Genomic DNA, 461,373 nt, shown 5'->3' with positions numbered 1-461,373 from the left:
GGCAACGGTTTCCGCCGCCTGGGCGACACGCTGCGTTACCTGCAAGCGATTGAGAAGCGGCTGGAGAAACTGGCTGTCGATCCGCACCGCGATCGCGCGCAGATGCTGAAAGTGGAGCAGGTACAGCAAGCGTGGCAGCAGTGGTTAAATAAACTGCCGCCGTCGCGCCGGGAAGATGAGGATGTTAAAGCGATCCGCTGGATGATCGAAGAGCTGCGCGTCAGCTACTTTGCGCAGCAGCTGGGTACACCGTATCCCATCTCCGATAAGCGCATTTTGCAGGCGATGGAGCAGATTAGCGCCTGATGAGCGCTGCTTGCCCGGTAATGCGACGCTTACCGGGCAAACACTATCACTGCAATTCCTTGCCGGATAAGCGAGTTTGCCATCCGGCAAGAACCTGCACCAGCGACCTCACGCATTCACCCACGCCAGCGTAAAGCCATCCCAGCCTTTAACGCCGACCGTTTGCACGGCGGTGGCCGTCAGGCGCGGATCGGCACCTGTCATCTCAATAAATTTCCGCACACCCTGCACGCTGGCATCGGTGGTCGTCGGGTTCGTCACTTCACCCTCGCGCACTACATTGTCGCCAATAATCAGTGTGCCAGGCCGGGCATAGTGCATTGCCCATTTCAGGTAGTTCGGGTTATTGGGTTTGTCGGCATCGATAAAAATCAGATCGAAGGGCGGGCGGTCGCCCAGGTTTTCCAGCGTCTGCAGCGCCGGGCCTTCGGCGACGGTGACCTGATGCGCCACCCCGGCAAATTGCAGATTTTCACGCGCTATCGCCGCGTGTAGCGGATCGGCTTCCAGCGTCAGCAGTTCGCCGCCGGTGGGCAGTTCGCGCGCCATCCACACCGTGCTGTAACCACCGAGCGTACCGATTTCAAGAATGCGCTTCGCCCGCACCATGCGCACAAACAGCGCCAGTAATTGACCCTGAGCGGGCGAAACATCAATGGCCGGAAGCCCCGCGCGCTGGTTATTTGCCAGCACCTGCGTCAGGATTTCATCTTCCGGAATCAGCTGTTTTACTAAGTATTCGTCAACCGCGGACCACTTCTGCTGCATAGCATTACTCCTGGTTTATCAGAAACTTAATCCAGCCCGTACCAGCCACCTCCCAGTGCGCGATAGAGATCCACCTGCGCCAGTAACAGATTGTTTTTGACCTGCACCGCGCTGAGCTGAGCGGAAAACAGCGTGCGCTGGGCGTCCAGCACGTCCAGATAAGAGGAATAACCGTTGTGATAACGGTTTTGCGCAATGCGTAACGTCTCCTGTGCCACATCGACTTGCCCGGCCAGTTCAGCGAGCTGCTCGCCCAGACGAGTGATGGCATCGAGGCTATCGTTCACCTCTTTGAACGCGTTGCGCACGGTTTTTTCATAGGTGTAAAGCGCCTGATTACGCTGGGACATGGAGACATCGACCTGCGCATTCAGTGCCTGACGGTTGAGCAACGGGGCGAGAATGCTGCCGCCAATGCTCCATAACCGCAGCGGATTATCCAGCAAGCCGGGCAGCGTATTGTCCTGCATGCTGCCGGTTGCCGTCAGGTTAATCGACGGCAGTAATTTCGCCTGTGATGCGGCGAGTGTCGCATCGGCGGCAACCAGCTGGCGCTGCGCCTGGACAATGTCCGGCCGCCGGTTAAGCAAACTCGACGGTAACTGCGAGGGCACTTTCAGCGGCGTTAACGTTGCAAATTCACCACGATTAACCGCGCCCGGATTATTACCCAGCAGCACACTCAACGCATTTTCCTGCTGGCTTATCTGATGTTGCAGCACCGGGATCTGCGCGCGCGTGCTGCGCAACTCGGAATCGGACTGCATCAACTCCAGTCGTGAAGTATAGCCGGTCTCATACTGGCGACGGGCAAGTTTGAGAGCATCTTCCCGCGCTGCCAGCGTGGATTGCGTGACCTGTAACTGTGCATCCAGCGACAGCAGCGTGAGATAACCGGAAGCGACATTCGTCGCCACCGTCAAATCGGCCGCCGCCGCTGCGGCTTTCTGCGCCTCCAGCGAGGCGTCCGCCGCACGAGACGCGCTGCGGCTGGCGCCCCAGATATCGACGTTATAACTGGCCGTCAGATTGCCCTTGTACAAGGTGCTGTAAATGGGTAAACCCGTCGCGGCCGATTGGGAACGCGCGCGGGTGCCGGAAATCCCCGCGTCCAGCTCCGGGAACAGGGCGCTGTCGGCGGCGTAAACCCGCGCCTGATATTCATTGACTCTTTCGCGGGCAATCAGCACGTCGCTGTTGTGACGTAACGCCTGATCGACATAGCGGTTTAACTGGCTGTCGTGAAAGTTGCGCCACCAGACGCTATCCGTTTTGCTGGCCGGACCCGCCTCGCTGCGCCAGGCCGCCGGGATCTGCAGCGACGGTTGGGCTTGCCGGACATCGGCGGACTGGCAGCCGGCGAGAAGAAGACTCACGGTGATAACCGCAGGGCGCAGCCTCATTGCTCCGCCTCCCGCGTATCAATATGTACCTGCACCGACATTCCCGGCCGCAGCCTTGCCAGCTCATCGGGTTTCGCCTCCACCTGGATGCGCACCGGAATGCGCTGGGCGATTTTGACAAAGTTACCGGTGGCGTTATCCGGGCTGATGGCGCTAAATTCCACGCCAGTGGCCGGAGAGATACTCTCCACGCGCCCGTGGTAGCTGCGCCCGTCGAGAGCATCGACGGTAAAGCGCACTGGCTGCCCAACCACCACGTTTGCCAGTTGCGTCTCTTTCAGGTTGGCGATCACCCAGCGTTGCGATGGCACCAGCGAGGTCAGGTGCGTTCCGGCGGTGACATACGCGCCAAGGCGTACGCTGATTTGCCCCAGTTGCCCGTCGCGAGGGGCGACGATACGCGTGTTTTGCAGATCAATTTGTGCCAGTTCAAGCGCGGCTTTGGCATTTTCCACATCCGCCTGTAACGACCCGCGATTAACGATGGTGGTTTGCAGATCCTGGCGCGACATCTCAAGCGTCGCTTGCGCCTGGGCAATACTGGCGGTGTTTTGCGCGGCGGTGGCAAGTGCGGCGTCGCGTTCACGAATGGAGAGCGAGCCGTCTGCGGTCAGCGCTTTAACGCGTTTTAAATCCGCCTGGGATTTCAGATCCTGCGCTTTCGCGCTGGCGAGCGCGGCTTCATTGCGGGCAATGACGGCCTGCGCGCTTTTTCGCTGCTGGAGGTTGTTATCCAGCGCTGCCAGCTTCATCGCCAGTGTGGCTTTTGCCTGATCGACGCGCTGTCGGTAGATTCGGTCATCGATCTGCATAATCAGATCGCCTTTTTTCACGACCGCGAAATCCTGTACCGGCACGTCAGTGATATAGCCATTCACCTGTGGGCTGATAAATGTTGTCTGCCCGCGCACATAGGCGTTATCGGTAAACTGGGTATGGCGCGTAAACGGCGGCAACTGCCAGGCGTAAAGGATCACCAGTACGCCCACCAGGCCAATCGCGGCGGCGGAAAAAAGAGAAACCACGCGTAAATTGCTGCGGGTATTGGCCCGCTCTTTGGCGGCATCCTGCTGGCTCATAGACACTCCAGTAACATTATTATTTGCTCCCAGTGGCCCGCTTCAACACAAGGCGGGCAGTAATGCGCAGGCGCAACAAGCGCCATAAAATCCAAATCAGCGTGGCGGCGGCAATGCTGGCCGTCAGCAGGTAAGTATCGTTGTAAGCCAGAATAGTGGCTTCCAGCGTCGACACCGTTTGCAACTGCGTCGCCGCTTGCGTACTGAGCAGCGCACTGTCGCCAACCATGCTTTGATACATCTGGCTGTAATACTGCAAACGCTCATTAACCAGCGGGTTTAAGGTGGTGAGCTGGTCCGCCAGCAGGCTGGAGTGGTATTTCTCCCGCCAGGTCTGAAACGTGCCAAGAATAGCTGAGCCGAGCAGCCCGCCAATATTCTGGCTCATGCCAAACAGCACCGAGAAACTGACCAGGTTGCGCGGCTCCGCCACCACGCCGCCAATTCCCGCCAGCATCGCCGGTGCGATAAAAAACGCACTGGCAAAACCGAGTAAAAACTGGCTTAACATCAATTGGTTGGGCCGCGTCAAACTGGTGGACTGGCTATCAAGCAGTGAGGCAATAATCATCAGTGCCAGCGAGGCGACTATCGGCCATGCCAGCCGCTGGGGTTTAATCGTCAGACAACTGGCGGTAATACCGCAGACAATGCCCGCCAGGATCGACCATGCCAGGCTGGTCATTTGCTCGTTTTGCAGGCCGACATATTGCAGCCAGCCAAACACCCCGGTGTTCTGCTCGGCGAGCACAATGCGGATCAGCAGCATAATCAGCCCAAGACGCACAATGCTCCCGCTGGAGAGCCAGCGGGTGTTGAGCAACGGGTTACTGCGGTTGTGTTCAAAGGCGATAGCCGAGACGATCAGCACCACGGCGCCTGCCAGCGACCAGCCGATCCACGGCGCTTCGAACCACCAGTCCAGCCGACCCAGCGACAGCACCGCGCACAGCAGCGCCATACCTGGCGCGAGCAGAAAGAAGGTGATGAAATCCTTCTTTTCAAAGACTTTTTTGCGATCGCCCGGCGGCAATTTTAAGGCGATCACGCAGCCAAGCGAGAGCAGCGCCAGCCCCAGCTCAAACAGATACAGGCCGCGCCACTCATCCAGTTGCAGCAGTTCGGTAGAAAAAAGGCGGGCAATGGGAATGGCGAGCGTCGAACCGGTAATACCAATGGTCAGCGCTTTTAAGCGATGTTTCGCCGGCCAGGCCTGGATTTGATAATAAATCCCGAGCGAACTGAGTGCCGCCGCCACCATGCCGTGCGCGGCGCGGACAAACAGGGCAGAACTGAGATCGTTGATAAACAGATGGAAGAAGGTCACCAGTACATACAGCACCAGAAACCCTTCGGTAAACGCACGCAGACCATATTGCTGGCGAAACTTTACCAGCAGCAGATTAATCGACACATTGGTCATCACATACACAGCGGGCAGCCAGGCGATTTCCGTCGACCAGGCGGCAAACGTGCCTTGCAGATTTTGCAGATTCGCTGTCACCATCGCGTTGCCCAGAGCGCCAGTCATGCAAACCAGCAGGCCAACGACACCATAGGCGATACGGCGCGGGGTACTGTGATAGGGGGTGGAAGGCGAACCCAGCAGCATCGGTTTTTCATGCGGCTGCCATTCGCGTGGGCTATAGGGGTCGCTTTTCGGCAAACGCATTACATTTTCCTGACCGGGGCTAATGGTGATCGTTCGCGACGGTATGTTGTGCGCGCATGAAGATGTCGGGAACAGCAGTTATCCATATAAAAACAAAGGTTGTTAATGTAAATGGTTAGCGGGCTAACGATTCTACTTGTGCCGTCAAAGGCAATGCAAGCGCATAAGAAAAATATAGGTTACTGAAGTTAAGTGATCTGCTTTATTGATAAAAATAACCAACCAAAGGTGACAACGTCACAATGTGTGCGATAACCATCACGCTTACCCCGGCAACCGATCCTGCGTGCCTGCAACTTCAGGACGCGCTTTCTGATTACCTGCAACAGCTAACAGGCAGCAGCGGCAGAGCGTCGTTTGCTGCTTCAACCTTAGGTGAGCGGGGCTTCTTTTTGCTGGCACGCGAAAACGCGCAGGCGGTGGGCTGTGTCGCGGTGCGTGAATTGTCCGCCGGGATCGGCGAGATCAAACGCATGTATGCATGCCCCGGCACGCGCGGTGTAGGCGCTCAGTTGCTCTGCGCGCTGGAACAACATGCACGGGAGCGGGGTTTTCAGGCGCTGTGGCTGGAGACGCGCAAAATCAATCAGCGTGCTGTTGATTTCTATCAGCGCAACGGCTTCAAGATCCGTGAAAACTACGGCACCTATATTGGCAGGCCGGAAGCGGTATGTTTCGAGAAAGCGTTGTGACCTGTATGTGGTCAGGATGCGCAGTTTCGTTGGGGCTGGGACAATGAATGTGCGGCACATAAAACGTGTGCCGTTTTGCCCACTCAATGCCACAGGCGCTGTTTTCAGTGAGTGCAGATACCGCGGCGACCTGTACAGCGCGGGTGATTGCGCGTATTTCAAAAAAAGTTACAGAAACATACCTGAACCGCTGTGAACAGGATTCGGAGTGATCCCCTGTTCTGCGGGCGCTGACGCGGTAGGCTGTAAGTTAAAGCGAAGGAGGTTCTATGCTGATGACGACTTTTCCCACCGTAGCGGAGCGCACGCTGGCGGCGGCAAATACGCTGGGCGCATGGCTGGCGCAAAATGATTTTGTCGGTAAACCCACGCCTGTGCGGGCTGATGTGGTCATTCTTGCGGGTAATGCTGTCATTCCAACCATTGATGCCGCCTGCGCGCTGGCGGCGGCACAGCAAACGCCGCTTCTGATAAGCGGAGGCGTCGGGCACTCCACCACGTTTCTTTATTCGGCTATCGCCCGGCATCCACGCTATAACGTCGTGCGTACCACCGGGCGCGGCGAAGCCGCGATTCTGGCCGATATTGCGCGCCAGTTCTGGCAGATAGAGGCGAAACAGATCCTTATTGAGGACAAATCCACCAACTGCGGCGAGAACGCCAGATTCAGCATCGACATGCTGATGTCGCAGGGGGTAAAACCGAAAACCGTGATGGTGGTGCAGGATCCCACCATGCAGCGCCGTACGATGGCGACGTTTGCCCGCATCAGCCAGCAGTGCCACGACGCGCCCCACTGGCTGAGTTGGCCCGGCTTTACGCCACAGTTAGCGAATACGGCTGAGGGGCTGGCCTTCCAGCCGCAGCAGCGCGGTTTATGGTCGGTTGAGCGTTATTTGTCATTGCTGCTGGGGGAAGTGCCGCGCCTGCGCGATGACGCTAATGGTTACGGGCCAAACGGCCGTGATTTTATTGTTCACGTTGATTTTCCACAGGAAGTCGAAGCCGCATGGCAGGTTTTGAGTGCTGATTCCACCCTTACTGCTGCGCTCGGTAGCCGCGCATTGTAACCTCAGTGCCCGTTTGCGCAGACATTGCCGCAAACGGGCATTTCCTCCGCTGAACCTGCCATTGTTTTGTTGCTTTTTCGCTCCTCTTTTATGCGTTCTCTCACAAAAGCTGCCCGTGTCGATGGGAAAAATGCCGCGCACCGATAGATTTTTAACAATGAATTCACTTGTTAAAAACAATGTTATTACAGGAGCGAGGCATGACAGCACCGGTACAGCACCCTATGTTTATCGATGGTCAATTCGTGAGCTGGCAAGGCGATTCGTGGTTGGATGTCATCAACCCGGCGACCGAAGCGATCCTGGCGCGTATTCCTGATGGCACAGCCGAAGATGCGCGAAAGGCCATTGACGCCGCCGAACGTGCGCAGCCTGGCTGGGAAGCACTTCCCGCCATCGAACGCGCTGGCTGGTTACGCAAAATCGCGGCGGGTATTCGTGAAAAAGCCCATGAAATTAGCGCGCTGATTGTCGCCGAAGGGGGAAAAATCCAGCAACTGGCGGAGGTGGAAGTCTCTTTTACCGCCGATTACATCGACTATATGGCCGAGTGGGCGCGGCGCTATGAGGGCGAAATTCTGCAAAGCGACCGTCCGGGCGAGAATATCTTCGTGTTTAAACGTGCGCTGGGGGTGACCACCGGCATTTTGCCGTGGAATTTCCCGTTCTTCCTGATAGCCCGCAAAATGGCGCCTGCGCTGATTACCGGCAATACCATTGTTATCAAACCGAGCGAATTCACGCCGAACAACGCGATTGCCTTCGCAAAAATTGTCCATGATATCGGCTTGCCAAAAGGGGTCTTTAACCTCGTGCTCGGACGCGGGGAAACCGTCGGACAGGAGCTGGCGGGGAATCCGAAAGTGGCGATGGTCAGCATGACCGGCAGCGTTGGCGCGGGTGAGAAAATCATGGCGGCAGCCGCGAAAAACATCACCAAAGTGTGCCTTGAACTGGGCGGTAAAGCGCCGGCAATTGTCTTTGATGATGCTGATCTTGAGCTGGCCGTGAAAGCGATTGTCGACTCCCGCGTTATCAACACCGGGCAGGTGTGTAACTGCGCCGAACGCGTGTATGTGCAAAAAGGGATTTATGACCGGTTTGTCAATCGACTTGGCGAAGCCATGAAAGCGGTACAGTTTGGCGATCCGGCGCAGCGCAACGATATTGCGATGGGGCCGCTTATTAATGCCGCAGCACTGCAACGCGTTGAAGAGAAGGTCGAACGCGCCGTGTCAGAAGGCGCACGCGTGGTGCTGGGTGGCAAAGCGGTCACTGGCAGGGGCTATTTTTACCCGCCGACACTGCTGCTCGATGTGCGCCAGGAGATGGCCATCATGCATGAAGAGACGTTTGGTCCGGTGCTGCCGGTGGTTGCATTCGACACGCTGGAAGAGGCGCTGGCGATGGCGAACGACAGCGATTATGGCCTGACCTCGTCGGTATATACCCGCGATCTGGCGACAGCGTTTAAAGCTGTGCGGGGGCTGAAGTTTGGCGAAACCTATATTAACCGCGAGAACTTCGAAGCGATGCAGGGGTTTCATGCGGGCTGGCGTAAATCGGGTATCGGTGGGGCGGATGGACGCCACGGCCTGAACGAGTACCTGCAAACGCAAATGGTCTATCTGCAGTCCTGATATGTGGCCCCCGCGTTTGGTGGGGGCTCGTTTCAGACTTTGGTTGCTATCCACGCCATCATCAGCTCCGGCCAGATTGCCGCCGGTAAGCCCAGCGCATCGCGAATGCCAAAACCGTGTTTCCCCTGTTCAAACAGATGCATCTCAACCGGCACGCCAAGGCGTCGCAGGGCGTTGAACATGACCACGCTGTTTTCCACTTTCACTGCCGGGTCATCGACCGCATGCAACAGAAAAGTCGGCGGCGTGTTTTCATCGGCCATCTGTTCTGCGGAGTAGCGGCGGATCTGGTCGTCGCCTGGCGTATCGCCAATCAGCTGCTGGCGCGACATCGGGTGGTCAATCTCCTGGTGCATGGTAATCACCGGATAGACCAGCGCCATAAACGCCGGGCGAGCGCTTTGGTTATCCATCTCATCAACAGGGCGATAAACGTTTTCGTTGTAGCGCGTGCCAAGGCTGGCCGCGGCGTGACCGCCGGCGGAAAACCCCATAATGCCAATACGTTCAGGATCGAGGCGCCACTCCTGCGCTCGGGCGCGAATCACGCGGATCGCACGTTGCACATCGGCCAGCGGCGCGTCCGCACCTTCCTCATGCCCATCACCCGGCAGGCGGTAGGTCATGACAAACAGCGTGTAACCTTTGGCGTTAAAGCAGGGCGCCAGCGCGCTGCCTTCTTTATCCAGCACGACACGGCGGTAAGAGCCGCCAGGTGTGACCAGAATGCCGACCCCGTTCGGGTTTTGTGGCGCGTAAACGGTAATGTGCGGGGCACGCACACCGGTGACGGATCGGTCAAAACGCGAGGGGCCGGTATGGTGCTCTTCAAGCTGAAACTGCACCGGGCTTACCGCAGCGCCAGGGGCTTCGCCGGTTGGCCAGACGGAGAACGTAGTGGCGTGTTGCACCGCCACGTTCATCAGGGTGAGTAAATCTTCCGGGCTGATATTTCTCATGTGTTGCCTGGTTTGAATACGCCGGGTCATTCCCCGGCGTGGATGGTGAGATTACAGTGCGCGATATTTTTCGAGCACGCGAACCAGCTGCGTAACAAAACCGTATTCGTTGTCGTACCACGAGACGGTTTTGACCAGTTGCAGATCGCCGGCTTCGGTGATCTCGGTTTGGGTGGCGTCAAAAACGGAACCGAAATGGCTGCCGATAACATCAGAAGAGACGATCTCTTCATCGGTATAACCGAAAGATTCGTTGTTCTCCGTGGCTTTTTTCAGCGCCTGATGGATCTCATCGACCGTCACTCTCTTCTCTAATATGGATACCAGTTCAGTAACGGAGCCGGTTTTCACCGGTACGCGCTGCGCGTGGCCTTTCAGCTTACCGCTCAATGCCGGGATCACCAGACCAATGGCTTTCGCCGCACCCGTGGTGTGCGGAATGATGTTTTCCGCAGCGGCACGGGAGGCGCGCAGATCTTTACCGCGCGGGCCATCGACCAGCGCCTGGGTACCGGTGTAGGCGTGGATGGTGGTCATGGTGCCGACTTTAATGCCGAAATTATCCTGCAAGGCTTTGGCCATCGGCGCGAGGCAGTTGGTGGTGCAGGACGCCACCGAAATAATGGTGTCCTGCGCATTAATCGTGTCGTCGTTAACGTTGTAGACGATGGTTTTCATCTCGCCTGCCGGGGCGGAAATAAGCACTTTTTTGGCCCCGGCATCAATGTGTGCCTGTGATTTTTCGCTCGAGGTATAAAAACCGGTACACTCAACGATGATCTCCGCACCGGCGCTGCGCCACGGAATATTTTTTGCCTCTTTTTCCGCATATACCGTAATGGTTTTGCCATTAACGATCAGCGCGTCTTCGGTAAAATCCACGCTCCAGCCAAACGGGCCGTAGTTGGAATCATGCTTTAACAAATAGGCCAGCACTTTGGGTGAGGTCAGATCGTTAATAGCCACCACCTCCGCGCCGCTGTTGGTTTCCAGCAGGCGACGTAATACCAGGCGCCCAATGCGCCCAAATCCATTAATGCCAATTTTGCTCATGATCATCTCCATCAGAATGTAATGAATCACCGTTTTGTACTTATTTAGTGATAACCTGGCGGGCGTTATTGGGCAAATAAATCACCTTCAGACTGTGGTAAGTAACTGAAAAGTGATAAGGAAAAGTTAATGAATTTTTAAGGAAAGCCAGGTATGTTGAACGCCGGTTCGTTCGTTTTGGGGGTTCCTTATGCGTAGCAAATATTCGGGATTACAGATCGCCATTCACTGGCTGGTGTTCCTGCTGGTTGTTGGCGCTTATTGCGCCATGGAACTACGCGGATTCTTCCCGCGCAGCTATCGTCCTTATTTCAATCTCGTACACGTTTCATGCGGCATTTCGATTCTGGTGCTGATGCTGGCGCGTCTGCTGGTGCGGCTGAAAAGCCCAACGCCGCCGATTGTGCCGAAACCGTCAGCGATGATGACCGGGCTGGCGCACCTTGGGCATCTGGTCATTTACCTGCTGTTTATTGCCTTGCCAATTCTTGGCTTGCTGATGATGTATAACCGCGGTGGTCCATGGATTGCTTTTGGTATTTCGATGCCGTACGCCGCAGAGGCGAATTATGATTTAGTGGATACGCTCAAAGAGTTCCACGAGCTGTTGGCAAACGCCGGCTATTTTGTCATTGCGTTGCATGCCGGTGCGGCGCTGGCGCATCATTACTATTTTAAAGACAACACGCTGCTGCGTATGATGCCGAAAAAACGCGGCTAATTGCTCTTCGTTGCCTGGCCCCGCATCCTGCGGGGCTTTTTCATTTCTGCGCGTCTAAAATGTGATCCTGTCGGGTTTTCCACATTGAAAAGCAGGGCGGAAATCACATTTTACGCCATCCGTGCTGTGCGCAATTCGTACAAGCAGTGTAGATAGTATATCTATTATAGAAACACTATCGGGCGGAGGGGATATGACACAGCCAGTACAGGAGTCTCTTGATCGGATGGCAACACAAGAACACACTGCCGGATCGCGCAAATTACGCAAAGTGCTGCTCGCCACCGGCATTGGCCACTTTGTCGAATGGTTTGACTTTGGCCTGTATGGCACGCTCGCTGCCATTATCGGCCTGCAGTTTTTTCAGGCGGGTGATCCCAGCGTCGCACTGCTTTCGTCATTCGCGGTCTTTGGCGCGGGTTTTATTATGCGCCCCCTTGGTGGGCTGTTTTTCGGTTCGCTGGGCGACAGAAAAGGGCGACAGAAAGTGCTGGCAACGGTGATCCTGCTCACCTCCGGCGCCACCTTCGTGATGGGCCTGCTGCCGACTTATCATCAGATTGGTATTACCGCGACGGTGCTGCTGGTGATAACGCGCCTGATTCAGGGTTTTGCCGCTGGGGGCGAAAGCTCGGGCGCGACAACCTATCTGGCGGAATATGCCCCCACGGAGCGCCGCGGCTACTTCACCTGCTGGATCGATAACTTTGGTTTTATGGCTTTTGTCGTGGGATCCGGGCTGGTGTTTCTGCTGACAGCAACGCTCGGTGAAAGCACCATGAGCGACTGGGGCTGGCGCATCCCCTTTTTGATTGCCGGGCCATTGGGCTGGGTTGGGTTGTACTTACGAAAACATCTGGAAGATTCGCCAGAATTTCTCGACGCCATGAAGAACGGGCAAACCGAATCCGCGCCGCTGCGTAAAGCGGTTACCACGGCGTGGGGCGCGTTGCTGTTCTGTGTCGGTTTTGTGGTGATCAAAGCGGTCGGGCACTGGACGCTGCAAACCTTTATGCCGAGCTATCTCTCCACCGAGTTGCACTTCTCAAAACTTAACGCGTACGCCATCACCACGATTGGTCTCTTTTCCGTGGCGGTGCTGGTACCGTTTATGGGCTATCTGTCGGATAAATATGGCCGTAAGCCGTTAATGCTGACCGGGTGCGCCGGGTTTATTCTGCTGAGTTACCCGGCCATGATGGTGATGGCGAATGGCGATGTGCTCTCTGCGGTGCTGGCAATGGTGATGCTGGGGGCGTTTATCGCCGCGTTTGATGGCGCGTGTACCGCCGCAATGGCGGAACTTTTCCCTACCAGTGTGCGCTATGGCGGGTTGTCTATCGCCTATAACTTTGCCGTCGCCTTCTTTGGCGGCATCACGCCGTGGTTCTCCGCCTGGCTCATTACCAGCACCGGCGATAAATTCTCGCCTGCCTTCTATGTGATGGGCGCGGCGCTAATTACCTTCCTGACAGTGCTGCGCGCCCGCGAAACCGCAGGGCAGCCGCTAAAACGCTGACGTTTTGCCCGGAGGAACCCTCCGGGCTATTAGGTAAATCTGAAACAGGATATTGCGCGTATCCGTTACGGTACAAGGCCCGCCTGCGGTGCGCAATTGCGGATAACTTTTCTTTCAGTGTTCACCCGCGAAGGTGATTAATTATCTGCCCAGCCAGGAAATAAATATCAACGTGATATTAACCTAGGAAATCATTTTTATTCCATAGGGACAAAGTTCGAATAAACAAGTCTGCTGCTTTTCACAATTCCGCAATGAAACGTTATCATTACTAGGGCAATGACAACTATTTTTTAAAGTCTGCCAGATAGCAGGGAAAAAAGGCATGGTATGAATAACGCGAAAATCCTGAGGTTTTCCATCAATGAATACACGTGCGCCATCAGTGCGTAAGTAATTGTTTGGCCGCAAAAAATAGTTGCCGCGATACCAGATAATGACCGATCGTTTTTCACTATTCCTGGCGACGGCAAATGCTGTGCCGGTCGTTGGGGAAAGTAACATGTCCGTAATATCCCAGCGCATAAGTTCTCCTTGCTAATATCACAATGTTCTACTAAGAAAAATCTTATCAAATAATTAGCGCCAGGCCTAAGTTAAATTTTATATTTAATATTACGCTGATTAACCTACGATATATTTAATTAATTTTACTTAGGGTTTTGATGTGAAACAAAAATGGTGAGGTTTTGTGCAATATATTTTAACGATATTTATCCTTTTCGACAGAATACATTATGTTTTCACTCTGCTAGAGTCATCACGTCACGTCATTCTTGCCTTGCCAGGAGGTTTCACGTGCTGTTGTCCAGTCTGATTGCGATTGCTGCCGTGCTGATGATGGGGGTAATGAGCCCAGGTCCGAGTTTCATCTATGTTGCACGTCATTCCCTGGCGCACTCACGTGTGCATGGTTTAGTCACTTCGCTGGGAATGGGGGTGGGGGCGGCGACGTTTGCGCTGATGGCGATGCTGGGATTGCAAAGGGTGCTGAATGTGGTGCCGGAACTCTATATGGCGCTGAAGATAGCAGGGGGCGCGTATCTTATCTGGATGGCAGTGAAGATTTTTCGCAGTGCATCGCAGCCATTGACGCTCGCTTTGAGCCATAACGACGCACCCAAAGGGCTGTGGAAGACGTTTCGCGATGGATTGTTTATTCAGTTAAGCAACCCGAAAACGGCCATCGTATTCGCGTCTATTTTCACCGCGCTGCTGCCAGCGAATATTCCGACCATCTTCTATTATGTGATCCCGCTGATGAGCTTTGTGATTGATGCGGGCTGGTATTCGCTGGTGGCGCTGCTGCTCTCAGCCGAGAAACCGCGCCGCGTCTATTTGCGCATCAAAACGGCGGTGGACAGAACATCGGCCACGGTGCTGAGTATTTTGGGGATCAAGCTGATATATTCATCGCTGGTGAAGTAATACCGATGCTGAGCACAAAGGGCTCACTTTAGACAGTTCGCAGCAATCATTGTTTAAGCGCGTTTAGATGATGCGTGAATTGTGTGTTGGTTGTGGTTAATACGTAATAAAAAAGTAGATCGTTCTGCTGAATACTAATAACCAAACGCCGTCGGTTTCCAGCCGCGCGCCCTGCGCATTGCCGACGGCGTTTTATTAAGCTTAAAAATTGAGAGAGAAATTGGTAAATATGCTAAATGTTTGAGGTTGAAAATTGTTACTCTGAGATAGAAATAAGATTCATCGAAAATAAGGTGGAAAAAAGGTTGTTAAAGAAAATCTCATAGGTTGAATCATTCCCAATAAAGCCAGAGAACTTTTGCTCGCTATTAGAAATGATATCTTTATTTAAGTAATTTTTTACCTTAACCCCACCATTCCCATATATGTGGAAGGATAAGATAATTTCTGATGATTTTGTATATTCATCCATATTTAAAATATCAATTGCGCGAACAGGTCCTCGAACAGTGAAAATAAATTTTTCTTTAATGTAAACAATAAGTCCGACAGGAGTTAAATCCAAGTTAAAAACACCGTCTTTATAAAAAACGTTATAAAGTAACGGTTTTTTGTCTTTGTAAGCTGTTTCGTGTGAGTCAATTATTTCCTTCATGAATAAATGTCTTTGACCCATAACGGTCGGGCCAAATTGATCTGCGGCGAAACGTAAGAATTCAAATTTTTTTTGATTCATTATTTACTCCGTGTGTTTTATTTGTTTGGAAAAATAACAAATTACTACTTATCTAATGATTTGTCTAAAATACATAATTATTCGTCACGAATATATATTATAATAATTGTATTCATGTCTATTATTGGTTTTTCCAACGTGAGAATTGGTACTTCATGCGCGTAAAAATCGATGGCGTTACTTATGTGCCTACATGCAACCCAGCACCAGCTCGTACTGGTATTGCCATTTCCACATATAAACGATCTGGCGCATTGAGTCAGGCAGAGCAAATAACGGAGTAAATAATTGACCTGCCCCCAGGATTAGATACCACGTTCAGTTAGTAATGCAGGTTGTGTGACCATGACCCCGAATATGCATATAACAGCAGTGTCTTATTTTTTGAGTACTGATATTTATTTGGTTCCAAATGCAGACTTGAAAGCTTTAATTTTAGGGGCAAATTTGGGGGCAAAATCGCTGTTGGGGGCATGTTTAGGGGCGCTGAAAAGTCTCTATATGGCTTGTAGTGTCTTTATGATGAAAATGATAACCACCTGATGTCCATACAAAACCTAACGTTTACATCATACTAAAATTAAAGTTACCATACCCCCCTATAGTATCAAGGAGGTTACATGCCCCATTCACCAGAAGACAAAAAACGCGTGCTTACGCGGGTACGTCGCATTCGTGGCCAGGTTGACGCATTGGAGCGTGCACTGGAAAGCGGCGAGCCCTGTATCGCCATTTTGCAGCAAATCGCCGCCGTGCGCGGCGCGGCCAATGGCTTGATGGGCGAAATGGTTGAAATCCACCTCAAAGATGAGCTGGTCACCGGCGAAACCACTGCCGACCAACGCGCGGTGCGCATGGCGGAAGTCGGTCATCTTCTGCGCTCTTATCTAAAATAAGCATAAAGCCATACACAAAAAGGAAGCGACTTATGAAATCACGTGCAGCTGTAGCCTTTGGGCCGGGTCAACCGCTCAAAATCGTCGAAATAGATGTAGCGCCGCCAAAAAAGGGTGAGGTCCTGGTGCGTATCACGCACACCGGCGTTTGTCACACCGATGCCTTTACGCTTTCGGGTGACGATCCGGAAGGCGTGTTCCCGGCGGTGCTTGGTCATGAAGGCGGCGGCATCGTTGTAGAAGTTGGCGAAGGCGTTACCAGCCTGAAACCAGGCGACCACGTTATTCCGCTCTACACGGCAGAGTGTGGCGAGTGTAAGTTCTGTAAATCGGGGAAAACCAACCTCTGTCAGGCCGTTCGCGCTACGCAGGGCAAGGGGCTGATGCCGGACGGCACCACCCGTTTCTCCTACAACGGCGAACCGATTTATCACTACATGGGCACCAGCACGTTCAGCGAATACACCGTTTGCGCGGAAATCTCACTGGCGAAAGTTAACGAACAGGCACCGCTGGATAAAGTCTGCTTGCTGGGCTGCGGTGTGACTACCGGCATTGGCGCGGTACATAACACGGCGAAAGTCAAAGAGGGTGATACGGTCGCGATCTTTGGCCTCGGTGGTATCGGTCTGGCGGCAATCCAGGGTGCCGTTCAGGCGAAGGCGGGACGCATTCTGGCGATCGATACCAATCCGGACAAATTCCCCCTCGCCAAAGAGATGGGCGCAACCGATTTTATCAACCCGAACGATCACGACCGCCCGATCCAGGATGTGATTGTCGAAATGACAGATGGCGGCGTGGACTTCAGTTTTGAGTGCATCGGCAATGTGAACGTCATGCGCGCCGCGCTTGAGTGCTGCCACAAAGGCTGGGGCGAGAGCGTCATCATCGGCGTGGCGGGCGCGGGGCAGGAGATCAGCACCCGTCCTTTCCAGCTGGTGACCGGTCGTGTATGGCGCGGTTCCGCCTTCGGCGGTGTTAAAGGTCGTACACAGCTGCCAGGCATGGTAGAAGACGCGATGGCGGGCAAGATTCGCCTCGATCCCTTCATTACCCATCGTATGCCACTGGAGCAGATCAACGACGCATTTGAACTGATGCATCAGGGCAAATCCATCCGTACCGTTATCCATTTCGGCGAAAAGTAAGCCTTCCTCACGCCAGCGGTGTCACCGCTGGCGCAACCAAACTCCAAATCTGTGACCGTTGACGCGCTTTTCGCCATAAGAATAATCCAATTATTGCCGATGCCTATATATCATTCCTGTTGTACGTATCAGACAAATATGAGAGTCGATAGCCATGGATAAAAAAGCAGCGATGCAAAGAACACAAGGCATTGGATTTATGCACAATATTCGATTGGTTCCCCTGTTTTCTTCCATTCTCGGCGGCATCTTAGTGCTATTTGCATTAAGTTCCGGTCTGGCGGGTTACTTCCTGATGCAAGCGGATCGCGATCAGCAGGATGTCACACAGGAAATCCAGGTGCGCATGGGATTATCCAACAGTTCAAACAACTTACGCATAGCACGTATCAGCCTGATCCACGCCGGCGCGGCCAGTCGCATCGCCGAAATGGAAGATATGAAAAACAACGTGGCTGAAGCAGAAAAACGCATGAAGCAGTCACAGGACGGTTTTAATCAATATATGGAACGCCCTGTGAAAACCCCGGCGGATCTCGCCCTGGACGCCGATCTCACTACCCGCTTTAATGCCTACATCGCGGGCATGCAACCGATGCTGAAATATGCCAAAAACGGCATGTTTGAAGCGATCATTAACCACGAAAGTGAGCAGGCGCGCCAGCTTGATGCGTCTTATAACGAAATTCTGTTAAAAGCCATTGAGATCCGTACCGCACGTGCGCAGCACCTGACCGAAGAGGCACACAGCCGTACCCAGCTTGGGCTGATGTTTATGGCTGCCGCCTTTGCTCTGGCGCTGGTGCTGACGGTTATCACCTTTACCGTATTGCGCAGCGTAGTGATTAACCCACTGCAACGTGCGGCCCAGCGTATTTCTCGCATCGCCACCGGGGATCTAACGGTAGCCGATGAGCCTGCCGGGCGTAGCGAAATTGGTCGTCTGAGTAGCGATCTGCAGGCAATGCAACATTCGCTGGTCACGACGGTGGCGACCGTTCGCCAGGGCGCGGAAGAGATCTATCGCGGTACCAGCGAAATCTCCGCCGGTAATACCGACCTCTCTTCCCGCACGGAACAACAGGCGGCTGCCATTGAACAAACGGCTGCCAGCATGGAGCAATTAACCGCGACCGTGAAGCAGAACGCCGACAACGCGCACCACGCCAGCGGGCTGGCGCGCGATGCCTCCGGCAAAGCGACCAAAGGTGGACAGATTGTTTCTGGCGTCGTGCAAACGATGGGCAATATCACCACCAGTTCGCGCAAAATTTCCGAAATCACTGCGGTTATCAACAGCATCGCGTTCCAGACCAATATCCTGGCGCTTAACGCGGCGGTAGAAGCGGCGCGCGCTGGCGAACAGGGGCGTGGTTTTGCGGTGGTGGCAAGCGAAGTACGTACGCTGGCAAGTCGCAGTGCGCAGGCGGCAAAAGAGATTGAGGCGCTGATCAGCGAATCCGTGAGCTTAATTGAGCAAGGTTCCGGAGAAGTCGTTTCCGCCGGGGAAACCATGGGCGAGATCGTTACAGCCGTTAAACGCGTGACCGATATCATGCTGGAGATTGCCGCCGCGTCTGATGAGCAGAGCAAAGGAATCACCCAGGTGAGCCAGGCGATCACGGAAATGGATAACGTCACCCAGCAAAACGCCTCGCTGGTAGAAGAAGCCTCTGCGGCAGCCGCCTCGCTGGAAGAGCAGGCGGCACGCCTGACAGAAGCCGTGGGCGCGTTCCGTTTAACTGGCGCGGCACCGCAGCGTCAGAATAATGCGGCATCGCCAACCAGCAAAACCTTCAAGCCACAGCGCCCGGCGCTGGCGCAGGGTGATAACTGGGAAACGTTCTGAGTATGCAGAAAACGAAAAAGAGGCCGGATGGCCTCTTTTTTTATGCGCAAAATCTTAACACTGGTTGGTGTTTAAGGCGCTGACCATATTGTTGTAGTTCTGCAGCAGGGATTGGGCGTCCTGCGTCTGCTGGGGTTGCATCAGCTGAAACTGTTTTGGCTGTTTGGCCTCTTTTTCGTACTCGCCATTTTCAGTGCGCTCAATAATGTCACGGCCGATAGAGAGATAGTCGTTAGCTTTAGACAGGAGACTCGAACAGCCCGTTTTATTGTTTTCGCGTACTTTGGCATCGTAAGCGGTAGCCATACTGTTGAACTGATCGAGCGCATCCTTAAATGCCGCCTTCTTATCGCCCAGCCCTTTGCCATCCAGCACGCCACCGGCGGCATCCAGGCTCTCTTTCAGGTAGTAGACCATTCCCATTTGCGCGTGCTCAAGCGTGCCTTTTTGCGTACGTTCAAATTCTGCTTTGATGCGCGCACGATCTTTTGCCTCGATACCCTCAAAGAAATTCGCCTGCGCAACCACCAGCATTTGCATACTGCTCAACAACGCGGGCTGGATCTCGCGACCGTGAGCGCCATTATCGCTTTTGTACGTTTTCGCGCTGATGTAGTTGTACATGTCGCGACTTACCGGTTCGGCTTTTGCCAGCGCTTCGCTGTAAAGACGCGCCGGTTCGTCCAGTTCTGGCATATCCGGCTTCATGCTGTGCGCTTTATCCAGATGCTCTTTAATACGCCCCATGGAAAGCGGTTCAGTAAAAAACAGATCATCCATTTTCTTTTTGCCATCGAAAGCGGGCTGCGTGTACTTCTGGTATTCAGCGAGTTGCTTACCGAAGTTGGCCGAGGTCATGTTGGCCGCGGCAATATATTCGTTGTACTTCAGCACTTCGGCCTGCTCGGCTGACGGCTGCGCTGCTTGCGTTTTGGTGGTTTTGTCGTCACAGGCTGACAGTGCCAGCAGGCAGGCGGCAACCGCCAGCGTACGTGCGACAGGTTTGGCGATGAACATCCCATTCTCCTTGTCCGAAAAAAGAAAAAAACGACTCATTATTGCTGAGCGCCGCACAGGTTAGCATCAATGCCCGACGGGCAAGGGGCATGCCACCTGAATTGGTAGGTTTTGAAAAAAGGAGAAATTGCCCGGCAGACAGCGCCACCGGGCCGGGTTCAGGAGAGCGCAGCGTTAAATAAAGCTGTCGTCATCGTTGCTGTAATCAGTGTCATCGAAATCATCGTTCTGGTAAGTATCATTACCGAACGAATCGTTCTGATCGAGAAAACGGGTGTCGGAGGCATCAGTAAAGTTGTCGTTCTGTGCGTTTTCAAACGCCGAATTACCCGCCGCCGGTTCTTCAATAATATTGACGATCTCTTCCGGGCGAGACTGATGGAACATACTGGTCAGCATTTCGGCCAATACCACACCACCTGCAACGCCTGCCGCAGTTTGCAAGGCACCGGCCATAAAACCGCTTCCGCGTGGCGCGGGCGCCGCCGCACGCGAATAGTCCTGCTGTGGCTGCTGGGTAGCGTTCCAGTTATTTTCCGGTTGCGGACTCTGGCTTCTCCCGCCGCCAAACAGGCCACCGAGGAAACTGCCCCCGCCGGTTTGTGGTTTGCTTTTTTGCGCGGCCAGTTCACTTTCCAGTTGCTGAACTTTGCTCTGGAGCTGTTTTAACGCCGCTTCCTGAATCAGGATCGATTGCGCCATATAGTACGGCGCGGCAGGTTGCTGACGTACAAATTCTGCTATCTGACGCTCAGCCTCGGCGTCGCGCTGGCCATTCTGTTGCTCGGTCTGTTTCAGGCGCTGGAAAAGGCCGTTGATAAGCTGCTGTTCTTCATATTGCATGGCAATAACCTTCCGATCGCTGTGATAGATACTGTTGAGTTTATCAGTGCCATGAATACGTGTCCGATGAGTGAAATGTTTGTTTAACATTGGTTGCAGCTGGGCAAAAAATTGCTGTGAAGGAGGGATGTTCAGGCGATTCTCGTTGCCTCTTCAAAAGGTAACACATATGGATTACCATATTTGTTGTTTGACATCATTAAGGTAAGCGCATGCTGCAACCCGTTCAGCTTTTTAAAATCCTCTCCGATGAAACGCGGTTAACCATCGTGCTGTTGCTCAGAGAAGCCGGTGAACTTTGCGTGTGTGATATATGCGCCGCAGCGGGGGAGTCACAACCCAAAATTTCGCGGCATATTGCGATGTTACGTGAATATGGTCTGGTTATTGATCGGCGCGCGGGGAAGTGGATCCATTATCGTCTGTCACCTCATATGCCCGCCTGGGCAGCGGCAACCATCGACACAGCATGGGATTGCTTGCGTGAAGAGACGCGAGCCAAACTGAAATCGGTGCCTTTGGGTTCGTGTTGATAACAAAACATATTCATCAATTCATATGTCATGGAGTCTGAAATGTTACTGGCTGGAAGCATCTTTATTTTTACTCTCGTGCTGGTTATCTGGCAGCCCAAAGGGTTGAGTATTGGCTGGAGCGCAACGCTTGGCGCGGTGCTGGCGCTGGTCTGCGGTGTGATTCATATGAACGATATTCCGGCGGTGTGGAATATCGTCTGGAACGCGACGGCGACTTTTATTGCCGTCATTATCATCAGCTTGCTGCTGGATGAGTCGGGTTTTTTCGAATGGGCGGCGCTGCATGTTGCACGCTGGGGCAACGGGCGCGGGCGTTTGTTGTTCACGTATATTGTGTTGTTGGGGGCGGCAGTCGCCGCCCTGTTTGCCAACGACGGGGCAGCACTGATCCTGACACCGATTGTCATTGCCATGCTGCTGGCGCTCGGTTTCAGCCCGCGAGCCACACTGGCGTTCGTGATGGCCGCAGGCTTTATTGCTGATACCGCAAGTCTGCCGCTGATTGTCTCGAATCTGGTGAATATCGTATCGGCCGACTTTTTCCATCTCGGATTTACCACCTACGCTTCGATCATGGTGCCGGTGGACATCGCGGCAATCGCGGCGACGCTTACCATGCTGCACCTCTTTTTTCGCCGTGAAATTCCGCAAACTTATGCCGTGGATAAACTGCCAGCGCCTGGCCGCGCAATTAAAGATCCGGCGACATTTCGCACCGGCTGGGTCGTGCTGATCCTGCTGCTGGCGGGCTTTTTTGTGCTCGAACCGTTGGGTATTCCGGTGAGTGCCATTGCGGCTGTTGGTGCGCTGATCCTCTTTGCCGTCGCCAAAAAAGGGGCGGCGATTGATACAGGTAAAGTGCTGCGTGGCGCGCCGTGGCAAATCGTTATCTTTTCGCTGGGCATGTACCTGGTCGTGTATGGGCTGCGAAACGCAGGACTCACCGAATACCTTTCCCAGGTTCTGAATCTGCTGGCCAATAAGGGCTTGTGGGCGACCACCATCGGCACCGGTTTTATTACTGCGTTCCTCTCGTCGGTCATGAATAATATGCCGACGGTGCTGATTGGCGCGTTGTCGATTGAGGGCAGCGGCGCAACGGGCGTGATTAAAGAGGCGATGATTTTTGCCAATGTGATTGGCTGCGATCTGGGGCCGAAAATAACGCCGATTGGCAGCCTGGCGACACTGCTCTGGTTGCATGTGCTGGCGCAGAAGAAGATTGCGGTGAGCTGGGGGTATTACTTCCGAACCGGTATCGTGATGACGCTGCCGGTTCTTTTTGTCACGCTGGTGGCGCTGGCACTGCGCCTCTCTTTTCCTTTGTCCTGAGAGTATTTATGAGCAACGTTACGATTTATCACAATCCGGACTGCGGCACGTCACGCAACACGCTGGCGCTGATTCGCAACAGCGGGGTAGAACCGCAGGTGATTCTGTATCTGGAAAACCCGCCTTCGCGCGAGGAATTAACGACACTGATTGGCGCAATGGGCATCAGCGTGCGCGAATTATTGCGTAAAAACGTGGAGCCTTACGAACAACTGGGGCTGGCGGAAGCGCGATTCAGCGATGAACAACTCATTACGTTTATGCTGGAACACCCTATTTTGATTAACCGCCCGATTGTGGTGACGCCGCGCGGCACCCGTCTGTGCCGCCCTTCGGAAGTGGTGCTGGATATTCTGCCGGACGCCCAACAAGGCGCGTTCAGCAAAGAGGATGGCGAACAGGTCATCGATGAAAACGGGCAACGGGTGAAACCGTAGTCGGTTTACCACGTCACGAAAAGGCCCGCATCTGCGGGCCTTGTGTTATCTCAACCAGGGCGCGGCTTATCCTGGCAGGCAAATCATCCCATTATTTGCGCGTGCTCGCAGAACGCGGGCGTGGTGATCAAGCGATACGCTGGTTTTCGCGGACGTGTGCCGCAGTAATCATCACTGGGATCGATTTGGACGTTGGCGTACCGGTGCCGTCGCCAAAGCGCGTCAGCGGAACCAATGGATTGGTTTCCGGATAATAGGCCGCCAGGTTGCCGCGCGGGATGTCATAAGCGACAAGGCGAAAAGCCTCAACGCGGCGCCGCACACCATCTGTTGACTGGGTTTCAATATCCACCCGGTCGCCATCATTTAAACCAAGAGCGCGAATATCTTCCGGGTGCATAAACAGCACGTCGCGCTGCCCATAAACCCCACGGTAACGATCATCAAGCCCGTAAATGGTGGTGTTGTACTGGTCATGTGAGCGTAATGTCTGCAACACAAACGGCGCTTGCGTTTCCGGACAGGCCGACAGCGGCAGGGCGGCGGCGCTGAATTCCGCTTTGCCGGAAGGCGTATTAAACCGTAAATCTGCGGCGGCATTCCCCAGCCAGAACCCGCCCGGTTCTTCGCAGCGGACATTAAAGTTCTGGAATCCAGGAATAGTGGCGGCGATATGATCGCGGATCAGGTTGTAATCACCCGCCATCGCCAGCCAGTCGACTTTTTCACTGCCCAGCGTGGCATGCGCGATGCCAGCCACAATCGCCGTTTCCGAACGCTGCGTGGCGGCCAGCGGTTTACCGATACCTTCAGAGGCATGCACCATGCTGAAAGAGTCTTCCACGGTGATGAACTGGCGCCCGCTTGCCTGCATATCTTCTTCGGTACGGCCAAGCGTCGGCAGGATCAGCGACTGTTTACCCGGCATCAAATGGCTGCGGTTCAGTTTGGTGCTGATGTAGACCGTCAGCCCGCAACGGCGCAGCGCTTCGCAGGTGCGTGGCGTATCCGGCGCGGCGGCGGCCAGATTGCCACCGAGGGCAAGCAGCACTTTCACTTCATCACGCAGCATTGCCGAAATGGCTTCCACCGTATGATGCCCGTGCTCGCGCGGTGGTTCGAAGTTGAAATGACGGGCAAGGCTGTCGAGCAGGGCGACCGGCGGTTTTTCATCGATCCCCATCGTGCGGTTGCCCTGCACATTGCTGTGTCCGCGCACCGGGCACAGCCCCGCGCCCGGTTTGCCCAGGTGGCCGCCAAGCAGTTGCAGGTTAGTGATTTCCCGTACCGTGTTCAGCGAGTGTTTGTGCTGGGTAATGCCCATTGCCCAGGTACAAATCACACGTTTTGCGTTCTGCCAGATGGCTGCCGCCTCGCGTAATTGCTGCTGTTTCAGGCCGGATTGCTGTTCAATGGTCTGCCAGTCGGTGGCATCGATTTGCGCAAACCAGTCCTCAATGCCGTGGGTGTGCTGCGCAATAAAGGCATCGTCAAAAATACTCGCCTCGCCGTTAGCCAGCCGCTGGCGCTGTGTTTCCAGCAACGCTTTCGCCATCCCGCGTACCGCCGCCATATCACCGCCGAGATTGGGCTGATAATAAGCGGAGCTAATTGTGCCCGCCATCGGCGTGACCACCTCCAGCGGTTTTTGCGGATCGGCAAACCGCTCAAGGCCGCGTTCGCGCAGGGTATTAAATGTGACAATACGCGCCCCGCGATCGGCGGCGTGACGCAGGCTGTGCAGCATACGCGGGTGGTTGGTGCCGGGGTTTTGCCCGAAGACAAAAATGGCGTCTGCTTTCTCAAAATCGGCCAGGTGAATAGTGCCTTTTCCCACGCCGATGCTGCGTTTCAGCCCGGCACCGCTCGCTTCGTGGCACATGTTGGAACAATCCGGGAAGTTATTGGTGCCGACCATGCGGCCAAACAGCTGATAAAGCCACGACGACTCATTGCTTGCCCGGCCGGACGTGTACAGTTCAAGCTGATTGGGGTTATCCATCGCCTTAATATGCTCGCCAATCATCGCCAGCGCATCGTCCCAGGAAACCGGTTCGTAGTGATCGGTTTGCGGGTTGTAGCGCAGCGGCTCGGTCAGCCGGCCCTGGTATTCGAGAAAATAGTCGCTCTGGCGGTTAAGCGCCGTCACGCTGTGTTGCGCAAAAAAGGTGGCGTCAATCTGGCGGCGTGTGGCTTCCCAGGTCACGGCTTTTGCGCCGTTTTCACAGAAACTGAAGGTGCTTTTGTTGTCGTCACCCCATGCGCAACCGGGGCAGTCGAAGCCGCGCGCTTTGTTCATGCGCAACAGGTTGCGCATATTTTTCAGCGCGTTTTTACTGTCAATAACGAAGCGCGTAGTCGCTTCCAGCGAGCCCAGACCACCGGCAGCGGCGTGGTAGGGTTTGATAGCGGTTTTGAATTTCATCTCTTCTTCCGGCTGCGGATTGTTACAACGCCAGTGTAAATTGCGCAACAACAACTCTTATTCAACAACCTATTTTTATCACACAATTAACGCGTTGTTTACCTGTTGCGCAACCGGAAGAGAAGATAAGCGCGCCGGGATCAACCCGGCATCGTTTTGCGGATCGCCGCAATCAGGGAGTGAGCGGCAGGGGGCAGGTGACTATCCACGCGGGTGATGATGCCAATCGGATCGCCGATACCGGGCGGCGCAATGGGCAGCGCGACCAGAGAGCCCAGCCGCAAATCATCTTTTACCGCGCCGGAAGGGACAAACCACACGTAGTCATATTCAACAGTAAGCTGGCGCGACAGCGACGCGGAAAGCGTCTCCAGGCAACCAGACGGCAGCGTGCAGTTCTGGCTGGCGAGCAGATCCTCGGTGTTTTGCCGTGGCACGGTGCCCTCCGGCAAGACCACCACCGGCCATTCCAGCACTTTGCTTAGCGTGACCGTGGTTTGCAGCAACGGATGTCGCGGGCGTACCACCAGTTTTAGCGACTCGAGAAACAGCAGTTCATAACTCAGGCCGCTCATCAAATCCGGGTCGGACATGCGACCAATGCCCAGATCCAGTTCACCGGATTTCAGCCCGGCGAGGATCATCGGATTATTGGCGGTAGCAACCTGAATGGTGATATCCGGCTGCTGTTTGTGCAGCTGGCCAATGACCGCCGGCAAGATCCCCAGAGCCGCGGTTGGCAGCGCGCCGATGCGGATCAGGTCGTTTTTGAGTTCGGTTTTGTGGCTCAGCGACTGCCCGGCAATGTTGACCGCATCCAGAACGCGAACCGCATGAGTCAGAAATTGTTCGCCAACCAGCGTCAGTTGCGCGCCCATGCGGCCACGTTCAAACAGGCGCTTACCGGTAAGTTGTTCGAGTTCGTTGAGGGTTTTTGACAGCGCAGGCTGACTTAAGTTAAGGGTTTCAGCCGCGCGCCCCAAAGTTCCTTGTTGAGCGACGGCAACGAATGTATGCAAATGGCGCAGACGAATGCGCTGTGAAAACAGACCGTTTTTTTCCATAAGATGATGTTAAAAACCGTGCAGAACCGCTGGCAAGTTAAGTTGTTTAATTTTGATAACCAGATAGCAAAATATTATTAACATTTAATCTCTTTGAGTTACAAACGGATTCTGCCCGCAATGTGACGTAACCTGCATGTCACCAGGGGTTTTCTGCGTTGCTGTTCCATAATCTTTCGTTATGTTCGTTACCGCGCTGTGCACGCGCGTTTTCTGCCACGATCACACTTTGTAAATTTCCCATCACGCACGCAAAGAGGCTTCTCTACACTCCAGAGAGAACACACTGGAGGGATTACACTATGGCGTACAGCATCACGGCTGATGAGATTCGGGAACACTTTTCACAGGCGATGTCGGCCATGTACCAGCAGGAAGTTCCGCAATACGGCACGCTGCTGGAGCTGGTCGCGGATGTGAATCTGGCGGTACTGGAAAACAACCCGCGTCTGCATGAACAACTGGCCAACGCCGATGAATTAGCGCGGCTCAATGTCGAGCGCCATGGCGCTATCAGGGTAGGGACGGCTGAGGAGCTTTCTACTTTGCGGCGCATGTTTGCCATTATGGGGATGTTCCCGGTTAGCTATTACGATCTCTCGCAGGCGGGCGTTCCGGTGCACTCCACCGCCTTTCGCCCGATCGAAGACGCGGCGCTGGCGCGTAACCCGTTTCGTATTTTTACCTCGCTGTTGCGTCTGGAACTTATCGAAAACGAAACCCTGCGCAACAAAGCCGCCGCCATCCTGGCGAAGCGCGACATTTTCACCCCAGCTTGCCGCCAGCTGATTGAGCTGCATGAACTGAATGGCGGTTTCACCCCGCAGCAGGCCAGCGCCTTTGTTGAGGAAGCGCTGGAAACCTTCCGCTGGCATCGCCATGCCACGGTGGATGCGCAAGCCTATCAGGCGTTGCATGATGAGCACCGCCTGATTGCCGATGTGGTCTGTTTCCCTGGCTGCCATATCAATCACTTAACGCCACGCACGCTGGATATTGACCGCGTTCAGGCGCTAATGCCGGAGTACGGCATTGAACCGAAAATCCTGATTGAAGGGCCGCCGCGTCGCGATGTGCCGATTTTGCTGCGCCAGACCAGTTTTAAAGCACTCGATGAACCCGTGCTGTTTAACGGCGAGCACCAGGGCACCCATACCGCGCGTTTTGGCGAAATCGAACAGCGCGGCGTCGCGTTAACGCAGAAGGGGCGCGCGCTCTATGATCAACTGCTGACCAGCGCCGGAACCGGCAAAGATAACCTGACGCACCAGTTGCACTTACAGGAGGTGTTTAAAGCCTTCCCGGACAGCGAAATGCTGCTGCGCAAGCAAGGGCTGGCGTGGTTCCGCTATCGCCTGACGCCAACAGGCGAAGCACACCGCCAGGCGATTCGCCCGGGCGACGATCCGCAGCCGCTGATCGAACGCGGCTGGGTGGTGGCGCAACCTATCACCTATGAGGATTTTCTGCCGGTCAGCGCGGCGGGGATTTTCCAGTCGAACCTTGGCAACGAAACCCAGGCCCGCAGCCACGGCAACGCCAGCCAGGCGCAGTTTGAGGCTGCGCTGGGTTGCCCGGTGTTCGATGAGTTCACACTCTATGCGGAAGCCGAAGCGCGCAGCAAACGGCGTTGCGGTCTGCTGTAAAACAGGTAATCTGCCAGAAATCAGTTATTTCTGGATGTTGTTATGGAAAATCCATTAACGCCGCTGGCACACACCCGCCAGGGGAGTGTGCTGGGATGCAGTGAGGACGACTTTCATGTCTGGCGCGGTATTCCGTTTGCCGCGCCGCCCACCGGCGCACTGCGCTGGCGCGCGCCCCAGCCACCGCAGCCCTGGCAGGGCGTGCGCATGGCCGACACGTTTTCCGCCGCCAGTTGGCAAAACAGTGATTACTGCCTGCAGATCGGCGGCGGAGATCCGGGGCGTTTCTCCGAAGATTGTCTCTATTTGAATATCTGGTCACCGGCTTCGCGGACAACACCGCTGCCGGTGATGGTCTGGCTGCACGGCGGCGGGTTCACTATCGGCTCCGGCGGGTTGCCACCGTATGACGGAAAAGCGCTTGCGGCGCGCGGTGTGGTGCTGGTGACGGTCAATTATCGCCTTGGTCATCTGGGCTTTTTCGCCCATCCGGCGCTGGAGCAGGAGCGCGATGAGCGCGTCTACAACTTCGGCTTGCTTGATCAGATAGCCGCCTTGCACTGGGTGCAGGAAAATATCGCCGCGTTTGGCGGTGACGCTGACAACGTTACGCTGTTTGGCGAATCGGCCGGGGCGCGCAGCGTGATGGCGCTGATGGCTTCGCCGCTGGCAGAAGGGCTGTTTCACAAAGCCATTATTCAGAGCAGTTATACCTTACCGGATACACCGCGCGAGGCCGCGCTGGCAAAAGGTGAAGCGATTGCCGCGCATTTTGGGCTGGAAAATGCCAGTGCCGAACAGTTGCGCGCGCTGCCGGCAGAGGCGTTCTGGCCGCTGGAAGCGCCGTTGAAAATTGCGCCTGCGCCCATCGCAGGTGATTGTGTGTTACCGGAACCGATGCTCGATACCTTTTTCGCCGGTCGGCAACATCCGATGCCGGTCATTATCGGTTCGAACAGTGATGAAGCCAGCGTGATGGCAGAGTTTGGCGTCGATCTCGCCGGGCAAATCGAAAAGATGCGCCGCGAACAGCGGCTCGGACTGGGGCTGATCCGGCTGCTTTATCCGGGAGTGAAAGGGGATGCGGAACTGGGTCGCCAGGTCTGCCGTGATATGGCCTTTACCACGCTAGGTCTGGTGGTGATGCAGGCCCAGCAGCGTGTCGGGCAACCCTGCTGGCGTTACTGGTTTGATTATGTTGCCGAAGCGGCGCACGACACCTATATCAACGGCGCGTGGCACGGTAATGAAGTGCCGTATGTATTCGACAATCTTATGCTTTCGGAGCCGTCCTGCCACTATGTTAACCCGCGCGATCTCGCCTTTGCCGCGCATATTGCCGATTACTGGGTGCGGTTTGCCGCCCACGCTGAACGCCGAACTGAAGCACTGCCCGGCGTGGTAACCTGGCGGGCCTGCGTACGTGGTCGCGATCGCCTTTTACGGATGGGATTGAATAAACATGCAGGATTTCGCATGGTTAACCGCTTTATGCGTGCGCGACTGAGCTTCTTTCGCCGGGTTATGCGCCACCACGTGAAGCTTGATTAGCCTCCAGTAACCCCTCTCTGAACGCCGCCAGCCCGGCGGCTTTATTCTCCGTTTCCCGCAGTACCAGGCGGTAACTGGCACCGGTTCTGACACGCTGCGAAAACGGGCGCAGCAAGCGTCCGGCCTGAATATCTTCCGCAACCAGCGTCTCATCGGCGATGGCCATCCCCAGCCCCTGAATGGCCGCGGTAATGGCGAGATCCATGGTGTCGAAGTGTTGATTTTTGCTCATGGCGGGCTGAAACGCGCTTTGTCTTGCCAGCCACAGCGACCAGTCGGTTTTATCCCGCGTTGGGTGCAATAATGTAGCGGCTTCCAGCGCAGTGCGCTGCGCCAGGGCGTGGCTTATGACCGGCGTTAACGCTTCCTCAAACAACAGATCCCCGGCGCTTAATTGAGTACCAAACACAATCGCCGCGTCATAAGGTTCTGTTTTGAAGTTAATGGTGTGATCGGTGGTGGTGGTCAATGCCACCTGTAATTCCGGGTAACGTTGTTCCAGATTCACCAGTCGCGGCACCAGCCAGCGTATCGCACAGGTTGGCGCTTTCAGACGCACCACCGTTTGTTGCGAACGCGCCTGGTCTGCGACCATCAGCAGTTGCTCGAACGCGCCGCGCAGCTCCGGTAGCAGGGCGCTGCCTTGCGGGGAAAGGTGCAAGCCGCGCGCATGGCGCTCAAACAGCGGAAAGCCGAACCAGTTTTCCAGCGCGGCGATTTTGCGGCTGACCGCGCCCTGCGTCAGGCACAACTCTTTTGCCGCATGCGTCAGATTCAGGTGGCGGGCGGTGACCAGAAAAGCGTCGATGGCATTGAGCGGCAACGATCGGGGTGACATGACAACTCCAGCTATGCAATTTATTCATGGCTATTATGACAACAATTCGGTTGTCGGCTCAACAGGGTTTAGTTTGAATGGTTATGCACTTTTTATGTGAAAGGATCAGGCATGACTCTGCGTACCCCGGTGAAAACTCGCTCCAAATTACCCGATGTTGGCACCACCATTTTTACCGTTATCGGCCAGCTTTCCGCCGAACATAATGCGATTAACCTTTCTCAGGGCGCGCCCAACTTTCCCTGCGATCCGCAGCTGATTGCCGGGGTGACGCGTGCCATGCAAGCCAATCATAACCAGTACGCGTCCATGACCGGTCTGCGCCCGTTAAAGGAGCGGATTGCGCAGAAAATCAGCGAGCTGTACCGCACGGATTACGACGTTGACAGTGAAATTCTCATTACCGCCAGCGCCAGCGAAGGGTTGTACTCCGCCATCAGCGGGCTGGTGCATCCGGGCGATGAAGTGATTTACTTTGAGCCCTCGTTCGACAGCTATGCGCCAATCGTCCGTTTACAGGGCGCAACGCCCGTTGCCATCAAACTGACCGTGCCGGATTTCGCGGTGAACTGGGACGAAGTGCGCGCGGCAATCACACCGCGCACGCGCATGATCATCATTAATACGCCGCACAACCCCAGCGGGCAGGTTTTTTCAAGCGCTGATCTTGAGCAACTGGCAGCGATCACCCGTCACACCGATATTGTGATCCTCTCCGATGAAGTCTACGAACATGTGGTGTTTGACGGCGAGCCGCATCACGGCATGGCAACCCATCCGCAACTGGCCGAGCGCAGCGTGATTATCTCGTCGTTTGGCAAGACCTACCATGTGACCGGCTGGCGTGTGGGATACTGCGTTGCGCCTGCTGAACTGATGGACGAGATCTGCAAAGTCCACCAGTTTTTGATGTTTTCTGCCGATACCCCCATGCAGCATGCCTTTGCTGATTACATGGGTGACCCGCAGGGTTGGCTGTCGCTGGCGGCGTTTTACCAGCGTAAGCGCGACCTGCTGCAAACATTGCTCGCTGAGTCGCCGTTTCGCTTATTACCCAGCGCCGGATCGTTTTTCCTGCTGGCGGATTACAGCCACTTTAGCGATGAAAGTGACAGCGAGATGGTTAAAAGGCTGATTACTGATTGCGGTGTTGCCACTATTCCGTTGTCGGCGTTTTATACCGATGGTACAGATAACAAGTTGATCCGCCTCTCTTTTGCGAAAGACGAGGCCACATTAAGAGCAGGCGCGCAGGCCCTGTGTCGTGTTAAGCCACGCTAAGGAGCGTTAATGATGAAATATAAAGCACTCTGTCTGGGCATGGGTTTGCTCTGCTCATTCTCCTCGTTTGCCGAAAACGCCCTGCGTTACGGTGTGGAAGCGGAATATCCGCCGTTTGAAAGCCGCAACGCGTCAGGAGAACTGGAAGGTTTTGACATCGAACTGGGTAACGCTGTCTGCAAAGCGGCGCAGCTGAAATGCAGTTGGGTGGAGACCTCGTTTGATGCGTTGATCCCGGGGCTTACAGCCAAAAAATTCGACGCCATTAACTCGGCGATGAACATTACCGAACAGCGGCGCAAAAGCATTGATTTCACCCAGCCGATTTATCGCATTCCTTCGCAACTGGTCGGCAAAAGTGGCGACGGCATGGAAGCGACCGCTGAGGGGCTGAAAGGCAAAACCATTGGCGTGTTACAGGGATCGATTCAGGAAACCTACGCCAAAGAGCACTGGGAAAAGCACGGTGTCACGGTGGTGTCGTATAAAGATCAGAATATGGCGTGGGGAGATTTGCTGAACGGTCGCATCGACGCCTCACTGGTGATGTCAGCGGCGGGGCAGGCAGGTTTCCTCAGCAAGCCGCAGGGTAAAGGGTTTGGCTTTATTGGCAAACCGGTATCGGACGATACGATCCTCGGCAGTGGTATCGGTTTCGGGCTGCGCAAAGGTGACGAGGCCACCAAAAAGCAACTTGATGCCGCCATCGATAAAATCCGCGCTGACGGCACCATCAAAACGCTGGCGGAAAAGTACTTCCCCGGCATTGATGTTAGTGTCAGCGCACAATAAAGCATGACCACTCTGGCGCCTGCCGTCTGATGTCCGGCAGGCGCTTTTTTATTTCCGCCGCAAACCTCCGCTGTTATACAGATCTTTACGCCGCTTTCGGGCTGCTCTTATCGACAGAAAATATTTCATGTTTCGTTCATATATTCGGCAGCCAACAATTGGATTCTCAATGAATTTTGTCTAGAGTGATGCGTTCATTAATGAACGCTTTCGCCGCTATTTCGCGTCATCGCGAAATGCCATTTGACGACCAGAAGGACGTGTTACCAGGCATGAACCGCAGACGATTTATCCAAGCATCCATGGCCCTTGCCGCAACTTACGGCACCACCGGTGTTGCATCGCTCTTTTCCCGCGCGGCGTTTGCGGCGGAAACGGACATTGCCGATGGCCAGAGCCGCCGTTTTGATTTCTCCGTGCTGCAGTCCATGGCGCACGATCTGGCGCAACAGCAGTGGGGCGGCGCACCGAAAGCGCTCCCCAACACGCTGGCGAACCTGACGCCGCAGGCTTATAACAGCATTCAGTATGATGCCCAGCACTCGCTGTGGAACAACGTTGATGGCCGCCAGCTGGACGTGCAGTTTTTCCACGTCGGCATGGGGTTTCGCCGCCGCGTTCGCATGTTCTCCCTCGACCAGAACACGCACCAGGCGCGTGAAATTCACTTCCGCCCGGAGCTGTTTAACTACCACGACGCGGGCGTCGATACGAAACAGCTGGAAGGGCAAAGCGATCTGGGTTTCGCCGGGTTCCGCGCCTTTAAAGCGCCTGAACTGGCGCGCCGCGATATTGTCTCGTTCCTCGGTGCCAGCTATTTCCGCGCGGTAGACAGCACCTTCCAGTACGGCCTTTCCGCACGCGGCGTGGCGATTGATACCTTTACCGATACGCCGGAAGAGTTCCCGGATTTCACCGCCTTCTGGTTTGAGACGGCAAAAGCGTCCGATACCACCTTTACCGTTTATGCGCTGCTCGACAGCCCGAGCATTACCGGCGCGTACAAGTTCGTGATCCATTGCGAAGAGAGCCAGGTGATCATGGATGTCGATAACCGCCTGTATGCGCGCAAAGACATCAAGCAACTGGGTATCGCGCCGATGACCAGTATGTTCAGCTGCGGTAATAATGAACGCCGCGTCTGCGATACCATTCATCCGCAAATTCACGACTCCGATCGGCTGGCGATGTGGCGCGGCAACGGCGAGTGGATCTGCCGCCCGCTGAACAACCCGCAAAAATTGCAGTTCAACGCTTATCAGGATGAAAACCCGAAAGGGTTTGGCCTGCTGCAACTCGATCGTGATTTCTCCCACTACCAGGATGTGATGGGCTGGTACAACAAACGTCCGAGTCTGTGGGTGGAGCCGCGTAACAAGTGGGGCAAAGGGGCGGTCAGCCTGATGGAGATCCCCACCACCGGCGAAACGCTGGATAACATTGTCTGCTTCTGGCAGCCGGAAAAACCGGTCAAAGCGGGGGATGATTTTGCCTTCCAGTATCGTCTTTACTGGAGCGCGATGCCGCCGGTACGCTCGCCGCTGGCGCGCGTTTACGCGACACGCACCGGCATGGGCGGTTTCCCGGAAGGCTGGGCGCCGGGTGAACACTATCCGGACAAATGGGCGCGTCGTTTCGCCATTGATTTTGTTGGCGGCGATCTGAAAGCGGCCGCGCCGAAAGGCATAGAACCGGTCATCACGCTGTCAAACGGTGAAGCGAAACAGGTTGAGATCCTCTATGTCGAACCATTTGACGGTTATCGCATTCTGTTCGACTGGTATCCGACCAATGATTCCACCGATCCGGTAGACATGCGCCTGTTCCTGCGCTGCCAGGGCGACGCCATCAGCGAAACCTGGCTTTATCAATACTTCCCGCCTGCGCCGGACAAACGTAACTACGTTGATGACCGCATCATGCGCTAATCTCACTTCGCCCCCGTCAGGGGGCGAATGCTTTATGGAGCCGTAATGGACGATACCGTTATTCCGGTGAATGACCATCTCACGCTGCATGCCGTCGACGAGCGGTTTGTGCACGATCTTCACCAGTTAATTGTCAAAAACCGCGACTGGCTACAGCAGTTTCTCAACTGGCCGCACTCAGTCACATCCATTGATGACACCCGCAAAACCGCGCAGAGCAACATGCTGTTGCACCAGCGCGGTTACGCCAAAATGTTCATGATGGTGCGCGACGAGGTACTGGTGGGCGTGCTGGCGTTTAACGCCATTGAGCCGTTAAACAAAACGGCCTATATCGGTTACTGGCTGGACGAAGCCTGCCAGCGGCAGGGAATGGTGTCTCAGGCGATGCAGGCGATGATCGATTTTTACGCCCGCCGCGGCGATATCCGCCGCTTTGTCATCAAATGCCGGGTGGCGAATCAGGCCAGTAATCAGGTGGCCTTGCGCAACGGCTTTACGCTTGAAGGCTGCCTTAAACAGGCCGAGTTTCTCAACGGTTGCTTCGACGATCAGAATATCTGGGCGAAGATCGTCGACAGGGCCTAACTGGTGGCCTGCGATACCGCTTTTCGCAGGCCGTTTACCGCCGGTGAGTTCATCGGCGTTACCAGCGCGTAGTTGTAGTGATCATCACTCCAGTACTGCGCCATCACATCGTCTGATTCGCGCTCCCCGTGGGGAAGTTTTACCGGGCTTAACGGGCGGATATACCAGCCGACCCGCGTACCGTTCCTGTCCTGATACATAATCAGCGCCGCCGGGCCTTGCGCGGTGGCGATAAGCCGCGCGCCGGATAAGGTGAAACCATACTGTTCAAGATTTGGCGGCTGGTTTCCATTAATGAAATACCGGGCGACCCAGCGGGTGAGTTCGGTTTGCTGGCTTGCCACCACATCCATTGGCGTGACGGCGGCGTTGTCAAAAAGTTTATAGGCCTGAACCGCGTCCTCCATCGGCTGATGCGTCATTAACATTTGCGACTCTTTTAGTTGCCAGCCGGTGTAACCGCCAACACTTAACGCCACTACCAGCGCGAAGGCGGTGGCCAGTTTCCATTGCCGCTGCTGACGGGCCTGGCGGCGTAAATAATGCGGCTCCGGTTTTTCCAGCGCGATGTGTTGCTGGCTCATGGCCTGGCGGAGTTGCTGTGCGTCGCGTCGCCAGCCGGCAACCTGCGCGGCGGCATCCGGGTTTTCTGCCAGATAGCGCTCGACACGCGCTGAGGTCGCCTCATCGGTTTCGCCATCCATCCAGGCATGCAGATCGTGTTCATCCGGTGGCAACGTCATTTCAGTCTCCTCAGCGGCAGCGGTGCTGCCGTACCGTCTAATTTCTCATGTAGCAATTTACGCGCGCGTGACAGGCGCGACATCACGGTGCCGGTCGGGATATCGAGCGTTTGGGCGACTTCTTTATAACTCAGCCCTTCAATGCTCACCAGCAACAGAATGGCACGATAATCGGTCGGCAGCGTGGCGAACACCGCCAGCGTATCATCCGCCATTGCCAGTGATTCGGTCGACGCGCTGATGGCCTCCTCGCCGGTGAAAAAGGCGAGGATTTTCATGTACCGCCGCTTGCGCCGCTCGCCGTCAATAAACTGACGGTAAAGAATGGCAAACAGCCAGGCGCGCAGGCTCCGTTCGCCATCACTATTTGGGCTATGCGTCAGCGCTTTCATCAGGCAACTTTGCACCAAATCTTCCGCGCTGTGCGGGTTACGGGTCAGCCACAGCGCAAAGCGTTGCAAATGTGGCATCACCTGACGAATCTCATCATCAGTCAGTTGCATAGCTTGCCTTCATCGCTTGCGGGTTCCCGACATGCTTTCAAAAACGCCATCGCGCAGCACGAGGGCATGAAACAGTGCGGCGGCTAAATGCAGCATCACCGTTGCGAACAGCGCCAGCGCCACCAGAGAATGCAGTGGCCGCAGCAGCGCGTAAGTATCATTATTCACCGGCAGGATAGGTGGCAACAGCCAACCGCCGACCGTAACCGGATAGCCCGCCGCCGAGAGCATCCCCCAGCCAATCAGCGGTTGCGCAATCATCATCGCATAGAGCGCCCAGTGTGAAAGATGCGCCATAGCACGTTGCCAGACGGCGAGGGTCGCCGGTAACGCGGGCGTGGCAGTATAAAACCGTAACCACAAGCGAACCAGCACCAGCACCAAAATCATTAAACCCAGCGGTTTATGGATTGACACCAGCAGGCTGTGCAGAGATGAGACGGTAGAAACCATCACGACGCCAATAAACAGCATTGCGATGATCGCCGCCGCCATTAACCAGTGCAGCACGCGCAGCGCCGGGTGGAAATAAGCAACCTGTTTCATAAATGAGCTCCGGCCTGGGTGGATTGTTCACGGGTGCGCGCGTTGTAGGATTTAGCATAGGCCGCAGAACGCGCATTGAGTAACGGATCGTCGGAGGCGGCAATGCCATCCGGCAGGATCAGCGGGTCATAATTGATGTCGTTGCACGGCCCGTTTTCCTGTTCGGTTGCGCGAGTCAGTACCAGCGTTCCGGCGTTGATGGTTTGCCTGTCTGCAGGCCAGACTTTCGAAGCATTGCTGCCATCGTCACCCGGCTGCGCGACGGTTATCAGCAAATCCCACTTCAGTGGCCCCTGCGCCAGTCGCTGTTTGATATCCGTTTGCAGGAAGTTTTTATCACTCTTTTCTTCGGCGCTGATGGGCTGATAACCGGTGTGCGGCACCATGCTCCAGCGCACCAGATGCGCCATATCTGCTTTATCTATAAACCGGAATGCGTTCAGGCTGTTAAACCGATCGCTGGCCCAGCTCGACGAAGGGACATTCTGTTTTGCCCATGCCAGAAACGGTGCGACTTCGGGGTTCTTTTGCACGAAGGCTTTGAATTTCTCCGCGTTCGGTTTGCCGGTTGCCGCATCGGGCAGCGAGGCAACCTGTAATTCATAGAATTGCTCGACGGTGGAGACCGGGAAGAAGGGCATTGCGTTCATGCCGGTGCGCCACTGTTCACCGTTCGCCAGCTGAAACGCCAGCGCCAGACTGCGCACGGGAACAGCATAATCCGGCGCGGCAGGGTTTCCACCGGCGATGGCAAAACGACCGATGACCGGCGTTTCACCTGCGGCAAATACCGGGGCGCGTGACAACGTACTGGCATTGCCGTTAGAGATAAAACTGCCGGTGACGCATAGCCCTTTGGCGTGATTTCGCCGATAACCCGGATGCTCGCCGCCCGCCTGTTGTAAGACATTAACCAGTTTATCTGCGCTGAGGCGCTGGGGGGGTAACCAGCCTCCGCCCCACAGAAACAGCACAATCAACACCAGAGGAACACATGCGATCGCTGCAAGACGTGCAAGGATCTGGCCGGTCGTAAAAGGAGTGTTTGTCATAGTCGCTCACCTGCTAATCATGAGCGGATAAGACGAAGCAACGGCGGGTTTATTCCACGCAGAAGAAAAAATATTTTCGTCAAAAAAGCCTGCAACAGAATATCTGCTGCAGGCCCGGTGTTATCAGGGGTTTATCGCCGCAAAAAGTGTCGCGAAGGTGCCCTCTTTTTCAGCCCAGCGCCGGGGTTTATCACGCGCCAGCACCAGTTCGCCCGCAGGATGATCGCCGCGCTCAATCATGGCGATCACTTCACTGATATAAGCCGGTAATGGCATCGCGCGCGGATCGGTTGCCTGCTCTGCGCCTGTGAGGGTGGTTTGCACATAAGGCGGCGAAAGTTCAAGTACCTCAACAGGCGTATGGCGAAGCTGATGGCGCAGACAAACCAGCCACGTATGCAAGAACGCCTTGCTGGCGCAATAAGTCGGGAAGTCTGCCCTTGGCACAAACGCCAGCGCCGAACTGGTTGCCAGCAGCGTGGCGTCGGGTTGGTGGCGAATCAGCGGCAGAAATGCGGTCACCGTACGGATGACGCCAAGGATATTGGTGGTGACGATCGCCTGCGCCATATCTGCGTTCCCGTTACCTTCGGTAAAATCCTCTGCGCCAGAAATACCGGCGTTAGCGATCAGTACATTCAGTCGGGGAAACTGCGATTTGACACGTCTGGCGAGCGCTTCTGGCATGCCGCCATCATCGACATCCAACTGAAATCCCGCCATACCTGGGTTGTTACGAATGACCTCATCCAGCAGCGCCTGACGGCGCCCGGTAATGATAACCTGATTACCCCGCGCAGAAAGCGCTTCAGCCATCGCGCGGCCAATGCCGCTGGTTGCGCCGGTGATAAGAATAGTATTGCCGCTAATGTTCATAAAAAAACCTCTCCAGTGATCGGGAATGGAAAGGCGACGACACAAGCCCGCAGCCGAAAAGATGGCGGGGAGTGTGGATCAGAGGTGAGTGCCGCGCCTGCATTAGGAACCCTGTTTTCTCTGCTGAGACCCTCAGGAACCTGGGCGCGTTGGATGACGGTAACGCCTACGGCATGGTGGAAAATGCCGGGTGATTATATTTTCATCGCCAGTAACAGACAAGTGACTTATAAAGCGCCAACCAGCGGCGTTCGGGTAATGTGCTGCCTGTCGTTAATGACTTTTGGCCCGCGTAACAGAATACTTTCGCCTTCCTGCGCGTCGACGACCACATCGCCGCCTATTTCAATCTGATGCTCGATCAGCACATTGCCGTGAATGCGCGCATTGCCCTGAATCACTACTTTTTCATCCAGTTGCAATGGTCCGCCGCGTAACCAGGCGTGACCGCCCACCAGCACGTGATGTTTTAAAATACAGTTGCCTTCAACGACCGCGTTTTCGGCCACCTGCGAGCTGTAGCGCAGGGTGGGGATCTCATCGTCATGCGTCCCGGCGACCACACGCGCATGACCATATACTTTGGCGCAGTCGCACACCCAGACATCATTAAGCTCGTTGCCTTCGAGCAGGGCGAAATCAAAGACCTCGGCGCGGTGTTCAATAAAGGCGTAATTGACGATGGCGTCGCCATAAATTTGCGCCTGATGCACCACGCGCGAATGGCTGACGGTGGCGCTGTCGTAAATTTGCAAAATCTGTTCGTTATCCAGCGTTAAACCCTGAGCGGCAACGATATCGCAGCCATTCAGAATACGGGCATCGCCGCGTAGATGGCATAAACCGCGCACCGTTGACGCCTGAACGGTGACGTTGTCACTTAATTGCGCGCCGTGGCTTATTTCACAGCCGTCAACCCAGGCGTTGTCCTTGATAACGACATCGTGGCAAATGACGCACGGCTGGGTGATCCGCGCATTGTCACGTACCAGGCTGCCAAGAAAAACCATGCTGTTTTCATCATAAATCCAGCAATTTCCCTGCTGATCCAGCACGTTCTCACTATCAACCCAGCCACCGGCGCTGCCCGCTACAACATCGTTAAAATCGCGCAGGGCGATAATCTGGCGCAGCACGACGGATCGTTTCTCACCGCCAATCTGGTAATGCATGGTCCTTTGCTCATCGCTGAGCCGATACTTGTTCATGCTACATTTCCCCCATCTGCCTGAGTTAAACGTAGCAAATTTTACGCCGCTGGCTATCCGCCAGCGAAACCAATAAAATGCGCGCAAAATGCAACTTATCAATTCGCGACGTATTGAGGAACAGCATGAGCACCCGTACTGATAACTACTTTACTGAAAAATACAGCATGACCCCGACCCATTCGGAAGTGCTTAACGCCATGAATTATGTCCAGCCGGGTAAAGCGCTGGATCTCGGCTGCGGTAATGGACGCAACAGCCTGTTTCTCGCCAACCGGGGTTTTGATGTCACCGCGTGGGATAAAAATCCGAACAGCCTGAGCAACTTACAAAATATCCGTGACGCGGAAGGGCTGGAAAACTTACATATCGAGGCGGTTGATCTCAACCATCTCAGTTTTGACGGCGAGTACGATTTTATTCTCTCGACCGTGGTGCTGATGTTTCTGGAAGCGAAAACCATCCCGGGGCTGATTGCCAATATGCAGCGCTGCACCAAACCGGGCGGCTATAACTTGATTGTCGCGGCAATGGACACGGCAGATTTCCCGTGTACGGTCGGCTTCCCGTTTGCCTTTAAAGAGGGTGAGTTACGCAATTATTACGCGGGTTGGGAACTGCTGAAATACAACGAAGAGGTGGGTGAACTTCACCGCACCGATGCCAACGGTAACCGCATCAAGTTGCGCTTTGCCACCATGCTGGCACGCAAATCCGCGTAAGTTTCGCGCTGCGGGCAGGATTGCCCGCTTCCCCCATTTCCAGTTTTCGTCATCAAACAGGCTTTTCTGCTTTATTTTCCATGTTGCAGCGATTTCGCCAGAGGAGACGTAACGTGGTAAGTAATATGACAACGCGGGTCTGGCTACAGGCGCCGGACATCAATGTCGAAATGAACCTGGCGTAGTTCACCGGAATTTTTACCCCACACTCCCTTTTTCACTCTCACTTAATAACGCAATGTGGCTGTGCCACAGATAGCCAGTAGCCCCCGCAAACTCCCCGCAGAACTGCATCATCAGTCCGCTTGTAAAAAAGCAAATTTATCACCCCCTCCAGGCCTGGTGGGGGTGAGCTACTATGTAATCACCGTACCTCAGGTAAGCCCCCCGATCGCTGTAGCGATTTTCTTGCGGATAGACATGGCAAAAAAATCTTCAGGAGATATTCATGAGCACACATCTGTTCAGTAAAACCCCCTCTGTTGCAATCCTGAGTAATCTAGGTCTGACAGTACGTGATATTAGTTATTGTCGTCATCCCGATACGCCAGACGTGATGGATGAGCGTATCACCCGTCATTATTACGATCCGCGCGGTTTTTTAGCCCGCAGCGCTGATCCGCGGCTGTACAACAACGGACAAGTGAATTTCACCTATTTGACGGATCTCGTCGGCAACGTTTTGCGTACTTGCAGTGCCGATGCCGGCACAACTGTGGCACTCAACGATGCCGGCGCCAGGCCCTTTAAGGCAATCAGCAATATTGGCGATGCTGCTGAGGATAAAGAGGATCGCAGCCAGTCGGTAACACGTACCTTCCACTACGAAAATGCGGATTTGCCAGGCCGCTTGCTGATGGTCGAAGAGCAGGTTGCTGGTGTGGAAGCCCATATTATCGAACGTTACATTTATGCCGGAAACACCATTGAAGAACAGTCGCTTAACCTCTGCGGAAAGTGTGTCAGTTTTTACGATACTGCAGGTCTACTCCAGACTGACAGCGTGGCTCTGAACGGTGTACCGCTCTGCGTTACCCGTCGCTTTGTGCAAGCAGCAGACAACCCGGATACTGTTGTTGACTGGCGGGGACAGGATGTGTCTGCATGGAATGACTTGCTGGCCGCTGAGGCCTTCATCTCCACAACCTACACCGACTCCACCGGTGTAGTGCTGCGTACCACCGATGCAAAAGGTAATGAGCAGCGCGTTGCTTATGATGTAGCGGGCTTGCTGGCAGGCAGTTGGCTGACGGTGAAAGGCAGTGTTGAGCAGGTGATAATCAAATCGCTGTCATACTCAGCGGCAGGGCTGAAGCTGAGCGAAGAGCATGGTAACGGCGTAATAATCTCCTACATCTATGACGGGCAGACGCAACGCCTGATTGCAGTGAAAACCGAACGTCCGTCCGGACACCTTTCAGGCGCGAAAATCCTGCAGGATCTGCGCTATGAATATGATCCCGTCGGCAACGTGCTCAACATCCGCAATGATGCTGAAGAGACGCGTTTCTGGCGCAATCAGAAAATTGTGCCTGAAAATACTTATACTTACGACAGCCTGTACCAGTTGGTCAGCGCCACCGGGAGAGAGATGGCAAATGCTGGTCAGCAGCAAAATAACGCTCCCCCAGCGACAGTACCGCTTCCTGTCGACAATGCGGCCTATACCGGCTATATCCGCAACTACCGCTACGACAATGCCGGTAACCTGATACAAATACGACACAGTGCGCCCGCCACAAACAACAGTTATACAACAGACATCACTATCAGCAATCGCAGCAACCGGGGCGTGTTGAGTTCACTGACGGTAAATCCTGCAGATGTCGATCCGCTGTTTACGCCGGGCGGATTACAGCGGCAGCTTCAACCGGGGCAGATGTTGAACTGGACACCCCGGAATACGCTACGCAATGTTACACCTGTTATTCGCGATGGTGACGTTGATGACCGGGAAAGCTACTGCTATGACGGCAGTGGCTTGCGGGTACTGAAGATTAATGTGCAAAAGATGGGTAACACGACACAGACAGGTAAGGTGGTATATCTACCGGGGCTTGAGCTAAGAACGTTAAATAATGACACCACCGAAATTGAAAATCTGCATGTTATTAGCGTACATAACGGGCAGGCTCAGGTGCGCCTGTTGCATTGGGAAAGTGGTAAGCCGGACGTTATTAATAACGATCAATTACGCTGGACCTATAACAGCTATATGGGTGGCAGCCAGCTGGAACTGGATGTTAACGGAAATATTATCAGTATGGAGGAGTTCTATCCGTACGGTGGCACCGCTGTTATAACAGCGCGAAGTTCCGTGGAAGTGAGCTACAAAACGATCCGATATTCCGGTAACGAAAGAGATGCAACAGGGTTGTATTACTATAGTTACCGCTACTATCAACCCTGGGCAGGGCGCTGGCTCTCTGCCGATCCGGCTGGAACGTCGGACGGGCTAAATTTGTACCGGATGGTGCATAATAATCCGCTGTCGTTTTTCGACCCTGATGGAAAAGCGCCGGTTTCTTTAATCTATGGTTTTGAGCCTTTCAGGCAAGAGTATATTCGTCAGCAGCCGGGACAACAGCGTGCCATGGTCAGAATTGATGAGCTAAATAGCTCTCTTGACTTGCAAGAAAGATTGCAAACCGATTTCTCGGGCACAGTGAATGCAATTAGACGATTTTCATCAAATCTGAATACATCGCAACGGAATTATTACCTTGCGGAGGCCGCCGATCTTCAAAAAAGGACAGGACTAGAAAATGTTGAACAAGCTTTCTCATTAATTATCGACTGGCGAAGCTTTTTGGCGAAACATGCCAATGAACTGACGTTTTCTGCGCTGGTTAAAAAAGATAAAATGACAAATTCAATGAAAAGTGACCCGGAGGGCGGAGCGGCAACGACCATGCTCTATGGCTTTCTTAATAAGAATCTCCCCGGAAAATTGTTATCGAGAAAGATTGAACATCAGTCGGTAGTGAAGCTTTCGATGTTAATTAATGAGGATGCACCCGACACAAAAATAGCGCAGGCCATGAAAGAGGACGCCAATATCAGAGTTGCGACAATGAATGCTTTTTTCCGCAAAACATCAAAGCTTGGCCTTGCGTGGGCAAGTCAACGTGAGGATATAGATATTACTTTTATTGAGGGCGCGTTTAACGAAACGGTAGTGAATGATCCACATTTATCCAGCGAAAAAAATAACTGGAGGGAACTGGGGAAGACGGATATTCAACAGATGTCTGCAAAATCTTATAAAGTTAAAAAAAGAGTCGTCTCCTACTTACCGATCACTTACTCAGAAATGAAATATGTCAGGAAACATAACATTGGCGTTAACTCCGTCAGTATTGCGACGCTCAGATAATAGTTGAGGGTTTTAAATTACACTGATTATTTTCAAATCGAACAATATTATTAATAGCCTTTATGTCATGGAGACATAAAGGCTTTTTTATCCCTGCATGAACACCACCTCCTGTGGAGGTGGTCAGCAAGAGGTTTTGGCTTTGCCTTATTGTCCCTGGATTTAAATCGTTCAGAACAGGCAGAGACTAATTGTAGGGCTTTTAGTACGCCCCTCTGGGGCGAAGTCAATGCCACCTGCTAAGCAGGTGGTTTTTTACTGCAGACGGGATCCGCGAACTTGATTGTCGGTTTCTGCGCCACTTTTAGTCCAGTGATTTCATGGCGATATAAGCGCCTCCGGAGGAAGTAGAGGCGCAGCAGCGTGGATGGCGAACAGTTGCTCCTCAATATCCTGCACGATAAAGCCGAATCACGGGCGGAAAAACCGATCTGCCGGCTTAGCGCGCCGCCAGCAGGCAAAGCTGCAGTGCCACGTTATAAGAGGCTTCGAAAGCGCGTAGCGGCAAGAACTCAAAACGCGAGTGGAAGTTATGCGCGCCGGTGAAGAAATTCGGCGTCAGCAACCCCTTAGCAGAAAGTGCCGCACCGTCGGTGCCGCCGCGCATCGGCGTCGGTTTTGGCGTAATACCCAGTGATTCCATCGCTTCAAACAGTAAATCAATCGCCCGGCGATCGTCGCCAATCGCGTTGCTGATATTGCTGTAAGTATCGCTGATGCTGTAGTCCACTTTCGCCGTCGGATATTGCGCGGCGATTTTCGCCGCGACATCGGCAATTTGTCGTTTGCGTTTAGCAAAACTCTCGCTGTCGAAATCACGAATGCTGGCGTTCAGCGTCGCGTAGCTCTGCACGGCATTGAGACCGTTAAACCAGATATAACCTTCGCGTCCTGCGGTGTGCTCCGGCGTTTGCTGACGATCGAAGTGGCTGATGTAATCCATCGCCATCAACAGCGGGTTAACCAGCACGCCTTTCGCCGACATCGGGTGCGCCGTCACGCCGGTAAACTGGATTTGCGCGCTGGCGGCGTTAAAGTTCTCATAAACAATTTCGCCCAGTTCGCAGCAGTCGATTGTCCAGGCGAAATCAACATCAAAACGCTGTAAATCCAGCGCTTTCGCGCCGCGCAGACCCACTTCTTCATCCGGCACGAAGGCCACCACGATATCACCGTGACGCTGTTCTGGTGTCAGGTTTTCCAGCAGCGTCATCACCACGGTAACGGCCGCTTTGTTATCCGCGCCGAGGACGCTGGTGCCATCGCTGAAAATAATCTCTTCATTGGGATACGCGAGAATTTCCGGATGCTCATCCACGCGCAGCCAGATATCCTGCGCGCTGTTCAGACAGAGATCTTGTCCCTCAAAGCGCAGGATCTGCGGATGAATATGCGGCGATAAACCGACATCCACGGTGTCGATATGGGTGATAAAACCAAGGCGTGGCGCGCCGGGAACCGTGCCTTTTTTGACCGCAGTGACGGTCGCGTGATCGTCGATGACAATCTCTTCAAGACCAAGTGTTTTCAACTCATTAGCCAGTTCACGCGCCATGTCAAACTGCCCGACGGTGGTGGGTAAAGTAGTGGCAGTGGCATCGCTTTGGCTGGTGATGCTGAGATAGCGAAAGAAGCGATGCGTTAATTGACTGGTGAGCGACGACGTCATAGTGATTCCTTCTTTATTCGAATTATCAGGTGTTTGCAAATTCACTTTAATGTTATTTATGAGAGGGCAAACAACAAGCCTTTACAATAAAACAACAGGAAAAACTATGATTAGCAAACCGACAACACTTGCTCTGGCGTTGGCCGCGATGATAGTGAGTTCTTCTGTGGCGGCGAAAACGCTGGTCTATTGCTCGGAAGGCTCGCCGGAAAACTTCAACCCGCAACTCTATACCTCGGGCACCAGCGTTGATGCCAGCGCGGTGCCGGTCTATAACCGGCTGGTGGATTTCAAAGTGGGCACCACGCAACTGCAACCCAGCCTCGCGGAACGCTGGGATGTCAGCGAAGACGGCAAGGTTTACACCTTCCATCTGCGCAAAGGGGTGAAGTTCCAGAGCAACAAATACTTCACGCCAACGCGCGACTTTAACGCCGATGACGTGATCTTCTCATTTATGCGGCAAAAAGACGCAAACAACCCCTATCACAATGTCTCTAACGGTACTTACTCGAACTTTGAAAGCCTGGAGTTCGGTTCGCTGATCACCGCGATTGATAAACTCGACGACCATACCGTGCGCTTTACGCTGGCGCACCCGGAAGCCCCGTTTGTCGCCGATCTTGGCTGGTATTTTGCGTCGATCCTCTCAGCGGAGTACGCCGATGCGATGTTAAAGGCAGGAACTCCGGAACGTGTCGATATGGATCCGATTGGCACCGGTCCGTTCCGGCTGGCGCAGTACCAGAAAGATTCACGCATCCTGTTTACCGCGTTCGACGGCTACTGGCAGGGCAAAGCCAAAATTGATCGTCTGGTCTTCAGCATCACGCCGGATGCGTCCGTGCGGGTGGCAAAACTCGAGAAAAACGAGTGCCAGGTCATGCCGTTCCCCAATCCGGCCGATTTGCCACGCCTGAAAGAGAACAAAGACATCACGCTGATGAGCAAAGCCGGGTTGAACACCGGGTTCCTGTCGTTCAATACGCAAAAAGCGCCGCTGGATAATGTCAAAGTGCGCCAGGCGCTGGCAATGGCGATCAACAAACCGGCGATCATCCAGGCCGTGTTCCAGGGAACGGGTACCGCCGCGAAAAACCTGCTGCCGCCGGGTGTCTGGAGCGCGGACAGCGAACTGAAGGATTACGACTACGATCCGGAAAAAGCCAAAGCGCTGCTGAAAGAGGCCGGATTTGCGCCGGGAACAACCATCGATTTGTGGGCAATGCCGGTGCAACGCCCCTATAACCCGAACGCCAAACGGATGGCCGAGATGATCCAGGCCGACTGGGCGAAAGTGGGCGTGCAGACCAAAATCGTCACCTATGAGTGGGGCGAATACCTGAAACGGGTGAAAGGCGGCGAGCATCAGGCGGCGCTGATGGGCTGGACTACCGCGACCGGCGATCCGGATAACTTCTTTGGTCCGCTGTTTACCTGTACCTCTGCCAATGGCGGATCTAACTCGGCGAAGTGGTGTTACGCGCCTTTTGACAAAATTATCGCCGAAGCGAAAGCCACGACCGATCATGACAAACGCGTCGCGCTGTATAAAGAGGCGCAGCAGATGATGCATGATCAAATGCCGGCGGTGATGATTGCCCACTCAACGATTTTCGAACCGGTACGCAAAGAGGTGCAGGGCTACGAAATCGACCCGTTTGGCAAACATATTTTCTGGCAAGTTGATCTGAAGAAATAACCCTGAACAGGCGAGCAAACACTTTCCGTCAGCGGTTTGCTCGCACCTTTCACTGCGCGTTAATGGTGATGGAATACGTGTTGTCAAAACTGCTGCCTGCAAAGCTGTTTTCCCCCCACAAAATGCCGCTGCGTTTGCTATACCTTAAGAGCAATTCCGCACTCACAGGGACATCCTCATGCGTACTCATGCATTGGTTAGCGTTGCCGTCTTTTCCGGCCTGCTGGCGTTATCAGGCTGCGCGTCAAAAGTGACACAACCGGAAAAATATTCCGGGTTTCTAAACGATTATTCCGGGCTGCAGGAAACCACATCCGCCACCGGTAAACCGGTGCTTCGCTGGGTGGCGCCGGGTTTTGACCCGGCGAAATACGACAGTATCGTCTACCACCCGGTGGTCTATTATCCGGTGGCGAAACCGACCAGCCAGGTGAATCAACAGGTGCTGGATGGCGTCCTCGACTACACCAACAGCAAGCTGAAAGCCGCTGCCGCCGCGCGTAAACCACTGGTGACATCGCCAGGCCAGCACAGCCTGATTTTCCGCGGGGCGATAACCGGTGTGGACGCCAGCAAACAGGGGTTGCAGTTCTATGAAGTGGTGCCGGTCGCCATGGTCGTGGCGGGCACGCAGATGGCAACCGGCCATCGCACGATGAACACACACCTCTATTTTGAAGGCGAGTTAATTGACGCGCAGACCAATGCGCCGGTGTTGAAAGTGGTGCGCCAGGGGCAAGGGAAAGATGTCAATAACGAAAATGCGCCGGTCACCGTCGACTCGCTGAAACAAGTCATTGACGATATGGCGACCGACGCGACGATGTTTGATATCAGCAAGCGTTAGCTTTTCGCCGTGTTCCGCGCCCGCCCAGCCATGTTTCCGGGCGGGCAAACATCACCAGATTACCGGTAAGGATCAGCAGTAACCCGGCAACGCCATTGAAATGCCAGATATAGCCCTCGAAGAACGTCGAAACCGTCAGCGCGACCAGCGGAAACAGCAGGGTGCTGTAAGCCGCTTTACTGGGGCCAATGCGACCGACCAGCGTAAAATACGCGCCAAAGCCGATCACCGAGCCGAACAACGCCAGATAAACCAGCGCGCCAAGATAACTGGCAGTCCATTGCGGGGTGAAATCGTCACCGCGCAGCAGGCCAATCGCGCCCATAATTAACGTTCCGTAAAGCATCGCCCAGCTATTGGTAGTGATGGTTTCCAGCCCCTTGCGCTGATGGCGCAGGCTTATCATATTGCCAAACGAGAAACCCAGCGTGCCCAGCGCCGACAGGCCAATTCCCAGCAGTAACGTTATGCTCCAGCCGCTGTTGACCAGATCCTGCCAGAAGAGCGTCACAATCCCCGTCAGGCCGAGGATCGCCGCGACAAAAAAGCGCGCCGGTGGCTTTTGCCCGAAAAAGAGATAACTGTTTACCGCGTTAAATAAGACCGCCATCGAGAAGATCACCGACTCCAGCCCGGTGCTGATCCACGCCGCCGCGGTATAGAAGCACCAGAAGTTAAAACCAAACACACAGCAGCCCTGGAGCAGGCAAAACAGATGATCGCGCAGCGGCAGGGCGCGCAACTTGCGCTGCGCCAGCAGTACCAGCATCATTGCCACCGTGGCCAGGGCGAAGCGCCAGAAGATTGACACCGGCGCGGCGACCGGACCTTGTTGTAGAAAAATTGCAATCCAGGTAGTCCCCCAGATAACCACCACCAAACCGTACAGCAATGCGTTCATGTTGAGTTCCAGTGCGTAAAACGAATGCTGAGTGTGGCAAAACACCACCATGCACGATTGCACCGCTTTGCGCCGGACTTGCATATTCTTGCGCTTTTCTTTACACAACGCTGGTATCCGGCTTCAGCTATTCATAGACTGGGGTTCTGGTGAATTTATGATAATTTCCGTGAATGTCTGAGCACTACGAAGCCTTTGAAAACCTCAGTAAACACAACGCCGTGTTGCACAACTCGGTGGCGCTGCACTCTGGCATTCAACTGGCGGCCTGGTCGAACAAACGCGACAACATCACTCAGTATTGCAATCACCATACCCTGAGTTTGTACGTTGCCGACGGCTACGAGAGCTACCACAAAACCGCTTACGGCTGGAAAAACGGTGGCGGGCCGGATCGCTTTTGCCTGATGCCAAAAGAGAGCGAATCGGTGTGGGATATTCGCGATACGTTGTCCTTTGTGCACCTTTACTGCACCGATGAACATCTGCGCGAAGTGGGTGAGCAGGTGTGGGATCGCAGCCCGGCATCGTTCACGCTGGATGAGAAAACATTTTCCCAGGATGCGCGGATTACTGCGCTTTATCGCCAGTTTTTGCTCGGTTGCGACTGGCAGCAAAACGCCAACCAGTTAACGCTGAGTACCGCCTCGACGCTGTTACTGACGCACTTAGTCCAGCACTACAGCAACGTACAGTGGCAACTGCCGACGGTAACGGGCGGTTTGGCGCCAGTGGTGCTTCGCACGGTGCTGGAGTATATCGATGCGCATCTGGCAGAACCGCTGCTGCTGGCGGATCTGGCCGCCCAGGCCGCGCTGAGCGAATACCACTTTGCCCGCATGTTCCGCCAGTCAATGGGCGTTGCGCCGCACCAGTTCGTGATGCAACGGCGCATGGCGCGGGCGAAAGATCTGTTACTTCACAGCGATCAGCCGCTGACCACCATTGCGCTGGCCTGCGGTTTTAACTCTGCCAGCCACTTCAGCAACCGCTTCAAAGCGGCGAAAGGCATCACTCCCTCGCAGCTACGCGCCTCGCGTTAAACGCAGTGCGCCGTAGCAGATCCCGCCGATGGCTAAGCCCCAGAAGGCAGAACCAATCCCCAACAGCGTGACGCCGCTGGCGGTAACCAGAAAGGTGACAATCGCGGCATCGCGATCGCGCTCGGTGCTCAGCGCCTGGTGCAGGCTGCCACTCATCGTGCCCAGCAGCGCCAGCCCCGCCAGCGCCTGGATCCAGCTTAATGGCAAAGCGGTAAGCAGCGACGTTATCGAGCCGCCAAACAGACCGGCTAACAGGTAAAACACCCCGGCTGCTACCGCGGCCAGCCAGCGTTTTTCTGGTTGCGGGTGAGCATCCGGGCTCTGGCAAATCGCCGCCGTGATGGCGGCAATACAAATTGAAAAGACGCCAAACGGTGAGAACAGCAGCGCCAGCGCACCGGTAAAAATGATCAGCGGTGAAACCGGAATGTGGTATCCCGCCGCCTGCATGGTGGCAAAACCGGGCGCATTCTGCGAGGCCATCGTCGCCAGAAAGAAGGGAATGCCGATGCTCACCAGCGACGACCAGTGAAATTCCGGGGCGGTATAAGTCGGTAAAACGACCGCGATAGTGATGTTTTGCGTGACAACGTCACCACTTAGCCACGCAACCAGCCCTCCGACCAGTAGCGTGGCGACAATGGCATAGCGCGGTGCCAGCGCTTTGCAGATAAGCCAGGCCAGCAGCATGCTGCCACACAGGGCGAAATGCGACTGAATATTACTGAAAGCCTGCAAACCGAAGCGCAGCAAAATACCCGCCAGCATGGCCGCTGCCAGCGTATGGGGAATGACTTTCATCAGCCTGGCGAACAGCCCGGTGATGCCGCACAGGACAATTAATGCATTGGCAAAGATAAATACACCAACCACTTCATTCAGTGAAACGCCTTGTAAGCTGGTGGCCAGCAGCGCCGCGCCCGGTGTTGACCATGCCGTAAGCACCGGCATGCGATACCAGACGCTCAGCGCCAGCGTGCTGATGCCCATGCCCAGACCCAGCGCGGTCATCCAGCCGGCAATTTGCGCCGCACTTGCGCCCGCCGCCGAGGCCGCTTGCCAGATAATGGCGGCGGAGCTGGCATAACCGACCAGCACCGCGACAAAGCCAGCCAGCAGGCTGGAAAAAGGCAGGACAGAAGCCCGAGAAAAGGTGGTATGTGACATGAAATAATCCTTGTGCGTTATAGCATCCGCATAAAATATCACTGGACGCTATAACGCACAACATGGCTGTGCATTAAGGTATTTAGCACGGTTATAGTTTCGCTCTCTAAAACAGAAACGCTGCGCTATACTGCCCCGGATTTTTCTTCCCGGAGGCGTAATGAACATCGCAGACTACCTGGCAAGCACCTTAAAACTTCTCCGTCAGGGCCGTGGCTGGAGCCTTTCCAGGCTGGCAGAAGAGACGGGCGTCTCGAAAGCGATGCTCGGGCAAATTGAGCGTAATGAATCAAGCCCGACGGTGGCCACACTGTGGAAAATCGCCACCGGCCTGAATGTGCCGTTTTCAACCTTTATTGCGCCGCCGGAGAGTGAGACACCGCTCGCCTATGATCCTCAGCAGCAGGCGATGGTGGTCACGCCCATTTTTCCGTGGGATGAAAAACTGCACTTTGATCTCTTCTCCATCACGCTGGCGCCGGGGGCGATAAGTGAATCGACGCCGCACGAAAGCGGGGTGATTGAGCATGTGATTGTCATTAATGGCGCGCTGGATATGTGCCTGAACGGGCAGTGGAAAACGCTCACCAGCGGGATGGGCGTGCGCTTTGCGGGCGATGAAGCGCATGCGTATCGCAACAGTTCCGCACACACCGTGCATTTCCACTCGCTGATTCATTATCCAAAAGAAAAAGCCGCAAGCACGCCTGCGGCCAAAAACGACGACGATTAATAACATGACAACGTTGACCCGCGATACTCCGGGCTGCAGGAAAGTCAGCCCCACCTGCAACCGGCAGTACGGTGGATAAAACGTGACGAGGAATGTCCGAGCCACCACTCTATCGCCGCACGAAACGCAGCGGAAATAGCAATTTCAACATTGCATTGCCGACAGACGCAAATTCCCCCTGCGGCCGGTGGTGAAACGCCCCGGTTGTGACTACAATAGCCGCCATTTTGCACATAATGGATAACGACGATTGTATGCGCCTGCACCCCCATCATCTTGAACTGTTAAGCCCGGCTCGCGACGCCGCCATTGCCCGTGAAGCGATCCTTCATGGCGCTGACGCGGTCTACATTGGCGGCCCTGGTTTCGGCGCGCGGCATAACGCCGGTAACAGCCTGCGCGATATCGCCGAACTGGTGCCTTTCGCGCATCGCTACGGCGCGAAAGTGTTTATCACCCTGAACACCATTCTTCATGATGACGAGCTGGAACCGGCGCAGAGTCTGATCCACGATCTCTACCAGGCCGGTGTCGATGCGCTGATCGTGCAGGATATGGGCGTACTTGAGCTGGATATCCCGCCGATTGAGCTGCACGCCAGTACGCAGTGCGACATTCGCAGCGTGGAAAAAGCGAAATTCCTCTCCGATGTCGGTTTTAGCCAGATTGTGCTGGCGCGTGAGCTGAACCTGGAGCAGATCCGCGCCATTCATAGCGCGACCGACGCCACCATTGAGTTCTTTATCCACGGCGCATTGTGTGTGGCCTATTCCGGGCAGTGCAATATCTCCCATGCGCAGACCGGACGAAGTGCCAACCGTGGCGACTGCTCCCAGGCGTGCCGCTTGCCCTATACGCTGAAAGACGATCAGGGCCGCGTCGTGGCATATGAAAAACACCTGCTGTCTATGAAAGATAACGATCAGACCGCCAACCTCGCGGCGCTGATCGATGCCGGTGTGCGCTCCTTCAAAATTGAAGGGCGCTACAAAGATATGAGCTACGTGAAGAACATCACCGCGCACTATCGCCAGATGCTGGACGCCATTATCGAAGATCGCGGCGACCTGGCGCGCGCGTCTGCCGGGCGTACTGAACACTTTTTTATTCCCTCGACAGACAAAACCTTCCATCGCGGCAGCACCGATTATTTTGTCAATGCGCGCAAAATTGATATTGGCGCGTTTGATTCACCGAAATTTATCGGCCTGCCGGTCGGTGAAGTGTTGAAAGTAGCGAAAGATCACCTCGACGTAGAAGTGACGGAACCGCTGGCCAACGGTGATGGCCTGAACGTGCTGGTAAAGCGTGAAGTGGTGGGTTTTCGCGTCAACGTCGCCGAGAAAACGGGCGAGAACCGTTACCGCGTATTCCCGAACGAAATGCCGGACGCGCTGCGAACGCTGCGCCCGCACCATGCGCTGAACCGTAACCTTGATCATAACTGGCAGCAGGCGTTACTGAAAACCTCCAGTGAGCGTCGCATTGGTGTGGATATCGAGCTTGGCGGCTGGCAGGAGCAACTGGTGCTGACGCTGACCAGCGAAGATGGCGTCAGCGTGACGCACACGCTGGAGGGGCAGTTTGACGAAGCCAATAATGCGCAAAAAGCGCTGGAAAGCCTGAAAGACGGGCTGGCGAAACTGGGACAAACCCGTTATTACGCGCAGGCGATCACCGTTAATCTGCCGGGGGCGCTGTTTGTGCCTAACAGCCTGCTCAACCAGCTGCGCCGCGAAGCGGTAGAGATGCTGGAAGAGGCGCGGCTGGCGAATTACCAGCGCGGCAGCCGCAAACCGGTGGCGACCCCCGCGCCGATTTACCCGGAAACACATTTGTCATTCCTGGCTAATGTCTATAACCATAAAGCGCGTGAATTTTATCACCGCTACGGTGTGCAACTGATCGATGCCGCCTTCGAAGCCCATGAAGAGAAAGGCGATGTGCCGGTGATGATCACCAAACACTGCTTGCGCTTCGCCTTCAACCTGTGCCCGAAACAGGCGAAAGGCAATATCAAAAGCTGGCGCGCGACGCCAATGCAGCTGGTGCATGGCGACGAAGTGCTGACACTGAAATTTGACTGCCGTCCGTGTGAAATGCATGTGATTGGCAAAATTAAGAACCATATTCTGAAAATGCCCCTGCCGGGCAGCGTCGTGGCGTCGATGAGCGCCGATGACTTATTAAAAACGTTGCCAAAACGCAAATAAACCAAGGGTGGCACTATGCCACCCTGTTTTTTTTGCTGCCCCCAAAACAATTCTTCTGAATAGCCATAAATTATCCCGTCGCGGGAATAACCCCCATGCGTTAATAACCATAATGCGTTAATCTGACCGTGCGAAAATAATAAGAAATGGCTTATTGATGATATTCATGGAGAGGAAATGCATAAATTTACGTTAAGCGCCTTGCTTGTTGCTGGCGCATTTTTGTTGTCTGCCTGTACGCCGGGCCCGCTCGGAACGCAGCGTTATCAGGCTTATACCGGTAGCGATGCAACCGTGGTCTACACGCAGGCTAATAAAGCTCATCAGGGGCTGTTTTATTTCCAGCGTTATAACAAAGAGGGCGACTGCTTTAATTCCGCCGAGATGATTTACATCAGCAATAATATGCTGGAAGGCGTTGTTGACCGGCTTTTTACCAGCCGACTTAAAGGCGATCAATACTGGACGTTAATTGTCCAGGATAATTCCAGCGGCAGGATGTGGATCCATGAGACCGCATTTTTCCTTGAAAAAGGGAAACACTATGTGGCAATCAGCTCCCGTGGGGCGGTTGAAATTCCGGCGGACTTGAATATCACCAGCCAGGACGATCTGGATAAAGTGTATGACCGCTATCAGGATAAACCGGCGAAACCGTGGAATTTGCGCCGTGGTATCTGCAAGTCGTGGTTATCCAAAGCGATGGGATCGTAACTGCCTGAGCAGGCGGCGTTAAAACCGTATCTGCCAGATAAAAAACAGGCCTTTCCCTTGATGGTGAAAGGCCTGTTTGCATTGCAGGCTGGATTAGCGGTCGTCACCCGGACGGCTTTCTTCCGGCAGTGGCGGTTTCTTACCGTTGTGCTTATCGTGGTGTTTGTCATCGTGGCGCGGCGGCTTATCCTGCTTATGTTTCGGCGGCGCGTCGTGCGACGGTTTTTTATCATTGTTATGATGCTGGCCGTTTGGGTACTGTTCCGGCGGTAGCGGCGGACGTTCGTCAGCAAACACCATCGAAGAGAAGCTCACCGCCAGAATGGCAGACACCAGTGCAATTTTTTTCATCTTTTACATCCTTACTCGTTTTATTGCGTGGCGACGATTTGACGATAAAAAAGTGAAGGGAAAATGGAGCGCTACGCCTTCGGGATTATTCCTGGCGGCGCTGCGGAAGATAGCGCCAGTAGGGCGGTGAACCGAAACTTGCCAGTAAAAAGTCGATCACCGTGCGGGTGTTAAGCGACGGGTATTTCCCGCCAGGGTAGAGCAACCAGAGCGACTGCGCCGTTGGCGAATAACTGGCGGTAAAATCGGGCATGAGCGCCACAAGCTCATTGCGGTTTAGCATTTCACCCACTTGCCAGTCCGGGAAAAGCAAGATTCCCGCATCATTCAGGGCGGCCTGTAACAGCAATTCCGCGTTATCGGAAACGATGTTGGCCTGCGGCAAAAACTGGCAGGATTTCTCCCCGCGCTGAAAACGCCAGCGCTGTAAACCACTTTTCCCGCGATATGCCAGTAAGCGGTGCGACTGCAACGCCTCCGGCGTGTTTGGTTGACCATAACGACGCACATAGGCGGGTGTTGCCACTAAATGGCAGTTCTGATGCCCAATTAGCCGACCATGCAGCTCAGAATCCTGCAGCGCGGCGATACGCAGCAGCAGATCGGTGCCGTCGGCAAACGGGTCGATATAGTCATCGTTCAGGTTCAGTTCGATATGCAGACGCGGATAGCGTTCGCTCAATTCGCTGATTCTGGGGCCAATATGGCGCAGGCCAAATGAGATTGGCGCATTGATACGAATGCGCCCGCCAGGTTCATCGCGACGCTCATCCACCTGGGTTTGCGCGTCCGCAAGCTGCTGCAACATGGCGCGAAACGTGTCGGCATAGATATGACCGGCCTCAGTGGCAATCACCGCGCGCGTGTTGCGATATAACAACTGGGTTTCCAGCGCCTGCTCCAGTTGCTGAACCACGCGTGATAAAGACGAGGCCGCCAGACCTTCGTTGCGAGCGACTTCGGATAAGTTGCCCTCGCGAACAATGGCGAGAAACAGCTGCATTGAGCGGGCGCTAATTTGACTGAGCTTATTCATCTGTGCGTAATCCGCAAAGGTCCATGGCGCATTGTAGTGTTTTTACGAACAGGTTTCATCGTTAAGCTACGCGAACACTCAACACCGGAGAAAAGTCATGAGTACCAGCGTTAAAGCCTTCGATGAAACCGTCCGCCAGCGTTTTTCCGCCCGCGCATTTTTACCTGCACCGTTAACGGACGAACAAATTCAGGACGTGTTGCAGGATGCGCAATATTCCCCGTCTAACTGCAACACGCAGCCGTGGCACGTGCATGTGGTTTCCGGTGAAACCAAAAACCGTCTTGCGAAAAGGATGACGGAAAACGATCTTGCAGGGCGCCAGACACCGGATTTCACCTTTTCTTATGATGATTTTCATGGCGACTATTTCGAGCGCGCTCATGAGCAAGCGCGGATTTATTACGAGGCGATAGGCGTGGCGCGTGAAGATAAAGCGCGGCGTAAAGAGGCTTATCTGCGAAATTATCAGTTTTTTAATGCGCCACACGCTGCTTTTCTGTTTATGCCGTCCTTTGGTGACAACATCCGCGTTGCCTCCGACATTGGCATGTATGCGCAGAGTTTTTTGTTGTCACTGACCGCACGCGGTTTTGCCGGTATTCCGCAGACGTTGCTCGGATTTCACGCCGATATGATCCGCGAAGAACTCGGCGTTTCCACTGATTACCGCCTGCTGTTCGGCATCTCGTTTGGTTATGCGGATATGTCGGCGCCGTCGGCGAAAACACGCATGCCGCGTATTGCCGTTAAGCAAAGTGTGGTGATGCACGGGTAATGTCGCGGGTGACCAGAGACGCTAATCGCCAGCGGCTCTGGTCGGCGTTATGCGGCACACAGCGCGCGGGCGCTCTGTTTCCATTGATCAACTTGCGTGGGATGCAGAAAAGAGAAGTAGACGGTGATGTTGTCGGGCAGCATGTTATGCAGTGCTGGCAGGCAGCTGGCTTCACAAGGCCGCAGTTCGATGTAAGCGCTGGTGATTGGCAGGACGGCGCTCGTGCTATCGACCCGTTCAATACGCCGGATTGCGGCAACCAGCGCGGTCATTTCCCCGTGCAGTTTCACCCAGTTGTGCGCGTAGATATTCGGCGGCATTTCGACCTGCATCTGGCTGTTGCCAAACGCATAGCGGGAATTCCCGCGTAGTGTGTATTCAATGGTGGCGCAGCACGATTCCGGGCCAAAACCCTCATGCTTGACCAGTTTCTTTTTGTCTTCCAGCGTGCGACGAACAATCGGATAGCCCGAATTGAGATCGTAAGGCGTCTGAACGAGGTTAATCATCATCTCTCCCTAAATCCATGAAAAATCGCAGCTCTAACGTAAATTGGACAACAAAAAGCGTAGTGAACGATCCCGGAAATTACTAGCCGGGATCGTCCGTTGTACCTGAACAATTAGTGCGATTTAAACCCCGCCGCCGACATCAGCAGACGGAACACCATACTGACCGCAAATAGTGCCAGCACGCTGCCGCCCCAGATTAACAGCATCCACATCAGGCGGTTAAAAAAGGAGTGTTTCATCAATGATACCCCGCGCCATGTTGCACCTTGCCGCGAAACACGTAGTAGCTCCACAAGGTATAAACCAGAATAATCGGAATAATCAGCAGGGCGCCGACCAGCATAAAGCCCTGGCTTTGCGCTGGCGCAGCGGCCTGCCACAGCGTGATATCCGGTGGAATAATATGCGGCCAGATACTGATGCCAAGGCCGCTAAACCCGAGGAAAATCAGCCCCAGCGTCTGCACAAACGGCAGCGTGTGGGAGTCCGGATTGCCGAGACTGCGCCACAGCCAGACACTCAGTACCACGACTAACAGCGGCACCGGCGAGAAGAAATAGAGGTTCGGCAGGCTGAACCAGCGCTCGGCAATCGCGGCATGTGTCAGCGGCGTCCACAGGCTAATCACGGCAATCACCACTAACATCGCCAGCAACAGTTTCCTCGCGGCCTTGCGCATTTTCCCCTGCAACGGCTCTTCGCTTTTCATCACCAGCCAGCTCGCGCCGAGCAGGGCATAAGCGATGACCAGCCCGACGCCGCAAAACAGGTTAAACGGCGTCAGCCAGTCGAGCGCACCGCCGCTAAATGTGCGGCCGGTCACCTGAAAACCGTTAAGCACCGCGCCCACCACGACACCCTGGGTAAAGGTGGCAAGCAGCGAACCGGAGAGAAACGCTTTGTCCCAGAACGGCCGGTGCGCGGGAGTGGCTTTGAAACGAAACTCAAAGGCCACGCCGCGAAAGATAAGACCGATCAGCATTAAGGTCAGCGGAATGGTCAGCGCATCGACAATCACCGCATAAGCCAGCGGAAACGCGCCGAACAACCCCGCGCCGCCGAGCACCAGCCAGGTCTCGTTGCCATCCCATACCGGCGCGACGCTGTTGACCATCACGTCGCGATCGTGCGCGTCACGCGTGACGGGAAACAGAATGCCGATACCAAGGTCAAAACCGTCCATCACGATATACATCAGGGTGGCGAAGACGATAATGACAAACCAGATTAACGAAAGATCGATGCCCATTATTTATCCTCATCCGCGTCGAGATGGTCACCCACCGCTGAAAGGGGGCGCGCCGGTGTGCCTTGTGTCGCATGCTCATCACGCTCGTCGGGTCCTTTGGTGATAAGCCGCACCATGTAGCTGTAACCCACGCCAAAAACGGAACAGTAGACAACAAAGAACGCCAGCAAACTGAGGCTCATTTGCAAGTCGCCATGCGCGGAAACCGCATCGGCCGTGCGCAGCAAGCCATACACCACCCACGGCTGGCGACCCACTTCCGTCGTGACCCAACCGGCGAGAATGGCGATCAAACCCGCCGGCCCCATCCATAGCGCAAAGTGTAAAAACGGCCGCGACTGATACAGCCTGTCTTTGAAACGCAGCCACAGCGCCGCCACACCCAGACCAATCATCAGCACGCCAAGCCCGACCATAATGCGAAACGACCAGAACACAATCGGTGAATAGGGACGTTCATCTTTCGGGAAAGATTTCAGCGCCGGGACTTGCTTATCCAGGCTGTGTGTCAGGATCAGGCTGCCGAGCGCCGGGATTTCCACGGCATAACGCGTGCGCTCCTGCTCCATATCCGGCATACCGAACAGGATAAGCGGTGTCGCTTCACCAGGCGGGTTCTCCCAGTGGCCCTCAATGGCGGCGATTTTTGCCGGTTGATGTTCAAGCGTATTCAGCCCGTGCATATCACCGACCATCGCCTGAATCGGCGCAACAATCAGCGCCATCCACATCGCCATAGAAAACATTTTGCGAATAGCGGGCGTGTTATTCCCGCGTAACAGATGCCAGGCGGCAGACGCGCCGACAAACAGCGCACTGCTTAAGAATGCCGCAATGGTCATGTGCATCAGCCGGTACGGGAAGGAGGGATTAAAGATAACCTTCAACCAGTCGACCGGCACCACCTGGCCATTTTCGACGATAAAGCCCTGCGGCGTATGCATCCAGCTATTGGACGCGAGGATCCAGAAGGTGGACATAATGGTGCCCAGCGCGACCATACAGGTGGCGAAAAAGTGCAGGCCAGGCCCGACTTTGTTCCAGCCAAACAGCATCACGCCGAGAAAACCCGCTTCCAGGAAGAAAGCGGTCAGCACTTCATAGGTCAGTAATGGCCCGGTAATGCTGCCGGCAAACTGGGAAAACCCGCTCCAGTTGGTGCCGAACTGATACGCCATCACCAGCCCGGACACCACCCCCATACCGAAGTTAACGGCGAAGATCTTCGACCAGAAATGGTACAGCGTGCGCCAGTCCGGGTTGCGGGTTTTAAGCCACAGTCCTTCAAGTACCGCCAGATAGCTGGCAAGGCCGATGGTAATAGCCGGGAAAATGATATGAAACGAAACGGTGAAGGCGAACTGTATTCTCGCCAGGTAAAACGCGTCTAAACCGAACATGCACAACCCCAATGTCAATGTTGTGGCGTCAATGTTAATGAGCACAAGCGTGAACTTGCAGAAACAGATAAAAAGAATTTTCGTATAACAGTTCCTTACAAAGGGTACGGCAGGTTGCAGATTAGTCCAGACGAAGCGGCAACCAATAACCATAACAGTGCGCATAATGGGCTGTTTTGCGCAAACTGATATAGCAAGATGACGCACCGCGTGCCATGATGTAGGTGTTTTGTTAACACGTGAAAAATCATGAAAAAATACCAGCGCCTGGCGCAGCAAATCGCAGAACAAATCGAGCTTGGGGTCTGGCGACCGGGAGAGAAGCTGCCGTCGCTGCGTGAGCAGGTGACCAGCAGCGGGCTGAGTTTTATGACCGTCGGTCATGCTTATCAGTTGCTGGAAAGCCAGGGGCGGGTAATTGCCAGGCCGCAGTCCGGCTATTTTGTCGCGCCAGCGCCCGGCTTACCGCGCACACCGGCGGCCAGGATCACGCGTGATGAAGCGGTGGACATCAATACCTATATTTTTGATGTGTTACAGGCCAGCTGCGATGCCTCGGTGCTGCCGTTTGGTTCCGCCTTTCCCGACCCCAAACTGTTCCCGATGCCGCAGCTCAACCGGTCGCTGGCAAAGGTGAGTAAAAGCGCCACCGCCATGAGCGTGATGGAAAACCTGCCGCCGGGGAACAGCCAGTTGCGCCACGCCATTGCCAAGCGCTATGCCCGCCAGGGGATGAACATATCGCCGGATGAGATTGTTATCACCGCGGGCGCGCTGGAAGCCCTGAATCTCAGCCTGCAGGCGGTGACAGAGCCGGGTGACTGGGTGATTATTGAAAGCCCCTGTTTTTACGGCGCGTTGCAGGCGCTGGAGCGACTGAAGTTAAAAGCACTGTCGGTGCCGACCGATGTTAAAGAGGGTATCGATCTTGATGCACTGGCGCAGGCATTAGCCGACTATCCGGTCAAAGCCTGCTGGCTGATGACCAACGCGCAGAACCCGCTCGGGTTTACCTTAAGTGCGGAGAAAAAGGCGCAGCTGGTCGCGCTGCTGGCTGAGCACAACGTCACGCTGATTGAAGACGATGTTTACAGTGAGCTTTACTACGGGCGCGAACAGCCGTTACCGGCGAAAGCCTGGGATACGCGCGACATGACGTTGCACTGTTCCTCATTTTCAAAATGCCTGGTCGCCGGGTTTCGCGTCGGCTGGGTCGCCGCCGGACGCCACGCCAGGCGCATTCAGCAATTGCAATTAATGAGCACATTATCCACCAGTTCGCCACTGCAACTGGCGCTGGTCGATTACTTATCAACGCATCACTACGACGCCCATTTGCGCCGCCTGCGCAGACAGCTTGCCGAGCGCAAACATCTGGCCTGGCAGGCGCTGCTGCGCCATCTGCCGCCGGACGTGAAAATCTATCGTAATGAGAGCGGCTATTTCTTATGGCTGGAGCTGCCCGCCGGATTGGATGCCGGTGAACTGAGCCAGCGGGCGCTGGCGCACCATATCAGTATTGCGCCTGGGAAAATGTTTTCGACATCCGACAACTGGCGTTCGTTTTTCCGCTTTAATTGCGCTTGGGCCTGGGGCGATAAAGAGGAGCGGGCGGTAATGCAACTGGGCGAATTAATTCGCCAGATGATGAATTAACCGCACCCGTCTTTCTTATTTCCTGAATAACTTATTCTCTTGTTAAAAATAATGGCGGCGTAAATTTGACGTGCGCCGTCATTATTTTCTGCGCTCGCGATGTTGGTATTCATAGGAAACGTGAATAGCAACACAGATTAACGGGCGTTTGCTAACTCCTTGTCTATACTCCAAAAGCGCGCGCAGTAGCATTTTCATTGTTAACGCAATGCGTCATCTGTCACATCCTTGCGAAAATTCCGACGGGCCACATTCATGCCGTCAGCGCGCCGTCTATTTTTATTAAGGGAGATATATTTACGGCAAGGCTGCCGCACTTTTTCATTGCGACAGGAGTAGAAAATAATGAGCAAGAAATTTGCCCGCAGCAGCCTGTGTGCGCTGGGTCTGACGGTGATGACCGCACACGCCGCAGAACCAACCGAAGTGGGAAAGGGAGAAGGTCGGCTGGATATTATCGCCTGGCCTGGGTATATCGAGCGCGGCCAGACCGATAAGCAATATGACTGGGTGACCGCCTTTGAAAAAGAGACCGGCTGCGCGGTGAATGTGAAAACCGCCGCCACCTCCGATGAGATGGTGAGCCTGATGGCCAAAGGCGGCTACGACCTGGTGACCGCCTCCGGCGATGCCTCTTTACGTCTGATCATGGGTAAACGCGTCCAGCCGATAAACACCGCGCTTATCCCCAACTGGAAAACGCTTGATCCGAAGCTGGTGAAAGGCGAATGGTTCAACGTTGCAGGGAAAACTTACGGCACGCCGTATCAGTGGGGGCCTAACCTTTTGATGTATAACACCAAAACCTTCCCGACACCGCCGGATAGCTGGGCGGTGGTATTTATGCAGCAAAACCTGCCGGACGGCAAAAGCAACAAAGGGCGCGTGCAGGCCTACGATGGCCCGATTTATATCGCCGATGCCGCGCTGTACCTGAAAGCTACGCAACCGCAACTGGGTATTGACGATCCGTACCAGCTTACCGAAGCACAGTATCAGGCGGTGCTGAAAACCCTGCGCGATCAGCATTTGCTGATTCACCGCTACTGGCACGACACCACAGTACAAATGAGCGACTTCAAAAACGAAGGGGTGGTGGCCTCCAGCGCCTGGCCTTATCAGGCCAATGCCCTGAAAGGGGAAAATCAGCCCATCGCCACGGTTTTCCCGAAAGAGGGGGTAACCGGCTGGGCTGACACCACTATGCTCCATGCCGAGGCGAAACACCCGAATTGTGCCTACAAGTGGATGAACTGGTCGCTGACGCCGAAAGTGCAGGGCGATGTGGCGGCCTGGTTTGGTTCGCTGCCAGTGGTGCCAGAAGGGTGCAAGGCCAGTACGTTGCTGGGTGAAAAGGGCTGCGAAACCAACGGTTACAGCTTCTTTGACAAAATCGCCTTCTGGAAAACGCCAGTAGCGCAAGGCGGCAAATATGTGCCTTACAGCCGCTGGACGCAGGATTACATCGCCATTATGGGCGGCCGTTAACCTGCCAGGAGTGCGCTATGACCTATGCGGTAGAATTCCTGGATGTCGCCAGAGTCTATGGCGATGTCCGGGCGGTTGACGGCGTATCGTTCGCCGTCAATGACGGGGAGTTTTTCTCCATGCTGGGGCCGTCCGGCTCCGGCAAAACCACCTGCCTGCGGCTGATTGCCGGGTTTGAACAGCTCAGCGGCGGTGCCATTCGTATTTTTGGCCGCGAAGCCAGCGAGCTGCCGCCCTGGGAGCGGGACGTGAACACTGTCTTTCAGGATTACGCGCTGTTTCCGCACATGTCTGTGCTCGATAACGTCGCCTACGGGTTGATGGTGAAAGGCATGAATAAAAAACAGCGCCATGCCCGCGCCCGTGACGCGCTGGAAAAAGTGGCGCTCGGCTTTGTCCATGCCCGTAAACCTTCCCAGCTTTCCGGCGGTCAGCGGCAGCGGGTCGCCATTGCTCGCGCGTTGGTAAATGAGCCCAGAGTATTGTTGCTTGATGAACCGCTGGGCGCGCTGGATCTGAAGCTGCGTGAGCAGATGCAACTGGAGCTGAAAAAGCTGCAACAGGATCTCGGCATCACTTTTATTTTTGTCACCCACGATCAGGGCGAAGCCTTGTCGATGTCTGATCGCGTAGCGGTGTTCAACAATGGCCGTATTGAGCAAATCGATACCCCACGCGAGCTTTACCTGCGCCCGCGCACGCCGTTTGTCGCCGGATTTGTCGGCACGTCGAATGTGTTTGATGTGGAGCTTGCGGCAAAACTCTGCGGCATGAATGGGGTTTACTCGCTACGCCCGGAACATATTCGCCTGAATACGCCAGGGGAAATCGAAGCCAGCGCCGTGGTGCAGGCCGTGCAATATCAGGGCGCCTCCACCCGTTTTGAACTGGCGCTGGCGCAGGGGGAAAAGTTACTGGTCAGCCAGGCGAACCTCTCCGATGCGTTATTGCCAGAAACGCTGGCGCCGGGCCAGCAGGTGCGGGTTTCCTGGTCGCGCGAGGCAATGGTGCCGTTACAGGGCGCGGGGTGAAAGGGGGATGAGCATTGCACAACATTCACCGCGCCGCGTAACGCTTAGCGCGTTTTTCTGGCGTAAACCGGTTTATGGCTTGCTCCTGCTGCTGGCAGGCCCGCTGATGTGGTTTGGCATTGTCTATTTAGGTTCACTGCTCACGTTGTTGTGGCAGGGGTTTTACACCTTCGATGATTTCACCATGTCGGTCACCCCGGATTTAACGTTCGCCAACCTGCTGGCGCTGTTTAACCCGGCAAATTACGACATCATTCTTCGTACACTGATAATGGCGATAAGTGTCACGGTCGCGAGCGCCATTCTCGCTTTTCCGATGGCGTGGTATATGGCGCGTTATGCGCAGGGCAAATGGAAAGCCTTCTTTTATATCGCGGTGATGTTGCCGATGTGGGCGAGTTACATCGTTAAAGCCTACGCCTGGACACTGCTGCTGGCGAAAGATGGCGTGGCGCAGTGGTTTTTAAGCCATCTGGGGCTGGAGCCGTTACTTACCGCTTTTCTGACGCTGCCCGCCGTGGGCGGGAATACGCTTTCCACCTCCGGGTTCGGACGTTTTCTGGTGTTCGTCTATATCTGGCTGCCATTTATGATCCTGCCGATTCAGGCGGCGCTTGAGCGCTTACCACCGTCACTGCTGCAAGCCTCAGCGGATTTAGGCGCGCATCCGCGTCAGACCTTTCGTTATGTGGTGTTACCGCTGGCGGTACCGGGCGTGGCGGCAGGTTCGATATTTACCTTTTCGCTGACGCTCGGCGATTTCATCGTGCCGCAGCTCGTCGGGCCGCCAGGTTACTTCATTGGCAATATGGTTTATTCGCAGCAAGGGGCGATTGGTAATATGCCAATGGCCGCTGCGTTTACCCTTGTGCCGATGGTGTTGATAGCCCTTTATCTGGCGTTTGTGAAACGCCTGGGAGCGTTTGATGCACTCTGAACGCGCACCGTTTTTGCTCAACGTCGCCACCTGGGGCGGTGTCATCTTTCTGCACTTTCCGCTTTTGATCATCGCCATCTATGCTTTCAATACCGAGGACGCCGCATTCAGTTTTCCGCCGCAGGGCTTTACGCTGCGCTGGTTCAGCGTGGCGGCCGCAAGGGGCGATATTCTCGATGCGGTGACACTGTCACTGCAAATCGCGGCGCTGGCGACGGCAATCGCCCTGGTTCTTGGCACACTTGCTGCAATGGCCTTATGGCGCAGCGAGTTTTTCGGTAAAAGCGCCATTTCCTTACTGCTGCTGTTGCCGATTGCCTTACCGGGAATTATCACCGGGCTTGCGCTGTTGACCGCGTTTAAAACGGTCAATCTGGAACCGGGCTATTTCACCATCGTGGTAGGACATGCCACGTTTTGTGTGGTGGTGGTGTTTAACAACGTGATTGCCAGGTTCCGGCGAACGTCCTGGAGTCTGGTCGAAGCATCAATGGATTTGGGCGCGAACGGCTGGCAAACCTTCCGTTATGTGGTGCTCCCCAATCTGGGGTCAGCGCTGCTGGCGGGGGGCATGCTGGCGTTTGCGCTGTCATTTGACGAAATCATTGTCACCACGTTTACCGCAGGCCATGAGCGTACGCTGCCGCTGTGGTTGCTCAACCAGTTGGGTCGCCCGCGCGATGTGCCCGTCACCAATGTTGTGGCGTTGCTGGTGATGCTGGTGACGATGATTCCTATTCTGGGGGCCTGGTGGCTGACCCGTGATACCGACACGATTGCCGGAACCGGCAAATAACTGACCACGCTAAAAGGACTGAACTATGCAACATCAACTGTTTATCAATGGCGTACTGGTTAACGGCGAAGGCGAGAAGCAGCCCGTTTATAACCCGGCTACCGGCGACGTGTTGCTGGAGATCGCTGAAGCTTCCGCCGCGCAAGTCGACGCCGCCGTGCAGGCGGCCGTTCGCGCCTTTGCCAGTTGGGGGCAAACGACGCCGAAGGCGCGCGCCGAATGCCTGCTGCAACTGGCGCAGGTGATTGAGGATAATGCGGAAACTTTCGCCCGGCTGGAATCCCTGAACTGCGGCAAGCCTCTGCACTGTGTCCTGAATGACGAAATTCCGGCGGTCGTGGATGTGTTTCGCTTCTTCGCCGGTGCTGCGCGTTGCCTGAACGGGCTGGCGGCAGGTGAATATCTGGAAGGGCACACCTCGATGATCCGCCGCGATCCGCTGGGTGTCGTCGCTTCGATTGCGCCGTGGAACTACCCGCTGATGATGGCGGCCTGGAAGCTTGCCCCGGCGCTGGCGGCGGGCAACTGTGTGGTGATCAAGCCTTCGGAAATTACCCCCCTCACCGCGTTAAAGCTGGCGGAGCTGGCAAAAGATATCTTCCCGGCGGGGGTGCTGAATGTGTTGTTCGGGCGCGGCAGCACCGTGGGCGATCCGCTGACCAGCCATGAAAAAGTGCGCATGGTTTCCTTAACCGGCTCGATTGCCACAGGCGAGCACATTATTGGCCATACCGCCTCGTCGATTAAGCGCACCCATATGGAACTCGGCGGCAAAGCGCCGGTGATCGTGTTTGATGATGCGGATCTTGATGCGGTGGTGGAAGGGGTTCGTACCTTCGGTTATTACAATGCCGGGCAGGATTGTACCGCCGCATGCCGTATCTACGCGCAAAAAGGTATTTACGACGCGCTGGTGGAGAAACTGGGTGCGGCGGTGGCGAGCCTGAAAATGGGCGCGCCGGACGATACATCAACAGAGCTTGGGCCGCTCAGTTCCGCCGCCCATCTGGCGCGGGTTAGCAAGGCGGTCGATGAGGCCAAAGCGCTCAGCCATATTCGCGTGGTGACCGGCGGTAAAAAGCATGAAGGCGCGGGCTATTATTACCCGCCAACGCTGCTGGCAGGGGCAAAACAGGAGGACGCCATTGTTCAGCGCGAGGTGTTTGGCCCGGTGGTGAGCGTCACGGTGTTTGATGATGAGGAGCAGGTGCTGGGCTGGGCCAACGATTCGCAATATGGGCTGGCGTCATCGGTATGGACCAAAGATGTGGGGCGCGCGCATCGCCTGAGCGCGCGTCTGCAATATGGCTGCACCTGGGTAAATACGCATTTTATGCTGGTGAGCGAAATGCCGCACGGCGGGCAGAAGCTCTCAGGCTACGGCAAAGATATGTCGCTCTACGGGCTGGAAGATTACACCGTAGTACGCCATGTGATGATCAAACATTAATCCATTAATAAACGCCACGGACGGTGTTTATCGCGTTTATTTCCTTATGAAACATGAGGTAAATCGCATAGTAAATTAAGTGTGTTGTTATTAATGAAAAACTGGTTTAATAATAGCCAGCCATCAGCGGAGTGGCGAAATAAAAACATTTAAATAAAACCGCCCACAGACATTGCCCCGATTGGTTGTCATATGAATGTCATTAATGCGAAAAATGGCAGTCATCGCCCTGGGCAACAATGTCTGGCTTTTAAAAACATCAGGCAAGGAAAATAGAGTAATGAGTAAAATCGTAGTCGTGCTCGTACCAGGGGGCGCGTCTCAATTTTTGACCGTTGAAGATGGCGAAACCTCGGTGCAATGGGTTATTGAGGGGCTTGATGGCGGGGCAGCAAGTGCCCGCATGCCTATCGAAACCTACTATTGCGAAGGCGAAGAGTTTTATTTTGCCCGCGTTGAAAGTCTCGCAGGTAATGAAACAACTCCCGCCATGCTGAATTAAAAAAATTAAAAAATAAGGGCTCATCTGAGCCCTTATTTATTTAACAATGCAATTAATTTGCAGGATTACCTTTTCAGGAACACCTCATTTTCACGCGGCGCCCAATCTTTCTCTGAAAAATCATAGGTTGAGAAGGGCTCATCTTTTACACCCTGCGAACGCAGAACGGCGCGGACTTCCGCCGGTAGATTTTCATCGCGGAATAATTCCGCCAGCACAAACATGGCGTCAATAAACGAGAGTTGTTTTACTTCAAAGGGTTTCCAGCCGGTGCGTTTAAATATTAAATGATAAAGCGCCTCTTCACCGGCAAGCGGAACGAAACTGCTGGCGTACTTTTCCCGGTGGCGGGAGAGCAATACTTCAAGGACGAATATCTGCGCGATGCGCTGCCGGGCCGCATTGCCCCGGGCGGTATCAGTGGTCATATCGACGTGCGTTATGTCATTGTTTTCACGCACCCGAACTTCTATGGCTTGCCACAGATCGTCATATTTCTGCATAACCTTACCTTGTTTCCTCTGATGTCTGCCTTGCCGGTAGACAATATCAGAGATAATCCCGGCTCGCCAAACTTCCCGACGTGATTATCGGCAGCAATAACATATCAGTTAATCCTTAAATTAAATTAATGGATATATCGTTTCATTACGCGCGGAGTTTGTGTTTAATCATTTTTAACCCGCCACAAAATAATGATCAACCTGACCTGGATTTGTCGGAAAATAAGCATGAAAAATATATTGCTGTTGTGGGCTGCGCTCGCCGCCACAGGTTTATGCACGACATCTGAAAGTTATGCCAAAACGCAGCGCCTGTCGGATGCACAGGTGAAACAAGCGATCATTGCTGAATCTATTGCTAATTACCCCGGCCCGTGTGCCTGCCCCTACAATCATGCCAGGAACGGCAGTGCATGTGGGAAACGCAGTGCGTGGAGTCGCGCGGGGGGGTATTCGCCCTTTTGCTACGCCGAAGACGTCACAAAAGAGGATATTGCGCAGTGGCGTGAAACACATCGGTAAGAAACAACCCGACCGCAGAAAAAAGAAAGCGGTTGCGGCTTTTGTAGGTCTATCAGCTGGTTAAATCAAAGCCGGCGGCTACGCCTTTCGTAGTAATCCCTATTTAACTTGATATATATCAATAAAAAGAGCATATTGCGTTCGTTTTGTTATTTCTGGGTTAATGTTTGTTATGTCGTTATACCAAAAAATGTTGGTTTTCTACTTTGTGATGGCGCTGATTTGCGCGCTGATTACCTGGTTTCTTTCTCACGATCGTAAACGTATTCGTCTGCTGAGCGCCTTTTTAGTGGGATCGACATGGCCGATGAGCTTCCCGGTTGCGCTGTTATTTTCCATATTCTAAATTTTGCCAGCAAAGCGTGACGGCGAAAGCGATAACGCCTTGAAAATTAGTGCAACATGTTAGGCGGATGTTTTACCTAAGGACAGGAGACAGACGTTGGAACTGTACACCAAACTGCTTATTTTCTATGTTGTCATGGCGGTGTTATGCGCCGTGGCAACCTGGTTTCTCGCCAAAGATAGCCGCAAAATCCGCCTGCTGAGCGCTTTGTTAGTCGGCGCGACCTGGCCTATCAGTTTTCCCGTCGCGTTACTTTTTTCTCTCTTTTAATCGTGTCCTTGCCATCATGCTGTGATACTGTATATAAAAACAGTATTACAGCAGAGAGGGCATTTATGGACAGTCTCTATTCACTCCATGCGCAGGGGCAGGTGCGCTGGCATGCGTTACCAGGCAAAGGCGATCCGGTCGTTTTTATTCACGGCCTGGGCTGCGCGTCTTCGTACGAATACCCGCGCATCGTCGCCGATCCGGCGTTTGCTGGCAGGTGCGCCATTCTTATCGATTTGCCGGGCTACGGTTACAGTGAGCGTCCGGCGAGCTTCTCTTATCGCACCAGCGATCAAGCGCAAGTGGTGATTGAACTGCTGGATCATCTTGGGCTCGATGCTTTCTGGTTATACGGCCACAGTATGGGCGGCAGTATCGCAATTGAAGTCGCTTCGCGTATCCCGCAGCGTGTCAACGCGCTGGCGGTATCTGAACCTAATTTTTTCGCCGGTGGCGGGACATTTAGCCGCGTTATCGCGGCTCAGGATGAGGCCGATTTTGTCACCTGCGGCTACGCGGCAATGCTGGCGCAGGAAAAAACCGCCTGGGCCGGAAGCCTGCAAAGCAGCGCTCCCTGGGCGGTGTGGCGCGGCGCGAAAAGCCTGGTCGATGGTATTGAGCCGTCGTGGATGTCGTTATTTGCCCGGTTCCCGCGCCCCAAAACGCTGATTTTTGGCGAGCTGTCGTTGCCGGATAAAGATGCCGACAGTGTGCTACAACAAGGGATTGAGTTGCGCATCATTCCGCGTGCCGGTCATTCCATGTCTGACGAACAGCCAGCCTTGCTGGCGCAGAAGCTAGCGGCATTTATTGCGGAACATGAGTAAAAAGAAACCCGGCACATTTGCATGGCCGGGTGATTTTCAGGGCAGCAGGGATTTGAGTTTCTTGCGTGCCGCCGGGCTGATATCCAGCGGGTGGCTGTAACCAATGTTTTCGATAGCCCGGTGGTATAACGCGACCAGCCAGTCATAAACATAGCGGGTGGCGGCGTGTACCGGCTGCTCGCTCAGACGGGTTAACCGCGCCTGGGTGACACCATCCGTACCGCTGGAAAAAATGGTACTGCCTTTGTTTACCCGGCTTTCCGGGCGATCTGCCTGTGCTATCTCCGCATAACCCAGCCAGGCGACAAAGTTACCAATCGCGGCGTACAGTTGCGCGGCGCAGGCGGTATCGCGCTGCATAATTTTTTGCAACTGATCGGGTAAATTCAGCCGGTAGCTGCTGACAATCACTATTTCCGCCATCTGGCGCAGCGCGGCAGGGCTGAGCCCCAAACGCGCGGCGTTATCATCGTTGCGGCTCCACTGGCGTACATGGTTGACCCACAAGGCATGCGCCTGCTGTCCGATATCTTTCGACACCGCCTGCGGCTCGCTGCTTTCTGCGGATTCAGCAAACAGATCGATAGATTCATTAAACAAGCCGCTGACTTTCTCTTCGCGCGGCTGCTGAACTTTCCATAGCGTATCGAACTGCTGCATATCCGGCTGTAAACCTTCCAGCAATTCACCGTGGCGTGAAGCCTGGCCTTGCAGTTCACGCACCACGGACTCCGCGCTCGCGCGTTGCGCCGCCGCGTCTTTCACGGCGGTGGCAAGCCAGGGTTGCAGCAGATCGCGAAGGGCGCGCTGATGGCGCTCCGTCAGCGCTTTCAAACGTTGCTGACGCAGGCCAGGCGCCGTCGCCTGCACCAGCCACTCCAACAGACGCTGCAGACTGCTGGCATCCAGCGCCTGCAACGTGCCCCAGTGCTGACCCGGCTTGCCAATGAGCTGCTGCACGGCTTCGTCAAGATTTTGCGCCAGCGTAAAGCGCGCATCCTGCGGTGTAATCGCCCACACCAGCCCTGGCAGCGCCGTTTCCTGACCGGATTGCGTCTCTTTAACCCAGTTTAATAAGGCGCGCGCGGTGGCTGCAGTGGCTGAACGCTCCAGCGTCGCATTACAGATCATCAATACATCCGGTTGCAGACGCTGGCGGTAGCTTTCCAGCAACCAGCGGCATTTGCTGCGCCACAAGGGCTGTCCATCTTGTGGGCCCGGAGCCGGAATGTCGAGAATATCAACGCCCGTTAACACTGCGTTTTCCACTGGCAACACCAGCTCGCGGGTAATTAATGCAAGGGTGGCCAGCGGAATGCTCACCGCGTTGTGCAACTGCTCGTTTGACCACGGATGCACCACCACTTCGTCATGGATCTCACCGCTACCGGGTTCCGACGGCGTTAAAAAACCGTCGGTTGGCAGGGCAAAGGTATCCACCAGAATACTGAGCGGTGCCGCCAGTTCCTGCGCGTTACCGGTCTGGTGTAGGGTGTGCGCCAGTGACAACCACTGCTGCGTGAGTTCCTGCTGCTCGCCCCATAACAGCGACCAGGCGCTGGCGCGGGCGCTGAGATCCAGGGAAGGTAACAGGCAAGCAAACTGATACCACAGCGCATCATCCATCTGCTGCTGCGACGACGGCACCGCCGCGCGCCAGAAACGGGCAATCGCGCCGATATCTTCCGCCGTGATCCCCGGCACCGCATTCGGCTGGCGCAGCGAGCGCCATTTCGCGACGCGATCTTCGATCACCGATTTATCAACGGCGCGTAATTCCGGCTGCTGTATGGCATGCGCAATAAAAATTTGTACCAGTTCGGCTTCGCTGATAATGCGCAGGCATAGCGGGAACCCTTCATCCATCGGCGCGAGATACTGGCTAAAACGCAGCGCCATGCTGGTCAGGGCATGGCCGGGATTGATATGGGTGAAGTAATCCAGTGTTTTTTCGCCGGGACGCACATTAAGCCGCCCGTTGCCGCTGCCGCACAGGGCGGTCAGCAGATGCGCTTTGGCCGCTTGTGAATGACCATACAACCCAACGGTGCAGGGCGCGTCAACCGCATCACGCAGCGCGCTTTCCTCGGCGGCGGCAGTCGTCAGACGCGACAGCAGCGCGTCGGCATCATCATCCAGTAAAGGTGCGTGCTGGCGGTTTTCGTTGATCCATGTCGCCAGTGCCTGGGTGGTTTTTACGCTCGCACTCATTTCAGATACACACTCCCGCTGTCGATCCAGTAATGGCTGCCGCTATGGCGGCGATCGGCCAGCGTATTCAGTTTAAAAGTTAACGCGTCTGCGGCGACCGGCGTACCATCCTGGAGCCAGGCTTCACTTAAAGTGAACGATTCCGGCCCGTGCTGTTTATTGCCGCCGCTGAACTGCAAACGGACATTCAACACGCCGTCGCCCGCGATGGTTTTCGCCAGTTCCTGCGAGTTGATACTCAACGTGTAGAGCGGCGTAGCAGGCCAGCGGGCGTTCGCGAGCTGGCGGAAACCGAGCGTAACATTACCGCGCAGCGGGAAGTGTAAACGCGCATCCAGTTTCGCACCGGGTTTATCAAGGTCGATATCGTGATACCAGATATTCTCATCGCGCAAGGTATTGACGACGTTATCCAGCACACCGAGGTAGCGCACGGTGGAATAGGCACCGATATCCGCCGCTTTAAAGTTAAAACGCGGCAGACGCAAATCGAGCGCCAGGCTGCACAGCATCGCGCCCACGGCGGCTGTGGATTTCGGGTTACCGATCTTACCCTGCTGGCTGAACGGATACCACTCGTGTACGCGGTATTTATCAAGCCAGATCATGCGGTTAACCGGCACAGGTTGCAGGTGGCGAATCAGCGCCTGCACGCCGGGTAAGCAGCCAGGACGGCCGGTAATCAGCAGCACATCGCAGCAGTAGTGGCTGATGGCTTCGCAAACCGCATGCAGCGGGGCGGTCAGGGTGAATTGCCCGGCCAGCATCGCATCCTGCAACTCACGGAAATTAACCTGCAACGGGACAGCCAGCACATCGAACTCTGCCGAACCGGACGGCAGCGCATGATCGATCGCTTGCCTCAAATAGTTCATGACATTGCGCGTCGGCAGTTGCGTGAGCAGTTCGCCGAAGGTGGCATGCAAACCGGCGAGCGGATCGTTAATGTCGCTCTCTTCCCACGCGGCAAGAATGGCGTGACCAATCGGCATAAACAGTTGCAGCGTCGTCTGCTGACGCAGCACGGCCTGAGTATCAATACGCCCGGAATCACCAAACAGTGTTGCCATGATCGCGGCGGCATCGGTGATGCCGGCTTTTTGCATCTGTGTTTGCAACGCCGGCAGCACACAGCGCTGGATCACATCCAGCAAAACATCATCCCCGGCGACTTTAAACCCTTCGCGGAACAGCAGCTGCGGGGTGATTTTGACGTTGCTGCCGGTGCCATCGTCCAGTTGATAATGGGTGATCGCCATGTCAGTGGTGCCGCCGCCGATGTCAACGGAGGCCACGCGCAGCGAACGACCTTTTACCGCGCCCGGTGCTTCTTCGCGATCCGGGCGGGCAAGCGAGGCGAAAAACGTTTCGGTTTGCCCGGCAAAACGGGAGATCGCTTCGTTGTACAGCCACACCAGCTGACCACAACTGGCTTCGTCCCACTCCATCTGAATGTGCGGCACGGGTACCACGCTTTTTTCCTGCTGCTTGCGGTTAGCAAAGTCTTCATCTTGCGGATGCCAGCCCATCGCTTTCCACACCAGCGCGATGGCCTCAAACATGCGGCGACGGAAAATTTCACGCTCCTGCTTCGGCATTGCCGAGGGCAGGGTAAGAATAATGGTACGTAGCTGGCGCGGAGACGCCGGAAAGCCCAGGCGCAGACGTGTGGCGACACTGTTGATCTGTCCGAGCGCCTGCGACAGCAATTCGCACAGCATATGGGTCATCAGCGTACTGCGGCTGTACTGCGGGGAGAAAACCGGTAAACGCTCATCCAGCGGCAGGCTATACAGCGGCTGGCCTTCGTCATTCATCAGGTTCATCAGCGGGAAGGCGGTTGCCAGCGGCTCGCGCTGGGTTTTGCTGTTCATCTGGCTAAAGCGCCAGTCCTGCAAGACCGGCGTTTCGTCCCACAGATAGCGGCGCGGGCTCGAAATGCCGCTATTACCTTCGGTGCCGAGACGCTGCGTGGCCAGTTTGCGGGCTTCGTCACCCACGCGGACGATCGATGGCCAAATAAAGGCGTCTTCGCGACCACTCTCAACCGAGAAGTGCTGTTTGCCGAAGCGCGCTTCAGAAAACTCAAGACGGCTGGTAAACAGCGGCTCATTCAGGAACTGCGGCTCACTGAGCGAACGCACCTGTAATTCCGCCGTCTGGCGCAACCCATCGTTGGCATCACCGTGATCTTCTATGATCACGCCGCAGGTGTGGGTGTTGCCGACATCCAGAATCAGATCGACCGGGATCGCCGGAGTACTTAACGTATGCGTGACGATTTTGACTTCCGGCACCTGTAACTGCATGCCGAGCAGGCTCATCAGATTCAGCCAGTGCGCCTGGTACTCAAAACCGCGCAAGGCCTGGTTAATTTCGCGCTCGCTGCGGGTTTCATGTTGGGTAATAAATTGCAAAAACGCTTCGCGCAGCCAGCCATCAACCCAGGTTTGATCGAGAAAATCCGCCACTTCGTCATCGCGCCAGGCCAGCGAGAACCGCGTGCCATTGAGAATATCGTTTTCCTGCGGAGCGAGTGACGCCGGCGAATTGCCGTTAATCTGGCTGTCGAGCGCCAGCGCCACGCGGTGGGTATTTCCGGCGCTGTCCGGTTCGCTGAGCTTGCGGATTTGTACGCGCGCCCAGTTATCCGGGCCTTCAACGAAGGTGCGGGGCGGGTTAAAGCGCAGAAAAGGGATCGGCAGCCAGACGCCATCGAGGATCGATAACGAATATTGCAGCGAATGGGTGCTTTCAGGTTTCACCACTTCCGGCTGACCGCCGTCGCGGTTTGGCAGCGTATAACGTTCGTTGACCAGATCGAAATCAAGACGCAGCAGCGGGCCGTTGGCGGTTTTCCGCACAAATCGACCGCTGTTGGCGGAATCCTGCGGTGTCAGGCCGAAATCAAGAAACTGCACGCCGCTATTGGCAATCAGCGTCACGCTCTGTTTGTAGTCGCAAAGATTAACCAGCATAAACTCAGTCACCTGTTTTTCTGAACGTCACCGGAACGGTGGTGTGGGCGTCAAAACGCGCGCTGCATTCCGCGACGTCGTTGCTGCTTGCTTTACAGGAAATGTCCGGCATCGGGTAACGCGTCCCGTCGCTGCAACGGGCGTTGCTGCGGCTCTTAATCAGCAGTTCACCGGTTTCATGCAGACCGGAGAACAGATCGGCGCGGCAGGTTACATTTTTACCCATCACAATACGCGCCGTCCCTTTGTTGTTCTGGATCTGGTAGCGCACGGCAGGGGCTTTGCCGGTGACCGGATCTTTCACATCCATCGCCACTCGCCAGTTACCGTTAAGGAATTTGGTGGAGCCAATTTTGACTTCTAACGCATCCATCACCAGCACATCTTTCGGGATGGCGGCGATAACAACCGGTCCTTTCTCTTCCGGTTTGACTTCCGGTGCTTTGGCGGCAGGCGCCACAATTTCAGCCTGATGCAGCGGCAGATTCACCGCCAGCTCAGGCAGCGGCTCGGCTTGCATCGGTGGCGGCGCAATAGCGACCGGTTCGGCTTTTGCTACGACCGGGGCTGGCGCAGGTGCTTGTTGTTGCTGATTGAGCACCAGCGGCACGGCAATGGCAGCCGCGACAGCCGCAGCAACGGGCAATGCCCACAGACCGTAGCGGCGGTTTTTTTTCACTTCTGGCACAGGCTCCGGCTGAGGAGCGGGTTCCGGTGCAACCACCGGCGCGGCTTCCTGCACGGGCGGGGCAGCCACAGGTTGCGGTTTGATTTCCGCTTGCGGCGTTAACAGCGGCGCATCCGCCTGGCTGAATGTGACCTCGACAGCAGGCTCTTCTTCCGGCTCTGGCTCCGGTTCGATAACAATTTCAGGGATTTCTGGCTCCGGCTCTTGCAGGCACTCGAGCACATTTTCGCGGGCGCTTTCATTGAGATTCACAAAGCCCCAGAAGGTGATGACCGGTTTGCCATCAACAAGGAAAACATGGTTTTCGCCAGGGAATTGCAGCGCTTTTTCCAGCAGCGAGCCAAACAGTTGCTGCGCGGTTTTCGGTGATTGCAGGCATTTGCGGCTCAGCGCGGCGGCGCTGTCCAGCGTGCTCTCAAGGTAACGCAGCGCGCGGGCGCGCGCCTCTGGATCCGCCGCTTTCCAGGCCAGGGCGCGGCCATCGATGGGTGAATACCAGTCGACCCGATCGCCTTCATCATTGACCTGGGGTATTGCCAGGCAATCTACCAGCGCCTGCTGCTTTCGCAGACGCAGTGCTTCACGAATTTGCAATGCCGAATCGAATACGGCCTGACCGCCGCCGCCAACGGCCTGGAAATCATCCAAATCGCCGCTACGCAAGAGAGTTTTTGCCACGTTTTCATCCCATAGACTTCTTCACGCGTCTACTATACGCAAACTTCTTACCAGTAAAAGGCAGAAGAAAGCGCAAAACCATTGAATTCTCGACGCATTGAGCGCGTCGAACCCGCTTGACGGCACTAAATGTATTTAACACAAATTTATTTATTAATAATGGTGGATATTTCAGCAAAAACAAATGCTTTAGCATAACCTGATGCGGAATCATTATTTGCCACATCTCATCTGCTGTGCTGAGATTAATGCTCCATATAAAAAAAGAAGGCTCCTGATAATGTCCACGGGAAAAACGCTGCTCGCCCTTGCGCTGAGCACACTGTTACCGGCAAGTGCCGCATGGGCGGCGTCCAACGATACAATTATTTACTGCTCCGAAGCGTCACCGGAATCCTTTAACCCGCAAATTGCCAGCTCCGGGCCGACATTTGTTGCCAGCTCGCAGGTGCTTTATAACCGCCTGGTCACCTTTGATCCGGTGAAAAATACGCCAATCCCTTCGCTGGCGACCGACTGGAAAGTCTCTGACGACGGTAAAACCTGGACTTTTACGCTGCGCCAGGGCGTGAAATTCAACAGCAATAAATATTTCAAACCGACGCGCGACTTTAACGCCGATGACGTCGTCTTCTCTGTGATGCGCCAGATGGATCCGAAACATCCTTATCATAATGTTTCGCAAGGTAATTACGAATACTTCACCGATGTCGGCCTTGATAAGCTGATCAAAGAAGTGAAAAAAATCGATGATAACCATGTTCAGTTTGTACTGAACGAGCCGAATGCCGCATTTCTTGCCGACTGGGGGATGGATTTCGCGTCCATTCTCTCTGCGGAATACGCGGATGCGATGCTGAAAAAAGGCACGCCGGAAAATGTTGATAACTGGCCAATCGGCACCGGTCCGTACGCCTTGCAACAATACAAAACCGACGCGCAGATCCGTTATATTGCCAACCCCAATTATTGGGATGGCGAAGTGCCGACTAAACATCTGATCTTCTCTATTACCCCGGATGTGCAAACGCGTCTGGCGAAGCTGCAAACCAATGAGTGCCAGATTATTCCCGCGCCCGCGCCGGTGCAGTTCGAACAGATCAAAAACAACAAAGACTTAACGCTGCATACCATTGATGCGCTGAATGTTGGCTACCTCGCGTTTAACACCGAGAAAAAGCCGTTTGATAACGTGCTGGTGCGTCAGGCGCTGAACTATGCGACTGACAAACAAGCCATTGTCAATGCGGTGTTCCTCGGTTCCGGTACGGTGGCAAAATCACCGCTGCCGCCGAATATGCTCGGGTTTAATAAAGATCTGAAGGATTACAGCTACGATCCTGAAAAAGCCAAAGCACTGCTCAAGCAGGCCGGGCTGGAAAAGGGCTTTGAAGCGACGCTGTGGTCGATGCCGGTGCAGCGTCCCTATAACCCGAACTCACGCCGCATTGCCGAAATGATCCAGGCGGACTGGGCGAAAGTCGGCGTCAAGGCGAAGATTGTCTCCTATGAATGGGGTGAATATCTGGCCGGTATGCGCAAAGGCGAACACGATACCGCACTGTTCGGCTGGATGTCGGATAACGGCGACCCGGATAACTTTGCCGATGTGCTGCTCGGTTGCAACAGCATCAAAACTGGCTCCAACGCCGCCCGCTGGTGCGATAAGAGTTATGATGCACTGGTGCAGAAAGCCAAAGTCACTGCCGCTCCTGCCGAGCGCGCCAAACTTTACAGCCAGGCGCAGGAGATTTTCTACCAGCAGGCACCGTGGATCGCGCTGGCGAACGGTAAAACGTTTTACGCCACCCGCAGTAACGTCAGCGGTTATACCGTTAGCCTGATGGGCAGTGATTTTTCTAAAGCGAAGCTGAATTAAAGGAGAGGCTATGTCACACCTGGATGAGGTTATCGCCCGCGTTGATGCGGCTATCGAACAGGGCGCTATCATCGGCATGAATGAGCTACTGGTTGAGCTTAGCGATGATGCGGCGCTGAGCCGGGACGAACGCTACACCCAGCAACAGCGCCTGCGTCAGGCGATTGCGCACCATGGTCGGCAGCACAAAGAAGATATGGAAGCGCGACGCGAGCAGCTCACCAAAGGTGGCGAGATCCTGTAATTAAAACTGGCGTCTGGCGACAAGCCAGGCGCCAATCACCAGCAACACCGCGCCGCACACCGGACCAATCAGCGCTTTCAGCGCCACGCCCTGGCTTCTTACCACATCCATCACCAGCCCGCCGATAAGCTGGCTTGCGACCAGCACCGCAATGGTGGTTGCCGCACCGACATACTGATAGCCGCTGATACTGGCAAAGACAAAAAACGACCCCAGCAAACCGGGAATGAGCGTCCACCATTTCACACTGGCGTACAACTCCTGAAACCCGCCGACACCGTGTTTGATCAGCAAAATAGAGACAAACAGCACAATGCCGACCAGCGAATTCAGCAGCATGGCGATAAGAATGGTCGACGCCGACTGGGTAATGCGCACCATTAAGGTGTTTTGCACCACCAGGCCAATACCGGCGGCAATCAAAAAGGTGAGGGTGAGCGACTGATTCATGAAATGGCGTCCGGTTCGGTGCGGTCATCAAGTTGCAGTTGCATAAACGTCAGATCCAGCCAGCGGCCAAACTTCGTGCCGACCTGCGGCATTTGCCCGGTGATCACAAACCCAAGTTTGCTGTGCAAATGAATCGAGCCGTGATTCTGCGCTTCGATACCCGCGACCATCACATGTTTTCCGATGCGTCTGGCTTCTTCAATTAAGCGCTCCATCAGCGCCAGGCCGATACCTTTGCCTTGATGTTCCGGGTGGACATAAACCGAGTGCTCAACCGTATGGCGAAAGCCATCAAAAGCGCGCCAGTCGCCAAACGAGGCATAACCGGTGATAACGCCGTTTTCTTCGCTAACCAGTACCGGGTAGCCCAGCGAGGCGCGCGCTTCAAACCAGGCGATACGGTTTTCGACATCCACCGTCTGGTCATTCCAGATTGCTGCGGTATTGACCACTGCATGGTTGTAAATGACGGCGATTGCCGCGCAATCTCCTTTCCCGGCGTAACGAATATTCATGGTTGAACCTCAAATTTGTACACTATAGTATTACGTTATGAATACTATCTCAGACAATATAAATCAACGGATCAGTGCGCGAATTCGCGTTGAACGTGAATCACGCGGCTGGTCGCTGAGCGAACTGGCGGAGCGTGCCGGTGTGTCGCGGGCGATGATCCACAAAATTGAACGCGGCGAAAGTAGCCCGACGGCGGCGCTGCTGGCGCGGCTTTCCGGCGCGTTTGGTATCAGTATGTCAACGCTGATTGCGCGCGCGGAAATGCAGGAAGGTAAATTGCTGCGCCACGCCGATCAGCCCGTCTGGCGCGATCCGCAGAGTCATTACTTGCGCCGTCACGTCTCGCCGCGCAGTGATTTGCCTATTGACCTGGTGCAAATCGAGTTGCCCGCCGGGAGCGATATTCCCATGCCTGCCTCCGCCTATGCGCTGGCGCGCCAGCTTATCTGGTTGCAGGAGGGGGAACTGGTGTTCGTTGAAGGCGACACGCGCCATGAGATGCACGCCGGCGATTGTCTGGAACTCGGCCCGCCGAATGATTGCCGCTTTATCAATGAAAGCCACGCGCCTTGCCGTTATCTGGTGGTGCGACTAAATCCTTCCAGCTCGTAATGTAAACGCGCTCCTGGCCGTCAGGGACTAGTATCAATAGTTAGTCTGACACGTACAGGAGCGAACAATGAAACAAGATCCACACCGCAACCGCCGCTGGGTGCTGGCTTCCCGCCCGCATGGCGCGCCCGTCGCCGATAATTTCCGCCTTGAAGAAGATGATATCGCCACGCCGGGCGAAGGGCAGGTGTTGCTACGCACCGTTTTCCTCTCGTTAGATCCCTACATGCGTGGGCGAATGAGCGATGCGCCGTCCTATTCGCCGCCGGTAAAAATAGGTGAAGTGATGTGCGGCGGCACCGTGAGCCGCGTGGTTAAATCTCAACACCCGGATTTCGCGGAAGGTGACTGGGTGCTGGGCTACAGCGGCTGGCAGGATTACGACATTTCCGGCGGCGAAGGCCTGGTGAAACTGGGCGACAATCCGCCGCACCCGTCGTGGTCGCTCGGTATTCTTGGTATGCCAGGGTTTACCGCGTATATGGGATTGCTGGATATCGGCCAGCCGAAAGCCGGTGAAACGTTAGTTGTTGCTGCCGCAACCGGTCCGGTCGGGGCCACGGTGGGGCAAATCGGCAAAATCAAGGGGTGCCGCGTGGTGGGCGTGGCCGGCGGTAGCGAGAAATGCCGCCATGCGGTTGAGGTGCTGGGGTTCGATCACTGCATTGATCATCACGCAGAGGATTTTGCCGAACAACTGGCTGCGGCCTGCCCGCAGGGTATCGATATCTATTTTGAAAATGTCGGCGGAAAAGTATTTGATGCGGTGCTGCCGTTATTAAATACCTCCGCGCGAATTCCACTTTGTGGGTTAGTCAGCGGCTATAACGCCACGGATCTTCCTGCCGGTCCGGATCGTATTCCGTTATTAATGGCAACATTGCTGAAAAAACGAATTCGTTTGCAAGGTTTTATTATTGGCCAGGATTACGGTCACCGTATTCATGAATTCCAGCAGGAGATGGAAAAATGGATTCGCGAGGAAATAATTCACTACCGTGAGCAATTGATCGAGGGGCTGGAAAATGCGCCAGATGCTTTTATCGGCCTGCTCGAAGGGAAAAATTTCGGTAAAGTCGTAGTGCAAATCGGGCCTCTCAGCTAAAAGAATGATGGCGGTGAAAAACCGCCATCAGAAATCGTGCAAATTTTTGAGAAACGTCTTTAATTAGATAAGCATAAGGAACTGACGACCTTGTGAAGGCGGTTCCTGGTAGTTGTGCATAATAAATACAAATTGTTTTAACTTTTACGCGACCATCCAATACCAGGCATGTGTATATAATATATTCATTGACACAAATTACGGACACGCTACCAGGCTGAGAATAAATAAGAAATTATACGGGATACAAACATGCTTGATTTGGAAAAAGCGCAGCGAACCAGCCTCACCATGCAAGTTGAGGCGAGTCTTAAAAGTGCGCTTATTATTGGCGCGCTTAAACCGGGCGCGCGGCTCATCACAAAGGAAATAGCCGATCAATTAGGCACCAGTATTACACCGGTGCGGGAAGCGTTACTGCGGTTGGTCTCCGCAGGCGCGCTGCATGCCACTCCGGCGCAGGCTTTTCTGGTTCCGGAAGTCAGCCTTGATCGCTATAACGAAATTAACCAGATTCGTAAAAATCTTGAGGGTATGGCGGCACGCGCTGCCAGCCAGCATATGACAAAGGAGAAAATTCGCGAGTTGCGTATCCTGGCGGCGAATTTTCATGAGGCAATGAAAAGCGGTAACACCGAGCAGGGCCTGCAGGCTAACCGCGTGTTTCGCTTTAGTGTTTACAGCCACGCCGGGATGCCGACGTTAACGGCTTTGATTGAGCAGTTATGGGTTCGTATTGGGCCTTGTTACAATTATCTTTATCCACATTCTGAGGATCTGACGCGCGTCGAAAATTACAGTGATTTGTTGGCGGCGTTAGAAGAGGGAGACGCTTTCGCTAGCGAACGCGCGTTATGGCGTGCGATTGATGAGGGCGCAAACATCGTTCACAAACAATTCTATCGCTGAGTTATATTTCAACGACATAATCCTTTCTCTTCCTATATTGATGCTCCCCGGCGAAATTTGCGAATGGGGCGCATCAATATCACGTTTTTCACTGATAAGACCAGCTTACACCTGAAATCCCTGGTTTCTTTGCCGATAACGATGTGTGCGTGCAGTTGTTGGGCGCTAACATTTGGGTTTAGCAAGGAGTCCGGAATGTCATTTAGCCAGCGGTTAAGCAACATAAAAATTAGTAGAAAGCTGTCAGTCGGTTTTGGGTTAGTTCTCTTTCTGGTTGCTATTGCCACCGTCCTGAGCGTATTGCGCTTTAAAGAAATACGCGACGTCTACGAAAAAACCAACCTTATGTACAACATCAACATTGAAGTATTTCAGGCCAAAATTAACCGTCTGAAATACTTCTATGGCGATGATAAATCAGGGCAGGTGATGTCCAACTATGTGCGTCACGCTTCCGAGCTGACCGCCAGCGCCGACAATATGTCCTGGTCTGCAAACGAGAAACAAATTATCAGCGATGTCGCCAGCCATCTGGAACAATTCCAGGGTGCGATTGGTGAGATGCAAAAAGCCACCGGTGACATCAAAAGCGTGCGCGATGCGCTCGACAAACTGGCCGCACAGGATCTCTCTGCGCGCTATACCACACTGGTGCGCACGCCGGTGGCCGACCCTGCGCTGATGGCGCAAATTTATGAGCAGTTGTTTGCGATCAGCACGGTGCGCGACGCCGTGCTGGTGGTGCGTTACAGCCCGGGTAAAGAGGCGAAAGAGGCGCTGGATGCCCGTTTTGGCGCAACGCAAAAGAGCGTTCAGGCGCTGGTGAGCCAGTTACCGGGAGAGCTGCAATCACCGCTGCAATCCCTGTGGGATGACACGGTGAAATACCGCGATTTGAGCCTCAACTACCTCACCGCTTTCCAGGCATTAAAAGCAGCAGAAGATAAAGTGAAAGTGGGCGGGGACGAGAGCAGCGCCTCGCTCAAACAGATCATTGCGCTGGTGAAAGCGCACAACGATGAACTGGCGTACACCTCAAGCACCATTGCGTCGATTATTGGCGTAATCGCTATCCTGCTGGGCGTGATTGTCTCGTGGTGGGTTATTCGCCAGATTACGCGTCCTATCGATCGCAACCTGGCGCTGGCAGAACGTATCGCCAGTGGCGATCTCAGTTCACAAATTCGTGCGCAGAGCACGGATGAACTGGGGCAATTAACCGGTGCAATGGGGCGGATGAACGATACGTTGCGCGACATGATTTTCGAAGTGCGCAACAGCGTGAGCCAGGTTTCGCGTGCAGCGACGGAGATTGCCGAAGGCAATACCGATCTCTCTTCCCGTACCGAGCAACAGGCCGCAGCGGTAGTTGAAACTGCGGCCAGCATGGAAGAGTTGACCGCCACGGTGAAAAACAACGCCGATAACGCCCGCAATGCCAGCAGCCTGGCCGCTCAGGCGTCGAAAACCGCCAGCGAAGGTGGAACGGTGATGCGCGAAGTGGTGAATACCATGGGCGATATTCATAACAGTTCGAACAAAATTGCCGATATTACTGCTGTGATTAACAGCATCGCCTTCCAGACCAACATTCTGGCACTGAACGCCGCCGTCGAAGCGGCACGCGCCGGTGAACAGGGGCGTGGCTTTGCGGTCGTCGCCAGTGAAGTGCGCAGCCTGTCGCAACGCAGCTCGCAGGCGGCAAAAGATATCGAACAGCTGATTAGCGAATCCGTTTCGCGCATTAATGTGGGTAGCGAACTGGTCGCCAAAGCCGGTGAAACCATGGATCAGGTGGTGCAGTCTGTCACCCGTGTTAACGATATCATGGGCGAAATCTCGTCTGCTTCCGAAGAGCAGAGCCGTGGCATTGAGCAAATCGCGCGTGCGGTGGGTGAACTGGATAGCACCACGCAGCAGAACGCCTCGCTGGTGAGCGAATCCTCATCGGCGGCGGGTTCGCTGGAAGAACAGGCGCGTTTGCTGGAAGAGCTGGTCGCCACGTTCCGTCTTGAGCAGAATGGCGCAAAACCGGTCACCAAAACAGGCAAACCGACAGCCAAACCGGCTGTGAAGCAGAACGTCGAACCGCGTGAAACCGCCACGAGCGATGAGGGCTGGACCACGTTTTAACCTTTGATACGCGCATCAGTAACAGCCCGGAAGCGCGATGCGACCGGGCTTTTTTATGGGAAATGGCGGCATGAAATACCCTCTGGTAAAACAACTCAAACAGCACGACACATTGCGCCAAAGCTTTATTGATTTAGCCGTCGATACCTTCGATTTATCCTTCGAGGCATGGTATCAGGCGGGATTCTGGACGGAAAACTACATTCCCTACGCGTTGGTCGATGAAAACCAGGTGATAGCGAATGCCTCGGTTAACGTTATCGACACGCGCTGGATGGGCGCCGAAAAACGCTATATCCAGATAGGCACGGTAATGACCGATAAACGCTATCGCCATAACGGACTTGCCCGTTACCTGCTGACGGAAATTATCCATGACTGGCAATACCGGGCCGATGCGATCTATTTATACGCAAACGCCAGCGTGCGGGATTTCTATCCGAAATTTGGCTTTGAGAAAGCGCGGGAATATCAATACACCCTGCGTGCCACGCCGGTGGCGAGTGACTTTCGTCGGCTGGATATGGACGACGACGCCGACAGGCAGCAGTTGCTGCACTATTACGCGAAATCCAACCCTTTTTCGGCGCTGCCAATGAATAACAATGTGGGGTTGTTGATGTTTTACTGTGCGTCGTATTTAAAAGCGTGCGTCTATTTTTCAGAAAAACATCAGGCTATCGCCATTGCCACGCAAAACAGAGGCACGCTTCTGTGTTTCGATATTTTTGCCGAATCGGGCTCGTCTTTAACGCAAATTGTTAATGCATTAGCGAATCAGCAAACCCAGCGTGTGGTGCTAGGTTTTACGCCCAAAGAAACCCGCGAATGCGAATGTACGCTGATTGACGACGAGGACACACTGTTTCTGTTCAGCGCGAAAGAGAATGTGTTTCGCGACCATCAGGTAATGTTCCCGTTGTTGTCTCACGCCTAGTCGTTATCGCTAAAAAAAAGCCCCTGTCATCAGGGGCTTTCATATTATTCAAACTGATACGCGACCGATAAGCCGACGCCATAATTACGCCCCGGTGCCGGTTCGTAGTAACGGTTATTGCCTTCGTTAACGATAACCGAACCAACATAGTGGCGATCAAACAGGTTATCGACCCGGCCAAACACGTCCATCATCCAGTTGCCATAGCTGAATTTATACCCGGTATTTAACCCGGTGACAGTATAAGAGGGCGCTTTGGCGCTGTTTTCATCATTGGCCATAATATCGCTCATATAGCGCACATCGGCGCCCGCGTACCAGCCCTGGTCCGGGAGCCAGCCCAGCGAGGCAAAGCCCATATTGCGCGCGATACCCGGAATGCGATTGCCATTACAGCCACCGTCGCATACCTCACTGCGATAGGTGGCATCAAGATACGTCCACGCCAGTTTTGCCCGCCAGTTTCCGGCGAATTGCTGATCGAGGGATAATTCCGCGCCCTGACGACGGGTTTTTCCGGCGTTTTTATAGGTGGTGCGTCCACCGCTGCTGGTATCGGTGACGATCTCGTTATCGGTATCCGTGCGGAACAACGCGGCCGTCAGCAGACCATTACCGATACGCGTTTTGCTGCCGATCTCCACGGTGTCGTTAGTCGACGGTTTCAGCGCGAAGTTGAGACCGGTTTTGCCATCCGCACGGTAGGAAAGCTCATTAATGGTAGGCGTTTCAAAACCACGACCGGCGGCGGCATACACATTCCACGCCTCGGTCATGGCATATTTCAGCGACGCGGCAGGCAGCCATTTGTGATAACTGGCTTCGCCGCTGTCATCACCATTTCGCGCCGTAATGTAATGATCGTTGGAATCAAACCAGACGGAGCTGTAACGCACGCCCGCATCCATCGACAGCTTATCGGTCAGTTGCCAGGCGGTTTGCAGATACGGATCGACGTTCCACATCAGGTTGCGTTCGTTACGGCGCAGATTGCCTTTTTCGCCGTACACCGGCGTGGTGCCATCCATCACAAAGTTTTCGTAACCCTTGCGCTCCTCGCTCATGTTTTCGTAGTTCAGACCACCGGTAAAGGTCACCGGTACGCCCAGCTCACCACGGTGCGTCCAGCGGGTATCAATGCCCTGATAGTGGCGCGTTAAATCAATCACGCCGCCCGCGTGGGTTGGGTTGAGCTGCGGGGCGCGCGGGATCGATTGATATTGCGTGGTTTCACGCTCACCAGCGTACATCATCACGCTGAAATCATCCTGGCTGCTCATCTGGCGCTCATAGCGCAAGCCCGCCTGGGTTTGCTTAATGGTTTTGCGCGTATCGTATTGCTGCGCACGCTGTGACTGGCGCGGGTTATCGTGCCATTCAGACTCGGTTAATCCACCGGCGTCGTTCGCTTTAATATCGACGCTGTTAAAAATCAGGCTCAGTTTGCTGGCGTCATCAATACGCACGCCGAGTTTGGCGTTGGCGAGATTTTTCCGCGCGCCGCTGCGATCGCGATAACCGTGGGTGACAAAACGGGTGCTGGACACGGTGTAATCGACATCGCCCGCGTGCGTTCCGTCGCCCATCGCGCCTGTGGCTTTCAGGCCGTAGCGCCAGCTCCCAAAGCTGCCGTAATAGCTGCTGGCTTCGATGGTTGCCGGTTCACGCCCGGTCTGCGTGGTGACATTCATGACGCCGCCAGACGCGTTGCCATACAGCGCCGAGAAAGGGCCGCGCAACACATCAACGCTCTCCACACTGTTTAAATCGATATTCGAGGTTTGCCCCTGGCCATCCGGCATGGTCGCGGGAATGCCATCCACATACAGACGAATGCCGCGTACGCCGTAGGTGGAACGCGAACCAAAGCCGCGAATCGACAGTTGCAGATCCTGGGCGTAATTTTGCCGGTTTTGCACTTGTAAACCGGGAACGCTGTTGAGCGATTCCGAGAGATTCACGCGCGGCGCGGCCTGACGGATATCATCGCCCTGAACGACGCTCACGGCGGCGGGGCTGTCCAGTTCGGAAACGGTCTGCGGCGTGGCGCTGACAATCATCGTTTGTTCGTTGTCGGCCGCGTAAGCGGAAGTGGAGAGCGCAGCCGGTAGCAATAACACCGGCAGGGTGAGCTTTGTGGCGGAAATGATATTCATGACGGAACCAAGTTAAAAGACGAACCAAAAAAGAGGAAATACACCAATATGTTAAAGCGTATGTAAATTATTTGAAAACTTTAAACGCACATTACGTTAACGATGAGTGTAACGGAGGAAACGGGATCCTGCGTCATGAAGATTTAACGCTCCACTTTCTTGTTATTAATGATTACTATTCTCAACTACAACAATAAGCGAAACTGCCGTTTCGTGCACTGGACGCATGTGAAAACGTAACCATTAAGCTGAACAAAGGAAGTCGTCATGTCTTTACGTCAATTATGCTCACCGCGCTTGCGCCGCACTGTGGTTCTGGGATCGTTACTGCTGGCGGGTTCATTTAGCACCCACGCTGCAGAGGAGATGTTGCGCAAAGCCGTCGGCAAAGGCGCCTATGAAATGGCCATCAGCCAGCAGGAAAACGCGCTGTGGCTGGCGACCGCGCAGAGCCGCAAAACGGATAAAGGTGGGGTGATTTACCGTCTGGACCCGGCCACGCTTGCCATTACGCAGGCCATTCACAGCGATGTAAAACCCTTCGGCGCAACCCTCAATAGCCGTACGCAGACACTGTGGTTCGGCAACACCACCGACGGTTCCGTCACGGCGGTAGACGCCAGAACCGGTGTTATTAAAGGCCGCGTAGTGCTGGATGCGCGTAAACGTTCGGAAACGGTGCGCCCGCTCAGCCCGCGCGAGCTGGTCGTGGATGAAGAAACCAACACGGTTTACATCACCGGCGTCGGTAAAGAGAGTGCAGTATGGGTGGTAGACGGCGCGGCGCTGAAGCTGAAAACGACCATTACCAATACGGGTACATACAGCACTGGCCTTGCCATCGATAGCGCGGCAAAACGTCTCTATACCACCAATGCTGACGGCGAGCTCATTACCATCGATACCCGCAACCACCGCATTCTTGAACGTAAAAAATTGCAGCAGGACGGCAAAGAGCACTTCTATCTCAACCTGAGTCTCGATAGCGCCGGTCATCGTGCGTTTATCACCGACTCAAAAGCGCCGGAAGTATTGGTTGTGGATACCCGTAACGGCAAGGTACTGGAGAAAATCGCCGCGCCGGAATCGCTGGCTGTGCTGTTTAACCCGACGCGCAATGAAGCCTACGTGACACACCGCGAAGCGGGAAAGGTGAGCGTTATCGACGCCAAAACCTATAGCGTAGTGAAAACCTTCGCCACGCCAACCCATCCGAACAGTCTGGCGCTTTCAGCGGACGGCAACGCGCTGTACGTCAGTGTGAAACAGGCCTCGACGCGCGAAAAAGAAGCGACAGAGCCGGATGATGTCATACGTATTGCGCTGTAAACGATTGATAGCCAAAGCTCCCTGCGGGGAGCTTTTCTTTCACAGCAGGGCATCACCATGCGCAGTAGAGGGATTGCGCCGCTTAGCAGCGCAGGTCTGGCATCCGTTTCTCTGGTAATAAAAAAGCCGCAACGTTTCCGCTGCGGCTTTTAGCGTTTATAACGCGTTACGAACGCGTGTTCTGCGCGGCGTCCGGGTGAACCGGCGCGGTACTGTGGATTTCGTTAACGCGCTTACGCACGCCAAACCAGCCCGCAACCAACAACACCGCGATCAGCGGAATAGAACCGATGGTGTATGTGCCGTTCGGGTAATCGAACGCCATCAGCACCAGCACGCTGAGCAGGAACAGCAGCGTCAGCCAGGAGGTCACCGGCGCGCCCGGCATTTTGAAACTGACATCCGCCACTTTACCTTCGTGGATAGCTTTGCGCAGACGCATCTGGCACACCACGATAAAGCCCCAGGAAGCAATGATCCCCAGCGAAGCAACGTTAAGCACAATTTCAAAGACCTGCGATGGCACCAGATAGTTCAGGAACACGCCAACGATATAGACGCAAATGGTCGCCAGAATGCCCGCGTAAGGTACGTGGTGACGGCTCATTTTCGACATAAATTTGGGTGCGGAACCGCCCATCGACATTGAGCGCAGAATACGCCCTGTGCTGTAAAGCCCGGAGTTCAGGCTGGAGAGGGCGGCGGTCAGCACCACCATATTCATAATGTCGCCAATATAGGGCACGCCCAGCTTGGAGAAGAAGGTGACAAACGGGCTTTGGCCTGCCTGATAAGCATTCCACGGCAGCAGCAGAACCAGCAGCACCACGGAGCCGACATAGAACAAACCGATACGCCAGATAACGCTGTTAATGGCTTTCGGCACCATGGTCTGCGGATCTTTACATTCGCCCGCCGCCGTACCCACCAGTTCAATAGAGGCGAACGCGAACACAACGCCCTGAACCAGCACCAGCGCCGGTAACAGGCCGTGCGGGAAGAAACCGCCGTTATCGGTGATCAAATGGAAGCCGGTCGCGCCGCCATCGAGCGGTTTACCGCTGCCGAGGAAAATCGTCCCGACAACCAGAAACACCACAATCGCCAGCACCTTAACCAGCGCAAACCAGAACTCCATCTCTGCGAACCACTTCACACCGATCATGTTCATGGTGCCGACAATGGCCAGCGCCCCAAGGGCAAACACCCATTGCGGGACATCGCCGAACGCGCCCCAGTAATGCATATAAAGCGCAACGGCGGTGATATCCACGATCCCGGTCATCGCCCAGTTGATGAAATACATCCAACCGGCAACATACGCGGCTTTTTCGCCAAGGAATTCACGCGCATAAGAGACGAAGCTGCCGCTGGAAGGGCGGTGTAATACCAGTTCGCCCAGCGCGCGCAGAATAAAGAAGGAGAAAATACCACACACCAGATAAACGATAGCCAGCGACGGCCCCGCCATCTGCAGTCGGGCGCCTGCGCCCAAAAATAAACCAGTACCGATTGCGCCGCCGATAGCAATCATTTGCACCTGGCGGTTACCCATCGCGCGGTTGTAGCCCTCTTCGTGAGAATTGAGCCAGCGTCGTTTCGCGGCGTGATGATCCGTGACGTTGTTGTCTGTTTTCATTGCGTTACCTGTTTACCTGTCTGAACCTTGCGGAATTCCTCTACCCGGCAGGCAGAAAACCAATCGATTGCCTGGCGCGGGAAAATGTTTTGTCTTTCCAGTGTTTCTTCGTATGGATAAGACCAAACATGGCGCAGCATCGTAACCGCAATCGATATACGACGCAAAACATACCAGTGCCATAGCAGCCGACTATTAGCGGAAATTGTGAGGTTGACAGGGGCAAGCAGTGCAAATGATTCAACTCGCTGAAAAATGCAACAGAAAAAACCACCATCAGTAAAACGAATATGTAACAAATTTGCAAACATAGTGCCGACTGATCATTCCGACTCAAGGTAACCAGAACGCTGGTTGGCCGCTTCTTTGCGAATTTTTTGCTTATTTAATGTAAATTAATTGTTTCACAGCATGCACGCGTCGCCCTATTAATGGGGCTATCTCCTCTAACGCGAGTCTATTGCATGTCTTATCGCCTGAGTTTGCTGGATAAAAGCCCCATCGCGGAGCATGAAACCGCACAGGATGCCCTGGCCCGCACGCTGCAACTGGCGCAGCAGGCGGAAAACTGGGGGTATCACCGCTTCTGGATTGCCGAACATCACAACACCACCCAGTTGGCCAGCCCGTCGCCGGAGCTGGTTATCGCCTGGATACTCGGCCAGACGCGGCGAATTCGCGTCGGTTCCGGCGGGGTAATGCTGCAACATTACAGCCCATTCAAAGTGGCGGAAAATTTCAATCTGCTGGCAACCCTGGCGCCGGGTCGCGTTGATCTTGGCGTCGGTAAAGCCCCCGGCGGTTTGCCGCTCGCCACGCGCGCATTGCAGCAGGGAATAAACAGCGCAGGGAAGGGCAGTTTTGCCGATCAACTGGCGCAACTGGATAACTGGTTGTCCCTGTCAAAAGATGACCACGCGGAAGAAACCGTCCTGGCTACGCCATTACCCCCGCAGCGTGCGGAAGGTTTTCTGCTTGGCGCAAGCCTCGAAAGTGCGGCGCTGGCGGCAAAACTGGACTGGAATTTCGTCTTCGCCGCCCATCTCAACGGGGACAAAACCCTGCTGCGTGACGTTGTCACGCAGTGGCAGCAACAGAGCCAGCGCGACACGCTGGTCGCCGTGCAGGTGATTGTTGCCGACACCGAAGAGCAGGCGTATGCGCTGGCGCAACAGGTTGAAGTCTGGGGCGTCGAGCTGGCAAACGGTCAGCGCGTGAGCGTCGCCAGCGAGGCGCAAGGCCATGCGTTTGCTCGCCAGGCAGGTAGCCCGGCAGTGCGTATCGCGAAACGCGAACCCTCCCTGATCGCCGGAACGGCAGAGCAGGTTCTGGCGGGGCTGGATCAACTGCATCAGCAATTCGCCATTGATGAATTTATTATCGACACGCCGATCAGCGAAGGCAGCGCGCGGCTGACCTCTGTCTTGCGTCTGGCGCAGGCCCACGCAAACACGAAAGCAACGCAGGAGGTGGCGGGATGAGTTTTGCTGAACAACTGATCGACTGGCGACGCGAGTTACACCAGCACCCGGAGTTATCGCTGCAAGAGTTTGAAACCACCCGGCGCATTCGCCACTGGCTGGAGAGCGCCGGGCTGAGACTGCTGCCGTTGAGCCTGCCGACAGGCGTGGTCGCGGAAGTGGGCAGCGGCGAGAAAGTGATCGCCTTGCGCGCAGATATCGATGCGTTACCGATTGAAGAAGCGGTCGACGTGCCGTTTGCCTCGCGCAATCCCGGCGTGATGCACGCCTGCGGCCACGATATTCACTCCAGCGTCATGCTCGGTGCGGCGCTGCTGCTTAAACAAAAAGAGCCGCAACTGACCGGCAGAGTGCGCATTCTGTTCCAGCCCGCAGAAGAGAATTTTGGCGGTGCGAAGCGGTTAATCGACGCCGGGGCACTGGACAACGTGAGCGCCATCTTTGGCATGCATAACGAACCCGGGTTACCGGTCGGATCGTTTGCCACCCGTAGCGGCGCGTTTTATGCCAATGTGGATCGCTTTTCGCTGACCGTCACCGGCAAAGGTGCCCACGCCGCTCGCCCGCACGAAGGTAACGACGCCATTTTGCTCGCCAGCCAACTGGTGGTCGCGCTGCAAAGCATTGCCAGCCGTAACGTCAATACGCTGGAGTCGGTGGTGCTGAGCGTCACCCGCATTCAGGGTGGCAACACATGGAATGTGCTGCCGGAGCACGTTGAACTGGAAGGCACGCTGCGTACACACCAGGCGGAGGTACGCGAAAAAGTTAAACGCCGCGTCGATGATATTGCCGCCGGGCTGGCACAGGCGTTTGATGCCAATATCAACGTGCGCTGGTTTGCAGGGCCTGCCGCGCTGGTCAATCACGATCGCTGGGCCACTTTCGCCCGCGATGTCGCTGACTGGCACGGTTACCAGACGCAGGAGGCGGATCTGCACATGGGGGGCGAGGATTTTGCCGTCTATTTGCAGCATATTCCCGGCGCGTTTGTCAGTATCGGCAGCGACAGCGACTACGGCCTGCACCACCCGGCGTTTAACCCCGATGAAGCGTTAATCGAAGAGGCGGCGCGTTATTTCGCGCTGCTGTCAGAAAAAGCACTGCTGCAATCCTGATGTGAAATTTGTCTGCCTGGGGCTTACGCTCCGGGCCACCTGTTGCCTGAATATGAGGATCGATTATGTCTACAGCACGACAACTGCGGCTTGGCACCATATTACATGGCGCGTCGGGAAATATGTCCGCGTGGCGACATCCGGCGGCGCTCGCCGATGCCAGCATTAATTTTGCCTTCGTGCAGGACACCGCGCGCCTTGCCGAGCAGGGAAAACTGGATTTTCTTTTTGTCGCCGACGGCTTATATATCAACGAAAAATCGATCCCGCATTTTTTAAACCGTTTTGAACCCATTACAGTTTTATCCGCGCTTGCCAGCGTGACCTCGCACCTGGGCCTGGTGGGCACGCTGTCCACCTCCTACAGCGAGCCATTTACCGTCGCGCGCCAGTTCGCAAGCCTTGACCATCTGAGCAACGGTCGCGCGGGCTGGAACGTGGTGACCTCGCCGCTGGAAGGCTCGGCGAAAAACTTCTCCCGCGCACAGCACCCGGATCACGCCTTACGCTACCGCATTGCCGATGAATATCTCGACGTAGTGAAAGGTTTATGGAACTCCTGGGAAGAGGATGCGTTTGTACGCAATAAAGCGACCGGCCAATTCTTTGACGCCAGCAAATTACATCCGCTTAATCACCACGGTGATTTTTTCCAGGTTGCCGGGCCGCTGAATATTGGCCGCACGCCGCAGGGACGACCGATTATTTTTCAGGCCGGAGCCTCAGACGATGGTAAACAACTGGCTGCCCGTCATGCCGACGCCATTTTTACGCATCAGGAGACGCTTGATGAAGCCAAAGCGTTTTATCGTGATGTGAAAAATCAACTGGAAAAATATGGCCGCCGCCACGATGAGCTGCATATCTTCCAGGGTGTCACTGTGATTGTCGGCGACAGTGAAGAAGACGCCGAGCAGCAGTACCAGACCACCGCCGCGCTGGTTTCTATTAGCGATGCGCTGAACTACCTCGGGCGCTATTTCGAACACCATGACTTCAGCCAGTACCCGCTCGACGAGCCGTTCCCGGATATCGGCGATTTGGGGCAGAACAGTTTTCGCAGCACCACCGATGAGATCAAACGTAATGCGCGCGAGCGCCAGTTAACGCTGCGCCAGGTCGCGCTGGAAAGCGCCTCGCCGCGCCCGCGTTTTTCCGGCACACCGGAGCAGGTCGCTGATGGCTTACAGCAGTGGTTCGAAAGCTACGCCGCAGACGGCTTTATCATCCAGGGCGGTACGCCGGACACCTTCCCGCGCTTTGTCGAAAAAGTGGTGCCGCTGCTGCAGGCTCGCGGCCTGTTCCGTACGGAATACCCCGGCACGACGCTGCGTGAAAGCTTAGGGCTGCCGCTGCCTGCTCATCCTTCCTCACAACAATAAAAGAAGAAAACGCTATGCAGAAAACATCGCTATTGCTGGCAGCAACGCTGGCGCTGACGCCGCTGGCCTGGGCACAGGACGTCAACATCAACGGAACGGGCGTAAGCCTCGAAGCCAACAAAACGCCGATCACCACGGCAAAAAACGCTCAAGCCATTGCGCAGTTACCGAAGGATTACCACTTTGTGGTGCCGGGCAAGCTGACCGTGGCTGTGGCGGCGCTCAACTCGCCGCCGCTGACGGTCTTTGCCGATGACAATAAAACCCTGCTCGGTAGCGAAGTGGACATTGCCCGCCTGGTGGCCAGCAGCTTAGGCCTGGAGCTGAACGTGGTGCCGACATCGTGGGAGGACTGGCCGCTCGGTGTCACCTCCGGCAAATATGACGCTGCGATCAGCAATATTACCGTGACCAAAGAGCGCAAAGCGAAGTTCGACTTCGCCACTTATCGCAAGGATTCCCTCGGCTTTTATGTCAAATCCACCAGTCCGCTGAAATCCATTGCGCAAGCCGAAGACATTGCCGGGCTGCGTATTATTGTCGGCTCCGGCACGAACCAGGAGGCGATCCTGTTGGCGTGGAACGCGGAAAACGTGAAAAAGGGGCTGAAACCTTTTACGCCGGTCTACACCAAAGATGACGCCGCACAAACGCTGGCGCTGCAATCCGGTCGCGCTGACGCTTACTTCGGCCCGAACGTAATTGGCGCGTGGAAAGCGGCACTGACCGGCAAAACCAAACTGGTCGGTAGCGTGGACGGCGGCTGGCCAAAAGCGGCGCATATCGCCGTCACGTTACGTAAAGGCAGCGGGCTGGTTGAACCGGTGCAAACCGCGCTCAATGGGGCTATCAAAACCGGTGACTACGACAAGGTGCTCAATCGCTGGGGCGAGGGCGTAGAACGTATTCCGGCGTCGGAGGTTAATCCGGCGGGGCTTGGCGATTAAGGAGGTTGTGATGAGCGAACGTTTCCGCGATGTCTCGCCAGACGCACCGGAATTGCAGCCGATCTTAACCGGGTTGTTTGGCGAGTACGCCGCCCGCTATGGCGACTATTTTTCCCGCAGCGCTGAAGTGGAACTCACCGAATGGTATTTAGCGCCGCAGGGGCTGTTTATTGTGCTGGAACGCGACGGAGAGATCATCGCGACCGGTGCCTACAAACCGTTCGATGCCCATACGGCAGAGATCAAACGCATCTGGACGAAACATGAACTGCGCCAGCAAGGGCTGGCGGCCACCATTGTGCAGGAGCTGGAGCGGCGAGCGTTACTGGCCGGTTACAGCCATATCTACCTGACCACCGGCTTTCGCCAGCCGGAAGCGGTGCGGCTTTATCTGAGCCAGGGCTATCAGCCGCAGTTTGACATCCATCGCGATCCGGAAGAGTACAGCCAGCCGCCGTTCGATGGTCGGTTGCGCTTTACCAAAGCGTTATCGGTTGAGCGTTTAAGCAAAACCGCCTGAGGAGCGACCATGAAAAATACAGAAACCATCAAAGTGGTGCCCGCGCGCTACCCACTGCGTACGGTCGGCGCACTTGTCGCCCTGTTTGTACTGGCGGCGATCGTTCAGTCCGTGGCTTTTAACCCGCGCTGGGAATGGACAGTGTTCGCCCGTTGGTTTTTCGACCCGGTGATCCTCGAAGGGTTAGGACAGACGCTATTACTGACGTTGCTCGGTACAGCGTTGAGCGTGATTTTCGGCGGCTTACTGGCGTTAGCCAGACTCTCCTCTTCGTGGCTGCTGAGCAGTCTTGCCTGGAGTTACATCTGGCTGTTTCGCTCGTTGCCACTGATTGTGGTGCTGATCATTCTTTATAACTTCTCCTACCTGTACGACACCTTGTCGCTCGGCATTCCGTTTACCGGCATCCAGTGGGCGAGCTATCAAACCATTAACGTGCTTGGGCAGTTTTCCACCGCGGTCGTCGGGTTGACGCTGGTGCAAAGCGCCTATACCGCCGAGATTATTCGCGGCGGCTTTCTTGGGGTCGATCACGGGCAGTACGAAGCGGCGGCCGCGCTGGGGTTACCCGCCTGGCGGCGCACGTTGCGCATTATTCTGCCGCAGGCGCTGCGCACGATTTTACCGTCCGGTTTCAATGAGATAATCAGCCTCGCCAAAGGCACGGCGATGGTTTATGTGCTGGCGATGCCGGAGCTGTTTTACACCATTCAGATGATTTACAACCGCACGCAGGAGGTGATCCCGCTGCTGATGGTTGGCGCGGTGTGGTATCTGGTGATCACCAGTGTGCTGTCCGCTATCCAGTATCTGGTTGAACGCTGGCTGGCACGCAGCGAACGCCGTTCAGCGATTTCACCCACGCGGGTTCGTTCATCCGCCACCGCACGCGTGGCGCAACCGCAGGAGCCTGTTCATGCCAACGTCTCTTAATGGTCATATTTCGATTACCGGCGTCAGCAAATATTTTGGTCGCCATAAAGCGCTGGATGACGTGTCGCTGGAGATCCCGCCCGGTTCGGTCACGGTGATCCTGGGGCCATCCGGCTCCGGGAAATCAACGCTGCTGCGCACCATTAATCATCTTGAGCGGGTGGATGAAGGGTTCATACGCATTGATGGTGATTACATCGGTTATCGCCTGCACGGCGACAAGTTGTATGAGCTGAAAGAGAAGGAGATTTTGCGCCAGCGCGTCAACGTCGGGTATGTGTTTCAGAATTTCAATTTGTTCCCGCACCTGACGGTACTGGAAAACCTGATTGAGGCACCGATTGCTCACAAAAAACTGAGCCGCAAAGAAGCCATTGAGCAGGCCTACGATCTGCTGGATGTGGTGGGCCTGCGTAATAAAGCTGATGCCTGGTCGCGCCATCTTTCCGGCGGCCAGCAGCAGCGCATCGCTATTGCCCGCGCGCTTTCGCTGCGCCCGCGCGTGATGTTGTTCGATGAACCGACATCGGCGCTGGATCCGGAACTGGTGGGCGAAGTGCTGGATGTGATCAAAAAGCTGGCACGCGCCGGTTCCACGCTGGTCGTGGTAACCCATGAAATCGGCTTTGCCCGCGAAGTCGCCGATCAGGTGGTGTTTATGGTTGATGGCAAAATTGTCGAACAGGGAAGCAGCGACGAGGTGCTGAACCATCCGCAGCATCCGCGCACACGCCAGTTTTTATCGAAGGTCTTATAAGGAGCCACCATGAAACGATTACTGGCGCTGCTGCTGGTCAGCGCGGGCAGTTTCGCCGCCGGGCAACTGGATTTAAAAGCCAATGAACAGCCGATTACCGTGCAGCGTAACGCGGCGGCGATCGCGAAAATCCCGGCGGATTATCGCTTTGTCGAACCGGGAACATTAACGGTGGCGATCTCGGCGCTTAACTCCCCGCCGCTGGCGCTGGTTGCCAGCGATAACCGCACGCGCATCGGCAGCGATCCGGATATCGCTCGTTTACTGGCGCAGAGCCTTGGCTTAAAGCTCAAACTGGTGCCCACCGCATGGGAGGACTGGCCGCTGGGCATTACTTCCGGGCGTTATGATGTCGCGCTGGTGAATATTGCCGTTACCGAAGCGCGCAAACAGAAGTTTGACTTCGCCACCTACCGCGCGGATTCACTGGCGTTTTCGGTGAAATCCTCCAGCGCCATCCAGGCGATCCGCTCCGCAGAAGATCTCGCCGGGCGCAAAGTGATTGTCGGTTCCGGCACCAACCAGGAGCGCATTCTGCTGCGCTGGAACGAAGAGAACCAGGCCGCCGGTCGCCCTGTCGCGCAGCCGATTTATCTGACAGATGACGCCTCCGGGAATTTGTATATTCAGTCGGGGCGAGCCGATGTGGTGTTTGGCCCGCAATCTGTTGCCGCCTATAAAGCGGCGCTTAACGGCAGCACGAAAGTCGTCGGTCTGGGGCCGAAAAAGGCCTGGGTCGCCACGACCACCAAAAAAGGAAACGGTCTGGTGTATGCCTTGCAGGCGGCGCTGGATGGCGCAATCGCACGCGGAGAGTATCAGCAGGTGCTGGCGCGCTGGGGAGAGCAGGGGGAAGCGGTTGAACATTCGCAGGTCAACCCGCCGGGAATCACCTACGAGTAAATAAAAAAACGCTGTTCCGCCGGGAGTACAACGCGCGGAACAGCGTGGCGCACCTGAGTCGCCAGTTTCAGGCTGTGGTCGGCGAAAGCGTAATGCGCTCCAGCGAACTGACAATAAACAGATAAGAGAAGAGGCCAATCAGCCCCATTGAGCCGACATAGAGGATCGCGTAATCAAATGAGTGGGTATTGGCAAGGATCACGCCAATCACCAGTGGCGTAACGATGCTCGCCAGGTTGCCGCACATATTGAACACGCCTCCGGCTATTCCCAGCACCTCTTTTGGCGACGTATCGCTGAGCACGCACCAGCCGAGGTTGCCAAACCCTTTGGCGAAGAACGCCACACTCATGGCGGCAATCACCACCACGTCTGAATCAGTGTAATTAGCCAGCACAATCACGCAGGAGAGCAGCATGCCGCAGATAACGGGGAATTTACGCGCGGTAGTCAGGCTGTATCCGCGCGTCAGCAGCCAGTCGGAGACCACGCCGCCGAGCAGGCCGCCGATAAATCCGGCAATAGCCGGAATACTGGCGACAAAGCCCACTTTTAAAATCGACATCCCTTTGGCCTGATAAAGATAGGTGGGAAACCAGGTAAGAAAAAACCAGGTAATTGAGGTCACGCAAAACTGGCCGATATAAACGCCGATCATCATGCGATTAACGCAGACACTTTTTATTTGCGCGAAACTGATTTTCGCCGGCCCTTTTTTGCTGCCTAATTCCGGCTCGCCACCGCCATCACGAATATAATCAATCTCCTGCTGGTTAATTGCTTTATGGGATAATGGATTGCGAACTTTTATCAGCCAGAATATCCCCAGCGCTACGCCAATCGCACCAATATAATAGAAAACATAATGCCAGCTAAGAGTGTGCAAAATAATCGTCATTAGCGGCGTGATAATGCCTAAAGAAATATATTGCGCAGCCTGGTAAACCGCTGTGACAAAACCGCGCTCCTTATTAGGAAACCACTGCACGCTAAGACGGCTGTTGGCCGGGAAGGCAGGGGCTTCAATGGCGCCCATCAGCAGACGCAGCACCACCAGCACGATAAGCGGGCTGGCATAGAGATAAATCGTCCCCTGAAACATGGTGACGATCGACCAGCCAATCAACGCCACACCATAAACTAACCGCGAGCCATATTTATCCAGCAGCCAGCCGCCGGGAATTTGCATTACCACATACGAGATGCCAAATACGGAAAATGCGAGGCCTAATGCTTCGGGATTAAAACCTAACTCTTTACTCATAATAGGCGCGACAACGGAAAGTGTCGCGCGGTCGGCATAATTAAATACCGTGGCAAGAAATAAAAATAACAGAATGCTGTAACGCACATGGGTGCGTTTAATTATTGTATTCATCACAACTCCTTTAACAGGGTTGAATGTCGGTGTAGGGAACAAAAAAGACGGAAGGAGCCTCCCGTCCGGAATGTATTATTATGGGCGTTTGCCAAATTCGCAGCTTTGCTGGGTCCAGGCGCGCGCCTGTTCGCTCAGGGTGAAACCCAGGCCGTGGCGGTCGGAGACATACATCCGGCCATCGCGCAGCTCAAGCTGTTCGTTAAACAGCGGATTGAGCCATTCGAAGTGCTCCAGCCACGGCTCCAGCGGGTAGGCGGCAGAAAGGTGCAAGTGTACTTCCATAGCAAAATGCGGTGCCAGTTTACGGTTGTGTTTGGCAGCCAGATCCATAATTTTCAGAAACGGCGAGATCCCGCCAACGCGCGGGGCGTCTGGTTGCACAAAATCACTGGCGTTGCCGAGGATCAGTTGTTCATGTTCGCGAAAACTGGTGAGCATCTCGCCGGTGGCGATCGGTGTATCCAGCGCGGCAGCAAGCTGGGCGTGGCCTTCTACATCGTAGGCATCGAGCGGCTCTTCAATCCAGATAAGGTTAAATTTCTCCATCTGGCGCCCCATCCGAATCGCCGTTTCGCGATCCCACTGCTGGTTGGCATCCACCATCAGCGGGAAGTCATCGCCCAGCGCTTCACGCACGGCGGTGAGACGGCGAATATCCTCTTTGGTGTCCGGCTGGCCGACTTTGATTTTGATACCGCCGATGCCGTTTTCACGCGAGATAATGACGTTTTTTAATACCTGATCCAGCGGTGTATGCAGGAAACCGCCTGAAGTGTTGTAACACTGCACCGAATCGCGGTGCGCGCCAAGCAGCTTCGCCAGCGGCAAACCGGCGCGTTTGGCTTTCATATCCCACAGCGCAATATCGATAGGGGAGATAGCCTGCACCGCCATCCCGCTGCGCCCAACGGAGGCTCCCGCCCACAATAGTTTGGTGTAAATCTTGTCGATATCGTTGGGATCTTCGCCGAGCAGGTTATCGGCAATCTCTTTGGCATGGGCGTAAATCCCCTGGCCGCCGGCGCGTTTGGAGTAGCTAAAGCCGACACCTTCGAAACCGTCGCGACTGCGTATTTCGGCAATAATAATCGCCACTTCGGTCAGCGGTTTTTGCCGCCCGGTCAGCACTTTCGCATCGCTGACCGGGGTGGCCAGCGGTAAAAAGGCGAGGGAGAGTTTTACCCACTCGATGCGGTCGCCGGTTTCAGCCGCGGTTTTGACACCGGTCGCGCGGGCGTAGGTTACAGCATCGGAATTCGCACTTACGGTCATGATTTTGCTCCTGTGAACAACAATAATGTTTGCGCTAACATTTGTAGATCGACAGAAAATTAATCGCCAGTAAAAGGAGGGGATTTTGTACAATCGATCACAAACCCGGCGCTTAAAAGAGTATTTATTGCCACGTTAATCACATTTTTATAGGTATAAGGGCATTTCACCCTCAATTATGATAGCGATAACATTAGTCAGGAAATATGCGAGTTAACTCGCTGATTTATGAGGACTGACAGGCAATGAAAGGAGAAAACGGTATAATACAAAAACGCAAACTAATCATCGCCAATGACCGTCTGGTTCTCTGTGAGTGAACATGTCGAAAACCGCCCGTCCTGTGCCACCGCGCGCGCCCACGCTGGAAGATGTTGCCCGTTCTGCGGGGCTTTCCTCAATGACCGTAAGTCGGGCGCTTAACACGCCGCAACTGGTGCGCCCGAAAACGGTGGAAAAGGTGCTCGCCGCCGTTAAAGCAACAGGCTATATCCCGAACGCGCTGGCCGGTGGCCTGGCGTCGCGGCGCAGCAAATTGATTGCTGTGGTCGTACCGCAGATTAACAACAATATGTTTGTCGATACGATTCAGGCCATCAGTGATGAACTGGCCGTGCGCGGTTACCACATGCTGCTGTGCGTCGCCGGTTATACCCAGCAAACCGAAGCGGAGCTGGTCGCTGCGCTGTTATCGCGCCGCCCGGATGGCATTGTGCTGACCGGTATTCACCACTCAACCGATTTGAAAAAAGTGATCCTCAATGCCAGTGTGCCGGTAGTGGAAATCTGGGATTTAACGCCCACCCCGCTGGATATGCTGGTCGGTTTTTCGCATGAAAAAGTAGGCCAGGCTACCGCAGAATACCTGCTGCGCAAAGGCTATCGCCGTCCCGGATTGTTGTGGACAGTGGATAAACGCGCCATGCAGCGCAAAGCCGGGCTGTGTGAAGTGCTGGGGCGTCATGGCATTACCGACCCGCTCAGCGTGGATGTGGCACTGCCGGCACGGTTTACCTCAGGGCGCGAAGGGTTGTCGCAGCTGCTGGCGCTGGGTGAGTCCGACGTGATTGTTTGCAGCTCCGACACGCTGGCGCAGGGGGCCATTGTTGAAGCGCAGGCGCGTGGCCTGCGCGTACCGCAGGATGTGGCGGTCATTGGTTTTGGCGATCTCGATTTCGCCGCCGGGAATAATCCCGCCATCACGACGGTGAGCGTCGACAGGCAAATTATTGGCCAGCGCGCGGCAACCCTGCTGATGGAGCGAATCGAAGGAACACGTTCCGGGGAGGAGATCGTGGATATTGGTTTTCACTTTATTGAACGGGAATCTGCGTGATCTCATGAGAATTAACGTTATCGGCACCAGCGGCAGCGGAAAATCGACGCTGGCGAAACGTCTGGCCAGCCAGCTCAATGTGCCTTATATCGAAATGGATCTGCTTTACTGGCGTCCCAACTGGCAGGGGACGCCGGATGAAGAGTTGTACTCGCGCCTGGAGAAATTGCTCGAACAACCCGGCTGGGTGCTTGATGGCAACTATAACCGCAGCCGCGACATTAAATGGCGGCATGTGGATCTGGTGGTGTGGGTCGATTTCGGATTCTGGCGCACATTGCGCCAGGTGACGCTTCGCGCCATCACACGCGCCAGAAGCAAACAGGAGTTATGGCCGGGAACCGGCAATCGCGAAAGCCTGCGTCGAGTTTTTTTAAGCCGCGAGTCGATCATTCTCTGGTCGTTAAAGACCTGGCGCAAAAACCGCGAACGTTATGCGCGGGATATGGCCGATCCGCGTTATCAGCATTTGCGCTTTGTCCGCCTTACCACGCCGCAACAAGTCGACGAATTTCTCGCCAGTCTGACCTAAGCTTAAGGCTCATCCTGAACATACGGAGCCCTTATGATTACGGTTTATGGTGTTCCCGGCTGGGGTTCGGCCATCAGCGAAGTGATGTTGACGCTGGCGGAGATCCCTTATCACTTCGTCAATGTTGATGGCTTCGACAAACCTGGCCCCCAGCAAGATACCCTGCGAAAGTTAAACCCGCTGTGCCAGGTGCCAACCCTGCAACTGGACGATGGCAGCGTGATGACGGAATCCGCCGCCGTGGCATTGATGATCCTCGACCAGCGTCCGGATTTAGCGCCAGCCGCAGGCACCGCGCAACGCCAGCAGTTCTGGCGGTTGCTGGTGTGGCTTGTCGCGAATGTCTATCCCACTTTTACTTACGCCGATTACCCGGAACGCTGGGCGGCGGATGCGCCGGAGCAACTGGTGGAAAATTGCCAGAAGTATCGTAAATCGCTCTATCTGTGGCTCGATACGCAATTGCAGGCGACACCTTACGCGTTTGGCCAACAACTGACGCTATTGGATATTTATCTTTGCGTCATGCGCACATGGGGGCCGCGTCATGCATGGTTTGCCGATAATACGCCAAATATTACCGCCATCGCGGATGCGGTATGCCAGTTACCGCAATTACAAACCGTGCTGCGAAATAATGAAATTATCCGTTAAGCGGTTATTTCGGATTATTTTAATATTCTTAGTATCTCGCATAAGTTGAAACGCTATATAAATCTGGGGCGAGAAAAATAATTTGAAATCGCCCCGTTTATATGAGACAACATTTGGCGCATTTTCGTCGTTGACGCAATATCGCAGTTATACAGCAAAATCGGACGAGTAATTTAACAGGGTGAAAATGATGGAATATATTCATTCGTATTTGAAAGGTGGTTCCTGGTTTACGCTTGGCGACAGCATAACAGAACGAGGATGGTATCAACCCATCGTCGCAGAGAATTTAGGGCTGGCGAGATGGACAAACTACGGTATTGGTGGAACCTGTATCGCACAAAAAAATGAGCACGATAATTCAGCCATCTGTTTACGATATAAAACCATGGGTGAAAATCCTGATCTTATTACTATCTGGGGCGGTGGTAATGATTTCGGTTTTAACTTCGGCTCGGAGGGCGGCACCGAAATAGGGAATAGACAAGATAAAACGTCCTTGACCTTTTATGGTGCGATGGATCTGCTGCTTACCGGCGTCACGAAAAAATATCCATTGGCAAGAGTAGGGTTTGTTGTTACGACGCCTGTTTCACATGCGCGCGGTCACGGGCAAAAAAATGCCAAAGGATATTACCTGACCGATTATTGTGACGTTAGCAGAGAAAAATGTGAGGAATATTCCATCCCTTATCTCGACCTGCAAAAGAACTCCGGCTTTAACGAACTCAATATGGACATTATGACCAGTAATACAACGGGCGTAATTTCCGATGGTTTGCATCCTTCAAAATTAGGCATGGAAAGGCTGGCGACGAAGATTACACATTTTATCTTATCGCTGTAGGAGAGGTGGCCATGAGAATTGCAACCATCGACCTCCTGAAGATACTCGCGATCTTTCTTGTCATCCTGGCTCACGTGACGTTGTTTTTTTTGAATCGCGACGAAAGCGATGTCGTGTTGTGCTTTTTCAGACAGGCGGGGTTATCGGGTGTTGCCCTGTTTTTTATCTGTAGCGGTTATTTTTTATTAAATAACAAACATGAAAATCAAGCGAACTATGTTTTCGCCAAGATTAAAAGCATCGTTGGTGTACTGATTTTCTGGTTACTCTTTTATTACGCCTATGATACCTGGTGGATAAGTCGATTTACCGACGTGCCGGAAATAAATCTTCTTAATTACCTGAATGTCAGCAAAGCCACCACAGAAGCAACGCCATTATGGTTTATATTTGCCATTATTCCGCTGTACATATTCACGCCTTTAATGCGGCATGCTTTTAAGAAAGAGCGCACGGGTGAAATTCTGCAAGTTATTATGCTAATGGTGATCATCGCCAACCTGACATTAATCAATGCATGGACCGAAGCCAGTTTTAATTTTTCGCTATTTGCATTTAACTTGCTCATTCCTTTTCAACCTGAAGGACTGATCTGTTTTTTAATTGGCGGTTACCTCGGGCTGGTTAAACCTACGCTCAGGGCATTCTCCGTTGCGCATATTATGACGTTAATACTGGCAATTAGCGCATTGTTAATATTGGCGTACATCTCGTCCAGCGCGGGGATCGCCATCTTTTATGGCAAGTTTTATAACTTGCTATTACTTATCACCTCGGTCGGTTTGTTTTTATTTGTGGTTAACCTGAATATTAACGCCTTGCCACGCTGGGTGAGCAATGTGAGTGACAGTGTGTTAGGGATCTACCTTGTACACAACATCTTTGTTGTGGAAATACACAGCGTGTTTATTCATGAAAAGCTGTTGGGAATTATCCCGGGGGTGAATAGCTATCTTTATATCATTGCTTACTCCCTGGTGGCTTTTATCCTTGCTTACGGCCTCTGTGCGCTGCTGAAAAGATCAAAGATAACGGCCAGAATTGTCACACTTTGATAACCTGAATGCGGCGCAAAGCGCAGTAACTTGTGCTACTGTCACTCTCTTTATAAAACAAGGAGTTTGCTATGCCGCACGTTGATATCAAATGTTTTCCCCGCGATCTGACCGAGGAGCAAAAAACCGCGCTGGCGAGCGATATCGCCGAAGTCATTATTCGCCATTTGAACAGCAAAGATAGCGCGGTCAGCGTCGCGCTTAATGAAGTCACGCCGGACGACTGGAAAGCGCAGGTGTGGGACACCGACATTGCGCCGCATATCGATACGCTTATCAAGAAGCCTGGCTATTCACTGTAGATTTCCTGTCGCCTGCGTCTGTTGCGCAGGCTTTTTTTTATCAAAATATACAACAAAAGATACTCATGTTGTTTCGAACAACCGCCCGGAATATATAATACGCGGCAAGCTAATTCTCATTGTAAGCGTATCAGTTCTTTCATTATTTTCCCTTTCGGAAAATTCATATTTGCGCGATGTTAAATACAACTCTAGAGTTTTTATTATCTCGCTCGGGTTAAAAATCAGAGCAATATCATTATCACGGAAAGCGCTGGTTCGATTAATTTCAGCAGCAACGAATTAAACAAGGAACGTCATTCATGAAGCCATCTCGTTCTTTCATCTTATTATTGCCCCTGTTTGCAGCACTGCCGTTGCAAGCCACAGAACCCGCAGCGGAATCACAAAACTGGTATCCCTCAATTTATGGTGCGAATGACGAAATAGGCGCAGCAAACTTGCTCACACCCGAGGTGGTTTTACAGGCAGTTCACCTTGTAAAACAAGGCGTTGTCGTATCGCTGGCGGTGCCGGTTGATAAGAATTTCCCGGCATTTCGCCACCGAAGTTTTCATCTCTATAATATTCAGCCCGGCCAGCAGGATGGGAAAACGCTTGGCCCGAATAAATTCACCTTTAATGACGAACTGGTTAATGCATGGACCGGTGTGGGCACGCAGTTAAACGGTATCGGCCATATCGGCATTAATAATATCTATTACAACGGTAATAAAGCGGCAGATTTTGTCACTATTGATGGTGTTAAAAAGTTAGGCATTGAAAAAGTCCCGCCGATGGTAACGCGCGGCGTGGTGTTAGATATGACCGCTTTTTATAAACAAAAGATTGTTCCCGGCGGCACCGAATTTAGCGTCGAGGATATTCAGTCGGTATTAAAAAACCAGGGACTAACCTTAAAGAAAGGCGATATCGTTTTATTCAATACCGGATGGCTGGAACTTGTTGGTAAAGACAATAAACAGTTTCTGGAAAAGGAGCCTGGCATTGGCATGGAAGCCGCAAAATGGCTGGCGGACCAGCAGATCGTCGCGTTTGGCGGTGACACCTGGGCGTCTGAAGTGTATCCAAACCCTGCAACTAAGGAGGAATTCCCAATCAATCAATATCTGTTAGCGAAAAGGGGGATCTACAACCTGGAGTTGATCGATACACGTCCACTGGTAGGCAAACAAGTTTGGGAATTCTTGTTCGTCCTTGGCCAACCGCTGTACACCGGTTCAACGCAGGTCAACATCAACCCTGTGGCGATTTATTAGTTGTTTGTTGTTAGCGCTACCCTGAAGTGTTTTTCATTTTTAGTAAAACATTGTTCTGTGGAGCGGCTCGAATTTCATTAAGCGGGTTAATGTTACATAAGCCTCTTTGACATGGAGATGATTATGTTCCGGAAACTCAGTTCACTGACATTCGCGCTGCTCCTTTTTTCGCAGCCTTTATTTGCCGCACCAGAGCGTTTTCCCATCTGGCCGCAGGGCGATGCGCCAGGCGCTAAAAGTAGCCCGGTCAATTTCCAGTTAACCGAACGCAGTAAAGATCCTGCGCTTCCCGACCGCGCTGTGTCTGGTGTTCGTGCGCCGCAAATCACCGTTTACCCACCGCAAAAACCCAACGGAACCGCCATTCTGGTCATTCCGGGTGGTTCCTATAAACGCGTGGTGCTGGATAAAGAGGGCAGTGATTTAGCGGCGCCATTTAATGCGCGCGGTTACACCTTGTTTGTCATGACTTATCGCATGCCGGAAGATGGCCATGCCGAAGGGGCAGACGCCCCGCTGGCAGATGCACAGCGTGCTTTGCGCACCTTGCGCGCGCAGGCAGAATTACGCCATCTCAACCCGAAAAAAATAGGGGTAATGGGTTTCTCTGCGGGCGGGCACGTGGCGGCAAGTCTGGAAACGCGTTACGACGAAAAGGTTTACACGCCAGTGGACAACATTGATAACCAGCACGCACGGCCAGATTTTGTGGTGCTGGGTTACCCGGTGATATCAATGGATCAGGCGATTGCCCACGCCGGTTCGCGAAAAGCGCTGATTGGTGAAACGCCAACTGCGGAGCAGATCAAACACTACTCGCCAGAACAGAATATTACCGCGCAAACCCCACCGACTTTTCTGCTGCATGCCGTGGATGATCCCTCGGTACCGGTTGCCAACTCGCTGGTGATGTTCAACGCGCTGCACGCGCATCATGTGCTCACTGAATTGCATCTGTTCAGCCACGGGCTGCATGGGTTTGGCGTGCGCGGTGTGAAACACCTACCGGCAGCGGTGTGGCCAGAACTGGCGATGAACTGGATCGAGGCGCTGCCTGAGTAAATGCGTCGTTATTCGCCAGCGGTAATGCGCTTGCCGCTGGTGACGAACGTGCCGCCGCCAAGGTGGTGAATGGTGTTCAGTTTATCGTCATCAAAGTGCCAGCGTCCGTTGATAAACGCACGTTCATCGGCGGCGGCGGAAACCACTTCGCCAAACAGCGTGTCATACTTTTCCTGTGCCGCGGTCGGCGGAAGCAAACGGCACTCCATCCACGCCAGGCACTTCTCTTCGATCACCGGCAGGCCGAGCACCGGCCCGGCGAAAGCGGGAATGCCATAGCAATTAAACTTATCTTCATCGCGCCCGGTGACGCTGCCGACCGCGTAACTCCAGTTGGTTGCCGCAACACCCGGCACCACAATGCCAAACATACCACTGTGTTCAATCAACTCCCGCGACCAGGTGCTTTTATCCACCACTATTGCAATTCGCGGCGGAGAGAATTCAACCGGCATCGACCACGCGGCCGCCATCACATTGCGTCGGTCGATCTGCTCATCGCGGCTGGTAATCAGAATGGTCGGACCGTGGTTTAGCAAGCGGCAGGCATGTTCTAACGCCACCGGACGGAAATAGCTCATAGCGGTTCCTCTGTGTAAATGTTTCTGCCATTAAATGGCCGAACTGTCGGCAAAATTAAGGCGTGGCGCATTATCCGGCACTCCTGGCCACCACAATCTGACCGCGGCCTTGTTCTTTCGCCAGGTAGAGCGCAAGGTCAGCCGCCCGCACCAGATTATCCGCGCGCGCGTGGCGCGGCCAGGTCGCCAGCCCAATGGAAACCGACACCGGGCCAATATCCTGTGATTCATACAGCATGTGATGATTCAGGACATTATGCAGCAACGTCTCGGCCACTTTTTTCGCCTGCAACTCATCCGCGCCGGGCAAAACAAGCAGGAACTCTTCGCCGCCATAACGGAACGCCACACTGTTTTCATCCAGCGTTTCGGTGATCAACCGTGACAGCTCGCGCAGCACTTTGTCACCCGCGTCGTGGCCGTACTGGTCATTGAGCTTTTTAAAATAATCCACGTCGACCATCAGACAGCTCAGCGTCGTGCCTTCCACCATCGCCTGGTCGAGCATGTTGCGCAGCGTCTCATCCAGGCTGTGGCGGTTGAGCAGGCCGGTCAACGAATCGTGCATGGCGCGCTCCGTGAGGGTATCGCGCAGGATCTGGTTTGCCAGCGCCAGCGCCAGCGTTTCCGCCAGCAGTTCCAGGTAGATATAGGGCGGCTCTTTGCCCGGCGTGTAATTATCGAAGGTGAGCAAACCAATGCTTTTATTCTGCGCATTCAACGGCACACAAATCGCGCGTGAAGCGAGCTCAGGCTTGATATGTTCGCAGGGCATATCAACGCCACCTTTGGCGGGGCTATGCAACTGCCCGCGTTTCAGTGCCCAGCAATGTTCGGCCGGGAAGGGGGCGTCTTCGCCCGGTGGTAAACCCCAGCGCGCCACACACTTCATGCGCTTTGTCCGGGCATTGAGTACAAACAATCGGCCGCCCATATCCGGGATAATTTGTGGCGCAAAGCGGCTGACCACACGAAAAATCGCGCTATGGGAATCACACCCCTGAAGCCGCTGCGTCATTCGCGCCAGCAAGGTACGCGTGGCCCACTCCGCGTCGCGCTCCTGCTCCAGCCGCTGCCGGGTCAGGCCGTTTTCACGAAAAATGCGAATGGCCTGCGCCATATCGCCAATTTCATCTACCTGCGCCAGCACCGGCGCTTCCACATTGTAATCCTGGGTCGCCAGGCGGTTGACCACATCACTTAACGTCACCACCGGGCGCAAAATGCGGTGTTTGATAATAAAACCAAGCACAAACAGGAACAGCAGCGCCGTCAGCCCGACCATGATTTCTGACAAGGTACGCAAGCGTAAAGAGCGGTCGGTGGCGTCACTTATCGCGCGCTGAACACGCTGATCCGCCAGGCTGCGGAAGTGGGCGAAACGGTACTCTGTTTCGGAAAGCCGCTCTTCATAGCTTGCGCTGTACAAAAGAGTCATCGCCTCATCCGTTTTCCCGGCTTCAATATCGGCGATAGCGATGCGCTGCTCATCTTCGAGCTGATCCAGTGTCGACAGCCCATCACGCAGGATCAGTAACTCTTCATCGGACGCGCCCCGGTCACGCAGGGCAACCAGATGATTTTCCAGAGCGATATCCTGCTGCTGGCGGGTTTTCCAGCTTTGGATCACTTCCGGCTGCTTTTTGATAACCGCTTCCCGCGCCAGCTCAGTTAACGCGTATGCCTCTCTTTCCAGATCATCTATCAACTCATCGAAAACGCGGTTTTGCGCCACGGCGTCACGCTCGGCACGTTCCGCATTCGACGCCATAAACAGCGCCACGCCGGAGGTCAGCGTTAATACCACGGTCGCGATATAAGCAAAATTGGTGATCGTAGCGATGCGCACGGGGATCCTTTTAGACTTGAGTACGGGAATATGCTTCTCAGTTTAGACATTCAGTTAAAAATCAATGCGCAATATTGACGTCATTTCTTCGTCATATTCGCTGCCTATAGTCAGCCGCAATCAAATCCCAAAGAGGATAACAACATGTTTGCTCCCCTGACTTTTGTGCAGGTGGATGCGCCCCGTCGGATGAAGACCACGGGTCAATCACGGCTTTCTGTTACGGGAGGGCGTGCATGAACGCATTCACCGCTATCCGCTTACAAGGCGTTTCCTACGCCTTTGGCGCACACACCGTTCTTAATCACATCGATTTACATATTCAACCTGGCAGCATTGTCGCGCTGCTCGGGCCGTCTGGCTGCGGCAAAAGCACGCTGCTGCGCTTGCTGGCAGGTCTGAGTGAACCGGCGGAAGGTGAGATCTGGTTTGGCGATCGCCTGGTGGCGAAAGCAGGCTGGGCGCTGCCACCGGAAGCACGCGACATCGGCATGGTATTTCAGGATTACGCGCTGTGGCCGCATATGAGCGTCGCGCAAAACGTCGCTTTCCCGCTGAAAATGCGCAATGTGCCGCGCGCAGAGCGCGAACAGCGGGTATTGCAGGCGCTGGAAAGGGTTGGGCTGGCTGACTTTGCCGGACGTAAACCCGCAGGGCTTTCCGGCGGGCAGCAACAGCGCGTCGCACTGGCACGCGCCATCGTCGCAGAGCCTGGCGTCTTGTTGTTCGACGAGCCGCTCTCCAATCTCGACACCGCGCTGCGCGAATCCTTATGCCTTGAGATGGCGCGTCTGCTGCGCCAGCTCGGCACCACCGCCGTGTATGTCACTCATGACCACCGCGAAGCACAGTTGCTTGCCGATCGCATAGTGCATTTAGCGTCCGGGACCGTTGAATCTGTACGAACCGTTACTTCATCCTCAGGGGAAATTGCATGAAAGCCTTACTGTCCGTGAAAAAAGGAGTCGCTTTAGCCATGGTGCTGTCATCCATGATGATCTCCAGCGCGCACGCGCTGACTGTTTACACCTCAGGCCCTGGCTCGCTGGCAAAAAGCCTGGCCAGCGGCTTTGAGCAAAAAACCGGCGTTAAAGTCAATATCTTCCAGGCGACTACCGGCAAAGTGATGGCGCGTCTGGAAGCAGAACAAGCCAATCCGCAGGCCGATATTCTGATTTCGGCCTCGTGGGATACCGCCGAAGATCTGCATCATCGCGGCTGGCTACTGCCGTTTACCAGCGCCAATGCCGAAAATGTCCCGCAGACATTGAAAAGCGCCGACTATGTGGCGCAGGGCATCTCCGCGCTGGGGATTGTCTGGAACACCAAGAGCGGCACCCCGGAGCCGAAAGAGTGGAACGATCTGACCTCTCCGGACTTTAAAGACAAAGTGACCACGCCGGATCCGTCACTTTCCGGCGCCTCGCTTGATCTGCTGATCGGTCTGCAAAATGGCATGGGCGACCGCGCCTGGCAGTTGTTTGATGCGCTGAAAAAGAACGGCATGGTGGTGAGCGGCCCGAACGCCCAGGCGGTAACGCCGGTGATGCAAGGGGCGAAAGCGGCGGTGTTTGGCGCGGTCGACTATGTGACGTATGGCAATATTGCGCAGGGCGAATCGCTGAAAGTGATCTTCCCGGCCAGCGGCACCGTTATCGCGCCGCGTCCAATGATGATCCTCAAAACCACCCAACATGCCGACGACGCCAAAGCGTTTATCGACTACGTGCTGTCGCCGGAAGGGCAGAAAATGGTCGCCGACGCCTGGCTGATGCCTGCCCGAACAGATGTGGAAGCGAAACGTCCCCTGTTTACCGAGCTGAAAGTGCTGCCGACCCAGAGCAGCGGCACCAGCGAACGCGGTGACGTGCTGAAGCGCTTTAACGCGCTCTTTGCCCAGTAATCCTTTCGATCTTTGCGGGGGCGACCCCGCTTTCAGGATACCCGTTGTGAACCAAAGACTAATGGCGCAAGCCACGCTGGCGCTGCTGCTGATTCTGGTCGCGCTGCCACTTCTGTTTATTCTCTTACAGGCGGTGTTCCCGCATTTTAGTTCGGGCGAGTTTGGCGGCGCATTTTCCGCTATCCCCACCTTGCTGGCCGAGCCGCAACTGCCCACCATGTTCGGCGGCACACTGCAAATCGCCTGCGGGGTGGCGCTTTGCAGCGCGCTGATTGGCTTGCCGCTCGGCGTCGCGCGCGGGTTATTTGATTTACCGTGCCCGAAACTGTGGGATCTGCTGTTTTTGATTCCGTTCTTAACCCCGCCCTATATTGCCGCGCTGTCGTGGATGCTGGTGTTGCAAACCCAGGGCTACCTTATGCAGCTTACCGGGCTGGATCTTAATAATCTGCTGTTCAGCAAGAGCGGCATCATTCTGGTGATGACGCTGAATATCTTCCCGGTGGTTTACTTTGCCGTATCGCGCAGTCTGCTCGCCAGCGGACAGCGTCTGGCGCAGGTGGCACGCGTGCATGGCGCCACGCCGTGGCGGGCGTTTTGTCACATCACGTTGCCGTTACTTTCCCCGGCGCTGGCGGCAGGTATGTTGCTGGCGTTTACGCTGGCGGTGGAAGAGTATGGCGTGCCCGCCGCCCTGGGAACCCGTTCCGGTGTGGTGATGCTGACTGTCGGCATCGAAGAGAAACTGTCTGACTGGCCGATCGATTTGCCAGGCGCGGCGCTACTGTCGGTGGCGCTGATCGCCATTGTGCTGTGCGGATGGTGGCTGCAGCGCAAACTGACCGGCGATAAAGATGTCACCAGCATCTCCGGGAAACCGACAGAACATGTCGGGGCGAAACTCGGTTTTGCTACCTTACCGGTGCTACTGGTGATGGCGGCGGTCGGTTTTCTCGCCGTGGTGCTACCGGGGTTGTCGATGGCGCTCACCGGCTTTAGCTCTACGCTTTCCGGCGGCGTATCGCTGGATAATCTTACGGTGAAACATTTTGCCGCGCTGTTCGAACAGCGCGGTGACGCGCTGCCCGCGCTGGGCACCAGTTTGTCGCTGGCATTCGGCGCAGCGCTGATCACCGGCGCGCTGGGTTTGTGCGCCGCCTGGCTGGTGGTGATGCAAAAGATAAAAGGGCGCACGGTAATTGATGCGCTATCGCTGATGCCTGCCGCGCTACCCGGCGTGGTAGTAGGCGTGGGGTTGATTTTGCTGTGGAACCGCAGTTTCTGGCCGGTTTCACCCTACAATACCTGGGCGATTTTGCTCCTCTCTTACTGCTGCCTGCTGTTGCCGTGGCCGGTGCGTTATATCGCTAGCGCCATGCGCCAGCTCGGCGGAAACCTGGAGCCTGCCGCGCGGGTTCACGGTGCCAGCGCGTTTCAGGCGCTGCGGCTGATTGTGCTGCCGCTGATTTTCCCGGCGATGCTCGCCTCCATGTTAATGGTGTTCGCCATTGCCTCGCGCGAGCTGGTCACCTCGCTGTTGCTGGCACCGGCGGGTACACAAACTGTGGCGGTATTTATCTGGCGGCAATTCGAGCAAGGCTCGGTAGGTCAGGGGATGGCGATGGCCACACTGACGCTGCTCACCGGGCTGGCGTTGATGCTCACCGCGCTCGGGATTATGCAACGCCGCACAAAGGGATAAATCGGGGGCACAAAATCGACGGTGAAGCGAAAAAAATGCGCTATAACAACGGGACACCATTCGCAAGGAGCCTGTATGACCCCTTTTCTGACCGCTTATCTGGCCCGTATTGGCTGGGAGCAAACGCCCGATGTCTCACTGGAAACGCTGCGGGCGCTGCATTTGCATCACAATGGCGCCATCCCTTTTGAAAACCTCGATGTCGTGCTGCCGCGTGAGATTGAACTCAGCGATGAGGCGATTTTCCATAAACTGGTCGTCGCCCGTCGCGGTGGTTACTGCTTTGAACAGAACGGGCTGTTTGAGCGCGTACTAAAAGAGGTGGGTTTTACGGTGCGCAGCCTGTTAGGGCGGGTGGTGATTGCTAATCCACACCAGATGCCACCGCGCACGCACCGTATTTTGCTGGTGCAGGTGGCGGGCGAGCCGTGGATCGCCGATGTCGGTTTTGGCGGGCAAACGCTGACCGCGCCAATTCGCTTGCAGCAGGATCTTGAGCAGGCCACGCCGCATGGCCTCTACCGCTTGCAGCGCAAGGGGGAAGACTGGGTGCTCCAGTTCCGTCACCACGAACGCTGGCAGTCGATGTATCAGTTTGAGATGGGCGAGCAGTATCAGGCCGATTTTGTGATGGGCAATTTTCACTCCGCGCACTGGCCGGCCTCCCATTTCCGCCATCATTTATTGATGTGCCGCCATCTGCCGGACGGCGGCAAACTGACGTTAACTAACTTCCATTTTACCCACTGGAAAAACGGCCAGGTGCTGGAAGAGGTGACCTTTGCGGATGTTCCGGCGCTGTATGACGCGCTGCAACAGCGCTTTGGACTTGGCGTGAGCGACGCACAGTACGGCTTTAGCCTGCAACAGCTGGAAACGGTAATGGCCGGTTTCGATTTGCACGGCGAAAAAGTTTAACCGAGCTCGTTGTCGATCATCACAGCCAGATGGCGATTGAAAGCAGCGTCATCGACATCTGGCATGCCCAGCATGCAAATCCCGTCCAGGCCGCAGACCAGCGCAATCAGTCGCCAGGCAATGTTTGCCGCCGTATCGTTATTAGTAAATTCACCCGCCACGCGGCCTTGCTCAATCAGTTGCACCACTTTGGCGTGCCACATCTCGATGGTCAGCAGGTATGCGCCTCTGATTTCCGGCTCTTTACTCGCCAGCAGTAACGCTTCACGCCACAAATGCACATAGGGTTCGAGACCGCCTTCGTCACTGCCCAACATGGCGTGCAACTGCTCGCGACAAGGCGCGGTCTCAGGCACCACTTCCACCTCCAGCAGTTCCGCAATCAGGCGGATAAACGCCTCGGCTTTTAGTGCATTTCCCGACGTGAAATGGTGGTGAACCTGCCCGGTAGCCACACCTGCAACATTTGCGATCCGCCGGACAGTCATGGCGGAAAAACCTTCCGCAAGCGCCACGTGCATCGCGGCTTTGAGGATCACTTCGCGGCGATCATCCTTGTTCAGATAGCGCATATAACCTCGGTTAAATAAGGAGTAAACGGAGTGTAACAAAAAGCTGGACATGCGTTCAACTTCCCGTAGGATCGCCGTTCTGGACATCTGTCCAGGAATGAAAAACGATGGAGAGAAGTATGTTTCGTCAGTGGTTAACGCTGGTCATCATTGTGCTGGTTTATATTCCGGTCGCTATCGATGCGACGGTGCTGCATGTCGCCGCGCCCACACTGAGCGCGGTGTTAAATGCCAGCGGAAATGAGCTGTTATGGATAATTGATATCTACTCGCTGGTGATGGCCGGAATGGTGCTGCCGATGGGCGCGCTGGGCGACAAAATCGGTTTTAAGCGGTTGCTGCTTGTCGGCAGCGGCCTGTTTGGCGCGGCCTCGTTACTGGCGGCGTTTGCTTCGAGCGCCAGTTGGCTTATTGCCACGCGCGCACTGCTGGCGGTAGGCGCGGCGATGATCGTGCCGGCAACGCTTGCCGGGATCCGTAATACCTTCTCGCAGGCGCAGCAGCGTAATACGGCACTCGGTGTCTGGGCGGCGATTGGTTCCGGCGGGGCGGCATTCGGCCCATTAATTGGCGGTATGCTGCTGGAACACTTCTACTGGGGTTCCGTGTTCCTGATTAACGTGCCGATTGTCATTGCCGTGATGGCGCTGACCGCGCGTTTCGTACCGCGTCAGCAAGGCCGCGCCGATCAGCCGTTACACCTGAACCAGGCGTTGAGTTTAATCGTCGCCATTTTGCTGCTGGTGTGGAGCGCAAAAACGGCAATGAAGGGCACACTGCCGCTGTGGATCGTGGCGAGTGCGTTACTGGTTGGCGCCATCTTGCTGACCGGGTTTGTCCGCATTCAGTTGGCTGCCGCCACGCCGATGATCGATATGCGTCTGTTTACGCATCGCGTGATTTTAAGCGGTGTGCTGATGGCGATCACCGCGATGGTCACGCTGGTCGGTTTTGAGCTGCTGATGGCGCAGGAGCTGCAATTTGTTCACGGTTTCACGCCCTTTGCCGCCGGGGTGTTTATGCTGCCGGTGATGCTGGCGAGCGGGTTTAGCGGGCCGATTGCCGGGGTTCTGGTATCAAAACTGGGGTTGCGCCGCGTCGCCGCAGGCGGGATGGCGCTCAGCGCGGTAAGTTTTCTGGGGCTTTCCGCGACCAACTTCGCCACTCAACCGTGGCAGGCCGGACTATTAATGGCGCTGCTGGGCTTCAGTGCGGCAAGCGCATTACTGGCTTCAACGGCGGCGATCATGGCTGCTGCGCCAAAAGAGAAAGCCGCCGCCGCCGGGGCGATAGAAGCGATGTCCTACGAACTGGGCGCCGGTCTCGGCATTGCCGTGTTTGGGCTGATTTTAAGCCGCAGTTTCTCCGCCTCGATCCAGCTTCCGCAGGGGCTAAGCCGCGAGGCTGCCGCGCAGGCGTCATCCTCCATTGGCGAAGCATTTCGCCTGGCGCAGGAAGCACCGCCCGCACTTGCAGATGGAATCATCGCGGCGGCGAAAACGGCGTTTACCGGTTCGCACAGCATTGCACTGAGCACCGCCGGCGCACTGTTAATGATGCTGGCGGTGGGGATCTGGTTTAGCCTGGCGCGAGTGGAAAAAGCGTAGCGTACCGCCGCATCACGCGCGCTGGCGGGTTGACCACCAGCAGAGCAGCGATCCGGCGCACACCATCAGCGCGCCCTGCCAGAAGGAAAAAGAGAGCGGGGCGCTTAGCACCAGCGCCGCCAGCGCGGAAGAGAGCACCGGCGTGAAATAGGACGCCGCCGCCAGCACCGTGACGTTACCGTGCAAAATACCGATATTCCACGACGCATAACCAAAACCGAGCGCAATGCCGGTCATCAATAATTTCACCACCACCGGCAGCGTAAAGACCATTTCCGGTTGCGGGGTGAGCGCGAATTTCACCCACAGCGTTGCGGCTGTCAGCAAGACAAATAGCGTAATGCCGTTTGCGCCGTTGGCGTATTTGGTCGTGACGGTGCAGTAAATCGCCCAAATAAACGCCCCGGCAAACGCCAGCGCATAACTTAGCGGGCTGGAGATAATATTGTGCTGGATTTCAGTGATATTAAGACCGCTCTCGCCGCCGAGCACCCAGCTCACACCCAATATCGCCAGCAATAAACCGGGAATAACCCATAAGCTGGCTTTTTGACCGTTGAATAATATTGCGCAAAGGATCGTCAGACTCGGCCATAAATAGTTGACCATGCCCACTTCGATCGCTTGTTGTCGCGTCGCGGCAAAGCCCAGCGAGAGCGCCAGACAAAGTTCATAACTGACAAACAGCACGCTGCCAGCAATCAGGTAACGTACTGAAAAACGGCGTAAATCCGGAATGCCGACGATGACCGCCAGCAGCAACCCGCTAAGCGTATAGATCATTGCCGCGCCGCCAACCGGGCCAAGACCTTCACTGACGGCGCGGATAAAACCGACCATCGTGCTCCAGAGTAATACCGCCAGTAAACCAATTAACGTTGCGCGTTTTTTATTCATTACTGCACTTAATCGCCGGAAATAAACGCACAAGTTATAACACGGCTGAATGATTAAGAAAAATTCACCGCGCCGCGCCTACTCCTTTTGAGTGACAAAAATTCGACGCGCGAAACTATTAGGTATCAAGCCCCCGTCGTTATTGATTTACCGCAATTAATTCACCCTGTGAAATGTTTAGTTTTCCGGCCGCAGTTAACGACAATAATTGAGGAAAGCAATGGACGTCAGCCGCAGACAATTTTTTAAAATCTGCGCGGGCGGCATGGCAGGAACAACAGCGGCCGCATTGGGATTTGCCCCCAAAATGGCGCTGGCGCAGGCGCGAAATTATAAATTACTGCGCGCCAAAGAGACGCGAAATTCCTGTACATACTGTTCCGTGGGTTGCGGGTTATTAATGTATAGCCTGGGGGATGGCGCGAAAAACGCGAAAGAGGCCATCTATCATATCGAAGGCGATCCGGATCATCCGGTCAGCCGCGGCGCGCTGTGCCCGAAAGGGGCCGGTCTGCTGGATTACGTACACAGTGAAAACCGCCTGCGCTACCCGGAGTATCGCGCGCCAGGCGCTGACAAATGGCAGCGCATCAGTTGGGAAGAAGCCTTTAGCCGCATCGCCCGCCTGATGAAAAACGACCGTGATGCCAACTTCGTCGAAAACAACGCCGCAGGCGTAAAAGTCAACCGCTGGCTCTCCACCGGTATGTTGTGCGCCTCGGCGGCGAGTAATGAAACCGGCATGCTGACGCAAAAATTCGTGCGTTCGCTTGGCATGCTGGCGGTGGATAACCAGGCACGCGTCTGACACGGACCAACGGTAGCAAGTCTTGCTCCAACATTTGGTCGCGGTGCGATGACCAACCACTGGGTTGATATCAAAAACGCCAACGTGGTGATGGTGATGGGCGGTAACGCCGCTGAAGCCCACCCGGTCGGTTTCCGCTGGGCGATGGAAGCCAAAAACAACAATGATGCCACGCTGATTGTGGTCGATCCGCGCTTTACGCGCACGGCTTCAGTTGCCGATATTTATGCGCCAATACGTTCCGGGACGGATATCACTTTCCTCTCCGGCGTGCTGCGCTACCTGATCGAAAACAACAAAATCAATGCTGAATACGTCAAACACTACACCAACGCCGCGTTGCTGGTGCGGGACGATTTTGCCTTCGAAGATGGCTTGTTCAGCGGCTACGACGCGCAAAAACGCCAGTACGACAAAACGTCGTGGAACTATCAGTTTGATGAAAACGGCTACGCCAGACGCGATGACACGCTGAGCGATCCGCGCTGCGTCTGGAACTTGCTGAAACAGCACGTTGCCCGCTATACGCCGGAAACGGTAGAGAACATCTGCGGCACGCCAAAAGCGGACTTCCTGAAAGTGTGCGAGGTGCTGGCCTCGACCAGCGCGGCGGACAGAACCACTACGTTCCTGTACGCACTGGGCTGGACGCAACACACCGTCGGCGCGCAGAACATCCGCACCATGGCGATGATCCAACTGCTGCTTGGCAACATGGGGATGGCCGGTGGCGGGGTAAACGCCCTGCGCGGGCACTCCAACATTCAGGGGCTGACGGATCTGGGGCTGCTCTCGACCAGCCTGCCGGGTTACCTGACGCTGCCATCGGAGAAACAGACCGATTTGCAACAGTACCTGGCGGCGAATACGCCAAAAGCGCTGTTGCCGGACCAGGTTAACTACTGGAGCAACTATCCCAAATTCTTTGTCAGCCTGATGAAGTCGTTCTACGGCGACGCGGCGCAGAAAGAGAATAACTGGGGCTTTGACTGGCTGCCGAAATGGGACCAGGCCTGGGATGTGATCAAGTACTTCGACAAGATGTCGAAAGGGGAAGTCAACGGCTATATCTGCCAGGGCTTTAACCCGGTGGCGTCGTTCCCGGACAAAAACAAAGTTGTCAGTGCGCTGAGCAAGCTGAAGTACATGGTGGTTATCGATCCGCTGGTGACGGAAACCTCCACCTTCTGGCAGAACCACGGCGAAATGAACGATGTCGATCCGTCGGCTATCGCCACCGAAGTGTTCCGTCTGCCGTCGACTTGCTTTGCGGAAGAAGATGGCTCGATTGCCAACTCCGGTCGCTGGTTGCAGTGGCACTGGAAAGGCCAGGACGCGCCGGGCGAAGCGCTGAACGATGGCGAAATCCTCGCCGGGATTTACCACCGCTTGCGCGAGATGTACCGCACCGAAGGCGGCAAAGGCGCGGAGCCGCTGCTGAAGATGTCCTGGAACTACCGCCAGCCGCACAACCCGCACTCGGAAGAAGTAGCAAAAGAGAACAACGGCTACGCGCTGGCGGATCTCTATGACGCCAATGGGCAATTGCTGGCGAAAAAAGGCCAACTGCTCAATAGCTTTGCGCTGCTGCGTGATGACGGCACCACCGCCTCATCTTGCTGGATCTACAGCGGTAGCTGGACGGAGCAGGGCAACCAGATGGCGAACCGCGATAATGCCGATCCTTCCGGGCTGGGCAATACGCTCGGTTGGGCATGGGCGTGGCCGCTCAACCGCCGGGTGCTCTACAACCGCGCGTCGGCGGATGTGCAGGGCAAACCGTGGGATGCGAAACGGATGCTTATCCAGTGGAACGGAGCGAAGTGGGTCGGCAACGATATCCCGGACTTTAACACCGCGCCGCCGGGCAGCAATACCGGGCCGTTCATCATGCAGCAGGAAGGGCTGGGGCGGTTGTTCGCCCTCGACAAGCTGGCGGAAGGGCCATTCCCGGAACACTACGAGCCAATGGAAACTCCGCTTGGCACCAACCCGCTACACCCGAACGTGATCTCCAGCCCGGTCGTGCGTCTGTTTGCAGATGATGCCAAACGGATGGGGAAAAAAGATCAGTTCCCGTATGTCGGCACAACGTACCGCCTGACGGAGCATTTCCACACCTGGACCAAGCATGCGCGCCTCAACGCCATCGCCCAGCCGCAGCAGTTTGTCGAAATCAGCGAAACGCTGGCGGCGGCAAAAGGCATTGCCAATGGTGACAGTGTCACGGTGAGCAGCAAGCGCGGCTTTATTCGCGCGGTCGCGGTGGTGACGCGTCGTCTGCGTACCTTGCAGGTACACGGTCAGCCTGTGGAAACCATCGGTATTCCGCTGCACTGGGGCTTTGAAGGGGTGGCGCAGAAAGGCTATATCGCCAATACACTGACGCCGAACGTTGGCGATGCGAACTCGCAAACGCCGGAATACAAAGCGTTTTTGGTCAATATCGAGAAGGCGTAAAGGAGCGAAATAATGGCTATGGAAACGCAGGACATTCTAAAACGCTCCGCCACCAACCCGGTCACGCCGCCGCCGCGGGCGCGTGATTACAAAGCGGAAGTCGCCAAACTTATCGACGTTTCCACCTGTGTAGGCTGCAAAGCCTGCCAGGTGGCCTGTTCGGAGTGGAACGATATCCGTGATGAGGTCGGGCATTGCGTCGGGGTTTACGATAACCCGGCCGATCTGAGCGCCAAATCCTGGACGGTGATGCGCTTTAGCGAAACTGAGCAGAACGGCAAACTGGAGTGGCTGATCCGCAAAGATGGCTGTATGCACTGTGCGGAACCCGGCTGCCTGAAGGCCTGCCCGTCAGCGGGGGCGATTATTCAGTACGCCAACGGCATTGTCGATTTTCAGCAAGAGAACTGCATTGGCTGCGGCTACTGCATCGCCGGTTGTCCGTTTAACGTGCCGCGCCTCAACAAAGAGGATAACCGGGTCTACAAATGCACGCTCTGCGTCGATCGCGTCAGCGTCGGCCAGGAACCGGCCTGTGTGAAAACCTGCCCGACCGGGGCGATCCATTTCGGCACCAAAGCCGAAATGCTCGAACTGGCGGAGCAGCGCGTGGCGAAGCTGAAAGCACGCGGTTATGCCAGTGCGGGCATTTACAACCCGCAGGGCGTGGGGGGCACACATGTGATGTATGTGCTGCACCATGCCGACCAGCCAGGCCTGTATCACAACTTGCCGAAAGATCCGCAGATCGATACCTCGGTCAATCTGTGGAAAGGGGTACTGAAACCGTTGTCGGCGGCGGGATTCCTCGCCACCTTCGCCGGGCTGATTTACCACTACATCGGCATCGGGCCGAACAAAGAAGTGGACGACGATGAAGAGGAGCATCATGAGTAAGTCAAAAATGATTGTGCGCACGAAATTTATCGACCGCGCCTGTCACTGGACGGTGGTGATCTGCTTTTTCCTGGTCGCGCTCTCTGGCATTTCGTTTTTCTTCCCGACGCTGCAATGGCTGACGGAAACCTTCGGCACGCCGCAGATGGGGCGCATTTTACACCCGTTCTTTGGCGTGGTTGTCTTCCTGGCGCTGATGGTGATGTTTGTGCGTTTTGTGCATCACAACATCCCGGATAAGCAGGATCTGCCGTGGCTGAAAAACATTGTCGAAGTGCTGAAAGGCAATGAGCACAAGGTGGCGAAAGTCGGGAAATACAATGCCGGACAAAAGATGATGTTCTGGTCAATCATGAGCATGATTTTTGTGTTGCTGGTGACCGGCGTGATTATCTGGCGTCCCTATTTTGCGCACTACTTCCCGATTCAGGTGATCCGCTACAGCCTGCTGCTGCACGCCACCTCGGCGATCATTTTGCTGCACGCGATCCTGATCCATATGTATATGGCGTTCTGGGTAAAAGGTTCCATCAAAGGCATGATTGAAGGGAAAGTGAGCCGCCGCTGGGCGCAGAAGCACCACCCGCGCTGGTATCGCGAGGTGGAGCGTCTGGAAGCGAAAAAAGAGAGCACCGAAGGCATTAAATAACCCCTGGCCGCTCCGGATAACCGTTCGGAGCGGTCTTTTTTTCCTCACGCCCGCGTTTCTCACCTTTTGCGCTTTATTCATTAATCTGCCCGAATGCATGGATTTATATGCCAGCCCGGCCATTTCAACTGGTCGCTGTGGTATGAATAGTCAATAATGCCTGTCGCAAACTTTTAACAAGTGGTTAGTGGTATGAAAAAAACCGTTTTTTCGTTGGCACTTGCGACCTTTGGTCTGGGCATGGCGGAGTTTGGCATTATGGGCGTGTTGACCGAACTCGCGAACAATGTCGGCATTTCGATTCCTTCGGCGGGGCATATGATCTCCGCTTACGCCTTTGGCGTGGTGATTGGCGCGCCGATTATGGCGCTGGTTTCCAATCGATTCTCCCTTAAAAACACGCTGCTGTTCCTGGTGGCGCTGTGCCTCGTGGGTAACGCCATTTTTACCGTCTCCAGTTCCTACACCATGCTGATTATCGCGCGCCTGATTTCCGGCTTTCCGCACGGGGCGATTTTTGGCGTCGGGGCGATAATCCTCTCTAAAATCGCACCGCCGGGAAAAGTGACGATGGCGGTGGCCGGGATGATCGCCGGGATGACCGTCGCTAATCTGGTTGGTATTCCGCTCGGCACATGGATCGGTCACGCATTCAGCTGGCGCTACACTTTCTTGCTGATCTCGGTCTTTTTCGCGCTGGTGATCGTCTCGGTGATTGTCTGGGTGCCGTCGCTGTTTGATACCAGTGAAAGCCGCCTGAGCGAACAGTTTCACTTCCTGAAAAAACCGGAGCCGTGGCTGATTTTCGCCGCCACCATGTTTGGCAACGCGGGCGTATTCGCCTGGTTTAGCTATGTGAAGCCGTTTATGGTCAATGTCTCTGGTTTCACCGAAAGCGCGATGACACTGATCATGATGCTGATGGGGCTCGGCATGGTGCTGGGCAATATGTTCAGCGGGCGGCTTTCGGTGAAATTCAGCCCGCTGCGTATCGCGGCGGTGACGGAATTACTGATTATGCTGGCGATGCTGGCGCTGTTTGTCGCCGGTGAAAGCAAAGTGGGGGCGTTGTCGCTTGGTTTTGTCTGCTGCGCCGGGCTGTTCGCGCTCTCCGCGCCGCTACAAATCATGCTGCTGCAAAATGCGAAGGGCGGTGAAATGCTCGGCGCGGCCGGCGGGCAGATGGCGTTTAACCTGGGCAACGCTGTCGGTGCCTGGTTTGGCGGGCTGATTATCGCGTTTGGTTTTACCTACAGCTACCTGACGTTACCGGCAGCGGTACTGACGTTTGCCGCCATGACCTCGCTTCTGATCTATGGTCACAGAAAAACAAAGCATCAGCCGGAACAGGTCGTTCAGCACTAAGGCGCAACCCGGTGAACATCCGCCGGGTTAAATGCGAAAAAAGCATATCGGCGTCTTTCTCTGGGTTCATCCGGTACGCGTGAAACACTCAGCAAAGCGAACAACCGGGGCATGCCCCGGTAAACACGCCTGTTAACGCAGCCAGGGGGTTATGGTCAACCCAACCAGTACCCCTTCAGGCGCAAGCAGGCGCGTGACGCTCTGACCCCAGGGTTCCAGACGGTTGGCAACCAGCAGTTGATACCCTTTGTTGACCAGCACATCGGTGGCGATAGCCAAATCCTGCACTTCAAATTCAACCCAGCTTTGCGGAACGGGGTGGGAATCCGGCCATTTCTCTGCGCCAAAGCACGACACAGCAGCGTGATGCAGCGGCCACAGGGCGAAGTGTTTTGCGCCGTCCAGCGCATCGTGGTCGGCGACGAGGTAATCACTCGCGCCCTCCATCGGTTTCAACGGCAGCCCAAGAGTGTGCTGGTAAAACGCCTGGCTGTCGGCAACGTTTTGCGGAACAGGGCCAAAACCGGCGATAAACAGCACGTCAATACCGGGAATTGCGGTGGTCATAAGCACCTCTGTGTCATAAAAAAAGGGGCGTTAATGCCCCCGTGATTATAGGCAATGCCTGGTGATTAATGGCGGAGATCGATCACCATACGGCCGCGAATCTGGCCTTGTTCCATCTCTTTAAAGATGGCGTTGATATCTTCCAGCGGGCGCAGCGCCACTTTCGGCACCACTTTGCCTTCGGCGGCGAACTGGAAGGCTTCGGTCAGATCCTGACGCGTACCGACCAGCGAGCCAACAACCTGAATGCCATCCAGCACCAGGCGCGGAATATCGAGGCTCATCGCTTCTGGCGGCAGACCTACGGCCACCACGCGTCCACCGGCACGCACGGCATCGACGGCGGAATTAAAGGCCGCTTTCGCCACCGCGGTGACCACGGCGGCGTGGGCGCCGCCAGTTTTTTCGTGCACCACTTTCGCTGCGTCTTCGCTGCGCGAGTTGATGGTCAGATCCGCACCCATGCTGGCTGCGAGTTTCAGTTGTTCATCATTCACGTCGATGGCGATCACTTTGGCGTTAAAGACATTCTTTGCGTATTGCAGCGCCAGATTGCCCAGCCCGCCAAGGCCGTAGATAGCAATCCACTGGCCCGGTTTGATCTGCGAGACTTTCACCGCTTTGTAGGTGGTCACACCTGCGCAGGTAATGCTGCTGGCCGCGGCAGAATCGAGCCCGTCCGGTACTTTCACCGCGTAATCCGCGATCACGATGCACGCTTCCGCCATGCCGCCATCCGCCGTGTAACCGGCGTTTACCACCTCGCGACACAAGGTTTCATTACCGCTGTTACAGTATTCGCAGTGGCCGCAGCCCTGAAAAAACCACGCCACAGACGCGCGATCGCCCACTTTCAGCGAGGTCACGCCGTCAGCCACCTGGGTGACAATGCCAATGCCTTCGTGACCGAGGATCACACCGGTTTTGTCGCCGAAATCCCCATTTTTTACGTGCAAATCTGTATGGCAAACGCCACAGCACTCCATTTTCAGCAACGCTTCGCCATGTTTCAGCGGGCGTAAGGTTTTTTGGGTCACTTCTACCTGATGATCTTTTGTAACAACAGCAGCCTTCATGGTGTTTCTCCTGTTATGAGGCATGGAACTGAGATCCGGGTGTGGCGTCTGGCTTCATCCGTCATTTACGGCTTTAGAATTAATGGTTTAGACGTGACATTCAAGAGCAGGGCAACATGCTGTAATACTTTCTTCGCCTTTCCCCTGGTTTAGGTAGGGTAAATATTCAGTAACTACATTGTTAATAAGGTTATAAGCTGCGAGGGATGAATGTCATGCTATTGTCATCATCTGCCGCCAAATTGTTGCTTTCTATAACAAAAGAGAGATTAACAATGCATCTGGTGAAAAAACTATTGGCCGTCAGCGTTCTCTTATCCGCCTCGGTTCAGGCAGACAATATTCTTGAGTTTCCGCAGCCGGAAAATAACCCGGAAGAGTTCTACGCGGTAACGGAAATCCCGGCGGGCGGCATCATAAAGTATGAAACGGACGCCCAAACCGGTTTTATCGTGGCTGACCGCTTCCAGTCTATGCCGGTGGCTTACCCGGCAAACTACGGCTCGCTGACGCAGTCGCTGGCGGGGGATGGCGATCCGCTGGATGTGATTTTCTACACTCGCGCGCCGCTGGCACCGGGAACGCTGATCAAACTACGCCCGATTGGCGTGCTAAAAATGATTGATGGTGGCGAAACGGATGACAAAATTGTTGCTGTACCGGCCAGCAAAATTGACCCGACCTATGACGACATTAAAAACATCACCGATTTGCCTGCAATCGAGCAGCAACGGCTGGAGGCGTTCTTCCGCGTTTACAAGCAGTTGCCGGATGGACGTAAAAAAGTGGAGCTGAACGGTTTTAACGACGCCGCAACCGCGAAGCAGGAAATCAAACAGGCATGGGATGCCTGGAAAGCGAAAAAAACGCAGCAGTAAAACCGCCTGCACATGTTGATGGCGTTGATTGCGCTTCTGCGGGGCGTATTCACTAAAAAGTCACCGTCGACTCTGCACGAAGTCAATCTCAAGACAATAAGCCCCCGCCTGTTGCTGACTTTCTTCACCGGCGGCGAGGTTACTAAATATCCTCCGGCATAGCCGGGGGTTTTTCAGATGCCCCTGTTACCCGCCGCGCCCTGACAGGCGCATACGATCTGACATTTTCATCGAACGCTGTTAATTACGGCCCGTTTATAGACAAAAAAACAGGCGCCTTGCGGCGCCTGTTTACTGTGGTACTACAACCTCTGTTGAAGGCGTGCAATCTCCTCGCGCCACTGTGCCTGAAGCTGCGGTTTCTGGTGTTTCGCTTTACGCGCCAGGTCTTCTGCCAGTTGGGTTTCAAGCTTAATTAACCGCTCCAGAAGGGCATCAATATCCTCTGGCTCAGCCGCGGCATTAAGCGCAACTGGCGCTGCCTGCTCGTGACGGACACTTTCGCGCAGGCGTTCAAACACCGCCTCCGCATCATGCCATTCGCTCAGTTCACCGTTTTCCACCAGCCAGAAGCGATTACAGCTACTGCTGATAAGCGCTCTGTCGTGGCTGACCAGCAACACGCCGCCGCTGAACTGCTGCAGCGTTTGCGCCAACGCCTCTTTGCCTGCCATATCCAGATGGTTGGTTGGCTCATCCAGCATCAGCAGATTAAAGCGCGCCAGCGACAGGCCGACAAACAGCAGCCGTGAACGCTCGCCGCCGCTCAGTGTCGCCACGCGCTGCCCGTGACGCGCCCAGGCAAAACCGGCGCTGATGAGCGCCATTTTGCGATCCTGCGGCGTGGGGGCAAACAGCTCCAGCGCGTCAAACAGCGTGGCGTCATCCGGCAACTGATGCAGCGTCTGGTCGTAGTAACCCGCGTTCAGACGGGGATGCAGACGCAACCCGGATACGCTTTCCTGCTGGTAAGCCCGCCAGATAAGACGCAGCAGCGAGGATTTCCCGCAGCCGTTACGCCCGACAATGGCGACGCGATCGCCACTTTTCAGCCGCGCAACCGGCACCTGAAACAGCTCCGGTAACCCTGGCGCAGGCGGAACCGCCAGCTGTTCCATCTCCAGCAGACGGTCGGCCCTGAGTTCCTCGCCATGCAGCGCCAGCCGCCACTGGCTGCCCTCGGTCAGCTCGGTCTGGCTCTCTTTCAGACGCTCGACCTGGCGCTCCATCTGTTTTGCTTTGCGCGCCAGATCTTCGTTGTCGTAGACGCGCCCCCAGGTGGCCAGCCGTTTGGCGCTGGCAGTAACGCGGTCGATCTCCTTTTGCTCCGCTTTGTGACGCAGGGCATCGCTCTCATCCCGCGCTTCCAGCGCCTGACGCGCCGCGCTACAGGGGAGCGCGAAGCTGTGCAGCGTGTGGTCACGCAGGATCCAACTGCCATTGGTCACCGCATCCAGTAACGCCGCGTCGTGCGACACCATCACGAAACTGCCGGACCAGCTTTGCAGAAACTGTTCCAGCCACAGCAAGGTGGGCAGATCGAGGTGGTTACCGGGCTCGTCGAGCAGCAGCAGATCCGGTTCGCGGATCAGCGCCCGCGCCAGCAGCAAGCGGGTATGTTGCCCGCCGCTCAGCGTGGCGGCCGTTAAAGCGATTTCCTGTGGACTCAGCCCCATGCTGGCCAATAATGATTCGCCGCGCCAGCGCTGACTGTCACGCTCAAGTGCCGGAAGCTGCGCCAGCACCGCATCAAGCAGCGTCATGGATAACAGGGCATCGGGCAGATGTTGCTCAACGCGCGCCAGCAGGCACTGGTTCGCCACCGTCACATTGCCGGAAAGCGGGGAGAGTGAACCGTCCAGCACTTTTAGCAGCGTACTTTTACCGCAGCCATTGTCGCCAATAAGCCCAAGGCGATCGCCTTTTTTCAGGGTGAAGGTGAGATCGGAGAATAACGGACCAAACGCCGTTTCAACACGCAGAGATTGTGCAGATAATAATGTGCTCATTGCTTACTCAAGAGTTACAGGCACGCGTGTGCCTCGTCAAACATCGCTGACGATAACCTGGTAAGCCCAAGGGAAGGGATTGTTGTCTTCGCTCAAGCCGAAGTTATCGCAGCACGATACCGATAACGCTTGAGCTGGCGCGATCGCCAAATGCATGTGAATAGTCAAACAATTCACAATACAGCATAAGTAGCCTCCTTTTTTATATTCAGTAAGTTAATGGGTGAAAAGGAGTTTAGCGGGGAAGTGAATGTTTTACCAGCGGGAAAAAAAACCGGCGCCGCAGCGCCGGATAAGCAGGTTAGATAGACGTACGGCGGTAGCTGCGGTACTTCGGCTCCCAGAAGTTGTCGTCAATGGATTGCTTGAGCGCTTCGGCAGAGGTTTTCGCCGCCAGGCCTTGCTGTTGCGCCATTTTGCCGACGGCGAAAGCAATGGCGCGTGAGACGTGCTGAATGTCTTTCAGCTCCGGCAGCACCAGCCCTTCACCGTTGAGCAGCAGCGGGGAGTATTCCGCCAGCGTTTCGCTCGCCGCCATCAGCATGTCGTCGGTAATGCGCGACGCGCCACTGGAGATAACGCCCAGGCCAATGCCGGGGAAGATGTAGGCGTTGTTGCACTGGGCAATCGGGTAGGTTTTCTCTTTCCACTGCACCGGTGAGAACGGGCTGCCGGTTGCAACCAGCGCCATCCCATCAGTCCAGCTGATAATATCCTGCGGTGTCGCTTCAACACGGGACGTCGGGTTTGACAGCGGCATGATAATCGGTCGCGGGCAGTGTTTATGCATTTCGCGGATGATCTCTTCCGTGAACAGCCCGGTCTGTCCGGAGACGCCGATCAGAATATCCGGCCGTACGTTACGTACCACATCCAGCAGGGAGAGGGCTTCGTTCTGCGCGCCGGTGTCCCAGTTTTGCAGGTTTTCGCGTTTTTGCACCAGCTTGCTCTGGAACGGCAGCAAATTCGGCATTTCGTCTGTCAGCAGACCAAAACGGTCAACCATATAGACCTTCTGGCGGGCGTCCGCTTCGCTCAGCCCTTCACGCTGGGTCTGCGCAATGATTTGTTCGGCGATACCACAGCCGGCGGATCCCGCGCCAAGGAAGACGATTTTCTGCTGGCTGAGCTGGCTGCCCGCCGCGCGGCTCGCCGCAATCAGCGTACCGACAGTGACTGCCGCCGTGCCCTGGATGTCATCGTTAAAGCAGCAGATTTCATCGCGATAGCGGTTCAGCAGCGGCATGGCATTTTTCTGCGCGAAGTCTTCAAATTGCAGCAGCGCGTCCGGCCAGCGCTGTTTCACCGCCTGGATAAATTCATCAACAAAAGCGTAATACTCATCCCCGGTGATACGCGGGTGACGCGACCCCATATAGAGCGGATCGTTAATCAACTGCTGGTTGTTGGTGCCCACATCCAGCACCACAGGCAGGGTGTAAGCCGGGCTGATACCACCGCAGGAGGTGTAAAGCGACAGTTTGCCGATCGGAATCCCCATGCCGCCAATCCCCTGGTCTCCAAGACCAAGAATGCGTTCCCCGTCGGTCACGACGATCACTTTGATGTTGTGGTTCGGCACGTTTTGCAGGATATCGTCCATACTGGCGCGGTTCTGCCAGGAGATGAACACTCCGCGTGCGCGGCGGTAAATATCAGAAAAACGTTCACACGCCCAGCCAACAGTTGGGGTGTAGATCACCGGCATCATCTCTTCGAGATGATTTTCCACCAGCCGGTAGAAGAGGGTTTCATTGGTGTCCTGAATGTTACGCAGATAGATGTGCTTATCGATGTCGGTTTTAAAGCCCTGATACTGCAACCAGGCGCGTTCGGCTTGTTCTTCAATGGTTTCAACCACTTCTGGCAGCAGGCCAAGCAGGTTGAAGTTGCTGCGCTCTTCCATGCTGAAGGCGCTGCCTTTGTTCAGCAACGGAAATTCCAGCAACACGGGTCCAGCGTAAGGGATATATAACGATCGGTTTTTATTATGCTTTGCATTCATCTTACAGCTCCTTGATCAACTTTCTCCCGTGGGGGTGAGTCACGGACCGGTACAGCGGCGGGCGCAAGTATAAAGCATCGCTTCAGCAAATACTTCCCGATCGCAGTATTCGTTGATTGAATTTTTATCATTATCAAGGAGAAGATGAGGGCAAAAGCCACCCCGAACGGGGTGGCAGGGATGGAATCATTAGCCAGCGCGGCGATGACGCCCGGAACGGTGAGCGACCACCGTCTCTTCCTGGTTGTCTTTGGTGACAACTTTGCGGGTGTTCGACACTTTGTAATCCAGTCCCATTAGATGACGTGCCTGACGGTTCGATTTCATGCTTACTCCTTAATCCAGTTCAATGTTTCAAGGACAAGCCCGGCGACTGACCGGGCGAAATTCAATCTCATCATTGCGCGGTACAAAAAACGTACCGAATGATTATCCTCGGACATCCCGGCACAAAGTGCAATAAGAAAAGTTACCTTTAGGCTTTATCGTGATAAATAAAGCCGCCATGCAGGCAGGGTTATTCCTGTTCGCACCCAGAGTTTATGAGCAAATACAGCGAACACACTCAGTCGTAGTAGATAAGTCTTCTCTTATAGCGCGGCAATGCCATTATTTATTTGCGACGTACAGTTTAGCCACCTGCAAACACTGAAATTATGTTTCTCTTTTTGTGTGATGAAAGGTTAAAAAAACAGGGCAATCTTCAATATTGCGATGTTCGCCACTTTTATCTTCGATATTAATATGCTTTCTTAATGCCAATGGAATAATTAAAAACATTTCCGCAATGAGAAAGAGGCAATTCCATGAACAATCGAAATGGAGTGATTTTTATTTCTTTTGATGCTGTTGCATTTTCAGGCATAACTGTTGAAGCGTTCAAAACAGCACAAGGATTGGTACACAAGGGAATTAAACCTTATCTTGATCTTGGTTACGACATCAAGATAGACAAGGGAAAGTTCAATAAACCATATGAATGGGAGAATGCTATATACAAAGGCGGCTTTACGCTAGTGCGAATAAATGATATTGCCAGCATACCGGATTACAACCCTCAATTTATTGAATATTCACATAATGTATTGATTAGCCAAAAAATATCGGTTTCATCAGCGGAACGTGAAAGAATTCTCTCTGTCATTGATAAAACGGCGTGCCAACTGGCAAAGAAAATCGTGCGTCAATGGGAGCAACTCAATATCGGCACTGTTTTTGTTGAAAACGGTACGCTTCCGGAAAATATTATTTATACGAAAGCCCTATACATTGCTATCGATACATATGGAAATCGTTATGATTTAGAGCAATTCGTCACCTGGCGCGACCATGATTTAATGTGGAACAGCGAAAAAACGGTGATGAAATATGGAACCTACCCATACCCCTATGCCATCAAACCCATAAAATCTCGTTATATCACGTACGTGACGCTCAACGAGGATTTGAAAGAGAAGCTTGAAAGATGGTGCAACTATGCCGTTGAAGTTAAAGTAAAAAAGAACGCCTACAACTTTACTGACGCGCGAAGTCATAGTGATATGCGACGCAGCCTTGGTATTGGCTGTGATGATATATTGATTGCCCGAACCACGCGCCTGATCCCACAAAAACGGCTTGACCGGGATATTTACCTGGTATCACGGCTTAATCAGTTATTTCAACAACACGGTCACGATGCGCGCGTATTTCTTGTCATCGCAGGCGATCCCCATGAGGCGCCAGAGTGTTATCAGTCGCTGGTTGATTTATCCAGAAAATTACAGCTTGAACCATTCATACATTTTATTGGTTGGTTGCAACATGGTTATATGCCCCCCGGCATGAACACTTATACCATTGAAGATTTATATTACTCGTGCGATCTCGTTTCTTTCCTGACATCGTGGGATTACGACAGTTATGGCAATCCAATTGGTGAGGCGATCAGTCATCGGCGCTGTTACATTTCGACACGTTACGAATATTATGACGAAGTTTATGGGCAATATGGATTCTTTGCGCCAGTTATGGATATTTCGGCTGATAAAGATGATTTACCTGACGATGAGTTTATTCTCAGTGTTTATAAACTCATCACCAACAAACCGTTAATGTCAGAAATGGCTTATCAAAACTTTCTTATTGGTAAGAAAATACTTAGCAGCAAGAGCGTTGAGTCTTAATTAATACTCAGGGAGTGGTAAATATGCGTAACAATGTTTATGTTTCTATTGTTTTGCCAGTTTATAACGAGAGCGACAGAATTAATTCTGTGCTTATGTCGCTACTTAATCAAAGAACGCGTAATAACATGCTGACGCATGATAACTGGGAACTGATCGTGGTGGATAATAATTCCACCGATGATTCAGTCGCGCAAATAGAGGATTTTCATCGACTCAATCCGGCAATGGATATTCATATCATCAAGGAAACTACGCAGGGTGTCTCCTCCGCGCGAAAATGCGGAATGGACTACGCATCGCTGCGTGCAAAAGCCCGGGATAAGCGCCTTGGCGTCGACCGAAAGCACTATATCGTTTCGGCCGATGCGGACTGTACCGTGGACAGCTGGTGGCTGCACACGCTGATTGAAAAAATGGTCGAAGAAGCGGGGGATTTAGGCACCTGTAATTACTATTACAACGAAAACGACTTCCGGCATCGCCCGAATCTGTTTGCGGAGATCCAGAAAACGCTGCGCTGCCGCGATGTCTCATTTTCGCTGTTTGGTGGCTTCCCGGATGGCAAGGGTTTTGCCGTGGAACGCACGATGTACGATAAGGTTGGCGGCATTGAAATCTTTTACCAGCTCAGTAACGGCCGGTTTGTCGAGCATCTTTCCGATGACTGGGATTTCGGTATTCGCGTGATCGCCGCTGGCGGGAAACCTGTCTACGCGCGCGATTCTCACGTTGAAATCAACAGCCGCCGCGTAGACACCATTCTGCAGGAAGTGATAACCGGTGTCGCTTATGGGCACGATGGCATCATCATCATGAAAGATGTCCGCCCGGAAGGGGGACAGCAAACCACACTTCGCGACACGACACCGGCGCAATCATTGCAGGCCTGGCACTACTCCATCAAAGATTACGTGCCGAAAAACATTGTGCTGCCGGTGCTGCTCAACCCGAATCTGCTGTTGGACAGCGACGCTGTGCGAGACTTCTTCGGTCCGGTGGTGGCCGATCGTCTGTTCCGGCGCATTGAGGCCATTAAACACGAAACGCGGATTATCGATTTCACCCCCATCCACGCCTATAAAACGCCCGCTTACCGGCTCTATTTCGAGTTTCGCGACGAGATTTTCAGCGCCATGCGCCGCGCAATGGGCGAAGACATTGGTTTTCCACCGCCGCTGCCAGCCTGTTTTGACGAAGTTAAAGAGAGCGATTTCCAGCGTTTCGTCTGGTATTTCTGTGAGGATCGCGAATCCGGCATGGCGCATAACTACTTTGCCAACGGAGGCGTATTCTGATGGACAGTGCACTTCTGGATTCGTTAAACGATCTCGACCCTGACTACCCGGTGCCTCGCGTGTACGATTTCCTGGCGGCGCCAGAAAACCGCACTTTACTGGAGTATGTCTACCGGGATCCTTTTGGCTGCCACGTGTTTCCGGGCGACATCACGGCGTATTCGCAGGATGCCTTTTTCCGCGACATGGAACACGACATCAAGCAGGCGGCACAGATCCATCTCTGGGCATCGATTCCAACGTGCCGCTACCGCTGCCATTTCTGCCAGTTCCCGACCATTATCATTAACCCGCAGAGCGCGCCCTCGCGCGCCGTTTTTCAGCGGATCGTGGATCAGAACATTCAGGAGGCAACGTTGTGGCTGCAAAATGTGCCCGCGCTTGCCGACGCTGAAGTGGGCGAATTTAACGTTTTCGGCGGCACGCCGTCGTTGCTGCCGGAAGCGGAACTTCGGCGTCTGATTGCGTTTTACCGGCAACACTTCAATTTTTCTGCCGCCACGCTGCGCTTTGAAGGGGAACCGGCAACGCTGACAAAAGCCTATCTGCAGCTGCTCAAAACACTCGGTTTCAGCAAAATCAGTTTTGGCGTCCAGTCGTTCAATAACCAGCTTATCGAGGCCTGCGGGCGTAAACACAGCGCGGAAACCTGCGAACAGACGATTGCGAACGCGCGCGACGTTGGTTTCGACTGGATAAGTATGGATCTGATCTACGGCCTGCCCGGGCAACGCGTCGATGACGTGAAACTGGATATGGAGAAGTGCCGCGAACTGGCGCTTTCCCATGTCGTCTGCACAAAGCTGCATCTGGCGGAATTTATGAAGCAGCGCACTGGTGTATCGGGGCAGCGCCAGAGCTTATGGCAGAAAAAAGGGGCGACCCGCGTTTTTCCGGGGCTGGGCAAGCAGTATCAGATGCGTGAGCTAATCGAACACTACTTCGCCGACGATTACATTGAGCATCCCACCATGTATTTCCATCGGCGCACACAGCCAGCGGAGAAGTGGAAAGGACTGATCACTGATCTTGATAAACAGTATCCGGAAGTGGCGATTGGCCTTGGCGGCAGTTCGAAATGCACGCAGTCGGAGGCTATCAACATCACCGATTACAAATGTTACTCCCAGGCGCTGGAAGAAGGGCGCTTACCCGTTGAGTCGCAGCGGGGTTTTTCACCGCTCCAGCGCGAAGTGAATGCCTTCAAAATGGCGCTCTCCACCCTGCGTCCGGTCAGCGATCGCGAATTCCGCCAGCGCTTCGATGGTCGCAGTTTTTTCAATAACCCGGTTATTCAGCGCGCGTTAACGAGGTTAACGCAAAAAGCACTCATCACCGTGACTGGCGACAACGTCACGCTCACGCCAAATGGCGTCACGCTGGTGGAAGCGATCATTAATACCCAGTTCAACATGGAGGTCGGGCATGAAACAGACTGAGGCATCAACACCGGTTTTTAGCCTTTATTACATCGCCATTGACACCGAAGCCGGGGTCACTAATGAGCAATTTGAGCAGTTTGTTCGCGAGAAAGGGTGCCAGATCCCCTGTTACCCCGGCTGGCGCTGGACGCTACTGCGCGGTCTGCGGGGAGAGCGAGCAGGGCAATTTCTGATGCTGTATGAGATCGAAAACGCCGGCATACGCGATCGTTACCAGCGCGCGGACGGCAATCTCACCGCGCTGGCGCGCAAGTTCTGGCGCGATCGCCCGCATGCGCAGCAATTACTGCGCGAATGGCAGCAACTGGGAACATTCAGTGCGCTACCGACGATCTACACCGATTATCGGTTGCTGGCGGAGAACAAAAAAAGCACCGTGCAGGATGGCCCTCGCTATCGCGAACGGCCGGGAGAGGAACCTGAAGCCCGGGTCATAGGCATTCATAACCTGGCGCTGCGCCCGGATGTCAAGGCCGTGACCTTCGAGACTTTTATCGCTGAAAATTACCAACGCATTGAAGATTACCCGGACTGGAAATTCCGCTTGCTGAAAGGTGAGCGCGGCAACCGGCTGGATCAATATGTGGTGATGATGGAGATAGCGAGCCTTGCGGCACTCGATGTTTTCTATCCTGAACCGGATATCGCCACCGATCAGGCAGCGATTTTCGTCAGCGCGCATCGGGACACCAAACAGATGTATGAGGAGTGGAAACAGCTCGCGTCTTTCTCAGGTTCACCGCAAATCTACACCGATTATCTGGCCGTGGCTGAAAGCCAGTGCTGCGGGGATGACAAAGGAGTGTAGCCCATGACAAATCCCCACCCGGCACCCAATACGCGGGCCCAGCATGCGACGCGGGCGATCTTTTTTATCGCCGGGCTGGCCGTTTCCGCGTGGGCACCGCTGATCCCGCTGGTGAAAGCCGCGCTGCACGTTGATGAGGGCGCACTGGGTTTGCTGCTGTTTTGTATTGCCGCAGGGTCAATGCTGGTGATGCCGTTCAGCGGCAGCGTAATCAGCCGGTTTGGCTGGCGGGCCGTGATCCTCTGCTGCGCCCTGGTGTTGTGTCTCGATCTGCCCTTTATGTTGTTTATTGATTCCCCCGTCGTGATGGGCGGGGTTCTGCTCATTTTCGGTGCGGCAAATGGCCTGCTCGATGTGTCGATGAACAGCCAGGCGGTGGTGGTTGAGCGTGAATCCGGGCAACCAAGAATGGCCGGGTTTCATAGCTTTTATAGCCTGGGTTGCATCACGGGGGCGGGAAGCGTCAGCCTGTTGTTGTCGGCAAGCGTTGCGCCGCGACACGCCATTTTACTGATTGCGCTGCTGATTCTGGCTATCGCGCTGGCCGCATCCAGCCATTTATTAGCCAGACGCCCGCCGCAAACCGGCGCGAAAGGAAGCCTGCTGCGAACGCTGGCGCATCCGCAGGTGCTTTTCATCGCCATCGTCTGTTTTTTTATCTTTCTGATCGAAGGCGCAATGCTGGACTGGTCCGCCGTTTTTCTGCACAGCGAACGGCAGATGCCCGCGCAGCAGGCGGGTCTGGGTTTTACGCTCTATTCCATTGCCGTCGCGCTGGGGCGGGTCTACGGCGATCGCTTTATCAACTCATATGGCAACGTGCGCGTGCTGATCTTCGGCGGGGTATGTGCCGCAGCGGGGCTGCTGGTGATGGTTTCACTGCATAGCGCCATGCTGTCTCTTAGCGGGTTTGTGCTGGCTGGCGCGGGGCTGGCGAACATTGTGCCGGTGCTCTTCTCTGGCGCGGGGAATCAGCCCGGCGTGCCGTCGCACTTCGCGCTTCCCGCCGTCACCTTATTCGGCTATGCGGGGCTGTTGAGCGGTCCGGCGCTGATTGGTGTCATGGCGCAACACTACAGCCTGAGCGCGGTTTTCAGCCCCGGCATTGTGCTTCTGCTGCTGGTTAGCCTGCTGGCGCGCAAAATCATCCATTAATTCACGGTCGTGTCCGTGGTACGAAGAAAGGAGTCTTTATGAATAGCCCATCTCATGCCGTTTTTAGCGTGCATTACATTGGCCTTAACCTGAAAAAAGGGGTAACAGCGAGCGATTTTGAGCAATTCGCCCGCGAGCGCGGTGTGCGGCTCCCGGCCTACCCGGGCTGGCGCTGGACGTTGCTCAAAGGTTTGCGCGGCGAGCGAGAAAACGAATATCTGATGCTGTACGAAGCGCCGGATGCGCAGCAGTACGCCCGCTATGTGACAACCAGTGGCGAACAGACCGCCGAAGCACAGCGTTTCTGGCAGCAACACCCGCAGGCACAGGCGCTGATTGCGGAATGGAAAACCTTCGCGACGTTCGCCGAACTGCCGACCATTTTCACAACCTATTCACTGGTAGCGGAAAATACACATAGCTCATTGCCGGAAGGGCCGAATTACCAGGCCAACGCCGGGCAGGAAACGGTGTCGCGCGTTGTCGGCTTCCACAACCTCGCGTTGCGCGCGGGCGTATTACCGCAGACCTTCGAAAAATTCATTACGGACAATATTCACCGCGTTGAGGATTACCCCGGCTGGAAATTCCACATGCTGAAAGGTGAGGGCGGTAATCGTCTCGATCAGTATGCGGTGATGCTGGAAATCGAAAGTCTGGCGTCGCTGAACGCCTTTCATCCAGGACTGGATGTCTCCACGGAAAAATCACTGGCCTTTGTCGCCGCACATCAGGACACGGAACGGATGTATGACGAGTGGCGCACGCTCGCGTCGTTTTCCGGTGCGCCGCAGCTCTATACGGACTATCTGGCGATAGCCGGAAACGCCGGTTAACCTCACTTACTCCTGTCGGGCGGTGGTGGTCAGCAGATGGCTGAGATCACCGCCCAGACGGGTGTTTTGCAGCGGGCGCAGGTGCGCTATACGCTGGCGCAGCGCATCATCACACGAATAAAGCTGGCACCAGCCTTCAAGCCAGGCCAGATTAGTCGGGTGTTGTAAAAACGACACATCCTGCGTAACGCCCGTTTTTTGCGCAAACGGCTGCGCATCGGTGAACCCATCAATCACCTGGTCACCCAGACGCCGCAGCGCGTCGTGATTTTCTGCCTTTGGATCCACACCGTTCGCACGGGCAAACAGCGCAATCATCACCAGCGGCTGGATAGCGTAATTGTGATAAGAGAACGCCCGCTGACGACGGCGCAGCTCGTTGGGTAAAAAACCGTCTTGATCAATTTGCTGCATCGCCGTGCGGTAAATATCCAGCGCGTCGGTAAAGAGATCGCGCCGCTGTGTGACGACCGCCGTAGCCATAATCGCCCAGGCCGCCCAGTAGCTGTGGTTATTGACTTTACTGCGCGGTAAATCATGCCATTCGCTAACGGTTAAATCGCCAAGTGTACTGAGCCAGCGCTCAATATTTTCCTGCTCGGCCGGATACGCGCGCAGCGGATGCTGAGGTGAATCTTGCAGCTGCAGCCAGGCCGAAGAGAAGGTGGCCAGCGCCCATTTACGCATTGATCTGCCGGTATGGTTCTTCGCATCGCCGGTTAATGCGCCCGCGCTGGCCCAGCCCGCCAGTGCGTTAACCACACAGGTGACATTCGACGGGTTTCCACTTTGCGCCCAGGCGGTAACCTGGCGGCTGACAAAGCGTTCCATATCGGTGATCGGTTTGGTTTGCTGGCGAAAAGTGGCGTCGGCTTCAGGGTTGAGTGTGGCGCGCGCGCTGTCGGAGCCTGCATATTTACTTTGAAAATCCAGCACGCCAGTAAACGGGGCCGGTGCTGCGGGGCAGTTCACCGCTTTTGCTGCGCGGTGTTCCGGCGGTTGCATAAACCCGGCGGGAGGAGAAAGGCGTTCGGCGCCATGGGCGGCTGCCGAAAGGATGAAGATCAGTGCTGCTCTGAGAAACACCATGCTATGTCCTGTTTTCCGCGACCGGGGAGCAGCACTATAGCATGGTGTGCCGGGCTATCAGCTACCGCCGAAAACATGCACCGCGCGATGCAGACGGGCGGCGCGTTCAGAGAGATCTTCCGCCGCGCTGGTAACATGCTCAACCATGCCGGTGTTGTTGTGCGTCATGGTGCCAATACGCGAAACGGACTGGTTAATCAGCTCAAGCGCCTGCGTCTGTTCGTGAGTAGCGATACCGATCTCTTTGATCATCGCCGACATATTGATCACGCTGTCGATCATCGCCGTCAGGTGCGTTTCGGTGTTCTCGACCATCTCAACACCGCTTTTCACGTTAGCCACGTTATGCTCGATAAGGGTCTGAATTTCACGCGCGGCCGATGCGGAGTGTTGCGCAAGATTACGCACTTCCGCGGCAACCACGGCAAACCCGCGCCCGGATTCACCGGCTCGCGCCGCTTCCACCGCCGCATTCAGCGCCAGAATATTGGTCTGGAAAGCGATACTGTCAATAACGCCAATGATGTCGACGATTTTATTATTGTCCGCCGAAACAGACTGCATCATGGCAATGGTCTTTTTCATGACATCGCCGCTTTCCATCGCGCTGGCGCTGGTCTCATCCGCACGCGTCATCGCTTCTGTTGCGGTTTCCGCCGTTTGCCTCACCGCGCTGGCGATCTCTTCAACTGCCGCCGCTGTCTGGTGCAGATCGCCGGAGGTCTCTTCCGTACGTTGACGCAGAGAGTCGCCCTCGCTGGAGATACGCCCGCTAATGACGCGAATGCCCTTAATTTGCGCGGAAACATCGCCAACCAGCGAATTAAGGTTCAACCCGGACTGATTTACCAGCCGCATCAGCAAACCGATTTCATCCACGCGGTTAAAATGACGAAAGTCGGCTTTTCGCCCGGAGACCACTTTTTGCATTTGTGACAATACTATTTTCAGTGGGCGAGATATTTGGTTCTGCAAAAAAGCGGAAAGTAATCCTAATGCAATAACCGTTACACCGGCTTTTTCAGCAGCATTAAAGGGCAGGAATTGCAATACCACTAAGAGGGCAGCAGTAATAATGGCCCCGATATTAATCCGTTTTGAAACACTAATCCGCTGAAAAATGGACAGGAAAGAAAATAACCCACGACGAACCACTAAACCTTTATAAAAACGGAAACCACGAAGTTTGTTTTCATTCACGCGATCATAAAGCGCGGCGCTGGCGTCAATTTCCGCGCGTTGTGGAATATTCCGCACCGAGATATAACCCGTCAATTCTCCTTGCTGATAAACAGGCGTTACGTTAGCGCGCACCCAGTAATGATCGCCGTTCTGTCGGCGGTTTTTCACCATTCCGGTCCAGCTATCACCTTGCTGGATGGTAAACCACATATCAGCAAAAGCGGCAGGTGGCATATCCGGGTGGCGAATAATATTGTGCGCTTCGCCCATCAACTGATCTTCACTAAATCCGCTGGCCTCAATAAATGCCGTATTAGCATAAGTAATATGGCTGTGCGTATTTGTGGTCGACAACAACGTCGCGCCATCGTTAAGCAAATACTCTTTCTGTGTAACAGGAGTGTTACGCTTCATGAAAAACCCCGTAATGTACCGCGTTCAATAAATTGCTGACGCGGTAATCGGCTTTTTTATATTTTACCGGCCAGTGAGTTTTTGTTATTACCTGTGCATTTTCCACAAAGTTATCGGCAACGGAAAGTAGCTGCGTTAAATATTTTTTTAGTCATACTTACGACTCAATTGATAAATATTGTTATGATTTTGCGAAAGAAAAATGACGACAAAAAAACAAACCAGCAATAAGTACATTCTTAAGTCAAATTAATAGCCGGTGATGCAACAAAGGCGAATAAATAGACGATCAAAAATAGAAACATTAACATCGCAGGCTAACATTTTTTACTTTTAGATAAAGTCGCAGGTATAAGAAAAGGACAATACCATTATTTAATTTATGGTTTTTATTGATGCGGCAGAATATTCATTGCGGTGGTAATGCGGCGGAAACCCGCCGCATGATGACTAATGGCTGAGGATCTGATCGAGGAACTGGCGGGTACGCGGATGCGCAGGCTGGGTGAAAAACGTTTCCGGCGGCGCGGATTCCACAATGCGCCCGTCGGCCATCAAAATCACATTATCCGCTACGGTACGGGCAAAGCCCATTTCATGCGTGACCACAATCATCGTCATGCCGCTGTCCGCCAGATCCAGCATCACATCCAGCACCTCTTTGATCATTTCCGGGTCCAGCGCCGAGGTGGGCTCGTCAAACAGCATGATCTCCGGTTGCATACAGAGTGCGCGGGCAATCGCCACGCGCTGCTGCTGACCGCCGGAGAGTTGCAACGGGAATTTATGCGCCTGGTTGGCGATCTGCACTTTTTCCAGATAGTGCATCGCCAGCTCCGTTGCCTGCGGGCGGCTCATCTTGCGCACCAGCGTGGGGCCGATAATCAGGTTATCCAGCACGCTTAAATGCGGGAACAGATTAAACTGCTGAAACAACATCCCGATACTCAAACGAATGCGGCTAATGTTGCGCACATTGTCATTCATTTCGATACCGTTCACCAGAATCTGGCCTTTCTGGTGCTCTTCCAGCCGGTTAATGCAGCGAATAAGCGTCGATTTGCCGGAGCCGGATGGCCCGCAAATCACCACGCGTTCACCTTTTTTTACGCTTAGCGAGACATCATCCAGCACCTGGAATTTCCCGTACCATTTGCTGACGGAGGTCATTTGAATGATCGCATCGTGCGGGGGCGTTGTAGTTTGCATCAGGAAACTCCTTCAGGGTTGCGGCGTTCGTCGATACGTCCTTCGACCCACACCGCGTAACGGGAAAGCGAAAAGCCAAACAGTAAATAGAGACCGGCGATAAAGACATAGGTTTCAATGTAGTAACGACGCCAGACCGGGTCCTGCATCACGGCGGTGGTGGCGGTCAGCACATCGAACAGGCCGATAATGATCACGAAGGATGAGTTCTTCATCGCCGCAATAATATGGTTGGTGACCGCCGGCAGGCAGATGCGCAGCGCCTGCGGCAGCACAATTTTGGTGGTGGTGTGCCAGTAGCCCAGATTCAGCACCGCTGCCGCTTCATACTGGCCTCGCGGCACAGCCTGCAAACCGCCACGGATCACTTCAGCCTGGTAGCAGGCAAAGAACAGGGCGATACCAATAATGACCCGCAGCAGCTTATTCACTTCCATCCCGGCCGGTAAAAACAGCGGAAAGACATTCACGGCGACAAATAAAATCGTGATCAACGGGACGCCGCGTAACCCTTCAATAAACACCACCGACAAACCGCGCAAAAAGGGCAGCGGGGAGCGGCGGCCCAGCGCCAGCACTACTGATACCGGCATGCCAATAATCACCGTCCCGGAAAAAAGCAGCAGCGTCAGCGGCAGACCGCCCCAGTCCGCAGAAGAGACAGCCGGCAGGCCGAACACGCCGCCGCTCATCAGTACCGACATCACGGCGAGTGAAATGATCCACAGCGGCCACAGCAGACGCGAGTGCCAGCACATCGGCGACAATGAAAGCCCGACGGTGACAAACCACACCAGCACCGCCAGGGCGGCCCGCCACTGCTCATCATAGGGATAGAGCCCGAACAGGATCGGGCGATATTTCTCACCGATCACCGCCCAGCAAGCACCTGCCGCCGCCCGGCACTGCTCAGCCGTCCCGTTAAAGCCGACCGCATCCAGTACGCCCCAGCGCAGCAGTGTTGATCCCACCAGCGCCAGCACAGTTAACAACAGCAGCGTCAACACGCTTTGCGCAATACTGCTGAACAAGTGACGGCGCAGCCAGAAAACCACAGAGTTTTGCATAACGGTTCCTTAGCGCTCTTTAATGGCGACGTAGCGGTTAAAGAGGTTCATCAACAGCGACGTGGTGCCGCTAATGACCAGATAGACCACCATCATAATGGCGATAGCTTCCAGCGCCTGGCCGGTCTGGCTCATCATGGTGTTGCTGATATTCGCCAGTTCCGGGTAACCAATCACCACGGCTATCGAACTGTTTTTCGCCAGGCTCACATACTTGCTCGCCAGCGGCGGCACCATCACCCGCATCGCCTGCGGAATAACGACGTGACGCATGACATGCCACGATGAAAACGACAGCGCGCGCGCCGCTTCAAGCTGCCCTTTTGGCACGGACTGGATCCCCGCGCGAACAATTTCGGCGATATAGGCAGACGAGTAGAGTGAGATCCCCAGCAGCAAGGCGGTAAATTCCGGGCTGATGGTAAACCCGCCGCGAAAGTTAAACCCGCGCAGTTCCGGGGTGTTCAGCGCATGCGGCGCACCGGATAACCCCCACACCAGCAGCGGCAGGGCGATAATCAACGCGAGGTGAATGCGTGCTGTTGGCAGCACTTTGCTGCGCCGCTCGCGCCAGTAACGCGCAAGCAGCGAAACCAGCAGGCTTAACACGCAGCCAGCCAGCAGCGCCAGCAATGTCCACTGCCAGCCACTGTGCGCCGCCGGTACGCTGAAGGTTAAGCCCCGGTTGGTAAGAAAACCGCCCGGCAGTTCTATCGCCTGACGCGGCGCGGGCAGGTTGCGGATCACCATCGACCAGAAGATCACATGCAGGATCACCGGGACATTACGCAGCAGCTCCACGTAAGTGACGCACACTTTCATCAATAACCAGTTTCTGGACACCCGGCCAATGCCGACCAAAAAACCGAGCAGTGTCGCCAGCACAATGCCGCAAAGTGTCACATAGAGGGTATTGAGAAACCCAACCACCAGCGCGCGGGTGTAGGTGTCGTTCGCGGTGTAGGGAATTAATGTTTCCCCAATGGCGAACTGCGCAGGCTGGTGCAGAAAACCGAAACCAGTCGAAATGCGTTGCGCATGCAGGTTTTCTACGACGTTGCTGTAGAGCCAGTAGCTAAAACCCACCAGTAGCGCCGCCAGCAGCAACTGGTAGCAGGCGCTGCGCACGGACTTACTGCCAAAAAAGGTGAAAAGGCGAAACGCGGTGGCTTCACGCGTCGCTTCCGACGCCAGAACACCGGAGTTGTCAGACTGTTTCATCATTAAAATTACGACTATGGCAGGAGTGGAGAAGGGCCGCCCCGCAAGACGGAGGCGGCCCGGCGATTAACGGATCGGCAGACCGTAAAGCAGGCCACCTTTGTTCCACTGATTATTCAAATCACGATCCAGCGGTTCAGCGCTTTTCGGGCCAAAGTGGCGGTTGTAAATATCGCCATAGTTGCCCACCTGTTTAACAATGTTGTACACCCACTTGTCATCCAGCCCCAGTTTCTGACCGAAGCCGCCGGTAACACCCAGCAGACCCTGGACATCCGGATCGGTGGACTTCAGTTTTTCATCGACATTGCTCTGGTTAACATCCATCTCTTCGGCATCGAAGGTGGCGTAAACCACCCATTTCACAATGTCATACCACTGGTTGTCGCCTTTGCGCACCGCCATCGCCAGTGGCTCTTTGGAGTACATACCCGGCAGGATCACATGATCCTGCGGTTTGTCGGTATCAAATGCCAGGATGCCAGGCAGCGCCACTTTGTCGCGGGCGATAACATCACAGCGACCCGCGAGGTAGGCAGCGACATACTCTTTGTTGTTTTCAATAACCACGGGCGTGTAGTGAATGTTGCGCGAGCCAAAAATCTGCGCGACGTTACGTTCGGTGCTGCTTGGCGTGACACAAACGGTTGCGCCGTCGAGATCTTCAAGTTTTTTCACGCCGCTGTTGGCGCGCACCATAAAGCCGGTGCCGGTGTAGAAGTTAGGCGGCGCAAAACTGATGCCGAGGGACACGTCGTTGGTGAGTGTCGCGGTGGTATTGCGTGACAGCACATCCACTTCGCCGGACTGCAGCGCCATAAAGCGTTGTGCGGTAGAGAGGGGTGTGAAGCGCACTTTCGACGCGTCGCCCAGCACCGCAGTTGCCAGCGCACGGCAGAAATCCACATCAAGACCTTCCCACTGGCCTTTGCTGTTTATCGCGGCAAAACCGTGACGGGCAGGATGAACGCCGCACACCAGTTCGCCACGCGCTTTGATTTTTTTCACGGTATCGCCATTAACCGCAGGCGCATTTTCCGCCTGGGCAGGCGCCAGGAAGCTGCCGAGCGCCAGCAGCAAGGCTGAGGCCGCAAGGTGAGATTTTTTGAGCATGACCGATCCTTTTTAAAAGTTGCTATCCGATTAATTAACTGTATTTATTACCGATTTCACTAACAGTTCCGTTTGTATACATATGTTCCTCATCCATGACCTCTTTAGCAAAGAACGAATTCAGTAAAGCATATCCAGAAACCGACGAAGCAATTATTGCAGCCATCCCCGCACACCCTGCCACAGCAACTGCGCGCTGAGCAGGATCATGGTAATGCGAAACAGTATACGGAACAGCCGCTCCGGTACATTATCCAGCACCCGCGTTCCCAGCCAGGTGCCCAGCGCGCCGCTGATAATCATGGCCGCCAGCACCGGTAACCAGCTGGCCCAGGCAAAGCCCATCAGCCCGAAGGCGAGGATCTTTAACCCGTGTTGCAACACCATACAGGTTGCATGCGTGGCAATCAGCGGCTGACGTTTTAGCCCCTGCGAACTGATAAGCCCGGCGACCATCGGCCCGGTTGCGCCAACAATCATCGTCCCAAGACTACTCACGGCGCCACCAATAATAAACAACGGTCGGCTCAGCGGCTTCTGTTCCCCGCGTTTACGCAGCACCGACCAGAGAATAAACAACCCCAGCGCGATGCGGGCGATACTGTCCGGGATCACCGCCGCAACCGGTGCGCCAACGGCGATGCCAACGGCGCTGCCCAGTAAAAACCACAGCACCAGCGGCCAAACAACATGGACACGCTGTATCAGCGTCCGGCTAAAGTTGGAACCAAGCTGCACCATGCCGTGTACCGGCATCAGGCTGCTCACCGGCATCCCCAGCCCCATGATCGCCAGCAGCGCCGTGCCGCCGCCGAGGCCCATGGCGGCCGTCAGCGCCGAGGTCAAAAAACTGCAAAAAACCATCACCCCGGCAAATAACGGGGAGATCTCCGGCGGAATCAACGTCAGTGTCATACTCACATCCGTTTAACGAAAATCATCCTGCAGCAGGCGATGATACAGCGCCTGAGCCTCTGCCGCTGGCAGCACGCGGCGGGCGCAATCGAGAAATTTCTGTTCGATCAAATTGTCCGGCAGCGGGATTGCCGGGCTGGAACCCCGCGCCCCGGCGACCCGCAGGGTAAACTGCCGCCCGTCGACGGTGGTCAGCGTGACGAAGGCGCTGTGTGTAATCTCTTCGTCATGACGCTCCAGCGTCACTTTCCGCATTAACGTCTGTGTCGCCGGGTCCTGAAAACGCGCGTCGTCGATAAAATCATCCAGCGTCAGGGTGCCGGTGACAAACGCACGCGCCACGCAATAATGCAGGCTGAATTTACCCGCCAGCGGATTTTCCGGCTGCGGAATGTTGATATGCGGGAAGCGGATCGGGTGAACTTTCACCTCGATATGTTCAATCTCATGCGGCTGCAACCCGGTTTCCTCACGCAGCGCCAGCACACCATCCAGCGGCGACAAAATAGCGTAACAGCATGGGAAGTATTTGTAATTGTTACTCTTCACGGTATCGAGAATAAACGGCGTCGCATCCCAGTTTTCGGTTAACGGTAGCGGGTCGACATTCGCCTGACCGTTATAGACATGGAAATAACCCTGATGATGCTCAAACGCGGTGGGGCCTGCGCTGAAATCCGCTTTTGCCAGTTTGCAGGCCATCACTGCGCTACGCGCCGCCTGGCCGACCGCCAGTGCTTTGGTTTCTGTGCCGAAATTCGATTTAATACCGCTGGCGAGTGAAGCGGTCATCGCCAGCGCCGTTGCGGTTTGTTCTTCATTAAGATTGAGTGCCACCGCGCAGGCCGCCACACCGGCGAACACGCCGACCGTGGTGGTCGGATGCCAGCCATGGCGATACTGAAACGGGCTTACTGCTTTACCCATGCGCACGGCGGTTTCATAGCCGGTAATGTAAGCGCGCAGCACCGCGTCACCATTGATGTCCAGCTCATCCGCCAGCGCCAGCAGCGCGGGCAACACGGCGACAGAAATATGGCCGTGCAGCCAGGAGTTGGAATCATCAAAATCAAGCAGGTGCGAAGAGACGCCATTTAACAGGGCGGCATCCAGCGCGTTCAGCTTCAGGTCGGTGCCGAATACGCGGCTGTTGCCGGTCGCGGCAGAAGGGACAATCACCGCACGCAGTTTGTGCGCACCATCCTGCACACCGCCGGCCAGCGTCACGCCTAACGTATCAATTATCGCGGTACGCGCCTGGGCGTATGCGGCCTGCGGGAAAGCCTGCCGGGAGAACGCCAGTAAATTACCGGCAAGTTGTCGGGCAATGGTCATGAACAGATTTCCTGTACAAAAAAAGAATTAGTGGTCGCCGGCAAGTAATCCGGTGATGCGCGCCAGTGAACCCGGGCGCTCAAAGTGCAGGGCGGCGTCATATAATTGTGCGCTTCGCGCCGCGCCGAGGACGGGAACGGTGAGGGCGTCAAATTTCGCGCGCAACTCGTCATCGCTCAGAGGATTTTGCGCGTGGCCGCGATAGACATCCGTATGCGCATGCAACACGCTGCCATCATCCAGCCAGACATCAATAAAGGCGGAACTGGCAGACTGCCCGTCAACCGCTTCCACATCCAGCAGCGGCAGCAGCGCGCGTGGGCGCGGATCGTCAACCGTCGCCTGCGTGAAATCGGTATCTGTCAGAGCGTAGCCGCTTAATGCAAGGGCGATACAGTGAGGAATGCTGAATTTACTCTCCAGCGGCGTACGCGGATGCATAATTCCGGCGTTAACCATGCCCATCGGATGCACTTTTGCCGAAATTCGGGTGATAGTGCGCCCCTGCAATTGTGGATAAAGTTTACGTGCGGTTTCAATGGAAGCGTGCGTACCGCGGCAACTGGCATACAGCTTGTAGCCGTTGGTGAGCAGTTCCCAGCTCTCGCCGAAATCAAGGGGGGGAATTTCCGCGCTGCCGTCCTGGATAAAGATTTTTACCCAGCCGTCAGCTTCATAAAAATGGTGGGCACCGACAAAATTTTCCGCTGCCAGCTCGGCCGCCAGAATTCCGTCCAGTGCCGCTTTCCCGGCGTGGAACGGTTTGCCGTGGGTGCCGGAAGATTTCTGCAAACCGCCCATCATGGTTGCCGCCGCGCCTAACGCGTTGCGAACTTGTTCTTCGGAAAGCTGCAAAATCGCCGCCGCAACGGCCGCCGCGCCGGCGCGACCGACAACAGAAGTAGGGTGAAAACCACGGCGTTGCAGGTTACGTCCAACGCCCGGCACCCAGCCGCCGCCCAGTTTCGCCATCACTTCGAAACCGGTGATGAAGGCCCGCAGGATCTGTTCCTCATCAACCGGATGCGCCTGCGCCATTGCCAGCGCCGTTGACCAGCACGGGCCGCCGGGGTGGCCTGCGCCTGCGGGATGGGTATCGTCGTAATCTGCCGCGTGCGCCATAGTGGCGTTAACTAATGCGGCAAGTGCAGGGGTGGTGGTCGTAGAAAGGAAAATTTGCGCCTCACCGCCGGCGTTCCATTTTTTCGCCACCTGACGAACCGCGTTAACGGCATCGTCATTAACGGCACCGAGCGCCACGCCGAGAAAATCAATTAATGCGCGTTTGGCCTCGTGCCGCACGGCAGGCGGCACAACGAGTTGATTAGCATGGCTGATGAAATGGCTTAGCTGTTCTCCACGGGTTAATGCAGTTTCTGCTTTCGTTGTCATGGTAAAACACAGTTTCCCTGGTGTTGACTTGCAAATACGGTGTTGGCTTACAAAATAAAAAGCAAATATTCGTTTTGTGTATAGTTGAATTCATTTGTATACAATGAATTTAAAATAAACATAGCAGCGATTTCGTAAACGTCAAAAGATGTTTTTTAAATATGCAAAGAATAAAAAATGCAAAAGCGTCCCCGTTACTGTGGCAAGATGAGCGACGGCAGGGTGCAGACTTTGCAAAGCCATCATCAGTACATACGAAAGGAGCTAAAACGTGAAATCGACGGGTCGCGATGCGGGCTTAACGCCTTTTGAAATTCTTATTTCCGCCATTGAAGCGGGAGAGTTGCAGCCGGGAGAGCGTTTACAGGAGACGCGGCTGGCAGAGCAGTTTGGCCTTAGCCGAACGCCGATACGTGAAGCGCTTCACCGCCTGGAAACGCTCGGGCTTGCCGAACCGGGGCCGCAACGCGGGCTGATCATCGCCCATATCAGTTACGAGCGTCTGCGTCAGTTGTTCGATGTGCGCGAGGGGCTTGAGCGACTGGCGATGGCACTGGCAGTGAATGCCGCCTCTGACGCCGAGATCGCCCTGCTACAGGAGATGGTTCACGCCGAAGCCTCACTTACCGACAGTAAAGCACTTCACGACCACAACCGCATGTTCCACCGCCAAATCTATCGCGCCACACATAATCCCTATCTCAATGAAATGCTGGATAATTTACGCATCCATTTGTCGTTATTGCGCAGCACCACCTATGAACTGAAAGAGCGTACCGAAGAGTCCAAACGCGAACACCAGGCTATTGTTGACGCGCTGGCGCGACGTGACAGTGCCGCAGCGCAGGAGATCGCCTGTGAGCATATTCGCCATGGCTATCGCGCACGTCTGACAATTTTAAGCCAACGAGAACGCTAACAGATTGCCCTTTATTTGACGGACGGAAATTCTCAACCGCTGATAGACTCCGGAATGGCGTAATTTTATTCGGGCTTTCTGTGGGCATTCTGAGGGTAGCATTTCGTGTTAGCGACTTTGATTTACCGTAGCCGACTGAATCGAACATTAGATCCCTCACAACTGGCAGGCCTTGTCGAGCGAGCAAGCCTGCGCAACGCGCAATTGCATGTAACGGGAATTTTACTGTTCGACGGCGATCATTTTTTACAGGTCCTTGAGGGACCGCAGGCATCGGTTAACGCGGTGTATGAGCGGATCGGCAAAGATCCCCGTCACGGTAATGTGGTCGAGTTGCTGCGTGATTTCGCGCCGCGCCGCCGCTTTGTTGACAGAGGAATGGTGTTGTTCGACTTGCGGGTGATGAAACCCCACGTCGTGCTACGCGCGATCCTCCGCTTTGGTACGCTGAAATATAAGCTGGCCAGCAATGATCGGGTCTACAAATTTATCCGTACTTTTATCGCCTCGCCCAGCACCAACGGCGGGGTGCGTAACACCTCGCCCGAACAGTGGCGTTTCGCCATAAAAACATCGCCTTTCGCCAGCGATGCCCCGTTATTTCACGAGCAGCCATGCCAGTTTGCCTTCCAGCCCATTATCGAACCGTTACGCGGCAATATTTCATCACTGGAAGCCCTGATCCGTGGGCCGAACGGTGGCAGCCCGCAGGAGTATTTCTCAACGATTGCGCCAAACAAGCTGCACGAAGCGGATCTGGCATCGAAAGGCTGGGCGCTGGCAATGGCGCGCCGCCTCGGCATTGGTAACCACAAAGTAGCCATTAATTTGCTGCCAATGTCGCTGGTCAAAATCCCCGGCGCGGTGGACATTCTGCTTAATCACATCACCCGTAACCAGCTTAACCCGGGGCAGATCATTGTCGAAGTGACAGAAGATGAAGTGATTTCCGGTTACGAAGAGTTTACCTGGGCCATCCGCCAGCTGCGTGCCGCCGGCATTGGTCTGGCGATTGACGATTTTGGCTCCGGTTTTGCCGGGTTGTCTCTGCTGGCGAAATTCCAGCCCGACAAGCTCAAAATCGACCGCACCATCGTCACCGATATTCATCTGCATGGCCCGAAACAGGCGATTGTGAAAGCGATTATCGATTGCTGCGCTGAACTGCAAATTACCGTCGTCGCCGAAGGGGTGGAGAAGGTGGAAGAGTGGTGCTGGCTGGAAGCCGTTGGTATTCAGCGTTTCCAGGGGTTCTTGTTTGCCCGCCCGGTGCTTAATGGCGTCTCGGCAATTAACTGGCCACAGCGGATCCTTCACAAAATCTAATCGTTTCCGGCAAATTCCCCTGATAAGGAGGAGCCACACGGTATTCTCCTTTTTCATATCTGCGCCATGCGCATTACGCGGGAAATAGCGCAAACTCCTGCGTTATTTGGCTTATAAATCATCGTTCTTCTATGCTTAACTGAATAACAGTGGATGTGGTTGCGGGGGAATGATGAAATTCAAAAGACGTATTGCGCGCGCGCTGGCGCTCCATTCCTCCCTCGGGCGCAGTATCACTTTTTTTATGGTTGGTCTGTTACTGGCTGGCAGCGCGACCAGCGCATGGACGTTATCGCGGGCATGGGAACGTGTCGTCGAAGACAGCGAACGGGATGCGATTAACCTTTCCGTTTCGCAGGCGCGCCAGGCGGAAGATACCTTTTTGCAAACGGAACTGGTGTTGCGGGACATTCGCCGCAACCTGCCAACAGACAGCCTCGAAGGCCTTGATGTCCACCAGTTCGGCATCTATCTCGCCGAGCTGGCAGAGCGGTTACCGCAGTTGCATGGGCTGATGGTTTACGACACCCAGGGCAATATGAAAGCCACCTCGTTTGGCAAAATTCCGGTGATGTCGAATAACAGCGATCGCGAATATTTTAATTACCACCGTCGTAACGGCCACGGCAGTATTCACATCGGGCATGTTATTCGCAGCCGTTCTACCGGCGATCTGGTGATCCCGGTGTCGCTGCGCATCAGCGACAGTTCCGGCGGTTTTGCCGGTGTGCTGCTGGCGACGGTAAAAATCGACTATTTCCGCCATTTCTACGGCTATTTCGAGCTGCAAAGCCGCGACATGCTGGCGCTGGTAAACACCGACGGCACTGCCGTCTATGTGCGCCCCTATGGCGATGAAATTATCAACCGCAATCTCTCTGCCAGCCCGTTATTTACCCGCGAACTGGCGAAAAAAGACCGGGGGAACGGCACCTGGGTTTCCGCGCTGGATCACATTGAGCGTATTTATGGGTTTGCCCGGCTGGAGCGCTATCCGCTGGTGGTGGCTGCGGGGTATGACAAACCCGCGTTGTGGAAAAGCTGGCTTAAAGATAGCCTGCCGGATCTGGTGCTTAACGGCTTGCTGCTGCTGGGTACGTTGCTGATGGGGGCGATTATCTTCCGCCAGGTCAGGCTTAATGTGCGCAACCAGACGGAACTTGCCGTTCTGCGGGATGAATTAACCAGTATCAATCACACCCTGCAACTGATGGCGCTGGCCGACGGATTGACCGGGCTTGCCAACCGTCGCCAGTTCGATCTGTTTCTGGCAAAAAGCCTGAAAGCCTCTGCGGTGACGCAAAAACCCGTCTCGCTTATCATGCTCGATATCGACTTTTTCAAGCGTTATAACGATTTTTACGGTCACGTTGCCGGTGATAACTGCCTGCGAATGGTCGGCGAAATTCTGGCGAAACTGAAAGTACGCAGTCACGATTTGATTGCCCGTTACGGCGGGGAAGAGTTTGCCATTATCCTGCCCGATACCGGCCAGGAAGGCGCGCTGTTTGTCGCACGCCAGGCGGTCGCGATGGTGCGCAACGCCAAAATTCCGCACACCAAAACCAGTGGACAAAATAATGTTGTCACCATCAGCGCCGGGTGTTACAGCCTGATCGCCGATGCGAATTTTGATGATGCCATCCGGCTGAAAGAGGGCGCGGATAAAGCGCTTTACCAGGCCAAAGTAGAAGGGCGCGATCGCGCGGTTGCCGCAACAGAAGCGTTGTTACGGCAAGCGGATTGAATGTCAGAACAAGGATTTCGTTAGATAGTGGCGCTGCATGCCGGTGTGCGGATAATCCGGCAGCGACATGTGCACTGCATAACCGAGTTTTTGATAGAACGGCAGCGCCTGGAAACTGAAGGTATCCACCAGCGCATGACGGCAACCCAGCATCCCTGCTTCCTGCTCTGCACGCTGCATCAGCTCTTTGCCCAGCCCGCTACCACGCCGATCCTCATGCACCCATAAATAGTGGATATTCAGCCATCCCCCTTCCTGGCGGGCAATCAAACCGCCCTGCATGACACCCTGCTCGTCACGAAAATAGACGCCCAGATGCGCCCATTCGCTCAGATTAACAAACTGCTGGTTGTAGCGGCGCAAACCGGTAAAGAGTTCCTGCTGATCCTGTTCGGTCACCTCGTGTTTCACTATCAGCGCCATTTTTCTCTTCTCCTCGTTGTATTTATCAGAATGATAACAGGTCGGTCAGCGGCGAGCGTCGTCTACCCTTAAAGACTGTTACCAATTCGCAAGGAGAAAGTACAGTGAGCATGAAAACCAGTGATTTCTTTGTTCAGCGTCTGAAAGAATGGGGCGTGACTCGCATTTACGGTTATCCAGGCGATGGCATCAACGGTGTGCTGGGCGCCATCCAGCGCGCGAATAAAGCGGGCGACGGGATTGAATTTATCCAGGTTCGCCATGAAGAGATGGCCGCTTTTATGGCGGTCGGCCATGCGAAGTTCACCGGTGAACTGGGGGTCTGCTTATCGACAGGCGGCCCTGGCGCCACGCACCTGCTCACCGGCTTGTATGACGCAAAAATGGATCACGCGCCGGTACTGGCGATCGCCGGGCAAGCGGAAACCACCGCGCGCGGTGCCAGCTATCAGCAGGAGATGAACCTGGATCGCGTTTTCGCCGATGTCGCCAACTTCGTACAGGAAGCGGCTTCGCCCGCGCAAGTCCGGCATCTGGTCGATCGCGGCGTTCGTGTGGCCATGGCGCAAAACGGTGTCGGCGTGGTGATCATCCCCAAAGATGTGCAGGATGAAACCTGGCAACCGCCCCAGCACGCGCACGGATTTACCCATTCGGGATCGGGGTATCAGCGCCCGCGCGTCATCCCGCACGACGCCGATCTGCAACGAGCAGCAGCAGTGCTCAACGCCGGGAAAAAGGTGGCGATATTGATTGGCGCGGGGGCCCGCAATGCGGCGGTGGAAGTTGTACAAACGGCAAATTTACTCGGCGCAGGCGTGGCGAAAGCCCTGCTCGGCAAAGATGTGCTGCCTGATGATGCGCCATTCGTCACCGGCTCCATTGGCCTGCTGGGCACGGAACCGTCGTGGAAGCTGATGCAGGAGTGCGACACGTTATTGATGATCGGGAGCGGTTTTCCGTGGACGGAATTCCTGCCGCCGGAGGGTAAAGCGCGCGCGGTACAAATCGATATCGACCCGGCGATGCTTGGCCTGCGCTACCCCTGCGACGTCAATTTACACGGTGACGCGGCCGAAACCCTGCGCGCACTGCTGCCGTTGCTGACGCATAAAAGCGACCGTAGCTGGCAGGAGGAGATTGCCCGCCAGGTGCGTGACTGGTGGCAACTGATGGAGCAGCGCGCGATGGCACCCGCCAAACCGGTCAATCCACAGCGCGTGGTGTGGGAGATGTCTCCGCTGCTGCCGGACAACGCGATTGTCACCTCTGATTCCGGTTCCTGCGCGAACTGGTTCGCGCGCGACTATCGCGTAAAACAGGGGCAGCGCGCCTCGCTTTCCGGCGGGCTGGCCTGTATGGGCGCGGCGGTGCCGTACGCCATTGCCGCGAAATTTGCCGCGCCGGAAAAACCGGTGGTGGCGCTGGTGGGCGACGGCGCGATGCAGATGAACAACATGGCCGAACTGATCACCATTCAGAAATACTGGCAACAGTGGCAGGATCCCCGCTTAATCATCTGCGTGTTCAATAACCAGGATTTAAATCAGGTCACCTGGGAGCAGCGGGTGATGGAGGGCGATCCGCGCTTTGACGCGACGCAGCAACTGCCGGACGTGAGGTATGCTGAGTTTGCCAAATCGCTGGGGTTACAGGGCATTTTTGTTGATACGCCAGAAGCGCTCTCTGGTGCATGGCAGCAAGCCCTGCAGGCCGATCGTCCGGTCGTGCTGGAGGTGAAAACCGACCCGGAAGTCGCGCCGCTGCCGCCGCATATTACCTTTAAACAGGCGAAAGCGTTTATGGCGTCAATGGTGAAGGGGGATCGCGGCGCGGTTCAGGTGCTGAGCGATACCGCCAGCCAGTTGTTCCATAAGAAGTGATAAAAAAGCCCGGTGCGCATGGCGTACCGGGCTTTTGCAAAGCAGGGCGGATTACAGTTTGTTCAGGAACGCCAGCAGATCGTCATTTAACTGATCCTGATGGGTAACCGCAAAGCCATGCGGGCCGTTTTCGTACACTTTCAGCTCCGCGCCTTTAATCAGTTCAGCCGATAATTTACCGGTCGCTTCAAATGGCACGACCTGGTCGTTACTGCCGTGAATCACCAGCGTCGGGACATCTACTTTCGCCACATCCGGGCGGAAATCTGTTTCCGCAAACGCGGTAACGCAATCAAGCGTACCTTTCAGCGACGCCAGCAGGGCGATATTCAGCGTTTGCGTCAGCACGCCGTCAGAGACTTTCTGCCCGGCGTTCAGGCCATAAAACGGCGTGGCGAAATCGCTGATAAACTGCGCGCGATCTTTCAGCAGACCCGCTTTAATGCCGTCGAACACGCTTTTATCAACACCCTGCGGATGATCGTCGGTTTTGCCAAAAATCGGCGTCACCGCGCCGAGCAGTACCAGACCGGCGACGCGCGCGCTGCCGTAGCGGCCGATATAACGGGTGACGTCGCCGCCGCCCATCGAGAAGCCAACCAGCGTCACATCATGCAGATCCAGCGCGGTGATGAGATCGTTAATATCGGACGCAAAGGTATCGTAGTTGTAGCCATTCCACGGTTGATCGGAGCGACCAAAACCGCGGCGGTCAAACGCAATCACACGGTAGCCGCGCTCAGCAAGAAAATTCAGTTGGCTGTCCCACATATCGCCATCTAACGGCCAGCCATGGCTGAAGAGAACCGGCTTACCCGCGCCCCAGTCTTTGTAATAGATCTGCGTACCGTCCTGTGTCTTGATTGTGCTCATCAGTCTTACCTCATTGTTGTGTTGTGGTTTTTAACTGCATAACGCTTATCGTTGCGCGGGCGCGACCAGATGCCGGACAACCGGCGGTTCATCACCCTGATGAAAGGCCAGCACGCGCTCCCGAATCAGTTTGTCATTAACCGTGTGACGTTCATGCTGGCGCAAATGCTCGATCCACGATCCCATCACCCAGGTTTCAACAAACACGCCCGGATGATGTGCGTCTTCATACACCGCCCAGCCCATCGCGCCTGTACGCCTGCGCACGCGGCGCATTTCCTGCATCGCACAGACAAAATCATGCGCATCTTGCGGTGAAACCCGATATTCGCAGCTGACCATTACCGGCCCGCGCTCATGGGGAATAGCGGTTTCGGTAGCGAAACCCGCCGGGTCAATCATGTCGAGATCCAGCGCGGCGTCTTTTTCCAGCCGCCAACGTAAAACTGTAGCAGTTCCCAGCACCATCCCCAGCGTGGCGGCACAAAGTGCCCACGTCACGCCAAATTCCGACGCCAGCTTGCCCCAGATGGCGCTACCGACCGTCATTGAGCCGAAGAACACCGTCAGGTAGACCGCCAGCGCTCGCGCTTTCACCCAGCGGGCCGCACTGCGCTGCGCGCCGACGTTAAGCGTCGAAAGCACGGCAATCCACGCGAAGCCGGTAAAAAACTCAAACGCGTTAAGCAGCCAGACATGGCGAATAAACGCCAGCGCCACCATGGTGACGGCAAACAGCAAGCTGGCGGCGACCATCATCTGGTCGGCATTCAGCCGCTTACGCAATTTAGGCAGCAGCATCGCGCCACAAATCGCGCCGAAGCCGATACAGGCCAGCATGATGCCGTAACCGCCGGGGCCGAGGCCCAGCTCGCGTCGCGCCACCAGCGGCAACATCGCCCAGCCGGCGCTGCCAAACAGGAAAAACGCCACCGTACGCGCCAGCACGTTGCGCAGCACCGGCGCGGCGTGAACATAGCGCAGACCACCGCGAATGGCGGTAAAGAAATGCTCCGGCGGCAGACGCTGAATGGTCACCTGTGGCTGCCAGCGATAGAGCACAAACGCCACGCCCAGCACCGACAGGGCGTTCAGCAAGAACACCATCCACGGCCCGGCGAAAGAGAGCAGCAGCCCGCCCAGCGCCGGACCAATCGCGCGACTGATATTGATGCCCAGCGAATTGAGGGCAATTGCCGGACTCAGTTCGCGCTTTTCAACCAGATCCGGCACCACCGCCTGGAAAGCAGGGGAGCTAAGTGCCGCGCCGGTGCTGAGTAAAAACGTCGCCGCCAGCAGCACTTCCGGCGTGACATTCCCGGTAAACGATAACAGCGCCAGACCGGCTGCCGCGCAGAACGTCCAGGCTTGCGAAAAGAGCAGGATTTTGCGCCGTTCAACGATATCCGCCAGTACCCCCGCAGGCAGTACAAACAGGAACATCGGCAGGCTGCTGGCCGCCTGTACCAGCGCGACCGCCAGCGGATCGGCGCTCAGCGAGAGCATAGTCCAGTTCACGCCGATGTCGCTCATCCATGAGCCGACATTGGACACCACCGTCGCTATCCATAGCATGCGGAAAACGCGCTGGCGCAGCGGCTGCCAGGCAGAAGCGGCTGGAGCAGCATCAATATCAGGTGACACTGTCACCGCTGCGTGCAGTTCGTTTTGTTGCGTCATGCCAGGGCTCCTTTCGCCGCCGCGCGCAGCCGCCAGCTTCCCGGCCCGGTTAACAGCAAGGTGGTAAAGATAATCAGCAACAGCCAGCCGAATTGCCCCTCGGCCAGCGACCAGTCCGCATGCACCACCAGCATCGCGACCAGCAGCACCACGATAATCGGGAGACAGGCCAGCCGTGTGGCGACCCCGGCGATGATCAGCAGCGGGCAAACCACTTCGGCGAAAATCGCCGGTAGCAGACTCATCCACGGCCCGAGGCCGAACGGATCTTCGATATGCGCCAGTTCGTTACTGAAATGCAGCACCTTCGGCAGGCCATGCACATACAGCAACAGCAGGCTGCCGGTCAGGCGCAGGAAGAACAGCCCCGCATCAACGCGGGGCGCAACAGTTGAGAAAGTGGATGTTTTCATGATGTCAGAACGCAAAGCAGCTGCAACCGAGCGCGCCCCAGAAGGCGTTCTCATCGGAAACCGGCATGGCGGCACCGCGTGCAACATCGTGCTGATGAATATGCACACCACACGGCCCTGAGCAGTGGTGTACCCCTGATGCCTGGCCAACTCGAGCGGCGTGCGGCGGCGCGCTGCGGTAATGCCCCGGCACTTTCACTACCGGCGACCACTCCGGCAATACCGGGATTGCCGGCGGTGCCAGCGGGCCAAAGGTGCCAGCGGCATAAACAATCTCGCCGCCCACCACCGTCAGTACCGACTCAATCCCTTTGATCTCCTCTTCCGGCACACGGAAGTAGTCCTTGCTGAGGATGGCGAGATCGGCCAGTTGACCCACTTTGATTTGGCCTTTTTTCCCCTGTTCGCTGGAGAACCAGGCGCTGCCTTGCGTCCAGAGCAGCAGGGCGGTATCGCGATCGAGGCGCGCGCTGTGGTCGTACATTTGCATGCCGCCAACCGTTCGCCCGGAAACCAGCCAGTAAAGCGCCGTCCACGGATTGTAGCTGGCAACGCGCGTGGCGTCGGTGCCCAGACCAACCGGCAAACCGGCTTCCAGCATTTTCGCCACCGGCGGTGTCTGTCTGGTGGCCTGCTGGCCATAGCGCTCGGCGAAATATTCGCCCTGGAAGGCCATGCGGTGCTGAACCGCAATCCCGCCGCCAAGCGCTTTTACGCGCTCAATATTGGCTTCGGTGATGGTTTCCGCGTGATCGAAGAACCAGTGCAGACCGTTAAACGGAATATCGCGGTTCACTTTTTCGAACACATCCAGCATGCGGCTGATCGATTCGTTATAGGTGGCGTGCAGGCGGAACGGCCAGCGGTGCTCAACCAGATGGCGCACCACGCGCTCCAGTTCCTCTTCCATACCGGGTGCCAGATCCGGGCGCGGCTCAAGGAAATCTTCGAAGTCGGCAGCGGAAAAGACCAGCATTTCACCGGCACCGTTGTGGCGGAAAAAGTCGCTGCCCTGGCCCGGCGTTAACATATCGGTCCATTTTTCGAAATCTTCCAGCTCATGCCCCGGACGCTGCGTGAACAGGTTATAGGCGATGCGAATGGTCATCTGCTGTTTGCTGTGCAGTTCGGCGATCACGTCGTAATCTTCCGGGTAGTTCTGGAAACCACCGCCCGCGTCAATAGCGCTGGTCAGCCCCAGACGGTTGAGTTCGCGCATAAACTGGCGCGTGGAGTTGACCTGCTGCTCCAGCGGTAGTTTTGGCCCTTTCGCCAGCGTCGCGTAGAGGATCATCGCGTTTGGCCGCGCAATCAGCATCCCGGTCGGGTTGCCGTTGCTGTCGCGCTGAATTTCGCCGCCCGGCGGGTTAGGCGTCTCTTTGGTGTAGCCGACCACTTTCAGCGCCGCGCGGTTGAGCAGGGCGCGATCGTACAGATGCAGGATAAACACCGGCGTGTCCGGCGCGGCCTCGTTAATTTCGTCCAGCGTCGGCATACGCCGTTCGGCGAACTGGAACTCTGTCCAGCCGCCGACCACGCGCACCCACTGCGGAGACGGCGTGCGCAGCGCCTGTTCTTTCAGCATTCGCAGGGCATCCGCCAGCGACGGCACACCTTCCCAGCGCAGCTCCAGGTTGTAATTAAGGCCCCCACGGATCAGGTGCAGGTGCGAGTCATTCAGCCCCGGGATCGCCGTATGGCCTTTCAGATCGACCACCTTTGTGCGTTCACCACGGTACGCCATCACCTCGGCTTCGGTCCCCACCTGGACAAATTTTCCGTCGCGGATAGCCACCGCATCGGCGAACGGGTTTTCCCGATCAACCGTATGAAACTGACCATTAAGCAATATCAGTTCTGCATGTACGAGCGAATCCATACTTCCTCCAGTCTGGCGGCCTCATGGGCCGGATAAGCATCTGGGCGGATTATGCTAAGCGTTGGGAAAGAATGAACAGTTATACGAACGTATAGGTATACGAAAGGATAGTTATACCTTCAGATAATAGTTATGCCGGGGAGGGATACCTAACATACAGCCCACGATAGCGATGGCGCGTGAGTTGCTGTCTGAACGTAACCCTCCCACTTTAACCTCTAAGGATGCTTGTATGACTACCGCGAAGCTTGAAGTTCTGACCCCGGCGAACTGTCAGTTAATCTTTATCGATCACCAGCCGCAGATGGCGTTTGGCGTGCAGTCTATTGACCGCCAGGTGCTGAAAAACAACACCGTCGCGCTGGCGAAAGCCGCCAAGGTGTTCAATATTCCGACCATCTTCACCACCGTCGAGACCGAAAGTTTCTCCGGCAACACCTATCCTGAGCTGCTGGATGTGTTCCCGGAGAAAGATATTCTGGAACGTACTTCGATGAACTCCTGGGATGACCAGAAAGTGCGTGATGCGCTGGCGGCCAACGGCAAACGTAAAGTCGTGGTTTCTGGCCTCTGGACCGAGGTGTGCAACAACACTTTCGCGCTTTGCGCCATGCTGGAAGGCGACTACGAAATCTATATGGTGGCAGACGCCTCCGGCGGCACCTCGAAAGAGGCGCATGATTACGCCATGCAGCGCATGATCCAGGCGGGTGTGATCCCGGTGACCTGGCAGCAGGTGATGCTGGAGTGGCAGCGTGACTGGGCGCATCGCGAAACGTATGACGCGGTGATGAATATTGTCAAAGAGCATTCCGGTGCATACGGCATGGGCGTTGATTATGCCTACACCATGGTGCACAAAGCGCCTTCACGCGCGAAAGCGGGCCATCGCACGCTGGCACCGGTTCCGGCGAAATAAGCCTCCTGCTGGCCGGTTAACGCCGGTCAGCTTGTCTCTTTCACGGCAGGAGAATGCCATGAGCATCGGACTTATCTCTTTCGCCGCAGGCGCGTTGATTGGCGTGATGTACGCCTTGCTGAAGGTGCGATCGCCTGCGCCACCGGCGATTGCGCTGGTGGGGCTACTTGGCATGTTGATGGGCGAACAGCTCGTCTGCGCACTGATCACACAAGCTTTCGCGGGGTGAGCCTATGAAATCCTGGATCCTTTCCCTCCTGGTCGGTCTGCTGGCAGGGGGGATTTATGCTTTACTGGGGACACGTTCTCCCGCACCGCCGGTGATGGCCTTGCTGGGGTTATTCGGCATGCTGGTGGGAGAGCAACTGGTTCCGATTACCCGTCGGTTACTTGCCCGGCAACCGTTAACCATGGCATGGTTTCGCCATGAGTGTGTGCCAAAGATTAGCGGTACGCCGCAACCTGAACCGCCGGACGCACCGCCGCGCCGGGATTAATGCCCCGAGGATTACCATGACGCACACCCTGCGTATTGCCATTGTTGATGATGAACCGTCCGTGCGTAGCGGGTTAAGCAATTTGCTGCAATCGGCGGGATACGCCACGCTGACCTTCGCGTCCGCCGAGGCCTTCCTGAACGATGGTTCCGCGCAGCGGCAAACCGCACTGGTGATTGCGGACATTAAACTGAAAGGCATGAGCGGGGCGGCACTGTACGAGAAACTGCAATGTAGCCCGTGCCCGCCGCCGCTGATATTTATTTCCGGTCATGACGATGAAACCTGGCAACGGTTCGCGGGGCAACCCGGTGCCGTTGCTTTTTTGCATAAACCGATCGATATCGACATGCTGCTTGATCATATTTCGCGCGTGCTGGCGGGAGGTGAAGAGACGCCATGACCGGAAACGCAACCTCACCGCCGTGGCCGCAGAGGGTGGCCGAAAACCAACCGTTTACGCTGCAGGATGATGCTATCTATACGCCGCTGGCGCAGGAGGGCTGCATTGTCTGGATGAATGCGCACTATCCGTGGGCGAGCGATGCCTTTATTCTCGCCACCGCGGTAAGCGACGACGCCGAGCCGCGCGCCAGCCAGTTGCTGAATAACGAATTAGCGCTGCGCCTGCAACTTGATAGCCGCTGGGCGGTAAAACCCGTTGCCAGCACGCAGTATCACGGCCGCATCGCGCTGGTTTACCCCACTTTCGCCTTTAAACCGCTCACCCGTCTAACCGGCCAGCCGATGGCGTGTATCGCCAGCTGGCTTGAACTGACCCTGCGCATCTGCACGCCGCTGCGCCAGATGCACCAGAGCAACCTGATCCATGGCGATATTAAACCTGGCAATATTTTTCTCACCGATGAAGGCTGCCGCTTAGGCGGCTTTGGCCTGACGACCAGTACCGTCGTGGAACCGGCGCAGAACTGGCAACCGTTCTCCGGCGGTACGCTGGCTTACATGTCACCGGAACACACCACGCGCACCCACCATGCCGTGGACAACCGCAGCGATCTCTACAGCCTGGGCATTGTCTTTTATGAGTTATTGACCGGCACGTTGCCATTCGATCTCAGCGAAGGCGGGCAGGCGGAATGGGTGTTGCACCACATTGCGTCTGAACCTTCGCCGCCGCATAGCCTGCGGGACGGCGTACCGGAGATGCTGTCAACTATTGTGCTGAAGCTGCTGACAAAGTCGCCGGAAAAACGTTACCAGACGGTCGATGGCCTGATGGCGGATCTACGCCGCTGCCAGGCGACGTTAACGGCCGATGGCGAGATCGCCCACTTTACGCCAGGTCTGCAGGATCGTTCGCCATCGCTGCATTTTGCTAACACGTTGTATCGCGCCCATCCGCAGGCCAAATCGCTGGCGGACGCGCTGGATGCGGTTGTACAAAGGGGTACGCAAACGCTGGTCACCATCAGCGGCCCTGTCGGGATGGGCAAATCGTCGCTGATGGCTTCATCGTTAAAGGCTTTTCAGAGCCGCCCGTCGCTGATTGCGCTAGGAAAGGTGGAACAGAACTCCTCGATTCTGCCGCTGGGTGTGCTGACGGCAGCGTTCCGCTCGCTGGCGCTGCATTTACTGGGATTGCCCGCCGAGGAAGTAGCGCGCTGGAAGGCGCGGCTCAGCAGTGCGCTCACAGGCTATGAAGCGCTGGCGGTAAGCCTCGCGCCGGAGCTGGGGTTGCTGATTAACAGCAAACCGGTGCTGTTTGTCGACACCTTGTCACTCGATTCACGCGCGCGCTTCAACCACATGGTGCTGCGGCTGGTAAATGTCTTTGCCACACCGGGTTGCCCGCTGATTATCCTTATCGATAACTTGCACTGGATCGATGACGCCAGCCTGCATTTACTGGAATACCTGTTGCAGCACAGCCATGCATTGCCGCTGCTGATGGTGGTTTCACACCGCGACTTAGCCTCGTTAGACGATCCGGCTTTTGCCACCGCGCTGGCCCGCTTGCGTAGCGCCGCCAGCCGCGTGATTGAGTGTGTGCCGCAGCCGCGCTCGGCGAAAGCCATCTCCCGCTGGCTGGCGACCGTTTTTCAGACGCGCCCGGCATCCACCCTTGAGCTGGCGAAACTGATCCATGAAAAAACCGGCGGCAACCCGCTGTTCGTCCATGAGTTCTTTAAACGCATTACCGAAGACGGCCTGGTGAACCATAACAGCTACCAGGGAAAATGGCAGTATGACCTGGCGGCGATCAGTGCCCGCTACCACCGCGAAAGCGTGCCCGATTTGCAACTCCGGCAACTGGCGCAAATGCCGCCTGAAACCCGCAGCCTGCTCGGGAGTATGGCCTGTCTTGGCAGCGCGGGGGATATCTCGTTGATAAGCCGTGTGCTGAACCTTTCCGCCGGCGAAGTACATTATCGCCTGCATTCTGCGCTCTCGGCACAACTGGTCACGCTTAACGCTGCCGAGTACACGTTTACCCATGAACGAATCCACGAGGCGGCCTGCGCACTGCTGGAGCCTGCACATTGCCGTCAGTTGCATCTGGTCACGGCCACGCTTCTGGCGCAAACAGCGGTCGAAGCCCCGGGTAATGAGCTGCTGTTTCGCGCGATTCATCACATTAATGCCGCTGCCGACGACATTTTGCCGCCGCAACGCCAGCGCTTCAGTGAACTCAGCCTGCTTGCCGCCAGGCGGGCAAAACACACCGGCGACTACACGTCGGCCTTGAGCTATTTACATCTCGCACAGCGGCTTCGTACTGAGACAGGGCATGATTTTGCGCTGTCGCTGGAGGAGACCGCCTGTGAGTTTTTGCTCGGTAATCTCTCAACCGCGCGCGGGCTGTGCGAACGGTTACTGGCCTCGCCCGGCGGGCTCACGGAAAAGGCGCAGGCCGCGACGCTGCTGGCAGAAGTGCATATTCGCCAGTCCGGTTATCAGCTTGCGCTGGAGACAACGCTTTGCTGGTTGACCGTGTTTGGTATTCATCTGCGCCGTTATCCTGACGATGCGGCCTGTGATCACGCATGGCAGGAGATGCACGCGCGTGTTGGCGACAATCCTGCGCAACTGTTCACCGCGCTGCCGCGTATGAACCATCAGGAAACCGACGCGCTGATGAACCTGCTGGCGAGCGCCAGTTTGTATGCCAGCTTTAATTGCCCGCGCCTGCATTTCCTGTTGCTGTGCCAGATGCTGCAACTGACGCTCGAACGCGGGCTGACCGGGGCATCCACCTCCGCACTGGCGTGGTTTGGTGTGCTGCTCGGCGAACGCTACGAAGAGTATGAACTGGGCTACCGTTACAGCGTCCTGGCGCAGGAGCTGGTGACGCGCCACGGTTTACATGAGTTTGCCGCGAAAGCGCTGGTGCCGCTGGGACGTAGCTGTGTCTGGACACAACCGCTATCGCGCAGCGTGGAGTGCGCTAATGCCTGTTTTACCGCAGCCGTTGCGCATGGCGATCTGACCATTGCCTGTTTTGCTGCGTTTCGTCAGGTGATCAACGCCATGAGTCGCGGCGATCACCTCGACACGGTATTAAGTCATATCGATCGCGGTCTGGCTTTTATTCGTGAAACCCAGTATTCGGATATGGATCATCTGCTTCTGTTACAGCGTCACTTTGTCGAGTATCTGCGACAGCCGGATGGCATGCTAAGCGGCAAATCAATCCTGCCCCGATCGCTGCTGCCGCCGACACCGCCTGCGACCATGCTGTTCTGGTTCTGGCTCTATCGCGGGATGGCGCACTTTTTCACCGGGGCTTATTCCCGCGCGGAATCCTGTCTGAAAGAGGCGGGCGAACATGCCTGGTCTGCGCCCGGGCATATCAGTCTGCTGGATTACCATCTCTACAGCGCGCTCGCATTATCGATGCAGCTTACGCCAGAGACCTTTTCTGCCGGGCATCGTCTGCGGCTGAACCAGCACTACAACAAAATCGCCCGCTGGGCACGCGTTAATCCGGGAACCTTCAGCGATAAAGAAGCGCTGGTGTATGCGGAAATCGTGCGCCTCGATGGAATGAACAGCATCGCGCTCGGACAGTATGAGAAGGCGATTACGCTTTCGCGCGAAGCCGGTTTTAACCCCAGCAATGCGCTGGCGCACGAACTGGCCGGGCGTTTTGCGCTCTCCTGTGGATACCAGACCGCAGCCGACGCTTATTTTCGCGGCGCGATGGCCGCCTGGGGACGTGCGGGAGCGCAGGCTAAAGTCCGTCATTTGCAGCAGGAGCATCCCCATCTTTTCACGCCCGTGGAAAGCACCCCCTATGACACCATCTCTTTTGCGCAGAACGATGAAATCCGCGATCTGCAAAGCATTATCAAAGCCTCCCGCGCCTTATCAGAGGAGATCAATCTTGAACGGCTGATTCAGATCCTGATGACCATGCTGCTGGAGCGTGCCGGTGCGCAGCGCGGTTTACTGATTCGCGTGCTTGACGACAACATTCCGGAAATCGAAGCCAGCGCGCACACCAGTAAAGAGGGCGTGCTGGTGCGGGTGATAAAAGAGATGCCGCTGGCGACAGATATGCCTTTATCGGTGCTGGCGGCCGTGATACGCACCGGACAGGAGATCCGCACTGGCCGACCGGAAGAGTACAGCCCGTTTAGCCAGGATCCCTATCTTGTCTCTTCCGGGGCAGCGGTGATGTGTGTGCCGATGTTCAAACAGGCGCGGCTGGTGGGGGTGTTATATCTGGAAAACCGCCTGATGCCGGAGATGTTTACCGCCGGCCAGTCGCGCGTCGTGAACCTGCTTGGCGCCCATGCGGCGGTGTCGCTGGAAACCGCGCGGCTGTACGCCAAGCTGGTGGAAGAGAACATGCAGCGTCGGCGCGTCGAAAAAGAGCTGCGCGCCAGCCAGACCTCGCTGATGCTGGGCGAACAAATCAGCCACACCGGAACCTGGCGCTGGGAACTGGAGCAGGATTTGATGCATATGTCGGATGAGTATGCGCGCATCCTCGGGCTGGACGAGAAGCGCAAACTGATCTCGATGGCTGAGTTTTTAACCTTTGTTCACCCGGACGATCATCCGCATATCAGTGCGCTGGTCACCCGCAGCGTCGCGCAGGGGCTCACCATGCAGGCGGAGTTTCGTATTATCCGCACCGATGGCGAGTGCCGTTATATCCTCGGCATCGGCGATCCGGTCTCTTCCGGTGATGAGGTGCATGAATATTTTGGCACCATCACCGATATCACCGCCCAGCGGCAGAGCGAAGATGCGGCGCGCGTCGCCCAGGCCGAGCTGGCGCGGGTGTCGCGCGCCACGACTGTCGGGCAGCTAACCTCGTCGATTGCCCATGAAATTAACCAGCCGCTGATGTCGATTGTCTCCAATGCAGGCGCCAGTCTGCGCTGGCTTAATCGCTCTCCGATCCCGGTCGATAATGTGCGCGTCGGGCTGGAGGAGATTATCAGCGAAGGGCAGCGTGCCGGAGAGGTGATCCGTAGCCTGCAATCGCTGACGCGCAGGCAGGAGCCGGTGTTCGAGCGCATCGATCTGCATTTCTTGCTGCGCCATATCATGACGCTTTCCCGCAGCGAGCTGGCGCGGCGGCAGATAGCCGTTGACTATGCACTGGAGGCGCACAACAGCTTTATTTATGGCGATAGCGTGCAGATCCAGCAGGTGCTGCTTAACCTGGTGATGAATGCCGTTGAAGCGATGGCGGATATCGACTCGCGCCCGCGCGTGTTAACGCTCGCAACGCTGACCCAAAATCCGCACGAGGTGATTTGCCAGATTGCCGATACCGGTAGCGGAATGAGTGCCGATGTACAGGCGAGGCTGTTTGAGTCGTTCTATACCACCAAAGCGCAGGGCATGGGGATGGGATTGACCATCAGTTATGCCATTATCGAGCGGCATAAAGGCAAGCTAACGGCGAAATCCAGGCAGCCATTCGGCAGCGTGTTTGCCTTTACCTTGCCGGTGGCAGCGGATTAGCGGCTGCGGGATTTGGCGATATGCAGGTGGCTTGCGGCATGCACCAGATCCGCCAGCGAGCGGGCCTGCATTTTTTCCATCACCCGGCGGCGGTGGACTTTTACGGTGATTTCGCTGACGCCCAGTTCCGCCGCAATCTGCTTGTTGAGCAATCCACTGATGGCTAACTCAAAAACTTCCTGCTCACGCGGCGTCAGGGATAAGTGGCGTTGCCTGAGCGCAAAGTTTTCCTGCTGTTGCTCGAAATCCTGCGCCGCAACCGTCAGCGCGTCCGCCACCGCCGACAACAGGCGTTCGGACTCGACAGGCTTCGTTAAAAACTCACACGCCCCGGCTTTCATGGCCCGCACGGTCAGCGGAATGGTGCCGTAGCCGGTCAGAAAGATAATCGGCAATTCGCGTCCACGATCTTTTAACGCACTGGCGACATCGAAACCGTCCGCGACGGGCATATTCAGATCCAGAATCAAACAAGCGGGAACGGAAACCAGCGGGTGAGTGAGAAAAGATTCCGCAGAAGCGAAATCAATGGCGCGGTAACCTTCTGCTGCCAGTAGCCGGACGATTGATCGTCTGACGGCATCATCATCATCGACAACATATACGAGAGGTTCCATTATCTTTCAGCCTCGGTAGGGGCGCATGCCAGAAAGCAGGCCGTAAGCTATGCAGGCAGATACTGATAACATAAAAATTAACTGGATGAAATGACTGATCTTTTCCTTATATCCAGTAGGCTTTTTGTGCCAGTGTCTGAAGAATATACACCCACTAAAACGGGGAACTGTTGCCGCATAACTTTCGAATGAAATTTGTGATAAATCACTGAATGTTGCACGTATTTTAACCGCTTGTTAATTTACATATCGCACCGTTAACTCTCAACAACAGCGGTTCGTTGACGGTGCCTGAGAGCAAAAATAAGAATAATCTTAGGTAAAATATTGGCATTAATGGGAGGCAAAATGACGATCAGACGGGCACGCCCTGACGAAGCTGAAGTGATTTGGCAGATTCGTAATCAGGCTATTCGCCACGGTTGCAAAGGCGTTTATGAGGACAAGGTTATCGCGGCCTGGACGCCGGATAACATGCCGGAAAGCCAGCGCGTGATGATTGCCAACAATCCGTTTTATGTTGCAACCACGGCAAATGACCAGCCGGTTGCCACGGGTTTTCTCGATGTAACACATGCCAGCGTGGAGGCCATTTTCACCTTGCCGACGTGGGAAGGAAAGGGGCTGGCGACGCAGATAATTGATGCCATTAAACAGGAAGCGGCAAAACGCGGTATGCGGCGGATCACGCTGGCATCCACACCTAACGCCTGTACGTTTTATCAAAAACAGGGGTTTGTCATATTGCGGGAAAGTGTTTATCCCTCTGCGCTGGCGCGCGCGGATTTACGCTGTATTGAAATGGAATATAATTTCGCTGTTGATAAATAAAGAGCGCTTATTCACCGCATGGATTAATGAGAAGAAAATTCCTATTAAAATAAACAGGTTAGTTAACATTTCGTCATAAAACATCCTCCTATAATAATAACGCTGCGCTATCGCGTGGCTTTATTTTATTCTTCAACACAGAAAGGAACTTTTTATGAAAATCCGTGCCTTACTTTCCATTTTATTATTTGGTTTATCAATGAATGTCTTTGCCGCCAGCCAGACTGAGTGTGAAGTGAATGGCGAAATAGACTGGAACTGCATGTGCCAGATCCTGTGCCAGATAGGCGAGGGCGGCTCAGCCTGTAATTGCGATGGCGTGCCATAAGCCGACGTCGCCAGGGGGATGTTAATTTTAATATCCCCTGTCTTTCACGCCGATTCCTCTGAAACCTATTCCCGCGCCAAATAGATTCACCCGTTTAATCGCTTCACATGTTACGCTTCACGCCTGAGACCAAACCGGGAGAGCTGTGATGTCAGCGATTAAAACGCTTGCCACCACCGAAGTGTACCGCAATAAGTGGATGCGTCTGCGTGAAGACAAAATCCTGCGGGCAGATGGTAACGAAGGTATTTACTCCGTTGTTGAGAAAGCCGATTTTGTTGTGGTTATCGCCCGGGAAGGCGACAGCCTGTATGTCGTCGAGCAGTTTCGCTATCCGCTGGGTAAGCGCACCATTGAGTTGCCGCAAGGGGCATGGGAATGTGCACCGCAGGCGGATCCACTGCGTGTGGCGGCCGGTGAACTGCGTGAGGAAACCGGGCTGGTGGCGGGCAAAATACGCCATGTGGGGTATCAAAAACTGGCACAAGGCTACTCCAGCCAGGGTTACCATATTTTCCTCGCTGAAGAGTTGGTACATCAGCAACAGGAACTCGATCCTGAAGAGTTTGGTCTGACGACGCGCAAAATTACCCTGCGCGAATTCGAAACGTTGATATGTGAAGGAAAGATCAGCGATGCGACCTCAGTCACCGCCTATTTGCTGGCAAAGCTCAAAGGCATGCTGGAATAGCACTGGTATTTTATTTTGCCTCTCAGCCTCTCATCAGAGCCCTATGCGCCGAATCTCTGGATTAACGCGAGATAAACATGAACGACGCCGCACAACATATTCTTGCGATCTATCAACGCCACGCTCAAACCTTTGCTGAGCAGCGCTCGCAGACACTCGTTGAACAACGCTGGCTGGAAAAATTCGCCAGCCTGCTTCCTGATGCCGGCAACATTGTTGATGTCGGGTGCGGAAACGGGCAGCCAATTGCGGGCTGGTTTATCCGCCAGGGGTTTCAAGTTACCGGTGTTGATGGCGCAAGCGCAATGCTGGATCGCGCGCGCCAGCAGTTTCCCGCTCAGCGCTGGATCCAGCAGGATATGCGCAAGCTGTCGCTCGGCGAAACCTTCGATGGGCTTCTAGCCTGGGACAGCTTTTTTCACCTGACGCATGAGGATCAACGCAGTATGTTCGATCGCTTTGCCGAACATAGCCATGCGGGTAGCGCGTTAATGTTCACCAGCGGAACCGATCACGGGATCGCGATGGGGCAGTTCGCCGGTGAACCGTTGTTTCATGCCAGCCTCGCCCCCGACGAGTATCGCGCGTTATTAGCAACTCACGGTTTCGCGGTTATCGACATGGTCCAGGAAGACCCACACTGTGCCGGGCATACCGTATGGCTGGCGCAACGCGTTCGCTAAAGCGGCGGTGAAGATATTTGCCGGATGCGGCTCAGGCTAAAGAGGATCGCAAGCAGCGTCGCTCCAGCGGCCAGCCCTAAACCAAGCCGGACCGCATAAGCCTCCTGCTCTACATTGCCGGAAGGGGCATAGAGCGAAAGTATCCCACCCAGCAGTGCCGCGCCAAGACACTGGCCGAACGTGCGCATAATCGCCAGTACGCCGGACGCGTAACCACTGTGCTCCCTTGAAGCATTCGCCATCATCTCTTTGTTGTTCGGGCTCTGAAAACAACCGAAGCCAATACCGCAGATCAGGCTGCGCAGGCTTATATCCCACACCGGCGGATCATGCGGTAATCGCGCCAGCAACATTAATCCCACGGCGAAAAGAGACAAACCGATAGTGGCAATCAACGACGGTGCGTAGCGGTCAGCAAGCCGCCCGGCATGGGGCGCAACCAGCATGATACCAACAGGCCAGGCGGTAAACAGCAGCGCCGATGTCAACACGCTGTAGCCATACACGCTCTGAAACAGAAACGGCAGCGCGACAAATGTCATCCCCTGGCTGATAAACGAGGCCAGCGATGTCAGTGCTGCCAGCGAAAAGCGCGGCGAGGCAAAAAGCGTCAGCGGCATCAGCGGCTGCAATGCCTGGCGCTGGCGAAAAACAAACAATACCCCGGCAGCAAGCCCAACAAGACCATAACTCAGCGCGGTTAGCCCTGATCCGGAACGGGAAATGGCGCTTGATGCCATTACCATCGCGCCCAGCATGAGCGCAGAAAGCAGCGCCCCCGGCGTATCAAATGGCCCGCGCAGCGCAGTGGTTGCAGCAGGGATCACCCGTAAAGTGAAGAGCAGGGCAAGGATACCCAGCGGAAGGTTAATGGCGAATAACCATTGCCAGCTTAGCGTTGCCAGCAGCGTTCCGCCCAGTAGCGGTGCAATAGCGGTACTGGAGGCGATTAACAACGCGTTCATTCCGAGGATGCGCCCCAGCAACCGATTCGGAAAGACAGAACGCAAAATCGCCGGTGCAATGCTGAGTGTTGCCGCCCCGCCAATTCCCTGCAGGATACGCATCGCGACCAGCGTCTCCAGCGATTGCGCCAGCGCACAGCCCAGTGACGTCAGCGTAAAGAGACCCAGCCCGGCAGCGAATAACCGGCGAAAGCCAACATGCGCTGCTAACGCAGCGAAGATTGCCAGCGTCATGGCGGCGGAGAGCAGATATCCATTTGCCACCCAAACCGCTTGTGCGGCGGTGACATCTAATGCCTGCGCAATTTGCGGCAAGGCGATATTCACCATCGAGCCATCAAACACCGCCATTGTGGTGGTTGTCATCACCGCAACCATAGCCAACAGCCGCTCGCGCCCAGGCAATCCTTCATCACCGGGTTTGTCCAAAAAAAGTGTCATAAACAACCTCTGCTGATTTTGTGCTTGCGGTAACTATAATTTCGCGGGATATATGGCGGAAGGCGCAGCATTTGCATTAATAGGTTGCAGCAAACGCCATATCTGATCCTTCTGTTACGGATGCCAACCGATGAGTGAACCCGATCTGAATTTGTTAATTGCTCTGGATGTGCTGATCGCCGAGCGCAGTGTGGCGGCGGCGGCACGGCGGCTTGGTTTGAGTGCCTCGGCGATGAGTCGAACACTTAGTCGTTTGCGGGAAACCACCGGCGACCCGCTATTAGTGCGCGCCGGACGAAATATGGTGCTGACGCCTTATGCAGAAACGCTTCAGGCACGCACGCAGAACGCCGTTTTCGAGGCGCGGGCGTTGCTGCGACCCGCGCAGCCCGAGCTCAATATTGCCTCGCTGGAGCAGATATTTACCCTGCGTGCCAACGATGGTTTTGTTGAAGCATTCGGCCCAATGCTGATTGCAGAAATGGCGGCTGTCGCGCCAGGCGTGATGCTACGGTTTATGCCAAAGCCGGAGAAAAGCGCCAGTGCCTTGCGGGAAGGACGAGTTGATCTGGAAATTGGCGTGCTGAGCGAGATGGGACCAGAAATCCGCGTACAGGCGTTGTTCAGAGACCGCTTTGTGGGCGTCGTCAGAGATACGCATCCGCTGGCGCAACGTAATGAAGTGACGGTCAATGAGTATGTCGCCTGGAAGCATGTCGTGGCGTCGCGTCGTGGGTTAACAAGTGGTCCGGTTGATGAAGGGCTGGCAGAGCAGGGCGTGAGCAGGAAAATTGCCGCCGTGGTGCCAGGTTTCCCTGCGGCGTTAGCCGTGGCGCGGGCGTCCGATCTTATCGCGCTTATCCCGGCTTCTTTTCTTCTTAATCCTGCGGCCAGGCAGGGAGTGGCAATGTTCGAGTTGCCGGTAAAAACGCGCACCATTACCGTTTCTCAACTGTGGCATCCGCGTTCAGAAGTCGATCCCGCTCATCGCTGGCTGCGTCAGTTTATGCTGGGAGTGTGTCAGCGTTTAGTGCCGGATGAGAAGGGGAAGTGAAAGCTTTTCCCCAGGAAGATATTCTTAGCGTTTGAGCATTTGCGCTTGCCGCGCCTCTATTTTTAACTGTTTTCGCCAGACTCGGTTATGTAAGGACAGCGCGATTGACCGATAAAACAACGAGGAATTTATCCATTTAACATTCAGTAAAAAGAAGATTAACCCGAGGACTGATGTTATCTGCGGCGTGTAATTATCCGCCGCGCCAAATAATAGTGAGAAAAAGGCTGAGACAAAATACAAAATGGCTCCTGCGCCCGTCAGTCCAATGATAAACAAGTGCGCTTTTAATTCCGCAAGTGAGCCACGTGCGGTAAGTAACATGGTGGTCATAATCAGCACACAATAAACAGCCGCCGCAAAGAAAACGCCGAGCAGCACTTTATATTCAGGTATGGATAACCAGTTAAAAATAATCATCCACAGAGAAACTTGCGCCATGGCGTAGCAGAAAATAGCAAGTATCGTACTGATACCTAAAGGAATACCGGTCATATGCATTCCGACAGGCACGCCGAGGCGGCTTTTTAGGCTATCCTTAATCAACTCAAGCTGTTGTGGATCATTAGTGGCTATTTTTTTTGCGATACCGCGACTGAGCGCGAGGCTTCTTGTTATATATTTCATCATTGCCGGGTCAATTACTTCCTGTAAATGAAAAAGACTGAATTAAACCAAAAATATATTTACCGGATTGCGTTATATTCTGTGGGTTTCGAATGGTGCCAGCAATCGCACTGCCGATAAATGCAGAAGAGTTTGTCAGACTTTCTCAATTGTGAATATTCTTATATCGTTAAAATTTTAAGAGTAAAAGGCACAACTTTGTAAGCAATTAAGAATAATCTGAATAAAATTTGTACATAGCGATGGATTAAAAAATGTGTGATGCAAACAAGCCGGAAGGAAGACAATGAACAAAGAAGATGAGTTACTGGTGATGTTGGTGACATATGAACAGCAGCTTCATCATCCTGAAATTCGCTGCCAGCCCGAAATTGTCGAGAGACTTTTACATCATGATTTTTTTGAGATTGGGCGATCCGGCAGACGATACAGCAGAGAACAAGTCATTACTGCGCTGGCAAATGAGCCCACTGAAACGATCGCGTCAGATGATTTTGCATTGTCGATGCACAACAACGGTTATGCGCTGCTGACGTATCGAAGTTTTATCCTCGACGAACACGGCCAGATGATAAAGCAAACATTGCGGTCATCGTTGTGGGAGGCGTCAAAAACAACGCCAGGTCGATGGCAGATGCGTTTTCATCAGGGAACACCCATGGCGGAATGATGGTGTAACGGCTGTAAGCATTAAGGCAGCGGAGATAAATGACCACGGCAATGATGGCAAACCGCTGTTACGACTGACATAACAGGATTTAAGAAATATTCTCTGTTCGTTTGATTCGCTATGTGGGAAATATGTCTGTGATAAACAGTACATAAAGAACTGTCAGAGGCGTATCCACTCTGAGCCAAATCTTGCCAATTTGCCAGATACTCTCTTTTCTCTGTAGAAGTCAGCCTGTCAAAATCTGGTGAAAGTTCGATGCTTAACGATCCCTTTCGCTCACCTGCAAATACAACAGGACCTAATAATTTTGCATAAATTTTACTCCCCTTCGTCTTAACTCCCTGCGATGATTATGGTTTTGGAGATTTAACTTAAAGAAGGATGGATGATGAATATACGTTATCCGGTACGGAAAGCCGACGGACAGGACTATAAGAACTATGACGAGCTGCTGACAGACATCCGCAAAAATGCCCACGGTTGGTGGTTACTTGGCGTAAATCGTTACTGGCACGGGGGGACTCACGTCGGGATGTCATCGTCTCCGGCCTCGGTGATGGATCCGGATTCGCCTGAAAAATCGGTGCCGCTCCAGTTCATGATGGACGGCGAGGTGGTGGCATGGCGGGTAAACAGGGATTACGCAAATATCGAGTGTTACCAGGAACATCCCCTGCGCCAATCAGGCACCTTTGTGCTGGTCAGGTCAGTGTACAAGCCCGACGAGCAGGATGAATCGTCCTGGCTGACGCTGTACCAGCTTTTCATGCACATCGCGCCATTGTCAGAATTTCCCAAACGCCCGCTTTACCGGGTCACGCAGAAAGGCCACGGCGTGCGGATGCGTAAACATTCCCGCCATGATGACAGCCGCGAAATCGCGCCAGACGTGCTGGCAAATAAACACGGCCACGCCAGAACGTTGACGCAGGGTGACACGCTTGCCGTACTGCAACAGAAATCGTTTTTACTGAAACAACGACCGGAGCCGTTCGCCCTGGTGCAGCGTCTTCAGGACGGTAAGCCCGCCGGAGAACTGTTCTGGGTCTCGATGCGCCCGGAATACCTGGAGCCTGACGGAGAATGTTACGTGTGCCTGCCTGACTGGATGCACAGCGCTCTGAATCACGGCGTGTTTGATGATGTGGTAGTGCCTCCCGCGCCGCTGAACGTGACGGTGAAAGCAGGGGATGCGGTCGGGTTCCTCGGCGCTCAGGATCTGGCTGACGAAGATAACCATCCGCAGATTATCACCACGGACTATAAAGCCCATATCGAGCTGCTGAGCCTCGATGAGCATGTGCCTGATTTTGTGGCAAACACGAAGGGCATCAAAACGGGCAAACAGTTCATTAAGCTGAAGCTGAAACGGCCGCTATACCTGCGAAACGGGGAGGGTGCGGAAAGTACCTTTGAGTCGATGAGCGCCATTACCCGTGCCGATGCCGGAAAAATTATTCCACGTGATGCCACGTACCCGTTTACGGATAAAACCGGGGTCACATACTTTCAGATCCGCCCGCATACGTGGATGCACCAGGACGACGTGGAGCAGCTCAGTCAGCACGATTTAGCAGCGCTAAACTTTCACTGTATTGAAGCTGAACACACAACGGATTTTACCCGCACGCTGGATGAACGCTGGCTCATTGATGCCCTTAAAAGCATCAGCTCGCACTTTGACGGTGAAAAAGGACCGCAGTTCGCGCAGACAAAAATGTTTTATGACAGCCTGATCCACAACGCTGAAAACAAAAAAACGCCTGGCCCGTATCCCGATAAATCACAGGAACAGTATTTGTTTGGTGCGCTGCATACCAATCAGATGAACATCCCGGAATATGCGCGGCGTCTGATAGTGAAACACGACAGCGACTGGCACAGTACCCGCGATGATACACGCTGGTCATCGGTATTTAAGGTCAGGGATGAAAGTCCTGTTGTGAAGATGGCCAACGGGGGATTTCTGGATGCGACGCGCTGGATGGATAAGGTTCCGCCGTTCGCCAGTCAGCGGTCAGTATGGCATTTTCATCCGATTGAATTCTTGGAAGTGATTAATCCAAAAGGAAACTGTGCATGTGGCCGGGATATCACGTTAGATGAATTGTGTGAAAGTCATCGACTCAAGTAAGTATTAACGAGAGCGTTGCATATCCATTCCAACCGCAGCCACAACATAACAAATAACCCCCCTTATGGGATGCGCATATGTAGTACGCATTATAATAAGCAGGCCGCAGCGAAGCGGCCTGCTAACACAGAACGTTATAGTGCAACCCCCAAGCAGGCTCAGCTATGAAACATAGTACAAATGAGGGAAGAGAAAATGGCACGTCCGATAGGTTAGCTGTATCTGCGCTTGAAAAAGAGCTTTCAGAGGCTATCAGCGACCAGAACAAGGATGACCATAAAACTCCGGATTCTGTCTGATTCTATGCTGGTGCGCATAATGTATATTATGTTAAATAAGATGCATATGATTATTCCCGTCAAGCCTTGGCCTGCCTGAACTATCTTTCCAGCGCCCAGGCCGCTCGCCTCTTTTTACAGCGCACTTTCGATTCACAGCCATTGCTCATGCACAGTCTGGTTTTGCCCGCCACTCAGTCGTAATCCGTTTGTGGTTTGAAAACGACATAGTTGCCAGCAGCGGCATCCCCTTGCACAGAGTTGCTGCGCTTGCACGCGGTTTCTCGCCGCGTGCAGATGCGATTAGCGGTTTGACGTTTTTGGTTCCACCGACTGCCAGATTTCAAGATCCCAGTTGCCATCACGACCATCGCAGAGGTAGTTTTCGAAACAAACGCCGCGTGCAAGTTCGTAATCGCTGTTTTCTATCGCAGCGTACAAATCGCTCCATGCTTTTGCGTAAGCGCCGTCCCGCACAAGCGTGTGCCATACCGCATATAGCCCTCCAGGCACTTTTTCTTCTCTGAATACTGTACCGGTAATGTTCACTGACGTTTGCGCATCAACCGTTAGCGCGACATCGGCACGCAAGTCGGCAACATCTGTTTGCGCGGGATCATCCCAGTAAAACACCAGCGCTTCCCGGTAAGCCACGCCCTGCTCCTGCGCCCAGCCAATAATTTGTTGAAAGCCCACCGGCACCGTCTCATTCCATGGACCACCCACGCGCACACAAACGATGTTCCGGGGAAGCGCATTTTCAAACCGTAAACTCATAAATCCTCCGCACAATAGTTAAGAAAACGTTTATAAACGCAGCAGCCCGCCATCAACCACGTACTGGCTGCCCGTGACATAACTGGCATCATCAGAGAGCAAAAATAACGCGACGGCGGCCGCTTCCTCCGGCGTTCCTGGCCGCTTCATCGGCACAATAGAGCGGATCTGCGCCTCATATTGACCACGAAATGGTATCGGGATCGCCTCAAGCAAACCAGTTTCTATCGCGCCTGGTACCAGTGCATTCACCCGGATCCCTTGTGCTGCAAAAGCCGTTGCCCAGCAGCGAACCAGCGCCAGCTGCGCCCCTTTACTGGCAGCATAAATCGAAGCAAGTGGTGTCCCTTCATATGCGGCAGTCGATGCGGTCAGCACCACAGACGCGCCCGCTTTTAAAAAGCGGGCAAGACAGGATATTTGCAGTACTGCAGCACGAACATTGTTCTTCATCATGCTATCGAACAGCGCGGCACTACCCTTTTCGGCAGGTGCAAAAGCCAGCTGCCCGGCATTCAGCCATAAGCCATCCAGCATGCCGAAGGAGGCTACCGCGTCAGCCAGCGCTTGTGCCGCTGCCGGATCGGCACCATCGTTTTGCAGCAATCGGGCGTCAGGTGGCAGCGCCTGGTGAAGGCGCGCCAGTTTGTACGCATCACGCCCGGTGATCATCACTTCCCCCTCTTCCGCAATAATGCGTTTTGCCCCAACCAGACCAATACCACTGCTGGCTCCCGTAATGACAATTTTCTTACCAGTGAATCGGGCCATTCTGCCTCCCTGAAGCCGTTTATCTGCCAAAGCACATTTTTACCCTCGGCGATATTTAAAATAAAACAATAAAAACTTATTGTAAAACGATAAACACCAGGCTAGCCTGCACCCAATTCAACCACCTATGCCAGGAGAGGCATCGAATGAAAAGAAGTGTGCAACAGGGTGTTTTGTTCTCAGGATTACTTATCTGTGCGTCGACACACAGCGCTGAGTTGTCCGGTTTTGCCGGGCTGGGCGTCGGCGTTCGCCCCATTTACTCCGGTTCGAACCACACGGCAGTGGTCCCACTGCTAAAAGCGGGCGTGGATCTTCATAGCGAAAACTGGGGGCTGTTCGGTCTGTCTACCGACGGGCTGATCTGGGGACTGACACCGGACTCGCCCTTCAGCGTGAGCCTGCTGTTAACGCAGGATGAGGCGCGAAAAGAGGTGTTTAATTATCCATTTTCCGGCAGAAAAAACCGCGATCTACAAGGGATGGGTAACCTGTCTGCAGCGCTGATGGCGGGTACAGATCTGCGCTACCAACAAGAAAGCTGGACGTTGTGGCTGCGCCTGTTAACTGCCACTGAAAAGCAGCGATATGGCGGCGAAGCACCGGGCAGAAGCCTGATCGTCACGAGCGGCGCGCAAGCCGAACTCTGGCGCTGGCATCATGCTGCCATTTCGGTCGGCGGCGACATAAGCTGGGCGAACAGTGGTTACCAGCAGCGCCACTACGGCGTGACGGCTCAGCAGGCACACCGCACCGACTTTGCAATTTATTCCCCTTCATCAGGCTTCCAGCAAGGTGGTTTGTATGCCGAACTGATGTGGCATTTCGATAAAAATCTGGCGGCAGGATTGACCAGCCGCGCGCAGTACCTGTTCGATGAAGCGGGGAGCAGCCCGCTGGTCAACAGCCGGATGCAGTACAGCCTGTCGTCACTGATCCAGTACACATTCTGAGGTGGTGCCATGAGCAAATGTCACTTTCGCAGCCGCGCACGGCTGCTCGCTGCGGGCACGGTATTTATCGCACTGATTGCCGCAGGTATTTACCTGCAACCCGGTTTCAGCACCCCCTCTCCTCGCCAGACGGGAGATGCCGGTATGGTGTCATTTTTAACGCCATTATTGAAAGGATCGCGAGGCAGCGTCGCCGCCGCGCTCATCACACCGCGCGGTGTGCAATATGCACTCTGGGACAGTGATTACAACCGACAATATGAAATCGCCAGCCTGACCAAAACCATGACCAGCAGTTTGCTGATGGAGGCATTTCGCCGGGGTGAAGCAACAGCGCAAACCCGCGTTGGCGATCTCATTCCGGAAATCAGCGGCCCGGCGCAAGACATAACCCTTGAACAATTAGCATCGCATCGCTCTGGCCTGCCGCCGCTGGCCTCATCGCTGCGCCAGAAGATCCGGATGATCAGCCAGATAATCCTGCGTGAAAACTTCTGGGAGTATGACGAAAAATCAGTCATCGAAATGGTGAACAATACCCGCTTAGCCGCGCCCGCCAGCTTTGATTACTCCAATACCGGCTACGCCTTGCTGGGCCTGGCACTGTCGCGAGCAGCACATCAGCCTTTTAATGCGTTATTGCAAACGCGGGTTTTTGCGCAGGCGAAAATGGCAAACACCGTTGTTGCCGAAGCATTAACCCCTGACACGCCCAAGTTTCACCACGGTTGGGCGGTGTCCGGGTTTGCCGAAGCGCCCTGGATACAACGCGCGTTCACGCCGGCTGCCGGTGTGCGTTCGACCATCGTCGATATGGCGCATTATGCGCAGGCCTTACTGGCGGGCAATCTTGCCGGTAGCGCGGCAATGCCGCCACACTTTGCCACTGACGATGCGGATTCACGCGTGGGTTACGCCTGGTTTACCACCCGTATTCGCGGGCGGGACATCACTTGGCACGACGGGGAATCTTCCGGTTTTGCCTCCGCCATTGCGTTCGATCCCCAGCAACAATCCGCCGTGGTGATCCTCTCAGATACGGCATGGCCCGTTATTGGCCCGGCCATACGCCTGTTGTTAACGCAGACATCAGCTAAAACGGAAACTCATCATGAACTGGATTGATATGTTGTGGGCCATATTAACCTTTATTTCGGTCATGCTGTTTATTTGCGGCTCCTGGTTCGCGCATTACAAAATACGGTTGTTGAATTACATCATGCTGGCGTTGATGATCATTTATTGTGCCGAAATGATGCAGACCATCACGCATCTGACCAAGATCGGTTATCTGTTCAGAATGCTGACATGGACCGTTCAGGCTTCGTTTATTGCCATCAGCGTTTATCGCGCGTGGCCAGCGCCCTGGTTAACGCGCAGCCCGCCTGTGCTGGCGGCTGGCAAGATTGCCATTGCGCTGATGCTTATGTCATGCTTGAGCGTGCTGGTTTTAAAATAAAATCCTTAATTCAGGAAGGTACAAAGTGAAAGGTGTACGAAATAAACTCAGTCTGGTGTTTATCTCAGGGATATTACCGCTCTTTTTCATCCTCGCCTTAATTACACCCCTGTGGTTATATTTTTCCGGTGAGTCTTTTTTTATTTCGAGCATGCTTAAATTTGCCGACATGCAAGCGGAAAGCCAGCCAGTGACTGCCGTACCGCCGTTTCACCAGTTGCTGTTACTGGTGCTCCTCTATTTACCCGTTGGGTTATTTGCTTTCGCTATCTGGCAGGGAATGCACGTGATGCGGCTGGTCGGTAAACGGCAAATTCTCAACCTGGCGCTGGCACGTTGTGTACGCAATATTGCCTTGATGATGCTAAGCCTTGGCATCGTATTGCCGGTGTGCCGCTTTTTAATACCGCTTGTCGTCTGGTGGCCGGAAAAATATTACCAGGTCAGCGTGCTGATTGGCGATGTGATCCTGTTGCTCACCGGCGGCTTGTTATTTGTCACGTTTCACGCCATGCTCGCGGGGATCAAAGCGGACGAAGAAACCAGGGAGTTTATCTGACTATGGCTGTGGTGGTTCATCTGGACAAACTGTTGGTAGAGAAAAAAATGACGTCCAGAGCGCTGGCGGCCTTTATCGGTATCACCGAGCAAAACCTGTCACTGCTCAAGTCCGGCAAAGTAAAGGGTATTCGATTCGATACGCTGGCGAAAATTTGCGAAGCCATGGAGTGTCAGCCCGGTGACATTATCTCCTGGGAGCCCGACCCCGCTGCGCCAGACGAAGAGTGACGCCCAGACAGGCGTTTCGTAGACAATAAAAAAGCCGACAACATCGCTGCTGCCGGCTTTTTTTTATTAACGACGTGAATCAGGCGTTCTGTAACTGCTGACCACAGGCCACCACGCTCGCCAGCAGAACTTTAACGTCCTCCAGGCAAACGGTCGGGTTCAGCAGCGTCAACTTCAGGCATGTCACCCCGTCAGCTTCTGTTACGCCTACGTTGGCGCTCCCGGAGGCCAGCAGCGCATCGCCGATACGCTGGTTCAGCAGCGCAACACCTGCGGTATCGCCGTTTTCCGGGCGGAAACGGAACAACACGCTGGCCAGTTGCGGCTGCATCACCAGTTCCAGCTGTGGCTGTTCGGCAACAAATTGCGCCACCTGCTGCGCCAGCGTCACGCCATTATCAATAATTTCGGCGTACTGCTTTTTACCCAGCGCTTCAAGCCCCATCCACAGCTTCAGCGCATCGAAACGGCGCGTCGTCTGCAATGATTTCGACACCAGGTTTGGTACGCCCTGCTCTTCGTCGAAGTCAGAGTTCAGGTAGGCCGCCTGGTAACGCATCAACTGATAATGGCGCGCATCTTTCAACAGGAACGCGCCACAGCTGATGGTCTGGAAGAATTGCTTATGGAAATCCAGCGTTACGGAATCCGCCAGCTCAAGGCCATTCAGGAAATGACGATACTTCTCAGAAAGCAGCAACGCACCGCCCCAGGCCGCATCAACGTGAACCCAAATCTGCTGTTCAGCAGCCAGCGCGGCGATTTCCGCTAACGGATCAATAGCACCCGCATCGGTGGTGCCGGCGGTAGCAACAATGGCCATCACCTGCTCACCGTTGGCTTTCGCCTCGGCCAGTTTCTGCGCCAGATCGTTGAGATCCATGCGCGAGAATTCATCCGTTTTCACCAGCGTCACGGACTGGTAACCCAGTCCCATTAGCGCCATGTTCTTCTGCACCGAAAAGTGTGCATTTTCAGAACATAACACTTTAATTTTGCTGAGATTACCGGTTAAGCCGTGCAGCTGAACAGAGTGGCCCTGACGCGCGAAAAACGCGTCACGCGCCAGCATCAGCCCCATCAGGTTACTCTGCGTACCACCGCTGGTGAACACGCCAGCGTCACCGGCCGGATACCCCACCTGCGCGCGCAGCCATTCGATGAGTTTCATCTCAATGATGGTCGCCGACGGGCTCTGATCCCACGAATCCATACTCTGGTTCGTGGCGTTGATCAGCACTTCCGCCGCCTGGCTAATCACCAGGCTCGGACAGTGCAGATGCGCCACACACTGCGGATGATGCACGGACAGGCTGTCTTTAAGGAAATACTCAACGGCGCGCTCAATGGCGGCCTGGTTACCCAGGCCCTGAGACGTGAATTCTAAATTGATGCGCTCACGTAATTCCGCGACAGTTTTGCCCTGATACATTTCAGGTTGCTTGAGCCACTGTACAACGGCTTGCGTGCTCTGCTCGATCGCTTCCTGATAGGCCGCAATACTCTGCGCGGAACCCGAGAGAATCGGATTTAAATCAGACATTCGCTCACTTACTCCGATTAAACAGGCTTCACGCCAGCGCTCAGCAGCGCGTTTTCAAATTTATCGAGGAAAATTTCCAGCTCTGCATTGCTGATAAGCAGCGACGGCAGCAGACGCAATACGCAACCGCCACGGCCGCCGCGCTCCAGGATCAGACCCGATTCGAAGCATTTTTTCTGCAACAGCGCAGAAAGTTCGCCGTCCGCCGGGTAGCACCCCATGTGATCCTGCGCTTCCTGCGGCTTAACGATCTCAATACCGATCATCAGGCCCAGGCCGCGTACATGGCCAATCACCGGGAAACGTTTTTGCATTTCAGCCAGCTTGCCTTTCAGCCATTCACCCTGCTCTGCCACTTTATCGGCGATGCGATCTTCTTTGAGGATCTTCAGTGTAGTGAGGCCGGTTGCCATCGCCAGCTGGTTGCCACGGAAAGTACCGGTATGGTGGCCCGGCGCCCAGGCGTCGAACTGTTTTTTGATACCGAGCACCGCCAGCGGTAAACCGCCACCGACCGCTTTGGACATCACAATGATGTCCGGCTCAATACCGGCGTGTTCGAAGGCGAACAGTTTGCCAGTACGCGCGAAACCAGCCTGCACTTCGTCGAGGATCAGCAGAATGCCGTGTTCCTGGGTCACTTTACGGATGCGCTGCAGCCACTCGATCGGCGCCGGGTTCACGCCGCCTTCACCCTGCACCGCTTCCAGAATCACGGCAGCCGGTTTACGTACGCCGCTTTCAACGTCGTTGATCAGGTTTTCAAAGTAGTAGGTCAGCGCTTTGACACCGGCTTCGCCACCGATGCCCAGCGGGCAACGGTACTGGTGCGGATAAGGCATAAACTGCACTTCCGGCATCATGCCGTTTACCGCTTCTTTCGGCGACAGGTTGCCCGTCACGGAAAGCGCGCCGTGCGTCATGCCATGGTAACCGCCAGAGAAACTGATAATACCGGAACGACCGGTCACTTTTTTCGCCAGCTTCAGCGCCGCTTCTACGGCGTCTGCGCCGGAAGGCCCGGTGAATTGCAGGCAATATTCTTTGCCCTGACCCGGCAGCAAAGAGAGCAGATATTCTGAAAACTCATCTTTTAACGGCGTGGTCAGGTCGAGCGTATGTAACGGTAAGCCACTGGTAATGACACTTTGGATGCTCTGAATCACATCAGGATGATTATGGCCCAGCGCCAGAGTACCGGCGCCTGCAAGGCAGTCAAGGTATTGATTATTCTCAACATCGGTGATCCAGACGCCCTGCGCTTTGGCAATCGCTAACGGCAATTTACGCGGATAGCTTCTGACATTGGATTCAAACTCAGCCTGTCTTGCTAAAAAGGTCTCATTGCTTTGCGGGAATGAATTAGCACTCAAAGAATCAATACGGACTTTATCCGTCATCATATCTCTCCTACAACCTGGGTTGGTTTAACACCGGGTTGAATAAGGGTTTAAGGGGGCTTGTAAAAAACGCGGCTAATATATGTGTTTTCAGCAACGGACTCAATCTTTTATTTTGTCAGGCTATTTATGTCATTTTCTTTAAAAATCAATGACAAAAAATATTTATGCGTGGGGATTGTTCAGCGTGAATTGTAACCAATTCTGTTACAAGAATATTCCAGCAAGCATTGCGAACAACGCCATGATAAGACTCGCTTTTTAATATTTGTGCTCTTTTTATGTTATTAGAACGTTATTTAAGCCAAACTCCGCCAGCAACCACTGAATAAATCATGAGATTTTCCATTGGGTTATTGCAAATGTTGAGGAAATTATCGATTCAGCGAGTTAAATCACTTACTATGCCCGCGATAAAAATTCCCAGGCCAAAAAAAGGAAGCATCTATTTAACCATTAATGCGCATCACACCCGGTAACTCGTGAGAGGCAATACAGGTTATCGACAACGGGAGCAGAATCCTGGGTTGTAAAAAGAGATGTTCGCGGGCGGACATTTCGTAAGGCGAAGCACGCTTCCCTTATGCCGAGAATGAAAATTTTCATGCCATTAAAATTATGGCGCCCTGATATGAGATTATTATGACTCGCATTTATCCACACACCATCGTTGCCAAATTTGGCGGAACCAGTGTCGCCGATTTTGACGCGATGAGCCGCAGCGCCACCATTGTCCTTGCTGATAAAGATGTTCGTCTGGTTGTTTTGTCTGCCTCCGCTGGCGTCACCAACCTGTTAGTTGAACTCTCTGGCGGTCTGGAAAGCAGCGTTCGACAAGACAAGATCGATACCCTGCGCACCCTGCAATACAACATTATTTCTCGCCTGAAACAGCCAGAAGCCATCGGCCAAGAGATCGACCGCCTGCTCGATAATATCAGCCATCTTGCGGCCATGGCCGTTGATTCCCGGTCAGACGCGCTGTGCGATGAACTGGTGAGCCACGGGGAGTTGATGTCTTCCCTGCTGTTTGTGGAGGTTCTGCGCGAACGCGACGTGGAAACGCAGTGGTTTGACGCGCGCAAAGTGATCCGCACGAACGACACGTTCGGCTGCGCGGTACCCGTTATAAGCGAGATTGCAGAACGGGTGGAAAAGCATTTACGCCCGCGCATTGCGCAGTCGCTGGTGGTCACACAAGGCTTTATTGGCAGCGACGCGGCGGGACAAACAACCACGCTTGGCCGTGGCGGTAGCGATTACACCGCCTCATTGCTGGCTGAAGCGCTGCAAGCTGCGCGAGTGGATATCTGGACCGATGTCGCCGGGATTTATACCACCGATCCCCGAATCGTCACCCAGGCAAAACGCATCGATACACTCTCATTCTCTGAAGCCAGTGAAATGGCGACCTTTGGCGCGAAAGTGCTGCATCCGGCAACCCTGCTACCGGCGATGCGTAAAAATATCCCGGTCTTTGTCGGTTCAAGCGCCCAGCCGCGCGCGGGCGGAACGCTGGTCTGTCGCGACACGCACGAACCACCGCGTTACCGTGCACTGGCCGTTCGTCGCCAGCAAACGCTGTTAAAGTTATCCAGCGTCGATACGCAGCCGGCACACCGCTTTTTGGCCCAAATGTTTGGTATTTTGTCGCGTCATGACGTCGCCATGGATCTGGTGACCACCTCGGAAACCAGCATCGCGATCATTCTTAACTCCACCGGTTCTACGTCCGGTGAAGCGGACACGCTCACTACCGCGCTGCTTACCGAACTGTCGTCGCACTGCCATGTCGAAATCGAAACCGGGCTGGCATTAGTGTCGCTGATTGGTAACACGCTCTCGCAGGCTCCGGCAGTGTGCAAAGAGGTTTTCGCCGAACTGGAAAACCAATCCGTGCGGATGATTTGCCACGGCGCGTCCAGCCATAATCTTTGCTTCCTGCTCCCTGCGGAATGCGCGGACAGCGCCGTTAAAACGTTACACCGTAACCTGTTAGAATAACGGCGGTAACGTGCCCTGTACGCGGGCACGAGTTAGTGCTGGCAGCACGTTTGCCAGCACTTAACCCTTGAGCCATCGCCCACCGCTTCCTCTCTTTACCCCTGGCTGAACGTCCGCTTTGCTGAAGGTGGCCGCCACCGCCGCGATCCGAGAACTTCGCCCTTGCCTGTGTGGACTGTAACGTTCAGCGGCGCAAAGCCCGTGACGCTCAGCGGGCTTTCTTGTAACCTTCCGCGAAACTTTTCCCGAAAACCGGATTTCACATGGCCGCTCATATTTCAAAAGATCCTTTGCACGGCGTGACGCTAGAAATGCAAGTTAACGCGCTGGTCGACCGCTACGGTTGGTCCGAACTCGGCAAGCGCATCAATATCAATTGCTTTAAAAACGATCCAAGCGTTAAATCCAGTTTGAAATTTTTACGACGCACGCCCTGGGCGCGCGCGGAAGTTGAGGCGCTGTATCTTGAATCGCTGGAAGAGCGCGCCCCGACCAAATCAGACGAACCTGCGTTTAACCCGTGGACAAGCGGTCGAACGCCTAAGAGCTAATTTTCAGATGTCACTACAAAAGTCAGGCGTGCTTATTGCCACTGCGCTTTTACTCGCCAGTTGCGCCTCAAAAGCGCCGAAATCACTCGTCACGCCGTTGCCGCCGGTGGCAAAACAACCGCTCGCAACGACGCCTGCAAAAAATACACAACCGGTGCGCGGTATCTGGCTGGCGACCGTGTCGCGTCTCGACTGGCCGCCGGTAAATTCGGTCAACATGAGTGCTTCGTTGCGCGTCAGCCAGCAACAAGCGGCGCTGAGAAACAAGCTGGATAAGCTAAAAAGCCTCGGCATTAACACCGTCTTTTTCCAGGTCAAACCCGACGGCACCGCGCTATGGCCGTCAAAGATTTTACCCTGGTCAGATATGCTGACCGGCACCATTGGGCAGGATCCCGGTTACGATCCGCTGCAGTTTATTCTTGATGAAGCGCACAAACGCGGCATGAAAGTGCATGCGTGGTTTAACCCCTACCGCGTTTCAGTTAATACCAAACCGTCAACCACGGCGGATCTCAACCGCACCTTATCCCTGCACCCGGCGAGCATTTTTGTGCTGCATCGTGACTGGATCCGCACCGCGGGCGACCGTTTTGTGCTCGATCCCGGCATTCCGGAAGTGCGCGACTGGATAACCAGCATCGTTGCGGAAGTGGTGGCACGCTACCCGGTCGATGGTGTGCAATTTGACGACTATTTCTACGCTGAAACCCCAGGTTCTGCGCTGAATGACAACCAGACCTATCGGCAATATGGCCAGGCGTTCAGTTCAAAAGCGGACTGGCGGCGCAACAATACGCAGCAATTGATTGAACAGGTTTCGCGCACCATCCGGCAACTCAACCCCAATGTAGAGTTTGGCGTGAGCCCGGCGGGAGTCTGGCGTAACCGTTCATTTGATGCCGCCGGGTCCGACACGCGCGGTGCCGCGGCGTATGACGAATCGTTCGCCGACACACGCCGCTGGGTGCAACAAGGGCTACTGGATTACATTGCCCCGCAAATCTACTGGCCATTCGCCCGCGATGCGGCGCGTTACGATGTGCTGGCAAAATGGTGGGCGAATGTCGTGAAACCGACTAAAACGCGGCTCTACATCGGCGTGGCGCTGTATAAGGTGGGGGAATATTCGAAGAATGAGCCCGACTGGACCGTCAACGGTGGCGTGCCCGAACTGAAAAAACAGCTCGATTTAAACGAATCGCTACCGCAAATTAACGGCACGATTTTGTTCCGCGAAAGTTATCTGGAACAGCCGCAAACTCAGCAGGCGGTGAATTATTTGAAAAGCCGCTGGGGTGGTTAAGCAGGAATCATCCAGGGCATGCATCATGGCGCATGCCCTGCCATTGATAATGAATAAAAAAGGAATGGAGCTGTGAAATCAAAATTAGCGCATCTTGACAATATTGTTTTTTATACGCTTTGTACTGCACCGCTACTGATTATTATCATTCTGGGCTTTAAACTGCTTGCTTTGGTTTATAACTATTCAAGCCCGGACTTTGGCTCATGGCCAGATTGGTTAAGCTGGATAACAAATCTGTTCATTGCTTTTATTACGATTGTTGTTGCTAAAAATGCAAAAGATTTCTTTAGCGAAAAAATCCATGCCGAAGGGTTTAATCGCGCATCCATTCTGATGGATGACGTTGATAATGCGTATAAAAGTTATAATTCACTTTCATGGAAAGTTTTTTTAGATGTACGAAGATTTGATGTTTCTACACAATCGGACGATCCCAATCGCGTGCATTATCAAAAAGTAATTGATAGCGCAGAAAGTTCTCTTGAGGAAATCACTTCGTTATACGCGGATATAGCCAATATAAAAACAAGCATGGAACTACTGAGCCGCTGGTCTCTGACATGCAATCAAGAAGAAACTTTCACTTCTTTTATTAACTCAGTTGCCGAAAGTTTGGGGCTCATGTATGAAGTTGCGTATTATATTTCTTATATTAACTACCCTGATGACATCATTAGCGCGCAAGAATATAGAGATCGAATAGAGCGCCATCCGCGTCTTAAAGATGAGTTAGACATTCTTTATCGCCATTTTGCCACCACACCATTGAATAAGCTGTTTAGTATTTCGGAAAAAAGAGAGTAAAAACGGGTGGTTTCCGTCCGTCAGAACCTCAAGTCTCGTCCATTAGCGCATCATAAACACTGCGCAGCCTGCTGCGCAGATAGAGCACCGCCTTGTGCTTACGGGACAACAGCGCCTGCATGCTGACACCCGTCTCCTCCACCAGCGCCTTATAACTCAAACCTTCAAGCTCGGTCTTTTCGAACACCTCGCGCTGGGCGGGCGGAAGTTCCGCCAGCGCGCTTTCCAGCTCTTGCCATAACAGCTCGCGCAGATACGCCTCTTCCGGCGTTTGCGGCACGCCAAACAGCGTTTCGGCCAACTCATCTTCCGCAAAATCGCTTTCATCGTCACCACCGTTGAAAAAACCGGACAACGGCAGTTCACGTTTTTTACGCGCGCGATCCGTCATTTCATTGCGCGCGGCGCGGAACAACCAGGCGGCAACATTCTCCACCGGTTGTTCCACATTCATCAGCTGATAAGTCACTTCCTGCAAAATGTCGTCGGCATCATCGCGCACTGCCGTGCGCCCACGAATAAACGCTTTCAGGCGTGAGCGACAGGCATTCAGCGCGTTGACCAGCAAAGACTCGCCGTCCATGGTTTTCACCGTGCTCACTCAGCGTCCGGTTTTTTTGCGCTGCTATCGTCAGGCTGATGACGGTCATCCGCCCTTTCATCCCAGCGCCCACGCCAGCCGCAGCGATCGCGGCGACCAAAACCTTCGCGACGCTGCTGGATAAAAGCTTCACGCTGCTCTGGCGTCATTTGCATCCAGCGTTCGTGCATACGCCGACGCGCCAGACCAAACATTCCCCCGTGGAACCCCAGCCCGCCAAAGAGAATGCGGCTCAGCACTAACAGCCCCAGCGCCTGCCAGAACCCAATGCTTTTCACGCCAAGAATGGCCGGTAGCAGCGCATTCCATAAAGACATCACCAGCAGCCCTAACGCGATAAATACCACCACGCCAATGATCAACGGTTTCATCATCCGGTGCCGACCAAAGCCGTGACCGTGTTTGTGCCCATGCATATCAAAATCTCTCATCTTTTTTCTACTCCATCAGCTTAATGAATAATTGCTTGTGATGAAGTAGACGGATGAGCGGTAAAAATATTGCCAGCAAAATGCAAAAAAATGCCTTCAGGAATAAAATAAAATATAACTCATTGAAATTAAATATTTAATTTATCTCAACCGCAACCCAATGGGGATTCCTGAAGTCATGTCCTCAATTTTAGCCTCTATAGGTCTGCCAGGCAGAAACGCCGATGGAATGGCAAATGCCACTTGTCTACAAGCAGGAGTGCCGCAGCACTCCTGCTAGCGATGCGCTGGTATATTTACGCTGCGCACCACTTAATTTAGTAAAAAAGACACGTTAATTTAAAACCTAACTATTATGATATTCGATATATTCAGACCAGTCGCTTTCGAAAATAAAAAAACTCCCGTATGGGGAGGCTTTATTATTTTATTTCTTCTTGTAAACATCGGCCGTGGCGTGAATTTTTTTCCTGGTTTGATCGGAGGTTACGACATACACATCACCACCCTTTTCATCCGCCAGTTTGCTCAGCGCATGGCGGGCGTCCATGGGTGACATCTCATCGGATGTGGCAATTTCGCCAACCTTTTCATATTGCGAAGAAACTTTATCAAATTCTGCTTTTTCCATTAATTTGGCGGCCCAGGCATTACTCGCCAGTAATGTTAACGCGCTAATAATCACTAAACTTTTTTTGTTCATCAGGCATTCTCCGGATTGATTTGAGATGGCTGTAAATAACAGAAAAGCACAGTCGATCATTTACGCTTTAACGGTAGACCAAGGTAAAAATAATTCAATACCGTTAATTAATCGGTTATTTAATCAACAGATTAAGCTGAATAAAAAGTGAAACCTGCATATGAAATGTCATATATAATGGCGCGCGTCTTACTTCAGGGTTTACACATTTCAGGAGTTTGGTGATGAAAGCGTCCCACCTCAATCTTCCGGCCGGTTACTTTGGCATTGTGCTTGGTATTATCGGGCTCGGCTTTTCCTGGCGTTTCGCCGCCACTATCTGGCCGGTTACCCTGCTGCCCGCGAATAGCTTAATCATTCTGGCGATGGTCATCTGGGCGCTGTTGATGCTGGCCTTTATTAGCCGCATGTTCCGCCACGGCGCAAGCGTGCTGGAAGAGATCACCCATCCGCTGAAAAGCAGTTTTGTCAGCCTGGCACCAGCAACCTCGATGCTGGTCGCCATTGGCCTTGCGCCGTGGTTGCACACGCTGGCGCTGGGGCTTTTTCTGGTTGCTGTCGTTATTCAGCTCACCTATTCCGCCTGGCAAACCGCCGGGCTGTGGCGCGGTCAGCACCCGAAAGAAGCGACGACGCCGGGTCTTTATCTGCCCACGGTTGCCAATAACTTTATCAGCGCCATGGCCTGCGGCGCGTTCGGTTTTAACGATGTCGGGATGTTGTTTCTCGGCGCCGGGCTCTTCTCCTGGCTGAGCCTTGAGCCCGCGATCCTCAGCCGGATGCGCAATCTTGATGAAATGTCACCCGCTGTGCGCACCTCGCTTGGCATTCAGATGGCACCTGCATTCGTCGCCTGTAGCGCCTGGCTGAGCATCAATGGCGGGCAGGCCGATGTGTTCGCCAAACTGTTATTCGGTTATGGCCTGTTGCAGATGCTGTTTATGATAAGGCTGATCCCCTGGTACAGTTCACAGCCGTTCAACCCGTCGTTCTGGAGCTTTTCATTCGGCGTGGCATCGCTGGCGACCACCTCGATTCGTCTGGGACACGGCACGCCGGGCGGCGCACTGTACTGGATGTCATTCCCGCTATTTATCGCGGCTAATCTGGTGATCGCGCTGTTGATGGTAAAAACCTTCGCGCTGTTACTGCGGGGCAAATTACTGATTCGTACATAATCGAGAATGCGCCAGGCATGTTACCTGGCGCATCGCTTGCTGTTTACGGGCGACGGAACAGTACGATACTGCGCCCTTCGAGTTCGAAATCCTTCTCCTTGGTGATCACAATCCCGCGTTTCGCGCTATCCGTCGTGGTCAACTCCAGCACCCAGCCACCTTCGCCGAACTGCGGAATACGAAACGGCACCGTCCCTTCAAACGGGTTAAACAACATCAGCACGTCATGCCAGACGCCCTCTTCTTCCTGCAAATCCGGGCGGCCGATATAAACGCCGATCGTCGAGCCTTCATCCCACTGTTCCGGCAACTGCTCGCCGCCACCCGCGTTGTACCAGCGGATCTCCATGCCATCGCGCCAGTTTTCACGCCGCAGGATCGGCTGTTGGGCACGCAGCGCAATGACGTGACGGGTAAATTCCCGCAGCGCTTCACCATTGCCGCTTTGCAGCGCGTCCCAGTTGATCCACGAGATTTCACTGTCCTGGCAGTAGCCATTGTTATTGCCCTGCTGGGTACGGCCAAACTCGTCCCCGGCCAGCAGCATTGGCGTGCCATGAGAGAAGAACAGTGTGGCGAGGAAGTTGCGTTTTTGCCGTTCGCGCACGGCATTGATGCCTTCATCCTCAGTCACGCCTTCCGCGCCGTAGTTATAGGAGCGGTTGTCGTTGTGACCGTCGTTATTGTCCTCGCCGTTGGCTTCATTATGTTTTTCGTTGTACGAGACCAGGTCGTTCAACGTAAAACCGTCGTGGGCAGTAATAAAATTGACGCTTGCCCACGGGCGACGCCCGCGCTGATCGTAGAGATCGCCGGAGCCCAGCAAGCGGGCGGCAAAGTCCGTCGAGACGTTATCACCCTTCCAGTATTCACGCAGCGTGTCGCGGTATTTGTCGTTCCACTCCGCCCAGCCCGGCGGGAAACCGCCCACCTGATAACCGCCGGGACCGATGTCCCACGGTTCGCCGACCAGTTTCAGCCTGGACAGGAGCGGGTCCTGCGTCATGGCGTCAAAAAAGCCGCCGCGCTGGTCGAATCCTTCCGGCTCGCGCCCGAGAATGGTGCCCAGATCGAAGCGAAAACCGTCGATATGCATCGCTTCTGCCCAGTAACGCAGCGAATCCATCACCATCTGCAATACGCGCGGGTGTGAAGTGTTCACCGTATTGCCGGTGCCGGTGTCATTGATGTAGTAGCGGTGCTGATCCGGTAACGTGCGGTAATAGGAGAAGTTGTCGATGCCTTTAAACGACAGCGTTGGCCCCAGTTCGTTGCCTTCTGCCGTGTGGTTATAAACCACATCAAGGATCACTTCGATACCGGCATCGTGAAACGCCCGCACCATATCGCGAAAGCCCTGGATGCCGCGCGGCCCGTAATAGCGCGACGCCGGAGCGAAGAAACCAAGCGTGTTGTAACCCCAGAAATTGCGCAGGCCTTTATCGAGCAAATGTTGATCGTCCGGGAACCAGTGTACCGGTAGCAGTTCGACAGAGGTGATACCGAGGCTTTTGATGTACTCGACCGACGCCTTATGTCCCATCCCTTCAAACGTGCCACGCAGTTCCGGCGGCAGCGCCGGATTAAGCTGAGTGAAGCCTTTGACATGGGTTTCGTAGAAAACCGTACGCGGCCAGGGAATGTTCGGCCTGGCGTGATCCTGCCAGTCGAACGCCTGCGGATCGATAACCCGGCATTTCGGCGTATACGGCGCGCTATCCTGGGTATCAAACGTCAGGTCTTTATCTTCGTGCTCTAAATCGTAAGCGTAATGGGCCGCGTTCCACTCGATATCACCGGCCAGTTCGCGGGCATACGGATCAATTAAGAGTTTATTGGGGTTAAACCGGTGGCCGTTTTCCGGCTCAAACGGACCATGCACCCGGTAGCCATACAGCGCGCCGGGTTGCAGGCCTGGCACATACCCGTGCCAGATCTCGTGGGTGTTTTCCGGCAGATCAAACCGGGCGATCTCCTGCTTGCCATCGGGGGCGTATAAACAGAGCTCCACACGATGCGCATGCGCTGAAAAAAGGGCAAAGTTAACGCCCTCACCGTCGTAATTCGCACCGAGTTGCTGGCCGTGCCCCGCCGTAATGTAAAACTGTTTTCCGTCAGACATTGCTTCCCCTTGATCGCCTGTAAAGTCTCACCAGACATCACGATTGATGAACCGCACCCTTTTTTTTGCAATCACGCACTGACCAGTACCGCAAAGGTGAAACCGCCTATCGAGCGCAGGTTCACTTTGTCGGTGAGAAAAACCTCCTCTGAACTGAGTATGTCCCGGTAACGCCGATTCGCCAGTTCCGGCGGCAAGGCAATATTGGCGCCCGCCAGGCTGCCGTCGATGGCATCGAACAGCAGACGCGGGGCGAGCACAATTAACGCATCCTGTTTTTCCACACGCGCAAAGGCGATCAGATGCTCTGCCTCTTCACCCGCAACGGTCAAGGGCAGATAGGCCCCCCGGCGGAACAACGACGGCATCTGCTGGCGTAAATGCAGCAGCCGGTAGATGAAAAATTGCTTTAATTGCCCGCTCGACCAGCTCTCCTGCGAATGCGGATCGGCCTGCTCTTCGTCGACCAGCAAGCGTTCCAGCTCGGCGTAATCCGGCTCCAGCCGGTTATCCGGATCGACCAGACTAAAATTGAGCGCTTCGCTGCCCTGATAAATATCCGGCACGCCGGGTGCCGTCAGTTTGATCACTGTTTGCGTCAGGCTATTGACCAGTCCGGCGCGGATAAACGGCTGCAGCGAGGCGGTAAAATCGGTTAAGAACACGTGGTTGTCCGGCGACAACAAATGCCGCACGTAATCGAGCACCGCCTGTTCATAGGCATCGTTAGTCTCGATCCAGTCGGTGCGCTGCTTCGCTTCGCGCAGCGCTTTTTCGACAAACGCCACAAACCGCTCTTCCAGCGCGCGCAAACCGTCCACGTCATCGGCCTGTAAGTTGACCGGCCAGACACCCGCCAGCGCCTGGTAAATCATCCACGCCACCATCGGTCGCGGCGCGTGACCATCGTCCAGCAGTTGCACTTTGCTATGGTTCATCTGCCGCCAGCGCGCCACGCAATCGGCCCAGCGCTCGGGCGCTTCCGTCAGGGTGTAGAGCCGCGCTCTGGCATCTTCCCCGCGTTTGGTGTCATGGGTCGAAGTGCCGGAAAGCGCGTCCGGCTGGCGCTCAAGCCGGGTTTGCATCTCCGCGTGGAAACGATCGAGCGAAAAGGTACGCGGTAGTGGCTCGGCGCCGACTTCGTTAAGCGCCAGATCAACATGCTGGCGGAAAAAGAGCGTATCTTCGACGGATTTCGCCATCAGCGGCCCGGTGAGCTGCTGAAAACGGGTGCGAAAACGTGCCGCCGCGCTGAGCGCGCTTTTCGCCACATCGCCCACTAAAATGCGGCGCACAAAATCGAGCGCGGCAGCGTCCGGCGCATACGGACTGCGCTGAACGCTCTCCACCACCTTGTTTAACAGCGCGGCGTCAGCCGCCGGTAGCCCCTGTTCCGTGCCATAAGTGCGATAAACCGGGAAAGCGATCAGCAGTTCGCGCAACGCCTGGCGCACCGCGTCCTCCTGTGGCACCGGGATTTCCGCGTGACCAATGGTGAGCGCCAGCGACACCAGCACGTTGAATTCGCCGTTAAAGTTACGATCGACCATCAACAGTTTGGCGGCACGCAACTCCTCGCGCATATCCACGCGCCGCCCGGCAACGCTGTCGTAGGCTTTGCGCAGGTTGTTGAGCTGAGCGTCATCCACCAGCACATCCGACAGCGCGGCGATAAATTCATATCCGGTGGTACCGGAAACTGGCCAGTCTGCCGGAAGATGCTCGCCTTTGCCGAGGATCTTCTCCACCGTGAGGTAACACTCAGCGCCCACTTTCTGACGCAAGCGCGTCAGATACCCCTGCGGATCGGCCAGCCCGTCAATATGATCGATACGTAAACCGTCCACCGCGCCGCTGTGTACCAGTTCCAGGATCAGCCGGTGCGCGTCATCAAACACCGCCTCATCTTCCACGCGCACGCCAACCAGGCCGGTGATTTCAAAAAAACGCCGGTACGAGAGATCATTCGCCGCATCGCGCCAGCTCATCAAACGCCAGGGCTGCTGCGCATGCAGTTCGGCTATCAACGTGCGATCGGTCTCGCCAATGAGCGCCTGCTCACGCCCTTGCCAGCTTTCTGCCACCAGCGGATAAAAATTATCGTAATAGGCCAGCGCCGGTTCGCCGGTCAGCGGATCGGCTTTGATCGCCAGCTCGCCGTTCGCCAGCACAATGTCAAAATCATCGCCGAGAAAAGGCAGCGTCAGCCGCCGCGACCAGTCGATGTCGAAATGGTGGGCATACGGACTTTTTTCGCCTTTGGCTATCACATCGCGCCACCAGGCGTTTTCCAGCGAGGCGGCCATATGGTTTGGCACAATATCCAGAATCAACCCCAGCCCGGCATTTTTTAACGCCCTCACCAGCCGGTCAAAGCCGTCGCGCCCGCCAAGCGTGGGATCGATCTCATTCGCGTTGGTGACGTCATAACCATGGGTTGAACCGCTGGCGGCGGTAAAAATGGGCGAAGCGTAAAGGTGGCTGATGCCAAGGTGTTTAAGGTACGGAACCAGCGCCGCAGCGCGATCAAACGTCATTCCGTTACGAAACTGCAAGCGATAAGTCGCGGTTGGCGTATTCACATTCCCTCTCCCAAAGCCAGACGAACAATGAACGCATTCGGCGGCAAATCATCCTGTCCGCGCGGCCACGCCGCCAGCGTTTTACCGGGTAGATCCGGCAACGGTTGCGACGTCTCGCCAATATTGAGCGCCAGCGATAATGTCCCTTGCGCGAAGCGCCAGCGCACCGCGATAAACCCCGGCGCGGTGGCGATCACGTCGCCATTTTGCCGCTGCGCATGAGCCAGTAGCGGCACAACATATTTCTGGCGCAGCGTCAGCCAGTCGCGGGTTTGCGTCAGCCAGCGCTGACCGCTCTCCCGCTGCGTTTTCGCCCAGTCAAGTTGCGAACGGGTAAAGGTGTCAGGCGCGTTCGGATCGGGAACGGCTTCCCCTTCATGTCCGGCATGGCCCTGGAACTCCCGCGCACGCCCTTCACGCACCGCGCGCGCCAGATCGCCATGAAAATCGGTAAAGAAGAGAAAAGGATGGGTTTCGCCATACTCTTCGCCCATAAACAGCAGCGGAATATGCGGGGAAAAGAGCAGCGCGCCGAGCAGCACGCGCGTTCTCTCCTCGCCCGCCAGCGTGATGAGCCGCTCGCCCTGCGCACGGTTGCCGGTCTGATCGTGGTTCTGGATAAAATCGACAAACGCCACCGGCGGCTGATTGCGGCTGTCCACGCCGCGGGTTTCACCCGTTGAGGGCGCAACTTCCCCCTGAAACGCGAACCCTTCCGTTAACGCGCGCGCCAGCCACACTTCGGGCTTATCCGCAAAATCCTGGTAATAGGCATGGGTTTCGCCGGTGGCAAACACATGCGCAGCATTGTGCAGATCGTCGTTCCACTCGGCGGTAAACAGCGGCACACGACCGTCCGGCTCGCGCGGATGCAGCGCGATAATGTTGCGGCAATCTTCGGTGGTCAGATGTACCGGCCTGTCGGTGATCTCCGCGCGAATACGTTCGGCAATCTCTACCAGCACGTGCGGCGTCGAACTGTCTTCAATCTGGTCGATGGCATCAAACCGCAGTCCGTCCAGGTTGTATTCGTTGAGCCAGTAGAGCGGTGCTTCAACGATATAACGCCGCACCGCGTCAACGTCATAAGCGATGCCAGGCCCCCACGGCGTCTGGCGTTCGGCGTGGAAAAAATCCGGCGACAGCGCGGGCAAGTAGTTGCCTTCCGGGCCAAAGTGGTTGAGCACAATATCCAGCACCACGGAAAGACCGTAGCCATGAGCCGCGTCGATAAACGCTTTAAAATCATCCGGCGTACCGTACGCCGAGTGTGGCGCATAGAGCAGCACGCCGTCATAGCCCCAGCCGCGATTGCCGCCAAACTGGGAGACGGGCATCACTTCTATCATCGTGATGCCGAGTTGCGCGAGGTACGGCAATTTTTCCATCGCCGCGCGAAACGTCCCCTGCGGGGTAAATGTCCCGATGTGCAGTTCATAGACCACCGATTCTTCCCACGGGCGGCCCTGCCACTGCGGGTGCTGCCAGACGTAATGATCCGGATCGATGACCAGCGAAGGGCCGTTCACGTCGGCGACCTGCGCGCGCGAGGCAGGATCGGGAACCGCCATACCATTATTCAGGACAAACTGGTACGCCGTACCCACGGCGATATTTTCGACGGTCAGTTCAAACCAGCCGTCATCAAGGCGTTGCATTGGCAGTTCGCCAGCCGGTAAACGCAGTGAAACGTGCTGCTGCCCGGTGGCCCATAACCGAAAACGCACGCGACCATTCGCGAGGTATTCGGCTCCCCAGCTTTTACAAAACGATTTCGACGCCATGCAATTACCTCTCCACGATGTCACGAAGAACAATCATAGTCGATAATCTGCAAAGCCATTGGCGGGCCGCCCGACGATGCTCACGCATACCGGGCGGTAAGTGGGTTATTGCTGATGTTTCTCTGACACCACGCTGGCGTTAAGTCATCACGCCGCGACCAAAGCGCACAAACGGTCTGGTCGTGACATAAATGCGCCAGACAGGCGATCGTCACCATGCCCGGCGCGCGGGTAATTTGGGGCAGAAAGTTATTTAACTCATATTAGCGGCAGAGGTATTTCCTCTGCCTTTTTCATTATTTGGTCGCACTGAATATGGCTTTACCGATACGGGCGATGGCGTCATTACTTTGCGCCATTGTCGCTTTAGTATCCGTTATATAAATAGATACGATACGAGGCGCGCCTTTTTTCGGCCAGACAATACTGATAATCGAGCGCGAACCATAGCCGCCTGCTCCGGTTTTATCGCCAATCATCCAGCCTTTTGGCAATGTGGAACGCAGCAGCGCACCGGCAACTTTATCCTCTTTCATCCACTGCACCAGCTGTGCGCGCGAAGCGGGAGTCAGCGCACTGCCCAGCGCCAGTTTTTGCAGCGTGTGGCTGACGGCAAGCGGCGTGGTGGTATCACGCACATCGCCCGGCACGGCGCTGTTGAGTTCAGGTTCGGCGCGATCGAGTCGCGTGACACTGTCACCTGAATCAGCGAAGAAACGCGTCACCGCTGCCGGTCCGCCCAGCTTTTTCGCCAGCAGATTTGCCGCCGTGTTGTCACTTTCAGTGATTGCCGCGCTGCACAGTTGCTGCCAGCTCATCGAGGCAGGCGCAACAAACTTGCTGGTCACTGGCGACCAGGTCACCAGCTCGCTTTGGGCAAACTGGGTAGTCTCATTTAACGCCAGTTCGCCTTTATCGACCTTGCTCAGCAACGCGCCGCACAGCAGCGCTTTGTGGGTGCTGTTAAGCGGAAAACGCTCATCGCCGCGATAGCTCACCGTCTCACCGCTGGCGGTATCGATCACCGCAATGCCGATGCGGGCACCCAGGCGTTCTTCCTGCAGGCGGGCCACCGCCGTCAAAGTGGCGTTATCAATGTTGGCGGCGCTGGCGGCAAACGCGCTCAACAACAGTAAAGAACAGATTGATTTTACTGGGAAAAACATAGGTATAATCCTTGTTCAAACAGAGCAACATCACAAGTGGACATCATGTATAACACCGCGTTAGTGTACAGAAATTTCGGCGAACCGCAGACTGTTCTGCACGCTGAAACCAGCGTCCTGGCACCGCTTCCGGCAGGACTGGTTCGCGTCAGGATGCGCCTTGCGCCGGTGAATGCCTCGGATTTGATCCCGGTAACCGGTGCCTACCGCCACCGTATCACCCTGCCCACTATCGCAGGTTATGAAGGCGTTGGCGTGGTCACAGAAACGACGGAATCAGACGCGCATCTGCTGGGAAAACGCGTCTTGCCGCTGCGCGGTCAGGGAACCTGGCAGCAGTATGTTGATTGCCCGGCGGAGCTGGCTGTGCCGGTGCCGGATGACATAGACGATACGCTCGCCGCCCGCGCCTACATCAACCCGCTGGCCGCACAGATGATGCTGGAACATTACCCGGCTCACGGCCAGCATGTGCTGGTCACCGCGGCGGGTTCTGACTGCGCCGCTTACCTGGCGCAGTGGGCCAGGCTTCAGGGGGCGAAAAGCGTGACCGGCATTTATCGTTCCGCCATTCACGCCCGTCGTCTGGCGGCCAGCGGCGTGATCCCGCTGGCCGATACGGACAGCGCCGCCATCACACAGGCGGCGGGCAAAGCGGGTGTTATTTATGACGCGACCGGCGGCACACTGGCAGACATGTTGCTGCAATCGATGCCTGAAACGGGGCAATTGATCAGCTACGGTTTGCTATCCGGGCAGCCGTTCAGCATCCGGCGGCGCTTACCCGCTGTTCACTGGTTCCATGTGCGTAACTATCTCGATGCGATGACGGCAGAGGAGTGGCAGCAGGTGTTTTGTACGCTCTGGGAGAGGCTGTGCGCCACGCCCGTGAGCGAGGTGACATTGATGGATTTTCAGCAGTGGCGGCAGGCTATCACGCTGTACCAGACACCAGGCCGGATAGCCAAACCGCTGCTGGCGTTTTAATCCCTGTCGGCGGAATACGCTACCTCACGCTGGCGTTCGATTTCCGCTAATCGGGCACGGAGCGAGGCCACCAGGTGCTCCCAGGCAAGGCTGCCCAGCGGCACTCTGAACGGTGGCGTGGGTGCGTCTGCCGCCGCGATAATCGCATCAACTGTGCGTTGGGCGTCGCCTTTTATATCAAAACTGCCGTTGGCAATTCCCCGGCGCACCTCGCCCGCAGGCGTATTGTCATAGACGGCGAGCGGCGTGGCGTGATCGAGCCCGGCACCGAAACCGGTTTGCGTCGGGCCAGGTTCGGCAATCACAATATCGACACCAAACGGTTTCACCTCCTGCGCCACCGATTCCAGATAGCCTTCAATCCCCCATTTGCTGGCATGGTAAAGGCTGAAATTGGGATAGGCTACCTGACCGCCCTCAGAAGAGACCTGCACAATCCGCCCGCCTTGCTGCGCGCGAAGCCACGGCAGCACGGCACGGACTAACTGGATGGATCCGGTAAGATTGGTAGCGATCTGCCGCTCGATTTGCGCATCGCTCACCTCTTCCGCCGCGCCAAACAAGCCGTATCCGGCATTGCTTACCACCCGTTCAATCACACCACTGGTGGTAAACGCGGCGTCCACTGCACGACGCAGTGCCGCGCTGTCGGTCATATCAAAACAGCTGACATGCAGCCGCGACGGATAGTGCGCCTGTAATGCGCTCAGCGCGTCCGCACGCCGCACGCAGGCCACCACGCGATCACCGCGTGCCAGCAGTGTTTGCGTCATCAACAATCCCAGCCCGGACGAAGCGCCGGTAATCAGCCATGTCGTCATTATTGCCTCCACATGTTTTCCGGTAAGTGGATAGCGTAAGCAAGCGACACTGCTATGATAAGACGCACCAATCGGCATGCAGCGGTGAAAAATACTCAACAATGAAGAATGTCAGCCTCGCAGATTTAAAAGCGTTCCTGCTGGTCGCCCGGCACCGCAGCTTTCAACAAGCCGCCAATGAACTGGGTGTATCCCGTTCCTCGCTCAGCCACGCCATGCGCGGGCTGGAAAGCCAGCTTGGCGTGCGCCTGCTACACCGCACAACCCGCAGTGTCTCGCTGACGGAAGAAGGCGCGGCGTTGTTGCAGCGCATTGATCCCCTGCTCAACCAGTTAGATACAGCACTGGATGCCACCCGTTTTCGCCCGCAGGAGTTGCATGGCACGCTGCGCATTAACGCCAATGAAGGTGGCGCGCGCTGGCTGCTGGCGCACGTGTTTGACAGCTTTTTACAGGCGCATCCGCAGGTGGTGCTGGATATTGTGACCGAAGGCCGGCTGGTGGATATCGTCGCCGAAGGGTTTGATGCGGGCGTACGGCTGGCGGAATCCGTACCGCTCGATATGATCGCGGTGCCCTTCGGCGGGCCGATCCGCTTTATCGCCATCGCCTCGCCGCACTATCTCAACAACGCAGGTGTACCGCAAAACCCGGCGGATCTTTTACAGCATCGCTGTATCGCCCAGCGTTTGCCGAGCGGAAAACGCTATCGCTGGGAGTTTGTGCAACAGGGCAAGCCGCTGACGCTTAATGTGCCCGGCAATTTATGCCTGGATAACAGCGCGCTGATGGTCGACGCGGTGATAAAAGGCTTAGGCATTGCTTATGTTCCCGAACCCTACGCCCGCGAGGCCATCAATAATGGGCTGGCGCAACAGGTGCTGTCGCCGTTCAGCCCGCCGATTGCCGGTTTGTGTCTCTATTATTCCGGTCACCGGCAAATACCGGCGACGTTGAAGGCGTTTATCGCCGCCATTCGCGAGGCCAACGAAGCGGTGTTGTAATCAGTCGTCAAGTACCTGCCCGGTGCGCAGATCCAGGCGGAAATCGCGCCTGCCGTCCGGCGGATCCCAGTCGCCGGTGCCATATACCACACCATCTGCTATCCGGTGAACCAGCACGCAGTCATACCCGCATTGCGGCGACGTCCAGACCACGCCGGTATGCACATTGACCAGAAAAACGTTTTGCATCGTGGTCACAAAGAAATCGTCTGTCAGCGTATCGGCATACTCCGGCAACGGGCACATTTGCACCACATAATCGCGCAGAAAATCGCTTGTCGTACGGCGCGACGCGATATCAAACAGATGCACATGCTGACCGCAAATAAACGCCACCGTATGCGCATTACTCAGGGTGTGGCAGAAACAGAGTTCCAGCAGGTAACCAAGCTCATCGACGCCCACAAACACGCGCAGCACCATCACGACTTTATTATCCTGGCAGATAACAACTTTGCGCCGGAACGCGCCGCGCCGCCCGAAGGGATTGACGTCGATTTCGGTAAGCTCGCCTTCCGGCGGCCACTCAACATCCGCCGCATCAATGAAATCGCCCGCTTCATGGGCGGAATGCTCAAGGTAAAGAAAATAAGCCCGGTATGACATGTGATTGTCCGCAAAGACGCTGGTGAGTCAGCTTTCGGCAGATAATAAAACCAGATGACCTTTTTCACCATCAATGCAGTCACTTATGCCGTTTCTGCGGCGCGCCTGATTAGGCTACGCTTTGACGGGGGACACGGATAAACCGGAGAGAGAATGCTGATTGCCCAACTGAGCGATATTCATGCCGCGCCGGAGAATGACAACCTTCAGCGCCTGCAGCGCGCCATCGACTGGTTGCTTGCGCTCAATCCCGATCTGCTGGTGGTGAGCGGGGATTTAACCGATAACGGCTGGAGCGCAGGCTATCGCGCCATTGACAGCGCATTACAGCGCCTGGCGTGTCGCTCACTGATCCTGCCGGGCAATGCCGATGATAAAACCGTGATGTGTGAAAATCTGGCCGCGTTTGCGCACCGCTCTGCACGCGACGCGCTACATTTCCATGAGCACGTGAATAACGTGCCGGTGATTGGCGTGGACGTGACGGTAGCGGGTGAAAGCCGGGGCGATATTCGCCCACATCTGCGCTGGCTGGAAGCAGTGCTACGAGCACAGCCGCAGCCAGCGATGGTCTTTTTGCACCAGCATCTTTTCCCGAGCGGCATTGCTCCGCTGGATAACGCCATGTGCGAGGGCGGTGAAGTGCTGGCACAACTGCTGGCGAGTTTACCGCACCCGCCGCTGGCGCTGTGCGCCGGCCACGTCCACCGCGCGATGTCCGCCACCTTTGCCGGGATCCCGGCTTATCTGTGTGGCTCCATCTGCCCGGCGAACCCGCTGATGCTCAATGCTCAGCACATCCCGGTGGCAAGCGATCCGCCTGCGCTGCTTATTCACGAACTGCGCGGTGATACCCGCGTCAGCCATTTTGTCAACCTGTAGCACCAGCGAGGAGATGCTGGCGGGTCATCATGCCGACCCGCCACTTTTTCACGCTACATTTTCCTGTCGGGTACGCATTCTGACACCCCGTACTTATTTATTGACCCACAACATCAGCCATTGAATTTATAGCTTGCAATTTCAAACTGCTGAGGACGAACACCGCGACGTAATAAAAAATCATGAATATGCGTCAGCGATTCCCCGGATGGCTTATAGTGGCCGGAAAAATTAGTGATCGAAATCTTATTATTTTCCACAAACAGGGTACCCGCACTCAGAATATCCATTCTGGTTAAATATATATTATTATGATGAAAGACATGCTCATTTATATTTGAATATAACCGTCCTCTTTCCATTATTCTCAACCCAGCACTTTCAGATAGAGCGAACAAATATTCATTATGTTTTCTGAGGGATTTATGCTCACGTATGAGCTGACTTATTTTCTCATTAGCATTTTCTTCGCTGTTGGATATGTTGATATAAGAAATTACCCCCTGACTATAATGCTTTCTCATTTCACTAATACTTAATGGTTCAGAACCAATATTTTTAATATATTTGTCGCCAGCAATTCCCGGCTCAGAAACCGCGTTATTGGCCACATCGGAAAGTGGCCTGCCTGCCCGCTGATTGCTCGCATAACTTTCTGATAAAGAGGTACTTTCACTGGAAAAGGAGGCAGGCGGCGGCATTGATACAGACGTCAATAGCTGCCCCCGAACCTGACGCTGATAGGCTTCAAGCCAGTTACCTTTATTACCTGCTTTTGCTTGCTGATACTGTTGCTCGATTTGCCCTCTTCTGCTTTTTATATTTGGTGCATAAACAGGCTCGTCAATCGCTGGTTTGTTTGTTTCGGCTTTAACAGCTTTAGGCGAGGATGATTTTCGTAGTGACTGAAAAAGATTACCCAGCACGGGTTTTCGTCCATCCGGATCGCTTAACGTAACAGGATTGTTTCGCACCATGCGGAACATATTAAGTCCATCGAGATTTCCCGACGGATCTGCCGAAAGCCAACGCCCCAACCACGGCTGATAATACCGGTAGCCAAAATTATACAGCCCGGTCGCATCACGCTCTTTACCTGAGTACCGCACGGTTTTGTATTCTGCTTCTGTCACGCTACGGGCGCTCCAGATTGCTGTCCCCCCGTAGGGATAGAACGCTTCCATACTGATGATATTACCCTCGCCGTCCAGCTCAAGCAGGCTGCTGCCTGTGAGATTATCGTAGCTGTAACGCACCTGCACATGGCTAATATCATCGGGTGCACCGCTCTCCCAATAGAGAATCCGCGTCTGCGCGCGTCCCGCCTCCCTTGCAGTAATAACCTGCAAATTTTCAAGCTCACTGCTACGTTTGTTTTGGTTCTCAGCTCCAGGCATGGCAGGTAAATGACCTGTCGCATCAAGGTGCTGGTGTTTGTTTTCTGCAAACTGATTTTAAGCACGCGGTGACTATCAGCTTCATAACGGTAGTTTTCCTGATCATCATCGCCATCGTCACGCACCACAGATGAGCATTTCAGGAGTTCGTTGCGCGTTGTCCAGCTCAGATACTGACCGGGCCACAACTGTTTCTGCTGCCCGCCGGCAGTAAACAGTGCTTCCACGTCTGTTGGGTTTTCAGCAAGACTGTTGGCCACCGCCCGGTTGCTGCGATTGCTGACAGTAATATCCGTTGTATAGCTATTGTTTGTCATGGGTGCAATATGACGGATCTGCGTCATATTGCCTGCCCTGTCATAAGTGTAAGTGCGCGTGTAACTGGAGAATGCAGAACTGTCGGCAGGAATGGGGATCATCACGGAGGGTAAGCTGCGGCCTGATGGGTTCGCGGTTGCCATCTCGCGTCCGCTGGCACTGACCAACTGGTAAAGACTGTCGTAAATATAGACGTTGTCGGGCACCACTTTTTGATTACGCCAGAAACGTGTCTCTTCAGCATCGTTATGCACGACCAGCACATTGCCCACCGGGTCATATTCATAGCGAAGATCTTGCAACACCTTCGCACCGGAAGCGTGGCCTGCCGGGCGTTCCGTTTTAACCGCGATGAGACGTAATGTTTCTGGTTCATAACTATAGGTGACCACCACGCCATTACCCTGTTCTTCTCGCAGTTTCTGCCCCGCAGCAGAGTAGGTAATATTTTTCACGATGACCCATTCCGTACCGTCCTTTAGCTTCAGCCAGCTACCGGATAGTTGTCCCGCTTTGTCATAGGCTACTCGCTGCTGATTGCCTTTTGCATCGGTGGACGTTAGCCACTCGCCCGTGGCGTCCGTCGTGGTCAGCGTGGTGAATCTTTCTTCACTGAGCTTCTCGTTCCACACCGCAGAATCTTCACCTTGCCAGTCAGCAACCATTTCCGGGTTGTCGGCATTATTCAGCAACCTGCGGGTAACGGAAAGTGAGACCCCCGTCAGGGATATGCTCTCAGTCTGAACCAGACCGGCAGGGGTGTAGTGGCAGATGCATTCGCCGGCCAGGTTCCATTTTTTCTCTGCGTCGGTGTCACCCGCATATACCCGCCGCTCAGTTATACAGGCAATGCCACCATTTATCTGTTCCCGCATGCTCAATAAACGACCCGGTAATCCGGCGTCTTCATACTGCCAGACACAGGTCACTGCCTCGCTTCTCTCCTCCAATCCATCGCCAGTAATACGGATATTTCTTATCTCGATAAACGGCCGGTTGGCGGCGTCGCTAAGCGTCACGGTAGTACCCGCATCAACGCTCTGGGTGCATAAGATGTGCCCGCCAAGATCGTTGCGATAGGTTATGTTCGCCACTCCCTCGTCATACAGGCGTGGATCGGCGCTTCGTGCCAAATTACCACGAGCATCGTAGCGATGGCGGGTAATTCGCTCATCATTTTCGTCTGGTCGGTCGGGATGGCGATAATAAGCAATATCACGCACGGTTCGCCCGCAGTTGTCAAAGACTGACACCATTGGCGTTCGATTACACAGGGATGCGCTCATTGGTTTCTCCTGTTTACGTTATGTCAACGTGAGCTTTTACAGGGCAAATCGGTCGCCAGCAGGATTACCGCGTCTGAATAACCAGCGTTAGAACACACGGCGAAAAGGGCGAAGCTGATTGCCATAACGACAAGGTTTGCCTTAAGAAAACAGATAATTCACTGCTCTCACAGGCCACGAATACCTTTCATCATCGTGAAATGGCTCAACCATGAGCGCCAGGGGAGCCTCGCTATACGGAGTAAGCGTCGCCTGTTTTCACGGCTCACCTTCCCAGTAATCCACGCCTTCGCCGCGAAAATCGACGCGCCGGAAATCATCCCGGCCATTTGTGCGTGCTCTCGCCAGAAATTTATCGGCGTCCGGGTATTCGCAGATTTCCGGGCTTTCCATGGTGCTAATCGAGAGGTAACGCAGCGGCTGATCGGAGGTATTGATAATCTGGTGCGGCCACGCTTTGCCTGGCGGAATGCAGATAACATCCCCTTCCTGGATGGGCCGCGCTTCAGCGCCGATGCGCAACGTACCGTTGCCGTTCAGCACAATAAACATCTCTTCCTGCGCGTGATGAAGATGAAACGGACAGGCGCGTTTGCCCGGCGGCAAAATATCGACCGACGCGCCGAGTTTACTGGCGAGGGTGCCTTTGGTCAGCGAGCCGCCGAGCGATTCATACAGTGGCGGGCGCACGAAGTTTTCCATGTCGATGTGGTTAAAATTGCGGATCACAAACGCAGGCGGGGTGTTGTCGTTCATAAACAGTTCCGGTAAAGGGTTCCTGTTCAGTATTGAAACGCCCCTTCTGCCTGTCAATTTGTGCGGCCAATATCGCATGCACAATCTGCCAACGCGTGCAGGCAGGAAAATGTTGTCTGCGTTATCCGCAACCCCTGCTGCGGGTGTATATCAGCCCGGCAGACGTGCCGCCGCCGGGCTTTATCGTCTTACTCTCCCGCCAGCCGCTGATAGTGGGCAAAACGCTGCTTCGCATCCTGTTCAGTTTGTGCAAACAGTTGCTCAGCCAGTGAAGGTGAGATGCGTTCGAGCGAGGCATAGCGCACTTCGCCGAGCAGAAACTCGCGAAAATCCTCTTCCGGCTCGTCGGAGTCGAGAATAAACGGGTTTTTCCCTTTTTCCAGCAGTTGCGGGTTATGACGCCATAAATGCCAGTACCCCGCGTCGACCGCCCGTTTCGCCTCACGCATACTGCATCCCATACCGGTTTTTAACCCGTGGTTGATGCACGCGGCATAGGCAATCACCAGCGACGGCCCCGGCCAGGCTTCCGCCTCGGCAAGCGCCCGCAATGTCTGGGCTTTATCCGCGCCCATCGCCACCTGCGCGACATACACATTGCCGTAGTTAACCGCCATCATGCCGAGATCTTTTTTGCGCGTACGCTTGCCTTCAGCGGCAAATCTGGCGATGGCGGCCGCAGGGGTGGATTTTGACGACTGCCCGCCGGTATTGGAGTAAACCTCGGTATCAAACACCAGAACATTGACATCCTCACCGGAAGCCAGCACGTGATCCAGTCCGCCGAAGCCAATGTCATACGCCCAGCCGTCGCCGCCAAAAATCCACTGCGATCGTTTGGCGAAATAGTCGCGGTTTTGATAGAGCCGGTTGAGCAGCGGATCATCGCCCTTCTGCTGTTCAAGTAACGCGCTGAGCTGCCCGGCGCGCGCCTGCGTCCCGTCGCCAAGATCTTTATGCTCCAGCCACTGGCGCAGCGCCTGCTCAAGATCGGCACCGAGCGGTAACGCCAGCGCTTTTTGCGCATCGCTGGCGATCTGTTCGCGTATTGCGCGACCGCCCAGCATCATGCCAAGGCCATACTCGGCGTTATCTTCAAACAACGAGTTCGCCCACGCCGGTCCCTGGCCTTTATGGTTTGTTGTCCACGGAATGGACGGTGCGCTGGCTCCCCAGATTGACGAACAGCCTGTGGCATTGGCGATCATCATCCGGTCGCCAAACAGTTGCGTGACCAGCCGTGCATACGGCGTCTCTCCGCACCCGGCGCACGCGCCGGAAAACTCCAGCAGCGGCGTCTCAAACTGGCTGCCTTTGACGGTGGTTTTGCTGAAGGGATTGGTTTTGGGCGATAAACCTAACGCGTGATCCCAGACAGGCACCATCGCCCGCTGGCTCTCCAGGGGTTGCATGGTCAGCGCCTTGCCTTTTGCCGGGCAGATATCCGCGCAGTTACCGCACCCGGAGCAGTCCAGCGGCGAAATCGCCAGATGGTATTCATACCCTTTCGCTCCCTGCGCCGGTTTGCTCAACAGCGCAGGCGGCGCGGCTTGCCGTTCGGCCTCGTCCAGCAGTGCCGGGCGCACCGCCGCATGCGGGCAAATAAACGCACATTGATTGCACTGGGTGCAGCCTTCAGGGTTCCAGACCGGCACCTGCAGGGCGATACCGCGTTTCTCCCAGGCGGCGGTGCCGGGCGGGAAGGTGCCATCTTCCCGGCCAATAAAAGCACTGACCGGCAGTTTGTCGCCGCACTGGCGATTCATGGGCTCAAGGATATCGCGAATGAAGTCCGGCATCAGGCGCTTATCCTCGCTGGCATTATCTTCCAGCCATGCCCAGCGCTCCGGCACCATCACCTCCTGCAGCGCCTCCATGCCGAGATCGATGGCGGCATTGTTCATATCCACCACTTTCTGGCCTTTGCGCCCGTAAGATTTCTCGACGGCCTGCTTCAGATAAGCCGACGCCGTTTGCGGTTCGATAATGCCTGCCAGTTTAAAAAACGCCGCCTGCATCAGCATATTAAAACGCCCGCCCAGCCCCAGCCTGCGGGCGATGTCCACCGCGTTGAGGGTATAAAAGCGCACGCCCTGGCGGGCAATGTAGCGCTTCATCGCATTAGGCAGCCGTGCCTCCAGCTCTTCGCCAAACCAGGTACAGTTGAGCAGAAATGTCCCGCCGGGGTTTAACCCCTCCAGCAGATCATATTTATCGACATACGATTGCTGTGAGCAGGCAATAAAATCAGCTTTATTAATCAGATAGGGCGAGGTGATGGGGCGTTCGCCAAAACGCAGATGCGATACGGTAATGCCGCCGGATTTTTTCGAGTCATAGGCAAAATAGGCCTGCGCATACATCGGCGTGTTGTCACCGATTATCTTAATCGCACTCTTATTGGCGCTGACGGTGCCATCCGATCCCAGACCCCAGAATTTACAGGCGGTGATCCCCTCGCGTGAAACCTCTACGTCCCAGGCAGGCAGCGGCAGCGATGTGTGGGTGATGTCGTCATAAATACCCAGCGTAAAGCCATCTTTTGGCAGCGGTTTTTTCAGGTTTTCAAACACCGAGACAATATCCCCCGGCAGCACATCTTTACCGCCCAGCCCGTAGCGCCCGCCGACAATTAACGGCGCGTTATCATGGTGGTAAAAGGCATTTTTCACATCCAGACATAACGGCTCGGCCTGCGCACCCGGCTCTTTGGTGCGATCGAGCACCGCGATGCGTTTCACGCTGGGCGGGATCCGGGCAAAGAAATGCGCCAGCGAAAACGGGCGAAACAGATGCACCGTCAGCAGGCCGACTTTTTCACCGCTGTCGCAAAGGGCGTCCACGACATCCGAAATGGTGTCGCACACCGACCCCATCGCCACAATAATTTGTTCAGCATCTTCCGCGCCGTAGTAATCAAATAAATGGTATTCCCGCCCGGTAAGGGCAAAGATCTCCGCCATATAGTTTTCGACAATTTCCGGCAAGGCATCGTAATAGCGGTTAGCCGCTTCGCGTGCCTGGAAGTAGATATCCGGGTTTTGCGCCGTCCCGCGGATCACCGGATGTTCCGGGTTCAGCGCATTGCGGCGAAAGTGGTTCAGCGCATCGTTATCCAGCAGCGGCGCCAGTTCGTCATACTCCAGCACCTCGATTTTCTGGATCTCGTGTGACGTACGAAACCCGTCGAAAAAGTTGATAAACGGCACACGACCTTTGATTGCCGACAGATGCGCCACCGCCGAGAGATCCATCACCTGCTGGACATTGCTCTCAGCCAGCATCGCGCAGCCGCACTGGCGCACCGCCATCACATCCTGGTGGTCGCCAAAAATGTTCAGCGAATTTGTCGCCAGCGCCCTCGCGCTCACGTGAAACACGCCGGGCAGCAGTTCACCGGCGATTTTGTACAGATTAGGGATCATCAATAACAATCCCTGCGACGCGGTGTAGGTGGTGGTGAGCGCCCCGGCCTGCAGCGCGCCGTGTACCGCGCCTGCCGCCCCCGCTTCCGACTGCATCTCCATTAAACGCACCGGCTGGCCAAACAGGTTTTTTTTACCCGCCGCCGCCCACTCATCGACGTTTTCCGCCATCGGCGTGGAGGGCGTAATGGGGTAAATCGCCGCGACATCGGTAAAGGCATAGGAGATCCAGGCTGCCGCTGCGTTGCCATCCATCGTTTTCATCTTTCCGGACATTGCTCGTTCCTCGGTTCTAAGAGGTGATAATGCCCTCGCTATTGCACAGCCTGTGCCATCTCAGTTTTTTTATTTAATACAAGCAATTAGTGACCGGAGCCGGAAAGGGATTGCGGGGAATAAGACAGCGGACGCGACAGCTTGTTGAACTGCCGACAAAGTGTCACGCCTTGCAGTACAGGCGTTAGCCGCAAACAGAATTGTGCTGTTTCGTACAATTGGTCAGGTGATTGTGAACTCTTTGTTCCTTCCCTTCGCCGCGACAAAACAGTAAACCCATAAGAATCAAAACATTAACCAATATGGCATGGCTGGTATGTTCCCTGCACAAGGTGATGTGGCAAACACATAACCAACAGGAGAAACACCATGACCATGCGTCAATGCGCCATTTACGGCAAAGGTGGGATCGGTAAATCGACCACCACACAGAACCTGGTCGCCGCGCTGGCGGAGATGGGTAAGAAAGTCATGATTGTCGGCTGCGATCCGAAAGCCGACTCCACGCGTTTGATCCTGCATGCGAAAGCGCAGAACACCATTATGGAGATGGCCGCCGAAGTCGGCTCCGTCGAAGACCTGGAATTAGAAGACGTGCTGCAAATCGGTTACGGCGGCGTGCGCTGCGCGGAATCCGGTGGCCCGGAGCCAGGTGTGGGCTGTGCCGGTCGTGGCGTGATCACCGCGATTAACTTCCTCGAAGAAGAAGGCGCTTACGTGCCGGATCTGGATTTTGTTTTCTACGACGTGCTGGGCGACGTGGTATGCGGTGGTTTCGCCATGCCGATTCGTGAAAACAAAGCGCAGGAGATCTACATCGTTTGCTCCGGCGAAATGATGGCGATGTACGCCGCCAATAACATCTCCAAAGGCATCGTGAAATATGCCAAATCCGGTAAAGTGCGCCTCGGCGGGCTGATTTGTAACTCGCGCCAGACCGACCGCGAAGATGAACTCATCATTGCGCTGGCGGAAAAACTCGGCACGCAAATGATCCACTTTGTTCCCCGCGACAACATTGTGCAGCGTGCGGAAATTCGCCGTATGACGGTTATCGAATATGACCCGACCTGCAATCAGGCCAACGAATATCGCAGCCTTGCCAGCAAAATCGTCAACAACACCAAAATGGTGGTACCAACCCCCTGCACCATGGATGAACTGGAAGAACTGCTGATGGAGTTCGGCATTATGGATGTGGAAGACGCCAGCATCATTGGTAAAACCGCCGCCGAAGAAAACGCCGTCTGACCACAGGAGCACATCCATGAGCAATGCAACAGGCGAACGTAACCTGGAAATCATCGAGCAAGTGCTGGAGGTTTTCCCGGAAAAGACGCGCAAAGAGCGCAGAAAACACATGATGGTGACGGACCCGGAGCAGGAGAGCGTCGGCAAGTGCATCATCTCTAACCGCAAATCGCAGCCGGGCGTGATGACCGTGCGTGGCTGCTCGTATGCCGGATCAAAAGGGGTGGTATTTGGGCCAATCAAAGATATGGCGCATATCTCCCACGGCCCGATCGGCTGCGGGCAGTACTCCCGAGCCGGGCGGCGTAACTACTATACCGGCGTCAGCGGCGTGGACAGTTTCGGCACGCTCAACTTCACCTCCGATTTTCAGGAGCGTGACATCGTGTTTGGCGGCGACAAAAAGCTCGCCAAACTGATTGAAGAGCTGGAAGAACTGTTTCCGCTGACCAAAGGCATTTCGATTCAGTCGGAATGCCCGGTCGGCCTGATTGGCGATGATATTGAGGCCGTGGCGAACGCCAGCCGCAAAGCCATCAACAAACCGGTTATTCCGGTGCGTTGCGAAGGCTTTCGCGGCGTGTCGCAATCCCTCGGTCACCATATTGCCAACGATGTGATCCGCGACTGGGTGCTGGATAACCGCGAAGGCAAACCGTTTGAATCCACCCCTTACGATGTGGCGATCATCGGCGATTACAACATCGGTGGTGATGCCTGGGCCTCGCGCATTTTGCTCGAAGAGATGGGGTTGCGGGTGGTCGCGCAGTGGTCCGGCGACGGTACGCTGGTGGAGATGGAAAACACGCCGTTCGTCAAACTGAACCTGGTGCACTGCTACCGCTCGATGAACTACATCTCGCGCCATATGGAGGAGAAGCACGGTATTCCATGGATGGAATACAACTTCTTTGGCCCGACGAAAATCGCGGAATCGCTGCGCAAAATCGCCGACCTGTTCGACGATACCATTCGCGCCAACGCCGAAGCGGTGATCGCCCGATACCAGGCGCAGAACGACGCCATTATCGCCAAATATCGCCCACGTCTGGAGGGTCGCAAAGTGTTGCTCTATATGGGCGGGCTGCGTCCGCGCCATGTGATTGGCGCCTATGAAGATCTGGGAATGGAGATCATCGCCGCCGGTTATGAGTTTGGTCATAACGACGATTACGACCGCACCCTGCCGGATCTGAAAGAGGGCACGCTGCTGTTTGATGACGCCAGCAGCTATGAGCTGGAGGCGTTTGTCAACGCGCTGAAACCGGATCTCATCGGTTCCGGCATCAAAGAGAAGTACATCTTTCAGAAAATGGGCGTGCCGTTTCGCCAGATGCACTCCTGGGATTACTCCGGCCCGTACCACGGCTATGACGGCTTCGCCATCTTCGCCCGCGATATGGATATGACGCTCAACAACCCCGCCTGGGGTCAGTTGACCGCGCCTTGGCTGAAATCCGCCTGATTTTTATCCTGTTATCCCGTCTGTTCACCGATTTGTGGCGCGGGAGGAGAACACCATGAGCCAGACTGCTGAGAAAATACAGAATTGCCATCCCCTGTTTGAACAGGACGCCTACCAGACACTATTTGCCGGTAAACGGGCACTCGAAGAGGCGCACTCGCCGGAGCGGGTGCAGGAAGTGTTTCAATGGACCACCACCCCGGAATACGAAGCGCTGAACTTCAAACGCGAAGCGCTGACTATCGACCCGGCAAAAGCCTGCCAGCCGCTGGGGGCGGTGCTCTGTTCGCTGGGGTTTGCCAACACCCTGCCGTATGTGCACGGTTCACAGGGTTGTGTGGCCTATTTCCGTACGTACTTTAACCGCCACTTCAAAGAACCGGTGGCCTGCGTGTCGGATTCGATGACGGAAGACGCGGCCGTGTTCGGCGGGAATAACAACCTCAACACCGGGTTACAAAACGCCAGCGCACTGTATAAACCGGAGATTATCGCCGTCTCTACCACCTGTATGGCGGAAGTGATCGGTGATGACTTGCAGGCTTTTATCGCCAACGCCAAAAAAGATGGTTTTCTCGATGCCGCCATCCCCGTGCCCTACGCCCACACCCCCAGTTTTATCGGTAGCCATATCACCGGCTGGGACAACATGTTTGAAGGTTTTGCCCGTACCTTTACCGCAAACCATCAGCCACAGCCCGGTAAACTTTCCCGCCTGAACCTGGTGACCGGGTTTGAAACCTATCTTGGCAATTTCCGCGTGCTGAAACGCATGATGGAACAAATGGAGGTACAGGCGAGTGTGCTCTCCGATCCGTCGGAGGTGCTGGACACCCCCGCCAATGGCCATTACCAGATGTACGCGGGCGGGACGACGCAGCAAGAGATGCGCGAGGCACCAGACGCCATCGACACCCTGCTGCTGCAACCGTGGCAGCTGGTGAAAAGCAAAAAAGTGGTGCAGGAGATGTGGAATCAGCCCGCCACCGAGGTTGCCATTCCCGTCGGACTGGCAGGCACAGACGAACTGTTGATGGCGATTAGCCAGTTAACCGGCAAAGCCATTCCCGATTCGCTGGCGCTGGAGCGCGGGCGGCTGGTCGATATGATGCTCGACTCCCACACCTGGCTGCACGGTAAAAAATTCGGTCTGTTTGGCGATCCGGATTTTGTCATGGGATTGACCCGCTTCCTGCTGGAACTGGGCTGCGAACCTGCCGTCATCCTCTGCCATAACGGTAACAAACGCTGGCAAAAAGCGATGAAGAAAATGCTCGATGCTTCACCGTACGGCCAGGAGAGCGAAGTGTTTATCAACTGCGACTTGTGGCATTTCCGCTCGCTGATGTTCACCCGCCAGCCGGATTTTATGATTGGCAACTCCTACGCCAAGTTTATTCAGCGCGACACCTTAGCCAAGGGCGAACAGTTTGAAGTCCCGCTGATCCGCCTCGGTTTTCCGCTGTTCGACCGTCACCATCTGCACCGCCAGACCACCTGGGGCTACGAGGGCGCGATGAGCATTCTCACGACGCTGGTGAATGCGGTACTGGAGAAAGTGGACAAAGAGACCATCAAGCTCGGCAAAACCGACTACAGCTTCGATCTTATCCGTTAACCATCAAACGCCCCGCGCCACGCGGGGCCCGGGAGGCTCTATGCCGGTCATTATTCTTCGCCAGCGCGGCGCGGATCTGTACTGCTATATCGCAAAACAGGATCTGGAAGCCCGCGTATTACAGGTTGAACATGACACGCCGGAACACTGGGGCGGCGCGCTTGAACTTGAAGGGGGACGCCGTTATTACGTCAATCTGCAACCCGGCCGCCCTGCTTTTCCGCTCAGTCTGCGCGCCACCCGCGACGCACAGGTATAAGGAGGTGAGCAATGTCCGACAACGATACGCTGTTCTGGCGGATGCTGGCGCTGTTTCAGTGCCTGCCGGAGCTGCAGCCAGCGCAAATCATGGCGTGGCTTACCCACAGCAGCGATGAAGTGCTGACACCCGATGGGCTGGCCGCACTCGAATTACCGCAACTGGAAGCCCATTTCCCCTATGCGGAAGCCCTGATGTCAAACGGCCGCTGGGCGCGGGTAAAAGCCTGTCTGCGCGGCGAACTGCCAGCGCATTTGCAGGTGCAGGCGGGCAAAGCCCGCCATCCGCAATTGATGGCGGCCTTCTGCTCGCAGGATGGACTTACCATTAATGGTCATTTCGGCCAGGGACGCCTTTTCTTTATTTACGGGTTTGATGACCAGGGCAACTGGCTACATGACCTGCGCCGCTACCCTTCTCACCCGCAAAATCAGGAACCGAATGAAATCCGCGCGCAGTTACTCCACGACTGCCATTTGCTGTTTTGTGAAGCGATCGGCGGCCCGGCGGCCGCACGGTTGATTCGTCATCATATTCACCCGATGAAAGTGTCACCGGGCAATACCATTTTGTCCCAGTGCGCCGCCATCCAGAACTTACTGGCCGGACCGTTACCGCCGTGGCTGGCGAAACGGCTGGAACGCGCGAATCCGCTGGAAGCGCGGGTATTTTAAACTGCCCCCTCAGGGGGCGTTTTTTTGCGTGAGCATTGCGCCAATTGTCTGCTTTGTCACAAAGCGCACAACACTTTCTCCTTACAAATCAATCACTCTTTTCTGGCTTGCGATTTGCACTTTTCCCCCTAACCCAAGCAGAAAATGAGGTGATGATGAAGGGGAACGACATCCTGGCTCTGCTCGATGAACCAGCCTGCGAGCATAACCATAAACAGAAAACCGGCTGTAGCGCGCCAAAACCCGGTGCCACCGCCGGAGGCTGCGCCTTCGACGGCGCACAGATCACCCTGCTGCCACTTTCCGATGTAGCGCATCTGGTACATGGCCCGATTGGCTGCGCCGGCAGCTCATGGGATAACCGTGGCAGCCTGAGTTCTGGCCCGCTGATTAACCGACTCGGATTCACCACTGATTTGAACGAACAGGATGTCATCATGGGGCGCGGCGAGCGGCGGTTGTTTCACGCGGTGCGCCATATTGTCGAGCGCTATCACCCGGCGGCGGTATTTATTTACAACACCTGTGTTCCGGCTATGGAAGGCGATGACATTGACGCTGTCTGCCAGGCCGCCGCGACCGCCACCGGTGTGCCCGTGATTGCCGTAGATGTGGCCGGTTTTTACGGTAGCAAAAACCTGGGTAATCGCCTCGCGGGCGAGGTGATGGTGAAAAAAGTTATCGGCGGGCGCGAACCCGCGCCGTGGCCGGAAAATACACCTTTTGCCCCGGCGCACCGCCATGACATTGGCCTGATTGGCGAATTTAACATCGCCGGCGAGTTCTGGCATATCCAGCCGCTGCTTGATGAGCTGGGTATTCGCGTCCTTGGCTCCCTTTCCGGCGACGGGCGCTTTGCCGAGATCCAGACGTTGCACCGCGCACAGGTCAATATGCTGGTGTGCTCCAGGGCACTGATCAATGTCGCCAGATCGCTTGAACAACGTTATGGCACACCCTGGTTTGAAGGCAGTTTTTATGGCGTTCGCGCCACCTCCGATGCCCTGCGCCGGCTGGCAACACTCACCGGCGATAGCGATTTAATGGCGCGAACCGAACGGCTGATCGCACGTGAAGAGCAAGCCACAGAACAGGCGCTGGCACCGCTGCGTGAACGGTTACGCGGCCGGAAAGTGCTGCTCTATACCGGTGGCGTTAAATCCTGGTCGGTGGTTTCGGCACTGCAGGATCTCGGCATGACGGTCGTTGCTACCGGAACGCGCAAATCCACCGAAGAGGATAAACAGCGCATCCGTGAACTGATGGGCGATGACGCCATCATGCTGGATGAAGGCAATGCCCGCGCCTTGCTGGATGTGGTCTATCGCTACAAAGCCGACATGATGATCGCGGGCGGGCGCAACATGTACACCGCCTATAAAGCGCGTCTGCCCTTTCTGGATATCAACCAGGAGCGTGAACACGCGTTTGCCGGTTATCGCGGCATCATCGCGCTTGCCGAACAACTTTGCCAGACGCTGGAAAGCCCGGTCTGGCCGCAAACACATGCCCGCGCCCCGTGGCAATAAGGAGCTCTCAATGGCTGATATTGTTCGTAGTAAAAAACCGCTGGCGGTGAGCCCGATAAAAAGCGGCCAGCCGCTGGGGGCGATCCTCGCAAGCCTGGGGTTCGAACAGTGCATACCGCTGGTACACGGCGCTCAGGGGTGCAGCGCGTTCGCGAAAGTGTTCTTTATTCAACATTTTCACGACCCGATCCCGCTGCAATCGACGGCGATGGACCCGACTTCCACCATTATGGGCGCCGATGAAAACATTTTTACAGCGCTCAATGTTCTCTGCCAGCGCAACGCCGCGAAAGCCATCGTGTTGCTCAGCACCGGGCTGTCAGAAGCCCAGGGCAGCGATATTTCGCGGGTGGTGCGCCAGTTTCGTGATGACTTTCCGCGGCATAAAAACGTGGCGCTGCTCACCGTCAACACCCCGGATTTCTACGGCTCGCTGGAAAACGGCTACAGCGCCGTGCTGGAAAGCATGATTGAACAGTGGGTGCCCGTGCAGCCCGTCGCCAGCCTGCGCAACCGCCGCGTCAACCTGCTGGTCAGCCATTTACTGACGCCGGGCGATATCGAACTGTTGCGCAGTTACGTGGAAGCATTCGGTCTGCAACCGGTGATCGTGCCGGATCTGTCGCTGTCGCTGGACGGACATCTGGCCAACGGTGATTTTTCGCCCGTCACCCAGGGGGGAACACCGCTGCGCATGATTGAACAGATGGGGCAAAACCTGGCCACCTTCGTGATTGGCCACTCGCTGGGGCGTGCAGCAGCGTTACTGGCGCAGCGCAGCCGTGGCGAGGTGATCGCCCTGCCGCATCTGATGACGCTTGATGCGTGCGACACCTTTATCCATCGCCTGAAAACCCTCTCCGGGCGCGACGTGCCCGCGTGGATTGAGCGCCAGCGCGGGCAAGTGCAGGATGCGATGATCGATTGCCATATGTGGTTGCAGGGCGCGGCTATCGCCATGGCTGCCGAAGGCGATCACCTGGCGGCGTGGTGCGATTTCGCCCGCAGCCAGGGCATGATCCCCGGCCCGATTGTCGCGCCGGTCAGCCAGCCGGGGTTGCAAAATCTGCCGGTTGAAACGGTGGTCATCGGCGATCTGGAAGATATGCAGGATCGGCTTTGCGCGACGCCCGCCGCGTTACTGGTGGCCAATTCTCATGCCGCCGATCTCGCCGCGCAGTTTGATATGTCGCTTATCCGCGCCGGGTTTCCGGTGTATGACCGGCTGGGGGAATTTCGTCGGCTGCGCCAGGGGTATAGCGGCATTCGTGACACGCTGTTTGAGCTGGCGAATGTGATGCGCGAACGCCATCGCCCGCTTGCAACCTACCGCTCGCCGCTGCGTCAGCGCTTCGGCGACAACGTTACGCCAGGAGATCGGTATGCCGCATGTTAATCGTCAGTTCAGCACCATTTGCCAGGGCGAATGGTCAATGAAAGTCGCCTTTGCCAGTTCGGATTATCACCATGTGGATCAACATTTTGGCGCCACGCCAAAATTAGTGATCTATGGCGTGAAACAACACGAGGTCACGCTGTTGCGGGTGGTGGATTTCTCGGTGCTCGCCGGGCACCAGCAAGAGAAGCTCGATTGTCGCATTCACGCGCTGGAAGATTGCGTCACGCTCTACTGCGTGGCGATTGGTGAAGCGGTTTTTCGCCAGCTTTTGCAAATCGGCGTACGCGCGGTTCGCGTGCCGCAAGAGACCACCATTGCCGGGCTGTTACAGGAAATTCAGCACTACTGGTATGACAAAGAGCAGCGCAAAACCGCCCGCAACCCGCAACGCTTCGCCCGCATGCTCCAGGAACAAACATGGCAGGAAGAGGATGAAGGTTAGCCACACGCCGTGTCGGATGTGTGACAAAGCCAACATAAAATCGCGACACAGCGCCGGGTTTTATGTTGGCCTTTAAATTTATCACATTGAAATATAACGATTTTCCCATCTGGTACTGCTTTTGCTTGGTTGTCATTACCCGCCGTTGATTGAGGCGGTGAAATGCGCCACGGCGCTTTCCGTCATCTCTCCTGGGAGCCAGGCACATGTGGAATTACTCCGAGAAAGTGAAAGATCATTTTTTTAATCCCCGTAACGCGCGGGTCGTGGATAACGCCAACGCCGTGGGCGATGTGGGATCGTTAAGCTGTGGCGATGCGCTGCGGCTGATGCTTCGCGTGGACCCGCAAAGTGAAACCATCCTCGAAGCCGGGTTTCAGACATTTGGCTGCGGCAGCGCGATTGCCTCCTCTTCCGCACTCACCGAGCTGATTATCGGGCGCACGCTGGCGCAGGCCGAGCAGGTGACCAACCAGCAGATTGCGGATTACCTTGATGGCCTGCCGCCGCAAAAAATGCACTGCTCGGTGATGGGTCAGGAGGCGCTGCGGGCGGCGATTGCCCACTACCGTGGCGAAACGCTGATCGATGAGCACGAAGAAGGCGCGCTGATTTGCAAATGCTTCGGCGTCGATGAGGGACAAATTCGCCGGGCAGTGTTAAGCAACGGGCTGACCACCCTTGAAGAGGTGATCAACTACACCAAAGCGGGCGGCGGCTGCACCGCGTGCCATGAAAAAATTGAACTGGCGCTGGCCGATATTCTCGCCCAACACCCGCAGGCCGCTACGGCTATCGCCACAGAAAACGATCCGCACTGGCAGGAAGTTGTCGATGCGATCACCGAATTACGTCCGCATATCCAGGCCGATGGCGGCGATATGTCGCTGCTTAGCGTCAACAATCACACCGTCACCGTCAGCCTTTCCGGGAGTTGCAGCGGCTGCATGATGACCGACATGACGCTTGCCTGGCTACAGCAAAAACTGATGGAGCGTACCGGCTGTTATATGGACGTCGTGGCCGCCTGAGCCACCACATGTCACCCGATGGGGGAGAAAATATGAAACAGGTCTATCTGGACAATAACGCCACCACCCGAATCGACCCGATGGTGCTGGAAGCGATGATGCCATTCTTAACCGAACATTACGGTAACCCGTCGTCGATTCACGACTTTGGCACCCCCTCCCGCGCGGCGCTTGAACGCGCACGCCAGCAAGTCGCCGCGCTGCTGGGTGCCGATCACAGTAGCGAAATCATCTTCACCTCCTGTGCGACCGAGGCCACCAGCACCGCACTGCACGCCTGCGTTGAGCTGATGCCGGAGCGCCGGGAAATTATTACCACCGCCGTTGAACATCCGGCCACCCTCGCCGTGTGCGAACATCTGGAACGCCAGGGCTACCTTATCCATCGTATTGGCGTGAATAGCAGTGGCGCACTGGATATGGAACAGTATCGCCGCGCATTGAGCACGCGTGTGGCGGCGGTCAGCGTGATGTGGGCGAATAATGAAACCGGCGTGCTGTTTCCGGTTATCGAGATGGCCGCTATGGCGCAGGAATATGGCGCGCTGTTTCACTGCGACGCGGTACAAGTGGTGGGCAAAATCCCGCTGGATATCGCCCGCACGCAGATCGATATGCTCTCCTGCTCGGCGCACAAACTGCACGGGCCAAAAGGTGTGGGTTGCCTCTATTTGCGCCGTGGCACCCGCTTTCGACCGCTATTGCGCGGTGGGCATCAGGAACGTGGTCGCCGTGCTGGTACGGAGAATATCGCCGGGATTGTCGGCATGGGGGCGGCATGCGAACTGGCGCAGATACACCTGCCGGGTAGCGTGGGCATTGCCAGCCTGCGCGATCGCCTGCAAAACGAACTGATAACACGGGTGCCGTCCGTCATGGTGATGGGGGGCGATCAACCCCGCGTCCCCGCCACGGCGAACCTGGCGTTCGAGTTTATCGAAGGGGAAGCCATTTTACTGCTCCTCAACCAGGCGGGGATCGCCGCCTCCAGCGGTAGCGCCTGCACTTCAGGCTCGCTGGAACCGTCGCATGTGATGCGGGCGATGAACATTCCCTACACGGCGGCGCATGGCAGTATTCGTTTTTCACTCTCGCGCTATACGCGGGCAAAAGAGATCGACTATGTGATAGAGACGCTGCCTGCCATTATTACCCGTCTGCGCGCGCTTTCACCGTACTGGCAGGACGGCCCGACATCCGCCACCTTTACGCCGGTTTATGGCTAAGGCGGCGATATGTCCAGGGTACTGATCAATGACACCACGCTGCGCGACGGCGAGCAGAGCCCCGGTGTTGCCTTTCGCGCCAGCGAGAAAATCGCCATTGCCGAAGCGCTGTTTGCCGCCGGCGTGACCGCGCTGGAAATTGGCACCCCGGCGATGGGCCGCGAAGAACGTCAGCGGATGCAACACGTGCGTCAGCAACTGCCTGACGCCACGTTAATGGCCTGGTGTCGCATGAACACCGACGAAATCACCCAGAGCGCCGATCTCGGCATGGACTGGGTGGATATCTCGCTGCCCGCCTCCGACAAACTGCGGCAATACAAATTGCGCGAACCGCTACCAATGGTGCTCGATAAGCTGGCTACGCTGATTACCCATGCGCGACAGCAGGGGTTACAGGTCTGTATTGGTTGCGAGGACGCATCACGCGCAAGCGATCGAACCTTAGCGGACATTGCCCACGTTGCCAGCCGCGCAGGCGCGCAGCGGGTGCGTTTTGCCGATACCCTCGGCCTGCTCGATCCCTTCACCACCGCACAGCGCATCAGCGCCCTGCGTCAATGCTGGGCCGGTGAAATTGAAATGCATGCCCATAACGATCTCGGTATGGCGACCGCCAATACGCTGGCGGCGGTTCGCGCCGGAGCCACCAGTGTGAATACGACCGTGCTGGGGCTTGGCGAACGCGCCGGTAACGCCGCGCTGGAAACCGTCGCGCTCGGTCTGAACCGCTGTCTGGGGCTGGATAGCGGCGTGGATTTCACGCAATTACCGTTGCTTTGCCAGCAGGTCGCCGATGCCGCCCGGCGTCCCATTGACCCACAGCAGCCGCTGATTGGCGCACAGGTGTTTACCCATGAATCCGGCGTGCATGTCGCCGCCCTGCTGCGCGATCGCGAAAGCTACCAGGCCATTGATCCGGCGCTCGTCGGGCGTGAGTACCGGCTGGTGCTCGGTAAGCACTCCGGACGGCAGGCCGTGGAAGGCGTGTTTACCCGGCTGGGCTACCACCTTAACGCCCTGCAAGTCGACCTGCTGTTGCCCGCCATTCGCCGCGTGGCGGAAAGCAGCAAACGCATACCGCAAGACGATGAACTGATTGCGCTTTACACCACACTGTGTGGCACAAGCGCGCCGCACCTGGCGAGGAGCTAAAAATGGAGTGGTTTTATCAGATCCCCGGCGTGGCTGAACTCGACAGCGCCGAGTCCTTTTTTACCTTTTTCTCCGTGCCTTATGAACCGCAGACGCTGCGCCGTTGCTGCCTGCCGGTGCTGCGCGAATTTCACCAGCGCCTGCGCAGTAATGTGCCGCTGCGTAATCTGCTCGAAACCACGCCCCGCGAGCCCTGGTTACTGGCGCGCAGGCTGCTGGCGGAAAGCTACGCGCACTGTGCAACGGAGCAGACATCATGAAACGACAGTATGCGTTCGGCGAAGAAGTCCGCGTGAGTCGCACTATCCGCAACGATGGCACCATGCCAGGTTACCGGCGCGGCGATGTGCTGGTGCGCCGCGGGAGCACGGGTTTTGTCCGTGAATGCGGCATTTTCCTGATGGAAAAAGTTATCTATCACATCCATTTTCCTGACAGCGGTTTGATTGTTGGCTGCCGTGAACAGGAACTGCTCCCGCTTTCCGCGCCCTGGCACGCCGGGCAGTTCCAGTACGGTGATACCGTCGCCTGCCGCCACGCGCTGGCTGTCGGCGATGACATCGTTGTGGCCGCCGGAGAACAAGGGCAAATCACCGCCACGGGCCAGGGAGAGGATGCAGATAGTTACACCGTCACTTTTTCCGGGCGCTGGTTTCAGGTTTCTGCCAGCGCCATGATCTTGCTGGAGACGCCACAATGATGCCGTGGGAACGTTTCGCCCGCCGACGCCTGGCGCTAACCCGCTGGCACTGCGAACCGGAAAACATCCCGGCAGCACAACAACCGGCATTTGATCGCGCCTGGGCGCGCCAGCGCCAGCTTGAACTGGCGGTCGTGGCGATGACGCGCGACGCAACCATTCCTGACGATCTGCATCATGCCGTGGCCACATCGCTGGCCGCACAGCTTGATGAAAGCCCGTTTTCCCCTGCCGAGCGCCAGGCGGTGATTGCGCATCACGCCCGTCTGGAAACGCAGTTTGCCGAGGTTGCCAGCAAAGCTCCCGTCCCGGATGACGCGAGCGTGCTGCGCTGGTATCAGCAACATCAGGCACAATTTATGCGCCCGGAACAACGCTTAACCTCGCACCTGCTGCTGACCGCAGAGCAAAATAGCGTCGGGATAAGAAACCAGATCACCCGTTTTTATCAGCAAATCCGTGACAATCGCGCTGCGTTTTCCCGGCTGGCAACGCGCCATTCGCACTGCCCCAGCGCGCTGGAAGGTGGGCGTCTGGGCTGGGTAAGTCGTGGCCTGCTGTTTACTGAACTGGAAAATGCGCTGTTTGCGCTGCAAACGGACGAGGTCAGCCAGCCTGTCGAAACGGCGCTGGGCTGGCATTTGTTGTGGTGTGAACAGATCCGCCAACCGGCACTGATGGCGAAGGCAGACGCGCTGGCGAAAGCGCGGGAGTATTTGCGCCGTCAGTCGCAACAGCAGTGGCAACGCCAGTGGCTGGCGTCGTTATTACAGGCACGCTGAAAAGCCCGGTGATCGTTACTCGACCGGGCTTCAGGCATTAGAGGATCAGCGGTTTCAGCGTCTCCAGCCATGCATCGATGCGTTCATCGGTCAGGTCGTACTGGTTATCCTGATCCAGTACCAGGCCAATAAAGTTCTCCGCCTCAAGCGCGGACGATGAACCAAAGGTATAGCCCTCATTGGGCCAGTGGCCGACCATTTGCGCCCCGCAGCTTTTCAGCGTGTCGTAGAGCGGGCGCAGACCGCTGGCGAAATTATCCGGGTAACCCACCTGATCGCCCAGACCAAACAGCGCCACCGTTTTACCACGCAGGCTATCGCCCGGCAGTTGGGTGACAAACTCACTCCAGGACTCATCCTCACAACCGGCAGCCAGCCCCGGCAGTTGCCCGTCGCCCAGCGTCGGGGTGCCTAATACCAGCACCGGATAAGAGAGAAAAGTGTCGACATCGGTCCGGTTGATATTGACCGGCGCATCCGCCAGCTCGCCCAGTTTTTGGTGGATCTGTTTGGCGATTTTGCGGGTCTTGCCGGTGTCGGTGCCGAAAAAAATACCAATATTTGCCATAACACACGCTCCTGTTGAAAAAGAGATCCCGCGGGGAAAATGCGGTGAACATGTCAGCTATTGCGAAGAGTGTGCCAGTTTTGCTCACGGGCAAAAGCTGCACCAGAATGGGTATTAATGCACCAGCCTGGCGCTTTTTTTCGCGGCACGTCCCCTCGCTAATGCCCGTCTGGCGCGGCTTTGACGCTGATAAAGCGCTGAATACCGATCTGGATCAAGGTTTTGTCGGGTTATCGTCCAAAAGGTGCACTCTTTGCATGGTTATAAGTGCCTGACATGGTGTCCGGGCGAACGTCGCCAGGTGGCACAAATTGTCAGAACTACGACACGACTAACCGACCGCAGGAGTGTGCGATGACCCTGAATATGATGATGGATGCCAGCGCGCCCGAGGCCATCGCCGGTGCGCTTTCGCAACAACATCCTGGGCTGTTTTTTACCATCGTTGAAGAAGCCCCCGTCGCTATTTCACTAACCGATGCCGAGGCACGTATTGTCTATGCCAACCCGGCATTCTGCCGCCAGACCGGCTATGAGCTTGAGGAGTTGTTGCAGCAAAATCCCCGCCTGCTTGCCAGTCAGCAAACCCCACGGGAAATCTACCAGGATATGTGGCACACCCTGTTACAACGCCGACCATGGCGCGGGCAATTGATCAACCGCCACCGTGACGGCAGCCTTTTTCTGGTTGAGATCGATATCACCCCGGTGATTAACCCGTTTGGCGAACTGGAACACTACCTGGCCATGCAGCGCGATATCAGCGCCGGTTATGCGCTGGAGCAGCGGTTGCGTAATCACATGGCGCTGACCGAAGCGGTGCTGAATAACATTCCGGCGGCGGTGGTCGTGGTCGATGAACGCGATCGTGTGGTTATGGATAACCTCGCCTATAAAACCTTCTGTGCTGATTGCGGCGGAAAAGAGCTACTGAGCGAACTCCATTTTTCAGCCCGTAAAGCGGAGCTGGCAAACGGCCAGGTCTTACCGGTGGTGCTGCGCGGCGCGGTGCGCTGGTTGTCGGTCACCTGCTGGGCGCTGCCAGGCGTCAGCGAAGAAGCCAGTCGCTACTTTATTGATAATACCTTGACGCGCACGCTGGTGGTCATCACCGACGACACCCAGCAGCGCCAGCAGCAAGAGCAAGGACGGCTTGACCGCCTTAAACAGCAGATGACCAGCGGCAAACTGCTGGCGGCGATCCGCGAAGCGCTTGACGCCGCGCTGATCCAGCTTAACTGCCCCATCAATATGCTGGCGGCAGCGCGGCGTTTAAACGGCAGTGATAACAGCAACGTAGCGCTGGACGCCGCGTGGCGCGAAGGTGAAGAAGCGATGGCGCGGCTGAAACGGTGCCGCCCGTCGCTGGAGCTGGAAAGTGCCGCCGTCTGGCCGCTGCAACCCTTTTTTGACGACTTGCGCGCGCTTTATCACACCCGCTACGAGCAGGGTAAAAATTTGCAGGTCACGCTGGATTCGACGCATCTGGTGGGATTTGGTCAGCGAACCCAACTGCTGGCCTGCCTGAGTCTGTGGCTCGATCGCACGCTGGATATTGCCGCCGGGCTGCGTGATTTCACCGCCCAAACGCAGATTTACGCCCGGGAAGAAGCGGGCTGGCTCTCGTTGTATATCACTGACAATGTGCCGTTGATTCCGCTGCGCCATACCCATTCGCCGGATGCGCTTAACGCACCGGGAAAAGGTATGGAGTTGCGGCTGATCCAGACGCTGGTAGCGCATCACAACGGCGCGATAGAACTCACTTCACGCCCCGAAGGGGGAAGCTGCCTGACCCTACGATTCCCGCTATTTCATTCACTGACCGGAGGTTCAAAATGACCCAGCGAACCGAGTCGGGTAATACCGTCTGGCGCTTCGATTTATCCCAGCAGTTCACCGCGATGCAGCGGATAAGCGTGGTTCTCAGCCGGGCGACCGAGGTTGAACAGACACTCCAGCAGGTGCTGTGCGTATTGCACAATGACGCCTTTTTGCAGCACGGCATGATCTGTCTGTACGACAGCCAGCAGGCGATTTTGACTATTGAAGCGTTGCAGGAAGCCGATCAGCAGTTGATCCCCGGCAGCTCGCAAATCCGCTACCGTCCGGGCGAAGGGCTGGTCGGGACGGTGCTTTCGCAGGGGCAATCGTTAGTGCTGGCGCGAGTGGCTGACGATCAGCGCTTTCTTGACCGCCTGGGACTGTATGATTACAACCTGCCGTTTATCGCCGTGCCGCTGATAGGGCCGGATGCGCAGACTTTTGGCGTGCTGACGGCGCAACCGATGGCGCGTTACGAAGAGCGGTTACCCGCCTGCACCCGCTTTCTGGAAACGGTTGCGAATCTGGTGGCGCAGACCGTGCGTTTGATGACGCCGCCGGCAGCACGCCCTTCCCCACGCGCTGCCATCACGCCGACAGCCAGCCCGAAATCGTGCAGTACTTCACGCGCGTTCGGCTTCGAAAATATGGTCGGCAACAGCCCGGCAATGCGCCAGACCATGGAGATTATCCGTCAGGTTTCGCGCTGGGACACCACCGTTCTGGTGCGCGGCGAGAGCGGCACCGGTAAGGAACTGATTGCCAACGCCATTCACCATAATTCACCGCGCGCCAGTGCGCCGTTTGTGAAATTCAACTGTGCGGCGCTGCCGGACACATTGCTTGAAAGCGAATTGTTCGGTCATGAAAAAGGGGCCTTTACCGGTGCGGTACGCCAGCGTAAAGGCCGTTTTGAGCTGGCCGATGGCGGCACGCTGTTTCTTGACGAAATTGGGGAAAGCAGCGCCTCGTTTCAGGCTAAGCTGCTGCGCATTTTGCAGGAGGGCGAAATGGAACGTGTCGGCGGTGACGAGACATTGCAAGTGAATGTGCGCATCATTGCCGCGACGAACCGCAACCTTGAAGATGAAGTACGCCTGGGACACTTTCGCGAAGATCTCTATTACCGCCTGAATGTGATGCCTATCGCCCTGCCGCCGCTGCGCGAGCGCCAGGAGGACATCGCAGAATTGGCACATTTTCTGGTGCGTAAAATCGCCCACAACCAGAACCGCACGCTGCGCATTAGTGAGGGCGCTATCCGCTTGCTGATGAGCTACAGCTGGCCCGGCAATGTGCGCGAACTGGAAAACTGCCTTGAGCGCTCTGCGGTGATGTCGGAAAACGGTCTGATCGATCGGGACGTGATTTTATTTAATCATCGCGACCAGCCAGCCAAACCGCCGGTTATCAGCGTCACGCACGACGATAACTGGCTCGATAACACCCTTGACGAGCGCCAGCGGCTGATTGCCGCGCTGGAAAAAGCGGGATGGGTACAAGCCAAAGCCGCCCGCTTGCTGGGGATGACGCCACGCCAGGTCGCTTATCGTATTCAGACCATGGATATAACCCTGCCAAGGCTATAACGGCGGTTGTGGCATTCGGTACATTGTCAGCCAAATGCCACAAAACCGACAACCTCTCAAAATAAATATCACTGTTTTTCAATGTGTTGTATCAGGAACAGGATTTGCAACCACCAGGGATAATTCCGTAAACGGAGGTACTTTCCATGATGTCCTGTTCATCCACCGCAGGCGGTTCACGGTGTCAGTCAGCGCCGTCTGAGCCGCTTTCTGCTGCCATCGCCGGTAAAGTGGCGCTGCACCCGTGCTACTCAAAAAGCGGTCATCACCGCTTTGCGCGTATGCATTTACCGGTAGCGCCCGCCTGTAACCTGCAATGTAACTACTGCAATCGCAAATTCGATTGCAGCAACGAATCCCGGCCTGGCGTCTCCTCCTCGCTGTTAACCCCCGAACAGGCGGTGGCGAAAGTACGGCAGGTTGCGACGGCTATCCCGCAACTTTCGGTGGTGGGCATCGCCGGACCTGGCGATCCGCTGGCGAACCTCGCACGCACTTTCACCACGCTTGAGATGGTGCGTGAACAACTGCCGGATATGAAATTGTGCCTCTCCACCAACGGATTGATGCTGCCTGACGCCGTTGATCGGCTGGTCAGCCTCGGTGTCGATCACGTCACGGTGACCATCAATACGCTCGATGCGGAGATTGCCGCGCGGATCTACGCCTGGCTGTGGCTGGAAGGTGAACGGTACTGCGGACGCGAAGCGGGTGAAATATTAATAGCCCGCCAACTGGAGGGCGTTCGTCGCCTGACGGCGCAAGGCGTGCTGGTGAAAATCAACTCGGTGCTGATCCCCGGCATCAACGATTTCGCGCTGGCCGATGTCAGCCGCGAACTGCGCGGGGCTGGCGCGTTTATTCATAACATTATGCCGCTGATAGCCCGACCGGAGCACGGCACGGTTTTTGGTCTTAACGGCCAGGCGGAACCCGATGCAGAGATGGTCGCGCGCGTGCGCGAAAGCTGTGGCGAAGTGATGCCGCAAATGACGCACTGCCAGCAGTGCCGCGCGGATGCGATTGGCATGCTCGGCGAAGATCGCAGCCAGCAATTTGCCCTGGTGCCCGTAGAATCCGCCCCGCAGCCGTGGTTGCCGACGCTGTTTCGCCGCGCGCAGCTTCACGCCAGTCTCGTCACCAAAGGCGAATCCGATGACGCGGAAGCCTGTCTGGTGGCGGTGGCGTCGACGCATGGCGAGCTGATCGACTGCCATTTTGGCCATGCGGATCGCTTTCGTATTTACAGTTTATCGGCTGCGGGCGCCGTGTTGGTCAACGAGCGATTCACACCGAAATATTGCCAGGGTACGGAGAGTTGTGAGCCGCAGGAAAGCGATGCGCGAATGGACGCCGTGCTCGACTTGCTGGCCGATGTGAAAGCGGTTTTCTGCGCCCGTATCGGCTACGAACCGTGGCAAAAATTGCAATCACGCGGTATTCAGCCCTGCGTCGATGATGCCTGGCAACCGGTCGCTTCCTCGCTGTTACGCTGGTGGCAAACGGTGCCGACAAAGGGGCAAAACAAGGGGGTGGCATGATGCCCGTTGATTACTGGCTACGACGTTTGTTGTGGCTTTACCTGCACGGTGAAGGTTGCTACCCGGAAAGAATGGGCTTAAGCGTGGGCGACTGGGAAAACTTGCAGGCGCGTTTCGCCCCGCCTGCGCCAGAAATGCCTGCGGACTGCCGTCTGCGGCAAAAGCTGATGAGCGAACTTAACGCCACGCGCGCTAAAGAGCGCGCTGAACTGGCACAGTGGCTGGCGTGCCATATGTCGGCCGATGCCGCACCGATGCAGCACATTATTGCCAGTGTCTCACTGGCTTTTAATCACCTGTGGCAGGATCTGGGGCTCAGCTCGCGCGCGGAGCTACGAGAGTTAATGAGCGATTGCTTCGCCCCGCTTGTTGAGATGAACAGCAACAATATGCGCTGGAAAAAATTTTTCTACCGCCAGCGTTGTCTGCATAGCGAAGGTGAAGTGGTTTGCCGCTCACCGAGTTGTGATGCCTGCTGCGAGCGCCCGCTCTGTTTTGAACCCTCGTAACGAAACCAGCCTGATGTTGCGGTAATCAGGCTTTAACACCGCGCCAAAACCCGCGCCGCCTGTACACGTCCCGCTTTGCTGTCCTATTCTTTCACCATAAAAGTCAAATATTATGCCGCAGTCACACGGTTCCGGTAGCCAGGGTGTTAATGTTGCTTATATATTTGGAAAACTTATACAAAAGTACACGGTGTGCGAGGTGGCGAATGTATTCTTTTGTGGCCAGACAGGCGATTTTTGATAAGCAATTGAACACCGTCGGTTACGAACTCCTCTTTCGGAACAGCATGGATAACCGCTTCCCCGATATGTCTGCGGAACAGGCCACCACGCAGTTAATCGAAGAGCAGTTCCTCAGTGCGCCGGTGGGCCGTAAGAGCGACAACAGTACGGTTTACGTCAATTTTCCCTACCAGCTGCTGGTGGAAGGCCTCGCGGAAACACTGCCAATAAACCGCGTGGTGATTGAAATTCTGGAAAACGCCGAGCCGGATATCAAACTGCTGGAAACCGTTAAACGGATGCACACGCTGGGATTTCGCATTGCGCTGGATGATTTCGAACCCGGAAACCAGTGGGAAGCCTTTATGCCCTATGTCAATGTGATTAAATTTGACATAAGGCGAAGCTCGCGCGAAAAAATTAGCGACTATATCCTCGCCAATCGGGAATTATTGCGCCATGCGGTTTTTCTGGCTGAGAAAGTGGAAACTTACGAAGAGTTTGAGACCTTTAAAAAATTGGGTTTTCATCTTTTTCAGGGCTATTTTTTCAGCAAACCTGTCGTCACCCGGAGAAATAAACTGGCGCAAAATCGTGCGTTTGCCCTGAAACTGATGCAGGAAGTTAACGTTGAATCACCCAATTTAAACAAAATAGAAGATTTGCTGAAACGCGATGTGTCCCTCTCTTTTAAAATTATGCGTTATGCGCAAAACATTTTATATAACACGCGCGGCATTAGCGGTTTTCGCAATCAATCCCTGCGCGATATCGTGGTCTACCTTGGCATCGGTGAAATGCGCCGCTTTGTCCTGGTCGCCTGTCTGACCTCCTTTGAGGATGTCACTAACACCGAAATCTATTACCTGAGCCTGATCCGCGCCAAGTTCTGCGAACTGGTGGCGGCGCGTACCTCGACCAATAACATCGCTAACGACGCCTTTATGGTGGGCCTCTTCTCGCTGCTGGATGTGATCCTTGGGTTGCCGCTGGAGGAGCTGGTGGCGCAAATCGCTGTCTCGCCGGAGGTGGCCAGAGCGCTTGAAGCCAACAGCGGCGAACTCTATCCCTACGTGCAGCTGGCGCGCCTGTACGAGCAACGGATGTGGGATGAAGCCAGCGATGTGGCACATGAAATTGGCTTACCTAATTCGGCGATTTCAGAGCTGATGAACCAGGCAGCAAAATGGGCAGATGAACTGCCGATTACTATTTCCCATTAATTTTTCTGCGCACTGAACACAGTGCGCAGAAAATAAACCCCAGCACAAAGATACCGCTTGAAACAATATTTCACTTTACTGAAGCATTATTCACCCACCTTTTTAACAACCCGCCTTCGCTTAATTCAAATTAAAAATCCGATGTGTGCTATTGCACAAAAATCATAACAATATGTGATTGAGATCAGATAAATAGATCAATCTTTCCTAAAATATTGCCGTTATTAATATTACCTTTCTTTACATAGTTGTGGATTATGAAAAAAATAGCGCAGGCCACCGTATTAACCAAATTGCTCATCGGCTTCTCCATCCTGATCGTGATGATGTTGTTGCTGGGCGTTGTTTCTATTTATCAACTTAACAGCACCAATAAAAATATTGATCAGTTCCGCGAAAGCAGAATGCCAGGCGTTCGCTATACCCTTGAAATGCGAGGCGTCTTAGCTGAAATGCGCCTGCAACAGGTGCAGTATATTGCCTCCACCACGCCTGCGTCGCTGGATCAACATCGCGGCGAACTGCTGCAAAACCAGGCCACGTTCCTTAATGCTCAGCAGCAGTACGCAAAAATTTCGGCCAATGAGCCGCAAGAGATGCGCGCCCTGTTCGCGACTGTGGTGGATAACTTTAAAAACTTTGTCGACGTTAACGCCAAAGTGATCGACGCCATGAATCGCGGCGATGCTGCCGAAGCGGCCAAAATCAGCGGCGCGGTATCCGCAAAATATCGTACCCAGTTGATGAAAGATCTGGCGACGCTGGTGGATATGGAAGTCGCGATTGGTGATAAAGCCGGGGAGGATTCTCAGGCAGGTTACCGCCAGGCGCTCTATCTGCTGAGCGGCTTGCTGCTGCTGGCGCTGATTGCCACTGGGGTGATTGCGCTGTTTATCTCGCGTAATCTCTCACGCCAGCTCGGTGGTGAACCAGCCTACGCAATGTCGATTATGAAGGCGGTCGCTGACGGTAAGCTGGGCACCCAGGTTGCGCTGCGCGATGGCGACAGCGAAAGCCTGCTGGCGACCATCCATTTAATGAACAATAAACTGGCGGAAATCATCACCGGTATTATTGACGGCAGCGAATCGATTTCCCACGCCGCAGGGGAAATTGCCGAAGGCAACAACGATTTGTCACAACGTACCGAAGAACAAGCGGCCTCTCTGGTACAAACGTCGTCGAACATGCAGCAAATTACGGAAAACGTGAAGAGTAACGCGGAAAACGCCCGCAAAGCGAGCGACCTGGCGCGTCAGACATCACAAACGGCGGTGAAAGGCGGTAAAGAGGTGCACGACATGCTGAAACGCATGCATGAAATCTCTGATAGCTCGCAAAAAATTGTCGACATCATTTCGGTGATTGAAGGCATCGCCTTCCAGACCAATATCCTGGCGCTGAACGCTGCTGTGGAAGCTGCGCGTGCCGGTGAACAGGGTAAAGGTTTTGCCGTGGTGGCCGGTGAAGTGCGCAACCTGGCGCAGAAAAGTGCCGAAGCGGCGAAAGAGATCAAACAATTGATTGAAGGCACCGTAGAGAAAATAACCGACGGTTCCCGCTACGCCGATACTGCCAGCCGCGCGATGGAAGAGATTGTGACCTCCGTAAACAAAGTGACGGATATTGTGGCTGAGATTTCCGCCGCTTCTACCGAGCAACATCAGGGGATCAAAGAGATTAGCGTCGCTATCGATCAGATGGACCAGGTGACCCAGCAGAACGCCACGCTGGTCGAACAAGCGGCGGTTGCCGCACAGTCGATGACCGAACAGAGCGAGATGCTGCGCGACTCCGTGCGCTTCTTCCAGCTGGCGCGGTAATCGCACGCCGTGCCACTCGCTGCGGGCGGCACGGCGTTTTCCTGCTACATGACGATGCTTTTCGGCTCCATAAAGGCCGCCAGTCCCCAGCGCCCCATTTCACGACCGATTCCCGAATGTTTAAACCCGCCAAATGGCGCGGAAGCCTCATGCGCCAGCGTATTGACCAGCACCCGCCCGGCGGTGATTTGCCCGGCAACACGGCGTGCGCGTTCAGGATCGCCCCCCAGCACCAGCGCGCTTAAACCATAATCGGTGTCGTTGGCAATAGCGATCGCCTCGGCCTCGTCCCGATAAACAATCACCGATAACACCGGGCCAAAAATCTCCTCCCGCGCAATACGCATGGTGTTTTTGACCTCGCTAAACAGGGTCGGCCGTACCGACCAGCCGCGCTCGCATCCGGCTGCGCGCCCTTCTCCACCCGCTAACAGGCGCGCACCTTCCTGCTGACCAAGACGAATATAGGACTGCACGCGTTGCCACTGTTTTTCGCTGACCATCGGGCCGACTTCCGTGGCGGGATCGCGCGGATCGCCCGATTTCACCGCTGCGACCGCCTGCGCCAGCGCCGCTTCGCACTCGGTTTTGCGCGATGCAGGCACCAGAATGCGCGTTCCCGCGATACAGGCCTGGCCGCTGTTCATAAACCCGGCCTGAATCGCCAGCGGCACCGCGTCGGCTAAATCGGCATCCTCCAGAATAAGGGTCGGCGACTTGCCGCCCAGTTCCAGCGTGACGCGTTTAAAGGTCTCTGCCGCGTTACGCAAAATGGCTTTGCCCGTTGCCGTCGAGCCGGTAAACGAGATTTTCGCCACGTCCGGATGACGACTTAGCACCTCACCAACCACATCGCCGCGTCCGGTAACAATATTGAAAACGCCTGGCGGCAGCTGCGCCTCGTGCAGAGCGTGCGTGACGATGTGGGTTTGCAGCGCACTCATTTCGCTCGGTTTCACCACCGCCGTGCAGCCCGCAGCGAGCGCCGCCGCCAGTTTGCCGCAGATAAACCCGGCATCACTGTTCCACGGCGTGATCAACCCGGCGACACCGAGCGGTGTCATCACAACACGCGCCTGACCCACCACAGATTCGAACTCAAAGTCTTTCAGCGCGTTGATCGCCTCTTCAATGACTGAAACCGGATAACGCGCCATCCAGTTAGCGCGCGACGCCGGCGCGCCATACTCTGCGACAATCGCCTGCAACAACGCGGGCTGGCAGGCTTCCAGCGCATCGCGCATCCGTATCAGAGCGGCAATGCGTTCATCGCGGCTGGTTTGCGACCAGCCGGGAAACGCCGCCTTTGCCGCCGCAATGGCGTTAAGCGCGTCGGCTTCACTGGCGAGCCGCACCTGGCCGATGACGTCTCCGGTTGCCGGGTTAAACAGGTCGAAACGTTCTGTACCTTGCGGTGTGACCCATTCGCCATTGATTGAGATCTGTTCAATTGCCTGCATAACCACCTCCTCTTCACAGTGAAGCCAGTGTGGCACGCCTTTATCGCGCTGATAATCCACGCTATGCTGCAAAGGTTGTTGCGAAATTCGGGATAATCTATGCATCGTTCAGGTTTGATTGAGCTGGAAGTGGTGATGGCGGTGATGCGCCGGGGCAGTTTTCGCGCCGCCGCACAGGAGCTGGGAATGTCGCCGACGGCGGTGAGTAACGCCATTGCCGGGCTGGAGAGCCGCCTGGCGATTCGCTTGTTTCACCGCACCACCCGCAGCGTGGCGCTGACCGAAGCCGGGCAGCGGTTTGTTGCGCGTATTGGCCCGGCACTGCGCGAAATCCAGCACGCGCATGAAGAGATCCACAGCGTGGCGGATGAACCTTCCGGCACGTTGCGCCTGAATGTCCCGCAAGCCGTCGGGCAACTGTTCCTGGATGATCTGCTGGTGCGTTTTCTGGCGCGTTACCCGCAGATGCGCATGGAAGTCGCCTCTGAAGCGAAGATGATTGACATTGTGGCTGACGGTTACGATGCCGGGATCCGCCTGGCGGAGTCTATCCCACAGGATATGATTGCCGTGCCGCTCACGCCGGATATCCGCATGCGCGTGGTGGCAACACCTGAGTGGTTTGCCGCGCACGGCACACCGCAAACGCCGGACGATTTACGCCAGCACCAGGGCATTTGCATGCGCATGTCCAGTGGCGGGAATTACCGCTGGGAGTTGTCGCGCCACGGCGAGCGCATGACGGTTGCCGTTCCGGCGCGGCTGTCGACCACCGATCTGTTTACTTCGATTGCCGCCGTGCGCGCGGGCCTGGGCGTGGGCTTTCTGCCGGGGTTTTACATTGAAGAAGAGTTGCGTAACGGAACGCTGGTTAGCGTGCTGGATGAGTGGACGCAGCCCTTTAAAGGGCTGTGTTTGTACTATCCCGGACACCGCCACATCCCTGTGGGGTTACAGGCATTTATTGCCTTTATCCGGGAGGCGCGTTAATTACTCAAGGTGTGCGCGATCGAGCCCGTAGGCTTTATCCAGCGCGCCCGGCAACGTTTGCGACAGCACCATCAGGCGGTTCCAGCTGTTGATAATGGCGATGGAAAACGCCAGTTCGGAAAGCTCCACTTCACTGAAATGCTCCCGCGCCTCGCGATACAGCTCATCAGGCACGCCATGCGCGTCGAGTTTGGTCAGCGCTTCACACAGCGCCAGCGCGGCTTTCTCTTTAGCGGTAAACAGTGGCGATTCACGCCAGATAGCGACGTGGTAGATGCGCAGTTCACGCTCACCGTGCAGTTTCGCCTGCTTCACATGCATATCCAGGCAGAATGCGCAGCCATTAAGCTGCGAGGCGCGGATATCAACCAGGTTTTTAATACCAATATCCAGACTGCTGGCGTGCGACGCCTGGCTGGCATCGCCGAGGGTTTTGATTAATGCCGGAACAGTCTGGAACAGATTTACGCGATTGCTCATCGTCTTTAGCCTCGTTTATGGATTCAACAGCGGCTATAGTACGCCTTTATGCCATAGTAAAAAGATGCAAAAACCGTAAATAGAGGTAGGACATGAAGCCGGGTTATAAAGCCATTTACGAGCAGTATCGACGCAGCATTGCCAGCGGGTTGCTGAAACCGGGTGATAAGGTGCCTTCGGTGCGCGTACTGGCCAGCGAATTGGGTGTCGCGCGCAAAACCGTGGAAACGGCGTGGGCGATTCTGATCGGTGAAGGCTACCTGGTAAGCCAGGGCGCGCGCGGTACGCGGGTCAACCCGGATTTGGTGCTGAGCGAACCGCCCACGTCGCCCATTGCGCCGCAGGCAGCAGACGCGCCACCAGGCATTGCGGATGTGCTGCGCGATCGCCCCGGTTTTTTGCGCCCCGGCATTCCGTCGCTGGATGCCTTCCCCTACAAAAAGTGGCTGCTGTTGTGCGGCAAAGCGGTGCGTTCGATGTCACCGATGGAAATGACCAACCCGCCGCTACTGGGTTACACGCCGCTGCGCGAAGCGATTGCCCATTATGTGAATGTGTCGCGCGGCTTATCCTGCACGGCGGACCAGATTTTCATTACCAGCGGGTATAGCAACAACCTGCGGCTGATCCTCAATGCGCTTACCACCGCACGCGATAAAGTGCTGTTTGAAGATCCCGGTTACTATTTTGGCAGCCAGGCGCTGAAACGCGCTGCCAATAATCTGCACTTTGTACCGGTGGACACTCAGGGGCTAAATGTCGACTATCTGCAGCAATATCACCGTGATGCGCAACTGGTTTTTGTGACACCGTCACATCATAGCCCGCTGGCGGTGACCCTTTCGCTGCCGCGCAAGCAACAGCTACTGGCCTGGGCCAGCCAGCATAACAGCTGGATCATCGAAGATGATTACGACGGTGAGTTTCACTACACCCGCAAAGTGCTGCCGGCGTTGAAAAGCCTTGATAGTGATGATCGGGTTATCTATATGGGCACTTTCAGCAAGACGGTGATGCCTGCGCTGCGCATTAGTTACATTGTGATGCCGCGCGCGACGCTTGCCGCGTTCCGTGAAACGGCGGAACTTACCGAAAGCGGCCAGCCGGTGCTGACGCAGAAAATCCTCGCCGCGTTTCTTGGCGAAGGCCATTTCTATAAGCATTTAAAAAAGATGCGCACGCTCTATTCGCAACGCAGAAAATATGTGCTGGACGCGCTGGAGCATATTTACCCTGGGCTGTTTACCGTGGAAGTGAGCGATGGCGGGATGCATATCACGGCGTTTTTACGCACCAGCACGCAGGATATCGCGCTGGCGAACCTCTGGCAGCAGCATCAGTTGCAGGTGAGTCCGCTCTCGCGCTGGTATAACTCGTCCGCCAAACGCTACGGCGTGATTATCGGTTATACCAATGTGCGCTCAGCGGAAGAAGCGCTGGCGCTATTGCAGCGCCCGGCTGAGGAAACACGGGCGCTGCTGGCGGCCAAAGAGGTTATGGCAAGCTACTGACGAAGGAGAGATCCCACGCCGTGGCGATAAGCGAGAAGCTGACCAGCAGGGTCAACGCTAATGAGATAGTTCTGTCGGACTTTTCCATCGCACGTCCCTCTCTGTTGTGGGTTTCGCTATCAGACTGAAAAAATCGTAAGGATTGATAACTCTCCAGAGCAAAGTTTAGGTTAATTGATAATTTTTGCCTGGTGTCATTTTGTGCGGAAGCTCATCGGCATCCACCATTTGCAGTAAATCAATCTCGATGGCGTTGCTGATAGCGTCCAGCGGCAGGTCGTTATCCTCTTCGCCAAACGGGTCTTCCAGCTCTTCGGCCAGCGTATCCAGCGAGATAAAGGTGTAGGAAATCAGCACCGAGATAAACGGGGTCATAAAGTGCAAATCCACCACCAGCGCGAACGGCAGCATGATGCAAAACAGGTACACGGTGCGATGCAGGATCAGCGAATAGGCAAACGGGAGCGGCGTAGTAAAAATGCGCTCACAACCAGAAAGCACGGCGGACATATCGTGCAGTCGCTGGTTGATGCTGCTGAATAATACATCCGACAGCGCCCCCTTCGCCCGGCGTTCACCTAACCATTCGCCCATTAACAGCAAAATGCGGTTGGCCGGAGAATGGGCATTCAACACGTGATGCAGAGCGTTTTGGTCCAGGTATTTCGCCAGCACCTCCCCCTGCGGCTTGCGGCGCAACGTCATGCGCAACGAGTGCGCGAAGGCGATTTGCAACTGGATAAAGTGCCGTAATCCCTCATCGTCTGGCAGCGTGGTTTTCACTTCACGCAACAGAGAGCGCGAGGCGATCATCAACTGTCCCCACAACACCCTTGCTTCGCTGTAGCGGGCAAAACAGGCATTGTTACGAAAACCTAAAAAGATAGCGATAGCGACACCGAGAATGCTGAACGGTGCGACGGTTAGCTTGATACCGAGCGAGGTGTACCACGGGAGCACGCCGATCACAGCGATGGAGAGCAGGAAATTCATCAGCAAACGCGACGTGATTTTTGGCAGTACGGAACCGTGCCAGACGAAAAGACGAGGAAGCCAGTGTTGTTGAGGTCGAACGATCATCTTGAATTGTGTGCCTAAGGGAGAGCGGCACTATTAAACGTGATCGCAATCACAGTTGCAAGTTTGATAATAAATTGTGACGAAAAATCGCCCTGTTCGACGACTGGTGGCGCAGAAGTTGCTGAAACCTATTATACAACTATTTAAAAGTATGTTGTAACTAATGAAGGATAAGCACCGTTTTCCCGCATTGTTACTCTTCTTGTCGCTCAACGAGCTCCTCACCAGCCATTCGGTAAATTCGGTAAAAAAGAAAAACCCGGCCGGAGCCGGGTTGGATATTCACTTAATATTGTGCGATTAGCACAGCGGTTTAACCGCATCACGCATGCCACGCAGCAGAATAGCGTCCAGATCCAGCGAAACCTGCTCCACCAGACCCGCAACTTTACTCAGATCCTGTTCCCAGTGATCGCTTACGGAGAGCACCGCTTTTACCAGTTCGCTGGTGCTGATCTGGCGATCGCCGTGCTGGCTCCACAGCTGCTGGTAGCGTTCGATCCAGTGCGCGTCATCCTGCACCGGGTACGCCTGCCCGTTACGCTCACCGCGATAAAACGCAATCAATGCCGCCAGCGCGAAGGTCAGGCGCGCAGGCAGTTTGCCGTGGGCTTTTTGCCCTGCCAGCAATTGCGGCAGAATACGGGTGCGGAATTTTGTCATGCCGTTCAGGGCAATCGACAGCAACTGGTGCTTGATGTACGGGTTACGAAAACGCCCGGTCACCGCACTGGCGAAGGATTCCAGCTCATCGCGCGGCAGATCCAGCACCGGAATAATCTCTTCGTAAATCGCTTTTTCCACAAACGCGCAGATTTCACTGTCGTTCATCGCCTCGCCCACGGTATCCAGGCCCGCCTGATACGCCACCGGCACCAGCGCAGTATGCGCACCGTTGAGGATCGCCACTTTACGCTCTTTGTACGGTTTAATGTCGTCAACAATCAGCACGTTAAGCGGGAATTTATCCAGACGCAGCTCAGACGCCAGCGATTTCGGCCCCTGAATGACAAACAGATAGAAATGCTCAGCGGTATCAAGGAACGAATCCTGGTAGCCCAGTTCCGCTTCCAGTTTCGCCACTTCATCACGCGGGTAACCGGTAACGATCCGGTCAACCAGCGTGGAACAGAAGGTGTTGGCGTTATCCAGCCACTGGGTAAACCCGGCACCCAGCGACCACTCCTGCGCATAACGCAGCACCAGCTCACGCAGCGCGTCGCCGTTGTAGTCAATCAATTCACACGGAATAATCACCCAGCCTTTATCCGCCGCGCCAGCGAAGTGCGTGAAACGTTCGAACAGCAGACGCGTCAGTTTTGCCGGGTAGCTAACGGCCGGAGCATCGTCAAATTTATCGCCCGCATGGTAACTGATGCCCGCTTCAGTGGTGTTTGAAAAAACAAAGCGGATATCCGGATTATGAGCAAGTTTCAGGAACTCGTCGTACTGGGAATAGACGCTGATTTCACGGTTCACCGAGCGGATCAAGCGCGCGTCGCTCACCGCTTCACCCTGCTCGTTCAGACCGCGAATAATCGTGGTATACAGGCCATCCTGAGTGCTCAGGGACGGCGGGAAATCACTTTGAATCGGGCGAACAACGACCACACCGGCGTTCAGGTCGGTGTGCTCATTCAGCAGATCGATTTGCCAGTCGACAAAAGCGCGCAAAAAATTCCCTTCGCCGAACTGAATAATACGTTCAGGGTATTCAGCGCCGGGAAAGTTGCGACGGTTTAATGTGTTCACAGTGGGTTCCTTTTTTGATTAGTCATACAACCTGGGAAGATTGGTGTAATAACTTACCAGACTTTTAGACCATGAAACCCTGTTTTGATCAAAATGGGATCGCTTATTGGCGGGAATTATAAGAGCTTGTAAAAAATTGTCGTCGCCGTCACATTTCCGTCCGGCATCAGCGCAAAGCGCGGGATCTCACCCACCCGCTGCCAGCCGCATTGCAGATAAAAATGTTCCGCTCCGCTGCCGGTGGAGGTATCCAGTACCAGTACGGTTTTACCGTGCGCCAGCGCCTCACTTTCCAGCGCATCCATCAGACGGCGCGCCAGCCCCTGACGGCGGGCTTTTTCATGCACCAGTAACTTTGACACATCGGCACGATGCGGCTGATTTTCAGGTTGCTCCAGCACCATCTGCACCGTGCCAACAATCTCACCAGCCTCATCTTGCACTACCAGCACAATGCGTTCCCCGCGCGCGGCACTTGCGGCGACACCAGACCAGAATTGCAGGGATTTCTCACGAGAAAGCGGATGCATAAAACTGACGGAAGCGCCGCCGGAAACGCAGTTTTCCAGCACGTCACAAAGGGAATGAAGATGTGATGCGAGCGCGTCGCCCGCAAGGGAATGGATATGATAAGTGGTCATTTTTGTTCCTTAAAAACAACCACTATCAGCCTTACAACTTTTTAACACAAGCCCGGCAAACATAGGTTTTTATGATGGTTTAGCGGCCGCGATGATTGCGCTCTTTCATGGCATACATCTGTTGATCCGCCGCCTTCATCCACGGCTTCAGTTCACCGCAACCATCATGATCAAACTCGCTGATCCCCCAGGAAAACGCCAGCTTCCACGGCTTACCAGAACCCTTATTCCAGGCTTCAACCTGCTCGACCAGATGCTGCATCGCAATCCATGCGCCCTGCTCATCGGTATCGGAAAAGAGGATCGCGAATTCATCGCCGCCATAGCGCACCCGCAGATCCGCTTCGCGCAGGCTGGCAGTCATCACCGTGGCCATCGCTTTCAGCGCTTCATCACCCTCAGCGTGTCCCCAGGTGTCGTTGATCTCTTTGAAATTGTCGAGATCGATCCACGCCAGCGTTAACGGTTCCGCGCGACGACGCGCGCCCACAATAGCGAACTTCGCCAGGCTTTCAAACCCGCGGCGATTAAATAAACCGGTCAGTTCGTCCGTGGTGGCTGCGCTCATCACCGCGAACTCATCTTCAACGATCATGGCGAAATCTTTCAGATAGTCCTGCTCAGCGTCCGTGAACTGCCGCGCGCTGCTATCCACCAGGCAGAATGCGCCCACCACCGCGCCGTCCGGCAAACGTAATGGATACCCCGCATAGAAACGGATATTCATCTCCCCGGTCACCAGCGGATTGTCGGCAAAACGATCATCCCCGTGGGTATCCGGAATAATCAACGGTTCGGTATGCAAAATGGTGTGACCACAAAAGGTGATCTTACGCGGGAGCGGTTCGCGCACGGTACCCGACGTGGATTTAAAGAAAAGCATCTCTTCGTCGACCAGCGTGATTAGCGCCGCGCGGACATCGAACATGCGCTTAGCCAACCGGGTAAGCCGGTCAAGACGCTCGGTTACGCCAGTTTCCAGAAGCCCGGAGTCGCGCAGCGACGCCAGTCGTTGTTCCTCATCTGCGGGAATAGCAGGTATTTTCATAAGGGGCCGTTTCCATTCTCAGGCTGTTAATGCGCAACACAAAAAGTGTCGTTAATTTCACGGCATACAGCATAAAGCGTAGCTGATTCAACACGGTTGTCAGTGTGAGTAGATCTGGTTTTTTCCCAGCCGTTTAGCCTGGTAAAGCGCGTCGTCTGCGGCTTTTAACCAGTCGGTAACACTGTGCATTTCCGGTAGCGCACTGGCGATACCGATGCTCAACGTACATGTGAACGCATGCTCCTGCATCACTGTCATTACCGCAGCCGCATCCATGATCCGTGTCGCCACCGCATACGCCTCTTCTGCTGGCGTATCGGGCAGTAAAATAACAAATTCATCGCCACCGAGGCGCGCGGGTGTGTCCGTAGCGCGGGTGGTAATATGCAAGATTTTCGACACGGTGACCAATAATGCATCGCCAATTTTATGACCAAAACGGTCATTCACCTCTTTAAAATTATCAATGTCGATAAACATCAACGAGGAGTGGCGCGGTGTCACGTGCAGTTTTTCCAGCTCGTACTGAATACGTTTTTCCAGCAGGCGGCGATTGGCGATATCAAGCAACGGATCCATCATCGCAATACGTTCAAGCTCACGGCTTTTTACCCGCAGCCTGACGGCAATGCTGTCGGTGAGCGCGCTGAGCGCCAGGATATAGATACCGATGAGCGGCAACGTGGCGAACATCGTTCGCTGTGTCACCTGCCATTCCAGCGGTAAACCGAGTGTTAGCCAGGTAAGTAAGAACGCCGCAAGCAGGGCCAGCGCCGCTTTACGCATCAACACAAACCCGCCCGCCGATAAGCGATCAGAGAGCAAAATGGTGGCAATCACCACCGAAGGCAGCGGGTTGACCGCCATTAGCGCAATCCAAAACCCGCCCGCACCGGCGTCAAAAACCAGGTTTTGATGTTCAATTTGCAGCGGCATCTGCGCGTTGCGTGCACGCAAAAACGCCACGGTAGGCCATAAAAATGCATTGGCACACAGCAACACCACGCACCACAAGGGGCGATGCAGTTCAAGAAGGACGGAAAGAATGGGGAAAAAGCAGAGTAGCGTTCCCAGGATACGCATCAGATACATGCGCCTGGCAAAGCGTCTGCCAGGGATCCGCTCGTGTTTATTCAAATTATCTGATCCGCTCATAACGCGATGATTCCGCTACGTATACGCAATAATAGTATTGACGATAAAAATTAGTAGCAAGCAATTTAATAAGTTATCTATATTAATTGCCGTTATCGTCATCACCAGGTGCGACACGCGGGAGGAATTACCCGCCGAGGGCACTCCCTGCCGTTTCCAGCGCGTTTTGTTCAGCGTCCGTCGTGCAGTTACGCCCGCGTTTTTTCGAGCGATAGAGATGTTCATCCGCCACAGCCAGCAGCGTATTGAAGGTTGCCGTCAATTGCCCGGCATCGGCTTTACCATGGCTGATACCAATACTGACGGTTAAATGCAGCGTTTGCTGCTGCCATTTGAACGGGTACAACGCCACTGTTTCGCGCAGCGTTTCCGCCAGGTGTTTACCGTCACTGGCATCTTGTGTTATCGCCACGACAGCGAACTCTTCCCCACCCATGCGGGCGAGCACACCGCGCGTATCCAGCGCCCGCTGCACTTTTCGCGCAAAGGCGGTCAGCACCCGGTCGCCACATTCGTGACCGTAGTTGTCATTGACACTTTTGAAGTAATCAATATCCAGCAACATCACGGTGAGGTGTTTGTCGGCAAAGCGTTTTGCGTCGCGGTTTAACACCTCGTACAAACCCGAGCGCGAGTAAACGCGGGTCAGGAAATCGAAATCGGCGCGCAGGGAAACCTGGCGCATCAGGCGGTTTATCGCCTCAACGCTGACCGAGACAATGACCGGGCAAATGGCCATGGTGGCAATCCCCAGGCGCGCGGAGAACATATGTGGGATCTGCAGCGGTGAACTGACGAAAATATTGATATGCCCGCTGGCGACAAGGATTATCTCCAGCCCGCCGGTCAGCAGCGTCACCAGGCATGTCAGCGGCAGTGAGTAACGCACCGCACACCAGATCAGCGCCGGAAGCGGAAACGCCAGGCTGCCTGCGCCGCCAATCGCGACCGAAGCAACAATCGATACGCCGACGGCGAGCACCGGCATAAAATCGCGCATCTCAACGTTCAGCGGTTTACGCGGCCAGCTCATGGTCAGCATACAGGGCAAAATCAATACCCCCGTTGAGAACTGCTCGCCAAACCAGTCTGCCAGCAACAGGCCAAAACCCTGATCGTCAATGCCCACCGAGCCAAGCGCGCCAAAAAAGGCGCACAGCAGCGCGGCAAACAGACAGTAGCCGAAGAGTTTCAGGGCGTTAACCGGCTCCGGCGCTTTGGTCATCTGGTTACGTTCAAGCCCGATCAACTGCGCCATGGTGACGATAAACACCATATTGGAGAAGTTGATGATCAACGACGCCATACCCCAGGAGGTGGTGATAGCGTCATACGCCAGCATGGCAACATAGCTAATCAGGTAGTAATGCCAGCGCTGCAACCAGGCATAACGTGCAAAAACACCGGCCATGACCGCATTGAGCGGCCAGAAGAGGGAAAGCTCTTCCACCAGGCGCATCATCGCACCCAGCAAATAAAACAGCGTTGTCAGGACAAACACCATGACCGCATTGGTGTACGGCGTCTCTTCCCGAAAAGGGCGGAAAGGGGATGAAAAAAATGCAGGCATCAACTCTCAATCCATATCACTAACGTTGCAATCGGCCCGCAGCACCAGCGGCGCAGGCTTACCCGGCGCTTTTCAGCGCGGTGCATTCATCTGTATGACCAGCCACTGGTAAATCACCTCAACAATGTAGTGTTGTTGCGATTCGGTTAGCGCCTGGCCATGCGGGATGTGGTGCCACTTTTCCAGACATCCACGGCAGCAGGTAGCCGTCGCATGCTGAGCGATAAACACCGGGTGGCCGCGCATCGGCGTCTGTTTGCCATCATTTTGTGGTTGCGCGGGCGCGAGGCGTTTTGCGACAAAATCCGCCGCATGGGAAGCTATCACCTCCGCACCTTTATCCAGACAGTACTGGCGCTCTTTCACCCCAAGGCGAAAACGCGAACGGAATGTTGACTGTCCCAGCCGGGCAAACAACGGCGCGAAATCATTCATCAATAGACCGATCTCCCCAACTTGCGCGTTAACGCTTCCAGCACCGCAACACCGGCCAGTGAGTTACCCGCTTCATCCAGCTCCGGGCTCCAGACCGCGATCGCCATCTCATGAGGCACGATGGCGACGATCCCCCCACCGACGCCGGATTTCGCCGGTAACCCGACGCGCCAGGCAAACTCTCCGGCGTTCTGGTACATGCCACTGGTGGCCATCAGGGCGTTAATCTGCCGCGCCTGCATCGGCGTCACCACCGGCGTCGCCTGCTGCACGCTGTGTCCGCCATCGGCGAGGAATAAAAACGTGCGCGACAATTCGGCACAGCTCATTTTCAGTGCGCAATAGTGGAAGTAGTTCTGTAATACGGTGGCGACATCGTTATGAAAATTACCGAAGGACTTCATCAGCCAGGCGATGGCCATATTGCGGGCGGAGTGCTCGAATTCAGAACGCGCAACCAGGCTGTCATAAGCGATATCCGGCGCGGCGCAGAGTTTACGCACAATTTCCAGCATGCGCTGACGCGGCGCGCTCAGGCGGCTTTGCAGCATATCGCACACCACCAGCGCCCCGGCATTGATAAAGGGGTTACGCGGTTTGCCCTGCTCGATTTCCAGCTGTAACAGTGAGTTAAACGGCTGACCGGAGGGATCTTTACCCACCCGCTGCCAGATCTCCTCTTCCGCGTAGTGGTTCATCGCCACCACCAGACTCAGCACTTTCGAAATGGATTGTATGGAGAAACGCTCGTCGGCATCACCCGCCTGGAAGTGTTCACCCTGCACGGTGCTGATAGCAATGCCCAACTTGTTGCCGCTCACCGACGCCAGCGCCGGAATATAATCCGCAACCTTACCGCGACCCAACAGCGGGCGAACTTCCGCGAGTACCGCCTCCAGTACGCCGTTATCCATCACCGTTGCCACTCCGACTCCTTACCCACAGGCCAAAAATGGCCTGCGAGTATAACAGAGGCGAATGCGTTGCGTCAGGCGGGAAGTCGAAAACGCGCAACCGCTTGCATCAACTGATGGGAATCGTTGTGCAATTTTTCCGATGCTTCGGTTGCGGTCGAAACCAGCTCCCCCGTGCGGCGGGCAACGTTGTTAAGCGAGTGCAGGCGGCGCGTCATTTTGTGAATGCTGTCGCCCTGGCTAAGCGTGGCGGCAGAAATTTCGCTCAGTACGCCACTTAAATGGCCAACCAGCCCGGTCACCTGTTGCAGGTTATCTTCAAGGCGGCTCACCGCCTGGGTGCCGTCGTTGATGCCCTGCAAGGAGTGGTTGATCAGTTGCTGAATGGTTTGCGTGGAGTGGCTGCTCTTGCGCGCCAGCAGCCCCACTTCTTTCGCCACCACCGCGAAGCCGCGCCCATGATTGCCCGCATGCGCCGCTTCAATCGCCGCGTTCAGCGCCAGAATATTGGTCTGGAAAGCAACGCCATCAATCATCGCCACAATGTTGCGCATCTCCGCCGAACGCTCGACGATCTCGCGCATCGATTGATTCACCGTATCCATCATTCGATCGCCACCAGCGGCCACTTCCCGCGCCTCATCGGCCTGTTTGCGCGCCTGCTCGGCAAAACCGGTGTTGCCTTCAACATGGGACTCCAGCGCGGCGATATGCTCGGTCACATCCGTCAGCTCCTGCGCCTGTTTCGCCGACTGCTGATACAGCGACTGGTTGTCCTCAGCCAGGCGGCGAATGGTATCGACCATCGACGAGGTGGCGTCGCTGACTTGCATTACTAGTTGCTGCAACCCCTGCTGCATGGTGCCGATGCTCAGGCCGAGCTGGTCAACTTCACGGTTAAAGCGTTTCACCGGCGGAAGCGGCGTACCCAGATCCCCCGCCGCCAGAATATTGATGTGTGCTATCAAGCTGCGCAGCGGCGTGATCACCCAGCGCGACATGGCAAACCAGACCAGCACCGCAATCACCACCAGCAGCGCAGGCACCAGCACAAACACATGCTGCAATTGCGCAAGGTTCGCCATCAACGCCTGGCGCCCCAGTTCGGCACGCGCTTCGCTGGCCTGCTGGAAACGGGCATAGTTGTCATTGAAATCCGCCTGGAATGCCTGCGCGGGTACGGCGAAGAAGGCGTCAATCGACTGGGTTTTCACCAGCCCGTCGGCCTGCTCTTTTAGCGCACCGTAAAAGAGTTGATAGCTATTGATCAGCGCCTCATCTTCAGGCGGGTTGAGCGCCAGCCACGCTCGCCAGGCTTTTTGCGAGGTCTCCAGCGCTTTATGGGTTTCATCCATCAGGCTGTGCCAGCTCCCTTCCGAGCCGGTCTCTTTATCCTGCATAAAGTAGACGCCCGCCCGGTTGAGCAGATCGCTTGCCGTCAGGAGCGCAATGCGCGCTTCATCGACTTTTACCTGTTGCAGGTGCGCTTGCTGGTTGAGTTGTTCATTATGCTGGGCGTTACGTAACGACGCGGAAAGGAGAAACGAGGAGGCGATTTGCAGGGCCGAAAACAAGCCAATAATACAGAAAATCCCGGCGAGCAAACCAAACTGTCGTGGAGAAACATGCCGCAAAATACGGCGGAAAATTTGCTTTAAGTTCATGATATTCTTCTATAACCACAAAGTTGCCGTGAGTCTACAAAAGGATCATGACAGGTCCATGACAGCCAGCCGTGACGCGCCCCGCCGGGGCGCGTTTAGCTTACAGACGATCTTTCCACACCGTCTGGATATTGCAAAACTCATGCAGACCGAAGTGTGAAAGCTCGCGGCCAAAACCACTCTTTTTCACGCCACCAAAGGCCACGCGGGCGTCGCTGGCGCTATAACCGTTGATAAACACGCCACCGCACTCAAGCTGTTCGGCAAAATGTTGCGCCTGCGCAGGATCGGCGGTAAAGACGGTAGCCGACAAACCGAAATCACTGTTGTTCGCCATCGCCAGCGCATGCTGTGCATTACGTGCAGTCGCGATAGCCGCCACCGGGCCAAACAGCTCCTGGCGAAATGCCGTCATCTCTGGTGTCACACCACTCAGTACGGTGGCCGGGTAGTAATTCCCCTCGCCCGGGAGTTTCTCACCGCCGAGCAGCAACGTTGCCCCCTCGTTGATGCTGGCTTCGACCTGCGCATGCAGTTCGTCACGCAGATCAAAGCGCGCCATCGGCCCGAGATAATTCTCTTCTTCGTCCGGCGCGCCCTGTTTTAACGCGGCGGCGGCAGCCACAAATTTCTCGGTAAAAGCCTGGGCAATGCCCTCTTCAACGATAAAGCGTTTCGCGGCGGCGCAGACCTGTCCGGTATTCTGGTAACGCCCTGCGACAGCAGCTTTTACCGCCAGATCAAGATCCGCATCGTTGAGCACAATAAAGGGATCGGAACCACCCAGCTCAAGGACGCATTTTTTCAGCGCCGCCCCGGCCTGTGCGCCGATTGCCGCCCCCGCGCGAACACTGCCGGTGACGGTAATGGCGGCGATGCGCGGATCGTTAATCGCCTGGCTCACGCCGTCATTGGTGGCGTTCACCCAACCAAAAACGCCTTGCGGGACGCCAGCGTCAGCGAAGATCTCGCCCATTAACGCCGCGCAACCGAGCACGTTTGGCGCATGTTTTAGCAGATAACTATTGCCCGCCAGCAGGATCGGCACCGCACCGCGCAGCACCTGCCAGAGTGGGAAGTTCCATGGCATCACCGCCAGAATCGGCCCCAGCGGGCGGTACTCAATGGTGGCACGCTGCTGCTCAACCTGTGTCGGTTCGCTTGCCAGCATCGCCGGACCATGATCCGCGTACCAGTCACACAGCGCGGCAGATTTATTCACTTCCGCGCGCGCCTGCAAAATCGGTTTGCCCATCTCCTGGCAAATCATCTGCGCCATCGCTTCCCCGCGTTTGCGCAGAGCATCGCCAAGGCGACGTAACGTTTGTGCGCGTTCGTTGACGGCCAACAGCCGCCACTGACGATAACCGCTGGCCGCCAGTTCAATTGCCGTATCAACCTCTTCACGGCTGGCCCACGGGGTTGCGCGCAGGGTTTCACCGGTGGCCGGGTTGATGGAAAGCGCGTGCGTCGTTGAGGAAACAGGCATAAATACTCCGCTAAATGTGTTCAGGACTTGCGCAAGGATGGCGCAATTTGCTATTTCTGAAAACTGAATAATATTAACCACTCTGTTCACAAAGAGAGAATGGCATGGACTTAACCCAGCTTGAGATGTTTAACGCCGTGGCGCAGACCGGCAGCATTACCCAGGCGGCGCAAAAAGTGCACCGCGTGCCGTCAAACCTGACGACGCGCATTCGCCAGCTGGAGTCCGATCTCGGCGTGGATCTGTTTATCCGCGAAAACCAGCGCCTGCGCCTCTCTCCCGCCGGGCACAGTTTTTTGCGCTACAGCCAGCAGATCCTCGCCCTGGTCGATGAAGCACGCATGGTGGTCGCCGGTGACGAACCGCAAGGGTTGTTCTCGCTCGGCGCGCTGGAAAGTACCGCCGCGGTGCGTATTCCGGCGACGCTGGCACAGTACAACCAGCGCTATCCGCGTATTCAGTTCGATCTCGCCACCGGCCCTTCCGGCACCATGATCGATGGCGTGCTGGAGGGGCGGCTAAGCGCGGCGTTTGTTGACGGCCCGATTATGCACCCCGGTCTGGAAGGCATTCCGGTTTACCGCGAAGAGATGATGATCGTCGCGCCTGTCGGTCATGAGGTAATTACTCGTGCGGCGCAGGTGAATGGCGCCAGCATTTACGCGTTCCGTGCCAATTGTTCCTACCGCCGCCATTTTGAAAGCTGGTTTCACGCCGATCGCGCCACGCCCGGTAAAATTCACGAGATGGAGTCTTATCACGGCATGCTGGCCTGCGTGATTGCCGGGGCGGGTCTGGCGCTGATCCCGCGCAGCATGCTGGAAAGCATGCCCGGTCATCACCAGGTGCAAGCCTGGCCGCTGGCGGAGAACTGGCGCTGGCTCACCACCTGGCTGGTGTGGCGGCGCGGCGCGAAAACCCGCCATCTGGAGGCGTTTATTGCTCTGCTGAATACCGATCCACAACCAGCGCCTTGTGCATAAAAATACTCAGCGGATCGACACTGTACGGTGCGAAAGCCTCACAAATTTGATACCCGCAGCGCTGATACAGTTTCACCGCGGCATGCTGTTCAATGCCGGTTTCCAGCCGCAAGGTATGACACGATTTCCGGGCGGCCGCCTGCTCCAGCGCCGCCAGCAATTTTTCCCCCAGCCGCTGGCCGCGATGGCGGGGATCGATAAACACCCGTTTCATCTCGCCGCTGCCGTCGCGATTGAGCACCACCGCGCCGCAACCGACAGCCTCATCGTGATGCACAATTTTGCGCAAAATCAGCGTTTCGGCGGGTAATGCCGCGAGATCAAGCAGATGGTTACTCTCTGCCGGGTAAAGTGCGCTCTGGTAGGCGTCCAGGGCGGCAATTAACGCAATCAGATCCGGTTGCGTAGCCGTGGCATCAACAATGCGGTACATAGCGGGCTCCTTGTTATTAGCCTGTTAAAAATAAACAAGAATTTGCTACCTATGTCATATGAATAACCTATAGCTATGCCTGCTGAGATTGCGCTCCTGAGAACAGAGGTTGTACCTTACGCAACATACGATGCAGAAAATGGAATATTCATGAACACCAAAGCCCGGAAAGTGATGATTATCGGCACAGGCAATGTCGGCGCATCTGCTGCTTATGCCCTGCTGAACCAGAACATTTGTGAAGAGTTGATTCTTGTGGATCTAGACCAGCAACGGGTGGAAGGCCACGCCCAGGATCTGGCCGATGCCGCCGCGTATATGCCCGGTATGATGGTCATTTCCACCCGCCCGGTAGAAGATTGCGCAGATGTGGATATTGCGGTGATCACCGTTTCCGGCGGCGCGTTAAAACCGGGACAAACACGTCTTGATGAGCTGACCAACACCGCGCGGATCGTTAAAAACATTGTGCCGTCCATGATGGCAAACGGTTTTAACGGCATTTTCCTGGTGGCGACCAACCCGTGTGACATCATCACCTGGCAGGTGTGGAAACTTTCCGGGCTTCCGCGCAACCAGGTGATTGGCACCGGCGTCTGGCTGGATACCACCCGCTTGCGCCGCGCGCTGGCACAGACGCTGGATATTGGCGCGCAAAGTATCGATGCGTTTATCCTTGGCGAGCATGGCGACACCCAGTTTCCGGTGTGGTCGCACTCGTCCGTGTACGGTTCGCCGATTGCCGATGTTTACCGGCGCAAAACCGGTCAGCGGCTGGATGTCGACGCGCTGGCGGACAAAGTGCGCCGCCACGGCTTTGAGATTTACGCCCGTAAAGGTTGTACGGAGTACGGCATTGCCGGCACCATCGCCGAGATCTGCCGCAATATCTTTACCGGCAGCCACCGCGCGCTGGCGATCTCCTGCATTCTGGACGGGGAATATGGCGTCAGCGATGTGGCGATTGGCGTACCGGCCGTGCTGGCGCAAAACGGTGTTCAACAGATTATTGAACTGCAACTGGAAGGTGACGAAGTGGCGAAATTCAACCACTCCGCAGACGTTATCAAAGCGAATATTGCCCGCTTGCCCTGACTGACACCGTTAACCGGCAAAGGTTAACCGGCCTGGCAAAGTGGCAAGCTGCTGACGGATCCCGGGGCTACGCTGCGTATCGGTAATGATATCGGTCAGCGAATCGGGATCCGCCACGTTAAATAGCGACCGCGCACCCTATTTACTGCTGTTCGCCAGCACCACCCGGCGTCTGGCGTTCACGATCAAATCGTGTTTCAGCGCCGCTTTCTCCTCGGTCGGCGCGGTGATGCCGCACTGCAAATCCCAACCGTTACAGCTGACAAATGCCAGATCCGGCCAGATATTTTGCAGCAGTTTACGCCCGTGCTCACCGATGCAGGACTGGCTGGGATCATCAATGCGCCCGCCGGTTGGCCGTTTAATTACGCCACAGGAAGTGGCGGCGCGGGTGAATTTTGTTTTCTCGCCGGAGGCCGCCGCTATCACCGGGCAGGAGCGGATGATTTGCGGCGGTGCGTCGCTGAAGTGATGTCTGCGCTATGCAGGAAGAAACCCACCCGGCGTTACAGGCCTGGCGGTTTTTAGCGCAAGAACACTTTGCCCAGCAAATAGAGCGTTGCCTGGCCGCCAATCAGAACGCGATCGCCGCGCCATTCACAGCGTAAATCCCCGCCGCGCGCGGAAACCTGCCGCGCCTGCAGGCTGTTTTTACCCAGTTTTTCGCCCCAGTACGGAATCAACATGCTGTGCGCCGAACCGGTCACCGGATCTTCCGCCACCGCTTCGCCAGGGCAGAAGAAGCGGCTGACAAAATCGACATTCTCGCCGGGCGCGGTTACGCAGACCATCTTGCCAAGCGGTTTCATTGCCGCGATATCCGGCGTTAAGGCTTCTACCTGCGCCTGGTTTTCCAGCACCACCAGATAATCCCGCGCCACGCGCACTTCTTTGGCGCATTCAATACCCAGCGCTTTCATCAGCAGCGCCGGAACCTGACTTACCGTTTCCGTCGCCCAGGCCGGAAAATCCAGCGTCAGCCAGTCGCCGTTGCGACTCACTTTGAGATCACCCACAAAGCGGGTAGTGAAGAGGATTTCGGTATCCGGGTAATCGAGATATTCAAAGATCACATGCGCGGCGGCGAGCGTCGCGTGGCCGCAGAGATTGATCTCAGCTTGCGTGGTGAACCAGCGCAGCTCAAAACCGCTGTCGTTACGCACGAAGAAGGCGGTTTCGGACTGGTTATGCTGCTGCGCCATGCGAAGCAAGACATCATCCGCTAACCATTCGGTCAGGGGGCAGACGGCGGCGGCATTACCGCCAAACGTGCGGTCGCTGAAGGCGTCGACCATATAGAAATCGATGGTTTGCATAGCATTTCCTCTTTTTTGTCTTCTGTTTTTGAGCGCTATTCGGAAACGTTGCAACTGGTATTTTTCACACGAATAGAAAATGAGATCTACATCACAAAATGTTTGTATTTTCGCCAGCAAAGGCAGTAAGATCGTGACCTCTTCTTTTCGCCAACCAACCCCAAAATACCCTTATGACTACGAATACCGTTTCACGAAAAGTCGCGTGGCTGCGGGTAGTGACGCTTGCTGTCGCCGCCTTTATTTTCAACACCACCGAATTCGTGCCTGTGGGTTTGCTGTCGGATATCGCCCAGAGCTTCGACATGGAAACCGCGCAGGTGGGGATCATGCTGACCATCTATGCCTGGGTTGTGGCGCTAATGTCACTGCCCTTTATGCTGCTGACCAGCCAGATTGAGCGCCGTAAATTATTGATTGCGCTCTTTGTGCTGTTTATCGCCAGCCATGTGTTGTCGTTTCTCGCCTGGAGTTTTGAGGTACTGGTAATTAGCCGCATCGGCATTGCCTTCGCCCACGCGATTTTCTGGTCGATTACCGCCTCGCTGGCTATTCGCCTGGCACCTGCCGGGAAACGTGCGCAGGCATTGAGTCTGATCGCCACCGGCACCGCACTGGCAATGGTGCTCGGGCTGCCGATCGGTCGTATTGTCGGACAATATTTCGGCTGGCGTACCACCTTTTTCACCATCGGTATGGGCGCGCTGGTCACGCTGGTGTGCCTGGTGAAATTGCTGCCGGCGCTGCCGAGCGAACATTCAGGTTCGCTGAAAAGCCTGCCGGTGCTGTTCCGTCGCCCGGCGCTGATGTGCATCTATTTGCTCACCGTGATAGTGGTAACCGCGCATTACACGGCTTACAGCTACATTGAGCCGTTCGTGCAAAATGTGGCGGGCTTTAGCGCCAATTTCGCCACCCTGCTGCTGTTAGTGCTTGGCGGGGCCGGGATTATCGGCAGTGTGCTGTTTGGCAAGCTGGGGAATCAGCACGCCTCTGGCCTGGTGTGCAGCGCAATTGGTCTGCTGGTGATTTCGCTGGTGATGATGCTGCCCGCTTCCGGAAGCGAAATGCATCTGACGGTGCTGAGCGTGGTATGGGGCATCGCGATTATGATTATCGGCCTGGGCATGCAGGTCAAAGTGCTGGCGCTGGCCCCGGATGCTACCGATGTGGCGATGTCGCTGTTTTCCGGAATTTTTAACATTGGTATCGGCGCGGGTGCGCTGGTCGGCAACCAGATAAGCCTGCACTGGTCGATGAACGTCATCGGTTACGCCGGAGCGATCCCGGCGATTGCCGCATTGGTGTGGGCGGTGGTGATTTTCCGCCGCTGGCCGGTGAAACTGGAAGAGCAAACTCACGCCAGCCACGTTTAAACGTGGTTATTGCGCGCCAGAGATAACCTCATCCATCACCGTGGTTTGCCAGTCAAACCACGGGTTCCACGTCAGGCGAGCATGAATTTTGTTCGCCTCGACTAACCCCCAGTCTGAATACCACACCTCTTCCCCCGCCAGACAGCGTTTTGCCGCCTCTTCAGATTGACCATTCGCACAGAGCAACACGCTGCCTTTGCGTCCGTACAGCGGATTACGGGGCGAAAAGAGCACCGACATATGGGAAAACTGGCTGATGCGATCCTGCGGCAGATAATCCGTCTTCACCCGTAAGCGGGGCATTTTTGCCGCTTCCGGCGGTGGAGTGCCGTACCAAATCACGCGGCTGGCCGGGTGGGTGAAGCGGCGATCGAATTGATCAAGGATCCAGCGAGTGTTGAGCGCCGAATCGTGCGAGGTTAATACCAGCAGCGCCGGTTTGGTCCACGGTTTACGCGCCAGCAACCGCTGCGCACTGGCGCTGGTGCGCCAGAACTGGGCGAAACCGTTGGTCGGTACACGTAAGTAGCGAGTGGCGATTTGCTGCGGGAAAACGGCGCTCGGCGGGCGCAACCAGTCGCGAAACAGTGCTACCGTCGGGGCGAGAAAATCGTAACCGGTGCTGGATTTGAACGCCGGAGAAAACAGCAACAGCCCTTGCACGTTGTCATGCGCCATCGCATATTCCAGCGCCAGATTCCCGCCAGTCGAAAAACCGCCGAACCACAGGGAATCAACGTCTTTAGCCAGAATATCAGCCTGCTCGCGCACCACTTGCCGCCACTGAGAAACATCGACATCCAGCAGATCCGCTGGCCGCGTACCGTGACCGGGTAACAACACGGTGCGCACCAGAAAGCCCTGTTTTGCCAGTTCGGGGGCAATATCCACAAACGATCCTGGCCCGTCGCCCAGGCCGTGGATCAGCAAAATGCCTTTGCGCGCGTGCTGCGCCGGACGCCACTCCTGCGGCGTGTTGAGCCGCAGCTCGCTCGCTTTATCCAGCGTCTGAAACGCCCGGTGCGCGGCAACAAAATCGCGCGTTTGCTGTTGATATTCAGCAAAGCTTTTTTGCGCCAGCGGCGGTTGTTCGCCGGGGCGTTGCTGACAGCCGGTTAGCGCCACCAGCGCCACGACCAGGCAGGAGAAAAATTTGCGCATCAGGCTCCGGCATGAAAAGTGGTGATAATTTCCAGCACGCCATTGATGATAAATTGCACGCCCATACAGACCAGCAGAAAGCCCATCAGCCGCGAAATGGCTTCTATACCGCCCTTGCCCACCAGCCGCATGATTGCCCCGGAGCTGCGCAGGCTTACCCATAATATCAGCGCCACAATGGCGAAAATCAGCGTTGGTGCAACGGTGATGACCCACTCGGGAAACTCGGCGCCGTGGCGAATGGTCGAGGCGGAACTGATGATCATGGCGATGGTGCCTGGCCCGGCGGTACTCGGCATGGCCAGCGGCACAAAGGCGATATTGGCGCCGGGCTCCTCTTCCAGCTCTTCTGACTTGGTTTTTACTTCTGGCGCCTGATGCGCTTTTTGCGCCGGGAACAGCATGCGAAAACCAATAAAAGCCACGATCAACCCACCGGCAATGCGCAACCCAGGAATGGAGATACCGAAGGTGTTCATCACCACCTGACCGGCATAGTACGCCACCATCATAATAATGAAGACGTAGATCGAGGCCATCCGCGCCTGCTGGTTACGCTGGGCGCTATTCATATTCCCCGCCAGCCCTAAAAACAGCGCCACGGTGGTTAGCGGATTAGCCAGCGGTAGCAACACCACCAGCCCAAGGCCAATGGCTTTAAAAAGTTCCAGCATCTGATGGTCACTCCTTGCAAGGTCAAAACCCCGCCAGTATAGCCATAACGCGGCGGCAATGGCATGCCCGCCCGCAGCCCGCGTCCTGATTAAATGATTACTTTCAGTGCGTTACGAATGGATTTTTTTCCTGACATGAAACGTTTTAGCAAATAGTGGCATCGTGGATTCATTCGGTTGACTTATATTTGCCTGAGCAATAATATCTGCCGTGACTAATCTACTTGCCGGGGCAACCATTGTGAAAAGCACGAATGATCTATTTAACGACATCATTCCTTTAGGCCGCTTGATCCACATGGTTAACCAGAAAAAAGATCGTTTACTCAACGACTACCTGTCGCCGCTGGATATCACCGCCACCCAGTTTAAGGTGCTCTGCTCTATCCGCTGCGAAGTGTGTATCACCCCGGTAGAACTGAAAAAAGTGCTTTCCGTCGATCTCGGCGCCCTGACCCGCATGCTGGACAGACTGGTGTGCAAAGGCTGGATCGAACGTAACCCGAATCCGAATGACAAGCGCGGCGTGCTGGTGCGGTTAACCGCCGAAGGCGCGGCGCTGTGCGAGCAATGTCATCAATTAGTAGGGCATAACCTGCACCAGGAATTAACCAAAAACTTAACGACAGAAGAAGTGGCAACCCTTGAGTATTTACTCAAGAAAATTTTGCCGTAAAAAAAACAAAGAGGTATGACGATGTCCAGACGCAATACTGACGCTATCACTATTCATAGCATTTTGGACTGGATCGAGGACAACCTGGAATCGCCGCTGTCGCTGGAAAAAGTGTCAGAGCGTTCTGGTTACTCCAAGTGGCACCTGCAACGGATGTTTAAAAAAGAGACTGGTCATTCGCTGGGCCAGTACATTCGCAGCCGCAAGCTGACGGAAATTGCGCAAAAGCTCAAGGGAAGTAATGAGCCGATCCTGTATCTGGCAGAGCGTTACGGGTTTGAATCGCAACAAACCTTAACGCGCACGTTTAAGAACTATTTCGACGTGCCGCCGCATAAATTCCGCGTGACAGATATTCCGGCAGAGTCCCGGTATCTGTTCCCGCTGAATCACGCTTGTTAATTTAATCGCCTGCAGTAAAAAGACGTATCGAGGAAAGTATGAAACGTATCGCCTGTGCCGCTGTCACCCTGATGGTGCTGTTATCCGGCCAGAGTTATGCGGAGCAAGTTAATCATCCCGCACAGCAGAACAACCGTGACGTGATGATTTTACCCACCGCCCAGCAAACATCGCCTTTTGATTTTAACCATATGGGCGTGGGTAGCGACAAATCCGACGCGTTAGGTGTGCCGTATTACCATCAGCGCAGCTAAACGTCTTGCCCCGCATCCTGCGGGGCTTTTTTTATGCTTATGCCCGCGCCAGGCGCCGCAGACGAAAACCAAACACATTGATATACAGCCCCGCCATCACCAGCACGGCTCCGACCAGTTGTAACGCGGAGAGCGTCTCACCCAGCAGTAACGCGGCACTCGCCATGCCGACCACCGGCACCAGCAGCGACAGCGGCGCCACACGCCAGGTTTCGTAGCGACCCAGCAGCGTGCCCCAGATGCCATATCCCAGAATGGTGGCGATAAACGCCAGATAGACCAGCGACAGCAGCGTGGTTAAATCAATACTGACCACACTTTGCAGCATCAGCGCCGGGCCATCGAAAACCAGCGAGGCGACCATAAACGGCACAATCGGGATCAGCGCGCTCCATACCACCAGCGACATGATCGCCGGGCGCGAGCTGTGCTGCATGATTTTTTTATTGAAGATATTGCCGCAGGCCCAGCTAAACGCGCCCGCCAGCGTCAACAGGAACCCCAGCAGCGGAACATGCTGGCCGTTCAGGCTGGATTCAATCAGCACCAGCACGCCCAGCACCGCAAGCGTAATGCCAACCAGTTGTTTTAACTGTAACCGTTCGCCAAACACGCCGGCGCCGAGAATAATGGTGAAAAACGCCTGCGCCTGTAACACCAGCGACGCCAGCCCTGCGGGCATGCCAAACTTGATTGCGCAAAACAGAAAAGCGAACTGCCCGAAACTGATCGTCAGGCCGTAACCCAACAACAAACGCAGCGGCACTTTGGGGCGAGCAACGAACAGAATGGCCGGAAAAGCCACCAGCACAAAGCGTAACCCGGCCAGCATCAATGGCGGCATATTGTGCAGACCCACTTTAATCACCACAAAATTCAGCCCCCACGCTACAACTACCAGCATCGCCAGCAGGACATCTTTACGCGTCATTCTTCGCCCTTTGTTTTTTAAACTTTTGTAAAAAATTTACGTTAACGCAAAAAATTGTACAGCGACAGATCATTAATTCAGGTAGGTCAGTTTGGGCATTTCCCGACAAAACTGCGGTTGTACATCACACTTTATGCATGTTAAAGCTGTATACATCACAAAAAAATATAACAACAGCATGTCGGGAAGGAACATGACCACCAGGCAAACACGCTCCACCGCCGCTTTACTGGCGTCTTCACTTTTATTAACCATTGGACGCGGCGCCACGCTGCCGTTTATGACCATCTACCTGAATCGCCAGTACGGGATGGCGGTCGACCAGGTCGGTTACGCCATGTCTATTGCGCTCACGATTGGCGTGGTGTTCAGCCTCGGCTTCGGCATGCTGGCGGATAAGTTCGATAAAAAGCGCTATATGCTGCTGGCGATTGTCGCCTTTATTGCCGGTTTTGCCGCCATTCCGCTATCGCATCATGCCGGGCTGGTAGTGCTGTTTTTTGCCCTGATTAACTGCGCTTATTCGGTGTTTTCCACCGTGCTGAAGGCTTACTTTGCCGACACACTCGCGCCGACGGCGAAAGCGAAAATTTTCTCCCTTAACTACACCGTACTGAATGTCGGCTGGACCGTCGGCCCGCCGCTCGGCACGCTGCTGGTCATGCAGAGCATTAACTTGCCGTTCTGGCTGGCGGCAATCTGTGCGGCCTTTCCGCTGGTGTTTATTCAGCTGTTTGTTCGCCGCGTCGCGGTTAGCGAAAGTTCCGACAGCCCTGTGGCGTGGGATCCTTCCGTGTTGCTGAAAGATAAAGCGCTCGGCTGGTTTACCTTATCGAACTTTCTCGCGTCGTTTGTCGCCGGCTCTTTTGCTTCCTGCCTCTCACAATATGTGATGACGGTGACCAGCAGCGAGTTCGCAGAGCGCGTGGTGGCCGTGGTGCTACCGGTCAACGCCGCGATTGTGGTCACCTTGCAGTATGCGGTTGGCCGTAAACTCACCGCCTCCAACCTGCGCCCGGCAATGGCAATTGGCACCTTTAGTTTCGTTATCGGCCTTATCGGTTTTATGTTATCCGGCGATAACTTGTGGTTTTGGGGGCTTTCCGCCGCGGTGTTTACGCTGGGAGAAGTGATCTACGCCCCTGGCGAATATATGTTGATCGATAACATCGCCCCGCCGGGAATGAAAGCGACTTACTTCTCCGCGCAGGCGCTGGGCTGGCTGGGCGCGGCCATGAACCCGTTACTCACCGGGGTTATCCTGACCACGCTGCCTGCGGCGTCGCTGTTTGTCATCCTGATGGTGACCATCATTGTGGCCTGGCTGATGATGCTCAAAGGCATGCAGGCCCGCCCCATGGGCAGCTTGCAGGCGCAATAGTAAAAACCGGTTGCTGAACACCTCCAAAGGAGGGTGTGTTCATTCAGGGATAAAAGCGGCGCACCAGGCGCCGTTTTTTCTTTACCATACCTGGTCGGCGATTTTCGTTACCAGCCGCACTTTGTCCCACTGCTGGTCCGACGTGAGCGTGTTGCCCTCTTCGGTGGAAGCAAAACCGCACTGCGGGCTGAGGCAAATCTGGTTGATATCGACAAACTTTGCCGCTTCCTGAATACGCGCTTTTACCCCTTCCGGGTTTTCCAGCTCGCCATTTTTAGTTGTGATAAGCCCCAGCACCACCTGCTGTTTGCCCGGACGGACAAAACGCAGCGGAGCGAAATCGCCGGAACGATCGTTGTCATATTCAAGGAAGAACGCGTCAACATTCACGCTACCGAACAGCACTTCTGCCACCGGTTCGTAACCGCCTTCGGCGATCCAGGTGGAGCGGAAATTTCCGCGGCAGACATGCAGACCAACGGTTAAATCGTCCGGTTTACCTTCCAGCGCCTTATTAATCACGCGGGCATAAATGCGCGCCAGTTCATCGGGATCGTCGCCACGTTCGCGGATCTGTCGGCGCTGGTCGTCAGAGCAGAGATAGGCCCAAACCGTATCATCCAGTTGCAGATAGCGGCAGCCTGCGTCGTAGAACGCATGGATCGCATCGCGCCAGGTGGTCGCCAGATCGTCAAAATAGGCGTCAAGCTGCGGATAAACCGTCGCATCAATGTCTTTGCGCCCACCGCGAAAGTGCAGCACGCTTGGGCTGGGAATAGTCATCTTCGGCTGCGCATTGCCGCTGATGCTTTTCAGATAGCGGAAATCTTCCAGCATCGGGTGATCGCCAAAGCCTAATTTACCGGTGACGCGCACACCATGAGCTTTGGTTTGCACACCGTTAAACTGAATGCCTTTATCAGAATCGTAGCGCTCCACACCGTCGAGACCGTCGAAGAAGTCAAAATGCCACCATGCGCGGCGAAACTCGCCATCGGTAACGACATGCAGACCGCAGGCACATTGCTGCTTGACCACCTGGCGAATCGCGTCATCTTCCACACTGCGCAACTGCTGAGCGCTGATTTCACCCTGCGCAAACTGCAAACGTGCCTGCTTGATGGTGTCCGGGCGCAAGAAACTGCCAACTACGTCTGCACGGAATGGGGCCTGATGTCGCTGCATATTACTCTCCTCTGCGCCGGGGAATGATTTCCCGACGTGAAAATTCATTATTTGAACTTTAGACTTCTGGATGTCTAAATGTCCAAACAAAATGTCACAGCACAGGAAAAGCGGCAACCGAGAAAATTTCACGGCACATGAAGAAATTTCAACATGCGCCGTGGAGGAGACAGGATACTTAGTGAGGCGTTTCAGTGGTGTTGCTGGCGAAGGTATATCCTTCATCTTCCCAGCCGGTGATGCCGCCAATCATGATTTTCACCGCCAGCCCCAGGCGCGCCAGCTTCAGCGCGGCGCGATCGGCACCATTGCAGTGTGGCCCGGCGCAATAGACGACAAACAGCGTATCCGCCGGCCAGCGGGCCATGTATTCAGCGGTCATCATGCTATGCGGCAAATGCAATGCTCCCGGCAGGTGACGGCGGGCAAAAGTCTCCGGGCTGCCCACCACATGCAACAGGACAAAATCCTGATCATCATTGGTGAGCGCGTGATGGACATCGGCGCAGTCGGTTTCGACGCTCAGACGGTGCTGGAAATGGCTCGCGGCCTCTTCCGGCGATGCGGCGGGGATATCGGTTACATAGCTCATCGTCTTTTCTCCTTGTTTGTGTTAACACTACTCTAACTAACACCGGACAACCTCACTGCCCCCTTCTATGCCAGATAACACCAGGATAATGACAACTTCACGACACGCCCCTGCCCGCCACCGTGTGGTCGCGCTTGCCTATGATGGGCTGTGCACCTTTGAATTTGGCGTCGCCACGGAAATTTTCGGTTTGCCGCGCCCGGAGCTTGGCGATAACTGGTACACCTTTACCGTTGCCGCCGTGGATGAGGGGGAGTTACGGGCCACGGGCGGTATTCGCGTGATGGCGGAAGGCGGGCTGGCGCTACTCGAAAACGCGGACACCATTGTGGTTCCTGGCTGGCGCGGCGCGCAGACTCCCGTACCGGCCGCATTATGCAGCGCGCTGTATCAAGCCTGGCAACGCGGCTGCCGCGTCATTTCTATTTGTTCGGGGGTATTTGTCCTGGCGGCAGCCGGGTTGCTTAATGGCCGTAAAGCCACCACGCACTGGCGCTATACAGATATGCTGCGTGAAGCCTATCCGGCGATTATCGTGCTGGATGACGCCCTCTATTACGATGAAGGAAACGTGATGACCTCGGCGGGCAGCGCGGCGGGGATCGATTTGTGCCTGCACGTCGTGCGCGAAGATTTTGGTATTGACGTCGCGAATAATGTCGCCCGGCGGCTGGTGGTGCAGCCGCACCGGGATGGTTCACAAACCCAGCAGCTTCAACGCCCGGTAGCGCGCACGCGTGAAAGTCGCCAGTTAGGACAGTTATTCGATTACCTTCATCAACACTTAGCAGGCAGCCACACAGTAGCCTCGCTGGCGAAACAAACGGGTATGAGCCCGCGTACGTTTTTGCGCCGTTTCGAAGAATCGACCGGAACCACCCCCGCACGCTGGATTTTGCAGGAACGATTACGCCGGGCTGAAGATTTACTGATTCATTCACGAATGAGCATTGAGCTGATTGCCGGGCACAGCGGATTCGCGACGGCGGCTTCACTGCGCCACCATTTTCAGCAGCAGCGTGGAATATCTCCGGCGGCATTCCGCAAAAAATTTACCGCTGCGACGAAATAATTCACGCTATTCATCTTTTATTGAGGTTTACCTGGCTACTCTTTCTCCATCGCGGCAACCAATTAAGGTAAGAGAGGCACGTTGGTTAATTAATGGAGAATTGACACCATGGCAAATATGCATGTTTTTATCGCAGTACTGGGCGTGATTGTTTTTTCCGGGTTCCTTGCTGCTTATTTCAGCCACAAATGGGATGACTGATGAACGCTGATAATCCCCCGCCGATATGGCCCCTTGCGAAAAAACGTAAGGGGCCATTTTTTTGTACGTCCCGCACGACAGGCAAAAAAAACCGCCCTTTAAAGGCGGCCAATGCTTGCATGGATAGATTGATCTTGTTCTACGCGCTAACTCAAACTGCCGGTTAACGGACTGCCAACCAATCTAGCATTGCTTTCCTCAATAAAAGCTAAACAAGCGGAACACGCGGCCCGATCGAGTCGCGGCTGAAACGGGTTTCATCGAAACGTTTTTCTGTCGAGAGTTCTCTTTTGCCCTTGAAATTACAGAAGATATATCTTTCGGCGTATAAAGTTTGTGATAACGTCAGATCTCCATTTCACAGGCCGGAGGGGTTATCCCCAATATCAAATTTAAATGCCCGGTTTGCAGCAGCCAGAAGTTTTTATTTACTACATTCTGCCCGGGCCAACGTATGCCTCATGGGGCCATTTGCTCGGTTTGTGGCGCAAGACTTACAGCAAAATCCTGTATACCCGCACTCCGAAGAAGACGGTGGCCAAAGCAAGTGTTATAGGAAGGGCCTCACAGGAGGCCCTTTTAATTTCCTTTATTCAGGCGTTTTTCGCTTTCCCTAAAGAAAAGCCGCTCACTTTCGCAATATGCACGCGCAATATTGTTCCTTTTACGCTCGTCCAGCCGCCATTTCCCGTCATCCACGACGGATCTTTAATATGCAAATAATTAAGCGGAATATCGTGCCCCTCTTCCACGCGATAATCATTAGCCAGCTCATCAAAGAAAAGCGCGATGGAATTTTTCAGCGACGCGTCATCCCCCTGAATAGATCGAATAGATTTCGCGGTATATAGCGCATATTCTTGCCCGGAGACGAGTTCACCCGCCACGACCTGGCCGCCGACAACCAGCGTCACTACCATACCCGCACCGAGGTTGGCACAGGAAACCAGATGCGATAAGGCGCTATCCTGGGTGCTCACCGTGGGAGCGGCCGTTTCTGAGACTTCACGTTCATTTGCCATTTATACCTCCGCGTACCACATGAAAAAACCGCCCGCAGGCGGTTGTTGATCAGTAAAATTTCCGGATGGCTTGTTCAGTTTCCTGCTGGCTGACCAGGTCAGAAAATCGGGCAACGAGGAAGGTTTCTCCGTCAAGTTCCCAGGATTCAATTGGGATTTCCAGAAAAGAGCTTTGCTCATTTTTAAACGTGACCGATTTTGCATTATCTTCCACGGTCACGTTTTCAACCTTACCACCGGCGCGTATTACCACTACATTTTTGGTCATGTCGGTTACCTCAGTTGCTTAAATAGCACTCGACATTAGCACAGCCACTTTCTCAATGCCTGTGTAATGCCACAGAATGTTAAGCCGTAAAATCAGGTTCTTTAATTTGGCTTAATGAAAGGGATAACGCTACGCCAGGAAGTGTGAACCAGCCCGCAATTTAATAAATGAAATGGGTAAAAACAGGGATTTGAAGCGCGGTGATTTAAGAAAAACGCCAGAGGCCTTTAAGAAAAAAAGCCTCTGGCGATACAGATTTCGGTGATGCCGGGTGCCTCCCGGTGAGTCTGCTCCAGCCCGCAGAACTCGCTTTCACCCCAAAAAGGTATGACTGGTAGCCCCTCCGCGCAGGGGGATTCATCACCACGTCCACGTTATTTGCCGGGCATATTCAGGTCAATGCTCTGGCGGGTTATGTAAGTTTTTAAAGCAATTTTCTCGCGCTATTCGCTCAATCCCCGATGTTTCAGCATCGGTTCGATCGCAGGATCGTGACCACGCCACTGGCGGTAAAGCGCGGCCAGATCTTCACTGTTGCCACGGGATAAAATCGCCTCGCGGAATTTCTGCCCGTTTTCTCGCGTTAACCCGCCCTGCTCCACAAACCACTGGTAACCATCGTCCGCCAGCATTTGTGTCCACAGATAAGCGTAATAGCCGGCCGCATAACCGCCGCCGAAAATATGGGCAAAATAACTGCTGCGATAACGTGGCGGAACCGCCGCCAGGTCAAGATGCTCTTTGCGCAACGCTTGCGCCTCGAAGCTCTCCACATCGCTTACGTTCTCGCCGTCCGCCAGGCCATGCCAGTTCATATCCAGCAGCGCGGCGCTCAACAGCTCGGTCATGTCATAACCTTTATTAAACTGCGTGGCGCGTAACATTTTTTCGCGCAGTGCCTCCGGCATCGGCTCGCCGCTTTGGTAATGGCGGGCATAGCGCGTAAACACCTGCGGCTGGCTGGCCCAGTGCTCATTGATTTGCGACGGGAACTCGACAAAATCACGCGGCGTATTGGTGCCGGAGAGGCTGGCGTAGCGCTGGCTGGCGAACAGCCCATGCAGAGTGTGGCCAAATTCATGGAACAGCGTGATGACGTCATCCCACGAAAGTAACGCCGTCTGTCCGGCTGCGGGTTTCTGGTAATTGCAGACGTTGTAAATCACCGGTTGTGTGCCGTTGAGTGTTGACTGCTCGACGAAATTGCCCATCCACGCGCCACCGCTTTTTGAGTCGCGGGCAAAAAAATCACCATAGAACAGCGCTAATCCGGCACCATCAGCATCGAAAATTTCCCATACGCGAACATCCGGATGATAGACAGGAATATCAAAGCGTTCAGTAAAGCGAAGGCCAAACAGCTCGCTCGCGGCCCAGAAAACCCCCTCGGTAAGCACGGTATTGAGCGCAAAGTACGGTTTGATTTGTGATTCATCCAGTGAATATTTCGCCAGACGTACCTGCTCGGCATAAAACGCCCAATCCCAGGCTTGCGCGGTAAAACCGCCCTGCTGCGTATCGATGACCTGCTGGATATCGGCCAGTTCTCGCTCGGCACGGGAACGTGCGGCAGGCGCAATATGGCGCATGAAATCCAGCGCCGCCTGTGGCGTTGCCGCCATCTGATCGGCAATCTTCCAGCTGGCGAAATCGGCAAAGCCGAGGAGTTTCGCTTGCTTAGCGCGTAACTGCACGAGGCGTAACACAATTGCGCGGGTGTCGTTGGCATCCCCTTTTTGCGTGCGCAACCAGCCCGCGTTAAACAGATTTTCACGCGTCTGGCGATCGCGTAAAGCCGCCAGTGCTGGTTGTTGCGTGGTATTCAACAACGACAACAACCAGCGGTTTTCCAGCCCTTTGGCTTTTGCTGCCTCGGCGGCAATCGCTATCTCTTCTGCACTCAAACCATCAAGCTGATGGGCATAATCCACCACCAGCCCACCGGCTTTATCCGCCGCCAGCAGACGCTGGTTAAACTGGCTCGTCAGGGTGGCTGATTCGGTGTTCAGCGCTTTCAGCGTCGCTTTGTCCTGCGCACTCAGTGTTGCGCCCGCCAGCATAAAGCGCTGATAGGTGGTTTCCACCAGACGCAAGGATTCGGCGTCCAGAGAGAGCGCCTCGCGCTGTTTCCATACCGCTTCCACGCGGGCAAACAGGGCATCGTCGAGATAAATATCGTTCGCCAGCTCAGCAAGCTCGGCAGAAAACGCCTCATCCAGCTGTTGTAAAAAGTCATTGGTATGGGCCGATGTCATGGCGAAAAAGACGCTGGTGACATACGTCAGTAGCGCGCCGCTGCGCTCCAGGGCCAAAAAAGTATTGTCAAAATCCGCTGGCGCGGGATTCTGTGTGATAGCGGCAATTTCAGCGCGTTTTTGCCGTACTCCTTCATCAAACGCCGGACGGTAATGCTCCTGATTAATGGCATCAAAAGGCGGCGCCTGGTAAGGCAGTGTGCTGGCAGAAAAGAAAGGATTAGTGACCGACATATTTCGCTCCTGAATGCGATGGTTCAGATCAGAGTAGGCATGCGCCGCGCGCATCGCAATCATTTCTCTGCTTTCGCGCATGAGCCGGCGTTTTTTGCCACACTGTATGCGGGATAAGTTGTGTTACCGCTATAAAGCGGTGCATGCTATGTCGCGACACCACAAAAAGCGTTGAGGAACAGTGAGATGATTATTCTGGTTACCGGGGCTACAGCGGGTTTTGGCGAAGGTATCACACGCCGTTTTATTCAGAACGGCCATAAAGTGATTGCCACAGGCCGCCGTCAGGAACGTTTGCAGGAACTGAAGGACGAACTGGGCGACAATCTTTATACCGCGCAACTGGACGTGCGTAACCGCGCGGCGATTGAAGAGTTTATCTCTGCGCTGCCTGCCGCGTGGCGCGAGATTGATGTGCTGGTTAACAATGCGGGTCTGGCATTGGGCCTGGAGCCGGCACATAAAGCAAATGTCGACGACTGGGAAACCATGATCGACACCAACAATAAAGGTCTGGTGTATATGACGCGCGCAGTGCTGCCGGGCATGGTTGAGCGTAATCGCGGGCATGTGATTAATATCGGTTCCACCGCCGGTAGCTGGCCCTATGCAGGCGGCAACGTTTATGGTGCGAGCAAAGCCTTTGTGCGGCAATTTAGCCTGAACTTACGTACCGATCTCAGCGGTACCGGCGTGCGCGTGACCAATATTGAGCCGGGCCTGGTGGGCGGCACCGAATTTTCGAATGTGCGCTTTAAAGGCGATGACGCGAAAGCCGGGAAAACTTACGAGAACACCACTGCGCTGACGCCGGAAGACGTTACCGAAGCGGTTTGGTGGGTCGCCACGTTGCCGAAGCATGTCAATATCAATACCCTCGAAATGATGCCCGTCAGCCAGACATATGCGGGTCTTAGCGTACACCGCGAAGGGTAATTTCCGCGCCCGGCCTGCGGGCCGGGTATGGGATGTCCGTTAAATTAATGGTATGGTAGACAGGTTAACCCCTTAAAAAGTAAGAGCGAATGGCCGCTGAAACGCAACTCAACCCTACACAGCCCGTCAATCAACAAATTTACCGCATTTTACGGCGGGACATCGTCCATTGCCTGATCCCACCGGGCACGCCGTTGTCGGAAAAAGAGGTGTCGGTGCGTTTTGACGTGTCACGCCAGCCAGTACGCGAAGCCTTTATTAAACTCGCGGAAAACGGCCTGATCCAAATCCGCCCGCAGCGCGGCAGCTACGTCAATAAAATCTCCATGACGCAGGTGCGTAACGGCTGTTTTGTTCGCCAGGCTATTGAGTGCGCCGTCGCCCGCCGCGCCGCGACGATGATTGATGACAGCGCCTGTTACCAGCTGGAGCAAAACCTTAATCAACAACGCACCGCGATTGAACGTAAGCAACTGAATGACTTTTTCGAGCTGGACGATAATTTCCACCAGAAGCTGGCGCTCATCGCCGACTGCCAGTTAGCGTGGGACACTATCGAAAATATTAAAGCGACCATCGACCGGGTGCGCTATATGAGCCTTGATCATGTTTCGCCGCCGGAGATGCTGTTGCGCCAGCATATGGATATTTTCGCGGCGCTGGAAAAACGCGATGCTGACGCCGTTGATCGCGCCATGACGCTGCATTTGCAGGAAATCAGCGAGTCAGTAAAAACTATTCGCCAGGAAAACCGCGACTGGTTCAGCGAAGAGTAATCTTCCCCCTTCTTATCTCCGCCGGGTCACATTTTTTTCACGCAAAAAAGTGTGACTTTGATCAAAAACAAAAACTCATGAGCTCAGGGGCGTATTTATAAGGCGTCCATTTCGGGGACATCTTCTGCCCCGTTTCGTTTTGCGGATTTCAATAAGGAGAAACCACCATGATGACGTATGATCGTAACCGTAACGCTATCACCACCGGCACGCGCGTGATGATTAATGGCACTGGCCGCACCGGCAAAATCGTCGCCATTCACGCCGAGGGGTTAACCCCCGCACAGCTGCGCCGCAGCAAAACGGTGGAAGTGGAAGGCTGTGAAGGTAAATTCGAACCGGTTGAACTGATTCGTCTTGGTTTGCACTAAGCGGTTAGAAAGAGTGTGGTGAAAAAGAATGCCGCCGTGGCGGCATTCACTGTTTCTATTACGTTTAAGATTTGTAGTTAACGTGCTGCGGCGTACTGCGCCACCGTGGCTTTCGCGCCTTTCTCCAGCAACGTCAGATAGGCTTTTTTCACCTGAGCCACAAAGGTCGCATCTTCCGGCAATTCATTGCCAAAAATCGCCTCAATTCCAAGCAATGCCTGCACACGGGCTTCACCTTGCGCGCTGCTGTTAACCGCGTTCTGAATCACTACCAGCAACGGATCGCACACTTCGATCGCTTGTCCCTGCTCGTCGACGCCGCCGACATAGCGCATCCAGCCGGCAATGCCCAGCGCCAGCAGGGAGAAATCGCTTTGATGCACTAAATGCCAGCGCACGGAATCCAGCATACGTTGTGGCAGCTTCTGACTACCGTCCATCGCGATCTGCCAGGTGCGGTGACGCAACGCGGTATTGCTGTAACGCGCAATCAGCAGATTGGCGTAATGCGCCAGATCCACGCCCTGCACTTTCAGCGTTGGCGCCTGCTCTTTCAGCATCAACGCGTGCGCGGCACGACGGTAATTCTCGTCTTCCATGCACTCATTAATATGCTGATAACCCGCCAGATAACCCAGATACGCCAGGAAGGAGTGGCTGCCGTTCAACATGCGCAGTTTCATCTCTTCAAACGGCACAACATCAGCTACCAGCTCGGCGCCAGCTTTTTCCCACGCCGGACGACCCGCCACAAAATTGTCTTCAATCACCCACTGGCGGAACGGCTCACAGGCCACACTCGCAGGGTCGCGCACACCGGTCAGTTGCTCGATTTTATCCAGCGTTTCGGCGGTCACCGCCGGAACAATTCTGTCTACCATGGTTGACGGGAACGTCACATTGGCTTCAATCCAGTCACCCAATTCTGCGCTTACCGCCCGCGCGTAAGCGCAGACCACATTGCGGGTGACATGGCCATTTTCCGGCATGTTGTCGCAGGACATCACACTGAACGCCGGTAATCCGGCGGCTTTACGGCGCGCTAACGCTTCGACAATCACACCTGCCGCTGATTTCGGCTGATGGGGATTTTGCAGGTCGCCAACAATTAATGGGTGATCGAGCATCAGTTTGCCGGTTGCCGGAGAGTGGCAATAGCCTTTCTCGGTGATGGTCAGTGAAACAATGGCAACCTGCGGTTCGCACATAGCGGCGAGTACGGTTTCCAGACCATCCACCTGTGCGTGCAGTGCGCGTTTCGCGACGCCAACCACACGCGCAGTCCACGCGTCGGCTGACATTTCCGCCACGGTATAGAGATTATCCTGCAACTTGAGATCGGCAATTTGCTGCTCACCGCCAATCAAATTGACCTCGCAATAGCCCCAGTCACTGCCATGCTCTGCGGCAAGAATATCGGCATAAACTGACTGATGCGCGCGATGAAACGCGCCAAAACCGAGATGCACAATGCGCGCAACCAGTTTGTTACGGTCATAAGTGGGTAACGTGGCTTTCGCCGTTAACAGCCTGTTTTCCATGGTGAGACTCATCTTATTAAGTGAAACAGTGGTTCAATAGATTACGGACTGCGGTAAACCAGACTATGATTTGCGACAGGATTTGCGGACTACACTAACTAGAATGGTAACTAAATGTGTCAAAATCGACATACTTAACTTTGCGGTTAGACAAAGAGTGCATTCAGCGTGAATGGGATGAGTTGACGTGATGGCGCAGGCTGCGCGGCAACGTTGGGGAAATGTTTAAAAAGTGATACCAACGCGCATGCAAGTAATGCGTATTAATGTGCAAAGAGGAAATATTAATCCGTTAGCAGGCAGCGGGCATCATCTTAAAAGACCTACTGAATCGACGATATTGGAGAAATTCCCGCCGGGTCAAAACTTGCCACCGCCCCCCACGTTCTTCAGAAGCGCCATGCGCCTGAGGCAGTTTCGCGAGCGCGATATTGATCAAACCGGAAATCATCGCCAGAAACAAAAACGGCTAAGAACAGTGAATCAGTCACACTTTGTGCCGAAAACGACGCACACTACGCGCGTCCCCAGCCAGCAACAATGATCAACATCCCGCACAGAGCGATGAGCGCCCCGAGCCAGTCGTAAACGCTGAGTTTTACGCCATCGACCACACGTAGCCAAATCAATGCGGTGCACACATATACGCCACCGTAAGCCGCGTAAACGCGCCCGCTGGCCGCCGGGTGCAGCGTTAGCAGCCACACGAACATTGCCAGCGCAAGCGCAGCGGGAATAAGCAACAGTGGTGTAGCGCCGCGTTTTAGCCACAGCCAGGGTAAAAAACAACCGACGATTTCACACAGCGCGGTGGCAAAGAACAGGAGTGTTGTTTTCAGCATCAGCGGCACGTTGATTCAAACTTGGTTGAACTATCATACCGGATAATGCTCTGAGAGTGAGCCCCGGCTGGCTATCCCGTGTGGCTGAGATCGCATAGAATAGAGTGATACGGGCATCTTGTTTCTCCCTCAAATTAAGGAAATCGCAATGACTAAAACACTTAGCAAACGCCTGTGCCTCACCGCAATGCTGACGCTGGGTGCCATCGTGTACACCACCTCCGCACTGGCCGAAACCAACCGTCTGGTGATTGAATCCGGCGATAACGCGCAAAGCCGCCAATCGGCAGCGATGGAAAAAGAGCAATGGAATGACACTCGCAGCCTGCGCAACAAAGTGAACAAGCGCGTGGAAAAAGAGTGGGATAAAACCGATGTCGCGTTTGATGCGCAGGACAAATGCCAGAAAAGCAGCAATCTCAACGCCTACTGGGAACCCAACACCCTGCGTTGCCTGGATCGCCGCACCGGACAGCAAATTCGCTAACCGCCCTCGGGCGCTTGTGCGCCCGATTTCCGCTTAAGTAAAAGGACTTTTCATGAGTGACGCTTACACCGTCCGCCTGCGACCGCTCGAACGAGAGGATTTGCGCTTCGTTCACCAACTGGATAATAACGCCAGCGTCATGCGTTACTGGTTTGAAGAACCCTACGAAGCCTTCGTTGAACTTTCTGACCTGTATGACAAGCATATTCACGATCAAAGCGAACGCCGTTTCGTCGTCGAATGCGATGGCGAAAAAGCCGGATTAGTCGAGCTGGTCGAAATCAACCACGTTCACCGCCGCGCAGAGTTTCAGATAATCATCTCCCCGGAATATCAGGGCAAAGGGCTGGCATCAAAAGCCGCGAAGCTGGCGATGGATTACGGCTTTACAGTGCTGAACCTGTACAAGCTGTATCTGATTGTTGATAAAGAGAATGAAAAAGCGATTCACATTTACCGCAAGCTGGGGTTTATGGTCGAAGGTGAATTAATCCATGAGTTCTTTATTAACGGTGAGTACCGCAACACCATTCGCATGTGTATTTTTCAGCAGCAGTACCTTGAAAACCACAAAACAAGCGGCCCGACGCTACTGAAACCCACCGCGCAATAAAGCGCGGTGGCCAGCGGCATCAATAATACTCGATGGTGTTTTTGATGCTGTATTTATGCGTCACCTGTGGCGTAACACTTTCATCCACAATCTCCAGGCTGCAACTCACCGGGTTATCATGGCTGTCGTATTCACATGCCTGTTTCACATTGCCCAGCGGCTTATCATTCAGCGTGCTGACAGAAGTGTAATCAAGCTTTTTGCGCTTATCTTTCGAAGGCGTAGATATGACGGATAACTTCGCATCTTTCGATGTCGTGGTTTTCCCGAGCGGATACCCTTCATCGTCATAGCGGTATTTGACCTCTATCTCCTTGCCGGTTGCGCGAACCACAAATCCATTATCGTCGGTATCCCAGGTCACGCCCGCTGCCGGGAACTCTGCCAGTTGGCATTTGCCCTGCAAACGCAGACGTTTTTCCTTCGATTCCGCCTCGACATAGTAGTTGGCATCCAGCACCAGCGACACGCCACTGTTGTTTTCCAGATCGTGCAGTTCAAGCGTATCGAAACATCCCTCTTTCGACATCGTTCCGCTAACGCGTTTGGTGACTTCACCTTTATCGTTAAGCAACGTCTGGCTGAAATCTTTAACCGGGCCACGTAACGGATCAAAATCGAATTCATTCGAGAAGCTAGCCATTTCCGGCGTGAATGAAACGGGTCCCTTCGGCTTATCACATCCGGCAAGCGCCACCGCCAGAGAGATAAGTAACAGCTGTTTTTTCAATGGGTTCACCACATTCTTCTTTTGTAATGCGCTTATATTAGCAAAAGCTTTATAACTTAGGGCAATGACTTCTTTGTGGCTATGCCTGGTGACTGAGGAGTAACAACAACGAATAACCTGCGCCGCTCACGCCTGTTAGCAATAAAATCAACGATGAGAAGGCAGCGAAACGACCACTTTGCCTTGTCGGCAACCAGCGTTTGACGGCCAGGATATAGAGCGTTAAGACACTACAATCCAGCACCACCCAGATGGCAGTAAGCAACATGATGCTGGCGGAGAAATCGCCGGTAATGCCGGTAAACTGTGGAAAAAAAGCGATAAAAAACAGAATATCCTTGGGATTAGCGATAGCCGTCATAAAGCCCGCAACAAACCCGCCTTGCCCGCCATTTCGGGACATCTCGTTGCTTTTTTCTTGCCGCAAGACGCGTAATGCCTGTACCGCGCTAATCGCAATAAAGAGCGAACCCGCCAGCCCTACCAGATTTAGTAGCCAGGCCGAGATCGTCACAACGCCCGCCAGCGTTAACCCCGCCAGCGCAATTAATACCAGTGATGCCAGATTCGTGCCTGCCAGTGTTAAAAACGCGCGCGCGTGATTGCCCCGCGCTGCCGCCGCGCACACCAGCGCCACCACCGGCCCGGGCGTTGCCAGCAACGTCAGTACCACACCGGTGTAAGTTCCCAGCAGCACCACATTCATTGATCCCATCATCACCCTCCTTTTATTTAATGACGGAGTATCGCCAGAAAGCGCGGGCCTGAAAAACGAGTTAAACTGCCTTTCGCTATGCAAAAAACTCACAATGGATAACGAACGGATGAACCAAAACCTGCCGCCACTGTATGCATTACGGGCATTTACCGTTGCCGCGCAAATGGCATCCTTTAGCCAGGCGGCCCTTTTTCTCAACGTCACGCCTGGTGCGGTAAGCCGCCATATTCGCACTCTTGAAGAGTGGTTTGGGTGCCGTTTGTTTCAACGCCATGGCCCGAAAATTACGCTGACTGAAGCAGGAAGCCAGTTGGCTGTTCGTTTACAGGATGGTTTTTTGCAGCTGGAAAATGCCTGCCAGACACTGCGCAGCCACCAGCATCAATTGCGGCTCAAAGCCCCGTCAACGCTGACAATGCGCTGGTTGTTAGAGGTGTTAGCCGCCTTTCGCCAGCAGCACAGCACGCCGCAGGTGGAGATCAGTAGTGTCTGGATGGATATCGACACCGTCGATTTCCGCGCAGAACCCTTCGATTGCGCCATCCTGCTGGGCAACGGCCATTTTGGTGAGTACACGCAAAGCCTGCGCTTATTTAATGAGTGGTTAATCCCGCTTTGTGCCCCGGCGCTTAAAGCGCTGGCGCAACGTGATCTGAGCAGTTGTCCTTTAATTCACCCGTCGCGCGATCGCCGCGACTGGCGGCGCTGGCAGGCCGGGAGTGGTTTATTTCCCGCGCTCGCCCTTGGCGGCGGCGCGGTTTTTGACACCCTGGAACAAGCCTACCAGGCAGCAATCGGTGGTCATGGCGTGGCGGTCGGCGATCTGCTGCTTAGCCTGCCCGCGCTGGCGCAACATCAGCTAACGCTGCCCTTCCCGCAAGCAATAAGCACTGGCGACAGTTACTGGCTGGTGTGGCCAAAAGATTCGCCGCGCAAAAAGAATATCGACCGTCTTGGCGAATTCCTTTGCGGCCTCGTACCGGTCGATTTCCCGCCACAGGTGGAATTATTAAAACAGCGATAGCGGCTTATTCAGATGATTCAGATATTTACCTTTTGCGGCCATCTCAGGTGCTAAGCTTACAGCGGGCAAAACAGAAGGAGACGAGGATGCACTATTCACGTTGGCTTTGCGCATTACTGCTGGTGGGTTCGGTACCTGCGTTCGCCGCACCGGATTCCTGCGAGCGGGTAAAAACCGATATTCAGCAACGTATTATCAATAATGGCGTGCCGGAAACGGGATTTACGCTAACTATCGTGCCAAATGATCAGGCTGACCAGGCGGGTTCTCAGGTCGTCGGTCATTGCGCCAATGACAGCTATAAAATTCTCTACACCCGCAACAGCGGTGCTGCTCAGCAGAGCGAAGAAAGCGCCGGCACGCAGTAACTAAAATCCCCCTTAATTTCAGGGGGATTTCCCTCAACTTGATCACGCTTAAGATTCTTCTACTCCCTAATGATTAACATGATCACTTCATTAGCCTGCTTTTAATACGCCAGGTAATTTCTTTTTATTATAAATAATAATGGAGTGAGCTATGTCCGATACTGAACACCCGGGAGGGATCAGCCGACGAACGTTGGTGAAATCCACCGCTTTAGGATCGCTTGCGCTGGCCGCCGGCAGTTTTTCCCTGCCCTTTGGCCTGCGTTCTGCCGCCGCTGCCGTGCAACAGGCAATGCAACCCGCGCCAGACAAAGTGGTGTGGGGAGCCTGCTCGGTCAACTGCGGTAGCCGCTGCGCACTGCGTTTGCATGTCCGGGACGATGAAGTCTACTGGGTCGAAACCGATAATACCGGCGAGGATACCTACGGAAATCACCAGGTGAGAGCCTGCCTGCGCGGGCGTTCTATTCGCCGCCGCATTAACCATCCGGATCGCCTGAATTACCCCATGAAACGCGTCGGCAAACGCGGCGAAGGCAAGTTTGAACGCATCACTTGGGATGAAGCGCTGGATACGATTGCCAACAGCTTGAAAAGCGTGGTGCAAAAATACGGTAACGAAGCGGTTTACATTAATTACTCCTCCGGCATTGTGGGCGGCAACATTACCCGCTCTTCCCCTTCGGCGTCGATTATTGCCCGCCTGATGGCGATGTATGGCGGGTTTCTTAACCAGTACGGCACCTACAGCACCGCGCAAATCTCCTGTGCGATGCCCTACACCTACGGATCGAATGAGGGTAACAGCACCTCGGATATCGAAAACACCAAACTGGTGGTGATGTTCGGCAACAACCCGGCGGAAACCCGCATGAGTGGCGGCGGCATTACCTATTTCCTCGAGCAGGCGCGTGAACGCTCAAATGCACGGATGATCGTTATCGATCCGCGTTATACCGATACGGCCGCCGGGCGTGAGGATGAGTGGGTGCCAATTCGTCCGGGCACCGATGCCGCGCTGGTTGCCGGCATGGCGTGGGTGCTGATTAACGAAAACCTCGTCGATCAAGCGTTTCTGGATAAATATTGCGTCGGCTACGACGAAAAAACGCTGCCTGCCGATGCGCCCGCCAACAGCCATTACAAAGCCTATATTCTCGGCCAGGGCGAAGACGGTATCGCCAAAACACCGCAGTGGGCATCGCGCATCACCGGTATTCCCGCCGATAAAATCATCAAACTGGCGCGGGAAATTGGCAGCGCCAAACCCGCGTATATCTGCCAGGGCTGGGGACCACAGCGCCAGGCCAACGGCGAGCTGACGTCGCGCGCCATTGCCATGTTGCCAATACTCACGGGTAACGTCGGCATTAATGGCGGCAACAGCGGCGCGCGCGAATCCACCTACACCATCACCATTGAACGGATGCCGATGCCGGAAAACCCGGTGAAAACGTCGATTTCGTGCTTTACCTGGACCGATGCCATCGAACGCGGCCCGGAGATGACCGCCAAACGCGACGGTGTGCGCGGAAAAGATAAGCTTGATGTGCCGATTAAATTTATCTGGAACTACGCCGGTAACACCATTACCAACCAGCACGGCGATATCAACCGCACGCACGATATTCTGCAGGATGACAGCAAGTGCGAAATGATTGTGGTCATCGAGAACTTTATGACCTCATCCGCCATGTATGCCGATATTCTGCTGCCGGATCTGATGACCGTTGAGCAGGAAGACATCATCCCCAATGATTATGCCGGGAACATGGGCTACCTGATTTTCCTCCAGCCCGTCACCGCGCCGAAGTTCGAACGTAAACCGATTTACTGGATAACCAGCGAAATCGCGCGCCGGCTGGGGCCGGACATCTACCAGAAATTTACTGAAGGCCGTACGCAGGAAGAGTGGCTGAAATACCTGTACGCCAAAATGGTCGCCAAAGATCCGCAACTGCCCTCTTATGAAGCCCTGAAAGCGATGGGTATTTATAAGCGCAAAGATCCGAACGGCCACTTCGTGGCTTATAAAAAATTCCGCGACGACCCACTCGCCAACCCGCTGAAAACCCCCTCCGGCAAAATTGAAATCTACTCCAGCAAGCTGGCGGAAATTGCCAGCAGTTGGGAACTGGATAAAGACGAGGTGATTAGCCCGTTGCCGGTTTACGCCGCAACCGCAGAAGGCTGGGACGATCCGGCACGAGAAAAATTCCCGCTGCAATTATTCGGTTTTCACTACAAAGCCCGTACGCACTCCAGCTACGGCAACATTGATGTGCTCCAGGAAGCGTGTCGCCAGGAAGTGTGGATCAACCCGATCGACGCCGAACGGCGCGGGATCAAACAGGGCGACATGGTGCGCGTCTTCAACGAACGCGGAGAAGTACGTATCGCCGCGAAAGTGACGCCGCGCATCATGCCGGGCGTCAGCGCCATGGGCCAGGGCGCCTGGCATCAGGCCAGTATGGACGGCGATCGCGTTGACCATGGTGGCTGCGTGAACACGCTGACCACGCACCGCCCTTCGCCGCTGGCGAAAGGCAACCCACAGCACACCAATCTGGTCGACATTCAAAAGGTTTAAGGAGTAGCCGATGACAACCCAGTATGGATTTTTTATCGATTCTGCCCGGTGCACCGGTTGTAAAACCTGCGAACTGGCCTGTAAAGATTATAAAAACTTAACCCCCGATGTCAGTTTTCGCCGCGTGTATGAATACGCGGGCGGTAACTGGCAGGAAGATAACGGTATCTGGCAGCAAAACGTATTTGCCTATTACCTGTCGATTTCCTGTAACCATTGTGAAGATCCGGCATGCACCAAAGTCTGCCCGAGCGGTGCAATGCATAAGCGGGAAGACGGGTTTGTGGTGGTGGACGAAGATGTCTGTATCGGCTGTCGCTACTGCCATATGGCCTGCCCGTACGGTGCGCCACAATACAACGCGGCAAAAGGTCATATGACCAAATGCGACGGCTGTTATGACCGCGTCGCCGGGGGGAAAAAGCCCATCTGCGTGGAATCCTGCCCGCTGCGCGCGCTCGATTTCGGCCCGATTGAGGAACTGCGTAAGCAGCATGGCGAACTGGCCGCGATCGCCCCCCTTCCGGCATCGCACTTCACGAAGCCCAATATTGTCATCAAACCAAACGCCAACAGCCGCCCGACAGGTGATACCACCGGCTATCTGGCAAACCCGCAGGAGGTGTGAGATGGGAAACGGATGGCATGAATGGCCGCTGGTTCTGTTTACGGTGCTCGGCCAGTGCGTGGCGGGCGGATTGATCGTTACCGGCTTCGTCTGGATGAACGCCAACGATGACGCTAGCGGCCAGGTGCGGATTGTCCGCAGCCAGTTTTTACTCTGGGTGTTAATGGGCATCGGTTTTATCGCCTCAATGATGCACCTCGGCTCACCGCTGCGTGCGTTTAATTCGCTGAATCGCATTGGCGCATCGTCACTGAGTAATGAAATCGCCGCCGGATCGCTGTTTTTCGCCGTCGGCGGTTTCTGGTGGCTGCTGACCTGGCTTGGCAAACTGCCCGCCACACTGGGGCGCGGCTGGTTGATTATCAGCATGGTGCTGGGGGTGCTGTTTGTCTGGGCGATGACGCGGGTTTATCAGATTGATACCGTGCCGACCTGGCATAACGGCTACACCACCGCCGCCTTTTTCCTCACCATGTTGACGGGTGGTCCGCTGCTGGCGGCGTTGCTGCTGCGCCTGGCAGGCATGCGCTTTCCGGCTCCGCGTTTTGCCGCCATCAGCGTTGCGGCACTTATCGCAAGCGTTGCAGTGGTCATGTTGCAGAGCATACAACTTGGCGAAACGCACAGTTCGGTACAACAAGCGGTCGCGCTGGTGCCGGATTACGGCCTGTTGCAGGTGGTACGTCTATTGCTGGTCGCCCTCGGTCTCGGTTGCTGGATCTGTCCGCTGGTGATGCGCAGACAGCCGAAAGCCAGCAGTTTGCTGACCGGGGTGGTGCTGGTGGTAGCCGGTGAAATCATTGGCCGTGGTCTGTTTTACGGCCTGCATATGACCGTTGGCGTTGCCGTCGCGGGTTAATAACAGTGCGCGGGGAGACCCGCGCTTTTCGGGAGACACCATGACCGCCGTTACCCGCGAGTCCTTTATTTTTACCGCCCGCGTGTTGGGCGCGCTGTTTTACTATCCGCCGCAGAGCGAACCCTCCGCGTCGCTCGTCGCCGCGCTACGCAGTCGCCAGTGGCTGGAACAATGGCCGTTACAGGGAGATGAACTTATTCCGCTGGCGGAGGCGTTCGCGCAGCCTTGCGATGAGCCGCTGGATGAAGCCTGGCAGCGGCTCTTCATCGGTCCGTGGGCGCTACCCGCGCCACCGTGGGGTTCAGTATGGCTGGATAAAGAGAGCGTACTGTTTGGCGACTCGACGCTGGCGCTACGCCAGTGGATGCGCGACAACAATATTGCGTTCAATACCAGGCAAAACGAGCCGGAAGATCACTTCGGTACCTTGTTGCTAATGGCGGCGTGGCTGGCGGAACAAGGCAATTACCCAGCCTGCGATCAATTACTGGCCTGGCATCTGCTGCCGTGGAGTGAGCGATTTCTCGCCGAGTTTTGTGACAAAGCACAGCACCCTTTTTTCGCCGCGCTGGGCCAGCTCGCACAGCTTACGCTCGCTGCGTGGCAATCGCAGTTGCTTATCCCGGTAGCGCAAAAACCGCTGTTTCGCTGAAAATGCAAAGTGGAACGTTTTCAGACGTTCCTCTTTGAGGAAAGTGAGAATTATTATTCCCCCCTCGCCATTTGACAGGCCCAAAATATTCTTTTTGTTCCAATTTTTATAAATGAAAAATTAGAGGTGTTGCATTTTATGTGAAATATTGGAATTCACACACGGTGAAGTGTGGATGAAAAATGCCGTTATTATTACGATATTTCACAGAATTACATTATTCAACATTAAAGTGCCAGTAAAATACGCGGCGCGCTGAATATTTATTATTAGCGCCAAGTGTGAAAAAAACTCATTTAGTGATGTGAGCCCAATAAATTTTTCTTGGGCTCACATTTATTTATATTTTTAACACAACAATGTTAATCACTACCGGAGGAGTCGATAAGTTGTTCCTTTGTAGGATTTAATTTCTTTTGCCGATTGTTCAGTAAAGTCATAATAACCTTCGTTAATTCCAGTGAATTTGAATTTCGTCCCTACCGGAAATATCCCTTCCTCTTCATCGCCATACCCATACTGGAAGACTCGAGGGCTCCCTATAATTCTGTATACAATACCATTTTCCTCTCCTTCATTCGTACTATACTTACCACTTGCAAAATTTTTCGCCGTTCTTTTTGAGTCAGTCACAGACATAAGGAAATTCGTTTTCACAAATTCCCCAGGCTTTATTTTTTCAAAAAGCGGACCACTCTTCGTCCCTCGATAATAAGTAGCCACATTTCTTCTTTTTTCAGCATTGGCGGCCGCGTTCATAAGTTCGACAGCTTTTCCTCGAGAAATCAATTTACTAATTTTACTCATGTCCGCTCCTGGCGCAAACGTATAGTCTTTGTTCGTACGGTTAAATTCAGCTTTAGCCTCTTTTACACTGGTACTGCGATCAGGAACGCTTATATCCACACCAAGCTCTTTTTTGATCGCTGAATTTATAAAATAAGCACCAGCATTGGTCGAATATAAATATAACGCTCCCATCCTTGTCAATTCATCATATTCACCCTCAGTTGAAGTGGGGCTGGACGAGGATTTTGAAACAGCATTACTTTTAGCGCCCGTACCTTTCATATATCGAGCAACAAGTAAGTGCGCATCTTTCTGTTTCGGGTTGATTTTCTTGATTGTATCCATAATCGTTTTGGGATCGGACTTACTGATTTTCATCTGCGTTAACTGCGCAATAATTTCATCTTCAACAGTTTCCAGACCATCCGCATCGTGTAATGTTACTGGATTATTCCTGACCATCCTGAACAGATTCAGACCGTCAATGCCGCCCGCCGGGTCTGCCGAAAGCCATCTGCCCGCCCACGGCTGGTAATAACGCCAGCCGTAATAATACAAGCCCGTCGCGTCCTGCTCTTTACCGGAATAACGAATGGTTTTGTAATCCGCCTCCAGCTGGCTGCGGGCGGCAAACAGTGCCGTGCCGCCGTAGGGGTAATACTCTTCCTGGCTGATTAACTCGCCGCTGCTGTCCACTTCGAGGCTGCTGCTGCCGGTGAGGTTGTCGTAGCTGTAACGAATCGGGTCATTGCTGATGCCGGCGGGCTGCCCGCTTTCCCAGTGCAGTACCCGCACCTGCGCGCGGCCGGCTTCGCCAACCGTCATTATCTGCAATTCTTCGGTTGCGCTGCTGCGCAGTTCCAGACCCGGCAGATAAATCACCCGTTTTGTCTGCATGGTGTTGCCGGTCAGCTGTGAGGTGGTTTTGACAATGCGCTGGCTGCTGGCGTCGTAGCGGTAACGTTCGCTGTCGTCTGCTGCGCCGTTGCGGGTGACGGGCGTGACCTGCTGCAGCTCCTGACGAGCCGTCCACTGGAGTGTCTGCCCCGGTAAAAGCTGTTTCTGCTGACCGCCAGCGGTAAACAGCGCCTCCACATCCGCCGGGTTTTCCGTAAACGTGCTGAGCACCGCGCGATTGCTGCGGTCAGAGACGGTGATGCTGGTGGTGTAGCTGTTACCGGACGCGGGCGCGCTGTGCTGAATTCTGGTCAGATTACCGGCGTTGTCGTAAGTGTAAGTGCGGGAATAATTCGTGTAGGTGGCGTCGTCGAAAGAGGAATAGGGTGGAAAGCTGCTGCCCTGCTGTACCGCGTTTGCCATTTCGCGCCCGGTCGCGCTGATAAGCTGGTACAGGCTGTCGTAGGCGTAGCGGTTTTCGGGAACCACTTCCTGATTGCGCCAGAAGCGTGTCTCCTCGGCGTCGTTAGTGATAACCAGCACATTGCCCACCGGGTCATATTCATAGCGCAAATCCTGCAGCACTTTCGATGCGAAAAGACGCTCAGTTTTAATCCCCACTAGCCGCTGGGTTTCGGCTTCGTAGCTGTAAGTTGTCACCACACCGTTGCCGTGCTCCTCGCGCAGCTTCTGTCCGGCGGCGGAGTAGCTCAGGGATTTGACAATTATCTGCTCTGAACCGCCATTAATCGTCAGCCAGCTGCCTTTCAGCAGCCCCGCCACATCAAATGCCACGCGCTGGACATTGCCTTTCGCGTCGGTGGTGGTCAGTACATTTCCGGCAGAATCCACTGTGCTGGTAGTGGTGTAGGTTTCGCCCGCCAGCAGGTCGTTCCATGCCGAAGCATCCGCGCCCTGCCAGTTAGCTTCTGCATCATCCGGCAGCAACTGGCGGGTGACAAAAAGCGGCACGCCGCTCAGGGAAATGCTGCTGGTCGACAGCAGGCCTGCCGGGTCATAGTGGCTGACCAGTTGACCGGCGAGGTTGTGGCTCTGTTCATCAGCCGAATTACCGGCCCAGACAAAGCGCTCGCTGATTTTTCCCAGCTCGGTCACGCTCAGCGGGCGTCCCGGCAGACCAGCATCTTCATACTGAAAGGTGCGGGTGACGGCCGCGCTGCGGTCATTACCCGCGCCAATATTGCTGACCTGCAAGAAAGCCCGCCCTGACGCGTCATTCAGGGCAACGGAAGTGCCCGCATCGGCGCTCTGCGTGCGCAGCGCCGTGCCGTTCAGATCGCAGAGGTAACTGAAGTTCGCCAGCCCGGCGGCGTACAGGCGCGGGTCAACGCTTTGGGACGGTAAACCGCGCGCATCGAACTGATGGCGCGTAATGCGCTCATCGGTAGCGTCCGGAGTGTCTGGATGGCGGTGATAAACGATATCGCGTACCACCAGAGCACGGTTATTAAGCACCGTTACCTGGGGCGTTTTACTGTAAAGGGATGTACTCATAAGATTCTCCGCTTAAATTGTCTACTTTTGCATCAAATGCAATAAAGAGTATAAGCGGAGAAACAGGAACTGCAGGCTATGTGCGAATGGCCCGCGTCAGGCCAGAATACGGTCGGCCACTAACATACCGGTCGCCATTTGCAGATTGATATATTGTGCCAAATCACGCTGTTCCGGACGCGGCAGATACGGTAATTCCCCGACCAGCGGCGCGGGCAGTTTTTTGCTCAGCACGTTGATAATTTCGGCGTAGTGCGCCAGCCCCGGATTGATGCGGTTCGCCACCCAGCCAATCAGTGGCAAGCCATCGCTGGCGATGGCCTGCGCGGTCAGCAAGGCGTGGTTGAGACACCCTTCCTGAATCCCCACCACCATCACCACCGCCATCTGCTCCTGCACCACCCACTCCGAAAGCGGGCGTAAGTCATTCATTAAGCTACGCCAGCCGCCGGTGCCTTCCACAACCACGTGATCGACGCGATCGCAGAGATCAGCCAGGCCATTTGACAACAGTGTGTAATTGATGGGGCAACTGTGTGCGACGCTGCTCTCTTCTTCGCTTAATGCGATGGGGTTGACCGCCTGGTAAGGTAGCTCCAGTGACGAAACGCTTTGCAGTACCAGCGCGTCTTTATTGCGCAACCCTTCCGGCGTCTCTTTGCTCCCTTTGGCAACAGGCTTGTAACCCGCCACCGTTTTACCACTGGCTGCCAGCGCCTGGAGTAGCGCGCGGGACGCCACTGTCTTCCCGACAGAAGTGTCTGTACCCGTTACAAAGAAACGCTTAAGCATCACTCATCCCACCGTTGTTCTACGAAAATATAAACCAGGAAAATAATTCAGTGGGGAAAGTCTAAGGTAACTGCCAGGGGGCAAGATTGAGGTAGCGCAATTTTTATGGCAACAGTGTAAAAATGTTACCCCTGCAACAAACGGATAAGTAAGGATCCGTTATACATCGCGTCTTTTACCAGCGCCGCACCGGCCATGGTGCCCTGGTTGGTAAATTGCGTGCTTTCCACGCTAATGTGCTGGCTATACGCGGGCAGCGCCTGCTGGCGAATGCACGCGGCAATGGCGGGAAAAAGGACGTCTGCCGCTTTGCTGAGCGGCGAGCCAATCAGTATTTTTTGCGGATTGAACAAATTCACCATAATGGCAAGAATGCGGCCAATGTTCGCCCCCACGCCGCTAATGATATCTTTCGCTAATAAATCGCCCTGCTGCGCAGCCTGGCAGAGCCACTCCACGGTGAGCGGTTTTTGATGCAGCATCGAACTCATTGACTGGCTCATGCGCAACTGCGCCAGTTCCAGCACGCTCTCGACGCTGGCAATGGTTTCAAGGCAACCGTGGTTGCCGCAATAACAGCGCTTTCCGTAGGGATCGACCTGGGTGTGGCCAATCTCCACCAGGCTGCTGCTTCCCGCATGCAATAAGCGCCCGTCAGTTATCACGCCGGCACCAACGTTGTGATCGATAACCACCTGAATCACATCCCTTGCCCCGCGCGACGCGCCAAACAGGGCTTCGGCCATCGTCCATGCGCTGATGTCATGCTGAACATACACCGGCACCCCGGTGTGCTTTTCCAGCGCTTCACCCAGCGGCATATCTTTCACATCGTCATAAAAAGGCATGCGATGAACGATACCGTTTTCGGTATCAATAATGCCGGGTAGCGTAATCGCGATGGCGGTCAAACGTTCCAGTTTGTTTTGATGGCGGGTAAAAAAGCGGTCAATATGCAGAATAATGCGCTCCAGCAGAGGCAGTTCATCCACCAGCGATAACTCGAGGCGATCTTCCACGACCAGCTTGCTGCTAAGATCACGCAACGAAAGAAAGATCTCTTCCCGGCTGATGCGCAAAGAAAGGTAGTGCCAGGCTTCGGTCTCGACAACCAGCCCGACCGCCGGACGCCCGCGACTGCCGGGCTCCTGGATTTCCGTCTCCTGCACCAGGTGGGCTTCAAGCATTTCACGCACAATTTTTGTAATACTGGCCGGAGCGAGTTGCGCCAGGCGTGAGAGATCGATGCGCGACACCGGGCCAAGCTGATCAATCAGGCGGTATACCGCCCCCGCGTTGGTCTGCTTTATTTGATCAATATGCCCAGGCTGACTATCAGCAACCACCTCTGACTCCCTTATTTTCACGCTTCGAAATAAACGTTCGGCTATGGTGAAACACTTCACTGGTCGCCGTCAAATATTTACCCCGGCGTGTGATTTACAGCACATTTTGCAATGACTTATGCACAAAATTTATCCGTCAGCGGCGGTGAGTAACTGCTGCTTAAAGCGTGCGGCAGCACTACCCTGCTCATGATGTTTTGACCAGACTAACCACATTTCCGATACCGCATCCGCTTCAATAATCGGCACCCAGCGCATTTCCGTTAGCTGCACGCGGCGAAATGACGCCGGTAAAATCGACACCCCTAACCCGGCCGCCACCAGGCCGATAATGGTCATCGCTTCGCCCACTTCCTGCGTAATGGTCGGCGTCAGCTGATAACGGCGCATCAGGCCAAGGATCTCGTCATACAGACCGGTACCCACATGCGGGTCGAAAAAGACGAACGGCTCCTGTGCCAGTTCTACTAACGACACCGCCGAACGCGCCGCTAAAGGATGATCTTTGTGGATCATCGCCAGCAACGGCTCGCGCAGGATCACCTCCCAGGCCAGCGTCTCCGGCAACGGCGTGTTACGCATCAGCCCCAAATCCAGCAACCCTTCATTGAGCGGTGAGATCTGTTCGCGGGTATTAATTTCACGCGTCTGGATATGCACATCCGGATACCGCTGGCGAAACGAAGAGAGCGTGTCAGAGACAGCTTTAATGAACGGTGCGGAGGAGGTAAAACCAATGCGCAACTCGCCGGTTTCCCCCAGGTGCAGCCGCATGGCGCGTGCGGCGGCTTCATCGACCTGGCTTAAGATTTGCCGACTATCGGCCAAAAACTGCCGCCCGGCAGGCGTGAGCGACACGCTGCGGTTGGTGCGGGCAAGCAAACGCGCACCAACTTGTTGTTCCAAGCTCTGGATTTGCTGGCTTAACGGCGGCTGAGAAATATTCAGCCGTGCCGCCGCATGACCAAAATGCAGCTCCTCGGCAACGGCAATAAAGTAACGTAAATGACGCAGTTCAATATTCATACGTAAAACATATTATTTGAGATTATTAATATATTAGACAGAATATTGCCGCTTTCATACCCTTAGCGACGTGGTAAGCCCGTCACCAAAATCACGGGTATAAACGTTAAGGATCTCCAGTGAGTCGTACAACAACCGTTGACACCGGGCCGGCAAGCGTCGTCGACGAAAAACCAGTCTCTTTGCCGGGACAATTTATTAAACGTGGTACCCCCCAATTTATGCGCGTCACGCTGGCGCTCTTTTCCGCCGGGTTAGCGACATTCGCCCTGCTGTACTGTGTCCAACCCATTTTACCGGTGCTGTCACAGGAGTTTGGCGTCTCTCCGGCCAGCAGCAGTATCTCCCTCTCGATATCCACCGCCATGCTGGCGATTGGTCTGCTGTTTACCGGCCCGCTTTCTGACGCCATCGGGCGAAAAAAAGTCATGGTTACCGCGCTGCTGCTGGCGTCGTGCTGCACATTATTGTCAACAATGATGACCAGCTGGCACGGCATCCTGGTGATGCGCGCGTTAATTGGCTTATCGCTCAGCGGTGTTGCGGCCGTTGGCATGACCTATTTAAGCGAAGAGATCCACCCCAGTTTTGTTGCTTTCTCCATGGGGCTGTATATCAGTGGCAACTCCATTGGCGGGATGAGCGGACGTCTGCTGAGCGGCGTCTTTACCGACTTTTTTAACTGGCGTATCGCGCTGGCGGTGATTGGCTGCTTTGCGCTGGCTTCTGCGCTGATGTTCTGGCGGATTTTGCCCGAATCGCGCCACTTCCGCCCGACATCGCTGCGCCCGAAAACGCTGTTTATCAATTTCCGTCTGCACTGGCGCGACCAGGGACTGCCGCTGTTGTTTCTGGAAGGGTTTTTGCTGATGGGCTCGTTCGTCACCCTGTTTAACTATATCGGTTACCGCCTGATGCAATCACCATGGACGCTGAGCCAGGCGGTAGTGGGTCTGCTGTCCGTTGCCTATTTGACGGGCACCTGGAGTTCGCCGAAAGCCGGGGTGATGACCACTAAATACGGGCGCGGGCCGGTGATGGTCGGCGCTACCGCTATCATGTTGCTGGGGCTGTTGCTCACACTGTTCTCAACGCTGGGGCTGATTTTCATCGGTATGCTGTTGTTTACCGCGGGCTTCTTTGCCGCCCATTCCGTCGCCAGCAGCTGGATTGGCCCGCGCGCGCGCCGCGCCAAAGGCCAGGCCTCGTCACTCTACTTATTTAGCTACTATCTCGGTTCCAGCGTGGCGGGGACATTAGGCGGTGTGTTCTGGCACAGCTATGGCTGGAACGGCGTGGGTGGTTTTATCGCCGCCATGCTGGTGATTGCCATTCTGGTGGGAAGCAGACTCCACTCTCGCCTGCATTAATGCTGCGATAGTCAACGGCCCTGCGCATGCAGGGCTTTTTTTTACGCTGTGCTCGTGTGTGTCAAAACAGACTCAAAATCGACGCCGTGCCCATTAATTCCCGCACCGCATCAAGTGCCAGTAGAGCAAATATTACCCAGACAAATGGATTCATAATGGTGCTGCGTTACGCGTTGGCATTGGTTAAATAAACAGATTATTCCTATTATGGTACAGTTCAGGAAATGTATTGAATAACTACTACTTTTAGGTGGTTACACGATCACACGCGAAAACTCAGAGGCATAATGGACAAGCACAACTATAACCAGCTCACCCGCACTTTCCTGCGCCTGTCGCGCTTTTCACACCTCGCTTCGATTGCCAGTTGGGATATGTTTGCCATGATGCCGCCAGGCGGTAGTGCCGCACGCGGCGAAGCACTGGCTGAGTTAAGCGTCCTGCGCCATCAGATCCTGACCGATAAACAGGTGGGCGAGTGGATCACCAACGCACGGCAAGAAGATCTGGACGATATTGAGCAGGCCAACCTGCGCGAAATTGAGCGGCATTATCAGGAAGCCGCATTGCTGCCGGAATCGCTGGTTGAAGCGCAGTCGCTGGCGGGCAGCAAATGTGAGCACGCCTGGCGCACGCAGCGCCCCGCCAATGACTGGGCTGGTTTCTCCGCCAATCTGAAAGAGGTGGTTAAACTGGCGCGTGAAGAGGCCAAACTGCGGGCCGCCGCGAAAGGGTGTTCACCCTACGATGCGCTGCTGGATAAATTCGAGCCGGATATGACCAGCGCCCGCCTTGATGAACTGTTTGGCGAGGTAAAATCCTGGCTGCCGGATCTGCTGAAAAAAGCGGTGGCAAAACAGGAGCAGCAAGCGCTGATTGCGCCGCAGGGACCATTCCCGATTGCCGATCAGCGCGAACTGGGTTTGCAGGCGATGAAGCAACTCGGTTTCGACTTTAACGGCGGTCGGCTCGATGTTAGCGCCCATCCTTTTTGCGGCGGCGTACCGGAAGATGTGCGTATTACCACGCGTTACGATGAAAATGAGTTGCTGAGCGCGCTGTTCGGCGTGGTACATGAAACCGGCCACGCGCGTTATGAACAAAATCTGCCGCGCAGCTGGCCGGGCCAGCCTATTGCCCTGGCGCGTTCCACGGCGATTCATGAATCACAAAGCCTGTTCTTTGAAATGCAGTTAGGCCGCAGCGAAGCTTTCCTGCGCCGTCTGCAACCGGCCATTATTGAACGTTTCGGTATGCAACCGGCCTTTGAAGAACGCAACTTTATCGCCTGGAACCAGCGTGTAAAACCGGGTTATATCCGTGTCGATGCGGACGAAGTGAGCTACCCGGCGCATGTGATTCTGCGTTATGAGATTGAACGCGCGCTGATCGACGGCGAGATTGAGGTTGATGACATTCCGGGGTTGTGGAATGAAAAAATGCAGGCCTGGCTGGGGCTTTCCACCGAAGGCAACTACCGCAACGGCTGTATGCAGGATATTCACTGGACCGATGGCGGCTTTGGTTATTTCCCGTCGTATACGCTTGGTGCCATGTATGCCGCGCAACTGTTCCACGCCGCGCGAACCGCGCTGCCAGGGCTGGACGAGGCGATTGCCGCCGGCGATCTTACGCCGCTCTTTGACTGGCTGCGACAAAATATCTGGCAGCACGGCAGCCGCTTCAGCACCGCGCAACTTATTCAGAATGCCACGGGCGAAGCACTGAACGCCGACTATTTCCACCAGCATCTTCTCCGCCGTTACCTCTGATAAATCCGCGCCGGAGCGGCAGTTTCGGCGCGGTTCCTCTCCCCTGTACATTACGTTACACGCCGAAACCAATCACTCACGGAAGGCGTTTAATTACAGAGATATAGTTCTTTCAACGGCCCCGCAGTGGGGTTGAATGAAGAAACCAATTCGAGGATATCGGAATGAAAAAAGTATTAGCTCTGGTTGTTGCCGCTGCTCTGGGTCTGTCTTCTGCTGCTTTCGCTGCTGACACCGCTACTTCCACTCAGGCTCCGGCTGCTGCTCCGGCAGCAACGACCGCTGCACCGGCTGCTACCACTAAGGCTGCACCGGCTAAAAAAATGCACAAAAAACACAAAAAAGCCGTTGAGCAGAAAGCTCAGGCTGCAAAAGTGAAAAAACACCACAAAAAAGCGGCTAAACCGGCTGTAGAGCAGAAAGCTCAGGCTGCGAAAAAACACCACAAAAAACACGTTAAACACACTGCGACCAAACCGGCTGCACAACCGGCTGCATAAGTAAACGTGTCTGATACCGGCGTTCGTAGCAGAACGCTGTGACAAGTCGGCGCTGAACCCTTCGGGTGAAGCGCCGTTTTTCTCTGGAGGGCCTGTGATGCTGCGACGTTATCGTTTTGAAGTGATTCTGGCGATGTTGATCGTCTGCGCACTGATTGCCGTCCGCTTTTATCTTTATTGATGTAGCACGCTGATTTTACTCCCACTTTCTTTTCGTCCCGTCTATATTTGTTTATCTGGGTTTACGTTAATAATCATAATTACCCCACCAGAGTGTGATATGCGAAAAACCGTTGTGCTGTTGCTGGGACCGCTGTTTTTGTTTTCCGCTGTTGGACATGCTGACGATAGCGGCGATGACGCGATAAGCGCCCGTGATGTGAAAACGCTCTTTTTTGGTCATGATGACAGGGTTCCTGTTACTACCCCTACCAAAGCGCCATGGGATGCGATTGGCCAGCTGGAAACCGCCAGCGGCAATCTGTGCACGGCAACGCTTATCTCCCCGCACCTGGCATTAACCGCCGGGCACTGCCTGTTAACGCCGCCGCGCGGCAAAGCGGATAAAGCCGTCGCGCTGCGCTTTGTTTCGCAACGAGGCAGCTGGCGGTATGAAATTCACGGTATTGAAGGTCGTGTCGATCCGTCGCTTGGCCATCGCCTGAAAGCCGATGGCGATGGCTGGATTGTCCCCTCTGCCGCCGCGCCCTGGGATTTCGGGCTGATCGTGTTACGTTATCCCCCTTCCGGCATTACGCCGCTGCCGATCTTTGTCGGCGACAAAGATGAACTCACCGCCGCGCTAAAAGCGACCGACCGTAAAGTTACGCAGGCGGGCTACCCGGAAGATCATCTTGATAGCCTGTTCAGCCATCAGGACTGTGTGGTCACCGGCTGGGCGCAAAATAGCGTTTTGTCGCACCAGTGCGACACGCTACCGGGCGACAGTGGTTCGCCATTGATGCTGAAAACCGATGCAGGCTGGCAGTTGATTGCCGTGCAAAGCTCGGCGCCAGCGGCGAAAGATCGCTGGCGCGCCGACAACCGCGCCATTTCGGTTACCGGTTTTCGCGACAAGCTGGAAGCGCTGGCAAAAGAGGCCGACGAGTAATTCAGCCTTTTGGCCGCAAACGTAACTGCAAAATATCATTAAGCGGCATCGGTTCGCTGAAATAGTAACCCTGCAGCTGGTCGCAGCCGGCCAGCCGCAGCAGTTTCATCTGCTTTTCGTTTTCCACACCTTCCGCCACCACCTGCATGCCCAGCGCGCTGGCAATACGGATCGTGCCGCTCACCAGCGCCGAGGCTTGTTCATCGTCATCCACCAGCCCGGCCAGCGATTTATCAATTTTTATGGTGTCGAAATTAAAGCGCCGCAGGTAGCCAATACTCGAATAGCCCGTGCCGAAATCATCCAGCGCAACCGCCGTGCCCAGCGCTTTCAGGTTGGCGATGGCCGACCGGGCGCGCTCCGGGTTTTCCAGCACGTAGGTTTCCGTCACCTCCAGTTGTAAACGGTGCGGCGGAAACAGACAGGTTTCCAGCACCCGCGCCACTTTGTCTTCAAATTCCGGGTCGCGAAATTGCGCGGGCGAGATATTGACCGACAACTTCAGGTGATTAAGCTGCTGCAAATCGCTACAGGCGCGGCGCAGCACAAACTGCCCGAGCGCGTAGATAAGCCCGCTGGTTTCGGCGACCGGGATAAAGTCATCCGGCTTGAGTTCGCCATCCGGACGGCGCGGCCAGCGCGCCAGCGCTTCAACGCCAATCATCGTCTGGCTTTTCGCATCGATAATCGGCTGATACCAGACATCAAACTCATCGCGCTCCAGCCCGTCACGGATGTCATTTTCAATCATTAATTGCCGTTCACGCGCGCTGTTCAGCGCCGCGTCATAATGGGTCATCCGTGCTTTGCCGGTAATTTTTGAGTGATACATGGCGATATCCGCGCGGCGAAACAGCTCTGAACTGGAACACTCCAGCAGCGTACCGCTGGCAACACCGATGCTGGCACCAATATGGATAGTCCGTTTGCCAATGCGTACAGGTGTCTCAAGGTAGCGCAACACGTTATGCGCAAAATCATCAGCCTTTTCCAGTGACCACGGACCGCTCAGCGTCATGGCGAACTCATCGCCGCCCATCCGCGCCAGCACGCCGCCGGTCGGCACTTTTTGCCGTAGCGTGTCGGCTATCGTCACAATCAGCCGATCGCCAACATCGTGGCCGTAAATGTCATTCACGTCTTTAAAGCCGTCGAGATCGATAAACACTACGCTTATCATATCGGGATCGCCCATTGCGCTCAGGTTGTCGAGGTGTTCAATCAGCGCGCGGCGGTTAGGTAAACGGCTTAACCAGTCCGTCAGCGCGATTTTGCGCGCCAGCTTTTCCCCACGCGCCAGTTTGTAAAGCCCGGCGCTGCTGAGCGCGATAAACAACAGGATCAACCCCGCCGCCAGCGCAGCTATCTGGCGGATATTGCCCGCAGCCACCTGCGCGGCCTCTGCGCCGGGCAAATGCGGCGTCCAGCTTAAATACCCCAGCGTTTCTCCTGCCGAGCCGCGCAGCGGTATGCTGGCGACGGTGGCAGCTCGTGCCTGCAAGCGCAAATCCTCAATCTGAAAGGTATTTCCCAGATCGCTGAGCAGCTTCTCGTTGAGATGGCGGGTGATCACCAGGTAGCGGCGCGTCTCGTCGTCAATATCAAGCTGCCCGCGCGCCGGACGGATAAGCCCGATACTGACAAATGCCACCCCTTCGCGCGTGCGGGTGATGCCCGCGAAAACCTCCTTTCCTTCACGCAGCGGCTCGTTGTGGTCGCGAATCAGCGCGGCCAGCCCGTCGCCAAAAAAGGCGAGATTAGGCTCGGTAAAAGGTTGGTTGCGAAACGCCCCCCATAGCACGGCGAACTTCTCATCCAGCACAAAGGTGCCGTCGTACAGGTTATTGATTTTAAAACCAGCACCCCAGGTGCTGTATAGCCATGCGCTATCCAGTTGAGGACGATACGCTTCCTGAACCGCCTCATCCCAGACGGCGTTATCAATGACCAGCGACCGGGTACGGTTTACCGCCGTCTGAATCGCGCCCTGCACAGAAAGCGCGGTGCGATGTTCATCAATTTCATTGGCCTTAGCGCTAATGAGGTGCAGCGAAAGATAGAGCAGCGCGACAACGGAAACAATGAGTCCGATGCCGGCCATAAAGAGCATGACAAACAGCGTCCTTGCCGTGGGGATATTGCGCCAGCTTAACGGGTTAAACATTGGCCGACCCTTACTGGTGTCCGGGGAAACAGAGGTGTTAAGAGATAGTATCCTAAGCCTGATACATGCCGCGAATTTCATTGCCCACAAACGTGGGCAACTTAACATTAGGCGAGTTTTATCAGCGTCATACCGACAATCAGCAGCGCCAGGCCAAGCCAGCCTTTATAATTCAGGCGCTGCCCAAAGAGCACCCAACCTGCGGCGAGTGTAGCGACGATGCCAAACCCGCCCCAGAGTGCATACGCCACCGCGAGATCGATACCTTTTACCGCCTGCGATAAGGCGCTAAATGCCGCTAACACGGCGAAAAGTGAAGCGAAACCATACAACTTGCGGCGAAAACCGTCCGAGAGTTTTAAAAAGATGTTTGCCGCAATCTCCAGCACAATCGCCATTGCCAGCCACAGGCCGTGAACCCACTCAAACTGCAGCATGGTTACGCTCCTGACGCACGACTTTACGCGTCCCGGATTTGATCAGCACAATGCCCAGCACCAGCGTGGCCAGACCGGCGGCTTTCAGCGGTGATAATGGTTCATCAAAAAGAAAGACGCTACAAAGCGTAATAATGAATATGCCCACGCCTTCCCATAATGCATACGCCACACCGAGGGCTATTTTTTTAACCGCGAATGACAGAAAAATATACGACAGCGCAATCATCACCAGCATTAAAATAAAACCGGTATGACTATCGCTAATACTTGCCCATTTCATCGACAACGTGCCGGTTATTTCAGCAATAATTGCGAGGGCTAATAGAATCCAGTAAATCATTTTTTTCTCCTGCTTGAGAGCATACTTTCCTGCGGCTTACCGAACGACGGAAAACCGGAAAAACAACGATGTCAGCCGGGCACAATGTGCCAGCTCAGGCAGCGAGAAAACTACAGCGCAGAGCGCCAGTACTGGTCATCTGCCAACAGGCAGCAGAAAGAAGACGGGAGGGAAAAGACAGGTTTTAAAGCACTGAACAGAATGTCCATATAATTACAATTATCCGCGAATTGCTTCTCATCGTGGCGGAAATAAATTGTCCTCGGTAGTTAAACACTGCCCTTTTTTATCACAGGCTAAGATTTTACTCAAAGTCTTTGCATTTCTTTACGACAAAGAAAAAACGCCGTCATAATATTGCGGACGGCGTTTTTAAATATTATTACGCTTGTTTATCGGTATTCGCCCGCGACTGCGCCAGCAAATTCCATGAGGTAATAAACAGCGCGGCAATCATCGGCCCCAGCACAAAACCGTTAATGCCAAAGAATTGTAGCCCGCCGAGTGTTGTGAGCAGGATCAGATAGTCCGGCATACGGGTATCTTTACCCACCAGCAGCGGGCGCAAAATATTGTCAGCCAGCCCCACCACAATCACGAAGTAGAGCGTCAGGACGGTCGCCGTGATCAACTCGCCGGTGGAGTAGAGAAAGATCACCGCCGGGATCCAGACAATCGCCGTCCCCACTGCCGGGATCAGCGACAAAAACGCCATTAACGTCGCCCACAGCAAGCTGCCGTTAAAACCGGCGAACCAGAAACCGATACCGCCCAGCGCCCCCTGCACAATGGCCACGACCAGCGTGCCTTTGACCGTGGCGCGCGCCACACCGGCGAATTTCAGGAACAGGCGGCGTTTGATGGTCGCCGACAGCGGCATCACGGCGTAAATTTTACGCACCAGTTCTGCGCCATCTTTCAGTAAAAAGAACAGCAAATAGACCATCAAACAGAAGCCGACGGTAATTCCCAGCGTGCCTTTGCCGATCAGTACTGCGCTGCCCGCCAGATAGCGTCCGACACTCAGCGCCACGCCGGAAAGTTTTTCACGAATCGAGGCGACCGAATCGAAATCATTTTCACGCAGCGAATTTTTTGCCCACTCCGGCAGATGCGCGATCCCGTTGCTTAACAACTGCGGCAAATCGGTACCGTTATTCTGCAACCGCTGGTACAGGCTATTGACCTCCACGGCGATCGAAGAGAGCACCATCATCAACGGAATAAAAACAATCACGCAGATCAGCAACACGGTGATAAGCGATGCCACGCCGTTGCGCCCGCCGAGCAGCGCCGATAAACGCATGCGCAGCGGGTAAAAAATCAGCGCCAGGATCACCGCCCAGATAATGGCGGAGTAGTAAGGTTGGATCAGGCTGAAAAACGCCAGACTGACCAGTAATAACAGAATGATAAAGAAGAAATTATTACTTTTAAGTGTTGTCATCCGGGACATCCAATGGGGAAACTGCCCACCAGTGTAGAGCGTTACCCATTGATTGTAAAAACAGAGACGCCTCAGGCGGCAGAGCCGTTTCGCCGTCAGGATGTCATCACGGCGGCGTCGTTATCAGCGCCCTGAACGGCGCATTCACCTGTTTGTTTTACCTGTGCCAGAAGATTTTCTATCTCAGAAAAAGCTAATGCTTTGGAAAAATACCAGCCCTGTGCGCAGGATTCCGGTAAATTGCCTTGCAAAAAGAGATGCTGAGCTTCATTTTCAACGCCTTCGAAAACAATAATGCGTGGCATATCTTTAAACATCGCGATAAGACCAGGCAGAATATGGCGGTTAATGGATTGCGTACCGATAGAATCGGTTATTGATTTATCAATTTTTATTTCATCAACATCCAGCATGGACAGCCATTTTAAATTTGAATAACCGGTGCCGAAATCATCCAGCGCAAATAATACGCCATGCTCTTTATATAACTGTATTGACTGCATAATATCTTCGATGCGGCCACTCTGCCTTTCGGTGATTTCCAGCATGATATGTTTCCCTGCCACGCCTTCATGTTGCAGGGTATCAACAAGCCGCTGATAGAATGTCTTTGAGCAGATATCTGAACAACTGACATTTATACTTAGGGTGATATCTTTTTCTCTCAGTGCCGCACCACACTCTTTGATAGCATGCTCAACCACATAAAGACTTATTTTATTAATTAAGCCATTCTCTTCTGCCAGCGGAATGAAAATATCCGGACCAATATTTCCCATCTGTTTATCATTCCAGCGCAACAGCACTTCCACCCCGATGATACTTTTATCTTTTACCCTGTAAAGCGGTTGATAAACAAAATGCAACTCTTTATTAATAATGGCATTTTCTAATCGGGTTAATAATGACTGGTTCTCATGCTGGTTTTTACTGATTAACGCGCCAATAATCAGCCCTACCAGCGAGGCCACACAAAAGAGGAAAACCAGAATATAACCATTATCGTTAAACACGAAAGAGTGTCTGACACCAGCCACGACGCAGATATCATGCCGCGCATCACATGACTTCTCAGCAATAAAAAAGAGATCATGCACTTTACCATGCTCTATATTTTCGAGTAGCGAAGTATTATTACCGACGCGGAAAAAATGTTGCTTGTGATTAAAGTCGCCGACAACCGCATTCAACCCCCACCGGGTAGATTCTTCGCGAAAGCGGGTAAACGCAAAGGGTGATACAGTGACAGAGAAATTATTATTATAAACAACATCAGCAGTTATATTGCTCTCAATCATCGCATCGAAGACCCAGGTATAACTGCCTCTGCTCACTTTATTCTTGAACACATTGAGTGATAACGGCGCAGGATATTTCCCCCACAGCGCAGAACAGATTATTCTGCCATCTTCAACATAGCCAATATCTTTTATCAGCGGATAGGGCCATAAGCGTTTTCTTAAGGCGTGCAGATAGGGATCGCTACAGGGTGTGTAGACAGAAAATTCTTCGCGTAATGCGTTAATTTCGCGGACCTGAAGAATAATATTATCGCTGCGGGCAAGTATCGATTCGGCATAATCTTCTACCTTTTCCTGGATAAAGGCATAGTAGGCGACTTGCGCAACAATATAAAAAAAAGTAAAAGATAAAAATAACGCTGCTATGTATATGGAAACGCTTTTTTTCAGCACCTTTATCATTTTGAATACCTTTATGCAGACCACCTCGCGCTGGCGGTCTGCCTGTCATCAATCCCTTTTGCAGAAAATTATTGGCAACATCCTGGTTACTTTATCGCTTCCGGCGCGGAAAAATCCTGCATGCGCCCCACTCTCCTTATCGGCGCTTTTGACATTTACTTTAAAGACATCTCGGCCAGGCGTGTCATGCCCCCTCCCGACTCCCCAACTAATGACCTTTTTCTTTATCGAGCAGCAGGCTGAACGCCGCCGGTAGCACGGTAAGCGTCACCAGCGTGGCGACAACCAGCCCGCCGATAATCGCATACGCCATCGGCCCCCAGAACACCTGATGTGAAATCGGGATCATACCCAGAATAGCGGCACATGCCGTTAGCATAATCGGTCGGGCGCGGTGTTCGGCGGCAGCCACAATCGCCGCGTTCGCGGCCATCCCCTGCGCCAGATTACTGTCCACTTCGCTTATCAAAATGACGGCGTTGCGAATAATCATTCCCGCCAGCGCAATCACGCCAAGCAAGGCGACAAACCCCATCGGTGTGCCGGTCGGTAGCATCGCCAGTACAATGCCCGGCAAACCGAAAGGTGCCATCAACAGCGCCAGCAACATGCGCGAAAAACGCTGCAACTGGAGCATTAACAACACCAGCATCACGATAAGCGTCACCGGCAGCACCGCGTAAACCGAGCCGTTCCCTTTTGCCGATTCCGCGACCGTGCCGCCTTCTTCGATCTGATATCCAGCAGGCAGTTGCGCACGCAGTTTGTCCACCGCCGGGCGCAGACCAGCCGACAGGTTTTCGGCACTCACGCCAGGCGCCAGATCGGTTTGAACCGTAATAAACGGCAGCCGCTGGCGACGCCAGATAACCGGATCGCCCACACCCCAGCCGACGGTTGCCACTTCGTTCAGCGGAATTTTCGTGCCGTTAGCGCCAGGCAACATCAGTGTCGATAACGTGCCGGGATCCAGCCGTTCACGATCGTTGCCGCGAAGTACCACATCCACCAGCCGATCGTTATCGCGCACCGTGGTCACCGTACGCCCGGACCAGACCGTATTCAGCATTTGCGCAATGCTTTGCGACGAAACGCCGGCCGCCCGTGCCGCCGTCTGGTTCACCTGCAACGTGATGGTTCTTTCCGGTTCACCGGCGGTCAAATTCACTTCGCGGGTAAGCGATGAAGTGCCAATTTCTGTCGCCAGCCGGCGCGCGATCTGTTGCACCTGCGCATAATCCGGCCCGCTCACCCGGTATTTCACCGGCCACCCCACCGGAGGCCCTAACTCCAGCGGCGAAACGCGCGTGGTAAAGCTGGAGAACTGGCTTTCCAGCACGCTGTCCAGTTGCTGGCGCAGGCGATCGCGCGCCGCCAGATCTTTTGCCACCACCACCAGTTGCGCCGTGTTTTCGTTATCCCGCAGGACATCCATCGGCAGATAAAAACGGATCGCGCCGGAGCCGACATAGGTCGTGTAGTGATCCACATTCTTGTTACCGTTGAGCACGTTTTCCAGCCGCCCGGCTTGCCTTTCCGTTTCCCGCTGCGCGGCACTGGCGGGCAGCGACAGGCTGACCAGCAATTCGGGGCGATCCGAGGCCGGGAAAAACTCCCCGTTCATTCTGGTGGCGCCCACGCATGCCAGCGCCAGCGCCGCCACCGCGATGCCAATGGTCAATAAACGGTGGCGCAGCGCGCGTGCCAGTAGTGTCTGGTAGGCACGCGCCAGCCGTCCGCTGCCTTTGCTGTGGCCTTTTATCCTGGCAGGAAGCAACCAGGCACCGGTCAACGGCGAGAAGAGGATCGCCACGACCCACGAGCAGAGCAGCGCTATCAGCACCACGGCAAATAACGAAAAGCAGTACTCCCCGGCGCTGGACGCGGCAAACCCGACGGGAATAAAACCGGCGATCATCACCAGCGTCCCGGTAAGCATAGGAAACGCGGTAGTTTTAAAGGCGTAAGTGGCGGCGCTTTTGCGCGATTCACCGGCTTCCAGCCTGGCTACCATGGTTTCGACAGTGATCATGGCGTCATCCACCAGCAGACCAAGTGCAATGATCAGCGCACCCAGTGAAATCCGTTGCAAACCAATTCCGGCCAGCATCATTCCAGCGAAGGTCATCGCCAGCACCAGCGGTATGGCGGCGGCAACCACCAGCCCTGCCCGCATCCCCAGCGAGACAAAGGAAACCGCCAGCACAATCAGCACCGCTTCGACAAGCACCCGCACAAAGCCGCTAACCGCATCGCTCACCACCGCCGACTGATCGGCGACTTTTGTCATCTCAATGCCATGGGGCAACTGACTTTTTATCTCCGCCATCCTGGCGTTGAGCGCCTGACCGAAACGCAGCATATTGCCAGTGGAGGCCATTGAAATGGCCAGCCCTATCGCGGGCTGACCGTTGACACGAAACACCGGCGCTGGCGGTTCGGCAAGCTGGCGGCTCACGGTGGCGATATCGGTCAGGGGAATATAGCGATCGTTAATATGCAGGGTAACCGCCCGCAGGCTCTCTTCGGTGGTCAGCGCGCCGCTAACCCGCAGCGCAACATTATCCTGCCCGGTACGAATAATACCGGCGGGCTCGACGGCATTTTGTGCGTTGAGCGCATCGCTCACCTGCTGGATATCCAGCCCCATTCCGGCCAGTTGCCGGGGAGAAAGCGCAATGACTATCTGCTCCTGCTGTTCACCAAGCAGGGTGATTCTGCCGATATCCTGCACTGACATCAGGTTGCGGCGAATATCTTCCACCCGATCGCGCAGTTCACGCGCCGTATAGCCATCCGCCGTGAAGCCATAAATCGTGCCGAATGTATCATCAAATTCATCATTCACCGCCGGTTCCTGCACGCCCTGCGGCAGCGAAGGCGCAATGTCCTGCATCTTTTTACGCACCTGATACCAGATGTCCGGCACTCGCTGTGGCGGAGTGTCATCGCGCAGATTGACATAGATAACGGCGCGGCCTGCCCGGCTTTCACTTTCGATGTAATCCAGCCAGGGGATCTCCTGTAATTTTTTTTCCAGTACATCGGTGACCAGCCGCGTGGTGTCGGCAACCGTCGCACCAGGCCACTGTGCGGAGACCACCGCTGTTTTGATGGTAAACGCCGGATCTTCATTGCGCGGCAGTTTTTCATAACAGAAGATGCCGGTGGCGATCACCAGCAGCATAAAAAAGCTCACCAGTTGCTGGTGTTCAAGCGCCCAGGCGGAAAGATTAAAGCGTGGTTTGGTTTTAACGGGACTCATGGCTGCTGCTCTCCTGGGATCACTTTTTCACCGGCGCGCAGTTTGCTTACGCCTGCGGTGATAACCCGATCCCCCGCACTGATGCCACTTGCAATCACCGCAGACGAGGCGGTGTAGCCCACAAGCGTGACCGTACGAAGCTGCGCCTGCGACTGTTTGTCGATAACAAAGACCGCCGGCTGGTCGCCGACGCGGCTCAACGCCGAGGCGGGCACCACAAAACCAGGCGATGTTGACACCGGAATATAGATAGTGGCGCTGGCGCCCAGCGCCATCGCCGCAGGTGGGGACTGAAGCGTTAGCCTGACCTGCCATGTGCGCGTTTGCGGATCGGCCTGTGGGCTGATATCACGCAGTATGCCGGTGGTTTTCTGCGTGGGATCGGCCAGCAGCGCGACCGGAAACAGGGGCGTTTTTGCTGCCTGTGCGGGCAGTAATTGCGGATCGGCGAGAGCAAAAACCACATCGCGCGCGTCGCTGGTCGCCAGTGTGAAGATACTTTCCCCGGCGCTGACCACTTGTCCCACCGAGGCGCTAACGCGGGTGATAACGCCATCGGCAGGCGCGGTCAGTTGTGTCCAGGCCAGGTTATCCCGGGCATTGCGCAGCGCGGCAGCACTGCTTTTAAGGCGGGATGCGGCAGACAGCCAGTCGGCGCGGGCGCTATCGAGCTGCGTGCGGGCAATCGCGCCGGAGGGCATCAGTTTCTGCATCCGGTTCAGGTTCAGCACGGCCAGTTGTTCGGCGGCGCGGGCGCTTTCCATATCAGCAGTGGCGCTGGCCAGTTGGTTCTTGCCGGTCTCACTCTCCAGCGTGGCGAGCACCTGCCCGGCATGTACGCGCGCGCCGATATCCACCAGCCGGCTGACCATGCGGCCATCCAGCCGAAAAGCCAGCACCGTCTCATCATGGGCGCGGATCTCGCCGGTTCGTACCGTCCCGGGATGCGCGGCAGCCGCCGCGACAACCAGATAACGCACAGGCCTTGGCGGCGCGGCGTGGTCTGTTTTTTTCTCTCCGCACCCCGTCAACAGCGCAATGAGCGCCGTCAGCACCAGGAACGGGAGCAGAGAAAGTAATGATAATGAGCGCGCCGCATTTAAAAGATGGTGCAGGCCCGGACGAAAATAATCGGTGAATTGTTCTGACATAACGCCACTCCGGATCGGTAATGGCGTCATTTAACGTGGCGTGCGTCGAGAATCACTCCACGTTTCGTCAAGAATTCATCAAGAGTGCACTTTTTTTTCGCCGTGACCGTTCACAGGGAGCGTGATGCTGATCCGCAACCCGCCTTTTTCGGGAAGCGCCGCGCTGATACTGCCGCCGTGGGCCACACATATCGCCCGCGCGATAGAAAGCCCCAGCCCGCTGCCGCCGGAGTGCCTGGCGCGGGAGGTTTCCGCGCGGGTAAAGCGATCAAACATGATCGGCAGAAAATCACTCTCCACCCCCGGCCCGTCATCCTCAAAATCGATCCGCCACGCGTTACCCTGTTTACTGAGTTGGATCGCAAGCTGGCCGCCCCGGCGACCATAGCGCAGCGCATTTTCCATCAGCACGATAAAGACCTGCCCCAGCCGGAACGCATCGCCGGTAAACAGCGAAGAGGAACGGGAGGTCAGCGACATAGCAATGCCTGCGGCATCAGCCTGTGGTTTCAGCCAGGCGAGCTGCTCAGCTAACAGATCTTCAAGCGACAGCGGCTGAAGATGAAGCGTCAGTTGACCGGCATCGGCCAGCGAGAGCAGATGCAGCTCATCCGTGAGGCGGCTCAGGTGCTGCAGTTGTTTCATCACCATACCCAGTTGTTGCTGGCTGGGCTCGAAGACGCCATCAAGCATCCCTTGCAGGCGACCAATGGCGGCCGTTAGCGGTGAGCGCAGTTCGTGGGCCATCGCAACGTGCGACGCGCGCAACTCCCGGTCGTAGCGCGCCAGCTGGCGGGTCATGTCGTTAAAATCGCTGACAAAACGCACCACTTCGGCGGGCGCATCCTTTACCAGATCCGCCTGGCGACCAAATTCGCCCTGGGTGACTTCATCGGCCGCTTCACGCAGGTGGCTGAACTGTAAAGAGAGTGGCCGGGCGTAACGTAGTCCCATAATCACAATAAAGGGGATCATCACCAGCACCAGTACGCCAACCATGATCCAGTCGGCCGAGGCAATGGACGGCTTCGAATAGCTTATCCCCCACCATGTATCGACAATCTCATGGAAACGCACCGGGTTCGCCTGCGGGTTCTCCAGCAGGGCGAGGAACTCAGCCTTCACCGCAGACGGCATATCATGCAAAACCCAGTAGTTTTGCACGGCATAACGCAGCCACATACACAGGGCAATGACGATAACCGTACCGACAGCCAGCGCGATGATGCGGGCGCAAATCCAGCGCCACAGCGATTGATGAGCCGGATTTTTCATGGCTGGCGGAACCTGTATCCAATACCGCGCACATTCGCTAAAACGCCGGTAACGCCCGCGTTTTCCAGCTTTTTGCGCAAGTTGTAGACATGCGTATCGACCACGCGCTCCAGCGCTTCGCTCTCCGGCAAACAGTGTTCCAGCAAGTGCTGGCGGGAAAAAGGCAATGTCGGGTGGCGCATCAGCGTTATCAGAATCGAAAACTCCGTTGGCGTCAGTTCCAGGCTGCGCACACTGTTCTCAGCCTGCGTTACCGTTGCGGTGATGGCGACGGCATCCACCTCCAGCGTTTGCCAGCGAAACACCTCGTCTTGCACGGCCGTGCGTTTACTGCGCCGCAGCACCGCCTGCACGCGCGCCACCACTTCGCCTGGGTGATACGGTTTCACCACATAATCATCGGCCCCGTATCGCAATGCCCCTATGCGCTCAGAGGTATCGCCCATAGCAGTGACCATGATCACCGGGACATCGCTAATGCGTCGCAGCGCCGCCAGCACCTCGGTGCCATTCATGCCCGGCAACATGATATCCAGTAAGATCAGATCGGGCTTCCAGCGCTGCGCCATTTCCAGCCCTGTCAGCCCATCGCCGGCCAGCGAAACCTCATAGTTTTCACGTCGCAGATAGGCTTCCAGTACGCCGGCCGCGTCCGCATCATCTTCAATCACAAGCACTCTACGGGATATCATTTGCTTACCTTGACCATTTCTTAATAATTCCCTGACCGTTTATTGATATGACCTGTCTATATTCCCCGTCAGGACATGGCGAACCTTCGCCGCAGCATACTATCCCACCCAGCGAGACGTGATGATGATAATGAGAAAAACCGTGTTGTATAGCGCCGGTCCACTGCTGGCCCTGTTTGCCGCCACGGCCAGGGCCGACGATACTTCTGCCGTGCAAAACGGAGTGACGGTGGGCATTGGCGGGGAGTATGCGCCGCGCTACAGCGGTTCAGACAAGCAACGTGTGCAGGTGGTTCCGCTGATTCAGGCTCGCGATAACGCGCTCTTTTTTGATTCGCAAAAAGGGCTTGGTTATGACCTGCAAACCGACAATGGTTTTTATCTGGAACATACGCTGGGTTATGCGTCAGGCCGCGCCGATCGTGATTCTGGCTGGCGGGATGGTGCAGAAAACTTAAAAGGCATGGGCAAGATTGATGCCACGATAAATACCGCGCTGGCGGTTGGCTGGCAAGCCACGGACTGGCTGGTGCTGGAAAGCAAAGCCACCCTGCCACTTACCGATAGCCAGGGCGTGCAGTATCAGGCGTCCCTCACCTTGCTGCCGGTGCAGACCACCCGCGATACGCTGGCTTTCCAGTCTGCCGCGCTGTTTGGTGATAGCCGATATATGAATACGTTTTACGGTGTCAGCCACAAGCAGAGTTTGCGTTCCGGCTATGCGCGCTACCGCGCAGAACAGGGATTTTACGGGATCGATAATAGCCTGACGTGGAGCCATCAATTTGATGCCCACTGGGGAACATTGCTGAGCGCCAATTACACCTGGCTGAACGATCACGCGGCAGGCAGCCCTATTGTTCTGCGCCGTAATGAAGGCTCAGCGGTGATTGCCATTACGTATACTTTTTAAAAGGTGCGGGAAAAGATGGACAAAAACGATTATCAGTTTCTGGCAAAAATATGGTTTGCCTGCGGTGTCGTTTACCTGGCGGCTTATCTGACCTATATCAGCAGCTAACCGTTAAAATGCGGTTGCAGTAGCCCTGGTGAATGCCGCGCTGGACACAGAACGCCGTGCGGCATACAAAAAGCGGCGCTATCTTTCGGGTTTGATGTATTTCTTATGCAATAATTCTGAAGTACTTACTCAGGTGATTATTTGTTTGCTGGCAATAAACATTGCCCTGTAAATCGGTGTGTTACGTTTTATTACCGCCATACATCTTATTTACGCTGTTCCTGCCTTCTGTGATATTTCTTTAATTTACGTTAACTATATCAATTTCATTCAAAAAAATTGCTGCGTCAAAATTATACAATATATCAACGATCGATCACATCATAATTGATAGATACAAACTATTGCTTTTCATTTTTAATAAGATTTTAACGATCAATCCCTAATCAATACTTTTTCATGGCCGATAAAACGTAGATGCCGACCGCTATAGCGGCCAGGCATGCAGATAAAATTCACTAAGGAAAGACCATGGAAAATACAACAACGATCAGTAAACCAACGGGTATCAGTATCCGAAATAAGATAATGCTCTCCTTCGGCGTCTTATTATTGTTATTACTTTTTATTGCCGGGAATGCGATTTACCGGCTTGATGAGGCGAAGAATAAAATATCCATGATTGTCACCGAAGATTATCCTACCACCGCATTGGGTAATAATTTAATTCGTGATGTTAATGGTTCAACAACATTATTTCTTAATGCGATCATTGAAAAAGATGCCACCAAAAAAGCGCAGTTGATTACAGACCTTGCCGCCAGGTCTGAAAAAATAAGCGAACTTTATAAGCAACTGAATCAACAAGCCGATGATGCGGCTTCTCAGGCGCTGTTAGAGAAAATCACCGCCGCGCGCAGCCTCTATATTCAGTCGCGTAGCAAAGTGATGGGTAATATACAAACCGACCCTGATGCCGCCATCACCGAATATTCAACCCATACGCGTAATTACGAAAGCCAGTATGTAGAGAAGATCAATAGCTTTATCAGCCTGCAACGGGATGAAATGCAAACGTCATATACTGATTTTTTGCATGATTACAACGTGAGCCGCATGGTGTTGATCTTCATTACCCTCATCTGTTTTATATTCGGCATTATCATGGCAATCATTATTTCACGTGCCATTGTTGGTCCTATCAAGCATGCCGTTGATGCGGCGATCAGGATCGCGAAAGGCGATCTGGGCACTGAGATAAAAGTCACTTCTAAAGACGAAACGGGGCTGCTGACAGGCGCAATCGGCCACATGCAGGAGGAGCTGAAAAAAATTGTTCTGGAGATCCGCAGCGGCGCGGAAAATATCGCCACTGGCGCATCACAGATCATGGCCGGCACGCGCGATTTATCTGCCCGAACGGAAGAACAAGCGAGTTCCATTGAGCAAACTGCCGCTTCCATGGAGCAAATCTCCTCAACGGTTAAGAATACGGGCGATAACACGGCAAATGCGTCGCAGCTTTCTGCCAGAGCAAGTGATGCGGCGAAAGATAACGGTAAATTGATGAGCTCGCTGACTCAGGAAATTCACAACATCAGCAGCTCGGCGGACAAAATGTCTGACATCATTAACCTGATTGATTCTATTGCGTTCCAGACCAATATCCTCGCGCTTAACGCCGCGGTTGAAGCGGCACGCGCAGGTGAACACGGCAAAGGGTTTGCCGTGGTGGCGCAGGAAGTTCGCAATCTGGCGCAGAAAACGGCGAACTCGTCGAAAGATATTCGTGCGCTGATTGAAAACTCGACGCAGCAGAGCGTGCGCGGCCTGGAAATGGTGCGCCAGGTGAACGGTAAAATGGACGAAATGGTCGAGAACGTGGATAACGTCTCCAGCATTCTGAAAGAGATCGAACAAGCGAGCCTCGAACAGAGTGATGGTGTACAGCAAATCAATATTGCGATTGGTCAGATTGATACCACGACCCAGCAAAATGCGGCGCTGGTCGAAGAGTCGGTTGCCGCGTCTGAAATGCTCAACGAGCAAGCCAGAGTGATGAAAGATTTGGTGAGTGTGTTCAGGGTCCCGGCGAGTGTCTGATCCTGCGCGAATGCGATTCGCAGGGAACACTGTCGTGATAAATACGTCGCCGTAAAGCGGCGACATACGCAACAATATCGTCGGCTGGGTTCTTGCCAGCCGACGTAAACGTCAGCAACGCTGTCGCCAATCATTCCCACCGCGGATGAGACGTCGCCGTACTTTCCATCTGCGCGCCAGAGGATAATGTCAAAGGTTTCCGGAAAGGCTCTCTTTTATCCCTCTTTTTTTACTCGCCGATAAATCCTCTCCACGTGCTTTTTACGTCGAATGTTTACGGTAATGGCTAACGCGCACCGCGACATTTAATACAGGTTGAAACTCATGGCCAGCGTGTACGGCAAAGGTTTGTGCCATCTTGCTACCGGGCAGTTCGATCAAAAGAACGGAGAATATACTGTAAAAACAGGCAATAAAATGTTCGTAGACGCCCTTCTTTTTACAGGTTCAACGCGCGAACCCCTGAAACCGCTACGGCTTCCAGTGACACTCCAGGCCACAAACCGTCCGGATAAAGTCGCACAGGGCTTGCGCGCCTTCGGCAATGGTTGGAAAGCCAGTCGAATGGTAGATACCTTGTCCATCAGCGCCGAACAGATGCCGATATTCCGGCTTAACATCCACGGAAGTGAACCGCATCAACGTCTCGCGGTTGCAACGAATGCGATAGCCATTTTTATAACGCTGTAGCATATGCACGCCGGTCGTCGTGTTACCGGTGCTTCTTGCAATATTTAACATATAAGCATCTCCTCAATGCGCGAAAAATAATAACGTCCACTTTACTCATTTATAAATTTTCTATTTTCCTGCTTTTTTGCAGCAAGTAATCCGGTGTTGTGCGCCTGGTTATTAAGCCAGTGGTTTTAAAATGATATTGATAGCGGCCATCAATATAGAACGGCAACTCAATAATAGCCTTGTGGCTACTGCGTACATCCAGATAAGCAAACAGCTGGTAAATGGCCAGATCAGGGCAGAAAGAACGATTGTCATCACTGCATATCTTTCCGTTATAGCGACTGATTCCGTCGTCGTCATATTTCGCCGCGATTTCACCGCCTTCTACAGGGAGTGTTAATTGACCGTCTGAAACGTAATACATAATTTTCGGGTCGCTAATCACGCCTTCTTTTTCCTTCTGCATAACCAGAATCGTCGCCTTTGCTTCTTTATAGGGAGGCGAAAGTTTTGCGACATCCTCAGACTCCAGCGTATACAGATACGTTTTTTCACCTCGCATTTCGTCGTTATCTTCTGCTACTTTCCATTTACCAGGCATCGCTGTCTCAAGGTAGGCATTTGCGACAGCATAATAGGCATCCACTCTGCTATTCGTTTCTTTTATTTCCACGTCAGGTTGCATAGCATTTTCAAAAGCAGCCAACAATGGCGCGGTTTTTAATTTGACGAGAGGCTCCGAGGTGCCGGTATCCAGTTTCTTAAGTTCAGGGAGATATTTCGCCCGATATGTTTCACGATACATTGATACGCACTTAGCGTCTTTGGCTACCGCCATTTCATAGTTTTCTAATGCAGCCTTCGTCAGGATCATAAGCTGCTGACCATCGCGAATTTCAACACTATCCACATCCATGGTTGCAGGGCATTTACTTGCAGTGGTTTTAGGTGCTGCACTTGCGCTAAAGCTGGCGCTGGCCGCAAGCAGCATGGCTGATGCGTAGGTTATTTTTTTGATCATGATTCATTCCTGTATGTATTTATTATCTGTTTGCGTTGCGCCTGTATCTCGCCTCAAACATCCACATATGAATGTTTGAGGCGTTCATTACGCGCAAGATCCGATTCCTTCGGCCCCGCTCGCAAACCAACACGCCCTGGCTCGCGGCAAGAGAGCGCTTCAATGCGTTTGCATCAGGCAGCAATGAGATTTTCCCTAAGGGGAACAGTCTATTTTTACCCGCATTCAGGCACCAGTTTTTAGTGATACTTTTTCGCTAAATTCTTTGCTACTTCAAACGTTTCCTGAATATGGCGCGCTGCGCCTCTTGATCAGTGACTGAATTTAGCAATACTGTATATAAATACAGTTAACCGGATTCATCATCATGCAGTTCATCCCATCGACCGAGAGTGATTACATCGTTCCCCTTCCGCTCTTTACTGAGCGCGTTCCCTGTGGGTTCCCAAGTCCGGCGCAGGATTATGTCGAAGAGCGGCTTGATTTAAACAAACTGGTCGTTAAACACCCCAGCGCGACTTACTTTGTCAGGGTCAGCGGGGATTCGATGATCGGTGCAGGGATTGGCGATGGTGATTTGCTGGTGGTTGATCGCTCATTGACCGCCGGGCACGGTGACATTGTTGTTGCGGCGGTTGCGGGTGAGTTCACGGTGAAGGAGTTGCGGACCCGCCCTGTTCTCCAGCTCATCCCGCATAATGTTCATTATGCGCCGATTGTTTTCCAGGCTGAGGAAGAGTTGCAGATCTTCGGCGTCGTAACATTTACCTTGAAGTCAAACAGACATGTTCGCGCTTGTTGATGTGAATAACTTCTACGCCTCCTGTGAGACGCTGTTTCGCCCGGATCTTCAGGGGAAACCCGTGGTTGTCGTGTCCAACAACGATGGGTGCATTATTTCGCGATCGCGTGAAGCAAAGACGCTGGGCATCGACATGGCGGCGCCTTATTTCAAAATTAAAGATGAACTTCATCGTCAGAACGTTACTGTATTTAGCTCAAATTATGCGCTGTATGCCGACCTCAGCAATCGGGTTATGTCGACGCTGTCTGAAATCACCCCCGCCGTTGAGCTTTATTCGATTGATGAAGCTTTTATCGATCTGTCTGGCGTATCAAACTGTATTTCACTTGAGGCATTCGGCCATCAGATCCGTAATGAGATCCTGAAAAATACTGGGCTGACAACGGGCGTTGGCATTGCTCCCACGAAAACCCTCGCCAAGGTGGCCAACTACGCCGCCAAAAGATGGGCCAGCGCTGGTGGCGTTGTGGATATTTCCTCCCGGGAGCGGCAACGTAAGTTACTGTTTCACGTGCCGATACAGGAGGTCTGGGGCGTGGGACGTCGCATCAGTAAAAAGCTGGCGTTAATGGGCATTGAAAATGCGCTGCAACTTGCCGACAGTTCAACCTGGGTTATCCGTAAACACTTTAATGTTGTGCTGGAACGTACCGTGCGGGAACTGCGCGGCGAATCATGCCTGGCATTTGATGAGTTTCCCCCAACTAAGCAGCAGATTATTTGTAGCCGCTCTTTTGGCAAGCGAATCACGCAGTATGCCGATATGCATCAGGCCATATGCGCCTATGCTGAGCGCGCGGCAGAGAAGTTACGCGCTGAACATCAATTCTGCCGCTTCATCAGCGTTTTTATTCGTACCAGCCCACATGCGGATAATCATATTTACTACGGAAACCAGGCATCCGTGACGTTGATGACGCCGACCAATGATACGCGTGACATTATCCGTGCCGCGACAGGCTCGCTGGATCAGATATGGCGGGAGGGGCATCGCTATATGAAGGCTGGCGTAATGCTTTCTGATTTTTTCAGCAGCGGCGTGGCCCAACTCAATTTATTTGATGAAAACCGCCCGCACGCGAACAGCGCGGTGCTGATGGAAACCATTGATCGTTTAAATACGTCGGGGAAAGGAAGCGTCTGGTTTGCAGGGCAAGGAACAGAAAAAAGCTGGGCGATGAAACGCGAAATGCTTTCCCCCGCCTATACAACCCGCTATTCCGACCTGCCTGTCGTGAAATAAAGACTGAACAGAAGCATAACCGACAGCGGTTTTCATTAACAAATGCGCCGACAGACTGGCGCATTTGTCATATCAGGCGTGCTTATGCGTGGCTGTACTCTTTTACCAGTTGGCGCAGATCCAGTTCAGAGGAGTAATCCACATCCGGCATTGAAAAACCATTCAGCGCGTAAAACTCGGCGAGATACCCGGCGAAGTCGCCAACGGTTTTAAAGTTCTCGGTGGTGACCCGTTTTCTTAGCCGCTCCACGGCTTGCTGGACATCCGGGCGCAGCTCGAAATCATCAAGGCGGATCCGCCGCTCGTCATCCGTTACGACGTTGCCCATTGGCGGGTAAAGGTGGTTCAGCATCAGCCTGTGCATCTGCTCAATACAGGTTTCATGCAACCGCTTCTGCTTCATTACCTTGTACAGCAACGTAATATATAGCGGAAACATGGGGATAAACGCGCTGGCTTTAGTCACCAGCGCTTTGCAGATCACCGCGTAGGCATGGCCATTAATGCGCTGTAGCTGCGCGTCAAGATCATCGGCGGTGGCGTGCAAATGGGCTTTTGCAGCGCCTAATGCGCCCTCTTTATAGAGCGGCCACGTTGATTTCGGGCCGGTATAAGAGTACGCCACCGTTTTGAACCCTTCAGCCAGCACACCGGCCGCCGATAACATATCAACCCAGCGTTGCCAGTCTTCCCCGCCCATCACTTTTACCATATCGGCAAGTTGTTGTTCGGTCACCGGTTCCAGCGTCTGGTTCACCATCTGGCGGGTTTCCAGGTCAAACCCTGGGCCGGAAAAGGCTTGCCCGCGCACGCCAAGCGTCGAGGTGTAGCGCGTACCATCCGGGCAAACACGCACGCCAGAGGCAACCGAATAGACAAGCAGGTCGATGCTGCCGCCAAACTCCTGCTTGATGTACTCAATCACGTCGTTGCGGGTCGTATCGGAAAAAGCATCTGCGATAAAATTTTTCGCGATAAGCCCTTTCTCATGCGCCCGACGACGAAAAAAAATATTGTTATACCATCCGGCGCTACCGATACCTTTTGCGCCCGGGCTTTTTTCAAAGGAAACGCCAATCGTATCGGCACCGCCACCAAAGGCCACCGCGATGCGTGAGGCCAGCCCATATCCGGACGAGGCACCAATCACCAGCACCTTTCGCGGACCATAAATTTCCCCATGTGATTCAACATATTTTATTTGTTTATCAATGCCCTGGCGTAAACCTTCCGGGTGGCAGTTTTTAGCGACATTACCTTGAATAATGAGCTCCATCAGTTCACCTCCTCCACCAGCGCTTTTTCTCGTGGGGGTAAAACGACGGCTTCACCGACAATAACCTGATCGCCATGCTGATTGGTGCATGTGGTTTTGAGTCGTACCCGGTTTTTTTCGCAATTAATCGCGATAACTTCCGCCGTCGCTGTAATCGTATCGCCAATAAATGTTGGCTTAATAAACTTGAGATCTTGTCCAAGATAAATAGAGCCATTACCTGGTAATTTATTAGCAATTACCGCTGATATTAGCCCACTCACCAAAATACCATGCACCACGCGTTGTCCAAATATACTTTCCCGCCCGGCACTCTCATCCAGATGAACAGGATTGGTGTCGCCAGAGGCCAATGCAAACTCTACGACATCATTATCCGTCAATGTTTTTTTAAACTCTGCACACTGACCAACATGCAAATTGTGGATTGTATTAACCATAAAGCACACATCCTTTCTGATATATTGTGGAGGAGTTAACGGAAATATTTAGAGAAACAACTAATAGTGTAAATATATGCCTGCTTCATCCAATCCCGTCAAGACCTGGTGAATCCTCATAAAAAAGAGAGTGGCGTTATTTTTCTTTTTCAGGTGTATCACGTTGCTGAGTTATTCCTTAAATTACCTCTTGCGCCTGGCCCAGGCATCAAGCCTGACGTCCAGCGCCAACGCTGTATCGCCTGGAAAAACCATCATTATCAGCCAGATAAAACCAGCATCGATAAGAAAGATCTGCATATACATCTTATTAATGATTAAGAAACAGATCATATATTAAACAGTAATAACAAATAAAAACAAAATCACAACCAAAAAGGATTAAGGTCAAATACAGAAAAATAAGAACCGTTATAACTACCACATTAAAATTAACACCTTTTAAGCATTGACGCATATCAATACAACGTAAAAGCCTCAGCGCATTAATAGTTGAATCGTTTAAATAAAAAGGTAATACAAATGAAGGACACGGATATTGTCGTTCTTGATTGTGCAAGAACTGCCATCGGCGTACTGAATGGATCGCTGGCTGAAATCAGCGCACCGCAATTAGGCGCGACGGTGATTAAAGCACTTCTGGAAAAAACGGGGATTGCAGTAAAAGAGATCGATGAAGTTATTATCGGCCAGGTCCTTACCGCAGGAAGCGGGCAAAACCCGGCGCGCCAGACGTTAATTCAGGGGGGTATTCCTACCGATGTTCCGGCGCTGACAATTAATAAAGTATGTGGTTCGGGGTTAAAAGCGCTGCAACTGGCATGGCAGGCGCTGAAATGTGGTGATGCCGAATTAATTATTGCCGGAGGGCAAGAAAGTATGAGCCAGTCGCCACATGTTTTACCCCATTCACGCAGCGGCATGAAAATGGGTAACTGGCCAATGCAGGACAGCATGGTGAAGGATGGCCTCTGGGATGCCTTCCATGATTACCACATGGGGATCACCGCCGAGAATGTGGCCGAAAAATATGCGATCACTCGTGAAGAACAGGATGCTTTCGCCCTTGCGTCACAACACAAAGCGGCGATCGCGCTGGAGACGCATCATTTTGCCAGCGAAATTGTTCCGGTTGACATCACCCGGCCTCGTAAAGAGCCCGTCCTGTTTGATACCGATGAATTCCCCCGTCCGCAAACATCGCGTGAAGGCTTAGCCAAACTCCGGCCTGCGTTTAAAACTGACGGCACAGTCACCGCCGGTAATGCCTCTGGCGTTAACGATGGTGCGGCAATGGTTATCCTGGCAACGGCAAAAAAAGCGCGCGAGCTGGGGATCGCACCACTGGCCAGAATCGTGGCGTTTGGTACGTCAGGCGTGTTGCCAGAAATAATGGGAACCGGCCCCATCACGGCGTCTCGCCATGCGTTGTCTAGGTCGAACTGGCAGGTTGATGACCTGGATCTTATCGAAGCCAATGAAGCCTTCGCCGCTCAGGCCATCGCCGTCAACCGGGAAATGGGCTGGGATCTCTCGAAAGTGAATGTCAATGGTGGTGCGATTGCGCTCGGTCACCCTATCGGTGCATCCGGCACGCGAATTTTCGTCTCTTTGCTCCATGAAATGCAGCGCAGAAAAAGCAAAAAAGGTCTGGCGACGCTGTGTATTGGCGGTGGTATGGGTATCGCCGTCACCGTCGAAATGGAATAACGCCGCGATTCAGAATGTTATTTAACGTGAGGAAATAATGATGGGTAAAGTTGCGCTTGTAACGGGTGGGATCCGCGGTATCGGTGGAAAAATCAGCCTTCGCTTTCTGCTGGAGCATTACCAGGTTATCGCGATTGATACGGATGAGGAACGACTGAAAGCGTGGGTCGAAGTCCAGCGAGCAGCAGGGTTTACCAAAGCCGATGCTATTCGTTGCGACGTCAGCGATTATGCGCAGTGCCAGGACGCGGTCGGCACGCTGCTTAAACAGTATGGACACATTGATATTCTGGTGAACAACGCGGGTATTACCCGCGATGCGACCTTCAAAAAAATGGATAAATCACAATGGGATGCGGTTATTCAGGTCAACCTGAACAGCATGTTCAACATGACCAAACCCGTGCTGGATAACATGCTGGCAAACCAGCGCGGGCGCATCATTAATATGTCGTCGATCAATGGTCAGAAAGGACAGTTTGGTCAGGCGAATTATTCGGCCGCCAAAGCTGGTGTGCATGGTTTTACGAAAGCGCTGGCGCAGGAGGTAGCACGTAAAAATATTACCGTTAATACCATCTCCCCAGGTTATATCAACACCGAAATGATGCAGGCCATCCCTACCGATGTGCTGGAGGCGATTGTGGCACAAATTCCGGTGGGTCGTCTCGGCGAAGCGGATGAAATCGCCGAACTGGTTATGTATCTGGTCAGTGATAAGGCCGGGTTTATTACCGGCTCCAATATCGCCATTAACGGCGGCCAGCATATGTATTAAGGACATGTCATTGACGGGCCTCACCAGCGATCGTCTGGTGAGGCGACATTGGGAACTCGGGATATTTTTATCATGCTTGAAAAATTAAGTTCGTTTGTTGAGCTTGCGCGCAGTAAAAGGCCGAAAATAGTTGCCGTTGCCGCAGCAGAAGATTCTCATGCACTCGAAGCCATTAAATGGATCAGAAATGACGGGCTGGCAGAGGCAATTCTGATTGGTTGCCGGGATAAAATAATCTCGCTCGCTGAAAACCTTAAATTTGATATCAGCCATGTCGAAATAATTGATCTTCCGGATAAAACAGAAGCCTGTAAAGAAGCGGTGAGAGTGGTCAAATCCGGGCAAGCCGATATTTTAATGAAAGGTCTTGTCGATAGCGCCATTTATTTACGCGCGATTTTAAATAAAGAGACCGGTATTGCGGCATCGAGGCTTGTCACGCAATTAGCGTTCATCGAAAGCCCGCACTATCACAAGCTATTTGCTATTACCGATGCCGGAATCACGATTACACCTGACCAGCGAGATAAAGCCACGATGATTGCTCAGTCGGTTAATGTCCTGCACCAGGTTGGTATTGCGGTGCCCAAAGTCGCGCTGATTGCCGCCGTTGAGCATATCACGCCAGCCATCGCCGCTACCGTGGATGCCGCGGCGCTAAGCGGCATCGCTTATGATAATTGTATTGTTGAAGGTCCGCTGTCCATCGATCTGGCGTTTAATAAAGAATCCTGCCGACATAAAGGATTGCACTCCCAGGTGGGCGGCGATATTGACCTCGCCGTCCTTCCGGATATCAACAGCGCCAATGTCTTTTATAAAACGGTGATGCAGCTTGGCGGAGCATTGAGCGCAAGCACACTGACGGGTACAGCAAAACCGGTTGTATTTACCTCGCGATCAGACACAGCGAAAACAAAATATTTTGCTATTGCTTGTGCGATTTCTCAATGCAAGGACTGATTATGTATATTTTGGTAATAAACCCAGGCTCAACATTGACGAAAATCGCGGTATATAACAACCGCACACAGCTTATTTACCGCACCTTTAACCATGATGAAAAAGAGATGGCGGAATTTTCCACGGTGCTGGATCAAAAAGCGTTTCGCAAACAGATAATTCTCGACATATTGCAGGAGCATGGTTTTCGCTTAAATGACATTGATATATTTATCGGTCGGGGTGGCCTGGTGCGTCATCTGCAAAGCGGCGTTTATCGTATTAATGACGACTATATTCACGATGCCAGTGTAGGTCTGAACGGTGAACATGCTTCTAATCTGGGAGCCATCCTGGCCTGGGAATTCGCGCGGGCGGTAAATAAAGAAGAGATGGCTTATACCGTTGATCCTGTCGTCGTCGATGAATATGACCCGATAGCAAAGATATCCGGAATACCGGAAATTTCACGCGTTGGCGCTTTTCACGCGCTGAATCAAAAAGCAGTCGCGCATCGTTATGCCACGGAAACAAACCGCTCCTATTCCGCGCTTAAATTGATCGTTGCCCATTTAGGTGGCGGTATCAGCGTGGGTGCTCACCGCAATGGTCGTATTGTGGATGTGAATTCAGCCCTGGGCGGCGATGGACCATTCTCGCCGGAACGCGCAGGCCGCCTTCCCAGCTATGAATTATTAAAACTGTGCTTTTCCGGGCAGTACACGTATGCGCAATTGAAGAAGAAGTTGATTGGCGAAGGCGGTGTATATGGTTATCTGGGAACCAAGGATATCCGCGACGTCGAGCAACAGATTATGGATGGGAATAAAAAGGCGCGGGACATTCTGGAAGCCATGGCTTACCAGATAGCCAAAGAGATCGCCTCATGCGCCGCCGTACTGGAGGGATGGGTCGATGCCATCATCATTACCGGCGGCATGGCCTATAACAGAAGAATTGTCGAATTTATTCATCAGCGCGTCAGTTTTATTACACCGGAAATCGTCGTTTATCCAGGTGAGGATGAGATGTTCGCGCTGGCCGATGGTGTACTGGCAGCGATGGAAGGTCAAAGGGAGTTAGTCGAATACTAAAGAGGTATAAACGATGGATAAAAAGAATATTGCATTATTTCCAAATCACATCACCGTGACAAAACCTAATGGCAGTGTATGCCTGCACATTAATTTCAATGATGGGCGGGAGAATATTTCAATTGAGCTGAGTAAAACGGAGGCAGAACATCTTTCACAAGCGCTGGGTAACCAGCAAAATGAAATTCTTATTGCGGCCGAATATGCCGATTAAAAAACAACGGGAACCTTTCTGGTTCCCGCTTTTTATTTATCATTCGCAAGCTAATTTCCCGCCACCACTGCGTTCTTCAACGACTGCGTTTTGCATGCCGTTCCCAGTTATCCTGCTTCGCCTGCTCAGACTTGCGGATCGCGACATAGCAAGCACCGCTTCCGCCGTGGTGCGGCAGCGCGGTGCAAAACGCCTGAACCTCATCAAATTCAGGCAACCAGCGCGCCAGATAACTCCGGATGATATTCGCATGCGAACCCTCTTCACGCGCTTTACCATGAATGATAAGCACATTGCGTAGCCCGTCCTGGCGCGCATGGTACATAAAACGAAACACCCTTTGCCGGCACTGCTCGATCGGTTGGTGCAGTAAGTTCAGACTTGCCTGTTGGCCATATTTCCCCTGGCGCAATTTATCAAGCACCCCTTGCTGCAGGCCTTCTCGTTTGAACTCCAGCGGTGAATCAAGCGGCACGATATCAAGAAAACCGGTGGTCAGAAAGTTGTCGAGTTGCAGAGTGTCGACGCGTTGTAACGTGCGCGAATTGCGGCTCGGTTGCCAGTGCACATCAGCACCGCGCTTCAGGGGTTGGACATCTTCCATGGCGTCAAGGAAAAGCGATTTGTCGTCAGGGTTCATTAGGCAGTCCTCCAGCTACTTCTGCCTCCGTACTATAGCTGGCAGGGCCTGCGCTCACAATGCCTGGTAGCTAATTGGCGTTTGCACAGGCAAAAGATAATCGCGAGGAGTTCTCCTGGGTGATATTCCAATAACATTACTCTTAGTCATGTTATAAACAACTTAGCTTAAGAAAAATTAATATTCTGAATTTCAGTTAAATTATCGTGAAATCAATCACCAATTCTGACTGGAAATATAATGAAGGAGCGCTATAACTATATTTACCGCGCAAGGATGAAAATGCATAAAATAACGATCGGATGCGCTGCTGTGTGTACTGTAGAGCCTGACGGATGTCGGCAGGCTCTATTTTTTTATTTGCGAAATAAGCGCAATATATCATCTATTACATAATGCGTACTTCGCTGGCTATTATTTCACCAGCTTATTTCTTTTACTCTCAATATAAGCCCTTTCGGGGTATAGCAGCCTTTCGGTACGTTTGGTAAATTGCGCCATTGCCCAGTGAAAAGGATGCCAGATGCTGACCTTACTTGAAGATAATATTTCCACACCGCTTGGCCCGCTTTGGGTGCTGTGCGATGAACAATTTCAGCTTCGCGCGGTTGAATGGGAAGAACACAGCGATCGGATGGTTGAGTTACTGAATATCCACTATCGCCGGGAAGGTTACCAGCGAGTGGCGGCGCATAATCCGGGCGGGTTAAGCCAAAAATTGCAGGACTATTTTGACGGCGATCTGGCCGTGATTGAAACCCTGCCGACGGCAACTGCCGGCACGCCTTTTCAGCGCGAAGTATGGCAAGCGCTACGCACTATCCCCTGTGGCCAGGTAATGCATTATGGTCAACTGGCGGTAAAACTGGGACGTGCAGGTGCGGCGCGCGCGGTCGGCGCAGCGAATGGTTCAAATCCGGTGAGTATTGTCGTGCCCTGCCATCGCGTTATCGGCAGTAACGGTACGATGACGGGATATGCGGGCGGCGTGCAGCGAAAAGAGTGGTTACTGCGCCATGAAGGGTATCTTCTATTGTGAGAAAAAACGCATATTTAGCGTTCTTTTCACCTCCTTTTGTGGTAAAAGCCTTAGCGAAATGATGGAATTTCAAAGAGATGGTGCAATGTCATCTCTTTTCATTTCTGCCTCCCGTTTTATTAATCGTGAATTGACGTTTTACCAGGCTTACGCGCCCAATAAAAAGATGTTAAAATTGACCAATATCAATTACGGCGTTGAGCAGACCTATGATCCCGGAAAAGCGAATTATACGACGCATTCAGTCTGGCGGTTGCGCAATCCATTGCCAGGATTGCAGCATTAGCCAGCTTTGCATCCCCTTTACTCTAAATGAACATGAGCTGGATCAGCTCGATAACATCATTGAGCGTAAAAAGCCCATCCAGAAAGGTCAGACCTTGTTCAAAGCCGGGGATGAATTGAAATCCCTTTACGCTATCCGCTCCGGTACGATAAAAAGCTACACCATTACCGAACAGGGCGATGAGCAGATCACCGGTTTCCATTTGGCGGGTGACCTGGTGGGCTTTGATGCCATCGGTACCGGCCATCATCCGAGCTTCGCACAGGCGCTTGAAACATCCATGGTCTGTGAAATCCCGTTCGAAACGCTGGATGATCTCTCGGGCAAAATGCCCAACCTGCGTCAGCAAATGATGCGTCTGATGAGCGGTGAGATCAAAGGCGATCAGGATATGATCCTGCTGTTATCGAAGAAAAATGCAGAAGAACGCCTGGCGGCGTTTATTTATAACCTCTCACGCCGTTTTGCGCAGCGTGGTTTCTCGCCGCGTGAATTCCGCCTGACGATGACACGTGGTGATATCGGCAACTATCTGGGTCTGACGGTGGAAACCATCAGCCGTCTGTTAGGCCGTTTCCAGAAGAGCGGCATGCTGGCGGTGAAAGGGAAATATATCACTATTGAGAATAGCGACATGCTGGCGCAACTGGCTGGTCATGCGCGCAACGTTGCCTGAGTTTTCCCCCGCTTGATATCACCTTTGCCGGGTCATTAAATTTATCTGATTTATTGATCTGGCGAAGGCTTTCCCCTGTTTCATTCAGCACTTATGGGTTATCTTTTACTGACAGACTGTGGTGACAGATGTAAGGAGACCCTGTATGGCTAAGTATCAGAATATGTTGGTCGCCATCGATCCCAATCAGGACGATCAGCCAGCGTTACGACGTGCTGTGTATTTGCATCAACGGATTGGCGGCCGCATTAAAGCGTTTTTGCCCATCTATGACTTCTCTTACGAAATGACCACCCTTCTGTCCCCTGACGAGCGTACCGCAATGCGCCAGGGCGTCATCAGCCAGCGCACCGCGTGGATCCGCGAGCAGGCGAAATATTATATCGATGCGGGTGTACCGATCGAAATCAAAGTGGTCTGGCACAATCGTCCCTTCGAAGCCATCATTCAGGAAGTTCTGGCGGGCGGACACGATTTACTGCTGAAGATGACCCACCAGCATGACAAACTGGAATCCGTCATTTTTACGCCGACCGACTGGCATCTGCTACGTAAATGCCCGTGCCCGGTATGGATGGTAAAAGACCAGCCCTGGCCAGAAGCCGGACGTGCGGTTGTCGCCGTCAACCTGGCCAGCGAAGAGATTTATCACAACTCGCTGAATGAAAAGCTGGTCAAAGAGACGCTGCATCTGGCCGAACAGGTAAACCATACTGAAGTTCATCTGGTTGGCGCTTACCCGGTGACACCTATCAACATCGCGATTGAACTGCCGGAATTTGATCCCAGCGTATACAACGACGCCATTCGCGGTCAGCACTTGCTGGCGATGAAAGCGTTGCGGCAGAAATTTGGCATTGATGAAAAACTCACGCATGTGGAGAAAGGCTTACCCGAAGAGGTGATCCCGGATCTGGCCGAACACCTGCAGGCCGGGATTGTCGTGCTTGGCACCATCGGGCGCACCGGGATCTCCGCCGCGTTCCTTGGCAACACCGCCGAGCAGGTTATTGATCATCTGCGCTGCGATCTGTTGGTCATTAAGCCGGATGAGTACCAGACGCCTGTTGAGCTGGACGACGAAGAAGACGACTAAACTAGCAACCCGCCGCAAGGCGGGTTTTTTATACCGCCGTTTGTTCCTCTTGTGGTTCAACGGGCGGCGTTTCGACAGCCACTCCCCCTTTCACCACGACGCACGGCAGCGCCAGTTCAATCCCCTCTGCGGCGAGATGTTCCATGATGCGGATATTGATTTCTTGCTGGATATCCATGTAGGTGTTGTAATCCGCCGAATTGACGATATGCACCACTTCAAAATTCAGCCGATCGGTGCCAAATCCGAGGAAGTGGGCACGGTCAAAACGCGTGTTGCCAACATCAGTAATGATGCTACGCACCATCTCGCCCACTTTACGCAGCTTCTCCGGTGGCGTAGTGATCGCCAGACCAAAAGTGAAGACAATGCGCCGGGTCTGCATACGTTTGTAGTTATGAAGTGTTTGCTGAAGCAGGATGGCGTTACCGCAGACAATCTGCTCCCCACTCAGGCTACGGATACGCGTGGTTTTGAGACCAATATGCTCGATGGTGCCGGCCACATCGCCGAAAACGACAAAGTCGCCAATCTCAAAAGGTTTATCAAAACCAATGGAAAGCGAGGCAAAAACATCGCTGAGAATGGTTTGTACCGCCAGCGCGATGGCGATACCGCCCACGCCGAGGCTGGCGACCAGCGCGGTAATGTTGACCCCGACATTCGCCAGAATCGATAACAACATCATCGTCCAGAGCATCATGCGCAGCAGCAGACCGGCGATGACCATGGTGACCGGGTTTTTACTGGTGTTGGGCGAGTACATCAAGTGACGCATCCACGATACCACGCCCTGATCAAGCCAGAGGGCGATTTGGATCGCCAGCACTAAAAACCAGGCATGCCCGAGCGTGTTAAACAGGTGATCGGGGAGATCGACAAACCGCAGGCTGAAGAGTAACGCCGCCACAAAGAGCAGGAATTTGCTGGTGCGCCTGAGCATATCCACCACCACATGCTGCAACCTGCCGACGCCGTTCTGCTTTTCACTCCAGTTGCGCGCGCCTTTCAGCACCATATTCAGTAAGTAGGTAAACAGCCAGTAGACAACCAGCGTAACGATAACCACCGTGGCAAGACCAATCCAGAATGATGGCTGCATCACTATGGATATGAAGTCAAAACGTGACAAAAACGTCATCCTTCCTCCTCATAAAAAACATGAAGATAAAAGTATAGACACTCTGCTTTCGTCTACGCGGACGAAAAAAAACCGCTCCGAAGAGCGGTTTTTTAATCAATACGCATTACAGCGCTTTGAGGATAGCGTCGACGCTGGCTTTGGCATCGCCAAACAGCATCTGCGTGTTCTCTTTGAAGAACAAGGGGTTTTGCACGCCCGCGTAGCCGGTATTCATGGAACGCTTGAACACAATCACGTTCTGCGCCTTCCACACTTCCAGCACCGGCATACCGGCGATCGGGCTCTTAGGATCATCCTGCGCCGCCGGGTTGACCGTGTCGTTCGCACCGATAACCAGCACGGTGTCGGTATCGGCGAAATCATCGTTGATTTCGTCCATTTCCAGCACGATGTCGTACGGCACTTTCGCTTCCGCCAGCAGCACGTTCATATGGCCCGGCAAACGTCCGGCAACCGGATGAATACCGAAACGCACCTTCACGCCGCGCGCACGCAGTTTTTCGGTGATTTCCGCCACCGGATATTGCGCCTGCGCCACCGCCATGCCGTAGCCTGGGGTGATAATGACCGAATGCGAGTTTTTCAGCAGTTCTGCGGTCTCTTCGGCATTGATTTCACGGTGCTCGCCCGCTTCTTCATCACTGCCGGTTGAAGAGCCATCAGTACCAAAACCACCGGCAATTACGCTGATAAAGGAGCGGTTCATCGCCTTACACATAATGTAAGAGAGGATCGCACCGGAAGAACCGACCAGCGCACCGGTCACGATCAGCAGATCATTGCTAAGCATAAAGCCCGCGGCCGCCGCTGCCCAACCGGAGTAGGAGTTCAGCATCGAGACCACAACCGGCATATCCGCACCACCGATAGAGGCCACCAGATGCCAGCCAAACACCAGTGCAATTATTGTCATCACCAGCAGCGCCAGTACTTGCAGACCGACACTTTCAGTGCGCACAAACACCAGCAGCAACAAGAAGGAAACCACCAGCGCCGCCAGATTCAGTTTGTGGCGATGCGGCAGCATCAGCGGCTTAGAAGAGATCTTCCCGCGCAGTTTACCGAAAGCGACAATAGACCCCGTGAAGGTCACCGCACCAATAAAGATGCCGAGGAACACTTCCGTCAGGTGAATATTCACCAGCACCGGCTCCAGCCCCACCTCATGGTCGAGATAGCTGTTAAAACCAACCAGTACCGCCGCCAGGCCGACAAAACTGTGCAGCACCGCCACCAGCTCCGGCATTTCGGTCATTTCGACTTTCTTCGCCAGGCGAATACCAATCGCGCCACCGATAATCATCGCCACTAGAATCCAGGCGACATTACCGGTGTCCGGGCCAAAGATGGTTGCAATCAGCGCAATCGCCATCCCGGCGATACCAAAGTTATTTCCCTGCTGGGACGTTTCGTGTTTTGAAAGCCCCGCCAGGCTGAAAATAAACAGGATCGCGGCAACAATGTATGCAGCTGTAACTAATCCTCCAGACATCTGTTACCCCTTAGTTCTTCCGGAACATTTTCAGCATGCGCTGAGTGACGGTGAAACCACCAAAAATATTAATGCTGGCAATCAGTACCGCAATAAAACTCAAGAAGCTGACCCAGCCGCCGTGAGCAATCTGCAACAGCGCGCCAACAACGATAATGCCGGAAATGGCGTTCGTCACCGACATCAGCGGCGTGTGCAGCGCATGCGAAACGTTCCACACTACGTAGTAACCCACCACGCAAGAGAGTGCGAAAACGGTAAAGTGGCCGAGGAACTCTTTCGGTGCAACATCCGCAAGCCAGCCAAACAGAATGATCGCCAGCGCCATAAAAGCATATTTCCGCCACGGCGAAACCGGTTTGACCTCTTCTTTTGGTGCCGCGGCCGCTTTCGGCGCGGCCTGCGGCTGTGCAGAAACCTGAATCGGCGGCGCCGGCCAGGTTACTTCACCATCGCGAACCACGGTAACCCCGCGAACCACAACGTCATCAAAATCGACAACCACGTTGCCATCTTTTTCAACGCACAGCAGTTTCAGCAGGTTGACCAGGTTGGTGCCGTAAAGCTGGGAAGACTGCGTAGGCAAGCGGCCAGGTAAGTCGGTATAACCGATCACTTTCACGCCATTGGCGGTGGTGCTGACCTCGTTCGGCACGGTGTATTCGCAGTTGCCGCCGTTTTGCGCAGCCAAGTCAACAATGACGCTGCCCGGCTTCATGGAATCAACCATTTCACGGGTGATCAGCTTCGGTGCGGGTTTCCCCGGAATAAGCGCCGTGGTGACAATAATGTCGACATCTTTCGCCTGGGCTGCGAAGAGTTCCATTTCTGCTTTGATAAAGGCATCGGACATCACTTTCGCGTAACCGTCGCCGCTGCCCGCTTCTTCCTGGAAATCCAGCTCCAGGAACTCGGCGCCCATGCTCTGCACCTGCTCTTTGACTTCAGGGCGCGTGTCGAACGCACGCACAATGGCCCCAAGGCTGTTGGCCGCGCCAATCGCCGCCAGACCGGCAACGCCCGCGCCAATCACCATCACTTTCGCCGGTGGCACTTTGCCCGCCGCCGTGATCTGCCCGGTAAAGAAACGACCGAATTCATGCGCCGCTTCAACAATCGCACGATAGCCCGCAATGTTGGCCATTGAGCTCAGCGCATCCAGCGACTGAGCGCGGGAGATACGCGGCACGGAATCCATCGCCATCACGGTAATGTTGCGTGCGGCCAGCTTCTCCATCAATGCCGGATTTTGCGCAGGCCAGATAAAACTCACCAGCGTTGTGCCCGGGTTAAGCAGCGCGATCTCTTCGTCATCCGGCGCGTTAACTTTGAGGATAACGTCCGAGTGCCAGACGTTGCTTCCATCGACAATCGTCGCCCCGGCCTGGACGAACGCCTCGTCATCGAAACTTGCCAGCTTGCCCGCGCCGCTTTCAATCGCGACGGTAAAACCCAGTTTAAGCAGTTGCTCGACCGTTTTCGGCGTCGCTGCAACACGGGTTTCATTGGCCAACCGTTCTTTAGGTACACCAATACGCATAGTTTTCCCTTCCATCGGTTTTAGATGATGGTTTGTCAGTGGTTCCGGCGCGGTTATTTACTCAACGCTGCGGAAAATAAAACAGTAACAAACTTTCTATAACCTACTGAAAATAACGCCTGTGATCCACAGCCGGAAAAGAGAAATTATGCATTTATCCGTGAAAATTAACGGTCTGAGACCGCAGGCAAGGTTATTTACCTTAAATTCCTGCATGCAGGCCGATATTCCGCTCAAGCGAAGCGGCAAAACACGATTAATCTCCAGTTAAGATTCGCTTTTTAACAATGTATTAACTTAAAAAAGTCATAACCTTTATCGGTTTTGCTGGTCAAGCGTCTGTTTTTTCAACATATCACTAAAGGTTATCGTTATTTCCCTCTCAGCCGCACAGTCAGTGAAAAATGACGCAGACAGTTGCGCTGTTTAAATGCAATAATCACCGACGTTTTCCCAACAACAACACCAGTTTATGGTTTGCGCAAGGCGAAGGATTATTTTTATGAAGCTTAAGTACACCCTCCTGGCGTCAGCACTTCTCTCGGCAACGGCATTTACCGCCAACGCAGCGACAGAGTTAACACCGGAGCAAGCGGCAGCGGTAAAACCTTACGATCGCATCGTGATCACCGGCCGTTTTAATGCCATTGGCGACGTCGTTAACGCAGCATCCAAACGTGCGGATAAAGAAGGTGCCGCATCTTTTTACGTTGTTGACACCTCCGATGCGGGCAACAGCGGTAACCAGCGCGCGACGGTCGATTTATACAAGGCGGACGCCGCCAAAGCGGAGCGTCCTGCTTTCCGCGTTATTAACGGCGTGACCGAGTTACCTAAAGATCAAGCGATTGCACTTCAGCCGTACGATACGGTGACCGTTCAGGGTTTCTTCCGCACCCAGCCGGAAGTGAACGACGCCATTACTAAAGCCGCCAAAGAGAAAGGCGCCGCCTCTTTCTTTATTGTTCGCCAGGTTGATGCTAACCAGGGCGGCAACCAGATCATCACGGCCTTCATTTATAAAGCAGACGCAAAAAAACGCGTTATCCAGAGCGCGGATGCTATCCCGCGTGACTCGGATGCGGGCCGCGCCGCGCTGGCAAAAGGTGGTGAAGAAGCCAAAAAAGTTGAGATCCCAGGCGTCGCCAGCGATGCGACAGCCGGCGTTGGTGTCGGTCGTTTCTTCGAAACGCAATCCTCTTCCGGCGGTCGTTACAGTGTCACGCTGCCTGACGGCAAGAAGATTGAAGAGGTGAATAAAATCACCGCAGCCCAGATGGTGCCGTTCGACAGCATCAAGTTCACCGGCAACTATGGCAACATGACGGAGATCTCTTACCAGGTCGCCAAACGTGCTGCGGCAAAAGGCGCCAAGTACTATCACATCACACGCCAGTGGTCAGAAAGCGGCAACAATATGACCATCAGCGCCGATCTGTATAAATAATCTGCATTTATGAATCAGGCGGCTACGGCCGCCTTTTTTATTTTTTTACTCTTTTTCGTAAAATTGTCGTCCCACCTCATTGCATGGCCCGTCGACTCTCCGTAAAATCCCGCGCCTTAGTGATATCCACCATATTTATGCGCCACGGCAAAATAATTATTCTGGATTAGTTGCTTTTTTGACAGGATAACCATGGAAAAGAAACTTAGCCTTAGCGCATTAACTGCGCTGGTTTTAAGCTCGATGCTGGGCGCAGGCGTTTTCAGCCTGCCACAAAATATGGCGGAAGTTGCCAGCCCGGCGGCGCTGATCATTGGCTGGATGATCACCGGGGCGGGAATTTTACTGCTCGCCTTTGCCATGCTGATCCTGACCCGTATTCGCCCGGATCTCGATGGCGGCATATTCACTTACGCCCGCGCAGGTTTTGGTGAACTGATTGGCTTTTGTTCGGCCTGGGGCTACTGGCTGTGTGCGGTTATCGCTAACGTCTCCTATCTGGTTATCGTCTTTTCCGCCCTGAGTTTCTTTACCGACACGCCATCGTTGCGCCTGTTTGGCGATGGCAACACCTGGCAGTCGATTGTTGGCGCATCCGCACTATTGTGGATTGTGCATGCACTGGTTCTGCGCGGCGTACAGACCGCTGCGAGTATCAACCTGGCGGCGACGCTGGCGAAACTGGTACCGCTTGGGCTGTTTGTTGTGCTGGCGGCGCTGGCGTTTAACCTTGATAAATTCCGCCTTGATTTCAGCGGCATCGCGCTGGGTGTTCCGGTATGGGAACAGGTGAAAAACACCATGCTGATTACCCTGTGGGTCTTTATTGGCGTCGAAGGCGCGGTCGTGGTTTCTGCCCGGGCGCGCAATAAGCACGATGTTGGCCGCGCCACACTGCTCGCCGTGCTGGCTGCGCTGACCGTCTACCTGCTGGTTACTTTGCTTTCGCTCGGCGTTGTTCCCCGCCCGGAGTTAGCGGAAATGCGTAATCCATCCATGGCCGGTCTGATGGTGAAACTGCTGGGGAACTGGGGTGAAGTGATTATTGCAGCGGGATTGATTGTCTCCGTCTGCGGCGCGTACCTGAGCTGGACGATTATGGCGGCGGAAGTGCCGTTATTGGCCGCAACGCATAAAGCGTTCCCGAAGATCTTCGCGCGGCAGAATAAAAACAATGCGCCTGCTGCCTCTTTGTGGCTGACCAATATCAGCGTGCAGGTTTGCCTGGTGCTTATCTGGCTCACCGGTTCGGATTACAACACGCTGCTGACCATCGCTTCAGAGATGATTCTGGTGCCCTATTTCCTTGTCGGTGCGTTCCTGTTGAAGATCGCGCAGCGTCCTTTGCACCAGGCGGTGGCCATCGGCGCTTGCCTGTATGGCTTGTGGCTGCTGTATGCCTCTGGTCCGATGCATTTATTGCTGTCGGTGGTGCTCTACGCACCGGGATTGCTGGTGTTTATGTACGCCCGTCACACACATGAGATGACAGAAATGCTCAAACAGCATGAAAAAGCGCTGATTGGCGCCTTGTTAATCGCCGCCGTTCCCGCCACCTGGATGCTGATGCGCTAGTGCAGACGGCTCCAGCAATAAATTAACAACCAGGCGCTGAGGCTCCAGCAAATAACCGCGCAGCCCAGCGCCGGCCAGACCCGCATAAAACCGGTGAAATACCAGAGCGACAGTAAATAGATAAAATAGGGAATAATCGCCCACATGCCGAACATGATCGTGGTGCGCAGCGCCTCAATGCCACGCTCGGTGGCGACAATATAGTGCGCAATCAGCGCGAAAGTGGGAAATAACGGAATTAACCCGGCGATATAGTAATTTTTCGTTTTGGCTAACAGACCAATCAACACTACCACCAGCGCCCCGATAGCTGCTTTAATCACCAACCCCATGATTTTCCCTTTATCACTGCAACAACAACGACCTACAGCATAACGGAAGCCTCTTTGTTTAGAAAAGATTAATGGCAGCTTATAGCAAGGCGGTGTATGTTGACGTTTTTGAACAATCGCGATGGCTTATGAATAAGATCGTTTTTGTGGAAGATGACCCGGAAGTAGGCGCACTGATTGCCGCTTATCTGGGCAAACACGATATGGACGTCATTGTCGAACCCCGTGGCGATCGCGCCGAAGAGGTGATCGCCCGCGAAAAACCCGAACTGGTGCTGCTGGATATTATGCTGCCCGGCAAAGATGGCATGACCTTGTGCCGCGACTTGCGTAACCAGTGGAGCGGCCCGATTGTGCTGCTCACCTCACTGGACAGTGATATGAACCATATTCTTTCACTGGAGATGGGCGCCAACGACTACATTCTGAAAACCACACCGCCCGCCGTATTGCTGGCGCGCCTGCGTTTACATTTGCGCCAGCGCAACAGTGCCAATACCGTCTCCGAACCCGCAACGCCCTCGCTGAAACAGCATAAAACGATCAGCTTTGGCACCTTATCTATCGATCCGGTTAACCGCCAGGTACTGCTGGCCGGGCAACAAGTCGCCCTCTCCACCGCCGATTTCGAATTGCTGTGGGAGTTAGCGACCCATGCCGGGCAGATTATGGACCGGGATGCGCTGCTGAAAAACTTACGCGGTGTAAGCTACGATGGCATGGATCGCAGCGTTGATGTGGCGATTTCCCGTCTGCGTAAAAAGCTGCTCGACAGCGCAACGGAACCTTACCGTATTAAAACCGTTCGCAACAAAGGCTATCTATTTGCCCCGCATGCGTGGGACAACTAAAACGCACAACCAGGTGTCGCTATGAAAAAGCTGTTCGTCCAGTTTTACCTTTTGCTGTTCGTCTGCTTTCTGGTCATGACGATGCTGGTGGGTCTGGTGTATAAATTCACCGCCGAGCGGGCTGGCCGCCAGTCCCTTGACGACCTGATGAAAAGCTCGCTGTACCTGATGCGTAGCGAGCTGCGCGAGATCCCGCCCAATCAATGGGCCAGAACCCTGAAGGAATTGGATCTCAATCTGTCGTTTAATTTGCGTATTGAGCCGATGAGCAAATTCACGCTGGAACCGCGCCCGGCGCAACGGCTACGTGAAGGCGATATTGTGGCGCTGGATTCGGAATACACCTTTATCCAGCGTATTCCCCGCAGCCATTATGTTTTGGCGGTCGGTCCGGTGCCGTATCTCTTCTTCCTGCATGAAACACGGCTGCTGGATATGGGGTTAATGGCGTTAATTGCTATCTCTCTCGCCTTTCCGGTATTTATCTGGATGCGTCCGCACTGGCAGGAGATGTTGCGGCTGGAATCGGCAGCACAACGCTTCGGCGAGGGGCATTTAGAAGAGCGCATTCATTTTGACAGTGCCTCAAGTTTTGAACGGCTCGGCATCGCCTTTAACCAGATGGCGGACAATATCAATGCGCTGATCGCCAGTAAAAAGCACCTTATAGACGGCATAGCCCACGAACTGCGCACGCCGCTGGTCAGGCTGCGTTACCGGCTGGAGATGAGCGAAAACCTCAGCGAAACCGAGCATGCGGCGTTAAATCGCGATATCGGGCAACTGGAAGCGCTGATTGAAGAGTTGCTGACTTATGCCCGTCTCGATCGACCGCAGACCGAACTGAAACTCACCTCGCCGGATCTGCCGGCGTGGTTCAGCAGTTATCTTGACGATGTGCGCAGCATGAATCCGCAGCACGCCTTTTTGCTGGCAACAACGCCGGGTGAAGTTTACGGTGCGCTGGATATGCGCCTGATGGAGCGCGTTCTGGATAATCTGGTGAATAACGCCCTGCGTTACAGCCAGCAAACGATAAAAGTCACCTTACAACGCGAAGGTTCACAAGCCTGCATGATCGTTGAAGATGATGGCCCCGGTATTGCGCCCGAAGAGCGCGAACGCGTGTTTGAGCCCTTTGTTCGCCTTGACCCCAGCCGCGATCGCGCGACCGGCGGCTGCGGGCTGGGGCTGGCGATAGTCCACTCCATCGCGCAGGCCTTCGGCGGCGAAGTCAGTTGCGCGCAAAGCGAACTGGGCGGCGCGAAATTTTCTTTCCGCTGGCCGATTTACCACAACATTTCCTTGCCCTCCTGACGATTTACCGCACAGTGGCCGAATCCCGGCGACTGTGCTATAAACATAAGTATGTTGTAACTAATGGAGTGCACCATGGCGGCCTTAGATTTGATCGAACGCCTGAACACCACCTTCCGGCAGTTGGAGCATGAACTGGCAGCGCTAAAAACCGAGTTAGCGGGCTGCCGGTTAATGGCCGCACGCGTATTTAGCCTGCCGGATGTCCCCAAAGGCGCGGAACACAATCCGCTTACCGCGATTCATGTCGAGCAACATCTTGGTCAGCAGGCGGCAGAGCTTGCCCATAAGCATTACACCCATCTTTTTATTCAGCAGCAGTCCGAAAACCGCAGTAGTAAAGCCGCCGTGCGGCTGCCGGGCGTTATTTGCTATCAGGCAAATGAGGCGACACTTAGCGCGCTGACCGGGCGCATCAGTACGGTGAACGCGCTGAAATTAGCCTTTGAGCGGATTGTCACCCAGGAATCGGGGCTGGCTCCCGCAGCCCGGTTTGAATGGGTACATCGCCACCTGCCGGGGCTTATCACTCTCAATGCTTACCGGACACTAACGGCCATTCGCGCACCGGCAACGATCCGCTTTGGCTGGGCAAATAAGCATATTATTAAAAATCTCACCCGCGATGAGGTGCTGGCACAGCTGGAAAAGAGCCTGAAATCCCCGCGCGCCGTCTCTGCATGGACGCGTGAAGAGTGGCTGGGGCGGATTGAGCAGGAGTACAACGATATCGCCGCCCTGCCCAAACAGGCGCGGCTCAAAATCAAGCGCCCGGTGAAAGTGCAGCCCATTGCCCGAGTCTGGTATGCCGGTTCACAAAAGCAGGTGCAATACGCCTGCCCGACACCGCTTATCACGCTAATTTCAGAAGAGAATGGCGGAACCGTGCCGGATATTGGCGAGCTGCTGGATTACAACGCGGAAACTATTCAACACCGCTATAAACCGCAGGCGCAGCCGCTGACGCTGATCATCCCGCGGCTGCACCTGTATCTGGCGGGTTAAGCCTGTTTCAAACTGCCCACCATCGATTCCGGACGTACCCAGCTGTCAAACTCGGCTTCCGTCAGGTAGCCGAGCGCCAGCGCAGACGCTTTCAGCGTCAGCCCCTCTTTGTGCGCTTTTTTGGCAATTTCCGCCGCTTTGTCGTAGCCGATATGGGTATTCAATGCTGTCACTAACATCAAAGACTCATTCAGCAGTTGATCAATACGCTCGCGATTGGGTTCAATCCCCACGGCGCAATGCTCGTTAAAGCTCTCCATCCCATCCGCCAGCAAACGTACCGATTGCAGGAAGTTGTGGATAACCATCGGGCGGAAAACGTTGAGCTCAAAGTTGCCGGATGCGCCACCAATATTCACCGCCACATCATTGCCCAGCACCTGGCTGCAGAGCATAGTCATCGCTTCGCACTGCGTGGGGTTCACTTTGCCTGGCATAATCGAGCTGCCCGGTTCGTTTTCCGGAATCGCGATTTCGCCAATACCACAACGCGGGCCAGAGGCGAGCCAGCGTACATCGTTCGCGATTTTCATTAATGAAGCGGCGAGCCCTTTCAGCGCGCCATGCGCATGTACCAGCGCATCGCAGGTCGCCAGCGCTTCAAATTTGTTCGGTGCGGTAATAAACGGTTGTCCGGTGAAGCTGGCCAGCTCTTGCGCCACGCGCACGGCGTATTCCGGGTGCGTATTCAGCCCGGTGCCCACGGCGGTGCCGCCCAGCGCCAGTTCGCTCAGGTGCGGCAAGCTCTGTTCGATATGTTTAAGGTTATGCTCAAGCATCGCCACCCAGCCGGAGATCTCCTGGCCCAGCGTCAGCGGCGTCGCGTCCTGCAAATGGGTACGGCCGATTTTGACAATACCGGCAAACGCGATGGCTTTCTCATTAAGCGTCTTTTTCAGTACCTGTAACTGCGGGATCAGTTGCTCGCGCACGCCAATTACCGCCGCCACATGCATCGCCGTCGGGAAAACATCATTTGAACTCTGGCTTTTATTCACGTCGTCATTGGGATGGATCTTGCGTTCCATCCCGCGCACGCCACCGAGGATTTCGCTGCCGCGATTGGCCAGCACCTCGTTCATATTCATATTGCTCTGCGTACCGGAGCCGGTCTGCCAGATAGCGAGCGGAAACTCATCGGGATGTTGACCGGCCAGCACCTCATCTGCCGCCGCGATGATCGCGCGCGCTTTCTCTTCGGGCAGCAGCCCCAAATCCTGATTAACTTTCGCCGCTGCGCGTTTGGTCAGCGCCAGGGCGTGGATCAGTGAGACCGGCATTTTTTCCGTTGAGATACGAAAGTGCTCAAGCGACCGCTGGGTTTGCGCTCCCCACAGTTTGTCTGCCGGGACGTCGATTGCGCCCATTGAATCTTTCTCACTGCGATGCGTTGCCATGACTCTCTCCTTGGTTACAAAGTGATAGTGGATTGCGACATTGCTCACCTGCAAACAAGTAAAAGTATTGATGCTTTTTATAATGTTGTTTACTGCTTTGTGCTTAAAAAAAACCGCCCCGAAGGGCGGTCAATACTATTTAACGCAGCGGGCACACTGACCGGATTGAATTTGCTGGAAGAAGTCGTTGCCTTTGTCATCCACAAGGATAAACGCCGGGAAATCTTCCACTTCAATTTTCCAGATAGCTTCCATTCCGAGTTCCGGATAAGCGACACACTCAAGGCTTTTGATACTGTTCTGCGCCAGGATCGCCGCCGGTCCGCCAATGCTGCCAAGATAAAAACCACCGTGCTTATGGCAGGCATCCGTCACCTGCTGGCTGCGGTTGCCTTTCGCCAGCATGATCATGCTGCCGCCCTGCGATTGCAGTTGATCAACATAAGAATCCATACGCCCGGCGGTGGTCGGCCCCAGCGAACCGGACGCATAACCTTCCGGCGTTTTTGCCGGACCAGCGTAGTAAATCGGGTGATCTTTAATGTACTGCGGCAGATGCTCGCCGCTGTCCATCAACTCTTTGAGCTTCGCATGGGCAATATCGCGCGCAACGATAATCGTGCCAGTGAGTGACAGGCGCGTAGAGACCGGATACTGCGAAAGCTGAGCGAGGATCGCTTTCATCGGGCGGTTAAGATCCACTTTCACCGCTTCGCCTTCACCGGCCTCGCGCAGCGCTTCAGGAATGTATTTGCCGGGATTCTGCTCTAAACGCTCCAGCCAGATGCCATCGCGATTGATTTTACCTTTGATGTTACGATCGGCTGAACAGGAAACGCCCATGCCGACCGGGCACGACGCGCCGTGGCGCGGCAGGCGGATCACGCGAATGTCGTGAGCGAAATATTTCCCGCCAAACTGCGCGCCAAGCCCGAGGTTCTGCGCTTCCACCAGCAATTCTTGCTCCAGTTGCAGGTCACGGAACGCCTGTCCGTGTTCGTTACCTTCGGTTGGCAGCGCGTCATAATATTTGGTGGAGGCAAGTTTGACCGTTTTCAGCGTCGCTTCCGCCGACGTACCGCCAATCACAAACGCGACATGGTACGGCGGGCAAGCCGCTGTGCCGAGGGTGCGCATCTTCTCAACCAGGTAGTTTTTCAGTTTCGCCGGGGTGATCAGTGCTTTGGTTTCCTGAAACAGGTAGGTCTTATTCGCCGAGCCGCCGCCTTTGGCGATACAGAGGAATTTATACTCGTCGCCATCAACGCTGTAGAGATCAATCTGCGCCGGCAGGTTGGTACCGGTATTCACCTCTTTATACATATCCAGCGGCGCGTTTTGCGAATAGCGCAGGTTCTCTTCGGTGTAGGTGTTATAGACACCACGCGCCAGCGCGGCTTCATCCCCGCCGCCGGTCCAGACGCGCTGCCCTTTTTTACCCATGATGATCGCCGTGCCGGTGTCCTGACAGGTTGGCAGAATGCCTTTGGCGGCAATGTCCGAGTTGCGCAGGAATTGCAGGGCGACATATTTGTCGTTTTCACTGGCTTCGGGATCGGCAAGGATATCGGCGACCTGCTGCTGGTGCGCCGGGCGCAGTAAAAATGAGGCGTCGTGGAAAGCGTGTTGCGCCAGCAGGGTCAGCGCTTGCGGATCCACTTTCAGGATCTGCTGGCCTTCGAACTCAGCCACAGAAACATAGTCGCGGCTTAGCAGGTAGTATTCGGTGTCATCCTTTCCGAGCGGGAAAGGATCCTGATAACAAAAGGGTTTGTTCGACATTGTTCTCTCACTTACGGCTGATCTGGTTATTGTTCAGGCAGTCAATCCATCTGCCTGTGTTAAAGCGAGTCGCCATATCCTACACAATTTTTTAACAAAAACTGAGACTAGTACGACTTTTTACCCTCGCTGGTTACTTCCGTCGGCTTTGTTGCTTTAATAACGCCATAATTTCATTAATGAGAAAGGGCTTGATAATGCAAAAACTCATCAACTCCGTGCAGAACTACGCCTGGGGAAGTAAAACGGCATTAACGGATCTCTACGGCATTGCCAATCCTGACCATCTGCCGATGGCCGAATTGTGGATGGGCGCGCATCCGAAGAGCAGCTCAAAGGTGCAGGATGCCAGCGGCCAGACCCGAGCGTTACGCGAGGTGATTGATCAGGATAAAACCCGCTTGCTGGGCAGCGCTGTCGCTGAACGTTTTGGCGAATTACCGTTCCTGTTTAAAGTGCTGTGCGCCGATCAGCCACTGTCAATTCAGGTGCATCCCAACAAGAAAAACTCCGAGATCGGTTTTGCCAAAGAGAATGCCGCAGGCATTGCGCTGGACGCCGCAGAGCGCAACTACAAAGATCCGAACCACAAGCCGGAGCTGGTGTTTGCCCTGACGCCGTTCCTTGCCATGAACGCCTTCCGCGAGTTTTCCGACATTGTTTCCTTGCTGCAACCGGTGGCGGGCGCGCACCCGGCGATCGCCCATTTCCTGCAAGCGCCGGGCGCAGAGCGCCTGAGCGAGCTGTTTGCCGCTCTGCTCAATATGCAAGGCGAGGAGAAATCCCGCGCGCTGGCGGTGCTGAAATCCGCGCTCGGTAATCACTCCGGCGAGCCGTGGCAGACCATTCGCCTGATTAGCGAGTTCTACCCGGATGACAGCGGTCTCTTCTCTCCGTTGCTGCTGAACGTGGTGAAACTGAACCCAGGCGAAGCAATGTTCCTGTTTGCCGAAACCCCGCATGCCTACCTGCAAGGCGTGGCGCTGGAAGTGATGGCGAATTCTGACAACGTGCTGCGCGCCGGGCTGACGCCGAAATACATCGACATCCCGGAACTGGTGGCGAACGTAAAATTCACGCCGAAACCCGCCAGCGAGCTGCTGACGCAACCGATGCAGCATGGCGCGGAGCTGGATTTCCCGATCCCGGTAGACGATTTCGCGTTCTCCCTGCACGATCTCAGCAGCAAGGAAACCCAGCTGGCGCAACAGAGCGCAGCCATTGTCTTCTGCGTGGAAGGCGAAGCGGTGCTCAGCAAAGAGAGCCAGCAATTAGTGCTGAAAGCGGGTGAATCGGCGTTTATCGCCGCCGACGAATCGCCTGTTGGCGTAAGCGGCACCGGTCGCGTGGCGCGAGTGTTTAATAAGTGAGAGTAAGTTACTGAACTTTTTAGCAAGGATTGCTAAGCTTGAAGGCACATCACTCGACATCCAGGCGGCGTTAACCGCCTGGTTTCTTTTTTAGGGATAAACATTATGAAAAAAACGTGGGTTGCCGCAGGGATTATCGTCGCGCTCGGTATCGTCTGGACGGGCGGAGCCTGGTACACCGGCAAACAACTTGAAGGTCGTCTGGCAGAGATGGTGAGCCAGGCGAACGCGCAAATTAAGCGCAACGCGCCGGAGGCCAATATTGAGCTCTCTGCGCAGGATTATCAGCGCGGCCTCTTTTCCAGCCAGTTAACATTAAACATTAAACCGCTCGCCGGTAGCGCCAATACCTGGCTGAAGCCGGGACAAGCCATTGTTCTGCACGAGACGGTCGATCATGGCCCGTTCCCGCTGGCGCAGCTTAAAAGCTTTAGCCTGACACCCGCGATGGCTTCCGTGCATACGCAGCTGGTCAATAACGATGTGACAAAAGGGCTGTTTGATATTGCCAAAGGCCAGGCGCCCTTCTCTGCTGACACCCGCATTGGCTATAGCGGCGATACCCGCACGGATGTCGTGCTGAGCCCACTGAATTCAGAAAAAGACGGCGACAAAGTTGCCTTTAGCGGCGGTCATTTCCGCTTCAGCGCGGACAGCAAAGGTAACGCTCTGGCGCTGAGCGGCGAAGCCGAAAGTGGCCTGGTGGATACGGTGAATGAATATGGGCAGAAAGTGCAGCTCTCGTTCAATAACCTGAAAACCGACGGTTCCAGCGAAATGTCCAGCTTTGATGAGCGTACCGGCAACCAGAAGATGAGCCTCGATAAGCTCGCGATCTCTATTGAAAATAAAGAGATGGCGCTGCTTGAAGGCATGAACTTAACCGCCAAATCTGAGGTTGCGGACGACAAAAAGAGCCTCAACAGCCAACTGGATTACTCCCTTAACAGCCTGAAGGTCCAGGGCCAGGATCTCGGCAGCGGAAAACTGACGCTGAAAGTAGGCCAGATTGACGGTAAAGCCTGGCATCAGGCCAGCGAGCAGTACGATGCGCAAATTCGTGCATTGATGGCGCAACCGGATGTCGCGCAGAACCCGGAACTCTACCAGCAGAAAGCCACCGAAGCGTTCCTCAGCATTGTGCCGCTGTTGCTGAAAGGCGAGCCGGTGCTGACCATTGCGCCGCTAAGCTGGAAAAACGCCAAAGGCGAATCGACCTTTAACATGTCTCTGTTCCTGAAAGATCCGTCAACCGCCACCGGCGCGCCGCAAACGCAGGCCGAACAAGTTGACCGCACGGTGAAATCCCTCGACAGCAAGCTGACGATCCCGCTGGATATGGCCACCGAAATGATGACGCAGGTGGCAAAACTTGAAGGTTATCAGCAAGAGGACGCGGCGAAACTGGCAAGCCAGCAGGTGAAAGGCCTGGCGGCGATGGGCCAGATGTTCCGCATCACCACCGTGGAGAACAACAGCATCCTCACCAGCCTGCAATACGCTAACGGTCAGGTGACGCTGAACGGTGAAAAAATGCCGCTGGAACAGTTTGTCGGCATGTTCGGTATGCCAGGTCTGCAACCTGCCCAGCCGGACGACGCGACGCCGCCCGTCCCTGCAGTACCGCAGCAGTAATTTTCCAGCCCCTTTCGAGGGGCTTTTTATTTTCTACCGGGTTATCTTGCCAGAATCCGAAAACGACAACCCCGTTACCGGCTCGCGCTTTTTGCGCGACAAAAACTGATAAAACCGTCTGCGCTCTGCGCATCCGCCAGAGCATTCTTTTTATGTAAGGAGAGGTTATGGCGGGGAAAACCGCGCAAAAAGCGAACCTGTGGGCATTTTTCCAGCAGCTCGGTAAAACCTTTATGCTGCCCGTTGCACTGCTGTCGTTTTGCGGCATCATGCTCGGCATTGGCAGCTCGCTGAGCAGCCACGATGTGATAACACTGCTGCCAGTGTTGGGCCATCCTTTGCTGCAGGCTATTTTCATCTGGATGAACAAAATTGGCTCGTTCGCGTTTAGTTTCCTGCCGGTGATGTTCTGCATCGCGATCCCGCTGGGACTGGCGCGTGAAGATAAAGGCGTGGCGGCTTTTTCCGGTTTTGTTGGCTATGCGGTGATGAATCTGGCGGTAAATTTCTGGCTCACCGCACAGGGCATATTGCCCACTAACGATGCGTCTTTGCTCAAAGCACATAACGTGCAGAATGTGCTCGGCATCCAGTCCATTGATACCGGGATCCTCGGCGCGGTCATTGCCGGGATTATTATCTGGCGTCTACATGAACGCTTTCACACCCTGCGCCTGCCGGATGCGCTGGCCTTTTTCGGCGGTACGCGCTCGGTGCCGATTGTCACAAGCGTCGTGATGGGCGTGGTGGGACTGGCCATCCCGCTAGTCTGGCCGTGGTTTGCCATGGCGATTAGCGGCCTCGGGCACATTATCGATCGCGCCGGAGATTTCGGGCCGATGATTTTCGGCACTGGCGAACGTCTGCTGCTCCCCTTTGGTCTGCAACATATTCTGGTGGCGTTGATCCGCTTTACGGAAGCTGGCGGAACGATGGAAGTCTGCGGACACAGCGTCAGCGGCGCTTTGACGATTTTCCAGGCACAGCTCAACTGCCCGCAGACGCACGGTTTCGCCGAAAGCGCGACGCGTTTTCTTTCGCAAGGCAAGATGCCCGCTTTCCTCGGCGGCTTACCCGGCGCGGCGCTGGCAATGTACCACTGCGCACGTCCTGAAAATCGCCACAAAATAAAAGGGCTGATGATTTCCGGCGTTATCGCCTGCGTGGTGGGCGGTACGACCGAACCGATCGAATTCCTGTTCCTGTTTGTCGCGCCGGTACTCTATTTAATTCATGCCTTGCTTACCGGCCTCGGCTTTACCGTGATGGCCGTGCTCGGCGTGACGATCGGTAATACGGACGGCAACGTGATTGATTTCATTGTCTTCGGCGTGCTGCACGGCATGGCGACTAAGTGGTATCTGGTGCCGCTGGTTGCCGCCATCTGGTTCGCTGTTTACTACGCGTTGTTCCGTTTCGCTATCACCCATTTCGACCTGAAAACACCGGGGCGCGACAACATAGTGGCAGAAAGTACGGACACCGTAACGCAAGGCGTGCCGGGCAAATCCGGTTATGACGTTCCGGCCTTGCTTAACGCGCTGGGCGGGGCGGAAAACGTCGCAACACTGGATAACTGCATTACCCGCTTACGCCTTTCGGTGAATAAGATGGATAACGTTAGTGTCGACGCCCTCAAGGCCAACCGCGCGATTGGCGTTATCAAAGTGAATGAACATGACTTACAGGTGGTGATTGGGCCACAGGTACAGTCAGTAAAAGATGAAATGGCGCAGCTCATCAATGCGCAACAATTTGGTTCAGCGGTGGAGGCGGAATAAAAATGACCACTGACACCTTCGATTTCTCCACGCCTGTTGACCGCCACGGCACCTGGTGTACGCAGTGGGATTATGTCGCCGATCGCTTCGGGCGCGCGGATTTGCTTCCTTTCACGATTTCCGACATGGATTTTGCCACCGCGCCGTGCGTAATTGACGCGCTACAACAGCGGCTTACCCATGGCGTGCTGGGTTACAGCCGCTGGAAAAACGAGGAATTTCTGGGTGCTATCTCGCTCTGGATGAGCACCCGCTTTAATACGCAGATTGATGCTGAAAGCATTGTTTATGGCCCGTCGGTTATCTGGATGATTGCCGAAATGATCCGACAGTGGTCGCAGCCGGGCGATGGCATCGTGGTTCATACCCCGGCGTATGACGCGTTTTATAAAGCCATTCAGGGGAATCAGCGGCAGTTGCTGGCTGTGCCACTACAGCACAACGACCAGGGGTGGTTCTGCGATATGGCGCAACTCGACGCCGTGCTGGCAAAGCCGGAGAGTAAAATCCTGCTGCTGTGCAGCCCGCAAAACCCGACCGGAAAAGTATGGACACACCATGAACTGGCAACCATGGCGGCGCTGTGTGAACGCCATAACGTGAAAGTGATAAGCGATGAAATTCATATGGATATGGTCTGGAGCAGCCAGGCGCACATCCCGTGGAGCGCGGTTGCACGCGGGCCGTGGGCGTTGTTTAGCTCGGCATCGAAAAGCTTCAATATTCCCGCGCTGACCGGCGCGTGGGGGCTTATTGATGATGCGCCGTCGCGCAATGGCTGGCTGGAGGCGCTGAAAAACAGCAACGGTCTCTCCTCGCCGGCAGTGCTATCTGTTGTCGCCCATATCGCCGCTTACCGGGACGGCGCACCCTGGCTGGATGCACTTCGTACTTACTTACGCGCCAATCTGGCTTATCTGGCAGAGCGCCTGAATAACGCCTTTCCGGCGCTCAACTGGCAAATACCGGAATCCACCTACCTGGCATGGATAGATTTACGTCCGTTAGGTATTGATGATTCCGCCCTGCAAAAAGCGCTGATCGAGGAGCAAAAGGTGGCCATTATGCGCGGCGATACCTACGGCGCGGAAGGTCGGGGGTTTGTGCGGCTGAATGTCGGTTGCCCGCGGGTAAAACTTGAGCAAGGCGTGACGGGATTAATCGCAGCATTAGCATCGCTTAGTTAAGCCAATATTTGCGCAACTCGCCCGACGGGTTGCGCAAGATAGCTTTTTACCGCCTTTTGTCTCTATAATGGCGAGCACTTTCTTACAATAAGAGTGCGACCATGATTGATCCCAACCTGCCGTTAACTGATATTCATCGCCATCTCGACGGAAACATCCGTGCACAAACGATTCTGGATCTTGGCCGCCAGTACAATCTGCCCCTGCCTGCACAAACACTTGAAGCACTGCGTCCGCATGTTCAGGTCACCTCTAATGAACCGGATTTGGTCAGCTTCCTCGCGAAACTCGACTGGGGTGTCAAAGTGCTGGCGTCACTGGACGCCTGTCGTCGCGTCGCTTATGAAAACATGCAGGACGCGGCGCTGAACGGCTTGCACTACGTTGAACTGCGTTTTTCGCCAGGTTACATGGCGATGACACACAACCTGCCGGTAGCGGGCGTTGTGGAAGCGGTGATTGCCGGTGTGCGCGACGGCAGCCGTGATTTCAATGTGCAGGCGCGCTTAATCGGCATTATGAGCCGCACCTTCGGCGAGGCCGCATGTTTACAGGAACTCGATGCGCTGCTGGCGCACCGCGACGGCATTACCGCGCTGGATCTGGCCGGTGATGAGCTGGGTTTCCCCGGCAGTCTTTTCCTTTCACATTTTAACCGTGCGCGCGATGCGGGCTGGCAGATTACTGTGCATGCGGGAGAAGCCGCTGGCCCGGAAAGCATCTGGCAGGCGATTCGTGAACTCGGTGCGGTGCGAATCGGACACGGCGTGAAAGCGATTGAAGATGCCGCGCTGATGGATTTTCTCGCCGAGCAACGTATTGGTATCGAATCCTGTCTGACCTCGAATATTCAGACCAGCACCGTGCCGTCCCTCGCCCGCCATCCGCTGAAAACCTTCCTTGAACATGGCATTCTGGCGAGCATCAATACCGACGATCCCGCTGTGCAAGGTGTCGAAATTGGTCATGAATATCAGGTTGCCGCCCCGGCTGCCGGGCTGAGTCGCGAACAGATTCGCCAGGCACAGATTAACGGGCTGGAGATGGCTTTTCTTAGCGCAGCGGAAAAACAAGCGCTGCGCGATAGCGTTGCGAAGGCGTAAGAAGGAAGAAGAAAACCGCTCACGACACGGCGTGAGCGGTAATTTTTCAGGTCAGGCTCAGCGTAGAACGATGTTTTGCAGATTCAATACCCAGCTCAATCAACTCCATTATCTGGATCGCCTGGCTGGCCGGAACCGGGTTTTCCCCCACGCCGTTCAGCGCGTCGCGAATAGCCGCGTAATAAGCCGGGTAATTTCCCGGTAGCGTCAGCCAGTTCTCTTCCTTACGATCTTCGCCGTCAACGCGGGTTAATACGCCGTCACGCATGTCATAACCCCAGTCGGCCTGCGGTAACCGCGCACCACTTTTCAGGCACTCCTCCTGTGGATCCAGGCCATATTTCACGTAACTGCCGCGCGACCCATGCACGATATAGCGGGCCGATTCTGCGGCAGCCAGCATTGTGCCGTGCAATACAACGCGCCGCTGTGGGTAGGCAAGCACCGCGTGAAAATAGTCTGTCGATTGCGCGCCTGGGCGTAACTGCGCCAGATCCACCGTCATCGATACCGGTAAGCCGAAAAGGTTAACCGCCTGATCGAGCAGATGCGGCGCCAAATCATACCAGATGCCACTGCCTGGCCCGCCTTGCTCGCGCCAGCGGTTACGCACCTGTGGGCGGAAACGATCAAAATGCGACTCAAAATAGGCCACTTCGCCCAGCGCACCGTCGGCCAGCAAGGCTTTCAGCGTTAAAAAATCGCTGTCCCAACGGCGGTTATGGAACACCGACAACACACGCCCGAGGCTACGCGCCAGCGCATCCAGCTCACGGGCTTGTGACAGTGTCACGGTGAAAGGTTTATCTACCACCACATGTTTGCCCGCTTCCAGCGCCGCTTTGGCCAGCGGGAAATGGGTATCGTTCGGCGTGGGGATGACAATCAGGTCAATCGACGGATCGTTGAACAGATGCTTCGGCTCGGAGACAACCGGCACGGCTGGCCAATCCGCTTTTACTTTCGATTCGTCGCTGCTGGAAATCGCGGCCAGCTCCATTCCCGCCGTTCCGGCAATCAACGGCGCATGAAATGTTTTACTGGCGTAGCCATAACCTATTAATCCGACACGGATATTATCGCTCATAGAGTGGTCTCTCCTTATTGGAACGTCTATTTCACACCATCTGCCAGGTGGCGACAACCGCTTCAGCAACCCATTAGCGAAACGAATGAATTTACCGCGCTCAGCCCTGGTTTCTGCCTAAAAAATCTGCTTAAATCTGCAACCAGGCGCCGGTTTTTATCGGCAGCCGCAGATAAAAGTAAACATCAGGGAGTAGTAAAAGTATGGCCGGAATTTTCAATCGGATTATTGAATTAATGGGCTGGGTGGTACTCGGCATATCGACCATTCTTTTGGTTTTTGCCAGCCATATTGATAATTATCAGCCCCCTGAACAGAGCGTCGCGGCACAAAAGAAATAATCACCGCCATAAAACGCGCAAAGTGTAACTCAGCGTCATATCGTTATTGCCAGCCATGGCGAAGGGCGTTAATCTTCACAGCCGGGCGCTGTTCTGGTGCCTGGTTTTACCTGAAAAGAAAACTCTTAATTTAGTGGCAGACCATTCCTGTGCTATTTACGCCCGGGTAATATTGTTTATTATTCGTACAAAATTAGCCCGCGTATATTTTCTGCCTCTTTCTTATTATATGGACACCCCTCGACATGACCGTTCAGGACTATTTATTAAAATTCCGCAAAATCAGTTCGCTTGAAAGTCTGGAAAAATTGTTTGATCACCTCAACTACACGCTGACCGACAGCGGTGAAATTATCAACATGTACCGCGCAGCCGATCATCGACGTGCTGAATTGGTTTCTGGCGGCCGCCTGTTTGACATTGGGTGCGTTCCGCGCTCGGTATGGCGCTACGTGCAGTAACGCCGCTGGCATTCGTCGTGTAATGCTTTATACTCCTCGCCCGGCGAAATCATTCAGAGCATTAATGCCTTAACAGAGGAATACGCATGACAACGACTCCCGCAGAAAGAATCGGAGGCTGGTTACTCGGCCCTCTGGCCTGGTTGCTGGTCACGTTATTAAGCACCTCGCTGGCATTATTGCTGTATGCCACCGCCTTGATGTCACCCCAGTCGGTCACGGCGCTGGGCGCACAACCGCTGAAACAGACCATACTGTGGTTCGTCTCGTTCGCCTTCGCTATTGCCATCTGGTATTACACCTTCTGGCTGGTTATCGCCTTTTTTAAACGCCGCCGCAGCGTGCCAAGGCACTATATTATCTGGCTTTTGGTCTGCGTATTGCTCTCCGTGAAAGCCTTTGCGTTCGCTCCCGTCTCCGACGAACTGGCGCTGCGTCAGTTACTCTTTCCGCTGCTTGCAGCCGCGTTGATGGTGCCCTATTTCAAGCGCTCAAGCCGCGTGAAAAGGACCTTTGTTAATCCGTAAAACCTTACAGTTATCCTGTTGTCGCCCGGTGCTGTTTGACCGATAATAGGCGGCTTTTTTTATTTCAGGCCACATAATGACAGACTATCTGCTGCTATTTATCGGAACGGTACTGGTCAACAACTTCGTGCTGGTGAAGTTTCTTGGCTTGTGTCCGTTTATGGGCGTTTCCAAAAAACTGGAAAGCGCAATGGGCATGGGACTGGCGACCACCTTCGTGATGACGATGGCGTCTATCTGTGCCTGGCTCATCGATACATGGGTACTGATCCCGCTGGATTTAGTCTATCTGCGCACGCTGGCGTTTATCCTGATTATCGCCGTGGTGGTGCAGTTCACCGAAATGGTGGTGCGCAAAACCAGCCCGGCGCTTTATCGCCTGCTGGGTATCTTCCTGCCGCTGATCACCACTAACTGCGCAGTGCTCGGCGTGGCCCTGCTCAATATCAATCTTGGGCACAATTTCATGCAATCGGCGTTGTATGGCTTCGCCGCCGCCGTAGGGTTCTCACTGGTGATGGTGTTATTCGCCGCGATTCGCGAACGTCTTGCCGTTGCCGATGTGCCCGCGCCCTTTCGTGGCAATGCGATTGCGTTAATCACTGCGGGCTTAATGTCTCTGGCCTTTATGGGCTTTAGTGGTCTGGTGAAACTGTAATATGAGTGCGATTTCCATAGCCGTTGCCGCACTGAGCGTGCTGGGGCTGCTGTTTGGCGTCATTCTGGGTTATGCCTCCCGCCGTTTTGCGGTGGAGGATGACCCGGTCGTTGAACGCGTTGATGAATTGTTACCGCAAAGCCAGTGCGGACAGTGCGGCTACCCTGGCTGCCGTCCTTACGCTGAGGCGGTTGGTTTGCAGGGTGAAAAAATTAACCGCTGCGCCCCCGGTGGCGAAGCGGTTATGCTGAAAATCGCCGCGCTGCTGAATGTCGATCCGCAACCAATTGATGGCGATGCAGCAGCGCTTGAGCCTGTGCGTATGCTGGCGGTAATCGATGAGAACAATTGCATTGGCTGCACAAAATGCATTCAGGCCTGCCCGGTAGACGCCATTCTTGGCGCAACGCGCGCCATGCATACGGTGATGAGCGATCTGTGCACCGGCTGTAATCTTTGTGTGGATCCGTGCCCGACGCAGTGCATTGAACTGCGTCCTGTGGAAACGACCACCCATAGCTGGAAATGGGATTTGCAGTCCATTCCGGTGCGAAATATTCCTGTGGAACACCATGCTTAAGTTATTTTCCGCTTTCCGAAAAGAGAAACTGTGGGATTTTCACGGCGGCATTCACCCGCCTGAAATGAAAACCCAATCAAACGGCACGCCGCTGCGCCAGTTGCCGCTGGCGAACCGCTTTGTGATCCCCCTCAAGCAGCACCTTGGTGCTGAAGGCGAACTGTGCGTGCGCGTCGGTGACAAGGTATTGCGCGGGCAACCGCTGACGCGGGGTCGTGGCCGTATGTTGCCTGTTCACGCGCCAACTTCCGGCACCGTGGTCGCGATTGCGCCCCACTCCACCGCGCATCCCTCCGCGCTGCCAGAGATGAGCGTCATTATTGAAGCGGATGGTGAAGATCGCTGGATCGAGCGTGACGGCTGGCCGGATTACCGTTCCCACAGTTATGACGCGTTAATTGAGCGTATCCATCAGTTTGGCGTTGCGGGGCTTGGCGGTGCGGGCTTCCCTACCGCAGCAAAACTGCACGGCGGTGGCGATAAAATCGACACGCTGATTATTAACGCGGCGGAATGCGAACCCTATATCACCGCCGATGACCGTTTAATGCAGGATTGCGCGGCGCAGATTATGGAAGGCGTGCGCATTCTGGCGCACATTCTTAAACCGCGTCAGGTGTTGATTGGTATTGAGGATAACAAACCGCAGGCGATCTCGATGATGCGTGCGGTACTGGCGGGCAGCCATGATATTCAGTTGAAAGTCATTCCAACGAAATATCCCTCCGGCGGTGCCAAACAGCTTACGCAGATCCTCACCGGCAAGCAGGTGCCGCATGGCGGGCGTTCGTCGGACATCGGTATTCTGATGCAAAACGTCGGTACCGCGTATGCGGTTAAACGCGCGGTGATCGACGGCGAGCCTTTAACGGAGCGCGTTGTGACGGTGACCGGTGAAGCGGTTACCCGGCCGGGAAATGTCTGGGCGCGCCTGGGAACACCGGTTCGCCATCTGCTGGATTTCGCCGGTTTCTGTCCTTCTTCCGAGCAACTGGTGATTATGGGCGGTCCGCTGATGGGCTTTACGCTGCCGTGGCTGGATGTGCCGGTAGTCAAAATCACCAACTGCCTGTTGGCGCCTTCCGCCAGCGAAATGGGCGAGCCGCAGGAAGAGAAAGGCTGTATTCGCTGTAGCGCCTGCGCCGACGCCTGCCCGGCCGATTTGCTGCCTCAGCAACTCTACTGGTTCAGCAAAGGCCAGCAGCACGACAAAGCGACGGCGCATAACCTTTCTGACTGCATCGAGTGTGGTGCCTGCGCCTGGGTGTGCCCAAGTAATATTCCGCTGGTGCAATATTTCCGCCAGGAGAAGGCGGAGATTTACGCCATCGCCCAGGAAGAAAAACGCAACGCCGAAGCCAAAGCACGCTTTGAAGCGCGTCAGGCACGTCTTGAGCGGGAAAAAATCGCCCGCCAGCAGCGTCATAAACAGGCTGCGGTTCAACCTGCCGCTAAAGATCAACAGGCAATTGATGCCGCGCTGGCGCGCGTACGCGAAAAACAGACGACCGCCGCGCAGCCAGTTGTAATTCAGGCTGGTGCCCAGCCCGATAACAGCGACGTGATTGCGGCGCGCGAAGCACGCAAAGCGCAGGCGCGCGCTCGCCAGGCAGAAAAAGCGCAGCAGCTGGAAAACAGTGCCGCCACCGGCGAAACAGCCGATCCACGCAAAGCCGCCGTTGAAGCGGCGATTGCCCGCGCCAAAGCGCGCAAGCTCGCCCAGAACCATCCTGCCGAATCGGCAGTCAAAGCTGACCAGCCGCAGATTGAGACCGAACAACAGGCTGAATCTGTACCGGTCGATCCACGCAAAGCCGCGGTTGAAGCGGCGATTGCCCGCGCCAAAGCGCGTAAACTCGCGCAGAGCCAGTCTGCTGAATCGGCAGCCAAAGCTGATCAGCCGCAGATTGAGGCCGGACAACAGGCTGAATCTGTACCGGTCGATCCGCGTAAAGCCGCCGTTGAAGCGGCAATTGCCCGCGCCAAAGCGCGCAAACTCGCCCAGAACCAGCCTGCTGAATCGGCAGTCAAAGCTGATCAGCCGCAGATTGAGGCCGAACAACAGGCTGAATCAGCACCGGTCGATCCACGTAAAGCCGCCGTTGAAGCAGCGATTGCCCGCGCCAAAGCGCGTAAACTCACCCAGAGCCAGTCTGCTGAATCGGCAGCCAAAGCTGAGCAACCGCAGATTGAGGCCGAACAACAAGCTGAATCGGCAGCCAATGTTGAGCAACCTCATGCGGAAGCAGAACAATCACCGGCTGAATCTGCACCGGTCGATCCACGCAAAGCCGCGGTTGAAGCGGCAATTGCCCGCGCCAAAGCGCGCAAATTAGAACAACGACAAGCCGCCGCGCAAGCTGATGATGTCTCGTCTTTTGCGCAGGCTGCCAATGACGACCCGCGCAAAGCCGCAGTCGCCGCAGCCATCGCCCGTGTTCAGGCGAAGAAGGCCGCACAGCAAGCCGTTAACGAGGATTAAATGGTTTTCAGAATCGCAAGTTCCCCTTATACCCATAACCAGCGCCAGACCTCACGTATTATGCTGCTGGTGACGCTCGCGACCGTGCCGGGCATTGCTGCGCAACTGTGGTTTTTCGGTTGGGGGACGCTGATACAGATCATTCTCGCGATTATCAGCGCACTGGCTGCCGAAGCGCTGGTACTGAAATTACGCAAGCAGAACGTTGGTGCGATCCTGGCGGATAATTCTGCCCTGCTGACCGGTCTGCTGCTGGCTATCAGTATTCCCTCCTTCGCCCCGTGGTGGATGGTAGTACTTGGCACCGTGTTCGCGGTGATTATCGCCAAACAGCTTTATGGCGGGTTAGGCCACAACCCGTTTAACCCGGCGATGATTGGCTATGTGGTGCTGCTTATCTCCTTCCCGGTGCAGATGACCAGCTGGCTGCCGCCGTATGAAATCGCACGTACCGTGCCCGGCTTCGTGGATGCACTGCAGGTTATTTTCACTGGTCACACTGCCGCTGGCGCAAATATGGAAACGCTGCGCATTGGTATTGATGGCGTCAGCCAGGCGACGCCGCTGGATACCTTTAAAACCTCACTGCATGCCGGACACAGCGTTGAGCAGATCCTGCGCTCCCCTATCTATAGCGGCGTGCTGGCCGGTGCGGGCTGGCAGTGGGTCAACCTCGGTTATCTGGCCGGTGGTCTGTTCCTGCTATGGCAGAAAACCATTCGCTGGCATATCCCGGTAAGCTTCCTGCTGACGCTGGCGATTTGTGCCACCCTCGGCTGGGTTTTCGCCCCGCAATCGCTGGCTACGCCGCAATTGCATCTGCTCTCTGGCGCAACCATGCTGGGCGCGTTTTTCATTCTGACCGATCCGGTTACCGCCTCAACCACCAACAAAGGCCGTCTGATTTTTGGCGCGCTGGCGGGTGTGCTGGTGTGGCTTATCCGCAGTTTTGGCGGCTACCCGGATGGCGTGGCTTTTGCTGTATTACTGGCAAATATTACCGTGCCGTTGATTGATTACTACACGCGCCCGCGCGTGTACGGGCATCGTTAAGGAGCCGCCATGCTAAAGACAATGCGTAAACATGGCGTGACGCTGGCGCTGTTCGCCGCAGGTTCTACCGGGCTGACCGCCGCAATAGACCAAATGACCAAAACAACCATTGCCGACCAGGCCACGCTGCAACAAAAAGCGCTGTTTGATCAGGTGATCCCAGGCGACAGTTATACTAACTCGCTGCAACAGAGCTGTTTTCTGGTCAGCGATCCGGCGCTTGGCAAAGGGCAACACCATGTGTGGATCGCCAAAAAAGATGACAAGCCGGTGGCTGCTGTCCTTGAAGCGACCGCGCCGGACGGCTACTCAGGCGCAATCCAGCTACTTGTTGGCGCAGACTTCAGCGGCACCGTTCTGGGTGTGCGCGTGACAGAGCACCATGAAACGCCGGGTCTCGGCGATAAGATTGAGCTGCGTATTTCCGACTGGATCACCCACTTCAGCGGGAAGCGGATTGACGGCGCGACCGATAGCCACTTTGCGGTGAAAAAAGATGGCGGCGATTTTGATCAGTTTACCGGTGCGACCATCACGCCGCGCGCGGTCGTTAACGCGGTAAAACGCACCGGCCTGTACGCGATGACGCTGCCGGAACAGCTTTCCCGTTTACCGGGTTGTGGAGAGTAAGCGATGAGCGAAGTCAAAGAGGTTATTGTTCAGGGGCTGTGGAAAAACAACTCTGCGCTGGTACAGCTGCTGGGCATGTGTCCGTTGCTGGCGGTAACATCCACCGCCACCAACGCGCTGGGGCTCGGGCTGGCGACCACGCTGGTTTTAACCCTGACCAACCTGTTTATTTCCACCCTGCGTCGCTGGACGCCGGATGAGATCCGCATCCCGATTTACGTCATGATCATCGCCTCGGTGGTTAGTGCAGTACAAATGCTGATCAACGCCTATGCGTTCGGGCTTTACCAGTCACTGGGGATTTTTATTCCGCTGATCGTCACCAACTGTATTGTGGTTGGTCGTGCTGAAGCGTTTGCGGCGAAAAAAGGCCCGGCCCTTTCTGCACTCGACGGCTTCTCTATCGGTATGGGGGCGACCGGTGCCATGTTCGTGCTGGGTTCCCTGCGTGAGATCCTCGGTAACGGTACGCTGTTTGACGGCGCAGATAGCCTGTTAGGCGGCTGGGCGAAAGCGCTGCGCATAGAAGTATTCCACACCGATTCCCCGTTTCTGCTGGCGATGTTACCGCCGGGCGCGTTTATTGGCCTCGGCATGATGCTGGCGGTGAAATACCTTATCGATCAGAAGATGAAAAAACGTCGTGAAGCGGCGGCGACAGCGGCAAACGACAGCACGCAGGCCGCGCCCGGGAAGGCATAATGAATAAAGCAAAACGACTGGAAATTTTAACCCGCTTACGGGAAAACAATCCGCACCCGACCACCGAGCTGAATTTCACTTCTCCGTTTGAGCTGCTGATTGCCGTGCTGCTCTCTGCACAGGCCACTGATGTCAGCGTCAACAAAGCCACCGCCCTGCTCTACCCGGTAGCAAACACGCCCAAAGCGATGCTGGAACTGGGCGTTGAAGGGGTGAAACAGTACATCAAAACCATCGGCTTGTTTAACAGCAAAGCGGAGAATGTCATCAAGACCTGCCGTATTTTGCTGGAGCAGCACAATGGCGAAGTGCCGGAAGACAGAGCCGCGCTGGAAGCGCTGCCGGGCGTCGGGCGTAAAACCGCCAATGTGGTGCTCAACACCGCGTTTGGCTGGCCGACCATCGCTGTGGACACGCATATTTTTCGCGTTTCTAACCGCACGCGGTTCGCGCCGGGTAAAAACGTCGAGGAAGTTGAAGAGAAGTTGCTGAAAGTGGTGCCCGCGGAATTTAAAGTCGATTGCCACCACTGGTTGATCCTGCACGGGCGATACACCTGCATCGCCCGTAAGCCGCGCTGCGGCTCCTGTATTATTGAAGATCTGTGCGAGTACGACAGTAAGGTCGATATTTAACGCCCGTTAAAACGGGCGGAAAACGGCCAGCAGAATAATCACCGCAACGGCAATAATGGTGATGGCGGTGGCGTTGCGAATTGCGCCCATGCCTTTTACCGCTTCACCTGTTGCTATGCGGCGCAGCGTGGCAGAGAGAAAACCATGCAGGCCGGAAAGCAGCAACACCACGCACACTTTTACTATCAACCACAGATGCGGCATTTGACCGTGCGCAATCACCATTACCGCACCCGCGATCCACAGCAGTAACATTGCAGGCGTGGTGATTTTACGGCTCCAGCGTCGTACATCGCCCGCCAACGCGACACGCGCGGTGTTATCCGCTTGTGTGGCGCACCAGCCGGCAACGACAGCCATAACCAGCATTCCGCCTATCCAGACGATGGCCGCCGCGATATGTAACGCATTGAGCCATGGATGAAAGTTCATAATTCGACTCCAGTGTAATAAAGACTGCGGCAAGTCTGACAGACTCATTGACGGCTGTCATGAGTTAAAACCATTAAGACCTCAGGTGATCTCCCTTCCCCGTGGCTAGTTATACTTACAGTACCAGGTATGGTTCTCTACCCCGGTTCGTACCAGATGCGATGGTTAGATGAGTTATTCATCGTATCAAGCCAACCAGCATGTTTTTTCAACCCTGATATTCCATCTGCCGCAACCAGGCTTAAGCGCTGGTTGAGTGGCCACAGGAGGCGCTTGTGGAAACAATTTTGTTTACAAAAACTCCGACCATCACGGTAATCGATAACCGTAGTCTGGCGGTCCGTGAGCTGGCATATCACCGCCATCCCGACTCCCCCGATATCACCGATGAACGCATTATCCGCCATCAGTTCAATGCGCGCGGTTTTCCCGCGCAGAGTGCCGACCCGCGTCTTGCGGCGGCCGGGCTGGTGAATTTTGGCTTTATCAGTGACCTCGGTGGTACGCCGCTGCGCACGCAAAGTGCCGATGCCGGAACGACCGTGGTGCTGAACGACGCCGCCGGGCGGATTTTTTTGCAGGTCAGCAATATTGGCGCGGGTAATGACCGCAGCGCGGCCGTCACCCGCACCTTTCAGTATGAAGATGCTGGTCTGCCGGGACGCCCGCTGAGCGTGACCGAGCTGGGAAAAATCAGCGAGCGCTTTGTCTGGGCCGGTAATTCGGCTGATGAACAGAGCCACAACCTCGCCGGTCAACTGGTCAGCCACTATGACCCGGCAGGCCTGCTGTCGACCAGCAGCATTTCCCTGAGCGGCGTGCCGCTTTCTGTCACCCGCCAGTTGCTGCCGGATGATGCAGAAGCTGACTGGCAGGGCGCGGATGCGTCTGCATGGAATGATTTGCTTTCGGGTGAGTCGTACACCACGCAAAGTACGGTGGATGCCACCGGCACGGTGCTGACCACTCTTGATGCGAAAGGCAACCAGCAGCGCGTGGCGTTTGATGTGGCGGGGCTGCTGAAGGGAAGCTGGCTGACGGTCAGCGGGGGGGCAGAGCAGGTCATCGTGAAATCCCTGACTTACTCTGCCGCCGGGCAGAAGCTGCGCGAGGAGCACGGCAACGGCGTGGTGACCACGTATTCCTATGAAGCCGAAACCCAGCGTCTGGTGGGCATTAAAACGGAACGCACGACAGCCGCGAAAGTGCTGCAGGATTTGCGCTACGGGTACGACCCGGTGGGCAATGTGCTGGTGATAACCAACGATGCCGAGGAGACGCGCTTCTGGCGCAATCAGGAAGTCGTTCCCGAAAACCGCTACACCTACGACAGCCTGTACCAGCTTATCAGCGCGACCGGGCGCGAAATGGCGAACGCGGTACAGCAGGGCAGTAACCTACCTGATTACATCTCCTTCGATAACGCCACTTACACGAACTATTCCCGCATCTACACCTACGATAACGCCGGTAATCTGACGAAAATTCAGCACAGCGCGCCCGCATCCGGCAATAACTACACGACATCAATGACAGTCAGCGACCGCAGCAACCGCGCGGTGCTCAGCACGTTTACGGAAAACCCGGCCGATGTCGACGCGCTGTTTACCGCCGGCGGTCAGCAGAAACAGTTGCTGCCCGGTCAGTCGCTGGTATGGACGCCGCGTCAGGAATTACAGCAGGTCACCCCGATTACCCGTAATGGCGGACCCGACGACAGCGAAAGTTACCGTTACGACGCAACCAGCCAGCGCATCGTCAAAACCACCTCACAGCTGACCGGCAACACCACGCAGACAAAACGGGTGATTTACCTGCCGGGTCTGGAGCTGCGCAGCAGCAGCGCGGAAACCCTGCAGGTGATAACCGTTGGCGAGGCCGGACGCGCCCAGGTGCGGGTTTTACACTGGGAAAGCGGGCAGCCTGAAGGCATCAGTAATGACCCGATTCGTTACAGCTATGACAATCTCACCGGCAGCAGCAGCCTCGAAGTGGACAGCAGCGGTGAGTTAATCAGCCGGGAGGAGTATTACCCCTATGGCGGCACGGCACTGTTTGCCGTGCGCAGCCAGCTGGAGGCGGATTACAAAGCCATTCGTTATTCCGGCAAGGAACTGGACGCAACCGGGCTGTATTACTACGGCTACCGCTATTATCAGCCATGGGCTGGACGGTGGCTGAGTGCCGACCCGGCGGGTGGTATTGACGGGCTAAATCTATTTCGCATGGTCCACAATAATGCTGTGACATTGCATGATCCCGACGGGCTCGCTCCTCAGGTCGGCTTTTTGAAGGGCAAAAGATTGATGGAAACCGTTGATTATATTGCCGGAAAACAATTTGGTACGCTGGAAGAAGTTCTCGCTCATCTCAAATTTATGCGACTCAAAATTTATGATGAGGAACGCATCTATACCCACTTCAAACATTCGCGACAATATACTGGCGCTCCCGCGTCTACAAAGACCTTCAGTTATCCCGACTTATCGCCTAAAGATCAAGAGGCGCTGGACTACATTGCAAACCGGGAAAATTTCTCTCATCTGTTTGTCGAATATAGTGGTGACGAAGGCTTCAGCATTGAATCGAAAAGTTTAAAAACAGAGAATATTTTCACGAATAAGTTTCTAAAAGACACGTGGGTATTCGCGCACAACTTTAGAGTGGAGCCGGAACCCTATTTCGCGACACATATTGCGCAGTACCAATACAAAGTTGCGGCTGAGAACAGTGGTTTTTTAGGGGAGATGCCAAAGAAAATCATTAGAAAGAGCGTGATAAATGAGCAAACACTAAACGTAACAAAAGGATTAGCAGGAGAAGCGCTCTTTGAGGCTTTTTTTCAGCGAACGCCAAATGGCAAATCCACCGCCCGCATACTGGAGGCATTCAACCTCATAGCAACCGGAGTGAGTCGTGAAGATCCGCAAGATGATGATGAAGGCCCCTCATTTATTATTAATGTCGTCCATAATGCTCACGTGCAGCAGCAGGCCAGTGTAGTTCATCAGGCTGAGGTGGTTCGCAAAAAAGGGATTACGCGCTTGCTACCGCGATTTTTGCGTAAAACAACGGCTGAGAAGACAATAAGCCTATAAGGTGCGAAAAAAACGGGCCAATCAGGTATAGATAACGTCCTTAGCCAGGCCTGAGTAAACCAGCGCAACGGGTCGATGCCCTCTCAACCTGAGCATCGGCCCTTTTAACGTATTTTCAACCCCCGCTTTAGTTATCACTTTTGAGAGTATCAACACGGCATACCTTGCAAGAACTCGCTGATTTTATGTCATAACTTTATGTGATAACGCTCACGTCTCTGTAAATTACTTGAAACGTCGAATGATTGCGCACAAATCGTGACATTGAGCAAATAATCGTCCACTTATGCGTATTTAATAAGGTTATTCCTTTTTTTAGAAGAAAAAAATCCAACTAGCGGTAATTTCGATGAGTATTGCTAACACAATGTTAAAAAAGAGATTAGCAATGTACAGTAAATGGTTGCAGTGCAAACTTTAATCACGTTTAACAAGAGATATGACCGGATTGATCGCGCAAACCAGCCCAATACACTACCATTTCGCCAAAATAGCAGAACATATGCCTTAATGCGCAATCAGACCCGCAGACTGTAGTAGAAAAATCCACTTTTATTTCAATGATGAAATTTAACTCTGAATAACAAATAAAAACACCGAGCATTGTAATGCCATGGATCTATGTAACAGAATATGTCAAAAGACTTGCCTGAACGCGCTGGATAGTGAACATTAACCGCCGTTTTCCCCTCCCAATATAACTATAAGCGTGATGAACTCTGGTCATTACGCGCTGAACACCCCCGTTAATATGGGATGTAAAAAAAGAGGTATATGTGTCAACTGCAAACAAACCAACGGAAAGCGTCAGCCTGAACGCTTTTAAACAACCGAAAGCGTTTTATCTGATCTTCTCAATCGAGTTATGGGAACGTTTTGGTTACTACGGCCTGCAAGGGATTATGGCTGTTTACCTGGTGAAACAACTGGGTATGTCAGAAGCGGATTCTATTACGCTGTTCTCCTCCTTTAGTGCACTGGTTTATGGTCTGGTTGCCATCGGTGGCTGGCTGGGTGACAAAGTGCTGGGTACCAAACGCGTAATTATGCTGGGCGCGATCGTGCTGGCCGTCGGTTATGCGCTGGTGGCGTGGTCCGGTCATGATGCGAGCATTGTATATATGGGCATGGCGGCCATCGCCGTGGGTAATGGTCTGTTTAAAGCCAATCCGTCCTCCCTGCTCTCCACCTGCTATGCGAAAGACGATCCGCGTCTGGATGGTGCATTTACCATGTACTACATGTCCGTTAACGTCGGTTCATTCTTCTCCATGCTGGCAACGCCGTGGCTGGCCGCGAAATTTGGCTGGAGCACCGCGTTTGGACTGAGCGTGGTGGGTCTGCTGATTACCATCGTTAACTTCGCCTTCTGCAAACGTTGGGTGAAAAACCACGGTTCTAAACCCGATTTCGAACCGCTGCGTGTTAGCTATCTGCTGGCAACCATTGTCGGCATCGCGGCGCTGATCGCTGTCGCCACCTGGCTGCTGCACAACCAGGGCATTGCGCGTATGGTGCTGGGTGTTGTGGCGTTGGGTATTATCTGCATCTTCGCCAAAGAGACGTTCGCGCTGAAAGGTGCCGCTCGTCGTAAAATGATCGTCGCCTTCATTCTGATGGTACAAGCGATTGTTTTCTTCGTGCTCTACAGCCAGATGCCGACATCGCTGAACTTCTTTGCTATTCGTAACGTTGAGCACACGCTGTTCGGTATCGCTTTTGAACCTGAGCAGTATCAGGCGCTGAACCCGTTCTGGATCATCATTGGTAGCCCGATTCTGGCCGCTATCTATAACAAAATGGGCGATACGCTGCCGATGCCGCATAAATTCGCCATCGGTATGGTGCTGTGCTCCGGCGCGTTCCTGGTGCTGCCGCTGGGCACGAAATTCGCCTCTGACGCGGGTATCGTTTCCGTAAGCTGGCTGATCGCAAGCTATGGCCTGCAAAGTATCGGTGAACTGATGATCTCCGGTCTCGGTCTGGCGATGGTTGCGCAACTGGTGCCGCAGCGTCTGATGGGCTTCATTATGGGAAGCTGGTTCCTGACCACGGCTGGCGCGAACATTATCGCCGGCTATGTGGCAAATCAGATGGCGATCCCGGAAAACGTGACCGATCCGCTGATGTCACTGAATATCTACGGCACCGTGTTCCTGCAAATTGGTATCGCGACTGCCGTTATCGCTTTGCTGATGATCGTCACCGCACCGAAGCTGAACCGTATGACGCAGAGCGAAGATAACCCTCGCGATACGTCGGAAACCGCTACGGCATAATCGCCGCGGGGAACTCAAATTATTCAGCCGCTAACGTAAGTTAGCGGCTTTTTTTTTATTCCGCTGCGTAATAACCTATGCCGGAAATCAGCCATAAGGAAAAGAAAATGAAATTGTTTTACAAGCCGGGCGCCTGCTCTCTCGCATCACATATTGCTCTGCGTGAGACCGGAAAAGATGTGGATCTGGTCAGCGTTGATTTGATGAAAAAACGCCTGGAAAACGGCGATGACTTTTTCGCCATCAACCCGAAAGGACAAATCCCGGCGCTGCTGCTGAATGACAATACCCTGATTACCGAAGGCGTGGCGATTATGCAATACGTTGCTGACAGCGCGCCTGAGAGCCAGTTACTGGCACCTGTTGGCACCTTGCCGCGTTACAAAACGCTGGAGTGGCTGAACTTTATCGCAACCGAGCTGCATAAAGGCTTCACCCCGCTGTTTCGCCCGGACACACCGGAAGAGTACAAACCCACCGTACGCGCCTTGCTTGAGAAAAAATTGCACTACGTGAATGAATCTCTGAGCAATAACGCGTGGATCAGCGGCGCGAACTTTACCATTGCCGACGGTTATCTGTTCACGGTTCTGCGCTGGGCACGCGCGGTGAAATTAAATATGGAAGGTCTGGCGAATATTGACGCGTATATGGCGCGTGTTGCCGCTCGTCCTGCGGTCGCGGCTGCAATGGCGGCAGAAGGTATTCAGTAAAATGCGATTGCCCGCGAACGCACGGTTTAGCGGGCATCAATAAAGGCGGGGAGCCCCGCCTTTTTTACAATAATGTCGCGCTAAAAAGATGCTCTGGTTGCGCAATTCTGTCCTGTGCCGCGACCACCTGCAGTTCATACTCCTGCAAATTTTTAGTCGCCAGCATAATTTCGTACACCGCCGCCGTGACGTGCTCCAGCGCTTCACGCGCGTTCGCACCCTGTAGCAATTTCACCAGTAACAACCCGCTGGTTACATCGCCCACACCGACAGGCTGGCGTGCGCCAAAATCCACCAGCGGACGGCTAATGTGCCAGGCTTCACTGGTCGTCACCAGCAACATTTCAAAGCGATCGGCGCTCAAACCCGCGCGTGCCAGGTGTTTCACCAGCACAATCTGCGGCCCCTGCGCAATCAGTTCGCGCGCCGCAGTCACGGCTTCTTCCACAGTGTGGACCGCATGACCGCAAAGGATCTCCAGCTCAATCAGATTTGGCGCAATGATATCGCTGGCAGGCAAGGCGTGACGAACATGAAACTCAGCAACCCCTGGCGCAACGATGCAGCCTTTCTCCGGATGCCCCATTACCGGGTCGCAGAAAAATTTCGCCCGCGGGTTGGCCGCTTTCACCTGACCAACGATACCCAGAATATGCTCTCCCTGCTCTGCCGATCCCAGATAGCCGCTCAGCACCGCGTCACAGCGTTTCAGTTGGTCAATCGCCGCGATGCCCTGCACAATTTCGGTCAGATGAGCTGGCGGCATAACACTGCCGGTCCATTTGCCGTACTGGGTATGGTTAGAAAACTGCACCGTGTTCAGCGGCCAGACGTTAGCCCCCAGGCGGCGCATCGGGAACTCGGCGGCACTGTTCCCCGCATGACCAAAGACCACATGCGACTGAATGGCGAGGATATTCTTCATTGTTGGTAGCCTTGCAAGAATGGAGCAATAAAGAGAAGGGAGTGATTTCTCACTCCCTTCGGCAGGTCTGTTTTTATTTCCAGCAGATCAGGCAGTAGTTTTTCTTACCGCGGCGCAACAGCGTGTAGCGACCAAACAGGCGGTCACCGTCAGTGAAGAAATACTCCGGATCGGATTGTTTTTCGCCGTTGATGGTCACAGCGTTAGACGCGATGGTTTTACGCGCCTGGCCGCGGGAAGGCTGCAGTTCAGAATCAACCAGCGCCTGCATCAGATCGGCGCCTTTTTCCATCTCAACCATTGGTACACCATCCTGCGCCAGCTGTTCGAAATCGGCTTCGCTCAGGTCACTCAGCGTACCGTTGAACAGACTTTCGGTGATGCGTTTCGCGGCGGTTAAGCCCTCTTCACCGTGTACCAGACGTGTTACCTGCTCAGCCAGCACATATTGCGCACGCGGCGCTTTACCGCTGTTTTTGTCTTCTTCTTCCAGCGCGTTAATTTCCGCGATATCCATAAAGGTGAAGAACTTCAGGAAGCGATAAACGTCCGCATCGGCGGTGTTGATCCAGAACTGATAGAACTTATACGGGCTGGTTTTCTTCGGATCCAGCCACACCGCGCCACCTTCGGTTTTACCAAATTTGGTGCCATCCGCTTTGGTGATCAGCGGAACGGTCAAACCAAAGACCTGGTTCTGGTGCAAACGGCGCGTCAGATCGATACCCGACGTGATGTTGCCCCACTGGTCGGAACCACCAATTTGCAGCACGACATCATGCAGTTCGTTCAGGCAGGCAAAGTCGTAACCTTGCAGCAGGTTGTAGGAAAACTCGGTGAACGAGATACCGACATCATCGCGGTTCAGACGCTGCTTGACCGCTTCTTTGTTAATCATCTGGTTAACAGAGAAGTGTTTGCCGATGTCGCGCAGGAAGGTCAGCACGTTCATGCTGCCAAACCAGTCGTAATTATTTGCAGCGATAGCAGAGTTGTCGCCACAGTCGAAATCGAGGAACGGTGCGACCTGTTTACGGATTTTATCCACCCACTCCTGCACGGTGTCTTCGGTGTTCAGTTTACGCTCAGTGGCTTTAAAGCTCGGATCGCCAATCAGACCGGTCGCGCCACCCACCAGCGCCACTGGCTTGTGGCCAGCCTGCTGGAAGCGTTTCAGGCATAACAATGGAACCAGATGCCCCAAATGCAAGCTGTCAGCGGTGGGATCGAAGCCGCAATAGAGCGCGATCGGGCCCTGCGCCAGTCGCTCTGCTAACGCTTCCTCATCTGTCACCTGAGCCACGAGGCCCCGCTCTTGCAATTGTTTAATCAAGTTACTGCTTGCCATCAAAATCTCCATGTATAAAACGGACTGCACCTTTGCCGGTACACGACTTTTCGCCAGATGCGAAAGGATACTTCATGGGGGGCAGATAGAATAAAGCGCCGGAACACGGAGTGCCAGCGCTTATAGCAACATTTTTCAGGGATTATGGCGCGAGGCGATCAATTTTCCACGCAGCGTTCTCGCGCTGGTATAAAAAACGGTCATGCAGGCGATTGGCACCGCCTTGCCAGAACTCCATTTGTTCGATACTGACACGAAAACCGCCCCAGAAGCTGGGTAAGGGGATTTCGCCCTGCTGGAATTTTTGCTTCAGTTCAAGGAACTTGCTTTCCAGAACACCGCGCGCGGAGATGCGGCTCGATTGTTTTGACACCCAGGCGCCGATTTGGCTGTCTCGCGGGCGGCTGTGGAAATACTTCACCACTTCCAGCGTTGAAAGCCGTTCAGCTTTACCAGTGACCATCACTTGCCGTTCCAGCATATGCCATGGGAACAGCAGGCTGACAGCAGGGTTGTTTTCAATGTGATGCGCCTTACGGCTGCCAAGGTTGGTATAAAAAACCAGCCCTTTTTCATCGTAATGTTTAAGCAACACGATGCGCTGATAGGGCTGACCATTCTCATCGACCGTCGCCACGACCATTGCAGTCGGGTCAACGAGTTGGGCTTCACAGGCCTGCCCCAGCCAGCGTTCAAATAATGCCAACGGCTCGGCGGGAAGGTCGCCGCGACGCAGACCACCTTTGGTGTATTCACGGCGCAGATGCGCGATTTGCTGCAATTGATCGTTATCAGACATGGCGTTAGCGAAAGTAATCATCAGGTGGGGCTATTATGCGCCCCCCTGTAAAAATCTCAACGCCGCGGAATAAGCTGGCAATTATTCAGTACGATGCGATCGCGCTTGTAGACGGTCGCGCTCTCACCCTTCGACCAGAAAACATAGACACCGTCCGTGTAGCGTGCGCCAGAGGCTGAAAGCCCTTGCTGTAAGGTCAGCAATTTATCATCCCAGACAAAACTCGCCTGCTGACGGGTGTTGTTTATTTTCACGGTGAGCGGTTTTTCGTCGCACTGGTAAACCAGCGTATCGGTATGCATGCGTTCTACAAACTGATTGTAATAGCTGCATCCGGCAAGCAGTGCGGGCAGACAGGCAATGAGTATTTTTTTCATAAAGTAGTCCCGGGACAGTCCTGGTCACGGAGGGCGAAACGCCCTCCCTAAGCCCGGTCAGTCTAGCCCGGTGCAACTAAAGTGAAATGCGGTTAACTCTGATTCTGCCGCGGATTAGCAGGGTAAATCGCGCCGAGCACCGAGGCCGCGGACGCACCAGTAACGGATGGCAGATTTCCAGGCAATCCGGCCAGGGTACGCCATGCCAGCCAGGCAAACGCCAGCGCTTCCATATCGTCGCCGCTGATACCGGCTTCATCCGTGGTGGCGACTTCTGTACCTGGCAGAAGCCCTGCAAGACGAGCCATGACCAACGGATTGCGACACCCACCGCCGCAGACTAGCAGGCGTTCGCAACCGCCACTGAGCAGCACCTGCTCGGATATTGTCACCGCCGTCAATTCAGCCAGCGTCGCCTGCACATCGCAGGCGCTTAAGCCCGGGAAGTGCGCGAGGTGGCGTTCCAGCCAGCTGTAATTAAAGTATTCTCGACCGGTACTTTTCGGCGCAGGCGTGGCAAAGTAGCCATCGCTTAGCATGTTTTGCAGTAGCGGCAGCACCACTTTGCCTTCGCTCGCCCATTGCGCATCTTTATCGTAAGGTTTGCCTTTTTGCCGCCAAATCCACGCGTCCATAAGCATATTGCCCGGCCCGGTGTCATAACCTCTGACCGGCTGGCCGGGGATGAGAAGTGATAAATTGGCGATGCCACCAATGTTAAGCACCATGCGCCGTTCTACCGGATGCGCCAGCAGTGCATGGTGAAAGGCCGGTACCAGCGGCGCGCCCTGCCCGCCAAGCGCGATATCACGGCGGCGAAAGTCACCGACCACCGTCACACCCGTACGCGCCGCGATGTGGTTATTATCACCAATCTGTAGCGTATGCGGCGCAATGCCTGTCGGCTCATGCCAGACGGTTTGCCCGTGACAACCAATCGCAACGATATCCTCCGGGTGGAGTTGCTCCCGGTCCATCAACGCCAGTACCGCGTCGGCGAACAACTTGCCCAGTTGAGTATCCAGCCGCCCCAGTTGTGAGAGGGTGAGTTGCTGCCCCTGACAAATGCCAAGAATCGCCTCTTTTAACGGCAGCGGAATAGGAAACGTCAGGCTCGCTTGCTGCGCGACCATGGTTTCATCGATTGCCGCCAGCACCACATCAACCCCATCCAGACTTGTTCCAGACATCACCCCAATGTAGCGACCCGATTTCATACGCCTTCCTTTAATGCATGACCGAAGGCCACCACTCCACCATAAAGCAGGGGTTAACGCCATCGGCTGCAAACACTTTTTAACAATCGGCTGGATTTTCGTTAAGTGAAATTGCGCCGGGCTGCGCTTATAATCGCTTCGTTTAAATCTGGTTAAGCTCGCGTTGATTATTATTTTCGCCGGGATTTGGCAGAAGATATGACCTGGTATTGCTAAAATGCCATATAATTTAACCATGTCGGATGCCCGCAAGGGCGTTTCATGGTGAACAGGAGATTCATAAATGATGTTACGTGCACTGGCAGTTTCGCTGATTGGTTTTACTTTGGCTGGCTGCGTGAATAACGACACGCTTTCCGGTGATGTCTACTCTGCATCCGAAGCTAAACAGGTGCAGAATGTCACTTACGGCACCATTGTTAACGTCCGTCCGGTACAGATTCAGGGCGGTGATGATAACAATGTCATCGGCGCGCTTGGCGGTGCAGTGCTGGGTGGTTTCCTTGGCAATACTGTTGGTGGCGGCACAGGACGTTCTCTGGCCACAGCAGCAGGCGCGGTAGCCGGCGGCGTCGCAGGACAATCCGTCCAGGGTTCACTGAATAAAACGCAGGGTGTTGAGCTGGAAATTCGTAAAGATGATGGCAACACCATTATGGTCGTACAGAAACAGGGCAGCACCCGTTTCTCCGCTGGCCAGCGCGTCGTGATGGCAAGCAACGGTCGTCAGATTACCGTTTCCCCGCGTTAATTCCCGTCTCAGGTGGTCACGCCAGTGGCCGCCCTTTCATATTGCCGATACAGAAGTTGACGTAAAAAAGCCTTGCGGATGCAAGGCTTTGCTGGTCAGTCTCGCGACTGAAGCTCACTGATGTTTTGTTCCAGCCGGGCAATCATTTTAATTAACAGATCGAGTTCTTCCGCAGAGATCCCGGAAAGTATTTCCCCCCGGGTTTTACGAATAACCGTCTCCATCTCTTCAATGATTGGGTCCGCTTTTTCTGTCAATTTGATCCGCTTTGCCCGGCGATCGTTGGCGCAGGTCTGGCGAGAAATAAGGCCTTTCTCTTCCAGTTGATCCAGCGTACGCACCAGCGAAGGCTGCTCAATGCCAATCGCTTTTGCCAGTTGAATTTGCGACTGATCGGGCGGCAGCTGATGAATATTATGCAGCGTTACCCAGTGAGTCTGCGTTAATTCCAGAGGTTTCAGGCGATGGTCAATCAAAGCGCGCCAGACGCGCACTAAGCGTGCCAGATCAGAACCTAATGGCGATTCCAATTTCATCTCCTTATAATTAGCTTGCTAAGTTATTATACTCATTTTAGAATAGTTTGCAGTATTTATATTGGTAAAACAAATGTATTGCGGTTCTCGCCGGGGCTTACGCTGAGATTCCACCTGCCTTAGCAACACGCAGTGGTTGGTACTTATCTAATGATAAGCACCAATCTGGCGATCCGTTAGGTTGTACAGGACGCAAAATGTGAAGTTGAACTCAAGTTTCCCGAACTTACCTCTGCAAGACCTGATTTTTGGCGCATCGGTCTATTTCCCTCCCGTATTTAAAGTGGTCATGCTGGGCTTTCTGTTCTGGCTTATTGCTCACCGCCTGTTACGCGGGTGGATTTATGCCGGTGATATCTGGCATCCCATCCTGATGGATCTCTCTTTGTTTGTTATTGCGCTGAGCCTCGCCCTCGGCTTGCTAATTGTGTGGTAATTATGCGCCTGAAATCCCTGAAATATTTCTCCACGCTCCTGATGCTGGCCGTGGCGATTGTCGCGGCCTGGTGGATGTGGAACTTTTATATGCAGTCCCCCTGGACGCGTGACGGAAAAATCCGCGCTGAACAAGTCAGTATTACGCCGCAGGTCTCAGGCAGCATCACCGAACTGAAAGTGAAAGATAACCAGTTGGTTAAAGCAGGCGACTTGCTATTTCGTATCGACGATACGCCTTACCACATTGCCGTACTGAACGCCGAGGCCCAGTTGGCGCGCACGCAGACCGATCTGGCGAAAGCGAATAATGAAGCCAATCGCCGTCGCCACCTCTCACAAAACTACATCTCCGCTGAAGATCTCGATACTGCCAATATTAGTGTGAAAGCCGCTCAGGCAAGTGTTGCGGCAGCGCAGGCGCAACTTGCGCAGGCACAATGGCAATTGGCGCAAACGCAGATTAAGGCGCCGGTGGACGGTTGGGTCACCAATCTCTCCGCCCGTATCGGGAATTACGCCACCGCCGGGCAACCGGTTTTCGCGCTGGTAGACAGCCATTCGTTTTATGTGATGGGTTACTTCGAAGAGACCAAATTGCGTCATATCCATGAAGGGGCGACAGCGAAAATCGTGCTTTATAGTGGAGATATCACGTTACAGGGTCACGTTTCCAGCATTGGCCGCGCGATTTATGATCAAAGCGTTGAGACTGACAGCGGCCTGGTTGCCGATATCAAACCGAACGTGCCGTGGGTACGACTGGCGCAGCGTGTGCCGGTGCGTATTCAGTTTGATAACCTGCCCGCCGGGCTGACGCTGGTTTCTGGCACCACGTGCACCGTGGCGATTGGTAGCCAGTAATGAAATCGCCGGTCTGGCTCTGGCAAAATCTGCCCTGGGTGAAAGCCACTACCGGGCAGTGGCGCTATGCGCTGCGCAACGGCATCGCGATGTGTCTGGCGCTTACGGTGGCTTATTATCTCGACCTCAATGAACCTTACTGGGCCATGACATCCGCAGCCGTTGTCAGCTTCCCCACCGTCGGCGGCGTGATCAGTAAAAGCCTTGGACGTATCGCCGGCAGCCTGCTTGGAGCCAGCGCGGCGCTGATCATTGCCGGGCAGACGCTCAACGACCCATGGCTATTTTTGTTCGCCATGGCCGCCTGGATTGGCTTTTGTACCTGGGCTTGCGCGCAGTTCACCAATAATGTCGCCTATGCCTTTCAACTGGCGGGTTATACCGCCGCGATTATCGCTTTCGCAATGGTCGACGTGACTGATATTACTGAGCTGTGGGACATTGCTCAGGCGCGCGTGTGCGAAGTGATTCTGGGAATTTTGTGCGGCGGCATGATGATGATGATCCTGCCCGGCAACGCGGACGGTACAACCCTGCTGTCAGCATTGAAAAAAATGCATGCACGTTTGCTGGAACATGCAAGCCTGCTGTGGCAGCCAGAAACCACCGATGCTATCCGCACCGCCCATGAGAGCGTTATCGGCCAGATCCTCACCACCAATTTACTGCGGATTCAGGCGTTCTGGAGCCATTACCGCTTTCGGCGACAAAACAGTTTGCTTACCTGGTTACTGCACCAACAGTTGCGCATGACCAGTGTGATCTCCAGCCTGCGCAGAATGCTGCTGAACTGGCCCGACGCGCCGGAAAATTTGCGCCCGGTTCTCGAGCAACTGCTCGCCGAGCTTGCTCACCCACGCACGGATGCCCTCACCGTCGCACGTCTTATCGCCCCACTCGCACCTGGGATAAGCGACGATTACCGGCACCACGCATTCTGGCAGCGCTTGCGCTACTTTTGCCGTCTATACCTCACCAGTAGCCGCTGGCTGGCACGTGTGGAGAATGCTTCGCCGGTCAGCAGTTACACACCACCGCGAAGCCCCGGTTTGATGCGTGATACAGATAATGCCGAAGCGCTGTGGAGCGGCATTCGCACTTTTTGTGCGCTGAGTCTGGTCGGCGCATGGAGCATCAATACGCAGTGGGAATCGGGCTCAGCGGCACTGACGCTGGCGGCGATCAGCTGTGTGCTCTACTCCGTCTCGCCCGCGCCGTTTAACTCCCTGGCGCTGTTACTGCGCACCTTGATCTTGCTGTCGCTGTTCAGCTTTATGGTGAAATTCGGCCTGATGGTGCAAATCAGCGAGCTGGCGGTGTTTCTGCTGTTTCTTTTCCCGCTGTTAACCACCCTGCAATTGTTGAAACTGCAAATGCCAAAACTGGCCGGGTTGTGGGGACAGTTGATTGTTTTTATGGGTTCGTTTATCGCAGTGACCAATCCACCCGTTTATGACTTTGCAGACTTCTTAAATGACAACCTGGCGAAGATCTCAGGTGTCGCGCTGGCGTGGCTTGCGTTCGCCGTGTTGCGTCCGGGTTCAGATGCCCGCAAAAGCCGGCGTCATATTCGCACGCTGCGCCGCAGCTTTGTCGATCAACTTAGCCGTATGCCGCAACTGAGTGAGCATGAGTTTGAATCGGTGGTTTATCACCACATTAGCCAGTTAAGTCATAGCCAGGATGCGCAAGCCCGGCGCTGGCTGCTGCGCTGGGGCGTTGTATTGTTGAATTGCTCGCATGTGGTCTGGCAGCTACGCGGTTGGGAAATCCGCTCGGATCCGCTCAGCAAAGTCCGCGAATTGTGCATTGTGCTATTGCGCGATGTGATGAGTGAGCGTGGCGTCCAGCAACGAACGCTTTCTGCCACGCTGGCCGAGTTACAGCGGATTAGCGCGGTGCTGGGTAAACATCACCAGCCTGCCGCGCGGGAACTGGCCTCGGTTATCTGGCGCTTATATTGCGCGCTTTCGCAGCTGGAGCAAGCCCCGGCAGCCGGGACGCTTACTTGATTACGCCACAGGCATAGCGTGCGCCGCCACCGCCGAGCGGTTTCGGTTGATCGGACATATTATCGCCGCCGACATGAATCATTAGCGCTTTGTCTTTCACATCCGAAAGTTTTTTCAGACGCGGCGCCACTACCGGATCGGTCGCTTTACCGTCGTTGTTGACTACCAGCACGGGCAGATCGCCTAAATGCCCGGCACCTTCTGGCCCTTCATGCTTGCCGGTATGTTGCGGATCGAGGTGGCCTCCTGCCGCTTCCGCCGCAGAGGCTTTCCCCTCTTTAATAGCAGGCTGGCAACTGCCTTTAGCATGGACGTGAAAACCATGCTCACCGGGTGGCAGAGCTTTCAGGTCTGGCGCAAACTCCAGCCCCTTGTCGGTTTCACTGATTTTTACACTACCAATAGACTGCCCCACGCCTTGCGCGGTGACCAGGTTCATCTCCACTTCTTCACTGGCGGCTTGCGCCCCGGCGCAAACAACGAGCGCCAGCAAAGCCAGACTAAAACGCTTCATATGACCTCCCTCGGTCTGTTTTTACCCTGTAAGTTTAAACCAGGGTGACAGATTTCACCGGGAGGTCATTTTCCCGCGTTATGGCACGTCGTAACCGAGCACCGCTTTGCGAATGCGGAACCACTGCTGGCGCGTCATCTGGAGATTCAGTGCCCCCAGCGCCGAACGCACACGTTCAATTTTACCCGAGCCAATAATGGGCAGCGGCGCAGACGGCAGACGCATCACCCAGGCATAGACCACCTGTTCGATGGTTTCGGCATTCAGCTCCTGAGCAATGCGCGCCAGTTCATCCCGCAACGGCTGGAACGCAGCGTCATTAAACAGACGCCCGCCGCCGAGACATGACCATGCCATCGGGCGAATACGCAGCTGTTGCAGTTGATCCAGCGTGCCATCCAGCAGTAGCGGCTGGTGTACGGGCGAGATCTCGACCTGATTGGTCGCCAGCGTAAACGGCAGGCGTGACTGCAACAGTGAGAACTGAGCCGGGGTGAAGTTAGAAACGCCAAAGTGGCGTACTTTTCCGCTCTGATGTAAATGCAGAAAAGCTTCCGCTACCTCATCGGCGTCCATCAACGGATCGGGACGGTGGATCAGTAACAAATCAAGGTGATCGGTGGCAAGATTCACCAGCGACTGTTCGGCACTGCGAATAATGTGGTCGCGTTCAGTAATGTAATGACCCAGCGCATGTTCCGGTTTCGCGGTGGTGGCGATCCCACATTTGCTGACAATCTCCATGCGGGCGCGCAGATGCGGAGCGAGCTTGAGCGCCTCGCCAAACGCGGCTTCACACAGATAACCGCCGTAGATATCGGCGTGATCAACGGTAGTAACACCGAGATCAAGATGAGACTCAATAAAGCTAACCAGCTGCTGCGGGGACATGTTCCAGTCCATTAAACGCCAGTAGCCCATCACAAAACGGGAGAACTCAGGGCCCTGCGGCGCGAGGGCAATACGTTGAACCATAATGATTTCCTCGAAGGTAATTTGCCTTCGAGTATACGCATTTTCGCGTTCAAAACAGTGAAGGTTGCTGAGGTTCTTCCGCAGAAGAGGCTTTGTTTGCACGCATTTTGCGCTGCAAACGCTGGCGGCACAAACGCAGCACCTCCTGCTTTTGCGCATCGGTCATTTTTTGCCAGTTAAAACGCTCATCGCGACTACGCATGCAGCCACGACAAAAACCACGCTCATCCGACTGACAAATACCGCGGCACGGGCTCTGGACGGGGAAAAACTCCAGTTGTTCTGGCACAGTCGTCTCCGTTAATACAGGCAGTTCCCTTTATTGAAGACTGCCTGTCGACAACGTGCAAGGCGAAAAACGCATTGTTCGCCACTTGCAACAGACCGATCGGTCTAGTAGAGTGGCGCGATGAGCAGAAATACCGAACATGACACGCGCGAACATTTACTGGCGACCGGCGAGCAGCTTTGTATGCATCGCGGGTTTACCGGTATGGGCCTGAGCGAATTACTGAAAACGGCAGAAGTGCCAAAAGGCTCTTTTTACCACTATTTTCGCTCCAAAGAGGCGTTCGGCGTGGCGTTGCTTGAGCGTCACTATGCCGCTTATCACCAGCGGCTGGCGACCCATTTCGCCAGCGGGCCAGGAAACTACCGCGACAGGCTGCTGGCGTATTATCAGGAAACGCTCCGGCAATTTAGCCAACAGGGAATTATTAGTGGTTGCCTGACGGTGAAGCTGTCGGCTGAAGTGTGCGATCTGTCGGAAGACATGCGTTCAGCAATGGATAAAGGCGCGAGCGGCGTTATCGCCCTGCTCGCGGATACGCTGGAAAAAGGGCGTAACGATCGCAGCTTAACGTTTCAGGGCGAACCACTTACGCAGGCGCAAGTGTTGTACTCCCTGTGGTTAGGTGCCAATTTGCAGGCCAAAATTTCGCGAAGCGCCCTGCCGCTGGAAAGCGCGCTGGCGCATGCAAACAACATCATCGCAACGCCTGTCTGATAACAGGCATTTTTATTTCACTTTTTACTAGTCGACCGGTCTATTCAGGAGTTGTTATGTCCAGTAAATTATTTACGCCGCTGAAAGTGGGCGCGATTACCGTTCCAAACCGCGTTTTTATGGCGCCGTTGACGCGACTGCGCAGCATCGAACCGGGTGATATTCCTACGCCGTTGATGGCGGAATATTATCGTCAGCGCGCCAGCTCCGGCATGATTATCAGCGAAGCCACGCAAATCTCCGCCCAGGCGAAAGGCTATGCCGGCGCACCGGGTCTGCACAGCGCGGAACAAATCGCGGCGTGGCAGAAAATCACCGATGGCGTGCATCGCGAAAACGGTCGTATCGCCGTGCAATTGTGGCACACCGGTCGTATCTCTCATACCAGCGTACAACCGGGCGGCGCCGCACCTGTCGCACCCTCGGCCATCAATGCCGGAACTCGTACTACACTGCGCGATGCCAATGGCAACGCCATTCGCGAGGATACCTCCACGCCGCGTGCGCTGGAAACCGACGAAATCCCGGGTATTGTGAACGATTTTCGCCAGGCGGTTGCCAACGCTCGTGAGGCAGGTTTCGACATGGTGGAGCTGCACTCGGCTCATGGCTATCTGCTGCACCAATTCCTTTCACCATCAGCGAACCAGCGTACCGACCAGTACGGCGGCAGCGTGGAAAATCGCGCACGTCTGGTTCTCGAAGTGGTCGACGCGGTGAGCAAGGAGTGGGATGCAGAGCGTATTGGCATTCGCGTGTCCCCTATTGGCACTTTCCAGAACCTGGATAATGGCCCGAACGAGGAAGCAGATGCGCTCTATCTGATTGAGGAACTCGGTAAACGAGGAATCGCCTATCTGCATATGTCCGAGCCAGACTGGGCAGGCGGCGAGCCGTATACCGACGCGTTCCGTGAAAAAGTGCGCGCGCGCTTCCACGGCCCCATCATCGGGGCGGGTGCGTATACGCCAGAAAAAGCGGAAGAACTCATTGAGAAAGGCTTGATTGACGCCGTGGCTTTTGGTCGCGACTACATCGCCAACCCGGATTTAGTAAAACGTCTGCAATTAAAAACGGAACTGAACCCGCAGCGCCCGGAAAGCTTCTATGGCGGCGGCGCGGAAGGTTACACCGACTACCCTTCTCTGTGATCCTCTGATTGTTCATTGATAGCGGCGGCTCTCCGCCGCTATACTTAAAACTGTGTTTCTATTCGGAACGTTAACACATTCATACAAGAGGACATTATGCGCTTACTTCACACCATGCTGCGCGTCGGCAACCTGCAACGCTCCATCGAATTTTATACTAACGTGCTGGGCATGAAGCTGCTGCGGACCAGTGAAAACCCGGAATATAAATATTCGCTGGCTTTCGTTGGCTACGGCCCGGAAAGCGAAGAAGCGGTGATTGAACTGACCTACAACTGGGGCGTGGAAAGCTACGATCTGGGTAATGCTTATGGTCATATCGCGCTGAGCGTGGAAAACGCGGCGCAAGCTTGCGAAGCTATCCGCAACAATGGCGGGAATGTGACGCGTGAAGCGGGTCCGGTTAAAGGTGGAACCACGGTTATCGCCTTTGTTGAAGATCCGGACGGTTACAAAATCGAGCTGATCGAAGAGAAAGACGCCGGTAAAGGCCTGGGTAACTAATCCCCTCCGGGCGCGGTTTGCGCCCGCTGTTTTACATCCCTTCGTAAAATTTGCCATAATGCGCTGCCATTTTCCCGTATCAAGAGATCCTGATGTCCGATAACGCTCAACTGACTGGTCTGTGCGACCGTTTTCGCGGTTTTTATCCTGTGGTAATTGATGTTGAAACCGCCGGGTTTAACGCCAAAACCGACGCACTGCTGGAAGTCGCCGCCATTACGCTGAAAATGGATGAACAAGGCTGGCTCATGCCCGACAGCACGCTGCATTTCCACGTTGAGCCTTTCGAAGGCGCGAATCTGCAACCCGAAGCACTGGCCTTTAACGGCATTGATCCGAGCAACCCGCTGCGTGGCGCGGTAAGTGAGCATGACGCGCTGCATGCCATTTTTAAAATGGTGCGCAAAGGCATTAAAGATCAGGGTTGTAACCGCGCGATCATGGTGGCGCACAATGCGACATTCGATCACAGTTTTATGATGGCCGCTGCGGAGCGCGCTTCGCTGAAACGCAACCCGTTCCACCCGTTTGTCACTTTCGATACCGCGTCATTAAGCGGGCTGGCGCTCGGGCAGACAGTGCTGTCAAAAGCGTGTGGCGCGGCGGGCATCGCATTTGACGCCTCGCAGGCGCACTCCGCACTGTACGATACAGAGCAAACTGCTCTGCTGTTTTGCGAAATCGTCAACCGCTGGAAGCGTCTCGGCGGCTGGCCGTTGCCCATCGCGGATGAAAATGAGGCATAAAAAAAGCGACCGTCAGGTCGCTTTTTTGTTGGCAGAAATTACTCTGCGCCCGGCTCGTCTTTATGTTTTGCCGCTGCTTCTTTGATAAGCGTCTGCAATTCACCGCGCTGATACATTTCAATCACGATATCGCAGCCGCCAACCAGTTCGCCTTCAACCCACAGCTGCGGAAAGGTTGGCCAGTTAGCGTATTTCGGCAGTTCTGCGCGAATATCCGGGTTTTGCAGGATGTCTACATAGGCAAAACGTTCACCGCATGCAGAAAGCGCTTGCACCGCCTGGGCGGAGAAACCGCAGCTTGGCAGCTTCGGAGAGCCTTTCATATACAGCAGAATCGGGTTTTCAGCGATCTGGCGCTGGATTTTTTCAAGTGTTGTGCTCATTGTCTTGCTTCCTTCAACTTCTTCTACGGCAGATGTTCGCCATTGTAACGGTTCAATGGGACATCGGAAAATAACATTTTGTTCACCGTTCATGATTTTATCGTCTGTCGGCAAAAGTTGCCTTAAGAATATGACTTAACGCAACTCGCCATCCCGCTTGCTGCCTAACTCTTGCGCACATAGAAACGTTTTGCTGCTTTTTTTTGCGCTTGTTAACGAAACGAAGCTATAGATGCAAAAACAGTATTAACTTTTGGGGTTTTTATGGATTAGAATCGACGAGTTTTAAAAAACCATTTGCAGGCATATTAAATGCTTGCCCTAACAGGGGATTGCTCAGTGGCGCGGATACCAAAAGCTTCAATCACGCTCTGTGCTTTGTTGTTCACCACGATTTCTTTCACGCCATTAGCGAGTGCCTCAGAACAGGCGCGAGCATCGGCCGTGCAAAAATCGCATCTGGCGAAAGCATCCGAACGTAAGAAAAAAAATACATCCCAAAAGACATCAAAGAAAAACAGTCGCAGTCCGGCAGAAAAAACCACCAGCAAAAAAATAACGGAGAGCAAAAAAACTCCGGCAAACAAAAAAGTTACCACCAGTAAAAAAGCCAGCAAAATCACCTCGCGTCGTAATGCATCCAGCCCGTTAAAAACCACCGCTGTCACCTGGACTGAAAAATGTACGCCGCGCAAAGGCCACAAGCCGCATTGTGTGAAGGTCAAAAGCACTAACGCCATCGCCGATGTGCATAAAGTTCGCATTCAGAAAGCCCAAAAAACCGCCATGTCCAAGCTGATGAACCAGATTGGCAAGCCTTATCACTGGGGCGGTACCTCACCGAGCACCGGTTTCGATTGCAGCGGTCTGGTCTACTACGCGTATAAAGATCTGGTGAAATTCCGTATTCCGCGTACCGCCAATGAGATGTATCACCTGCGCGATGCGTCGCCGGTGAATGTGGCGGAACTGGAGAGCGGCGATCTGGTGTTCTTCCGTACCCAGGGCCGTGGTACAGCCGATCACGTTGGTGTGTACGTCGGCAATGGTAAATTCATTCAGTCTCCGCGTAGCGGCCAGGATATTCAGGTCACATCACTGAGTGAAGATTACTGGCAGCGTCATTATGTTGGCGCGCGTCGCGTCGTAACGCCGAAAACCATTCGCTAATCCCTCACCTGCCGCACCTGCGGCAGGTAACTCCCTCTTTAGTCTGCCCTTTCGATTTGCTACCCTAATCCGCACATCCAGTAGGGCTATTGGATGTCATTAAAATAATGAAAGGAGAATAGCAATGTCGTTTGAATTACCTGCATTACCGTATGCAAAAGACGCCCTGGCGCCGCATATCTCAGCCGAAACGCTGGAATACCATTATGGTAAACATCATCAGACGTATGTCACCAACCTCAACAACCTGATCAAAGGCAGCGCTTTTGAAGGGAAAACTCTGGAAGAGATTGTGAAAAGCAGCGAAGGCGGCGTGTTCAACAATGCCGCCCAGGTCTGGAACCATACCTTCTACTGGCACTGCCTGGCTCCGAATGCCGGCGGTGAACCGACCGGTGAACTGGCGGCGGCTATCACCAAATCATTCGGTAGCTTTGCCGAATTCAAAGCGCAATTCACTGATGCGGCAGTAAAAAACTTCGGTTCAGGCTGGACGTGGCTGGTGAAAAAAGCGGATGGCGCATTGGCCATTGTTTCAACGTCTAATGCGGGCACTCCACTGACAAGCGATGCAACCCCGCTGTTAACCGTCGATGTGTGGGAACATGCGTATTACATTGATTACCGTAATGCGCGCCCGAACTACCTCGAACATTTCTGGGCGCTGGTAAACTGGTCATTCGTTGCCAAAAATTTAGCGGCATAAACGTGACATAAAACAAAGGAGGGGCCAGCCCCTCCTTTTTTGCATTCCTGCTATTTATTCTGCAGCGGCATAAGCACGTTCTGGCTGTGAGCGACCAGAGAACAGCACCACCAGCAGGCCCAGCCCGGCAATAATCGCCCCCATAACCGGGACGAAATCATAACCCAGCCCACCGGAAATCACTGCCCCACCGGCTGCCGCACCCAGCGCATTACCAAGGTTAAAGGCACCGATATTGACTGACGATGAAAGCCCAGGTGCTTCGTGCGCAACGCGCATGACACGCATCTGCAACGGTGGAACCACCGCAAACGTCGCCGCGCCCCATACCACCATGCTGATAGCCGCGCCCACTTCACTGCGCGCCAGGAACGGGATCGCCAGCATGATGGCAATCAGCAGAAGTAAAAAGCCTTTCAGCGTGCCGGTTACGGAACGATCCGCCAGTTTGCCGCCGAGATAGTTACCAATGGAGAAGCCAACGCCAATCAACACCAGCATCGCCGTGACAAAAACGGGAGTGGCATCGGTAATGGTGTGCAGCACCGGCGCAATATAGGTATACAGCGTGAACATGGCACCCGCACCGAGCACGGTGGTCAGCAACGCGGATAACACCTGCGGGCGCACCAGCACCGACAGCTCTTTACGCACGTCCGGGCGCTCACCTGCGCCACCTTTCGGCAGTGAAAAGAACAGACTCGCCATGGCAATCACACCCAGCCCGGCGGTAGCCATGAACGACATACGCCAGCCAATGGTTTCACCCAGCCAGGTCGCGGCAGGGACACCGCCAATGTTAGCAATGGTCAGCCCCATGAACATGGTCGCCACCGCACTGGCCTGCTTCTCTTTCGCGACCACGCTTGCTGCCATCACCGAACCAAGACCAAAGAAAGCGCCATGGTTCAGGCTGGTGACGATACGCGCCAGCATTAATGTGGCGTAATCCGGCGCAATCGCCGACAGCACGTTACCGAGCGTAAAAATCGCCATCAAAAAGATCAGGGCGTTGCGTCTGCCGCGGTGAGACAGCAGCAACGTCATTAACGGCGCACCGACCATCACGCCGATCGCGTAGGCGCTAATCAGCATCCCCGCCGCCGGAATAGAAACGTCAACGCCGCGGGCAATAACCGGCAGTAATCCCATCGGGGAAAACTCGGTGGTACCAATGCCGAAGGCGCCAATCGCCAGGGCAAGCAAAGGGAAATTAATTTTCATCTGTCACTCCAAAATAGACATGCCGACTTGCGACCCTGTCGCTGAAGTCAAAAGTATGACAGCTATCACAAAAAACAGAAGTTAGCAGAATGACAAAAGATTATTGCAGAAGTGATAACAATAGCGGGGGAAGAAAACCGAGGGAGAAGAGGCTCTCCCTCGCGATAGATCAATGCAGTGCAGCAGTCAGACCGCCGAAAACAATCAGGCCCAGAACGATGACGGTAGTGATTAAAGAATACTTCAGATCGGTGCTCATCAATTTTCCCCTTTTTAATTTCCCCACAAAAAGTGAGATAACGCATTTTTGCACAAATTATCTTAAAAATCTTGCGGGAATTGGCAGGAGAAACGTTTTAATACTTCCCCTTTTGCTCAAGATCAGACAAAATTCGACGCTAAATTTATTAGCGTACCGGCCATTGACTCCCCTCCTGACGTCCAGTGTCGTTTTCCCGGCGTACCGCACCCCCTTTGATGGGTACAGGGTGATTAAAGGCAAACGTTTACCTTATGTATTATCAGGAGCTTATGATATGGTCTGGAGTGATATCTGATGGCAACGATTAAAGACGTAGCGAAACGAGCAAACGTTTCCACTACAACCGTATCACATGTAATTAACAAAACCCGTTTCGTCGCCGAAGAAACGCGCAATGCCGTGTGGGCGGCGATTAAAGAGTTGCACTATTCCCCCAGCGCCGTCGCCCGCAGCCTGAAAGTGAATCACACAAAATCGATCGGCTTGCTGGCCACCAGCAGTGAAGCGGCCTACTTTGCTGAAATTATTGAAGCCGTTGAGAAAAAGTGCTTCCAGAAGGGTTACACCCTGATCCTCGGTAATGCCTGGAATAGCCTGGAAAAACAGCGGGCTTATCTGTCGATGATGGCGCAAAAACGCGTCGATGGCTTGCTGGTAATGTGTTCCGAATACCCGGAATCGCTGTTAAGCATGCTCGAAGAGTACCGCCATATCCCGATGGTGGTGATGGACTGGGGCGAAGCGAAGGCCGACTTTACGGATTCCGTTATTGATAACGCCTTTGAAGGCGGTTATATGGCCGGGCGCTATCTTATTGACCGCGGACACCGCGATATTGGCGTGATCCCCGGTCCTCTGGAGCGTAACACTGGCGCTGGCCGTCTGGCTGGCTTTATGAAAGCGATGGAAGAAGCTCTTATTAGCGTGCCGGAAAGCTGGATCGTCCAGGGCGATTTCGAGCCGGAATCCGGCTATCGCGCGATGCAGCAAATCCTCGGTCAGGCGCATCGTCCTACCGCTGTCTTTTGCGGTGGTGACATTATGGCAATGGGCGCGCTGTGCGCTGCCGATGAGATGGGTTTACGCGTACCGCAGGATATTTCCCTGATTGGTTATGACAACGTGCGTAACTCACGCTTCTTCACCCCGGCGTTGACCACGATTCACCAGCCGAAAGACTCGCTGGGAGAAACGGCGTTTACCATGCTGCTTGATCGCATCGTCAACAAGCGCGAAGAGTCGCAGTCTATTGAAGTGCATCCGCGCCTGGTTGAGCGCCGTTCCGTGGCCGATGGTCCGTTCCGCGACTACCGCCGCTAATCGCTTATTACGGAGCCGTTAATTCGGCTCCCGTAACCATTCATTATTCAGCGTTTCACTATCTCCCAGGTATTCCAGCAGCCAGTTTAACGCCGGGGAAGCTTCATTTTGCTGCCACGTCAGGCAGCACGCCGCGTCCGGGAAGGGGTTTTCCAGCGTCAGCGCGACCCAGTCACCGCTGTCGAGCCGTGGGCGGGCAAAGTGTGCCGGCACCATTCCCACGCATAATCCTGCCGATAAGCACGCCTCCGACGACGCCCAATCCGGGACGATCACGCGTTTCTGATTATCCAGCAGCCAGGTAATACGTTTGGGCAACGAACGGGACGTATCTTCCTGGATAAGTGAAGGCCAGTTGCGTAAGGTGTCGTCGCTAAGCGGGCCTGCCAGTGACGCCAGCGGATGGCGACTGGAAACCACACATTTCCAGCTCAGCATCCCCATATCGCGAAACGCATAGCGCCCGCCGACGGGAATGGCCTGCGTTGCGCCGATCGCCAGTTCAACCCGCCCATCAGCAAGCGCATCCCAGACACCGTTAAATACTTCCTGGTAGACCTGTAACTCAACGTCGCTGAAATGGCGATAGAAATCGACGATCAATTGCCGGGTACGCTCAGGTTTGACGATGTTGTCGACCGCAATCGCCAGTTGTCCGCGCCAGCCGTTAGCGATTTGCTGACACTGCTGACGGGTGATCTGCATTTTTTTGATAACAGCACGCCCTTCTTTCAAAAACCAGACCCCGGCAGGCGTGAGCTCGACATCACGATGGCGGCGTTCAAACAGCGGAACAGCCAGCCACTCCTCAAGCTGTCGCACGGTATAGCTCACTGCAGAGGGCACACGGTGTAACTCCTGCGCTGCACCGCTAAAACTGCCATTGCGGGCGACAGCATCAACCACTTCCAGCGAATATTCTGACCACATAATCTGCCTGCAAAAATTTTGAAACCACTACGCAAATATTAGCGTTTCACAAGCCTTAATGCACTCCTTACACTCAACAGCCCTGATTACCTGCAATAAAGAGAAACCCACATGCAACCTGGCAATGGATTTTTAGTCTGGCTCGCGGGATTAAGCGTGCTCGGCTTTTTAGCCACTGATATGTACCTCCCCGCTTTCAGCGCGATACAGCAAGATTTACACACATCGTCTGCGGTGGTTAGCGCAACCTTAAGCCTGTTTCTGGCGGGCTTTGCCATTGCGCAACTGGTATGGGGGCCGCTATCGGATCGCTATGGCCGCAAGCCGGTTTTGCTGGCCGGGCTGGCGATTTTCGCGCTGGGCTGTCTGGGTACATTATGGGTACGCGATGCAACCCTGCTGCTGGTGCTGCGCTTTGTCCAGGCGGTTGGCGTCTGCGCCGCGACAGTAAGCTGGCAGGCGCTGGTGACGGATAACTATCCCACGCATCGCGTTAATCGCATCTTCGCCACCATTATGCCGCTCGTTGGTTTAACACCCGCTCTGGCACCGCTGCTGGGAGCCTGGATCCTTGCGCATTTCAACTGGCAGGCCATTTTCGCCACCTTACTGGCGATCACATTGATTCTGATGATCCCGGCATGGCGACTGAAAGCACCGGCGAATAAAATTGAGCACCACGAACAACCGCTGACCTTTATGGATCTGCTGCGCGCCAGGGATTATCGCGGGAATGTCATTATCTATGCCGCCTGCTCGGCCAGTTTCTTCGCCTGGCTGACCGGTTCGCCGTTTATTCTGCATGAAATGGGTTATGGCCCATCGGTGATTGGCCTCAGTTATGTGCCGCAAACCATCGCCTTTTTGGTCGGCGGTTACGGTTGCCGTGCCGCGCTGCAGAAATGGCAGGGTTCGCGTTTACTGCCGTGGCTGCTGGGGGCGTTCGCGTTAAGCGTCCTCGCCACCTGGGCCGTTGGTTTTATGCCGGACGTTTCGCTGACCGCGCTGCTCATCCCCTTCTGCTTTATGGCGATGGCCAACGGCGCGATTTACCCGATCGTGGTCGCGCAGGCGCTGCGTCCTTTCCCGCAAGCTACCGGCCGCGCCGCAGCTTTGCAGAATACGCTACAACTGGGTTTATGTTTCCTGGCAAGCCTGGTCGTCTCATGGCTCATCGCCACACCACTGCTTACGACAACCAGTGTCATGGTAGCAATGGTGCTGCTGGCCGCATTGGGCTATCGGCTTCAGCGCCGCGCAGCCGATGAACTGGCAGATAAAAAGGTGGTGGCTTCCTCGTCGCATTAATCGCATTGATAGTTGCGCAAGCGACTATCAATAACGCAGTGGTTAGCTTGCTACTGGCTTTTTATTGAATCACCCGATTTTGAAGCCTATACTCATTTTCGGCTGTTTAATAAATACGATAAATATTATGCATTAACGGGTACCGGATTGTACCCGTTTACCCATGGAAGGCCTTTCGGCAAGGGTCCTCTCCCTTCCTCTGTTCTACGTCGGATATCAGCCTCACGGTGAAAACCGTGAGATTTCTCACAAGCCCGAAAAAGCGTCTACGCTGTTTGAAGGTTCTGATCACTACCAGTGATGGAGAAGTTATGAGTTCATCGTGTATAGAAGAAGTTAGCGTACGGGATGACAATTGGTTCCGTATAGCAAACGAACTGCTGGGTCGCGCAGGTATCCGCGTCAACGGTCCCGCAGCGTCAGATATTCAGGTGAAAAATCCTGATTTTTTCAAACGCGTTTTACAGGAAGGCTCGCTCGGACTCGGCGAAAGTTATATGGACGGCTGGTGGGATTGCCCCCGCCTGGACATATTCTTTACCAAGGTGTTGCGCGCCGGGCTGGAAAACCAACTTCCGCATCATCTCAAAGACACACTCCGCATTGCCGGAGCAAGATTATTTAATCTGCAAAGCAAAAAAAGGGCCTGGATTGTGGGCAAAGAACATTACGATCTTGGTAATGATCTCTTTACCCGCATGCTGGATCCGCAGATGCAATACTCTTGCGCCTACTGGAAAGACGCTGAAACGCTGGATGACGCACAACGGGCAAAACTGCGGCTTATTGGTGAAAAGCTGCAGTTGAAACCCGGCATGCGCGTGCTGGATATTGGCTGTGGGTGGGGTGGCCTGGCGCAGTTTATGGCGCAACATTATGGCGTCAGTGTGGTTGGCGTGACGATTTCTGCAGAGCAGCAAAAACTGGCGCAGAAGCGTTGCGAAGGGCTGGATGTCGATATTCGCTTGCAGGATTATCGCGATCTCGACGAGCAATTTGACCGCATTGTTTCCGTTGGCATGTTTGAACATGTCGGGCCAAAAAACTACGCGACCTATTTCCGCGTCGTTGATCGTAACCTGAAACCCGATGGCATTTTTTTACTGCACACCATCGGCTCAAAACGAACCGATCACAATGTTGATCCGTGGATCAACCGCTACATCTTCCCGAATGGCTGTCTGCCTTCTGTGCGCCAGATTGCGGATGCCAGCGAATCACACTTTGTGATGGAAGACTGGCACAATTTCGGCGCGGATTATGACCGTACGTTGATGGCGTGGTATGAGCGTTTTCTTGACGCCTGGCCGGAAATTGCCGACAACTACTCGGAACGCTTTAAACGGATGTTCAGCTATTATCTCAATGCCTGCGCGGGAGCGTTTCGTGCGCGAGATATTCAGCTCTGGCAGGTGGTTTTCAGCCGAGGGATCGAACACGGGTTGCGCGTGGCGCGTTAACAAAATAAACCCCGGCATGCCGGGGTTTATTTTTACTCTTCACTGGCAGCGGCTACGATCGCCGCTTCTTTCGAAGCCAGCACGCGTTCCACGGTATCAACAACGGCCTGCGTTTGCGGGTCGATTTCGATATTCACGCGATGGCCCAGCTTTTTCGCGCCAAGCGTCGTGCGCTGCAGCGTTTCCGGAATCAGATGCACACAAAACCGGCTGCTGGTGACTTCGCCAACCGTCAGACTTATCCCGTCAATGCCGATAAATCCTTTGTACAGAATGTATTTCATCAGCGCAGGATCTTGCACCTTGAACCAGATCTGGCGGTTATTTTCTGAGGTCAGAATTTTGACAATTTCGGCGGTGGTCATGATATGACCCGACATTAAGTGACCGCCAATTTCATCACTGAATTTTGCGGCGCGCTCAACGTTTACCGTGTCGCCCACCTGCAGATCGCCGAGATTGGTGATACGCAGCGTCTCTTTCATCAGATCAAAGCTGATATGGCTGCCATTAATCGCCGTCACAGTCAGGCAGCAACCATTATTGGCAATGGAAGCGCCGGTCTCAATGCCATCCAGCATCGTCTCAGGCAACTCAACAACGTGAGTGCGGAAATTGGGTTTATCATCAATTGACACCAGTTTCGCCGTGCCTTGCACAATACCCGTAAACATACTTACCACTCCTGTTCCATTCATACGGTCATTACCGTGTTCTTTACGCACAATAACAGGTGAAATTTACCCTTGCCAGTTTCAATCGCCCTGCCCCCCTTTTTCCCGCCACTCTGGTGAGAAGATAAGCGTAGCGCCGCGTGCTAAAAGATAATTTTGCTTTATGACTGGCATGGCAAAAGCGCGCCATAGCAGGTAATATTTGTACACATGTCGCACCCATCGCTGTGCGGCATCCTTTTTAGCACAAGGAAAAACTCCTTCCTGATTAGTCGTTCCTTTCTTATTTATAACAACAAGATAAAAGGTGTTCGCGTGCAGAAGTATATAAGAGAAGCGGGTCAGTTACTGGCGCTCGCCGTGCCGGTTATTTTCGCGCAGGTCGCCCAGACAGCCATGGGCTTCGTCGATACGGTCATGGCCGGCGGCTATAGCGCCACGGATATGGCGGCGGTGGCAATCGGGACGTCAATCTGGTTTCCCGCCATTCTGTTTGGCCACGGCCTGCTGCTGGCAATGACGCCGGTGATTGCCCAGTTAAACGGTTCCGGACGTCGCGACAGAATCGCCCATCAGGTTGGTCAGGGGTTCTGGCTGGCGGGCTTGGTCGCAGTGTTGATCATGATTGTGCTGTGGAATGCCGGTCATATTATTTACGCCATGCATAACATCGACCCGCAACTGGCGGATAAAGCCGTGCGGTTTTTGCGTGCGCTGATGTGGGGGGCGCCGGGCTATCTCTTTTTCCAGGTGATGCGTAATCAGTGCGAAGGCCTCGCCCGCACGATCCCGGGTATGCTGATGGGGTTTGTCGGCCTGCTGGTGAATATCCCGGTGAACTACATCTTTATTTACGGTCATTTCGGTATGCCCGAACTCGGCGGCGTGGGCTGCGGTGTGGCGACAGCGTCCGTCTATTGGGTGATGTTTTTCTGCATGCGCCTGTACGTCAAACGCGCCCGCGCGATGCGTGATATTCAAGCCATGCAACGTTTTGCCAAACCGGACTTCGCGGTGTTAAAACGCCTGACCCAGCTCGGGCTTCCCATTGCGCTGGCACTCTTTTTCGAAGTAACGCTGTTTGCCGTGGTGGCGCTGCTCGTTTCGCCGTTGGGTATTGTCGATGTCGCCGGACATCAGATCGCGCTTAATTTCAGTTCGCTGATGTTCGTTCTGCCGATGTCGCTGGCTGCCGCAGTGACGATTCGCGTCGGTTTTCGCCTTGGGCAAGGCTCAACGCTTGATGCAAAAACATCAGCGCACACGGGACTCATTGTCGGTATCTGCATGGCGGCATTAACAGCGATTTTTACCGCGTTAATGCGTGAACATATCGCGTTAATCTATAACGATAATCCAGAGGTCGTGACGCTGGCATCGCACTTGATGTTGCTGGCGGCGATTTACCAAATCTCCGACTCCATTCAGGTGATTGGCAGCGGTATCCTGCGTGGCTATAAAGATACGCGCTCGATCTTTTTTATCACCTTTATAGCTTACTGGGTGCTGGGTTTACCGGTGGGTTACACGCTGGCGTTAACCGATTTAGTGGTCGACAGAATGGGCCCTGCGGGTTTCTGGATGGGCTTTATTATTGGCCTGACGTCGGCGGCGATAATGATGATGCTGCGGATGCGTTTCCTGCAACGCCAGCCTTCTGCGCTGATTTTGCAGCGCGCCGCACGTTAAAACCGCAGTAGCCGCCCGTTGGCGGCTACTTTCACCGCGTTTTGGTTAGTTGTTCCGCAATCGAGTGAATTGCGTGAGAAATTTGCCATTTTCCACTTGCCACATCTCCGGCCTGCCGCTAATATTCGTCCCCGTTGTCAACCACAACACTGCGTTCATAGCTCAGTTGGTTAGAGCACCACCTTGACATGGTGGGGGTCGTTGGTTCGAGTCCAATTGAACGCACCATTCCTCTTCAGTGCGTCCGTAGCTCAGTTGGTTAGAGCACCACCTTGACATGGTGGGGGTCGATGGTTCGAGTCCATTCGGACGCACCATTCTTAGTTATTCTCAGCATTTATTCCTCTTGTTTCATCTCATCATGAAAATCACCGCCACGCGTAAGCGCCACAGATAAAGCGACCTTCCCCAGATGCTGCAATTAGCTGATAAAAAAAGCCGCACCCTGCGGCGCGGCTTTTCGTATTGCAGCCTGGTTATCAGAAGCCGACTTTCAGCGTGATTTGACCACCGTAGCCGCCAGTGCCTGCGTCGTCGATGCTCCGGGTGTAACCCGCGCGCACGCCGAGGGTAACGTTATCGCGGATCTGGCCGTCGATGCCGACATCCAGCGACGCGGCGGTGCCGTCCTGATCCGGATTGAACGCGACCTCGCTGCCTGCTACGCCCGGCGCGCTGACATTCAGCGTACCCTTCGAGTCGAAGGTCTGGATGAAAGACGGACGCACCCACCAGCTTACCGGTACCGGTTTGCCTGTCTCTTTCAGCGTCGCGTTGTTGCCCAGACGCAGACCGGCACGCACCTGCTGGCTGTGACCGTCACCGAACTTCACGTCTGCGACGTCATCATTGCCATCTTTCAGGTTCACGCCGCGATACTGGTACTGCACCTGCGGTTCCAGCACCAGGCCGCCGCCAATCTCAAACGGCAGACCGGTTTCGAAGGAGCCAACGTAGCCCCAGCCGTGGGTTTTCAGACCGTCGCCATCGCGCGGGTTGGTATCGAAGTTGTGGCGCGTCCCCTGGGCCACCACATCCATCCACCAGCCACTCTCATGCACGCCGTTGAGATAGAGACCACCGCTGTAAGCGTCGTCGCGTACCGTACCGGCTTTGGACTTGTTGTTGCGCTGCACGTCGACGGCAGAAAGCCCCGCCGCACCGTACACGCCAACAGTCCATTCCATGGTAGAGGCCGCTCCCTGCCACAGATCGCTACCGATCTGCAGGAAGGTATAGCCGCCTTTACTATCCGGCGTGTTGCCACTGCGCAGGTCGTTGCCGCCGTGATCGTGGCTCAGTTGACCGGCCTGGAAACGCGCCCACATGTTGCTACCGCTTTCGGCTGCGGTACGCGCCGCATAGCGACGGGCATCCAGCGAGCCGAGCAGCGCACTGTCGTAGTCCATTGCCTGCGCATAGACGGAGCTATAGAGATACGTCGCCGAACGGTAGTTTTGCGGGCCGTTCTCGTTGCCACCCGCTTCCGCAGTCGTCAGATACCAGCTCTCGTCGGCGCTGCCCTGTTGCAGGGTGTAGTTATACGCACCGGCCTGCAGGCTGCCGTTGAGGCTGAAAGCATCATCGGTCGTGGTCGCGCCGTTGATGGCATTCACCACCTGAATGCCGTTGCCAGTGGTACGTGCACCCAGACCGCCCTGGCTACGAATGGCGATCTGTGTATTACCAGTGGCGGTGCCGCCGTCCAGCACCAGGCTGTCACTCACTGCGGTATTACCGGTAAACAGAGTGTTCAGGGTAATGGTGCCGCCATTGCCTACCAGGTTGGTAACGGTCAGGGTTTTCGGAACGAACGTCCCGGTCGGTGCCTGGTAATCGATCGAGCCGCCCAGCGTCAGGTTATTGAGCAGGGAGTCTGCGGTCATCAGCCAGCTTGAACCGGCATCGACGGTTAAATCAGTCGGGTCGATCATCCCGGTCAGCGTGGTACCGTTGGTCAGCTGCAGCGAGGTGCCGCGCTGAGCGATGATGTCGGTTACGGCATCCAGCCCACTGAATACCAGGGTACCGCTCTGCAGATAGGTACCGCCCGCCTGATTAAGCGCGCCACTCAGGGTCAGCGTGTTATCTCCTTCTTTATACAGCGTACCGCTACCATTGATGGCCGCGTTGACGGTGTTGGCACTGCTATCAGTGGTGATGCGCAGTTCGCCGCTGTTGTTAACATTACCGGCAAGCGTAGCACCATCGTTGACTTTAGTGACCCCAGTCAGCATACCGCCCTCGGTGACGCTCAGCGTACCGTTCTCGCTTACTACGGTGTTGTTGGCGCTGCCGTCAGCGGCAACCGACAGCAGACCGCCGCCTTCCAGCAGCACGCTTTCCGCAACCTTATTGGCAATGGAGAAGCTGCCAAGTGCGTTGGTGCCGTTGAGCGTGGTGTCGGTGCCCGCCATCAACGCTGCGCCGCTATTGAGATTGATATTGGTGACCGTTGCACCATCTTCCAGCGCCAGCATGCCGCCGCGCTCAATAGCCGTCAGATCCGCCACGCCCCCGGCACGCACGAACTGGGCGCCGCCTTTGCTGACGGTAGTGGCAATCGCCGTGCCGCCAAAGGTGACACTCTGAGTACCGTTTTCGCTGACGGTGGACGAGGCGACAGTGCCGCCCTGATTAACCACCTGATCGCCAACCACCTTGTTGTCGATAACGATCGCCCCGTCATTGACGTTCTGGATCCCGCCCTCACGGATAATGGTGGAGATCACCGTCCCGCCGCTGTTGACGTTCTGGGTACCGCCACCGTTAATGGTGGTGCTGGTCGCGGTACCGCCGTTCAGCACATTCTGGATCCCGCCAGCCTGGATGGTGGCAAAGACCGATGAACCCCCGCTATAGATATTCTGGATTCCGCGTTCGTAGATCGCCGTGCGCGTGGCGGTCCCGCCGCGGTAGACGTTCTGCACGGCATTCGCGGAAAGATCGGTATCCACCGCGCTGCCGCGCACGTTCTGCTGGCTGGAGTTGATCATCGAGGTGTTCACCGCCGTTGCGCCTGCGGCGATGTTTTGTACGGCGAAATCATCCATCAGGTTGTTTTCCGCGCGCCCACCGCTGTACACATTCTGGATGCTGTTGCGGTTACGGGTATCGGTCACCACTGCGCCGTCGTAAATACCCTGTATCGCCCCGTCGCTCAGCACGGTAGAAGTGGCTGAACCCCCGCTAAAAATACGTTGTTCCGCACGGGTGATTTCCGATCCGGTGGTAGTGCCGAAGACTTCCTGAATGCCGCCATCAATTACCACAGAGACTTCAGCATTGGCATTTTTGTTGATGACCTGACGTCCGCCGTTTTTCACAATGCTGACAATCGAGGTACCGTCAACCACCTGCAGGCCGCCATCGACAAAAGTAAAGTCGGTGACGCCACCGGCGGCAACGTTTTGTCTGCCACCAGTAAAGATGGTGCCGCCGTAGGTGTAACCGCCTGCGTTAACGTTCTGCACGCCCCCCTTCTCGACGCGTGTTTCGAAGGCCTGCCCGCCGCTGCCGATGTTCTGCGTACCGCCGAGCAGTCGCGCGGCGAAGGATTTCGCGCCGTTGTTGACGTACTGCGCACCGCCGTTCAAGACGGTGGAGATCGCCACCGCAGCGTTACTCAGGATCTGCGTCCCGCCGGCGTTAATGACGCTCTGGCGTGCCCAGCCATACGGGTCAACGATCTGCGCACCGCCGTTATTAATCACCGCGTCGAACGACTGGCCGTGCACGCGCTGTACGCCACCGCTGTTAATCAGCGTGCCGCTGGCCTGGCCGCTCTTGGTTACCAGTTGCACCCCGCCGTCGCTGATGCTGGTGCCGGAAGCCGAACCTTCCACCAGTTGGGTACCACCACCAAACACCGTACCGTCAGACGCCGCACCGCCAGCGGAAATGTGTTGCACCCCGCCGTTATTGACGATCGAACCGGCAGCGAGACCGCCGTAGTTGACGATTTGCTGACCGCCGTTATTGATCACGGACGAGATAGCCGTACCATCTACGCTCTGTACGCCACCGCTGTTGATATGGGTGTCAGTGGTTTTACCGCTCCCTGCCACCAGCTGCGTACCGCCATCGTTCACGCTGGCACCGGAGGCGGTACCTTCCACCAGTTGCTTGCCGCCGCCGAAGATGGTGCCGTCAGACGCCGCGCCGCCGAGATTGATGTGCTGCAGGCCGCCGCTGTTCACTGTGGTGCCTGCCGCCAGACCGCCGTTATTCACTAGCTGGATACCGCCGTTACGCACCACGGCCGAAGTCGCGTTGCCATCAACGCTCTGCACACCGCCGCTGTTGATCAGGGTACCGGTCGCTTTGCCGGTGGTTGTGACGATTTGATAAGCGCCATCGTTGATACTGGTGCCGGATGCCGTGCCCGCCACCACTTGTTTACCGCCGCCGAAAATGGTGCCATCAGATGCAGCGCCACCAAGGTTGATGTGCTGCAGACCTCCGCTGTGAACGGCGGTGCCTGCCGCCAGGCCACCGTTATTCACCAACTGGATACCGCCATTGCGTACCACGGACGAGGTGGCGCTGCCGTCCACGCTCTGCACACCGCCGCTGTTGATTTGGGTACTGGAGGTGTTGCCGGTAGCCTGCACGATTTGCAGACCGCCATCGCTGATGCTGGTCCCGGACGCGGTCCCTGCTACTAGCTGTTTACCCCCGCCAAAGATGGTGCCATCAGACGCCGCGCCACCAAGATTAATGTGCTGCAGACCGCCGCTATTGACGATGGAGCCAGCGGCCAGCCCACCGCTGTTCACCAGTTGCACGCCACCGTTATTCACCACGGCGGAGGTCGCCGAGCCGTCAACGCGCTGCAGGCCGCCGCTGTTGATAAGCGCTCCCGTGGCAATGCCGCCGACCTGGACGTGCTGAATGCCGCCGTCGCCGATAACGGTGTCGCCTGCCATACCGGCAACCTGCTGCGTTCCGCCCTGCAGCGTCGTTTTTGAGGCCGCGCCGCCGGCACGCACAATCTGCACGCCATCTTTATCGACGCGAGTATCGTTCGCATGACCGCCGCTGCGGATCAGCTGTTTACCGCCGGTGTAGACGATCGTGCCGTTAGCCGTGCCGTCAACATCCTGGAAACCGCCGTCATAGATTTTGCTGTCGATGGTTTTGCCGGTAACGTGAACCTGCTGCACGCCGCCCGAATCCACACGGGTATTAGATGCCGTACCTTCGACAATCTGAGTACCGCCAAACAACAGCGCATCCGAGGCAGCGCCGCCTTCGTTAATGTGCTGCAGCCCCCCAGAATTAACCAGCGAGCCCGTAGCAAGCGCACCGGAATGGATCAACTGCACCCCGCTATCGTTGACCACGGCGGCGATCGCTGTGCCGTCCACCGCCTGAGTGCCACCGCTGTTGATGATGGTGTCGGTGGCTTTACCGGTGACCTGCACAAGCTGGTAAGCGCCGTTGTTGATGCTGGTGCCGGAGGCCGTACCGGCAACAACTTGCTTACCGCCGCCAAACACCGTGGTGTCGGATGCAGCGCCACCTTCATTGATGTGCTGCAGGCCGCCACTGTTAACCGTCGCGTTGTCCGCCAGCCCGCCGCGGTTCACCAGCTGGGCTCCGCCGTCATTGATAACCGATGAGGTAGCCGTGCCGTCCACGCGTTGCAGGCCGCCTTCATTGATCAGCGATCCACTGGCGCTGCCACCTACCTGAAAATGCTGTACGCCGCCGGCACCGATAATGGTATCTGCCGCCACACCCGCCAGTTGCTGAATACCGCCCAACAGTGTTGTGAAGGCAGTTGAGCCACCTGAGAGCACATTCTGAATACCACCGCTGTTGATCACCGCGCTGGTAGCGGCTCCACCGCTGCGCACTTTCTGCAGACCGCCGTCGTTCACTTCCGCGGAGAACGAGACGCCGTCCACATCCTGTTCACCGCCAGCGTTAACCACCGCATCACTGCTCGTGCCGCTGGCGTGGATCTGCTGCAATCCGCCATTATTAATAATGGTGCCGGAGGTGGTGCCTTCCACCAGTTGGGTGCCGCCGAGCAGAATGGCATCGGATGCTGCACCGCCCTGGCTGATATGCTGCAAACCGCCGGTATTCACTACGCCGCCTGTCGCCAGCCCCCCACGGTTAACCTGCTGCGTACCGCCAGCATTAACAACCGAGGAGATGGCCTGGCCGTCTACGGTCTGCGTACCGCGATTGTTGATGATGGTACCGGTAGATTTGCCGGTTTCCTGTACCAGTTGCGCACCGCCGTCGTTGACGCTGGTGCCGGATGCAGTCCCCGCCAGTACCTGGGTGCCGCCGCCAAACACCACGCCGTCGGAAGCTGCTCCGCCCTGATTGATATGCTGAACCCCGCCGCTGTTCACGATGGTGCCCGCCGCAAGCGCGCCACTATGCACCAGTTGGGTACCGCCGCCGTTAACAACGGCGGAGATAGCGGTGCCGTCTACGGTCTGCGTGCCACGGTTGTTGATGATGGTACCGGTAGCTTTGCCGGTTTGCTGAACCAGTTGCGCGCCACCGTCGTTAAGGTGCGCACCGGATACCGTACCGGCCACGATTTGATTACCGCCGCCAAAAATGGCGGTGTCGGCAGCGGAACCACCGACGTTAACGTGCTGGACACCCCCGCTGTTTACCGTCGCGTCCTGAGAGAAACCACCGCCGTTGATGAGCTGGATGCCGCCGGTGTTAATAACGCCCTGGACTGAACTGCCGTTGACGGCTTGCACGCCGCCAGAGTTAATAATCGTCTGGCTTGCCAGTCCGCTTTCCAGCACCGTCTGCTCACCGCCAGCACCGACAATGGTGTTATTAGCCCTGCCGGCGACCGCCTGCTTGCCGCCGCTGTTAAGCTGCGTGCCTGTTGCCGTCCCGTCCACTTCAACAATCTGTGTCCCGTCAGTGACAACGGTACCGGTCGTCTGACCGTTCTGGCGCACAATCTGCGAACCGCCATCCTGAACGCGGGTATCCACAGTCTGACCGCCCGCCACTATCTGGGTGCCACGGCTGCCGATGGTGTGATTGGTGGTTAACCCGCCAGGATGCACGTTCTGCACGCCCTCCTGCACCACCTCATCGCGCGTCGAACCGGTGACGTCAAGGGTGAACGCCATCACCCCGCTGCTTGCGAACAGGCCGCCCACCGCCGCCGAGATCAATACCGCGCCGCCAGCGCGCTTGCCTTTCGCTCGGGTCAGTTCTGAAACCACCACAAACGCCCGCTGAACGTCATTCCACACCAGCCGGTAACTGCAGTTAAGACTTTTTTTCATTTCTATGTCCTCGAAACCCGTCTCTCATCCGTCAGGCGGCATGTTGATCGGGGTCTGCCAATGCTGTTGTTTTGATGCCAAAGGGATTGCTTCGCAGGGCAATCAGCCGACGAAGATGGCCGATAACCTGCTTGCCAGTGATAAAACGGGTGCATTCGTACTGCCGGTCCGTGCCTTTGTGGCGCGGACACCAGAAATAGTCCTGATGATCAAAATTGAACCGCACGTCATCCCAGCAGCCGTTGCAGACATGGGTATTGATGACGCGCCAGGGGGTATGAAATTCGCTGTTCGGCAGGCTGAATCCGCTGATCAGCACCACCGGGATCCGACAGCCCCAGGCAAGCCAGGAGAGACCGCTGCCGAGGCCGATAAAAAATTCGGCGTGCTCCAGCAGCGCCACACGTTCAGCAAGGGGCAGATTGCCGGTGAAATCTTCCGCGCCGTGGGGGATTTTGTTCCAGATGTAACCGCGACCTACCACGCGCTCTTTGTCGATACACAGCACGCGGTAGCCCTGCTCTTTCAGATAATCGATGACTTCATGCCAGCCGTTGCCGTTGTTCCAGAATTTGGCCTGGCTGGTGGACTGGGTCGCGATGCAGACATAGGGTTCAGCGATACGACGCGCGCTGCGCTGGCGCAGATCCGGAACGATTTCCGTGGGATCGACACCAAGAATATGCCCGGCGGTGCGGTGCAGACCCACGGCGCGAAAATCGAATGGCTGCTTGTCGAGATCGCCATGAAAAAACAGCCCAACGCGCCAGCTGGCATAAGGTGGCTCGCTCATGCCCGGCCCGGCCTGCCACTCTTCAGGAGTAGCGCAATGGAGCTGCGGATAGACCGGTTTGAAGAGATCGACGATCGGCTGTGCCATGGTGCAATAAACGTTGCACTGGTACGTCTGCCGAAAGCGTTCAGCGTAAGGTACCCAGCCAATGAGGTCGCCCAGCGTACCACCGGGAAATGAAACCAGTACCGTTTGGCCGCGCATATCCAGAACGTGATCCAGCACGGGCTCCGGCTGGGCGCCGTCCCAGACCCGCAGACGAAACGGCACATAATATTTTTTTGTGCTGATCACCCAGCCCTGCGCGACATCGTCGGCAAAGAGGATATTTCCCGTTTCGTCATCGCTTATTTCGACCCGCCAGTTACCAGCTGGCAACAATAACCGGGCACCGTCATTAAAATCATACAGGATACCCATCGGTCCCTGCTGAGTCGGAATTTCTGGCGGCGGAATAAAAGCATATCCCTGCCCAACAACGGCGGAAGTCGTCATCACCCAACCTTCATCATGAGTAAACGCGTTAAATAAGGCTGGCAGTAAATAATAATCAGGCACCAGCCGACCTCCGGCGCTAATAATCCGGAACGAAATTTTTTATGAATTTTTCGAGTCTCATCAAGAGTCGATTAAGAGTAGTAACAAGACGTTTTATTGCAAATTCTTTCTAAAAGTTAAGTTCCAGAAATATCAACCATTTAGTTTTTGCCCTCTTTCGCGACTTATTTATAATAAATATTAAAAACAATCACTTAACTGCAAACGGAGGTAGCTAATTTAGGATTATCCTTAAAGCAAATTTCATGCAAAAACGTGATATTAATTCAGAAATATAAAATATATTTCCACGCATCCAGGGAGTCTTTCCCAGATATATCCGCCTCACTGAGATGACAGTGAGAAGTAAAAACAAGTCGCCCCGACAATTATTAAAAAGCAAACTGGCGCACACTTTTTATTTAATTAAGGGCCACGCACTTTTACGCAGCGAAATAAACAGAACAATCTTATTGTTTATTTTTATGATTCATCGAGTGAGAAGATAAATAAGCGTAGCCGTAGCAGCGTAATAACGTTGCCGCAAAGGAGTTTTAGCTCACATCGCCACGATGGCCAGGCCACAGGCTGACCCGTCTGCGCAACGGTTACGCAATTATGTGATAACGGTTACACAACAAATCGATAATGACGATAAATTCGTATTTTGAAACAGCGTTTTTAATTCCTTTCTGCCAATGTCGACGTTATAATGCCGCCATCCTAATTTGAATGGATTCAGCTGATTGAACTGTAAAACAAATTACTCACATCAATTTTTCCCCGATCTGGCTGAATCTCAGGCACACATTCTTCTGCACGCTTTTTTGATGTCACCTATCCTTAGACTGTGGCATCGCTCTTTTCGCAACACAGGTTTGACTCCGAAGCCGTGCGCTAACCGGAGCGTAAATTCCCAATCCTTCTCAACTCAAACTTAAAGACCAGAACTGTCATGAAAAAGACCAAAATTGTTTGCACCATCGGTCCGAAAACCGAATCCGAAGAGATGCTGGCGAAAATGCTGGACGCTGGCATGAACGTCATGCGTTTAAACTTCTCTCACGGTGACTATGCTGAGCACGGCCAGCGCATTAAAAACCTGCGCAACGTGATGAGCAAAACCGGTAAAAAAGCGGCAATTCTGCTGGACACCAAAGGTCCGGAAATCCGCACCATCAAACTGGAAGGTGGCAACGACGTCTCCCTGAAAGCAGGTCAGACTTTCACCTTCACCACTGACAAATCTGTTGTTGGCAACGCGGACACTGTTGCCGTGACCTACGAAGGTTTCACCAACGATCTGAGCGTTGGCAACACCGTACTGGTAGACGATGGTCTGATTGGTATGGAAGTAACCGAAATCGTTGGCAATAAAGTTATCTGTAAAGTGCTGAACAACGGCGACCTCGGTGAAAACAAAGGCGTAAACCTGCCTGGCGTTTCCATCGCCCTGCCGGCATTGGCTGAAAAAGATAAGCAAGACCTGATCTTCGGTTGCGAACAAGGCGTCGACTTTGTTGCGGCCTCCTTCATCCGTAAACGTTCTGACGTGGTTGAAATTCGTGAGCACCTGAAAGCGCACGGCGGCGAGAACATCCAGATCATCTCCAAAATTGAAAACCAGGAAGGCCTGAACAACTTCGACGAAATCCTCGAAGCATCCGACGGCATCATGGTTGCGCGTGGCGACCTGGGTGTTGAAATCCCGGTTGAAGAAGTGATCTTCGCGCAGAAGATGATGATTGAAAAATGTATCCGCGCGCGCAAAGTTGTTATCACTGCGACCCAGATGCTCGATTCCATGATTAAAAACCCGCGTCCGACCCGCGCTGAAGCTGGCGACGTGGCGAACGCCATCCTCGACGGTACTGACGCAGTGATGCTCTCTGGCGAATCCGCTAAAGGGAAATACCCGCTGGAAGCGGTGACCATTATGGCCACCATTTGTGAGCGTACCGATCGCGTGATGACCAGCCGTCTGGATTTCAACAACGACAGCCGTAAACTGCGCATCACGGAAGCGGTTTGCCGCGGCGCGGTTGAAACTGCTGAAAAACTGGAAGCGCCGCTGATTGTTGTTGCGACTCAGGGCGGTAAATCTGCTCGCGCTGTGCGTAAATACTTCCCGGATGCCACCATTCTGGCGCTGACCACCAACGAAGTGACCGCGCGTCAGTTGGTGCTGAGCAAAGGCGTTATCCCGCAGCTGGTGAAAGAGATCTCTTCTACCGATGATTTCTACCGTCTGGGCAAAGAAGTGGCGCTGGACAGCGGCCTGGCAAGCAAAGGCGACGTAGTGGTTATGGTTTCCGGCGCACTGGTTCCGAGCGGCACCACAAACACAGCTTCCGTCCACGTTCTGTAATAATAACCGGACAATTCGGACTGATTAAAAAAGCGCCCTCGCGGCGCTTTTTTTATATTCTCGACTCCATTTAAAATAAAAAATCCAATCGGATTTCACTATTTAAACTGGCCATTATCTAAGATGAATCCGATGGAAGCTCGCTGTTTTAACACGCGTTTTTTAACCTTTTATTGAAAGTCGATGCTTCTTTGAGCGAACGATCAAATTTAAGTGGATTCCCATCAAAAAAATATTCTCAACCTAAAAAAGTTTGTGTAATACTTGTAACGCTACATGGAGATTAACTCAATCTAGAGGGTATTAATAATGAATCGTACTAAACTGGTACTGGGCGCGGTAATCCTGGGTTCTACTCTGCTGGCTGGTTGCTCCAGCAATGCTAAAATCGATCAGCTGTCTTCTGACGTTCAGACTCTGAACGCTAAAGTTGACCAGCTGAGCAACGACGTGAACGCAATCCGTTCCGACGTTCAGGCTGCTAAAGATGACGCAGCTCGCGCTAACCAGCGTCTGGACAACCAGGCTCACTCTTACCGTAAGTAAGAGTTCCTGTAATGAAATGGCGCACACGGTGCGCCATTTTTTTTGCCTGTAATATGCCCTTCTTTTTCGTCTACTGCGTTACAGCCTCTTGTTGTGCTTCTGCATCCACCGTTGTTCCTTTCGCCCTGTTCTGTACCGATAACACGCTTTCTTTCGACGCTGCCGCTGATGTCCTGACCGGAATTGCTACCGGGTAACCCGCCCGACGATTCAACGCTTGCGTAATCATGCCACTATCACCGCCAGCACTGTGGATAAAAGCCTCCAGCGCGGGAGAGAAGCTGATCGGCACCGTCTGCGTATTTTCTTCAACTTTTTGTGCCAGCGGACGATGCACTTCAATAAAGTGCCGCCCGTCAGGCTCTACGGTGTATTTCACCGGCTCGTTGATGATTGTTACCCGCGTCCCAGCCGCAACCTGCGCAAACAGCGCCTGAATATCCGGCGCATTCATGCGGATACAGCCTGAGCTGACCCGTAACCCAACGCTGTCCGGCGCATTCGTACCGTGAATGAGATATTCACCATTACCAATCCCCAGACGCAGCGCAAAGCGCCCCAGCGGATTATTTGGCCCTGCGGGTACCACCGGCGGCAATTCAATGCCGTTTGCTAATGAACGCGCGCGAATGCCCGCAGTCGGTGTCCATGTCGGGTTCGGGATCTTCTGGCTAACTCGCGTCACCGAAACCGGCGTTTCCAGCCCCTGTTGACCAATACCTATCGGGTAAACCTGCACACTGTTTTTCCCCGGCGGGAAATAATAGAGTCGCAATTCCGCCAGATTAACCACAATGCCTTCGCGCGGCGTATCGGGCAAAATCATTTGTGAGGGGATAGTGACGATCGTGCCCGGTCTCGGTACGGGTGCAATCGTATTATTGGCTTCAAGGATCAACATGGCTGCCGTGTCGAAATGGCGGGCGATCGCCTGCAGGTTTTTATCCCCCGCCTGCACGGTGTAAGTCTGGTTTTGCCCAATGACACGGCTACCATCGGCAGGCAGGGGATATTCTGCCGCACGAGCCACCTGGAGTGCGCTTAAAGCGCCGAAAAGACATAAGGAGAGTAAAGACGCGCGTTTCATAGGAAGTTCCTGTATCCACTGACAAGGTGTCAGAAAGCTGAAGATCCAGCGAGGCGCTAAACACCTCGCGTCGTAACAGGATGAAATATGGTCTTTTAAGTTTAGCTAATGTTGGCTGCTTTGTTGCGAATCGCGCGGATCATCGCCTCAAGACCCTGCGAGCGAGAAGGGGTCAGATGTTGCGTGAGGGACATCTTTTCGAACCACGGGCGCACGTCAAACGCCACAATATCTTGCGCGGTCATCTGCTGATAGAGCACAAAGACGATGGCAATAAGCCCTTTGACAATCGCGGCATCGCTGTCGCCAGCCAGCTCTATCACGCCCGCTTCGTTACAATGCATGACAATCCAGACCTGGCTCTGACAGCCCTGAATAACGTTCTCCGGGTTGTGCGCTTCGGCACTTAATTCCGGGAGACGCTGCCCCAGCTCAATAATATAGAGGTACTTCTCTTCCCAGTTGGCACAGCGGCTAAAATTGCGCAGCAGTTTCTCTTTATCGGGTAATGCGGCCATTTTTGCCTCTCACGTTAGCCCAGCAACTGATGAATACGTTTCAGGCCAGCCACCAGACGATCCACCTCTTCTTCTGTATTGTACATAACCAATGACGCGCGACACATGGCGGGAACATTGTAAAATGCCATCAACGGCATCGCACAATGATGCCCGGTACGCACCGCAATACCGTAATTATCGAGGAAACTGCCGACATCATAGGCATGATGTTTCCCAAGATTAAACGCGATTACCCCCTGGCGCTGCGTCGGGCCATACAGTGTCAGATCCGGCACTTCTGCCAGCGCGTTGAGTGCGTAATGCATTAACGTCTGCTCGTATTCACCAATCGCTTCCAGCCCTAACTTATTGACATACTCAATCGCCGCGCCAAGCCCAATAATGCCGCCTGTGTTCGGCGTACCGGCCTCAAAACGCCAAGGCGCTTTCGCATAAGTTGTGCCTTCGATCAGGCTCACAGTGGCGATCATCGAACCGCCCCCTTCCCACGGTGGCATATCCTGCAAGATAGCCTCTTTGGCATATAACACGCCGATACCCGTAGGCCCGTACAATTTATGGCCGGAGAAAACATAGAAATCGCAGTCCAGCGCCTGCACATCCACCGGATGGTGCATGACCGCCTGTGCGCCATCCACCAGCACTTTCGCGCCATGTTGATGTGCCAGCGCAATGATTTCCGCCACCGGGTTTTCGGTGCCCAGCACGTTCGACACCTGCGTGATCGCCAGTAGCCGCGAGCGTTCATCCAGCAGCGTGGGCAACACGTCCAGCTGCAGCGTGCCATCCTGGTTAAGCGGGATCACACGTAACTCTGCGCCCACGCGCTCGCACAGCATCTGCCACGGCACGATATTGGCATGGTGTTCCATCGCGCTAATGATAATGTTGTCGCCCGCGCGCACCTGGCTGTTCCCCCAGCTGTTCGCCACCAGGTTAATTCCCTCGGTCGTGCCGCGCACAAACACCAGCTCTTCGGGCAAACGTGCATGAAGAAACGCCGCTGCCTGCACCCGCACATTTTCCATCCGCTGAGTGGCTTCCGCGCTCAGCGTATGAATACCACGGTGTACCGCCGCATACCCGTGGCGGAAAAATTCAGCTTCGGCATCAATTACCTGGTTCGGTTTTTGCGCACTGGCCGCACTGTCGAGATAGGCCAAAGGTAGTCCGTTCACTTCACGCTGTAGCACCGGGAAATCGGCGCGAACGGCGTTCACGGGAAAACTCATACTCTGCCCCCTGCCAGGCGCTGGCTGATACGCGCCAGAACCTGTTGTTTCAATGCTTCGTCGCTAATGGCTTCCGTCAGTTCAGCCGCGAAGGCATGGATTATCATCTGTTGCGCCGCCTGTTGATTGATCCCGCGCGAGCGCAAATAAAACATCTGTTCATCATCAATGCGCCCAACGGTCGCGCCGTGGCTGCATTTCACATCATCGGCATAAATTTCCAGTTGTGGCTTGGTGTCCACTTCAGCCAGACGACCGAGCAACAGATTATTGTTGGTCATCTGCCCGTCGGTTTTGATGGCATGTTGCGCAACTTTGATCAGGCCATTAAACACCGCCCGGCCTTTATCGCTGACGATGGTTTTATGTAGCTGGCGGCTGTTGCAGTAGCCCTGATTATGCTCAAGCCAGGTACGGGTATCGCATACTTCCGCTTTTACCGGCATCGCCAGACTGTTGATGCGCAACTGCGTGTTTTCGCCATTAAGTTGCGTACTGATGTTATGACGCAACACCGCGCCGCCGAGCAAGAAACTGTGACTATCTGCCGCCGCATCTGCCGCCAGCAAGAGGTCATTATGCGCAAAGTGGTAGCTTTGCGGGTTTTCGAATGCCAGCTTGACGTGGTGCAGGTGCGCATTCGCCGCCACATTCATCGTCAGGCGTGATCCTGTAAAGTGGCGCGCATCGTTCAGGCTGACGTAATGTTCATAAACGGTCGCTTCTGCCCCCAGGCCAAGCTCAAGATGGTGGCGATAATGGGCGGTATTCATCTCCTCGCCCGCCAGCCCTTGAGTAATGTGCATAAGCAGCAACGGCTTAGCAGGCCGCTGGTTTCGCGCCACCTGAATCCAGGTCACGCTCTGCGCCAGGCTTTCTGTCAAATGCAGGAATACTTCCGGCTGCACCGGCGCAGGCAGCGCCTCTCGCACATCAGCAAAAGTGACATCAAAACCGGAACCCGCCGTGTCGTCACTCAGCGCCGCGTTAAACTGTCCATCAACAAACACCAGCCGCACGGCGTCCACCGCCAGCGCCAGCGTATCGCGCTGCGCGGCACCGATCGTGCCAGAGGTGCTAACAAACTGGCTGTTCAGCAAACCGTCCAGCGGCGTGTATTTCCAGTTTTCATGTTTGCGCGTCGGCAATCCTAAACGCAGCATTTGCTGCAGATGCTGCTGCGCCGATTCAGAACGCGCGCCGCCCTGCGTTTCAAACAGATGATGCCACTGTTGCAGCGCGTTACTGCTGTTCGGTAAGCCAGCCATAGCCCTGCTCCTCCAGTTGCTTAACCAGCGTGAAATCACCGGATTTCACGATGCGCCCCTGATATAACACGTGTACAAAATCCGGCTTGATGTAATCCAGGATCCGCTGGTAGTGCGTGACAATGATAAATGCGCGTTTTTCGTCACGCAGCGCATTCACCCCTTCGGCAACAATTTTCAGTGCATCAATATCAAGGCCGGAGTCCGTTTCATCCAGAATGCACAGGTCAGGTTCCAGCACCGCCATTTGCAGAATGTCGTTACGTTTTTTCTCACCGCCGGAGAAGCCAACATTGACTGAACGGGTCAGCAAATCTTCCGGCATTTTCAGCAATTTGATTTTGTCTTCCATCAGATCCTGGAAGTCAAACCGATCCAGCGCCTCTTCGCCGCGATATTCACGTACCGCATTAAGCGCCGTTTGCAGGAAGAACTGGTTACTGACGCCGGGGATCTCCACCGGATACTGGAACGCCATAAATACGCCTTCGCCGGCGCGGTCTTCCGGCGACAGCTCCAGTAAATCTTTGCCTTTAAACTCGACGCTGCCGCCTACCACTTCATAATCTTCACGTCCGGCCAGCGTCGCAGAAAGCGTGCTTTTCCCGGAGCCGTTCGGTCCCATAATCGCGTGTACTTCACCGGGGCGCACCTCCAGGCTCAGGCCACGCAGAATCGCTTTATCTTCAACGCTTACCTGCAAGTCTTTAATACTTAACATTTCTTATCCTTTAATCCTTAACCGACGCTGTGTTCAAGGCTAATAGCCAGCAGTTTTTGCGCTTCAACGGCAAACTCCAGCGGCAGTTCAGAGAAGACATCTTTACAGAAGCCGTTGACGATCATGGAGATAGCATCGTCTTCACTGATTCCGCGTTGCAGGCAATAGAAGAGTTGGTCTTCACCGATACGCGATGTCGTGGCTTCATGCTCAAGTTGCGCGCTGTTATTACGGCACTCGACATACGGGAAGGTATGCGCCCCGCAATCCGGACCAATCAGCATCGAGTCGCACTGGGTGAAATTACGGGCATTGGTCGCGGTCGGCATAATTTTCACCAGCCCCCGATAGCTGTTCTGACTATGCCCGGCGGAGATCCCTTTCGAAATAATCGTCGATTTGGTGTTCTTGCCGATATGGATCATCTTGGTGCCGGTATCCGCCTGCTGATGCCCGCTGGTCAATGCGACGGAGAAGAACTCACCGATCGAGTTATCACCGCGCAGAATACAGCTCGGATATTTCCAGGTAATGGCGGAGCCTGTTTCAGACTGCGTCCATGACATCTTGCTGTTTTCGCCTTCGCACAGCGCACGCTTGGTCACAAAATTAAGGATGCCGCCGGTGTTGTTATCCCCCGGGAACCAGTTTTGCACCGTGGAGTATTTCACTTCCGCGTCTTTGTGGATGATCACTTCCACCACTGCCGCGTGCAGCTGATAGCTGTCGCGCACCGGCGCGGAACACCCTTCGATATAGCTGACGTAGCTCCCTTCATCCGCAACCAGAATGGTGCGCTCGAACTGGCCGGTTTTTTCCGCGTTAATGCGAAAATAGGTCGACAGTTCCATCGGGCAACGCACGCCTTTCGGGATGTAGATAAACGTGCCGTCAGAGGCAACGGCGGCGTTAAGCGCGGCGAAAAAGTTGTCATTAGAGGGCACCACCGTTCCGAGGTATTTTTTTACCAGTTCCGGGTGGTCATGTATCGCCTCGCCGAACGAGCAGAAGATGATTCCTTGCTCAGACAATTTTTCACGGTAGGTCGTCGCCACGGAGACGGAGTCAAAAATCGCATCGACTGCCACTTCTTTGCCTTCGCGCACCGGGACGCCGAGTTGGTTAAACGCCTCTTCAACTTCTTCCGTCAGCCAGGCATTTGCGCCGGTCTGTTGCACCGCGCCGGGCTGTGAGGCGCACGTGTCGTCGCAGTTGCCACAGGAAGGTGCGGAGTAGTAACTGTAATCCTGATAATCCAGTTTTTCGTAATGGGCTTTCAGCCAGTGTGGCTCTTCCATCTCCAGCCACGCCCGGAAAGCGTTCAGGCGAAATTCGAGCATCCATTCTGGCTCATTGCGTTTCGCTGAAATGGCCCGCACGACATCTTCATTGATGCCTTTTGCCAGCTCGTCAGTGCTTAACCGGGTAAAAAAACCCTCTTTATAATTGAGGTTGCCGCCGGTCCAGATTTTGACATCGTCAGTTGCTTCAGTATTACGAGACATAGTACCGCCTATACCCCGAAACTTTCGCCACAGCCGCATTCGTGCTGAGCTTTCGGGTTATGAAATTTGAAGATCTGATTTAAACCTTCACGCACGTAATCTACTTCGGTGCCGTCAATAAACGGCATCGCCTGCAGCGGTACGTAAAGGCGTGCGCCGTCAGATTCGTAAAGCAAATCGTCTTCATTCGGTTCCGTCACGGTATCAAGTACATAGCCAAAACCTGCGCACCCCGTCTGCTTGATACCCAGCCGTACACCGAGTACTCCGGCCTGCTTACTGGCCAGCGCACGGATATGTTCTGCGGCAGCGGGTGTCATGGTTAGCCCCCGCCACGTAAAATCTTGCGGATTAAATGATTCCATCGTTTACCTCACATCAGCAGATCAAAGGCTCATAATGCTATGTTAGTGATAATGATTATCACTTCAACCTCTTTTCCGAAGGGTTATTACCCATGAGTCCCTTTTTTCGGCACATGGTATAAGCATAGACTCTGCGCCAGGGCTTTACAGGTAAGTGAAAATTTGTTTAATAAATTGATAAATAATGATTTTAGAGGGCACTGCGGCGGATAAGGGGTAAAAAAGAAAAGATGTATAGTCAATACCTATTATTGAGATAGGGTGTTGGTATTTCTTAATGAAAAAAGTGACTCGCTTAGTAAAACATTACCTTTTCGCAAAACGGCGTCTTAAACGCATAACCCCAACTTCAGCGCTTTGCGTTTTCAAAATTAATCTCCAGTGATATCAATAGGCCGCATGTCGGCGGCAAAATAGTCATAGTAAAAAGTTGAACCGGATGCTGGAATGAGTGTCCGAAAACAAGGATTTTTGACCACATTTGAGCAAGTTATGGATAAAACGGCGTTGATTTTGTTGTTGCTTGCGGTGGTGGTTCTGGTGGTGGGTTTATGGTCAATTTTCAGCGAAACGCTGTGGGTAGTAGCCAGCTTCCTGGAAACGTTGCTTTACCCAACTATCTCCACGCCGGAGTGACGTTATGGTGTTCTGGTCGCTACAGGAAAATGGCTCTGAAATAAGAGAAAACTGTCGAAAAAGAAGAAATGCCCCTCTCATTTCTGAGATAAAGTCAGCTATGTTCGGTTTTTTAAAAATGCGCTCACCTCGCTGGGCCATCAAACAAGGAGAGTATTGATGCATGCAAAACCAATGATGTCTTTTTTAGATAGCGGCGCGGGTTTTCCCGTGCTGTTGGGCCATAGCTATTTGTTCGATAAATCGATGTGGTCGCCGCAAATAGAAACACTCAGCCAGCACTTTCGTGTGATAGCCCCGGATTTGTGGGGACATGGCGAATCCCCTGCTTTGCCTGGCTCCCCAGCCTCTCTGGCCGATATTGCCGCAGACCATTTGGCTTTAATGGATTCACTCAAGATTGACCAGTTTGCCGTGGTCGGCTTATCGGTCGGCGGCATGTGGGGCGCAGAACTCGCTGCCGCCGCACCTGCGCGTGTTAAGGCAATGATGTTATTTGATACCTTTATTGGTGATGAAACCGATGTGGCGCGTGAGCGTTACTTCGCGATGCTTAATGCCATCGATGCGACTGGCACCATTCCGCCAGCGTTGCTTGATTATATTGTCGGTCAATTTTATTCGCAGTTTGCCGCGCCTGCAGATGTTCAGCAGCTTACCGCTTATCTTTCCTCACTTTCTGCAGAACAGCTTCGCAAAAGCATTGTGCCGCTCGGTAAATTGATTTTCGGCCGACCAGATCGTATGACCATTCTGGATTCTGTGGCTTGTCCGGCGCATGTGGCAACTGGCGAACTGGATCTGCCGCGCCCGCCAGTGGAAGGGCGACAGATGGCAGAAGCATTAGGTTGTGAATTCACGTTGATTCCAAATGCGGCGCATATCAGTAACCGGGAGAACCCTGAATGTGTTTCACAATTGATTGTCGATTTCCTGAAACAACATTGTTGATCCCCCTTACATTGTGAAAGGCAGGTAATTTACACACCCGGCGATAGTCTAAGACTGACCATTTCATTAACCGGACGGGAAACAGAATCAGATGATATGTTTCCCGTTTTTTTCTGTTATTCCCAATCAGGTTATACCTGTCATAAAAATGTCATTATATTTTTATGTTCGCCCATCTATTTTTAAACGCATCCTAAATACATCTTCAATACGCCTGCTTAACATTGCCGCCCTAAAAGGTAATAAAGCTCCCGGCTTTTAAATACCCGCGTATTATCCGCAAACATCTTACTTATGGTTAATAGTGTTAATTCATTGGTGCTTTATTGCTATAAGCCAAACACCGAGCAGGCGCTCGTTATGCTTATTCGCAGCCAATCACATTTATCACGACAAAACAACAACCTAACTCAAACCATACATAAAAATCAAAATCATCAAACCAACTAAATATAAACATTAAGAATAATCTTCTTTGTTAATTTATAGATTTAAGCGATCATTTTCCTAAGAGTAATAGCTACAAACTATCAAAATAAGATAATCGATCATTTAAAACAATTTTCAATCGTTATCCGGGCCTGTGTAGAATTAAAAATTGTTCATTAAGAATGTCCTGTTCTTTTGAGTAGGGGCTAAATCAGGAAAATGAAAATTAACACACTGGAAATTAAAGGCAGAAAATTCCTGATGACGGCAGAGTTTCATCCCATCATTACGCTCTCAGGAAAAAAGATCCTCCGCTATCAAGCGGTAGCACAATTCTATAACGGTGAGGATTTTCTCATTCCCGCTGAGCAAACAGGCGTGCTTCTCGAAGAGACGGCGGTCAACAGAAAAGTAACCGATTTTATTTTTGAGGTTATTTGTCATGTACTAAAAATGAAGGAAACCATGACGGTTTCCTTCATTTTGTCGCCGCAGTTAATTAATGATATAGATTATCTTACCCAGCTCATTGAACGCTGCCAGCACAATGATATTGCCCCGCAACGTATCGAGATTGAAGTCAGCAACCACCTTACTTATTCTCAATTTATCAGTAAGTTACCAGCATTAAAGCAAGCCAGAGAGTACGGTTTTATGGTTTCACTCGGTAAGTTTGGTTGCGGAAATGAACATGCAGAGCGCCTGCAATTGTTTGCGTTCAATACCATCAAAATCGATCGTTCCCTTGTTGACGGCATTGCCCGCCATCCGGCAAAACTTTCAACACTGCACCGTTTCATTGACAGCGTGATACCTGCCGGGACGGATGTGATTTGTGAAGGCGTGGACAGCACCGCCGACCTCGCCCTGCTTAACAGGTATAACGCTGGCGGTATTCAGGGGTACACCTTTTCCCGCCCGCTGACCTTTAAGCAACTCCAGCTACTGGAAGGGTTTTGAACCCGCACAAAAGCCGCTGGCGGGCGATCGGTTAAAAGCGCTGCATCAGACTGGCTGCCCGTGTCTTATTCCTCTGCGTTTTCGCGGGTGCAGATGATCGCTTTATCTTCAGTGTGCTTGCTGTCCGCGTAGAAAAAGGCTTTTTTGCCCGTTTCGATCTGCGTGATGATATGGATCGCCGCCCAGTTGGTCGCCTTGTTTTGATCCTGGCTGTCGGTGTAAATCAGCGCGCGTCCGGAGTATTGATCGGAGATCTCATACGGCTTCTCCTGTGGATTCGTGTAATGTCGGCCATTGATAGTGAGCCCATCCGGTTCGACGCTGGCGCGATATTCATCACACTGCAGTGCGATGCCCTCAGCAGAGGAATACGCCGATAATAAGGCTAAACAGCCGCCCGCAATAAACTTGACCATAACCATCCCGTATACATTTTGTTGGCAACAGAATAATACAGCGCCCCTGAGAAGGGGCGCGTTAACAAAGGTTAGTTATAAAGCGAAGGTTCGCCGACCGGGCGGGTTTTAAAACGCCGGTGGATCCAGAGATACTGCTCCGGTGCGCGCAGAATTTCGCGCTCAATCACTTTGTTCATGTAGCTGGCGGCGGCAAACTCATCCTGAACCGGATAGTCATTCATCGCCTGGCCGATATGCAGCGAATAACCAGAGCAATCCTCTTTGCGCACCATCGTGACCGTCAACATTTTTGCCCCGGAAAGGCGCGATAAAACGTAGGTGCCGTTGGTGGTTGCCGCGTTTTGAACACTAAAGAACGGGGCGAAAATACTGCCTTTGCGACCGTAATCCTGATCCGGCGCGAACCAAACGGCTTCCCCTTGTTTCAGCGCATTGACCAGGCCTTTCAGGTTACGGCGATCAATCATCGACTTATTGGAACGCATACGCCCGCGCGTCTGTACCCACTCCATTAGCACATTATTATGGGGACGATAGGTCGCCATCATTGGCTGACAAAGCCCCATTACGCGCCCGCCTAATTCCAGCGACATAAAATGCACGCCGACCACCATCACGCCACACTGGCTGGCCTGGGCGGTCTGTAAATGCTGATAGCCTTCGACGTCAAACCAGCGGCGTACTCGCTTATCCGACCAAAACCACGCCATGCCGGTTTCAATCAACCCCATGCCCAACGACATAAAGTTTTTCGCAATCAGCCGCTCACGCAGCTCATCACTCATATGGGGGAAACAGAGTTCGAGATTACGGCGAGCGATACGCTCGCGACGTTGCAGGAATCGACGCGATTGCCGACCGAGCCCCGCGCCAAAGCGGGCAAGAACAGGATAAGGAAGTTGAACAAGTAGCCAGAGTAAACCGAGCCCGGCCCATGTCACCCAATGTCGTGGGTGTAAAAACGCTAACTTAAATGATGTCATCATTGTTACCTAAAAGCCTCTATTCAGTAGCGCTTAAAGAGACAATGAATCACTTCATCAGGTCATTACGCGTTACAGCCAATCGCGCCGGTTGAAGATAACCGGGCGGTACATCCAGTGCCGGACAATATAGCACGAAGAGCTAAAATCTAATGCGCAGAATAATGAATAAAAAATGAAGATTTTTCGGCGGTTATCCCGCCGAAAATAATCAGACGATTGCTGTGGTCAGCCGTGATGAACAGCACAGGCGGGATTGTTCGTCATAAATATCGATTTGCCAGACCTGATGCCGCCCGCCCGTATGCAGCGCCCGACAGACACCACGCACGCGCCCGCTGCGCACCGAGCGCAAATGGTTGGCGTTAACCTCCAGACCCACCACTTTCTGTTCCCCTTCCGTACACAAATAGCCAGCAACAGAACCGAGTGTTTCAGCGAGCACCACCGACGCGCCACCGTGTAACAGGCCAAAAGGCTGATGAGTTCGTTGATCTACCGGCATGCTCGCCTCCAGCGCATCGTCACTGATGCGCTCAAAGTGAATATCCAGCAACCCCACCATATTGCCATCACCCATTGCATTCAGGGCTTCCAGCGTAACCGCACGTTTCCAGATCATCCCAAAATCTCCAGTAAGGCCTGAAGTGGATGGCGCACGCCATTCCCTTCGATTCGTTTCACCTGGCTGCGACAAGAGTAGCCGGTCGCCAGACAGCGATTACGCGGCAAACGCTGCATTGCCTGATGCCAGGAAAGCTCATAAATGCCCAGCGAACTGGCATGGTTCTTCACTTCATGACCATACGTTCCGGCCATACCGCAGCAGCCAACGCTGACATTTTCCAGCACCGCGCCGAATCGCGCAAAAATCGCCGCCCATTGCCCCGTAGCACCCGGTAGCGCAGTCACTTCTGTACAATGGCCGAACAGATACCAGGGCTCGCCGCTGAGCGCTCGCTCATCGATGTTATCCAGCGCCGAAGGCAACCATTCATGCACCAGTTGCACATGAAAATCCCCACGCTTATCGCCTAACGCCAGCTTGTACTCGTCGCGGTAGCAGAGCACCAGCGCCGGATCGACACCCACCATTGGCATGCCCAGTTGTGCCACGCGATTCAGGAAATCTGCGGTTTTCCGCGCCGTTTTGGCAAAGCGATTGAGGAAACCTTTAATGTGTTGCGCCTTGCCGTTTGGCGAGAAAGGCAGCACCACCGGCGCGAAGCCGAGCCGTTCGACCAGTCGAACAAAATCGGCCACCACTTGTGCATCGTAATAGCTGGTGAACGGGTCCTGCACCACCAGCACAGTTTTCGCTTTCTGTGCGTCATCGAGCTGCTCAAGCTGCTCAAGCGTCATGTTCGCCGTGCGATGCCCAACCATCTGACGCTGCAATGACGGCACCGACAGCAACGGTAAATCCACCATGCCGATATGCTTCTCAGAAAGGGAACGTACCCACGGCTGGTTCATAAAGAAGTTAAAGGTCTTCGGCGCGCGCGCCATTAAAGGCGCATAGCTTTCCACCGTGGCAACCAGATGATCGCGCACCGGGCGCAGATAACGGCTGTGATAGAGCTGCAGGAAGCGTGACCGGAACTCCGGCACATCAATCTTGATTGGGCACTGCGTTGAGCACGCTTTACAGGCCAGGCAACCGGACATCGCCTCTTTGACCTCATGCGAGAAATCATACTCACCGCGACGCGCATGCCAGCTATTGCGCGTACGCTCAATTAATGTACGTAAACTGGCTCGCTTTTCCGGCAGCTCTTTTTCCAGCTTAACCGGATCGATGCCGCGATCGGCCAGCAATCGCAGCCATTCGCGCACCAGCGTTGCCCGTCCTTTTGGTGAATGAATACGGTTCGCCGAGATTTTCATCGACGGACACATCGGGCTTTTCACATCGAAATTAAAGCACAAGCCATTACCGTTACACTCCATGGCACCACGCCATGAGGAGCGCACGGCGATAGGAATTTGCCGGTCAAGCGTGCCGCGTTTAACGTCATCCACCTTCTTCATCGGCGCATCAATGCCTTCAGGTGGGCAGATTTTACCGGGGTTCAGACGGTTTTCCGGATCGAATGCCGCTTTAATTTTGCGTAACTCGCCATAAAGCTGCTCGCCAAAAAAGGCCGGGCTATATTCGGCGCGGAAACCTTTCCCGTGCTCGCCCCACAGTAAACCGCCATATTTCGCCGTTAGCGCCACCACATCATCGGAAATGGATTTCATCAGCACTTCTTGCTGCGGGTCGCACATATCCAGCGCAGGCCGCACGTGCAACACCCCGGCGTCAACGTGACCAAACATGCCGTAGCTCAGGCCGTGCCCATCAAGCAATGCACGAAATTCAGCGATATAGTCCGCCAGATGTTCCGGCGGTACGCAGGTATCTTCCGCGAAGGGAATCGGCTTGGCCGCGCCTTTCGCGTTCCCTAACAACCCGACGGCTTTTTTACGCATGGCGTAAATGCGCTCGATCCCCGTCAGATCCTCGCACAATTGCCAGCCAATCACGCCGCCTTCACCATTGGACATTAACGTATCGAGGCGCTGGCACAACGCCTGTACTTGCGCATCAATCAGCGGTTGATCGTCACCGGCAAACTCAACAATATTCAGGCCAAGCATGTTTTTATCCGGCACATCAGTAATTAACTCTTTCACCGAGTGCCAGACAATATCTTCCCGCGCCAGGTTGAGCACTTTCGAATCCACGGTTTCGACGGAGAGCGCTTGCGCTTCCACCATAAACGGCGCATTGCGCAGCGCGGAATCAAACGAATCATATTTAACGTTCACCAGACGGCGAACTTTTGGTAGCGGCGTAATATCAAGGCGCGCTTCGGTAATAAACGCCAGCGTCCCTTCTGAGCCAGTCAGAATGCGGGTTAAATCAAATTCGGTCATTTCGTCATTAAACACATGACGCAGATCGTAGCCGGTCAGAAAACGGTTCAGTTTAGGGAAACTATCCAGAATCAACTGGCGGTTATCACGACAACGCTCCAGCACCGTTTTATAAATTCGCCCGATAGCGGTGCTGGCATTGCCCAGCGTTTCTGCCAGCGCCACCGGCATCGCCTGTGTATCAAGGATATCGCCGCCCAGCAATACAGCGCGGACACCCAGCACATGGTCAGAGGTTTTCCCGTAAACAAGGGAACCCTGCCCGGAGGCATCGGTATTGATCATTCCCCCCAGGGTCGCGCGGTTGCTGGTCGACAGCTCTGGCGCGAAGAAGAAGCCATAAGGTTTCAAATACTGGTTGAGCTGATCTTTGATAACGCCCGCCTCAACGCGCACCCACCCCTCTTCGGGGTTGATTTCCATAATGCGATTCATATAGCGGGACATATCAACGATGATGCCCTGGTTCAGCGCCTGACCATTGGTGCCGGTACCGCCGCCGCGCGGAGTAAAGACCAGCGTGCGAAAACGCGGCTCGGCAGCGAGGCGTGTGATCAAGGCAACGTCGGACGTTGAACGAGGGAAAACGACGGCATCGGGTAATAGCTGGTAAATACTGTTGTCTGTCGCCATCGTTAGCCTGTCGGCGTAGCTGGTGGCGGTATCACCGGTAAAACCTTGTTGCTCCAAAGCCTGCAAAAAATTCAGCACCAGTTGAACGACGCCCGGTGCCTGGGAAATCTGTGGGATCATTATGCTTGACCCTGCCTGACTGTTAGTGTTGTGAAGTGTTAATCGTTTGCTTTAAGCATTCATCGTTGTATCACATTTTTTTCTTATGCGCCCATGAGAATTACAGGCAGAATCGGACTGTCCAAAACTGCTGAAATCATTAATCATTATCACTGGTGATTTCCAGAAACACCGAATTTTCAGCCACTCAACAAGGTGAGTAAATCATATGGTTGATCTACGTCAGTCCAGGGATGTACCGCAAATCATGCTGTCGGTACTGTTTTTAGCAATCATGATTATCGCCTGTCTGTGGGTCGTCCAGCCCTTCATCCTCGGTTTTGCCTGGGCGGGAACGGTGGTGATCGCCACCTGGCCACTGCTGGTGCGCCTGCAACGCGTGCTGTTTGGTCGCCGCTCGCTGGCGGTGTTAGTCATGATGCTGCTGTTAATCCTGCTGTTTATTATTCCTGTCGCGCTACTGGTTAATAGCCTGGTGGACTCCAGCGGCCCGGTGATCCATGCCATCAGCACCGGTGCCATGTCACCGCCGGATTTAGCCTGGCTAAACAGCATTCCTTTCGTTGGTGAGAAGCTCTATGCGGGCTGGCACAGCCTGCTGGATATGGGCGGCAGCGCCATTATGGCTAAACTACGCCCGTACGTGGGGGCGACAACCACCTGGTTTGTCGGCCAGGCCGCGCATATCGGGCGCTTTATGCTGCACTGCGCCCTGATGTTGCTGTTCAGCGCCCTGCTCTACTGGCGCGGTGAGCAAGTTGCCAGAGGGATCCGCCATTTCGCCATTCGTCTTGCCGGAAAACGTGGCGATGCCGCTGTGCTGCTGGCAGGCCAGGCAATCCGCGCCGTAGCGCTTGGCGTGGTAGTCACCGCGCTGGTGCAGGCCGTGCTTGGCGGCGTTGGTCTGGCCATTTCCGGCGTGCCGTACGCCACGTTGTTTACCGTGGTTATGCTGATGACCTGTCTGGTGCAGCTCGGGCCATTACTGGTGCTGGTTCCGGCCATTATCTGGCTTTACTGGAGCGGAGATTCCACCTGGGGCACCGTACTGCTGGTGTGGAGTTGCGTTGTCGCCACGCTGGATAACTTTATCCGCCCGGTACTTATCCGTATGGGCGCGGATTTACCGCTGATCCTTATTCTTTCGGGAGTCATTGGCGGCCTGGTCGCTTTCGGCATGATTGGTCTATTTATTGGCCCGGTATTACTGGCAGTCTCCTGGCGGCTATTCTCCGCGTGGGTGAATGAAGCGCCTGAACCGGCGACGGCAGATAATTCGCTAAACGAAGCCGACGATTTAGATACCCCCTCCTGAAAACAATTAAGGCGGGGTAGCCCGCCTTAATTATTATTAAGCACTACTTATCATTTCAGGCGTAAAATCCCGATCGGATCCCTCTGAAAGCGAAATAATGGCCGGTTTAGCCCATATATTCTTCACGTCCATTTAACTAATGAGACGAATCTGATCGACGCAAAAAAACGACATGCCTACTATTAGCTCACGGTTATAAATCAACACCTTGATTTATAAGCATGGAAATCCCCTGAGTGAAACAACGAATTGCTGTGTGTAGTCTTTGCCCATCTCCCACGATGGGCTTTTTTTTTCGCCGCTGTGCGCGCAAACACTTATTTACCGGATGCAGACACGCTACCTTTGCCGCTCACGGCGTAGGCACCATTATCAATAGCCGCACCAATCGGTAGATAATGCATCGTGCCCGTCACCGGCACGAATATGACCGTTATAAGGCACACAGCCATTAAGCTGTCGCCCATGCCGGCACGAGAAACATTAATAGACAACGTTTCATTTAAATAACCTCAGCACTATTACTGGCAATAGCTATTTACCTTCCGCATCTGCGAAATAAAAACGGCAATATCGAATAAATTGAAACCACGACAACGCGCTCAAGAAAAATCAGCTTATGTATTTACCTGTACCCGCTGCTAATAAGGTTATGCTGAGATAGCACATGATCAACGACGTTACGTAACCGCCCCTGTAGCGCCCTATCAATCCTGCGTGAACCACGCGTAGTTCACCCGCCGGGTGCAATGTAGACAAACCCCTTCATGCCATGAAAAATAAAATCGATATCATGGCACTCAGCTATTTCTTCCATTAGATAAAGCCTCAATAAAATTATCTCTTAAAACACGGAGGGAACAGGAAACCACAAAGTGATAAATCATAAGAGAGGGTTATATGCAGGGCAATTCTCAATACAATAAACCTATACCAGGGGCAGGCACGAATAGCTTACGATCATACAAATACCTTACGTAATTGCAGGCCATGCAGCGTGGTTGTTATTTCAGCAGGTGTATTGTTGTCTGTTTGTGCAAATAACTGGCTGAAAGATTTCCGCCCCCCCCAGCCAGGCTGGGGGGGGTCTACAGACAAAAAATAGCCCACCATTCGATGGGCTACGATTTTATCCCTGGCTGACGTCGCACCAACTCATCATTTTCCAGGCTCCGGGAAGCGCGCGGGTCTCGCCGTAAACGTTCACCGTGAGCGCTGCGCGAATATCTGCCGATGAGGCACCGATTTGCAGCTCAAACTCACCCGGTTCAACAATGCGCTGCCCGTCACGGCGCGTAAAGTTGAGCATATCCACCGGTACGGTGAACGTCAGCGTTGCCGTTTCACCCGGCGACAATGTCACGCGCTGGAACGCTTTTAGCTCCTGTATCGGGCGTACCATCGACGCTACCTTATCCCGGACATACAGTTGCACCACCTCACTGCCGCTGCGCTCTCCGGTATTTTTCACCTGTACCTGTACGCGAATATCGCCATCGATCACCACCTCAGGCGTGAGCAGCACCGGGTTGATATACTCGAACTGCGTCCAGCTCTTGCCGTAGCCAAAGGGGTAAAGTGCGCCAAAATGGAAGGCAAACGGTGTACCGCCGCTTTTCAGCTTGTGGTTGTAATAATAGGGCATCGCACCCGCGCTTTTCGGCACGCTGACCACCAGACGCCCCTGCGGCTCTGCTCGCCCGGTCAACACATCAGCAATCGCCCGGCCCCCCTCCTGCCCCGGTGCCCACGCCATCAACCATGCGGCAACGCGCGACTCCAGCCCTTGCAGGTTATACGGACGCCCGCCGGTCATAACCACCACTACCGGTTTCCCGGTTGCCACTAACGCCTCCAGCAACTGCTGTTGCACACCCGGCAGCGTCAGGCTATCCGTGTCGGAACCTTCCCCCACTGTCCCGCTCTGGAATAGCCCGGCAAGATCGCCCACACAGGCAATAATCACCTCGCTTTCTTGCGCCACGCTCACCGCGTGCGGGATCAGGCTCAAATCCATGGATACCGGTGACTGCTGCATCGGTTTACCCGATGCGTCCCCGGGGAAAACGGGGGCGCCAGCCATACGTTTTTCAATAATATGGCAGCCTTTAGCATAGCGGACGTTTCCCTCTCCCAGCGCCTGGCGCAGCGCCGCAAGCGGCGTGGTGACCTGCGTGGTCTCCTCCAGCATATCGCTAATGATCAAATGCACCGGGAAACTGTAACCGCTGAGCAAAGCCAGCGGATCGTCAGCGGTCGGGCCAATTACCGCCACTTTCGGCGTGCCGTTCAATGGCAGAATGCCGTTATTTTCCAGCAGCGTCATTGAGCGCGTAGCGACCTCGTGCGCTACCTGCCGCGTCTCAACGGACTGCAAATCAATACCCTGTTCATCGGTATAAGGGTGTTCGAACAAACCAAGGCGAAATTTTACTGCCAGCACGCGGGCGACGATTTCATCCACTTTTGCCATGGAAATAAGACCGCGCTCAACGGCCTCTGCCAGGTGACGCGCGCAGTCATCTTTTGGCAACTCAACATCCAGCCCGGCATTAAACGAGAGCGCTGCGGATTCTGCGGCATCGTGTGTCACACCGTGATGTTGATGTAACAGGCTGACGCCGCCGTAATCGGCAACAATAATGCCCTCGAAGCCCCATTGTTCACGCAGCAAGGTGGTGAGCAAGAAATGATCGCTGTGACCAGGCTGATTATCAATGTCGTGATAGGCCGGCATCACCGATCCTGCTTTCGCCAGCTTCACCGCCATCTCGAACGGCAGCAAAAAGGTGTCGTTCAGCTCGCAAAAACCCAGGTGCACCGGGGCATGATTACGCGCGCCTTCGCTAAACGAGTGACCAACATAGTGTTTGAGCGTCGCCAGCATATCGCCCTTTTCACCCTGCAAACCTTTCACATACGCGCAAGCCATCACTCCCACCAGCCAGGGATCTTCGCCAAACGTCTCTTCAGTGCGTCCCCAGCGGACATCACGCGAGACATCCAGCACCGGAGCCAGCCCCTGTTTGCAGCCGGTCGATCGCGCTTCCAGCCCAATATGATGAGCGGCACGCTGCACAAGTTGCGGATCCCAGGTTGAACCGTAGTTCAGCGAGGAGGGAAATAACGTCGCGTCTTTGCACAACAAGCCAACCAGGCACTCTTCATGAAACAGCGCGGGGATACCCAAGCGCGTCTCTTCCACTAACGTTTTTTGTAGCCGATTAGCCGCGCGCACGCCGCGCTTCGCCTCCACTATATGCGTGCCCAGCGGACGGGTTATTTGCCCGACGCCCAACTTAAGCCGCTGCGCCAGCGCCGCCTGCGCGCTGACACCGGCAAACTCATCGCTGAGATCGGTGCGCTCGCGGTGCTCACCCTCTTCTGAAAGCACCAGCCATAAAGCATGCATTTGCGCGAATTTCTCTTCCGGCGTCATCCGCGCCAGTAAGTCCGCAACGCGTTCGGCCACGGGACGGTTTGCGTCCTGGTAGATAGCAGTCATCGGGTCACTCCTGTGTTATTGAAATCCGGGGCGGTTTGCACTGTCGTGTCGCTTTCGCTGTTACCGCGTTTACGTATCAGATCTTGCGCGATACTGTCGGCAACCTGGCTATTCAGTTTGTAGCGGGTCAACAGCAGTACCATGCAGATAAACAGCAGGCAGGGGATCAGCGTAAACAGCGCGTTAATGGTCGTCAGCACCGTGGCACTCTGGGCTGCCTGGTTCGGCGCATAGTCCACTGCGCCCAGCACCCAACCCACAACGGCACCGCCGAGCGCCAGGCCAAATTTAATGGCGAATAACGCGGTAGAGAATACCAGTCCGTCAAGGCGACGCCCGCTGCGGTGCTCTTCGTAATCCACCACGTCAGAGAACATGGTCCATTGCAGTGGCGTGGTCAGGTTCTGAATAAAACTGAAAACGATATTGAGGCCAAAAATAAGCCACACTTGTGTCGGTGGAATAATAAAGATCAGCGCCGCGAAAACAACGAACGTAATAATTGTCCACTGGTAGGCGCGTACCCGGTCAAATTTCCCTAACAACCGTGCTGATAATAGCGCTCCGCTTAGAGCGGCGATCATGCCGGAAACAATAAAAGTAAACACCATATCCGGGCGCTGTAATACGTATTTGACGTAATACATCGTGGCAGAACCACGCGTTACAACTGCGGTTAACAGCAAAATATTAAACACAAAAACAATGCGCCACTGCGTATTCCCCGCCAGCAATTTGAGATCGCTGAACAGCGAACCGGAGCTATCATTGCGCGGCGTAAAACGTTCGCGCGTCAGGAAAAAACAGCCAAAAAATAGCGCAATGCCCAGCAACCCCATCATGCTCATGGCATAGAAATAGCCTTTCTGATCGTTACCCGCGCCCAGTTTCGCCACCAGCGGCAGCGCGATAACGGTGACGATCAGGCCGCCGATAAACGATAAACCAAAGCGCCAGGACTGCAGCGAATGTCGCTCGTGTGGATCCATCGTCAGCGCACCGGGCATCGCGCAGTAAGGTACGTTAATCGCCGAGTAGATGAAGCTAAGGATGGCGTAAGTGACGCAGGCATAGAGGATTTTTGCCGTTGCCCCGGCGTCCGGGACATAAAAGGTAATAATGCAACTCACACCGAACGGTATTGCAAACCACAGCAGCCAGGGGCGAAAACGCCCGTGTCGCGTTTGCGTGCGATCCACCAGTGCGCCGATACAAGGATCGACAAAAGCATCCACCGCGCGCACAACCAAAAACATGGTTCCCATAATGGCGGCGGGTAAGCCAAACACATCCGTATAGAAATAAGCGAGAAACAGCGTTGCGGTTTGCCAGACGAGGGCGCTTGCCATATCGCCAAGACCATAACCTATTTTGTCTTTTGTACTCAGGACAGAGGAGATTGTCATTTTTATCAGCCTTGTGAGGTCAAAAAATATTTCAACGTGGCGCGATAAATTAACGTCGCGCGGCTCACTACAGGCTCAAGTATTGGAAGAAGCCTACGAGGGGACAATTGCAATAATTGCCAGGCTTTTTACGTTTTTTAGTAATTGTGATCGCCGCCGAGTTCGCGGCTGAAATAAAAAAATCCCCGACATTATGCCGGGGATTTTACTTTTGCCTTTATTTTTTCAGTTCGGCGAGGCTGAGCCAGGTCTGCACCACGGTGTCCGGATTGAGCGAGAGACTATCAATGCCCTCATCCATCAACCATGCGGCAAAATCTTCGTGATCCGAAGGTCCCTGCCCGCAAATACCGACATATTTGCCCTGCTTTTTCGCCGCACGGATCGCCATGGAAAGCAGCGCTTTCACCGCGTCGTTACGTTCGTCGAACAATTCAGAGACCACGCCGGAGTCGCGATCGAGGCCCAGCGCCAGTTGAGTCATGTCGTTCGAGCCGATAGAGAAACCATCGAAATACTCGAGGAACTGCTCCGCCAGCAGGGCGTTGGACGGGATTTCGCACATCATGATGATTTTCAGCCCGTTCTCACCGCGTTTCAGTCCCTGACGCGCCAGTTCATCAACCACCGCTTTTGCCTGTTCAACGGTACGCACAAACGGGACCATGATTTCTACGTTGGTCAGCCCCATATCGTTACGCACGCGTTTTACCGCTTCGCATTCAAGCGCGAAGCAGTCGCGGAAGCTGTCGGCCACATAACGGCCCGCGCCACGGAAGCCGAGCATTGGGTTCTCTTCTTCCGGCTCGTAACGCTCACCGCCAACCAGATTGGCGTATTCGTTCGATTTAAAATCGGACAGACGCACAATCACCCGTTTTGGCCAGAATGCTGCGCCCAGTGTCGAAATGCCTTCCGTCAGACGCCCTACATAAAACTCAACCGGCGAATCGAAGCCTTTCATCATTTCGCGGATTTCGTTTTGTAATTTCGCGTCCTGGTCATCAAACTCCAGCAGCGCGCGCGGATGCACACCAATCATACGGTTGATGATGAATTCCAGACGCGCAAGCCCTACGCCTTCGTTTGGCAGGCAAGCAAAATCAAACGCGCGATCCGGGTTGCCGACGTTCATCATGATCTTCAGCGGCAGATCCGGCATGGTGTCCACGCTTGAACTTTTCACGCTGAAATCCAGCAGATCGGCATACACATAACCGGTATCGCCTTCGGCGCAGGAGACGGTGACTTTCTCGCCGGTTTTAATGCGTTCCGTCGCATCGCCGCAACCCACCACCGCCGGGATACCTAACTCACGCGCAATGATCGCCGCGTGGCAGGTACGACCGCCGCGGTTGGTCACAATGGCCGCCGCTTTTTTCATGATCGGTTCCCAATCCGGGTCGGTCATGTCGGTCACCAGCACATCGCCTGGCTCGATCAGGTTCATCTCACTGATATCGTGAATGACTTTTACCGTACCTGCGCCAATGCGATGCCCGATGGCACGGCCTTCAGAGATAATGCGCCCCTGAGCATGCAGCGTGTAACGCTCCATCACCTGGCCACGCGAGCGTACGGTTTCCGGACGCGCCTGAACGATGAACAAGTTGCCGGTATGGCCGTCTTTCGCCCATTCAATATCCATTGGACGGCCATAATGTTTCTCGATTTGCACCGCCTGCTTCGCCAGCGCTTGCACTTCGTCGTCGGTCAGGGAGAAACGGTCGCGCTCGGCCTGCGGAACATCTTCAATTTGCACCTGCTTGCCATGCTCTTGCGTCGGTGCATAGATCATGCGGATTTTCTTCGACCCCATGGTGCGACGCACAATGGCCGGACGATTTGCCGCAAGCGTTGGCTTATGCACGTAGAACTCATCAGGGTTCACGGCGCCCTGCACCACCATTTCGCCCAGTCCCCAGGCTGAGGTGATAAACACCACCTGATCAAAGCCGGATTCCGTATCAATGGTGAACATCACGCCAGAAGAGCCGATATCCGACCGCACCATGCGCTGTACACCGGCAGAAAGCGCGACGCCACGGTGATCGTAGCCCTGATGCACGCGATAGGAGATGGCGCGATCGTTAAATAACGAGGCAAACACATGCTTCACCGCCACCAGCACGGCGTCATACCCTTGCACGTTGAGGAAGGTTTCCTGCTGACCGGCAAACGAGGCATCCGGCATGTCTTCCGCTGTCGCAGAAGAGCGCACCGCGAAAGAGGCTTCGGCGTCATCTTCGGAGAGTTTGGCGTAGGCTTCGTGGACGGCTTTTTCCAGATCGGGCTGGAACGGCGTGTCGACAATCCACTGGCGGATCTGCGCACCCGCTTTTGCCAGTTCGGAAACATCATCGATGTCGGTTTTATCCAGTAATTCGTAAATGCGCTGATTTAGCCCGCTTTGTTCCAGAAACTGGTTAAACGCATCGGCCGTGGTCGCAAACCCATTCGGTACGGAAACCCCCATACCGGACAGATTAGTAATCATTTCACCAAGGGAGGCATTTTTGCCCCCAACTCTGTCTACATCATTCATGCCGAGTTGGTCATACCAAAGCACCAGCGGAGACGAGCCATTGTTGGACATCGAAACAATCCTTTTGTGATATATGAATGGGTAAAAACGTCGAACTACATTTTTATCCTGGCATAATTAATTCCGTTGAAAAAACGGTGAATCGTGTAAGCAATTACGATTTCTGGTTTTTCGGATAGATTCCCATCAATAAATCACCTTGAGTAATTTCTCATTTTTGTATCTCCTTATTTTTTATAGGGGAAACTAAAAAAATGAACCACAGAGTTCATTAAAAATAAAAACACCATTTCACTTTAAAAATGAGAAAAAGGAGATACGCATGTTGCGGATTTTAATTTATGCTTTCAGCGAATTACGCATGTCATTCAGGATGGGTTAAATGGACAGTTCAGTTGATCGCCACGTCTTTTATATTTCTGATGGAACCGCTATCACCGCTGAAGTATTAGGCCATGCGGTGATGTCGCAATTCCCGGTCGCCATCAGCAGTATTACGCTGCCGTTTGTCGAAAACGAGAGCCGTGCCCGTGCCGTCAAAGAACAAATAGACGCCATCTATCAGCAAACCGGCAATCGTCCCCTGGTGTTCTACTCGATTGTGATACCGGAAATTCGCGCCATTATTTTGCAAAGCGAAGGATTTTGTCAGGATATCGTCCAGGCGCTGGTTGCGCCGCTGCAGGAGGAATTAAAACTCGATCCTACCCCCATTGCGCACCGCACACATGGGCTTAATCCAGGTAATTTAACCAAATATGATGCGCGTATCGCGGCAATTGATTACACCCTCGCGCACGACGACGGTATTTCGTTGCGCAATCTTGATCAGGCTCAGGTGATTTTACTGGGCGTTTCGCGCTGTGGGAAAACACCGACCAGTCTGTATCTGGCGATGCAATTTGGTATTCGCGCGGCAAATTATCCTTTTATTGCCGACGATATGGATAACCTCGTTCTCCCCGCTGCGTTAAAACCCCTGCAGCATAAATTATTTGGTCTGACCATTAATCCGGAGCGTCTTGCCGCCATTCGCGAAGAACGCCGGGAAAATAGCCGCTACGCGTCGTTGCGCCAGTGCCGCATGGAAGTCGCAGAAGTGGAAGCGCTTTACCGCAAAAATCAGATCCCCTGCCTTAATAGTACTAACTACTCGGTAGAAGAAATTGCCACCAAGATGCTCGATATTATGGGGTTAAATCGCCGCATGTACTAACAAGCTAGTACGCAGGTGCGAAGTGCGCTATGATACTGCCCGGAAACGTGATGTCCTTTGCAACCCTCTTGAAATAAGCCGGGATTGGTTTAAGGTGTTGCGCATCACTTCCGGCATTCCTGCCGCTGAAGCACCTAATTTTTGAGATTCTTGATGAACAAAACCGATGAACTTCGCACTGCGCGTATTAACAGCCTGGTGACTCCAGCTGAACTTGCGCAGCGCTACCCTGTTACCTCAGAGGTAGCGGAGCATGTGACCGCATCCCGTCGGCGGATAGAAAAAATACTGAATGGTGAAGATCGCCGCCTGTTGGTGATTATTGGTCCCTGCTCGATTCACGATCTTGACGCAGCCGTTGATTACGCGAGCCGTTTACAAGTATTACGTGAAAAACACCACGCGCATCTGGAAATAGTCATGCGCACCTACTTCGAAAAACCGCGCACCGTAGTGGGCTGGAAAGGGCTGATTTCCGATCCGGATCTGAACGGCAGTTACCGCGTAAATCACGGTCTTGAACTGGCGCGTAAACTGCTGTTGCAGGTCAATGAGCTGGGAGTGCCCACCGCGACCGAATTCCTTGATATGGTGACCGGCCAGTTTATTGCCGATTTAATTAGTTGGGGAGCCATTGGCGCGCGTACCACGGAAAGCCAGATCCACCGGGAAATGGCCTCGGCGCTTTCTTGCCCGGTCGGCTTTAAAAACGGTACTGATGGCAATACACGTATCGCCGTTGACGCGATCCGTGCTTCACGCGCCAGCCATATGTTCCTCTCGCCGGATAAAAGCGGGCAGATGACCATTTATCAGACCAGCGGCAACCCGTATGGCCACATCATTATGCGTGGCGGTAAAAAACCGAATTACCATGCCGGAGATATCGCCAACGCTTGTGATACGCTGCGCGAATTTGGTTTGCCGGAGCATCTGGTGGTGGATTTCAGCCATGGCAACTGCCAGAAGGAGCACCGCCGCCAGCTGGATGTCTGTGACGACATTTGTACGCAAATCCGTAATGGCTCGCTCGCAATCGCTGGGGTGATGGCGGAAAGTTTCCTGCAAGAAGGCACGCAAAAAATTGTCAGTGGCCAGCCGCTGGTTTACGGGCAATCCATTACCGACCCCTGTCTGAGCTGGGAAGACAGCGAACTGCTGCTGGAAAAACTCGCAACCGCGGTTGCCACCCGTTTTTAACTTTTTCCTGCTGACTACCTCAGAATCACGCATTCCCCCTACTTTTTCCTGGGGGAACTGCGTTTAAGTAAGCAATCTCCCTTGCGTCACATCACCATACTATTGATAATCATTATCATTGTTGGTTTGTCTTAAAACGGATATGTCGCACATGGATAGCACGCCTGCATCACCTGTCACACCTCAGGAAAAGCCCACGCACATCACCCCAACCGATCGCCGCATTCATAGCCGTTCACTGCTGGGGGATGAAGGGCGCGTCGTTATTGAGCACAACGGGCAGCAATGCCTTCTGCGCCAGACGCATGCCGGAAAATTGATCCTGACAAAATAGGCCGTTTTCAACTTGAGCAACTGACTTCCAGCCGTTTACCCCAGTCGGGCGGACGGCTGACATAATCATCGCTGCGATCGATAAACGGCTGTCGTAATGCCTCATGAAGCCGTTCCAGCTCGCTGGTGTCGCCTTTCTCTGCGGCATCAATGGCACGCTGCGCCAGCCAGTTTCGCAACACCATTGCCGGGTTAACCCGTTGCATATGCGCCTGCCGCTGTGCGTCATCGATATTTTCCTGCTGTAAACGCGTCCGATATTGTGCAAACCAGCCATCAAATGCGCCGCGATCGATAAACTCATCACGTAGCGGCGACGAAGCGCTCTGCTGCTCGGTCAGACTGAGCATGCGGAACGTACGCGTATAATCACTGCCTTCGCGCGCCATCAGGGCAAACAGCGAATTCAGAAGATCGTTATCTCCTTGCTGGCGGGTGAAGAAGCCCAGCTTACTGCGCATCAACAGGCCATATTCGGTGAGTAACTGGTGCTGGTAATCATCCAGCGCGGCGTTCAGGCCCTCAACAGCGATAAACGGCGATAGCGACTGCGCCAGGCGCTGGAGATTCCACAGCGCCACCGCCGGCTGGTTTTCAAAGCTGTACCGACCCTGGTAATCAGAGTGGTTGCAGATAAAACCGGGCTGGTAATCATCAAGAAAACCGAACGGGCCATAGTCGATGGTTAAACCAAGAATCGACATGTTATCGGTATTCATTACACCGTGCGCAAACCCCACCGCTTGCCACCGCGCAATCAGCTGCGCAGTGCGCCGCACAACATCCCGGAACCATGCGACATATTTATCGCTCTCGTTTTGCAATTCCGGCCAGTGATGACGGATAACAAAATCGGCCAGTTGACGGACTTTTTGCGGGTCGCGTCGGTAGTAAAAATGTTCGAAATGACCAAACCGCACATGGCTTTGAGCAATACGCATCAGCATCGCGCCCTGCTCCTGCGTTTCGCGCAGCACCGGCGTATCGCTGGTCACAATGCTCAATGCGCGTGTGGTCGGGATCCCCAGAGAATGCATCGCTTCCGAAGCCAGACTTTCGCGAATGGTTGAACGCAACACTGCGCGGCCATCCCCCATGCGCGAATAGGGCGTCAGTCCGGCACCTTTCAGGTGCCAGTCCCGGGTTGTGCCGTCCGGGAGTTGCTGCTCGCCGAGCAAAATCCCGCGGCCATCACCTAATTGTCCGGCCCAGACACCAAACTGATGTCCGCTATAGACCTGCGCCAGTGGCGACATACCGGGCAACAGCGTTTCACCGCCCCAGATACCTGCTCCCAAGGTGGGATGAAACAGCGCATCCGGTACATCCAGCGCATGCGCCAATGGCTCATTGCGCCACAGTAGCCGGGCGTTATGCAGCGGCGTTGGGGATAGTGCGGTATAAAAATCTGGCAATTCATCTCGCCAGTGGGTAGTAAAAGACAGGGTCATGGTTCCTCCTGCCTTTAGTGTAGTGTTAACTTTGATGTTTAAACACCGGACAAAAGCAGGGCTATGGCTGAACCAGAGCGGTTAACTGCTCGATGGTGACGGGTGGCCACATTGCCCCCTGCATAGCGCTAAAAGAAAAGGCGGATGCCCGTTTGAGGGCCTGTTCATCATCGATGCCTGCAATCATCAATGCATCACAATAGGGTTCAAGCTGCGAAACAATCACCCGCATAAATGGTTCGAATGAAGGTGAAACCAGACGCTGATGTACAAAATTTTTATCCAGTACCACCCGCTTAAATAAGCCATCAAAAATGGCTTTTGTCGAAGCGGTTCCGGCACCAAAATTAGCCAGTACCAGTGAATATTGTTTCGCCAATAGAGACAATGGATGATTATCTTTTCCCTTATTTAGATCGGGAAAATTCTCATTAATCGTAAATTCAAGAAAGGGAAATTTCCTAATGTTTGTCGCCAGCGTTTCATCCGTCAGCAGGTCATCAACCAAAGAGGGGGCAATATTAATCCAGGCTGTTAATTGATGTTGGATAAAAAAGAGTTGGCAGGCTTCAAGCAGTGCCAGTTGTTCATTGAACAGTGTGAGCATTTCTTCAGGCGTAAGGCGCGGAATGACCAGCTCTGTAGGCGTGCGGACATTGTTGTCGGGCCCCACAAAGTTAACGATAATTTCCAGTCCCTGTAGCATTCCGTTACTTTTTCTCGCAGGCAGTAATAGAAGCTCAGAGCGATAGGTGTCATCCAGCGATACTATCATTGCGCCAGCCCCGCATTAAGGGTGATATCCGGCATTGTCAAACACAGGGGAAGATATTTCAAATCTATTGTATTAAATGAGATTAACTTCATTTTTCTCCCGTTTTATTTTTGGCTTCTCCTTAACCTTTATTAGCCTGATAACGAATTGATGGATGTCCGGATCCCAATGTACACAGATCTTAATTAATATAAACGTGATTATTTAGTGGAAATTTCCTGGTTTAAAAAAAGCCCTTGCGGGCTTTCTCATTTTAGATGCGGCGTGCTTGCCAGAAATTTTTACGCCAGTAGACATTATCCAGAGAAGAACGCATCACTCCCCGGCTGGTTGAGGCATGAATGAACTCATTATCCGTATCGTAAATCCCTACGTGCAACCCACTTTCTCCGGAACCGGTTTTAAAGAAAACCAGGTCGCCTGGCAGCAAATCATCTTTATCGATTTTCGTGCCAATTTCTGCCTGCTGCCGCGTCTCGCGCGGCAATTGCAAAGAAAACTTATCGCGGAATGTCATCATAACGAAACCGGAACAATCCACACCGGAACGGCTCATTCCACCGTAGCGATACGGTGTACCATGCCACTGGCTAAGCTGATCATTCAGGCCAGCAATAACGGTTATCGAATCTGACAATCTTGGATTTGGCGGCGGCGCGCGATGAGAACTACATCCTGCAAGGAATAACGCCACTACCAGCAAAAACCAGATACGCATCCTGGATCAAGCCTCTTTATTTCTTTTTCTCGGAATAATCTACCGTGTGAATCAGATACGTGGCAAGTCACGTTTTCGTCACGTTGCGGGGATCAGCACACGGTGACCTTCCACATCGAGTTGGCGAAAAGCCAAACCATACGCCGTTGCCAGATGCGATGGCGTCAGCACCTCGTCCTGCCGCCCGCTCATTAACAGTTTGCCACCGCTGAGCAGCCATGCCTGGCGCGCATGGCGCAACGTGTGGTTAAGATCGTGGCTACTCATCACTACGGTAACGCCTGCGGCCACCAGCTCGTTTAAAAGCTTATCCAGTGCCGCCTGTTGGGCAACATCGAGGCTATTCATCGGCTCATCCAGCAATAAAAGTTCCCCGTTGGGGTTACCGGTCGGGTGAATTTGTAAAACCACCGCCGCTAAGCGAACCCGTTGCCACTCCCCACCTGACAGGTGATTAACTGCCCGCCCCAGCTTATCGCTGAGGCCGAGCTTGCCCGCAATCTGTGCCAGCAGCGCGGTTTGTGCGTTATCGCGCTGATGCAAAGACAAGTACTGCCAGACAGGCATCGCGAACGGCGGTGTCTGTTGCTGGGCCAGATAAGCACGGTGTTGCGCCAGTTGCGATGCGGGCCACTGCGTTAGCGAACGGGCATGAAACAGTACGCGTCCCTGCCCGCCTGTTAACCCAGCCATGCGCGCCAGCAGTGTGCTTTTCCCCGCACCATTCGGCCCGACAAGATGCAGGACTTCTCCCTGCCCGACCGACGCCGTTATCGGCCCAAGCCTGCCGGGTTCAGCCACATCCTGAAGCTGCAACAGCACCGACATTACTTCGCCAGCGCCTGTTTCACCGCCTCAACGAGAATCGGATCTTCCGGTGTCATATCCGGAGAGAAGCGTTGAATCACCTTGCCGTCACGACCAATCAGGAATTTTTCAAAATTCCACAGGATATCGCCCGGCGCTTTCGGCGCACGGCCTTTGCTCTCCATACGTTCGTAGAAACCGCTTCCCTGAGGTGCAACGGCCTTCGGCGCTGCGGCAACGAGTTTTTTATACAATGGATGACGCGCTTCGCCATTCACATCAATTTTGCTGAACAGCGGAAATGTTACGCCATACGTGGTGCTACAAAAGGTTTTGATCTCCTCTTCTGAACCCGGTTCCTGGCCGAGAAACTGATTGCAGGGAAAACCGAGCACGGTGAAGCCTTCGCTTTCCCATGCTTGCTGCATATTTTCCAGTTGTTCGTACTGCGGCGTCAGCCCACATTTAGAGGCGACGTTGACCAGCAGCAATACCTTGCCGAGGTAACCTGCAAGCGTTGTCTGCTCACCATCGATAGTCTTAACTTCAGTATTGAGAATATCCTGTTGCATAGCGTCACCTTAATGAATGTTATGGTTTGCGGGCTCAACGCCCGGCTCTCAATAATAGCCAGATAAATATCGGCGCGCCCAGCGTCGAGGTCACGACGCCTATTGGCAACTCGGCCGCACTGAGTGCCAGACGCGCTATCACATCGGCAAATAACAGCGCCACCGCCCCTGCCAGCGCGCAGCCTGGCAGCAATGCCCGATGATCGGTCAAACCGCACAGACGTAAGATATGGGGAATGACCAGACCGATAAAACCAATTGAACCCGCCAGCGCGACGCTTACGCCTACCAGCCAGCCCGTGGCTACCACCAGCACGTTTCGCCATAGCCACATCGGTAACCCTAACTGGCGCGCGGAAATGTCTCCCAGCGCCAGCATATTCAGTGGCTGTGACTGGAAACAGACCCAAATGATGACAGGCACCAGCGCCGCCATCAGCCAACTTTGTTGCCAATCTACCCCGCCGAAACCGCCCATCATCCAGTACATTAGCTGGCGCAAATCGAAGGAAGAAGAGAAATAGACGGCCCAGGTCATCAATGCGGTACAGATAATACCCAACGCGACGCCAGCCAACAGCAAACGACTGGTTGAGATATGGCGACGCGCGAAACGCAGCAGGATCAGCGTCACAACAAGCGCCCCGGCGATCGCACAAACGCCCAGCGCCCAGCCAGGCAGCAATCCGCCACCCAGCAATACAGCAGCAATGAGCCCAACGCCGGCACCACTAGAGACGCCCAGCAATCCAGGCTCCGCAAGCGGGTTTTCGAATAGCGCCTGCATCACCGCACCGCACAACGCCAGTGCAGCGCCAACCAACAACACCGCCAGCGTACGCGGCAAACGAATTTTCCAGACAAACAGTTGCCCATCCGGTGTAAACCAGGCGCCGGGAGAAATCCATTGATCGCCCGCGCAGAGACTGAACAGCAGCGCGAAGAGTAAAAGCAGCAGCAAGCCACCCAGCCAGCGGCGGTTGCGTTGCTGTTGAAGATGAGCGTATGCCAGCATGTTTTCCGTTTTATTGGTCAGCAAGGCCACTGATTCTAAGGTTGATGCCGGATGCTGAAAAGAAAAAAGGCCGCGATGCGGCCTTTTTAATTAGTTCATATCATTCAGCTTTGGGCGAAGCGTTTTCGACACGGCTCTTTAACTTCTGGCCGGGTCTGAAGGTCACCACGCGCCGGGCTGTAATGGGAATATCTTCGCCCGTTTTTGGATTACGACCCGGACGTTGATTTTTGTCGCGCAAATCGAAGTTGCCAAAGCCGGAAAGTTTTACCTGCTCACCGTTTTCCAGAGCACGACGGATCTCTTCGAAAAACAGCTCTACCAGCTCTTTTGCGTCCCGTTTGCTAAGCCCAAGCTTATCAAACAGATATTCTGACATTTCAGCTTTTGTAAGCGCCATAGGTTCAATCCCTCAATGATGCCTGGAATCGCTCTTTTAATGCCTCTACACATCTGGCAACGGTAGCGGCAATCTCCTCTTCTTCGAGTGTACGGCTGGTATCCTGAAGGATCAGGCTAATGGCAAGGCTCTTATACCCTTCCGCTACACCCTTACCGCGGTACACGTCAAATAAGTTTACGCCAACTACCTGATTTACGCCAACTTTCTTACATTCGGCCAAAACATCTGCTGCAGGCACATTTTCTGCGACCACGACAGCGATATCACGACGGTTCGCCGGGAAGCGTGAAATCTCCTGAGCCTGAGGAACCACGCGGTCTGCAAGCGCATTCCACTCCAGTTCAAATACCAGTGTGCGGCCATTCAGATCAAGCTTACGTTCCAGTTCCGGATGAACAACACCAATAAAACCAATGCGCTTATCTTTCAGATAAATCGCTGCCGATTGGCCCGGGTGCAGTGCAGGATTCGTTTCCGCGCGGAACTCAATGGAGGAAAGTTTACCTGTAAGTTCCAGCACGGACTCAAGATCGCCTTTTAAATCGAAGAAATCGACGCTTCCTTTCGCCAGATCCCAGTGCTCGTCATAACGGTTACCGCAGATCGCACCCGCCAGCATCACATCCTGACGGATGCCAAGATTAGCTTGCGTATCAGGCACAAAGCGCAGGCCGGTTTCGAAAATACGCACGCGGCTCTGCTGACGGTTCTGGTTATAAACGATAGTACCGAGCAAACCGGTCCACAGAGAGAGGCGCATCGCCGACATTTCGCTGGAAATCGGGCTTGGCAGGATCAGTGCCTCCTCGCCCGGATGAATCAGTTGCTGCAGCTTCGGATCGACGAAGCTGTAAGTAATGACTTCCTGGTAGCCTTTATCATTAAGCATGGTTTTAACACGCTTCATCGACAGGTTCGCTTCGCGATGCTCGCCCATAATCAGGCCAGCCTGCACCGGCTCATCGGGAATATTGTTGTAGCCGTAGACGCGGGCGACTTCTTCGACCAGATCTTCTTCGATTTCCATGTCGAAACGCCAGCTCGGGGCAACCGCCAGCCACTCATCTTGGCCTTCAGTCACTTCACAGCCCAGACGGTTCAAAATATCGCTGACCTGATCGTCGGCAATATGATGACCAATCAGGCGATCCAGCTTGCTACGGCGCAGACGGATGGTCGCGCGTTTCGGCAGCGTGGCTTCGTTTGTGACATCAATCACCGGGCCGGCTTCACCGCCACAGATATCAAGCAGCAGACGGGTGGCGCGTTCCATCGCTTTGTATTGCAGTTGCGGATCGACACCACGCTCATAACGGTGGGAAGCATCAGTATGCAAACCGTGACGGCGCGCGCGACCAGTAATTGACAGCGGGTTGAAGAAAGCACATTCCAGCAGCACATTCTGCGTTTCACTGTTCACGCCAGAGTGCTCACCACCGAAGATACCGCCCATTGCCAGCGCTTTGCTATGGTCAGCAATCACCAGCGTATCTGCGTTCAGTTTGGCTTCATTACCGTCCAGCAGCACCAGGGTTTCGCCCTCTTTTGCCATACGCACCACAATGCCGCCATCCAGACGGTCGCGGTCAAACGCATGCATCGGCTGCCCCAGCTCCAGCAGAACGTAGTTGGTCACGTCCACTACGGCATCAATCGAGCGAATGCCGCAACGGCGCAGCTTCTCTTTCATCCACAGAGGGGTTGGCGCTTTGACATTGATACCTTTCACGACACGGCCAAGGTAGCGCGGACAAGCCTCTGCCGCTTCCACGGTGATCGGCAGCGTATCGGCGATAGTCGCGGCAACAGGTACGATTTCCGGCGCGGTCAGCGGAGATTTATTGAGCACCGCAACATCACGCGCCACACCGATGATACCGAGGCAATCTGCACGGTTCGGCGTCACACTGATTTCGATGGTGTTGTCATCCAGTTTTAAATATTCACGGATATCGGTGCCGATCGGCGCATCTGCTGGCAGTTCAATAATGCCGTTATGATCGTCAGAAATACCCAGCTCGGAGAACGAGCAGAGCATACCTTCCGAAGGCTCGCCACGCAGTTTTGCTGCTTTGATTTTGAAATCGCCCGGCAGTACCGCGCCGACAGTGGCGACCGCGACTTTGAGCCCAAGGCGGCAGTTTGGCGCGCCACAGACGATGTCCAGCAGGCGCTCACCGCCTACGTTTACTTTCGTTACGCGCAGTTTGTCGGCGTTCGGGTGCTGAGCGCACTCCATCACTTCGCCAATGACCACGCCATGAAACGCACCGGCAACCGGCTCAACACCGTCGACTTCAAGACCCGCCATGGTGATTTGCCCGGACAGCGCTTCGCTATCAATGGCCGGATTAACCCATTCGCGTAACCACAGTTCACTGAATTTCATTGTTTTGCCTGCCTTTATTTAAACTGTTTGAGGAAACGCAAATCGTTTTCGAAGAATGCGCGCAAATCGGTGACACCGTAACGCAGCATCGTCAGGCGCTCCATACCCATACCAAATGCAAAGCCTGAGTAAACTTCCGGATCAATACCGACGTTACGCAGTACATTCGGATGCACCATGCCGCAACCGAGCACTTCCAGCCATTTACCGTTTTTACCCATTACATCCACTTCCGCCGAGGGCTCAGTAAACGGGAAATAGGACGGGCGGAAACGGATCTGCAAATCTTCTTCAAAGAAGTTACGCAGGAAGTCATGCAGCGTACCTTTCAGATTGGTGAAGCTGATATTTTTATCAACAATCAGCCCTTCCATCTGATGGAACATTGGGGTGTGCGTCTGGTCGTAGTCGTTACGATATACGCGGCCCGGCGCAATAATGCGGATCGGCGGCTGCTGATTTTCCATTGTGCGGATCTGTACGCCTGAAGTCTGGGTACGCAACAGACGGGTGGCGTCAAACCAGAAGGTGTCGTGATCAGCACGCGCCGGATGGTGACCCGGGATGTTCAACGCATCGAAGTTATGATAATCATCTTCGATTTCCGGACCAGTGGCGACAGTAAAGCCAAGCTCACCGAAGAAGCTTTCGATGCGGTCAATAGTGCGAGTCACCGGATGTAAACCGCCATTCTCCACGCGGCGACCCGGCAGCGACACATCAATCGTTTCAGCGGCCAGGCGTGCATTTAATGCCGCATTTTCAAGCTCCGATTTACGCGAGTTCAGCGCTTGCTGCACTTGCTCTTTTGCTTCGTTGATCACCGCACCCGCAGCCGGGCGCTCTTCTGGCGGCAGCTCACGCAGGGTGGTCATCTGAAGGGTCAGGTGCCCTTTCTTGCCCAGGTATTCGACGCGTACGTTGTCCAGCGCGGCGACATCTGAAGCATCGTTAATGGCTGCCTTCGCACTGGCAACCAGCTCTGCGAGATGTGACATGGTTTTCCTCGTTATGTGACGATATTTACAAGCGGCAGATACAAAAAAAGCCTCCACAAGGGAGGCTTTCTGGCGCTGTTTTCCGTTTCTTCTTTCACGCGCTAGCCTCCCGGGTTCAGGTGCTAAAGTAAAAAAAGAAGCGGAAAATAGCAGCATTCATGCTTGCGTTACCTTAACAGGGTAAGTGGCGGCGATGGCTTATTGAAAGCGCATCACGGCAAAAAGTCAATGCATTGATAATGTTAAAGCAAAAGAGGGAGCTAAGCTCCCTCTCTTAAACTGGCTTACGCCAGAGCTGCTTTCGCTTTTTCAACCAGGGCAGTGAATGCCACTTTGTCGAATACTGCGATGTCAGCCAGGATCTTACGGTCGATTTCAACAGAGGCTTTTTTCAGGCCGTTGATGAATTTGCTGTAAGAAATACCGTTCTGACGTGCTGCTGCGTTGATACGTGCAATCCACAGTTGACGGAACTGACGCTTTTTCTGACGACGGTCACGATAAGCGTACTGACCAGCTTTGATAACAGCCTGGAAGGCAACACGGTAAACGCGTGAACGCGCGCCGTAGTAACCTTTAGCTTGTTTCAAAATTTTCTTATGACGTGCACGTGCAATCACACCACGTTTTACGCGAGCCATATGCTCTCTCCTGTATCTATATTCTTAAAAAAGTTAAAAGGTTAACGACTTATGCGTACGGCAGGCACGCGATTACCAGGCCCAGATCGCCTTTAGAAACCATGGCTTTCGGACGCAGGTGACGTTTACGCTTGGTAGCTTTTTTGGTCAGAATATGACGCAGGTTAGCGTGCTTATGCTTAAAACCACCTTTACCGGTTTTTTTGAAGCGCTTAGCAGCACCGCGTACGGTCTTAATTTTTGGCATTTTTTAACTTCCACTTCGCATTGTTAATAAACGAAACAAAGGCGAACTAAACCCGTGAGCTTGTGGCCCACAGGTTTAATTACTTGATGGCCTTACTGTTTCTTCTTCGGAGCAAGCACCATGATCATCTGACGGCCTTCGATCTTCGTTGGGAATGATTCGACTACTGCCAGTTCAACCAGATCTTCTTTCACGCGATTAAGCACTTCCATACCGATCTGTTGGTGGGCCATCTCACGACCGCGGAAACGCAGCGTGATTTTGGCCTTATCGCCCTCTTCGAGAAAGCGAATCAGGCTGCGGAGTTTTACCTGATAGTCGCCTTCATCTGTACCAGGTCGGAATTTGATTTCCTTAACCTGAATAACTTTTTGCTTCTTCTTCTGTTCCTTAGAAGATTTGCTCTTTTCATAGAGGAACTTGCCGTAGTCCATTATACGGCATACGGGCGGCTCGGCGTTAGGGCTAATTTCGACTAAATCGACCCCGGCTTCTTCAGCTTTTTCCAGAGCTTCTCTGAGACTCACAATACCAAGCTGCTCGCCTTCCAGACCTGTTAAGCGAACTTCCGTGGCGCGAATCTCGCCATTAATACGATTGGGACGCGCCGTTTGAACTCGTTTTCCGCCTTTAATACCTTATTCCTCCAGTTGTTGAAGACTGCGGCTGCGAATCTCTTGTTGCAGCTTCTCGATAACACCATTTACGTCCAGGCTACCCAGGTCTTTACCGCGACGGGTACGCACAGCAACTTTGCCGGCTTCGACCTCTTTGTCACCACAAACCAGCATATAAGGGACACGACGTAAAGTGTGCTCGCGGATTTTAAAGCCAATCTTCTCGTTTCTCAAGTCTGCTTTTACACGAATGCCCGCATTTTGCAGTTTACGGGTCAATTCGTTAACGTATTCAGCCTGCGAATCAGTGATGTTCATCACAACTACCTGCACGGGTGCAAGCCAGGTTGGGAAGAAACCTGCGAATTCTTCAGTCAGGATGCCGATAAAGCGCTCCAGAGAACCAAGAATTGCACGGTGAATCATCACTGGAACTTGTCGCTCGTTGCTTTCGCCAACATAAGAGGCATTCAGACGAGACGGCAAGGAGAAGTCCAGCTGGACAGTACCGCACTGCCATGCACGATCGAGGCAGTCATACAGGGTAAATTCAATTTTCGGACCGTAGAATGCGCCTTCACCCAGTTGATACTCAAACGGGATATTATTCTCTTCCAGCGCCACAGCCAGGTCCGCCTCAGCACGATCCCACATCTCGTCGCTGCCGATACGTTTTTCCGGACGAGTGGAGAGTTTGACGACGATCTTCTCGAAGCCAAAGGTGCTGTACATATCGTAGACCAAACGAATACAAGCGTTCACTTCATCACGCACCTGCTCTTCTGTACAGAAGATGTGGGCGTCATCCTGAGTGAAGCCGCGTACACGCATTAAGCCATGCAGCGCACCTGACGGCTCGTTACGATGGCAACTACCGAACTCTGCCATACGTAACGGCAAATCGCGGTAAGATTTTAAGCCCTGGTTAAAGATCTGTACGTGACCCGGGCAGTTCATCGGCTTGATGCAATATTCACGGTTCTCAGAAGAAGTCGTAAACATGGCATCTTTGTAATTGTCCCAGTGGCCGGTTTTTTCCCACAACACACGGTCCATCATGAACGGGCCTTTCACTTCCTGGTACTGGTACTCTTTCAGCTTAGAACGGACGAAAGTTTCCAGTTCACGGAAGATAGTCCAGCCATCGTTATGCCAGAACACCATACCCGGCGCTTCTTCCTGCATATGATACAGATCGAGCTGCTTACCGATTTTACGGTGATCGCGTTTTGCCGCTTCTTCCAGACGTTGCAGATACGCGTTCAGCGCTTTTTTATCTGCCCACGCGGTGCCATAGATACGCTGCAGCATTTTATTATTGCTGTCGCCGCGCCAGTAGGCACCTGCGGTTTTCATCAATTTGAAGTGATGGCAGAAACGCATATTCGGCACGTGCGGACCACGGCACATGTCGACGTATTCCTGATGATGATACAAGCCAGGCTTGTCATCATGGGCAATATTTTCATCAAGGATGGAAACTTTATAGCTTTCACCGCGTTTAACAAACGTCTCACGCGCCTCTTTCCAGCTTACTTTCTGCTTGATGACATCGTAGTTTGTTTCGGCGAGCTCATGCATACGCTTTTCGAGCGCGTCGATATCTTCCTGGGTCAGCGTGTGGTCAAGATCAACGTCATAGTAAAAACCGTTATCAATAACCGGACCAATAGCCATTTTGGTGTTGGGCCAAAGTTGCTTAATCGCATGACCTAACAGATGCGCGCAGGAGTGACGAATAATTTCCAGTCCGTCCTCATCTTTTGCGGTGATGATGGCAAGCCTCGCATCGCTATCAATCACATCACTTGCATCGACCAGTTCACCGTTGACGCGGCCAGCGATACAGGCTTTCGCCAGTCCGGGGCCGATATCCAGCGCAACATCCATTGGGCTAACAGCATGGTCGTAATGGCGTTGACTGCCATCAGGAAGAGTAATTACAGGCATTTCATTTCCTTAATTTGCAGTGGTGCCCCGCACGAAAGAGCACATACAAAATGAGAGATCAAAGATATAACAGCAGCGATGATAAGTTTTCTCGCTTCACTCTGCGGAATCTGTACAGCGTAGAGCTCAACCCCTATCTGATACCCTTACCTGCCGCTGTTAAGTACCCGGCAATAGTACACATTTGCGAAGGGGGTTGAAAGGATTAGTGTGACATAGCTCAAGAGTGCTGCTTTATTGCAGATTTACGATCCCGCATGGAAAACGGTGCAAAAACAAGCACCCAATCTGAGGATTGTCTGATTTTTTACCAGAATCTTGACATAACGGTATCTCAAGCCGTTTATTTGGCTACCCATTAACACCTAACCTACTGATAAAGCATGGTAATCCTTTACTCCATTGTTATTTTCGCGCTTCTCGCGATCATTATTTTTTCGTTTTATAAGCACCACAGCATGAAGTCGTCTCGCGCCCTTCCGGGCCGTTACAAGAAACGGCGTGGCTAACGCTACCTTCTTTGACAAACCACGACTGTTCAGAAAGGCACGTAAGGCTCGTGCCTTTCTTTCTCATATCCACCCTGCTTTTTTCAGGCGTTATAACCCAAAGCGCGGATGACAGTTTCCATCGCTTCTTGTGTTAGGCTGGAGCGCTTAATTTTCGTATTAGCCAGCATAGTTCTGACCACCCCGGCAATAACAATGTGTTTGGGTTCTTGTCCGAGGTCGCGCATTTCCAGCACGACTTTCCCCACTACGCGGCACATTTCTTCATATAACGCCTCGTCTTTTGACGTCCCCATGTCACCTCCGGTAGCGATGGTATTGATAAGCAGGCTGCCTTATGAAGAAAGCGGCTTGCATCGGTAAAAAGTCAGTAAAGCATATTGTTACCAACAACTGTACACTGCCGCTTCCCCCTGATCGCGTGAAGAAGCGATTTGAACGGCTTTTTCCTTACGCTCCCGCTTTTTCAGGCATTTGCACAAAGTTAAATTTGCCTGCGAATTTACCTTAAAGTTACTCAGCCCGTTGCCGATGATTAATTCATTAGCGGTCTGAATGAATTAATGACGGTAATGCAGGCAATCAATCATAATGAGTTTATCGGGCTGAACCTCACCGCCCGAAAAAAAGCGACCTCCTCGCTTCAGGAAAGCATTGAACGTCTGTCATCAGGGTTGCGCATTAATGGTGCGAATGATAATGCTGCCGGGCAGTCTATCGCTAACCGCATGCGTTCTAACGCCAGTGCGGACAGTGTTGTGGCGCGCGGTCTTGATGATGCTATCAGTATGGCGCAGACCGCTGATGGCAGTTTGCATACCGTTAGCGAACTTTTGATCCGGGCGAAAAGCCTGGCCATACAATCCGGAAATAGCACCCTCTCCGAGAGTGACCGGCAAAGCATTCAGAACGAATATCAAAATATTCTTAACAATATCCAGTCAATCTCGGAAAGTACCGAAATTTTTGGACGCTACCCGTTGGCGACTGATTCACCAGAACTGCCGCCGGAGTTGATTGGTGATGTGCCACCACTAAACGTCAAGTTTCCGGTTCAGGGTACCAATTATTCGTACAGTTCAGGCATTGTCTCGCTGGCCTACATCCCTGCCGGTTCAACCAATATTGCTATAACGATTGATTCACTGGGACTCGATGATGATATTCAGTTATTCACGCGCGACGGCAAACACCTGGCCGGGACACCAATTAACGGCACAGCCCCGGACTATACATGGAAAAGCCGCGGCATCACGGATTCAGCGAAAGCGACCAGCCGTGTTCTGACCGAGGCCAATGGTTTTGCGCATGGTGCTACCTACGACGATTCTTTGCTGATTGAAGGGGGCGCAACATGGGCGCTCAACGGTAGCGAGACGCTAAATTACAACGGTATGACTATCGGTTATAGCGGCGATGGTGACCGGTACGAACCGGGCAACGCTTTCAATGACGGTAGCAACGGTTCAAACCGACTTGAGCGCGTAAAGATCGATAACGTTACGGAAGATTTGGTGGTAATGATCGTGGGTAGTGGCTCTTTTACCAGTAACTTAACCTGGGGCACCCTGCCAAAGCCCACGATAACGCCAGCAGAACCGCCGAAACAGAGTCGCCCGTGGGAGGTCGTGACCAGCGCGAACGTGGGTGATGATATCCACTCCGTAACCATGCCAACCACACCAGCTGACGTGAAATCCCTGGGATTAAACGCGACATCGTTGCAAACCGCCGCCTCGGCAGGTGTCGCAATGGGTGCGCTTGACAAAGCACTGGATAAAGTAAGTGGCTGGCGCGCACAGTATGGCGCGTATATTAATCGTTTTGAATCGAATAAATCGGTACTGACACAACAAAACGTTGCAACAGCAGCAGCGAAGAGCAGGATAGAAGATGCAGATTATGCGCTGGAAGTCAGCAAGATGGCCAAAGCCCAAATATTACAGCAGAGCCAGGATATGGTACTAAAAGTCGCTAACCAATCTGCAGAAAATATTCTGGCGCTTCTTCGCAGCTAACATTGTATTTTCGCTACGTTTAATAACAGCACTTAATAACAAAGCCATTTGTCGCCCGCAACTGAATAACCTATTTCATAGAATCCGTATTGCAGTACAAATACAAAAAACCGGTACGACATGATCCGGTTTTTTCAAAGTTAATGAATTAACTTAGAATGTATTTAGTTCCACTCACCCGCAACCAGGGTATGCGCGTTAAACGCATTATCATTTGAGCCCTGAGCTGACTGAGACACAGGAACCATATTGGAACCCGCTTCAATGTTGGTGATGTTAGTGTTAGTCTGGCTGGCAGTTGCTGCAGGCTGAGCCGCGAAAACGCCAAACGAGAGTGCAGAAAGCACGACGGCGACCGCAGCGGTTTTGATTTTTTTCATAATTAAAATTCTCATGCTTGAATAACAACATAACTGGCGGGGCGTTTTTTTGCCCGTGTTGTTAGTGTAGATCTGGATCACACTTTTGCACAGTCAATTTATTTATCTATTCGTGTCAAATAAACTGAATATGTAACGCAAATATTAATTATGAGGAAATTATGAAGAGAAAAGAATACTTAAACGAAATTGAATAATGAATAGTGGAATGAAAAGAGCACAAATTAACAAATAAAAAATGGGCCGATATTTTCGGCCCAACGAATTACATTTTATAGCCTAACGTTACCGTCGTTCTGCGATCGGTATGATCCGGCGCGGTTGACGGTGGCTGAGAGTTCCAGGTCAGGTTATACGCAACTTTCAAAGCAAAGTGCGCGTTAATCGCTACGTTCAGCGCGGTTTCCGAGTTCACAGTAGTATCGTCCGCACCAAATACGGAAACACCCTGGGTGAATTTCGTGTTATCGGTCATCTGCCAGGCGTAGGTGCCGGAAGCATAACCGAGCCCGGTCGTTTTCGTGTTGCCGTCGGTGTACTTGTCATAACGTACACCAGGACCGAATTCAAAGCGCAGGCTGTGAACCGGGCCATTCAGGAACTGACGACCATAACCAGCCGTCAGTACGTCGCGATCGCGATAGCCGTTATAGCGGTCAGTTAACCAGCTCGCCTGGCCAAACAGGTAATCGTAATCCGTCATGTTATAACGACTACGACCACCTACTGCGTATTTTTCAGACGAACGCACATCATTTGACGATGTATTGCTGGCGTTGCCCCACAAAGACCAGGCAGTCGTCTCGCCGTACCAGGTCAAGGTGGAATCAGCAGTCAAAGAGGAGCTCTTTGTATTGCCGGACTGAGCCAGATAACCACCGTTTACACCGCCTTCAAACGGCGCTTTAGCGGTAGAGGGATCATCCATGACAGTAAAAACAGTATCATCTGCAAACGCGTGCATTGATACAAACACACCCGCCGCCATCACAAGCACGGGTACTGTCTTCAAAAGCTTCATTTATTTAGAGTCCGAACAGCAAAAAAAGAGACCAACACGGTCCCGGAAACTTTCATTAGGATCAATGACCAACGGTCCAAAGAAAGGTAACAAATTATAAAAAGGCCGCTTAAACATATCAATGAAATCTTATTTGATTTTTTGAATAAGAGGGATCTCAAAACAGCAAAATTGGTTATTAATACCCACTGAGCATTTAATCAATATCATTTTGAAATCATGCCCTTAATTCCTTTCCCTTCTGCCTGAACAGTGCCAGGCTTACAGCAACCAGAGAAAAAGGAGGTCATCATGGCAGCTATATACACCCTTACACTGGCGCCTTCGCTTGATAGTGCGACGCTGACGCCACAAATTTATCCCGAAGGTAAATTACGCTGTACAGCACCCGTATTTGAGCCTGGCGGCGGCGGCATTAATGTTGCACGAGCGATTGCACATCTGGGAGGGAAAGCAACGGCAATATTTCCAGCTGGCGGCGCAACGGGCGAACATCTCACTGCACTACTGGCGGACGAAAATGTGCCGACCATTACCGTAGCCACACAAGACTGGACGCGGCAGAACCTGCACGTCCATATCGAGTCCAGCGGTGAGCAATACCGGTTTGTTATGCCTGGTGCCGCGTTGAATGAAGACGAATTTCGCCAGATAGAAGAAAAAGTCCTGACGATTGAACGCGGCGCGATTTTGGTGATAAGCGGCAGCCTGCCTCCGGGCGTCCAGGTTGAAAAGTTAACGCAGTTAATTAAAGCTGCGCAAAAACAAGGTATTCGCTGCATTGTCGATAGCTCGGGCGAGGCACTGACGGCCGCGCTGACCATAGGTAATATTGAGTTGGTAAAACCCAATCAGAAGGAGTTGAGCGCGCTGGTGGGGCGAGAGCTCACCCAGCCTGATGATGTGCGCAAAGCCGCGCAGGAGATCGTCCAGACGGGCAAAGCCTTGCGCGTAGTCGTCTCCCTTGGCCCGCAGGGAGCGCTGGGCGTGGATGCGGATACCTGTGTTCAGGTCGTACCGCCACCGATGAAAAGCCAAAGCACGGTGGGCGCAGGCGACAGCATGGTTGGTGCAATGACGCTCAAACTTGCACAAGATGCGCCTTTTGATGACATGGTACGTTTCGGCGTCGCCGCCGGGAGTGCTGCCACCATCAACCAGGGTACTCGCTTGTGCGCGCGGGAAGACACGCAAAAGATTTACGACTATTTGCGCCATGCCTGATATATCTCCCCTTCCGGCTGGAAGGGGAAATATCAAATATCTCTACGGTGGTCGACAAATGTCACTCGCCGTCTATGCTAAAAAAACATCAAGATAACAACGAGGTGAACGATGGGCAGCGATGGTATTACTCGCTACGTAGTTGAGGTCAAATTTCATGACCAAACGCTGACAGACATCAACGAGCTCAATAACCACTTTACACGTGCCGGCTTTCTCCTCACGATGGCAGATGATAACGGCAACGTACACGATCTTGGCACCAATACGTTCGGTTTCATCAGTGCGCTAAGTGAAAAAGATGTTCAGGCGCTGGCAAGCGGGCTTGCTGAAAGTGCTGTAGACGAAGAGACGGAAATCACGGTCACCACCTGGGAAGCGTTCCAGAAGCAGGAACATTAAGTGCCTTTCCACCGTTGCGTATGCCGGGCGTGCGGTAAGTCGGATTTTTCAACAGCTGTAGTGCGCTAACCTTATGATCTGGCTGATTACATGGGAGAGACATCATGTGGCAAGCGATAAGTGGTCTGTTAAGCGAACAACTGGGTGAAGGCGAAATTGAACAACGCGATGAACTGCCCGGTGGCGAAATCCATGCCGCGTGGCATGTACGCTACGCCGGGCGCGATCTCTTCGTAAAGTGTGATGATCGCGCACTGCTGCCCATTTTTACGGCCGAAGCCGACCAGCTCGCCCTGCTGGCACGCAGTAATACCGTGCGTGTCCCTGCGGTTTGGGCGGTGGGAAGCGACCGCGACTACAGCTTTCTGGTCATGGAGTATCTTCCTGCACGTCCGCTTGATGCGCACAACGCGTTTATGCTCGGTCAGCAGTTAGCGCGCCTGCACCAGTGGAGCGATCAGCCGCAGTTTGGCCTCGATTTCGATAACGATCTTTCCACCACGCCGCAGCCCAACGCCTGGCAGCGCCGCTGGTCAACGTTTTTTGCGGAGCAACGTATTGGCTGGCAGTTAGAGCTGGCCGCGGAAAGAGGGCTGGAGTTTGGCAATATCGATGCGATTGTCGAACACGTTCAACAACGGTTGAGTTCTCACCAACCGCAACCCTCGCTATTACATGGCGATCTTTGGTCGGCCAATTGCGCGCTTGGGCCTGACGGCCCTTACATCTATGACCCGGCTTGCTACTGGGGTGACCGTGAGTGTGACCTGGCGATGCTCCCCCTGCACCCGGACCAGCCGCCGCAAATCTATGACGGTTACCAGTCCATCTCCCCGCTCCCCTCTGATTTCCTCGATCGCCAACCCCTTTACCAGCTGTACACGTTGTTTAACCGGGCAATCTTATTCGGTGGAGAACATCTGGTGAATGCGCAAAAAGCGCTGGATCGCGTGCTGGCGGCGTGAGTGTTGTTCTCAGACCCGGGGCGCAACGCCTCGGGTTTGGGTATTACAGGAAACCGAGCAGTGTAAAGAAGAAATAACCGGCAACAATGATGAGCACCGGTAATACGTAGAGCGGGAAAATTTGCAGAAAGATGGTGTGATGTGGCACCACAATGCGAGCTTCAATCTGTTCGCGCGTTAACCCTTCCGGCCCTTTGGCTTTCTCGAGGATCATCTGATTTTCCACGCCTTCACGCAGAAAACGCGCCTGGCGACTCATGCGCGCACCGGACGCCTGCAGCGCCAGCCCGACAAAGATCAGCACATAAATAATCCAGAACATAATGTTCAGGCTTTGGTGGAAATCGGGTGTTGGTGAGTTGTACCAAAAAAGATTCAGGAACGGCGTGTTAAAACGCATCATCTCAATGATTACATGGGCGAAATCAAGCATTACGGCATTAATGCCCGGCTGTTTTTCGCTGTGATCGTACATAAATTTCAGTACAGAAATGATTGTCGAAATGACGGCTGGAATAAAAATCACCCAACCCAGGACGCGTTTCAGTACGGCGATGCGTCCAGCTTGTTGATACGTCATGGATTCCCCTTGTAAGTGACGCACTGTTTGCGCCTTAGTCTACCTGCTGATAACCATTTTCGCCTGATCTTTAAAGGCAGTATGATGAATGCTTAACCATAATTTCGCTTTTACCCCTGCAAAATCCGTGAATAGAGAGGTGTTATGTCTGCCCCGCGACAAATTCTTGCTGCCATTTTTGATATGGATGGATTACTGATTGACTCTGAACCGCTCTGGGATCGCGCCGAACTTGAGGTTGTGGCTGGCCTTGGGGTTGATATTTCAAGGCGCAATGAGTTGCCCGATACGCTTGGCCTGCGCATCGATATGGTAGTTGAAATGTGGTATGCCCAGCAGCCCTGGAATGGTCCGGGCTGTCAGGAAGTCACCGAGAGAATCATTCAGCGCGCCATCTCTCTGGTTGAAGAAAAGCGCCCGTTGCTGCCGGGTGTACGTGAAGCCATCGCGCTGTGTAAGGACAGCGGGCTGTCGGTTGGACTGGCATCCGCATCGCCGCTGCATATGCTGGAAAAAGTGCTGACCATGTTCGATCTACGCGACAGTTTCGACGCACTCGCCTCAGCGGAAAAGCTCCCCTACAGCAAGCCGCACCCGCAGGTTTATCTGGACTGCGCGGCAAAACTTGGGGTAGATCCGCTCACGTGTGTAGCGCTGGAAGATTCGGTTAACGGCATGATTGCCAGCAAAGCGGCGCGGATGCGTTCCATCGTTGTGCCGGATGCCGAACATCGCGCGGACCCGCGCTATGTCCTTGCTAACGTGAAACTAGAAAGCCTCGAACAGCTCACTCCCGAACATCTGCGCGGTTAATTTTGCCTGCGGGGTGATACAGATCACCCCATTACATCTCATTTTTGAAACGCTATTTCATTTTTATTTGTATTTTCTTTGTCCGCCTTCTATTCTGATCTTCAGGCGCAGATGCCGATGACAACAATTTATAACGCCGGAGTAAATATGATACTGGAAGCCTTTAAGCTTACGGGTAAAGTGGCTATCGTCACCGGGTGCGACACCGGGCTGGGTCAGGGAATGGCATTAGGGCTTGCGGAAGCGGGCTGCGATATCGTCGGTGTTGGCCGCAAAGTGCCTCAGGAAACCGCCTCCCGCGTGCAGGCCTTAGGACGCCGTTTCCATGCTATTCAGGCAGACCTTCGCCACCAGCACGGTCTGGAGGAGGTGGTAAAACAAGCCGTAGCGACATTTGGGCACATCAACATTCTGGTGAATAACGCGGGTACGATTCGCCGCTGCGATGCCATTGATTTCAGTGAGCAAGACTGGGATGACGTGATGAATCTGAATCTGAAAACAGTATTTTTTCTCTCTCAGGCGGTGGCACGGCAATTTATCGCTCAGGGTGATGGCGGAAAAATCATCAACATCGCCTCGATGCTCTCGTATCAGGGCGGTATTCGCGTGCCTTCATATACGGCGTCCAAGAGCGGCGTCATGGGGCTGACGCGTTTACTGGCAAACGAATGGGCGCCACATCAGATTAACGTAAACGCGATCGCGCCCGGCTATATGGCGACCAATAACACACAGCAACTGCGGGAAGATGCGGAGCGCAGCCAGGAGATCCTTGACCGTATCCCGGCCGGGCGTTGGGGTGAACCAGAAGATCTGAAAGGCGCTGCGGTATTCCTGGCCTCAAAAGCGGCGGATTATATTAATGGTTACACCCTTGCCGTCGATGGTGGCTGGCTGGCGCGTTAAGCGTTCAGGATTGTGACAAAGAGTTACACCGTCACCTCTTCCGCCTACTGTACAAACATCCTATACTGTATGCATCGACAGTTGAGTGAGTTTGACCATGACGGCGGAAGGACACCTGCTTTTTTCCATTGCTTGCGCGGTGTTTTCCAAAAACGCTGAGTTAACGCCTGTCCTTGCTCAGGGTGACTGGTGGCATATTGTCCCGTCCGCTATTCTCACCTGTCTGCTGCCGGATATCGATCATCCCAAATCCTTTCTCGGTCAGCGCCTGAAGTGGATATCAAAACCTGTCGCCCGCGCTTTCGGGCATCGCGGATTTACGCATAGCCTGCTGGCGGTTTTTCTGGCACTGACGCTCTTTTATTTAAAAGTGCCAGAAAGCTGGATAGTGCCCGCCGATGCGCTACAGGGAATGGTGGTGGGTTATCTCAGCCATATTCTGGCGGACATGCTTACTCCTGCCGGCGTACCGCTGCTCTGGCCATGCCGCTGGCGCTTTCGTCTGCCGCTGCTGGTGCCGCAAAAAGGGAATCAACTGGAGCGCGTACTTTGTATGGCATTGTTTACTTATGCGGTATGGATGCCGCAAACCTTGCCCGAAAACGGTGCAGTCCGCTGGTCCTCACACATAATAACGTCGCTGCAAGATCAGTTTAATCGCTTTATTCATCAGCAATCTGACCATTAAACCGTCATTTTCCCGACTTTTGATATATACCATTCCATTTGGATATAAGCCTGTTCCGGCACATCTGATAACCTTGCGCAACAGGAACGGCCGAGAAGGCCGACCGAATAATGATATCAGGAGAACGGGGATGAATTTTCCACTCATCGCGAACGTGGTAGTGTTCGTGGCACTGCTGTTTTTGCTGGCGCAGGCGCGTCACAAACAGTGGAGCCTGGCAAAAAAAGTACTGGTCGGTTTAGGCCTCGGCGTGATCTTTGGCCTCGCGCTGCAGGCTATCTATGGTGCTGATAACCCGGTACTGAAAGAGTCCATCCAGTGGTTCAACGTAGTCGGTAATGGCTATGTTCAGTTGCTGCAAATGATTGTCATGCCGCTGGTTTTCGCTTCGATTCTGAGCGCCGTTGCGCGTCTGCATAACGCGTCACAACTGGGAAAAATCAGTTTTCTGACCATCGGGACACTGCTGTTCACCACGCTCATCGCCGCGCTGGTGGGCGTGCTGGTGACCAATCTGTTCGGTTTGACGGCAGAAGGTCTGGTGCAGGGTACGGCAGAAACCGCGCGTTTGAACGCCATTCAGAGCAATTATGTCGGCAAAGTAGCCGATCTCACCGTGCCGCAATTGCTGCTCTCTTTCGTACCGAAAAACCCGTTTGCCGACCTGACCGGCGCAAACCCAACGTCAATTATCAGCATCGTTATCTTCGCGGCTTTCCTTGGCGTTGCGGCACTGAAGCTGCTGAAAGATGATGCGCCGAAAGGTCAGCGCGTGCTGACCGCTATCGATACGCTGCAAAGCTGGGTGATGAAACTGGTACGCCTTGTGATGCAACTGACACCGTATGGTGTGCTGGCGCTGATGACCAAAGTTGTCGCCGGTTCTAACATTCAGGACATCATTAAACTCGGCAGCTTCGTTATCGCCTCTTACCTTGGCCTGGGCATTATGTTTGTGGTGCATGGTCTGCTGCTCGGCGTGAACGGCGTTAGCCCGCTGAAATTCTTCCGTAAAGTATGGCCGGTACTGACATTTGCCTTCACCAGCCGCTCCAGCGCTGCGTCCATTCCGCTGAACGTAGAAGCGCAAACACGTCGCCTGGGTGTACCGGAATCTATCGCCAGCTTCTCCGCCTCTTTTGGCGCAACCATTGGACAGAATGGCTGTGCGGGTCTTTACCCGGCGATGCTGGCAGTAATGGTAGCCCCGACCGTTGGCATTAACCCGCTGGATCCGCTGTGGATTGCCACCTTAGTCGGGATTGTCACCGTGAGTTCCGCAGGCGTAGCGGGCGTTGGTGGCGGTGCGACGTTTGCCGCACTTATCGTGCTGCCTGCGCTGGGCCTGCCGGTCACGCTGGTGGCGCTGCTCATCTCCGTTGAACCGCTTATTGATATGGGCCGTACCGCCCTGAACGTCAGCGGTTCCATGACCGCCGGTACATTGACCAGCCAGTGGCTGAAACAGACCGATAAAGCTGTGCTGGACAGTGAAGAAGACGCCGAACTGGCGCACCGTTGATCACCCGGCATGAAATAACCGATGCCTCTGTTTGAGGGGCACCGTTTGATAAAAAAACCGCCTGTAATAACAGGCGGTTTTTTTACTCTTCCTCTATCTCGCCTTCCTGGCGCATTTGCAACGCCCAGCGCTGAGCGGCTTCCGGAACGCTAAAGATCGGCGAGCGGCGAAACTTTTCCCCCATCAACACAAACGCCACATACTTGCCACGCAGCAACCAGACATCACGATAGCCATCCACTTTTGAGGCGTGTTCGGGGGGAGCCGGTTCGACGCGCGGGACATAGCTGATAATGGCTCGGTTTTGTTGACGATAAGATTTCATAAGCGATGCGTTCTACAGACAAATTCTACAAACATTAAAGACCTATCATAGCCGATTGTGAGCTTGTGCGTCGCGCCTGGAACCACTTTCTCTGATTTTTCACCTCCATTCTGTCTCCTGATTAACCAGGTTAACGCAGCACGTTGTTCTATAGTTAGAAGGGTTTTAAGGAAACATCGACCATTTTTCAGCAATGAAAACAGGAGACGAGTTCAATGTCGCACAATGAGAAAGACCCACATCATCACGCCCCGGTCCATGACGCAAACGAATCCCGCCCAGGGCTGGATTCCCTTGCCCCTGAGGACAATTCCCACCGCCCTTCCCCGCGTCCCACAGCACCTGGCGAGCAACCGACCGCGCCAGGGAGTATGAAAGCGCCGGACACGTCAAATGACAAACTGAACGCGCTGGAGCCTTACCGAAAGGGCGGCGAAAATTATCCCCTTACCACTAACCAGGGCGTGCGCATCGCCGATGATCAAAACTCGCTGCGCGCGGGAAAACGCGGCCCAACACTGCTGGAAGATTTTATCCTGCGGGAGAAAATCACCCATTTCGACCATGAACGTATCCCCGAACGTATCGTGCATGCACGCGGGTCGGCAGCGCATGGTTACTTTCAGCCTTATCGCAGCCTGAGCGATATTACCAAAGCGGATTTTCTCTCTGATGCGGATAAAATCACCCCGGTTTTTGTCCGTTTTTCTACAGTGCAAGGCGGCGCGGGTTCAGCGGACACCGTCCGCGACATCCGTGGATTTGCCACCAAGTTCTATACCGAAGAAGGCATTTTTGACCTGGTTGGCAACAATACGCCGGTCTTTTTCATCCAGGATGCGCATAAATTCCCCGATTTTGTCCATGCGGTAAAACCAGAACCGCACTGGGCGATCCCGCAAGGCCAAAGCGCGCACGACACCTTCTGGGACTATGTTTCGCTACAGCCGGAAACCTTACACAATGTGATGTGGGCGATGTCCGATCGCGGCATTCCGCGCAGCTATCGCACGATGGAAGGTTTCGGGATCCACACATTTCGCCTGATCAACGCCGAAGGCAAAGCCACGTTTGTGCGCTTCCACTGGAAACCATTGGCAGGCAAAGCATCGCTGGTGTGGGACGAATCGCAAAAACTGACCGGGCGCGATCCGGACTTCCACCGTCGCGAGTTATGGGAAGCCATTGAGGCCGGTGATTACCCGGAGTATGAGCTGGGTTTACAGCTGATCCCGGAAGAGGATGAATTCAAATTTGATTTCGACCTGCTGGACCCAACCAAGCTGATCCCCGAAGAGCTGGTTCCCGTACAGCGTGTCGGTAAAATGGTGTTAAACCGTAACCCGGATAACTTTTTTGCTGAAAACGAGCAGGCTGCGTTCCATCCAGGGCATATCGTGCCGGGCCTCGATTTTACCAATGACCCGCTACTGCAGGGGCGTCTGTTCTCCTATACCGATACGCAAATCAGCCGGCTTGGCGGGCCGAACTTCCATGAAATCCCCATCAACCGCCCGACTTGCCCGTACCATAATCTGCAGCGCGACGGCATGCACCGCATGGAGATTGATACGAATCCCGCCAACTATGAACCGAACTCCATCAACGATAACTGGCCGCGGGAAACACCGCCCGGCCCGAAACGCGGCGGTTTCGAAACCTACCAGGAACGCGTCGAAGGGGAAAAAATTCGCGAGCGCAGCCCTTCATTCGGTGAATATTACGCGCATCCGCGCCTGTTCTGGTTAAGCCAGACGCCGTTTGAACAACGTCATATTATTGACGCTTTCAGCTTCGAGCTGAGCAAAGTGGTGCGCGCGTATATTCGTGAACGCGTGGTGGATCACCTGGCGCACATCGACATTCATCTGGCGCAAGGCGTAGCGGAAAACCTCGGCATCACCTTGAGCGACGATCAATTAAATATCGCCCCGCCGCCAGAGGTGAATGGCTTGAAAAAAGATCCGTCGCTGAGTCTTTATGCCGTCCCGGATGGTAACGTGAAAGGCCGGGTGGTAGCCATTTTACTGCATGATAAGGTCAGCGCGACGGATGTACTCAATGTATTGCAGGGGCTGAAAGCCAAAGGCGTTCATAGCAAACTGCTCTATGCGCGAATGGGCAACGTGACAGCGGATGACGGCTCTGAATTACCGATTGCCGCAACCTTCGCCGGATCGCCGTCGCTGACGGTAGATGGCGTTATTGTTCCCGGCGGCGATATCAGCGATATCCTGCAAAATGGCGATGCGAAATATTATTTGCTGGAAGCCTATAAACACCTGAAAACTATCGCGCTTGCAGGTGATGCGCGGCAGTTTAAGCGCTTACTGGATGTGGATGACCAGGGAGAGGACGGTATTGTCGAGGCGGATAGCGCCACGGCGAATTTTATTGATGATTTTCTGACGCATCTTGCGGCGCACCGCGTCTGGTCGCGCATCAGCAAAATCGATAGCATTCCGGCGTAAGCGTTATTGCAGCCATAAAAAACCGGCCAACTGACCGGTTTTTTATTTGCTCAGGCTATAAACCGAAATTACTGCTTAGCTTGCGGGTCAGTATCATACTCGGCGCAGGTCTGGTAGCCGGAGTTCATGACATGGCCGGTTTCATCCAGCGCAACGAAATAGGTTTCGGTTTTGCCGTCACGTTGACCCAGAATATAGGTCTGGCAAGTCCCGCGCGCGTGGATCATCGTAACTTCAGAAGAAGGACGGCCAGCAACCTGCATAACCTGCTGACGGCTCATGCCTTTTTTCACATCTTTTACCACCGGCTGAGAAACCTGATCTTTTGCACGATCATAAGCCGTACAACCCGCCAGCATAGTCAGCACTGCAGCTGCGCCCAGAATTCCTGCGATGTTCTTATTCATATTCCATCCTCTTTTGTATCCGCTTGTGTATCAGCGTGTTATCTAAGCCTGGAATATAAAATTGCATTTTTCAACTAACAGAGTGCATCGGCATAACTTTCGGAGAAATCTAATAAAAGTGAAATAAGCTGCTAAAACGCCGTAAATTGCGGCACTCAAATCTGTGATCCTTGTCGTTTTACCGCCAAAGGGTTAATTTGGCCCTATTATTTATTTGCACCCTGCAAAGCAGGACAACACAACGGAGGGGTAAATGACTCTGCAACAAGAGATTATTCAGGCGCTAGGCGTGAAGCCCGCGGTCAATGCCGAAGAAGAAGTTCGCCGCAGCGTGGATTTCCTGAAAACCTATCTGAAAACCTATCCTTTTTTGCAAACGCTGGTGCTTGGCATTAGCGGCGGCCAGGATTCCACGCTGGCCGGGAAAATCAGCCAGATGGCGATCAGCGAACTGCGCCAGGAAACGGGCAATCAAGCATATCAGTTTATCGCCGTCCGCCTCCCTTACGGTAAGCAAGCGGATGAACAGGATTGCCAGGATGCCATCGCGTTTATTCAGCCGGATCGCGTCCTTACCGTGAATATCAAAGCCTCGGTGCTGGCAAGCGAGCAAGCGCTGCGTGAAACCGGCATCGAACTGAGCGATTTCGTACGTGGCAATGAAAAAGCGCGCGAGCGAATGAAAGCGCAATACAGTATTGCGGGCATGACGAAAGGCGTAGTGGTGGGTACCGACCATGCCGCCGAAGCAGTGACCGGTTTCTTCACCAAATATGGCGATGGTGGCACTGATATCAACCCACTTTTCCGTCTGAACAAACGCCAGGGTAAACAATTGCTGGCTTACCTGGGCTGCCCGGAACATCTTTATAAAAAAGCGCCAACGGCCGATCTGGAAGACGATCGTCCTTCACTGCCGGATGAAGCCGCCCTGGGCGTAACTTACGAAAATATCGATGATTATCTGGAAGGAAAAACGCTTGATGCCAGTATCGCGAAAATCATCGAAGGCTGGTATGTGAAAACAGAGCACAAGCGCCGCCCGCCGATTACCGTATTCGACGATTTCTGGAAACAGAAATAACCCGCAGGCGGCGCAAGCCGCCTCTTTTTTAGCCACTTATTGACTGCTATACTGGATAGATAAACAGTATCAGGAGTCTTTTGTGGTCAGGCGACAATCAGCCCCGCGTCTTGAATTCGAAGCGGCGGCAATCTATGAATATCCGGAACATCTTCGTCCGTGGCTGGAAGCCATGCCCAAACAGCCCGGCGTCTATATTTTTCATGGCGAAAGCGAGGCGATGCCGCTTTATATCGGTAAAAGCGTCAATATCCGCAGCCGTGTGCTGTCGCACCTGCGCACGCCAGATGAAGCGGCGATGCTGCGTCAGTCGCGGCGTATCACCTGGATTTGCACCGCCGGGGAGATTGGCGCGCTGTTGCTTGAAGCGCGGCTGATTAAAGAACAACAACCGCTCTTTAATAAGCGCCTGCGCCGTAATCGCCAGCTCTGCTCGCTTCGCCTTAGCGGCGAAAAGCCACAAGTGGTGTATGCCAAAGAGGTGGATTTCTCCTCCTCTCCCGATCTGTATGGCCTGTTTGCCAATCGCCGTGCCGCATTACAAGCGCTGCAGTCTATCGCTGATGACGAAAAGCTGTGTTATGGGCTACTGGGTCTGGAATCACTAAGCCGTGGCCGGGCTTGTTTTCGATCCGCGTTACAACGCTGTGCCGGAGCGTGTTGTGGCAAAGAGACTCGCGAAGCACATGATGAACGCTTCGCCGCCGCAATGGCGCGTTTGCAACTGGTTTGCTGGCCATGGCGCGGCCCAATTGGGCTAAAAGAGAGCGCAGCGGGAATGACGCAGTACCATATCATTCACAACTGGCTATGGTTAGGTTCAGTTGATGAGCCCGCCGCTGCCGCGCAACTGCTTCGCTTACCGGCGGGTTTCGATCATGACGGCTACAAAATTCTCTGCAAGCCGCTGCTTTCCGGGGATTATGACATCATCGAACTGGATTAATGGCCGGGCAGCCAGGTGATTTCACTGAACAGTAATTGCCCTTCAGACTTTAGCAACCGCAGGGTTTGCCGACCTTCCTGCCAGTAGGCGCCCTGATCGGCGGTTAATAACTTATCGCCCAACTGCCACGCGCCACTCAGGACGAAAATAACGCCGCCGCGTGTACCAATAGTGGTAAACGTGCGGTCGGCGATACGGACTTTCGCCTGGCAGCGATCGCGGCGCGTCATTACGTTAAAATCCAGTGACATGCGCCCGTCGGAAAGCTCGGCTCTGACCGGCTGCTCACCGGCAAAAGCAAAGGGCTGGTGGTGTTTAAGCGTGTGGCTGAAAGCATCTCCCCCGTTCAGCGTTACCTCGCCACCTTCAATGAGTGTTATGACCCGATCCACGCCGGGAAATTGCGGAAAATCACCGTTGCTGGCCAGCGAAGCGATACTGGCTCGCCAGTTAAAATCACGTGTTGCGGGCGGAAAACAGCAAATTTCCCGGGTTTCACCCGCCCCATTACGCCAGAGGTTTACCGGCATTTTACGGATATCAAAGAATTCCATCATCACTCCTGAATGGCGCGGTGCTTCACCTGCGCCGCTGCCTCTTCGGGCAGCCTGCATCATTGTTATTGTTTACTTTGCCATGTGTGAATTATCGGCAGCCGATGCGATTTGCCTTAGGCTGTTGCGCAATCAGACATGTAAAAAATCATAAATTTCAGATAAGTAACATCGCCACAAAAACGAGGTTTAACGAGAATACCGCGCCAGAAGCGGCTGGCAAGAGGGAAACAAGAAAAAACCGCCGGTTCTGCCCATCACGTAAAACAAGCGATGAGCAAAACCGGCGGTCTTAAGGAGGGGTGCTGAATTATTCAGCAGGTGCAGGAGGCATTTTACCTTCCGCTGCCGGATGTTCTGTCAGACGCTTCTCAAAATTCGCATTGAATTGCTTTTTCTGTTCCGGGGTCAGAATGTTGTAAATCTTATTCTGCGTCTCCATACGTTTCAGCATGCTTTCTTTATGCTGCTGTTCCATTTTGGTGATTTGCGCTTCGGCTTTCGCGCGGTCAAAGCTGTCGCTGGTAATGATGTCATGCATTGCGCGCATCTCTTCCACCGGCGGGCGTTTCATCTCTTCGCGCTGGCTTTTCATAATCTCGCGGACTTGCTGTTTCTGCGCATCGGTCAGGTTCAGGCCTTTGAACATCATGTCGTGCGGGCCCTTACCTTTGTGGTGCATCATGGGTTTCGCGTCGCCGGGTGCGGCGGTGGTATCCGCAGCATGAGCCAGACCTGCAGCGCCAAAAGCCAGGGTAGAGGCAACAAACAGAGCAGTCAATTTACGCATAATTTTATTCCTTACTTCGGTTTTACTTACGGCGGTTGCCGTGTTGACGCTATTCACTTTACTGCCTTTATCGTCAATTAATCAGAGCGACGGTAAAACAATGAAAGTGTAAATATCATTTTTACGTCAAATATGAAGGAAATAAGGATAAAGCATGTAGAGTCGAAAATTAAATATTCAACAGGCTGATTAAAAAGCAATTATGGAGAATCTTAAATCAAAGTATTTTATTAATAAAGAGTTCACCAGGATAATTCTGTAATTTATTTAAGAAAAGCAAAAAGAAATAAGCCCTGCGTTAACAGGGCTGGATGTTTAATTAATTTTTTCAAGCATTAGCCCGGCGCGTAAGCCAATGGCAACATTCGGATTGGGAAACAAAACATACTCCTGCTCATGTTGCACCACATACCGCTCGCCGCGATCCTCTGCCAGCAAGGTACCCGCGCTGAAGGCCGTAAAATTGAGCGTATCCGCACTCATGAAGAGTTTAAATTCTTCACTGTGGCGGGTCAGTTGCTGTACCACCCGATAGCGCAGCGGCCTATTTTCCGTGTCTGGCGCAGGCTCACCCGCCAGTAACGCCGCCAGCGCCCAGGCCGTACGCTGGAACTGGCTTAAATCGTTTTCACCAAACGGCAACGCTTTGCCAAGCTCCAGAGTGCAAGCCAGTGCGTTAAAGTGCTCACAGCTGTAGTGTGTAAACGTGCCGCCTGGCGCCTGGTGAAATACCAGCGCCTCCAGCCCGGCGGCCCCCAGCCACTCAAGAAACAACTCATCCCACGGCTCTGCTCGCAGGGGTAATACGCCAAAGCGAACATGGTGCGAACCACGGATCGCGGTGTGTAAATCCAGATGCCAGCGCACCTCATCGCCCGCGGCAAAGAAATGCGTCACCGCCCGTTCGAGCTGAGCGGCGCGCACCGTTTCATCGTTAGGCGGCAACTGCTGCCAGCGGCCACCAAACATTCGGTTGAGATCGTTATGCAAAAAACGCTTGTTTTGCGCCAGTGCCTGCGGGTTTCCAAGGATCACCAGCAGCCGCCAGGTAAGCGGTTGTTCGCCCGCAAACACATTTTTAAGCAACAGATCCAGCATCTCCACCGGCGCAGTTTCATTACCGTGGATAGCACACGAGATGACCAGCGATCGCCCGACGGGTTGTTTCGGGATCAGTTCCAGAATCCCTTGTTCGTGCCACAACCAGTGAATACCGCCCGACTCCCCTGACATTTTTCGCGGGATATCGCCCGCAAGCGTTGCAGCAAGAAAGTTATCCATACGGCCTCCGGTTAACGCTGGAAGGGATACACCGATCCCAGATTCAACAACTGCGTTAATCGGTCCAGCGCTTCCCGCCCCTCGCGTAAGAGCTGCGGATCGGCTAAATCCGCTTGCGTCAGCCGATCGCGATAGTACCGATCCACCCAGTCATTGAGGGTGGCAAACAAACTGTCATTCATCATCACCGCCGGGTTAACGGCCTGCTGTTCCGCCTCGGTAAGCACCACACGCAAGCGCAGACACGCCGGACCACCACCGTTCGCCATGCTTTCTCGCAGATCAAACACGTTAAGCTCACTGATCGGGTTATCCTGCGCCAGCAGCGTGTTCAGATAGCGCCACACACCGGCATGTTCCTGTGACTCCTGCGGTAATACCAGCAACATGCTGCCATCATCCCGACTCAGCAGTTGGCTGTTAAACAGATAGGTCGCCACCGCATCGGTAACAGAAACGGCCTGCTGCGGAACTTCAATCGCCATAAATCCCGGTACTTTTGAGTGTAGCTCGGCCAGCACACGAGCCTGGTCGGCAAAAGCCAGTTCGTGACAAAAAAGTACCTGTCGGTTCGAAACGGCAATCACATCGTTATGAAACACGCCAAGATCGATAACGTCCGGGTTTTGACGGGCGAAAACCACCTGCTCCGCGCGCACCTGGTTAATACGCGCCACCGCCTCGCTGGCTTCGCGCGTCTGACGCGCCGGATAGCGCGCCGGGGCATCCAGGCTTGCGTACTCCCTGCCATAAACGAAGAGTTGCACACCCGCTTCGCCGTAATCACCGCCAAAGCGGTTATGGTTCGCCGCACCTTCATCGCCAAACATGGCGACCTGCGGCAGCGCCGGATGGACAGCAAACGTCGTTTCATCGCGGAAGATAGCGCGCAACAACGCTTCTGTCGTCGGGGCTTCCATCGCGCGGTGGAATTTATTATTCAGGTTGGCAACCGTGAGATGCACTTTGCCATCCAGCGCATCAGCCGACGGGCAGACGGTAGCCGCGTTCGCGACCCACATCGCCGATGCCGAACTGGCGGCGGAGAGGATCTGCGGCGCTTGCGCGGCAGCTTTTTCCACCACCTGCTCATCGCTACCGCTGAAACCAAGCTGGCGCAAGACCGCGATATTGGGGCGCTCCTGTGGCGGGATAACCGCCTGCGGAAAACCCGCGTCGGCGAGCGCTTTCATTTTCAGCAGCCCCTGCTTCGCCGCCAGTTTCGGGTTAGAAACCTGAAATCGGTGTTTGGTCGAAGCTTCATTACCGAAAGATAATCCGGCGTAATGATGCGTTAGCCCGACCAGGCCGTCGAAGTTAACCTCACGTGCTTTCATGGCTGCGCCTCGCGGGAGAAATCAAGCCCCGGGCTGAGCGTTTGTGGCAACGTTAATGCGGGAGATTCAAGACTCGCCATCGGCCAGGCGCAGTAATCCGCGGCGTACCAGGCGCTGGCGCGGTGGTTACCCGACGCGCCGACACCACCAAACGGCGCGGTACTGGCGGCACCGGTTAACGGTTTATTCCAGTTGACGATCCCGGCGCGCGCTTCCAGCAGCAGTTGATCAAATTTTTGCCGATCCGGTGAAATCAACCCGCAGGCCAGCCCGTAGCGTGTGTCGTTCGCCATACGGATCGCCTGATCAAAATCGTCATAGCGCCAGACACACAGCAGAGGGCCAAACACTTCTTCATCCGGCACTCCCGCAACGTCCGTCATCTCGATAATCCCCGGCGTCAGCAGCGAGGTTCCTTCCGCCAACAGGCGCGGCGCCAGCAAGGTTTTACCACCACGCGCTTCGTGCGCCTGCCAGGCCTGGTAAACCTGCTGCGCTGCCTGGGGTGAAATTAAGCCTCCGAAAAACGGCGCGGGTTCCGCATCCCAGGCCTGCGGTTGCAGCCGCGCGCTCACTTCCACCAGCCGCGCGAGAAAATCATCGCCCGCTTTTGAACGTTTCACCAGTAAGCGACGCGCGCAGGTGCAGCGCTGCCCGGCGGTAATAAATGCTGACTGGATCGCCAGATGGACGGCGGCATCGGTATCGTCAGGATCTTCAACAATTAGTGGGTTGTTGCCGCCCATTTCCAGTGCGAGGATCTTTTCGGGTTGCCCGGCAAGCTGGCGGTGTAGCTGATATCCCGTATTGGCGCTGCCGGTAAAGAGCAACCCATCCAGCCCCGGTAATGCGCTCAGCGCCTGGCCGGTCTCTCGCCCGCCCTGCACCAGATTGAGTACACCTGCGGGCAAACCGGCCTGCTCCCAGAGTTTGACTACCGCTTCGCCGGTCCACGGCGTGAGTTCGCTTGGTTTAAAGATCACGGTATTACCTGCAAGTAGCGCCGGGATAATATGCCCATTCGGCAGATGGCCGGGGAAGTTATACGGCCCGAAAACAGCCAGCACCCCGTGCGGACGATGGCGCAATGTCGCGGCACCATCAGCCATCTCTGTGTGTTGTTCCCCGGTACGCGTGTGATACGCCTTTACCGATATGGCGGCTTTGTTGATCATCGCCGTCACTTCGGTTGCGGCTTCCCAGCGCGGTTTACCGGTTTCACGGGCGATAATTTCTGCCAGCGCCGCTTTATTACTCTCCAGCAGCGCTGCGAATGTCTCAACAATGGCCTGGCGTTCCGTAAAAGCCCGCTGCGCCCACTGCGGGAAGGCCTCGCGCGCGGCCTGATACGCCAGAGCCACTTGCTCGCTATCAGCATCAAAGCCGTGCCACAGTGCGTCGTGGCTTACCGGGTTGGTTTTGACGCGGCGTTCGCCCTGGCCTGTTACCCAGTCACCCTTAATCCATAAACTCATTTCGTTTTCTCCTCGCCACTTTTCTCTTCGGCACACAGGCGCACCAGCCGCACGGTATCGCCGGGCTGGCACTTCAACGCATCCAGTTCAGCTGCCGTTAATAGCAAACGCTCGGTGTTCGGGTCCGCGTAAATCAGCATGGCGCGAAATTGCTGGTACTGCTCATTGGAGACCATACACGCGGGCCATTCACCCGGCGCGCGCTGGCCTTCGCCTGCCGTCACCAGGCGGCTTTTACGGATCGCCCGCACCCGGTCGACATCGCATTCAAGCGTCGGACCGCCATCAAAAATGTCGACGTAGTTACGATAGCGAAAACCCTCTTTTTCCAGCACCGCTCGGGCCGGTGCCGTTTGTGGATGCACTTCGCCGATCACCGCTTGCGCTTCTTGTGAAAGAAAGTGGGTATAAATAGGGTGTTTCGGCATCAGCTCCGCGATAAAGGCTTTTTGCCCGGTGCCGCACAGATAATCCGCCCGGCTGAACTCCATTGAAAAGAAACGCTTGCCGAGGCTCTCCCAGAACGGCGAATAACCGTGCTCGTCAATCACGCCGCGCATCTCGGCCACCACTTTTTCATTGAAGCGCTCGCGGAATGCCGCCATGAACAGAAAGCGGGATTTCGACAACAAGTAGCCATTGCCCTCTTTACGCCAGGCGGGATCGAGAAACAGGGTGCAAAGTTCGCTGCTGCCAGTGTGATCGTTACTGAGAAACAGCGTTGGCAGCGCGTTATAAACATTCAGCTCTTTCGAGGCATGAACCTGGGTCCCGACCCGGTAGTTATACCAGGGATCGTTCAGGCCAACCGCAACCTCAATGGCGCAAATCCCGGCCACCTCGCCGCTTTGCGTCTCTTCCAGCACAAAAACGTACCCTTGTTCACCCTTCGGCAACTCGCCTTGCCAGGTACGGCGTGAGCGCTCAATCCGCGCAGCAAGCGTGGCTTCATCAACGGGCAACGACGTCAGGCCGCCACCGGTTTTCCCGGCCAGCCGCATCAGCGCCGGTAAATCGCCTTCGGCGACAGGACGGATCACCATCATGATGCGCTCTCCGCAATGAATTTTTCACAGGCGCGGGCTACACGCGTAAGCCCGTCGCGGATCTCTTCTTCGCTGATATTCAGCGCTGGCGCAAAGCGCAGCACATTGCCACCGGCAATCAACACCATTGCGCCTTCTGCCGCTGCCAGTTGTGAAAGTTGCTTTGCTTTTCCCGCATACTCAGGCGCCAGTTGACAGCCGATCAGCAACCCTAAGCCGCGGATTTCACTGAACAGGTGATAACGGTCATTGATCGCCGCAAGCTGCTCCGTAAACCATTGATTGCGTTGCTTCACGCCGGTCAGGGTTTCCCGTGTGTTGACGATATCGAGCAACGCACCGGCCACCGCGCCAGCCAGAGGGTTCCCGCCGTAAGTCGTACCATGGGTACCGACATTCATCACTTTGCCAAACTGTTCGGTGGTCAGCATCGCGCCAATCGGGAAACCGCCACCCAACGCTTTTGCCGTGGTCAGCGCATCCGGTGTCACGCCGTAATGCATATAGGCATACAGTTCGCCGGTGCGGCCAACACCGGTTTGCACTTCATCAAAAATCAGCAGCGCGTTATGGCGCGTGCACAACTCACGCAATCCTTGCAAAAACGCCTGGCTGGCAGGCACCACGCCGCCTTCACCCTGCATCGGCTCGACAATAACGGCGCAGGTATCGTCATTAATTAAGGCGCTGGCGGAGGCAAGATCGTTGAACTGCGCATGCTGGATTTGCGGCGGCAACGGCGCAAAATCTTGCGAATAAGCTGGCTGCCCACCCGCGCTGACGGTAAATAAGGTGCGTCCATGGAACGCATTCTTGAACGCGACAATGCCGCTTTTGTGCGGACCGAACGTATCGTGAGCATACTTGCGCGCCAGCTTCAGCGCCGCTTCATTCGCCTCGGCACCGGAGTTACAAAAGAAGGCGCGATCGGCAAAGGTCGCGTCCAGCAGGCGTTTCGCCAGTTTCAGCACCGGTTCGTTAGTGTAACCGTTGCCGGTATGCCAGAACTTCGCCGCCTGCTCGCTAAGTGCTTTACACAGCGCAGGGTGCGCGTGCCCCAGCGCATTTACCGCAATCCCGCCGGCAAAGTCGACATACTCTTTGCCCTGCTGATCCCACAGACGGGAACCTTCACCGCGTACCGGAATAAAAGGCGCAGGCGCGTAGACAGGCAACATCCATTGATCAAAATTTTCACGCGTAATTGACAGAGACATAGCGACCTCATCCGGTAAATAAATAGTTGATAAAATGTTAACGAATATGAACGTTTTCGCTGTAAATGTAGATTGCACGGTTCGTGCCAGCCAGCGATAAAAATGCATAAACGGTTTGCAGCAACGTAATTTCAACAACTTAAAACCTGTCGCCATTCACTTTATTTGCATAAAAAGTGAATAAACAGAGATCGAAATGCGGTGGTGCGTGAGTAAAGGCGCCTGTTTATGCAATTAGAAATTTTAATTATAGAACTGTGATCATCAGCGAAATTAATTTACATCGTGCGCCCTGTTTTAGTGCGTTTCGCCCTAAATGAGGGCTCGTGCTGCGCCAGTGCGCATCGACGGCGGCTATATCAATAAGTGGCGGTGGTTAAATGTAAATTCTGCTAACATCTCTGCATCTTTCACTCTGCTAAATGGCTGCGACTATGAAATTCGTCTCTTTTAATATCAATGGCCTGCGCGCCCGACCTCACCAGCTTGAAGCGCTGGTTGAGCAACATCAGCCGGACGTCATCGGCCTGCAGGAGACCAAAGTCCACGACGATATGTTTCCGCTCGAAGACGTCGCACGGCTGGGTTACAACGTTTTTTATCACGGACAGAAAGGCCACTACGGCGTTGCGTTGCTGACCAAAGAGACGCCGATTTCCGTGCGTCGCGGGTGGCCGAACGACGGGGAAGAAGCGCAGCGCCGCATTATCATGGCGGAGATCCCCTCGCCTATCGGCGATATCACGGTGATTAACGGTTATTTCCCGCAGGGCGAAAGCCGCGACCACCCGCTGAAATTCCCGGCGAAAGAGAAGTTCTACCAGGATTTGCAAACCTATCTGGACACGGAACTCGATAAAACAAAACCGGTGTTGATCATGGGCGATATGAATATCAGCCCGACAGATCTCGATATCGGTATTGGCGAAGAGAACCGCAAACGCTGGCTGCGCACCGGTAAATGCTCCTTCCTGCCGGAAGAGCGCGAATGGATGGAGCGACTGAAAGGCTGGGGGCTGGTGGATACCTTCCGCGAAGCCAACCCGGAAACGCAGGATCGCTTCTCATGGTTTGATTACCGCTCAAAAGGCTTCGACGATAACCGCGGCCTGCGTATCGATCTGCTGCTGGCAAGCCAACCGCTGGCAGAGCGCTGCATTGAAACGGGTATTGATTACGACATCCGCAGCATGGAAAAACCGTCCGACCACGCACCCGTGTGGGCAAAATTTAAGGTCTGACCGATGACGCCCGCGCGTTCTCCGTGGGTTTGTGCAACGTGGCTGGCGGATCTGCTACAACACCGCCCGGTCACCGCTGGCCCGCAGGGCGAGTGGCGGCTGCTGGAGGTGGGCTTCGACGCTGAACACCACTATCGCGCCGGGCATATTCCCGGCGCGGATTATATCGACACCCGCGAAGTAGAAAGCCCACCGCTGTGGAATGTGCTCAAGCCAGCACAGTTACGTCAGGTGCTGCTCAGGCATGGCCTGCGCGCCGATATTACCGTCATTCTTTACGGCCGGAGCAATTATGCGGCGGAGCGGATGGCGCATATTTTGTTATACGCCGGGATCAGGGATGTTCGCTTACTGGATGGCGGCTGGCAGAGCTGGCTGCGAGCCGGTTTAGCCAGGCAAACCGGTGCAGCGGCGGGCATAACCCCGTCATCGGATTTCGGCGCGAGTGTCCCGGCACAACCTCAGCTACTGCTCACTATGGCGCAAACCCAAAAGCGTTTAGCGCAGCCCGGTACGTTGCTGGTTAGTATCCGCAGTTGGCCTGAGTTTATCGGTCAGACAAGCGGCTATGACTATATCGCCGCGGCTGGTGATATCCCCGGCGCCCACTGG

At 54.5% G+C, this 461,373-nt stretch carries 417 protein-coding genes, 2 tRNA genes, 1 other RNA gene, 4 pseudogenes and 1 other annotated feature (2 of these 425 cut by a window edge); of the genes and pseudogenes, 232 read left to right on the top strand and 192 right to left on the bottom strand.

Annotated features, from left to right (window positions below; translation table 11 throughout):
- Nucleotides 1–306 carry the 3' portion of an ATP-dependent RNA helicase HrpA gene (gene hrpA / locus IP581_RS11875; protein ID WP_193820468.1) on the top strand. The gene continues 3,597 nt to the left of window position 1, outside the view, so 306 of the gene's 3,903 nt are visible here — the last part of the coding sequence; the start codon falls outside the window, past its left edge; the stop codon is at nt 304–306.
- A gap of 108 nt (nt 307–414) precedes the next feature.
- On the opposite strand, the gene IP581_RS11870 is transcribed toward hrpA, so the two are convergent.
- The 4 genes from IP581_RS11870 to IP581_RS11855 are packed head-to-tail and all read right to left on the bottom strand — an operon-like array spanning nt 415 to nt 5,228.
- A complete protein-coding gene (locus tag IP581_RS11870; protein WP_086868782.1) occupies nt 415–1,074 on the bottom strand; it encodes an O-methyltransferase in 660 nt (219 codons plus the stop codon).
- 26 nt (nt 1,075–1,100) lie between these two features.
- Nucleotides 1,101–2,477 carry an efflux transporter outer membrane subunit gene (locus tag IP581_RS11865; RefSeq protein WP_193820467.1) on the bottom strand — a complete coding sequence of 459 codons (1,377 nt, stop codon included), beginning with the start codon at nt 2,475–2,477 and terminating at the stop codon, nt 1,101–1,103.
- Entirely contained in the window at nt 2,474–3,556 is a 1,083-nt protein-coding gene (locus IP581_RS11860) for an HlyD family secretion protein (protein ID WP_016495933.1), read from the bottom strand. The genes IP581_RS11865 and IP581_RS11860 overlap by 4 nt, the downstream gene beginning before the upstream one ends.
- Before the next feature lie 19 nt (nt 3,557–3,575).
- Nucleotides 3,576–5,228, bottom strand: a complete 1,653-nt coding sequence (locus IP581_RS11855) for an MFS transporter (protein ID WP_193820466.1) — start codon at nt 5,226–5,228, stop codon at nt 3,576–3,578.
- Nucleotides 5,229–5,470: 242 nt separating this feature from the next.
- On the opposite strand from IP581_RS11855, the gene IP581_RS11850 reads away from it, so the two are divergent.
- The 3 genes from IP581_RS11850 (at nt 5,471) to aldA (ending at nt 8,630) form a co-directional block, all read left to right on the top strand.
- A complete protein-coding gene (locus IP581_RS11850) occupies nt 5,471–5,920 on the top strand; it encodes a GNAT family N-acetyltransferase (protein ID WP_193820465.1) in 450 nt (149 codons plus the stop codon).
- Between the two features lie 269 nt (nt 5,921–6,189).
- Nucleotides 6,190–6,990, top strand: coding sequence for a YdcF family protein (locus tag IP581_RS11845; protein ID WP_193820464.1), 801 nt, complete (start codon nt 6,190–6,192; stop codon nt 6,988–6,990).
- A gap of 200 nt (nt 6,991–7,190) precedes the next feature.
- Nucleotides 7,191–8,630 carry an aldehyde dehydrogenase gene (aldA, locus tag IP581_RS11840; protein WP_086868793.1) on the top strand — a complete coding sequence of 480 codons (1,440 nt, stop codon included), beginning with the start codon at nt 7,191–7,193 and terminating at the stop codon, nt 8,628–8,630.
- Between the two features lie 32 nt (nt 8,631–8,662).
- Here the strand turns inward: aldA and IP581_RS11835 are convergent, their stop codons facing one another.
- Together IP581_RS11835 and gap are read right to left on the bottom strand one after the other, a co-directional pair.
- Nucleotides 8,663–9,589: an alpha/beta hydrolase gene (locus IP581_RS11835; RefSeq protein WP_097401066.1), complete on the bottom strand. Its 927-nt coding sequence runs from the start codon at nt 9,587–9,589 to the stop codon at nt 8,663–8,665.
- A gap of 51 nt (nt 9,590–9,640) precedes the next feature.
- The gene (gene gap / locus IP581_RS11830) at nt 9,641–10,642 is read right to left on the bottom strand and encodes a type I glyceraldehyde-3-phosphate dehydrogenase (protein WP_193820463.1); all 1,002 of its coding nucleotides are present in this window, start codon (nt 10,640–10,642) and stop codon (nt 9,641–9,643) included.
- Between the two features lie 190 nt (nt 10,643–10,832).
- Here gap and cybB point away from each other — a divergent pair, with 190 nt between their 5' ends.
- A complete protein-coding gene (cybB, locus tag IP581_RS11825) occupies nt 10,833–11,363 on the top strand; it encodes a cytochrome b561 (RefSeq protein WP_193820462.1) in 531 nt (176 codons plus the stop codon).
- 193 nt (nt 11,364–11,556) lie between these two features.
- Nucleotides 11,557–12,882, top strand: a complete 1,326-nt coding sequence (locus IP581_RS11820; protein ID WP_407659107.1) for an MFS transporter — start codon at nt 11,557–11,559, stop codon at nt 12,880–12,882.
- Between the two features lie 183 nt (nt 12,883–13,065).
- On the opposite strand, the gene IP581_RS11815 is transcribed toward IP581_RS11820, so the two are convergent.
- Nucleotides 13,066–13,407: an anti-adapter protein iraM gene (locus IP581_RS11815; RefSeq protein ID WP_193820461.1), complete on the bottom strand. Its 342-nt coding sequence runs from the start codon at nt 13,405–13,407 to the stop codon at nt 13,066–13,068.
- 273 nt (nt 13,408–13,680) lie between these two features.
- On the opposite strand from IP581_RS11815, the gene IP581_RS11810 reads away from it, so the two are divergent.
- Complete coding sequence (locus tag IP581_RS11810) at nt 13,681–14,310, top strand: LysE family translocator (protein WP_193820460.1); 630 nt, start codon at nt 13,681–13,683, stop codon at nt 14,308–14,310.
- A 256-nt stretch (nt 14,311–14,566) separates the two neighbouring features.
- On the opposite strand, the gene IP581_RS11805 is transcribed toward IP581_RS11810, so the two are convergent.
- Nucleotides 14,567–15,046, bottom strand: a complete 480-nt coding sequence (locus tag IP581_RS11805) for a hypothetical protein (RefSeq protein ID WP_193820459.1) — start codon at nt 15,044–15,046, stop codon at nt 14,567–14,569.
- Nucleotides 15,047–15,391: 345 nt separating this feature from the next.
- Between IP581_RS11805 and IP581_RS11800 the strand changes: the two genes are divergently transcribed.
- From IP581_RS11800 to IP581_RS11785, 4 genes are all read left to right on the top strand, one after another.
- Nucleotides 15,392–15,589 carry a hypothetical protein gene (locus IP581_RS11800; protein ID WP_193820458.1) on the top strand — a complete coding sequence of 66 codons (198 nt, stop codon included), beginning with the start codon at nt 15,392–15,394 and terminating at the stop codon, nt 15,587–15,589.
- Between the two features lie 77 nt (nt 15,590–15,666).
- The gene (locus tag IP581_RS11795) at nt 15,667–15,942 is read left to right on the top strand and encodes a metal/formaldehyde-sensitive transcriptional repressor (RefSeq protein ID WP_016495945.1); all 276 of its coding nucleotides are present in this window, start codon (nt 15,667–15,669) and stop codon (nt 15,940–15,942) included.
- A gap of 32 nt (nt 15,943–15,974) precedes the next feature.
- Nucleotides 15,975–17,093 carry an S-(hydroxymethyl)glutathione dehydrogenase/class III alcohol dehydrogenase gene (locus tag IP581_RS11790; RefSeq protein WP_086868807.1) on the top strand — a complete coding sequence of 373 codons (1,119 nt, stop codon included), beginning with the start codon at nt 15,975–15,977 and terminating at the stop codon, nt 17,091–17,093.
- A gap of 154 nt (nt 17,094–17,247) precedes the next feature.
- Nucleotides 17,248–18,942, top strand: a complete 1,695-nt coding sequence (locus IP581_RS11785) for a methyl-accepting chemotaxis protein (RefSeq protein ID WP_086868808.1) — start codon at nt 17,248–17,250, stop codon at nt 18,940–18,942.
- 54 nt (nt 18,943–18,996) lie between these two features.
- Here IP581_RS11785 and IP581_RS11780 read toward each other — a convergent pair whose 3' ends face one another.
- Both IP581_RS11780 and IP581_RS11775 read right to left on the bottom strand, forming a co-directional pair.
- Nucleotides 18,997–19,959 carry a DUF3829 domain-containing protein gene (locus tag IP581_RS11780; RefSeq protein ID WP_193820457.1) on the bottom strand — a complete coding sequence of 321 codons (963 nt, stop codon included), beginning with the start codon at nt 19,957–19,959 and terminating at the stop codon, nt 18,997–18,999.
- 174 nt (nt 19,960–20,133) lie between these two features.
- A complete protein-coding gene (locus IP581_RS11775) occupies nt 20,134–20,802 on the bottom strand; it encodes a DUF2076 domain-containing protein (RefSeq protein WP_193820456.1) in 669 nt (222 codons plus the stop codon).
- A 212-nt stretch (nt 20,803–21,014) separates the two neighbouring features.
- Between IP581_RS11775 and IP581_RS11770 the strand changes: the two genes are divergently transcribed.
- From IP581_RS11770 to arsC, 3 genes are read left to right on the top strand one after another with little or no spacing between them, the layout of a single operon-like run.
- Complete coding sequence (locus IP581_RS11770) at nt 21,015–21,335, top strand: metalloregulator ArsR/SmtB family transcription factor (RefSeq protein ID WP_086868812.1); 321 nt, start codon at nt 21,015–21,017, stop codon at nt 21,333–21,335.
- A 42-nt stretch (nt 21,336–21,377) separates the two neighbouring features.
- Nucleotides 21,378–22,670 (top strand): arsenic transporter, encoded by a 1,293-nt coding sequence (locus IP581_RS11765; RefSeq protein ID WP_193820455.1) that lies wholly within the window; start codon nt 21,378–21,380, stop codon nt 22,668–22,670.
- A gap of 8 nt (nt 22,671–22,678) precedes the next feature.
- Entirely contained in the window at nt 22,679–23,107 is a 429-nt protein-coding gene (gene arsC, locus IP581_RS11760; RefSeq protein ID WP_086868816.1) for a glutaredoxin-dependent arsenate reductase, read from the top strand.
- A 127-nt stretch (nt 23,108–23,234) separates the two neighbouring features.
- Here the strand turns inward: arsC and IP581_RS11755 are convergent, their stop codons facing one another.
- On the bottom strand, nt 23,235–25,532 hold the full coding sequence (locus tag IP581_RS11755; protein WP_193820454.1) for an FdhF/YdeP family oxidoreductase: 2,298 nt from the start codon (nt 25,530–25,532) through the stop codon (nt 23,235–23,237).
- Nucleotides 25,533–25,672: 140 nt separating this feature from the next.
- Nucleotides 25,673–26,596: a LysR substrate-binding domain-containing protein gene (locus IP581_RS11750; protein WP_086868820.1), complete on the bottom strand. Its 924-nt coding sequence runs from the start codon at nt 26,594–26,596 to the stop codon at nt 25,673–25,675.
- 302 nt (nt 26,597–26,898) lie between these two features.
- Here IP581_RS11750 and hglS point away from each other — a divergent pair, with 302 nt between their 5' ends.
- Together hglS and IP581_RS11740 are read left to right on the top strand one after the other, a co-directional pair.
- On the top strand, nt 26,899–28,242 hold the full coding sequence (hglS, locus tag IP581_RS11745; RefSeq protein WP_193820453.1) for a 2-oxoadipate dioxygenase/decarboxylase HglS: 1,344 nt from the start codon (nt 26,899–26,901) through the stop codon (nt 28,240–28,242).
- 42 nt (nt 28,243–28,284) lie between these two features.
- Entirely contained in the window at nt 28,285–29,793 is a 1,509-nt protein-coding gene (locus IP581_RS11740) for a carboxylesterase/lipase family protein (RefSeq protein WP_193820452.1), read from the top strand.
- Here the strand turns inward: IP581_RS11740 and IP581_RS11735 are convergent.
- On the bottom strand, nt 29,765–30,631 hold the full coding sequence (locus tag IP581_RS11735) for a LysR family transcriptional regulator (protein WP_193820451.1): 867 nt from the start codon (nt 30,629–30,631) through the stop codon (nt 29,765–29,767). The genes IP581_RS11740 and IP581_RS11735 overlap by 29 nt on opposite strands.
- Before the next feature lie 111 nt (nt 30,632–30,742).
- Between IP581_RS11735 and IP581_RS11730 the strand changes: the two genes are divergently transcribed.
- The 4 genes from IP581_RS11730 (at nt 30,743) to rimL (ending at nt 35,220) form a co-directional block, all read left to right on the top strand.
- Nucleotides 30,743–31,912, top strand: coding sequence for a pyridoxal phosphate-dependent aminotransferase (locus tag IP581_RS11730; RefSeq protein ID WP_193820450.1), 1,170 nt, complete (start codon nt 30,743–30,745; stop codon nt 31,910–31,912).
- A 12-nt stretch (nt 31,913–31,924) separates the two neighbouring features.
- Nucleotides 31,925–32,704, top strand: coding sequence for an ABC transporter substrate-binding protein (locus tag IP581_RS11725; RefSeq protein WP_025263612.1), 780 nt, complete (start codon nt 31,925–31,927; stop codon nt 32,702–32,704).
- Between the two features lie 272 nt (nt 32,705–32,976).
- Nucleotides 32,977–34,632, top strand: a complete 1,656-nt coding sequence (locus IP581_RS11720; protein WP_086869924.1) for a glucan biosynthesis protein D — start codon at nt 32,977–32,979, stop codon at nt 34,630–34,632.
- Nucleotides 34,633–34,677: 45 nt separating this feature from the next.
- Nucleotides 34,678–35,220 (top strand): 50S ribosomal protein L7/L12-serine acetyltransferase, encoded by a 543-nt coding sequence (gene rimL / locus IP581_RS11715; protein ID WP_086868830.1) that lies wholly within the window; start codon nt 34,678–34,680, stop codon nt 35,218–35,220.
- On the opposite strand, the gene IP581_RS11710 is transcribed toward rimL, so the two are convergent.
- The 6 genes from IP581_RS11710 to ydcK all read right to left on the bottom strand — a co-directional run bounded on the left by IP581_RS11710 (nt 35,217) and on the right by ydcK (nt 40,148).
- Complete coding sequence (locus IP581_RS11710) at nt 35,217–35,963, bottom strand: anti-sigma factor family protein (protein WP_086868832.1); 747 nt, start codon at nt 35,961–35,963, stop codon at nt 35,217–35,219. The genes rimL and IP581_RS11710 overlap by 4 nt on opposite strands.
- Nucleotides 35,960–36,466, bottom strand: a complete 507-nt coding sequence (locus IP581_RS11705; RefSeq protein WP_193820449.1) for an RNA polymerase sigma factor — start codon at nt 36,464–36,466, stop codon at nt 35,960–35,962. The genes IP581_RS11710 and IP581_RS11705 overlap by 4 nt, the downstream gene beginning before the upstream one ends.
- Before the next feature lie 9 nt (nt 36,467–36,475).
- Nucleotides 36,476–37,012, bottom strand: coding sequence for a cytochrome b (locus IP581_RS11700; protein WP_086868834.1), 537 nt, complete (start codon nt 37,010–37,012; stop codon nt 36,476–36,478).
- The gene (locus IP581_RS11695) at nt 37,009–38,064 is read right to left on the bottom strand and encodes a catalase family peroxidase (RefSeq protein ID WP_193820448.1); all 1,056 of its coding nucleotides are present in this window, start codon (nt 38,062–38,064) and stop codon (nt 37,009–37,011) included. The genes IP581_RS11700 and IP581_RS11695 overlap by 4 nt, the downstream gene beginning before the upstream one ends.
- A 123-nt stretch (nt 38,065–38,187) precedes the next feature.
- The gene (locus IP581_RS11690) at nt 38,188–38,940 is read right to left on the bottom strand and encodes an SDR family oxidoreductase (RefSeq protein ID WP_193820447.1); all 753 of its coding nucleotides are present in this window, start codon (nt 38,938–38,940) and stop codon (nt 38,188–38,190) included.
- Nucleotides 38,941–39,167: 227 nt separating this feature from the next.
- Nucleotides 39,168–40,148: a YdcK family protein gene (ydcK, locus tag IP581_RS11685; protein WP_193820446.1), complete on the bottom strand. Its 981-nt coding sequence runs from the start codon at nt 40,146–40,148 to the stop codon at nt 39,168–39,170.
- Between the two features lie 125 nt (nt 40,149–40,273).
- Between ydcK and tehB the strand changes: the two genes are divergently transcribed.
- Both tehB and IP581_RS11675 read left to right on the top strand, forming a co-directional pair.
- Nucleotides 40,274–40,870 (top strand): tellurite resistance methyltransferase TehB, encoded by a 597-nt coding sequence (tehB, locus tag IP581_RS11680; protein WP_086868843.1) that lies wholly within the window; start codon nt 40,274–40,276, stop codon nt 40,868–40,870.
- A gap of 448 nt (nt 40,871–41,318) precedes the next feature.
- Nucleotides 41,319–44,246 (top strand): RHS repeat protein, encoded by a 2,928-nt coding sequence (locus tag IP581_RS11675; RefSeq protein ID WP_193820445.1) that lies wholly within the window; start codon nt 41,319–41,321, stop codon nt 44,244–44,246.
- Nucleotides 44,247–44,685: 439 nt separating this feature from the next.
- On the opposite strand, the gene pepT is transcribed toward IP581_RS11675, so the two are convergent.
- Nucleotides 44,686–45,915 (bottom strand): peptidase T, encoded by a 1,230-nt coding sequence (pepT, locus tag IP581_RS11670; RefSeq protein WP_193820444.1) that lies wholly within the window; start codon nt 45,913–45,915, stop codon nt 44,686–44,688.
- A gap of 106 nt (nt 45,916–46,021) precedes the next feature.
- On the opposite strand from pepT, the gene IP581_RS11665 reads away from it, so the two are divergent.
- On the top strand, nt 46,022–47,617 hold the full coding sequence (locus IP581_RS11665) for an ABC transporter substrate-binding protein (protein WP_086868847.1): 1,596 nt from the start codon (nt 46,022–46,024) through the stop codon (nt 47,615–47,617).
- Between the two features lie 178 nt (nt 47,618–47,795).
- Nucleotides 47,796–48,464 carry a DUF3313 domain-containing protein gene (locus IP581_RS11660; protein WP_193820443.1) on the top strand — a complete coding sequence of 223 codons (669 nt, stop codon included), beginning with the start codon at nt 47,796–47,798 and terminating at the stop codon, nt 48,462–48,464.
- Here the strand turns inward: IP581_RS11660 and IP581_RS11655 are convergent.
- The gene (locus IP581_RS11655) at nt 48,451–49,365 is read right to left on the bottom strand and encodes a DMT family transporter (protein ID WP_086868850.1); all 915 of its coding nucleotides are present in this window, start codon (nt 49,363–49,365) and stop codon (nt 48,451–48,453) included. The genes IP581_RS11660 and IP581_RS11655 overlap by 14 nt on opposite strands.
- A gap of 173 nt (nt 49,366–49,538) precedes the next feature.
- Between IP581_RS11655 and IP581_RS11650 the strand changes: the two genes are divergently transcribed.
- On the top strand, nt 49,539–50,408 hold the full coding sequence (locus IP581_RS11650; RefSeq protein ID WP_045508204.1) for a helix-turn-helix transcriptional regulator: 870 nt from the start codon (nt 49,539–49,541) through the stop codon (nt 50,406–50,408).
- Here IP581_RS11650 and IP581_RS11645 read toward each other — a convergent pair.
- Nucleotides 50,391–51,575: a benzoate/H(+) symporter BenE family transporter gene (locus IP581_RS11645; RefSeq protein WP_193820442.1), complete on the bottom strand. Its 1,185-nt coding sequence runs from the start codon at nt 51,573–51,575 to the stop codon at nt 50,391–50,393. The genes IP581_RS11650 and IP581_RS11645 overlap by 18 nt on opposite strands.
- Before the next feature lie 160 nt (nt 51,576–51,735).
- On the opposite strand from IP581_RS11645, the gene IP581_RS11640 reads away from it, so the two are divergent.
- From IP581_RS11640 to IP581_RS11630, 3 genes are all read left to right on the top strand, one after another.
- Entirely contained in the window at nt 51,736–52,308 is a 573-nt protein-coding gene (locus IP581_RS11640) for a helix-turn-helix domain-containing protein (protein ID WP_086868858.1), read from the top strand.
- 254 nt (nt 52,309–52,562) lie between these two features.
- Nucleotides 52,563–54,521 carry a peptidase U32 family protein gene (locus IP581_RS11635; RefSeq protein ID WP_193820441.1) on the top strand — a complete coding sequence of 653 codons (1,959 nt, stop codon included), beginning with the start codon at nt 52,563–52,565 and terminating at the stop codon, nt 54,519–54,521.
- Between the two features lie 177 nt (nt 54,522–54,698).
- A complete protein-coding gene (locus tag IP581_RS11630) occupies nt 54,699–55,235 on the top strand; it encodes a hypothetical protein (RefSeq protein ID WP_086868863.1) in 537 nt (178 codons plus the stop codon).
- Between the two features lie 93 nt (nt 55,236–55,328).
- Here the strand turns inward: IP581_RS11630 and IP581_RS11625 are convergent, their stop codons facing one another.
- Both IP581_RS11625 and IP581_RS11620 read right to left on the bottom strand, forming a co-directional pair.
- A complete protein-coding gene (locus IP581_RS11625; RefSeq protein ID WP_193820440.1) occupies nt 55,329–55,586 on the bottom strand; it encodes a hypothetical protein in 258 nt (85 codons plus the stop codon).
- Between the two features lie 85 nt (nt 55,587–55,671).
- Entirely contained in the window at nt 55,672–56,622 is a 951-nt protein-coding gene (locus tag IP581_RS11620) for a LysR family transcriptional regulator (protein WP_193820439.1), read from the bottom strand.
- A gap of 97 nt (nt 56,623–56,719) precedes the next feature.
- On the opposite strand from IP581_RS11620, the gene IP581_RS11615 reads away from it, so the two are divergent.
- The gene (locus IP581_RS11615; RefSeq protein ID WP_193820438.1) at nt 56,720–57,400 is read left to right on the top strand and encodes a nitroreductase; all 681 of its coding nucleotides are present in this window, start codon (nt 56,720–56,722) and stop codon (nt 57,398–57,400) included.
- A gap of 47 nt (nt 57,401–57,447) precedes the next feature.
- Here the strand turns inward: IP581_RS11615 and IP581_RS11610 are convergent, their stop codons facing one another.
- From IP581_RS11610 to IP581_RS11595, 4 genes are all read right to left on the bottom strand, one after another.
- Nucleotides 57,448–57,909 carry a hypothetical protein gene (locus tag IP581_RS11610; RefSeq protein WP_097401037.1) on the bottom strand — a complete coding sequence of 154 codons (462 nt, stop codon included), beginning with the start codon at nt 57,907–57,909 and terminating at the stop codon, nt 57,448–57,450.
- A gap of 113 nt (nt 57,910–58,022) precedes the next feature.
- A complete protein-coding gene (locus tag IP581_RS11605; RefSeq protein ID WP_086868873.1) occupies nt 58,023–58,151 on the bottom strand; it encodes a DUF2474 domain-containing protein in 129 nt (42 codons plus the stop codon).
- Nucleotides 58,151–59,161, bottom strand: a complete 1,011-nt coding sequence (gene cydB / locus IP581_RS11600) for a cytochrome d ubiquinol oxidase subunit II (RefSeq protein ID WP_193820437.1) — start codon at nt 59,159–59,161, stop codon at nt 58,151–58,153. The genes IP581_RS11605 and cydB overlap by 1 nt, the downstream gene beginning before the upstream one ends.
- A complete protein-coding gene (locus IP581_RS11595; protein ID WP_097401034.1) occupies nt 59,161–60,561 on the bottom strand; it encodes a cytochrome ubiquinol oxidase subunit I in 1,401 nt (466 codons plus the stop codon). Before IP581_RS11595 ends, cydB begins: the two co-directional genes overlap by 1 nt.
- Before the next feature lie 249 nt (nt 60,562–60,810).
- Between IP581_RS11595 and IP581_RS11590 the strand changes: the two genes are divergently transcribed.
- The 7 genes from IP581_RS11590 to IP581_RS11560 all read left to right on the top strand — a co-directional run bounded on the left by IP581_RS11590 (nt 60,811) and on the right by IP581_RS11560 (nt 68,421).
- The gene (locus tag IP581_RS11590) at nt 60,811–62,217 is read left to right on the top strand and encodes an aminotransferase-like domain-containing protein (RefSeq protein WP_193820436.1); all 1,407 of its coding nucleotides are present in this window, start codon (nt 60,811–60,813) and stop codon (nt 62,215–62,217) included.
- A gap of 345 nt (nt 62,218–62,562) precedes the next feature.
- Nucleotides 62,563–63,705, top strand: coding sequence for a putative ABC transporter substrate-binding protein YdcS (ydcS, locus tag IP581_RS11585; protein ID WP_193820435.1), 1,143 nt, complete (start codon nt 62,563–62,565; stop codon nt 63,703–63,705).
- 17 nt (nt 63,706–63,722) lie between these two features.
- Nucleotides 63,723–64,736, top strand: coding sequence for an ABC transporter ATP-binding protein (locus IP581_RS11580; RefSeq protein ID WP_193820434.1), 1,014 nt, complete (start codon nt 63,723–63,725; stop codon nt 64,734–64,736).
- Nucleotides 64,737–64,743: 7 nt separating this feature from the next.
- Nucleotides 64,744–65,673, top strand: a complete 930-nt coding sequence (locus tag IP581_RS11575) for an ABC transporter permease (RefSeq protein ID WP_193820433.1) — start codon at nt 64,744–64,746, stop codon at nt 65,671–65,673.
- The gene (locus IP581_RS11570) at nt 65,663–66,469 is read left to right on the top strand and encodes an ABC transporter permease (protein WP_193820432.1); all 807 of its coding nucleotides are present in this window, start codon (nt 65,663–65,665) and stop codon (nt 66,467–66,469) included. The genes IP581_RS11575 and IP581_RS11570 overlap by 11 nt, the downstream gene beginning before the upstream one ends.
- 25 nt (nt 66,470–66,494) lie before the next feature.
- Nucleotides 66,495–67,919, top strand: coding sequence for an aminobutyraldehyde dehydrogenase (gene patD / locus IP581_RS11565; RefSeq protein ID WP_193820431.1), 1,425 nt, complete (start codon nt 66,495–66,497; stop codon nt 67,917–67,919).
- A 214-nt stretch (nt 67,920–68,133) separates the two neighbouring features.
- Nucleotides 68,134–68,421, top strand: coding sequence for a hypothetical protein (locus IP581_RS11560; protein WP_228007757.1), 288 nt, complete (start codon nt 68,134–68,136; stop codon nt 68,419–68,421).
- A 65-nt stretch (nt 68,422–68,486) separates the two neighbouring features.
- Here IP581_RS11560 and IP581_RS11555 read toward each other — a convergent pair whose 3' ends face one another.
- Nucleotides 68,487–68,924 carry an ECs1072 family phage-associated protein gene (locus IP581_RS11555; protein ID WP_097401026.1) on the bottom strand — a complete coding sequence of 146 codons (438 nt, stop codon included), beginning with the start codon at nt 68,922–68,924 and terminating at the stop codon, nt 68,487–68,489.
- A gap of 228 nt (nt 68,925–69,152) precedes the next feature.
- Here IP581_RS11555 and IP581_RS11550 point away from each other — a divergent pair, with 228 nt between their 5' ends.
- From IP581_RS11550 to IP581_RS11535, 4 genes are all read left to right on the top strand, one after another.
- Nucleotides 69,153–69,446: a hypothetical protein gene (locus tag IP581_RS11550; protein ID WP_193820430.1), complete on the top strand. Its 294-nt coding sequence runs from the start codon at nt 69,153–69,155 to the stop codon at nt 69,444–69,446.
- A 172-nt stretch (nt 69,447–69,618) separates the two neighbouring features.
- Nucleotides 69,619–69,792 carry a GhoT/OrtT family toxin gene (locus tag IP581_RS11545; protein ID WP_071925283.1) on the top strand — a complete coding sequence of 58 codons (174 nt, stop codon included), beginning with the start codon at nt 69,619–69,621 and terminating at the stop codon, nt 69,790–69,792.
- A 96-nt stretch (nt 69,793–69,888) separates the two neighbouring features.
- Entirely contained in the window at nt 69,889–70,062 is a 174-nt protein-coding gene (locus tag IP581_RS11540; protein ID WP_017456865.1) for a GhoT/OrtT family toxin, read from the top strand.
- Nucleotides 70,063–70,127: 65 nt separating this feature from the next.
- Nucleotides 70,128–70,889 carry an alpha/beta fold hydrolase gene (locus IP581_RS11535; RefSeq protein ID WP_193820429.1) on the top strand — a complete coding sequence of 254 codons (762 nt, stop codon included), beginning with the start codon at nt 70,128–70,130 and terminating at the stop codon, nt 70,887–70,889.
- Between the two features lie 36 nt (nt 70,890–70,925).
- On the opposite strand, the gene IP581_RS11530 is transcribed toward IP581_RS11535, so the two are convergent.
- From IP581_RS11530 to IP581_RS11520, 3 genes are read right to left on the bottom strand one after another with little or no spacing between them, the layout of a single operon-like run.
- Entirely contained in the window at nt 70,926–73,100 is a 2,175-nt protein-coding gene (locus IP581_RS11530; protein WP_193820428.1) for a virulence factor SrfC family protein, read from the bottom strand.
- Nucleotides 73,097–76,078, bottom strand: coding sequence for a virulence factor SrfB (locus IP581_RS11525; protein WP_193820427.1), 2,982 nt, complete (start codon nt 76,076–76,078; stop codon nt 73,097–73,099). Before IP581_RS11525 ends, IP581_RS11530 begins: the two co-directional genes overlap by 4 nt.
- 4 nt (nt 76,079–76,082) lie before the next feature.
- Nucleotides 76,083–77,444: an SrfA family protein gene (locus tag IP581_RS11520; protein ID WP_193820426.1), complete on the bottom strand. Its 1,362-nt coding sequence runs from the start codon at nt 77,442–77,444 to the stop codon at nt 76,083–76,085.
- A gap of 280 nt (nt 77,445–77,724) precedes the next feature.
- Here IP581_RS11520 and IP581_RS11515 point away from each other — a divergent pair, with 280 nt between their 5' ends.
- Nucleotides 77,725–79,323 carry an ABC transporter substrate-binding protein gene (locus IP581_RS11515; protein WP_086868903.1) on the top strand — a complete coding sequence of 533 codons (1,599 nt, stop codon included), beginning with the start codon at nt 77,725–77,727 and terminating at the stop codon, nt 79,321–79,323.
- Nucleotides 79,324–79,333: 10 nt separating this feature from the next.
- Nucleotides 79,334–79,567, top strand: a complete 234-nt coding sequence (locus tag IP581_RS11510) for a DUF2526 family protein (RefSeq protein ID WP_086868905.1) — start codon at nt 79,334–79,336, stop codon at nt 79,565–79,567.
- Here the strand turns inward: IP581_RS11510 and IP581_RS11505 are convergent, their stop codons facing one another.
- A complete protein-coding gene (locus IP581_RS11505) occupies nt 79,568–80,017 on the bottom strand; it encodes a DMT family transporter (RefSeq protein ID WP_193822612.1) in 450 nt (149 codons plus the stop codon). It abuts the gene before it with no gap.
- Nucleotides 80,014–80,532 (bottom strand): GNAT family N-acetyltransferase, encoded by a 519-nt coding sequence (locus IP581_RS11500; protein WP_193822611.1) that lies wholly within the window; start codon nt 80,530–80,532, stop codon nt 80,014–80,016. The genes IP581_RS11505 and IP581_RS11500 overlap by 4 nt, the downstream gene beginning before the upstream one ends.
- A 37-nt stretch (nt 80,533–80,569) precedes the next feature.
- On the opposite strand from IP581_RS11500, the gene IP581_RS11495 reads away from it, so the two are divergent.
- From IP581_RS11495 to IP581_RS11475, 5 genes are all read left to right on the top strand, one after another.
- The gene (locus IP581_RS11495; protein WP_086868910.1) at nt 80,570–81,145 is read left to right on the top strand and encodes a helix-turn-helix domain-containing protein; all 576 of its coding nucleotides are present in this window, start codon (nt 80,570–80,572) and stop codon (nt 81,143–81,145) included.
- 67 nt (nt 81,146–81,212) lie between these two features.
- Nucleotides 81,213–82,250 carry an NADP-dependent oxidoreductase gene (locus IP581_RS11490; protein WP_086868912.1) on the top strand — a complete coding sequence of 346 codons (1,038 nt, stop codon included), beginning with the start codon at nt 81,213–81,215 and terminating at the stop codon, nt 82,248–82,250.
- Nucleotides 82,251–82,502: 252 nt separating this feature from the next.
- On the top strand, nt 82,503–83,159 hold the full coding sequence (locus IP581_RS11485) for a GntR family transcriptional regulator (RefSeq protein ID WP_017456876.1): 657 nt from the start codon (nt 82,503–82,505) through the stop codon (nt 83,157–83,159).
- A 195-nt stretch (nt 83,160–83,354) separates the two neighbouring features.
- Nucleotides 83,355–85,292, top strand: a complete 1,938-nt coding sequence (locus tag IP581_RS11480; RefSeq protein ID WP_193822610.1) for a methyl-accepting chemotaxis protein — start codon at nt 83,355–83,357, stop codon at nt 85,290–85,292.
- 70 nt (nt 85,293–85,362) lie between these two features.
- Entirely contained in the window at nt 85,363–86,229 is an 867-nt protein-coding gene (locus IP581_RS11475) for a GNAT family N-acetyltransferase (protein WP_176519693.1), read from the top strand.
- Nucleotides 86,230–86,273: 44 nt separating this feature from the next.
- Here IP581_RS11475 and pqqU read toward each other — a convergent pair whose 3' ends face one another.
- Entirely contained in the window at nt 86,274–88,385 is a 2,112-nt protein-coding gene (gene pqqU / locus IP581_RS11470; RefSeq protein WP_193822609.1) for a TonB-dependent receptor PqqU, read from the bottom strand.
- 267 nt (nt 88,386–88,652) lie between these two features.
- Here pqqU and yncE point away from each other — a divergent pair, with 267 nt between their 5' ends.
- Nucleotides 88,653–89,714, top strand: coding sequence for a 7-bladed beta-propeller protein YncE (yncE, locus tag IP581_RS11465; RefSeq protein ID WP_193822608.1), 1,062 nt, complete (start codon nt 88,653–88,655; stop codon nt 89,712–89,714).
- A 166-nt stretch (nt 89,715–89,880) separates the two neighbouring features.
- On the opposite strand, the gene ansP is transcribed toward yncE, so the two are convergent.
- The gene (gene ansP, locus IP581_RS11460) at nt 89,881–91,353 is read right to left on the bottom strand and encodes an L-asparagine permease (RefSeq protein ID WP_097401014.1); all 1,473 of its coding nucleotides are present in this window, start codon (nt 91,351–91,353) and stop codon (nt 89,881–89,883) included.
- Nucleotides 91,350–91,664 carry a hypothetical protein gene (locus IP581_RS11455; RefSeq protein ID WP_193822607.1) on the bottom strand — a complete coding sequence of 105 codons (315 nt, stop codon included), beginning with the start codon at nt 91,662–91,664 and terminating at the stop codon, nt 91,350–91,352. Before IP581_RS11455 ends, ansP begins: the two co-directional genes overlap by 4 nt.
- Before the next feature lie 153 nt (nt 91,665–91,817).
- Between IP581_RS11455 and IP581_RS11450 the strand changes: the two genes are divergently transcribed.
- The 7 genes and pseudogenes from IP581_RS11450 (at nt 91,818) to IP581_RS11415 (ending at nt 99,394) form a co-directional block, all read left to right on the top strand.
- Nucleotides 91,818–92,834, top strand: a complete 1,017-nt coding sequence (locus IP581_RS11450; protein ID WP_193822606.1) for an MsnO8 family LLM class oxidoreductase — start codon at nt 91,818–91,820, stop codon at nt 92,832–92,834.
- Entirely contained in the window at nt 92,831–93,952 is a 1,122-nt protein-coding gene (locus tag IP581_RS11445; protein ID WP_193822605.1) for a M20 peptidase aminoacylase family protein, read from the top strand. The genes IP581_RS11450 and IP581_RS11445 overlap by 4 nt, the downstream gene beginning before the upstream one ends.
- A gap of 65 nt (nt 93,953–94,017) precedes the next feature.
- Nucleotides 94,018–96,281: pseudogene (locus IP581_RS23900) on the top strand (NtaA/DmoA family FMN-dependent monooxygenase).
- Nucleotides 96,282–96,291: 10 nt separating this feature from the next.
- Nucleotides 96,292–96,801, top strand: coding sequence for a GNAT family N-acetyltransferase (locus tag IP581_RS11430; protein WP_193822603.1), 510 nt, complete (start codon nt 96,292–96,294; stop codon nt 96,799–96,801).
- Between the two features lie 9 nt (nt 96,802–96,810).
- The gene (locus IP581_RS11425) at nt 96,811–97,734 is read left to right on the top strand and encodes an amino acid ABC transporter permease (RefSeq protein ID WP_193822602.1); all 924 of its coding nucleotides are present in this window, start codon (nt 96,811–96,813) and stop codon (nt 97,732–97,734) included.
- Nucleotides 97,718–98,491, top strand: coding sequence for an amino acid ABC transporter ATP-binding protein (locus IP581_RS11420; RefSeq protein ID WP_086868941.1), 774 nt, complete (start codon nt 97,718–97,720; stop codon nt 98,489–98,491). Before IP581_RS11425 ends, IP581_RS11420 begins: the two co-directional genes overlap by 17 nt.
- Before the next feature lie 9 nt (nt 98,492–98,500).
- A complete protein-coding gene (locus IP581_RS11415) occupies nt 98,501–99,394 on the top strand; it encodes a transporter substrate-binding domain-containing protein (RefSeq protein ID WP_162494940.1) in 894 nt (297 codons plus the stop codon).
- A gap of 67 nt (nt 99,395–99,461) precedes the next feature.
- Here the strand turns inward: IP581_RS11415 and IP581_RS11410 are convergent, their stop codons facing one another.
- Both IP581_RS11410 and IP581_RS11405 read right to left on the bottom strand, forming a co-directional pair.
- Nucleotides 99,462–100,772: an MFS transporter gene (locus IP581_RS11410; protein WP_193822601.1), complete on the bottom strand. Its 1,311-nt coding sequence runs from the start codon at nt 100,770–100,772 to the stop codon at nt 99,462–99,464.
- Between the two features lie 78 nt (nt 100,773–100,850).
- Nucleotides 100,851–102,047 (bottom strand): L-talarate/galactarate dehydratase, encoded by a 1,197-nt coding sequence (locus IP581_RS11405; protein ID WP_193822600.1) that lies wholly within the window; start codon nt 102,045–102,047, stop codon nt 100,851–100,853.
- A gap of 322 nt (nt 102,048–102,369) precedes the next feature.
- Here IP581_RS11405 and IP581_RS11400 point away from each other — a divergent pair, with 322 nt between their 5' ends.
- The 8 genes from IP581_RS11400 (at nt 102,370) to IP581_RS11365 (ending at nt 109,094) form a co-directional block, all read left to right on the top strand.
- Nucleotides 102,370–103,383 (top strand): LacI family DNA-binding transcriptional regulator, encoded by a 1,014-nt coding sequence (locus tag IP581_RS11400; RefSeq protein WP_086868947.1) that lies wholly within the window; start codon nt 102,370–102,372, stop codon nt 103,381–103,383.
- 4 nt (nt 103,384–103,387) lie between these two features.
- The gene (locus tag IP581_RS11395) at nt 103,388–103,915 is read left to right on the top strand and encodes an AAA family ATPase (RefSeq protein WP_193822599.1); all 528 of its coding nucleotides are present in this window, start codon (nt 103,388–103,390) and stop codon (nt 103,913–103,915) included.
- A 33-nt stretch (nt 103,916–103,948) separates the two neighbouring features.
- Nucleotides 103,949–104,569 (top strand): glutathione S-transferase family protein, encoded by a 621-nt coding sequence (locus tag IP581_RS11390; protein ID WP_193822598.1) that lies wholly within the window; start codon nt 103,949–103,951, stop codon nt 104,567–104,569.
- A gap of 187 nt (nt 104,570–104,756) precedes the next feature.
- Nucleotides 104,757–105,416: an SGNH/GDSL hydrolase family protein gene (locus tag IP581_RS11385; RefSeq protein ID WP_228007841.1), complete on the top strand. Its 660-nt coding sequence runs from the start codon at nt 104,757–104,759 to the stop codon at nt 105,414–105,416.
- A gap of 11 nt (nt 105,417–105,427) precedes the next feature.
- Complete coding sequence (locus tag IP581_RS11380) at nt 105,428–106,471, top strand: acyltransferase (protein WP_193822597.1); 1,044 nt, start codon at nt 105,428–105,430, stop codon at nt 106,469–106,471.
- Between the two features lie 71 nt (nt 106,472–106,542).
- Nucleotides 106,543–106,773: a tautomerase PptA gene (gene pptA, locus IP581_RS11375; protein ID WP_016496030.1), complete on the top strand. Its 231-nt coding sequence runs from the start codon at nt 106,543–106,545 to the stop codon at nt 106,771–106,773.
- A gap of 302 nt (nt 106,774–107,075) precedes the next feature.
- Nucleotides 107,076–108,032 (top strand): cyclase family protein, encoded by a 957-nt coding sequence (locus tag IP581_RS11370; protein WP_193822596.1) that lies wholly within the window; start codon nt 107,076–107,078, stop codon nt 108,030–108,032.
- A 123-nt stretch (nt 108,033–108,155) separates the two neighbouring features.
- Complete coding sequence (locus IP581_RS11365) at nt 108,156–109,094, top strand: alpha/beta hydrolase (RefSeq protein WP_193822595.1); 939 nt, start codon at nt 108,156–108,158, stop codon at nt 109,092–109,094.
- A gap of 8 nt (nt 109,095–109,102) precedes the next feature.
- Here the strand turns inward: IP581_RS11365 and IP581_RS11360 are convergent, their stop codons facing one another.
- Together IP581_RS11360 and IP581_RS11355 are read right to left on the bottom strand one after the other, a co-directional pair.
- Entirely contained in the window at nt 109,103–109,675 is a 573-nt protein-coding gene (locus tag IP581_RS11360) for a flavin reductase family protein (RefSeq protein ID WP_193822594.1), read from the bottom strand.
- Nucleotides 109,676–109,745: 70 nt separating this feature from the next.
- The gene (locus tag IP581_RS11355; RefSeq protein ID WP_193822593.1) at nt 109,746–111,524 is read right to left on the bottom strand and encodes a sensor domain-containing diguanylate cyclase; all 1,779 of its coding nucleotides are present in this window, start codon (nt 111,522–111,524) and stop codon (nt 109,746–109,748) included.
- Nucleotides 111,525–111,760: 236 nt separating this feature from the next.
- Here IP581_RS11355 and IP581_RS11350 point away from each other — a divergent pair, with 236 nt between their 5' ends.
- The 4 genes from IP581_RS11350 to nhoA all read left to right on the top strand — a co-directional run bounded on the left by IP581_RS11350 (nt 111,761) and on the right by nhoA (nt 116,047).
- Nucleotides 111,761–112,462: an ABC transporter ATP-binding protein gene (locus IP581_RS11350; protein WP_193822592.1), complete on the top strand. Its 702-nt coding sequence runs from the start codon at nt 111,761–111,763 to the stop codon at nt 112,460–112,462.
- On the top strand, nt 112,459–113,427 hold the full coding sequence (locus IP581_RS11345) for an ABC transporter substrate-binding protein (RefSeq protein WP_193822591.1): 969 nt from the start codon (nt 112,459–112,461) through the stop codon (nt 113,425–113,427). The genes IP581_RS11350 and IP581_RS11345 overlap by 4 nt, the downstream gene beginning before the upstream one ends.
- Before the next feature lie 61 nt (nt 113,428–113,488).
- Entirely contained in the window at nt 113,489–115,129 is a 1,641-nt protein-coding gene (locus IP581_RS11340) for an ABC transporter permease (protein ID WP_407659150.1), read from the top strand.
- 75 nt (nt 115,130–115,204) lie between these two features.
- Entirely contained in the window at nt 115,205–116,047 is an 843-nt protein-coding gene (nhoA, locus tag IP581_RS11335) for an N-hydroxyarylamine O-acetyltransferase (RefSeq protein WP_097400995.1), read from the top strand.
- Here nhoA and IP581_RS11330 read toward each other — a convergent pair.
- Nucleotides 116,044–116,619 (bottom strand): TetR family transcriptional regulator, encoded by a 576-nt coding sequence (locus tag IP581_RS11330; RefSeq protein WP_193822681.1) that lies wholly within the window; start codon nt 116,617–116,619, stop codon nt 116,044–116,046. The genes nhoA and IP581_RS11330 overlap by 4 nt on opposite strands.
- A gap of 119 nt (nt 116,620–116,738) precedes the next feature.
- Between IP581_RS11330 and IP581_RS11325 the strand changes: the two genes are divergently transcribed.
- The gene (locus IP581_RS11325; RefSeq protein WP_193822680.1) at nt 116,739–118,226 is read left to right on the top strand and encodes a SmvA family efflux MFS transporter; all 1,488 of its coding nucleotides are present in this window, start codon (nt 116,739–116,741) and stop codon (nt 118,224–118,226) included.
- Nucleotides 118,227–118,238: 12 nt separating this feature from the next.
- Here the strand turns inward: IP581_RS11325 and yddG are convergent, their stop codons facing one another.
- Nucleotides 118,239–119,123: an aromatic amino acid DMT transporter YddG gene (yddG, locus tag IP581_RS11320; RefSeq protein WP_193822589.1), complete on the bottom strand. Its 885-nt coding sequence runs from the start codon at nt 119,121–119,123 to the stop codon at nt 118,239–118,241.
- 220 nt (nt 119,124–119,343) lie between these two features.
- Between yddG and fdnG the strand changes: the two genes are divergently transcribed.
- The 4 genes from fdnG to araJ all read left to right on the top strand — a co-directional run bounded on the left by fdnG (nt 119,344) and on the right by araJ (nt 125,302).
- On the top strand, nt 119,344–122,391 hold the full coding sequence (fdnG, locus tag IP581_RS11315) for a formate dehydrogenase-N subunit alpha (protein WP_193822588.1): 3,048 nt from the start codon (nt 119,344–119,346) through the stop codon (nt 122,389–122,391).
- Nucleotides 122,392–122,403: 12 nt separating this feature from the next.
- Nucleotides 122,404–123,288, top strand: coding sequence for a formate dehydrogenase subunit beta (fdxH, locus tag IP581_RS11310; protein WP_086868982.1), 885 nt, complete (start codon nt 122,404–122,406; stop codon nt 123,286–123,288).
- Nucleotides 123,281–123,937, top strand: coding sequence for a formate dehydrogenase-N subunit gamma (gene fdnI, locus IP581_RS11305; RefSeq protein ID WP_086868983.1), 657 nt, complete (start codon nt 123,281–123,283; stop codon nt 123,935–123,937). Before fdxH ends, fdnI begins: the two co-directional genes overlap by 8 nt.
- Before the next feature lie 192 nt (nt 123,938–124,129).
- The gene (gene araJ, locus IP581_RS11300; RefSeq protein ID WP_193822587.1) at nt 124,130–125,302 is read left to right on the top strand and encodes an MFS transporter AraJ; all 1,173 of its coding nucleotides are present in this window, start codon (nt 124,130–124,132) and stop codon (nt 125,300–125,302) included.
- Between the two features lie 132 nt (nt 125,303–125,434).
- Here araJ and IP581_RS11295 read toward each other — a convergent pair whose 3' ends face one another.
- Together IP581_RS11295 and adhP are read right to left on the bottom strand one after the other, a co-directional pair.
- Nucleotides 125,435–125,869, bottom strand: coding sequence for a VOC family protein (locus tag IP581_RS11295; RefSeq protein WP_086868986.1), 435 nt, complete (start codon nt 125,867–125,869; stop codon nt 125,435–125,437).
- 65 nt (nt 125,870–125,934) lie between these two features.
- Nucleotides 125,935–126,945 carry an alcohol dehydrogenase AdhP gene (adhP, locus tag IP581_RS11290; RefSeq protein ID WP_193822586.1) on the bottom strand — a complete coding sequence of 337 codons (1,011 nt, stop codon included), beginning with the start codon at nt 126,943–126,945 and terminating at the stop codon, nt 125,935–125,937.
- Nucleotides 126,946–127,220: 275 nt separating this feature from the next.
- Between adhP and IP581_RS11285 the strand changes: the two genes are divergently transcribed.
- A complete protein-coding gene (locus tag IP581_RS11285; RefSeq protein WP_193822585.1) occupies nt 127,221–127,823 on the top strand; it encodes an inorganic diphosphatase in 603 nt (200 codons plus the stop codon).
- Nucleotides 127,824–128,125: 302 nt separating this feature from the next.
- On the opposite strand, the gene IP581_RS11280 is transcribed toward IP581_RS11285, so the two are convergent.
- The 3 genes from IP581_RS11280 to sra all read right to left on the bottom strand — a co-directional run bounded on the left by IP581_RS11280 (nt 128,126) and on the right by sra (nt 132,164).
- The gene (locus tag IP581_RS11280) at nt 128,126–129,832 is read right to left on the bottom strand and encodes an ABC-F family ATP-binding cassette domain-containing protein (protein ID WP_193822584.1); all 1,707 of its coding nucleotides are present in this window, start codon (nt 129,830–129,832) and stop codon (nt 128,126–128,128) included.
- Nucleotides 129,833–130,133: 301 nt separating this feature from the next.
- The gene (locus IP581_RS11275) at nt 130,134–131,837 is read right to left on the bottom strand and encodes an NAD-dependent malic enzyme (protein ID WP_193822583.1); all 1,704 of its coding nucleotides are present in this window, start codon (nt 131,835–131,837) and stop codon (nt 130,134–130,136) included.
- A gap of 189 nt (nt 131,838–132,026) precedes the next feature.
- Entirely contained in the window at nt 132,027–132,164 is a 138-nt protein-coding gene (gene sra, locus IP581_RS11270) for a stationary-phase-induced ribosome-associated protein (protein WP_086868995.1), read from the bottom strand.
- Between the two features lie 479 nt (nt 132,165–132,643).
- Between sra and IP581_RS11265 the strand changes: the two genes are divergently transcribed.
- From IP581_RS11265 to IP581_RS11240, 6 genes are read left to right on the top strand one after another with little or no spacing between them, the layout of a single operon-like run.
- The gene (locus IP581_RS11265) at nt 132,644–134,002 is read left to right on the top strand and encodes a glycosyltransferase family protein (RefSeq protein WP_086868998.1); all 1,359 of its coding nucleotides are present in this window, start codon (nt 132,644–132,646) and stop codon (nt 134,000–134,002) included.
- 23 nt (nt 134,003–134,025) lie between these two features.
- Complete coding sequence (locus IP581_RS11260; RefSeq protein ID WP_193822582.1) at nt 134,026–135,300, top strand: glycosyltransferase family 2 protein; 1,275 nt, start codon at nt 134,026–134,028, stop codon at nt 135,298–135,300.
- On the top strand, nt 135,300–136,739 hold the full coding sequence (locus tag IP581_RS11255; RefSeq protein WP_193822581.1) for a radical SAM protein: 1,440 nt from the start codon (nt 135,300–135,302) through the stop codon (nt 136,737–136,739). Before IP581_RS11260 ends, IP581_RS11255 begins: the two co-directional genes overlap by 1 nt.
- Nucleotides 136,726–137,550 carry a hypothetical protein gene (locus IP581_RS11250; protein WP_193822580.1) on the top strand — a complete coding sequence of 275 codons (825 nt, stop codon included), beginning with the start codon at nt 136,726–136,728 and terminating at the stop codon, nt 137,548–137,550. Before IP581_RS11255 ends, IP581_RS11250 begins: the two co-directional genes overlap by 14 nt.
- A gap of 3 nt (nt 137,551–137,553) precedes the next feature.
- A complete protein-coding gene (locus IP581_RS11245) occupies nt 137,554–138,705 on the top strand; it encodes an MFS transporter (protein ID WP_193822579.1) in 1,152 nt (383 codons plus the stop codon).
- Nucleotides 138,706–138,743: 38 nt separating this feature from the next.
- A complete protein-coding gene (locus IP581_RS11240; RefSeq protein WP_193822578.1) occupies nt 138,744–139,541 on the top strand; it encodes a hypothetical protein in 798 nt (265 codons plus the stop codon).
- A gap of 6 nt (nt 139,542–139,547) precedes the next feature.
- On the opposite strand, the gene IP581_RS11235 is transcribed toward IP581_RS11240, so the two are convergent.
- The 9 genes from IP581_RS11235 to IP581_RS11195 form a co-directional block, all read right to left on the bottom strand.
- Nucleotides 139,548–140,630, bottom strand: coding sequence for a mannuronate-specific alginate lyase (locus IP581_RS11235; RefSeq protein WP_193822577.1), 1,083 nt, complete (start codon nt 140,628–140,630; stop codon nt 139,548–139,550).
- A gap of 57 nt (nt 140,631–140,687) precedes the next feature.
- The gene (locus IP581_RS11230; RefSeq protein WP_193822576.1) at nt 140,688–142,226 is read right to left on the bottom strand and encodes a methyl-accepting chemotaxis protein; all 1,539 of its coding nucleotides are present in this window, start codon (nt 142,224–142,226) and stop codon (nt 140,688–140,690) included.
- Nucleotides 142,227–142,676: 450 nt separating this feature from the next.
- On the bottom strand, nt 142,677–143,435 hold the full coding sequence (locus tag IP581_RS11225) for an amino acid ABC transporter ATP-binding protein (RefSeq protein ID WP_016496065.1): 759 nt from the start codon (nt 143,433–143,435) through the stop codon (nt 142,677–142,679).
- On the bottom strand, nt 143,435–144,502 hold the full coding sequence (locus IP581_RS11220; protein ID WP_193822575.1) for an amino acid ABC transporter permease: 1,068 nt from the start codon (nt 144,500–144,502) through the stop codon (nt 143,435–143,437). Before IP581_RS11220 ends, IP581_RS11225 begins: the two co-directional genes overlap by 1 nt.
- Nucleotides 144,503–144,511: 9 nt before the next feature.
- Nucleotides 144,512–145,726 carry an amino acid ABC transporter permease gene (locus tag IP581_RS11215; RefSeq protein ID WP_193822574.1) on the bottom strand — a complete coding sequence of 405 codons (1,215 nt, stop codon included), beginning with the start codon at nt 145,724–145,726 and terminating at the stop codon, nt 144,512–144,514.
- 63 nt (nt 145,727–145,789) lie between these two features.
- Nucleotides 145,790–146,836, bottom strand: a complete 1,047-nt coding sequence (locus IP581_RS11210) for an amino acid ABC transporter substrate-binding protein (protein WP_017456806.1) — start codon at nt 146,834–146,836, stop codon at nt 145,790–145,792.
- A gap of 153 nt (nt 146,837–146,989) precedes the next feature.
- On the bottom strand, nt 146,990–147,751 hold the full coding sequence (locus IP581_RS11205) for a sulfite exporter TauE/SafE family protein (protein WP_017456805.1): 762 nt from the start codon (nt 147,749–147,751) through the stop codon (nt 146,990–146,992).
- A 12-nt stretch (nt 147,752–147,763) separates the two neighbouring features.
- Nucleotides 147,764–149,086 (bottom strand): MmgE/PrpD family protein, encoded by a 1,323-nt coding sequence (locus IP581_RS11200; RefSeq protein WP_086869020.1) that lies wholly within the window; start codon nt 149,084–149,086, stop codon nt 147,764–147,766.
- A 27-nt stretch (nt 149,087–149,113) separates the two neighbouring features.
- Complete coding sequence (locus tag IP581_RS11195) at nt 149,114–150,478, bottom strand: MmgE/PrpD family protein (protein ID WP_193822573.1); 1,365 nt, start codon at nt 150,476–150,478, stop codon at nt 149,114–149,116.
- A 271-nt stretch (nt 150,479–150,749) separates the two neighbouring features.
- Between IP581_RS11195 and IP581_RS11190 the strand changes: the two genes are divergently transcribed.
- The 3 genes from IP581_RS11190 to IP581_RS11180 all read left to right on the top strand — a co-directional run bounded on the left by IP581_RS11190 (nt 150,750) and on the right by IP581_RS11180 (nt 154,470).
- Nucleotides 150,750–151,397: a GntR family transcriptional regulator gene (locus tag IP581_RS11190; RefSeq protein ID WP_017456802.1), complete on the top strand. Its 648-nt coding sequence runs from the start codon at nt 150,750–150,752 to the stop codon at nt 151,395–151,397.
- A 105-nt stretch (nt 151,398–151,502) separates the two neighbouring features.
- Nucleotides 151,503–152,723, top strand: a complete 1,221-nt coding sequence (locus tag IP581_RS11185) for a diguanylate phosphodiesterase (RefSeq protein WP_097400975.1) — start codon at nt 151,503–151,505, stop codon at nt 152,721–152,723.
- Between the two features lie 172 nt (nt 152,724–152,895).
- Nucleotides 152,896–154,470 (top strand): sensor domain-containing diguanylate cyclase, encoded by a 1,575-nt coding sequence (locus IP581_RS11180; RefSeq protein WP_193822572.1) that lies wholly within the window; start codon nt 152,896–152,898, stop codon nt 154,468–154,470.
- A gap of 3 nt (nt 154,471–154,473) precedes the next feature.
- Here IP581_RS11180 and IP581_RS11175 read toward each other — a convergent pair whose 3' ends face one another.
- Entirely contained in the window at nt 154,474–154,893 is a 420-nt protein-coding gene (locus tag IP581_RS11175; RefSeq protein ID WP_193822571.1) for a GNAT family N-acetyltransferase, read from the bottom strand.
- A gap of 104 nt (nt 154,894–154,997) precedes the next feature.
- Between IP581_RS11175 and IP581_RS11170 the strand changes: the two genes are divergently transcribed.
- A complete protein-coding gene (locus IP581_RS11170) occupies nt 154,998–156,776 on the top strand; it encodes a thiamine pyrophosphate-requiring protein (RefSeq protein ID WP_176519691.1) in 1,779 nt (592 codons plus the stop codon).
- Between the two features lie 51 nt (nt 156,777–156,827).
- Here IP581_RS11170 and IP581_RS11165 read toward each other — a convergent pair whose 3' ends face one another.
- From IP581_RS11165 to IP581_RS11150, 4 genes are read right to left on the bottom strand one after another with little or no spacing between them, the layout of a single operon-like run.
- Nucleotides 156,828–157,649 (bottom strand): alpha/beta fold hydrolase, encoded by an 822-nt coding sequence (locus IP581_RS11165; RefSeq protein ID WP_086869031.1) that lies wholly within the window; start codon nt 157,647–157,649, stop codon nt 156,828–156,830.
- A 45-nt stretch (nt 157,650–157,694) separates the two neighbouring features.
- Nucleotides 157,695–159,329 (bottom strand): MFS transporter, encoded by a 1,635-nt coding sequence (locus IP581_RS11160; RefSeq protein WP_193822570.1) that lies wholly within the window; start codon nt 159,327–159,329, stop codon nt 157,695–157,697.
- Nucleotides 159,326–159,742 carry a DoxX family protein gene (locus IP581_RS11155; protein ID WP_097400970.1) on the bottom strand — a complete coding sequence of 139 codons (417 nt, stop codon included), beginning with the start codon at nt 159,740–159,742 and terminating at the stop codon, nt 159,326–159,328. Before IP581_RS11155 ends, IP581_RS11160 begins: the two co-directional genes overlap by 4 nt.
- 4 nt (nt 159,743–159,746) lie before the next feature.
- Nucleotides 159,747–161,621, bottom strand: coding sequence for an amidohydrolase (locus IP581_RS11150; RefSeq protein ID WP_193822569.1), 1,875 nt, complete (start codon nt 161,619–161,621; stop codon nt 159,747–159,749).
- A 232-nt stretch (nt 161,622–161,853) separates the two neighbouring features.
- Between IP581_RS11150 and IP581_RS11145 the strand changes: the two genes are divergently transcribed.
- The 5 genes from IP581_RS11145 to IP581_RS11125 are packed head-to-tail and all read left to right on the top strand — an operon-like array spanning nt 161,854 to nt 168,980.
- Nucleotides 161,854–162,540, top strand: coding sequence for a hydrolase (locus IP581_RS11145; RefSeq protein WP_016496081.1), 687 nt, complete (start codon nt 161,854–161,856; stop codon nt 162,538–162,540).
- A 58-nt stretch (nt 162,541–162,598) separates the two neighbouring features.
- On the top strand, nt 162,599–162,769 hold the full coding sequence (locus tag IP581_RS11140) for a DUF1427 family protein (protein ID WP_193822568.1): 171 nt from the start codon (nt 162,599–162,601) through the stop codon (nt 162,767–162,769).
- A gap of 4 nt (nt 162,770–162,773) precedes the next feature.
- Complete coding sequence (locus IP581_RS11135) at nt 162,774–163,037, top strand: XapX domain-containing protein (RefSeq protein ID WP_017456791.1); 264 nt, start codon at nt 162,774–162,776, stop codon at nt 163,035–163,037.
- A gap of 16 nt (nt 163,038–163,053) precedes the next feature.
- Nucleotides 163,054–163,440 carry a response regulator transcription factor gene (locus IP581_RS11130; RefSeq protein ID WP_097400967.1) on the top strand — a complete coding sequence of 129 codons (387 nt, stop codon included), beginning with the start codon at nt 163,054–163,056 and terminating at the stop codon, nt 163,438–163,440.
- Nucleotides 163,437–168,980, top strand: a complete 5,544-nt coding sequence (locus tag IP581_RS11125; protein WP_193822567.1) for a trifunctional serine/threonine-protein kinase/ATP-binding protein/sensor histidine kinase — start codon at nt 163,437–163,439, stop codon at nt 168,978–168,980. Before IP581_RS11130 ends, IP581_RS11125 begins: the two co-directional genes overlap by 4 nt.
- Here IP581_RS11125 and IP581_RS11120 read toward each other — a convergent pair.
- Nucleotides 168,977–169,597: a response regulator transcription factor gene (locus IP581_RS11120; RefSeq protein WP_193822566.1), complete on the bottom strand. Its 621-nt coding sequence runs from the start codon at nt 169,595–169,597 to the stop codon at nt 168,977–168,979. The genes IP581_RS11125 and IP581_RS11120 overlap by 4 nt on opposite strands.
- Nucleotides 169,598–169,945: 348 nt before the next feature.
- Here IP581_RS11120 and IP581_RS11115 point away from each other — a divergent pair, with 348 nt between their 5' ends.
- The 4 genes from IP581_RS11115 to IP581_RS11100 all read left to right on the top strand — a co-directional run bounded on the left by IP581_RS11115 (nt 169,946) and on the right by IP581_RS11100 (nt 172,130).
- A complete protein-coding gene (locus IP581_RS11115; RefSeq protein ID WP_193822565.1) occupies nt 169,946–170,428 on the top strand; it encodes a GNAT family N-acetyltransferase in 483 nt (160 codons plus the stop codon).
- A 154-nt stretch (nt 170,429–170,582) separates the two neighbouring features.
- The gene (locus IP581_RS11110; RefSeq protein WP_162842150.1) at nt 170,583–170,756 is read left to right on the top strand and encodes a hypothetical protein; all 174 of its coding nucleotides are present in this window, start codon (nt 170,583–170,585) and stop codon (nt 170,754–170,756) included.
- Nucleotides 170,757–170,904: 148 nt separating this feature from the next.
- Nucleotides 170,905–171,447 (top strand): NUDIX domain-containing protein, encoded by a 543-nt coding sequence (locus tag IP581_RS11105; protein WP_097400964.1) that lies wholly within the window; start codon nt 170,905–170,907, stop codon nt 171,445–171,447.
- Between the two features lie 77 nt (nt 171,448–171,524).
- Nucleotides 171,525–172,130 (top strand): class I SAM-dependent DNA methyltransferase, encoded by a 606-nt coding sequence (locus IP581_RS11100; protein WP_193822564.1) that lies wholly within the window; start codon nt 171,525–171,527, stop codon nt 172,128–172,130.
- On the opposite strand, the gene IP581_RS11095 is transcribed toward IP581_RS11100, so the two are convergent.
- Entirely contained in the window at nt 172,127–173,536 is a 1,410-nt protein-coding gene (locus tag IP581_RS11095) for an MFS transporter (RefSeq protein ID WP_193822563.1), read from the bottom strand. The genes IP581_RS11100 and IP581_RS11095 overlap by 4 nt on opposite strands.
- Before the next feature lie 130 nt (nt 173,537–173,666).
- Here IP581_RS11095 and IP581_RS11090 point away from each other — a divergent pair, with 130 nt between their 5' ends.
- Nucleotides 173,667–174,590: a LysR family transcriptional regulator gene (locus tag IP581_RS11090; RefSeq protein ID WP_193822562.1), complete on the top strand. Its 924-nt coding sequence runs from the start codon at nt 173,667–173,669 to the stop codon at nt 174,588–174,590.
- Nucleotides 174,591–174,614: 24 nt separating this feature from the next.
- Here the strand turns inward: IP581_RS11090 and IP581_RS11085 are convergent, their stop codons facing one another.
- On the bottom strand, nt 174,615–175,220 hold the full coding sequence (locus IP581_RS11085) for a hypothetical protein (protein ID WP_193822561.1): 606 nt from the start codon (nt 175,218–175,220) through the stop codon (nt 174,615–174,617).
- Between the two features lie 283 nt (nt 175,221–175,503).
- Between IP581_RS11085 and IP581_RS11080 the strand changes: the two genes are divergently transcribed.
- Together IP581_RS11080 and IP581_RS11075 are read left to right on the top strand one after the other, a co-directional pair.
- Nucleotides 175,504–175,887 (top strand): nuclear transport factor 2 family protein, encoded by a 384-nt coding sequence (locus IP581_RS11080; protein ID WP_193822560.1) that lies wholly within the window; start codon nt 175,504–175,506, stop codon nt 175,885–175,887.
- Nucleotides 175,888–176,275: 388 nt separating this feature from the next.
- A complete protein-coding gene (locus tag IP581_RS11075; RefSeq protein ID WP_228007840.1) occupies nt 176,276–178,024 on the top strand; it encodes a hypothetical protein in 1,749 nt (582 codons plus the stop codon).
- 581 nt (nt 178,025–178,605) lie between these two features.
- Here IP581_RS11075 and IP581_RS11070 read toward each other — a convergent pair.
- Both IP581_RS11070 and IP581_RS11065 read right to left on the bottom strand, forming a co-directional pair.
- Nucleotides 178,606–179,079: a GyrI-like domain-containing protein gene (locus tag IP581_RS11070; RefSeq protein WP_193822559.1), complete on the bottom strand. Its 474-nt coding sequence runs from the start codon at nt 179,077–179,079 to the stop codon at nt 178,606–178,608.
- A gap of 30 nt (nt 179,080–179,109) precedes the next feature.
- Nucleotides 179,110–179,850: an SDR family oxidoreductase gene (locus tag IP581_RS11065; RefSeq protein ID WP_193822558.1), complete on the bottom strand. Its 741-nt coding sequence runs from the start codon at nt 179,848–179,850 to the stop codon at nt 179,110–179,112.
- 146 nt (nt 179,851–179,996) lie between these two features.
- On the opposite strand from IP581_RS11065, the gene IP581_RS11060 reads away from it, so the two are divergent.
- The 5 genes from IP581_RS11060 to IP581_RS11040 are packed head-to-tail and all read left to right on the top strand — an operon-like array spanning nt 179,997 to nt 183,051.
- Nucleotides 179,997–180,803 carry a MipA/OmpV family protein gene (locus tag IP581_RS11060; protein ID WP_193822557.1) on the top strand — a complete coding sequence of 269 codons (807 nt, stop codon included), beginning with the start codon at nt 179,997–179,999 and terminating at the stop codon, nt 180,801–180,803.
- 9 nt (nt 180,804–180,812) lie between these two features.
- Nucleotides 180,813–181,928, top strand: a complete 1,116-nt coding sequence (locus tag IP581_RS11055) for a serine hydrolase domain-containing protein (RefSeq protein ID WP_193822556.1) — start codon at nt 180,813–180,815, stop codon at nt 181,926–181,928.
- Nucleotides 181,915–182,262, top strand: coding sequence for a hypothetical protein (locus IP581_RS11050; RefSeq protein WP_193822555.1), 348 nt, complete (start codon nt 181,915–181,917; stop codon nt 182,260–182,262). Before IP581_RS11055 ends, IP581_RS11050 begins: the two co-directional genes overlap by 14 nt.
- Before the next feature lie 25 nt (nt 182,263–182,287).
- The gene (locus IP581_RS11045; RefSeq protein ID WP_086869078.1) at nt 182,288–182,821 is read left to right on the top strand and encodes a DUF2975 domain-containing protein; all 534 of its coding nucleotides are present in this window, start codon (nt 182,288–182,290) and stop codon (nt 182,819–182,821) included.
- Nucleotides 182,822–182,823: 2 nt separating this feature from the next.
- Complete coding sequence (locus IP581_RS11040; RefSeq protein ID WP_086869080.1) at nt 182,824–183,051, top strand: helix-turn-helix domain-containing protein; 228 nt, start codon at nt 182,824–182,826, stop codon at nt 183,049–183,051.
- Nucleotides 183,052–183,130: 79 nt separating this feature from the next.
- Here the strand turns inward: IP581_RS11040 and IP581_RS11035 are convergent, their stop codons facing one another.
- Nucleotides 183,131–184,594: a pyridoxal phosphate-dependent decarboxylase family protein gene (locus IP581_RS11035; RefSeq protein WP_193822554.1), complete on the bottom strand. Its 1,464-nt coding sequence runs from the start codon at nt 184,592–184,594 to the stop codon at nt 183,131–183,133.
- Between the two features lie 17 nt (nt 184,595–184,611).
- A complete protein-coding gene (locus IP581_RS11030; protein ID WP_097400951.1) occupies nt 184,612–185,997 on the bottom strand; it encodes a diaminobutyrate--2-oxoglutarate transaminase in 1,386 nt (461 codons plus the stop codon).
- 639 nt (nt 185,998–186,636) lie between these two features.
- Here IP581_RS11030 and lysC point away from each other — a divergent pair.
- The 4 genes from lysC to IP581_RS11010 all read left to right on the top strand — a co-directional run bounded on the left by lysC (nt 186,637) and on the right by IP581_RS11010 (nt 190,662).
- A complete protein-coding gene (gene lysC / locus IP581_RS11025; protein WP_193822553.1) occupies nt 186,637–187,998 on the top strand; it encodes a lysine-sensitive aspartokinase 3 in 1,362 nt (453 codons plus the stop codon).
- Nucleotides 187,999–188,261: 263 nt separating this feature from the next.
- On the top strand, nt 188,262–188,549 hold the full coding sequence (locus tag IP581_RS11020) for a VF530 family protein (protein ID WP_193822552.1): 288 nt from the start codon (nt 188,262–188,264) through the stop codon (nt 188,547–188,549).
- A gap of 7 nt (nt 188,550–188,556) precedes the next feature.
- Nucleotides 188,557–189,855 carry a glycoside hydrolase family 10 protein gene (locus IP581_RS11015; protein ID WP_086869089.1) on the top strand — a complete coding sequence of 433 codons (1,299 nt, stop codon included), beginning with the start codon at nt 188,557–188,559 and terminating at the stop codon, nt 189,853–189,855.
- Between the two features lie 72 nt (nt 189,856–189,927).
- Nucleotides 189,928–190,662, top strand: a complete 735-nt coding sequence (locus IP581_RS11010; protein WP_193822551.1) for a hypothetical protein — start codon at nt 189,928–189,930, stop codon at nt 190,660–190,662.
- A 28-nt stretch (nt 190,663–190,690) separates the two neighbouring features.
- Here IP581_RS11010 and IP581_RS11005 read toward each other — a convergent pair whose 3' ends face one another.
- From IP581_RS11005 to yahO, 3 genes are all read right to left on the bottom strand, one after another.
- A complete protein-coding gene (locus IP581_RS11005; RefSeq protein ID WP_193822679.1) occupies nt 190,691–191,245 on the bottom strand; it encodes an RNA polymerase sigma factor in 555 nt (184 codons plus the stop codon).
- Nucleotides 191,246–191,259: 14 nt separating this feature from the next.
- Nucleotides 191,260–191,694 (bottom strand): hypothetical protein, encoded by a 435-nt coding sequence (locus tag IP581_RS11000; protein WP_097400946.1) that lies wholly within the window; start codon nt 191,692–191,694, stop codon nt 191,260–191,262.
- Between the two features lie 427 nt (nt 191,695–192,121).
- Nucleotides 192,122–192,397 carry a DUF1471 family periplasmic protein YahO gene (gene yahO, locus IP581_RS10995; protein ID WP_017456766.1) on the bottom strand — a complete coding sequence of 92 codons (276 nt, stop codon included), beginning with the start codon at nt 192,395–192,397 and terminating at the stop codon, nt 192,122–192,124.
- Nucleotides 192,398–192,621: 224 nt separating this feature from the next.
- Here yahO and tehA point away from each other — a divergent pair, with 224 nt between their 5' ends.
- Nucleotides 192,622–193,575, top strand: a complete 954-nt coding sequence (gene tehA, locus IP581_RS10990) for a dicarboxylate transporter/tellurite-resistance protein TehA (RefSeq protein ID WP_193822550.1) — start codon at nt 192,622–192,624, stop codon at nt 193,573–193,575.
- A gap of 43 nt (nt 193,576–193,618) precedes the next feature.
- On the opposite strand, the gene glgX is transcribed toward tehA, so the two are convergent.
- From glgX to bla, 4 genes are all read right to left on the bottom strand, one after another.
- Entirely contained in the window at nt 193,619–195,697 is a 2,079-nt protein-coding gene (glgX, locus tag IP581_RS10985; protein WP_193822549.1) for a glycogen debranching protein GlgX, read from the bottom strand.
- A gap of 71 nt (nt 195,698–195,768) precedes the next feature.
- Nucleotides 195,769–198,279, bottom strand: coding sequence for a malto-oligosyltrehalose synthase (gene treY, locus IP581_RS10980; protein ID WP_193822548.1), 2,511 nt, complete (start codon nt 198,277–198,279; stop codon nt 195,769–195,771).
- Nucleotides 198,276–200,063, bottom strand: a complete 1,788-nt coding sequence (gene treZ / locus IP581_RS10975; RefSeq protein ID WP_193822547.1) for a malto-oligosyltrehalose trehalohydrolase — start codon at nt 200,061–200,063, stop codon at nt 198,276–198,278. The genes treY and treZ overlap by 4 nt, the downstream gene beginning before the upstream one ends.
- Nucleotides 200,064–200,359: 296 nt before the next feature.
- The gene (bla, locus tag IP581_RS10970) at nt 200,360–201,229 is read right to left on the bottom strand and encodes a class A beta-lactamase (RefSeq protein WP_193822546.1); all 870 of its coding nucleotides are present in this window, start codon (nt 201,227–201,229) and stop codon (nt 200,360–200,362) included.
- Nucleotides 201,230–201,274: 45 nt separating this feature from the next.
- On the opposite strand from bla, the gene IP581_RS10965 reads away from it, so the two are divergent.
- Nucleotides 201,275–202,216, top strand: coding sequence for a zinc-dependent alcohol dehydrogenase family protein (locus IP581_RS10965; protein ID WP_193822545.1), 942 nt, complete (start codon nt 201,275–201,277; stop codon nt 202,214–202,216).
- Here the strand turns inward: IP581_RS10965 and IP581_RS10960 are convergent.
- Complete coding sequence (locus IP581_RS10960) at nt 202,213–203,037, bottom strand: SDR family oxidoreductase (RefSeq protein ID WP_193822544.1); 825 nt, start codon at nt 203,035–203,037, stop codon at nt 202,213–202,215. The two genes, IP581_RS10965 and IP581_RS10960, sit on opposite strands and share 4 nt — an antisense overlap.
- A gap of 101 nt (nt 203,038–203,138) precedes the next feature.
- Here IP581_RS10960 and IP581_RS10955 point away from each other — a divergent pair, with 101 nt between their 5' ends.
- Nucleotides 203,139–204,041, top strand: coding sequence for a LysR family transcriptional regulator (locus tag IP581_RS10955; protein WP_193822543.1), 903 nt, complete (start codon nt 203,139–203,141; stop codon nt 204,039–204,041).
- Here IP581_RS10955 and IP581_RS10950 read toward each other — a convergent pair whose 3' ends face one another.
- The gene (locus tag IP581_RS10950) at nt 204,042–204,647 is read right to left on the bottom strand and encodes a hypothetical protein (protein WP_193822542.1); all 606 of its coding nucleotides are present in this window, start codon (nt 204,645–204,647) and stop codon (nt 204,042–204,044) included.
- Nucleotides 204,648–204,800: 153 nt separating this feature from the next.
- Here IP581_RS10950 and IP581_RS10945 point away from each other — a divergent pair, with 153 nt between their 5' ends.
- A complete protein-coding gene (locus tag IP581_RS10945; protein ID WP_193822541.1) occupies nt 204,801–205,529 on the top strand; it encodes a metallophosphoesterase in 729 nt (242 codons plus the stop codon).
- Nucleotides 205,530–206,350: 821 nt separating this feature from the next.
- Here the strand turns inward: IP581_RS10945 and IP581_RS10940 are convergent.
- The 3 genes and pseudogenes from IP581_RS10940 to nifJ form a co-directional block, all read right to left on the bottom strand.
- Nucleotides 206,351–208,530, bottom strand: a pseudogene (locus IP581_RS10940) (RHS repeat-associated core domain-containing protein); the annotation flags it as partial.
- Between the two features lie 258 nt (nt 208,531–208,788).
- A complete protein-coding gene (locus IP581_RS10935) occupies nt 208,789–209,286 on the bottom strand; it encodes a cupin domain-containing protein (RefSeq protein ID WP_193822540.1) in 498 nt (165 codons plus the stop codon).
- Nucleotides 209,287–209,474: 188 nt separating this feature from the next.
- Nucleotides 209,475–212,987 carry a pyruvate:ferredoxin (flavodoxin) oxidoreductase gene (gene nifJ / locus IP581_RS10930; RefSeq protein WP_193822539.1) on the bottom strand — a complete coding sequence of 1,171 codons (3,513 nt, stop codon included), beginning with the start codon at nt 212,985–212,987 and terminating at the stop codon, nt 209,475–209,477.
- A gap of 369 nt (nt 212,988–213,356) precedes the next feature.
- Between nifJ and nifH the strand changes: the two genes are divergently transcribed.
- The 14 genes from nifH (at nt 213,357) to nifM (ending at nt 226,518) form a co-directional block, all read left to right on the top strand.
- Nucleotides 213,357–214,238, top strand: a complete 882-nt coding sequence (gene nifH / locus IP581_RS10925) for a nitrogenase iron protein (protein ID WP_017456751.1) — start codon at nt 213,357–213,359, stop codon at nt 214,236–214,238.
- A 16-nt stretch (nt 214,239–214,254) separates the two neighbouring features.
- Nucleotides 214,255–215,703: a nitrogenase molybdenum-iron protein alpha chain gene (gene nifD, locus IP581_RS10920; RefSeq protein ID WP_017456750.1), complete on the top strand. Its 1,449-nt coding sequence runs from the start codon at nt 214,255–214,257 to the stop codon at nt 215,701–215,703.
- Nucleotides 215,704–215,758: 55 nt separating this feature from the next.
- The gene (gene nifK / locus IP581_RS10915; RefSeq protein ID WP_086869120.1) at nt 215,759–217,321 is read left to right on the top strand and encodes a nitrogenase molybdenum-iron protein subunit beta; all 1,563 of its coding nucleotides are present in this window, start codon (nt 215,759–215,761) and stop codon (nt 217,319–217,321) included.
- Between the two features lie 40 nt (nt 217,322–217,361).
- A complete protein-coding gene (nifT, locus tag IP581_RS10910; protein ID WP_017456748.1) occupies nt 217,362–217,580 on the top strand; it encodes a putative nitrogen fixation protein NifT in 219 nt (72 codons plus the stop codon).
- 11 nt (nt 217,581–217,591) lie between these two features.
- A complete protein-coding gene (locus IP581_RS10905) occupies nt 217,592–218,254 on the top strand; it encodes a NifB/NifX family molybdenum-iron cluster-binding protein (RefSeq protein WP_193822538.1) in 663 nt (220 codons plus the stop codon).
- Between the two features lie 155 nt (nt 218,255–218,409).
- Nucleotides 218,410–219,783 (top strand): nitrogenase iron-molybdenum cofactor biosynthesis protein NifE, encoded by a 1,374-nt coding sequence (gene nifE / locus IP581_RS10900; protein ID WP_193822678.1) that lies wholly within the window; start codon nt 218,410–218,412, stop codon nt 219,781–219,783.
- A gap of 10 nt (nt 219,784–219,793) precedes the next feature.
- Complete coding sequence (nifN, locus tag IP581_RS10895) at nt 219,794–221,179, top strand: nitrogenase iron-molybdenum cofactor biosynthesis protein NifN (protein ID WP_193822537.1); 1,386 nt, start codon at nt 219,794–219,796, stop codon at nt 221,177–221,179.
- Nucleotides 221,166–221,624: a NifB/NifX family molybdenum-iron cluster-binding protein gene (locus IP581_RS10890; protein WP_193822536.1), complete on the top strand. Its 459-nt coding sequence runs from the start codon at nt 221,166–221,168 to the stop codon at nt 221,622–221,624. The genes nifN and IP581_RS10890 overlap by 14 nt, the downstream gene beginning before the upstream one ends.
- Nucleotides 221,625–221,830: 206 nt before the next feature.
- Nucleotides 221,831–222,655, top strand: coding sequence for a Fe-S cluster assembly protein NifU (nifU, locus tag IP581_RS10885; protein ID WP_193822535.1), 825 nt, complete (start codon nt 221,831–221,833; stop codon nt 222,653–222,655).
- 32 nt (nt 222,656–222,687) lie between these two features.
- Entirely contained in the window at nt 222,688–223,881 is a 1,194-nt protein-coding gene (nifS, locus tag IP581_RS10880) for a cysteine desulfurase NifS (RefSeq protein ID WP_193822534.1), read from the top strand.
- 9 nt (nt 223,882–223,890) lie between these two features.
- Nucleotides 223,891–225,036: a homocitrate synthase gene (nifV, locus tag IP581_RS10875; protein WP_193822533.1), complete on the top strand. Its 1,146-nt coding sequence runs from the start codon at nt 223,891–223,893 to the stop codon at nt 225,034–225,036.
- 2 nt (nt 225,037–225,038) lie between these two features.
- Nucleotides 225,039–225,296 (top strand): nitrogenase-stabilizing/protective protein NifW, encoded by a 258-nt coding sequence (locus IP581_RS10870; protein WP_086869136.1) that lies wholly within the window; start codon nt 225,039–225,041, stop codon nt 225,294–225,296.
- Complete coding sequence (locus tag IP581_RS10865) at nt 225,293–225,736, top strand: nitrogen fixation protein NifZ (protein WP_193822532.1); 444 nt, start codon at nt 225,293–225,295, stop codon at nt 225,734–225,736. The genes IP581_RS10870 and IP581_RS10865 overlap by 4 nt, the downstream gene beginning before the upstream one ends.
- The gene (nifM, locus tag IP581_RS10860) at nt 225,733–226,518 is read left to right on the top strand and encodes a nitrogen fixation protein NifM (protein ID WP_193822531.1); all 786 of its coding nucleotides are present in this window, start codon (nt 225,733–225,735) and stop codon (nt 226,516–226,518) included. Before IP581_RS10865 ends, nifM begins: the two co-directional genes overlap by 4 nt.
- 37 nt (nt 226,519–226,555) lie before the next feature.
- Here nifM and IP581_RS10855 read toward each other — a convergent pair whose 3' ends face one another.
- Entirely contained in the window at nt 226,556–227,086 is a 531-nt protein-coding gene (locus IP581_RS10855) for a flavodoxin (RefSeq protein WP_097400920.1), read from the bottom strand.
- Nucleotides 227,087–227,440: 354 nt separating this feature from the next.
- Here IP581_RS10855 and nifL point away from each other — a divergent pair, with 354 nt between their 5' ends.
- From nifL to IP581_RS10825, 6 genes are all read left to right on the top strand, one after another.
- Nucleotides 227,441–228,928: a nitrogen fixation negative regulator NifL gene (gene nifL, locus IP581_RS10850; protein ID WP_193822530.1), complete on the top strand. Its 1,488-nt coding sequence runs from the start codon at nt 227,441–227,443 to the stop codon at nt 228,926–228,928.
- Entirely contained in the window at nt 228,925–230,499 is a 1,575-nt protein-coding gene (nifA, locus tag IP581_RS10845; RefSeq protein ID WP_193822529.1) for a nif-specific transcriptional activator NifA, read from the top strand. Before nifL ends, nifA begins: the two co-directional genes overlap by 4 nt.
- Before the next feature lie 146 nt (nt 230,500–230,645).
- Nucleotides 230,646–232,040 carry a nitrogenase cofactor biosynthesis protein NifB gene (nifB, locus tag IP581_RS10840; protein ID WP_193822528.1) on the top strand — a complete coding sequence of 465 codons (1,395 nt, stop codon included), beginning with the start codon at nt 230,646–230,648 and terminating at the stop codon, nt 232,038–232,040.
- Nucleotides 232,037–232,549, top strand: a complete 513-nt coding sequence (locus tag IP581_RS10835; protein WP_193822527.1) for a nitrogen fixation protein NifQ — start codon at nt 232,037–232,039, stop codon at nt 232,547–232,549. Before nifB ends, IP581_RS10835 begins: the two co-directional genes overlap by 4 nt.
- A gap of 206 nt (nt 232,550–232,755) precedes the next feature.
- A complete protein-coding gene (locus IP581_RS10830; protein WP_193822526.1) occupies nt 232,756–233,994 on the top strand; it encodes an EAL and HDOD domain-containing protein in 1,239 nt (412 codons plus the stop codon).
- A gap of 257 nt (nt 233,995–234,251) precedes the next feature.
- A complete protein-coding gene (locus IP581_RS10825; RefSeq protein ID WP_086869157.1) occupies nt 234,252–235,817 on the top strand; it encodes a methyl-accepting chemotaxis protein in 1,566 nt (521 codons plus the stop codon).
- A gap of 44 nt (nt 235,818–235,861) precedes the next feature.
- On the opposite strand, the gene IP581_RS10820 is transcribed toward IP581_RS10825, so the two are convergent.
- Nucleotides 235,862–237,277, bottom strand: a complete 1,416-nt coding sequence (locus tag IP581_RS10820) for an aldehyde dehydrogenase family protein (protein WP_193822525.1) — start codon at nt 237,275–237,277, stop codon at nt 235,862–235,864.
- 99 nt (nt 237,278–237,376) lie between these two features.
- Here IP581_RS10820 and IP581_RS10815 point away from each other — a divergent pair, with 99 nt between their 5' ends.
- The gene (locus IP581_RS10815; protein ID WP_097400914.1) at nt 237,377–238,267 is read left to right on the top strand and encodes a LysR family transcriptional regulator; all 891 of its coding nucleotides are present in this window, start codon (nt 237,377–237,379) and stop codon (nt 238,265–238,267) included.
- Here IP581_RS10815 and IP581_RS10810 read toward each other — a convergent pair whose 3' ends face one another.
- The gene (locus tag IP581_RS10810; protein ID WP_017456727.1) at nt 238,268–238,747 is read right to left on the bottom strand and encodes a carboxymuconolactone decarboxylase family protein; all 480 of its coding nucleotides are present in this window, start codon (nt 238,745–238,747) and stop codon (nt 238,268–238,270) included.
- A 92-nt stretch (nt 238,748–238,839) separates the two neighbouring features.
- Here IP581_RS10810 and pdxR point away from each other — a divergent pair, with 92 nt between their 5' ends.
- Nucleotides 238,840–240,258, top strand: a complete 1,419-nt coding sequence (pdxR, locus tag IP581_RS10805; protein WP_193822524.1) for a MocR-like pyridoxine biosynthesis transcription factor PdxR — start codon at nt 238,840–238,842, stop codon at nt 240,256–240,258.
- A gap of 165 nt (nt 240,259–240,423) precedes the next feature.
- On the opposite strand, the gene IP581_RS10800 is transcribed toward pdxR, so the two are convergent.
- The 10 genes from IP581_RS10800 to sad form a co-directional block, all read right to left on the bottom strand.
- Nucleotides 240,424–241,338, bottom strand: a complete 915-nt coding sequence (locus IP581_RS10800; protein ID WP_097400912.1) for a bestrophin family protein — start codon at nt 241,336–241,338, stop codon at nt 240,424–240,426.
- Between the two features lie 300 nt (nt 241,339–241,638).
- Complete coding sequence (locus IP581_RS10795; protein ID WP_193822523.1) at nt 241,639–243,090, bottom strand: tagaturonate reductase; 1,452 nt, start codon at nt 243,088–243,090, stop codon at nt 241,639–241,641.
- A 116-nt stretch (nt 243,091–243,206) separates the two neighbouring features.
- Nucleotides 243,207–243,731, bottom strand: coding sequence for a GNAT family N-acetyltransferase (locus IP581_RS10790; protein WP_193822522.1), 525 nt, complete (start codon nt 243,729–243,731; stop codon nt 243,207–243,209).
- A 79-nt stretch (nt 243,732–243,810) separates the two neighbouring features.
- Nucleotides 243,811–244,779 (bottom strand): sensor domain-containing diguanylate cyclase, encoded by a 969-nt coding sequence (locus IP581_RS10785; protein ID WP_097400910.1) that lies wholly within the window; start codon nt 244,777–244,779, stop codon nt 243,811–243,813.
- Nucleotides 244,780–244,878: 99 nt separating this feature from the next.
- The gene (locus IP581_RS10780) at nt 244,879–245,871 is read right to left on the bottom strand and encodes a sensor domain-containing diguanylate cyclase (RefSeq protein ID WP_097400909.1); all 993 of its coding nucleotides are present in this window, start codon (nt 245,869–245,871) and stop codon (nt 244,879–244,881) included.
- Between the two features lie 190 nt (nt 245,872–246,061).
- A complete protein-coding gene (locus IP581_RS10775) occupies nt 246,062–247,504 on the bottom strand; it encodes a GGDEF domain-containing protein (RefSeq protein ID WP_193822521.1) in 1,443 nt (480 codons plus the stop codon).
- A 72-nt stretch (nt 247,505–247,576) separates the two neighbouring features.
- Nucleotides 247,577–247,939: a DUF4186 domain-containing protein gene (locus IP581_RS10770; protein ID WP_193822520.1), complete on the bottom strand. Its 363-nt coding sequence runs from the start codon at nt 247,937–247,939 to the stop codon at nt 247,577–247,579.
- The gene (glsB, locus tag IP581_RS10765; RefSeq protein WP_097400906.1) at nt 247,939–248,865 is read right to left on the bottom strand and encodes a glutaminase B; all 927 of its coding nucleotides are present in this window, start codon (nt 248,863–248,865) and stop codon (nt 247,939–247,941) included. The genes IP581_RS10770 and glsB overlap by 1 nt, the downstream gene beginning before the upstream one ends.
- Before the next feature lie 62 nt (nt 248,866–248,927).
- Complete coding sequence (locus IP581_RS10760; protein ID WP_193822519.1) at nt 248,928–250,517, bottom strand: methyl-accepting chemotaxis protein; 1,590 nt, start codon at nt 250,515–250,517, stop codon at nt 248,928–248,930.
- 100 nt (nt 250,518–250,617) lie between these two features.
- Nucleotides 250,618–252,006, bottom strand: coding sequence for a succinate-semialdehyde dehydrogenase (gene sad / locus IP581_RS10755; RefSeq protein WP_193822518.1), 1,389 nt, complete (start codon nt 252,004–252,006; stop codon nt 250,618–250,620).
- Between the two features lie 104 nt (nt 252,007–252,110).
- Here sad and ptrR point away from each other — a divergent pair, with 104 nt between their 5' ends.
- Nucleotides 252,111–252,989 (top strand): putrescine utilization regulator PtrR, encoded by an 879-nt coding sequence (gene ptrR / locus IP581_RS10750; RefSeq protein ID WP_193822517.1) that lies wholly within the window; start codon nt 252,111–252,113, stop codon nt 252,987–252,989.
- Here ptrR and IP581_RS10745 read toward each other — a convergent pair.
- Complete coding sequence (locus tag IP581_RS10745; protein ID WP_193822516.1) at nt 252,943–253,422, bottom strand: GNAT family N-acetyltransferase; 480 nt, start codon at nt 253,420–253,422, stop codon at nt 252,943–252,945. The genes ptrR and IP581_RS10745 overlap by 47 nt on opposite strands.
- Nucleotides 253,423–253,572: 150 nt before the next feature.
- Between IP581_RS10745 and IP581_RS10740 the strand changes: the two genes are divergently transcribed.
- Nucleotides 253,573–254,517: an L-lactate dehydrogenase gene (locus IP581_RS10740; RefSeq protein ID WP_086869193.1), complete on the top strand. Its 945-nt coding sequence runs from the start codon at nt 253,573–253,575 to the stop codon at nt 254,515–254,517.
- A 9-nt stretch (nt 254,518–254,526) separates the two neighbouring features.
- Here the strand turns inward: IP581_RS10740 and IP581_RS10735 are convergent.
- Nucleotides 254,527–254,868, bottom strand: a pseudogene (locus tag IP581_RS10735) (DeoR/GlpR transcriptional regulator); the annotation flags it as partial.
- Between IP581_RS10735 and IP581_RS23895 the strand changes: the two are divergent.
- Nucleotides 254,864–254,989 (top strand): annotated as a pseudogene (locus IP581_RS23895) (SDR family oxidoreductase); the annotation flags it as partial. The pseudogenes IP581_RS10735 and IP581_RS23895 overlap by 5 nt on opposite strands.
- Nucleotides 254,990–255,041: 52 nt before the next feature.
- Here IP581_RS23895 and IP581_RS10730 read toward each other — a convergent pair.
- Nucleotides 255,042–255,833 (bottom strand): PhzF family phenazine biosynthesis protein, encoded by a 792-nt coding sequence (locus IP581_RS10730; RefSeq protein ID WP_193822515.1) that lies wholly within the window; start codon nt 255,831–255,833, stop codon nt 255,042–255,044.
- Nucleotides 255,834–256,006: 173 nt separating this feature from the next.
- On the opposite strand from IP581_RS10730, the gene IP581_RS10725 reads away from it, so the two are divergent.
- Nucleotides 256,007–257,209, top strand: coding sequence for a sugar transporter (locus IP581_RS10725; RefSeq protein WP_193822514.1), 1,203 nt, complete (start codon nt 256,007–256,009; stop codon nt 257,207–257,209).
- A gap of 6 nt (nt 257,210–257,215) precedes the next feature.
- Here the strand turns inward: IP581_RS10725 and IP581_RS10720 are convergent, their stop codons facing one another.
- Entirely contained in the window at nt 257,216–258,370 is a 1,155-nt protein-coding gene (locus IP581_RS10720) for an alpha/beta hydrolase (protein ID WP_193822513.1), read from the bottom strand.
- Nucleotides 258,370–259,044, bottom strand: a complete 675-nt coding sequence (locus tag IP581_RS10715; RefSeq protein ID WP_097400897.1) for a MarC family NAAT transporter — start codon at nt 259,042–259,044, stop codon at nt 258,370–258,372. The genes IP581_RS10720 and IP581_RS10715 overlap by 1 nt, the downstream gene beginning before the upstream one ends.
- 241 nt (nt 259,045–259,285) lie before the next feature.
- Between IP581_RS10715 and marR the strand changes: the two genes are divergently transcribed.
- Genes marR through marB form a run of 3 tightly spaced genes read left to right on the top strand, consistent with a single transcriptional unit; the run spans nt 259,286 to nt 260,376 of the window.
- On the top strand, nt 259,286–259,720 hold the full coding sequence (gene marR, locus IP581_RS10710) for a multiple antibiotic resistance transcriptional regulator MarR (RefSeq protein WP_016496172.1): 435 nt from the start codon (nt 259,286–259,288) through the stop codon (nt 259,718–259,720).
- A 21-nt stretch (nt 259,721–259,741) separates the two neighbouring features.
- On the top strand, nt 259,742–260,122 hold the full coding sequence (gene marA / locus IP581_RS10705; RefSeq protein WP_016496173.1) for an MDR efflux pump AcrAB transcriptional activator MarA: 381 nt from the start codon (nt 259,742–259,744) through the stop codon (nt 260,120–260,122).
- A 38-nt stretch (nt 260,123–260,160) separates the two neighbouring features.
- The gene (gene marB / locus IP581_RS10700; RefSeq protein ID WP_086869204.1) at nt 260,161–260,376 is read left to right on the top strand and encodes a multiple antibiotic resistance protein MarB; all 216 of its coding nucleotides are present in this window, start codon (nt 260,161–260,163) and stop codon (nt 260,374–260,376) included.
- A gap of 37 nt (nt 260,377–260,413) precedes the next feature.
- Here the strand turns inward: marB and eamA are convergent, their stop codons facing one another.
- Entirely contained in the window at nt 260,414–261,307 is an 894-nt protein-coding gene (gene eamA / locus IP581_RS10695; RefSeq protein ID WP_193822512.1) for an O-acetylserine/cysteine exporter, read from the bottom strand.
- Nucleotides 261,308–261,500: 193 nt separating this feature from the next.
- Between eamA and ydeE the strand changes: the two genes are divergently transcribed.
- On the top strand, nt 261,501–262,688 hold the full coding sequence (ydeE, locus tag IP581_RS10690; protein ID WP_193822511.1) for an efflux MFS transporter YdeE: 1,188 nt from the start codon (nt 261,501–261,503) through the stop codon (nt 262,686–262,688).
- Nucleotides 262,689–262,769: 81 nt separating this feature from the next.
- On the opposite strand, the gene IP581_RS10685 is transcribed toward ydeE, so the two are convergent.
- Together IP581_RS10685 and IP581_RS10680 are read right to left on the bottom strand one after the other, a co-directional pair.
- Nucleotides 262,770–263,873 (bottom strand): cobalamin-independent methionine synthase II family protein, encoded by a 1,104-nt coding sequence (locus tag IP581_RS10685; RefSeq protein ID WP_193822510.1) that lies wholly within the window; start codon nt 263,871–263,873, stop codon nt 262,770–262,772.
- A gap of 178 nt (nt 263,874–264,051) precedes the next feature.
- On the bottom strand, nt 264,052–264,465 hold the full coding sequence (locus IP581_RS10680; protein WP_193822509.1) for a rhodanese-like domain-containing protein: 414 nt from the start codon (nt 264,463–264,465) through the stop codon (nt 264,052–264,054).
- A 67-nt stretch (nt 264,466–264,532) separates the two neighbouring features.
- Here IP581_RS10680 and ftrA point away from each other — a divergent pair, with 67 nt between their 5' ends.
- Both ftrA and mgtS read left to right on the top strand, forming a co-directional pair.
- Nucleotides 264,533–265,537, top strand: coding sequence for a transcriptional regulator FtrA (gene ftrA, locus IP581_RS10675; protein ID WP_097400893.1), 1,005 nt, complete (start codon nt 264,533–264,535; stop codon nt 265,535–265,537).
- A gap of 108 nt (nt 265,538–265,645) precedes the next feature.
- Nucleotides 265,646–265,738 carry a protein MgtS gene (gene mgtS, locus IP581_RS10670; RefSeq protein WP_086869216.1) on the top strand — a complete coding sequence of 31 codons (93 nt, stop codon included), beginning with the start codon at nt 265,646–265,648 and terminating at the stop codon, nt 265,736–265,738.
- 593 nt (nt 265,739–266,331) lie between these two features.
- Here mgtS and IP581_RS10665 read toward each other — a convergent pair.
- The 3 genes from IP581_RS10665 to dcp all read right to left on the bottom strand — a co-directional run bounded on the left by IP581_RS10665 (nt 266,332) and on the right by dcp (nt 269,517).
- Nucleotides 266,332–266,760, bottom strand: coding sequence for a hypothetical protein (locus IP581_RS10665; RefSeq protein ID WP_086869217.1), 429 nt, complete (start codon nt 266,758–266,760; stop codon nt 266,332–266,334).
- 49 nt (nt 266,761–266,809) lie between these two features.
- Complete coding sequence (locus IP581_RS10660; protein WP_086869219.1) at nt 266,810–267,028, bottom strand: hypothetical protein; 219 nt, start codon at nt 267,026–267,028, stop codon at nt 266,810–266,812.
- Nucleotides 267,029–267,471: 443 nt separating this feature from the next.
- Nucleotides 267,472–269,517: a peptidyl-dipeptidase Dcp gene (gene dcp / locus IP581_RS10655; protein ID WP_193822508.1), complete on the bottom strand. Its 2,046-nt coding sequence runs from the start codon at nt 269,515–269,517 to the stop codon at nt 267,472–267,474.
- Nucleotides 269,518–269,703: 186 nt separating this feature from the next.
- On the opposite strand from dcp, the gene ydfG reads away from it, so the two are divergent.
- The 3 genes from ydfG (at nt 269,704) to ydfZ (ending at nt 271,600) form a co-directional block, all read left to right on the top strand.
- Nucleotides 269,704–270,453 (top strand): bifunctional NADP-dependent 3-hydroxy acid dehydrogenase/3-hydroxypropionate dehydrogenase YdfG, encoded by a 750-nt coding sequence (ydfG, locus tag IP581_RS10650; protein WP_193822507.1) that lies wholly within the window; start codon nt 269,704–269,706, stop codon nt 270,451–270,453.
- A gap of 89 nt (nt 270,454–270,542) precedes the next feature.
- Nucleotides 270,543–271,229: a GntR family transcriptional regulator gene (locus IP581_RS10645; protein ID WP_086869223.1), complete on the top strand. Its 687-nt coding sequence runs from the start codon at nt 270,543–270,545 to the stop codon at nt 271,227–271,229.
- Between the two features lie 167 nt (nt 271,230–271,396).
- Nucleotides 271,397–271,600, top strand: a complete 204-nt coding sequence (gene ydfZ, locus IP581_RS10640) for a putative selenium delivery protein YdfZ (protein WP_086869225.1) — start codon at nt 271,397–271,399, stop codon at nt 271,598–271,600.
- A 77-nt stretch (nt 271,601–271,677) separates the two neighbouring features.
- Here ydfZ and IP581_RS10635 read toward each other — a convergent pair whose 3' ends face one another.
- Nucleotides 271,678–273,141 (bottom strand): mannitol dehydrogenase family protein, encoded by a 1,464-nt coding sequence (locus tag IP581_RS10635; RefSeq protein ID WP_193822506.1) that lies wholly within the window; start codon nt 273,139–273,141, stop codon nt 271,678–271,680.
- A gap of 515 nt (nt 273,142–273,656) precedes the next feature.
- Nucleotides 273,657–273,983: a YnfA family protein gene (locus IP581_RS10630; protein ID WP_086869938.1), complete on the bottom strand. Its 327-nt coding sequence runs from the start codon at nt 273,981–273,983 to the stop codon at nt 273,657–273,659.
- A 148-nt stretch (nt 273,984–274,131) separates the two neighbouring features.
- Here IP581_RS10630 and IP581_RS10625 point away from each other — a divergent pair, with 148 nt between their 5' ends.
- Entirely contained in the window at nt 274,132–274,470 is a 339-nt protein-coding gene (locus IP581_RS10625; protein ID WP_016496191.1) for a DUF1283 family protein, read from the top strand.
- Nucleotides 274,471–274,522: 52 nt separating this feature from the next.
- Nucleotides 274,523–275,083: a spermidine N1-acetyltransferase gene (speG, locus tag IP581_RS10620; protein WP_017456683.1), complete on the top strand. Its 561-nt coding sequence runs from the start codon at nt 274,523–274,525 to the stop codon at nt 275,081–275,083.
- A gap of 19 nt (nt 275,084–275,102) precedes the next feature.
- Here the strand turns inward: speG and IP581_RS10615 are convergent, their stop codons facing one another.
- Both IP581_RS10615 and IP581_RS10610 read right to left on the bottom strand, forming a co-directional pair.
- Nucleotides 275,103–275,813 (bottom strand): YnfC family lipoprotein, encoded by a 711-nt coding sequence (locus IP581_RS10615; protein ID WP_176519695.1) that lies wholly within the window; start codon nt 275,811–275,813, stop codon nt 275,103–275,105.
- A gap of 79 nt (nt 275,814–275,892) precedes the next feature.
- Nucleotides 275,893–276,531 (bottom strand): LysE family translocator, encoded by a 639-nt coding sequence (locus tag IP581_RS10610; RefSeq protein ID WP_228007838.1) that lies wholly within the window; start codon nt 276,529–276,531, stop codon nt 275,893–275,895.
- Nucleotides 276,532–276,637: 106 nt separating this feature from the next.
- Here IP581_RS10610 and IP581_RS10605 point away from each other — a divergent pair, with 106 nt between their 5' ends.
- From IP581_RS10605 to dmsD, 6 genes are all read left to right on the top strand, one after another.
- Nucleotides 276,638–277,555 carry a LysR substrate-binding domain-containing protein gene (locus IP581_RS10605; RefSeq protein ID WP_193822505.1) on the top strand — a complete coding sequence of 306 codons (918 nt, stop codon included), beginning with the start codon at nt 276,638–276,640 and terminating at the stop codon, nt 277,553–277,555.
- Nucleotides 277,556–277,641: 86 nt separating this feature from the next.
- Nucleotides 277,642–277,923 carry a DUF1161 domain-containing protein gene (locus IP581_RS10600; RefSeq protein WP_193822504.1) on the top strand — a complete coding sequence of 94 codons (282 nt, stop codon included), beginning with the start codon at nt 277,642–277,644 and terminating at the stop codon, nt 277,921–277,923.
- A 151-nt stretch (nt 277,924–278,074) separates the two neighbouring features.
- Nucleotides 278,075–280,513 (top strand): selenate/tellurate reductase subunit YnfE, encoded by a 2,439-nt coding sequence (gene ynfE, locus IP581_RS10595; protein WP_193822503.1) that lies wholly within the window; start codon nt 278,075–278,077, stop codon nt 280,511–280,513.
- A gap of 10 nt (nt 280,514–280,523) precedes the next feature.
- Nucleotides 280,524–281,141, top strand: a complete 618-nt coding sequence (locus IP581_RS10590; protein ID WP_193822502.1) for a DMSO/selenate family reductase complex B subunit — start codon at nt 280,524–280,526, stop codon at nt 281,139–281,141.
- Between the two features lies 1 nt (nt 281,142).
- On the top strand, nt 281,143–282,000 hold the full coding sequence (locus IP581_RS10585) for a dimethyl sulfoxide reductase anchor subunit family protein (RefSeq protein WP_193822501.1): 858 nt from the start codon (nt 281,143–281,145) through the stop codon (nt 281,998–282,000).
- A 40-nt stretch (nt 282,001–282,040) separates the two neighbouring features.
- Complete coding sequence (dmsD, locus tag IP581_RS10580) at nt 282,041–282,652, top strand: Tat proofreading chaperone DmsD (protein WP_193822500.1); 612 nt, start codon at nt 282,041–282,043, stop codon at nt 282,650–282,652.
- A gap of 369 nt (nt 282,653–283,021) precedes the next feature.
- On the opposite strand, the gene IP581_RS10575 is transcribed toward dmsD, so the two are convergent.
- From IP581_RS10575 to IP581_RS10560, 4 genes are all read right to left on the bottom strand, one after another.
- On the bottom strand, nt 283,022–285,853 hold the full coding sequence (locus tag IP581_RS10575; RefSeq protein WP_228007837.1) for an RHS repeat domain-containing protein: 2,832 nt from the start codon (nt 285,851–285,853) through the stop codon (nt 283,022–283,024).
- A 96-nt stretch (nt 285,854–285,949) separates the two neighbouring features.
- Nucleotides 285,950–286,645 (bottom strand): dethiobiotin synthase, encoded by a 696-nt coding sequence (bioD, locus tag IP581_RS10570; protein WP_045513380.1) that lies wholly within the window; start codon nt 286,643–286,645, stop codon nt 285,950–285,952.
- A gap of 125 nt (nt 286,646–286,770) precedes the next feature.
- Entirely contained in the window at nt 286,771–287,991 is a 1,221-nt protein-coding gene (mlc, locus tag IP581_RS10565; protein ID WP_193822499.1) for a sugar metabolism global transcriptional regulator Mlc, read from the bottom strand.
- 129 nt (nt 287,992–288,120) lie between these two features.
- Entirely contained in the window at nt 288,121–289,017 is an 897-nt protein-coding gene (locus IP581_RS10560; protein WP_097402053.1) for a LysR family transcriptional regulator, read from the bottom strand.
- A 119-nt stretch (nt 289,018–289,136) separates the two neighbouring features.
- Between IP581_RS10560 and IP581_RS10555 the strand changes: the two genes are divergently transcribed.
- Nucleotides 289,137–290,387, top strand: a complete 1,251-nt coding sequence (locus IP581_RS10555) for an MFS transporter (RefSeq protein ID WP_086869253.1) — start codon at nt 289,137–289,139, stop codon at nt 290,385–290,387.
- A 61-nt stretch (nt 290,388–290,448) separates the two neighbouring features.
- Here IP581_RS10555 and IP581_RS23890 read toward each other — a convergent pair whose 3' ends face one another.
- Complete coding sequence (locus IP581_RS23890; RefSeq protein WP_211772900.1) at nt 290,449–290,541, bottom strand: KPN_01571 family protein; 93 nt, start codon at nt 290,539–290,541, stop codon at nt 290,449–290,451.
- A 133-nt stretch (nt 290,542–290,674) separates the two neighbouring features.
- Here IP581_RS23890 and IP581_RS10550 point away from each other — a divergent pair, with 133 nt between their 5' ends.
- The 4 genes from IP581_RS10550 to IP581_RS10540 all read left to right on the top strand — a co-directional run bounded on the left by IP581_RS10550 (nt 290,675) and on the right by IP581_RS10540 (nt 293,770).
- Nucleotides 290,675–292,159, top strand: a complete 1,485-nt coding sequence (locus tag IP581_RS10550; protein WP_193822498.1) for a carboxypeptidase M32 — start codon at nt 290,675–290,677, stop codon at nt 292,157–292,159.
- A gap of 164 nt (nt 292,160–292,323) precedes the next feature.
- The gene (asr, locus tag IP581_RS10545; RefSeq protein ID WP_086869257.1) at nt 292,324–292,659 is read left to right on the top strand and encodes an acid resistance repetitive basic protein Asr; all 336 of its coding nucleotides are present in this window, start codon (nt 292,324–292,326) and stop codon (nt 292,657–292,659) included.
- Nucleotides 292,660–292,756: 97 nt separating this feature from the next.
- On the top strand, nt 292,757–292,840 hold the full coding sequence (gene ydgU / locus IP581_RS24180) for a small membrane protein YdgU (RefSeq protein ID WP_086869259.1): 84 nt from the start codon (nt 292,757–292,759) through the stop codon (nt 292,838–292,840).
- Between the two features lie 99 nt (nt 292,841–292,939).
- On the top strand, nt 292,940–293,770 hold the full coding sequence (locus IP581_RS10540; protein ID WP_086869262.1) for a trypsin-like serine peptidase: 831 nt from the start codon (nt 292,940–292,942) through the stop codon (nt 293,768–293,770).
- A gap of 1 nt (nt 293,771) precedes the next feature.
- Here the strand turns inward: IP581_RS10540 and IP581_RS10535 are convergent, their stop codons facing one another.
- The 9 genes from IP581_RS10535 to IP581_RS10495 form a co-directional block, all read right to left on the bottom strand.
- Nucleotides 293,772–295,934, bottom strand: a complete 2,163-nt coding sequence (locus tag IP581_RS10535) for a putative bifunctional diguanylate cyclase/phosphodiesterase (protein WP_193822497.1) — start codon at nt 295,932–295,934, stop codon at nt 293,772–293,774.
- A 107-nt stretch (nt 295,935–296,041) separates the two neighbouring features.
- A complete protein-coding gene (mdtI, locus tag IP581_RS10530; protein WP_193822496.1) occupies nt 296,042–296,371 on the bottom strand; it encodes a multidrug/spermidine efflux SMR transporter subunit MdtI in 330 nt (109 codons plus the stop codon).
- The gene (gene mdtJ, locus IP581_RS10525) at nt 296,358–296,714 is read right to left on the bottom strand and encodes a multidrug/spermidine efflux SMR transporter subunit MdtJ (protein WP_086869269.1); all 357 of its coding nucleotides are present in this window, start codon (nt 296,712–296,714) and stop codon (nt 296,358–296,360) included. The genes mdtI and mdtJ overlap by 14 nt, the downstream gene beginning before the upstream one ends.
- Nucleotides 296,715–297,096: 382 nt before the next feature.
- Nucleotides 297,097–298,161, bottom strand: coding sequence for an AI-2E family transporter (locus tag IP581_RS10520; RefSeq protein WP_086869271.1), 1,065 nt, complete (start codon nt 298,159–298,161; stop codon nt 297,097–297,099).
- A gap of 95 nt (nt 298,162–298,256) precedes the next feature.
- Complete coding sequence (locus tag IP581_RS10515) at nt 298,257–299,864, bottom strand: EAL domain-containing protein (RefSeq protein ID WP_193822495.1); 1,608 nt, start codon at nt 299,862–299,864, stop codon at nt 298,257–298,259.
- A gap of 208 nt (nt 299,865–300,072) precedes the next feature.
- A complete protein-coding gene (locus IP581_RS10510) occupies nt 300,073–303,129 on the bottom strand; it encodes an efflux RND transporter permease subunit (RefSeq protein ID WP_193822494.1) in 3,057 nt (1,018 codons plus the stop codon).
- The gene (locus IP581_RS10505; protein ID WP_193822493.1) at nt 303,126–304,280 is read right to left on the bottom strand and encodes an efflux RND transporter periplasmic adaptor subunit; all 1,155 of its coding nucleotides are present in this window, start codon (nt 304,278–304,280) and stop codon (nt 303,126–303,128) included. Before IP581_RS10505 ends, IP581_RS10510 begins: the two co-directional genes overlap by 4 nt.
- Nucleotides 304,281–304,358: 78 nt before the next feature.
- A complete protein-coding gene (locus IP581_RS10500; protein WP_193822492.1) occupies nt 304,359–305,555 on the bottom strand; it encodes a sensor histidine kinase in 1,197 nt (398 codons plus the stop codon).
- Nucleotides 305,552–306,247 carry a response regulator gene (locus tag IP581_RS10495; RefSeq protein WP_086869283.1) on the bottom strand — a complete coding sequence of 232 codons (696 nt, stop codon included), beginning with the start codon at nt 306,245–306,247 and terminating at the stop codon, nt 305,552–305,554. Before IP581_RS10495 ends, IP581_RS10500 begins: the two co-directional genes overlap by 4 nt.
- Before the next feature lie 124 nt (nt 306,248–306,371).
- On the opposite strand from IP581_RS10495, the gene IP581_RS10490 reads away from it, so the two are divergent.
- The 3 genes from IP581_RS10490 to IP581_RS10480 all read left to right on the top strand — a co-directional run bounded on the left by IP581_RS10490 (nt 306,372) and on the right by IP581_RS10480 (nt 310,001).
- The gene (locus tag IP581_RS10490; protein ID WP_193822676.1) at nt 306,372–307,160 is read left to right on the top strand and encodes a MipA/OmpV family protein; all 789 of its coding nucleotides are present in this window, start codon (nt 306,372–306,374) and stop codon (nt 307,158–307,160) included.
- Between the two features lie 579 nt (nt 307,161–307,739).
- Nucleotides 307,740–309,311, top strand: a complete 1,572-nt coding sequence (locus IP581_RS10485; protein WP_193822491.1) for a methyl-accepting chemotaxis protein — start codon at nt 307,740–307,742, stop codon at nt 309,309–309,311.
- 324 nt (nt 309,312–309,635) lie between these two features.
- The gene (locus IP581_RS10480) at nt 309,636–310,001 is read left to right on the top strand and encodes a hypothetical protein (protein ID WP_193822490.1); all 366 of its coding nucleotides are present in this window, start codon (nt 309,636–309,638) and stop codon (nt 309,999–310,001) included.
- A 100-nt stretch (nt 310,002–310,101) separates the two neighbouring features.
- On the opposite strand, the gene IP581_RS10475 is transcribed toward IP581_RS10480, so the two are convergent.
- On the bottom strand, nt 310,102–311,013 hold the full coding sequence (locus IP581_RS10475; protein WP_193822489.1) for a hypothetical protein: 912 nt from the start codon (nt 311,011–311,013) through the stop codon (nt 310,102–310,104).
- Between the two features lie 367 nt (nt 311,014–311,380).
- On the opposite strand from IP581_RS10475, the gene umuD reads away from it, so the two are divergent.
- On the top strand, nt 311,381–311,815 hold the full coding sequence (gene umuD, locus IP581_RS10470) for a translesion error-prone DNA polymerase V autoproteolytic subunit (protein ID WP_086869293.1): 435 nt from the start codon (nt 311,381–311,383) through the stop codon (nt 311,813–311,815).
- The gene (gene umuC / locus IP581_RS10465; RefSeq protein ID WP_193822488.1) at nt 311,799–313,061 is read left to right on the top strand and encodes a translesion error-prone DNA polymerase V subunit UmuC; all 1,263 of its coding nucleotides are present in this window, start codon (nt 311,799–311,801) and stop codon (nt 313,059–313,061) included. The genes umuD and umuC overlap by 17 nt, the downstream gene beginning before the upstream one ends.
- Nucleotides 313,062–313,143: 82 nt before the next feature.
- Here the strand turns inward: umuC and fabV are convergent, their stop codons facing one another.
- Both fabV and IP581_RS10455 read right to left on the bottom strand, forming a co-directional pair.
- Complete coding sequence (fabV, locus tag IP581_RS10460) at nt 313,144–314,337, bottom strand: enoyl-ACP reductase FabV (RefSeq protein WP_193822487.1); 1,194 nt, start codon at nt 314,335–314,337, stop codon at nt 313,144–313,146.
- A complete protein-coding gene (locus tag IP581_RS10455; RefSeq protein WP_193822486.1) occupies nt 314,337–314,777 on the bottom strand; it encodes a MaoC family dehydratase in 441 nt (146 codons plus the stop codon). The genes fabV and IP581_RS10455 overlap by 1 nt, the downstream gene beginning before the upstream one ends.
- 522 nt (nt 314,778–315,299) lie before the next feature.
- On the opposite strand from IP581_RS10455, the gene IP581_RS10450 reads away from it, so the two are divergent.
- From IP581_RS10450 to IP581_RS10430, 5 genes are all read left to right on the top strand, one after another.
- Nucleotides 315,300–316,487 (top strand): acetyl-CoA C-acetyltransferase, encoded by a 1,188-nt coding sequence (locus tag IP581_RS10450; protein ID WP_086869301.1) that lies wholly within the window; start codon nt 315,300–315,302, stop codon nt 316,485–316,487.
- A 37-nt stretch (nt 316,488–316,524) separates the two neighbouring features.
- Entirely contained in the window at nt 316,525–317,265 is a 741-nt protein-coding gene (gene phbB / locus IP581_RS10445; protein ID WP_456077484.1) for an acetoacetyl-CoA reductase, read from the top strand.
- A gap of 72 nt (nt 317,266–317,337) precedes the next feature.
- Nucleotides 317,338–318,228 carry a phosphate acyltransferase gene (locus IP581_RS10440; RefSeq protein ID WP_086869305.1) on the top strand — a complete coding sequence of 297 codons (891 nt, stop codon included), beginning with the start codon at nt 317,338–317,340 and terminating at the stop codon, nt 318,226–318,228.
- Nucleotides 318,229–318,230: 2 nt separating this feature from the next.
- A complete protein-coding gene (gene buk / locus IP581_RS10435) occupies nt 318,231–319,301 on the top strand; it encodes a butyrate kinase (RefSeq protein WP_193822485.1) in 1,071 nt (356 codons plus the stop codon).
- A 13-nt stretch (nt 319,302–319,314) separates the two neighbouring features.
- Nucleotides 319,315–319,515: a hypothetical protein gene (locus IP581_RS10430; RefSeq protein ID WP_193822484.1), complete on the top strand. Its 201-nt coding sequence runs from the start codon at nt 319,315–319,317 to the stop codon at nt 319,513–319,515.
- A 76-nt stretch (nt 319,516–319,591) separates the two neighbouring features.
- Here IP581_RS10430 and smrA read toward each other — a convergent pair whose 3' ends face one another.
- Nucleotides 319,592–320,155, bottom strand: a complete 564-nt coding sequence (smrA, locus tag IP581_RS10425) for a DNA endonuclease SmrA (RefSeq protein ID WP_086869311.1) — start codon at nt 320,153–320,155, stop codon at nt 319,592–319,594.
- 523 nt (nt 320,156–320,678) lie between these two features.
- Between smrA and ogt the strand changes: the two genes are divergently transcribed.
- The 3 genes from ogt (at nt 320,679) to uspE (ending at nt 323,252) form a co-directional block, all read left to right on the top strand.
- On the top strand, nt 320,679–321,194 hold the full coding sequence (ogt, locus tag IP581_RS10420) for a methylated-DNA--[protein]-cysteine S-methyltransferase (protein WP_193822483.1): 516 nt from the start codon (nt 320,679–320,681) through the stop codon (nt 321,192–321,194).
- 209 nt (nt 321,195–321,403) lie between these two features.
- The gene (gene fnr / locus IP581_RS10415; protein WP_016496244.1) at nt 321,404–322,156 is read left to right on the top strand and encodes a fumarate/nitrate reduction transcriptional regulator Fnr; all 753 of its coding nucleotides are present in this window, start codon (nt 321,404–321,406) and stop codon (nt 322,154–322,156) included.
- A 145-nt stretch (nt 322,157–322,301) separates the two neighbouring features.
- Complete coding sequence (gene uspE / locus IP581_RS10410; protein ID WP_017456641.1) at nt 322,302–323,252, top strand: universal stress protein UspE; 951 nt, start codon at nt 322,302–322,304, stop codon at nt 323,250–323,252.
- Nucleotides 323,253–323,280: 28 nt separating this feature from the next.
- Here uspE and IP581_RS10405 read toward each other — a convergent pair whose 3' ends face one another.
- From IP581_RS10405 to pntA, 3 genes are all read right to left on the bottom strand, one after another.
- Entirely contained in the window at nt 323,281–324,393 is a 1,113-nt protein-coding gene (locus IP581_RS10405; protein ID WP_193822482.1) for a mechanosensitive ion channel family protein, read from the bottom strand.
- Nucleotides 324,394–324,499: 106 nt separating this feature from the next.
- Nucleotides 324,500–325,888, bottom strand: coding sequence for a Re/Si-specific NAD(P)(+) transhydrogenase subunit beta (pntB, locus tag IP581_RS10400; RefSeq protein ID WP_193822481.1), 1,389 nt, complete (start codon nt 325,886–325,888; stop codon nt 324,500–324,502).
- Nucleotides 325,889–325,898: 10 nt separating this feature from the next.
- Entirely contained in the window at nt 325,899–327,428 is a 1,530-nt protein-coding gene (gene pntA, locus IP581_RS10395; RefSeq protein WP_193822480.1) for a Re/Si-specific NAD(P)(+) transhydrogenase subunit alpha, read from the bottom strand.
- 502 nt (nt 327,429–327,930) lie between these two features.
- On the opposite strand from pntA, the gene ydgH reads away from it, so the two are divergent.
- Both ydgH and IP581_RS10385 read left to right on the top strand, forming a co-directional pair.
- Nucleotides 327,931–328,875, top strand: coding sequence for a DUF1471 family protein YdgH (gene ydgH / locus IP581_RS10390; RefSeq protein ID WP_086869323.1), 945 nt, complete (start codon nt 327,931–327,933; stop codon nt 328,873–328,875).
- A 192-nt stretch (nt 328,876–329,067) separates the two neighbouring features.
- The gene (locus tag IP581_RS10385; RefSeq protein ID WP_193822479.1) at nt 329,068–330,450 is read left to right on the top strand and encodes an amino acid permease; all 1,383 of its coding nucleotides are present in this window, start codon (nt 329,068–329,070) and stop codon (nt 330,448–330,450) included.
- Here IP581_RS10385 and IP581_RS10380 read toward each other — a convergent pair.
- Nucleotides 330,447–330,782: a GlpM family protein gene (locus IP581_RS10380; RefSeq protein WP_193822478.1), complete on the bottom strand. Its 336-nt coding sequence runs from the start codon at nt 330,780–330,782 to the stop codon at nt 330,447–330,449. The two genes, IP581_RS10385 and IP581_RS10380, sit on opposite strands and share 4 nt — an antisense overlap.
- A gap of 128 nt (nt 330,783–330,910) precedes the next feature.
- Between IP581_RS10380 and rstA the strand changes: the two genes are divergently transcribed.
- From rstA to tus, 3 genes are all read left to right on the top strand, one after another.
- Entirely contained in the window at nt 330,911–331,633 is a 723-nt protein-coding gene (rstA, locus tag IP581_RS10375) for a two-component system response regulator RstA (protein WP_193822477.1), read from the top strand.
- Nucleotides 331,634–331,654: 21 nt separating this feature from the next.
- Nucleotides 331,655–332,950, top strand: coding sequence for a two-component system sensor histidine kinase RstB (gene rstB / locus IP581_RS10370; RefSeq protein WP_193822476.1), 1,296 nt, complete (start codon nt 331,655–331,657; stop codon nt 332,948–332,950).
- A 75-nt stretch (nt 332,951–333,025) separates the two neighbouring features.
- The gene (tus, locus tag IP581_RS10365; RefSeq protein WP_193822475.1) at nt 333,026–333,955 is read left to right on the top strand and encodes a DNA replication terminus site-binding protein; all 930 of its coding nucleotides are present in this window, start codon (nt 333,026–333,028) and stop codon (nt 333,953–333,955) included.
- Here tus and fumC read toward each other — a convergent pair.
- A complete protein-coding gene (fumC, locus tag IP581_RS10360) occupies nt 333,952–335,352 on the bottom strand; it encodes a class II fumarate hydratase (RefSeq protein ID WP_086869333.1) in 1,401 nt (466 codons plus the stop codon). The two genes, tus and fumC, sit on opposite strands and share 4 nt — an antisense overlap.
- A 135-nt stretch (nt 335,353–335,487) precedes the next feature.
- Nucleotides 335,488–337,134 (bottom strand): class I fumarate hydratase FumA, encoded by a 1,647-nt coding sequence (gene fumA / locus IP581_RS10355; protein WP_193822474.1) that lies wholly within the window; start codon nt 337,132–337,134, stop codon nt 335,488–335,490.
- Between the two features lie 197 nt (nt 337,135–337,331).
- Between fumA and manA the strand changes: the two genes are divergently transcribed.
- The 5 genes from manA to add all read left to right on the top strand — a co-directional run bounded on the left by manA (nt 337,332) and on the right by add (nt 344,210).
- Nucleotides 337,332–338,504 carry a mannose-6-phosphate isomerase gene (gene manA / locus IP581_RS10350; RefSeq protein ID WP_193822473.1) on the top strand — a complete coding sequence of 391 codons (1,173 nt, stop codon included), beginning with the start codon at nt 337,332–337,334 and terminating at the stop codon, nt 338,502–338,504.
- Nucleotides 338,505–338,609: 105 nt separating this feature from the next.
- On the top strand, nt 338,610–340,139 hold the full coding sequence (locus IP581_RS10345) for a YdgA family protein (protein ID WP_193822472.1): 1,530 nt from the start codon (nt 338,610–338,612) through the stop codon (nt 340,137–340,139).
- 167 nt (nt 340,140–340,306) lie between these two features.
- Nucleotides 340,307–341,920 carry a maltose/glucose-specific PTS transporter subunit IIBC gene (malX, locus tag IP581_RS10340; RefSeq protein WP_193822471.1) on the top strand — a complete coding sequence of 538 codons (1,614 nt, stop codon included), beginning with the start codon at nt 340,307–340,309 and terminating at the stop codon, nt 341,918–341,920.
- A gap of 2 nt (nt 341,921–341,922) precedes the next feature.
- Complete coding sequence (locus IP581_RS10335; protein ID WP_193822470.1) at nt 341,923–343,107, top strand: MalY/PatB family protein; 1,185 nt, start codon at nt 341,923–341,925, stop codon at nt 343,105–343,107.
- Nucleotides 343,108–343,208: 101 nt separating this feature from the next.
- Complete coding sequence (add, locus tag IP581_RS10330) at nt 343,209–344,210, top strand: adenosine deaminase (RefSeq protein WP_097402081.1); 1,002 nt, start codon at nt 343,209–343,211, stop codon at nt 344,208–344,210.
- A gap of 46 nt (nt 344,211–344,256) precedes the next feature.
- Here add and IP581_RS10325 read toward each other — a convergent pair whose 3' ends face one another.
- Complete coding sequence (locus IP581_RS10325; protein WP_193822469.1) at nt 344,257–345,297, bottom strand: oxidoreductase; 1,041 nt, start codon at nt 345,295–345,297, stop codon at nt 344,257–344,259.
- 203 nt (nt 345,298–345,500) lie between these two features.
- Between IP581_RS10325 and blr the strand changes: the two genes are divergently transcribed.
- The 10 genes from blr (at nt 345,501) to nth (ending at nt 353,366) form a co-directional block, all read left to right on the top strand.
- Nucleotides 345,501–345,638, top strand: coding sequence for a division septum protein Blr (gene blr / locus IP581_RS10320; RefSeq protein ID WP_086869349.1), 138 nt, complete (start codon nt 345,501–345,503; stop codon nt 345,636–345,638).
- Nucleotides 345,639–345,883: 245 nt separating this feature from the next.
- Nucleotides 345,884–346,099, top strand: a complete 216-nt coding sequence (gene ydgT, locus IP581_RS10315; protein WP_016496264.1) for a transcription modulator YdgT — start codon at nt 345,884–345,886, stop codon at nt 346,097–346,099.
- Between the two features lie 86 nt (nt 346,100–346,185).
- Nucleotides 346,186–346,626 (top strand): DUF2569 domain-containing protein, encoded by a 441-nt coding sequence (locus IP581_RS10310; RefSeq protein ID WP_193822468.1) that lies wholly within the window; start codon nt 346,186–346,188, stop codon nt 346,624–346,626.
- Between the two features lie 76 nt (nt 346,627–346,702).
- Entirely contained in the window at nt 346,703–347,284 is a 582-nt protein-coding gene (gene rsxA, locus IP581_RS10305) for an electron transport complex subunit RsxA (RefSeq protein WP_016496266.1), read from the top strand.
- 1 nt (nt 347,285) lies between these two features.
- Nucleotides 347,286–347,864 (top strand): electron transport complex subunit RsxB, encoded by a 579-nt coding sequence (gene rsxB / locus IP581_RS10300; RefSeq protein WP_016496267.1) that lies wholly within the window; start codon nt 347,286–347,288, stop codon nt 347,862–347,864.
- Complete coding sequence (gene rsxC, locus IP581_RS10295; protein WP_193822467.1) at nt 347,857–350,346, top strand: electron transport complex subunit RsxC; 2,490 nt, start codon at nt 347,857–347,859, stop codon at nt 350,344–350,346. Before rsxB ends, rsxC begins: the two co-directional genes overlap by 8 nt.
- Nucleotides 350,347–351,399, top strand: a complete 1,053-nt coding sequence (gene rsxD / locus IP581_RS10290; RefSeq protein WP_193822466.1) for an electron transport complex subunit RsxD — start codon at nt 350,347–350,349, stop codon at nt 351,397–351,399.
- A gap of 9 nt (nt 351,400–351,408) precedes the next feature.
- Complete coding sequence (gene rsxG / locus IP581_RS10285) at nt 351,409–352,029, top strand: electron transport complex subunit RsxG (RefSeq protein ID WP_097402085.1); 621 nt, start codon at nt 351,409–351,411, stop codon at nt 352,027–352,029.
- A 3-nt stretch (nt 352,030–352,032) separates the two neighbouring features.
- Nucleotides 352,033–352,731, top strand: coding sequence for an electron transport complex subunit E (locus IP581_RS10280; RefSeq protein ID WP_097402086.1), 699 nt, complete (start codon nt 352,033–352,035; stop codon nt 352,729–352,731).
- The gene (gene nth, locus IP581_RS10275) at nt 352,731–353,366 is read left to right on the top strand and encodes an endonuclease III (RefSeq protein ID WP_097402087.1); all 636 of its coding nucleotides are present in this window, start codon (nt 352,731–352,733) and stop codon (nt 353,364–353,366) included. Before IP581_RS10280 ends, nth begins: the two co-directional genes overlap by 1 nt.
- 6 nt (nt 353,367–353,372) lie before the next feature.
- Here nth and IP581_RS10270 read toward each other — a convergent pair whose 3' ends face one another.
- Nucleotides 353,373–353,798, bottom strand: a complete 426-nt coding sequence (locus IP581_RS10270; RefSeq protein ID WP_193822465.1) for a CopD family protein — start codon at nt 353,796–353,798, stop codon at nt 353,373–353,375.
- Between the two features lie 275 nt (nt 353,799–354,073).
- Between IP581_RS10270 and IP581_RS10265 the strand changes: the two genes are divergently transcribed.
- From IP581_RS10265 to gstA, 3 genes are all read left to right on the top strand, one after another.
- On the top strand, nt 354,074–356,896 hold the full coding sequence (locus IP581_RS10265; RefSeq protein WP_193822464.1) for an RHS repeat protein: 2,823 nt from the start codon (nt 354,074–354,076) through the stop codon (nt 356,894–356,896).
- 776 nt (nt 356,897–357,672) lie between these two features.
- Entirely contained in the window at nt 357,673–359,175 is a 1,503-nt protein-coding gene (dtpA, locus tag IP581_RS10260; protein WP_193822463.1) for a dipeptide/tripeptide permease DtpA, read from the top strand.
- 107 nt (nt 359,176–359,282) lie between these two features.
- Nucleotides 359,283–359,888: a glutathione transferase GstA gene (gstA, locus tag IP581_RS10255; protein WP_097402092.1), complete on the top strand. Its 606-nt coding sequence runs from the start codon at nt 359,283–359,285 to the stop codon at nt 359,886–359,888.
- A gap of 64 nt (nt 359,889–359,952) precedes the next feature.
- Here the strand turns inward: gstA and pdxY are convergent, their stop codons facing one another.
- The 5 genes from pdxY to anmK all read right to left on the bottom strand — a co-directional run bounded on the left by pdxY (nt 359,953) and on the right by anmK (nt 364,554).
- Nucleotides 359,953–360,813, bottom strand: a complete 861-nt coding sequence (gene pdxY, locus IP581_RS10250) for a pyridoxal kinase PdxY (RefSeq protein ID WP_193822462.1) — start codon at nt 360,811–360,813, stop codon at nt 359,953–359,955.
- A gap of 73 nt (nt 360,814–360,886) precedes the next feature.
- Nucleotides 360,887–362,161 (bottom strand): tyrosine--tRNA ligase, encoded by a 1,275-nt coding sequence (gene tyrS / locus IP581_RS10245; protein WP_017456611.1) that lies wholly within the window; start codon nt 362,159–362,161, stop codon nt 360,887–360,889.
- Nucleotides 362,162–362,303: 142 nt separating this feature from the next.
- Nucleotides 362,304–362,960: a pyridoxamine 5'-phosphate oxidase gene (gene pdxH / locus IP581_RS10240; protein WP_086869942.1), complete on the bottom strand. Its 657-nt coding sequence runs from the start codon at nt 362,958–362,960 to the stop codon at nt 362,304–362,306.
- Nucleotides 362,961–363,016: 56 nt separating this feature from the next.
- Entirely contained in the window at nt 363,017–363,337 is a 321-nt protein-coding gene (gene mliC / locus IP581_RS10235) for a C-type lysozyme inhibitor (RefSeq protein WP_086869369.1), read from the bottom strand.
- Nucleotides 363,338–363,429: 92 nt separating this feature from the next.
- On the bottom strand, nt 363,430–364,554 hold the full coding sequence (gene anmK / locus IP581_RS10230; RefSeq protein WP_193822461.1) for an anhydro-N-acetylmuramic acid kinase: 1,125 nt from the start codon (nt 364,552–364,554) through the stop codon (nt 363,430–363,432).
- 283 nt (nt 364,555–364,837) lie between these two features.
- Here anmK and slyB point away from each other — a divergent pair, with 283 nt between their 5' ends.
- Nucleotides 364,838–365,305: an outer membrane lipoprotein SlyB gene (gene slyB / locus IP581_RS10225; RefSeq protein ID WP_086869372.1), complete on the top strand. Its 468-nt coding sequence runs from the start codon at nt 364,838–364,840 to the stop codon at nt 365,303–365,305.
- A 95-nt stretch (nt 365,306–365,400) separates the two neighbouring features.
- Here the strand turns inward: slyB and slyA are convergent, their stop codons facing one another.
- Nucleotides 365,401–365,841, bottom strand: a complete 441-nt coding sequence (gene slyA, locus IP581_RS10220; protein ID WP_017456607.1) for a transcriptional regulator SlyA — start codon at nt 365,839–365,841, stop codon at nt 365,401–365,403.
- A 199-nt stretch (nt 365,842–366,040) separates the two neighbouring features.
- Here slyA and IP581_RS10215 point away from each other — a divergent pair, with 199 nt between their 5' ends.
- From IP581_RS10215 to IP581_RS10205, 3 genes are read left to right on the top strand one after another with little or no spacing between them, the layout of a single operon-like run.
- Entirely contained in the window at nt 366,041–366,277 is a 237-nt protein-coding gene (locus tag IP581_RS10215; RefSeq protein ID WP_086869374.1) for a DUF1656 domain-containing protein, read from the top strand.
- 2 nt (nt 366,278–366,279) lie between these two features.
- Nucleotides 366,280–367,140, top strand: a complete 861-nt coding sequence (locus tag IP581_RS10210) for an efflux RND transporter periplasmic adaptor subunit (protein WP_193822460.1) — start codon at nt 366,280–366,282, stop codon at nt 367,138–367,140.
- Nucleotides 367,140–369,152, top strand: a complete 2,013-nt coding sequence (locus IP581_RS10205) for an FUSC family protein (RefSeq protein ID WP_193822459.1) — start codon at nt 367,140–367,142, stop codon at nt 369,150–369,152. Before IP581_RS10210 ends, IP581_RS10205 begins: the two co-directional genes overlap by 1 nt.
- Here the strand turns inward: IP581_RS10205 and sodC are convergent.
- The 3 genes from sodC to IP581_RS10190 all read right to left on the bottom strand — a co-directional run bounded on the left by sodC (nt 369,145) and on the right by IP581_RS10190 (nt 370,930).
- On the bottom strand, nt 369,145–369,666 hold the full coding sequence (gene sodC, locus IP581_RS10200) for a superoxide dismutase [Cu-Zn] SodC (RefSeq protein WP_193822458.1): 522 nt from the start codon (nt 369,664–369,666) through the stop codon (nt 369,145–369,147). The genes IP581_RS10205 and sodC overlap by 8 nt on opposite strands.
- Nucleotides 369,667–369,744: 78 nt before the next feature.
- A complete protein-coding gene (locus IP581_RS10195) occupies nt 369,745–370,641 on the bottom strand; it encodes an aldo/keto reductase (RefSeq protein WP_193822457.1) in 897 nt (298 codons plus the stop codon).
- Nucleotides 370,642–370,690: 49 nt separating this feature from the next.
- Nucleotides 370,691–370,930: a DUF1289 domain-containing protein gene (locus IP581_RS10190; RefSeq protein WP_016496290.1), complete on the bottom strand. Its 240-nt coding sequence runs from the start codon at nt 370,928–370,930 to the stop codon at nt 370,691–370,693.
- Between the two features lie 120 nt (nt 370,931–371,050).
- On the opposite strand from IP581_RS10190, the gene IP581_RS10185 reads away from it, so the two are divergent.
- The 4 genes from IP581_RS10185 to rnt all read left to right on the top strand — a co-directional run bounded on the left by IP581_RS10185 (nt 371,051) and on the right by rnt (nt 374,048).
- Nucleotides 371,051–371,647 carry a TetR/AcrR family transcriptional regulator gene (locus tag IP581_RS10185; protein WP_193822456.1) on the top strand — a complete coding sequence of 199 codons (597 nt, stop codon included), beginning with the start codon at nt 371,051–371,053 and terminating at the stop codon, nt 371,645–371,647.
- Between the two features lie 56 nt (nt 371,648–371,703).
- On the top strand, nt 371,704–372,798 hold the full coding sequence (gene nemA / locus IP581_RS10180; RefSeq protein ID WP_193822455.1) for an alkene reductase: 1,095 nt from the start codon (nt 371,704–371,706) through the stop codon (nt 372,796–372,798).
- Between the two features lie 96 nt (nt 372,799–372,894).
- Entirely contained in the window at nt 372,895–373,302 is a 408-nt protein-coding gene (gloA, locus tag IP581_RS10175) for a lactoylglutathione lyase (RefSeq protein WP_016496293.1), read from the top strand.
- 92 nt (nt 373,303–373,394) lie between these two features.
- On the top strand, nt 373,395–374,048 hold the full coding sequence (rnt, locus tag IP581_RS10170; protein ID WP_065368637.1) for a ribonuclease T: 654 nt from the start codon (nt 373,395–373,397) through the stop codon (nt 374,046–374,048).
- 38 nt (nt 374,049–374,086) lie between these two features.
- Here rnt and IP581_RS10165 read toward each other — a convergent pair whose 3' ends face one another.
- The gene (locus IP581_RS10165; protein ID WP_065368638.1) at nt 374,087–374,431 is read right to left on the bottom strand and encodes a Grx4 family monothiol glutaredoxin; all 345 of its coding nucleotides are present in this window, start codon (nt 374,429–374,431) and stop codon (nt 374,087–374,089) included.
- A gap of 339 nt (nt 374,432–374,770) precedes the next feature.
- Here IP581_RS10165 and IP581_RS10160 point away from each other — a divergent pair, with 339 nt between their 5' ends.
- Entirely contained in the window at nt 374,771–375,601 is an 831-nt protein-coding gene (locus IP581_RS10160; RefSeq protein ID WP_086869387.1) for a C40 family peptidase, read from the top strand.
- Between the two features lie 124 nt (nt 375,602–375,725).
- Nucleotides 375,726–376,307: a superoxide dismutase [Fe] gene (sodB, locus tag IP581_RS10155; RefSeq protein WP_086869388.1), complete on the top strand. Its 582-nt coding sequence runs from the start codon at nt 375,726–375,728 to the stop codon at nt 376,305–376,307.
- Nucleotides 376,308–376,361: 54 nt separating this feature from the next.
- Here the strand turns inward: sodB and IP581_RS10150 are convergent, their stop codons facing one another.
- Nucleotides 376,362–377,531 (bottom strand): MFS transporter, encoded by a 1,170-nt coding sequence (locus IP581_RS10150; protein WP_193822454.1) that lies wholly within the window; start codon nt 377,529–377,531, stop codon nt 376,362–376,364.
- A 169-nt stretch (nt 377,532–377,700) separates the two neighbouring features.
- Nucleotides 377,701–377,790 (bottom strand): cytochrome bd-I oxidase subunit CydH, encoded by a 90-nt coding sequence (gene cydH, locus IP581_RS10145; protein ID WP_086869391.1) that lies wholly within the window; start codon nt 377,788–377,790, stop codon nt 377,701–377,703.
- Between the two features lie 297 nt (nt 377,791–378,087).
- Here cydH and purR point away from each other — a divergent pair, with 297 nt between their 5' ends.
- Nucleotides 378,088–379,113 carry an HTH-type transcriptional repressor PurR gene (purR, locus tag IP581_RS10140; RefSeq protein WP_086869393.1) on the top strand — a complete coding sequence of 342 codons (1,026 nt, stop codon included), beginning with the start codon at nt 378,088–378,090 and terminating at the stop codon, nt 379,111–379,113.
- Between the two features lie 18 nt (nt 379,114–379,131).
- Here the strand turns inward: purR and punR are convergent, their stop codons facing one another.
- Entirely contained in the window at nt 379,132–380,043 is a 912-nt protein-coding gene (punR, locus tag IP581_RS10135) for a DNA-binding transcriptional activator PunR (RefSeq protein WP_086869394.1), read from the bottom strand.
- Between the two features lie 111 nt (nt 380,044–380,154).
- On the opposite strand from punR, the gene punC reads away from it, so the two are divergent.
- Nucleotides 380,155–381,351: a purine nucleoside transporter PunC gene (gene punC / locus IP581_RS10130; protein WP_193822453.1), complete on the top strand. Its 1,197-nt coding sequence runs from the start codon at nt 380,155–380,157 to the stop codon at nt 381,349–381,351.
- A gap of 311 nt (nt 381,352–381,662) precedes the next feature.
- Nucleotides 381,663–382,811, top strand: coding sequence for a cyclopropane fatty acyl phospholipid synthase (gene cfa / locus IP581_RS10125; RefSeq protein ID WP_086869397.1), 1,149 nt, complete (start codon nt 381,663–381,665; stop codon nt 382,809–382,811).
- Nucleotides 382,812–382,843: 32 nt separating this feature from the next.
- Here the strand turns inward: cfa and IP581_RS10120 are convergent, their stop codons facing one another.
- Nucleotides 382,844–383,485 (bottom strand): riboflavin synthase subunit alpha, encoded by a 642-nt coding sequence (locus IP581_RS10120; protein ID WP_086869398.1) that lies wholly within the window; start codon nt 383,483–383,485, stop codon nt 382,844–382,846.
- A gap of 315 nt (nt 383,486–383,800) precedes the next feature.
- Here IP581_RS10120 and mdtK point away from each other — a divergent pair, with 315 nt between their 5' ends.
- The 3 genes from mdtK to IP581_RS10105 all read left to right on the top strand — a co-directional run bounded on the left by mdtK (nt 383,801) and on the right by IP581_RS10105 (nt 385,491).
- Nucleotides 383,801–385,174 (top strand): MdtK family multidrug efflux MATE transporter, encoded by a 1,374-nt coding sequence (gene mdtK, locus IP581_RS10115; RefSeq protein WP_086869944.1) that lies wholly within the window; start codon nt 383,801–383,803, stop codon nt 385,172–385,174.
- Between the two features lie 151 nt (nt 385,175–385,325).
- A tRNA-Val gene (locus IP581_RS10110) sits at nt 385,326–385,402 on the top strand.
- 12 nt (nt 385,403–385,414) lie between these two features.
- Nucleotides 385,415–385,491 (top strand) — tRNA-Val (locus IP581_RS10105).
- Nucleotides 385,492–385,653: 162 nt separating this feature from the next.
- Here the strand turns inward: IP581_RS10105 and IP581_RS10100 are convergent.
- Both IP581_RS10100 and IP581_RS10095 read right to left on the bottom strand, forming a co-directional pair.
- Nucleotides 385,654–392,457, bottom strand: a complete 6,804-nt coding sequence (locus IP581_RS10100) for an AIDA repeat-containing protein (protein WP_193822452.1) — start codon at nt 392,455–392,457, stop codon at nt 385,654–385,656.
- Nucleotides 392,458–392,488: 31 nt separating this feature from the next.
- On the bottom strand, nt 392,489–393,745 hold the full coding sequence (locus IP581_RS10095; protein ID WP_193822675.1) for an autotransporter strand-loop-strand O-heptosyltransferase: 1,257 nt from the start codon (nt 393,743–393,745) through the stop codon (nt 392,489–392,491).
- Between the two features lie 788 nt (nt 393,746–394,533).
- Between IP581_RS10095 and ynhH the strand changes: the two genes are divergently transcribed.
- From ynhH to IP581_RS10085, 3 genes are all read left to right on the top strand, one after another.
- Nucleotides 394,534–394,728, top strand: coding sequence for a protein YnhH (ynhH, locus tag IP581_RS24175; protein ID WP_428846029.1), 195 nt, complete (start codon nt 394,534–394,536; stop codon nt 394,726–394,728).
- Nucleotides 394,729–394,742: 14 nt separating this feature from the next.
- The gene (pykF, locus tag IP581_RS10090; RefSeq protein ID WP_086869401.1) at nt 394,743–396,155 is read left to right on the top strand and encodes a pyruvate kinase PykF; all 1,413 of its coding nucleotides are present in this window, start codon (nt 394,743–394,745) and stop codon (nt 396,153–396,155) included.
- A gap of 309 nt (nt 396,156–396,464) precedes the next feature.
- On the top strand, nt 396,465–396,701 hold the full coding sequence (locus IP581_RS10085) for a major outer membrane lipoprotein (RefSeq protein ID WP_007374746.1): 237 nt from the start codon (nt 396,465–396,467) through the stop codon (nt 396,699–396,701).
- A gap of 70 nt (nt 396,702–396,771) precedes the next feature.
- Here the strand turns inward: IP581_RS10085 and ldtE are convergent, their stop codons facing one another.
- The 7 genes from ldtE to sufA all read right to left on the bottom strand — a co-directional run bounded on the left by ldtE (nt 396,772) and on the right by sufA (nt 403,400).
- A complete protein-coding gene (gene ldtE, locus IP581_RS10080; RefSeq protein ID WP_097402105.1) occupies nt 396,772–397,788 on the bottom strand; it encodes a L,D-transpeptidase LdtE in 1,017 nt (338 codons plus the stop codon).
- 101 nt (nt 397,789–397,889) lie between these two features.
- Nucleotides 397,890–398,306, bottom strand: a complete 417-nt coding sequence (sufE, locus tag IP581_RS10075) for a cysteine desulfuration protein SufE (protein ID WP_193822451.1) — start codon at nt 398,304–398,306, stop codon at nt 397,890–397,892.
- Nucleotides 398,307–398,320: 14 nt separating this feature from the next.
- Nucleotides 398,321–399,541 (bottom strand): cysteine desulfurase SufS, encoded by a 1,221-nt coding sequence (gene sufS, locus IP581_RS10070; protein WP_193822450.1) that lies wholly within the window; start codon nt 399,539–399,541, stop codon nt 398,321–398,323.
- Nucleotides 399,538–400,809, bottom strand: coding sequence for a Fe-S cluster assembly protein SufD (gene sufD / locus IP581_RS10065; protein WP_193822449.1), 1,272 nt, complete (start codon nt 400,807–400,809; stop codon nt 399,538–399,540). The genes sufS and sufD overlap by 4 nt, the downstream gene beginning before the upstream one ends.
- Complete coding sequence (sufC, locus tag IP581_RS10060) at nt 400,784–401,530, bottom strand: Fe-S cluster assembly ATPase SufC (RefSeq protein WP_086869408.1); 747 nt, start codon at nt 401,528–401,530, stop codon at nt 400,784–400,786. The genes sufD and sufC overlap by 26 nt, the downstream gene beginning before the upstream one ends.
- A gap of 17 nt (nt 401,531–401,547) precedes the next feature.
- Nucleotides 401,548–403,035 (bottom strand): Fe-S cluster assembly protein SufB, encoded by a 1,488-nt coding sequence (sufB, locus tag IP581_RS10055; RefSeq protein WP_086869410.1) that lies wholly within the window; start codon nt 403,033–403,035, stop codon nt 401,548–401,550.
- 8 nt (nt 403,036–403,043) lie between these two features.
- Nucleotides 403,044–403,400 carry a Fe-S cluster assembly scaffold SufA gene (gene sufA, locus IP581_RS10050; RefSeq protein ID WP_016496315.1) on the bottom strand — a complete coding sequence of 119 codons (357 nt, stop codon included), beginning with the start codon at nt 403,398–403,400 and terminating at the stop codon, nt 403,044–403,046.
- 447 nt (nt 403,401–403,847) lie between these two features.
- Between sufA and IP581_RS10045 the strand changes: the two genes are divergently transcribed.
- From IP581_RS10045 to IP581_RS10035, 3 genes are all read left to right on the top strand, one after another.
- Nucleotides 403,848–404,036 (top strand): Ecr family regulatory small membrane protein, encoded by a 189-nt coding sequence (locus tag IP581_RS10045; protein ID WP_086869414.1) that lies wholly within the window; start codon nt 403,848–403,850, stop codon nt 404,034–404,036.
- A gap of 159 nt (nt 404,037–404,195) precedes the next feature.
- Nucleotides 404,196–404,987, top strand: a complete 792-nt coding sequence (locus IP581_RS10040) for an alpha/beta fold hydrolase (protein WP_193822448.1) — start codon at nt 404,196–404,198, stop codon at nt 404,985–404,987.
- A 648-nt stretch (nt 404,988–405,635) separates the two neighbouring features.
- Nucleotides 405,636–406,376, top strand: a complete 741-nt coding sequence (locus IP581_RS10035) for an EAL domain-containing protein (RefSeq protein WP_193822447.1) — start codon at nt 405,636–405,638, stop codon at nt 406,374–406,376.
- A gap of 65 nt (nt 406,377–406,441) precedes the next feature.
- Here the strand turns inward: IP581_RS10035 and IP581_RS10030 are convergent, their stop codons facing one another.
- The 4 genes from IP581_RS10030 to ydiJ form a co-directional block, all read right to left on the bottom strand.
- Nucleotides 406,442–406,792: a hypothetical protein gene (locus IP581_RS10030; RefSeq protein WP_228007836.1), complete on the bottom strand. Its 351-nt coding sequence runs from the start codon at nt 406,790–406,792 to the stop codon at nt 406,442–406,444.
- Between the two features lie 71 nt (nt 406,793–406,863).
- The gene (lpxP, locus tag IP581_RS10025) at nt 406,864–407,781 is read right to left on the bottom strand and encodes a kdo(2)-lipid IV(A) palmitoleoyltransferase (protein ID WP_086869421.1); all 918 of its coding nucleotides are present in this window, start codon (nt 407,779–407,781) and stop codon (nt 406,864–406,866) included.
- Between the two features lie 208 nt (nt 407,782–407,989).
- Nucleotides 407,990–408,400 carry a 1,4-dihydroxy-2-naphthoyl-CoA hydrolase gene (gene menI, locus IP581_RS10020; protein WP_086869422.1) on the bottom strand — a complete coding sequence of 137 codons (411 nt, stop codon included), beginning with the start codon at nt 408,398–408,400 and terminating at the stop codon, nt 407,990–407,992.
- Complete coding sequence (gene ydiJ, locus IP581_RS10015) at nt 408,397–411,453, bottom strand: D-2-hydroxyglutarate dehydrogenase YdiJ (RefSeq protein ID WP_193822446.1); 3,057 nt, start codon at nt 411,451–411,453, stop codon at nt 408,397–408,399. Before ydiJ ends, menI begins: the two co-directional genes overlap by 4 nt.
- A gap of 208 nt (nt 411,454–411,661) precedes the next feature.
- On the opposite strand from ydiJ, the gene ydiK reads away from it, so the two are divergent.
- Together ydiK and rprA are read left to right on the top strand one after the other, a co-directional pair.
- Nucleotides 411,662–412,768, top strand: a complete 1,107-nt coding sequence (ydiK, locus tag IP581_RS10010; RefSeq protein WP_193822445.1) for an AI-2E family transporter YdiK — start codon at nt 411,662–411,664, stop codon at nt 412,766–412,768.
- Between the two features lie 189 nt (nt 412,769–412,957).
- An RNA gene (gene rprA, locus IP581_RS10005) (antisense sRNA RprA) lies at nt 412,958–413,065 on the top strand.
- Nucleotides 413,066–413,897: 832 nt separating this feature from the next.
- On the opposite strand, the gene IP581_RS10000 is transcribed toward rprA, so the two are convergent.
- The 3 genes from IP581_RS10000 to ppsA all read right to left on the bottom strand — a co-directional run bounded on the left by IP581_RS10000 (nt 413,898) and on the right by ppsA (nt 420,275).
- Nucleotides 413,898–416,273, bottom strand: coding sequence for a glycoside hydrolase family 3 N-terminal domain-containing protein (locus IP581_RS10000; protein WP_193822444.1), 2,376 nt, complete (start codon nt 416,271–416,273; stop codon nt 413,898–413,900).
- The gene (locus IP581_RS09995; RefSeq protein ID WP_086869428.1) at nt 416,270–417,679 is read right to left on the bottom strand and encodes an MFS transporter; all 1,410 of its coding nucleotides are present in this window, start codon (nt 417,677–417,679) and stop codon (nt 416,270–416,272) included. Before IP581_RS09995 ends, IP581_RS10000 begins: the two co-directional genes overlap by 4 nt.
- 217 nt (nt 417,680–417,896) lie before the next feature.
- Nucleotides 417,897–420,275 carry a phosphoenolpyruvate synthase gene (gene ppsA / locus IP581_RS09990; protein WP_086869430.1) on the bottom strand — a complete coding sequence of 793 codons (2,379 nt, stop codon included), beginning with the start codon at nt 420,273–420,275 and terminating at the stop codon, nt 417,897–417,899.
- A 331-nt stretch (nt 420,276–420,606) separates the two neighbouring features.
- On the opposite strand from ppsA, the gene ppsR reads away from it, so the two are divergent.
- The 3 genes from ppsR (at nt 420,607) to hemP (ending at nt 422,974) form a co-directional block, all read left to right on the top strand.
- A complete protein-coding gene (ppsR, locus tag IP581_RS09985) occupies nt 420,607–421,440 on the top strand; it encodes a posphoenolpyruvate synthetase regulatory kinase/phosphorylase PpsR (RefSeq protein WP_086869431.1) in 834 nt (277 codons plus the stop codon).
- Nucleotides 421,441–421,593: 153 nt separating this feature from the next.
- Entirely contained in the window at nt 421,594–422,640 is a 1,047-nt protein-coding gene (gene aroH, locus IP581_RS09980) for a 3-deoxy-7-phosphoheptulonate synthase AroH (RefSeq protein ID WP_193822443.1), read from the top strand.
- Nucleotides 422,641–422,782: 142 nt separating this feature from the next.
- The gene (gene hemP, locus IP581_RS09975) at nt 422,783–422,974 is read left to right on the top strand and encodes a hemin uptake protein HemP (RefSeq protein WP_193822442.1); all 192 of its coding nucleotides are present in this window, start codon (nt 422,783–422,785) and stop codon (nt 422,972–422,974) included.
- Between the two features lie 7 nt (nt 422,975–422,981).
- Here the strand turns inward: hemP and selO are convergent, their stop codons facing one another.
- From selO to fumD, 15 genes are all read right to left on the bottom strand, one after another.
- Nucleotides 422,982–424,424, bottom strand: a complete 1,443-nt coding sequence (selO, locus tag IP581_RS09970; protein ID WP_193822441.1) for a protein adenylyltransferase SelO — start codon at nt 424,422–424,424, stop codon at nt 422,982–422,984.
- Nucleotides 424,425–424,485: 61 nt separating this feature from the next.
- Nucleotides 424,486–425,199: an EAL domain-containing protein gene (locus IP581_RS09965; RefSeq protein ID WP_193822440.1), complete on the bottom strand. Its 714-nt coding sequence runs from the start codon at nt 425,197–425,199 to the stop codon at nt 424,486–424,488.
- Between the two features lie 253 nt (nt 425,200–425,452).
- Nucleotides 425,453–425,917, bottom strand: coding sequence for an NlpC/P60 family protein (locus tag IP581_RS09960; RefSeq protein WP_097399998.1), 465 nt, complete (start codon nt 425,915–425,917; stop codon nt 425,453–425,455).
- A gap of 78 nt (nt 425,918–425,995) precedes the next feature.
- Complete coding sequence (gene btuD / locus IP581_RS09955) at nt 425,996–426,745, bottom strand: vitamin B12 ABC transporter ATP-binding protein BtuD (RefSeq protein WP_193822439.1); 750 nt, start codon at nt 426,743–426,745, stop codon at nt 425,996–425,998.
- Nucleotides 426,745–427,296 carry a glutathione peroxidase gene (locus tag IP581_RS09950; RefSeq protein ID WP_193822438.1) on the bottom strand — a complete coding sequence of 184 codons (552 nt, stop codon included), beginning with the start codon at nt 427,294–427,296 and terminating at the stop codon, nt 426,745–426,747. Before IP581_RS09950 ends, btuD begins: the two co-directional genes overlap by 1 nt.
- Before the next feature lie 34 nt (nt 427,297–427,330).
- The gene (gene btuC, locus IP581_RS09945) at nt 427,331–428,311 is read right to left on the bottom strand and encodes a vitamin B12 ABC transporter permease BtuC (protein WP_097400223.1); all 981 of its coding nucleotides are present in this window, start codon (nt 428,309–428,311) and stop codon (nt 427,331–427,333) included.
- Nucleotides 428,312–428,411: 100 nt separating this feature from the next.
- The gene (gene ihfA, locus IP581_RS09940) at nt 428,412–428,711 is read right to left on the bottom strand and encodes an integration host factor subunit alpha (protein WP_006820203.1); all 300 of its coding nucleotides are present in this window, start codon (nt 428,709–428,711) and stop codon (nt 428,412–428,414) included.
- A gap of 4 nt (nt 428,712–428,715) precedes the next feature.
- On the bottom strand, nt 428,716–431,103 hold the full coding sequence (pheT, locus tag IP581_RS09935; protein ID WP_193822437.1) for a phenylalanine--tRNA ligase subunit beta: 2,388 nt from the start codon (nt 431,101–431,103) through the stop codon (nt 428,716–428,718).
- 14 nt (nt 431,104–431,117) lie between these two features.
- On the bottom strand, nt 431,118–432,101 hold the full coding sequence (gene pheS, locus IP581_RS09930; protein ID WP_193822436.1) for a phenylalanine--tRNA ligase subunit alpha: 984 nt from the start codon (nt 432,099–432,101) through the stop codon (nt 431,118–431,120).
- 40 nt (nt 432,102–432,141) lie between these two features.
- Nucleotides 432,142–432,266, bottom strand: a sequence feature (Phe leader region).
- Nucleotides 432,217–432,261 carry a pheST operon leader peptide PheM gene (gene pheM, locus IP581_RS09925; RefSeq protein ID WP_001386830.1) on the bottom strand — a complete coding sequence of 15 codons (45 nt, stop codon included), beginning with the start codon at nt 432,259–432,261 and terminating at the stop codon, nt 432,217–432,219. (Overlaps the previous feature by 45 nt.)
- Before the next feature lie 119 nt (nt 432,267–432,385).
- On the bottom strand, nt 432,386–432,742 hold the full coding sequence (gene rplT, locus IP581_RS09920; RefSeq protein WP_013366084.1) for a 50S ribosomal protein L20: 357 nt from the start codon (nt 432,740–432,742) through the stop codon (nt 432,386–432,388).
- 49 nt (nt 432,743–432,791) lie between these two features.
- Nucleotides 432,792–432,989 (bottom strand): 50S ribosomal protein L35, encoded by a 198-nt coding sequence (gene rpmI, locus IP581_RS09915; protein WP_001124225.1) that lies wholly within the window; start codon nt 432,987–432,989, stop codon nt 432,792–432,794.
- Nucleotides 432,990–433,081: 92 nt separating this feature from the next.
- On the bottom strand, nt 433,082–433,624 hold the full coding sequence (gene infC, locus IP581_RS09910; protein WP_071908164.1) for a translation initiation factor IF-3: 543 nt from the start codon (nt 433,622–433,624) through the stop codon (nt 433,082–433,084).
- 3 nt (nt 433,625–433,627) lie between these two features.
- Nucleotides 433,628–435,556, bottom strand: coding sequence for a threonine--tRNA ligase (gene thrS / locus IP581_RS09905; protein ID WP_193822435.1), 1,929 nt, complete (start codon nt 435,554–435,556; stop codon nt 433,628–433,630).
- A 592-nt stretch (nt 435,557–436,148) separates the two neighbouring features.
- On the bottom strand, nt 436,149–436,361 hold the full coding sequence (gene fumD, locus IP581_RS09900) for a fumarate hydratase FumD (protein ID WP_097400003.1): 213 nt from the start codon (nt 436,359–436,361) through the stop codon (nt 436,149–436,151).
- A gap of 276 nt (nt 436,362–436,637) precedes the next feature.
- Between fumD and IP581_RS09895 the strand changes: the two genes are divergently transcribed.
- Entirely contained in the window at nt 436,638–438,083 is a 1,446-nt protein-coding gene (locus tag IP581_RS09895; RefSeq protein ID WP_193822434.1) for a flagellin N-terminal helical domain-containing protein, read from the top strand.
- 164 nt (nt 438,084–438,247) lie between these two features.
- Here the strand turns inward: IP581_RS09895 and IP581_RS09890 are convergent, their stop codons facing one another.
- Together IP581_RS09890 and IP581_RS09885 are read right to left on the bottom strand one after the other, a co-directional pair.
- Nucleotides 438,248–438,463, bottom strand: coding sequence for a YdgH/BhsA/McbA family protein (locus tag IP581_RS09890; protein ID WP_086869445.1), 216 nt, complete (start codon nt 438,461–438,463; stop codon nt 438,248–438,250).
- Nucleotides 438,464–438,728: 265 nt separating this feature from the next.
- Nucleotides 438,729–439,484 (bottom strand): DUF481 domain-containing protein, encoded by a 756-nt coding sequence (locus IP581_RS09885; protein WP_086869447.1) that lies wholly within the window; start codon nt 439,482–439,484, stop codon nt 438,729–438,731.
- A gap of 291 nt (nt 439,485–439,775) precedes the next feature.
- Between IP581_RS09885 and pfkB the strand changes: the two genes are divergently transcribed.
- The 3 genes from pfkB (at nt 439,776) to IP581_RS09870 (ending at nt 442,075) form a co-directional block, all read left to right on the top strand.
- Nucleotides 439,776–440,708 carry a 6-phosphofructokinase II gene (gene pfkB / locus IP581_RS09880; RefSeq protein ID WP_193822433.1) on the top strand — a complete coding sequence of 311 codons (933 nt, stop codon included), beginning with the start codon at nt 439,776–439,778 and terminating at the stop codon, nt 440,706–440,708.
- A gap of 111 nt (nt 440,709–440,819) precedes the next feature.
- A complete protein-coding gene (ghoS, locus tag IP581_RS09875) occupies nt 440,820–441,110 on the top strand; it encodes a type V toxin-antitoxin system endoribonuclease antitoxin GhoS (protein ID WP_086869451.1) in 291 nt (96 codons plus the stop codon).
- 104 nt (nt 441,111–441,214) lie between these two features.
- Nucleotides 441,215–442,075 (top strand): fructosamine kinase family protein, encoded by an 861-nt coding sequence (locus tag IP581_RS09870; protein WP_086869453.1) that lies wholly within the window; start codon nt 441,215–441,217, stop codon nt 442,073–442,075.
- A gap of 43 nt (nt 442,076–442,118) precedes the next feature.
- On the opposite strand, the gene IP581_RS09865 is transcribed toward IP581_RS09870, so the two are convergent.
- Nucleotides 442,119–442,655, bottom strand: coding sequence for a YniB family protein (locus tag IP581_RS09865; protein WP_193822432.1), 537 nt, complete (start codon nt 442,653–442,655; stop codon nt 442,119–442,121).
- A 144-nt stretch (nt 442,656–442,799) separates the two neighbouring features.
- Here IP581_RS09865 and hxpB point away from each other — a divergent pair, with 144 nt between their 5' ends.
- The 4 genes from hxpB to IP581_RS09845 all read left to right on the top strand — a co-directional run bounded on the left by hxpB (nt 442,800) and on the right by IP581_RS09845 (nt 446,587).
- Nucleotides 442,800–443,468, top strand: coding sequence for a hexitol phosphatase HxpB (gene hxpB / locus IP581_RS09860; RefSeq protein ID WP_086869457.1), 669 nt, complete (start codon nt 442,800–442,802; stop codon nt 443,466–443,468).
- 147 nt (nt 443,469–443,615) lie between these two features.
- Nucleotides 443,616–444,377 carry a 2-dehydro-3-deoxy-D-gluconate 5-dehydrogenase KduD gene (gene kduD, locus IP581_RS09855; RefSeq protein WP_193822431.1) on the top strand — a complete coding sequence of 254 codons (762 nt, stop codon included), beginning with the start codon at nt 443,616–443,618 and terminating at the stop codon, nt 444,375–444,377.
- Between the two features lie 97 nt (nt 444,378–444,474).
- On the top strand, nt 444,475–445,065 hold the full coding sequence (locus IP581_RS09850; RefSeq protein ID WP_086869460.1) for a metal-dependent hydrolase: 591 nt from the start codon (nt 444,475–444,477) through the stop codon (nt 445,063–445,065).
- A 130-nt stretch (nt 445,066–445,195) separates the two neighbouring features.
- Nucleotides 445,196–446,587, top strand: coding sequence for an L-cystine transporter (locus tag IP581_RS09845; protein ID WP_086869462.1), 1,392 nt, complete (start codon nt 445,196–445,198; stop codon nt 446,585–446,587).
- 82 nt (nt 446,588–446,669) lie between these two features.
- On the opposite strand, the gene cedA is transcribed toward IP581_RS09845, so the two are convergent.
- Nucleotides 446,670–446,912 (bottom strand): cell division activator CedA, encoded by a 243-nt coding sequence (gene cedA / locus IP581_RS09840; protein ID WP_065368672.1) that lies wholly within the window; start codon nt 446,910–446,912, stop codon nt 446,670–446,672.
- A gap of 215 nt (nt 446,913–447,127) precedes the next feature.
- On the opposite strand from cedA, the gene katE reads away from it, so the two are divergent.
- Nucleotides 447,128–449,383 carry a catalase HPII gene (katE, locus tag IP581_RS09835; protein WP_097400010.1) on the top strand — a complete coding sequence of 752 codons (2,256 nt, stop codon included), beginning with the start codon at nt 447,128–447,130 and terminating at the stop codon, nt 449,381–449,383.
- 68 nt (nt 449,384–449,451) lie between these two features.
- On the opposite strand, the gene osmE is transcribed toward katE, so the two are convergent.
- Nucleotides 449,452–449,790, bottom strand: coding sequence for an osmotically-inducible lipoprotein OsmE (osmE, locus tag IP581_RS09830; RefSeq protein ID WP_017456537.1), 339 nt, complete (start codon nt 449,788–449,790; stop codon nt 449,452–449,454).
- Between the two features lie 253 nt (nt 449,791–450,043).
- Here osmE and nadE point away from each other — a divergent pair, with 253 nt between their 5' ends.
- The gene (nadE, locus tag IP581_RS09825) at nt 450,044–450,874 is read left to right on the top strand and encodes an ammonia-dependent NAD(+) synthetase (protein WP_086869466.1); all 831 of its coding nucleotides are present in this window, start codon (nt 450,044–450,046) and stop codon (nt 450,872–450,874) included.
- Between the two features lie 82 nt (nt 450,875–450,956).
- Nucleotides 450,957–451,820 carry an excinuclease Cho gene (gene cho / locus IP581_RS09820; RefSeq protein WP_176519660.1) on the top strand — a complete coding sequence of 288 codons (864 nt, stop codon included), beginning with the start codon at nt 450,957–450,959 and terminating at the stop codon, nt 451,818–451,820.
- Here cho and ves read toward each other — a convergent pair.
- The 7 genes from ves to astC all read right to left on the bottom strand — a co-directional run bounded on the left by ves (nt 451,817) and on the right by astC (nt 459,520).
- Complete coding sequence (ves, locus tag IP581_RS09815; protein ID WP_086869470.1) at nt 451,817–452,374, bottom strand: environmental stress-induced protein Ves; 558 nt, start codon at nt 452,372–452,374, stop codon at nt 451,817–451,819. The genes cho and ves overlap by 4 nt on opposite strands.
- A 310-nt stretch (nt 452,375–452,684) precedes the next feature.
- Nucleotides 452,685–453,164 carry an ATP-independent periplasmic protein-refolding chaperone Spy gene (gene spy / locus IP581_RS09810; RefSeq protein ID WP_193822430.1) on the bottom strand — a complete coding sequence of 160 codons (480 nt, stop codon included), beginning with the start codon at nt 453,162–453,164 and terminating at the stop codon, nt 452,685–452,687.
- A gap of 315 nt (nt 453,165–453,479) precedes the next feature.
- On the bottom strand, nt 453,480–454,445 hold the full coding sequence (astE, locus tag IP581_RS09805) for a succinylglutamate desuccinylase (RefSeq protein ID WP_097400013.1): 966 nt from the start codon (nt 454,443–454,445) through the stop codon (nt 453,480–453,482).
- An 11-nt stretch (nt 454,446–454,456) separates the two neighbouring features.
- Entirely contained in the window at nt 454,457–455,782 is a 1,326-nt protein-coding gene (astB, locus tag IP581_RS09800) for an N-succinylarginine dihydrolase (RefSeq protein WP_193822429.1), read from the bottom strand.
- On the bottom strand, nt 455,779–457,257 hold the full coding sequence (gene astD / locus IP581_RS09795) for a succinylglutamate-semialdehyde dehydrogenase (protein ID WP_193822428.1): 1,479 nt from the start codon (nt 457,255–457,257) through the stop codon (nt 455,779–455,781). Before astD ends, astB begins: the two co-directional genes overlap by 4 nt.
- A complete protein-coding gene (gene astA / locus IP581_RS09790) occupies nt 457,254–458,303 on the bottom strand; it encodes an arginine N-succinyltransferase (RefSeq protein WP_020454009.1) in 1,050 nt (349 codons plus the stop codon). The genes astD and astA overlap by 4 nt, the downstream gene beginning before the upstream one ends.
- A complete protein-coding gene (gene astC, locus IP581_RS09785) occupies nt 458,300–459,520 on the bottom strand; it encodes a succinylornithine/acetylornithine transaminase (protein ID WP_193822427.1) in 1,221 nt (406 codons plus the stop codon). The genes astA and astC overlap by 4 nt, the downstream gene beginning before the upstream one ends.
- 434 nt (nt 459,521–459,954) lie before the next feature.
- Here astC and xthA point away from each other — a divergent pair, with 434 nt between their 5' ends.
- Both xthA and IP581_RS09775 read left to right on the top strand, forming a co-directional pair.
- Nucleotides 459,955–460,761 carry an exodeoxyribonuclease III gene (xthA, locus tag IP581_RS09780; RefSeq protein WP_065368680.1) on the top strand — a complete coding sequence of 269 codons (807 nt, stop codon included), beginning with the start codon at nt 459,955–459,957 and terminating at the stop codon, nt 460,759–460,761.
- A gap of 3 nt (nt 460,762–460,764) precedes the next feature.
- Nucleotides 460,765–461,373 carry the 5' portion of a sulfurtransferase gene (locus tag IP581_RS09775; RefSeq protein ID WP_193822426.1) on the top strand. Its footprint extends 255 nt past the window's final position, so the window shows 609 of its 864 coding nt (coding positions 1–609); its start codon is at nt 460,765–460,767; its stop codon lies off the right edge, out of view.

The sequence above is a fragment of the Kosakonia pseudosacchari genome (assembly GCF_015167415.1).
Classification (GTDB): Bacteria; Pseudomonadota; Gammaproteobacteria; order Enterobacterales; family Enterobacteriaceae; genus Kosakonia; species Kosakonia pseudosacchari.
This window is presented reverse-complemented; position numbering and strand designations above follow the sequence as displayed.

Excerpts from the sequence above, each read along its gene's own strand:
- IP581_RS11870 (WP_086868782.1), bottom strand. The coding sequence starts at position 1,074 with ATGCAGCAGAAGTGGTCCGCGGTTGACGAATACTTAGTAAAACAGCTG.
- IP581_RS11865 (WP_193820467.1), bottom strand. The coding sequence starts at position 2,477 with ATGAGGCTGCGCCCTGCGGTTATCACCGTGAGTCTTCTTCTCGCCGGC.
- IP581_RS11860 (WP_016495933.1), bottom strand. The coding sequence starts at position 3,556 with ATGAGCCAGCAGGATGCCGCCAAAGAGCGGGCCAATACCCGCAGCAAT.
- IP581_RS11855 (WP_193820466.1), bottom strand. The coding sequence starts at position 5,228 with ATGCGTTTGCCGAAAAGCGACCCCTATAGCCCACGCGAATGGCAGCCG.
- IP581_RS11850 (WP_193820465.1), top strand. The coding sequence starts at position 5,471 with ATGTGTGCGATAACCATCACGCTTACCCCGGCAACCGATCCTGCGTGC.
- IP581_RS11845 (WP_193820464.1), top strand. The coding sequence starts at position 6,190 with ATGCTGATGACGACTTTTCCCACCGTAGCGGAGCGCACGCTGGCGGCG.
- aldA (WP_086868793.1), top strand. The coding sequence starts at position 7,191 with ATGACAGCACCGGTACAGCACCCTATGTTTATCGATGGTCAATTCGTG.
- IP581_RS11835 (WP_097401066.1), bottom strand. The coding sequence starts at position 9,589 with ATGAGAAATATCAGCCCGGAAGATTTACTCACCCTGATGAACGTGGCG.
- gap (WP_193820463.1), bottom strand. The coding sequence starts at position 10,642 with ATGAGCAAAATTGGCATTAATGGATTTGGGCGCATTGGGCGCCTGGTA.
- cybB (WP_193820462.1), top strand. The coding sequence starts at position 10,833 with ATGCGTAGCAAATATTCGGGATTACAGATCGCCATTCACTGGCTGGTG.
- IP581_RS11820 (WP_407659107.1), top strand. The coding sequence starts at position 11,557 with ATGACACAGCCAGTACAGGAGTCTCTTGATCGGATGGCAACACAAGAA.
- IP581_RS11815 (WP_193820461.1), bottom strand. The coding sequence starts at position 13,407 with ATGCGCTGGGATATTACGGACATGTTACTTTCCCCAACGACCGGCACA.
- IP581_RS11805 (WP_193820459.1), bottom strand. The coding sequence starts at position 15,046 with ATGAATCAAAAAAAATTTGAATTCTTACGTTTCGCCGCAGATCAATTT.
- IP581_RS11800 (WP_193820458.1), top strand. The coding sequence starts at position 15,392 with ATGACCCCGAATATGCATATAACAGCAGTGTCTTATTTTTTGAGTACT.
- IP581_RS11795 (WP_016495945.1), top strand. The coding sequence starts at position 15,667 with ATGCCCCATTCACCAGAAGACAAAAAACGCGTGCTTACGCGGGTACGT.
- IP581_RS11790 (WP_086868807.1), top strand. The coding sequence starts at position 15,975 with ATGAAATCACGTGCAGCTGTAGCCTTTGGGCCGGGTCAACCGCTCAAA.
- IP581_RS11785 (WP_086868808.1), top strand. The coding sequence starts at position 17,248 with ATGGATAAAAAAGCAGCGATGCAAAGAACACAAGGCATTGGATTTATG.
- IP581_RS11780 (WP_193820457.1), bottom strand. The coding sequence starts at position 19,959 with ATGTTCATCGCCAAACCTGTCGCACGTACGCTGGCGGTTGCCGCCTGC.
- IP581_RS11775 (WP_193820456.1), bottom strand. The coding sequence starts at position 20,802 with ATGCAATATGAAGAACAGCAGCTTATCAACGGCCTTTTCCAGCGCCTG.
- IP581_RS11770 (WP_086868812.1), top strand. The coding sequence starts at position 21,015 with ATGCTGCAACCCGTTCAGCTTTTTAAAATCCTCTCCGATGAAACGCGG.
- IP581_RS11765 (WP_193820455.1), top strand. The coding sequence starts at position 21,378 with ATGTTACTGGCTGGAAGCATCTTTATTTTTACTCTCGTGCTGGTTATC.
- arsC (WP_086868816.1), top strand. The coding sequence starts at position 22,679 with ATGAGCAACGTTACGATTTATCACAATCCGGACTGCGGCACGTCACGC.
- IP581_RS11755 (WP_193820454.1), bottom strand. The coding sequence starts at position 25,532 with ATGAAATTCAAAACCGCTATCAAACCCTACCACGCCGCTGCCGGTGGT.
- IP581_RS11750 (WP_086868820.1), bottom strand. The coding sequence starts at position 26,596 with ATGGAAAAAAACGGTCTGTTTTCACAGCGCATTCGTCTGCGCCATTTG.
- hglS (WP_193820453.1), top strand. The coding sequence starts at position 26,899 with ATGGCGTACAGCATCACGGCTGATGAGATTCGGGAACACTTTTCACAG.
- IP581_RS11740 (WP_193820452.1), top strand. The coding sequence starts at position 28,285 with ATGGAAAATCCATTAACGCCGCTGGCACACACCCGCCAGGGGAGTGTG.
- IP581_RS11735 (WP_193820451.1), bottom strand. The coding sequence starts at position 30,631 with ATGTCACCCCGATCGTTGCCGCTCAATGCCATCGACGCTTTTCTGGTC.
- IP581_RS11730 (WP_193820450.1), top strand. The coding sequence starts at position 30,743 with ATGACTCTGCGTACCCCGGTGAAAACTCGCTCCAAATTACCCGATGTT.
- IP581_RS11725 (WP_025263612.1), top strand. The coding sequence starts at position 31,925 with ATGAAATATAAAGCACTCTGTCTGGGCATGGGTTTGCTCTGCTCATTC.
- IP581_RS11720 (WP_086869924.1), top strand. The coding sequence starts at position 32,977 with ATGAACCGCAGACGATTTATCCAAGCATCCATGGCCCTTGCCGCAACT.
- rimL (WP_086868830.1), top strand. The coding sequence starts at position 34,678 with ATGGACGATACCGTTATTCCGGTGAATGACCATCTCACGCTGCATGCC.
- IP581_RS11710 (WP_086868832.1), bottom strand. The coding sequence starts at position 35,963 with ATGACGTTGCCACCGGATGAACACGATCTGCATGCCTGGATGGATGGC.
- IP581_RS11705 (WP_193820449.1), bottom strand. The coding sequence starts at position 36,466 with ATGCAACTGACTGATGATGAGATTCGTCAGGTGATGCCACATTTGCAA.
- IP581_RS11700 (WP_086868834.1), bottom strand. The coding sequence starts at position 37,012 with ATGAAACAGGTTGCTTATTTCCACCCGGCGCTGCGCGTGCTGCACTGG.
- IP581_RS11695 (WP_193820448.1), bottom strand. The coding sequence starts at position 38,064 with ATGACAAACACTCCTTTTACGACCGGCCAGATCCTTGCACGTCTTGCA.
- IP581_RS11690 (WP_193820447.1), bottom strand. The coding sequence starts at position 38,940 with ATGAACATTAGCGGCAATACTATTCTTATCACCGGCGCAACCAGCGGC.
- ydcK (WP_193820446.1), bottom strand. The coding sequence starts at position 40,148 with ATGAACAAGTATCGGCTCAGCGATGAGCAAAGGACCATGCATTACCAG.
- tehB (WP_086868843.1), top strand. The coding sequence starts at position 40,274 with ATGAGCACCCGTACTGATAACTACTTTACTGAAAAATACAGCATGACC.
- IP581_RS11675 (WP_193820445.1), top strand. The coding sequence starts at position 41,319 with ATGAGCACACATCTGTTCAGTAAAACCCCCTCTGTTGCAATCCTGAGT.
- pepT (WP_193820444.1), bottom strand. The coding sequence starts at position 45,915 with ATGACGTCGTCGCTCACCAGTCAATTAACGCATCGCTTCTTTCGCTAT.
- IP581_RS11665 (WP_086868847.1), top strand. The coding sequence starts at position 46,022 with ATGATTAGCAAACCGACAACACTTGCTCTGGCGTTGGCCGCGATGATA.
- IP581_RS11660 (WP_193820443.1), top strand. The coding sequence starts at position 47,796 with ATGCGTACTCATGCATTGGTTAGCGTTGCCGTCTTTTCCGGCCTGCTG.
- IP581_RS11655 (WP_086868850.1), bottom strand. The coding sequence starts at position 49,365 with ATGAACGCATTGCTGTACGGTTTGGTGGTGGTTATCTGGGGGACTACC.
- IP581_RS11650 (WP_045508204.1), top strand. The coding sequence starts at position 49,539 with ATGTCTGAGCACTACGAAGCCTTTGAAAACCTCAGTAAACACAACGCC.
- IP581_RS11645 (WP_193820442.1), bottom strand. The coding sequence starts at position 51,575 with ATGTCACATACCACCTTTTCTCGGGCTTCTGTCCTGCCTTTTTCCAGC.
- IP581_RS11640 (WP_086868858.1), top strand. The coding sequence starts at position 51,736 with ATGAACATCGCAGACTACCTGGCAAGCACCTTAAAACTTCTCCGTCAG.
- IP581_RS11635 (WP_193820441.1), top strand. The coding sequence starts at position 52,563 with ATGCGCCTGCACCCCCATCATCTTGAACTGTTAAGCCCGGCTCGCGAC.
- IP581_RS11630 (WP_086868863.1), top strand. The coding sequence starts at position 54,699 with ATGCATAAATTTACGTTAAGCGCCTTGCTTGTTGCTGGCGCATTTTTG.
- IP581_RS11625 (WP_193820440.1), bottom strand. The coding sequence starts at position 55,586 with ATGAAAAAAATTGCACTGGTGTCTGCCATTCTGGCGGTGAGCTTCTCT.
- IP581_RS11620 (WP_193820439.1), bottom strand. The coding sequence starts at position 56,622 with ATGAATAAGCTCAGTCAAATTAGCGCCCGCTCAATGCAGCTGTTTCTC.
- IP581_RS11615 (WP_193820438.1), top strand. The coding sequence starts at position 56,720 with ATGAGTACCAGCGTTAAAGCCTTCGATGAAACCGTCCGCCAGCGTTTT.
- IP581_RS11610 (WP_097401037.1), bottom strand. The coding sequence starts at position 57,909 with ATGATTAACCTCGTTCAGACGCCTTACGATCTCAATTCGGGCTATCCG.
- IP581_RS11605 (WP_086868873.1), bottom strand. The coding sequence starts at position 58,151 with ATGAAACACTCCTTTTTTAACCGCCTGATGTGGATGCTGTTAATCTGG.
- cydB (WP_193820437.1), bottom strand. The coding sequence starts at position 59,161 with ATGGGCATCGATCTTTCGTTAATCTGGTTTGTCATTATCGTCTTCGCC.
- IP581_RS11595 (WP_097401034.1), bottom strand. The coding sequence starts at position 60,561 with ATGTTCGGTTTAGACGCGTTTTACCTGGCGAGAATACAGTTCGCCTTC.
- IP581_RS11590 (WP_193820436.1), top strand. The coding sequence starts at position 60,811 with ATGAAAAAATACCAGCGCCTGGCGCAGCAAATCGCAGAACAAATCGAG.
- ydcS (WP_193820435.1), top strand. The coding sequence starts at position 62,563 with ATGAGCAAGAAATTTGCCCGCAGCAGCCTGTGTGCGCTGGGTCTGACG.
- IP581_RS11580 (WP_193820434.1), top strand. The coding sequence starts at position 63,723 with ATGACCTATGCGGTAGAATTCCTGGATGTCGCCAGAGTCTATGGCGAT.
- IP581_RS11575 (WP_193820433.1), top strand. The coding sequence starts at position 64,744 with ATGAGCATTGCACAACATTCACCGCGCCGCGTAACGCTTAGCGCGTTT.
- IP581_RS11570 (WP_193820432.1), top strand. The coding sequence starts at position 65,663 with ATGCACTCTGAACGCGCACCGTTTTTGCTCAACGTCGCCACCTGGGGC.
- patD (WP_193820431.1), top strand. The coding sequence starts at position 66,495 with ATGCAACATCAACTGTTTATCAATGGCGTACTGGTTAACGGCGAAGGC.
- IP581_RS11560 (WP_228007757.1), top strand. The coding sequence starts at position 68,134 with ATGGCAGTCATCGCCCTGGGCAACAATGTCTGGCTTTTAAAAACATCA.
- IP581_RS11555 (WP_097401026.1), bottom strand. The coding sequence starts at position 68,924 with ATGCAGAAATATGACGATCTGTGGCAAGCCATAGAAGTTCGGGTGCGT.
- IP581_RS11550 (WP_193820430.1), top strand. The coding sequence starts at position 69,153 with ATGAAAAATATATTGCTGTTGTGGGCTGCGCTCGCCGCCACAGGTTTA.
- IP581_RS11545 (WP_071925283.1), top strand. The coding sequence starts at position 69,619 with ATGTCGTTATACCAAAAAATGTTGGTTTTCTACTTTGTGATGGCGCTG.
- IP581_RS11535 (WP_193820429.1), top strand. The coding sequence starts at position 70,128 with ATGGACAGTCTCTATTCACTCCATGCGCAGGGGCAGGTGCGCTGGCAT.
- IP581_RS11530 (WP_193820428.1), bottom strand. The coding sequence starts at position 73,100 with ATGAGTGCGAGCGTAAAAACCACCCAGGCACTGGCGACATGGATCAAC.
- IP581_RS11525 (WP_193820427.1), bottom strand. The coding sequence starts at position 76,078 with ATGCTGGTTAATCTTTGCGACTACAAACAGAGCGTGACGCTGATTGCC.
- IP581_RS11515 (WP_086868903.1), top strand. The coding sequence starts at position 77,725 with ATGTCCACGGGAAAAACGCTGCTCGCCCTTGCGCTGAGCACACTGTTA.
- IP581_RS11510 (WP_086868905.1), top strand. The coding sequence starts at position 79,334 with ATGTCACACCTGGATGAGGTTATCGCCCGCGTTGATGCGGCTATCGAA.
- IP581_RS11505 (WP_193822612.1), bottom strand. The coding sequence starts at position 80,017 with ATGAATCAGTCGCTCACCCTCACCTTTTTGATTGCCGCCGGTATTGGC.
- IP581_RS11500 (WP_193822611.1), bottom strand. The coding sequence starts at position 80,532 with ATGAATATTCGTTACGCCGGGAAAGGAGATTGCGCGGCAATCGCCGTC.
- IP581_RS11495 (WP_086868910.1), top strand. The coding sequence starts at position 80,570 with ATGAATACTATCTCAGACAATATAAATCAACGGATCAGTGCGCGAATT.
- IP581_RS11490 (WP_086868912.1), top strand. The coding sequence starts at position 81,213 with ATGAAACAAGATCCACACCGCAACCGCCGCTGGGTGCTGGCTTCCCGC.
- IP581_RS11485 (WP_017456876.1), top strand. The coding sequence starts at position 82,503 with ATGCTTGATTTGGAAAAAGCGCAGCGAACCAGCCTCACCATGCAAGTT.
- IP581_RS11480 (WP_193822610.1), top strand. The coding sequence starts at position 83,355 with ATGTCATTTAGCCAGCGGTTAAGCAACATAAAAATTAGTAGAAAGCTG.
- IP581_RS11475 (WP_176519693.1), top strand. The coding sequence starts at position 85,363 with ATGAAATACCCTCTGGTAAAACAACTCAAACAGCACGACACATTGCGC.
- pqqU (WP_193822609.1), bottom strand. The coding sequence starts at position 88,385 with ATGAATATCATTTCCGCCACAAAGCTCACCCTGCCGGTGTTATTGCTA.
- yncE (WP_193822608.1), top strand. The coding sequence starts at position 88,653 with ATGTCTTTACGTCAATTATGCTCACCGCGCTTGCGCCGCACTGTGGTT.
- ansP (WP_097401014.1), bottom strand. The coding sequence starts at position 91,353 with ATGAAAACAGACAACAACGTCACGGATCATCACGCCGCGAAACGACGC.
- IP581_RS11455 (WP_193822607.1), bottom strand. The coding sequence starts at position 91,664 with ATGTTTGCAAATTTGTTACATATTCGTTTTACTGATGGTGGTTTTTTC.
- IP581_RS11450 (WP_193822606.1), top strand. The coding sequence starts at position 91,818 with ATGTCTTATCGCCTGAGTTTGCTGGATAAAAGCCCCATCGCGGAGCAT.
- IP581_RS11445 (WP_193822605.1), top strand. The coding sequence starts at position 92,831 with ATGAGTTTTGCTGAACAACTGATCGACTGGCGACGCGAGTTACACCAG.
- IP581_RS11430 (WP_193822603.1), top strand. The coding sequence starts at position 96,292 with ATGAGCGAACGTTTCCGCGATGTCTCGCCAGACGCACCGGAATTGCAG.
- IP581_RS11425 (WP_193822602.1), top strand. The coding sequence starts at position 96,811 with ATGAAAAATACAGAAACCATCAAAGTGGTGCCCGCGCGCTACCCACTG.
- IP581_RS11420 (WP_086868941.1), top strand. The coding sequence starts at position 97,718 with ATGCCAACGTCTCTTAATGGTCATATTTCGATTACCGGCGTCAGCAAA.
- IP581_RS11415 (WP_162494940.1), top strand. The coding sequence starts at position 98,501 with ATGAAACGATTACTGGCGCTGCTGCTGGTCAGCGCGGGCAGTTTCGCC.
- IP581_RS11410 (WP_193822601.1), bottom strand. The coding sequence starts at position 100,772 with ATGAATACAATAATTAAACGCACCCATGTGCGTTACAGCATTCTGTTA.
- IP581_RS11405 (WP_193822600.1), bottom strand. The coding sequence starts at position 102,047 with ATGACCGTAAGTGCGAATTCCGATGCTGTAACCTACGCCCGCGCGACC.
- IP581_RS11400 (WP_086868947.1), top strand. The coding sequence starts at position 102,370 with ATGTCGAAAACCGCCCGTCCTGTGCCACCGCGCGCGCCCACGCTGGAA.
- IP581_RS11395 (WP_193822599.1), top strand. The coding sequence starts at position 103,388 with ATGAGAATTAACGTTATCGGCACCAGCGGCAGCGGAAAATCGACGCTG.
- IP581_RS11390 (WP_193822598.1), top strand. The coding sequence starts at position 103,949 with ATGATTACGGTTTATGGTGTTCCCGGCTGGGGTTCGGCCATCAGCGAA.
- IP581_RS11385 (WP_228007841.1), top strand. The coding sequence starts at position 104,757 with ATGATGGAATATATTCATTCGTATTTGAAAGGTGGTTCCTGGTTTACG.
- IP581_RS11380 (WP_193822597.1), top strand. The coding sequence starts at position 105,428 with ATGAGAATTGCAACCATCGACCTCCTGAAGATACTCGCGATCTTTCTT.
- pptA (WP_016496030.1), top strand. The coding sequence starts at position 106,543 with ATGCCGCACGTTGATATCAAATGTTTTCCCCGCGATCTGACCGAGGAG.
- IP581_RS11370 (WP_193822596.1), top strand. The coding sequence starts at position 107,076 with ATGAAGCCATCTCGTTCTTTCATCTTATTATTGCCCCTGTTTGCAGCA.
- IP581_RS11365 (WP_193822595.1), top strand. The coding sequence starts at position 108,156 with ATGTTCCGGAAACTCAGTTCACTGACATTCGCGCTGCTCCTTTTTTCG.
- IP581_RS11360 (WP_193822594.1), bottom strand. The coding sequence starts at position 109,675 with ATGAGCTATTTCCGTCCGGTGGCGTTAGAACATGCCTGCCGCTTGCTA.
- IP581_RS11350 (WP_193822592.1), top strand. The coding sequence starts at position 111,761 with ATGAACGCATTCACCGCTATCCGCTTACAAGGCGTTTCCTACGCCTTT.
- IP581_RS11345 (WP_193822591.1), top strand. The coding sequence starts at position 112,459 with ATGAAAGCCTTACTGTCCGTGAAAAAAGGAGTCGCTTTAGCCATGGTG.
- IP581_RS11340 (WP_407659150.1), top strand. The coding sequence starts at position 113,489 with ATGGCGCAAGCCACGCTGGCGCTGCTGCTGATTCTGGTCGCGCTGCCA.
- nhoA (WP_097400995.1), top strand. The coding sequence starts at position 115,205 with ATGACCCCTTTTCTGACCGCTTATCTGGCCCGTATTGGCTGGGAGCAA.
- IP581_RS11330 (WP_193822681.1), bottom strand. The coding sequence starts at position 116,619 with ATGCGCTATCTGAACAAGGATGATCGCCGCGAAGTGATCCTCAAAGCC.
- IP581_RS11325 (WP_193822680.1), top strand. The coding sequence starts at position 116,739 with ATGTTTCGTCAGTGGTTAACGCTGGTCATCATTGTGCTGGTTTATATT.
- yddG (WP_193822589.1), bottom strand. The coding sequence starts at position 119,123 with ATGAATAAAAAACGCGCAACGTTAATTGGTTTACTGGCGGTATTACTC.
- fdxH (WP_086868982.1), top strand. The coding sequence starts at position 122,404 with ATGGCTATGGAAACGCAGGACATTCTAAAACGCTCCGCCACCAACCCG.
- fdnI (WP_086868983.1), top strand. The coding sequence starts at position 123,281 with ATGAGTAAGTCAAAAATGATTGTGCGCACGAAATTTATCGACCGCGCC.
- araJ (WP_193822587.1), top strand. The coding sequence starts at position 124,130 with ATGAAAAAAACCGTTTTTTCGTTGGCACTTGCGACCTTTGGTCTGGGC.
- IP581_RS11295 (WP_086868986.1), bottom strand. The coding sequence starts at position 125,869 with ATGACCACCGCAATTCCCGGTATTGACGTGCTGTTTATCGCCGGTTTT.
- adhP (WP_193822586.1), bottom strand. The coding sequence starts at position 126,945 with ATGAAGGCTGCTGTTGTTACAAAAGATCATCAGGTAGAAGTGACCCAA.
- IP581_RS11285 (WP_193822585.1), top strand. The coding sequence starts at position 127,221 with ATGCATCTGGTGAAAAAACTATTGGCCGTCAGCGTTCTCTTATCCGCC.
- IP581_RS11280 (WP_193822584.1), bottom strand. The coding sequence starts at position 129,832 with ATGAGCACATTATTATCTGCACAATCTCTGCGTGTTGAAACGGCGTTT.
- IP581_RS11275 (WP_193822583.1), bottom strand. The coding sequence starts at position 131,837 with ATGAATGCAAAGCATAATAAAAACCGATCGTTATATATCCCTTACGCT.
- sra (WP_086868995.1), bottom strand. The coding sequence starts at position 132,164 with ATGAAATCGAACCGTCAGGCACGTCATCTAATGGGACTGGATTACAAA.
- IP581_RS11265 (WP_086868998.1), top strand. The coding sequence starts at position 132,644 with ATGAACAATCGAAATGGAGTGATTTTTATTTCTTTTGATGCTGTTGCA.
- IP581_RS11260 (WP_193822582.1), top strand. The coding sequence starts at position 134,026 with ATGCGTAACAATGTTTATGTTTCTATTGTTTTGCCAGTTTATAACGAG.
- IP581_RS11255 (WP_193822581.1), top strand. The coding sequence starts at position 135,300 with ATGGACAGTGCACTTCTGGATTCGTTAAACGATCTCGACCCTGACTAC.
- IP581_RS11250 (WP_193822580.1), top strand. The coding sequence starts at position 136,726 with ATGAAACAGACTGAGGCATCAACACCGGTTTTTAGCCTTTATTACATC.
- IP581_RS11245 (WP_193822579.1), top strand. The coding sequence starts at position 137,554 with ATGACAAATCCCCACCCGGCACCCAATACGCGGGCCCAGCATGCGACG.
- IP581_RS11240 (WP_193822578.1), top strand. The coding sequence starts at position 138,744 with ATGAATAGCCCATCTCATGCCGTTTTTAGCGTGCATTACATTGGCCTT.
- IP581_RS11235 (WP_193822577.1), bottom strand. The coding sequence starts at position 140,630 with ATGGTGTTTCTCAGAGCAGCACTGATCTTCATCCTTTCGGCAGCCGCC.
- IP581_RS11230 (WP_193822576.1), bottom strand. The coding sequence starts at position 142,226 with ATGAAGCGTAACACTCCTGTTACACAGAAAGAGTATTTGCTTAACGAT.
- IP581_RS11225 (WP_016496065.1), bottom strand. The coding sequence starts at position 143,435 with ATGCAAACTACAACGCCCCCGCACGATGCGATCATTCAAATGACCTCC.
- IP581_RS11220 (WP_193822575.1), bottom strand. The coding sequence starts at position 144,502 with ATGCAAAACTCTGTGGTTTTCTGGCTGCGCCGTCACTTGTTCAGCAGT.
- IP581_RS11215 (WP_193822574.1), bottom strand. The coding sequence starts at position 145,726 with ATGATGAAACAGTCTGACAACTCCGGTGTTCTGGCGTCGGAAGCGACG.
- IP581_RS11210 (WP_017456806.1), bottom strand. The coding sequence starts at position 146,836 with ATGCTCAAAAAATCTCACCTTGCGGCCTCAGCCTTGCTGCTGGCGCTC.
- IP581_RS11205 (WP_017456805.1), bottom strand. The coding sequence starts at position 147,751 with ATGACACTGACGTTGATTCCGCCGGAGATCTCCCCGTTATTTGCCGGG.
- IP581_RS11200 (WP_086869020.1), bottom strand. The coding sequence starts at position 149,086 with ATGACCATTGCCCGACAACTTGCCGGTAATTTACTGGCGTTCTCCCGG.
- IP581_RS11195 (WP_193822573.1), bottom strand. The coding sequence starts at position 150,478 with ATGACAACGAAAGCAGAAACTGCATTAACCCGTGGAGAACAGCTAAGC.
- IP581_RS11180 (WP_193822572.1), top strand. The coding sequence starts at position 152,896 with ATGAAATTCAAAAGACGTATTGCGCGCGCGCTGGCGCTCCATTCCTCC.
- IP581_RS11175 (WP_193822571.1), bottom strand. The coding sequence starts at position 154,893 with ATGGCGCTGATAGTGAAACACGAGGTGACCGAACAGGATCAGCAGGAA.
- IP581_RS11165 (WP_086869031.1), bottom strand. The coding sequence starts at position 157,649 with ATGAGCACAATCAAGACACAGGACGGTACGCAGATCTATTACAAAGAC.
- IP581_RS11160 (WP_193822570.1), bottom strand. The coding sequence starts at position 159,329 with ATGACGCAACAAAACGAACTGCACGCAGCGGTGACAGTGTCACCTGAT.
- IP581_RS11155 (WP_097400970.1), bottom strand. The coding sequence starts at position 159,742 with ATGAAAACATCCACTTTCTCAACTGTTGCGCCCCGCGTTGATGCGGGG.
- IP581_RS11150 (WP_193822569.1), bottom strand. The coding sequence starts at position 161,621 with ATGGATTCGCTCGTACATGCAGAACTGATATTGCTTAATGGTCAGTTT.
- IP581_RS11145 (WP_016496081.1), top strand. The coding sequence starts at position 161,854 with ATGACTACCGCGAAGCTTGAAGTTCTGACCCCGGCGAACTGTCAGTTA.
- IP581_RS11140 (WP_193822568.1), top strand. The coding sequence starts at position 162,599 with ATGAGCATCGGACTTATCTCTTTCGCCGCAGGCGCGTTGATTGGCGTG.
- IP581_RS11135 (WP_017456791.1), top strand. The coding sequence starts at position 162,774 with ATGAAATCCTGGATCCTTTCCCTCCTGGTCGGTCTGCTGGCAGGGGGG.
- IP581_RS11130 (WP_097400967.1), top strand. The coding sequence starts at position 163,054 with ATGACGCACACCCTGCGTATTGCCATTGTTGATGATGAACCGTCCGTG.
- IP581_RS11125 (WP_193822567.1), top strand. The coding sequence starts at position 163,437 with ATGACCGGAAACGCAACCTCACCGCCGTGGCCGCAGAGGGTGGCCGAA.
- IP581_RS11120 (WP_193822566.1), bottom strand. The coding sequence starts at position 169,597 with ATGGAACCTCTCGTATATGTTGTCGATGATGATGATGCCGTCAGACGA.
- IP581_RS11115 (WP_193822565.1), top strand. The coding sequence starts at position 169,946 with ATGACGATCAGACGGGCACGCCCTGACGAAGCTGAAGTGATTTGGCAG.
- IP581_RS11110 (WP_162842150.1), top strand. The coding sequence starts at position 170,583 with ATGAAAATCCGTGCCTTACTTTCCATTTTATTATTTGGTTTATCAATG.
- IP581_RS11105 (WP_097400964.1), top strand. The coding sequence starts at position 170,905 with ATGTCAGCGATTAAAACGCTTGCCACCACCGAAGTGTACCGCAATAAG.
- IP581_RS11100 (WP_193822564.1), top strand. The coding sequence starts at position 171,525 with ATGAACGACGCCGCACAACATATTCTTGCGATCTATCAACGCCACGCT.
- IP581_RS11095 (WP_193822563.1), bottom strand. The coding sequence starts at position 173,536 with ATGACACTTTTTTTGGACAAACCCGGTGATGAAGGATTGCCTGGGCGC.
- IP581_RS11090 (WP_193822562.1), top strand. The coding sequence starts at position 173,667 with ATGAGTGAACCCGATCTGAATTTGTTAATTGCTCTGGATGTGCTGATC.
- IP581_RS11085 (WP_193822561.1), bottom strand. The coding sequence starts at position 175,220 with ATGATGAAATATATAACAAGAAGCCTCGCGCTCAGTCGCGGTATCGCA.
- IP581_RS11080 (WP_193822560.1), top strand. The coding sequence starts at position 175,504 with ATGAACAAAGAAGATGAGTTACTGGTGATGTTGGTGACATATGAACAG.
- IP581_RS11075 (WP_228007840.1), top strand. The coding sequence starts at position 176,276 with ATGATGAATATACGTTATCCGGTACGGAAAGCCGACGGACAGGACTAT.
- IP581_RS11070 (WP_193822559.1), bottom strand. The coding sequence starts at position 179,079 with ATGAGTTTACGGTTTGAAAATGCGCTTCCCCGGAACATCGTTTGTGTG.
- IP581_RS11065 (WP_193822558.1), bottom strand. The coding sequence starts at position 179,850 with ATGGCCCGATTCACTGGTAAGAAAATTGTCATTACGGGAGCCAGCAGT.
- IP581_RS11060 (WP_193822557.1), top strand. The coding sequence starts at position 179,997 with ATGAAAAGAAGTGTGCAACAGGGTGTTTTGTTCTCAGGATTACTTATC.
- IP581_RS11055 (WP_193822556.1), top strand. The coding sequence starts at position 180,813 with ATGAGCAAATGTCACTTTCGCAGCCGCGCACGGCTGCTCGCTGCGGGC.
- IP581_RS11050 (WP_193822555.1), top strand. The coding sequence starts at position 181,915 with ATGAACTGGATTGATATGTTGTGGGCCATATTAACCTTTATTTCGGTC.
- IP581_RS11040 (WP_086869080.1), top strand. The coding sequence starts at position 182,824 with ATGGCTGTGGTGGTTCATCTGGACAAACTGTTGGTAGAGAAAAAAATG.
- IP581_RS11035 (WP_193822554.1), bottom strand. The coding sequence starts at position 184,594 with ATGTCTGATTTAAATCCGATTCTCTCGGGTTCCGCGCAGAGTATTGCG.
- IP581_RS11030 (WP_097400951.1), bottom strand. The coding sequence starts at position 185,997 with ATGATGACGGATAAAGTCCGTATTGATTCTTTGAGTGCTAATTCATTC.
- lysC (WP_193822553.1), top strand. The coding sequence starts at position 186,637 with ATGACTCGCATTTATCCACACACCATCGTTGCCAAATTTGGCGGAACC.
- IP581_RS11020 (WP_193822552.1), top strand. The coding sequence starts at position 188,262 with ATGGCCGCTCATATTTCAAAAGATCCTTTGCACGGCGTGACGCTAGAA.
- IP581_RS11015 (WP_086869089.1), top strand. The coding sequence starts at position 188,557 with ATGTCACTACAAAAGTCAGGCGTGCTTATTGCCACTGCGCTTTTACTC.
- IP581_RS11005 (WP_193822679.1), bottom strand. The coding sequence starts at position 191,245 with ATGGACGGCGAGTCTTTGCTGGTCAACGCGCTGAATGCCTGTCGCTCA.
- IP581_RS11000 (WP_097400946.1), bottom strand. The coding sequence starts at position 191,694 with ATGAGAGATTTTGATATGCATGGGCACAAACACGGTCACGGCTTTGGT.
- yahO (WP_017456766.1), bottom strand. The coding sequence starts at position 192,397 with ATGAACAAAAAAAGTTTAGTGATTATTAGCGCGTTAACATTACTGGCG.
- tehA (WP_193822550.1), top strand. The coding sequence starts at position 192,622 with ATGAAAGCGTCCCACCTCAATCTTCCGGCCGGTTACTTTGGCATTGTG.
- glgX (WP_193822549.1), bottom strand. The coding sequence starts at position 195,697 with ATGTCTGACGGAAAACAGTTTTACATTACGGCGGGGCACGGCCAGCAA.
- treZ (WP_193822547.1), bottom strand. The coding sequence starts at position 200,063 with ATGGCGTCGAAATCGTTTTGTAAAAGCTGGGGAGCCGAATACCTCGCG.
- bla (WP_193822546.1), bottom strand. The coding sequence starts at position 201,229 with ATGTTTTTCCCAGTAAAATCAATCTGTTCTTTACTGTTGTTGAGCGCG.
- IP581_RS10965 (WP_193822545.1), top strand. The coding sequence starts at position 201,275 with ATGTATAACACCGCGTTAGTGTACAGAAATTTCGGCGAACCGCAGACT.
- IP581_RS10960 (WP_193822544.1), bottom strand. The coding sequence starts at position 203,037 with ATGACGACATGGCTGATTACCGGCGCTTCGTCCGGGCTGGGATTGTTG.
- IP581_RS10955 (WP_193822543.1), top strand. The coding sequence starts at position 203,139 with ATGAAGAATGTCAGCCTCGCAGATTTAAAAGCGTTCCTGCTGGTCGCC.
- IP581_RS10950 (WP_193822542.1), bottom strand. The coding sequence starts at position 204,647 with ATGTCATACCGGGCTTATTTTCTTTACCTTGAGCATTCCGCCCATGAA.
- IP581_RS10945 (WP_193822541.1), top strand. The coding sequence starts at position 204,801 with ATGCTGATTGCCCAACTGAGCGATATTCATGCCGCGCCGGAGAATGAC.
- IP581_RS10935 (WP_193822540.1), bottom strand. The coding sequence starts at position 209,286 with ATGAACGACAACACCCCGCCTGCGTTTGTGATCCGCAATTTTAACCAC.
- nifJ (WP_193822539.1), bottom strand. The coding sequence starts at position 212,987 with ATGTCCGGAAAGATGAAAACGATGGATGGCAACGCAGCGGCAGCCTGG.
- nifH (WP_017456751.1), top strand. The coding sequence starts at position 213,357 with ATGACCATGCGTCAATGCGCCATTTACGGCAAAGGTGGGATCGGTAAA.
- nifD (WP_017456750.1), top strand. The coding sequence starts at position 214,255 with ATGAGCAATGCAACAGGCGAACGTAACCTGGAAATCATCGAGCAAGTG.
- nifK (WP_086869120.1), top strand. The coding sequence starts at position 215,759 with ATGAGCCAGACTGCTGAGAAAATACAGAATTGCCATCCCCTGTTTGAA.
- nifT (WP_017456748.1), top strand. The coding sequence starts at position 217,362 with ATGCCGGTCATTATTCTTCGCCAGCGCGGCGCGGATCTGTACTGCTAT.
- IP581_RS10905 (WP_193822538.1), top strand. The coding sequence starts at position 217,592 with ATGTCCGACAACGATACGCTGTTCTGGCGGATGCTGGCGCTGTTTCAG.
- nifE (WP_193822678.1), top strand. The coding sequence starts at position 218,410 with ATGAAGGGGAACGACATCCTGGCTCTGCTCGATGAACCAGCCTGCGAG.
- nifN (WP_193822537.1), top strand. The coding sequence starts at position 219,794 with ATGGCTGATATTGTTCGTAGTAAAAAACCGCTGGCGGTGAGCCCGATA.
- IP581_RS10890 (WP_193822536.1), top strand. The coding sequence starts at position 221,166 with ATGCCGCATGTTAATCGTCAGTTCAGCACCATTTGCCAGGGCGAATGG.
- nifU (WP_193822535.1), top strand. The coding sequence starts at position 221,831 with ATGTGGAATTACTCCGAGAAAGTGAAAGATCATTTTTTTAATCCCCGT.
- nifS (WP_193822534.1), top strand. The coding sequence starts at position 222,688 with ATGAAACAGGTCTATCTGGACAATAACGCCACCACCCGAATCGACCCG.
- nifV (WP_193822533.1), top strand. The coding sequence starts at position 223,891 with ATGTCCAGGGTACTGATCAATGACACCACGCTGCGCGACGGCGAGCAG.
- IP581_RS10870 (WP_086869136.1), top strand. The coding sequence starts at position 225,039 with ATGGAGTGGTTTTATCAGATCCCCGGCGTGGCTGAACTCGACAGCGCC.
- IP581_RS10865 (WP_193822532.1), top strand. The coding sequence starts at position 225,293 with ATGAAACGACAGTATGCGTTCGGCGAAGAAGTCCGCGTGAGTCGCACT.
- nifM (WP_193822531.1), top strand. The coding sequence starts at position 225,733 with ATGATGCCGTGGGAACGTTTCGCCCGCCGACGCCTGGCGCTAACCCGC.
- IP581_RS10855 (WP_097400920.1), bottom strand. The coding sequence starts at position 227,086 with ATGGCAAATATTGGTATTTTTTTCGGCACCGACACCGGCAAGACCCGC.
- nifL (WP_193822530.1), top strand. The coding sequence starts at position 227,441 with ATGACCCTGAATATGATGATGGATGCCAGCGCGCCCGAGGCCATCGCC.
- nifA (WP_193822529.1), top strand. The coding sequence starts at position 228,925 with ATGACCCAGCGAACCGAGTCGGGTAATACCGTCTGGCGCTTCGATTTA.
- nifB (WP_193822528.1), top strand. The coding sequence starts at position 230,646 with ATGATGTCCTGTTCATCCACCGCAGGCGGTTCACGGTGTCAGTCAGCG.
- IP581_RS10835 (WP_193822527.1), top strand. The coding sequence starts at position 232,037 with ATGATGCCCGTTGATTACTGGCTACGACGTTTGTTGTGGCTTTACCTG.
- IP581_RS10830 (WP_193822526.1), top strand. The coding sequence starts at position 232,756 with ATGTATTCTTTTGTGGCCAGACAGGCGATTTTTGATAAGCAATTGAAC.
- IP581_RS10825 (WP_086869157.1), top strand. The coding sequence starts at position 234,252 with ATGAAAAAAATAGCGCAGGCCACCGTATTAACCAAATTGCTCATCGGC.
- IP581_RS10820 (WP_193822525.1), bottom strand. The coding sequence starts at position 237,277 with ATGCAGGCAATTGAACAGATCTCAATCAATGGCGAATGGGTCACACCG.
- IP581_RS10815 (WP_097400914.1), top strand. The coding sequence starts at position 237,377 with ATGCATCGTTCAGGTTTGATTGAGCTGGAAGTGGTGATGGCGGTGATG.
- IP581_RS10810 (WP_017456727.1), bottom strand. The coding sequence starts at position 238,747 with ATGAGCAATCGCGTAAATCTGTTCCAGACTGTTCCGGCATTAATCAAA.
- pdxR (WP_193822524.1), top strand. The coding sequence starts at position 238,840 with ATGAAGCCGGGTTATAAAGCCATTTACGAGCAGTATCGACGCAGCATT.
- IP581_RS10800 (WP_097400912.1), bottom strand. The coding sequence starts at position 241,338 with ATGATCGTTCGACCTCAACAACACTGGCTTCCTCGTCTTTTCGTCTGG.
- IP581_RS10790 (WP_193822522.1), bottom strand. The coding sequence starts at position 243,731 with ATGACCACTTATCATATCCATTCCCTTGCGGGCGACGCGCTCGCATCA.
- IP581_RS10785 (WP_097400910.1), bottom strand. The coding sequence starts at position 244,779 with ATGAAAATACCTGCTATTCCCGCAGATGAGGAACAACGACTGGCGTCG.
- IP581_RS10780 (WP_097400909.1), bottom strand. The coding sequence starts at position 245,871 with ATGTATCTGATGCGTATCCTGGGAACGCTACTCTGCTTTTTCCCCATT.
- IP581_RS10775 (WP_193822521.1), bottom strand. The coding sequence starts at position 247,504 with ATGCCTGCATTTTTTTCATCCCCTTTCCGCCCTTTTCGGGAAGAGACG.
- IP581_RS10770 (WP_193822520.1), bottom strand. The coding sequence starts at position 247,939 with ATGAATGATTTCGCGCCGTTGTTTGCCCGGCTGGGACAGTCAACATTC.
- IP581_RS10760 (WP_193822519.1), bottom strand. The coding sequence starts at position 250,517 with ATGAACTTAAAGCAAATTTTCCGCCGTATTTTGCGGCATGTTTCTCCA.
- sad (WP_193822518.1), bottom strand. The coding sequence starts at position 252,006 with ATGCCTGTTTCCTCAACGACGCACGCGCTTTCCATCAACCCGGCCACC.
- ptrR (WP_193822517.1), top strand. The coding sequence starts at position 252,111 with ATGGACTTAACCCAGCTTGAGATGTTTAACGCCGTGGCGCAGACCGGC.
- IP581_RS10745 (WP_193822516.1), bottom strand. The coding sequence starts at position 253,422 with ATGTACCGCATTGTTGATGCCACGGCTACGCAACCGGATCTGATTGCG.
- IP581_RS10740 (WP_086869193.1), top strand. The coding sequence starts at position 253,573 with ATGAACACCAAAGCCCGGAAAGTGATGATTATCGGCACAGGCAATGTC.
- IP581_RS10730 (WP_193822515.1), bottom strand. The coding sequence starts at position 255,833 with ATGCAAACCATCGATTTCTATATGGTCGACGCCTTCAGCGACCGCACG.
- IP581_RS10725 (WP_193822514.1), top strand. The coding sequence starts at position 256,007 with ATGACTACGAATACCGTTTCACGAAAAGTCGCGTGGCTGCGGGTAGTG.
- IP581_RS10720 (WP_193822513.1), bottom strand. The coding sequence starts at position 258,370 with ATGCGCAAATTTTTCTCCTGCCTGGTCGTGGCGCTGGTGGCGCTAACC.
- IP581_RS10715 (WP_097400897.1), bottom strand. The coding sequence starts at position 259,044 with ATGCTGGAACTTTTTAAAGCCATTGGCCTTGGGCTGGTGGTGTTGCTA.
- marA (WP_016496173.1), top strand. The coding sequence starts at position 259,742 with ATGTCCAGACGCAATACTGACGCTATCACTATTCATAGCATTTTGGAC.
- marB (WP_086869204.1), top strand. The coding sequence starts at position 260,161 with ATGAAACGTATCGCCTGTGCCGCTGTCACCCTGATGGTGCTGTTATCC.
- eamA (WP_193822512.1), bottom strand. The coding sequence starts at position 261,307 with ATGACGCGTAAAGATGTCCTGCTGGCGATGCTGGTAGTTGTAGCGTGG.
- ydeE (WP_193822511.1), top strand. The coding sequence starts at position 261,501 with ATGACCACCAGGCAAACACGCTCCACCGCCGCTTTACTGGCGTCTTCA.
- IP581_RS10685 (WP_193822510.1), bottom strand. The coding sequence starts at position 263,873 with ATGCAGCGACATCAGGCCCCATTCCGTGCAGACGTAGTTGGCAGTTTC.
- IP581_RS10680 (WP_193822509.1), bottom strand. The coding sequence starts at position 264,465 with ATGAGCTATGTAACCGATATCCCCGCCGCATCGCCGGAAGAGGCCGCG.
- ftrA (WP_097400893.1), top strand. The coding sequence starts at position 264,533 with ATGCCAGATAACACCAGGATAATGACAACTTCACGACACGCCCCTGCC.
- mgtS (WP_086869216.1), top strand. The coding sequence starts at position 265,646 with ATGGCAAATATGCATGTTTTTATCGCAGTACTGGGCGTGATTGTTTTT.
- IP581_RS10665 (WP_086869217.1), bottom strand. The coding sequence starts at position 266,760 with ATGGCAAATGAACGTGAAGTCTCAGAAACGGCCGCTCCCACGGTGAGC.
- IP581_RS10660 (WP_086869219.1), bottom strand. The coding sequence starts at position 267,028 with ATGACCAAAAATGTAGTGGTAATACGCGCCGGTGGTAAGGTTGAAAAC.
- dcp (WP_193822508.1), bottom strand. The coding sequence starts at position 269,517 with ATGTCGGTCACTAATCCTTTCTTTTCTGCCAGCACACTGCCTTACCAG.
- ydfG (WP_193822507.1), top strand. The coding sequence starts at position 269,704 with ATGATTATTCTGGTTACCGGGGCTACAGCGGGTTTTGGCGAAGGTATC.
- IP581_RS10645 (WP_086869223.1), top strand. The coding sequence starts at position 270,543 with ATGGCCGCTGAAACGCAACTCAACCCTACACAGCCCGTCAATCAACAA.
- ydfZ (WP_086869225.1), top strand. The coding sequence starts at position 271,397 with ATGATGACGTATGATCGTAACCGTAACGCTATCACCACCGGCACGCGC.
- IP581_RS10635 (WP_193822506.1), bottom strand. The coding sequence starts at position 273,141 with ATGGAAAACAGGCTGTTAACGGCGAAAGCCACGTTACCCACTTATGAC.
- IP581_RS10630 (WP_086869938.1), bottom strand. The coding sequence starts at position 273,983 with ATGCTGAAAACAACACTCCTGTTCTTTGCCACCGCGCTGTGTGAAATC.
- IP581_RS10625 (WP_016496191.1), top strand. The coding sequence starts at position 274,132 with ATGACTAAAACACTTAGCAAACGCCTGTGCCTCACCGCAATGCTGACG.
- speG (WP_017456683.1), top strand. The coding sequence starts at position 274,523 with ATGAGTGACGCTTACACCGTCCGCCTGCGACCGCTCGAACGAGAGGAT.
- IP581_RS10610 (WP_228007838.1), bottom strand. The coding sequence starts at position 276,531 with ATGATGGGATCAATGAATGTGGTGCTGCTGGGAACTTACACCGGTGTG.
- IP581_RS10605 (WP_193822505.1), top strand. The coding sequence starts at position 276,638 with ATGAACCAAAACCTGCCGCCACTGTATGCATTACGGGCATTTACCGTT.
- IP581_RS10600 (WP_193822504.1), top strand. The coding sequence starts at position 277,642 with ATGCACTATTCACGTTGGCTTTGCGCATTACTGCTGGTGGGTTCGGTA.
- ynfE (WP_193822503.1), top strand. The coding sequence starts at position 278,075 with ATGTCCGATACTGAACACCCGGGAGGGATCAGCCGACGAACGTTGGTG.
- IP581_RS10590 (WP_193822502.1), top strand. The coding sequence starts at position 280,524 with ATGACAACCCAGTATGGATTTTTTATCGATTCTGCCCGGTGCACCGGT.
- IP581_RS10585 (WP_193822501.1), top strand. The coding sequence starts at position 281,143 with ATGGGAAACGGATGGCATGAATGGCCGCTGGTTCTGTTTACGGTGCTC.
- dmsD (WP_193822500.1), top strand. The coding sequence starts at position 282,041 with ATGACCGCCGTTACCCGCGAGTCCTTTATTTTTACCGCCCGCGTGTTG.
- IP581_RS10575 (WP_228007837.1), bottom strand. The coding sequence starts at position 285,853 with ATGAGTACATCCCTTTACAGTAAAACGCCCCAGGTAACGGTGCTTAAT.
- bioD (WP_045513380.1), bottom strand. The coding sequence starts at position 286,645 with ATGCTTAAGCGTTTCTTTGTAACGGGTACAGACACTTCTGTCGGGAAG.
- IP581_RS10560 (WP_097402053.1), bottom strand. The coding sequence starts at position 289,017 with ATGAATATTGAACTGCGTCATTTACGTTACTTTATTGCCGTTGCCGAG.
- IP581_RS23890 (WP_211772900.1), bottom strand. The coding sequence starts at position 290,541 with ATGAATCCATTTGTCTGGGTAATATTTGCTCTACTGGCACTTGATGCG.
- IP581_RS10550 (WP_193822498.1), top strand. The coding sequence starts at position 290,675 with ATGGACAAGCACAACTATAACCAGCTCACCCGCACTTTCCTGCGCCTG.
- asr (WP_086869257.1), top strand. The coding sequence starts at position 292,324 with ATGAAAAAAGTATTAGCTCTGGTTGTTGCCGCTGCTCTGGGTCTGTCT.
- ydgU (WP_086869259.1), top strand. The coding sequence starts at position 292,757 with ATGCTGCGACGTTATCGTTTTGAAGTGATTCTGGCGATGTTGATCGTC.
- IP581_RS10540 (WP_086869262.1), top strand. The coding sequence starts at position 292,940 with ATGCGAAAAACCGTTGTGCTGTTGCTGGGACCGCTGTTTTTGTTTTCC.
- IP581_RS10535 (WP_193822497.1), bottom strand. The coding sequence starts at position 295,934 with ATGTTTAACCCGTTAAGCTGGCGCAATATCCCCACGGCAAGGACGCTG.
- mdtI (WP_193822496.1), bottom strand. The coding sequence starts at position 296,371 with ATGCTGCAGTTTGAGTGGGTTCACGGCCTGTGGCTGGCAATGGCGATT.
- mdtJ (WP_086869269.1), bottom strand. The coding sequence starts at position 296,714 with ATGATTTACTGGATTCTATTAGCCCTCGCAATTATTGCTGAAATAACC.
- IP581_RS10520 (WP_086869271.1), bottom strand. The coding sequence starts at position 298,161 with ATGACAACACTTAAAAGTAATAATTTCTTCTTTATCATTCTGTTATTA.
- IP581_RS10515 (WP_193822495.1), bottom strand. The coding sequence starts at position 299,864 with ATGATAAAGGTGCTGAAAAAAAGCGTTTCCATATACATAGCAGCGTTA.
- IP581_RS10510 (WP_193822494.1), bottom strand. The coding sequence starts at position 303,129 with ATGAGTCCCGTTAAAACCAAACCACGCTTTAATCTTTCCGCCTGGGCG.
- IP581_RS10505 (WP_193822493.1), bottom strand. The coding sequence starts at position 304,280 with ATGTCAGAACAATTCACCGATTATTTTCGTCCGGGCCTGCACCATCTT.
- IP581_RS10500 (WP_193822492.1), bottom strand. The coding sequence starts at position 305,555 with ATGAAAAATCCGGCTCATCAATCGCTGTGGCGCTGGATTTGCGCCCGC.
- IP581_RS10495 (WP_086869283.1), bottom strand. The coding sequence starts at position 306,247 with ATGATATCCCGTAGAGTGCTTGTGATTGAAGATGATGCGGACGCGGCC.
- IP581_RS10490 (WP_193822676.1), top strand. The coding sequence starts at position 306,372 with ATGATAATGAGAAAAACCGTGTTGTATAGCGCCGGTCCACTGCTGGCC.
- IP581_RS10485 (WP_193822491.1), top strand. The coding sequence starts at position 307,740 with ATGGAAAATACAACAACGATCAGTAAACCAACGGGTATCAGTATCCGA.
- IP581_RS10480 (WP_193822490.1), top strand. The coding sequence starts at position 309,636 with ATGGCCAGCGTGTACGGCAAAGGTTTGTGCCATCTTGCTACCGGGCAG.
- IP581_RS10475 (WP_193822489.1), bottom strand. The coding sequence starts at position 311,013 with ATGATCAAAAAAATAACCTACGCATCAGCCATGCTGCTTGCGGCCAGC.
- umuD (WP_086869293.1), top strand. The coding sequence starts at position 311,381 with ATGCAGTTCATCCCATCGACCGAGAGTGATTACATCGTTCCCCTTCCG.
- umuC (WP_193822488.1), top strand. The coding sequence starts at position 311,799 with ATGTTCGCGCTTGTTGATGTGAATAACTTCTACGCCTCCTGTGAGACG.
- fabV (WP_193822487.1), bottom strand. The coding sequence starts at position 314,337 with ATGGAGCTCATTATTCAAGGTAATGTCGCTAAAAACTGCCACCCGGAA.
- IP581_RS10455 (WP_193822486.1), bottom strand. The coding sequence starts at position 314,777 with ATGGTTAATACAATCCACAATTTGCATGTTGGTCAGTGTGCAGAGTTT.
- IP581_RS10450 (WP_086869301.1), top strand. The coding sequence starts at position 315,300 with ATGAAGGACACGGATATTGTCGTTCTTGATTGTGCAAGAACTGCCATC.
- phbB (WP_456077484.1), top strand. The coding sequence starts at position 316,525 with ATGATGGGTAAAGTTGCGCTTGTAACGGGTGGGATCCGCGGTATCGGT.
- IP581_RS10440 (WP_086869305.1), top strand. The coding sequence starts at position 317,338 with ATGCTTGAAAAATTAAGTTCGTTTGTTGAGCTTGCGCGCAGTAAAAGG.
- buk (WP_193822485.1), top strand. The coding sequence starts at position 318,231 with ATGTATATTTTGGTAATAAACCCAGGCTCAACATTGACGAAAATCGCG.
- IP581_RS10430 (WP_193822484.1), top strand. The coding sequence starts at position 319,315 with ATGGATAAAAAGAATATTGCATTATTTCCAAATCACATCACCGTGACA.
- smrA (WP_086869311.1), bottom strand. The coding sequence starts at position 320,155 with ATGAACCCTGACGACAAATCGCTTTTCCTTGACGCCATGGAAGATGTC.
- ogt (WP_193822483.1), top strand. The coding sequence starts at position 320,679 with ATGCTGACCTTACTTGAAGATAATATTTCCACACCGCTTGGCCCGCTT.
- fnr (WP_016496244.1), top strand. The coding sequence starts at position 321,404 with ATGATCCCGGAAAAGCGAATTATACGACGCATTCAGTCTGGCGGTTGC.
- uspE (WP_017456641.1), top strand. The coding sequence starts at position 322,302 with ATGGCTAAGTATCAGAATATGTTGGTCGCCATCGATCCCAATCAGGAC.
- IP581_RS10405 (WP_193822482.1), bottom strand. The coding sequence starts at position 324,393 with ATGACGTTTTTGTCACGTTTTGACTTCATATCCATAGTGATGCAGCCA.
- pntB (WP_193822481.1), bottom strand. The coding sequence starts at position 325,888 with ATGTCTGGAGGATTAGTTACAGCTGCATACATTGTTGCCGCGATCCTG.
- pntA (WP_193822480.1), bottom strand. The coding sequence starts at position 327,428 with ATGCGTATTGGTGTACCTAAAGAACGGTTGGCCAATGAAACCCGTGTT.
- ydgH (WP_086869323.1), top strand. The coding sequence starts at position 327,931 with ATGAAGCTTAAGTACACCCTCCTGGCGTCAGCACTTCTCTCGGCAACG.
- IP581_RS10385 (WP_193822479.1), top strand. The coding sequence starts at position 329,068 with ATGGAAAAGAAACTTAGCCTTAGCGCATTAACTGCGCTGGTTTTAAGC.
- IP581_RS10380 (WP_193822478.1), bottom strand. The coding sequence starts at position 330,782 with ATGGGGTTGGTGATTAAAGCAGCTATCGGGGCGCTGGTGGTAGTGTTG.
- rstA (WP_193822477.1), top strand. The coding sequence starts at position 330,911 with ATGAATAAGATCGTTTTTGTGGAAGATGACCCGGAAGTAGGCGCACTG.
- rstB (WP_193822476.1), top strand. The coding sequence starts at position 331,655 with ATGAAAAAGCTGTTCGTCCAGTTTTACCTTTTGCTGTTCGTCTGCTTT.
- tus (WP_193822475.1), top strand. The coding sequence starts at position 333,026 with ATGGCGGCCTTAGATTTGATCGAACGCCTGAACACCACCTTCCGGCAG.
- fumC (WP_086869333.1), bottom strand. The coding sequence starts at position 335,352 with ATGGCAACGCATCGCAGTGAGAAAGATTCAATGGGCGCAATCGACGTC.
- fumA (WP_193822474.1), bottom strand. The coding sequence starts at position 337,134 with ATGTCGAACAAACCCTTTTGTTATCAGGATCCTTTCCCGCTCGGAAAG.
- manA (WP_193822473.1), top strand. The coding sequence starts at position 337,332 with ATGCAAAAACTCATCAACTCCGTGCAGAACTACGCCTGGGGAAGTAAA.
- IP581_RS10345 (WP_193822472.1), top strand. The coding sequence starts at position 338,610 with ATGAAAAAAACGTGGGTTGCCGCAGGGATTATCGTCGCGCTCGGTATC.
- malX (WP_193822471.1), top strand. The coding sequence starts at position 340,307 with ATGGCGGGGAAAACCGCGCAAAAAGCGAACCTGTGGGCATTTTTCCAG.
- IP581_RS10335 (WP_193822470.1), top strand. The coding sequence starts at position 341,923 with ATGACCACTGACACCTTCGATTTCTCCACGCCTGTTGACCGCCACGGC.
- add (WP_097402081.1), top strand. The coding sequence starts at position 343,209 with ATGATTGATCCCAACCTGCCGTTAACTGATATTCATCGCCATCTCGAC.
- IP581_RS10325 (WP_193822469.1), bottom strand. The coding sequence starts at position 345,297 with ATGAGCGATAATATCCGTGTCGGATTAATAGGTTATGGCTACGCCAGT.
- blr (WP_086869349.1), top strand. The coding sequence starts at position 345,501 with ATGGCCGGAATTTTCAATCGGATTATTGAATTAATGGGCTGGGTGGTA.
- ydgT (WP_016496264.1), top strand. The coding sequence starts at position 345,884 with ATGACCGTTCAGGACTATTTATTAAAATTCCGCAAAATCAGTTCGCTT.
- IP581_RS10310 (WP_193822468.1), top strand. The coding sequence starts at position 346,186 with ATGACAACGACTCCCGCAGAAAGAATCGGAGGCTGGTTACTCGGCCCT.
- rsxA (WP_016496266.1), top strand. The coding sequence starts at position 346,703 with ATGACAGACTATCTGCTGCTATTTATCGGAACGGTACTGGTCAACAAC.
- rsxB (WP_016496267.1), top strand. The coding sequence starts at position 347,286 with ATGAGTGCGATTTCCATAGCCGTTGCCGCACTGAGCGTGCTGGGGCTG.
- rsxC (WP_193822467.1), top strand. The coding sequence starts at position 347,857 with ATGCTTAAGTTATTTTCCGCTTTCCGAAAAGAGAAACTGTGGGATTTT.
- rsxD (WP_193822466.1), top strand. The coding sequence starts at position 350,347 with ATGGTTTTCAGAATCGCAAGTTCCCCTTATACCCATAACCAGCGCCAG.
- rsxG (WP_097402085.1), top strand. The coding sequence starts at position 351,409 with ATGCTAAAGACAATGCGTAAACATGGCGTGACGCTGGCGCTGTTCGCC.
- IP581_RS10280 (WP_097402086.1), top strand. The coding sequence starts at position 352,033 with ATGAGCGAAGTCAAAGAGGTTATTGTTCAGGGGCTGTGGAAAAACAAC.
- nth (WP_097402087.1), top strand. The coding sequence starts at position 352,731 with ATGAATAAAGCAAAACGACTGGAAATTTTAACCCGCTTACGGGAAAAC.
- IP581_RS10270 (WP_193822465.1), bottom strand. The coding sequence starts at position 353,798 with ATGAACTTTCATCCATGGCTCAATGCGTTACATATCGCGGCGGCCATC.
- gstA (WP_097402092.1), top strand. The coding sequence starts at position 359,283 with ATGAAATTGTTTTACAAGCCGGGCGCCTGCTCTCTCGCATCACATATT.
- pdxY (WP_193822462.1), bottom strand. The coding sequence starts at position 360,813 with ATGAAGAATATCCTCGCCATTCAGTCGCATGTGGTCTTTGGTCATGCG.
- tyrS (WP_017456611.1), bottom strand. The coding sequence starts at position 362,161 with ATGGCAAGCAGTAACTTGATTAAACAATTGCAAGAGCGGGGCCTCGTG.
- pdxH (WP_086869942.1), bottom strand. The coding sequence starts at position 362,960 with ATGTCTGATAACGATCAATTGCAGCAAATCGCGCATCTGCGCCGTGAA.
- mliC (WP_086869369.1), bottom strand. The coding sequence starts at position 363,337 with ATGAAAAAAATACTCATTGCCTGTCTGCCCGCACTGCTTGCCGGATGC.
- anmK (WP_193822461.1), bottom strand. The coding sequence starts at position 364,554 with ATGAAATCGGGTCGCTACATTGGGGTGATGTCTGGAACAAGTCTGGAT.
- slyB (WP_086869372.1), top strand. The coding sequence starts at position 364,838 with ATGATGTTACGTGCACTGGCAGTTTCGCTGATTGGTTTTACTTTGGCT.
- slyA (WP_017456607.1), bottom strand. The coding sequence starts at position 365,841 with ATGAAATTGGAATCGCCATTAGGTTCTGATCTGGCACGCTTAGTGCGC.
- IP581_RS10210 (WP_193822460.1), top strand. The coding sequence starts at position 366,280 with ATGCGCCTGAAATCCCTGAAATATTTCTCCACGCTCCTGATGCTGGCC.
- IP581_RS10205 (WP_193822459.1), top strand. The coding sequence starts at position 367,140 with ATGAAATCGCCGGTCTGGCTCTGGCAAAATCTGCCCTGGGTGAAAGCC.
- sodC (WP_193822458.1), bottom strand. The coding sequence starts at position 369,666 with ATGAAGCGTTTTAGTCTGGCTTTGCTGGCGCTCGTTGTTTGCGCCGGG.
- IP581_RS10195 (WP_193822457.1), bottom strand. The coding sequence starts at position 370,641 with ATGGTTCAACGTATTGCCCTCGCGCCGCAGGGCCCTGAGTTCTCCCGT.
- IP581_RS10185 (WP_193822456.1), top strand. The coding sequence starts at position 371,051 with ATGAGCAGAAATACCGAACATGACACGCGCGAACATTTACTGGCGACC.
- nemA (WP_193822455.1), top strand. The coding sequence starts at position 371,704 with ATGTCCAGTAAATTATTTACGCCGCTGAAAGTGGGCGCGATTACCGTT.
- gloA (WP_016496293.1), top strand. The coding sequence starts at position 372,895 with ATGCGCTTACTTCACACCATGCTGCGCGTCGGCAACCTGCAACGCTCC.
- rnt (WP_065368637.1), top strand. The coding sequence starts at position 373,395 with ATGTCCGATAACGCTCAACTGACTGGTCTGTGCGACCGTTTTCGCGGT.
- IP581_RS10165 (WP_065368638.1), bottom strand. The coding sequence starts at position 374,431 with ATGAGCACAACACTTGAAAAAATCCAGCGCCAGATCGCTGAAAACCCG.
- sodB (WP_086869388.1), top strand. The coding sequence starts at position 375,726 with ATGTCGTTTGAATTACCTGCATTACCGTATGCAAAAGACGCCCTGGCG.
- IP581_RS10150 (WP_193822454.1), bottom strand. The coding sequence starts at position 377,531 with ATGAAAATTAATTTCCCTTTGCTTGCCCTGGCGATTGGCGCCTTCGGC.
- cydH (WP_086869391.1), bottom strand. The coding sequence starts at position 377,790 with ATGAGCACCGATCTGAAGTATTCTTTAATCACTACCGTCATCGTTCTG.
- purR (WP_086869393.1), top strand. The coding sequence starts at position 378,088 with ATGGCAACGATTAAAGACGTAGCGAAACGAGCAAACGTTTCCACTACA.
- punR (WP_086869394.1), bottom strand. The coding sequence starts at position 380,043 with ATGTGGTCAGAATATTCGCTGGAAGTGGTTGATGCTGTCGCCCGCAAT.
- punC (WP_193822453.1), top strand. The coding sequence starts at position 380,155 with ATGCAACCTGGCAATGGATTTTTAGTCTGGCTCGCGGGATTAAGCGTG.
- cfa (WP_086869397.1), top strand. The coding sequence starts at position 381,663 with ATGAGTTCATCGTGTATAGAAGAAGTTAGCGTACGGGATGACAATTGG.
- IP581_RS10120 (WP_086869398.1), bottom strand. The coding sequence starts at position 383,485 with ATGTTTACGGGTATTGTGCAAGGCACGGCGAAACTGGTGTCAATTGAT.
- IP581_RS10100 (WP_193822452.1), bottom strand. The coding sequence starts at position 392,457 with ATGAAAAAAAGTCTTAACTGCAGTTACCGGCTGGTGTGGAATGACGTT.
- IP581_RS10095 (WP_193822675.1), bottom strand. The coding sequence starts at position 393,745 with ATGACGACTTCCGCCGTTGTTGGGCAGGGATATGCTTTTATTCCGCCG.
- pykF (WP_086869401.1), top strand. The coding sequence starts at position 394,743 with ATGAAAAAGACCAAAATTGTTTGCACCATCGGTCCGAAAACCGAATCC.
- IP581_RS10085 (WP_007374746.1), top strand. The coding sequence starts at position 396,465 with ATGAATCGTACTAAACTGGTACTGGGCGCGGTAATCCTGGGTTCTACT.
- ldtE (WP_097402105.1), bottom strand. The coding sequence starts at position 397,788 with ATGAAACGCGCGTCTTTACTCTCCTTATGTCTTTTCGGCGCTTTAAGC.
- sufE (WP_193822451.1), bottom strand. The coding sequence starts at position 398,306 with ATGGCCGCATTACCCGATAAAGAGAAACTGCTGCGCAATTTTAGCCGC.
- sufS (WP_193822450.1), bottom strand. The coding sequence starts at position 399,541 with ATGAGTTTTCCCGTGAACGCCGTTCGCGCCGATTTCCCGGTGCTACAG.
- sufD (WP_193822449.1), bottom strand. The coding sequence starts at position 400,809 with ATGGCTGGCTTACCGAACAGCAGTAACGCGCTGCAACAGTGGCATCAT.
- sufC (WP_086869408.1), bottom strand. The coding sequence starts at position 401,530 with ATGTTAAGTATTAAAGACTTGCAGGTAAGCGTTGAAGATAAAGCGATT.
- sufB (WP_086869410.1), bottom strand. The coding sequence starts at position 403,035 with ATGTCTCGTAATACTGAAGCAACTGACGATGTCAAAATCTGGACCGGC.
- sufA (WP_016496315.1), bottom strand. The coding sequence starts at position 403,400 with ATGGAATCATTTAATCCGCAAGATTTTACGTGGCGGGGGCTAACCATG.
- IP581_RS10045 (WP_086869414.1), top strand. The coding sequence starts at position 403,848 with ATGAGTGTCCGAAAACAAGGATTTTTGACCACATTTGAGCAAGTTATG.
- IP581_RS10040 (WP_193822448.1), top strand. The coding sequence starts at position 404,196 with ATGCATGCAAAACCAATGATGTCTTTTTTAGATAGCGGCGCGGGTTTT.
- IP581_RS10035 (WP_193822447.1), top strand. The coding sequence starts at position 405,636 with ATGAAAATTAACACACTGGAAATTAAAGGCAGAAAATTCCTGATGACG.
- IP581_RS10030 (WP_228007836.1), bottom strand. The coding sequence starts at position 406,792 with ATGGTCAAGTTTATTGCGGGCGGCTGTTTAGCCTTATTATCGGCGTAT.
- lpxP (WP_086869421.1), bottom strand. The coding sequence starts at position 407,781 with ATGATGACATCATTTAAGTTAGCGTTTTTACACCCACGACATTGGGTG.
- menI (WP_086869422.1), bottom strand. The coding sequence starts at position 408,400 with ATGATCTGGAAACGTGCGGTTACGCTGGAAGCCCTGAATGCAATGGGT.
- ydiJ (WP_193822446.1), bottom strand. The coding sequence starts at position 411,453 with ATGATCCCACAGATTTCCCAGGCACCGGGCGTCGTTCAACTGGTGCTG.
- ydiK (WP_193822445.1), top strand. The coding sequence starts at position 411,662 with ATGGTTGATCTACGTCAGTCCAGGGATGTACCGCAAATCATGCTGTCG.
- IP581_RS10000 (WP_193822444.1), bottom strand. The coding sequence starts at position 416,273 with ATGACTGCTATCTACCAGGACGCAAACCGTCCCGTGGCCGAACGCGTT.
- IP581_RS09995 (WP_086869428.1), bottom strand. The coding sequence starts at position 417,679 with ATGACAATCTCCTCTGTCCTGAGTACAAAAGACAAAATAGGTTATGGT.
- ppsA (WP_086869430.1), bottom strand. The coding sequence starts at position 420,275 with ATGTCCAACAATGGCTCGTCTCCGCTGGTGCTTTGGTATGACCAACTC.
- ppsR (WP_086869431.1), top strand. The coding sequence starts at position 420,607 with ATGGACAGTTCAGTTGATCGCCACGTCTTTTATATTTCTGATGGAACC.
- aroH (WP_193822443.1), top strand. The coding sequence starts at position 421,594 with ATGAACAAAACCGATGAACTTCGCACTGCGCGTATTAACAGCCTGGTG.
- hemP (WP_193822442.1), top strand. The coding sequence starts at position 422,783 with ATGTCGCACATGGATAGCACGCCTGCATCACCTGTCACACCTCAGGAA.
- selO (WP_193822441.1), bottom strand. The coding sequence starts at position 424,424 with ATGACCCTGTCTTTTACTACCCACTGGCGAGATGAATTGCCAGATTTT.
- IP581_RS09965 (WP_193822440.1), bottom strand. The coding sequence starts at position 425,199 with ATGATAGTATCGCTGGATGACACCTATCGCTCTGAGCTTCTATTACTG.
- IP581_RS09960 (WP_097399998.1), bottom strand. The coding sequence starts at position 425,917 with ATGCGTATCTGGTTTTTGCTGGTAGTGGCGTTATTCCTTGCAGGATGT.
- btuD (WP_193822439.1), bottom strand. The coding sequence starts at position 426,745 with ATGTCGGTGCTGTTGCAGCTTCAGGATGTGGCTGAACCCGGCAGGCTT.
- IP581_RS09950 (WP_193822438.1), bottom strand. The coding sequence starts at position 427,296 with ATGCAACAGGATATTCTCAATACTGAAGTTAAGACTATCGATGGTGAG.
- btuC (WP_097400223.1), bottom strand. The coding sequence starts at position 428,311 with ATGCTGGCATACGCTCATCTTCAACAGCAACGCAACCGCCGCTGGCTG.
- ihfA (WP_006820203.1), bottom strand. The coding sequence starts at position 428,711 with ATGGCGCTTACAAAAGCTGAAATGTCAGAATATCTGTTTGATAAGCTT.
- pheT (WP_193822437.1), bottom strand. The coding sequence starts at position 431,103 with ATGAAATTCAGTGAACTGTGGTTACGCGAATGGGTTAATCCGGCCATT.
- pheS (WP_193822436.1), bottom strand. The coding sequence starts at position 432,101 with ATGTCACATCTCGCAGAGCTGGTTGCCAGTGCGAAGGCAGCCATTAAC.
- rplT (WP_013366084.1), bottom strand. The coding sequence starts at position 432,742 with ATGGCTCGCGTAAAACGTGGTGTGATTGCACGTGCACGTCATAAGAAA.
- rpmI (WP_001124225.1), bottom strand. The coding sequence starts at position 432,989 with ATGCCAAAAATTAAGACCGTACGCGGTGCTGCTAAGCGCTTCAAAAAA.
- thrS (WP_193822435.1), bottom strand. The coding sequence starts at position 435,556 with ATGCCTGTAATTACTCTTCCTGATGGCAGTCAACGCCATTACGACCAT.
- fumD (WP_097400003.1), bottom strand. The coding sequence starts at position 436,361 with ATGGGGACGTCAAAAGACGAGGCGTTATATGAAGAAATGTGCCGCGTA.
- IP581_RS09895 (WP_193822434.1), top strand. The coding sequence starts at position 436,638 with ATGCAGGCAATCAATCATAATGAGTTTATCGGGCTGAACCTCACCGCC.
- IP581_RS09890 (WP_086869445.1), bottom strand. The coding sequence starts at position 438,463 with ATGAAAAAAATCAAAACCGCTGCGGTCGCCGTCGTGCTTTCTGCACTC.
- IP581_RS09885 (WP_086869447.1), bottom strand. The coding sequence starts at position 439,484 with ATGAAGCTTTTGAAGACAGTACCCGTGCTTGTGATGGCGGCGGGTGTG.
- pfkB (WP_193822433.1), top strand. The coding sequence starts at position 439,776 with ATGGCAGCTATATACACCCTTACACTGGCGCCTTCGCTTGATAGTGCG.
- ghoS (WP_086869451.1), top strand. The coding sequence starts at position 440,820 with ATGGGCAGCGATGGTATTACTCGCTACGTAGTTGAGGTCAAATTTCAT.
- IP581_RS09870 (WP_086869453.1), top strand. The coding sequence starts at position 441,215 with ATGTGGCAAGCGATAAGTGGTCTGTTAAGCGAACAACTGGGTGAAGGC.
- IP581_RS09865 (WP_193822432.1), bottom strand. The coding sequence starts at position 442,655 with ATGACGTATCAACAAGCTGGACGCATCGCCGTACTGAAACGCGTCCTG.
- hxpB (WP_086869457.1), top strand. The coding sequence starts at position 442,800 with ATGTCTGCCCCGCGACAAATTCTTGCTGCCATTTTTGATATGGATGGA.
- kduD (WP_193822431.1), top strand. The coding sequence starts at position 443,616 with ATGATACTGGAAGCCTTTAAGCTTACGGGTAAAGTGGCTATCGTCACC.
- IP581_RS09850 (WP_086869460.1), top strand. The coding sequence starts at position 444,475 with ATGACGGCGGAAGGACACCTGCTTTTTTCCATTGCTTGCGCGGTGTTT.
- IP581_RS09845 (WP_086869462.1), top strand. The coding sequence starts at position 445,196 with ATGAATTTTCCACTCATCGCGAACGTGGTAGTGTTCGTGGCACTGCTG.
- cedA (WP_065368672.1), bottom strand. The coding sequence starts at position 446,912 with ATGAAATCTTATCGTCAACAAAACCGAGCCATTATCAGCTATGTCCCG.
- katE (WP_097400010.1), top strand. The coding sequence starts at position 447,128 with ATGTCGCACAATGAGAAAGACCCACATCATCACGCCCCGGTCCATGAC.
- osmE (WP_017456537.1), bottom strand. The coding sequence starts at position 449,790 with ATGAATAAGAACATCGCAGGAATTCTGGGCGCAGCTGCAGTGCTGACT.
- nadE (WP_086869466.1), top strand. The coding sequence starts at position 450,044 with ATGACTCTGCAACAAGAGATTATTCAGGCGCTAGGCGTGAAGCCCGCG.
- ves (WP_086869470.1), bottom strand. The coding sequence starts at position 452,374 with ATGGAATTCTTTGATATCCGTAAAATGCCGGTAAACCTCTGGCGTAAT.
- spy (WP_193822430.1), bottom strand. The coding sequence starts at position 453,164 with ATGCGTAAATTGACTGCTCTGTTTGTTGCCTCTACCCTGGCTTTTGGC.
- astE (WP_097400013.1), bottom strand. The coding sequence starts at position 454,445 with ATGGATAACTTTCTTGCTGCAACGCTTGCGGGCGATATCCCGCGAAAA.
- astB (WP_193822429.1), bottom strand. The coding sequence starts at position 455,782 with ATGAAAGCACGTGAGGTTAACTTCGACGGCCTGGTCGGGCTAACGCAT.
- astD (WP_193822428.1), bottom strand. The coding sequence starts at position 457,257 with ATGAGTTTATGGATTAAGGGTGACTGGGTAACAGGCCAGGGCGAACGC.
- astA (WP_020454009.1), bottom strand. The coding sequence starts at position 458,303 with ATGATGGTGATCCGTCCTGTCGCCGAAGGCGATTTACCGGCGCTGATG.
- astC (WP_193822427.1), bottom strand. The coding sequence starts at position 459,520 with ATGTCTCTGTCAATTACGCGTGAAAATTTTGATCAATGGATGTTGCCT.
- xthA (WP_065368680.1), top strand. The coding sequence starts at position 459,955 with ATGAAATTCGTCTCTTTTAATATCAATGGCCTGCGCGCCCGACCTCAC.